Below are 461,373 nucleotides of genomic sequence, written 5' to 3'. Positions count from 1 at the left end.
CCCACAACGCAGATGGCCAGAGCTTTAAGAACGTAACTCTCACCTGGACAGGAGGGGATCCGGATGGCGATCCCGTGACTTATGACTTGTATTTCGGAACGAGCCCCAATCCACCGATTAATTCAACTAACCTGACTAATACTAGTCTTGTGAAGGTCGGCCTGGCAAGCTTCACAAACTACTACTGGAAAATAGTGGCTAAGGAGGGGAGCCGTGTGGTTGAAGGTCCGGTGTGGAAGTTCACAACGGAACCTTATGGAATCGTCGATGACAACTTCGAGTCCAGACCTCTTGGAGTTCTTGGGCCGTCAACCTTGCCATGGGCAAACTACGATAGTTCAGATTTGTCGAAGGGAGCCATTACCCTCTTTGGCTTCGCTGGGAGTCGAGGTCTTACTCTCTCTGATCCGACGCTTGATGGTTACGCAAGGGTTCTCAGGACAGGGCTTAGTCCTGCCAGAAGAGGTATGATCTCGTTTGATTTTAGTGTTGCAGCAAACGGTAACTTCGGTGTTGGAGACCGGACGCACTGGGCTCCTTATATCTTCTGTGGAGACTATGGAGAAGGATTTGGTTTATATACTTTCAGTGGGGACTACCAGATGATGATGCTTATATCTCCAAACACCTGGTACACCGTATTGATGGAGTTCGACTTCAATTTCCCTTACAGAGGATTCTCGGTTCATGTAAATGGAGCATATAAGGGAGCTGAGACTTATACGGTTACGTTGGATTTCACCCAGTTCGAATTCCTTGTCTTTTCTTCGAGATTGTGTGATTATGTCGATTTCGACAATGTCTATATCGGGATTTACGATTCCGGTTACACTACATCAGATGTAGATGCTATGTCATCTGACTTTGAACTCTCAACAGGACTGCCTTTGCCCTAGGGACAGACTCCATTTTTAACATCATTGTAACAACAGATGATGAGCGCTAATTCGATTCATGATCGGAGAGATCCTATCGATGCCGATCGCTGAAGATTCTATCCGCTCTTGCAGCTGCAAAGTCTGGGGGAGAATCCTTCTGACTTACAACTGAGCTTCCCGATAATGAGAACCTTAGTCGTGATAAAGGACCTAACGCAAGATGAGAAGCACAATGAAAATGGTAAGATTTATCGGGTAGTTCAACGAACCCCGTTCATGACCTCAGCATTACCCATAAGTCAGAGAGCACAATCCCACTAATATGCTGGTTCATGCGCGAACTTGTATTTGGCTCCTGATGATCCTGATCTCAAATCCTCCCTTGAGGGAGGAGGGCCACGTAGTGGCGGAGGGTGTAGGTCTTTGTAGACGAGAAAAGCCGATGCTCCGAAATAGTCCTCCGAGAGCGGTTGCTCGATGTTAGTTTTTGGTCTCTGGCAGGAGAATACACATGGATCACAGACCAAATGACGTGAAGAGCTAATATCGTTTAATTTCCAACAGGCCAACCTATTCTAAAAGTTGTTCAAAGAGCACACACCCCACCGCAAGCGGTCCCCCCCGCTCAAGCGGGGATTTAAGATCAAGAGCCAGGAAGAGCCGGGTCTGGGGTCTGGAAAGAGCAGAAGTGATGCTGGGAAGAACATCCCAGGAAGTGATGCCCGGAGTAGCATCCGGGGAAGTGAGGCTCGCTGCGCGAGGAAGTGATGCTGCTTCGCAGGGGGCAACAAAACGTAAGAAGCCAAAGTGAAGAGAGAAAAGCGGCTCTAATTCTGATGCTACGCGTCCAGGTTCTTTTAAGAACGCTAGAGAAAAAGAGAGAGGGGAGACTGAAGAGACGCAAGATTTCAGGCCGATTATGGAACTAAGGAATAAGATGATTGAGCTTCAGAAAAAATAATGTGGGTAATGACAAACCGCTCGAGCGGGGATTTAGATCAAGAGCCAGGAAGAGCCGGGTCTGGGGTCTGGTAAGAGCAGAAGTGATGCTGGGAAGAACATCCCAGGAAGTGATGCCCGGAGTAGCATCCGGGGAAGTGAGGCTCGCTGCGCGAGGAAGTGATGCTGCTTCGCAGGGGGCAACAAAACGTAAAAAGCCAAAGTGAAGAGAGAAAAGCGGCTCTAATTCTGATGCTACGCGTCCAGGTTCTTTTAAGAACGCTAGAGAAAAAGAGAGAGAGGAGACTGAAGAGACGCGAGATTTCAGGCCGATTATGGAACTAAGGAATAAGATGATCGAACTATAAAGAAGAGATGTGGATAATGATGAGGGTTCTTGACGGGTCGTGAGGGGGTGTCCGATGGAAGAGGCGTTAATCGCTCCATGCGGTATGAATTGCAGCCTGTGCATCAATTACCAGTCAATGAAAGAGGATCTAAAGAAAAAAGGCTTTCGCAGACAGTACTGCCCCGGGTGTATTCCGAGGGGTGAAAACTGCACTCATATGGGTGACCAATGCGAATTGCTTGCAAAGGGAAGCGTCCGGTTCTGCTTTGAGTGCAAAGCCTTTCCGTGTAAACGACTTAAGGCACTGGATAAGCGCTACCGAACGAAGTATCATATGAGCATGATTGAGAACCTGGAATTCATTCGTGACAACTCTATAGATCTGTTCTTGAAGAAGGAAGAGGAAAAATGGCGATGCCCTGAATGTGGAGGGGTCATATGCTGTCATAATGGCCTGTGCCTGAACTGCAATCTCGATACTCTTCGAAAGAACAAGAAATACCGCTGGAATGAGGAGTAGGAATGTGGACTCTATGAACGATCTTATCCGTGAATACACGAACCAGTTGAACACAGGGCGCATCCAGGAAGCCTACAGGGGAATCATGTCGTTCATGTCGGATCTAAGAACGTATTTGACCGAAAGATACCCAAACTATGTGACCGGTTCTCTGTATTTCGGGTATATGGACATGACTTATTTTGCATTTTCTCCCACCGCCTTGAGAGATAGGAAACTCAAAATCGCGATTGTCTATCTGCACAAAGAGAGCAGATTTGAAGTCTGGCTTGGTGCAATCAACAGAAAGGTCCAGGCCAAGTACATCGAGTTCTTTAGACTTAAGAATATAGGCCAATACAAGTTGTCACAAGTCTCTCCGGGAGTCGATTCCATTCTCGAGTCAATACTTTCCGATAGGCCGGATTTCGATAACCCTGAAGAACTCAAAAAAGAGATCGAAAGAAAGACCATCGAGTTCGCAGAGAGCGTAACTCTCATGCTCAATCGATAAACAACAGATCATGAGCCGAGTTGAACGAAGACCGTCTGATTAGGCTGGATTTCGTCACGAAGCGAAAAGAATGCAGTAGTAGGGATTTCCTGGCTCTGAGTGCCGGAAACTCAAGCTGCCAGCTTCGGTCTCGGGAATCACAAATCGCGGAGTCTTCGGATCAGCCTGGCACATTCATTCCGGCCACGGCCTATACGGTTTGCTTAGATTGAGACACACGAAGTGAAGGCTATCTGAATTTTCTAGAGCTCTTGTTTTTGTTACTGCTCCGGCTTGCAGTTTCCAACCTCTTTGGCACTCTCACGAACCCCAAAGATTGGTGAACCCATATTCGCAGTCGATCGGATACTCCGAGGGAGGAGCTGTGCTTGAGTGGCAGTAGAAGATTTTGCTGGAGGTAATCAATTGAAGAGAGCACTGATCGTGCACGGCGGATGCGATGAAGGATTTCTTCCGCAAAAAGAGATGGAGCTTCGCACACAAGGAGTGAACGTGGCCTTTGAAATCGGACTTGAAGTGCTGAAAGGAAGCGATTCTGCTTTAGATGCCGTTGAGTCCGTTATCGCGAAACTTGAGGACGATCCACATTTCGATGCGGGCATTTCCGGCTCCTTCGCCAACATGATAGGAGAAATCGAAATGGATGCCTCAATTATGGATAGTAACGAGGCAGCAGGGGCTGTAATCAGAATAAAGAATTTCGCTCATCCCATCAGCGTGGCGAGAAAGGTTCTGGAGGAAATTCCCCACCTAATGCTCTCTGGGAAGGGGGCCGAGTTATTCGCCAGACTCATGGGATTCAGAGAGACAAGCCCGAATGAGCAGTATGCAAATACTGATGATAGAGAAATCGAGAAGCTTCCGGAGGATTATAGAGAATTCGTTAGAAAGTACTCCAAACTTCTGGCTGAACAGAGAACCTTCTCTACTGTCGGAGCAGTGGCAATCGATTCAAAGGGACACATCGTCGCCGGGACTTCGACCGGGGGAATTGCCCACGCCTTTCCGGGAAGGGTTGGAGATACTCCCATCATAGGGGCCGGAACCTTCGCGTCCAGATCTGCCGGGGCTTCTGCGACCGGTCTTGGAGAGGGAATACTTAGAGTCGGAGTCACAAGAAAGCTCGTCGAGCTCGTCGAGGGAGGCCAAGCGGTTCAGGAAGCCTGCGACAGAGTTGTCGAGATCTGTTCTGAACGGGGCTTCCAATGTGGAGTGATCGCCCTGGATGCCGAGGGAAACGCCGGTCTCTCCCATAACGGGTTTTTCATGCCCACAATGTATTCCCGGTTTGACTGATCAGGAAGACAGCGATGGGGCTCATATAAACCAAAGTGCACTCACCGAGGTTCGGGCTTACATATCGGCATTATAGAGGATCAGCAGACTTCTAAAGGTAAGATCGTTGATTCTCCTGGATGGTGATTTCCAGTTTTCTTCAAGTGCCAAGCCTGTATAAGAGTTCCAGTGAGTGAAGTAAGGATGAGAGAGCTTCTCCGCAAATTTTGCTCCGGATTTCCGGAGTGCTGATCGCAGCCTGTCGGTCTGTCTTTTGATCTCCGGAACTTCATCTGCAATACCCATTCTCGCAAGCAGCTCCATCCGGTGAAACCACATCATCCACCCCTTCGAATCAAGCTTATCCATATCGGAGTTGAAATCGTCCATAAAGACCGAGGCCGGTGCTATTAACTGTGATTTGTGGCGAAGCAACGCATGTTTGATCGGCGAGAGCTCTGCTAGCCTCTTAACTGCCCCGGCAACTGTCTTCCTTCCCTCTTCGCTTCTCCAACCTCTCGCGAAAGCTAGAAGCCGAAGATGATATATTGACGGCCATATGGCATCTTCCTTGAAAACAAGCCTTCCATTGAAGCTTTCAGTAATCTCCACAAGCGATCCTGCACTCCTGACAAAATCAAAAGCCTCAAGAGCCTTCTCCACTTCATATCTAACGAAATCCTTTTCTTCGAGTCCTGCCTGAGCAAAGAGTGCCGCTCTGATTGACTCGGATCCTCCGAAACCCCTTGAGTCCAATACACTACCGACTTTCTTAAACTCTCTTGGGAAGTCGCTGCTGTCTCTTTCCAGAGCTTCAAAGGCTCTCGAAATAACCGCATCATTACTTCCAAGACCCCTTTCTAGCAGGAAGCGGATCGACGCCTCCATACTGTCTTCCCCGTGGAAGCTCTCACCAAGCCAGCCATCTTGTTTCTGGTTTTCGATTATATTCTTAACCCTGATATCATCGAGGATTCCCGAATGAAGTACTCTCATATTCAGAGTATCCTGACTCTCTTTTAGGATTTCCTTTTGAACCCTGTATTTTATAGATGCACAGGCGTCTCCTTCGAGAAGAAAGGAAATCATTATCTCTCTTAGCATCTCTACCTCCGTTCATTGAGGACAAAATGCCCTTCGGAATTCGATGGTGTTATTTACGAAATACTACACTTTACTCAGTTCGTATAGCAAGTATCGATAATTGAGATGAATGGTCAAAGGGGTTTCAGTTTGTTCTTCATCTCTTCGTTTCTTAGATTGACGCATGATAGTAAACCTGCCCTGAGGTGACTGAACAGGTATAATAAAGCTAATGATTGCAGTCTAGGATTGGTGATCTTTGAAGTGATTGAACGCCTAGGTACGTATAGCTACTCGGCGTCCACGGAAGAGCTTCGATCGGAGAGAAGATACAGCATAAAGCAAAAAAGCGCATCTCGAAGAAAGGGTGAGCATATCAATGAACCTGCTTCTTGAAAAACTCAAGGAAGTGCTGTTAGCCGTTCTTCCCATTACGGTGCTGGTTCTGGTGCTCAATTTCCTGTTTGTCTCGTTGAGTTGGTTTCTAATATTCAGATTTGTGATTGGCTCCTTTTTGATTGTTGTCGGGCTGTCTGCGTTTCTTTTTGGAGTCAGTATAGGGATTAGCCCTATCGGTAACTTCATGGGTACCTTCATAGCAAAGACTAATAAGCTCTGGATAGTAGCTGTTGCAGGTCTTGTGCTTGGATTCTTCATATCCATAGCTGAACCCGCACTGCACATACACGCGCTTCAGGTCGAGCTTGTCTCTTCAGGTATATTATCTAGCGGGAGTGTCGTTATAACTGCATCCATTGGCATTGCAGTTTTTCTCTCACTCGGACTCATAAGAATCGTCTTCAATGTCGCCCTCAAGAAACTTATGACAGTGTCTTACGGTATAATACTTATCCTTTCTCTCTTTTCTTCGAGAGAATTACTTGCGATCTCTTTCGACGCTTCCGGAGCTACCACAGGCGCGATGACCGTTCCATTCATTCTTACACTTGCAGCCGGGATATCAGTTCTCAAGAGAGATAGTAGATCTTCAGAAAATGATAGTTTTGGACTCCTGGGAATTGCCTCCGCCGGAGCAATTATCTCTGTGCTTCTCGTCGGTATAGTATCCACTAACAACACTATGGAAGCTGCCCCTGTTTATTTCGCATCGGAATCTTCAGAGATTCTTGGTTACTTCTTCGATTTGATGCCAAGGATCGCCAGTGAGGTTCTTCTTTCACTGCTTCCGATACTGCTGGCCTTCTTGCTGCTTCAGTTTAGCTCACTGAGACTTTCAAAGAGAGTGCTCAGACAAATAACTGTCGGACTTGTGTTCACTTTTGTAGGTATGGTGATTTTTCTCGTAGGTGTCAACGGGGGCTTCATGGATGTCGGGAGAGAAATCGGATACGGCATAGCCTCAATGGGAAACAAGTCAATCTTAGTTCTAGTTGGTATGATTCTGGGTCTTGTCACAATCCTTGCAGAGCCTTCGGTTTACGTTCTGACTCATCAAATTGAAGATGTGACCAGTGGTGCCGTTAAGAGAAGAATAGTTCTTCTCGCCCTATCGGCCGGTGTTAGTCTGGCAGTGGCTCTTTCAATGATTAGGATAGCTGTACCGGCGGTTCAACTCTGGCATTTTCTTCTGCCCGGCTATGCCATCTCCATACTACTGTCGTTTTTTTCGCCTAAGCTCTTTGTCGGAATTGCTTTCGATGCGGGAGGTGTTGCCTCTGGACCTATGACGGGTACGTTTGTAATTGCTTTCGCCCAGGGTGCCGCGAGCGCAATTGAAGGCGCGAACGTGCTCATTGACGCTTTCGGTCTCATATCTATGGTCGCAATGACACCCATTATCGCTCTTCAAATACTGGGGTTGATATACAAGATCAAGACAAGAAAAAGAGGTGTTGAGTCAAGTGGCTAGTAATAAGAATATCAGTCCGTATAAGTTGATATATGCGGTCGTTAACTTTGGAAAGGGAAGCGAAGTGCTTCGAATTGCAAGGGAAAACGGGATCAGCGGAGGCACGATTCTGCTGGGGAGGGGCACTGTAAGAAGTGGATTATTGAACTTCTTCGCGCTGTACGAAATCCGAAAGGAAATAGTATTGATAGTTGCAAACAACAGGAATGCCAAGAGCTTGCTCGAAGCTCTTGACAGAGAAATGATGCTTGATCGCCCGGATCACGGAATCGCTTTCACTGTAGACATTCAGGAAGTAGAAGGATCAAAAGAACTGGGATGCAATTCGCTCCAAGAAGGAAGAGGTGAAAAAGAGATTATGTATCAATTGATTACAGTAATAGTTGACAGGGGAAAGGCCGAGGAAGTTATAGATACCGCTACCGAGATGGGTTCGAAAGGTGGAACGGTAATAAACGCGAGAGGATCCGGCGTTCACGAAAGAAGCACGTTGTTCGCAATGGAGATCGAACCTGAAAAGGAGATCGTCATGATCGTCTCCAATAAAGAGTTGACACAGACAATAGTGAACAAGATAAGAGAGAAGCTAAGAATCGATGAGCCTGGTAAGGGAATCATTTTCATTCAAAACGTGGGCGATGCCTATGGCCTCCTCAAGTAGAGATAGCTAAACCATGCACTGATGAAGAGGCGCGCTCCTGAAAGCCGAGTATGCCCATCTATGGGTCGAAGCTACTTGCCGATTCTTCTAACCACGGGCCTTGTAGAATGAATCGAATCCAACCGCTGCCAGAATTACAAGTCCTTTGAACACATATTGAACATAAAGATCTATTCCGATCAGGTTGAATGCATTGGTTATCATCGTGAGCAACAACGCCCCGATGAGAGTTCTCACGACTGAACCTTCCCCCCCAGATACGCTTGTACCACCGATTACTGCAGAAGCTATTGCATCCAGCTCATAGCCCTGACCGGCAAGAGGCGTAACCGAAAGCAGCCTCGATGCGTAGACAACTCCCGACATTGCGGCCATTACTCCTCCAGCAACGAAGGTCAGTGTCATGTAGAAGTCGACTTTGATTCCCGAGAGTCTGGCCGCCTCTTTGTTCCCGCCTATCGCACAGGAGTACCGGCCGAATTTCGTCTTGACAAGAATGAACTGACCGAGAGCTACCAGGATCAGCAGCAGAATTATTGGAAAGGGTATCGGTCCTATATAGCCGTTGCCGATGAAAGCAAACCCTTCTGAATCGACATAAAGAGGATACCCGCCTGTATACATATAGACGATCCCTCTTATAATCGTCATAGTTCCCAGAGTGGCAATGATTGGCGGGATATGAATCTTCGAGCTAAGGAATCCATTTGCCGCTCCAAAGGCGGCACCAACCAGCAAAACAACAATCACGGCGAGAAACCAGTGCATAGAAGACTGGAGTCCAACCGCCATAGCGGCGGAAAGAGCCAGTAGTGAACCGACCGAGATGTCGAACCCGCCGCCGATAATGACAAAGGTGGAGCCGATAGCCATTATACCGATTATCGAGCTCTGCCTGAATATGTTTATGATGTTTCTCCAAGATAGAAAGTTGGGTGTCATAAGTGAGATGACCAGCGCCAACACAAAAAATGCTATGATGATTTTGTACTTTCCCAGAAAGCTTGCCAACTTCGACTTAACAGCGGGTCCTGACATTCAACTCACCACCTGATTATCTAGATGCTCTTGTTTTCCGCTCAACGCCTTCTTCAGGATCTCGTCCTGGCGAGCTCCGCGTTTGAATTCTCCTACGACCTCTCCATCTGCGATTACGAGGATTCTGTCGGATACTCTCCGAACTTCCGGCACTTCAGAGGAAATGAAGATAACGGAGAAGCCGTTCTCGGCAAGTTCTCTCACAATCGAGTAGATCTCACTCTTTGCCTTCACATCGATTCCCTGTGTCGCCTCGTCCATGACCAGCAATTTCGGATTTGTCAGCAGCCATTTTGCAATTACGACTTTCTGCTGGTTGCCTCCGCTAAGAAACTTCGTCTGCTGATGTATCGAAGCAAGCCGGATGTTAAGTCTTTCCCTGTATTCATTCGCTTTAACATACTCTCTCTTCGTCAGGATCATTCCGGGCATCGCAGTGAAATCGCTTATCGAAGGGAGAGTGATATTCTTGAAGACCTCGAAAAGCATAATGAGGCCATCGGATTTCCTGTCTTCGGGTATTAGCGCTATCCCTGCATTTATTGCATCTACCGGCGAGCTTAGATTCACTCTCTTGCCCTCGACTATTATCTCGCCGCTGTCTGCCTTCTCGGCGCCGAAAATCGCCCTGGCCAACTCCGTTTTTCCCGAGCCAGTGAGACCGGTAATTCCAAGCACTTCACCGGGATAGACTTCGAATGAGATATCCCTTACTCTAGGCAACTTTTGAATGTTCTTTACAGATATGACCGGTGGAAGGTCGTAGTTTGCAGAACTCGAAATATCTTCGATATCATGAAAGACTTCACCGACCATTAGATTTACGATCTCTTCTCTGTCAGTCTCAGCGGTATTCAGAGTGGAGACCTTCCTGCCGTCTCTAAGGACAGTAATTCTATCGGTAATCCTGAAAACCTCTTCCAAAATATGGGTGATATACAGGATCGAAATTCCCTTGCTTTTGAGTTGAGAGATGATCTTGAAGAGATGATCGGACTCTTCCTTCGAAAGCGAGGCCGTCGGCTCGTCCATGATCACTACCCTCGAATTCCTGGAAAGTGCCTTCATGATTTCCACTACCTTCTGCTGCGCCACCCCGAGCCTGAATATCTTCTCGTCCGGTGAGAGATCAAATCCATACGACTCACAAAGGCTGCGAAATCTCTTTCTCATATTCTTTTCTGAAAGCAGGCCCGAGACCTGCATCTCGTCACCGAGGAATATGTTTTGCTCGACGGTGAATTTGGGAATGAGGCTCCTCTCCTGATAGATGACGCTTATTCCCTGCCTGAAAGATTCCGTTGGAGATGAGAAGCTGGTTTCCTTCCCGTCATAGAGAATGGTCCCGGAATCTTTCTGATAAGCTCCGACAATGCATTTTGTGAGCGTCGACTTTCCCGATCCATTCTCTCCCAGAAGGGCGTGAACCTCCCCCTCTCTCACATCCATGTCTACCCTGTCAAGAGCCTGAACACCGGGAAAGCTCTTTGAGATTTCCTTCACTTCGAGAATCAGTCTAGGCCCGACAGTATCTTTATTCAAAGCGATCACCCACATACTCGAGAATCGCATCACTTATGTGTCTTATATCCCAGGAGAGAACAAACCCATCATGGCCTTTTCTAAGAGTTGCATCTACGTAATTCCTGACTTCCTCCAGACCTACCGAACATACAGGGGGAAGATTGACCGCTTCAAAGCCGGGAAAGATCCTAATTACTGGATTGAGATTCATCTGGTCGATCTTATTCAGCTCTAGTTCATAGTTCTTCTGATCGATGCCTTTCATTCTTATTTCATCAAAGCTTTCAGGCAACAGAAGGCCGGTCAGCTCTCCGATAATCTCGAGCGCTTCTCTCTCCGAAAGTCGCGAGGCGTGCTCCACCAGAATCTTTGCCAGAGAGAGAAGTTCCATCGGAAGTCCGGCCGGCCCCATTGTTTTGCAGTAAACCATCGGCTTCATCCAATCCACATGCCTGGATATCCTCTCGTAATCCTGCGAAACGATGTTTCGAAGTGAGGGGGAGAAAAGGTCCACCCCCACTTCAAGACCCAGGTTTCGCGCCCTGTCGGCATATGAAGCTAGCAGCTGGAGCACCGATGACTTTCTGAACTCGAGAAATTCCCCGGTAATTCTGTAAAACTCTTTGAGAGTTTCGAGAACTTCGTCCATTCCAATCTTCGAACCGAGCTTTTTCACGAAGCCGTGAACAGCCTCCTCAAAAGCTGAACCCGTTGCGCTCGACATCTCTTTGCAGGTGTCGCAGAAGCAGGTAAGCATCTCTCCTATCCCGTTGGCTGGTGACGGAAAACGGATCCTGTCGAGAAAGACACCGTCGAAATCGGCAAGGCCAAGGATTTTTTCAAAGCGGCTTAGAAAAGCCTCCTCTTGCCTTACTTTGTTGGGGCAGAGGAATTCAAACTCCTCACCGCCCGCCTTTTGGGACTCCAGGATTTCCGACCGACCGTCGTCTAACGTTCTGACGATTTTGAAGGCGTCCGTGTCAAAATCTACTGGCGCGTCCGCCAGCATTGGGTACCAGAGATGCGGAGAAATTCCAACGCCTCTGCAAATCGAAACAAGCGAGGAAAGATATTCGGGCCGGACCGACCAGATAATGAGCTTTTGTAGTCCTGCCTTCTTCGCCTTCGAAAGTCTCTCTGTAAGGCTTCTGGAATTATCCTTGGAGAGCTCCTCATTAAGAAACAGCTGTGAGAGGATATTGATCTTACCTGCTTCAGACATCAGCGACCTCCTGTCGTATTTCTCTTACATTTCCGGTTCGAAATCGGCCACGTTATCCTTTGTGACCATTACCTGCTGGATCTCAATGAACTTCGGCACTTCCTGGCCGGTCAGGTACAGATGGGCGGCCTCAACTGCTTTGTAGCCTTCTTCAATAACCGAGAAATAAGTGGAAGCGTAAACGTCACCGGCTTCGATGTAAGGAACGAGCTCTTTCGCATACTCCAGGCCCAAAACCACTACGTCGGTGATTCCTCTCTCTTTGAGTGCCATCGATGCCGCAATAGCTCCCGACCACCACTGGCAAGCAATGACGTCGACATTTCTGCCACTCTGGAGGAAAGCCTCCATGAATGCAAGTGTTCCTTCCTTTGTCCAGCCGTCGATAGGACGCTTCTCAATTATGCTCCAGGAAGGATTTCTTTCAGCGACAGAGAGAAAACCCTCTTCTCTCATTCTCTGGGCAGTTGTACCGGGATTACCTTCTATAAGAATTATGTCGATGTCGGCGTTCCCGAAGAGCTTCTCGACAAATTCCGCCTGAACAACCCCTGATCCTATCTCAGAACGACCTATGTGGCTAATGACACCTGGATACTTGCCTTCTGGATCCGTTCCGATACTGTTTGTGAATGTTATCAATGGAATTCCCGCTTCGTCGCAGCGAGTTACCGCAGTTCGAAGTGCCATGTTATCGGCCGCGCAAAGCAACACGAGATCAACACCTCTTGCGATGAAGTTCTCAACCTGAGACAGCTGTTTGCCCGCATCCCATTCCGCATCGGCATAGATCAGGTTCAGTCCAAACTCCTCTGCAGCAGCATCCAACCCTACTCTCTGAACGCTGAAGAATTCAACGGTTCCGGGAAGCAAAACTGCAACGTCCGTCGCAAAGAGAATTCCTGCCATCAGAACGAAGATCATAGCTAGTAGAACAGTAATCTTTCTCATAGAGTACCTCCTCTTGTAGTGTCCTGCATTAAAAATCCTGAAGTTCCCCCTAGAACCTCTTTAAGGAGCAACTCTTTCTGAGCAAAATAAGCTCCTCCAATGACAACACTGTAAGGTTCAAGAGCTGCTCTGACAAGTAGATCTGGTCTGTAAAGCTCTTTCGGAAGAACCTTCCTCAGAGTGCTGTCGATTATTGGGAAAATCCGGTCATACTGGTTGAAGCCAATACCACCTCCTATCAGAAGTCTTGCTGGATCGAGAAGCATAATAGCATTGGCAAATGCAAGCGCAAGATGTTGGCAGCCTCCCGTAATTCTTTCAAGGATTCTTTCATCGGAGTCCATCTTCTCGAATAGGTCCTTTACGCTGAATTCCCAGCCGTTGTTCCTGCAGAAAGACTCTAGCGCATATCCCGAGAACCACTGTTCGAGTCTCCCAAATCCCTCATTCATCTTCGATTCTGTAGACCAGTCGGTGACAAATTCTCCGATTTCACCGGCTCCACCGACGCATCCTCTGTAAACCGAATCATTGATAACAATACCTGAGCCGATACCGGTTCCAATTGAAACCAGAATCACATCGTTGAACTGTCTTGCAGAACCGATCCATGACTCACCGAAGGCGGAAAGTGTAACATCGTTTTCGATCAGCGTTGAAATCCCAAACCTCTTCTCGATCGGGGTCTTGAGATCAAGATTCCCGATATCGAAGGAGGGCATGTATTTTATCTTCTGTGTAGTCCTGTCTACAGTACCGGGAATGCCTATAGAGATTCCAAGCACCTTCTCTTTTCCGACTTCCTCTATGTAACTCTTGAGTCTCTCATTCAACTCATCTACCAGGCCCCTCTCGGTGCGAAGAAGGTCAGTGGTTATAGTGTCGCGTTTTAGAATATTTCCATCGAGATCGATCATCGCGAATATAGTCTTGGTTCCGCCTATGTCAACACTTAGTACGTTTCTGTAGTCTTTTGCGAAAGAGATATTGATAGGTTTCCTGCCACCGGAAGCTTTGCTCTGTCCAAGGCCGTTCTCTCTTACAACACCCTCTTCAACCAGATCGTTGACAATCGAAGATATGGTCGGTTTGCTAAGTCCGGTCAGTTTCGATATTTGGACTCTAGAAGTACTCTTCCTTTCTCTAATTATCTTCAGAATCTCGCTCGTTCTGATCTCAGTGAGTTTCGATACCACTTCTTCCTCCCGCTTCCTTCCAGTATTCGCTTCTCCTCCGATTCTCTAACTGACAACAGGGAGATCGCTCTCAGAAATACGAGAAGGACATCATCTAAGTTGGTAAATAAAAACTACTAACTAATTCAATTGAATTATAGTCCTCGGAGCGCCAATGCCAAAGAGCAAGCCGGCTCGATGGCGCCGACCCTACAAGCAGGATTTGACAACTAATCACTTTCACTCTTCTCTCTTCAACCTTAATCAGGTGGTAGAAATGTTAGAGACGATTTCTCTATCTTCGAAAATAATCCCATCAACGCTTTCCTTGTGCAAATCTTCGCTAATCCTTGTACCTAAAGATGAGAGCGTGAGTTTTGCATCTTAGTTGGAACCAAGACCCGCGGTTTGAGATAACAATCTTGCTGTGAATCGAAAACTGAACTCGAAAGACTCTTCATTGTGGACTAATAATGCTTGAGAATGAGAACGATCCAAATAATTACTCCTATTGAATTGAAATCGGACGACATCGCTAGAAATTAAGTACGGAAATAAAAAAGAGATTATGTATACTCATAATACATCATACATAATACGTATGATGACTAGAATTTCTGGAGGTAGATCGAATTCATGGCAAGAAGAAAATCACTTTACGAGATCATATATTCGCAAATAGAGAGAGAAGTCCAGAAGATGAGTGATGGGACGCAGCTTCCTTCAATAGAGAAGCTCTGCGAGCAATACGGTGCAAGCAAGACCGTTCTTAGAGAAGTAATAACGGCACTGGAAAAGGACGGCCTTGTCGTAAGAAGGCAGGGTCTTGGAACCTTTGTTGTGAAGGACAGCGGGCTTGTACATACGGGGATTGAATACTTGAGAGGTCTGACGAGAATCATCTCTAGCTCTGGAAAAAGTCCCGAGCTGATTTATGACAAATTCCGTGAAGTCAAGGCCGATCGAAGGTTGGCAGAAAAGCTGGAGATGCCTGAAAATGAGAGTCTTGTGCTTACGGAGAGGGTCTATGCGGCCGACGGTATCCCGGCGATATTTGCCAGAACTTACATAGCATCCGAGAGGATACCGGGAAAGACTGAGGCCCTGTTAAGAACGCTTGAAGGAAGGAAGGCAAAGGAACTGGTCCTATTTGATCTTCTGGAAGAAAACTTCAAGGATCCCATCAGATTCGCAATTGCCGAAATAGAATCGAGGCTCGTCGACGAAGAGTTGGCCGGACTGCTTGAAATGAGATCTGGAGAATCAATAGTGTTGCTGAAGGAAGTTCACAGGGATATCAAGAACATTCCGATGCTTTACTCGGAGGATTTCATAAATACGTCGGTCTTCAGAATACATGTTCTTAGAAAGAAGATTTGAGGTGACGCTTTGATGGAGGATTACAGAGAGCCAGTAGGATTAGAGGGGAGATTTCAATATCACATTGAGTGCAGCGCGGGAGATATCGCACCCGTTGTAATTGTTCCGGGAGACCAGGGGAGAGTCGATAAGATCGTAGCCGGACTGAGCGAGGCAAGAAAGATCGCTGAAAACAGAGGCTTAATAACCTATACAGGTAAGTATAAGGATTACCCCGTTTCGGTGACTTCAACAGGCATGGGAGGCCCCTCTGCAAGCATCGTATACGAGGAACTGATCAACGTTGGGGCAAGAGTATTGATAAGAATTGGCAGCGTGGCAGGCCTCCAGGAGTATGTTAATGAAGGAGATATTGTAGTTCCTTATGGCTGTGTGCGTGATGATGGGGCCTCGAACTACTATGTCCCGCCGAATTTCCCGGCCGTACCTTCTCCAGATGTCTATTCATCGCTTACAACATCTGCTAGAGAAAGGGGAAGAGAGATCGTCACCGGAATCAACTGGACACATTCCTGTTTCTACAAACGAGATCCCGAATACTTCCAGAGCTGGAGCAAGAGAAGGATTGTATCGCTAGAAATGGAGGCTTCTGCGCTCTTCGTCATTTCCTATCTTAGAAATGTCAAGGCCGGTTTCATTGGCATTTGCTATGCAAACAGATACAAACAATCTGCTGGCACAAAAGTAGATCTCTCTGTCAAGAACCCCAGAAGAGACGTCATTGAGAATTCAGTGAAAGAAACGATCGAAATAACGCTGACCGCAATAAAGAAAATGTACGATGAAGACCTTGTTTAACTACCGAAGGGAGGAGATTCAATGAGAACCAGGTTCATGCTTTTGCTCTTTGTTCTGTTGATAGCTTCATGTTTTGCAGTTCCTTTGCGTCTTTCAAGTGAAGTTGGAATTCACACGGATGCCTGGAAGACCAGAATGGAAGGATTCACGAAAGAGACGGGAATCGAGGTAGAGATTCAACAGTTTCCTTACGCAAACTACCTTGATCAGCTGATGCTCGGTTACACATCTGGGAGGGTCGAAATCGATGTACCTTATATCTCGATGCTCTGGTATCCGGCTCTTTCGATTGCAAACTACATCTACCCGATAAGCGATATTCCGGGATACGAAAGAATCAACGAGACCGATATTCCCGGAATAAGAAACGCAAAGCTTAATGGCAAAACGTACATTGTTCCCTACATGAACGAGCTCGGAGGCATAATCTACAGGAGGGATCTCTTCGAAGATCCTGTGGAGAAGGCCAACTTCCTCAACAAGTACGGCTACGAGCTTCTGCCTCCTCAGACTCTGGAGCAGTACAGGGACGTTGCAGAGTTTTTCAACAGACCGCCGGATCTCTACGGAGTCACTATGATGGGAAGAAGAAGCATATTCCTTGCAACTCACTTCATGCAAAGGCTTTGGGCGAAAGGCGGGGCACTTCTAGATATGAATATGCGTCCAATCTTCAACTCGGAAGCGGGCGTTGAAGCGCTTGAAGAAGTCAAGTATATGTTCCAATTTGCGAACCCGGCCGCAATGAACTACGATTTCCAGGAAGCGTTGAATGAATTCATCAGCGGAAGAAGCGCAATGGCGGAGGTCTGGACGACCGGAATGTTCTACGTAGAGGATGAATCGAGGTCCTCCATTGTTGGCAAGGCAGGATTCGTAGGATTCCCCAGACCTGAAGAAAAACTTGGAGAGATGCTTCCCATGCTTTATATCTCCTGGGGATTCTCGGTCAGCAGCTCGGCACCAGACAAGGAAGCAGCGCTGGAGTGGCTTTTGTATGTCACAGAAACAAAGAACGAAGTCGAGGCCGCTCCTACAGGCAACATACCGGCGAGATTCTCGGCGCTGAACAGCCCCGAGCTTGCGGAGTCCTTCCCCTGGATAGGAGACTTCGCCGCTGCTATGGAGAATTGCATTCCCACTCCAATCGTTCCATTGATACCGGAAGGCGGAAGTATAGTGAGCGGAATTATCGCTCCAGCGGTTTCTGAGTTCCTGGCTGGAACAAAGACGGCCGAAAAGGCTCTAGATGACGCAGTAAGGGAAGTAGACAGGCTCATGAGAGATGGAGGGTACTATTGATCTTATTCAAAGCCGGGTCGAAAGGCCCGGCATTTCTTGCGATGGGGGATCGGATGAAGTTGAAACAGAAAACTAAAGGTTTTGCATACATTCTTCCTGCACTTGTATTCATCGTGGTGATCTTCATGATCCCACTTACATACACTGTTGTCATGTCCTTTCTTCGGTGGAATCTGCTCAGACCCGATCTGGGAATCAAGCCAGCCGGTTTCACGAACTACGTAAGGCTTTTCACAGACTCCTTCACGCTGGACACAGTTGGAAGAACGTTCTACTTCGTAGTGGGAGCTGTCCTTGTTGAACTCATTATAGGGCTGTGTATCGCTCTCGCACTTGACACTGAGTTCAAAGGCTGGAAGATAGTGCAGTCGATTCTTCTTGTACCTTTCATGATCGCCCCTGTAGTCGTAGGATACGTATGGAGATTCGTGTTGAACAGCGACTATGGACCAATTATCCATTTGATGAAACAAATAGGGTTTGGCGGACTTGTAGATAAACCACTGCTTTCGAATCCCTCTGCGGCCATGCCAGTACTGATAGTTGCAGATGCCTGGGAATATATACCCTTTGTTACCCTGGTATTGCTTGCGGGTCTGAAGTCTGTTCCATACGAACCGTATGAAGCCGCATTCGTCGACGGTGCAAGCTCTATTCAGAGATTTTTCTACATAACCCTTCCGCTGCTAAGACCCTCGATACTCGTCGCGGTAGTTATCAGGACGCTTACGTCCTTGCGTGTGTTCGATATTGTGTTCATTATGACAGGCGGAGGTCCCGGGACAGCGACGGAAACGCTTGCCTTCTACGGTTACAGGACGGCCTTTCAAGCATACAACGTCGGCTTTTCTTCGGCAATAAACATGCTCACTTTCGGAATAGCTGTGGTCTTCACAATACTCTACATGAAAATTATAGGTGGTGGAAAGAACTATGATTAGGAGAAGACCTGTCACCAGAATACTGGTTTTCACTGTTATTGCTTTGGCTCTTATCTGGACTCTGGTGCCACTTGCGTGGATTCTTCTTTCCTCATTCAAGTTTGAAGCCGACCAGTTTTCTATACCACCAAAGTGGTTCCCAGAAAGACTTACGCTTCAGAACTACGCGAAGTTCTTCGGGAATTCTGAGTTTGTGAGATCATTGATCAACAGCGTCTTGATCACATTTCTTTCAACGGTAATCGCCCTTTTCCTGGGTGTGCCCGCAGCCTACGCTCTTGCCAGGTTCAACTGGAAGCATGCCAACACAATCGCTTTCGTAGTCCTTATAGCAAGAATGACACCCCCGATAGTCATGGTCCTGCCTTTCTTCATGATCGCCAGATATCTTGGAATATCCAACACATACCTCCCGATCGTTCTCGCTCTATCCTTTTTCAGCGTCCCTTTCGCGATCTGGATGATGCGTGGCTTCTTCCAGGAAATCCCTGTTTCTCTTGAAGAAGCGGCTATGATTGATGGATGCACCCGTTTTCAGTCGTTAAGGAGAGTAGTGCTTCCTCTTGTAATGCCAGGACTATCAGCCACATCCATACTCTGCGCTCTGATTGCGTGGAATGAATTCCTTTTCGCGCTTGTACTCACCGGTCAGGATACAAGACCTCTTCCTGTTCTGGTCAATATGTTCGTAAGCGAAAGGAATATTGAATGGGGTGTTATGAGCGCGGCAGCGATAATCACAGTGCTTCCGATGATTGTCTTTGGACTCCTTGTCCAAAATGACTTGGTTCGGGGATTGACAATGGGCAGCTCTAAATAGGCCCTTCTCAATCACCTTTCCAGACCTGCTGAGACTCTTCCCAGTGCGAACGCAATTATTCATGCACTTTCGTGAAACAAAGTAAGAATAAATAGTGTCTTCCTGCCTCATGTGTGATAATTGGTCGGTGTAAAGAAAGTCTTTAACAAGGAGGTCAGGGTTGATGCCAAGGATGCTTGTGGCAACTGCACCGCGAAAAGCGGCCATCGTTGAGTATCAGGATAGAAAGGTAGCGGCCAATGAGGTGATGGTCGAGGTCGAGTTTGCTTCTCCAAAGCACGGCTCAGAGGTAGCAGACTTCAGAGGTGAAAGTCCTCTGATAGACGAATTCTACGACAAAGACTGGCATCTAATTTTACCGAGATCAGCTGGCGAAAAAAAGGGCGTAGAGTTCGGTTCCTGGAATCTGGGCAACATGTGGGTAGGAAAGATAGTAGTGAAAGGGGTAGACGTAAAAGACTACTCCATCGGTGAAAGGGTCTGCTCTTACGGAGGAATTCGTGAAACTCACATTATAAACGCTATAGGAAACGACCGTCTACTAAAGGTCCCTACCGGAGTCTCCTGGAAGAGCGCTGTGTGTTATGATCCCGCCCAGTTTGCCCTTTCCGGAATCAGAGACGGAAATGTAAGGCCGGGAGATTACATCGCAGTGATTGGCCTTGGAGCCATCGGATTAATGGCGGTACAGCTCGGGAAGAAAATCGGAGCCAGGCCAGTGATAGGTGTGGATCCTATCGCGATAAGGCGTGAGGCTGCGCTGAACTCCGGAGCGGATTACGTGCTCGACCCAGGTGAGTGCGACGTCGGGCTTGAGATAAAAAGGCTTACCGGCAAGCTCGGGGCCGACTGCATCATTGAGACCAGCGGATCTGCAGGCGCGCTTCAGTCGGCTCTAAGGGGGCTTGCCTACGGAGGAACGGTTTCATATGTGGCCTGGGCAAGGGAGTTTGCCGGCGGCATCAACTTCGGAAGGGAAGCCCACTACAACTACGGAAGAGTTGTTTTTTCTCGCGCCGCGAGTGAGCCCAATCCAGACTTTCCAAGATGGGATAGAAAGAGAATCGAAAAAACCTGCTGGAATTTGATACTGGATGGTTCTCTCTCTGGCGACGACATCGTGAATCCAGTTGTGAACTTCGAAGAATCGCCGAGCGCGTACTGTAAATATGTGGACACTAATCCCGAACTGAGTATTAAGCTCGGAGTAGCTTTTTGAGAGGTGAGCATATGAAAGTGATAACTCAGGACAAGGACTTCTTCCCTTCTCAAATGGAGGAGAAACTGCAATTCATTCGAAGCCTTGGATTCGACGGTTACGAAATAGACGGAAAAGTTCTTCTGGAGAGGTTCGCGGAAGTGAGCGAAGCTGTCCGGTCAACAGGATTCCCTGTGACAAGCGCCTGTGGGGGATACCGTGGTTGGATCGGTGATTTTTCCCGGGAGAAAAGGGAGCAGGCAACAGAGGACATCGGAGAGATCTTGAAGGCACTATCTAAGGTCGGCGGAAAGGGAATCGTTGTACCTGCCGCCTGGGGAATGTTTTCGAAGAGGCTCCCACCTATGGTCCCTCCGAGATCTGATTCAGAAGATACAGCAGTTCTCCTGGAATCCCTTGGAAGCTTGAACAAAATTGCTGCAGAAACGGACACCTTCATCTATCTGGAGCCACTTAACAGGTACGAAGATCATATGTTAAACACCCTTCAATCTGCCGCGAAAGTGATAGAAATGGGCCGATTTTCTAATGTCAGACTGACGGCTGACGCTTTTCATATGAATATCGAAGAGGCCGATATCAGGCAGGCGGTAATAGAGAACGGCAGGTATATCGGACACGTGCACATCGCCGACAGCAACCGTTATCAGCCGGGTCAGGCGCACTTAGATTTCAAGACACTCTTTTCGGCACTGTCTGAAATCGGTTATTCCGGTGACATTGTATTCGAATGTAGAGTGATCGGAGACGATCCTGTTAAAGGATACGGTGAGTCATGCGCCTTTATTCGAGATCTTCTCAGGAGCATTGAAAGATGAAGTTTGGGAGACTCCGCGTCGCCTTGATTGGGGCCGGCCAGATTGCAGAGGTCACCCATCTCCCGGTTTTATCCGAGATGAGTGACAGGGTAGAACTGGTCGGGATAGCAGATCCCGCTGTAGAGAGGGCAGTTATGCTTTCCAGCAGATTTGGAATAGATAACACTTTCGGTGATTACAATGAAATGCTGTCTTCTTTGAATCCCGATGCCGTGTTCGTTTGTACTCCAAACAAATTTCACTCTGCAGCTACTGTAAGCGCACTGAGATCTGGATCTCATGTCTTTTGTGAAAAACCTCCTGCCATCAACGCAAGAGAAGTTCAAGAAATGATGGTCGCCTCAAAGGAAGCAGGAAAGATTCTTTCATTCAACTTCCATTATCGTTTCAGGAGTGAAGCAATCGCCATAAAGAAGTTTGTCGACAGTGGAGATCTTGGTGAGATATATTTTTGCGAAGCAACAGCGTTGAGGAGACGCGGAATTCCTGGATGGGGTTCCTTCACCAACAAAGAGATCCAGGGCGGAGGTCCACTGGTTGATATAGGAGTTCATATGCTGGATCTGGCGCTCCATATGATGAGATTTCCACAGCCGAAGAGCATTACGGCAAGCGCTTACTGTAAAATTGCCAAAAGGAGTGGAGTTGGACTTATGGGCGGCTGGGATCCTGAGAAATATTCCGTCGAAGATTCGGCCTTTGGCTTTGTGAGGTTTCACAACGGAGCTTCACTGATCCTGAAGACTTCCTTTGCGCTAAACATGAAAGATCGTTCAATCATGAATCTTCAAATTTTCGGTGATAGAGCAGGCGCTACGGTCTTCCCACCGGAAGTATTTGCCGAATCACACGGAGAGTTAACGAATACGGCCATACCGTTTGCAGAAAGCAAAGACTGCTATAAGAGGTCGGTAGAAAGTTTCATAGATAGTTGCTTGGGAAAGGAATCAACAATACCAACTCCCGAGGAGGCCCTGGCTGTTCAGAGCATCTTAGACGCCTTTTATCTGTCGGCCGAAAGTGCTTCGACTGTAGAGCTATAGCCGGAGATCCTCGTCATGAGAATCAGCATTTTGAACGGTGCACGATAGGTAGAGAAAAATTCGATGAGTACATTGACAGACTAGTTTCTTCTCTTCGAGATATAGAAGCAATGTCGAGTATTTCGCGCTAACGGATCTAGATATAAAACAGTGTATGGGATGCTTTGAATTCTGGGTGGAATCACCTGGAGAATGCGCCGCGAAAGATGATTCCGATGAAATAAGGAGATCAGTTAATTCTAGCCTTCTTCTATTTGCATCACCACTCATATTGTGTCTCACTTCGTCCATATTGGAGGAGGCGATCGATAAGATGATCCCAATAGTCCTTCCGTTTTTCACTGTTGGGGCAGGCAAAATCTATCAAAGAAGAGGTACGGGAAGTATCCCTTTCGAGTGTTCTGACTTAAGAATAGGACGATACAGCCATAGTTGATCTTGAGATCGTGAGGAAGATCTGTGAACGTACTGCTATAGAAATGGCTTCAATCTTGCCTTTTTTGATTCCACTGAGGGAACGTTAGAGGAGGTTTCAAATGAGACTGCTGGTCTTCAATGGATCTCCGCGAGAAGTTAAGAGCAACACATTGACGATTGTAACCTGCACTCCCGGAAATTATAACGAGGGTGATTTCACCCCCAGCTTGACATAGATATCCTTCTGCTTTTTAGTGACTTCTCCGATCAAGCGGCCATGTTCGGGAGACTCAAACCTTTCAATGGTGTCAAGTTCGTCAAGGAGACCCTGCAATGTCCAGTTCTCGAAGAGACAGGTGTCCTGCATCTTCTTCTTTATGTAGGAAAGATAAATCAATGCGACAAACTCGACAAACAGCTTTCCATTCAGTGATAGTTCTGAGGAAACCTGCATTCTACGGAAATTCAAACGATCCTTGAGGTTCCCAAACCCCTTTTCCACTATGTCTTTACTGCGATAGAGAGATAAGGCCTCGAAGGGATCGTTGACTTCATTGGAAAGCAGTGCGAAATAGCCATAGTTTCTTGCCGCTTCACGCATCGCCTCTTCCTTCGGTGTGACTTTCCTGCCCCTTTTTGGTGTACTGGTAACAGTGAAGAATCTATCATAGTCCTTCATGCGGTATTCTTCACGTGTGTTGTTTACCAGATCATTGTATAGTCTGCTCAGATAATCGTTCATCTCTGCCTGATCTCTGGCAGCCTTCTCGCCATTGTAGAAAAGATGAAGATATGCCCGTCTCTTCGAGCTTAATACGTCCCCTTTGTTTGGTCTTTCCTGCTCGTAATCCCACTGGATTGTTCGGCACAAGCCATATACTCTGAACTGAGGTTGAAGATTTGACCACAGTTGAAGGTTCTCACGCTCTTCTTCTACGATCTCTTTTACATAATTCAGATTCAGTTTGACACCGACGATGAACTTCTGGTGGTTCTTGAAGAGCAGGTTTATGTTCTCTCTGCTGTAAAAGCCTCTGTCAAGAAGGACACTTACCTTTTTGTATCCCATGACATTGAATTCAGCCATAAGCTGCTTGACTGTTTTCACGTCGGTGATATTGCCAGGGAGCTTCCGGTAGTAAAAGGGAAGTCCAGACTGTTCACCGAAGAGAAGGGCGAGGTTGATGTGAGGTAGTCTGTCGTACTCTTTGTTTCTTCCCTTCTTTACCTGACTCAGTGTCTCTGAATAACTGGAGATGGAAGTGATGTCAAAGGCCCAGTATTCTTTCTCAATTCTACGTCTACCTTGTTTCTTGAAGAACATCATCCTCTCTTCTTCGGAAATAGATTGGAACAGCTCACTGCTGCGCTGTGATGGTATGTCTTCTCCATAAGGATGAACATGCAATCTCTGCCAATGTGAAAACCTACTGAGTGAGTTGTTCTCTTCCAGAATAAGATAATAGGCAATAGACAGAATCATTCTATAACGATCGGGGAAACACGCTTTCAAATCTGCCTCAACTTCTGTGATCTTTCCAACCTGATCGAGAAGATAGCAAGCACCATAGAAATCCCTGCGGATTTTGGTTATGGGAACTGGACCGGGCTTTTTCGAAATGCTATCCTTCTGTTCAGTGTCCTTCCTGTATGACCTGGTCGGTAGGATTTCTCCAGTGTCTGGATCCAGTTTGCCGATTAAGGTTCTCTTGGCTCTGGACTGTTGTTTTTCCTTGTCCCAATAGGCTTGATTGTTGTATACATATGTGATTCCAGTTTTCTTGTTCTTTTGATAGACAATCCCCATCTCCTCACCTCGTTACATACATTATAATATATAACGAGGCATAAACCTAGAGAAAACAACCCTAACTCACTCTTTTCAACCCTTTACAAGGTTTTCATCGTTAGACTTTTCGGGAACTTAGGTTGTAAACCACTTTCTCGTAGAAGAAAGGTCATCTTTGGCGAGGAAGGGTTTATTGAGATTGTGGACCCTAGCTAGAAGCAAAAAATAATCCTCTCATTACATATATTATGATATATAACGAGGAACAAACGTAGAGAACTTCATGATAAGTCGTGTATGCTTTTCAGGCAAGCCCGGTTGCACACGGTATTTTGTCGGCGAACTACAGGCCTTTTAATTATCAATCTCTGCGTCTCATGACGCCTGCGAGCTTTTCTAACTCAATCACCGGTATTGGTACAAGAGAAAGCAGAATAGCAAGCAGATACATCGAAGCGTTCAGCTCGGCTAGCCCAAATATTCTCGCGACTGGATCTATGAATAGAACAAAAGCAACCATTGCCAGCGACACTACTGTCGCAAAAATATGGAAGACATTGGAAAAGAGACCGGTTTTAAATAGCGAGTGATTTGACCGCATGTTAAAAGAATGAAAGATCTGGGTCAAAGAAAGTATAGCAAAGGCCATTGTTCTGCCTACAACGATATCTCCGGTACTCTTCCAGCCAATCGAAAACCCAATCAGAGTTAGAAAAGCGAACATGATTCCCTGCAGAATTACTCTGTAACCAAGTCCATTTGCAAATATTCCTTCATTCTTTCGTTTAGGCTTGCTTTTCATAACATCCTCTTCAACGGGTTCCATGCCTAATGCGATTGCAGGTAGGCTGTCGGTGACGAGATTTATCCAGAGCAACTGAGCAGATATTAGAGGAGCTTCTCTCCAGATAATCATCGCCGCAAATACAGTCAAAATCTCCCCTATATTCGTTCCAAGAAGGAAACCAACCACCTTTCTTATGTTGGCATAGATCCCCCGACCTTCCTTCACGGCCTCTACAATAGTTGAGAAATTATCATCTGTAAGTGTCATGTCAGCCGCGCTCTTTGCCACATCGGTTCCAGTTATTCCCATAGCACATCCTATATCTGCTGCCTTGAGAGCAGGAGCGTCATTAACTCCATCTCCCGTCATTGCCACCACTTCACCTTGTTTCTGCCATGCGTGAACGATCCTCAACTTGTCTGAAGGAGAAACTCTGGCATAAACCGAGATATCCCGAACTCGTTCTTCGAGCTCACTATCCAGCATTCTTGCAAGTTCGCTTCCATCAACAACCTTTTCTTCAGGTGACAGAATCCCGACTTCTCTGGCAATTGCTGCGGCGGTTAGCTTATGATCACCGGTTATCATGACCGGCTTTATCCCAGCCTGTTTACATAGTGCCACCGATTCCTTTGCTTCTGGCCGTGCTGGATCGATCATACCCACGAGACCCATGAATGTAAGCCCGCTCTCGATCTCGGCGGGATCAAGGATCTCTGGAATCTCCTCGATATGCTTATAGGCTATGGCAAGCACTCGCAGGGCATCGCTACCCATCTCTTCTGCAATTCTTCTTCCCTTTTCGACGTCTCCCGCAACACATCTAAGAGCAACTGAATCAATTGCACCCTTTGTAATTACTACATTCTTGTTTTCGATTCTGTTGATTGTTGTCATCATTTTTCGCTCTGAATCGAACGGAATCTCGGCTAATCTTGGATATTTCTCCTCAATTTTCTCTTTCTCAATTCCATTTCTTTTAGCGGCAAATACTATCGCTGTCTCAGTTGGGTCTCCTATTTGTTTTTCTTCTCCACTTTCGTAAATGATTCTTCCGTCTGAACAGAGTGTCGCATATAGTAAAAGGCTTCTGATTTCCGGCAAGTTCTCGGAAGAGATCTCTTCCAGAGTTGAGTCGTAATCGGAAAAGGCCTTAACCAGTGTCATTTTGTTCTGAGTCAGTGTTCCTGTCTTGTCTGAGCAGATTACGGTTGCACTTCCCAGGGTCTCAACGGCTGGCAGCTTGCGAATTATCGCGTTTCTTTTAACCATCCGCTGCACTCCTATGGCAAGAACAACCGTTACGATAGCAGGAAGGCCTTCAGGTATTGCCGAAACGGCTAGAGAAACGGAGATCATGAATATCTCCATTATCGGAATGCCATCAATCAAACCAACCAGAAAGATTATCGCGCAGGCAACTATAGCCGCAATTGCAAGATATTTTCCAAGAACATTCAATTTCTTCTGGAGAGGAGTTTCTGTCTCTTCTTCCGCTGAAAGCATGCTCGCAATTTTCCCCATTTCAGTTTGCATTCCAGTCTCTACGACAACAGCCTTCGCCCTTCCATAGGTAACGCTACAACCGGAGAAAATCATGTTGAACCTGTCTCCCAAAGTAGCATCTTCTTTTACCTTAGCCTCGGTTTTCTTCTCCGACGAAACCGATTCTCCGGTTAGGGCTGACTCATCCACTTTGAGACTTGCCGAACTCAATATTCTAGCATCGGCTGGAACGAAGTCACCGGCTTCTACAAGCACAATATCACCTGGGACCACGTTCGAAGCTTGAACGATCCTTTGCTCCCCATCACGTATTACCTTTGCATTAGGCGAAGAAAGCTTCTTCAAAGCATCGAGAGCCTTCTCGGCTTTGCTTTCCTGTATTACACCGATTACCGCATTCAAGACTACTATAAGCATTATCAAAACAGGTTCGAAGAAACCTTCATTCTCGAATAGAGAAACAACGAAGGAAATTGCGGCTGCCGCCATAAGGATAGCTATCATAACGTCCTTAAACTGTTCTAGAAAACGCTCGAAGATGGTTTTCTTTCGTTCCTCTCTCAGGATGTTGCTGCCGAATCTAGCCAATCGTTCTTCCACTCCAGAAGAACTCAATCCTTTGTTGGGATCAACATTCAGTTTCTCTAATACCTCTTCTAGTTCCAATGAGTGCCATGCCATTCTTAGTATCCTCCGTTTTCTCTGTATGCAACTTTAAGGCCGCAAATCCATATCGCGACTTCTTGGATCGCTTTAAATACAGACTGAACTCCGGGCCGAGGCTTTCATCCAGTATCGTTAGAGCGCTTTGTTTTGAGCGAAATCTCATTCCCGCTTTTCAAAGAAGACAATACTTCTCTGAATGATTGAAGAAAGGAATTGCGCAGTTCATCACCACTCATCATACTTCTCTCTTTCAGATCATCATAGTATGCTGCAAAAGTTACAAGGGGCATTACAGAGAAGAAGAACTTGAACAATTCCATGTCCAGGGAGTAAGTGAAATCGTGGTCGGCTTCGGAAATCAATTTTAGGATGGGATTGCTATCGACGTCTCTCGAGAGATCAAGTAGTCTAAAGAGATCGTTATGGTGTTTGCTGTCTTTCAATGATTCGAACATCAAAACCCTCAGCAACAACCTGTTTTCCAATAGATAATCGAGTATCCTTTCATAGTATTCAAGTAGTCGGTTCACGAAAACAATAGCAGACTCCTCATTTGAAAACTTCATCCTCTCATATTCAATATCGAGTTCGCCGTCTTTGATCATCTGAATGATGCCTTCCTGGACGAAATCCATGGTGATGGAAGTAGCATCTTCAAGCAAGGAATTAACCACATGGCTTAGGATCTCCTCCTTACTTTTGAAGTAGTAATAGATCAGCCCTTTCGTCACTCCTGCCGCCTCAGCAATCTCACTTGTAGTAGTTGCATGGAATCCCCTTTTTGAAAACAGTTCTATCGATGCATCGATGATTCTTTCTCTTGCATCATTAGCATCATTTGATTTCATCACACCACTTCCTAACTGACCGGTTAGTCAAAATCATTTTACCATTTTGTTAGCTCTCTAGGGAGGTATCGAGTTTTTTAGATTCTCTCTGGTAAATGAATCAAGAAAATGGAAAGGTTTCGTATTCACCCCCAGGGGAACTGGACAAGTAAGTGAGGAATAGTAGACTAAGGAGAAGGGGTGAATATGGCTGAAGCATCCGAAAGGCAAGCCTTATGATCCTGAGTTCAAACTCAGATTAGTTAGGGAGTTCTTAGAGACAGACAAAACCCTTGAAGAAATTGCACAAGAGAAAGGGATCGTACTTCAGAACACTTCAGAACATCACAAGACGATGGATTTCTCTAATTCGATGAGTATCGTTTATTAGGCGGGCCATTCACGTTTTCTAATCTCTGTTGGTTAACCATTCCTTGCAAAGGAAACTGTGAAAGTGCAACTTCTGGGAAGTCGAGATGGGAAGGTGAGAAATATTCTTTCTGGACTTAGCTCTTACCATTACCCGTAACTTGCAGTCACCACTGGATTCTTAGAAAATTACTAGCAAATAACTCTCAGGGAAATAGACTCGTTTTTGTCGTCTTAGCCCTTCAAAAAAACCATGAATAATGCAATAAACGCAATCGCAGCCCCATGAAACAATGGGGCCGACGTAGATCACTAGATGCACGAAACTTACCGAGATAACTCCATTCGAATCATTCAACTTGAAAAATCGAAATTTCCACTGCAGGGAAAGCTTGAAGAATAGATATGAACCGAGCGATAGAACCTTTGACACAGTTTGTTTAGGAGGTGCGTCCAAAAAACCTTGTGAACAGCAAAAGATGGAAAACTACAACAAACAGTGCCTCAGCAGTGCTTTCCCGTCGTGATTAGAGAGCACGATCCCATTCCTGGAGAAGATACCCTGACTGTTGAATGACTGACTCTTGCCGCTATGCTTTCCCGCGCGACTGCTGAGTAAAATTCCGATCGATGACAATCTTTCTTTTTCTAGCTGAGTGCAAAAACTTGACTCAAAAATAATTCAGGTGTAGAATCCTATATGTACGTACATTCTAACTGGAGGCGACTGTTATCACTCCGAAGTATTCTGTAATTGAGCGTTTTCTGCTTGAAGAACTCAAGTCCGGGAAGTACTCTGTTGGAGATAAACTCCCAACGGAGAAAGAGCTAATGAAGAAGTTTAGTGCAAGCAGAGAAACTGTCCGAAAGGCTCTGGATAGGCTTTCTTTCGAGGCGGCAATAGTCAGAAGACCGGGTCTTGGAACCTTTGTAAGCTATGGAAGTGACAACCACCTCGTGGGTATTCTGGTCCAGCAAATAACCAGCTACATCTTTCCGTATATAGTGCTCGGGGCTGAGGACCACCTCTTTAGAAATGAATACAAGATGCTTCTAGGCAATTCAGCGGAGGATCCGGTCAAAGAACGACAGATACTCTCAGAATGGATTGCTTCCGGGGTAAAGGGTTTGATAATCGATCCGGTGTACAGTGCTACAAAGAGGTCAAATAAAGATCTAGTGAAATCTATGGCAAAATCGGGAGTCAAAATTGTTCTTGTACACAGCGACTGGAACATAGATCAAGTGAGCTGCAATGTTCTGGACGATGCCTTTGGAGGAGAAAAAGCGGCCGAGATCTTCTTTGAATACGGTCATAAAAGAGTTGCAGTAATATACAAATCAACACATCTTCCCGGCGTCATAAGGGCCAAGAGCTTTGTAGATCGATGCAGGCAACTGGGGTTTTCGAAGATATACGAAAAGTCCTTCAACGTTTCGGAGTTTACAGGTGCGCCTATGCAAATTGCTCACGAACTGATGTCGCTACCGCAGCAGATTCGCCCTACTGCAATCTTCTGTTACAACGATGCGACGGCCCTGCAGCTACAGCTGGTAGCAAAGAGACTTGCTCTAAATATACCCGAAGATATCTCGGTTATAGGATTCGATGATGGACCTATCGGTGATTTCAGGGACGTCCTGACCACTTTTGCCCATCCAAAGGAAGATGTAGGAAGAAGATCTGTTGAAATCCTTCTTGATATGCTCAATGGCTCCAAAGCCTATAGAGTTGTCCATAAACCGGAACTGATTGAAAGAAGTTCAGTTGCTGGTGTGAAGGAATAGCTCTGAACCGCTTTCTTTATGAAACTTAAACTTCTGATCTTAAGACAGATCATCTGTAACCCTCTTTAAAGGCTAAGCGATCATGGAATTTCCATCTTTGGCTTTCACTCTATGACTATTTTAGTTTCTCTTCGTTATTCGCAAATCAAGTTGTGGCTCTGACGTCCAGAGCGATTCCTTCTTAAACAACGTTGTCAAAAATCGCGGTTGTACTCTTCGCCTCGGGTTCTTATTAGTGGACTGGTAAGGGTTGGTGTCTCGAAGCCATAAGAAACGCTACGAAGAACTAGATTTTCAGAAAATACTGGACTAGCAATGGCACAAGAAGCTAACTGGCGTCCTGCAAAAAATACCTTTGCCGGGCACCGAGGAGCAGAAGTCGGCAGGCCAAAACAAAAAACCTTCTCTCATATCTGTTCAAGGTTCTTCGATCTATTGAGAAATGAAACTTGACTTCTCTGCTAGAGAGACGCCGACAGGAATCCATTATAGAAACGACGGTTATGGAATCTTCCGAGAAAGTCATTCCCAACGTCAAAATGGATTTGGGTTTTTTGCGTCTCAAAATACGGACCTCTTGTTTCTCTTTCTCTCAAGCTCCAGGAACTTCGGTAAAGAGGAGAGAAAGTCGAGAAATGAAAAAGGGCATTTCCTACATGTTCGTTTCACCAAAGGGATCAGAAAGAAAAACAAGATGGTTTGCGCTTCCAAGACAGTTTCCGCCGTAATCGTTGCCATATGCAATCCCCTGTTCTAGATCGAAATATCGGACTTCTTCATGAATTAGTCCCGAGTAAACGCTCCATATATGTACGGACATTATTCTACAATAATCACGAAGAAATCAATGAGAATCCGTCCTTTCAATATTCGATTAATAGGAATTTGAAGATAGGGTCTTAAATTCGGCTCAAATCATCAGAGAACGGCTCTAATCGAATTTGGTGCAGCTTCTTCGATTTTGCTACAATGTGACCGTGAATTGATTCTCCTCTTAATAACAACTGATTTCTAATCGTGGCAGAATTCTGGATCTGTCTTTTGTGCGGAACTGTGGGCAAGCGTGTTTGGTTTTTTTCAATAAGGTACGTACATATATGTATTTCCCGACAAGCCAGAGTAGAAGCCAGTGCTTTCAAACGTATTCATACAACCAATTTATCTGTGAAGAGCTTAACTCATTTTTTCGGTCTGACTGATCAAGAAATATCATTTTTTGGGGGGTGGTATAACGGGCAATAGATCAAAAACTGGATCGCTTTCTTGTTCATTGACAATCTGCCATTTGGTATTTCTAGGAGGTGAAACTTAGTGAGAAAGTTGATGGTTTTGGTACTTGCGCTGGTTCTTGCCGTAGGTTTCTCTTTCGGTATAACAATTACGATGATGTCACCGCTGACCGGAGCTGACGGAGCTTACATGGATGAAATCGTGGCAAGATTCAACGAGGAACATTCTGACATCGAAGTTGTTCATGTGGTCGTAGAGTCTTCTCTGGATATGAAGAACAAACTTTCAATGGGTATTGCATCCAAGACAGCGCCCGAGATCATGTTCATCAGGAAATTCGACATGCCTCTTTACCTCGAACATTTTAAGGGATTCACAAAGCAAGAATGGCTTGAGAACTATGGAATCGACACAGATGATATCTTCCCAGGTGTTCTCGAAGGACTAGTTGTGGATGGTAAAGTGGTAGGAATTCCTATGGACATATGGCTGTTCTACATGGCCTACAACAAGGGAAACTTCGCAAAGGTCGGCCTAGATCCTAACAACCCGCCGAAAACGAGAGAAGAATTCATATCTGCCATGGAGGCTTTGTTGCCTATAACGCCTGAAGGCTTGACACCATATTATGAGAACCCTGCCTGGACATGGATCTGGTTCCACCTTCTCTGGCAGCACGGCGGCGAAGTGCTTACCGACGACTTCAAGGCACCTGCGTTTGAAAAAGCCGGAATCGAAGTTTGTAAGTTAATGCTTGAGATGCAGGATAAGGGCATTCTGCCGATGCAGGTAGCCGATCCAGGCGTTTCCTTCCAGTCGGGCGAAAGCTCAGTCTTGATTACCGGTATCTGGACTATCAAGCCATGGATGGAACAGCTGGGTGAGGATTTTGGTTATGCGGTAGCTCCTCAGCTGGGTAACACTAAGGCCGTATTTGGAGGATCCCACGTGCTTGCAATGCCAGCTGTCATGGTCGAAGATCCAAAGGTACTTGAAGCTGCGACAACATTCATCAAGTATCTTTGGGACCACTCGATAGACTGGTATGAAGCAGGGCAGACTCCCGCAAGAAAGTCCATTGCCGAGAGTGAGGAACTGAAGGAAAGGCTTCCTCATATCTACGCGGTCTCTCAGGACTCTGAATATGTAAGGCAGTTCCAGATGTTCCCGCTGATTTCAGAGATTGAGGCCGAAATCGCCGTTTATCTAGAGGAAATCCTCGTACTTCATTCGATGTCCCCAGAAGCTGGAATGAAGGAAGCGGCATTTGCCGTTCAGGAAATTCTCGACGACTATTGGTCGAGAAACTGATCTGCGTAAGTAACGGTTAATAAGGTGAAGGGAGGAGGAGTAATTGAGACAATCACATTCTAAGTCACCAAGAAGTTTCCGCAGGGAGGTGGGATCGTGGTTGTTCCTCCTCCCTCACCTGTTCTTTTTCATTCTTTTCGTTGCTGTCCCTCTAGTATTCGGACTCATAATCAGTTTCTTCAACTGGAGTCTCCTGAAAGAAAACGTATTCATTGGTTTCAATAACTATGTGCGGACATGGAACGATTCAAGGTTCTGGCCAACGGTTCAGCACACCGTGATCTTTGCACTGATTAGCGTCCCTTTGGTAATAATTGTGGCAATCCTTTTCGCCCACATACTCAAGAAGAAGCGCTTCGGTCAGCTTTGGTTACTCGTTGCCTTCGTTTCGCCAGCTTTCTTCGGATCTGTAGGAATTCTTAGTTCCTGGAAATGGATATTCGCTTCTTTTCCTTCAGGCCTTGCCAACTATTACCTGGATAAAGTCGGGCTCATCAACAAAGCGGTTTCCTGGTTTGGAAGCACTTCGGTAGCCTGGGGAGTGATTATCCTTGTTACGGTCTGGTGGATCGTTGGGTTCAGCATACTGCTATATCTTGGAGCTCTACAAAGAATCCCGCCCGAACAGTACGAATCAGCAAAACTGGATGGAGCCGGACCATGGAAGAGATTCATCTACATAACTCTCCCATGGATCAAGAGCGTGCTGTTTTTCGATGTCGTTCGTCAGGCGATTCTGGCATTCGGGCTCTTCGATCAAGCCTATATATTGTCTGGGGGAGGACCCGCAGGGACCACTCGTACTCTCGTTTACTATCTCTATCTCGTAGGATTTGAGCGACAGGATTTCGGAAGGGCCGCGGCGATCTCCTGGTATATATTTGCGATCGTACTGATTTTCGCAGTGATTCAGCTAGTTCTGGTCACCAAATCTATACGATCGACGGAGGGGTGAAACTATGACTTCAACAGTCCCCAAAAACAAGAAGAAACTCAGCAAACGAATAACTGCAGTGATAGTGACTGTTCTTCTTTGGGCCTTTGCAGCTTTCTGGTTTGCACCGATCTTCTGGATGCTGTCGACTTCGATGAAATCAACGGCGGCAGCCGTCATTGAGACTCCTCCTCAATGGATACCTCAGAATCCAACTCTAGAAAACTACAAGATCATCTTCGCACCTTCAGGTGGTCTCTCGTTGGTAAAGGCCACGATTAATAGCATCATTGTTGCAGTTAGCTCTACTCTGGCAACACTTGCACTTTCAATTCCTGCAGCTTACGCGCTTTCCCGACTGAGATTCAGAGGGAGAATGCTGATATTCTGGATATACGTTGCGGTTCTCGCCTTCCCTTCAGTGCTGTTCCTCATACCACACTTTTTTATAATAAACGGAATGGGACTGTCGAATTCTTACCTTTCTCTGATTCTTCCGGGACTTGGGGGCACTTTCGGAGTATTCTTGCTCAGGCAGTACATGCTCGATATCCCAAAGGAGCTTGAAGATGCTGCTTGGATTGATGGTTGCACAAAATTGAGATTTCTTATCAGTATCGTAATCCCATTTGTTAAACCTGCTATGCTTGTACTTGGCTTGATGACATTCCTTGGCTCCTGGAACAGCTTCCTCTGGCCTCTGCTAATCCTCAGCAAAGCCGACAAGTTCACGCTCCCAATAGCTCTCATAAGATTTAGCGCGGGGTGGGGAGACCCCTACAGAGGAATCGGTCCGATGATGGCCGGTGCATTCTTCTCCGTAGCACCCTCTTTGATAATTTTCATTGTCTTCCACAGGTATTTGATGAAAGGAATCTCCCTGGGATCGCTTGGAAAGGAGTAGATATTATGTCAGGAATTAAGAAGTATTTTCGGAAAACCGAAGGAGAGAGTTTTGGAACACCCCTTAAGAGATACTTTGTCTTGATTCTTGGCCTGCTGTTTCTTAGTCTATGTTTTGGAGGTAGTGTTTTGCCTATCGACATCGACATTAGTGCTTTCGAAGAGAGAATAGAAGCCAATAGAAAGGTGCCCATTAAGATAGAGATCGTGGATGAGAATGGGCATCCTGTTAGCGATGCACACGTATCGGTAAGGCAGATTAATCACGAATTCTTCTTTGGAAATGCCCCTGAGTATCTGATTTATGCCTACGCTTGGACAAGCTACAACCGTGGCAGAAGGTTTGGAATCAAGCCCTTGCCTGAAGAGGATTTAGAGGTATATAAAAGGTTATACCTCGATCTCTTCAATTTTGCCACTCTTCCATCTTTCTACTGGAAGGACTACGAACCTACACAAGGCAGAATCCGGCTAGACGAAGCTTCAAAGAAGATAGCCGAATGGCTTAATGAAAATGGAGTGCCTGTTAAGGGCCATACTCTGGTTTGGGGCAACCCCCCAAGTGTAGGTGTTCCTGCGTGGATAGAAGTTAAGGGGAAGGTTGGCCAGTGGGCAGAGGTGAGAGAGGCCCTTTTCTTCAGAGTTGAGAGAGAAGTAGAAGAGTTCAAAGATTTGGTGCAGTACTGGGATGTTGTGAACGAACCTATTGTTCAAAGCTGGTTCGATGCTCTTGGTCCCGATTACATTGCAGAATCGTTTAGGATTGTTAAAGAGACTGACCCAGATGCCATAACGGTTCTTAACGAGTACGGGGTACTTGTCAACGAGCGGACAAGAAAAGCTTTCATTTCCAGAGCTCAACAACTGATAGGTGACGGTGTCCCTATAGACGTAATAGGAGCCGAAGCACATATCTTCACCGCTCAAGATCTATTAAGCCAGCTGCAATCACTGGAAAGTATCTATCTTGCTATAGATGAACTGGCTCAGCTCGGCAAGCCAATTCACATTTCTGAATTTCAAATCCCTCTTCCCGCGGTTATCGATGCCTTCGATGTCTCCATAACTGAGGCCGAAGAGATACAGGCGGAGATCGCAAAGATCTTTTACACGGTGTTTTTCAGTCATCCCGCAGTAGAGGTAATTGCCTACTGGAATTTCTACCGTGCTTGGCAGTCCGGAAGCGGATTTCTTCGTGACGACCTGTCAGAAAAACCAATGTTCTACGAGCTGATGAAACTCATCCATGGAGATTGGAAGACCTCATTTGAAGCAGAATTAGACTCGTCTGGAGAATTGTGTTTCAGCGGGTTCTCAGGAGAATACGACATCACGGTAGCATTTGAGAACTTCTCCGAGACGGTATCGATAAACGTAAAGAAGAACGAGAACAATCAATTCACGCTCGTTCTTGGACAATGATCGAGGGGGTAATCGGATGAGATCAACGACGATAATCCTCACTCTGGTCTTTCTTGCTGTTTCACTTTCCACATCCGCTCTAGCGAATCCCGACCATGTCTTGACGGTAGACCCAAGCAGTTTGGGCCCAGAAGTTAGCTCTCTTCTGTACGGGATATTCTTCGAGGACATAAATCATGCTGTAGACGGTGGCCTGTATGCAGAAATGATAAGAAATCGATCTTTCGAGCATCAGGATCCTGTCGAAGGCTGGTTTGCGGTCTTTGAATCCGATTGCAAGGCTACCTTTTCGATTGAGACTGATCGGCCTCTCAACAAGAATAACACCAAGTATCTGAGCTTCGAAATTCAATCTGACGACAAGCTGATATCCCTTTCAAATGATGGCTACGACGGTATACCTCTTAAAAAGGGCGAACGCTACTTGTTCTCGGTATTTGTTCGAAGCGACGAAGAGTATAACGGTGAAATCAAGGTTATGCTGGCCAATGCTAAAGGTGAACCTGAGGCCGAAAAAAACCTGGGAACGGCATTTAGCTCTGAATGGGAGAAATACTCGGTGGAATTGCAACCTAACGAAGGCCTGGATGATGGAAGACTCATCATAACGATGAAGGGCTCCGGTAAGATCTCTTTTGATATGGTATCCCTCTTCCCCGAAGAGAACTGGAACGGCATGAGGATCGATCTGCTTGAGATGCTGGAAGAGCTGAAGCCCGCTTTCGTCAGATTTCCTGGCGGTTGTCTTGTCGAAGGCGATAGTCTCGAAAATGCCTACAGATGGAAGGATACAATAGGTCCAATTGAAGAAAGAAAGACCAACTATAATCTTTGGGGCTATCATCAGTCGTATGGAATCGGATTCTACGAGTATCTGCTTCTTTCAGAGCACCTTGGAGCCGAACCTATTCCGATCTTCAACGCCGGTATGTCATGCCAAGTTAGGGGTGCCGAATACTGTCCAATGGACGAAATGGATGAGTGGGTTCGAAATGTTCTCGACTTCATAGAGTTCGCTAACGGGCCATCCGATTCTTTGTGGGGCTCGAAGCGTTCCGAGCTCGGCCATCCAGAACCCTTCAATATCAAATACATAGGCATTGGAAACGAGAACTGGGGAACGGAGTATCACGATCGCTTCCCGTTGTTCAGACAAGCTGTCAAGGAGAAATATCCTGAAATTACTATTATTTTCAGCGGTCCTCCTTCATATGAAGGAGCTTCGTTCAATCGTGCATGGAGATGGGCAAGAAGCAATGGTATCGAGATCCTTGATGAGCATATGTATGCAGTTCCGGAATGGATGCTAAGAAATACAGACAGATATGACAAATATGACAGATCTGGTCCGAAGGTGATGCTTGGAGAGTACGCAGCCCACGCGGCCGGCACCAGAAACACTCTTCAAGCAGCGATAGCAGAAGCAGCACTAATGACCGGCCTCGAGCGGAATTCCGACATCGTAATAATGGCCGCTTACGCACCTCTGTTCAACAGAGAGGGCTGGTCACAGTGGACTCCAGACCTCATCTGGTTCGACAATACTCGAGTATACGGAACACCCAGTTATCACGTTCAGAAGCTGTTCAACGATAACACTGGCAATGTGATTATCTCCTCGTCACTGACCGATGAAGACATAGAGATAATCGGTTACTGGTTCAAGTCGCTGTATCATGTCTGCAGTTACGATTTTGAAAGCAAAGAACTGATTATAAAAATCGTGAATCCCTGGCCCGAAGAAAAGAAACTCAGAATTGAGATCGGCGAAGAGGTTCAGGTAACCGGGAAGGCAGAGATGATCTCCATTACCTCCGACAACATCTTTGACGAAAACACATTCCAGAATCCAGATAAAGTACGACCGAAAACGGTGGGAATGTCCAACCTATCCAACGAATTTACACTAACCTTTTCCGGGAATTCGGTAACGGTATTAAGACTGGAGACGACTGGTCTCTAGCACCATATAAATACGAGGGAGGGATTAAGATGCAGACATCAGTGAAAGTGTGGCCGAGAAAGCTTGGGAAGATAAACGAAATGATCTATGGTCACTTTACCGAGCATCTTGGAAGATGTATCTACGATGGAATCTATAACGAAAAATCTCCTAAGTCCGATTCGCGGGGTTTCAGAAAAGACATTGTGGAAGCTATAAAGAGAATCAAGTGCCCAATTCTTAGATGGCCCGGCGGTAACTTCGTGTCTGCCTATCACTGGGAAGACGGGATCGGCCCTCTCGAGAAGCGTCCCCAGCTCCCGAACTACATTTGGGGAGGTGTGGAATCAAACAGATTCGGTACAGATGAGTTCATACAGTACTGCAGAGAGATTGACACCGAGCCTTACCTAGCAGTCAGTTTGGGAACCGCTACTCTCGACGAGGCGATCTCCTGGCTAGAATACTGTAATCTGGACACCCCTACGAAGTACTCCAGAATGAGGAAAGAAAACGGTCACCCAGAACCTTACGGTGTAAAGTATTGGGGAATCGGGAACGAAGTATACGGACCGTGGCAGGTGGGTCATTGCAGTGCGGCTGAATACGCCGAGAAACTTCGTCAGTACACCCAGTTCATGAAGGGCGTAGATCGATCAATAAAGGTGATAGCAGTCGGTGCAGACGACCCCAACTGGGATCTGACGGTTTTGAAACACGCGGGGCATTTGATAGATTACATCTCGATCCACGAATATCACGGGTCCGATGATTATCTTGGAACAGTAGCCTCCGTCTACTATTGCGAACAGAGACTGAGACTACTCGAAGCGCTGATAAAGCACCTGCGCCTCGATCATGTGAAGATTTCTTTTGACGAGTGGAACGTATGGTACAAGATAAGCGCGGAAAAGGAAGGCATGGACAAGGGCATCGTTCTACTTGAAGAACCCTATGCCCTGAAGGACGGCCTCTTTGCGGCGGGAATCTTTGTGGTCATGCATAGAATGGCCGATACCGTGCAAATGGCCAATCTTGCTCAGATGGTAAACGCTCTGGGCATGATAAAAACGAAGGGAGATGAAATGGTTCTCACTCCCATTTACCATGCTTTCGACCTCTTCGTTAATCACACCGGTAGAACTAGACTAAACATGGCGGTAGACTGCGATACCTACGACATCAATACGAGAACCTTCGTTGAGGGACGAAACAGCTTCAAGCTGAACGGCGTACCTTATGTTGACGGGTCGGCAACCTATGACGAAGAGAAACAAGTTCTAAGCGTCGCGCTAATTAACTACTACCAAAGGGAAGAGGAAGTACGTCTGGATCTATCGGGAATCGAGGTCAAGAAGAGGGCGGTTCTAAATGTGCTGACCGGTTCCGCTCCCGATGAGATGAACGATTTTGACAATCCAGATCGAATAAGAGTTCAAAAAAAGGTGTTAGATAACTGTTCTACGGAGATGTTCCTTAAACTCGATCCGATGTCGGCAAATGTAATCGAGTTCTCGCTGGAAAGTGGTCTGTAAGACCCTGGAAGGAAGGCGAAGTGTTCGGTTCCGGCGAACCTGGATTGGATGAGATACAATCTTGGTTAAGGCATGAAAATGACGAAATCTAGAAGGTGATATGTATGTACTTAATCGGATGTGACATTGGAACTCAGGGGACGAAGAGCGTACTGGTGAATGAAAGAGGAGAGGTCCTCTTAGAAGCTCAAAGGGAGTACGACGTAATAAAGCCAGGTTCAAATTGGGCCGAGCAATGGCCAGATGTCTGGGCAAAGGCCGCTTTCGACACAATAAGGGAAGTTGCTGAAAAAGCGGATGTTACAAAGAAGGAAATCGCCGGATTAGCTATCAGTGGCCTTTACGGTGGATCCGGCATTCCCGTTGATAGAGAGATGAAGCCACTACATCCATGCCTGATCTGGATGGATCGACGGGCGACCGCTCAGACAAGCTGGGTGAAGGAAAACATTCCTGAGGAGAAAATCTTCTCAATAACGGGAAACTATGTAGATTCTTATTACGGCTTCACAAAAATCATGTGGCTCAGAGACAACAGACCGGAAGTCTGGAAAAAGACTTATGAATTTGTGACGCCGAAAGACTATGTGGTTTATCTGCTTACGGGTGAAGACGCGATCGATTATTCCTCTGCAGGAAATATTGGAGGCGTCTTCGATATAAGGAAATTGACGTGGTCCAGGGAGATGTGCGAAGCTCTGGGAATACCAATGGAACTTCTTCCAGAAAGAATCGTGAAGTCTAGCGATATCGTTGGCAGAGTAACTGCCGAAAGCTCGAAGTTGTGTGGTCTGCTCGAAGGAACTCCAGTCGTTTCAGGGGGCATAGATGCGCCGGTTGCCCAGCTTTCCGCAGGAGCACTCGAAGAGGGTGAACATGTTGCGATGGTAGGGACTTCTACGTGCTGGGGGACGGTCCACGATGGAAAGGAAATGCCGTTTGGTCTGGTCAGTTTTCCATATGTGGTTCACGATACCGAAAGAATCTACTCTTTTGGAGGCTCGGCAACCACGGGAGCTCTTGCAAAATGGTTCAAGGATGAATTCGCAGACAGCGAAGAGTCTGTCGGAAAAAGAACTGGAACGTCTCCTTACCAGTTGCTGGATAGGGAAGTTGAAAAGATTCCAGCCGGAAGCGATGGACTAATAGTCCTCCCGTATTTCATGGGTGAGCGTTCTCCGATTTGGGATCCTTTTGCCAAGGGGGTTTTCTTTGGAGTGACTCTTGTTCACACAAGAGCGCATATGTACAAGGCTCTCATGGAAGGTGCTGCATACGCACTGAGGCACAACATGGAAAATGGAATCAAGGCTGGATTGAAACTTGACGATGAATGCTGGATAGTCGGCGGAGTGGCCAAATCTACGGTTTGGAACAAGATCTTTGCCGATATTACGGGATATAAGATGAGACAGGTATCCAGTCTCGTTGAGGCGCCTTTCGGTGACGCATTCCTCGCAGGCCTTGGAGTTGGGCTCATAGATAAACCCGAAAGAATCAAAGACTGGGTCAAATTCAGAGATCCGATTAGCCCCGACCCAAACCATAGGGAGATCTACGAGAAACAGTATTCTCTTTTCCGGGAGCTGTACGAGAAAACCAAGGAGACTATGTGGAAGATGGTCTAAGCGGTGAGAATGTATACCAGCAATAAGAGTTGAGACGGGAAACGATCTTTTGAGGAAACTTGAAGCTCGAAGTAAGTAGCTGAAAGTCATCGGCCGATGCACAGAAGGCTTTTTAGAGAGGTCGTTATCGATTTATCGCTGAATGGTCTCCGTCTAGCTGGTCGAAGAGCTTAAAAGATACTCTGGATCCGTTTGTTCGGAACTGTTAAGTTCTCATTTAGCGCACTAAGACATTGAAAAGTTTAAGACGGCCGAGTTCGATGAAGCCTATTGACTCAAGGTAAGGAGACTAGCTTCATGTTAGATTCGTGGAATTTCACGGGCCAAGCATGAGCTTCATATAGTTTTTCGCCTCATGCGATTGACAAATCAAAATGTTCGAAACCTCTCCTGATTTTCTAAGGTAAGTGGGAGCAGATGTGCATGAGATTTGTTCGTGTCAGCTCCTAGAACACTAGAAGAAATGGAAATCATGAATCTCCTAGACAGATTCGAGGACCTGGTTCCAAAGCCAGGTGAGGGAGTTATGAGACGGCTTGATTGATTTCGGAAACAAAGCGTCGGCTGAGTTAAGAGGTGCAGAATCATTCATGCTTGACGAAACTAAATCCATAGGTTACGACAAAGCAATGAAATCTCGAAAGCCATCAATATATTTTGGTCTCAAGCGCTCCAAAAATCTACCGTTATTTGTAGCCTTAAAGCTTCAATGCTTTTTGGATAAACATGGGTGACCAATCTCTTTGCGAAAAGGAGGACTGATTATCATCAGCACAGATAGCCTTGAAGTTTGGTTTTTGACGGGAAGCCAAGAGCTATATGGTAAAGAAGTTTTAAGAAAGGTCGAAGAGAACTCTAAAAAGCTAGTGAACGCTCTCAATGAGAAGATAACTGCCCCAGCAAAAATCATGTGGAAACCCGTGCTAAAAGATGCAATTCAGATAAAAGCAACAATTGATGAAGCGAACTCCAACAACAAATGCATCGGTTTGATCGCATGGATGCATACGTTTTCACCGGCGAAGATGTGGATCGCCGGTCTGAAATCCGTTGACAAACCCTTTCTTCATCTCCATACCCAGTTCGAACAGAAGATACCGTGGGATACCATCGATATGGATTACATGAATACGAACCAATCTGCTCACGGGGGAAGGGAGTTCGGATTCATCTCCACAAGGCTAGAACTGAAGCGCAAGGTAATTGCCGGACACTGGACGGACAAGGCTGTCATTGCAAAGCTTGAAGACTGGCTTAGGGCGGCTCTAGGCTGGAATGAAGCACATAGACTCAAGGTCGCAAGATTGGGAGACAATATGCGGGACGTTGCCGTTACCGAAGGAAACAAGGTAGACGCCCAGATCGACTTCGGTTACGAAATCCATGGCTTTGCGGTCGGAGATTACATAGAAGGATACTTCAAGAAAGTGAAAAAAAGCGAAGCAGAGGAACTAGTTAAGGAATACTTGAAAGAGTATCCCGTTGTGAAATCGACGGTCTCTGAAGAAGAATTTCAGGCTTCAGTTCGCGAAGCCGCAAGGATAGAAATCTCTTTGAGAAGGTTTCTGGAAGATGGTGGCTTCAAGGCGTTCACAACTACATTTGAAGATCTTCACGGAATGAAACAGCTTCCGGGGATAGCAGTCCAAAGACTTATGAGGGACGGTTACGGCTTCGGAGGAGAGGGAGACTGGAAATCGGCTGCCCTTGTAAGAATCATGAAGGTAATGGCCGAAGGCATCGATAAAGGAACATCATTTATCGAAGACTACGTATATCACTTTGAACCGGGAAACGTGAAGGAGTTAGGGGCACACATGCTCGAGGTATGTGAATCGATAGCCGACGGTACTCCTTCTTTAGAAGTCCATCCTCTATCGATAGGAGGTAAGGAACCTCCGACAAGGCTAGTGTTCAATGCGAAAGCGGGACCCGCTGTTCAGGCCTGTATCGTCGAATTCGGAGATAGATTCAGAATGATCGTAAATGAGCTGGATGTTGTTAAGCAGGAGGTAGCGATGCCCAAACTGCCTGTAGCAAGGGCCCTATGGATTCCGAAACCTGATTTATCAACTGCCGCAACAGCCTGGATTCTGGCCGGTGGGGCACATCATTCAAGCATGAGTTACACGGTCACCACAGAACAGCTTGAAGATCTTTGTGAGATGTTCGGGATTGAAATCGTCGTGATAGATGAAAATACAGACATTAGGGAGTTCAAAAAGGAACTTAGATACAATGAAATATACTACAAACTGAAGAAGCTTTGACCTTAGCTCTGTCATGGAAATTGCTCACGCTGAATGTGAAAGGAAGAGAATATGCTGAATAAGCTTAAGGAGGAAGTCTACAAGGCTAATATCGCTATCTGTGAGTCTGGACTGGTAAAGCTTACCTGGGGAAATGCCAGCGCAATATCTAGAGAAGAAGGTCTAGTTGTTATTAAACCCAGTGGGGTAGACTATTCCGTACTTTCGCCGGACGACATGGTGGTTGTCGATCTCGAAGAAAGAGTAGTGGAAGGTCGCCTTAAACCTTCTTCAGATACACCGACTCACATCTTTCTCTACAGATCCTTCCGTGAAATAGGCGGAATAGTTCACACTCATTCAACCTGGGCAACAGCTTGGGCGCAGGCTTGTAGGAGTATTCCATGCTTTGGTACGACCCATGCAGACCACTTCTACAAAGAAGTGCCCTGCACGAGATTTCTGAAAGCTGAAGAAGTCGAAAACGATTACGAACTAAATACGGGTAAGATAATAGGAGAGACCTTTTCCACTAGAGATTACCAAAGAACTCCCGGAGTGCTGGTAGCCGGTCACGCACCTTTTACCTGGGGAAAAGATGTGAAGGATGCCGTTAAGAACAGCATAATTCTAGAGGAAATTGCAAAGATGGCATGCCTGACGCTTTTGATCAAAGGGGAAACGCAAGTGCTTCCTGAGTATATAATGAACAAACACTATTTCCGGAAGCACGGCAAAGATGCTTATTACGGGCAGAAATAGAACTGAAGAAGGCAGTCCTACTCCAGAAAGAACTGATAGAACGACTCGATAAAGAGGGCTTTAAACTGCCCCTGTTCGATAATTAAGTAAAGACAATCTTTGGCAGCATCGGAAATTTCTCGGGAACAGGCGGAAGTTACAGAATGGTATTACTCTCTTGCCCGGGGTCGGATCTTCGTGTTCTTTTGACCCCGTGGATTTTATCAAGAAGCAGATGTAGACAGTAGCCGCTTGAACCGGCTATACCCAGAAAGATTGTCTCCGTATGATTCATTGAACCGCCAAACGATTCCAGTTTGAAAATCACAACACTTTCGATTACCAGCCCATATAGAAGACTTCCCCATACTGTATGAAAGAAGCCTCTGTGACTGAGAAGGTTTGTCAGTTTGGATACAACCAGTCCGGAAATAATGGCAAGTGAAAAGGAAAGCGTAACTGCCACGGGCAGTGAAGGAAGCCTGGAAAGCAGGAATGGCTGAACCCTGGGCGAAATTATGGAAATGTAAAGAGCAGAAGCAACAAAGCTTGCGATTAGTATTTCGATAATTCTCTTTATCAACGCGCTTTTCGAATCTATGTCGGGCAGATCGCTTCCAAGGACATAGAGAAGGTACCCAGAACCTATCAAGCTACTATCCTGAAGCTGTTGGACTGGCAAGAGCTCGATAGCACTCAGTGAAAGCAAGGTGAATATCGGGTAGGAAGCGATACCCCAGTATATGTGTGTCTTAAAGTCAGCCATCTTCCTCACTGCCAAACTTCGTCCCCCGACTCGAAATATCGACATAGAGAAGCACATCTTTCAGCGATATACTCATACCGCATTCTACTTCGTCGGGAACGGGTTCATTCAAATCGACCGGATATAGAGATGTCCGATTGCATAGAGAGAGGTTGACTCTTGAGAAACGTTTGTACAAAGCCGTTATTTCCTCCTCCTCGACATTGAGCCCAACGGTCGCCGTTATGCCCGACATAAAGAGATACTCAAGATCATCGAGATCAATCTTCACTGAATCTGAGCTGAGTCTCCCTTCTGATGGAGTACAGAAAAGAATGAGCTCTCTCGAAAGATTGTAAAACGGTGTACCTTCCAGTCTCTCGTACGTTCTATATTTGTCGACAGTAGTTTCATCTGCAAGAAGAACTTGACCAGTATATTCGATCAAGTCTCCGGCCTTCAACTTTCGAATATTCTTTATCGATATCGGATAGAACATTTTAAGCGTTTGCCTTGCCAAATCACACCACCTATTTGCTCAGCGGAAAATCAGTATGAATGAATCTCAACATGCTTTCTATCGTTTCAGATATGAATTTCGAGTAGTATTTGTAGAATGCTTCAAGCCTTTCGTATACTGGCTTTGAGTCTACTAGATCTATCTCGAAAACAGTTGCAACCGGTCTCGAGATATTCATGTCGGGAGTTACACTCGAGTTTCTGAGAACGTCACACTGTTTTGTTACCTCGATCCTGAACAACCTTGAAAGCTCCATAGTTATAGAACGGTCGATGTTTTCATTTATCTTTGGTAGACCAAAGGCGATTTTTAGAATGTTTTGAAAGGGAAAAACAAGGACTTCTCCGTCGTCGAACTCAATCCACTTTCTATAATTTTCTCTGCAAATAGAGAACAGCGTATCATCGATAACTTCCGACAGCCTGAAGTAATCCTTTCCGCGCAGGGAGTCCTTCAGAATCTCTTTACGTAGAAGCCTTTCATTACCATAATAAGCAAGGAAGTAAAGCTTCAAAGGACTTTGAAAGATCGCTCGATGGTATGTCAGTTCCGTTTCGTCCCCAAAGAAACTGGCGAATGCTTCCATGAACGGGTTCTCGACTTCGTTTGGGAACCGGTACAAGGCGCTTGCTGTCTCAAATGGGGATGAGTTTGAAAGACCCACATAACCTCTGCCTTCGCTGTCCACAAAGACCGAAAGAACGGGAGCGTTCCTTTTTGAAGTCTGAACTACCAGTGTCATGAAGTGGCCAAAAGCATTGTCCAGTCGATCAGAGTGGTCTCCGACAAGTTTTGCCCACGAGGCGAAGCTGTCTTCAACTCCTTCGTAGACTCTCCTGAGAATTTCCCTGTAGCTTTCGGGGCCGGAATAGTAAGTCACTTAAGAAACACCACCGACGAACGTCCGTATATTGATTTTGCTTCTTCAGCAAAATCTGAATTGTGGCTCTTTGGTAGAACGAACAATACTCTTCTCGAAACTGTAGGCAAATCCGTGAACCCGTCGGTGAAGAGGAGGAGACCTTCAGGTCTCAGCTTTTCCTGAGCGTAATCGACGGCCGGCTGAAGATCAGTTTCCCCTCTTCCCATGAGCTTAAGGTCTCTCCACATTCCCTTTCCATATTTCATCACGCTCTGAACCGTCTCATCAACCTGCACCAGCCAGACCCTGGAATCTGTAACTCTTGTAACTTCGTCTATCTCACTGAAGAAAGAGTTGAACTCCTCTTCGATAATGCTGCCACTGGTATCGACCACTACTACCAGCTTTGCCGCATAGTCGTTTCTCCATCCCGGTTGATCATCATATCTTCGGTTGGGCCTCATCGGAGTTCTGTACCTTCCAACCTGCATGGAGGAACCAAAGAAACGTCGAATCATATTTCTCCAGTCCAGAACGGGATTGTCGAGAACCAGCTTCATAACTCCCTCGAGACCTTCTGGCATGCCGGTCTTGGCCTTTTCCATAGTCTCAGAGATCACCTGCTTCAGTAGATCCTCTACAAACTCCTTGGGAAGCTCGAACTTGCCAAAGTCCTCATGTGAATCCGGCCTGGAGATATTTGAATCCAGTAGTTCGAGATCAATGGTCTTGTTCTTCTTCATGAAGTCAAGTCCCCAGTCGTGATAGAACTCTGCCGTCATTCCCGGATACTGCATTGGAGGTCCGACGAAAAACCTCTCGTTGTCGGTCCCGCAGCCTTCTTTCAAAATCGAATCCATTGGGAGGCTGAACGCATCGAGTTCCCGTATGAACTGATTCACGGCCGCGTCCATCGACAGATCCCACAGCATTTTTTCTCTGGACTTGCTTACCGGTATCAGTATGTGACCATTTACTATGTGGAGACACTCATGTTTTAGTAATGCCTTTGTGAAAGCCAGAGGTTTATTTCGAAGAGTATCTGGATTGTATAGGAGCTGAAACCTTCCTCTTGAACTCACTCGTAGTTTCAACGTTCTGACTGCAACCGAGGGGATTCTATCTATGAATAGGAGGAGAAAATTGTAGAAAGGACTGTCTTTTCCCAATTCAAAGACTGCCCGTTCCATCAATTCCTCATTTATCATCCTTTTCGCTCCTCTGAAGGAATTTCAGAACATCGTGATCCATTGCCAGTTCCTCAAGAAGATTCTCATAAAAAGCCCGTTTCAGTCCCTTCTCTCCTTCTACCTGATGAACAATGTGCCTTATCACCGAGAAGAATGAGTCTTTTGGAATCACTTTCCCAATTCTGAGAAGATTACCGGCGATTAGCGGAACGTTCTGAAAGTATTCCTGAACTTGCAAATCATCTAGCTCAGAAAGATGCTTCGTAACACGGAGCACCGAGGCACTGGTCCATGAGATGTCCCCCTCCGAAAGCCTCCCTAGAATGTTCTCGTCAAGATCAAGAAGGAGAGCTCTTGGAGAAGGGAGAAGTTCGCTACCTTGAATCTTGCTCATGAAAGTCCTGGCCGCCTCGGGACCAACAATGCCGGCAGCTATTACATAACCGTATCTCTCGATCTCTTCGCTTGAAAGGTCTGCGAATACTCTTCCAAGCTTATACCAGCTACGGGGGCTCGGCCTCAGCTCGAGACGCATCGAAACTATTGTATCCCTCGAAAGAAACTCCGGATACTCCCTGATAAAATTCGTCACGTTGCTTGGCATTCCCTGAATTTCAGCCCATTTAAGCCACTCATCGGGATCTGGAGTGAGCTCTATGTGGAAGAACCTCGACATGAAGGCGGGGTCAGTTATTAGCTCTACCTGATCGTATTCCTCATCCGGCGGGTTAGCCGCTGCCATTATCCAGCTTCCTTCCGGAAGAAAGTGATTGTGTATTCTTCTATCTATTAAGAGCTGCATTATTGCATTTCTTATCGATCTGTGAGCTCTGTTCACTTCATCTATCATCAATATGACATTTCCTTCGGTTGGCCACCAGTCGGGCCTTAAGAACAGTGTCCGCTCTCCATCCCTTGAAGGCATTCCGATGAGATCACCGGGCTCCATCTGTGAAATCACTAGAATTATCAGTTCTCTGCCCGTCTCGGATGCGATCTCCCTAGCGAGATCTGTCTTTCCCACCCCAAAGTGGCCCCAGAGAAGCGGGATCTCTCCAGACTCCATAATTATTTTACTCAAGTGTTTTGCATCTTGAACCTTCAAGCGTATCCCTCCAAAATCCTCATTCAGACAAAATTATAGCACAGTGATCTGAACGATGCCCAGGCTATAGAGACCCAGAGAGAAACCGGCAAAACAAGTCCTAAGAGCCAGGTAAAGGGTGAAACTATAGGGATATTCATGAAATTAAGAAAAAGACCGATATTTCCGGAAATGTACAGGGTCATTGGAAGCGTTGAAAAAACGGGGAGAAGTGTTGATAGAAGGAAAGATAGAATCGCACCCGAAAGACTTAGTGCCTTAAAAACGTTCTTCGAATCCTTCGTTCCAAAGCTCTTCTCGAGAAATCCCCCTAACAATGAAAGAACGAAGATCGTAGGAATCATAAATAGAATGAAATTCATCATGAAAGTCCCGTACTGTGAAGTGTTGTTGGAGACGTATAAACCCACAAGCAAAATGACGAAAGAATACAGAGAGGTAATAACGAACGATTTCGATAAGATCGTCTTGACCCGCCTGATGGGAAACAACCATGAAGTATCGCCAAGTTGCCTCTCAAAAGCAAAAAGTGCGGTCGAAGAGACAGTTGTGTAGTTACTGAAGAGGAAAACTATAAGACCCAACAGCTGTAAAATACCAAAGCTGCTTAGAAGACCCGGGTTGACAAGGACAACCACAGGGACGAACAGTGAAGGATACAGAACTGCAAACATGAGTTTGGGCTCTCGAAGAAGCAACAATGAATCCTTTATCAGCAGACCCAAAAACAATCCATGAACTTTGAAATCTCCATTTGATTTCGGGGACACATTCCCGATTGGTCTAGTCATAAGCTTCTGGAGAACCTTGCTGTAAAGGAAGATTTCTAGCAGTGCTAGAGAAGAAAAGATACCTATCGAGGATACTATGAACACGGCAAGATCCCTTGTACCTCCCGTAATTGCTCTTACAAAGGGCGACCAGGGAAGATAGGGGGAAGTGACAATGCTCTGAAGCCCGCCGAATTGTTCTGCAACCTGATCAGGTTTTGCAAGATCAATTGCGGAAAAGTCCATGAATCTCAATGTGAAAATGAAAACGAAAAGCGTAACCATGGTCATCATAGCCGAAAGCGTCTTAAGAAAGCGCCCCTTAGATAGAAAGACAATCACGAATGAGATTATCGCAGTTATCGCCAGAGTGTTGAGCACGAAGACAAAGAGCAAGACGAGGGCCATCCAGAATCTCCCGTCCGAGTACCCCAAGCCTCTTAATGCGGCCATGAAGACCGGCGCAAAAAGAAGTATGGGCAATCCTCCCGCAGCCAGAACTTCAAGCAACTGAACATTTGCAATAGTGGCTGTCCTTACCGGCAAATTCAGCAGCATTTTAACCCGTTCAGAAAAGAAAAGGTTTGAGACTACAATTGGAAGGTCGCTCCCAAGAAGTATTGAGAATATTATCGCCGAAAAGAATGAGACAACTATCAGTTTTAGATCGATTCCCGTCAGCTCCCTTAACTGATCGGAGAGATCGGCGACCCTGGAGAAATTCGGCACGAGGTAACCTCTCAAGTAGAAGGCAATCGGAACAGCGATCATTATCACGAATGCGACAGCAAGAAAAGAAGCAACAAACGCTCTCTTTCCCTGACGGGTCAGCATTCTCAACCCTTCGACACCTCGCCACTTAAGAATCAACAAGAAATCTCTCATGAAACTATTTTGCCACACTCTACGAGTCTTTAGCCAAAAGGCCTTCTGCGAAATTGACGAACCTCTTTCAATAAAAGCCAGGGTCAAAGTTATCAAAGCTTCATCACGACAAATCTTTATTAACTCAAGAAATTTCTCTTCCAGTCGACAATACCCGGTTATGCATCGTGGCGCAGAAAGAAGTGCCTTCATTCAGGCAGATTACCAATAACAGTGCAATATCGTGTAGGAAGCGTGAGACATTTAAACAGCCAGCTAAACGGTCCATTGTTCTTTTGAGAAGGAGCGAGTACAAACGCAAACAGTTTCCTCCCGAAATGAAAGTATCCAAAAGAGCTTTCGGAAAAGACTGGAGAATACCAATTACCAGTCACTGCTGAACCACTGTTTTGAACCCAAAGTTCCCGAAAAGTCTAACGATGAAAACCTTGTAAAGGGTTGAAAAGACTGAGTTAGGGTTGTTTTCTCTAGGTTTATGCCTCGTTATATATTATAATGTATGTAACGAGGTGAGGAGATGGGGATTGTCTATCAAAAGAACAAGAAAACTGGAATCACATATGTCTACAAAAACGAAGCCTATTGGGACAAGGAAAAGCAACAGTCGAGAGCCAAGAGAACTTTAATCGGCAAGCTGAATACAAGTACTGGAGAAATCGTACCGACCAGGTCATACAGGAAGGATAGCATTTCGAAAAAGCCCGGTCCAGTTCCCATAACCAAAATCCGCAGGGATTTCTATGGTGCTTGCTATCTTCTCGATCAGGTTGGAAAGATCACAGAAGTTGAGGCAGATTTGAAAGCCTGTTTCCCCGACCGTTATAGAATGATTTTATCGGTTGCCTATTATCTTATTCTCGAAGAGAATAACTCCCTCAGTAGGTTTTCCCGTTGGCAGAGATTGCATGCCCATCCTTATGGAGAAGACATACCATCACAGCGCGGTAGTGAGCTGTTTCAATCTATTTCCGAAGAAGAGAGGATGATGTTCTTCAAGAAACAAGGTAGACGTAGAATTGAGAAAGAATACTGGGCCTTTGACATCACTTCCATCTCCAGTTATTCAGAGACACTGAGTCAGGTAAAGAAGGGAAGAAACAAAGAGTACGACAGACTACCTCACATCAACCTCGCCCTTCTCTTCGGTGAACAGTCTGGACTTCCCTTTTACTACCGGAAGCTCCCTGGCAATATCACCGACGTGAAAACAGTCAAGCAGCTTATGGCTGAATTCAATGTCATGGGATACAAAAAGGTAAGTGTCCTTCTTGACAGAGGCTTTTACAGCAGAGAGAACATAAACCTGCTCTTCAAGAACCACCAGAAATTCATCATCGGTGTCAAACTGAATTTGAATTATGTGAAAGAGACCCTGGAAGAAGAGCGCGATAACCTCCAGCTATGGTCAAACCTGCAACCCCAGTTCGGAGTATATGGCTTGTGCCGGACGACCCAGTGGGAATATGAACAGGAAAGACCCAATAAGGGAGATGTTCTCAGCTCGAAAAGGAGGGCATATCTTCATCTTTTCTACAATGGCGAGAAGGCTGCCAGAGATCAGGCAGAGATGAACGATTATCTGAGCAGACTATACAATGATCTGGTAAACAACACACGTGAAGAATACCGCATGAAGGACTACGACAAATACTTTACTGTTACCAGTAAGTTCAGGAAAATCACACCGAAGGAAGAGGCGATGCGTGAAGCGGCAAGAAACTATGGCTATTTCGCACTGCTCTCCAATGAAGTCAAAGATCCCTTCGAGGCCTTATCTCTCTATCGCAGTAAAGACATAGTGGAAAAGGGGTTTGGGAACCTAAAAGACCGTTTGAATTTCGGTAGAATGCAGGTTTCATCTGAACTATCACTGAATGGCAAGTTGTTTGTCGAGTTTGTCGCCTTGATTTATCTTTCCTACATAAAGAAGAAGATGCAGGACACCTGTCTCTTGGAGAACTGGACATTGCAAGGTCTCCTTGACGAACTTGACACCATTGAAAGGTTTGAGTCTCCCGAACATGGCCGCATGATCGGAGAAGTCACTAAAAAGCAGGAGGAGATCTATGCCAAGCTGGGGGTGAAATCACCCTCGTTATAATTTCCGGGAATGCAGGATGGATGTCTCTCACTTTGTCATCCCGAACTTGTTTCGGGATTCAGTTTTGATCTTATCAGCGCATAGCGGTTCATGGGTACGAGATCCTGTACCGGAGCACTACGGGATGACAGTATGTGGGAATTAGGGAATCACCCTGAACAGGAGCACTTCAGGGCAGGCTCTCCCTTCACGTCATCCTGACAATGCTCCTGGTCAGGATCCCTGTCCCTCGCGTAAAAGGGACGTGGGGAGAATCGTCAGTCCCTATTTTCGCTCTCATCTTCTCGTGAGCGAGTGAACGTCTCGACAACGCACTTTCTCGGTTGTTATTTTCGGCGAACGGGTCCTTGTTCTTGAACGGTCAACGGATAACGACCATTACAGCGATCAGCGGGTCTTCGTTCTTTAGCGCATAGCGGATCTTAGATCGAGATGCTGAAACAAGTTCATGACGCATTGTTAGATTCTCTGAACGATCTGATCTTCATACATTTATCCTCAAACCTCTGACATCTTTATCGATTTTTTTGATCCTATTCAAAAACGGTTCTTCACAGCGATCAGCGGATCCTTGATTTTAAGAGTACAGCGGTCATCAAGGAACTCATTACTCTCTACTTTCGAATTTTCGTTTTCTCGATTTTTACACCATTCAATGACCAACTATCAGTGCCTTCTAACAAATAGATCTTTCAGCTGCAAACGGCCCCTCGATCAAGCGAGATTAATGTCAAGACCATAGAGATGAGTGAAGTCGTGTTCGTTTGATGATGATTACCGATTCGGTAAGGAACTATTGAGCTCCAGAGAAGATGATATGGGTAATGATCAGCTATTCAAAGGAGAATTATAGGAAGAAACTGTGAGAGAAGATAATTCATAGAGGCTCTCTTAGTTCGTTTTCTTTATCGTACAAAGAGGCTTTTCTACTTAGCAAAAAAAAAAAAAGGGAGAGCAAGCTCTCCCTTCAAAAGATCTACTTCATCAATACTCAGGCATCTGTGGCATTGGAGCCTGGGGTTTTTCTTCTGGCTTTTCTGTAAGAGCGGCTTCTGTTGTAAGAAGTATACCCGCAATGGATGCCGCATTCTGAAGAGCACTTCTTGTAACCTTTGCAGGATCTATGATACCCACTTTGAACATGTCTGTATAGACATCGTTCAGAGCATCGTATCCAAAAGCTGCATCGTCACTGTGAAGAATCTTGTCAACAACAACTGCACCGTCTAAACCGGCATTCTCGACTATCTGCCGAATCGGAGCATCTAGGGCCTTCATGACCACCTTGATACCAATCTTGATATCGGGATTCTCCGTGCTATCGAAGAGTTCCTGAACGGGCTTCTTCGCTCTCGCAAGAACAACTCCGCCTCCGGCTACGATTCCTTCCTCTACTGCAGCTCTTGTCGCTGAGAGAGCATCCTCAATTCTATGTTTCTTCTCTTTGAGCTCGGTCTCTGTTGCAGCACCGACTTTGATAACCGCCACTCCTCCTGAAAGCTTTGCAAGTCTTTCTTGGAGAGTTTCCTTTTCGTATTCGGAAGTAGTCTGATCGATCTGAACCTTGATCTGACCAATTCTCTGCTTGATCTTTTCGGGATCTCCCTTGCCATCAACGATTATCGTGTCGTCCTTCTTGACCTTTACAACGCCCGCACTACCGAGGTCATCGATAGTTGCATTTTCGAGGGTGAGCCCAACCTCTTCGCTGATCACAGTACCACCCGTAAGAATTGCGATGTCCTGCAGCATTGCCTTTCTTCTGTCACCGAAACCGGGAGCCTTAACAGCTACTGAGTCGAGAGTACCTCTGAGCTTATTGAGAACGAGAGTGGAAAGTGCTTCACCTTCAATGTCTTCAGCGATTATTACGAGAGGCTTGCCTGCCTGGGCCACCTTTTCCAGAATCGGAACGAGCGGTTTTACTGCTGAGACTTTCTTGTCGGTTATAAGAATAAGAGGCTCTTTGATTATAGCTTCCATCTTCTCTGGATCGGAAACAAAGTAAGGAGAAATGTAGCCTCTGTCAAACTGCATACCTTCAACGAACTCTACGTATGTGTCGAGGGTCTTGGAATCTTCTACCGTTATTACTCCATCCTGACCGACCTTGTCCATCGCTTCTGCAATGAGTTCACCAATCTCCGAGTCATTGGCAGAAATAGCTGCAACTGAAGCAATGTCCTCTCTTGAAGAGATCTTCTTCGATAGGGACCTGATGTGAGAGACGGCCTTCTCTGTTGCCTTCTGGATACCCTTCTTCATGAGTATAGGATTGGCTCCAGCGGTAACATTTTTCAAACCTTCCTTGATCATTGCCTGTGCGAGAACGGTCGCAGTCGTAGTTCCGTCACCGGCAATATCGTTCGTCTTGGAAGCTACTTCTTTTACGAGCTGAGCTCCAAGATTCTCGAATTTATCTTCCAGATCGATTTCCTTTGCGATCGATACACCATCATTGGTTATCGTCGGAGAGCCCCAGCTCTTCTCAAGAACTACGTTTCTCCCTTTGGGACCGAGCGTTATCCTAACTGCATCTGCTACCGCGTCTACACCTTTTTCAAGCGATCTTCGTGCTTCTTCGCTGTATTTCAGAATCTTAGCCATACCGATTCCTCCTTCAATCCTCGATCTTTGCCAGGATATCATCCTGATCGATGATTATGTAGTCGTCATCATCGATCTTGATCTCCGTGCCGGAATACTTGGAATAGAGGACCTTGTCGTTTTCCTTAAGGTCAATATCCTCGACTTTCTCTCCAACTGCAATTACCTTCGCAGTCATCTGTTTCTCCTTCGCAGCGTCGGGAAGAACGATACCACCTGATGTCTTCTTCTCTTCCTCATAAGGCTTAATCAGTAATCTTGTACCAAGGGGAACTACTTTCATAAAAAGCCTCCTTTCGAATTTTATGTTTTAGCACTCACAGTGATAGTCTGCTAATTAATAATAAAACATCGTTCCGATTTCTTCAAGAGCTTTCTGTGTTAAATGATCGTAAACATAAAAAAATAAGCACGCAAGAAGACGGTTTTTCCCATTTTTCTCTGGATTCTTTTTGTTATCTTACAGCTTCTGCCTTTTGCATGGTTTCGAGTCAGGCAACTCTATCACGCAGTTTCCAGTTTGAGAATGTTCGTGGAGTTGCTAGTTCCAAACGGAATACCGGCCGTCAGTATTATCGTGTCACCGGATTTCACAAGTTTTAGGCGTCTAGCAAGCGGTCCGGCCACTCTGACGAGATCGTCTGTCGAGGAGCCAAGGCCCATTAAAACTGGGCGGGCACCCCAAACGAGGTTCAACCTGTAATACGTCTCCTCGTTTGGAGTAACTGCAAGTATGTGAGCTCTCGGGCGAAACCCGGAGACGTTTCTTGCCGTGTGCCCCGAGAATGTGGAGCTTACTATTACTTTCACCTTCAGCTCCTCACTTATATCCCATGCTGCCCTGCATATGGCATCTGTATGGTCGTCCGTAGATATCTTTTCCCTTGTCCACTTCAGTAATTCCGGATTCTGCTTAAGATACTTTTCTGCAGCTCTAGCAGTAAGATCCATAACCGACACTGCTTCTAGAGGATACTTGCCGATTGAAGTCTCGCCAGAAAGCATTATCGCATCGCTACCGTCCAGAATGGCATTTGTGATATCGGTTGCCTCTGCTCTCGTCGGTACCGGATTTTCTATCATCGATTCCAGCATTTGAGTAGCAGTTATCACGGGAATACGCTTTTGATTACCGTGTCTAATTATCTTCTTCTGAGCTACCGGGACTTCTTCGACCGGTATTTCAACTCCTAAATCGCCTCTAGCAACCATTAATCCGTCGGAGACTTCCGCGATTTGTTCAATGTTTTTTAAGGCCTGTTCTGTTTCTATCTTCGAGATTATTGGAATAGAACCCCCAAGATCCTTAATCACTTTTTTGGCATGTACAACATCTTCCGATCTTCTCACAAATGAAAGGGCAAAATAATCAACCCGTTCTTCAATTCCAAGTTTGATGAACTTCTTATCCTTCTCGGTAATTGCAGGAATGCTTATGTCGATTCCAGGAAGGTTTATACCTCTTCTGTGTGTCACTATTCCACCGTTTAAAACCTTAGTTCTAACTTCAGAACCGGTTATCGATTCTACTCTCAGTTTTATCTTCCCATCATCCATGAGAATCAGATTCCCCGGCTGGACTTCTTCGGGAAGTTTCTTATAGTTCACACCGAAAATCTTCTCGTCCCCCTCGATATCTTCGGTTGTTAGAATTATTTCACTGCCTCTTTTAATGTCCACCGCATCCTTTTTGAAGACGCCCGTCCTGATCTTTGGACCAGAGAGATCTAATAATATGGTAAGGGGAGAATTCGCTGACTTTCGAATCTCCTTAAGATTTCTTATTCGCTCCCTGTGTTCGGAAATGTCGCCGTGAGTCGTGTTCAGCCTTGCAACATCCATTCCCCTTTGAAGAAGGCTTCTCAAAACTTCAAGAGATTCGGTAGCCGGACCGATGGTACATACAATCTTCGTCTTCCTCAATCAAACCACCTCATTAAGAGAGTATTTTCGCCATTTCCATCAGTTCCATATCCAGTTCTTTTTTGTGTGAAAGCACTTCCTCAAGAGGTATTCCTTTGATTTTCCCACCATTCAACGACATCATCATTCCCGCTTTACCTTCTTCAAGCGCCTTAACCGACGCATATCCCATTCTTGAAGCAAGTACTCTATCAAATGCAGTGGGAGAGCCTCCCCTTTGAATGTGGCCGAGAATGGTTATTCTTGTTTCGTATCCAATCCTGTGTTCAACATGTCTTGCAACTGTATATGCGCTTGCAGCCCCTTCAGCGACAACTATAATACAGTTGATCTTTCCCCTTTTCCTTTCATTCCATATCTTCTCGGCAATCGCTTCGTAGTCCACTGGAAGCTCTGGAACTATAATGGCTTCAGCTCCAACGGCCATACCGGAAGCAAGCGCTACATATCCAGAGTTTCTTCCCATAACTTCTACAACAAAGGCCCTTTCATGTGAAGAAGCCGTGTCCTTGAGCTTCTGAATCGTTTCTACGCAGGTATTCAAACAGGTATCGACACCGATACACATATCCGTCATGGCAATATCATTGTCAATCGTTCCGGGAAGACCTATTACGGGAATTCCGTTTTCATCCATGAGAAGCTTGGCTCCGTTTAAGCTTCCTTCTCCACCAATAACTACAAGTGCATCAATCCCATTGCTTCTCAAAAGGTCGGCCGCTTTTGTCCTTCCCTCTTCGGTTCTGAACTCCTCACAGCGTGAGCTGCGAAGTACTGTGCCGCCCTTCTCCATTATTCCTCCCACAGAGGAGTAATCCATATCGATGAATTCCTCATCGAGCAGACCGGAGTATCCTCTGCGAATTCCAACGACAGCTATCTCATCCGTGTAAGCCGTTCTTACCGTCGCTCTTATCGCCGCGTTCATTCCCGGTGAATCTCCCCCGCTCGTAAGGACACCAATCTTCTTTATCATAATTATCCCTCCCAACAACTTCTACACTCAGCTAGACGAAAACATTCTAGCACATTGAGCTTCTAAAGTCATCAATCAGAAAAGCTTCCAGAAGTTAACTAATCTAATTACTTGGTGTATAATTTCTGGTGAACCGGGAGGTGATAAAATGAAGGTCCTCAAATCGGGAGTTCCTGAATTTGAAGCGAAGATGTTCCAGGAGATTCTGCTCAAAGAGGGAATCTTTTCAGAACTTGTGGATTCTCATTTTGCATATACCGACAGTGTCTATTTTGGTTCGGGCGGTTTAGTAGACATTATTGTACCAGACGAAGTCTTTGATGAAGCCGTCCAGATCTTTGAAGACTTAAAGAAAACGGGGAGGGAGGAAATGGATGAGTGAGCTAAAGAGAACTCCGCTTTTTGATGAACACGTACGCCTAAAGGGGAAATTGGTGGATTTTGCGGGATGGGAAATGCCGCTCCAGTTCGATTCTATTATCAATGAACACAACCTTGTGAGAAAGGTGGCCGGTCTTTTCGACGTTTCACACATGGGAGAGATAGAGATCGCGGGTCCAGATGCCATTGACTTTTCGGACTACCTGGTAACGAACTCCGTTTCTTCACTCAAGAACGGAGCTATAGTGTATTCACCAATGTGCAATGAAAAGGGCGGAATAGTCGACGATGTTCTAGTCTACAGGTTGAACAATGCTAAAACTATGTTCGTTGTAAATGCCTCAAACAAAGACAAGGATTTCAAGTGGATTACGAGCAATAAGGGTAGTTTCGATGTGAAAATCAAAGACGCATCGGCTGACTTTGCGCAGATTGCATTTCAAGGGCCACGAGCGGAGGAGATCCTGTCGGAGGTATCACAGGTAAGGCTTGAGAAAATCCCATTCTATCACTTTGAATACGGCAGGGTGAATGGCATAAAGGCTCTCGTATCTCGCACGGGATATACGGGTGAGGATGGTTTTGAGCTATACGTCGACCCCGAAGCTGCAGTTGCTTTGTGGAGAAAGATACTTGAACTGGGGTCAAGTATTGGTGTCAAACCAATCGGCCTCGGAGCAAGAGATACCCTTAGATTTGAGGCTGCTTACATGCTTTACGGTAACGAGCTAAACGATTACAACTCTCCTCTTGAAGCAGGTTTGAAGTGGACCGTCAAGATGGAGAAGGATTTCATTGGCAAGGAAGTACTTGAGGAGCAACTGGCAAACGGAACAAAGTATAAATTGAAGGGACTGGAGCTATCAGGCAAGAGCATTGCCAGACACGGGTTCGAAGTCTTCGATGGTGAAAAGAAAATCGGCTGGATCACGAGTGGTATCTTCTCACCGACCCTTCAGAAATCGCTCGCACTCGCTTACTTGGAAAAAGAATACTGGAAAATCGGTTCCGAGGTACAGGTTGAGATCCGAGGTAAGAGGTCTCCTGCAACTGTAGTAAAAACACCTTTCTATAGAGGTTCTGTGAAATCAAAAGGTTAAGGAGGAGTGTAAATGAAAAAGTATGCTGCAACACATGAATGGGTATCGGTAGAAGGTAAGATCGCCACAATAGGAATATCCGATCACGCTCAAGATCACCTTGGGGACATCGTGTACGTTGACCTTCCTGAAGTCGGTAAGTCATATAAGAAGGGAGACGTCTTCTGCACGATAGAGTCTGTAAAAGCTGCCAGTGATATCTACGCACCAGTAAGCGGCAAGGTTGTTGAAGTGAATGAAGAACTCGATTCATCACCTGAAAAGATCAACGATGATGCTGAAGGTGAAGGCTGGATTGCAAAGATGGAGATAAGTAACGAATCTGAACTTGACAGCCTGATGGATTTGGAGGCATATAAGAAACACTGCGAAGAGGAGGGCTAATATGCCTGAGTTCCCCTATCTACCCCAAACAAAGAAAGACATAGATGAAATGATGGAGGTAGTTGGTGTCAAGAGCATATCAGAGCTGTTCAGCGACATACCCAAAAGGTTCGAGGTTGATATCTCTTTGCCTGAGAGTAAGGATGAATTCACTGTACTGAGAGACCTCAGTGAACTCAGCAAAAGAAATCTCACGCTTAACGATATGTCTGTCTTCCGAGGAGCCGGTGTGTATAAGCACTTCATCCCTAGCGCGGTTCAAGCGATAGCATCAAGAGGGGAATTCCTGACTGCTTACACACCTTACCAGGCAGAAGTTTCGCAGGGCACTCTTCAGATGTTATTCGAGTTCCAGACAATGATATGCGAACTCACGGGGATGGAAGTTGCCAATTCATCGATGTACGATGGTGCAAGTGCCGTTGCGGAAGCTGCTCTTATGGCTGTCAGAGTAAAGGGTGGTAAGAAGGTTTTGGTCTCGGAGGCACTTCATCCCGAATACGTTGAGACGATCAAAACATATTGCTTTGGTAGCGACATCGATGTAGAGACTGTTGCCTTCGATTCCGAATCTGGACAGATAGATGTCACTGACCTTCAGAAGAAACTAACAGAAGATATTTCTGGCTTTGTTCTAGGTTATCCAAACTTCTTTGGAATAATCGAAAATCTCTCCGAAATTCGGTCCACGATTGGGGAGAACACTATGATGATAGTGAGTACAAACCCTATCGCTTTGGGCATACTTGAAGCTCCGGGGATGTTGGGAGCCGATATAGTCGTGGGCGACGGTCAACCGTTGGGAAATGCGCCTTCCTTCGGTGGACCAGGGCTTGGCTTCTTCGCATCTAAGGAGAGTTACATCAGAAAGATGCCCGGAAGAATCATCGGGGAGACCAAGGACAACGATGGTCGCACAGGCTACGTAATGGTTCTCCAAACGAGAGAACAACATATCAGGAGAAGCAAAGCTACTTCGAACATATGTTCGAATCACGCTTTCAATGCACTAATCGCTTCAATATACATGAGCATGATCGGTTCTGAAGGTTTAAGGGAGATAGCGAAGAGATCCTTCGATAAGGCTCATTATCTTTCCGAAAGAATAAACAGAACAGATCATGTAAGCCTTGTCTTCACAGGGCCCTTTTTCAACGAGTTTGTGGCTCGCTTTGATTGTGATCTGAAAGAGTTTAACAAAGAGTTATTGAAGGATAAGATATTGGGCCCACTTGAACTTGAGAGGTTCAACGAAAAACTGAAGGATTGTGGTTTGATTTGTACAACTGAAGCAAACCTTAACGAAGAAGTGGAGTTCTTTGCAGGTAGGTTGGAGGCGATAGGATGACAATATTCGAACTGTCAAAAGAAGGAAGAAAGAGTTTCTTTCTTCCAAAGGAAGAATCTTATGGTTACGAGCCTTCGGAATTACTGCCTGAAGAATCGGTTCGGAAGAATGAGCCGTTGCTTCCCCAACTGAGCGAACTTCAATTAATCAGACACTACACGGGACTCTCGAAGAAGAATCACTCTGTTGACAGCGGCTTTTATCCACTTGGTTCATGCACCATGAAATACAACCCAAGAGTGAACGAGAAGATCGCAAATCTTGACGGGTTCAGTCAGATACATCCATATCAGTCTGAGGATACGGTTCAGGGTGCTTTGGAAGTCATGTACAACTTGCAGAACTCCCTTTGCGAGATAACCGGCATGGACAGCTTTACCCTGCAACCGGCTGCCGGGGCTCATGGTGAGCTGGTTGGAATGCTGCTGATGAAAAAATACTTCGAACTTAAGGGTGAGGATAATAGAAGAAAGGTAATTGTTCCAGACTCTGCTCATGGAACCAATCCCGCATCCGCAGTTATGGCGGGGTTTGAAGTCATAGAGGTCCCTTCAGGAAGAAATGGTAGAGTCGATTTGAAAAGCCTTGAGGAAATCCTGGACGAAAGTATCGCAGGAATAATGCTGACAAATCCCAATACGTTAGGGCTCTTTGAAAACGAGATTTGCGAGATTCAGGAACTGGCACATAGTAAGGGTTCTCTGCTGTATTACGACGGCGCGAATCTCAATGCCATTATGGGCCACGCAAGACCTGGTGACATGGGATTTGACATAGTGCATCTGAACCTCCACAAGACTTTCTCCACACCTCATGGTATGGGTGGCCCCGGAAGCGGCCCGGTTGGCGTTAAGAGTTTTCTGGCAGATCTTCTTCCGGTTCCCGTAGTTCGTTTTAATGGCAGAAGATTCTCGCTGGATTATGATTTGCCTAACTCCATAGGTAAGGTGAGGAGTTTCTATGGAAACTTTGGAGTCTTCTTGAAGGCATATGCTTACATTCTCACTTTAGGCGGAGACGGACTAAAGAGAGCAAGTGAGATGGCGGTGCTGAATGCAAATTACCTTCGGGCAAGATTGACGAAGCTGATACCTACTGCTTATGCCGGGATTTGTATGCATGAGTTCGTTTTGAAAGGAAGTAAACTCGTCTCGGATTATGGAGTAAAAACCCTAGACGTCGCTAAGAGGCTCTTAGACTACGGGATTCACCCGCCTACTATTTATTTCCCGCTAATAGTCGAAGAAGCACTTATGATCGAACCAACTGAAACGGAGAGCAAAGAATCACTAGACATCTTCGCTGACACGTTCGAGAAGATCTTGAACGAGGCAAAGAAGGATCCTGAGATACTGAGAGCTGCTCCTAAGTTTACTGCCGTGGGCAGACTTGATGAAGCAACGGCTTCAAGAAAGCCAAAGACAAAGTGGAGCAAAGACAGTTGATATTGAAACTTGAAAAATGCTGTGATATCATAGTTTCAGCAGAGCAGGCGTAGCTTCAATCGGTCGAGCGCCGCCTTGGTAAGGCGGAGGTTGTGAGTTCAAATCTCATCGCCTGCTCCATTTTATAACCGGATGATCATCCGGTTATTTCTTTTGTTGGCCACGAAAGTACTAATTTTGAATCTTCTCCCAATCTATGCTAGAATAAAAATGTAACTTTCTTTTCGTAGCATAACCATCCAGTTCCCTTTGCAAGGCTTTGAACGGCATTGTTAGCAAAACGACTGTAACCTCCGGTTGAACATCAAAGTTTAGCTTATTCAGAATGGATTTTGCGAGTTGTTTCCTTTTTGGGTGGATGTATAGGTAACTGGTTTCATCGGTGCGTTCTGTTCAGGGGTGAAGTCTGTGTTTGATTTCTATTCAAAGCCACGAATTATCCTGGTTGGAAGAAGCCAAAAGGATGCAAGAAGGCTAATTGAAGCTTTCGATGAACGCTTCGATGTCAGATACGTTGAAGAAGTATCTGACGAATACAGTCGCTTTTCTGATGCAATGGTCTTCGATTATGTCGGAGAAGACATAATCAGGAATCTTCGTTCAGGTTCCATTCCTTATCTGTGTCTCATTGGTAGCGAGAAGGCTATTGTGAAGTACTCTCTCGAACCTGGAGAGTATCTTCTCAAGGGGCCCGGTTATCTTCACTATCTCCCCGAGATAGTCTATTCGATGTTGGAAAAGCATCGTCTTCAAAAAACTCTTGATTTCGAACGAGAGAAGTACATGGGTCTGGTGAATAGCATGGGCTGCGGAATGCTAATCCTTAGAAAAAGAGACGGAAACGTGATCTTTTGCAATCAGGTCGCGCAGAGCCTTCTGGGATACACGGAGGAGGAAATCGAAAAGATGCGATTGCAGGATCTTGTTTACGACGAACCCTTTGCTTTGGAGACTATTCTGGGGATTGAGCATTTCGACACTGATCGAGAAATCGTTATGCTAACAAAAACCGGTGGAAAGACTTATGTAATTTTCAACACTTCTGAAATGCTTTACGGCGCAGAGAGTGTTGTTCAGCTGACCTTCATGGATGTCTCAAAACAGAAGAGAGACAGAGAAGAACTGATATTCCAGTGGCGTTTTCTTGACAATGCAGAGGAAATTGCAATAGCCATCGATGAGAAGGGAAGGATTGTATATCTGAACAAATTCGCTGCAGAAATCCATGGATATGATCTTGAAGAAATGCTGGGAGATAATCTTGCCTCATATTTGGTACAGGGTGAGGGAGAGGCAGAATCCATGCAGTTCTCGATGATGAAGTCCGGCAAGTGGAAGGGAAGACAACTTCACAGACGAAGAGACGGAACCGAATTCATAGTTGAAGCGAAGCGAAGCATGTTGAGGGTTGACGATAATGTCTATGAACTCGTTATTGGAATAGACATTACCGAGAACATTGAGCTTCAGAGGCGCAATAATCTTCATTCCCTGCTTCTAAACGGGACTGGTGATCTGGCGATCGCAACCGATATGAAGAATCGACTGATTTACTTGAATGAAGCTGCCGAGAAATACTTTGAAACCAGACTGGAAGATGAAGAAAATAAAGCTCTGGAGGACATTAGTTCAGAACCTCTAAGGAACTTCCTTAAGATTGCCGCTTCAAAGCCATCAGAGCCCCTTGAAAACAAGATCAGATTTCCAGTCAGGCAGGAATCAAATGCCGTCATTGAATTCACGGGGGAAATTGTACGCGATCACGATGAAGAAGTAGGCACAATCTTTATTGGCAGAAAGGTTACTTAGTCTCTTTCATTCCTCCATAACTGACTGCCTAGCGCAAATGACAATCAGTTTCTCGGCGCTTAAGATGGCGACTGTCTCTCGAGGAATCGAGATCTTGAAGCTTTCTTACTTGAGTTATCACACAGAGAATTCCTATCACATTACCAAATAAGGTAAAATACCAAAATTGCTGAAGACTACCTCGAATCCCTTGATGATATTTGCTCTGTTCAAAACAGTGGAGTGGTTCAGTAGTGATTGGTAATTGGCATTCTCCAGTCTTTTCCGAAAGCTCTCTTGGACACTTTTATTCCGGGAGGACACTGTTTGCGTTTGTACTCGCTCCTTCTCAAAAGTTTGAGCGAGTGCTCCACAGTATCCCTCTCAAAACCCTCCAGCACAATCTCTTCCGCCGACTGACCCTCTTCAATGTGAAGCCTGAGGATTTCGTCAAGAATCTCATATGGGGGAAGAGAGTCCTGATCTTTTTGACCTTCTCTCAACTCTGCTGACGGAGCTTTGGAAAACACATTTCGCGGTATCATATCTCTCTTCGCGAGTTCATTTATTCGCTCTGCGATTCTATATACCTGGGTCTTGTACAGATCCTTGAGGACGGCAAATCCCCCCGCCATATCCCCGTAAAGAGTAGCATAACCTGTTGCCATCTCACTCTTGTTGCCGGTAATAAGAACCAGCCATCCAAACTTGTTAGAGAGAGCCATCAGTATCATCCCTCGAATTCTTGCCTGCAGATTCTCTTCAGTAATATCTTCAGATGTCCCCGTAAACACTGGTTCTAGAGTGCTCAGTGTCGTACACATGATATCGTCTATTGGTATTTCCAAACCCTCTATTTGGAGATTATTCACAAGTTCCAGTGCATCTCTCTTTGATTCGCCGGAAGTTATCCTCGAGGGCATCATTACACCCTTAACATTGTCGTTACCGATTGCCCTAACAGCTAGTGCTGCTACTAGCGAGGAATCCATTCCCCCACTTAAGCCAAGAACTACCTTCTTGAAGCCGTTCTTTTTCACGTAATCTCTTATACCGATTTCCAGGGCCGCTATCAGCTCATCGTACTTGCAGAGTTCTTGACAGGAGCTATCAGGGTTTACCGATGGACTCTGTCGATGAGATGGCGTTATTGAGACCTCTTCGAGGCTTACCTGCATAGAATAGTCTTTCCTCTTTCCTTCGAAAAGGTTGTATCTAGTCGAAACATCGGTGTCTATATCGAGCAGAATCATATCTTCTTCAAAAGCCTTTCCTAGAAGCAATCTTCCATCCGGCATCGCTACGCAGCTTCTGCCGTCAAAGACTAGATCATCTTGACCACCCACCAGGTTAACGTATACTATGATGCTGGAGTACTCCATCGCCCTTGTAAGCAACAGAGCGGACCTTGTCTTGCTCTTCATCCCGGAAAAGGGAGAAGCTGAAAGATTGAGTATGAGATTTGCGCCTCCAATAGCCTGTTCGTTTATCGGGCCGGAAGGAACCCAGAGATCCTCACAGATATTTATCCCGATATTCGCTTCCCCGTATCTTGCTAGTAAAGGGTGGCTTCCCGGAGAGAAGTATCTCCTTTCATCGAATACCGAATAGTTTGGCAGGCTCATCTTTCTATAGACGGCTCTAATCTCGCCCGAATGAATCACGGCAGCAGCATTGTAGATTTCGTTGGAGAAATCTACAAACCCAAGAACGATCATTGTTTTGCTTCCTTCTGTGTAGTTGGCGATTTCCTTAAGCGCAGCCAAATTCTCTCTGAGAAAGCCTGTGTTTAATAATAGGTCTTCAGGTGGGTAGCCCGTAATTGTCAGTTCGGGGAACAAAAGTATTTCCGAATCACTTGCGGTCGCCTGATCAATTGCCTCTATGATTTTATTCTTGTTGCCGTTTATATCTCCAACAGTCGTATTTATCTGAGCCAGCGCCGTTCTGACAATCATCTTGAGACCCCCCTTATATACTCGAAATGATTCACAAATTCCTTTGCAAGTTCTCTCGAGTCGATTATAGCAACTACCTCTCGATTTTTCCCCCAGCCGCTCAGAGACGCATTCGCCGAACCAGTAATCACAGTTTCTCCGTCAACGACAAATGTCTTGTCGTGAATTGTGACAGCACCGCCTTCATCTACTTCCATTCCAGAAGTTAGATATTCCCGCAAAGGAGAATCCTCGTTCCAGCTGTCTACTATTCCAGTAACCCTCACTCCAATGGAAGCGCAAAATTTCAAAGCTGCTAAGATTTCCGGGTCGGTAAAGGCAAACATAGCGAAACATATCTCCCTTCTAGCTCCCATAAGCTCCTTTATTACTCTTTTCCTTGCCTCCTGTGAAGGGCACAAGTAGAAATCAATGTTTCCAATATTAACTTCGTCCAAAGAGACCCCAGTTTCAATCGCTTCAAAGTATCGTAGAAACAACTCAGCTACCGATGGAGATTCGAAAACCAAAAAGCTATTCGAATCTTCTCTTAGGCTTCCTTCAGTGAAGTTGCCCGTTCCGAAGACAATCACTTGTCTGTCAACGACAAGAAATTTCGAGTGGACTAGAGCCGCTGCAGTATCGCTCCTGATTTCAAACTCCGGTGATTTTGCGAAGGCTCTATCCACAGTCGAATCATCGATCATCACCTCAATTCTTACTCCCCTTCTTTCAAGGTGATTGAGACATTTAATTATCTCGGTTTCATCAAGAGAGTAAGATACCAAGATAACTTCTTCTTGCGCATCCTCAAGAACGTTCAGTATTCTTTGCACCGCTCTCCCATCATCAGTGAAAAACACAGAGGGGACTGCAACTAGTGCGGCTTCAATTAACACCAAGACAAAAACGAGGAGTCTCTTCATCCACATCACCAAAATTGAAAAAGCGGAGAACTCACGTTCCCCGCCTGGTGGAGACGAAGGGATTCGAACCCTCGGCCTATACAATGCCATTGTATCGCGCTCCCAACTGCGCTACGTCCCCACTCTAAAAAAATTATACTCTACCAGGTTTCACTTTTCAAGAGGTAGACAACGATCAAGCGTGGCTTCTGCTCTCTGATCTCTTCAACCACTCGATAACGACAGGGCTGGAGATGTACAGAGAGGAATATGTTCCAACGACAACACCGACCAGCATTCCGAACGCAAATGGTCTCAAGACCTCTCCCGAGAATATGAAGAGAGTGAGAACAGCCAGAAAAGTGGTCAAAGAAGTGTTTATCGATCTAACTATTACATCATTGATACTTGTATTTACCACTGTTTCTATCGTCTTTCCCCTCATCTTCTTGGTATTCTCCCTAATTCTGTCGTAAACGACGATCGTGTCATTGAGAGAGTATCCAACCAAAGTAAGGAGTGACGCAACTACCGGTGCATTGAACTCAATTCCGAAGATACTGTAGAATCCCAGTACTATAATCACATCGTGAATAAGCGTTAGTATAGCTCCTACTCCAAAAGAGAACTTGAATCTAATCGTTATGTATAGAAGAAGAAGCGCCATGGACACTGTTACGGCAATCCAAGCATATCCCCTTATCTCCTGGGCAGCATATCCCGAAATTGTACTCACAGAAAGTATATTGTCATTTGTAACATCTTTCACTTCTAGTCCGGCCAGCATCTTTGCTGTTATGGATTCTTCACTCTCTGAAGTATTGACGATAATCGAGAATCTACTCCTCTGTTCGGAAGAACCTTCTTCGGTAAGCGGTCTTTGTTTTATGATTCTTGCAGCCGCAAAATCGGGGTCCTCTGCGCTCAGGAGCTCTCTCATCTCAGCCACAGTCATATCGACATCCTGGACGGAAACGCTTATTTCGATTCCGCCGGTGAAGTCAACTCCAAAATTGAATCCTTTTGTGAAAATGAAGATAACAGAGACGACAATCAGCACAAGGGAAAGAGCAATGAAATACTTCCTTTTTCCGACGAAGTCTGCTTTGAAGGTCATCTTGCATCTCTCCCTTCCGTTTCAACTTCAACGTAGCGATGGGGTTTGAGACTTCCCGCCATTCCCGTAAGTACGGTTCTTGACACCACTATATTTGTGAACATTGCGCCTACAACGCCTATTATAAGTGTGACTGCGAATCCCTTAACCGTACCCGTTCCAAAATAGAAGAGAACGAGACCGGCGAGTATTGTAGTGAGGTTGGCGTCGAAAATCGTCCACACAACCTTAGAAAAGGCCGAATCTATTGAGTTCTCCGGCGTCTTTCCCAACCTCAATTCTTCTTTTATTCTCTCGAAGATCAGAACATTTCCATCGACTGTCATTCCTATTGTCAGAACTATACCAGCTATACCAGGCAGTGTGAGAATTGAACCGGTAAGAGATATCATTCCAAAGAGAAGCACCGCATTATACAGCAAGGCGATGTCTGCCACAATACCCATCTTCTTGTAGAAGACAACCATGTAGATCATTATTATAACGATACCTGCTACTCCGGCCCAAAGGCTTGAATTTATGATATCTCTGCCGAGCGTGGGCGACAAAACTCTCTTGTTGAACGATGCGAGATCGACGGGAAGATTTCCACTTCCGACAAGAATGGAAACTTCCTTCGCTTCTTCGATTGAATTCAAACCCTCAATTACGGCATTTCCATCGGAAATCTGAGACTGAACTAGAGGTGCGATGATTACCCTATCGTCCAGGACAATTGCGAGCCTCTTCTTCATATCGGTATCGGCATATGTGGACTTCACTGAAGTAATGTCCCTAAAAGTCTTCGCACCTTCGGAACTGAACTTCAGAGAAACCATGAATCTTCCTTGCCCGGGTCTGGGCTGATTGTTCACCAAAGGCTTAGCATCTGTAACCACGCTTCCGTCAAGCTCTGCATAGCTAGACCCTATGCTGACTTTGGGACTGATGAAATACCATGTGTTGTTCTGTACTCCTCCGACGTATTCTCCGTAGTGAAGTTCCTTGACCCAGTAAGGTTCGGCTCCTTGAAGCTTTCTCCTGCTTATCTCCAGCGACATTCCTGCTGGGATAGAAGGCGTAGAAACCGAAGTTTCAATCGCGAGAACATCAGCAAAATAGAGCCTCCCGGTCTTTCCCACTAGACTCTCGGCTCTAGATACATCTGTTATTCCAGGAATTTGAACTCTCACTCTCACAGGTGGAATATCTTCCCCAAACGAAATTCCCGTGGTAACCTTTTCTACTGTTGCTTCAGTGAATCCGGCAGCATCCAGTCTTGCCCTCAAAACTTCAATGACTCTGTCTGCAAGTGCATTCATCTCTTGATCAGAGACATCGGTAAGCATCTGGTACTCAAGAAGAGCTCCACCCTTTATATCAAGCCCTAACTTGATGTTCGCAGCCAATTTATCTATGAAGCTGCTTCCGGCTGGTGCACTACCGTGAGGTATAAGTAGTGGCAATAATGCCGCAACAAACACCACAACGGTAACGATCAAGCGTTTTTGGTTTGCTCTCATACGGACTTTGCCCGAAAGACTCGGACAGACACCCCCTTCCAATATCTACAAATGTACCTGAAACTATTACTGTTTGACATTCACATCGGGTTCTACTTCTTCTTTGTCATTCTCGCCTTTATTAACTACGACGGCGATTGCCTTTCTTGTAACATCAAGTTCTGTTCCGGTGCCGGTCCTGATCCTTAGGCTGTCAGGTTTTATCATTGTAATCTTTCCGATGATTCCGCCGGCCGTAACTATTCTATCGCCAACCTTGAGCTTCTCCATCATCTGCTTGAACTGCTTATCCCTCTTTCTTTGAGGCATAATTATGAGGAAATAGAAGAAAGCAACCATAAGAACTAGCCATATGATTATTCCTGAGAAGCCCCCGCTGGTTGCTGCCCCCGGATCTGTCGAAGGAGCTGCCACATCTCCTGCCGGGGCATATGCAATGAAACTAAGGACTGAAAACATTTACATACCTCCTGTCATGGTTAGAGCACCTGTATGATTTTACCAGAATAGACTACCCAATTCAACTAACAAACCTTTTTTGCAGTTCTGACGCTACTAATACGAAAAGCCTTACATGATATAATTCCGTTGACATACGAGAGAAAGGGAGGAAGATCATGAATAGCCTGCTGAAAGATGCTGAAAACCGAATGAAGAAGAGCGTAGAAAAAATCGTGGAAGAGTACGCCCAAATGCGTACGGGCAGACCTTCCCCTGCCCTTCTTGAGTCTGTAAAGGTCGACTATTACGGAGTGCCTACACCGATTAACCAGATAGCCACAATCACAACTACCGAAGACCGTTCTTTAGTCATTAAGCCCTGGGATAGAAGCGTCCTCAGCCAAGTTGAAAAAGCAATCTTTGCCTCTAAACTTGACTTGACTCCCATAAACGACGGGGTCAATATCAAGTTGAACTTTCCTGTACCGACGACGGAACAGAGAGAAAAGTGGGTGAAGATCGCAAGAGATAATGCGGAGAAGGGAAAGATAGCTATTAGAAATATCCGAAGAGACGTTATAAAGGAAGCTAGAGAACTTGAAAAGGCATCAGAGATGACTGAGGACGATCTTAAGAAATTCGAGGAGGAAATTCAGGAGCTTACAAATCGATATATTGAAGAGATGGACAAGGCCTTTGAAAAGAAGAGTAAGGAGATCATGGACTTTTAATGGCCTTTCCCGTTCATGTAGCCTTTATAATGGATGGAAATGGCCGATGGGCCAAGAAAAGGGGACTTGAGAGAATTGAAGGACACAGAAAGGGTGCTGAAGTAGCGGACGCCGCCTCTCACTGGTGTGCAGATCTTGGAATAAGATACGTAACACTTTACGCGTTTTCCACGGAGAACTGGAGGCGTCCAAAGGAAGAAGTCGAATTTCTATTTGAACTGATGCTCCTTTACATAAGCAGCAAAGTCGGCAGTATGCTGGAAGAGGGCGTTAGAATGCGATTCATGGGGAGGCTGAACGAGCTTCCTCCTGAACTCGGGGACTTCGTCTTTCAGATCGAGAACAAGACTTCGATGGGTAAGAAACTTGATGTTATCGTAGCCCTTAATTATGGTGGAAGGGCAGAGATTGTTGACGCGGTAAACGAGATTCTTAAGATCGGAAAGGAACAAATATCGGAAGAAGACATAGCCATGAATCTTTATCTTCCAGATGTTCCCGAACCCGATCTGATCATTCGAACCTCTGGAGAAGAAAGACTCAGCAACTTTTTGACGTGGCAATCGGTATACAGTGAGCTGTTTTTCACTGGAACTCTGTGGCCTGATTTCACGAAAGAGGAATTCCATAGAGCAGTGGACGATTACTCAAAAAGGAAAAGAAGGTTTGGTGCATTGGACTGATGAAGAAAATCTCGGAGACAGGTATCAGGATAGTGACCGCTGCCGTTGTGGCTCCTTTTGTCATTCTATGTTTCGTTAACTATTATTCATTCATTGGATTGGTCTCTGCCGTGGTGCTTTTTTCAAACTATGAATACCTAAAGTTCAGTTTAAAAGAGCGGAACCATCAGTCAGTCAGAATTGCTCTGTCCGGGGTAATACCTGCGATAATCGTTGCTTACGGAATACTTCTCGATAGATTTGCCAGAGTTGAATCTGCAGCTCCTAGACCGGAGTTGATTTTTGCAGTGGGTGTGATTTCTATTACTTCGATAGTCATAACTACAGTCGCCGATGTAAGGAGTGCCAAAGAGATAATAGCTAATTCCGTATTCTCCCTTATATACATTGGCTTCGATCTTGCATTCTTTTATCACATCTATCTCGGGTTCGGTTCATCTATGGCGTTGATGTCATTAACATCTGTGTGGCTATTCGACACCGGGGCTTACTTTTTAGGAAAGAAATTTGGTCACATCAGGATCTCTCCGAGTTACAGCCCCAAAAAGAGTCTCGAGGGAGTAATTGGTGGATACGTGACTTCTCTTCTTTTTATGCTTCTGTTCGTCTCTTTGAGCAAACTAACAGGACTTTACAACGGTCCCGACCTGGGAATACTTCAGTTCATGGTATTGGCAGTTGTGGTAGCCGTATTTGGTACAATTGGTGACATTGCCGAATCATCTTTCAAAAGATATCACGGTGTTAAGGATTCTGGCAGTTTGCTGCCTGGACATGGTGGTATGCTTGATCGTATAGACGGTGTTCTTTTCGTAACACCCATGTTTTATATTTTCCTTACTCTTTTGACTTGAGGAGGCAAGATAGTGAAATACATGACTGGCGCTGAGATAAGAGAGAGTTATCTCAAGTTTTTTGAATCTAAAGATCACAAAAGGTTGCAGAGTGCTTCATTGATACCGAACGATCCCCAGCTGATGTTCACAGTCGCCGGGATGGTTCCTTTTAAACCGATCTTCTGGGGCAAGATAGAACCCACTTACAGAAGAGTAACAACCTGTCAGAAATGCGTAAGGACTAACGACATCGAAAACGTAGGAAGAACCCCTAGACATCAAACGTTTTTCGAGATGCTGGGTAACTTCTCGTTCGGCGATTATTTTAAGAGAGAGACCATAAAATGGGCTTGGGAATTTGTTACCGAGTATCTGAATCTCCCGGAAAACCGTTTGTGGGTTTCCGTCTATCTTGACGATGACGAAGCGTTTTCAATATGGAGAGATGAAGTCGGCATCCCAGAAAAGAAGATCATTAGGCTTGGAAAGAAGGACAACTGGTGGGGTCCGGCCGGGCCCTCCGGTCCATGTGGACCCGATTCAGAGATCTTCATAGACAGAGGTCATGGAGACAACTGCCCGGATCCCGAGAACTGCAGCCCCGCTTGCGATTGCGGTAGATTTCTTGAATTCTGGAATCTTGTATTTACAGAATTCAACCAGGACGAGGAAGGAAATCTCACTTACCTCGAAAGAAAGAACATCGATACGGGATTTGGCCTTGAAAGAGCCGCCTCGATACTTCAAGATGTCGATTCGAATTTCGACACCGACTTGTTCATACCGATAATCAAAAAGATTGAAGAGATCCTTGGAATTAAGTATAAGGAAAAACCGGGCTCCGATATCTCGATAAAAGTCATTGCCGATCATGCGAGATCGGTTGCATTTATGGTTTCAGATGGTATTCTTCCCTCTAACGAAGGTCGTGGATACGTACTCAGAAGAATTTTGAGAAGGGCTGTACGCCACAGTTCACTGCTCGGATACAGTTCCCCGTTTCTTTACCGAATAGTGGAGACAGTTGCGGATCATATGGGAAATGTATATCCCGAACTGAGGCAGAGGCTTTCATTCACTCAAGAAATCACTCTTAAAGAGGAGGAGAGATTCCTCTCAACACTTGTAAATGGTGAAAAGAGATTGAAGTCAGTACTTGTCGACAAGAAAGAACTTTCAGGTCCCGAATTATTCATGCTACACGATACTTATGGATTCCCCCTGGAACTTGTTGAGGAGATCGTTGCGGGTACCGGTGTAACTCTTGACAAAGAAGGCTATGAAAGGGAAATGGCGTTACAGAGAGAGAGGGCCAGGGAGGCAATGGGAGACAGAGAATATCTTAGCAACGTCGAAGCATATTCAACTATATTTCCTGTGACCGGCAATTCGAAATTCACAGGTTACTCGAGATTCGAAGACAAATCCAAGATCGTCGCCATTCTAAAAGAAGGTGACGCCGTAGAAACCCTTAGCAAAGGCGAAACCGGAGATTTAATCTTTGAAAAAACACCGTTCTATCCCGAAAGAGGAGGACAGGTTACCGATACGGGTTTGATCCGTACAGACAATGCTTCTGCAAAGGTCGAGAGAGTGTTCATACCTTACCAGGAGATGATAGTCCACAGGGCTTTTGTTGAAGAAGGTGCTTTACATGTTGGGGACAAAGCTTGGCTTTCGGTGGATGAGGACCGAAGAAAGGCGATAACGAGAAATCACACCGCTACTCATTTGCTGCACGCAGCGTTAAGAAAGGTGCTTGGGGAACACGTCCACCAATCTGGTTCTCTGGTTCAGCCAGATAGATTACGTTTCGATTTTTCGCATTTTCAGCCGTTATCGACAGATGAACTCAACGAAGTTGAAGAAATCGTAAATGAAGAGATCCTCAAGGCTAAAGTAGTAGATAAGGCAGAAAAAAGCTTTGACGAGATTAAAGGGCAGGATGTGATGGCGCTTTTTGAAGAGAAGTACGGCGACAAGGTGCGGGTAATATCAGTCGAAGGATTCAGCAGAGAACTTTGCGGAGGCACTCATGTTGACAACACCGGAGAAATCGGTCTCTTCAAAATCCTTTCCGATACCTCTGTTGCTGCAGGGACAAGGCGAATAGAAGCGATAACAGGAAAAACGTCTCTTAATTATTTCAGAAATCTGTTCAACAGGCAGAAAACAATAAGAGAAGTGCTTGAGGTTCCCGAAGATTTAATTATCCAGAGGCTTCAAGGGGTTTTGAACGAGCTGAAGTCAGGTGGACAAGAGATAAAAAGATTGAAAGAAAAGCTGCTCTCTGGAGACTCCCTGATGAAAGATAAGAAGATGATCGTTAATGGGACGAAACTGCTCATAAGAAGGGTCGAAAACGCTCCTTCTAGCGCCCTGAGAAATGGGGCCGATGTTCTTCTTAGCAAAGAAGGCGGCGGAATAGTGATAATATTCAACGAGCTGGAAGACTCAGTCTCGTTCGTTGTGAAGGTCGAGAAGAAACTTACTGACAAATTCAACGCAGGTGAGATCGCCAGGAAAATCGCAAGAGACCTTGGAGGGGGCGGTGGAGGTAGACCAGACTTTGCCCAGGCAGGTGGAAAGGATCTATCAAAGTTGCAAACATTAATCGAGAGGATTGATGAATACCTATAACAACGGTAACGACAAAAGGGATAATCTCTTTTCTTTCTCGGTAAGTCCTGACCAGTTGTCGCTTGACAGCCTTGCTTTCTTAGGAGATGCAGTTTATTCGCTCTATTTTCGATTGAATACCTTGCCGCAGGCCCGGAGGAGAGCAGGTCATCAGCACAACATAGTAAAAGATTACGTAAGTGCCTCAGGTCAAAGGAAAGCTCTTGAAGAAGTTGCTGACCTTCTTGATGAAGAAGAGAAAGAAATCGTCAGAAGGGGTTACAATTCAAGAGGTTCAAAAAAACATGGAGATGATGAGGACTATAAAATGGCCACCGCTTTTGAAGCTCTCATCGGATATTTATTTCTTGAAGGAAAGACTGAGAGAATCAGAGAGCTGTTCGAAAGGGTGATTTAATGTATTTACATGGAAGAAATGTATTGAGAGAGCTTCTCACAGTCGACTCTTCAGCTCTGAACGTAAAGCGCATAGTTTTCACTAATCAGAAAAATGTCGACTCGCAACTTCTTGAACTGGCTGAGGAATCAAAGGCAAGGGGATTCAGAATTGAAGAGATGGCACCAGAAAAGCTTGCCAATCTCTGTAGAGAGAAGAAGCATCAAGGCGTCGTGATTGATCTTAAACAGTTTCCTTACTCTGACTCCGAAGAGCTCCTCCGAGCAATTGAAGAGCAAAGGACAGCTACGATTGTACTTCTTGACCAGATTCAGGATCCGCATAATCTTGGTGCAATAATTAGGACTTCAGTGGCAGTTGGGGCGGATGCTATCGCAATTACCTCGAGTAACTCCGCGGAAATAACCCCGTCGGTTGTGAAAGTCTCTGCCGGTCTTGCTTTTAAAATTCCGATAATAAAGATAATAAATATGGCACAGTTCGAAGAGATTCTGAAGGAGAAAGGGTTCTGGATTTATGCTTCAGATATGGAAGGAATCCCTTATTATGAAAACGAATACTCTGAAAAGTCTGCTATTGTGTTCGGGAATGAAGGGAAGGGTGTAAGGCGACTGGTAAAGGAAAGAAGTGACCGTCTCATTTCGATACCTATGGAAGATACAGTGGACTCCCTTAATGTAGCCGCCTCGGCCGCAATTATTCTCTTTGACAGGCGTCGCCAGCTTGCCCTGGGAGGAGAGTGAGCTTTTTATGAGAATACACGAGCTCCCGACAGATGTTGTGAGAAAGATCGCGGCGGGAGAAGTGGTAACGGGTTGTTTTTCTGTTGTAAAGGAGCTTGTAGAAAACAGTATAGATGCAGGAGCATCATTAGTTGAAATCGAAATAAGATCCGGTGGTAAGGAATACATAATGGTTAGAGACAACGGTAGTGGGATGACTAACCAGGAAGCGAAACTTGCAATAAAACCCCATACTACGAGTAAGATCTCCTCGATAGAGGATCTTGACTCGCTCATTACGTTTGGCTTTAGAGGCGAAGCTCTCTCGACAATTGCTTCAGTTTCACGCATGCGTCTTTCGACCGCAGCAGATTCAGAAGAACTTGGGACGATCCTGGAAATCGCAGGAGGAAGTGTCACTGGGCAGAAACCCCTAAGCGGCTCAAATGGCACTTTCGTGGAGGTCTTTGATCTGCTTTACAACACACCCGCCAGAAGGAAGTTCTTGAAGTCCGCCTCAATTGAAGGTCGTATGGTAACTGAGATGATCCAGAGATTTATTTTAGCTTTCGAAAATGTCGATTTTGTGTATTCCCGTGATTCTCAAACGGTATTCGACACAAGAGGAGCCGGATCTCTTCAGGATAGGATCGCTCTCATCTATCCGGGGATCTCTACGAGGGATCTAATTCCCGTATCAGGTGATTCAGGCGAAATCAAGGTCAATGGTTACGTTACACTCCCTAGCCGCACGAGAAAAAACAGAATGGGTGAAAACATCTTTGTGAACAGAAGATATGTGAGACAATTCGAACTGAATTATGCACTGGAAAGAGGTTATGGCGAAACCCTTCAAAAAGGTAATTTTCCTTTTGCAGTTCTTTTTATTGATATTGACCCTCAGGAAGTCGATGTTAACATCCATCCACAGAAACTCGAAGTTAAGTTTGCTTCTACTGCAGCCGTTCTGGATGAGGTGAAGAGAGCAGTGCGGTCGGCCATCAAAGGTGCCGGTCATTTCACAATCAATATAGTCCATAGCGAAGAGAACATAACCGGAAGTTCGGAGGAACGGAAAGATGTCTCAGAGATTTATCAGGATCACGAAGTAAGTAATCACGGCTTCAAACACCCATGGAGGAACCAAAAAGTCTTCGATAACAATGCTAGCGACACCTACACGCAGTCCAGAATTGATCGTCACCATTTCAGATCATTTGCTCTTGGTGGAGAGCGTGAAGGTTCACCGGAAAAGGAAAAAAGTGGGGAAGGAAAAGTCAGTTTTATTGGCGTATTCGGAGAAAGGTATTTGATTGCGGAATCCGAGGACGGTCTCTTGTTGATCGATCAGCATGCCGCTCATGAGCGGATCATTTTCGAGACCCTCAAAGAAAGCAAGAGAATCGCCCCGCAAAATCTTCTAATGCCTCTTGAACTGAATCTCGAGAGGTCAAGAATGGATCTGGTTATCGCAAGAGAGGAAACGCTGAAGAAACTTGGGTTCACTTTCGATTTCGTCAATGATAAAATCATAATGGTCTCTATCCCTCAGGTCATGGGAGTAGAAGGCGTAGTCGATGTGCTAGAGGAGATTCTCGACGAAATGAGGCTTGAAGGTCTTGAGGATCCGAAAACGGTTTTCGATAATCTCCTGGCATCGATTGCATGCAAGGCTGCAATAAGGACCGGAAACAGACTTGACATAGGACAAGCGGAGGAGCTCTTCGAAGAGCTGAGAAGAAAGAATCTTCTTGTTTGTCCCCATGGAAGACCAATCTCCATGGTAATAAGACTGGAGGATCTGGACAGGTATTTCTCCAGGTAACTCTGAAAAACATAGCTTCATATCAAGGGAAACCGGTGTGAATCCGGTACGGTCCCGCCACTGTGAGCGGTACGAACTCTGCGAGTGCCACTGGGTAACCGGGAAGGCGCAGACATTAGGTTGATCCGCAAGTCAGGAGACCTGAGTGAAGCTCAGATATCACCATCCTTCCGAGGTAGAGGGGTGGTGAAATTCCTTGCAAAAGAGGTGAGTGTTTTGAAAAGAGCTTTAACAGTTGGTTTGGTTGTACTGTTTGCTGCTTTGTCAGCTGCGATCGACATTGTGGATGATCTTGGAAGACTCGTAACGATCAATGAACCTCCCGAAAGAGTGGTTGTCGCTTCTCCCGCGATAACGAAGTATCTTGAGGTTCTTGACCTTTCATCCAGAATCGTAGGAGTAACCGACTGGGATCCATTTGCGCTTTCGAACGAAGTAGAAAAGATCGGCAATCTGGTTCCCTTAAACCTGGAGAAGATAGTCTCACTCAGTCCTGATCTTGTGATGATTTCGGGAGGGTTTCAGGAGGCAGAAGTTGAGAAACTGGAGAATATCGGGGTCAATACATACGTGATGAATCCAAACTCCTTCGAGGACATCTACAGAAATCTCGTGGTTGTTGGGAATATTTTTGGCGTTCCCGAGAGAGGCAAGACCTCCGCCGATGACTTCAGAGAAGAGGTTCTCGCAATCGCAAAAGACTCTCATAAGCTATCTCAAGATGAGAAACCCAGAGTAATTTACATAATGATAGCCGGGGAGGTTAGCGATATATGGACATGCGGGACAGGTTCCTTTGTGAATCAAGCAATCGCATTCGCAGGCGGTGCGAACGTCGCCGCTCCATACAGTGGAAACAACGGGTGGTTTCCAGTAAGCCCAGAGTTTGTGCTGAATTCTCAGCCCGAGATAATACTGGTTCCATACTATTACGAAGGTGGGCAGGAAGAAGCTGTCAATATGATTGTCTCATACAAGCCCTTTGAAGAACTGCCAGCTGTGAAGAACGATAGAGTTTATCCCCTTTATGACGGACTTACAGCTTATGCAAACCCCAATTTTGTCAACTTAGTTAAAACGCTAAAGGAGTTCTTCTTTTGAAACGAACTGTATTATTCGTACTGCTTTCCACAGCATCCATTCTAGGGATGCTGTGGTTTTCGAGTTTCGGCACGATAAGCTATTCCCTCGGCGAAATCTTCGAGATACTCATCGGTAATTCTTCGGGAACTGCCTCCAGTATCTATCTGAATCTAAGGCTTCCAAGGTTATTGGTGGCATTCCTAATCGGTTCGGGACTGGCAGTGGGTGGAAACGGTCTTCAGTTAACCCTTAAAAATCCTTTGGCAGATCCTTACATTATCGGTATATCTGCAGGGGCTTCTTTTGGAGCTGTTCTTTCTCTATTCTTGCGGGAAGTGAGCAGATTAGACCTCAATATGAACACGCTTGCTTTTGCATTCGCCCTGTTTTCATCTTTCCTGACTTACACGATCTCCAGAAGGGGAGGAAGGATTCCGATTACAACACTCGTCCTATCCGGGGTAATAGTCTCTTTTCTCTTTAATGCAGCAGTAACATTTCTCGTCGTTTTTGCGTGGCGAAACGTAATAACTCTACATTTCTGGTCCCTGGGTTCGCTGTCTGGAGCTACATGGAATGACGTCTTCAAATTAACTCCTGTCATTTTTGCCCAGTATGGAATATTTGCGGTAATCCACAGGAAAATGGTAATTATGGCGGCTGGTGAAGAACACGCAATTACCGTCGGTGTCCGTCCTGAATTACTCAAGTTTCTCGTCTTTTTCACGGTTTCTATAGTATCCGCCGTCGCCGTTTCAACTGCAGGGTTGATAGGTTTCGTAGGTCTAGTCATTCCGCATATGATAAGACTTGCTTTTGGGGCGGACAGCAAATTGAACCTTCCTGCAACTGCGCTGCTTGGAGGGCTGTTCTTGGTGATTTGCGATGCTTTTGCAAGAACACTGTTTCAACCAACAGAGCTTCCTATAGGTGCAGTTACAGCGCTTGTGGGAGCGCCCGTATTCATCTTCTTGTTGAGAAGCAAGGAAGTGGCTAAAGATGGTTGAACCTATACAAATAGAGGGACTCCATTTCAGCTACGGCAAAGAGGAGGTCTTGAGAGGAATCGATCTCCACCTAAAGAATGGTGAAGTACTTGGAGTTCTGGGACCTAATGGAAGCGGTAAATCAACCCTCATGAGCGTAATCTGCGGAATTCGAAAGAACTGGAGCGGCAAAATTAGTGTGATGGGCGATAACCTTCGGGGCCTCTCGACAAAAAAACTGGCAAGAATAGTATCTTACATTCCACAGAGCTTTGAACCATCATTTGATCTGAAAGTTGAGACTATTGTTTCCTTTGGAAGAAATCCACATTTGAACGGACTGGGAAACATGACAAATGAAGATTACAGGATCATTGAGGAATCGATGAGGCTTACGGAAGTATATGAATTCAAGGATCGTCCCTTCAGTACGCTCAGCGGAGGTGAGAAACAGCGTGTAATAATTGCAAAGGCTCTTGCCCAGGAAGGGAAGATACTTCTTATGGACGAGTTCACAACTCACCTAGACCCTGGCCACGCAAGAAGAGTCGGAAAAATCGCGACCGATCTCGTCCGCGCAAAAGGACTAAGTGCAATAGCGATCTTTCACGATATAAATCAGGCGGTAGAAATTTCAGACAGGCTTCTATTCATCAATAATGGAAGAGTAATTGCTTCAGGCAAGGTATGGGATATCGTTACTCCGGAAATTATTAGTTTGGTTTACGGCCTCAAATCAAGAATCATGGAAAACCCGATCAGCGGGCTGCCACTGGTAGTATTCTACGATTGAGACATGGGATTGCTGACATCGGCTACCTTGGCTCCAGTTATCCTTACAAGCTCTTCGAAGCTCGTCTCAACTGCAGAACCCGAAGTCCCCGCGGCAGGGAACACGACATCATATTCCCGTAGATTAAGATCAACGATAATATTGATATCCTGAAGTCCGAAGGGGCAAACACTTCCGGGAGAAAAGCCTGTTAACTGAAGTGTTGTGGTCTCATCTGCGAGTCTCGGTTTTTCACCGGCGATTTTCTTGAGCTTCGAAAGCGACACCTTCCGATCACCCGGGCAGACCACAAGATAAGCTCTTCCACTTTTGCAAATGAAGAGGATCGACTTTGCTATCTGACCGACTTTCACCTTCAACATCTGCGCAGCCGTGATGGCAGTGGGTGTCGTCCCTTCAGGAAACTCGTAAAACTCTAGGTCGTTGGCCTTCAGTATGGCCATTACCTTCTCTGGAATCATCGTACACCTCCGGGAAAGCAATTGAATTATGATACCACGAGTTTGAGAGTCAAATCGAGCATCCGATATGCAGATAATGAAGTCAAAATCTAACTCAAAGGGACGTGTTCTTAATCTCCTTCATGTCGACTTCGAGTAGATTTTATTTTGATGCATCAACTCTCTCTTAAGTAGATTTAATTATGATGCATTACGGCATCTATTACAAAAGTAGAAATGGAAAATCTTTGAGGAAAAAGCTTTCCCCTGAATAAAGGAAACATTCAAAGTTTTCTGCTGCCTTCCGATTCGGACCAATCGCAAGCCGTTTTCGTAATTTTGGACATCAAAGACGGGCATATGGATGCATAATCGATCACATTCTCATGAACAGTCGCCAAGCGATAGCTTTCTTAAATTTATTTTCACTCTCTTCATTAAAGACCGGGTCACTCTCTCGATCAGAATGCAATCAGATTAACAACGTGCGTGTTTCTACAGAGTTTTTTGACAGCCAGCCACAACCTAGAATTTCACGAACCGTCAATCTTCTTCACTGCGACAATCCAGCCTCTTCGCAGAACCAATGCCGTCATACAGAAATCCGCGCGCCAAAAAAATCAGAACCTGCTGAACCTTTCCAACCGCCTCGAGCGGAAAAGCTTGGTCTCCCGATCGCCTTCATCGCTTTGTTGGCAGTACTTCACCAATATAATGAAATGTATTTATAGAGATTCCGTATTGCCTTTAATTTACAATACGGTATTGTGGTAAACTATTGGTGTACATACTCATGTGCCCTATCCAAATTCAATCATTGGAGGTGGTATTATGAGACTTACGGTAGTTCTACTTCTGCTCTGCCTTCTATCAGTCTCTTTCGCAAACGGTCTGGAGCAAACAAAACAGACGCGTGTCGAACTTCCGGGTTGTTATATCATAAGATGCTACGGAAGCTGTTTCCGGGGCGATCAGGGATACGACTGCGTACTAACGGGCAGAGCGGCGAACTTCGATGGCAACGGAAATCCACTGGCCGTAACATTGCATCTCTATCTAGATTGTTACGTCGTTTATTTCATCGTTCAGTCCTGCAGTTCCAGCGGTGAGTTTTCCGGCATCGGAGAGGTTGAAGGTTCGGTGGGTTGTTTCATAAACACCGGGCCTTACGAAGGCTCTTGCTTCACTTATGAGTCATCATGTGCCTGTTCGGACTCATAAAGTTTCTCCGAAATGTCACAGATAACTGGAGGTGATTTTATGAAAAGGACAATGCTTTTTCTAATACTTTCTCTGTGTTTCGTCACTACCTTTGCCGCCGGCCTTACAGGCTACTTGACTCAACAGATTCCATGGATGGCCGGAAACGAAATGACGCTCGTCCCGCTCAGCGAATCAAAACCTGACACTCTGGAAGCTCCATCTATAAAAGGATTGAAGTACGGCCTTCTCGAGCTCGGCGCCAAGCCGATAGTATTCGCGCTCATACCCGGAGAGATCCCCCTCCTGTGGATCGACGCAAACAACAACAGCAATGTGCTTGACGACCCAACGATCGCACCGGACTTCAAGGAGACCCACCAAGACACTACGACCTACGAGTGGATTACCAGAGTCAAAACCTTTTATGAACTCGAGGGTTATTGGGAATCAAGATCTGTCAAACTGTTAGCCAGAAAGACGGGGTTGACTGGCGAGTTGGAGTTCCGATACTGTTTGTATGAGCACATGGAGGGGTTAGTCTGGGCCGAAGACGGCCCGAGAAAGCTCAAACTCTTCACGCTCGACCCCAAAGGTTTTTACTCTACCGACCAGGTTTACTTCGGAGTCGATACGGACGGCGACGGCGAAATTGCTCTAATCCACGACTCTTACGAGATCTTCCTGCATGGGGAAGTCTTCTCTTTGAACGGCAAGGCATACAGACTTGGCGAAGTTTCCAAAGACGGGAAAAAGGTTTCCTTCGAGGAGACCGGGTACGCTCCGACGGAGAAACCGAGATTTCTCAAGGGAGATGCTCTTCCGATTCCCGGAGTTCTCCAGACGGATCCAATTGTTAATGCGGCCTTTTTTGAGGGATCCCCCAGCCTGATCGTCCTCAGCAAAGTCACGCCTGCGACAGTCGTCGAACCGGTATACTCCGATTGCGACTGCATTTCTCTGAGCGCTTTCGAAAGGTTCAGATTGGACGGAATCATCGATCTCGCCCAAAGGTACACAGATCTGAAGGTTCTATGGGTACTCACAGGAAAGGAGCAAGTCGAGCCGGAAGCGGCGCTGCTGGAAAATATCTATTTGAGAGACGAAAAAGCCCTGGTCGATTTCTACGGCTTCCCAGGCGAGGAGAGGGTTTTCATCGTCGACTCGAAGGGCGTTATCGCCGAACTAGACAGCTACTGGGTCGACGAGGCGAGCCTCGACACTGACCGGCCGCAGAACGGAAAGTTGATGCTCAATTACTCCGACATAAGAAAGACTGTAGAAGCTCTGTACAAAACCGATTGAAGATTAACCCCGTTAGCAAATCGAGTCTTCCGATAAGGCAGAGAACCGCTCTTCAAATGAATGAGAGCGGTTCTTTCCATTTAGAACTTCCGACAAAAAACGCTCAACCCGCCGAATCAATTACTTCCCATATCGTTCACTATAACGGCTTTCGCCAGTTCGTGCGCGAGAGCGGTGAAATCCTTTCCCTCGATGTTGCTCAGCACCACCACAAAGATGTCGTCATCGACATACCTATTTATTCTAGTCGAGGTACCCTTCGTGTCTCCGTCGTGATAAACAACTCTTCTGTACTCGCCATCTATAAGCTCGTTACCGATGAAGACTCCATAGCCTGCCTCAAAGAGTTCGTTTGATGGACTCTGCATTAGTCTTAAAAAGCTTTCTGAAAGCACTTCGCCGGCGGAAAGCGCTCGGTCCCACAGATACAGATCATACACAGTGGAGTATAACCCCCCGGCTCCTCCGGGAAGCCTTCTATCGACCCAGTCAGCAGGTCTTACGCTAGAGAGATCTATAACATAGGAATCACAGTAGTAAGGAAGACCCCATCCGCTATCGTATTCATTGTAGTCGTAACCGGTGTTGTTCATTCCCAGTGGTTCGAAGAAGCTCGTTCTCAGATATTCATCATAGCGCTTCCCGCTTGCCCTTTCTACTATGACACTGAGAAGGAAATAGGCGCTGTTGCTGTAGAGAAAGCTGCTTCCAGGTTCAAACCTCAAAGGCAGAGAGGAGATGTAGGCGATTTCGGCCTCTTGAAGAGTTCTTCCCACTTCAAATTTCCTGATTTCCTCACGGAGTTCTTGCGTGTTAATCATTGTGGGGATTCCAGAAGAATGATTAAGCATTTGTTCGATCGAAATGATGTCGCCGTTTTGAAACTCAGGTATGAACTTCCCAACCGGATCTGAAAGAGACATAAGACCATCTTCGCATAGCCTCAGAATCGCCGCCGCAGTGAACTGCTTTTTTATAGAGGCAATTCTGAACTTCTTCTCTGGAGTATTGGGGATAGTTCTCTCGATATCGGCCATGCCATAGCCGCCTGCATGAAGGATAACGTCTCCCCTGGAGACAAGAATGGCCCCCCAAAAACCCTCAAAGTCGATAATTCTATTTATCACATCATTTATGGGATTGGAAACCAGAGATACAGAAGACATCACGACGATTACTGCTAATGTAGCTATTTTCCTTATCAACGAGCACCTCCCGCAATAAGAAAAGTATCGAGTATAACTACATAATAACCTATGACAAACCATCTCATATAGAGTTATCGGGAGATTTTACTAAGATGGTAGCGTCCGGCTTTTTCACAGTTTCTTTGGACATTCGTACTCTGGTTTTTCCGAAGTTTGAAATCAACACATGTAGTTCTGAAGAAGCCGTCTCGGCGACCTAAATACCTAGAACTACCTACGAACACACAATGAAGATTGATGAGCTGGATAAGAACTACAAGAATCTTCGCATAAAGCAACGTAATCTGCGATAGACTATTGATGAAACGGAAGATTTGCAAATTATCCCGGAATATTTCTCAACAAAGCCAGAGTTAGGTTTTTCCACTCATAATGTTTAAAATATCAATCGATGCTGGCTTTACTGTATATTACGCCCGGATTGAATGATGCACTGATGGGTTCGTTTGGGGAGGAATGAAGTGAGAAGAATTGGCTTAATGTTGATGTTGTTGATTGTTGCCGTTACTGCCTTGCTTTCACAGAGAATAGTGGTTGCGGTGATGCAGGATCCCGATTTTCTCGATCCACACAGGGCGGCGGCTTCGGGAACCTACGAAATGATGTTTAACGTGTTCGAGGGTCTTCTCAAGCCCAACCCTAATGGTACCGTAATACCTGCCATAGCCGAAAGCTACAGTATTTCTGAAGACGGTATGGTCTACACTTTCAATCTCAGGAGCGGAGTGAAGTTTCATAACGGATCAGAGGTTACGGTAGACGATGTTTTGTACTCTTTGAACCGGCTCAAAGGCTCTAACGGCGAAAGAGGACTTTCTCCCGATTTTGAGAAGTTTGTTTCGAAGATTGAAGCGGTAGATGACAAGACTGTCAGGGTCAAACTCAGTACACTCAACACTGACTTTCTCGAGAAGTTCATAGTGGCAATTATTCCGGAAAGTAACGAAAACCATGAGAAGAATCCTGTGGGAACAGGTCCTTTTAGGTTCGTAGAATATAGACCGGGTCAGAGGCTAGTTATCGAAAAGTTTGAGGAATATTGGAATCCTGAGCTGCCAAAAGTCGAGGAAGTTGAATTTAGAATAATTCCCGACAATCAGGCAGCAATAATGAGTTTCCTGGCAGGAGAGGTTCAGATACTTCCGAGACTCGATGCTATTCAGGCAATGGCACTAGGAGATCGATACAATCTATTAACTGCCGAACAGAATATGGTTCAGTTGATGGCAATGAACCATGCGGTCAGCCCTTTCGACGACATTAGAGTCAGGAGAGCGATAAACCATGCTGTGGACAAGGAGGAGATTATAGAAATCGTGGCCGGCGGTTACGGGACAAAGCTCGGCTCAAACATGTCGCCGATAATGAGCGCGTATTACAGAGAAGGTCTTGAGGACTACTACGAACCGAGTGTCGAGAAAGCAAAAGCTCTTCTCTCAGAAGCTGGATATCCAGATGGATTTGACACAAAGATTACTGTGCCTTCCAACTATCAGTTTCATATAGATACTGCCCAGGTAATTGCGGAACAGCTTAAGAGAGTGGGTGTAAGGGCGGAGATCGAGCTTGTCGAGTGGAGTGTTTGGCTGGACAGAGTCTACACAGCAAGAGAGTACGAAATGACAATAATCGGTCTTACTGGCAAATTGAGTGCTTACGAAATATTGAGGCGATATGTTTCCGACTATCCGAGAAATTTCTACAACTATTCCGACAGTGAATACGACCGTATAATTAGTCTGGCTATTGAAAAGACTGCCGTCGAAGAAAAAGCATCTATGTTCAAAAGAGCTCAAGAGATTCTTACAGAAGATGCCGCCGCAGTTTACATCATGGATCCCAACTTTATCGTTGCTCTAGCTCCCAATTTGCACGGATACACGGTCTATCCTCTCTACGTGCAAGACATGTCGACTCTCTATTATCGCTGACAAGGAGAGGCATTTGTGTTTGTTTATTTAAAGAAGCTCTTTGCCATGATTTTAACGGTGCTTCTGGTTTTGCTGATAACCTTTGTTACATTTGAGATCATTCCGGGCAATCCTGCGTTGTCAAGACTTGGTGTGGATGCTCAAGAATCCCAGTATGAAGCCTTGTCAGCAGAACTAGGTTTGGATGATCCATTAGGGATAAGGCTGTCCAGGTGGTTGAAAGGGCTTTTCACGGGTGATCTTGGAATCTCAATGAGATACTCCGTTCCTGTATCGGAATTAATCCTCGACAGATTGCCCGTAACTATTTCTCTCGCAGTGATGGCTTTGGCCCTGATTATCCTAATAGGCATTCCTCTTGGCATAGTTAGCGCAAAATATGGTGAAAGGCTACCAGGAGTTATGATCACACTAATCTCACAGATTGGGATGGCAATTCCATCTTTCTGGAGTGGGATTATTTTGATCTATATATTTGGAATTCTCCTTCGCTGGGTATCACCTGGAGGATATGTTCCTTGGAGCGAGGATGCTTATGGAGCGTTCAAGTCACTTATCCTACCAGCCATCGCCATAGCGCTTCCATCGATTGCATCAGTCATAAGATACACAAGAAACTCCGTAATGGATCAGATGAAGAACGATTATGTACGGCTCGCAATGTCGAAAGGGATGAACCTGAATTCAGTGTTATTGAGACATGTACTCAAGAATGCCCTGATTCCTATTATCACTGTACTTGGAATGATAACGGCAAACATTTTAGGCGGATCAATCGTCATTGAACAGGTTTTCACGCTTCCCGGCGTCGGAAGACTTCTGATAAACGCCATCACGACCAGGGATCTCCCTCTGGTGCAGGGAATGGTTTTGTACATTGCTTTCATAGTCGTTATTATTAACTTCTTTATCGACGTCATATACACAGTTATCGACCCAAGAATCAGATTGGGTCAGAGGGACTAACATGAACAAAAGGAGGATCAATCTATGGATTGGGACAGTGCTGATTTCCATTCTGATGCTGATGATGGTAGTCAGTCTATTCTATACTCCATTTCCTGTAACAGAGATCAATAGACTTGAACGATTTGAACCTCCTTCAGCGCGTCACCTCCTGGGCACAGACAACTTTGGAAGAGATGTGCTCAGCAGAATAATGAAAGGATCCCAGACAGCCTTCTTTGTGGGACTAGTCGCGGTATCGATTGGCAGTGTTTTTGGCGTACTTATCGGCGCAATCTCTGGTTACTTTGGAGGAATAGTCGACGAGATAATAATGAGAATCGTCGACGCTATGATGGCTTTCCCAAGTATCCTTCTTGCACTGATGTTTGTATCCGTTTTTGGAGTAGGCTTGAGAAATACGATTATTGCAATAGGGATAATGTCAATTCCTTCGTTTGCCAGAATCACAAGAAGCGGTTTCGTTCAACACAAAGAGCTGGATTACGTCAAGAATGCAAAGATAAAGGGCATCTCGAATTTGCGGATAATGTTCAGACACATACTGCCAAATGTGCTTTCCCCAATAGTCGTTGCTGCTTCAATGGGATTTGCAAACGCAGTTCTCGCCGAAGCGGCGCTGAGTTATCTTGGACTTGGAATTCAGCCGCCCAATCCCAGCTGGGGAAGAATGCTGAGTGAGTCTCAGGTCTTCATAACCGTCAGCCCCTGGTACGCGATAGCACCCGGAATCTTTATCACGCTTCTTGTGCTGGGATTCAACTTCCTAGGAGATGGGATCAGAGACATTAGAGAGAATAGGTGAAAGAGAATGAACTGTGAAAACGAGCCCTTACTAGAAATCAAAGATCTCAAAATTGGATTCAAGACTCCAGAAGGGCTTCTTCACGCTGTGAAAGGAATATCTCTTGAAGTAAAAAAGAGAGAAATCGTTGGGATAGTCGGAGAATCCGGCTGTGGAAAGACAGTAACGGCATTGTCAATAATGCGCCTTTTACCCGATAATTCATTCGCTACTGGAAGCATAAATTTCTCCGGCATCGATCTTCTTTCACTCACGGAAGACGAAGCGAGGGGAACACGCGGAAGAGATATATCAATGATTTTTCAGGACTCCCTCTCCTCTCTAAATCCCCTTATGAAAGTAGGAAGACAAATCGACGAGAATCTCATGATGCACACTTCTCTCGACAAAGCAGAGCGATTCTCAAGGGTTCTTGAGATCATGAAAGGTATCGGTCTTCCAGATCCAGAAAGAACATACGGCAAGTACCCTCACGAACTCTCCGGTGGGATGAGACAGAGAATAGCCATTGCTATTGCCATCGTGTGTAATCCCGATCTGATTATCGCAGATGAACCGACGACCGCTCTGGACGTCACAGTTCAGGCACAGATACTGGAACTTCTGAGAAAGATAAACCGTGAAAGCAACTGCTCTATTATTTTTATCTCGCACAATCTTGGAGTCATTCGGGAAATATGTTCTAAGGTCTATGTAATGTATGCAGGTCACATCGTTGAGAGAGCTTCTACAGAGGCACTTTTCACGAATCCAGGCCATCCTTATACTTTGGGCTTGATAAAAGCTCTACCAAAACTTGAATCTAAGGGGAAAGAGCTTTTTGATATTAGAGGCAGAGTTCCATCCATTGCCGATTTAACTCAAGGTTGTCCTTTTGAACCAAGATGTGATTACTCATTCGAGAGATGCAGGAAGGAGTTCCCCGATCTGAAAGAAATCGATTCCGATCACGAGGTGCGATGTTTTTTAGCCGGAGGCAAACTTTGAAGGAGAGAATTCTCGAGATTCAGGATCTCACGAAGCATTTTCGCTTGAGAAGAACCAGCTTGTTACGGAGGCCGGGCTCTATAAAAGCGCTTAATGGAATTTCCTTCAGTATCTCTAGAGGAGAGTCCTTCGGCATCGTCGGTGAATCGGGTTGCGGTAAATCAACGGCAGGATATAGCATAGTGGGACTTCTGAAGCCCACGGCAGGGAAGGTATTGTTCAAAGGCGAAGAAGTCAATTCAATGGATGCAAACAGTCTTCGAGAGTTCAGAAAGAAGGTACAGCTTGTTTTTCAGGACACTTCAGGCTCTCTTAACCCCAGAGGAACGGTTGAATGGATACTGTCTGAACCACTAAGAGCAATGGGTATGGCGAAAAAACAAATCAGAAATCTAGTTGTTGATAGTCTTGAACTCGTAGGATTAGACAAAGACCTTCTAGGTCGATTTCCTCATGAGCTTTCCGGAGGTCAGAAACAGCGTATAGGTATCTTAAACGCGCTCATACTCGATCCGGAAGTCATCATCGCCGACGAACCAGTGTCTTCTTTAGATGTCTCCATTCAGGCACAGATACTTAACCTTATGAACGAACTTCAGGATAGGCTTTCTCTAACTTATCTCTTCATTTCGCATGACCTGAACGTCGTGCACTATTTCTGCAACAGAATAGCCGTTATGTACCTCGGAGAAATCGTTGAGCTTTCCGAATCCGAAGAATTGTACAGATCGCCCCTCCATCCCTATACACAGTCTCTTCTTTCGGCAATACCCGGCGGCTCTTATCGGAAGACTGAAAAAATAATTCTCGAAGGTGACGCTCCAAGTCCTATGAATCCGCCATCTGGGTGTTTTTTTCATCCCCGATGTTTCAAAAGAATGGAGATTTGCTCGAGAGTCAAACCCAGAATAATTGAGGTTTCGAAAGATCATTTCGTAAGCTGTCACCTTTACTGAGCATTCCACTCTCTTGATATTGGAACACGAGGCGGTTTTTGACCGGCATCGCTTCGAGCACGAATCAACTCTTTCATCCGATCTTCTTGAGTAGATACATACTAAGCACATAAAGACAGCTTGCCATTACAGCCAGTGAGACAAAAGCAACTCCAAACGAGATTGTGTCAGCGATTCTTCCGAAGATGGGGAAGAAGATTATCATTACTAAGCTATACATCATACTTGCAAAGGATATTATCGTTGCCCTGCTCCTGGATGGAATCAGCTTATTTATGTAGTCGTTACCCGCTACAAACAACATAGCTTCAATCATTGCTACAACCATGAAGAAAGGTAACTTGTTTGAACAAAGCGCCACACCCCACATAGATGCGACGGAAATAAGAGGCAGTATGATTAGGACTTTCTTCTCCTTCAGCAGGTGAGATAGCCTCTGAACCTTCATGGCCACTAATCCCGCTAGAAACGACCCGGCCGCGAGGTATATGCCAATCTGAAACTCCGTGCGGCCAAGTCCTTTCCAGTAATTCTGAATGTAAAAGAATATGCAGGCGCTGAATGCCAGTATAGTCTGAACAAAAAAGATAAGAAATGCAACCTTTCTATCTCTGGCGATTAGTGAGAAGCTGTCAACAATCTGCTTCAAGAAGCCCCGGAAAGTTTTTGAATTACGGCCCACCGATTCAAGGATTGGTGGTTCTGTGAACGAAAGAGAATAGACCACCGAAAATGCGATGATCCCGGAGGAAGCCCAAAATGCATAGTGATAACTGTACGTTCCCAGGAACCCGCCGATCAGAAGCGCCACAACTGAAGACACTTGAAATATTGCCTCCTGCCTTCCAAGCACCGATATAAAATTGTTTTCTGCTTTCAGATATTTGAGAGAATCATATACAAGAGCCTCTCCAGAACCCGATTCCAGGTTATACGAAAGTGCAGCGAGTACCATGAAAATGGTGAAATGAAAGAAGCTTGTCGCACCGATCAACACCAGAATACTCACAAGAGAGAGACACCTCCCGATACTTCTGCTGAGTTTTCTTCCGAACAAGTCTGCTACAGACCCGGTAGGGACCTCCATCATCAAAGAGGTCACGTGGAATATTCCTTCAAGGAAGCCGATCTGCGTCAAACTCATTCCTCTGGAGGCCATGTATATCATCCAGAGGCCATTTGATAACCTGAAATTCATAAGAAAGGAGAATACGTAGTTTTTCTTTATGTTGCTTTCCATGAGTTCTGTCATTGTCTTCAAAGAAATTGCCCTCCAAAAAAAAGCCGTGACACTCGTCACGGCCATTGTCTAAGCTTAACAGTTCTAGATGGATACAGGCTCAACGAGGTAGCATTCACCCACAGATCTTGAAAATCCGCCCGACATAACCATAAAATACACCTGTATGATTTCTAGCATGTGGGTTGCTCCTCCTTTTTGGATCAAAATCATTATACAACAAAAGAATGGTAATAAGGTGCAGCCAAAGCAATACGAACGGTCAAAGTGAATTACGTTTACTACATGGCATCTTAAGTTCTTATCAGAACTCCACCTTACTGTAGAAACTCAGACCAGCTATCCCCACTCTTTCTTCTAGTTATCGATTGTTCATAAGAATCGGTAAGATTTCGCTTTGTTTCAGTAAAAGAATCGATGTCGATATCTTTAGTGTAATCAAGACTCTTCAATCCATCGTCTTCAATGGTAAAGATCTTTTCACCATGTTCCGCAATGAACTGCCGATCATGACTAATGAAGAGGAACCCTCCTGGAAAATCATTCAGAAGTTTGTCGAGCATTTCAAGAGATTCAATATCTAGATGATTCGTCGGTTCATCCATGAAGATAAATTCTACTCGTGAAAGGATGGCTTTCAATATGGCAAGCCTCATGCGTTCTCCGCAGCTTATCAATTCAGCATTTGCCAGTGCTCTGTCGCCCCTGAATCCGATATTTGCCAGATGGCTTCTGGTTGTCTGTTCATCCAGCCCGACATCGGAGATCTCTTCAAAGGGAGTTTTCTTTTTGAAGTGGCGCGTCATATCCTGTGGAATAAATACCCAATCGACACTGTCGTTTCTGTAAATTCTGCCATTTACCGGCTTCAGAATACCTACAAGACATCTCATGAGAGTTGTCTTTCCTGAACCGTTGGGACCGATTAGCCCTATTCTCTCATTAGTATCGACGTTTAACGAGAGTTCCCTAAAGATGTTTTTCTTTCCGTATGAGAATGATATCCTCTCGGCATTAAGCATTTTTCTATTAGGCACTTCGTACTGGGGAATCTTGATGGTTATAGGTTTCTCGACGAATGGTTTTTCCTGTTCTAGTTGTTGGACTAATCTCTCCTTCCTTTTCCGGACAACAAGTGCGCGCTTTGCAAGTTTAGCCGCCATGTGACCTTCATGCCCCTTATCCGACGAAAGTCTTTTTGAAGCCTCTCTTGAATCAGACCAGCTTTTCCTCCTGGCCACATCGAGTTCAAGCTGACGGATTTTCTTGTCTATTTCTACGCACTTCTTTTTTCTCGAAAGAAAATCCTTTTCTAAGAAGGCCAGCATCTCGGAATAACCGCCGCTTATGGATATTGCTATTCCCCGCTTCAAATAGACTGTTTTATGGGCGACCCGATCAATGAAAGTTCTATCGTGGCTTACAACAATTATTCCCACACCACTTTCACTAAGAGAACTTACTATCTCTTCGAGCTTCAAAGTCATTTCGATGTCAAGATGATTTGTCGGCTCATCCAGCAAAAGAAGTTTGGAGCCGGAGAGAGCTCCTCTGATTACGGAAAGTATCCTTTTAAATCCATGAGATAGATTCCTATACGGAAAGTCTAGATCATCGATGCCTATTCCAAATTTATTTATTGTAGAGGAAATCGAGGCTTCCAACTCAAAGCCTCCGGCATCGTTAAAAGCATTTATTAGTTCTGCGTAAACAATTGGATCTGAAGAGCGACACAGTTCGGTGTAAATCCTGGAGATTTCTGGTTTCGCGCCGAAAAGATACTCCTTCACCGTGCCGGAGAAAGTGTCACACTCCTGATGAACGAAAAATGGGGCAATATCCTTTTGAAGTAAAATCTCTCCTTCCAAAGGGGTTATCTCGCCGGCAACTGCTCTCAGGAGACTTGTCTTACCAGTTCCATTCGCTCCCGTCAAGGCGAGAGTCTCCCCTGCGGCAAGATCCAGATTCACTTTTCTTAATACTTCAAAACCATCGAACGAAATGGAAAGGTCTTTTATCTGAAGCAATTCGATCACCTCCAGTAAAGGCTTGGCAGCAATAAACTACAAAAAACTAGGGATCACTTATGTAGTTGTTGATCGATGAGTCGTATGAGAAAGTATTGAATTACGCAGTTCAGAGAAGCTTTTTCTTCATTTCGGCACCTGCTGTTCTATGATCTTTTATTTATATCATATCAAAACCAACTTAGTCAAACAGCCTCTGTACTGGCAGTACTAGATAATGATCTTCAAAAGGTTTTTCCCGTTCTCGTAACGATAATCAACCCTCTTTGAAAACCTCTTTATCAAATAAACGCCCATTCCACCTTTTTGCAGAAGTTCTATGTTCTCAAGATTTGGATCGTCTACCTTAAGAGGATTGAACTCTGTGGAGGCATCTTCGATGGTGATAGTCACTTCTTCTTCTCCAACTTCAAGGTTTACCGAAATAAGATCATCTTCCTTGAGTTCACCGTGCTTAACGATATTCGAGCACGCTTCTATTACTATCAGCCCTGCCCTGAATCCTGTTTCATTTCCTTTAGTTCTTCTGACTATCTCGGACACTTTTGCAGAAAAAGCATCAATCTTATACAGCTCGGGTTCGACCGTGAAACTGTAGTTCTCTTCGGCCATTATTTCAACACAAATCCTTGATGGCCTCTACAACGCTGCAGTTCTTAATGATGAAGAGCCTGTCAAGTCGCAATGTATTCAGTAGTTTCTTTATCTCTTCAGAAAGATTCACCAGAATCAAATCACTTCCTTTTGCGGAAACCGTCTTGTAAATGCTTATCAGAGCTGCAATTCCCATGGAATCAATGAACTCGATGTTGTTGCCGTCCACAATAACTGTTGAGCAACTTTTCAGATCAACAGTCTCTTGCCATTTTCTGAAATTTGCCGACATTTCCCCCGTAATTCTTGCCCTCTTAACAAGGGAAATCACTCCAATCTCATCGTTAGCCTTCTTGAATTCGAACATTCTTCACTCAGCTCCTCATCCTAGACTTTTCGGCAACAGCTTACCGAACTAGAACTGTATCAGTAAGGCCGTAATATCGTCTTCCGCAAGTGTACTCCCCTTGAAACTCTCATAAGAGGATTTCAAGTGCAAAGCGGTACTCCTTATATCGATATCTGAACTGCTCTTCATAAGATTTCTAAGTCTTTCCTCGCCATACATTTCACCTTTTTCGTTCATTACTTCGATCAGCCCATCGGTATACAATAACAAGCGATCACCGCTACGGAAAGGCACCTTAGAAACATCTCCGTGAATCATATTTATTCCGACAAGAGCTTCTCTCTTCCCTTCAAGAAACTGTACAGATCCCTCTCTTTGCATCAAAGGAGTCGGATGTCCCGCATTTGAAAGCAGAACGAAGCCTTCCTTAAAGTCCACTATTGCGGAAACAATTGTGAAGAAAAGGTTGAACCTCTCAAAAATAAAGTTTCTATCCAGCTCCTTCATAAAACTTCTCAAATCGAACTCACCATCATAGATACTGGCCCTGAAATCTTCAATGAACCTGTGTACCATCACCGATAGCATTGCCGCATTTACGCCGTGTCCTGACATGTCGGCGAGATAAACAAAGTACCGATTTTCATCCAGCTTGAATATATCGAAGATATCCCCACCAACCCTGTAAGAAGGTTCATATATCCATTCAACAGAGAGTCCTTGAGGATTGCTTTTTGGAACAAGAGCATTTTGAATTTTACCGGCTGCTATGACATCGCTTTCTAGATTATCTACCGCCACTCTCAAAGATCTGATAAGATCATGAAGCTTCAGATGAGTATTTACCCTAAGTAGAACCTCTTCGGGGAGAAAGGGCTTTGAAATGAAATCTACGGCACCTGAACTCAGAGCAGTGAGCTTGCTTTCTCTGTCGGAAGAGCCCGTAAGAACAATAACGGGTATAGGCTCTAGCTCTTCACTTTCTTTGAGCTGAGCCAGAATATCAAGTCCATTATAATCAGGCAACATTAGGTCAAGAAGTACTATATCCGGCTTCTGCACAGCCAGCGATGAGAATGCCGACCTGCCATCCGCACTTTCTACAACGTCATGGTTGTCTCTCGAAAGAATCGATTTCAACAGAACTCTAACCGACAAGTCATCATCCACCACGAGTATCCTACTCACCCGGATCACTTCCTATTCAAAGTATCGCAAAGCTTCTGCAGGTGCAATTTTAGAAGCAGAATAGCTGGGAATAATGGTCGAAACAAGAGAGGCAATGTAGAATATTAACGCCATTGAGATAAGCTGATCCCAGGGAATGTAAAGCTTCATGCCCTCCATTAAAGGAGAGGCAAAGATTTCAACGCTTGTAAGCGTACCGGTCACCATCCCAAGGAGAATTCCAATGATCGCGATAAACGATGTCTCAAGTAAGAAAGAAGAAAACACCATTGCTTTGGTGAAACCAATTGCTTTGAGCATGCCGATAATCCTCTTCCTTTCATGAAGAGCTTTGAACATAATGATCGCTATACCAACTATGCCGACAAGCATTCCGAAGTACAGAAAAGACCTTAGAATGCTTATTGTCCCTTGCAACATTGTTGAGGTCAGGTTCATTATGTCATCTACGTATAGAAGAAAAGGACTTCTAGATGATATCTTATCCTGAAGCGAATCGAAGTTTGCCTTTTTCTCTACCTCGGTGTCTCCTGAAAGGTTGAAAAGGAAATGTCTCGCGGCACTGCTGCCTGTCAACTCCGCAGGAGTATTCCCTATGTAAATGAGCAGTCCATTAAGGAAGGAGATGGTGTTTTCCGGGATCGTTGCTATCACTTCAAGATAAATAGGGCCTGAATCAATCATCTCTGAAGATAGCTTTTTCTGCGTGAAAGCAGCGGCACCGTTTCCGGTATCGCTTTGATCTGCTATCCTTCTTAGTTCAAGCACATCCCCTGGTCGAACATCCGGCAAAACACTGTTTGAAACTATAACAGTGCCGGAATTGTCTCTCAGATAATTCCACAAGTCTTTCACGTCTGAGATCCCAAGCCCTTCAACGAAATCGAGTTCCGTCATCCTGTTATAGTCAATGAAATTATCGTCAAGCGCAAAGACTTGCTCCACATCATATCTTCCGTCTCTTCTCAGCGCAACGTTTATCCCCGACACCGTCGAAATCTCCCTGACTTCCAGCTGAGATTTCAGTTCAGTTAAGGTAATTGCACTTTCACCAGTAAAAGAAAAAGCTCCAACATCAAAGCCAGCAAAGATTGCATCTCTGCTTTTGACGAGCATCTGTTCCATAGAGTAGGGAATTATCGAAATCAGGGTAATAACAAAAATGACAACGGCAAACATGGCAATAGTGAGGCCTGTTCTCAAACGGTTTCTTGCCGAAAAGGCAATTGAAATCTTGAATACAGGAGCTGCGGCTCTTGCTTTCTGAAAGAGTTTGTTCAGAAGGTACTCAAAGGTCTTCAAGTTGTAGACAATCAAAAATAGCCCGGCAAAGAGAATTGCTGCGCCTTTTGCAATCGTGAGATAGATTGATGAGCCACTATTCGATGCTATTAGATCAAAGGAATTGCTGAACATTGTGAATACGATTACCGCAATTGAGAAGAAAGATTCTATCCATCTTTTGTTCTTCATCGGAATCGCAACCGGAATCAGCAATCCCGCAAGCATAACGCCGGTAAAAAAGCCAGTCGCATTTCCCAACGAATATCCACTGTATGCCATCACTACTGAAACAAGAACCCCTACGGCTGCTATGACATTCAGCAGAAGTCTCTTCCTTTCATCAAGCTCTTCAGGTATATTTCTTACCGCGGTCACTATATTCGTGCGTGAAATCTTCCTTCCCGTGTAAACAATGATTATCATAGGTATGATAAGCCCCAAAAGAAATCCATAGGCAATTGAATCGATCCGCACGAAGAACACGAATGAGTTCTGCATGGAGTTAAAAGCGATATTTGCACCTTCGAAAGGTATCAGTGAGACCGCATCCTCAAATAGGTTTACGAAACTACCTAAAATAAACCTCGCAATTCCCAACCCAGCGAGGACTCCAATACCTGACGAGAAAATAGAATAGAAAAAACCCTCATAGAGAATCGTCCTGGACACTCTTTTTCTTGAATAACCAATCGCTCTGAGGGTACCAAGCTCGGTCCTCCTCTCTTGAGCAAGCATCAAGTAAATGTTTGTAAGAAGAAGCACACCTGCAAATATGGCAAAGACACTGAGCATGAGGAATAAGAGACCGATATTCCCCTGGTCAACCATACTCAAGGAATCCTTCTTGACCTCCCTGACCACCACTTCCTCACCGACTAAGGGCTTTATGCTTGCCACAACCTGATCTGTAAGCCTTTCACCTGTTAGAAAATCCCCACGGTTCGAAACGATTAGTGCATTATAATAGTCTTCAACACCTATCTTAAGTACTTCTCTGGCTTCTTCAACATCCATTAACATGGTAAACCCATTTGAACCCTGGTTTTCTATCTGGTAGTGAAGAATCCCATTCCCTTCAACAATTTCAGCCACCCTTACCTCAGGAAGAGGAATCCAGAAAAGCAATCTCTGTCCTGGGTCTACAAGAATTTCAAGAGTATCCCCGACCGCCACCCCGGCAACTTCGGCCAGCTCTTTGTTGATGACAACCTCGGGAAGTTCATCTGTAGCAGAGGGGAGGACCAGATCCACTTTATCGACGTCAGGCCAGTTTGAGAGTTGATCGGCTTCTACTCCTATCATGCTCACCTGAAAACTCTTTCCAGTTTGACTTCTGGCCTCTCCGGGGAGTCCAATAGAGACAGTTCTACTAAGAATAGGAAGGACACCGTCTACCTGTTCGTTCTTCAAAAGTGAATCGACAAGAATCTCGATTTTGGAATTGGGAATGAGCTCTTTACCAATGTTTTGATTATCTGAAGGGATGTAGATCAGTTCATCGATCTCACCATGGGTTCTTTCGATCTGACCGTAAAGGAAATTCTGAAAAGAATCATTCATGGCCATCGAACCCATGATAAGCGCCGTTCCAATCAGAGATCCCATTATCACCAAAAAAGTATCGGATTTTCTCCTGTAAATGTTTCTGTAACCGATTTTGAAAATTATCGGATTCCTTATCATTGAAACTAGTATCGCAATTACGGCAACACCCGCAAAAAGACTAATTATCTGTATTATCACTGTTACACCTTCAATTCTTTATTTTCTTCAATCTTCAAAATGCTACCACTATCCATGTGGAGAACTCTGTTTGAGAATGCAGAAACTCTCTCGTCGTGCGTAACAATTACGAAGGTCTGATTGAACGTTTCATTCAGCTCGGTGATGAGATTCATTAGATCATTGCTGGTCTTCGTATCCAGGGCTCCCGTAGGCTCGTCGGCCCATACAATAGCCGGCCTGTGAACGAGTGCCCTTGCTATTGAGACTCTCTGTCTCTCACCACCACTCAATCTTGAAGGGAGGTAATGTTCTCGCTCCCTTAAATTGACTTTTGCAAGAATTTCCATCGCCGCTTCACGGGCTTTCTTTTCATTACTTCCCATTGTAAGCATCGCGAGTTCCACATTTTCGACTGCTTTTAAGACAGGTATAAGATTGTAGAATTGAAACACGAACCCCATATTCATCGCCCTAAAGCGGGTCTTTTCATCATCCTTCAAAGAGTGAAGATCAACCCCCTTGACTGTAACCTTCCCCTCCGTAGGCGTATCTATTCCTGAAAGACAGTTCAGGAGTGTACTTTTTCCGCATCCGGACGGTCCGAGAATCGCTAGTATCTCGCCTTCATAAATATCAAATGAAACTCCCTTCAGTGCTTCGACCGACACTTCACCCGACCTGTAAGTTTTACTAAGGTCTCTGACCTCAACAAATGCCATTTTGAATCTCCTTCCAATAAAAAACTCTCAATTATTGAGTGATATCGTCCACAGCTTTCCTAATTTCTTCATTCAGTTTTTCGATAGTCTTTTCAAGATTTGAAAAGGCCTTTCTTGACAAGAGAACAATTATCAACGATGCCACATACGAAAAAAGACCCGCCACAATTTCGACTCTTCTCTGAACAATCACGGAGGATAACATAACCGCGAGCGGAAAAAGCGGCGCTGCATAAGCTGAAAAAATATACAGCTTTCTCTGTAGCTCAGATGGCTTCTTCAGTTTTTCTTCGAGTGAGGAAACTACCTTCTCAAGGTTTCTCAGATTCTCAGAATCGATAATCTTACCTTTTGTGCTCTCATCGAATGTTCGCCTGAGGGTGAGTATAGACTGTATATTTCTCAGAAAGGCTGAAATTCTTATTGAATAACTCCTCCCCGGAATACCTGAAACTATTAAATAATCAACAATGATTAAGAAAGGCAAGAAAAAAAAGACTGGATGAAAATAGGCACCCTTAGAAAAATTGAGCACGAATAAGATTCCGGCTGATGCCATATAGTACACCGTCACTTTCTTCATCAATCCATTTCCGGCAATTTCTCTACCATAACTGACGATGCAGAAACTCTTACTTTACACTCATCGATTTCTTCAACCCAGTCTATCGGTATCAGTTTCTTTGACCTAGAACCAAACCCTCCGCATTCACCTATCAAATGGGTGATCTTGCCTTCGTCATTTAGAACGAAGCTTTTTACCCTTCCCACAATCTTCTCTTCAGCGGTAACGATATCACATCCCGGCTCAAGGGATTTGCTGTCCTTTGGAACATTTATCGAAGTGTTTAACGGTGGAAGAGGGTATAGCTCTGCGTAATCCCCAACCGGTCTTAACCAGTAAACCGGGGTGACTCCGCTTTCGAGATTCTCTATTTCTTCTCCAGTAACGAAGAACGTCTCTTCGTAATCCTGCAGTGTTTCAACGTCTTTCGATTCAATTCTCAATCTAATTTCGTCGGGAGCTGCAAAAAACACAGTAGCTATTGGCACCAATTTTGCCACTCTATTGAAGATGCCCTTTTCTATCACTAGATGAGTGACTTCGTTGTTCTTAGGATGAATGACTACCCGAATGACTTTCCCGAGGTCTTTGCCGTCAGAAGAAATCGCTTTGGCGCCCCATCTGATTCTGTTTTCCATAGGTTCACCCCCTTTAGTAAAGTTTATCACGTGAGACATGCTCCGTTCAAAAGGATAACTTGACTTATGACTGCAGAAAACCAGAACGAGTTGTAAAATATAGGAGCAAATGGGCGGAGAACAGAAGACTTAGAGTCTTTCCGGGTTATTGCATTTGACTGAGCACTCATAATGATGAGAGGAGGAAGTTCGTCGCTCCAGCATGGATTAGATGGACGTTGAAATCAATGAGCCCACTTAGGCTTTTCTGGATATTCGTCAAAGTCAGCACATTCACTATAGGCGGCGGATATGCAATGATTCCTGTAATAAAGGAGTTTATTGTAGACAAATACAGGATAATAAAGGAAGACGAGTTTCTCGATGTCATTGTCACTGCCCAAACTGTACCTGGTGTTATAGCGATAAACACAGCTATGATCCTTGGAAGTAGGCTTGCAGGGTTTTGGGGCGCTTTTTTTGCGGTGCTTGGAGCTTCGTTAACTCCATTTATTATAATACTTGTAATAGCAAGTTTCTTCACCGATTTCGTAGACCTTCCTGTCTTCAAAGGCTTTTTTGCCGGCGCGAGAGTGGGTGTGACTGTAATACTTGCTAATCTTTCGTTTCAGCTTCTTCGAAAAAGTCTTAGAAGATACCTGATTGTAATCGTTATCGCTGCTGGCACTTTGGTAATTGTCTTTCTTAATGTATCGTCTATCTTGGTTTTGCTGGTATGCTCGCTTCTCATTTATTTCATCGACAGGAGGTCGACCAGATGATTCTACTGAATCTCTTCTGGTCTTTCTTTAAGATCGGTTTTCTAGCTTTCGGAGGAGGATATGGCGCTCTGAGTTTAATACAAGATCAAATAGTAAACGTAAACAAATGGATTGGAATTGAAGAGTTCCTTACTCTAATATCCATCTCACAGATGACTCCCGGTCCCATTGCGATCAACTCGGCCACTTTTATTGGCTACAGAATTGCCGGAGTACAAGGATCGATTCTCGCAACTATCGGAGTTGTTCTTCCAAGCGTGTTCTGGATTTTTCTGATACTAAAGATTCTGAAAATTCTATCCAAATGGATCGACACGGCAGAGGTCTTTAATGCCCTAAGGCTCGGGATAATCGCACTGATCCTTTCGGCTACTTTAAGGATAGGGATTGAGTCTATTAATAGTGTTTTCACCATTGTTACAGCGGTATCTGCCTTCTATATCCTCTACAAATTCAAACTTTCAGTCATCTGGATCGTATTTGGTACGGGCATATTGGGCGTTTTTTGGAGCTTCTTTTTACCTCTATAAACCACAACAAACTAGCAAAGGCTAAACTTATAAAAGGTATTCGCCTCATTAGACAATGCGAACTTTCGATTTCTATTTTTGATTTTTACACTCGCATGAATTACTAGTTTAATTTTTGTGAGATCAGTTTCTAATCTTGCCTCGCAAAGGTTATAATTAATAGTACAGCATATGATTTGGTCATATTTATAGTTCTTACGTTTGATTATCTGTTCTACGCTTCATCATAGTCGTTTGTCAGCGATTATCACCTTTTGCACCTGATTATCACTTCCATTCTTCTTCTATTGATGTTTGCGTATTTGATTGCTCTTGTTCTAGAATGTAGTTGTTATCTTGTTCATGTAGAGATGCTGTTGTTTTCTTCTTGTCCATCCGACCAAACATTTATTCGTAGTAGCTTGAGTTTTGTTAAGAAATTTTAGAGGTGGAGAGAGATTCAAAAGGTAATTTATCACTCGAACACTTGACCAGGAGGTGCGGTGTATGTGGAAGATACCTGAAGAAGAAGATCACTAAGAGTAAGGTGCTGAAACGGAACGAAATTCATCAAGCAGATTTTTGGAGGTGAAGTGAATGAAAAAGGTAGCAGCAATTCTTCTTATTGGATTGATAGCACTTGGTGGAGTTACTCTTGCAGGACCTGGACTTTGGAAGATTCCCGAAGGCGAGTTTACCGTTGATGGTGGCCCGGGACTTTGGAAGATTCCCGAAGGTTATTGATTTTCAACATCGATTTTTTCATGGGTAAAGGGAGGTTAGTTTGATGAAAAAGATGATCGCAATTCTTTTGATAGGTTTGGTATCCTTTGGTACGGTTGCGCTTGCAGGACCTGGACTTTGGAAGATTCCCGAAGGCGAGTTTACCGTTGATGGTGGCCCGGGACTTTGGAAGATTCCCGAAGGTTATTGATTTTCAACATCGATTTTTTCATGGGTAAAGGGAGGTTAGTTTGATGAAAAAGATGATCGCAATTCTTTTGATAGGTTTGGTATCGTTTGGTACGGTTGCGCTTGCAGGACCTGGACTTTGGAAGATTCCCGAAGGCGAGTTTACCGTTGATGGTGGCCCGGGACTTTGGAAGATTCCCGAAGGTTATTGATTTTCAACATCGATTTTTTCATGGGTAAAGGGAGGTTAGTTTGATGAAAAAGATGATCGCAATTCTTTTGATAGGTTTGGTATCGTTTGGTACGGTTGCGCTTGCAGGACCTGGACTTTGGAAGATTCCCGAAGGCGAGTTTACCGTTGATGGTGGCCCGGGACTTTGGAAGATTCCCGAAGGTTATTGATTTTATAGCTACAGCTCTTTCGACTTATTTGAAGAGTTCGGAGATTATTGAACGCCATAGTACAGTTATTTCTTTTTCTTGTATGCTTATTTCTTTGTGCTGAGCAAATCTTATAAACCTAGAGAGGAGACCTTTTGAGATTAATTGGTCGCCTTTTTCTTCTAGGTACTCCAGAGCTTTCTCCTTTGTAATCGCTTTTCTGTATGGTCTGTCGGTCGTCAGTGCATCGAATACGTCTGCTACTGCAACTATTTGAACGAGCTTGTGAATTTCGTCTCCCTTCAAACCGTCGGGGTAGCCCTTTCCGTCTATTCTTTCGTGATGATGTCTGACTATATCTCTTATTGCTATAGGAAAGTTCAAATCCCGCAAGTAACGCTCGCCGTACACGGGATGATTCATTATCTCCGTGAATTCCTCTTCAGTCAACTTTGACGGCTTGTTCAACAAGTCGAATGGTATGTCGACCTTGCCGTAATCGTGCAGCATTGCACCTATTGATAGATTGAACAGATCTATCTTTTCTAGTTCAAGCTCTTTACCAAACTCGTAGCATATCTTCAGAACTCTAAGTGTATGAAGAGCGGTATAGCTATCCTTGAGCCTGAGCTCTCTGATGAGCTGAGTGAAAACTGCCGAAATACTTCCAAAGAGATTATTTACGAAATCTTTAAGATGTGGCGACGTTGTACTGTAAAGTGTAAGCGTCTCGAAAGCGCCAACAGAGTTTTCAAGTGCTCGGAAATGTTCTCCCTTGGCTTGCATTATCGAAGCCTCGAGAATAAGCGTCTCCCCTCGGATATAGTTTGTAAGGGATTCGTCCGGAAGAGATTTCAGAAGATTTAGATAGTTTTGTGCCTTAGAGATATTGCCAATCTTCACGTAGAAATGCCCCAGAAAAATGTAAGATACTGCGATATCCGTCCATTCCCCATGAGAACGAATTAGGGATTCAAGTTGATCGGCAACGGCAGTTGCTCTTGCGAGGCTACTCATCTGCAGCAGGATCTTGAGATTTATCATGAGTCTGTATCCGTTTATGGAAACTACGTTGCAGCTTTCCGTCTTGTCAAGAAGCTTAAGAGCTTCTTTGAACATGTTCTTAGAGTAAAGATAATCAATCATATTCAGCTGTACCATCAGAGCTCTTACCGGCGAACCGGCAAGTTCCTTAGCCTTCTCGTAGAACCTCAACGGATTGCCGCCAGTTCGGAGCTGAGTTGATACAAGACCAAGATCGTTGTAATACTCAAAGCGCTTCTGAACTGGAACATACTTTTCGAGCTTCATAAGTTCTTCGAAGAGAAGTAGTGTTTCTTCACCGAAGCCCATTTCGAACGAGGTCATCATATGGAGTATCTTCAGATTAATCTCTTGCTCCCTTTCGCATTCTCTGGCAATATGATCTACCGCAAGCTTCGACACAAGGTACGCTATCTTGTCTTCGGAATTCCTGGCATAAAAATAGGACAGCGAATACACTCCTTCGGCCAGAAGCTTGAGATCTGTACCAGAGGAATCAAATTCCCTCGCCTCATCAAACGTACTAGAGTAAGCAAAATCGAGAGCCAGAAGCATTCCAATCTCTTCTCTAGAAAGGTCTTCTTGCTCATAAATGGATCTCAGCTCTGATCTGAAATCCTCGGGATTGTCATAATTAAATCTTAAGGCCAGACCGCAAATTCTAGAATTCTTCAAATCCAACTCCTCTTTCCCCCCATTATTCTATCATGGCGAAGGCTATCTGGTAAAATCAAAAGTGTGGTGCTTTGAGCCATCGGGAGCTTTCAAAAGAGTTGTGTATTTTCACTCCGAAGACAATGTTTTCAATGCAGGAGTTCTGGGGATTGTTGGCTTTCTCATCCTATATCGGGGCCAGAAGATTCCTGTCCAGATGATCCGTTTCTATAAGGAGGTGCCCAAACGATAGAAGTAATAAGGTTACTGGCTAAAGCATTGGATGAAAACTGTTATGTGGTCAGGGAGGACGAAAGAATAACTATAATTGATCCGGGTTATGGCGTTTCCACAGAACTGGCAGCTTTTGAAGACAAGAAACATCTAAGAGCATTGCTTACTCACGGACATGCAGATCACATTTTTGATCTTGACCAGATTGAAACAGATGAAATCATAATTCACCCCATGGACAAGCCAATGTTACTGGATGCCGAAAAAAGCTTTCTCAATTTATTCGGGAAGAATGCTCTCCTCCTTGGTGGAAAGAAGGTGTTATCTACTGAAGTTCTCCGTGATCGTTGGAAATGCCTTCATACTCCAGGCCACACAGAAGGCTCTTGCTGCTTTCTTTTCGACGAAAGATTCTTGTTCTCAGGAGACACCGTGTTTTCTGCTTCTGTCGGAAGAACAGATCTGCCTGGAGGCGACCATGATCAAATGACGAGCAGCATAAATCGACTCAAAGAGCTTTTCACTAAAATGCCTGATTTAATAGTTTTCCCGGGACATGGCCGGCAGACAACTGCTAGAATTATCTTGAGAGAAAATCCATTCTTTATGTAGGCAATTCTTTCCTGAAGTTTCTGGACTTCAGCCGGTGAAGCAATGCGTCTTGCTTCTTCCAGTAGCTTTTCTTTAAGAAACCTGCCTCTTCTCTTTCTCCTCTAAGAATAGAGGTCATCTTCCTTGCAATCTTCCAGCTTTTTTCAAAGGCCTGTTTCGTTAGATCTGCCTCAGTTGTTTTCCCCCTGCTTAACAACAAGTCCTGTTCAAAAGGAAGACAGTATTCTTTCCATAACTCTGCGGCTTTAGAATCTCTCAATATGGCAAGTCGGTTGAAGATCTCCCAGTTTCCCCAGTAGTTCAAGCCACTTTCCCCTTCTCCAAATGATAAGCTTGATTCTTGACTGTTGAACCAAACTGGCTTATATATTGAAAGGCACGGCAGACTGCTATTTGTGACCCACACCTCTATCTTATCTCCAATAGCTACAACCATGGAAGCGGTTGTTTGAGAAGTTACAACTCCTGCCCCGGCATGCATGCAAATATTTTTCATCGAGCTCTGATGTCTTCTGTCATTGTGGTCTCTAAGGATCTCGAAACATCTTTCGATATTCATTTCTTTCTCTTCAATTAGCTCTCTCATCCTTTTAAGCCTGATTTCGGCACCCGAGAACTTCCTGAATAATCTCCTTTCATATGAACCGGCAAAATCGAATTCCTTAGCTGGATTATGCCATTTTCGATCTTGTGAATTACTGACAACCTGAGGATGCATTTCGTCGATCTCCGTTTCAATAGTGAGGCAATTCGAAATCGCCGCTGATCCATAAACCCTTTTGGTTACCCAAAATCGATCGGAAGTCTCAACAATCCACGCACTCTCTCGATCTGCAACCAGAAATGAATTGTGATAATAGAGCGTTTTCGTGAAACCCCCGTTGCTTCCCTGACCGTATTTCTCAAGAATTCCGATTATTATTCTTACAGCGTGCTCTGCATTTTCAGATCTCTCAAGCGCAATCCTCAGTATGTCCATTCCAAGAAGACCATCTCTTCGCACTCTCTCTTTGGTGAAGACCGCTTCATTACCGATAACTACTCCCTTGTCATTTACTCCCATTTCGCCGCCCCACATCCATGAAGGTTTAGAAATGAGAATTGCGTTGGTCTCACTTACCTGATCCACTTTTTGGTTTGTCGTGAAGAGTTCGTCGGGATTGTTTGATGAGCGAGGAAAGAAGTATACGGCCTGAGGTTCGTTTGGCTCTCGATCACTGTTCTTTCCAAACAGGGTAATACCGTCCGGAGTTGAACTTCCAAGTACTACAAAAGTATCGCACATAATCTCAGCTTCTTAAGGGCTCTTAAAAAGATACCACAGCTGCCCGAAATACTCATGAATGGACGCCAGATTAGCATCTAAAGCTCCCTGATTAGGAAGGAAATCAACAAAACTAAGTTTTGTGTGATCGTATAAATAGTCTGTAGGAAAGGGTGTTACTCTCAAACCGAACTTCTCAAATGAAGTGACCGCTCTCTTCATATGAACCGCCGAAGTAACAAGCACTATGCTGGACCAGTTGAACTGACTGCATATGTCGGCAGAATATCTTGCGTTTTCCCAGGTTGTCTGAGCCATCGGTTCAACGATAACTTTGGATGATGCAACACCACGATCCAAAAGCCAGTCCCTCATAAGTTCTGAAACGGCCACAGTGGATCTGCCAGGCATAAACGATCCTGTCACAATTATGGGCAGCTTCGTCTGTAGATGAAGAGAGTAGGCTTTAGATAATCTGGCAACAGAGTGATTGTCGAGTACCTGACCTTCAGGAGAGATAATTATCCCGCTGCTCAAGACCACTATGGCCTGACCGCTCACGTTATTTGGCGCAGTATATGCCCTTTCCAAAGGCTGAAGATATAGGTGAGTTCCAAAGCCCGTAGAGAGAAGATATGCGAAGAAACACAGAATAATCATGACTACTCCAGAGATCTTTGTGCGTCGTTCTTCGCTTTTCTTAATAAGAATCACTGCAATTATAAGAAAGATTAGGATGAATAGTCCCGGTGGTGTAAGAATAGCTGAAGCGGATTTCTCAAGATACAGCAATGCCGTCACCTTCTTTCGCCTTTTCCTCCAAGTGCAGCCATTATACCCCGAAGATTGTCAGTAATTATAATGTCTACTTCACCCCTGATCTTAATAAGCAATGCGGGATCGTTTAATGTCCAGAGTGCGACCTTAACTCCTTTGGCTCTTACAAATCTAATCAAACTCATTCCCAACTCGAAGCCGATCTCGTCAAACAGTTGAACCGGCAGATTTATCGAATATGGGTGGTATGCTAGAAGCTCTTCGAAATACTCGACAGGATTCTTTCCTCTCGCGTCTTCTCCGATGAGGAGCCCAATCTTCGCCTTTTCATCCTTCTCCTTCACCTTTCTGAGACACTCATGCCAAAACGAAGAAAAGAGTGTTCTATCTATTGCGTTGAAGCTTTTCACCAAAGGTACTACAAGATCAGCCGCTAGAGGATCCTTTATTTCAACATTGATGAAGGACTCCTCCGGAAGCTCAAGATAGACTCTTTCCAGAGTAGTAATGCCATCAGGTCTTACAAGTTTCATCTTTCTTAGAGATCTAAAAGTGGTATCCTTTATCTCTACATCAACGCCCAGTGTTCGTTTCAAACTGGAATCATGATTGACAACCAGGACTCCATCTTTCGAAAGCTGCACGTCTAGTTCAACTCCGTCTGCTCCAACCTGAACTGCTCTGATCAATGAAAGAAGTGAGTTTTCACCTTCTCCGGTTCCCATACCCCTATGTCCAAGAATCAAAGGCCTGAAATTCATAAGAACCTCCATTTCGATAATGATCACATAATCGAAAGCACTAACAAGGACTCAATGTAAGCTGTCTGTTATTTCGTTTCATCTGCGGTATCTGCATATACTCACAATTATAGCAGCATACTTTGTCTGTTCAGGAGAATTCGTTAATATGAAAACTCTCTTCAAAAGAAGAATGGAAATTATGGGGCAGATCAGGATAAACATGATCAGATACCCAATACCACTTTGCATAGACGGCAGTTTTTGTATTACTAACACTGTATCGCAATATGTTTTGAAAAAAACTTCAAAACGTTGACAAAGAGAATCATTCTCAATTAGAATATTAGTATCGTGCCATATTCGATCTAAATGATCGAGAATATGACGAGATAAAAGGTGGCGTGAAAAATGGATACATTGAAACTGGAAGAAAAATGGCTTCAGGAAACTCTTCCAGGAGGAATCGTTTATCCATCTTCAACAGTTATCAGCGGACCTGGTGGATCTGGGAAACCGTTAGTTGAATATGCGTTTGTTGCCTCTTGGTTGAAAGCTGGCGGTTCAGTAATCAGCATCCCTCTGCAATACCCGACAATGGAAATGGGGAAGACTGCGTTAAAGGATCTATATAGGGTTGATCTGAACGATTACGAAAACCACGTTTCTTATATTCAGTTTGAGCCGGATATGGACAAACATGAAGAAATCGGGAAAAACACAATAAAAGCTAATCTGTTAAAGCCTGAGGTGTGGAAGTCGGTTGTCGAAACAGCAAACAATATGCTTGAACCGAGTGAACTAGGCACTCTAGTTTTTGGATCAGCCCTAAACCTACTTCTGTTTTCTCCAACCTATAGACAGGGGATGCTAAATTATATAACAGAGGTTATTAAGAGTGACAAAAGCAAATCATACATGTTTTCGGTCAGTACAAGTGCCTTTGCAGACGAAATCAAACAGTGGGAAGAGGCAGAGGATAATTTGATGTTTACCAGAATGGAAGACGACATGAGCTTGTTCTTTAGCGTCTGCAGGATGAAAGAAGTACCCTTTTCAACGGAAGAAGTAAAGGTCCCCATTTCGGAAAAGCAACTGGATAAAATCAAAGAGATAGCGCATGCCACTCGCAGCAAAATCATTCCTAAACTAAGCAGAATTTGACGAGTGATTAGTATATTTTCTTAGGCGTTAATCATGAATGTTTCATAACTGATATTGGCGTAGTACTATCCACTGGAGACCACTAAGAAGCTTAAGAGCAATGTACTTCATGGGACCGGATTTGAGACAGATCATTGTGTGATAGAAGTTGTATGGAGGCGATACCTTGGAAAGAATTTTCGAACATCCGTTAATCTCTTTCAAGAGAGGCGAGATTATCACTTTTTTCTTTGAAGGAAGAGAACTCTCGGCATATACTGGAGAGACTATTGCCGCAGCACTTCATGCAAATGGGATAAAAGACTTAAGGTACAGCCCGATAAGAAATCGACCCCAAGGTCTTTTCTGTGCGATTGGGAAGTGTTCGTCATGCTTGATGGAAGTTGACGGTAAACCCAACGTGCGAACTTGCATAACACCCGTAAAACCTGGAATGATCGTTAGAAGACAGCACGGTAAGGGTGAGATTAGTGAGTAATCTGGATCTTCTTGTCATAGGCGGTGGACCGGCCGGCCTTTCGAGCGCAATTGAAGCTGCCAAGAACGGACTTACGGTTCTAGTTGTAGATGAGGGGATTTCCTCCGGCGGTCAACTGGTCAAACAGACACATAAATTCTTTGGGAATGAGAGTTTTTTTGCTTCGGTGAGAGGCTTCGAAATAAGCAGAAGGCTTACTGAACAATTGAATTCCCTGGACTCAGCTAAGCTTCAAAACGAGAGCTCCGTTGTCGCAATTTATCCTGATGGAATACTTGTCCATGATATGAAAAATGATCACACTTCACTTTTGAAACCAAAGAAGATCATCCTCGCAACAGGTGCATCGGAGAGGTTTATTCAATTTGAAAACAATGATCTACCTGGTGTCTATGGAGCCGGTGCCGTTCAAACTCTCATGAATCAGTTCGGAATTCTCCCCGGAAGAAGTGTGCTTATGATTGGATCGGGAAATATCGGACTCATAGTCTCTTATCAGCTGCTTCAGGCAGGTGTAGAGGTTAAAGCGATACTTGAGGCTTCAAATCGGATAGGAGGTTACCAGGTACACGCTGACAAGGTGAGAAGAGTGGGAATTCCAATTCTGCTGCAGCATACAATTTTGAGAGCGATTGGAGAGGAGTCCGTGAGGGGAGCTGTCATTTCCAAACTTGATGAAAGATGGAGCCCGATTTCGGGAACGGAGAGGGAACTTGTCGTTGACACGATCTGCATCGCAGTGGGACTTTTACCATCAATAGAACTAGCAGCTCAGGCCGGCTGCGAAATGAAGTATGTCCAAGAACTTGGAGGTTATGTCCCTCTCAGAGACGAGGACATGAGAACATCGATAGATGACATATTTATAGCAGGTGATGCTGCCGGGATTGAAGAAGCAACTACGGCCATGATTGAAGGACAAATTGCAGGTTTAGCAGTGGTGAGTGACCTCACCAAGAATAGCATTCAAGAGAGATTGAAGTATCTTAAGGATACTCTCAGGAAATTCAGAAGCGGTCCTACTTCTTCAAAGACAAGAGCCGGTCTCTCTAAACTTGGAAGCAAGTTTGAGGAAGTGTCATTCACAAATGGTAATCAGAATGATTTCACCAAGTATACGGGTAAGATGCGACCATTAATTGAATGCTTCGAAGCAATTCCCTGTAATCCTTGTGAAACAAGTTGCCCGGCTGGTGCCATAAGCATCGGTGATAATATCAACAGTAGACCGATCATAGATTATTCAAAGTGTACTGGATGTGGCATCTGTGCAACTACTTGTCCGGGGCTTGCCATTTTCATGTTTAGAGAGAACAAGGATGGCACGTGTTCTGTTGGAATTCCTTACGAATTCCTTCCACTTCCTGCTGACGGACAATATGTAACAGCTCTGGGAAGAAATGGAGAGACAATTTGCAAGGCGAAGGTAGAAAAAGTGGTCAAATCGGCGAACAAAACAAATCTTGTCTATATAAGAGTTCCCCGCGAGTATGCTTCAGATGTCCGACATATCTTGGTGCCCTCCAAAGAATCAGGGGCTATGGTCTGTCGGTGTGAAGAAGTGACGGTTGATCAAGTAAGAAAGGCAATTAAAGATGGTTATACAGACTTTGAAGAGCTGAGGCGATACCTGAGAATCGGTATGGGGCCATGTGGTGGGAGAACTTGCAGGCTAAACACCCTCATGATTCTGTCAGAGGAAACCGGGGTACCTGTCGAAAGACTTTCTCCAGGTGTCTTCAGGCCGCCCTCAATACCGGTTAGTTTCAAAGCACTTGGTGAAGGCAGAGTTGATGGTTATGAGGAGTAAATACAAAGTAGTGATAATAGGAGGGGGAATCGTCGGAACGGCGACTGCCTTCTATCTTGCGAAGAGCGGCTTGAATGATGTTGTTGTTATTGAAAAAGAGTATCTTTCGTCGGGTTCAACTGGACGGTGTGGGGGTGGAATAAGGCAACAGTGGTCTGAAAAGTCGAATGTGAGACTCGCAATTAGAAGCGTCAAACACTTCAAGGAATTCCAAAAGGAAGTAGGATTTGATATTGAGTACTTTCAGGGTGGATATTTGCTTCTTGCATACACAGACGAAGAGGTTTCTCTCTTTGAAAAGAATACCAAGATGCAACGGGAAGAGGGACTAGATGTCTTAATGCTTTCGGCAAAAGAAACCGCAAAGAGATTTCCGCTGATAGATTTAAAAGGTATAAAGGCTGCCGCTTACTGTCCAAGTGATGGTCATGCCAATCCTCACTTAACAACTTTTGCTTACGCACACGCCGCCAAAGCGATGGGAGTTGATTTTTCAACTCACACAACCGCGCTGAGAATCTTAACTCAAAACGAAAGAATAACCGGTGTAGTAACCGACAGGGGGAAAATTGAAGCTGAAATCGTTGTTAACGCTGCCGGTGGATATTCCCGAGAGGTAGGGGCAATGGCTGGCATTGATCTGCCAACAGAATCTTATAAACACCAGATATTTGTTACAGAACCGCTGGAACATATGCTAGATCCGCTTGTCATAAGTTTTGAGAACAATTTCTACATAAGACAGACAAAGTCTGGAAATTTCATTATGGGTCAGGGTAGCAAGGACGAACTTCCTGGTCACAATATCGAGCCGACTTGGACCTTCATTTCGGAAATGGCTAAGAAAATGCCAGGGATTTTCCCATTTCTCAGGAACGTTAGAGTGCTTAGACACTGGGCCGGTCTTTATAATATGTCTCCCGACGCGAGGCCCATAATTGACCGATCCAAAGATTTAGAGAATTTCTTCTATGCAGTCGGATTCTCAGGACATGGATTTATGCTGGCCCCAGCAGTAGGAGAGGCAGTTGCCGAGTGGATCATATACGGCGAGCCAAGGAGCGCCGATCTTTCAGATCTCAGCCTTGAGAGATTTGAACATGGCATCACCAAAGAAAGAAACGTAGTGTAGGAGGTAATTACTATGTTTGATGTTACGGATTTCCAGATAATTCCACCATTCAAGAATGAACCATATATCGACCCTTCAGATCCAGAAGTAAGATCGCAGATGATGTTAGCTTTTGAAAGAATTCGTTCTCATGAAAGAAACTACGACTTGTTTATTGGAGGAAGATATCTTTCGACTGAATCCAAAATAGTCTCGAAAAATCCTGCAGATCCCGATGAAGTAGTAGGAACGGTTTCAAAAGCTACTAGAGAGATCGTTGACAAAGCGATTGATGCTGCTTATTTCGCTTTCAAGAGCTGGAGCCGAATGCCTGCTTCAGAAAGAGTAGTCCCTTTTCTGAAAGCTGCGCAAATAATGAGAGATCGACGATACGAATTAGATGCTACGATGATTCTTGAGGTGGGCAAGAGCTGGATAGAAGCCGACGCAGATCTAGCCGAAGCCATCGATTTTCTAGAATACTACTCTCGTGAAGCGCTTAGATATGGACAATCTCAGCCCGTTGTTCAAATTCCCGGCGAATACAATGAGCTCAGATATATTCCTCTTGGTGTCGGCGTGGTAATCCCACCCTGGAATTTCCCCAGTGCAATAATGGCCGGTATGACAACTGCGGCCGCAGTATCCGGAAACTGTGTTTTGCTTAAGCCAGCATCTGATGCTCCGGTTATCGCCGCAAAGTTCGTAGACATTTTAAGGGAAGCAGGACTTCCAGATGGTGTGGTCAACTATGTACCAGGTTCAGGTAGTGAAATTGGCGATTATCTTGTTGAACACCCTTTGACCAGGTTCGTATCATTCACTGGCTCCAAAGAGGTCGGATTGAGAATCAACGAGTTGGCTGCGAAACATCAAAAGGGCCAGAAATGGATAAAGAGAGTGATACTCGAGATGGGCGGCAAGGACTGTGTAGTGGTAGATGAAACGGCAGACACCGATGCCGCGTCGACTGGAGCTGTAGCCAGTGCGTTTGGTTTTCAGGGGCAGAAATGCTCTGCAGGATCACGGATCATCGTTGTTCGTGAAGTCTATGACGAGATGGTTAAGCTGGTGAAGCAGAAAACGGAAGCTCTAACCATTGGAGATACAACCGATCCCAACATTTACATGGGGCCGGTTATAAACGAAAGTGCTGTGTCAAAGATACTCCGCTACATTGAACTGGGAAAGAAGGAAAGCAAGCTTATAACTGGCGGTAATCGTTTGAAACGCAGGGGATATTTCATAGAACCTACTGTATTTGCCGACGCATCACCAACAGCAGCAATTGCACAGGAAGAGATATTTGGACCTGTAACCGCCATAATAGAGGCGCGCGATTTCGACCATGCGATAGCAATCGCCAACGGTACTGAATATGGTCTAACTGGAGCCTTCTACAGCAAGAGAAGAGACAGAATTGAAAAGGCAAAGACAGAGATTCACGTTGGAAATCTCTACTTCAACAGAAAGTGTACCGGAGCGCTTGTGGGCGTCCAGCCATTTGGAGGGTTTAATCTGTCCGGCACTGATTCTAAAGCGGGCGGAAGAGATTACTTACTACTTTTCCTTCAGGGAAAATCCATCAGCGAGAAGATACTTTAGATTCGACTGTAGAAAAAAAGGTCTCCCGTCAGGGAGACCTTTTTCATCTAACTTCACGTCTTATTCTGCAACTCTCTTAACCGAAATAGTTCCACTTAGATGAATAGTGATAGTTGAATCCGAAGGTGCTTCATAGTCGTAAATCGCAAACCAATCTATATCTTCGGCCGTTCCACCGTTGATTATTTCTAGTATCATATCTAGTGCAGCGGATTCGCCAGAATGCAACCTGAAAGTGTTTTCGCCGGGATAAATTAAACCGCTGAAAAGCTTGCGATCGCTTATTAAATCAGGATCGTTGAAAAAATCCAGGAATTGTTCTTCTGAATGTCTCTCTCTGAAGACATAGAAGTCAATATCAATAGAGCCTTCTGAATCAGGGTTCTCTGGTACCCATTCTACTCTAGCTTTGATCTCCATACCGGTGATTACGAAGTTATCTGGAAGATTCAACTGGGTTTCTTTTTCGGCCTCTTGGATTATCTCGTCGAGCGATGGGACTGTCTCGGTTCCGAAAGCAAAGCCAGATAACGGCAATATACTCCCGGGGAGTTCAAATTCGATGGGTTCTATCAATCCTTCGCCAACTGGGATCGGCACCGAAATTACATACAGACAAGAACTCCCCAGAAAAATAATCAAAATAACCGAAAAAAAAAGCAAGAGTCTTTTCATATTGGATTTCTCCTCCCTCTCTTCATTCCAAAAGAACACTCGAAAACGGTCATTCAATAATGGAGTAGATTTCTTTTGTTATCTCTTCGGTAAGTTTATCCTTTACGTCCAAAGCCTTTAGGTTATCTCTCAGCTGTTGAACCTTGCTGACTCCGAGTATTATTGAACTGACGTTTTCATTCTTCAAAATCCAGGCAAGTGCAAGCTGAGCAAGCTCAGTGTCGAGTTTCTTCGCAACGGCGGCAAGTCTTTCCACCTTTTTTAGATTCTCACTCGAAAAGAGCTTGCTCTCTTCCAGATGCTTCTTCAAACCGGGAAACTTTGCCAATCTACTGTCTTCCGGGATTCCTTTGTTGTATTTACCTGTCAGAAGCCCGCTCGCCAGGGGACTCCAGACGGTAAGCCCTAACCCATACTTCTCGTAAATCGGTCGATACTCCGACTCTACTCTTTCCCTCACAAACATGTTATACTGCGGCTGCTCGACAACCGGGTGAATTGCATTCAGCCTGTCGGCTACTTTATGGGCTTCTTCGAGCTCTTTGGAACTCCATTCAGATGTTCCCCAGTAGAAAGCGAGACCGTTTCTTACGATGTAATCCATCCCAAGGACCACTTCCTCCACTGGAACCTCCGGATCTGGCCTGTGAGCAAACAGAATGTCAACATAATTCAACTGGAGTCGTTTTAGAGAATTCCAGGTTCCTTCAAGCAGATGCTTTCTTGAGAGTCCCTTTTGATTTGGTTTGTTTCCTCCCCAAAAGATCTTCGTTGAAACAACTACTTCTTCCCGCTTGAATTCCTTCAGAATTTCGCCCATCATCGACTCTGCCATTCCGCTGGCATATGCTTCAGCAGTGTCGAAGAAGTTTATTCCAGCTCTGTACGCCTCTCTCATCGCCTCTCTTGCATTGTCTATATCTAGCTGAGCCCCAAAGGTAAGCCATGAACCAAGACTTAACTCACTGACAAGAAGGCCACTTTTACCAACTTTGCGATATTCCATCCAAATCATACCTCCCTTTTTAATTCCGATATAGATTGTTTTAATTATATCATCATAAGAATCGTCACGAGAGTTATTATACTTATGTATTTAAACGACAAATCTGTTTACAGGATGGATTTTCTTTTTTCTCTGATAAACTTGGTATGAAAGAGAATCGAAGATGCCTATTTCTGTTGGAAAGAGAAAGCTTAAGTACCAGCTTTGGGATTCCCGAAGTATAAAGTTGATCTATCCTGCTCATTCGACTTCTGTGTGGTCACTTGGCCACAACAGGATATAAGTGTTGGAATCGATGGAAATTCGAACGAATGGCGGAAGATCTTTTCCGAAGATCAGTAATGGAATTTGGTGCTTGCGCTCATTCAAAATCTATATAGTTCTCAGAAATCACTAATGAGAGTTGAGGGATTTTTTTGCTGTATGTGCAAAACTCTCGATTTACTTTAGATGTAACTGATTGAAGTAATGTAATGGCTGCCAAGGGAGGCGGAATGACACTTTTATGAATACCTTCTGATGGTCGTCAGTGTTTGGAGGTGACTCGTAGTTGATACTCAATGTTGTTCTGATTGCACTTGTGATTCTGCTTGCAGCGTTTATTCTCATGTCCAGGCGAAAGACCAGCTTCAGGACAGAATCGATAATTCACAAAGTGGAGAGAATCTCGGAACTGAGTACTGCGAGGATGACAACGCTTCTGATTTTCGAACCTGAGCGGGAAAGTCTTGTTCCCGGAACATTTCAGCGGTTTATTTTCATTGTTCCCTTTCAGGTAAGGGGTTATGTAGACCTAAGAAAGTTGAAAGAGGATTCAATCGAAATCCATGAAGGTGAAGCAAGAAGGATTAAGCTGATCCTGCCTTCTCCAAGACTCGAAGTTACAATTCCTCAGAGTAAGATTCCCGATATTAGGGTAATCAACCAGAGTGGTGTTTTGACAAGGATCTTTGGAAACAAAGATATGTTGAAGATTTTTCAGTCTTACAGCGACAAAATAGAAAAGCAGGCACTTCAGAACGCCTCAGAAATGGGAGTTGAAGAGACATCTAGAGAAAGCGCAAGAAACTTCTTCCACGGTCTCTTCCTCGGAATGGGGTTTGACGAAGTTGTTGTTCTGTTTGAGCAGGATAACTCATTAGAAACTAATGTGGAAATTGAGAAAGCTGGCAATCAAAGAAAGGAGATTAATTAATATAAACTTTACTCGTAGTCCTTTGGATCACTATCAGCAGATATATTGAAAGAAGGCAATCGTGAGAAAGGAGGAGAAATAATGAAGAGATGGATGATATATCTACTCATTGCCGCAGTTGCCGTGGCAATCGTTCTGATTATTGCACTTCCCGCGCTCCTAAACAAAGAACCGAAACTGCAGTTTCCAGTTCATGTAGTGAATCAGGGCGAGAAGCTATCTGCAAATCTGAAGCCGTTCGTTATCGATGAAAAAATCGATGAAGTAGTTCTTGAACTGGTAGAAGGTCCCGGCACAATATCCGGTTTTTCCTATGTATTCGAACCAGGCTTCTCCTATGAGGGAGAAGTTCGTGTAAGTATAAGGGCAACCGACAAGAAGGGAAAGAGTTCTCAGCAAGAAATGCTGATAAACGTAGTTAGAGTGAACCGCCCACCGGAAATAGACACTTCTCCTATCGTAGTTCGCGAAGGTGAAACAGTGACTATCAACTTGAACTCGCTAGCAGTTGATCCAGATGGTGAAGAACTTGAATTCTCCGTTCAAGGCCCAGGGGAGCTTCACGGAAGTGCTTACATTTACTCTCCAGGCTACAGTGATTCCGGTAAGACGGTTTTGAGAGTACTGGCGAAGGACCCAAATGGAAACGAAACAGCACGAGATATCGAACTTGAAGTAATCGATGTTAACGCCCCGCCTGTTTTGCAGCTCGAGAATCAGATCGTTAATGAAGGAGAGGTTCTCTCGGTTGATATTTCTTCAAAGGTAGTCGATGAAGATAACGACAAAGTGGTCCTTTCTCTAGAAGAAGGCCCGGGAGAGATTACGGAAGGAGTGTTCACTTACGAGCCATCATACTCGGATTCCGGAACTGAAACCGTTAGAATCAAGGCATCAGACGGCTCGGGTAACGATGTCTTTTCAGGCTTCGAAATCCTCGTAATAGACGTGAACCGCCCGCCAAAGTCCTTGCTTAGCGACATGAACGTGAATGAAGGAGAGTCCCTTTCTTTCGATTTGCTTTCCAGGGTTGTCGATCCAGATGGAGATAACGTGACCTTCAGCCTAGAGGGACCTGGAGAGATCGTTGACGGATCTTACATATACAATCCAGATTACTCAGATGCAGGGGACAAATCGGTCGTATTAATTCTCGAAGATGAAAAAGGAGCAACAAACACGGCTTCTTTTATGGTTAGAGTCAATGATGTCAACAGACCTCCTCAAATATCTATTCCCGATCAATCGGCGAAAGAGGGAGAGCAGTTGAAAATATACCTGAAGGGTTTCATTTTCGATCCCGATGGAGATGAGGTCACCTTCGAAATCGCAGACGGACCGGGCTTCATTGAGGATGACCATTATCTATTCACTCCTGACTTCGATTCCGAAGGAATACATGAAGTGACACTAACGGCAAAAGATAATAAAGGACTTGAAAGCGTAGGGTTCTTCAAAGTCACGGTAGAAAACGTAAACAGATCGCCCGTAACGTTATCACCTTCGATAAACACCAGCATCATGGAAAGCTTCACTCTTGACCTCGATCTGGGAAGTCTTTTCGTTGACCCTGACGGAGATGATCTTCAATTCGAAGTGGAAGGCTATGGTATAGTCGTCGACAATAGCTATCAGTACTCTCCAGGGTACAACGACAAGGGAGAGAAGGTTGCAACTGTAACTGCCACAGATCCTTACGGACTGTCAGATAGCTTGGTGATCAGAATCGATGTCAAAGACAGGAATAGAAACCCAGAATCGTCAATAGAAGAGATGAAAACCTCGATACATGAAGGCTCTTCCTTGAAAATCGATCTTCGACCCCTGTTCTCAGACCCAGACGGAGACGAATTGATATACAGTCTCAGTGGTATCGGAGAGATTGAGGGCAGTAACTACTCGTACTCACCGGGCTATGACGAGGCGGGGGAGAAAAACGTTATTGTTACGGCTTCTGATAACAACGGAGGAAGTCTTTCTCTACCAATAATCATATCTGTAATAGATGTCAACAGACCTCCTCAAATATCTATTCCCGATCAATCGGTGAAAGAGGGAGAGCAGTTGAAAATATACCTGAAGGGTTTCATTTTCGATCCCGATGGAGATGAGGTCACCTTCGAAATCGCAGACGGACCGGGCTTCATTGAGGATGACCATTATCTATTCACTCCTGACTTCGATTCCGAAGGAATACATGAAGTGACACTAACGGCAAAAGATAATAAAGGACTTGAAAGCGTAGGGTTCTTCAAAGTCACGGTAGAAAACGTAAACAGATCGCCCGTAACGTTATCACCCTCGATAAACACCAGCATCATGGAAAGCTTCACTCTTGACCTCGATCTGGGAAGTCTTTTCGTTGACCCTGACGGAGATGATCTTCAATTCGAATTACAGGGGATCGGGAGCATATCAGCAAATAGTTACATTTACACTCCCGGGTTTAATGACAGCGGTGAGAAGACAGCCACAGTCACAGCCATAGACTCTAATGGCTCAAGCCAGAGTCTTCCAATCAGAATCGAAGTAAGAAATCTGAACAGGCCACCGGACGTTTTTTTGCCAGATTGCATCGCGGAGGCTGGAAAGGAGTTCTCTTTGTACCTTCGGGCATTCGCAACTGATCCAGATGGCGACGCCCTCAGATTCAACCTGATTTCTGGTCCGGGTGAAGTCGTGGTAGATAGATACTTTTTCCTTCCGGAAAGAGCCGACATCGGAGAAAGAGAGGTAATTCTAGAAGTCTCAGATGAACTAGGTATGAAGACGAAAAAGAGATTTAGACTTGAAGTCATAGCGTCAGAAAAGGTTGTAAGGGTATCATATGCGCTTCCTTTATTTAGTTCGGAAAACGTTAGGATTGTTGCCGGTGAGTATGAAATCGTATCCGACCGAAAACAGGCTGTTATCAAAACCAACTGGGAATTCAGTTTCGATGAGATTCGGTTCTATTCGATCAATGAATCTGAAGAAACATTAATCGGAACGGCGATATTCGATTCTACAGACGATTCACTGAACAGAAAGATCTACTCTCCCTCCGGAGATTATGTGGGAAATATCATACTAGTGACCGAATAACTGCAACGCTAGATTTTGTCTATTCGCCCCTCCAAGAAGAGGGGCTTTTCTGTTTACCAAATACCCTATGTGAGTATACTTCTGTGAAGCATATTTGAAAAGCAACTCAGAGAGTCTAACTGCATCATTTTTATCAGAGTTTTGAGTATGCTATAATTAATTATTGTTAGTGCCTGCATGATTGCTTGTATTTGCGCGATGCCGGCTTACTCGTTTGATTCAGATCAAATATCGATTTGCGTACAAGTGAAGATTCACTAGAAGGGATCAATGTCGATTACCATTGCGGGCAGTCTCTGCCAAAGGCCTCTTCGGAATGATCGAATACAGGCTTCGTATGTTTTTAGTCTGTATATTAAACAAAGGAGTGATAGATTTGCAGAAACCAACATATCTTACTAGTGTAGAGAAGATCGAAGAGCTAAATGATGAACAGATAACTGAAATGAAGAAGGTGACCGATGTTTACCCCTTCAGAGCCAATGATTACTATCTGGGGCTCATTAACTGGAACGATCCGCACGATCCTATAAAGAGAATTATCCTTCCCGACTTCGAAGAACTCGATGAGTGGGGGGATCTGGATGCTTCTCAGGAGCATATATACACCGTTGCTCCCGGTATGGAGCATAAGTACAAAGACACCGCCTTGCTTCTTGTCTCAAAGGTTTGCGGAAGCTTCTGCAGATTCTGTTTCAGGAAGAGACTGTTCTCCACAGAAAACAAAGAAGTGGTAAATGACGTTACTCTTGGTGTTGAGTACATTCGAAAGCACAAGGAAATCACGAACGTACTTCTCACCGGTGGGGACTCTCTAATACTTTCTACAGAAAAACTGGGAGATATTGTTCGACAGTTGAGGGAGATTGACCATGTTGGCATAATAAGATTTGGAAGCAAAATGGTTGCTTTTAACCCCTACAGAATTATTAACGATCCAGATTTGCCAGATATGGTTAAGAAATACAGCACCCCAAAGAAAAGGATATATATAATGGCACATTTCAATCATCCTAGAGAGCTAACCGATGAAGCAATAAGAGGTCTGAACATTCTGAGAGATGCTGGTGCAGTTATATGCAATCAGACGCCAATGATCCGTGGCGTGAATGACAGTGTGGAAGTCATGACCGAATTATTCAGGAAACTCTCATTTATTGGGATTCCACCTTACTATGTCTTTCAGTGCAGACCGACAAAGGGAAATCACACTTATGCAGTGCCAGCAGAGAATGGTTATGAAATTTTCAAGAAGTCCATAGATTCAGTCTCAGGTCTGGCAAAGAGGGCTAGATTCGTAATGTCACACGCAACCGGCAAAATCGAATATGTCGGCCTGGACGAGAAGAAGATATACATGAAATATCATAGAGCGGCCGATCCAAGACGGTACGATCTCTTTATGGCTTTCAACAGGAATCCAGATGCGTATTGGCTGGATGATTATGTAGATCCAGACTCACTTGTATAATAGGCGGCTTCAACAGCCATTCACTTCCATTCAGTTCTGGCAAGAGAAAGTACTCTTCCAGAACTGATTATCTTGTGTTTGCCTTCAGCAAACTCGTCCCCGTTCTCAAATACACTTTCTACAGAAATCTCATCACCCTCTCGAGATTCGCGTTTGTACTCGATTGTAAGCCTTCTCAAGGATCTCTTCGCAAACTCATCGGGAACGGTTTCCATAATCCATCTAACATATGACACGTTGTTAGAATGCCCGTTCGTATCCAAGTCCGAACTGCGTACTCTAAAGGTGATCTCTTCACCATATGAATCATTATCGTTAACCTGTGGAAAAGAAAGAGGTTGGTGGAAATCACTGTCAATACCATACAATGCGTAGAACTGGTCTCCGATCCTGATTGGTCTTCGTTTCCTTTGGTCAATTAGGATCCACTGAGAATTCGCGTCAACAATTAGATTATCTGAACGGTCAAATATCTCAAAACGCCTGTACGCATAGAATCTATCCATTGAGTAAGGAATAGTCTGAACAACAACGTTTTCCATGTAGTCAGGATACCTGTTCACATTGACATCCCAACGAAGAAGAAGCCAAGCGTATTCACCCTTGCTCATAATGTCAACTCCGTGGCCTATCTCGACAGTCTGAAGTGTCACTATATCATTAAAATAATCCATGAGTGTGGAAACTGAAGCTTTCCAGTGACAATCGAGTTCGTAGTATCTAACCTTGTAAACTTCTTTAGTAATTACAGGTTTCAAAGCTCTCCCTCCAAAGATATGACAATTCAATAAATAATGCTATGCTCTACACATGGACAAAAACATCAGTTAAGCTGAGTCCGGGTGATTGCATGACTATGATAGCATTCTGCGGGATAGACTGCAGTCAGTGTGATACATACAGGGCCACTATCGCTGATGATAATTCATTAAGAAGAGAGACTGCAAATAGGTGGTCTGTCGATTTTGGTTTTGATATTTCTTCGGAAGACGTCAGCTGCAGTGGATGTCATGGTAATTCTCTTTTTAAGTTATGCTCCGGCTGCCCATTCAAACTCTGTTGTGAAGAGAAGGGAATCTCAAACTGCGGAGAATGCGAAGAGTATCCATGCGAAACGCTGGAAAGATTCTTGAAAGCCCTACCAAATGCTAGAAGAAGATTGGACTCCATACACGAGAAATGTTACCATACCTCAGAGTAAAGCATAATTACACGTGAATTATCCTCGCAGTCACCGATACCAGAAAAGTCCTGATGTCTCTCTTTACTGATAAGATATTTTTTAAAGTGTAACATTGATATACTGTATCTGGTTATCTCTCACTCCATAAGTAACAACCCATAGTATTTATGAGATGTGGCATCCGTTGTGTTAATGTTAATGTTTATTTTAACAGGTAATCTATAGGTAATGCACACTGCATGTTTTCGCCCTATTTTCACAAAGCAATATTCATACAAACAAACTAGAATAAATATAGTTTATAACCCCCCTATCCCCCTTAGATAGGAACCCCATATAGTCCGGATCATTAGATCCGGCTTTTTTTATTCTTGTTATTCTTGATAGTAATTCTGGTTTATAATTGTTTTCATAACTTACCTTATGGAGGTGCTGTCTTGAAGTGGATAGATATTAGAAGTGATACAGTTACGGTCCCCGGTGAAGAAATGAGGCGGGTTATGGCCAGTGCAGAGGTAGGAGACGATGTGTACGGAGACGATCCGACAGTCAACAGACTTGAAGAGATGTCAGCAGACATCTTGAAGAAGGAAGCCGCCCTTTTCGTTCCTTCAGGAACATTCGGGAATCAACTTTCAATCCTCACACACACTCTAAGGGGAGATGAGGTGATTATTCCAGCGTCCAATCACATCATTGTCCACGAGGCCGGAGCTTCTGCAGTGATAGCGGGAGTTCAGATGAGAACTCTTGACTGTGATGATGGCAAACCTTCAGCCGAAAGAATCAGAAGTGCCATCAGATCTGAGGATCTTCATTATCCGAGAACCGGATTAATCTGTCTGGAAAATGCCCACTCCAGCGGACGAATCCTCCCCATGAATTACATCAGGGAGATCTACGAACTGGCTTCAGCGCAGAAAGTCCCCCTGCATCTTGATGGTGCAAGAATATTCAACGCTGCTATTGCCGAAGGGGTTAGCCCCGCAGAAATTGCCTCTTGTTCCGACTCGGTTATGTTTTGCCTCTCGAAGGGACTCGGTGCACCGATAGGGTCAATGCTGGTAGGTAAACGAGAATTCATAGCCAAGGCACGAAAGGGAAGAAAGATCATGGGAGGAGCTATGCGTCAGGCAGGTATTATTGCTGCCGCCGGAGTATTCGCACTCGAGAGAATGATCGATCGTCTTCAAATAGACCACGACAATGCTAAATACCTGGCTGAAGGGCTTTCAAAATTACCAAAAATCGAAGTCTTCTTTGATCGTCTCGACATAAACATGGTTTTCTTCAGAATCACCGGTAAAGCAAGTTCAAAGTTTATCGTTGAAACTCTTCACGATAAGGGAATAAAGATAAATCCGCCTGAAGCTGGCGAATGGCGATTCGTAACCAATCTAAACGTTACCAGAGAAGATCTCGATATAGTTCTTGAGGAATTCGAAGGTGCTCTTACAAGGACTCTAGCAAGCTAGGCAGTTCTTCCAAGCTTTCGATTCTTGGTGCGTAGTCTAAGTAAGATCTTGACCGATCGATAAGAATTCCCTTAATTCCGGCTGCAGAAGCGCCAAGCATGTCTACTTGAATGCTGTCACCAACAAAAATGACGTGCCTCTTCTCGATTTCCATCATAGACAGTAGCTTCTCAAAGATAACTTCGCATGGTTTGTACGATCTTGCCGATTCCGAAGTCAGCAGAAAATGATGTGGAATTTTATTTCTTTTTACAACCTTCTCAGCAAAGGAATTATCGGCATTAGTTAGGATTGCAACGGAATACTTGTTTACGATCGCCCTTAGGATCCTTGCATCCGGATAGGCGCGGAACTTAGAGAAGGAATCGTACATGAAGTTACAGTAGGCTTCCATGTCTCCTGGCAAATCGTACTTGTCAATCAAATCGCTTATCAGAAGATAATAATAGTATCTCTCCGGCTGAAAGGGCATTTTATGACAGTCCTTGAAGTAGTGGCCGTAGAGATTCACAAAGTCTCTCTCTATTTCCGCCACTTCAGCTGACGACTCTTCTGCCATCTTGGAGCATACAGGTCTGAAGAGCCTCGCGTTACTGACAATGGTTCCAAACAAGTCAAATATGATTCCTCTAACCATCATGTCTCCATTTCATCTTCTAGATTTACTTTTCGAATTTTTGTATAATACTATTGCAATTCTAGCACCTTCGAATTCTGTTCTGCGATGTTCAGATGTCTCTCGTCTGGGCCACTGGAGGTGGCAGATGTGTCTAGGGAAATGAGGATTATGTGGCTGCACAATCGCTTGCTAAAGAATGATTTCGCAGCCATGAAAGACTACACTCAGAAGTTTGGCATCTCAGTCCGACAGGCCCATAGAGATTTCAAGTATCTGAGAGCAAATCTTGGAGCGCCCATGAAATACTCTAGGAAAAGAGGCGAGTACTTCTATTCCGAACCCTATCATTTGCCTTCTCTTTTCGAAGACAGCATGAAATTTCAACTAAGAACAGAATATCGAATAAGCTCAGTCTTTCTGAACGCGATAGCTAGTAAGAAAGCTGTGAAGATTTTTCAAAGAGGGGGCAAAGAGTTCATTTTCTATCCCGCCTGTTTCGATGAAAGACGCGAGTTATTTTGTGGTCTTCAAGAGGATGGTAACGTCCGATTTGTCAGGTCAGACGAGATTGATAAGGTCATCTTTTCGAACAAGAGGTATTTGGAAGAACCAATGCTCTGGAACCGAATATTCCCGCGAGAAGCTGAATTCCACGAAGTAGACCTAGATTTTGGTGGCGATCGCCATAAATACCATTTCTTCGAGATAGGAGATTTGGTGATGTTCCTGGCTTCTGAGAACTCCTTCAAGGTTATTGGGCCGCAGGAGATCATTGACGAACTCAGAAAAGTTGCCGAAAATCTTCTGAAGACAATAGCTGACTGAGATGAGAGCAATTCCAGTTTTCTTGCTCTTGATTGTTGCGGCCTCTCTTTCATCGGTAACAGTGGATAGTTTTCTGAACTCCACTCAATTCCATCAACTATGGATAATGCAAATGTCAAGATTGTGGAGTCGCCTTCAGAGGGGCTTATCGAAATAGATACGTTAAACTTCGACTCGGTTGTATTGCAGAGGATTAAGTGGCTAAACGATCCGATGATCATAAAACCACCAAGGATAGAGTCAAAAGTTGCAGTGATGTTCATAACTGGTGACCACGGATACTCGTAGGAAGAGCTGGCATTATTCGGACTGCTGGCTTTGCAAATAGAGCTTACGTTGCCGTCCTATTCAACATCCCAAATCAACCACTTTTTGGCGGTCCCAAAGAGGACTGGTTACTTAGCTATTCTCTTGTAAGATGTCTTAAGAGTTGTGATTACACATGACCCGCCTTATTGCCCATGGTTCAAGCCACTATTGCTTCAATGAACATCATGAATGACTTCATAGGGAACAAGGGGGACGGAGTTGAAGGCTTCACTTTATCGGGGGGGCTCCAAGCGAGGTTGGACTACATGGCTAACTGCCCCGATGCACAAGAGAGTCAAAGAAATCGTTCCCACAGCCTTTGACAACCTCAATATTGCTGTACAGATGGAACACAAGCTTGACTTCTGGGGAGGCTTTTGTCACTCCATTGAGGAATATGTACAGAGATGAATCCTTGATGATCTAAATAGCCCGGCATAACTAGATTTGCCAGAGTACACAGATCTTTCACATATCGATCTCAACTCGTAATTCCAAAGCAAATTGCTGTCGGAACGAATGATCCATATGGCCCATAGACTCAGCTAACTAATACATAGAAGAACTGCCCGGCTGTTCATCAATGGTCTATGCTCCAAAGGCAGGACATGGGGCCGAAGTCTTCAGAGTTTCTCAGGCGATAAGTTCAATGATTCATCACCTGAACACAGGTAAGCCTCTTTCTTCAATGAGTTATGTAGAAGAGCAACCAGAAGGAACGTTGAAGGTTAGAACCTTGATGGAAAAAGAAAATGCGAATCTAAAGGAACTGAGGCTATTCAGATCGTCTTCCCCGGATGGAGATTTTCGAAAGACAAGATTCGAATCGATCCATGTCAAAGAATGCAGTTCAAAAGAACTGACTCTCAAAGCTCAACCGCGTTTTATTTCGAAGGCGTTTTCAACTTTGGTGGAAAGGAGCTCTTGATATCGACATCCGCGAGAGTTATGGGCAGATGACTTGACTTGAGAAGAGAATGCAGTTACAATCAATTAGATGACCGTCTAATTGATTTGGAGACATCCTATGAGTGAACTTTGCCCGAGTAGAGAAATTCACGTCGACGTAGATAAATATAGACTGATAGCTAAGGAAGTTTCGGGTCTCTCGGATCTTTTTAAGGTTATCGCCGACGAGACGCGAACGAAAATAGTATTTCTTCTGTCTGAAACGGAACTGTGTACATGTGATCTTGCAGAGATTCTCCGGCTATCACTGCCAACGATTTCCCATCACCTAAAGCAACTGAAGTCTTACAGACTCGTGAAAAGCCGTAGGGAAGGTAAGTCTGTTTTCTACTCCTTAGAAGACTTTCACGTTGTTGAGCTCATAAAACTTGCCAGAGAACATTTCCAGGAACTGTCGGAGGGCGATTAGAATGAAGAAATACAGAATAGAAGGACTTGATTGTCCTAAATGTGCAGCCAAACTGGAGGACCAGCTAAAGAGATCGGGAGTTGATGCAAGAATAGATTTCTCTTCTTCGACACTAATAATCGATGGTCAAACTTTCAAAGAAGTAGAAGAAGTTATTCACAAACACTCACCGGAGATAACGCTGTTGGAATCTCCGGACGTTGAGAAGGATTTACCCATCAAAGAACTTGTGAAACTGCTCTTCTCAGGAGTCCTTTTTTTCATTGCTTTGGTCTTTTCTCCCTTTATTCATGGGAATAATGAGTTGCTTGAATACGGCTTATTTGTAACTGCGTATCTTGTCGCTGGGGGAAACACCGTTTTAAAGGCTTTCAGAAATCTCTTCAAGGGGGACTTGTTCGACGAGAGTTTTCTTATGACCGTCGCTACTATGGGTGCATTTGCAATCCACGAATTGCCTGAAGCTGTTGCCGTGATGATCTTTTACAGTTTAGGAGAGCTTCTGGAGGCAATCGCCTTGAGAAAATCGAGAAGATCGGTGAAGGAACTGATAGATTTAAGGGCTGAAGAAGTAAATCAGATCATTGACGGACAACTTCGGACTGTACCGGCAAGTCAGATCCAGCCGGGTGACAGATTTGTTGTCAAACCAGGAGAGAGAATTCCCATAGACGGTCTTGTCAACTCTGGAAGCACCTGGATAGATAAATCACTTCTCACAGGAGAAAGTAGTCCCGTACCTGTAAAAGAAGGCGATATAGTTCTTGCCGGAACCATAAACAAATCAGGTGTAATAGAAGTCACTGCATCCACAAATCTTCAGAAATCTTACACTAGCAGAATGCTGGAGTTAGTTGAAGAGGGAACTTCTAGAAAATCTAATAGGGAGCGGTTCATTACCAGGTTCTCGAAGCTGTACACTCCCACTGTGGTCTCCATTGCTACCGCAATAGCGGTATTTCCCCCTTTGCTGTTCGGAGGGGGATTCTCAGATTGGGTTCATAAGGCCTTGATCCTTCTTGTCATTTCCTGCCCTTGCGCATTAGTCATCTCTGTTCCCTTAAGCTATTTCGTCGGCATTGGAAAGGCCTCAAGAGAGGGAATATTATTCAAGGGGAGTAATTATCTGGAATCTCTTGGCAAGATTGATTCGATTTTCATAGACAAAACGGGAACATTGACCAAGGGAAAGCTAGAGATCTCTCAAATAGAGACTTCTGGCCGATATGACAAGAGAGAATTATTGGAATACGCGGCCCTGATGGAAAGCTACTCCACCCATCCAGTGGCAAGTTCGTTTAGAAGTTTTATCCCAGAGATTCCCGAAGACATGAAAATCTCTCACCACTCAGAAATCGCCGGGAAAGGTATCACAGCAGAAATCAACGACAAGAAAATGGGCATTGGCAACTCCTCTCTGCTAAAAGATCTCGGAGTTGATTATAAAGAGCGAGGCGAATCAGGAAAGATATTTCTTTCCATCGATGGCAGAGTAGAGGGAGTATTCACTCTGTCCGACGTTCTGAAGGTTGATTCTGCCGATGCCATCATCAAGCTTAGAGAACTCGGAATTCATGAGATAGTTATGCTCACGGGTGATAGTCATGATATTGCTGGTTCTATATCGTCCAAACTGAACCTTGACGGTCTGATTTCCGAAGCAATTCCTGAAGATAAGATGAGAGCAGTAGAAGACGCTATCAAAAGCGGGAAGCGTACTGCATTCGTCGGTGATGGTATTAATGATGCACCGGTAATTGCAAGGGCCGATGTTGGAATCGCTATGGGCTTCTCTGGAGCCGACGCAGCTATAGAGACGGCCGATGTTGTTCTTTCAGGCGAGTCTCTATCTAAAGTCGCAAGAGCTATAGAGATATCGAGATCTACGAACAGAAATGCCATCCAGAATATTACAGCAGCCCTCGGAGTGAAAATGGCATTTATCGCTCTAGGCGCGTTTGGCTTAATGAACATGTGGGGGGCAGTATTTGCCGATGTTGGGGTAACTTTGCTTGCAGTTCTGAACTCACTCAGAATGTTGAACAAATGAGGCACTGTGAGTCTTCAAAGCTCTTCCCGCATAAACCTCTCGGGGATGCTACCATATCAATGTGCACATCAAGTCACTCCAAATGTAGAGGATCTGGTCTGGCATTAGGGACTACTTCATTATCACTCTGTAACGATCCCCGGCAGCCTTTTCTATAGAGACATTCTTAAAGAACTCTAAAGCAGTTATGTATGCATGTGAAAGAACAATTCCAAGATCTAACCAGTGACCTCCTCCAATCATGTTTGCCTTTGTCCAGATGTAAAGATCGCCTTCAAGAACACTGAATCTCCACGGCTGCCTGTTCATGGACGAAGGGGCTAGTCTACACGATTCAAGTATCTGAAGCAGTCTCTCGTCTTCGGGAACTGGTCCATCAATCAGAGCTCGAAGTTCCTTTCTCCTACCCATACCCGTAAGAATGTCGTTGATACTAACTTTCCCCTGGTCTTCCTTACCGATAATTATACCTGCCGGCGATCCCGCCTCTCTGATACCGGCATTCCAGCAACTACCAAAGCCCATTTTCGTCACTTCCAGGACAATAATCTCTCCCTGAAAGCCATACTCCACGAGACAGTTTGGCTTATTGGTACAAGGTGCATAGATCGCGGATGATCCTTTATTTAGATCCTTCAAGGCCCATTTCAGACGCAAGGAATGGAGAGTGGGAATAACTTCAAAAAAATCGACAAGCCTTTCCCGCTCCTCAGAAGAGAGTCCATATGGAAGAAACTTTCTAGTCGAATGTCTCATCTTTATTGTCTCGATTATCATATGAACCTCCAGAAACCCTATTCTCCCGAGATCTTCATTCCTTTCATCATCAGCGAAACAGGCCCGTAGTAGTCTCCATTTAGCTCTGTCTCTCTAGAGAGATAAAGAGAATCAAGACTCTTCAAATTTCCTGTCACAGAACCCCCAGTAACGGGAATTCTCTTTGAACCATCGAAATACCATCCGAGTCGGATTTCTCCACCGAAATCTCCTGTCGTCTCATCGACATCCACTGCAGAAAAATGTGTGACTTCTAAATGAGATTCTTTTCTCATCTCTTCAACACTGAGACTTCCTTCTCCGACAGAGAAGTTCATTGCAGCGCCAGTAGGTTCGATTCCTATGTAATAAGAGTATCTTATGTCACCCCAGAAACTATTCAAGATACCGTTCTCAATTACCTTCCTTTTCTTCATAAGAAGACCATCATTATCGAATGGAAGGCTGTAGTATGAACCCTCCAGTTCAGGTACAACCTCTAGTGTTATTCTGTCCCCTGCTTCCTCAGACTGAACAGAGTTACCAAGCTCGGCTTCAGAAATTTTGTCGTACTTGAGATGGGCATTAGACTGCATCAAGTAATACCTCAATGCCTCTTTAGCAGGTTCTCCTGTAAGTATTACCGGAACTCCTTTAACTGCGGGAGTGGCAGTAGCATTAGCTCTCTCACGGACCATTTCCAGCAGTCTTGAAATTCTCATACTAATCCGCTCGTGATCAGGAACTGATAGGAGAAGTTGATCATAAAGCTCCACTTCTTCTCTACCTGATGAGCTCACTATGCTTTCTATATAGGTTCTGTATTTCGAAAGTGAGACATCTACTCCCTCGGAACTGAGAATTCTGTCCCTGTTTTTTATGACGAAAATCTCGACGGAGTTCAACCAGGAATTTACGGGTTTCGATTGAGAGAACACTGCCCCAACTGCCTCGCTTGCCAGTTCGGATAACTCATACTCCTCTGAACAAAATTTTCTCGAAAGGGCTGGAGCTAATGGATACCAGGGATTCTTGACAAACCCGGCAGCGAAGAATGCCTCTTCAATTGCTTCACTGATTTCAGCATCTTCCATCCCCGGGCTAATGTAAAATACAGAACTACCCCTGTATTTCTCGTTCTTATCTTCGAAATCCTTATACAGGGTAACCTCGTACTTGCTTACCTTCTTGGATCTTCCGAGGTCAACCTTGTCCTTAACAAAAAAGTATTCCTCACTTTCGACGTTTTCTTCCTTGATCTTCCATCCACTTATCGCAACCGACTTAAGCTGTCTAGAAATCTTATCTATCATTATCCCAACCTCGCTTTCGCTTTTATGTATGGACCACCAGCAGAGACTTTAACGAACTCTTTGTGTCCCTTGCCACAGGCTCCGGTGCCAGAAAGTCTGAAATCCTTTGACACCATTGAAATCGACTTAAGCAGAGTTGGAACATATCCCGTCATCATAACCGGTGATACGATTCTTCCTGTCAGCTTTCCCTTTACGATTTCTCTACCATAAGCTATGACACATTGGATACCCCAGTTCTTGGGATCTTCCATTCCACTATAATAATCTTCGAGAAGAAATCCATAATCTATCGAAGTTATCATTTCCTCCAGATCATCCTTCCCTGGCGAGAAGTAAGTATTGGTCATTCGAGCATACGCCTTCCTCTCAAAGGACTGCCTCTTTCCGTTTCCCGTTGGCTCAGTTCCAAGAATGGATGCTGAGATCACATCAGATATTCCCGTTAAAAGAATCCCCCTATCAATTATCACAGTATCTTTTGCTTCGCATCCCTCATCGTCAAAAGCGTAGGAAGACACTTCTCTTACACCAGCCGCGCCATCATGCATAGTAACTAACTCAGACGCAACCTGTTTCCCCAAATACTCGACAGCCTTTGCGCGTTCCTTCACAAACATATCCATTTCCACTCCATGGCCAAAAGCTTCGTGAGCAATGAGTCCAGCTACGTCGGGGGAGCATATAACGTCGTAAGTACCGGGATTTATTCGTTCCGCAGAGAGCAGCATTCTTGCGTTTTCTACAACTTTCTCCACATACTCATCCATTTCATCTAGAATCTCTGCTCCCTTGAGACCTGAAAATCCCTTCATGCTGTACTTTGTCATCTTTCCCCTTCTCGTAACAACATACAAGTATCCCTGCGACCATATGTAAGATTGAAAGAGGTCTTTCTTACTTGATATGAAGAGCTTGCTCACCTGTACGTTCTCCATTAAAGTCATTACGTTTATTACTTCCTCAGATAATGAATGAGCCTTACCTTTTAGGTTGGATAATCTGCCCAAGATCTCTTCGGCCGACAGCATACCAGGCAGGATCTTAACTTCGTCGTTGAAACTGAGTTTCCATTCCTTCTCCTCTGGAATCGGTGTCTTTGCCGCCTCAAGATTGTTCTTAACCATGGCCTTTCTGAAAACGGCGACTCTCTTCTTCACAAGCTCAACAATTCCATTAAGAGATTCACTATCTATTTCATTGAAAGAAAATTCAAAATAGCCTGTTCCATCATGAACTCTCAGAACAAAGCCCCTTTCTGACCATCTGGAATCGTTGACGCTTATCCCAGTAGTAGTTACCTGGAATAACTTTCCCTTCACATCGGTACCCAGAATAGAAACGTAGGGGAAATCATTCTCCAAAATTGAAACAAGATTCCGCAACAAGTCACGTCTATCGTCTAGATACTTTGAACTGGCTACCTTCATTTAGAACCTCCCATTATCAAAGGGTTATTTTTCATACTAAAAACTACTGTAGCATCGCATGGAAGCAAATCGATACCCTTGACTTCCAATATTATACTATAATTTATCTTAAAATGAAATAAATGAATCTAACACTCAATAAAATTGATAATTATTCCTTCAATTATGAAATAATTTTTCTGATATCTTCACCACTAAACTTCAATGTAACATAATGGTGTTATTCTTCACTAAGATAGATAACTGGAGGTTAGTAGAAATGGTAAAGGTTGAGAGAGTCACGAAGACCTTCGAGAATCGAAGGAAAAAAGTGACCGCTGTAGATTCGCTCAGTTTTGTCGCAGAACCAGGCAGCATATACGGTCTACTGGGTCCCAATGGAGCGGGAAAGACCACAACACTAAGAATCATTTCCACTCTCCTTAAGCCCGATAGCGGAAGAGCAACCGTTATGGGGTTTGATTCTGTAGATGCCCCCACAGAAGTGAGGAGGAGAATTGGATTCCTGACGAGCGACATGAAGCTATCGGGTAATCTCACCCCAAGAGAGCTTCTTCGATTCTATGGAGAACTAAGCCATATGCGAGAATCTGATATTTCTGAGCGGACGAAATTTCTTTCTGACTATCTGAACATGAATGATTTTCTCGACAAAAGAATCGGGAAGCTATCATCGGGAATGAAGCAAAAGGCTGCTATTGCAGTCAGCCTGATCCATGATCCCGAGGTAATCGTGTTTGATGAGCCGACCAATGGTCTAGATATTATTACAGCAAGAACCGTGACCGAATTTCTAAAGGACTATCGCAAGAAGGGAAAGACAATAATTATCTCCACACATATCATGTCCGTGGCCGAGAAGCTTTGCAATAGAGTAGGGATAATCTTCAAAGGCAAACTGGTCGCCGATGACACTCTTGGGGGACTTTACAGAAGATTCGATGAGTCCAGTCTGGAGGATGTCTTCTTCAAGATCGCCGATTTGGAAGGGGTGACTGAGAGTGTTTAGAGACGCCCTAATAATCTTCCGGAAAGAATTAAAGAATGTATTCAAAGATCCGAGAACAATATTCGCGGTACTAATACTGCCGATGTTGATTATGCCTGTCATCTTCCTGGTTATGAACGCCGTATCTCAATCACAGGCAAAAACTTATGAAAACGCCGTTTACAGTCTGAAGGTGACCAACCTGCCCGACGAAAGGTTCTTGAAGATTCTCGAAGGGATGATCTCCTTCGAGATCGTCGATGAACTTAACGAAGAGACGGTAAAGGACTTCGAAAACTCGATAGTGGTTGAGTTTCCTCCAAATTCAGCTGAGAGAATTGAAAACGGAGAAAGAATTGATGCCCTCGTCTTTTACAACTCTACTTCGAGAGGATCGGCGTATGGAGCACAAATGGTTCAGAACGCTCTGGCTTCTTATTCTTCGTTTCTCTTATCGGAGAAGCTCTTGGAACACGGTTTAACCATCGAAGACCTCAACCCTGTTAATGTAGAGAAAATGGATGTTGCTCCCGAGGAATCTCAGGGAACGGAAATGCTCGCGACACTGATCCCATATTTTCTACTTATCTATATCTTTGCCGGAGCAATGAACATTGGGCTAGATACAACCGCTGGCGAAAAGGAAAGAGGAAGCATGCCTGTGCTCTTGGTGAATCAGGTTTCTAGATCATCGATCGCAACGGGCAAGATTCTCTACGTAATGACCATAGCGATTCTGAACAGCATTTTCACTTTCATAGGATTGATAATTGCCTTCAAATTAGGAGGCCCGGCATTTGGGGCAGAGAATCTAAATTTATCATCTCTTTCGGCCTCGACTCTTGTGGGTCTTTTCATTACACTGCTTACCATGTCGGGAGTTGCCGCCGCTCTGATCGTTCTTCTGGGTTCCATTGCAAGAAACGTAAAGGAAGGAAGCGGATACGTGATGCCGATATATATCATGGCTATTGTCCTCGGAATAGCAACGATGCAGATGGAATCGCCAGATAATCCGCTGCTTTATCTTATCCCTCTGGTAAATTCAATCTTCGTAATGAAGGATATTATCACCGTCAATTTCGTAATTGCTAGATTTCTGCTTATGCTAATCAGTAATCTGGCATACGTTTCGATTTTCATTTACTTTCTTACAAGGGTTTTCAACAGTGAAAGGATAATGGATAGTTCCGGATCATGAAAGGTTCAAGATAAACTCGAGTGTAATGCCATTGGAGAGCCGAGGCTCTCCAACACTTTCTCCATTCAAGGCAAAGTGAGTTATCATTGAGATAGAACGTTAATAATTGTAATGGGAGAAATCCGGTTGAAGAGAATCTTTTCGATTGGCGCTTTTATATTTCTGATTATTGCTACGCTTTTTGGATCTGAGGTACTTGCTGACAGGTACCTTCAGCTTTTATTGCGAGGCAATTACCATCTCGCTTACGAGATGCAAAGCGTTAGAGCCAGAGCTCTCTATAGCGTCGATAACATGGTGCAGGAGTTTCAGCAGTTAGAAGAGGAGTATGGCAGTTATCTGTTCATCTTCTCCACCGAAACAAGTGTATTGAGAGGCTACACGGTATATATCTTCCACGCTCAGTTTGAGAGAGGATTCATTGACTTCAACGTGGTGGTAGATGATCAGGGCAAAATCGATACATTTGTGGTCCAACCGACGTCACAGCCGGGTGCAATAGCTGAATATATAGATACTAGCAAGTTCGATGAATTTGAGATCACTATAGGTGAGGGAAGATACCGTCTCCCAGCAGTAATAACGGTCCCCAAGGAGATAGACAGGTACCCGCTTGTCATTCTGATTCACGATTCCGGAGCTCTTGACAGAGATTCGACAATAGGTCCCAACAAACCCTTCAGACAGATTGCATGGGGCCTTGCGACCCAGGGCGTGGCCGTTCTTCGTTATGACAAGAGAACATTCGTGTTCGGAGAGCGCTTATCTCAGACTTCTCCAAGTATCGAGACGGAAGTAATAGAAGATGTAATCAAGGCTATAACTGCCGCTTCAAGAATTCCTTCGGTTTCTTCGATCTTCCTTGCCGGTCACGGACTTGGGGGAAGGGTTGCCCCCACCATAGCAATGAGAGATTCAAGAGTCGATGGAATAATTCTGATGGCTACTCCCTCTAGAAGAGAGCTCCAGGTAATAATTGACAAACAGAAGTACATTTCCTCGCTCAACAAGGGGGAGATTGGACAACAGACTCAGCTCCTAACAGATTATCTGCAGATCGCTTTGGAAGGGAAGCTACCTCCAGGAGCTCCCGTGCTTGCAGCGACAGCCGGTTACTATTATGAACTCGACAAGATGAGCCCAATAGAAACAATAAGGGAGCTGGAAATACCTGTGTTGATAGTGCAGGGTGACGCCGACTTTGAGTCGACCGTCCAGGATTACATAATGTTCATGAACGCACTCTGGACAAAAATCAATGTCTATTTCCAGTTGTTGCCCGGCCTCGATCATTACTTCATGCCTGTAGAGGGTGAGATATCAACGCCTGACAACTACTATGAGTTCCGACATGTCGATGGTCGTCTCATAGATACCCTATTTTCATGGATCTATATTTTCGATTGAGAGACTTGCTCACAGCGGTTCGCAATTCAAGACGGGTCAAGAACTTCTTCAGAACAATCTATTAATCATAAAGAAAGCACGAAACAAAGTGACCATCACTCACTTCCTTCAATGAAGGGCTTTCTTTCCAGCATCTATCGAATGCCCTCGGGCATCTCTTAACGAATCTGCACGTTTCTGGTGGATCAACAGGTGAGGGAATATCCCCTTTCACTATCTCTCTATTTCTGGCACTTCTTAAGTGGGGATTCGGGATAGGAATCGAGGATAACAATCCCCTTGTGTAAGGGTGCAGAGGATCGTTAAAAAGGGAATCGGTTTCTGCCGTTTCAACAATCTTTCCAAGATACATCACAGAAATCCTGTCACAGATGTGTTTTACGACTGCCAGATCGTGAGCAATGAAGAGATATGTGAGGCCAAAATCATGTTTCAGATCCTCGAGAAGATTTATCACCTGAGCCTGAACTGAGACATCGAGAGCCGAAACCGGCTCATCACAAATGACCAGACTCGGGTTAAGAATTATTGACCTTGCTATTCCAATTCTCTGTCTCTGACCACCAGAGAACTCGTGAGGATAGCGGAACATGTACTCCGGTCTAAGACCGACCTTTTCAAGTATCTCGGCTATCATTGCCTTGCGCTCTTCTTTGCTCCTACCAACTGAATGGACTCTCAAACCTTCTGCAATTATATCGAATACAGTCATGCGTGGATTCAGAGAAGCGTACGGATCCTGGAACACCATCTGTATCTCTCTTCTGAATGGCCTCATTTTGGATTCAGAGAGGGAAAAGATATCAATGCCACCTTCGGGGGAGCCTTCTCCTCTATAGAGAAACTCACCTCCAGTAGGCTGGTAAATCTTTATCAAAGTCCTTCCTATCGTTGTCTTACCGCAACCCGATTCTCCAACCAATCCAAGAGTCTCTCCCTTTACTATTTCTAGGTCAACACCATCCACGGCCTTCAAATGAGACTTCACTTTAAACCCACTCTTCACGGGAAACCATTTTCTGAGATCCCTAATCTCTACCATCGGAGAGGCTTTCATAATACATCACGCCCTTCGAAAAGCCAACATCGAACGGAGTGCTGTCTCTCAATCTGAACTACTGGCGGCTGCTGTGTGCACTTTTCGAACGCTACAGGACATCGGGGCCTGAATCTGCATCCTTCCGGAAAATTCGATGGATGTGGTACGTAACCGTTTATTACATTGAGCTTCTTTTGATCCTTTTTTGCAACATCTATCTTAGGTATAGAACTTATGAGACCTTTTGTGTAGGGATGAACTGGTTTGTCAAAGATATCGAATACTCCTCCGCTTTCAACAATCTGGCCGGCGTACATCACAACAACCCTGTCGCACATTTCAGCGATTACGCCCAAGTCGTGAGTAATTATTATAGTTGCGGTGTCAAACTTGCTCTTCAACTCGTTCATAAGTTCAAGCACCTGGGCCTGTATCGTGACATCCAGTGCAGTAGTCGGCTCGTCAGCTATCAGTAGCTCAGGACTGCAAGCAAGAGCCATGGCAATCATTACCCTCTGCCTCATCCCCCCGGATAATTGATGAGGAAATTCCTTCACTCTCTTCTGGGGTTCTGGAATTCCTACAAGTCGCAGCATTTCAATGCTTCTCTTCATCGCATCATCTTCATCAAGACCTTCGTGCAGTCTGTACACTTCCGAGATTTGCCATCCAATTGTATAAAGAGGATTCAAAGAAGTCATGGGCTCTTGAAATACCATGGATATTGACTTTCCCCTGATTTTCTGTAGCTCTTGTTTACTCAGCGTAGAAATGTCCCTTCCCCTGAAAGAGATCTTAGTTTTGTCGCCCAGGAATGCGTTTTTGGGAAGTAGTCTAACAATTGAAAAGGCTGTGATCGTCTTCCCACACCCGGACTCTCCCACGATTCCTAGAGTTTCGCCTTTTGACAATCCAAAAGAAACGCCATCGACCGGTGTTATCTTTCCGAGCTGTGTCCTGAAAGAGATTTTCAGGTCATCAACTTCTAGTATTCTCTCCATGAACTTCAACTCTCACTCACAAATTTGGGATCTAAAGCGTCTCTAAGCCCATCTCCCAGGAAGTTTACGTTCAACACGGTTATGAAAATAAAGAACCCTGGAAAGACGGTAAGCCACCAGGGATTAGTACCAGCAGTGGTTCCCAATATGTAATTCATTGCCCTCTGAAGCATATTTCCCCATGAAGGCATCGGAGGTTGAATGCCAAGTCCCAGGTAACTCAGCGATGATTCGGCAAGAATTGCGTAAGACATGTTCAAGGTGGCAGAGACAATAACTATCGGTATAACGTTGGGCAGAACATGCCTCAATATGATTCTTCCATTTCTCACACCCATAGCCCTTGCTGACATTACGTACTCAGTCTCTCTTATCGAAAGAACCAGTCCTCTAACCAATCTTGAAACTCCCATCCAGCCAAACACAGTAAGTACAAGAATGATATTCATAATTCCCGAACCAAAAACAAGAGTAAGGGTTATCAAAATTGGGAACATCGGTATAGAAAGCATTACGTCTACGAATCTCATCAACAACCTATCAACGATTCCACCGTAAAAACCCGAAAACAATCCCACGAGCGTTCCTATTAGAGTCGTAATGACTGCTGAAGCAAAACCCACAAATAACGATATCCTTCCGCCATACATAACTCTCACGAGTACATCATGTCCAAGTTCATCGGTACCAAAGGGATGACCCTCAGTCAACGGTGGAGAAAAGAGATTTGAAAAATCCATATCTTCGTACCCTACCTCAACGAAGAGGGGGCCAAGCAGAGTGAAAAACGCTACACCAATCAACACGACGGCACCAAAAAGGGCAAGTTTGTGGCTCTTGAATTTCGTCCACACGAGTTGTTTGTAGCTGTTTATGTGAACAGGTCGCGCTTTCTCCTCTATCTCATCCAGTTTTCTCTTGTAAAAAAACTTTGCCATAACTAAGCTCCCTTTCTTCCCATTCTGATTCTGGGATCGACCATCACGTACAGGAAGTCGGCAACAAGATTCGAAATCAACGTTATTATTGCCAGAAACATTAGACAGCTGATCGCAAGATTATAGTCGCTGGAAATAACTGCATTGTACATAAGCCTTCCCATTCCGGGCCATGAAAAGACAGTTTCAATGATCAACGCTCCACCGAAGAAATACGGAATATCAAGTGCAATTATAGTGATTATCGGTATCATCGCATTTTTCAGCGCATGTTTAATGATTACTTTTCTGTCGGGCACTCCCTTAGCGTAAGCAGTTCTTACATAGTCTTGATCGAGAACTTCGAGCAGCGACGTCCTGATGTATCTTACCCATGATGCCACCTGAACCAATCCCAATACAAAGGCAGGCAGCACAAGGTGTCTCACTCTGTCTGCAAAGATATTCCAAAAACCGGTTATTCCATAGGTTGCCATACCCGAAACGGGGAACCAGCCTAAATTAACACTGAAGATAATGATTGCGATCAAAGCAAACCAGAAGCCCGGCAATGAAATGCCGATAAAAGCAAATATGGTGGTTGCGTAGTCGAAGGTCGAATACTTTTTAACGGCTGAAATAATGCCTATTGGAAGTGCAAATACAAGCCCGATTAGCCAGGCAGTGATCGTGAGCACTAGCGTGTTGGGCAAACGTGAAGCAATCAGATCTATTACAGGAGACTTGTACATACTTGAATAACCCAGGTCACCGGTTAGAACACTCTTCAACCAGGTAAAGTACTTAACCGGAAGAGGGTCATCAAGATGATAGTACTCTCTGAGTTCCTTCATTCTTTCGGGGTCATTGGTCATTGCACGAGGGTTTTGCATTCTCATTTGCAGTAGTGGGTCACCTGGCATTGAGTTCATTATGACGAATATTATTATTGAGATTGCGAAGAAAATCGGGATAAGTTCAAGAAACCTCTTTAGAAAATACACCTTCACGACTTCTAGCTTTCCCTTCTCTGAATATAGTCGGCGACGTTCAAACCTGCAATCAACTGAACACTGACAAGGCTCTTTATGGGGACTGCAGTGTAGTTCAGATTGTTTTCAAGATACTCCATTTTTCTCTCAAATGCCTCATCTGCCATCTTGGAGATCGCCGCTAGCTCCTTAGATCCATTGTCGTTTTCTCTTAATAGCCTTCTTAGCATCCCGAGCATCAATGATTGATAGAACTGGCTGACTATCTTATTATCAAAGACCTCTGCCACACTTGCCTTTCTCTCCAGAGACGGATCGTTTTCAATCCAGTTCTTCTGCGCCTGCAGTTGATCGGGATAGGTTTCAAGAACATTCTTGAAGACCCTGTAGAACGGGGAATTTCTGTCAATAACATATGGTTCAACTGCTTTCATCACTTCGCTGACGAACTCAAAATTCTCAACGGACCTTTGATAATTGAATCTCTGCGCTTCCTTCCTCGTAATATCGGCTTCAGACATGTCTTCTACCCTTGAATCATAGTAATATGGCATCTCACAAACTAAGGAAAACGTATCGGCTACGGATGAAGCAAAATCATCAGAACTAGTCCCGGCCTTGATGACGTCTGCCGGGTCCTTGTCGGGACCAAGATTCTTCTTCAGATAATCGTACTCTTGAGCCATTCCGAAAAGCTTGAAAACGGCTGGTTCAAGCTGCTCCAAAAAAGGTGCTTCGGGCTCTCCAAGAGAAAGCGGTAAATCAAACAAACCGGGAAGTTTGCTGAAAGTCTCGTAGAGTTCTGGAACTGCGTCACTCACATAATAATAGACGCCTCCAAAACCAGAATTGTGAAGAGAATACATGAACTCGGGTTTCTTCTCCTCGATAAGTTTCATAAGCACTTGCGTCTCTGGTAAAGGCGAGTGAAAGTGAAGCGTTTCATAGTCGACCGGGAAGGTCCATTCAACTTGCTCATGACCGGGCGGTCTGTAGAAGTTGGCTGCGTATTTTCTTATGGATGAAGAATCCTTGAACCAACCTTCATTCAATTTAGTACCGTCAACATCTATTACCTTAATCAAATGCCAGGTGTAGTCAAACTGATCCCGAAAGGTATCGTCGTTGGCAAGTCTTTCACTTAGGAAGTCCAGCATCATTGCGCCAATCGGTTCGTTAGGGTGCGGACAGCCAAAGAGAAGAGCATTCTTCTTTCCGCTGCCAATTTCAAGTACGTAGATTGGATTTTCTCCGCGTGATTTTCCTGCTTCGTAAACTTTGACTTTTCCAGGATATCTCTTTGCCAGCTCTAGAGATCGCCGATCCATCTCCTCAACGGTGAAAAACTCCTTATAATCGGGAACAGAATCGATAAGCTCGATGAACTTCATATCTAAACCTCCGAAATTATGAAATTGAAGATGGGGGAGAAGATCCTCTTCTCCCCCAAAGATTCTTATTGCTCGTCAATGTACCAGTTCTGAATTATCCAGCCCAAACCGTTGTCGTAGCCGGAATTGAAGCTCTTAATGTATTTCTTTGCAAAATGGGGTGTCGGCGCAACAACCAGGGGCAGAACAGGGAGTTCCTCGGTCCAAAGCGCGAAGTGCTTTTCATAGAGTGCCAGCTTCTTTTCCGGATCGAGCTCCCTGGCGGCTGCGTTGACTATTTCATCGTTTTCCGCATTTGCCCAGCCGGTGAAGTTCATTCCTCCCCAATAATTCTCTTCAGAGGGTATCTGATCAGTGGTCCAATAATTCGCCGCTTCGTCGCTGACTCCATACCCCCAGCCTGAGATATGTGCATCAAAATCCCCATAGGGGAATATCTCGGTCCAGATTACCAGCGCTGGCATCACCTCAATTTCTACTTCCATTCCAATTTGCTTCAACATTCCCTGGATCATCTGGGCCATCATCTGGTAATCGCCGCTGCCAGAGGCGAGAGAAAGGCTAAACTTCAGAGGCGTTCCGTCCTTTTCGTATATGCCTTTACTGTTAAGCTTCCAGCCTGCCTCTTCGAGAAGAGCTTTGGCTTTCGCGGGGTTGTACTCGTAGTGCTTAACCTCCGGGCTCTTGAGAGCATCTCTCATCTGGTGCAGATCGGTTATCCAGGTATCTACGACTTCGGCAAGGCCTGCGTAGACTACATTGCTTATCTGTTCTCTATTTAGACCATAGAGAACGGCCTGCCTTACTCTCTTGTCTCCAAAGATCGGATGTGGCTTAGATGTATCCTCTGGATCTCTCAAATTCAGATTCAGGTTATCATAAGCAATGTTTGGTGTGTAGAAAACGTTGAACATATCTGCTCGTTCATTCTCAAGCTGCACTGATTGTTTTAGAGTTAGAGTGTATCTTCCGAAATCGATTTCCCCATTAAGTGTGGATGCGAATACGACATCCATGTCTGGAATAATTCTCATAACCAACTGGTCGATGTTCGGTCTATCCATGTAGTACTCATCAAAAGCTTCCATTATCACATACTGGCCTTCCACGTATTCTTTTAGCTTGTACGGTCCTGTCATAATCGGATTCTTTGTCGCATTTTCCACGAAACTGTCCCAGCTTCCAGAATGCTTCGCTTCCTCGTAACTATCTCTGAAAACGTGTTCGGGGAGTTGGAACCATCCAAAGTAGTAAGCGTAAACAGAAGAACCTAGCTCTGCATTACTCAGAGGTTCTGGAAGAGTGATAGAGTATGTGTAATCGTCGATAACTTCTACTTCCGAAACGGAACTTTCGAAGTAGTTCGTCGTAACAGGAGCACCACTGTTCATTACTTCCCACTGGAATTTCGCATCGTGAGCAGTAACGGGTTCTCCATCATGCCACTTCATACCCTTTCTCAGTTCATAAGTTATGGTGAGAGAACCATCTTCATTTATTACCATTAGACCGTTCTCAAGAGACGGCATTCTCTTTATCATCCTGGGGAAATAGAACCCATCCTTATCTGTGCCGGTGACTCCATCGCCGATGATATTACAGATTGTCCATGTCAAACCCGCAGAAGTAAACAGCGTGTTGAAACCGGGCGCATCTGCAGTAACAGCTGTAGTGGCCGTACCACCCTTCGCGGGTGGATTTATTGCCATATAAATGGATATTGCCGCCTCTTTCCTAGTGATTGGCGAACTGGCCTCGATCACATGGCCGTACCTGAAGTCAAGAAGCTGGCGGTTGCTTCTGTAAGCAACGGTAAGCGCTCCCCAAGCTTCCTCCGGAGCTTCCCACTCATCGAGAGCAGTCGTACAAATCTCGTCAAATGCCTCTGCTTCGGACTGCAGTCCAAGAACTTCAACCATTGCAACTGCAAAATCCGCTCTTGAAACTTCACCCTTCCCCTTAATGATTTCTTCCTTACCAGGGAAGGCCTTTTCAATAGCCGCCTTAAACTCTGTGAAAGTTAGTGGTGACTCGTCAACTGAAGTCAAAATCCCTCTAGATTCAATTACTGGTATCGCTTCTTCTGCGGAAATCTGCGCCAAAGACAGACCCGAGAAAAAAAGAACGAGCATACAGACAAAGAGTTTCTTCATCGCGTGACACCTCCAAGAAAGATGATGTGGAACATGACAGATTTATGCAATTATATACTGGCTTAGCTTACGAAAGGCCAGTAAGCGGAATTTACACCTATTGTTTACTTTAATCGAAAATTCGAACCGAATCGTTCATCTGGCAGAGAAAAAGAGATCCTCATAAGCTCTCATGACCTTAGCAGTATGCTTGCCGCATACTTCGAAGGAGACATCATCTATAGCCCTAACGGGCATAACACGAGAAACTGTGCTGGCAAGGAAGACTTCCTCTGCATTGAAGAACTCTTCCAAGGCGATGCGCTTTTCAACGACCTCATAACCAAGATCCTCGACAAGAGAGATCACCTTCCCTCTTGTGATGCCGGAAAGAATATTGTCAACCTCGGGAGTGTAGAAGACGCCGTCTTTCACAAAGAAGTAATTTGAGCTTCCACCTTCGGTAGCGTACTTTTTTCCGTTTGACTCTCTGAACATCAGAGCTTCATAACCTCCTCTGGCGTACGCAAAATTCTTGGCAAGAACATTTGGTAATAAGTTTATCGTTTTGTGTTCACAGAGTCCGTGGCGCAAGTCGGGATATGTAAGAAGCTTGACTCCATCTCTCCAGCTAGTAGAATCTATCTTTCTTAGAGGAAGTGCAAGCATGAAAAACGTGCTCCTGGTTTCTTTCGGCGGGTATCTGTGATCTCTGTGAGGGTCGGTGCCCCTAGTGAGTTCGATATATAATTCCCCGTCTTCTATACCATTTCTTTTGACTAACTCAACTGCAATCCTCCTTGCCTCTTCAGAAGGGAATCGCATTTCAATATTGAAGAATTCGGCACTTTTTTTCATCCTTGAATAATGATCCTCAAAGAACAGTATTCTCCCTTCCAGTGTTCTAATAACCTCAAAGAGACCGTCTGCAAAAGTCAGTCCGCGGTTCTCCAGCTGAACAAGCCTTTCCTTTTCCTGAACAAATTCACCATCAAGAAATGCCCACATAGAAACCTCCTTGGGTTTTTGAGTCTCTGCAACAATATTATGCATCAAACTGGCTATCGATTTGCGGTAAGACAGCTCATCAGTGTTAGAATATAACGTAACTGTAAGCAGACTTTTCATTTGGAGGGTTTCTTTATGGACAACGTTTTGGCGCTTTTTCCCGGGGGCTCTACAGGACTCTTTGGAAGTAAGGTGTACGATGTTGTTTTAATTCCAGAGGGAATCATGTTGGTGCAGTTGACCAGAGAACTAACGAATGAAGCCATTAAAAAAGCAAAGGATGCCTCTGAAGAGCGGAAGGAAGGGTTCTTTAAGAAGATGGCATCTGTGATGTCGTCAGGCTATTCCCTGCTTGACAGATACAACGAGAAGACAAAAGAGGAGATCTTGAATGAAACACCTGGTAATCTCTTTATTCCAAAAGAATCACTCAGAAAAATCAAGGTCTCCAGCAATACGAATTCTTCTCAGGGAACTTCTTCCGATAGCACAGTAATCAAAATCGTATGGAATGAAGGCAAGATTAAGCTGACTTTCAGAACGGATTTGAATGAAAGAAAGGTTAAACGCGTTTTTGAGGAGACGTTTGGTTTGTAGCTTCATCTTGGGGAATAGTCCCTTCATCGATGGTCTGAGGCGGGAGGTATAAAATGAGGAAATCTTTACCATTCTTTGCAATTATCACTCTTATCACGGCCACCTTAATGGCTAATTGTGTTCTTGAATTCCCAAATGCTGACATTTACTATCCCGAGGGATATGAGGAAGTTGCCGTTAATGTAGGTAATACATTCGAATCGATAAGATCAAAAGCCATTGAACTAATCGGCAACGATCCTGGCAGGATAAACATTGTTCTAGCCGACTTCGGAGCGAACACAAACGGTCTGGCTCAACCTCACAATCACAAGACTATTCAGATCTTCGTGTGGCCTGCCGATACAATGCTTTCGACTAGAATGAATGAATCGAACCATTACAGGCTGCTTCTTATGCATGAGTTCACACATATTGCTCACCTGACCTACACAACGGGTTTTCCAGCCTTTGTCTCCAGGGTGATTTTTGGAACGGAAATGCTTTCACCTCAGCAGCTTTCACCATTCGTAGAAGGAGTGACGCTTTTTGCAGAATCGTCTAACTTCTTCTCCGAAGGCAGATTGAACAATCCAATGTGGGGAAGGGAAATGACTTATCAGAATTCGAAATCAAACTCTTTTCCCGGTCTTGATTATGCGCTATCCGTATCTGGCGAAGATTACCGAGGAGGGGCGCTTTATTACAATTATTTGGCCACTTTCTATGATTATCTTGTGAAAAGATTTGGAATAGAATCCGTTAAGCAATTTCACAAAGAAGTTTCCGGAAGATTTCCCATTATCGGTCCCATAAACGCCTCAAGGATTGCATTTGGTGAAACTCTCGACGATCTCTATTTAGACTGGAAAGAAGAGACCGAGTTGAGAGCAACAAAGTATGCCACTCTTACGGAAGTCAGGACAATTGAGAACGGGCAGATCTATGATATTGCAAAGACGGCAAATGGTGTAATCTTCTCTTATTCGATTTTTGGGGAAGCTACTTCCTGGAACGGCTCTGTGGAGCGCGGGATCGAAGAGTACGTCGATGGGGGCTTTTCCCGAAGGCTTTCCGATTTTGGAGCACTGACTTTGAAATGGCACGAAGGAAACATCTACTTGATGACGTCTGTTACTGAAAGAAACACAACGTCAAGAGAGATATGGTCTCACAAGCTGCCTCTATCTGTTAGACTTCTCGACAAAGGTATGATTACCGCATTTGAAATCTACAACGGAAGACTGATCAAAGCAGTTTATGATGCAAAGACAGAGATTTCAACGATCTTTTTTGATGAAATGCAACTTATCAGAATCCCATGGGTTGTCAAAGATATGCTCATCCTTGAAGATGGAAGTCTGATAATGATGCTATCCAGCAGCGGTATTAATGGAGCCATAGCAACTTTCAAAGAAGGTGAGTTCAGAGTAATTCTCGATGATCCATACCTAAAAGGAAGAGGGATTGACTATTATGAAGGCAAAGTGGTCTTCACTGCTGCCTATGAGGAAGGGTTCATGGATGCCTTCGCAGTAGATTTAGAGTCTTTGCAGATCTCTAGGCTTACTCACGGTGCAAATCTTGAAAAAGCAGTCGTTTTAGACTCCAAAGTCTACGGGTTCGGACACTCTCGTAGAGAAAAGGGTATGTCTGTTTTTGCTTTCGATTTTGAGAGTACCCCATATGTCGTGACAGCAGTCGAGTCTGATGACTTTGAGCCTTTACAAGTAGAGTACACGGTTGGGGACTACCTGAAGAAGTCCTTCCTTCATTTTTTGAATCCCGTCCTAAGAGCGCCGTTTGTATCATATGATGGCGAAAACATTTCCCTAGGATTACTTACCGTTCACCTTTCACATGATTCGAAGCACTCTATGGAGCTGAAGCCTCTATTCACTTTTGGTACCAACAAGCTTTCCTTCCAGGGGGAGTATACCGGGCAGTTCTTGGAAGGAGTAAATGTCTCTCTGAAAGTAAACTTAGGCACTCCCAACGTTCCTGTGGCAACTGCAGGGCTATCTTCTGAACTCTTCCAGATGCCTTTGAACCCCTCCACGAGATTTAGATCATACGCGCACATTGGATTTGACACATCAGGGGGAATGACAACTTCAGTTCCTTTGAGTTTGAAAGGAAATCTCTTCGCGATCTCTCTGGAACCCGGCATAAAACTCTCTGATGGGGAGATCACTCCACTGCTCTCTCTTGATGCCGGTTTTGCCCCGACTTTGGGGACTTCTGTCAATCTTGGTGTGGGTTTCTTCGACGATTTTTACTGGTATGCAAACGGCGCTCAGCTCCTGTATCGAATCGACTGGGGATGGAGTCCCATGTTCTTCCTGAAAGAGATTGGGATCGGGGTCGAAGTTAGTGGAACCAATACCAGCCTTGATCACTCTGCGCTGTACATGTTTGTGAACGTAGGTTCTACCCTGGGCTTGGGAGATGTTTTCCCGAAGATAGGAATTCAGCACAGCGACTCTGGTTTTGGGTTCTATTTCGAGTTGGATGCTAAACCTTGATATAAGACCTGACTTTTTATAACGATCCAGGTGAAAAACTACGAAAGAAAGGGGGAAACCCTTTTCTTTATCTTTCTTCAACGATTCAAAAGCTACATCTGGAGGTTAAGAGGAAGGCTCTCAATTCATCAAAACACTTACAGATAAAAGAGCTTCGGGAGCCGAAAAGAGCTTATTCTTTTCAGGTTCCAATAAGAGAAATCCGTCGAGATCATTTCATGTGATTTTCTCATTATCAATTGGTTTCGATGAAATCTGATTTAGGTCCGTTTTCAGTTATATTTCCGAGTTTTCTCCTAGTTTTGACCACGGCGGAAGGGCGTTCACTAGAGAAAACTCGGTAGCTGCCCTTTAGTTAACTTTGCTTAAGACATGACGAATGTATAAGGTATAATGCTTTTATCGGAGATAGCAAAAAGAAAGGGGGAATCAACATGAAGACAATGGGGTACTCGGCTTTTCTTATAAGCGATGCCGGTTCAGTGATTATTGAGGAATCAAAACATGACGGAATAACGCTCACATTTCCTTCCGATCCAGTATTTGCGAAGTACAGGGGCCGTCTCATGGCTGTTATCGAAGTCAAAATGGAATCATCAAAGTTCTCTCTCACAAAGAGCAAGCTTGACCTTAGCGGGGTTAAGCTTCATGGCGTCAAGATAGTTGAAGACAAGTTATTTGAAGATTCGGTTGCTCTTTGGGCCTTCGAGTCGAGAACACTCGGCAAAACTCTGAGAATTGTGTCAGATGGAGAAGCGTCAAAGATACCTGCAAAAAGGGATACGAATTTCGTTGTTCCAATTATTGTGAATACAATAGAGTTCTCCTCGAAGGAAGCGCATACTGGGAGATTGATCTTTCCGTTGCCAGATGAATGGTTTGTTCTTTCCAGTGTATATTTTGGCCAGGATGGCGCGAAAATCCGCAGGGAAAACGCAAAGATCGACTTAGATTCTCTTAGTACAGGAATAGTTGTGGAAGAACTTAGAAAACACAGGGTCTTCACCGACAACCTTTGGGACCTGTATCAACTGTACAAATCATTGGAGAGCTTTGAAACGAAAAACGAGTCTCTTCCCGAACCACTGGGAGAAGAAATCACTGTTTCGGATCTAGACCTTGAAGACTCTATACCTCAGGCTGCCGACCTTTACCTTTCAAAGGACAGAAAGACAACCGACTCTCTTCATCGCGAAGTAGTTATTCAATCGAGCATAGAAAAGGTGGGAACTTTCAGCAAAAAGAAAGCGGTTGTCCTACGGATTATGAACAATTCCGACCTCGGAACGATCAAGGGAATTCATATATCGTTCAGGCTCATAGATCCTATGGGTAAAGAGCTTTACGTTGCAGAAAAAGAACTTGAGGGATTGAGTGTCGGACCGGGAGAGGCAAAAAAACAAGTGTTCACAGACTTTCCGGAATTTGCCGACCAGCAACTGGAACGAGTAGTTGTGAATCTCATGAGTATTTCGTGGAGCAACGGTCTAAAGACGCTTAGTGATTCCTAGAAATAGCTAGATTTCTTAGTTCTCGATACCTGGCTGATTCAAGTATTCTCAGGACCCTCATGGATTTCGTATCATGGGGGTCTAGAACTTCTCCTCCTTCAATACGCCGAAGAGATTTGTCCAGATCGTCAATCGTCACTCCAAAAACATTTTCGTCAGTAACACCAGGTATGAGATCTGGACTTGGAGGTTTTTCTATTATCCTGCTTGGAATTTGCAATTGCCCTGCTAGTTCGATTACTTCGGTTTTAAACAAATGCCTTATTGGCTCAATATCGCTTGAATCGTCTCCCCATTTCACATAAAGCCCACATAACAGCTCGGTCTTGTTGGTGGTTCCCAGCACCGCGTATCCTCGTTTTTCAGCTTCAAGGTAAAGGGAGATCATCCTTACTCTGTGCTTCGATCTATAATAGGCCAGTCCCCTTCTGAATTCATCGTTTCCTTCATTACAAAGATCGTCAAGAAATGGGTCAGAAGACAGCTCCTCCCACTTGTGTTTAACATACTTCTCCTTAATTGTCTGAGGGATTAAGAATGCGGGAGGCTGAAGCTTATAGGTACCAATTGCTCTAAGAGCAGAGCTTATGTTTTTGACTTTGAAGTCTATCCCAAGAAACTTCGCGACGAGCTTCGAATCCCTAATCGTATCTCTTGAAGAGTCGCGCTCTGGCATGAGTAGTCCGAATATCTTCTCCTTTCCAAGAGCTTCGACGGCGAGTTTTCCAACAACGGCAGAATCGATTCCTCCGCTAATACCTATCACAGCTCCCTTATAACCATATTTCATAATAGAATCTCTTATGAAACCAATAATCTCATCCATAATGTTCACCTAGGAAATTATACTAGATGAATGATCTTTTCCCTTGAAAAGTCATAGCCATTTCGCAGTAAGTAATCAGACTCTTTGACAGGGAATGTTACGTTGGATGAAAATGCTAAACTTGTAATTATGAAGCTCTTAAGCTCAAATTAGGAGGACGATAATGAAGAAAATTCTGTTTGTACTTACCATCATAGTAACTGCCGGAACTCTCATGGCTTCGAATCCAATCAACCTTTATGGAAGAGATGCAGAGGGCAGAAACGGAGTTGTGGCGGCAGCAAAGCCTGAGGCTTCACAGGTGGGCGTTGCAATTCTAGAAATGGGTGGGAATGCGGTTGATGCAGCGATCGCCACTGCATTTGCGCTGGGTGTACTTGAACCTAACGCATCAGGAATAGGGGGCGGCGGATTCATGATCATCAGGTTGGCTGACATGGATGATGCTGTCGTCATAGACTTCAGAGAAACTGCACCAGGAGCGACGAGTCCTTCATTCTTCAATCTCGACGAGAACAATCGTCCCATCAACTATGAAAGTACTGTTGGTGGAAAAGCCATAGGAGTACCCGGTGAAGTAGCCGGGCTTCTATATGCGCTTGAGCACTATGGAACACTCTCCCGCGAGCAAGTTATAAAACCGGCTATAGACTGGGCGAAGAAGGGAATTCCGGTGACAACCAACTTGTTCTCGATTATCAATGACAACTACGAAAAGATAATGATGATGGAAAACGGTGCCGATATCTACCTTAAGTATGGCGGCATACCCTATGAAATAGGTGAGACTATTGTTCTGAATGATTTGGCCAACACTCTCGAGCTAATCGCAGAGAAAGGAAAAGATGCATTCTACACCGGCGAAATTGCCGAAAAGATCGTCGCCGAGGTTCAAAAACGTGGCGGAGTCATGACTCTAGAAGACCTTTCAAATTACGAAGTGAAGATCCGGAAACCAGTTTGCGGAAGTTATCGCGACTATACAATTCTTTCGGTGCCTCCCGCCAGTTCGGGTGGAACTCACGTTATTGAACTGCTAAACATTATGGAGAACTTCGATCTTGAATCACTCGGAGACAATACCGCTGAGACTCTGCACATTTGGTCTGAAGCAATGAAGCTGGTATTTGCCGACAGGGCTAAATACATGGCCGATACCGACTTTGCAGAAGTACCCCTTGAGGGCCTAACTTCAAAAGATTATGCGAAACTCCTGGCCGACAAGATTGATATGAACAGACCAATCGAATCGGTGGAGGCCGGAGACCCCTGGCAGTTTGAGAGCGGCAGCACCACGCATCTTTCCGTAATGGACAAAGAAGGAAACATGGTTGCAATAACCAAATCGATTAACTACTTCTTCGGGTCAGGTGTCGTTGTTCCTGGAACCGGCATTCTGCTAAACAATCACATGGACGATTTCGTTAAAACCCCAGGTTCCGTCAATTCAGTTGAACCAGGCAAACGACCTCTCAGCAGCATGAGCCCCACTCTGGTTTTGGACCCTGAGGGAAGACCATATATGACGATTGGCGCTCCGGGTGCCACAAGAATTATTACCACTGTGGCCCAGACAATTAGCAATATCATTGATCACGGGATGACTGTTCAACAAGCGATTCTGGCCCCTAGAGTCTTCAGATCTCAGTCTGGGCCATTTTACATAGAAGGCCGCATCTCAATAAATGCTTACAACAAACTGATCCAAATGGGTCATGAGATATCAATAAGGAATGATTATGATCCTTATTTTGGAGGGGTTCATGCAGTGCTTTTCAACAGAGATATAGGCATTCTTTTTGGCGGAGCCGATCCCAGAAGAGATGGACAGGCTGTTGCGTTCTGATGTAGCACAGAAGATCACCTCTTCGAAAACAAAGCAACGATCTTTTCTTTTTTAAGGATGAAACTCAGTAATCAAATCGGTAATCGCTCTTTGATTGTGTTTCAAATCCTTGATTATAGAACGATACATGATCATAATCTCTTCATAACGTGCGTATTGTAAAGGGGTGAGCGGTGTGTGGAAGGAATTCAAGAAATTCATTAGTCGTGGTAATGTGATTGATCTTGCGGTCGGAATCATTATCGGCGGTGCGTTTCAGGTCATTGTCAAATCGCTGGTCGAAGACATTATCATGCCTTTTATCAGCCTATTTCTTGGTGGGATTGACTTTTCAAACATATTCATCAGTCTCTCCGGAGGAACCTACGCAACTCTCGCAGAAGCAAAAGAAGCAGGTGCCGCAACTCTGAACATCGGCCTTTTCATCAACGCAGTCATAAATTTCCTGATCCTTGCGTTTGTCATCTTTATGATTGTGAGGCTCATTAACAAGATACGGGAAAGGCAGAAGAAGGAAGAGGCTGCGGCAGCGCCAACGACGAAGATCTGTCCTTTCTGTCACACTTCGATTCCGATCGATGCAATAAGGTGTCCCAACTGTACGTCTGAACTTGAAAAGAAGGCTTGAGACCCTTTTCGAAGAGAGCGACCTACGGGTCGCTCTTGTTTTTGGATATTTCCATTCGTCGCTCTTGTCCGTACCGATTTACAGACCGGACCCATTTCATTAAAAATGGATAACACGAAAACTCTTGCGATGATGGTACAATCATTCCATCTAGATCCGGAGGTTCAAGATGCGGCTTATTAAAGTCTTAACGCTTATAACAGCTCTTTTTGTTGTTCTTTGTTTCTCTCTCACTGGATGCATTAAACCCGAGGTTTACTACTCTCTTTCAGGCCAGGTCGTTCCTTACTTTCCAGAAACCTCAGCTCACGATAGTTTTCAAAGAACTGCAGCATACACTCCCATATTTTCCAGTAAAGACATAGAGCAGGGTTTCATGAGTAATCAATTTATTGTCCTCTTCGATAGAGGGTTTGATTCAACAATAATATCGGGCGTTTCTGGAGTAGAGATCCTCGATGAGTTCTTTTCAAGAGACGGTTCTGTTGGTTATGCCGTTGTGAAGACAAACGATCCATCTTCGCTGTCTGGAATTGAAGGAGTCAAGTCAGTCGAGCCTGAGAAGATCTTCACTCTTCAATCCGAGGAGAGTGTCCCCAACGACCCGCTGTATTCCGGTCAATGGAACTATCCGATGATCCAGATGCCTCAAGCCTGGACTATTGCTAAGGGTTCTTCCACTGTCGTTGTCGCAGTAATAGACTCTGGTGCTAGACTGGATCATCCAGATTTGGAAGGTATCTTTCTTCCGGGATACGATCTAATAAACGATGATGATGACCCTACAGATTATGATCCCGTTAAATCCCATGGAACCCATGTTACAGGTACGATTGCCGCGAAAACGAATAATTCTCTGGGGGTTTCAGGGATGACATGGGGAGAGTATTGCACTATCATGCCAATAAAGATTTTCGAAGCTGGGGAAACGACGGCAGGAATACTCGCTAGCAGCATTATCTTCGCAGTTGAGCACGGCGCAAAGATAATAAACATGAGCCTGGCGGGTGGGGATGATGACGTAGTTGCTGCAGCTGTAAAATATGCTAAAGAAAATGAAGTCCTAATGATTGCAGCTTCAGGAAACAAACCATATCAACGTTATCCGGCTTTATATGATGAAGTGATATCAGTTGGCGCGGTCGACAATGATATGCGATGGGCAAGCTACTCGAATTACGGAGTTTATCTCGACCTTGTCGCCCCTGGTGGCTCAAGCAGCGCTCAGATACTAAGTACCGGATACTCGACAGACGAAGGAAACACATACTCATATATGCAAGGAACATCCATGGCGGCGCCACATGTTACAGGGCTTGCAGCACTTCTTATGGCAAAAGGATACGCCGGCAAGGACGACTCGGGTGAGGAGATAATAAGGAAGATCCTGAGAGAAACGGCTCTTGATCTGGGAGAAAGTGGCTGGGATGAGTACTATGGCTTCGGACTAGTTCAGGCATACGATTCTCTTACCTACGAGGAAGAACGCAGGCCACTATTGGTTCAGATCTTGTCCACCTCGGGCGAAGTCATTAGGGAGACTGAAGTCAATCCGGACGGATCCTTTCAATTCAATGGACTCACCGAAAACTACATAAAGATAAGGGTATGGAGAGATTTCAACGGAAACGAGGAGATAGACAAGGGAGACCTGATTGGTTATTACGGGTATCAGGAATCCGACCATTATCTCGTCTGGAACCCCTCTCTTGATAACGCGGAAACTTTATCTTATCTCAGCAGCGGTAGTTACGAACTCACTAATCCCTTACACTTTTTCCCAATAATAGAATTTTCGGAATAAGACTAATTAAAAGGGCTCCCTTCAGGGAGCCCTTTTTTAAACTAAGTCGCTTAGAGTTCCTTAGCAATGACCTTAACTGGTGTTGGATTACTAAGATTGTCGGAAACCGGACATCGATCCTCTACAGACTTTACCCACTTTTCCAGGGTTTCTTCTTCGGCATCCGTATCGACTTTCATTTCGGCAATAATTTCCTTATAACCGGCCCTGTCTTCGTAGGACTTCCCATAAAGCCTTGCTGGATTCAACGGACCATAGACGTCTATCTCCAATCTTCTTATATTGAAACCCATCTCATCTGCAACGAGATGCCCTACTACATTTAGACAACCGGCCAGTGCGGCGAGAACGTATTCCACTGGATTGGCACCTTTATCTTCTCCACCAAGATTGGGTGGCTCGTCAACGATCATAGTGAAGTTTCTTGCCTTTACGGATACTCTGGCTGCACTTTCTGAAATTGCCTTTACTCTGAAACTTGCATCTGGCATTCTATTTCCTCCTTATTTGTTACTTATTTCACAATAATTATAACAACCAAGGGCTCTCAAAGAGTTAAGCCGAGATAAATTATCCGTAAATAAGGCAACTATCACTCGTTGTTTGATTAAACAGCCTTCCACTCTGCGTTTTTTCTCCGCACGCTTTTTCTTAGGCTTCAAGGAACTCTTCGGTTTTGAATTTAGATATTTTTGCAGAACGAAACTCAATGAAGAAAGACCTTCGAATTTTCGGAAAGGATTTCTTCTGTTTAGATTCAAGTAATGGGGTTATCCTTCTTACATAGAGAACAAATCGGGAAATCCCAATTTCAGGAAATATCCAGATAATTCAACGCTCGTAGCGGGAGAAAGTAGTCTTTGATTACCTTCTTCTTATCTTATACCCATCTCTCTCATCGAGTACTTCATATCCCTTTTCTGAGATCAACTGTCTAAGCTCATCGGCCTTCTCCCAATTCCGTTCCTTTCGAGCAGCATCTCTCTGATTGGCCAATTCGATAACTTCTTCTGGAATGGTCTTGCTTTCAACCTCAGAGAGGCCAAGACCAAGAACTTCGTCAAATCTGTCGATTAGGGAAAGCTTTTCACCAGGTCGAAGATCTTCGCTGTCTACTACTTTCCAAAGAACGGCGAGGGCTTTTGGTGTATTCAGATCATCATTTATAGCCTCATGAAATTCATTCATAAGATCATCATTGGGCCTGGTTTCTGATTCATTTAATTCCTTTAGCTCCTCAATTCTAGTGATGAGTTTCTTCATGGCGCTCTTCGCGCCATCAAGAGCTTCCATTGTAAAGGTCAGCTGCTTCTTGTAATGGGCGCCGAGAAGATAGTAGCGATAATCTGCAGGCTCGTACCCCCTGTCAATAAGAGTCTGAAGAGTAATGAAGTTTCCAAGCGATTTAGACATTTTTTCCCCTTCCCCAATGACGAGAAACTCCGAATGCAACCAGAAGTTCACCCATTCATGTCCGAAAGCCGCCTCGCTCTGAGCGATTTCATTCGTATGATGAACCGGAATGTGATCTATACCGCCTGTGTGTATGTCAAATCTCTCTCCAAGATACTTTGAAGCCATCGCGGAACATTCAATGTGCCATCCGGGAAAGCCCCTACCCCATGGTGAATCCCACTGCATTGCGTGGTTTTCATATTTATATCGAGTGAACCACAAAACGAAATCAAAGGGGTTTTTCTTGAAGGGGTCGTTCTCAACCCTTGAACGAATTTTCTCTTCATCAAGTTGGAGCCTTGCCAGTTTTCCATAGTCGGGAACCTTTGAAGTATCGAAGTAGACATTACCGCCGGCTATGTAGGTGTAGCCGTTGGCTTCAATTTTTTGGATCATGTCTATCATATCTTGCACGTGCTCGGTCGCCCTGCACGTAACAGTTGGAAGAATGATCCTCAATCTTTCTAGATCTTTGAAGAAAGCCTTCGTATAGAAATCAACGATTTCCCACACTGTCTTTCCCTCACGTCTCGCACCGGCTTCCATCTTGTCTTCGCCTTCGTCTTCGTCTCCCGTAAGATGGCCAACATCAGTTATGTTCATTACGTGTCTTACTTTATAGCCATTGAAAAGAAACATCCTTTTGAGGGTATCGGCAAAGACGTAAGCTCTAAGATTGCCAATATGGGCAAAATTATATACTGTCAGTCCACACGTATATATTCCCACCTCGCCTATCTTCAAAGGTTTGAAGATCTCTTTCCTTCTTGACATGGTGTTCGTCAGTCTTATTTCCATACTCTGCCTCACCTCATTCCCAGTTACCTTCTAAATATTCATTATAAGGTCGTTTCTAGTCTTCATTTCCTCTGTTCTAGGACCGTACGATATGTAGTCTATCTCCACACCGGTTTCTCTTTCAATGAACGTCATGTACTTCAGAAAGTTAATATGATCCGTGGAAGGCCAGCCGCTAATAGTTTCATAAATCGGTCTTGCCTTGAAGAAATCATATGAAGTTGAAGGCATTTCCTTAACCGCACCCTCAACATCATAAGCCACACAAACCTTGACTTCATCCAACCCATTTAACACATCGCCCTTAGTGATGACGAAACCTGTCAGGCCTGATCTTATCCTTGCGTACCTGAGTGCCGGAAGGTCAAGCCAGCCCACTCTTCGAGCCCTCCCCGTTGTTGCACCGTATTCCTTGCCTCTTTCGCGAACGAGATTCCCCACTTCAGAGAACTCTTCGGTCGGGAAGGGGCCTGAACCTACTCGAGTCGTGTAGGCTTTCAGAACCCCATACACGTTGTCAAGTTCGAAGGTCGAAAAACCCACCGATGATACACCGTGAGCCATACATGCTCCAGAAGTGACAAACGGGTATGTCCCGAAATCAAGATCGAGAAGGACACCTTGAGCTCCCTCAAAGAGTATGGAAGTACTCCTGAAGACCCTGAACATGTCTACTGCGCTGGTGAAATTGACGCTGAGCCTTTCGAGCTTAGTCTTGAGCCCATTCAAATAGGTCGTCATTTCGCCAAATGAAAGTGTGAAATCCCTGTTGTATTTCATTCTTTTCATGTGATAGAGAGCTTCAAGTCTTTCTTTCAACAGTGATTCATCGAAGAGAACGTAGAGCTTCAACCCTTCCCGGGAGACCTTGTCGGTGTAGGAAGGACCTATTCCTTTTCCTGTAGTCCCTATTGGCACCTCTCGCATCTCTTCTATGAACAAGTCCTCTTCTTTGTGCCATGGAAGAACTATAAAGGCTTCAGGATCAAGATAGAATCTACTTGAAATACCTGGAAAGTCCGCTTCCAGTGTTTCCAGTTCATCGATCAGTTGTTCTACATCTATCACCATCCCGGCACCAAGAAAACCCTTTGAACAACTACGAGGATTGATCGAAGGCAAAAGATGGTTCACGTATTTCTTGTCCTCAACGAAAATTGTATGACCGGCGTTTGCACCACCAGAAAATCTGACTATCCACTCGAAATTTTCGGAAAAGTAATTGACCACTTTCCCTTTCCCTTCATCGCCCCATTGGGCACCGACAACGGCAAGTTTCCTCACTTAGTTACCTCCATCAAAAGCTCTTTCGAATATTTGGCCGACGTTTCTCAAATAATACTCAGGTTCAAAAAGCCGTATTGCTTCTTCTGAATCAAGATACTGAGCAATTTCTTCGTTTGATAAGACGACCTCCTTGAAATCCAGCCCATTATTCCAACAATTCATAGAGAGTCTTTGAACCAATTGATAGGCGTCTTCCCTGGACATACCCCTGTCAACAAGTGACAACATAACCCTCTGTGAGAAGACAAGATTTCTAGAGGCCTTGAAGTTCTCCCTCATCCTGTCAGGATATACAACAAGATTGCTAACCAAATAGGCTGACCTTTCTGCCATGTAATAGAGAAGCATAGTGGCGTCCGGAAAGATTATCCTCTCTACACTGGAATGCGAGATGTCTCTTTCATGCCAGAGAGAGATATTCTCTAATGACGCTAGCACATAACTCCTGACTATTCTTGCCATACCTGTAAGTCTTTCACAAATAATGGGATTCTTCTTGTGAGGCATTGCGGAAGAACCTCTTTGACCCTCTCTGAAAGGCTCCTGAACCTCCAGGACCTCGGTCTTCTGAAGATGCCTGAATTCGGTTGCCATTCTCTCTATCGATGAGGCGGCTATTGCCAACCCCGTAAAAAATTCTGCGTGAACATCTCTCGGTATTACCTGAGTCGAAACTACAGTGGGTTTCAAGCCAAGTTCCGCAAGAGCAATTTTCTCAATCTCGAGTGAAATGTTGGCGTAGTTCCCAACGGCACCACTTAGTTTCCCAACCGCGCAATTCTCCGTGGCCTTCTTCAGACGATCTATTGCCCTCTTTATCTCCACGTAAAAAGATAGAAGCTTTAAACCAAACGAAGTCGGCTCTGCATGAACGCCGTGTGTCCTTCCCATGCAAACGACATCTTTATAAGCGACCGCTCTTTCTTTCAACGCCTCTGAGAGCTTTTCCAAAGCATGGATTATGAGCTTTCCCGACTCCGTAATTGCAAGTGAAAGCGCTGTGTCTACAACATCGGAAGAAGTAAGTCCGAGATGGAAGTATCTCGCCTCGTCCCCCATATTTTGTGTCACTGATTTGATAAAGGCTATTACATCATGATCAACTTCGCTTTCAATCTTCAGTATTGAGTCTAGATCCACTCTTGCTGACGATGCAATCTTATCATGCGTACCCTGAGGAACTAACCCTGTCTTCTCGTACGCCGCAACTACAGCCAGCTCCACTTCAAGCCATCTTTCGTATTGGGCTCTAAGCTCCCAGAGGTCTTTCAGGGGTGAAAGCGCATATCTTTCTATCATGACCCACCTCCATGACCAACAAATAATAGTTTACATCAAAGCTAACATCAATGTCTTTCGGAAACGTCATCCATTTCAAAAGATCCTTCGGCCCGACCGTTGAACCAAGAAAGCGAAAACTCGCAACACATAGCGACGCTTTTGCACGTCACAAGAAGTATGCGTAATTAGCTGAAGAGACTATTCACACGATCAAATCGAAGACTGAAAATTCTCCAGGAGAATGAAATGTCAATAGATTGTTCTGATTATCCATTCAAAGAGAGTGCTTATCTCTACCTTTCTAGATGTCACAAAGTCTATTGTCTGATCGGCTATCTTCGTTAATCTAAGCAGATAATCACCAGTCCCTGTCTACCAACAGATGGTTATAGCTCTTCTGGCGTCTTCTCCAATGGCAACATTTGCCATTGAAAAACCTCAGTCGCGTAGTTTCTGGCGATAGCCATTCCACCGAGGGCAAGATCATAGGAAGCAACGAGACCTCCAGCCGCAAAACACAAAGAGAAAGCAAGACCACCAAGTGTAAATATCAGACTTGATGATACTCCTCCTAGGGAAAGCAAAATGGAAAACGCTAATCCGCCAAAGCTGAATAGACTGAATGAGATACCGCCAGTGAAGAGTACACCTACTGCAATGTTTTCAATTGCGATGACTCCCCTTAGCAATACCAAAGGGGCTGGTATTAATATGAACAATCGAGTGTCCGGCAGTGGCACTCTTTGAAACACACTCATATCCATAGAGACTTCGCTTACGACCAGTAACCGTAGCTCTTGAGTATGCCTTTGGATAAAGCGGCTTCCTTTCTTCCAAAAACCTCCTTGCACACTCATTGGGGGAGGTTTACACCTTGAAAGAATTATCCATGCCACTGTCGAAAACTCTGTTTTGGATATCGTAACACATCTCTCTTCTCAGGTCTTTTTTGGAGATTCTAAAAATAGAATTCGAGCTCAAAGAGATCCGCAAGTCAAGTACTGAGAAGCCCTCTTCTCGTTGATCATTCCACTCACCGGTGTCCCATACTACAGAACCCAGCTCTCACACTCAATCATATGCTTTCATTATCGCCGGGTCTTCTTTCATCAAGTGTTCTGCGATAGAAAACATATCGGTTTTTTCCCAGAATGAAAGCTTCTGATGAGCAATGAGATATTTCATGGGAATTGGATGAGTGCCGATTACAACCGGTACTTCATAATAGCTTTCGATGAACTCCTTGAAATGACTCAGTCTCGGACATGGTGGATATCCCACTACCATTCCCGTCGCCAGGTGTATGACTTCTGCACCGTTTTTTATCATTTCCTGCGGTACGTATTCTACATTTCCACCGGGACATCCTCCACAGTAGGAATAACCAACAAGCTGCAGTTCTTCATCTTTCGGATATAATGCAAAACCCCCGACATGTTCTCTCATGGCCCTGAGACACTTACCACCACCGCAATTCTGATAACGCCCACAGATAATTATCCCTATCTTCTTCACATGAACACCCCTTCCACTCTCGAGTATCTATCATTCTCATTATAGCAAGTATTAGCAACGATAATCCTTCAACATGCATCATTGCCTATCTTCAGAAATAGCTGTATAATTTTACGGCGTTAATTTCATCGGAGGTAGTTATGAAGGATTTCACGAAGCGTATGCTCTCCATTGCCGTACCAATTACTCTTCAGAACCTTATATCTACCGGCCTTAATCTCGTTGACAATTTGATGATCGGGCAGCTGGGTACAACTGCCATAGCTTCAGTGGGTTTGGTCAATCAAGTAGTATTCATTCTCAACATACTTACATTTGGTGTGTCCAGCGGAGCCGGGATATTTGTCGCTCAGTTTTGGGGCAAGAGAGACGAGAAGAGCATTGAGAAGACCATTGGACACATGCTATATATAACCATAGGAGCCTCTGCCTTATTCTTTGTCCTGCTCTTCTTCTTGCCTGAGAGAATTCTCATGATCTTCACGACAGATGTCGAAGTGGTCAAGACAGGGGCAGAATATGCAAGGCCTGTCGCTTTCTCCACATTCCTAACATCCTTTTCCTTCATTATTGCAATGGCCTTGAGGACTGTGGAAAAGGCTAGAATTCCAATGTATGTTAGTCTTGTCGCTCTTTCGATCAATACGGTGGCAAATTACATTCTAATTTTCGGTCTTGGCCCGATTGAACCTTTAGGCGTTTTTGGAGCGTCTTTTGCAACGCTTCTCTCTAGACTTGTGGAATTCGTAATATTCGTCAGTATTGTTTACCGCAAGAAAACTCCAATAAGGCTTTCTAGATCAGCCTTAAAATTCGAAATTCCATTTTTCAGAAGGCTTATGAAATATGCTACTCCAGTAATCATCAATGAATTCTTGTGGAGCCTTGGTATTACAATGTATTCTCTGGTTATGGCAAGAATGGGCACAGAATTCATAGCTGCCAGGAACATTTCCAGTACAATTGAGAATTTTGGTTTTGTTATCTTTGGTGGACTTTCCTCGGCGACAGTTGTAATGGTGGGAGCAGAACTTGGAAGGAACAATTTTTCTCAGGCAAAATACAATGCGAGAAAATTGCTTCAGCTTACCGTCATCACCGCAGTGGCCACGGGCTTTATTATCATCCTTCTATCGAGATTTATAGTGAATCTCTACAATATAGATCAATCACTTAAGAACACTGTTCTCACTGTACTAATTATTATTGGTCTTTCACAGCCGATCAAGATGTTCAATGCGGTAAATATAGTAGGGGTTCTTAGAAGCGGAGGTGATTCCAGGGCAGCAATGATAATTGAAATTGTCTCACTATGGGGAGTTGGAATTCCCCTTGTCGCGATAACAGGTCTCGTTCTTAAATGGCCGCTTACTCTAGTTTATATTGCAATGATGGTCGAAGAGCTTTTCAAATCAATCCTGGGGATTAGGAGAACATTAACCTGGAAGTGGTTGAAAAACGTAGTTGATTGAACGCATGCAAATAACAAAGGGACCGAAAAGAATTCTTCGATCCCTTGATTGTCATATCTAAAAAATTAAAACGATTATGACTGAAGGAATCTCAGGAACAGCTGAGCGTATATTCTCGAAACAAGAAGGAGATCTTCGATCGATACTCTTTCATTTGGCTGGTGTGCCATCTCAACATTTCCAGGAAAAAGCGCTCCGAAAGCCACTGCGTTTGGTACGGCACGCGCATAAGTGCCACCGCCGATAGCTATTGGTTCTTCATCATGTCCCGTTACTTCCTTGTACACCTCTCTGCACATCTTAACGAGTTCAGAGTCTGGAGAGATGTAAAGCGGCTTCTGGTGATGAAAAGTCTCGACGCGAAATCCTTTGAAGGCCTCTTCTATTTGTGATCTAATCATCGATTCGTTGAAGAAAACCGGATACCTTATATTGATAACTAGCTTCAATACACCTGCTTGAAGTCTTAGTGTACCTGCATTCAAAGTCAGTTCACCAGACATAGAATCCTTTCCAGAAATTCCTAGAGATTCACCATAGAACTCATAACCGATCTTGGACTTTATAGCAGTAAGAAAGTTTTTGATTTCAGAGTCTCCCAGTCTAAGATCGGCCAGAAGATCTACAATAGCAGCTATAGCACTTTGCCCTTTGTAAGGAGTCGACCCATGAGCGGAAGAACCTGTAATCAAGATTTCGACTTTATCCTCCGATCGGGTTAACTTCAATTTTGTATCATTTTTGGGCGAAAAGGCTTCAATCTTCTCATAACTCTCGGCATCCACACCCCGAAGTACTGCCCTGGCCGAAGATGCAACCATGTTCGGAGCCTCACCGGCAGAAAGAACCTCTACTGATATTCCTTCCCCTCCGTTGTGCGCGGGTGCTGATATCCCGTAATTAACGATACCTTTCTCTGCAAATATAACAGGAAAATCAGCATCTGGAGTCACTGACATGTCCGGGATCTCCTCGTGTTTGACGTAGTATTTCATGCACTCCCACCCAGATTCTTCGTTCGTGCCAAAAATCAGTCTTATCCTCTTCGAAGGCTTCTTCACGTACTCTTTTACAGCCTTCAGAGCGTAAAGGGCTGCTATCATAGGGCCTTTGTCATCCTGGGTCCCTCTTCCCCAGATTTCCCCGTCCTTTACAAGTCCGCTGTATGGTGGAACTTCCCAGCCTTCTCCTTCTGGAACTACATCGAGATGTCCTAAAACGCCGAACGTCTCTCCAGATCCGTAATCAACTATCCCAACGTATCCATCAGCGTTTCTGGCTTCAAAACCGAGATCCTTTGCCAACTTCACTGTCTTTTCAAGAGATTCCTTAACACCTTTACCAAAGGGGCCGCCATCAACAGGTGTGTCCTGAACTGACTTGACCCTAACTGAATCAGACACAGCACTTACCAGCTCATCTTTAAGGGCGATCACCATTTCGTCAAGTTTCCTATCCACTTTTTCTCCTCCTTACTTTATTATCTCCTTTATATCTTGTGACTCTCCTCGTCTGCAAACCAACGTTCCCTCACTGGTTGCTACCAATATGAAGCCTTCAATTCCCGATACGGCTAGTTTCTTCTGGGTATGATTTATCAAAAGGCAGTTCTTCACGTCCTTTAGAGAAAACTCCCCCTCGACTGCATTCCCGTTCTTGTCTTTGATCAGCAAATCATAAACTGCATCCCACGAGCCAATATCGTTCCAGTAGAAACTTGCCGGTACAGTTGCTACTTTTGAGGACCTCTCCATCAAACCATAATCAATTGAGATCTTTGGAAGCCTTTCGTAGATCTTTTCTATGTCTTCTGGTCTCTTACTAATCTCCGAAATTGCAGAAAACAGATCCGGGAAGTTCTTCGAGAGCTCCAAATCGAAAACGCTCTTCTTCCAAACAAAGATGCCGGAATTCCATAGAAATCTGCCGGATTGGACATAATGCTGAGCAGTTTCATAGTCTGGTTTTTCATGAAACTTCTTTACCGAATATACTTCTTCATTATCATCAACAGCATTCCCCCGCTCGATATAACCATAACCAGTGTAAGGATAAGTGGGGGTAATCCCTATCGTAACTAGCGAATCATTTGATTCGGCGTACTTGATTGCCTTATTCAGAGTCTTGAGGAAACTCTCTTCATCTCTTATAACATGGTCAGCGGGAACGACAACCATGATGTCATCAGGGCTAAATCTGGTACTGCCCAATGCTATTGCGGGAGCTGTATTTCTTCTCATGGGCTCAAAGATTACGTTCTCTCCCGGGAAGAGCGGTAGATAGTACTGCATCAAAGGAAACTGCTCCCTTGTTGTTATAATGATTATCTCATCTGTTACCTTTTCCATTCTTTCAATAGTCTCTTCAATCATTGTCTTCGATGAACCAAACTTGTGAAACTGCTTTGGCCTTTTCTTAACACTTACAGGCCAAAGCCTCTCACCTATGCCGCCTGCCATTATCAAGGTCCTTACCACATACATCTCTCCTTCCCGCCGCATCCCGTTATCTATAGCATACCAGAAAGCCAGACCTTTACCCCGTGAAGTTCGGGAGGCTATTTTCGGAAAAATCGTGTATAACAGAATAGGAAGAAAGACTTAGAGACGAATGTTCGACTCTACAAGCCTTTAATCACCGGCCTCAAGCTTTGCGACCGTCACAATTTAGAGGCACAATTAAATGAGGGGGCGAATATGATGACAAAAGTCATGATCAGGTTGCGAATGAGTCTTAACGATGCTCACTATGGAGGCAACCTAGTTGACGGGGCAAGAATCCTTCAGATGTTTGGCGATGTCGCCACAGAACTTCTTATAAGAAACGATGGAGACGAGGGCTTATTCAAGGCCTATGATAATATCGAATTTATCGCGCCGGTTTATGCGGGAGATTACATTGAAGCCACAGGAGAGATTATTTCGTCCGGAAATACATCCAGAAAAATGTTGTTTCAGGCATTCAAGGTTGTACAGACCAGGCCTGAAATAAACGATTCTGCCGCAGAGTTACTGTCAGAACCAGTACTGGTATGCAGGGCAAGTGGGACATGCGTTGTCCCGAAAAGCAGACAGAGGAAGCGCTATGAATAAACTCATAATTACTGCTGCATTAACGGGCGCAGAAGTAATGAAGGATCAGCAACCCGCTCTTCCGATTTCTCCTGAAGAGATCGCTGATGCAGCGTATGACTGCTTTCTGTCAGGAGCAAGTATTGTTCATATTCACGCTAGGGATTCTTCGGGGAAACCTACGCAGAATTTAGAAGTTTACCGAGAAATCAAGGAGAGAATCGCAGAGAAATGCGATTTGATCTTTCAGCCTTCAACTGGCGGAGCAGTGTGGCACAAAGTAAGAGAGAGGGCTCAGCCTCTAGAGCTCAATCCTGAGATGGCGACTCTTTCGGCAGGTACTTGTAACTTTGGTGAAGATGTTTTTTTCAATTCACAGGATACTATGGAAACTTTCGCACAGGAGATGAAAGCAAGAGGAATTAAACCTGAGATTGAAGTTTTCGAGAGGGGAATGATTGAAAACGCTTTGAAATTGCTTAAGAAGGGTTTGATAGATAGCCCCATACATTTTGATTTTGTCCTCGGTGTTCCTGGAGCTTGCCCCGGGAATATTGAAGATCTGATTCACATGGTGAGAGCAATTCCTCAAGGAAGCACGTGGACGGTGGCCGGAATTGGAAGGAACGAGCTTGTTCTGGCAACTGCCGCTATTCTCCTTGGAGGGCATGTTAGAGTTGGTTTCGAAGACAATATCTACTACAAGAAAGGTGAGCTGGCAATTTCGAACGCTCAACTAGTCGAGAGGGTTGTAAGAATTTCGAATGAACTGGGTAGGGACGTAGCCAGCCCCGAAGAAGCAAGAGAAATCCTTGGAATCAGGAGGAAGAATCAGTGAAAGGATGCCCTTATGGAAGTCACAGAGTGATCGAGCCCGCGGGATTCCTTCCGCAGGCAGCGTTAAGGATCGACAACTCTTTGGACCTATACGATAATGAAATCCTGGTGGACGTCACAACTTTAAACGTGGACTCGGCAAGTTTTACTCAGATAAGAGAAGCCTGTGAAGATGATGTGACAAAAATCTCGTCCATGATTATGGATATAGTAAGGGAGAGAGGTAAGCTGCAGAATCCAGTTACGGGTTCAGGGGGGATGTTTATCGGAAAAGTGTCAAAGATCGGGAAAGACCTTTTGAGACGAGATTTAGAGATAGGCGATACTATTGCGTCTCTTGTTTCGCTATCGCTGACACCTTTAAATATCGAAAGGATTGTTCAAGTACATCTCGAAAAGGACCAGATAGATATTGAAGGAAAGGCAGTGTTATTTGAAAGCGGAATTTACGCACGGCTACCGTCAGATATCCCCCCTAAAATGGCCCTGGCGGTACTTGATGTTGCTGGTGCACCGGCACAGGTTGACAAACTAGTAAAAAAGGGTATGAATGTAGCAATTCTTGGAGGCGGCGGAAAATCCGGCTTACTCTGTTGTTATGCAGCTATGAAGAAGTGTCGCGATTCGGGGAAGGTTGTTGTAGTAGAATATTCAGTGGAGAATGCAGAGAGAATTCGAAAGCTTGGCCTTGCCCACGAAGTTATCATTGCCGATGCAACAAAACCTCTCGAAGTCTATGAAAAAATCACTGAGTTTACACAAGGCGATCTCTGTGATGTGGTGATTAATAATGTCAATGTTCCCGGAACAGAGATGGGGTCTATTCTATGTGCAAAAGACAACGGAATTGTATATTTCTTCAGCATGGCTACATCTTTTACCAGAGCCGCGCTGGGCGCTGAAGGTGTTGGAAAGGATATTACAATGATGATAGGGAATGGATATACTAAGGGCCATGCTGAGTTTGCGCTAGGAATCTTAAGGGAATCTAGTGAAATTAGAAGGCTTTTTCAAAAGCTATACATTTGAGGTGGCGTAAATGCGTGACTACAGAGAAATACCAATGTGGAGAGATGTAACACCTGCTCAGTGGAGTGACTGGCGGTGGCAGGTAGCCAACAGAGTCAAGACCGTTGATGCGTTAAGGCAGATTATCGACATCACCGAAGAAGAAGCTCATGGAGTCGCCGAATGTCTCAGAACGCTACGAATGTCAATAACACCTTACTACGCAACGCTGATGGACCCCAATAATCAAAGATGCCCTATACGAAGGCAGGCCGTTCCAACCGACAAAGAGCTAAAAATCGACAAATGGGATATGATAGATCCGCTTCACGAAGATGAGGACTCTCCTGTACCAGGACTAACTCACAGATACCCCGATCGTGTCCTCTTCCTTATAACCGACCAGTGTTCGATGTACTGCAGGCATTGTACTAGAAGAAGATTCGCTGGACAGCTCGACAGGGCGAGAACCCGGAAGGAAATCGATGATGCTATTGAATATATCCGGGAAACTCCTGAAGTAAGAGATGTCTTGCTTTCCGGGGGAGACGCATTACTTGTTGGAGACGATTATCTGGAGTACATTCTCAACGAACTCAGGGAGATCCCCCATGTTGAGATTATTAGAATTGGAACTAGGACGCCCGTCGTTCTCCCACAGAGAGTTACTCCAGAACTCGTGAAGATGATCAGAAAATATCATCCCGTATGGATAAATACTCACTTCAATCATCCTCTCGAAATCACTCCCGATTCAACCAGGGCATGCGAAATGCTCGCAGATGGAGGTATACCACTGGGAAACCAGTCGGTACTCCTCAGAGGAGTTAACGATTCTCCATATATAATGATGGAACTAGTGCATCAGTTAGTCAAGATCAGAGTGAGACCGTATTACATATATCAGTGTGATCTCTCTCAGGGAATCGGTCATTTCAGAACCTCAATTAGAAAAGGTATTGGAATCATGGAATCATTGATCGGCAACACGTCGGGATTATGCGTTCCAACATTCGTCGTTGACGCTCCAGGTGGGGGCGGTAAGATTCGAGTAATGCCTCAGTACAATATTTCCGAATCAGACAGAGTCGTCGTTCTGAGAAACTACGAAGGAGTAATCACCACATATCATGAGCCAGATGACACTTCTAGCGATGTTGATGACAGAGTGTACAGAGAGAAATACGAGTTCACAGGAGTATCAGATCTTCTTTACGGAAATTCGATGAGTTTCGAGCCTACGACACTTCAAAGAAGAGACAGGATAAAGAAGTGGAAGGAGAAGAAGGTGAGAAAATGAAATTCGAAGACTTCTTCGTGGGCCAGAGTTTCTCAACCAGAAGAAAAATTACAGCCGAAATGGTTGACTCCTTTGCGAACTTGACCGGAGACAGGAATCCCGTTCACACAGATGAGGAATTCGCAAGAAAGTCGCGTTTTGGCAGAAGAATCGCTCATGGAATGCTGTCTGTGGGGATAATTTCCGCGATTCTAGGAAATGAATTCCCTGGACCCGGCTCCATATACATGAAACAGGAGGTAAGATTCCTCAAACCAATATTTCTTGAAGAAGAAGTGTTAATTACTATAGAAATCCTCGAAATCAAAGTTGAGAAAAAGAGATTATCTGTAAGAACAACCGTAGAAAAAAACAACGGAGAGATGGCAGTTGACGGAGAGGCGCTTCTACTATTCGAGGGAGAATGAAGCGTCGGATCAGAATATCAGATTTGGCCGAGGGAATTGAAGTAATATCGGTGATCGGTCTTGAGAAGAATACAGGAAAGACTGTTGTTTTGAACCAAATGCTAAAAGAATTTCGAGAAAAGGGCACAACTGCAGGAGTAACATCTACCGGCCTAGAGGGTGAAAAGAGAGACCAAGTTTACCTTAATGAGAAGCCGGAGATAACTCTAAGCAGAGGGACTTATTTCGTCACATCTGAGAGGGATTTCCGTCATCGAAGTTTTTCTGCTACCGTAATAGATTTGAGAGACTACAGATCTCCTCTAGGAAGAACGGTTTTTGCGCGGGCGGAAGCCGATGGGAAAGTCATAATATCGGGGCCATCTATTCTTGAATATCTGAGTGAAGCTGTAAACACAATGAGATCCTACGGTTGTGAAAAGATACTGATCGACGGCTCAACTTCAAGAATGAGTCCGGGTACGCCTCTAGTTTCGGACGGAGTTATTCTCGCCACCGGTGCGGCATTATCGATGAATTTGGAGGAACTGTGTAGGAAGACCAGTTTTGTAGTGAGATTGCTTTCTCTTCCAGGCACAGAACTCGAGCTCCACAAAAGAATTGCTCCGCTAGGAACCGGTTTGTGGGTAGAGAAAGACGGAGTTTTCGAAAGATTAAGCCCTTCTCCATTAACAGCAAAATCCTTGAAGCATGAACTTGCCGGGAGAACGATTTACATTAATGGTTCGCTTACATGTTCAGTTCTTCTTGCCTTAGCAGAAAAGAATACTAGAATCATCTTGAAGGATTTTTCACAAGTTTTCTTTGACGAGTTAACTCTCGCAAAGTATGAAAGAGCGGGAGGCCACCTAGAAGTCTTGCATCCGACGCACCTGATCGCAGTCACAGTGAATCCGTTAGCACCGAACGGGTTCAAGATTCAATCAGATAAACTTATAAAGTCACTTGAAAGCAAGATTGATGTGCCAGTACTAGACGTTTTGGAGGAGAGTTCAAATTGAAGTATTTGGATTGTGGATTTGAGTACATCCTCTCTCTCATTGATCCCGTTACTCCTATGGGCAGAGAGGAATTGCGCGCTATGACCTTCTTGAAAAGGGATGAGGATATAGAGGCTTTTCACAAGAGACAGCTTGAGGTGAACGAGAGAAAATCACAAGTAGAGTCCCTCAAGTCTATTCTAGCGAGGGTACGGGACATTAGGGGAACTATTTCAAATCTCTCCCCTGGGAAGATTCTCGACGATATTGAACTGTTTGAGATAAAGAGCTTCGCCTATTGGTCAGAAAGACTGAGAAGTGAGATTGGAGAGTGCAGTTCGTGGATGCAGCTTCCCGACCTGTCAGTTGTGTTTTCTTTTCTAGATCCCGACGATGTTGGAACAGAGAGTTTCTACATTTCTGACAAGTTAGATAATGCTCTCGCGGTTGTAAGAAAAAAGCTTTATAGACTTCAGAGAAATAGAGAAGAGTATGACGAAGCGAGTCTCAATGAACTTATCCGTCTGAATTTTGAAATCGAAGAGAAAGTAAGAGCTGATCTTTCCGGCAAGCTCATCACTTATCGAGAAGACCTTCAAAGCTCTGCAACAACAATCGGGAAGATTGACCTGATCGTAGCGCTAGTAGAGTTCAATAGGAAACTCGGTCTCAGTAAACCGGAAATCAGTTCGGGAGAATATGAATTTGAAGAACTGGTCAATCCTGAATTAGCTGCATCCCTTAACAAAAGCGGCAGGAGTTTTCAACCATTTAGCGCCAGTTTTGACAGAAGATCCGTTATTATCGGAGGCAACATGACCGGCAAATCGGTTCTTCTCAGAACTGTTGCTCTCCTTCAGACAATGTTTCAGCATGGACTTTTCGTGCCAGCGAAGAGAGCCTTTATTCCTGTATATGATGCGATTGTCTACTACAGTGGCGACAAACAGTCTTTTTTGGATGGGCTGTCATCGTTCGCCGGAGAAGTAGACCATCTGAAGAAGGCTCTAGAGATAATCCATATGGATATCAGAGGCCTGTTTTTGTTTGATGAAATAGGAAGGAATACAAACCCCGTAGAAGGTCCGGCATTTCTTATGGCTTCGGCAGAGTATCTTAGTCGAAATCAGAGATGTCGAACCATCCTTACATCCCACTATGAAGAAGCCCTGGAGATTGAAGGAGCGAAGCTGTTTATTATTAAAGGGCTTGACCGTGAAAGAATGAGAAATGAAATCGGAAGGGAAATCTCTTATTATGTGGATCATTCACTTGTAGAAATAGAAAGCAATGCGGCCTTTCCTAGGGAGGCAGTAACAATAGCGCGTCTTATGGGATTAGACAGAGAGTTCGTTGAACTGATAATAAGAAAGCTGAAGGAGAGTTGCGAATGAATGGAAAGCTGAATCTGAACATGAACAAAGTCAAAGAAGCAAGAGATTATGCCCAAAGGATTGCCAGTGAAGTTCATAACTTTGTTGAAGAGCACACGACAGTAAGTATCGAGAGGGCGATCTGCAGGTTTTTTGGTATAGATGGTGTTGACGATTATGGAATTCCAATCCCAAATGTCGTAGTAGATCACCTTAAATCATCAAACCTAATTAATGATGGTGCTGCCTATGTGATCGGAAATGCGATTCTCGAAACGGGACTTTCGCCGCAAAAGATTGCAGAAGAAATCTCATTTGGAAGACTCGATCTCAGAAGTCTGAGTTACAGATCTCAAGATGAAGTTTTCGATCGCATCGACCGACTCGTGAATGATGCTGTAGGAAAAGTCCAGTTGAATCGAGAAAAACGTGAGTCTTTGATCGGTGAACTGGGTGAGGGAAAAAAGCCCTACCTGTATGTGATAGTCGCGACGGGAAACATTTACGAAGATGTTATTCAGGCAAGAGCAGCCGCAAGACAAGGAGCGGACATAGTTGCTGTAATCAGGTCTACGGGCCAGAGTCTCCTTGATTATGTGCCTTACGGGCCAACAACTGAAGGATTTGGAGGCACATACGCTACACAGGAGAACTTCAGAATAATGAGGTCGGCTCTCGACGACACCGGAAAAGAGGTCGGTAGGTACATAAGGCTTTGCAATTACTGCTCCGGTCTGTGCATGCCGGAAATAGCTGCAGTGGGAGCCATCGAAAGACTGGATGTAATGTTGAACGATGCTCTCTACGGAATTCTATTCAGAGACATAAACATGAAGAGAACTTTGATAGATCAGTATTTTTCGAGAGTAATAAATGGATTTGCGGGCGTCATAATAAATACAGGAGAAGACAATTACCTCACGACGGCAGATGCTTTTGAAGAAGCGCACACAGTACTCGCTTCTCAGTTAATAAATGAAAGCCTGGCTCTCATGGCAGGTATACCCGAAGAGCAGATGGGGCTCGGTCATGCCTTCGAAATGGATCCATCAATTGAAAACGGTTTTCTGTATGAACTTGCTCAAGCACAAATGAGTCGAGAGATCTTCCCGAAGGCACCTTTGAAGTACATGCCCCCTACAAAGTTCATGACTGGAAATATCTTTATGGGCTACGCCCAGGACACCTTATTCAATGTGATATCTATAATGACAAATCAAGGGATTCAGCTTCTGGGAATGCTTACCGAGGCAATTCACACTCCTTTTATGAGCGATAGGTACCTTGCGATCGAAAACGCAAGATATGTTTTCAACAATCTGCGCGATCTAGGCGATGAGATAACCTTCAAAGACAACGGAGTAATTCAGACTAGAGCAGCGACGGTTCTTGAGGAAGCTCTTCAACTGCTAAGGGAAATCGAATCGATAGGTCTTTTTGAAACGCTCGAAAGAGGCACTTTTGCAAACGTCAAGAGATCCCCACATGGAGGAAAAGGTTTGGATGGGGTAGTAAGAAAGGGGTCGAAATACAGAAATCCATTTATCGAGAAAATGCTTGGGGGGCGCAATCATGGATAACTGCTCTGAAAAGAAGAATCAATTTCCCTCTGAAATAGACTTAACAAGAGTAATTCCATACGGAGACACGCTGAATGACGGCAAAGTCCAGCTCAGCTTTACTTTGCCAGTGCCTGGAGGGCCCGAGGCCGATGAAGCAGCTAAGCAAATGATACACAAGATGGGGTTGAAAAACCCGCAAATCGTCTTTTCAAAGGAAATAACAATCGGATTCACATTCTTTGTCGCCTACGGAGAATTTTCTCACGCTATTGACTACACAGCAATTCGAGTGCCAAAAATTACGCTTGAAAAGATGTCGATGGAGGAGATCGACAGATTTATTGAAGAGAGAATAAAGAGAAGAATCGTTGTTGTTGGTGCTAGCACAGGTACCGACGCTCATACAGTTGGTATTGACGCAATTATGAATATGAAGGGTTTTGCGGGGCACTATGGCCTCGAACGTTACAGAAATATCGATGCCTATAACCTCGGCAGTCAGGTTCAAAATGAGGAGTTAGTCTCAAAGGCAATAGAACTTGATGCGGACGCAATTCTCGTGTCTCAAACTGTTACGGCCAAAAACGTCCATCTTAGAAACATGACTTCGCTCGTCGAGCTTCTCGAAGCTGAAAACATAAGAAAAAAGATCATTCTGATAGCCGGTGGAGCGAGAATTACTCATGAATTGGCCAAAGAACTTGGATACGACGCCGGATTCGGGCCCGGAACTTTCGCTGAAGATGTTGCAGCCTTTATAGTTCACAAACTGGAATCCATGATCTGAAAAGTTGTGTTAAAATCAACCATCGCGGCATAGGCGGAGGTAACACGATTGAAGACCCTCGTAGTAGTTAACCCAAATGCTAGTCACGGTGAAGCCGGCAGGGACTTTGAAAAAAGCATTTCCTCATTGCTCCGAGAGGAAATAGCTGACTACGACATCCACATTACTACTGGTCCTGAAGATGCTCTAAGTTTTGTGACAAAAAACCCGAACTACGATCGAATAATCAGTGTGGGGGGAGATGGCACACTAAACGAGATCGTAAATGGGATGATAAAGGGAAAATCGAATGCTTCGGTAGGCATCATCGCTCTGGGCTCCGGTAATGATCTCGCTAGAACGATCAATCTAAAGCACAATTATCGAGAAATGGTCAAGATAGCTGCGGGTGAAAACGTTCGAAAAATCGATCTGCTTAAGGTGTCCTATGTAGACATGAACGGCGTGAAAGCTTCACGGTACGCTGTTAATGTAGTTGGAGCCGGATTTGACGCAGCAATTACAGTTAGAATGATTAAATCAAGATTCAAGACAAGCGGCAAGATGGCGTACCTGCTTTCTTTTCTGATCGAATTCTTCACTTCGAAAACTTATCCTTTAACTTTCATTGTCGACGGAGAAGAAACTTCAGGCAGCTACTTCTTCTTGACCATGGCCAACGGAAATTACTTTGGCGGTGGAATGAGGATAGCACCCAAAGCCCTGGTGGATGACGGATATTTTGACGTTGTGGGTGTTTCAAAGATGTCGAAATTGCGTCTGCTTTATCACTTTCCGAAGATCTATCGAGGGGAGCATTTGGTAGTTAATACAGTAAGCTATCGAACCGCCAAAAACATCTCTTTGAAAAGCGACAGAGATGTAATTATTCAGATGGACGGAGAAGTCGTAGGAAGCCTACCTATGGAAATCTCGATTTGTGAAAAGGCTTTGAAGATAGCTTCAGCGTAAGACCTTCAAATTCATTATTGCGCTTTCCAAAGTAATGTAAGAACTGAAATCAAATGAAACACTTTCGAATACATATTCTTCATTGCCTGTATAAGGTAAATCCGTTTTTACGTTCTTTATTGCAGCGCTAGGTTTAAGAATCGCCCGAATATTCTCCGGTATGTGGATCTCTGAATTGATTATCGCGGCATTGACCTTCATATTCGTAAAGCCCGCTGCTGACATAGAAACAATTGCCTTGACGATCGCTCCGTTAATTCTAAGTTCATCAACTCTAAGCTCCCCTAGACTAAAATTGCAGTTCATGACAGCCCCGTTAAACTTTAGAACATAGTCATAAGCGGGATTAAGTTTCATAACGACTGTACTTGTTCCCAACCATGAAACGTTCGATTCCGGTTTCATTATGAACCTCTGCGACAGCTGAGTTATATCCTGTTCAATTTTAAGACCTGAACCACGTACGGCATAATCGACCACGGCAACCGTAGAAGATGCTACTTCATCTCTTAAGGGTTCTAAACTTATGTTCGACATTGCGAGGTCGACTTGAATTTCGATGCTCGCTGCAGAATCGGAACTCTCCAATACTACGGTATCGCTAACGGCCTTCTTACCGGCAAGAAATGGAGAGGGCCAGAAGAAAACGAACAGCACAAAAGCTACAATAAGTATTGTATTCAAGTATCTGATCCACCTGAGTCCCCTAATGCTAGCAAGTATGCTCATTCCTACCAGAACAAGAATGATCGGCCAGAAATTCGCCAAATTGACCAAAGCATTTAGAAGAGTGTCTCCCGTAAATAGACCGAAGATCAGCAAAACACCAACCAGGACAAAGATCAATCCCAATGCGATCTTCATAGGATCATCCCCTATTTATTGATTTATAGATCACAAATCCTCCACCTGCAATCAATACAACACCTATAACGGTTTTCCAGAAGATACCGCTGAAAATGTTCCAGGGAGTAAACGATCCTAAAAGAAGGGCTATCCCAAATACTATGAGAAGCGCCGCGATGATCAGTTTACTCTTGCTATCAGAGAATTCTTCCTTTTTTCCCTCTTCTATCGGCTTCCCCTCTTCATCCATTATCACGACGTTGTTCTCGCTATTGATAGGTGCCCTGGGTACTATAAACATACCAATTATGTATATAATCAATCCGGCACCACCTGCGAAGATCAGAGCAACAAACACCAGCCTTACAATCACCGGATCTACCCCCAGATACTCTGCTATTCCACCTGCGAGACCATCTATTACTTTGTCCTTTCTAGACTTGTATAACCTCTTCGTATCACTCACATAACCACCTCCGTTAATGCTTAAGTAAGTAACCGCATAACTTGATCTCATCCATTATAGTACGATCGATATTTTTCTAGCATAACCGGCTAGATCATTCACTAATCTTTAACAGAAAAGGGAATTAGCACTCACTTGTTCCAAAACGTCTCGCCGTTATCCTTATGGATTTGCCCGTTAAGTGAACTGCGCGACTGCAGAAATGGATGCGATTGGATGAGATAAAAGCACTTAATTGCCTTTCAGCAAAAATGATCAGCTTCATTCGAAGAAAATCGAGTTTTGGCAAATAAAAGAATGATGATACACTGTAGTTAAACGATTAACTAAACGTTTAACTGGCAGGTCAGAGGGGATAGATTTAAATGGCGAACATGAAAGATGTTGCTAAGCGTGCAGGGGTATCGGTTGCCACAGTGTCAAATGTTATGTCTGGCAAAAAATACGTCAGCCCGGAGCTAAAGAGAGTTGTTCTGGAATCTATAGACGCTTTACAGTACAGACCGAGCAAAATAGCGAGAAGCCTCAAAATCAGAAAGTCCTTTCTCGTTGGTCTCTTGGTTCCAGATATAACAAACCCCTACTTCGCCGAGATTGCCAGGGGGGTAGAGAGCATAGCTCTCGAGCACGACTACCAGATGTTTCTTTGTAATAGTGATGGAAGAAGTTACAGAGAAGAAGAAACCTTGATTTCTTTTCTTGGACATGGAGTAGATGGTGTCATAAATGTGGCACCGAGAATGGATGAGGAGCTTCTAGCCGATCTCTCCAATGGAATGCCTATGGTAATCCTCGATAGGCACCTCAAAATAGAAAACCCGTTAATTGATGTAGTATACACGAATAACTTCAAGGGTTCCGCTCAACTGGCAAGGCACTTGCTGGACAAAGGCCACAAGAGATTCGCTTGTATATCTGGTCCTAAAGATGTTCCAAGCGCAGTCAGGAGGCTTCAAGGCTTTTGTAGCGAATTAGAAAAGGACGGTATTAAAGGCGAAAACCTGAAGATCTATTTTGGTGGTTTCAAGTACGAAGATGGTTTCAAGATAATGAAGCAATACATTTTGAAGCTTAAGATAAGGCCTACAGCCGTTTTTGCTGGAAACGACATGATGGCGTGGGGAGCGATCGAGGCGGCAAAACAAAATGGTTTGAAAATCCCCGAAGATATCGCCATAGCCGGCTTCGACAACGTTCTGTATTCATCGCTGGTGATTCCGTCAATGACCACTGTCGATCAACCTAAGTACGAAGCTGGACGGACAGCGATGAAACTGCTTCTAGAAAAGATTATTAAGAAGCAACATGGAGAATACGTCGACACAAGAAAGATTGAACTCGATTCACATCTTATTGTAAGAGAATCAACGCAAGTTTGACAAATCTTTGGAGGTGAAATGATGAAAACAAAAGGCATTCTTCACAACGATCTTTCGAGAGAAGTCGCGAGGCTTGGGCACGGTGACATGCTGGTAATAACGGATAGAGGTTTTCCCTTTCCTAGGCATGGGAACACTGTATGCATTGACGTGTCAGTCGGAAGAAATCTACCAAGATTCGTGGATGTCGTTAAAGTCGTTCTTGAAGAGCTCGAGATTGAAAAGGTAATCATTGCTGACGAGACCAGATCAGTAAGTCCCGAGATCTATTCTCAGCTAAAGGAGATAGTCTCTAAAGTGAAAAACAAGGGCAACGACATTATTGAAGAGAACATTCCTCATCCGGAGTTCAAGGATCTCGTTTTAAATGGAAGTCTTCAGGGCAAAGAGGTAAAAGTCTTCGTTAAGACTGGGGAATTCACCCCATATGCAAACATAATCCTGGTTTCCGGAGTCGATTTCTAGATTTTGGCAAAAGGCTCAGTTCAAGTATCACGATTTCATCTGCGCCAAAAGAAAAAGAGGTGGTTATGTGAGAAGAGATAGGGAAGTTCTAAGCAGCATATTCAAAAAAGGCAAACCGATTATTGGAATGATACATCTGCGTCCCCTTCCAGGATCACCGAGATACGATCCCGAAAAACTGGGCATGAAGGAGATTCTCAGGATCGCTATTGAAGAAGCGAGAATTATGGAGGGATGTGGTGTTGATGGACTTCAAATTGAAAACATCTGGGACTTTCCATATCTCAAAGGGGAAAGGATCGGTCACGAGACTTCCGCTGCCCTGGCAGTAGCGACTCAAAGTGTGAGAGAAGCCGTCAATATACCTGTAGGTGTGAACTGCCATCTCAATGGAGGAAAGGCAGCACTCGCCGCCGCAGTTGCTGGTGGCGCAAAATGGATAAGAATCTTCGAATGGGTCAATGCGTATGTTTCTCACGCGGGTTTGACGGAAGGCATCGGGGCAGAGCTTTCTAGATACAGAAAACTTATAGGCGCAGAAGAGATTAAGTTCATGTGTGATGTGAATGTGAAACATGGGAGTCATTTCATTATTTCTGACAGAAGTGTTGAGGAACAGGCTCATGACGCCGAATCGGAAGGGGCAGAAATTCTAATCGTTACGGGATTTGAGACCGGGCAGGCACCTAACGCAGAAAAAGTAAAGAGTTTCAGTGAAGCTGTAAGCATTCCGGTGATGATCGGAAGTGGTTTGACAAAAGAAAACGTAGGTGAACTTCTTAGGTTTGCCGATGGAGCAATCGTCGGAAGCTACTTCAAGAGGGACAACAACTGGAAGAATCCCGTTGATCCAAACAACGTCAGAAGCTTTATGAAAACCGTTGAATCCCTTAGAGAGGCGGGCTACGATGATTGATTACGCATTTAACGGAGAGATTCTCTGCATGGGAAGCATGAACATGGATCTAGTGATGGTAATGGATAGACTTCCTGAGCCTGGAGAGACTGTTCTCACAGACAACTTCAGTACCTACCCGGGAGGAAAGGGAGGAAATCAAGCAGTTGCGGCGGCAATCAGTGGCGCGAGAGTTCAGATGTTTACGAAACTTGGTGGTGACGGATTCAGTGAAGAACTGATCCAGATGATGAAGGAAAAAGGGGTAGACACTTCCAGAATACTTAGGGATCCCGAAAGCACAGCGGGTATTGCAATGATAAGAGTTGACAAAAATGGGCAAAACTCGATTTCTTTTACCCCGGGTAGTAATGCGCGGCTTTCTCCTGAAGACGTGGAGAAAAACTCTGATCTCTTCAAACGCGGGCGTATTCTTTTGCTAACAATGGAAATAGCACAGGAGACAATCTTCAGGGCAATCAAACTGGCCCATGAAAATGGAATGTTTACGATAGTCGATCCCGCGCCTGCTCCTAGAAATGGGTTCCCCGATTCCATCGCGCCTTTGATCAATTTAATAAAGCCTAATGAATCCGAAGCGAGGATTCTGACAGGCATAGATGTCCACGACAGAGAATCTGCGCGGATTGCCCTCCAAAGACTAAGTTCAATGGGCTTCAATCTACCAATAATTACTCTTGGCGAAAAAGGCGTTGTTGGAGTTGATGGCAATGACTTCATGGACTTGAAGCCCTTTGACGTTCACTGTGTGGACACAACTGCGGCTGGAGATGTCTTTTCAGGGGCTTTGGCAGCTGCTTTATCGAAGGGTATGCATCTGAAGGAATCTCTAGAGTGGGCAAATGCAGCAGGAGCATTGAGCACTACAATCTCCGGTGCTCAAACTTCTATCCCTGCTCCGAAAAGCGTCGAGAAGTTACTAAGAAGGCAGGTGTAACAGGTGCCAGATATTGCGCTGAAACTGGAAGGAATATATAAATCTTTTGGTGGAATCCATGCTCTGAAGGATGTAAGCTTCGAGCTGAGCGAAGGTGAAGTACATGCGCTCCTTGGCGAAAACGGAGCTGGAAAATCTACACTGATAAAGATCCTGACCGGAGTTCATAAAATGGATTCGGGGACTATTCAGGTCCAAGGAAAAACAGTAACGATTGAAGACCCCGTAGACGCACGACACAAAGGAATAGGCGCAATATATCAAGAACTAAGTCTCGTGGACTCACTAACAGTCGCCGAGAATATATTCCTGGGTCACGAACCTACCACATCCTTCTTTGGAACTTTAAGAAAGAAAGAGCTCATTCGAAGAGCAGCGGAGTATCTATCTTCCTTCGGAATCGAAATAGATCCTAGCACTCTTGTCAGAGACCTAGGTCTTGGGCAGAAAAGGATAGTGGAAATAATAAAAGCGCTATCGATAAACGCCAATATCCTTCTTCTCGATGAACCTACAACCGGTATGAGCAGAGTGGAAATCGATACTCTGTTTGAGATTATGGATGATCTGAAACTAAAAAAAGTGAACATGATCTACATCTCCCATCATCTTGATGAAGTCTTTAGAGTGTGTGACAGAGCCACCGTACTGAGAGACGGTCAAAACGCCGGAACCTTCGAAATTGATAAGGTGGATCTAAAGACGCTGGTAAAATCAATGCTTGGAAGAACCTTGAAAGAAGAGTTCCCGGTACGAGAGGGGAGACCATCCGAAGATACACTGTTGGAAATAGAAGAGTTCAAGACCGACAAGATGCTTGCTCCAGTCAGTTTTAGCTTGAAAAAAGGCGAGATCCTCGGTATAACGGGAATAATCGGTTCTGGAAAAAGCGAACTTGCCCTCGGTTTGTTCGGAGCAGACAGGGCTATAAAGGGAAAGCTCTCAATTGCTGGCAAGGAAGTGAGATTAAACTCGCCCGATGATGCAAAGAGACATGGTATCTCTTTCATTCCAGAGGATAGAAAGGAACAGGGCTTATTTCTTAGGCTCAACGTAGAACATAACATCTGTGTTGCAAACATCGATCTCGCCATTAAGAACGGAATAATCTCGAGCAAAAAGAAATCAGAAATTGCAACGGATACGTCAGAAAAACTAAAAATAAGACCTTTAGACATAAAAATGGCAGTCCAGAATCTCTCTGGTGGAAACCAGCAGAAAGTTGTTATTGGAAAATGGCTTTGTGGTGAACCAGATATCTTGATACTTGATGAGCCGACTCGCGGAATTGACATCGGTGCAAAGACAGAGATCTATTCTCTGATCAACTACCTTGCCGATAGGGGTACAGGAATATTGATATTGTCATCTGAATTCCGGGAGATGAGTGCGATATGCGATCGAATCCTTGTGATAAGAAAAGGAACAATTGTCGCCGAACTTGAAGGTAAAGATTCATCTACAGAGCAGTTATTGACACTGGCGCTTGGAGGTTAATGCACATGGAAAATGAGACTGAGAAAAATGACAGATCGGCGTTTGTTAACAAATTTTTGAGATTGCTAAAGGGTGAACTAGGGCTGATCTTAATCCTTGTAGCATTAATGGTGGTTTTCTCATTGATGTCACCATATTTCTTCACCTCTAGGAATCTGCTGAACATTACCAGGCAGGTGTCGATAACTCTAATTGTCGCTATTGGAATGACCTTTGTAATCCTCACAGGTGAGATAGATCTTTCTGTTGGTTCTTCTGCAGCATTAGTTGGAGTTGCAACTGCGGCGGTTCTTAATGCAACGGGCTCCATCTTCCTAGGCCTGATTGCGGGGTTGATACTTGGGGTCGGAATCGGGTTTGCGAATGGCGTTCTGACTGTTTACGGTCGAGTCCAATCCTTCATAGTGACACTTGCTATGATGGGGATTGCAAGGGGAGCCGCACTGGTTTGGACCGGAGGAAAGCCGATATCCAGATTGCCTGTAGATTTCGCGATAATGGGTGCTGGCTATCTCGGACCAGTACCGGTTTCAACGATAATAGCTGCCGGAGTCTTCATTCTCGCCTTCTTTGTTCTGAACAGAACAAAACACGGAGTGTATGTGAAGTCAATTGGAGCAAACAGGGAAGCAGCTAGGCTATCAGCGATACCAGTGAGGAAATACCGGGTTCTTGCCTTCGTCATTTCCGGTCTCATGAGTGCGCTTGGTGGCATTCTCATAACTTCCAAATTGCTTTCCGCTCAGCCGACTGCCGCCGAAGGACTTGAGATGAATGTAATAGCGGCTGTAATACTTGGGGGAGCATCTCTTTCCGGAGGTGTAGGTACAGTTCTGGGCACTCTCCTGGGCGCCATGGTAATAGGAGTTATCGATAATGGAATGAATCTCGTAGGAGTATCATCGTTCTTTCAACAAATAGTAAAAGGAGTAATAATACTCGTTGCCGTACTGGCAAAACGTAGTGATTAAGATTCTCTATCAAAAAAGGAGGGGTAACATGAAACGAATGCTTTTGGTAGTTCTTGTGATCGGATTGTTTGCGCTAACAGGCTTTGCTGCAAAAACCATCGGTTTTTCAGTCTCTACACTTGCAAATCCCTTTTTCGTAACTATGAAGGAAGGGGGAGAGGCAAAGGCAAGCGAACTGGGTTTGGAGATGATCGTTTTGGACGCTCAGGATAAGCCAGAAACTCAGTTTGCTCAGATTCAGGATCTCATAACGAGAAGAGTAGATGTGTTGATCATCAACCCTGTTGACTCTGACGCAATAGTCTCGGCAGTTCTTGAAGCAAACGCAGCCGGAATTCCGGTTATCACTGTGACAAGACCTTCAAACGGTGGAGTAGTGGAACAGCATCTAGACATCGATAACAAGGAAGCAGGTATGCTCGCCGCAGTAGCATTGGCAGAAGCACTTGGCGGAGAAGGAAAAGTAGCCGTCCTTGAGGGGATACCCGGAGCACCGTCGGCAGTTGACAGACAGAAAGGTTTCATGGACGAACTTAAGAAGTACCCAGGTATCGAAGTAGTAGCATCACTGACAGCCAATTACTCAAGAGAAGAAGGTGCAAGAGTTACGGAAGACATTCTTCAAGGTAACCCGGTGCTGGACGGAATCTACGCACACAATGACGAGATGGCACTCGGCGCGGTTAGGGCAGTGGTTGCCGCGGGAAGACTGGACGAAATAAAGATTGTCGGAATTGATGCCACAGATGATGCAATTGCAGCCATAAAAGCCGGTGAAATGGTTGCTACAGTTCAACAGCAGCCTTATCTACAGATGCAGATGGCAGTTATCGCGGCACAGAGAATCATCAACGGCGCAACTGTGGAACCTAAGGTAATAATTCCACTGAAACTTATAACTATCGACGTTCTCCAGTAATTAGCTGATCTACAAGGAGAGCGGCATATGCTGCTCTCCTTTTTTTGTGAAAGCATCAGGAAGAAAAAGAAGAGTTCATTCATTTGATTTCTCAAAATACTCAACTTTGCGATGATCCAAAACTCTTCCATTTCGTTTCCACGCTACTAAAAAAACAATAGAAATCCAGGAAACGACTTTTGAACAATGGCCTCCTTAATTTCAAGTTAACAATGCTGTTCAGCTATATCGAATCTTTGCTTTCAGAATACCACAAGGAGTATAATGTGACTGATTAGTCATATGACTTGTCGGTCACAAAGGAGATGTTTGAGTGCCAAAGGAGACTTTCTACAACTTGCCGAAAACGAAGCGAAAACGAATTTTGGAAGCCGCCATAGATGAGTTTGCAGAGAATGGATATGAAAATTCAAGAGTCAACGAGATAGTCCGAAGATCTTCAATCCCGAAGGGTAGCTTCTACCAGTACTTCGAAAACAAGTCTGATTTGTTCAGATATGTTCTGGACATTATCTACAAGAAAAAGATGGAGATTATGACGGGCATCGAAATCTCACACAGAGAACTGAGTGTATTTGAAACATTAAGGGTAATGGTTGAAGCAGGAATTAAGATGGCCGAGGAAGATCCTCGGCTTTTGAAGATCAGTGACAGTCTCGTTGCAAACAAACCTTTGATGGATGAGGTTCTGATAGAATATGCTCCATCAAGCGATGATTTTATTATTTCCTTGATTAGACGAGGAAAGAATAACGGTGAATTAGCTGATTGGGTGGATCCGGAGCTATCTGCGAAGTTGATTACTGCCTTCATGCTCTCACTGAGTGAAATGATAAGATCCAGCAGCAATGGGAAGATTACTGACGAAACGAGGAAGAAGTACCTCTCTCTAATTAATCTTCTTGAATACGGTATGAAAAGGAGAGAAGACTATGATTCAGGTATGTGATCTTTACTATTCTTACGGGAAAGACGAAGAGTTCGCCGTAAATGGCATCTCTTTCGAAGTCAAGGAGGGAGAGATTTTCGGTTTTCTCGGTCCAAACGGGGCAGGAAAGTCGACGACTCAGAGAATATTAACGGGCCTCTTACCGGTCCAAAAGGGAAAAGTAAGGGTCATGGATGTCGATTTTTCTGCAACTACCCCTGACTTCTATAACAACATAGGCGTCTCCTTTGAAAATCCTAATCTTTATCTCAAGCTGACTGGTATCGAGAACCTTGAGTATTTTGCCAGTCTGTACGATGTACCAACAGAAGATCCAGCCCATATGCTTGACATGATCGGCTTGAAAGACGTTGCTAAAAAAAGGGTAGGAGAATACTCCAAAGGGATGCAACAAAGACTGGTCTTTGCTCGTTCTCTCATTAACAATCCGAAAGTCTTGTTTCTGGACGAACCTGTTTCCGGGCTAGACCCATCAACTTCCGCAGCAATAAAAGAATTAATCAAAGAGAAGAAGAAAAAGGGCACAACGATCTTTCTGACGACGCATAATATGCACATCGCCGATGAACTATGTGATAGGGTGGCATTCATTGTTTCTGGAAAGATTTCGCTCATTGACTCCCCGAGGAATCTAAAACTACAGCATGGTAAGAAACTGGTGGAAATTGAATACAGGAAAAATAGTTCTCTGAAGAGGGAAAGCCTTTCTCTTGTTTACGAAGCTGATCGGCAGAAGCTCAATTCTCTTCTTGACCATGAGGTGATTGAGACGATTCATTCTAAAGAAGCTACCCTTGAAGAGATCTTCATTAAAGTGACCGGAGAGAAGTTAGAAATATGAGACTCTTCACGAACATCTCTAAGGAAATAATACTAGGTTGGAGGAGTCACTTCTTCCTGCTTACCGTAATGCTGGCTGTGGCCTACTTCCTTTTGATGACATTTCTGATTCCCGAGGATCTTTCAACCAGCACACAGCTAATTCTTCTAACTGAAAACGAGGAAATCGCGAGAGCGATCGAAGCCAGTGATCGTAGTTCCGAATCGTCACTTTCATTTGTCAACAGTCGTGATGAGCTCTATGAATCACTCAATAGAAGTTTCAATAGTGTTGGCGTAATTATGAGAGGCGATACAGCTTCCCCATCATTTGAGCTGGTTTTCCAGGGACATGAAGACACGAAAACCAGAGAGCTTGTGAAACTAGTGGTTGCCCATCTTCTACATGGTTCAGATAATCAGCCGATTTCCAGCAACAGTGTCCAGTACCTTCAGGGAAAACAAGATGATGGACTCGATATCCCCTTTAACAAGTCTTTTCTTCCGATCTTCCTGATGTTTGAAGCCGTAATGATGGGTATGATAATGGTCTTTGCAATGGTTTTCAGCGAAAAATCTCAGAAGACCCTCGACGCATTTGCGGTGACACCGGGAAGAGTCTGGGAATATCTGGGAGCCAAAGTGATCTTTCTCATGATTTTAGGGATAGTTTTCGCGATCATTCTCACGGCTCTCACGGTTGGCCTCCAAGCTGAGTACTTGCAGTTTGTTTTGATTGTCTCAGTTGGGAGCTTCCTCTCGACATCCGTTTCTCTAATAGCTGCAAGTTTCTATGAGAACCTATCTCAGTCAATTGCGGCTATGCTGACATTGACGGTAATTTTCTCATTACCGATACTTTCATATTACCTGGAAGGATTTTCTCCCTGGTATCTGAGAATACTTCCTACTTTTCCCATTCTCTTCTCGTTGCAAGGAGCTGTTTTCCCTCATCAGGGTTCAACAGGTATGTCCTACCTGATATTGGTAGCGGTCGAAGCGGTGTTGGCTTTTGTGATAGCAGTCAATCTCTATAAGCTCAGAATACGAAGGGTTCGGATGTGAGATCATGAGAATGAAAAGGATACTCAGTGTTTTCAGAATAGACACCATCAACGGTGTTAGAGATAAGATGGTGATATACATACTCGTGGCCCCGATAATCTTCTCATTCTTTTTCAGAATCATAGCTCCTGATTTTCAGAGTCTTTCTTTATCGTTCGTTTCTCTGAAAGACCAGAAGGCCACTTTGGAAGCTCTTGAGAAGTTTGGTAGCGTCGAACCCGTCTCATCCGAAGCGGAAATGAAAGAAAGAGTCGGACGATCTGATGACTCTGTGGCTATATACAAGAAAGACGAATCATTTAATCTCTTTCTTCAGGGTAACGAATCGGAAGAAATAGAAGAGATTGCAAAGATCATCCTCACAGGACTTCAATCTGATACGACGAGATATATCGATTTTAAAGAAAGCGATCAAGGAAGATTTGTCGCACCGGTAACAGTATTCGGATTCACCTTCGTTGTAATCATCTCCTTTGTTTTGGGAGGAATGGTAATAGGGTTTAATATCATCGAAGAAAAAGAATCAGGAGCAATGAGAGCTCTCATGGTAACACCAATAAAAAAGAGCGAACTCATTCTCGGAAGAAGCATCCTTGGGATTATCATTCCTTTGATTCACTCATTTCTGGCCGTTCTGATTCTCGACTTGCCCACTATGGATTATCTGAAACTAATAATAGTTACCATTTCTAGCTCAATTATCGGTATTGTCGTCGGTTTTCTCATCGGAGTAATCTCGTCTTCACAGATGAGCGGGATTGCAAACATGAAGATAAGCGGCTGGTTACTCCTGATGCCTGTAATACTTGGCTTCATACTTCCCGAAAGACTACATTTCATATTCTTCTGGTCACCTACATACTGGTCATTTGTCGTACTCAAGGATATCGTAAATCGCAGCATTAACTGGTCAAGTTTCACCATTCAGATTCTCTGGATATGTCTAACGACTGCCATATTATTCCTCTTGATGATGAGCAGAATCAAGAAGGGGCTCCAGACTTACCTCAACTAAGGCGGGTAGCCCGCCTTAGTCTTAAACTGATAAATATTTTTATGGGGCAAAAAATTAAATCGATGCTGCGAGAATTCACTTGAACATCCTATAGGCGCTTCAGGAACGATCTGAGATGATTATTCTTCATCTGATGAAAACAGCAAAAGTCAATGCAGTTTCTCGCAAAATTCTTTCGTTTTTCACTCGTTCTTTTGGTCAGATGCAATGCAAGAATTAGGTCTGGTTTTAGCTATAATTTTAGAGAATAGGAGAAATTCCTTATCTTCTTAGTGTTTTGTTCGTAAGAAAACATCATATACGAGAGGTGAGAGAGATGATTGAAGGCAAGGAAGTCGCCTCTGCTGGTCAGCTAAGATATGGAATGGTAGGCGGCGGCGAGGGTTCGTTTATCGGTGACGTTCATAGAAAGGCAATAGCAATCGACGGCCTTGCAAAGCTTGTAGCCGGATGTTTTTCGATTTACTATGACGACACTGTAAGAACGGCCAAAAAGCTTGGAGTTTCTGATGATAGAGTATACAAGGACTACAAAGAAATGGCGAGAAAAGAATCTGAGCGAGAAGATGGAATTGACTTCGTAAGTATCTGTACTCCAAATGTCACTCACTTCCCAATTGCCAAGGAATTTCTTGAAGCAAATATAAACGTCGTTTGTGAAAAGCCTCTTGCAATCGACGAATCTGAAGCACAGGAACTTGCGGATTTGGCAAAAAAGAAGAATTTGCTTTTTGCCGTTGCATACGCTTATTCCGGTTATGCAATGGTAAAACACGCAAGGGAAATGATACAGAATGGAGCAATAGGTGAAATTCGGGTTGTCATGGGTGAGTACGCTCAGGACTGGCTAGCTACAAGACTGGAAGATACCGGCAACATGCAGGCAGCATGGAGAACGGATCCCTCACAGACCGGAAAATCGAACTGTGTCGGCGATATTGGAAGTCACATTGAAAATACAGTTTCCTACATCACGGGCCTCAAGCTCAAGTCGCTTTGTGCCAGTCTCGACTCGTTCGTCCCGGGCAGAACCCTGGATGATAACGCCGAAATCCTCGTTAGATTCAGCAATGGGGCACGGGGTGTCTTCTGGGCTTCCCAGGTTGCTGTTGGTCATGACAATGGCCTTAAAGTCAGAATATTCGGAAGCAAGGGATCAATAGAGTGGGAACAGGAAAATCCAAACTACCTGAAGATAGCATACGTTGGGGAACCGGTCCAGATTCTCTCAAGGGGTGGTGGATACATGCTGCCCAATGCTGCAAGCGTTTCTAGAATTCCGGCCGGACATCCAGAAGGATATTATGAAGCCTTTGCAAACATCTACCGGAATTTCGCAACAACTCTTATAAAGAAGAAGAGTGGAGAAGACATGTCTGGAGCCGATTTCCCAACAGTCGAAGACGGCTTGGCAGGAGTGAGGTTTATCGGAAAGGCAGTTGAAAGCTCTCAGAAGGGGAGTATCTGGGTAGACATCTAGTCAGGAGGTTATGATATGGGAAATAGACCAGTCACATTGTTTACGGGGCAGTGGGCCGACCTCACTTTTGAGGAAATCTGCAAGAAAGCCAGTTCGTGGGGATATGATGGCCTTGAGATTGCCTGTTGGGGAGATCACATGGATCTCGAAAAGGCCGCTAAAGATCCAAATTATGTCGAAAAAAGGAAGGAGATTCTCGAAAAGTACAATCTGAAATGCTGGGCCCTCGGTGCCCATCTTATGGGGCAGTGTGTGGGAGATCTTTATGACGTAAGGCTCGATGGATTTGCTCCTGCCAGCTGTAAAGGTAATCCCGAAAAGATTCGAGCATGGGGAATAGAGCAGATGATGTACGCTCCTACAGCTGCAAAGAACATGGGCTGTTATACTGTAACAGGCTTCACAGGCTCTCCTGTATGGAAGTTCTGGTACTCGTTCCCCCAAACAACGGAGAAGATGGTTGAGGACGCCTATCGGGAAATCGTTGATCTCTGGACACCTATTTTTGAGAAGTTCGATGCTGAAGGCATTACATTCTCACTTGAAGTTCATCCCACCGAAATCGCCTTTGATTATTACACCGCAAAGAGGCTGTTAGAGGTATTCAATTACAGAAAGACGCTTGGATTCAATTTCGATCCAAGCCATCTCATCTGGCAGGGAGTAAAACCCCACCTCTTCGTAAGAGATTTCGCAGAAAGGATCTATCATGTACACATGAAGGATGCAGCAGTTACATTGGACGGAAGGGCAGGGATACTTGGATCAATGATGACCTTTGGTGACACTAGACGGGGATGGAACTTCAGGTCTCTCGGTCACGGCCACGTAAATTTTGAAGAAATCATCAGAGAGCTAAATAACATCGGTTACAGCGGTCCCCTCTCGGTGGAATGGGAAGACAGTGGAATGGAAAGAGAATTCGGTGCCAAGGAAGCTGCCGAGTTTGTCAGGAAAGTTGATTTCGAGCCTTCAAACATCGCTTTCGACGATGCAATGAAAAGCTGAGGAGTGAACTAATGGGTGAGGTCTTGATAGAGACCAAAGGGATTTCAAAGGAATTCTCAGGGGTTAGGGTTCTCGATAACATAGACATAGGAATAGAGAGGGGCGAGATTTTCGGGATCATAGGTGAAAATGGAGCCGGAAAGTCGACTCTCGTTAAGATCCTCAGCGGAATCTACACACCTACCGAAGGAAAGATCTTCTTCGAGGGCAAGGAAGTGGAGATCAAAGACCCTTTGCACGCGAAAATGATAGGAATCTCTATTATCCCTCAGGAATTCAACTTGATCAATGAGCTCAGTGTCTATGAGAACATCTTCCTAGGAAGTGAGATTACACGCAAGGGGTTCCTCAACACAAGAGAGATGAAGAGGCGAACCATTTCTCTTCTGGAGGAGTTGAAGAAATCAATCGATCCCGAAGAGAAGATTGAGAGGTTGAGCGTGGCCCAGAAGCAAATGGTTGAAATTGCGAAGGCCATAGCTTACGATTCAAAGCTCCTGATAATGGACGAACCGACGACTGTTCTTACTCTCAATGAAATTGAAATCCTCTTTGACCTCATGAGAAGTCTAAAGGAAAGAGGGGTTACCATCATCTACATCTCTCACAAACTGAAAGAAGTCAGAAAAATCTGTGATAGAGTGATGGTTCTAAGAGACGGCCAAATGATCAGTGTAAGTCAGACTGGTGAGGTTGACGAAGAAGAAATGGCAAAGAGAATGGTAGGACGCGAGCTGAGCCAGATCTTTCCAGATAAAGTTTCACCGTCTGACGAAGTTGTATTCGAAGTCGAGAACCTGACAATTAATGGTCTTCTAGAAAACATTTCCTTCGGACTTCGTGAAGGGGAAATTCTTGGCTTTGCCGGTCTAGTGGGTGCGGGAAGAACTGAACTAGCCGAAGCTATAATTGGTATCAGAAAGAGAGATTCAGGCAAGATAAGTATCAAAGGCAAACCGGTGGAAATCAAGTCACCCAACGATGCTGTGAAGAACAAGATTGCTTACCTTTCGGAAGATCGTCAGGGGAGTGGAATATTAACATCCTTCGATTTGATAAAGAATACAACGCTTATTTCGCTTCCGGCTTATTCTAAAATACTCATTAACAGTAAGAAAGAGCGGGAAAAGACGAAGAAGTATGTCGACAAATTCAATATCAGAGCAGCATCTCTCAAGACAAGACTGGAGTTTTTCAGTGGTGGAAACCAGCAGAAAGTCTCCCTCGCAAAATCCCTTGACCCGGAGCCCGACATTTTCATTTTCGACGAACCCACCAGAGGAATAGATGTGAACGCTAAGAGAGAAATATACAGATTCATGAACGAACTGGTAAATGAGGGTGTGTCCTGTATTCTCATTTCCTCCGAACTTGAAGAGATAATAGGAATGTGCAACAGAGTCGTCGTGATGAAAGAGGGAAGAATTACGGGAATCCTTGAAGGTGAACATATCAACGAGGAAGAGATCATGCTTCATGCCACGGGACTCAAGGGGGTTGCTTGAATGGCAGGTGAAAATGTAAAGAGACGCTTCGAATATGAAAGATTCGGCCCGTTAATAGCCCTTGCGATACTTTTTGTAATATCCGCTATTGCCAGCCCGTACTTTCTTCAGACTCAAAACCTTTTGAATATCCTGAGACAGGTTTCCTATACAGGGATCATAGCTCTAGGAATGACTTTTGTGATTATTTCGGGAGGGATCGACCTTTCGGTTGGATCTATGGTCGCTCTTGTTGGTGGAGTTGTGATTCTTGCGCTTAACTGGCTTCTGACAGTATTTGGCGAGGGTGGAGAAGCATGGGCTATACTGTTCGCGCTGATAATTGGTTTGCTTTTTGGCGCAGGATTGGGCGCGTTGAACGGACTGATGGTAACAATTGGAAAGATCGCTCCCTTCATCGCAACACTCGGTACTATGGCCATTTTCAGATCAATGGCGCTGTATATAGGAAGCGCCGGCGTCTTTAGATCTGAAAGCAATCTCTTTCCCGATCTGGGAATGGGTAACGTCCTGGGCATTCCAAATCCTGTAGTTGTATTCATAAGTCTTGCGGTGATTTTTGCCATTATCCTCAATAAGACTCGTTATGGAAGATACCTTTGCGCCGTCGGCTCCAATCCAAAAGTTGCCAAGTATTCTGCCATCAAAGTGAACCTCACTAGGTTCATTTCATACGTTGCAGTAGGTATTACCGTTGGATTCTCCGCCGTCTTCCTCTCTGCGAGATTGAATTCAATGAGTTCCACGAATGGCGGCTTGAACTATGAACTTGATGCCATAGCCGCAGTCATTATCGGTGGAACGCCAATGACAGGTGGAGCGGGTTCGATATTCGGAACTGTTATCGGTGCCATCACACTCGGCATAATAAACAATATGCTTAATATGCTGGGGGTATCGCCATATCTTCAGGGTACAGTCAAAGGTGTGGTAATTATCGGTGCGGTACTAATACAGAGAAAGAGATCTCAATAACCCCAAGGGGGTCAAAGGAAACAGGAGGTGTTTCTTGTGAAAAAGGCATTTGTTCTTACAATCCTCGTAGTGTTCATTCTCTCGGCTTTTGCGATGGCTGCCGAGAAGATCAAGATTGGTGTTGCCATTCCAAGTGCGGACCATGGTTGGACAGGTGGAATCGTATGGTGGGCACAAAGAGCCATAAAGGACTGGAGTGAGAAGGATCCCGACATTGAGTTCTTCCTGGTGACGGCCGACTCACCTGCAAAACAGGTTGGAGACGTTGAAGACCTCATGGTAAAGGGCATCGACGCTCTGGTTATTCTTGCTCACGATTCGGAACCACTCACACCTGTTGTCGAGAAGGCCTATAACAGTGGTGTTTTTATCGTGTCAGTCGACAGAGGTTTGACGAAACCCGTTGAGAATGTCTACGTAGCCGGTGACAACCCGGGCCTTGGAAGAGTATCTGGCGAGTGGCTGGCTGAGGCTCTCAATTACAAAGGCGACATAGTTGTTCTGGAAGGCATCCCTTGCGTTATTAATAGCGAAAGAGTAGACGCATTCAACGAAGTAATGGCGAAGTATCCGGACATAAGAATTCTGGATTCACAGCCAGCTTACTGGGATACTGCACGTGGGTTAGAGATAATGGAGAATTACCTTCAAAAGTATCCGAAAATCGACGCTGTTTGGGCACAGGACGATGATGTTCTTGTCGGAGTCCTTCAGGCATACAAGGAATCTGGAAGAAATGACATCAAGCTATTCCTCGGCGGCGCCGGATCTAAACAAATGATAAAGAAGATCATCGACAATGATCCTCTCGTGAAGGCAGACGTTACATATCCTCCATCAATGATAGCTACAGGAATTTCCATGGCGGTATTTGCACTGAGAGGTCAGCCCCTTGAAGGATTCTATCAGCAGCAGATCCCATCAAAAATAATCCTCGCTGCAGAGTTGATTACTGCTGAAAACGCCGAGCTTTACTACGAGCCTGATTCAATATTCTAAATTTTCACCTCACGAATCTAGACGCCCGGAGACCAAGGTCTCCGGGTTTTTCAACTAAAAGCCTTACTAACTATCCAGAGTAATTAGAAAGGGAGTTTTTCTCCTTCCCGTATCTCTTCTAAAAAATCCACTGCATAAACCTTCAGGCCCTATGAGGTGTCATAAGTACTAGACAAAAGAGGGGGCGATGTAATGAAGAGTCTTGGAATGATTTTCCTTTTTGTTCTGGCAGTCACTTCAACGTTTTCAAACGGTGTAGTAATCCCGCAGTTTCCTTTGGAACAGGATTCAGGGGGATTCGTGATGAATACCCACAACGTTCATATAACAGTCGAGGATGGAATTGCGACGGTAATAATTGAGGAGGAATTTGAGAACACATCAACCAGATTGCTGGAAGCTGTTTATCTGTTCCCAATTCCCTCTTCAGCTGTAATAAGTGATTTCACAATGAAGATCGGAGATCAGATTCTGAAGGGTGAAGTACTTCCAGCAGATGAAGCTAGGAAGATATACCATGAGATAGTGGCGAAAATGAAGGACCCGGCATTGCTGGAGTACGTTGGGACTCAGCTTATCAGGATGAGTATCTATCCCTTTGAACCGGGCGAAAGAAGGCAATTCTTTATTGAATACAGCCAGCCACTGGAAATATCTTCCAATTCATACTCGATGATTTATCCTCTGAAGATCGACAGTTTTCTTTCGGCTCCCATAGGCTCAGTGAGTGTCAGAATTTCGGTTCCTCTTCAGATCGCCGAGGTTTATTCGCCGACCCATCCATTCGTGGAAACAACAGGAGTCAGCGGCAGGGAATACGTCTTCATAGGAAATGATCTGATTCCCAATTCAGACGTCGCTCTGGTTCTCACTTCATCCGAAGATGAGATACCTTCCTCTCTGGCAACCCATTGGGACGAATCAACAAATGAAGGATATTTCCTCCTAACACTTATCCCTAGAATTAAGGAGGAAATCGTTATCCCCAAAGATGTCGTCTTCGTTCTCGATATTTCCGGTTCGATGTACGGAGAGAAGATTGAACAAGCTAAGCGCGCTTTAGAACAAGTACTTCAGATGCTAAGACCGGGGGATCGCTTTGCAATTGTTACCTTCGATGGAAGAGTGCACAACCTTACTGGAAGCCTTCTCGATGCTTCAGAAAAGGCTGAGTGGATAGAAAAGGTCAGAAGGATTCAGGCAGATGGAATGACAAATATCTACGGCGCACTTCAAACAAGCATAGATATGTTCAGCAAATATGATACTGGTAGATTCAAGGCACTTCTGTTCCTGACTGACGGAGAGCCGACAGAAGGAATAACCGATATTGGAAGGATCATTAGCGATGCAACTCCCGAGGCAAGAGCCAGAAATGTTCATCTCTTCTCTTTTGGAGTAGGCACCGGGGTTGTTGCCGAACTGCTGGACCGACTTGTCCAGGAAAATGCAGGAAGAGTAAGTTATATTATTGAAGGAGAAAGCATTGAAGCAAAAGTCACCGATCTTTACAGATCCATAGAGACACCTGCTCTGGAAAACGTGACTGTTTCTATAGAAAATCTCGACGTAAAGAAGACTCTTCCTGAAGGTCCATACTCTCTCTTTTCCGGGCAAGCTTTGAGGATATCGGGAATCTACTTTGATGAGGGAGATATGAGAGTGACCGTTGAAGGTACCAGAGGCGGTGAAAAGTACAGATATGAGTATCTCTTCAAAACTTCCAAGAGATCTGACAGCCCATTCATCGAGAGAATCTGGGCTCAGAAAAGAATTGCTCATCTTGCAAATCTTTACCGATATGATCCTTCCCTCACTGAAGCAGAGAAAGACGAGTTGAAGCTTGAAATTATCGCTCTCTCAAAAAAGTTCAACATCATAAACGAGTTTACATCGTACTTGATCGCTCCTGAAAGAGTTCAAACATACACGGCAGGAGACAGAGGAGGCCTGGGCGCTGCACCTCCTGCAGATTCGGTCATGGCGGCGAAATCCGTTGCGGAGATGGAGCAGGACCAGTTTGTTGAAGGTGGCTCTTCTGATTACACATTCGTTGATGGAATAGGCTTCACTCTTGAAGAAGGGGTGTGGATCCAGGACGATGAAGAGGTAAACACTCTTGAATCGTTAGGTTTGGCTGCATACAGTGAAGCATACTTCGAGCTTGCCAACAGAAGCGACTGGGTGGCAAAAGTTTTTGCACTCGGTGATAGAATAAGGTTCATCTACAAAGGAGTTCTAATTGAAATCTCAGATGAAGGTATACAAACTCTGGATGAGCTGCTCGATGCTTTGAATAAGCAGTAATCTTCGTATAGAAATCCTTGTCGTGTACTGGAATATTTGCAAAAGAAAAGGAACGCGATTGCGTTCCTTTTCTTGTTCATTACAAACCTACCTTGCGTTGAAGAACGTCAGCCAAAGAAATACTAACTTCTTTCAGAAACGGCTTATCAATCTCCAACTATCGGAGCAAACTCAAAATCAACCCAGTTGTCGCCACCGGAAAGGGTCACTGTCTGGGCATTGTCAAGATCCGGAGTGCCTCCTGAATAGTTGAAATACCCGAGAAGATCTCCAGTGTCAATCGTTCCGCTTTCGTCCATATCCCTCCAGGCGAAGATCTTTACCTGAGTACTGCTTACGTCACTGAAATGGTAGGCACCTGAGTCAGATAGGTTAGTGCTGGCAATATTGGTGCCAGTTGACGGATTTCTCAAGAAGACTTTGAACTCCTGTGGAGAGGCAATCGAATCAAGCGCAGCTTCGGCATCTACAAGTCCCCACCCGTAATCGTCATCTCTTCCAGGAGATCCGAGATCTATGGCCGTATTATGCAGTACGTTTCTAATATCATCCGGATCAGTCAAACCGGCTCCCATTAGAAGAGCCACAAGGCCTGTGACATGTGGCGTAGCCATCGATGTTCCCTGCATGTACATGTAGGTGTTGCCCGAGGGAGTCCATCCGGTGCTGTATATTCCGTTTGGATCGGTGCCTGATCTCATATATCCACCGGGTGCCACAACATCAAGCTCAGACCCATAACATGAGTAAGGCGATATCTTGATTGTACCTTCGTCTTCCCATATCGCTCCAACAGCAATAGTCTCTGGATAGCGAGCAGGATAAAGAATATTACCGTCTCCATTGTTGCCGGATGCTGCGACCATCACTACTCCATTTCTGGCCGCGTATTTCACAGCGTCGTGAACGGCAGGACTGTCTACTGCTCCTCCTAGACTCATGTTAATTATCTTCGCTCCATGATCGACTGCATAGATTAGGCTGTTCATAAGTGCGGCAGCGTCCTTTATTCCTCTGATGGGTATTAGTGTGATTCCCAGTCCTCCCCAGGTAACGCCGGAGACACCCAGTGCGTTATTCGTGAGCGCGGCGATCGTTCCAACAACGTGAGTTCCGTGGCTGTCCTCGGATTCGAGAGGTTCTGAGACATCTGTATTGCTGTCTATGAAGTTATACCCAGATTCAAAGATTCCGGAGAGATCGGGATGGCTAGTGCTGAATCCCGAGTCAATTACCGCTACTACAACGCTTCTAGATCCAACCGTGTAATCCCAAGCTTGAGGTAAATTCATGACAGGGTAGTTCCACTGAACGGGGTATGAGGGATCGTTCGGGGTGGTACTAAGTGCGTAGAATAGGCTGTTCTTCGACACCTGAACAACTCCCGGGAGTCTTTTCAATTCCTCCTCGCTTGCTGTTGTTCTAACGTGCAGGTACTTCAATTCACCATAATAATTCTCTATTCTTTCTATTACATCGATCGACGCGATAGAGGCACTACTGAATGAAGACTCCACCTCTTTGAATGATTCCACCTTTAGAAGATATTCGTTTTCTATGAATTCAGGTCTGTCATACGTGGTTCTTATCTCAGTATTGGAGAGTATCTCTATCTTATTTAGGTCCGCAGTCTTTATGTTTCCCGTGTATGGAGTAACGGTTCCAAAGATATTCTTGGTCGTAGTCTCAGCATTGTAGTATGCAATCACATTCTTGGGAGAGTTGACATTAACAGCTATAGGGTTTGCATCTCCCATGTTTGCTCCGTTAATAACCCAGTGTGAAAAGGTGTAACCGGCTCTTACTGGAGCAGTGAAATTCTTCACGGTTTCAGCAACATACCAACCCGCGCCGTCAACTGTTCCGCCTGCAGGGTTTGTTCCCGTTGTCACCTTGTACTCTACTTTCATCTCTGCGGTATAGGTCATATCTGAGTTCAAGGTAATTGTTCTTGGATTGTTAGTATTGGTATCGCTCCAGCGTACAAAGGTGAAACGAGTGTCTGTTCCCGTTACTTGACCAGATTTCTCCTTTTCCTGCGGAGAGACAACTTCTATTTCTGCTTCAGTACCACTGTTGAGAACTACCGTTTTTGGGGAGACATAAGCAATACCAACGATGATTATGTTTAGTCCGGTTTCCGGAGATGTAGTTACCGTTAATGTGTATTGTGTTTCTTGCTCGGCAAAGACAGCCGTGACATGATAGGGTTTGTCAACAACAATCTCAATAGGCCTTGCGCTTCCAAGGTTCTGACCATTTACATACCAGTAGCTGAAGTTGTACGGGCCCAAATCTCCGCTGAAATCGAACAGCCACACATTGCCTCTAGCCGTCCAGAAATTTGCCACTTCCGATACTTCTGATGGCGAAGAATCGACTGTCACCCTGTATTCTGCGTCCATATTTGCGGTATATGTTATATCTGTGTTTACTATCACGTTTCTAGTATGCGAGGTGTTTCCATCATTCCATTGATCAAATATGTATCTCGAATCTATTCCCGAAAGCCACGGGGATATGTCTTTCTCCTGAGGAGTAATTACTGCGATTTGCTTCGTTGTCCCACTGTTGACAATCATCCCTTTTGGAGAGGTGAATGACACACCGTCTATTTCAATGTCCAGCGCAAGATCTGGAGAGGTGGTAACAGTAAAATTGCAGGGGACCGGGTCAGTAGTGTAAACGGCGACAATATTCTTGGGCTCGTTAATTGTAACACCAATAGTGATCGATGAACCCGAGTTTGTACCGTTTACAAGCCAGTGACTGAAGGTATAACCGTCCATGACGAGAGCTGTCAGTGTCGCGTTTGCATTCTTGTTATGCCAACCACCGCCCGTGACTACTGCACCCGCAGGGTTTGAAGAGGTTTCGACTTTGTACTGTACGCCCATTTGAGCGGTATACGTAACGTTGCTGTTCACGGTAACGTTTCGAGGATTCGTGTTGTTTGCATCATTCCACTGCTGGAATGTGTACTTCGTATCGTCACCCCCAACGAATGCCGAAGTATCCCTTTCCTGAGGACTCGTTATTTGAACCTCGACATTTGTCCCCTCCTGATATTTCTGACTAAAGGGAGTCACTTTGTTTACCAAATCGACGATAATCTGAATTCCTGCGTCCGGCAAGGTCATAATAGTAAGCGTGAAGCTTTTAGAGCCATTCGGACAGCCAGTCAACATGAGTATCAGAAAGACCGTTAGCGATGCAAAAAGCAGTAACTTTCTCTTCATTGTTTCTCCTCCTCTCAAAGTAGCAAAAGAATTTGGAAATGACAGAAGTCTGGCGCGGATTAATGGAAATGAGCAGGCAGATCAATGAAGACAGAAGAAATGGCAATATCCTGCGCCAATGCTGTGTATACATAGAAGAATAGTAGCATTTCCGGTGCCGTAAATAAACTCTTTTCTCTTCTTTTACTAGGAGTAGATTGGTAGGAGCGACAAAAAATGCGGCCTTCATGGCCGCTTCTGCTTTGTAAAACTTACTGCTTAGTCTTCACTAGAATATATGTGTCGAATTCCGAATCGTCGTTGCCGGTGTTTCGCTCGTCGTACAATTCGGACTCGTTAGATCCAATCGGTTCATATTAAGAGTTATGGAACCATGTGACGTAGACATACTCGTAGGTCTCAACTGAAGATGGCCACAAGAATTGGATCATCCTGGTTATTCTGCCTATCTGATTTTCAATGACCTTCACCGATTCATTCTCGAGAAGACTAAGTCGGAAACAAAGGTTATAAAGTCTTCGAAACAATTCATAGAGCAATCTCCACGCTCAGGTCTTTACTCCTCGAACAGGTCAAAATCGACTTCCGTCTTCTCCATTCCAGTATCCGCTCTCCTTCTCTTGCTCCTTTCTATTAGTTGTTACGCACACGCACTTCGTGAGTAAGAGATAAAGAATCCTACAACAATCGTGAGGTAATTCCAAGAACCCCATTTTTTGTGTGTGCGCCTTATTCACAAGTCACCTAGGACCTGAGTTCCACGAGAATATGCAGTAGAGTATTTCTCATCGGTTAGTAGCCTCACTATCGATGCCAGTTCGATCTTTATTACCGCACAGGCGTTTGAAGTCTGCTCTCTCCAATGCTGTCGTCTATAGCGATCGAGACTATGATGCTGTCTCCAGAAGACAAGGCTTTGAAGGGTCTATCTTTGGGAACTCCAAAACCCGCCATATATTCAAAATCATCGCCAGAACGGCCGATGATAATCTCTTCCTTAACTATGCTTGCCCCAGATATATAAGAATTGTGAAAGACGAGATGACCTAGAAAATATGAAAGAAATTCATTGTCTTCGTCTTCATTTCCACCTCCACCGCTTCTTTCATTCTGTCCCAATAAAAGAGACGTAGAAAACTGTTCTTACGTTGTCCTTCGCGATAATTTTCACGAAAATGGAAAGTTGCTTCTCCAAATTGGAGTACCGATTTTCAATCATAATTGCTGTTACAGTAGACAGAAACTGTGCACCCATAAGCTCTATAAGAAAGCGACATGAATTCAGCTCTTAAAAGAGTACTTCGAGCAATAAAACTTAGATTCATATCTTTCTAATACTTACAAGGTATCTCCACACTAAATTAGTATCAGTCAAAATAAGGAAACAGCCTGAGCCTACTTTCGCAGAGAGTTACACGGAGGAGAAGTTTCTCAAATTAGATCAGTTTCATAAGCAATCTAGTTTTTCGAAAGGCACCCAGTAACTCTCGAAATCTCATTCGCCAAGGAGACTTTCAATCTCTTCATTTCGAGGAACCGACTTCTGGGCTCCCCTTCTGGTAACCGATAATGCTGCGGCTGCACAGGCATACCTGAGAGAATCGTGAAGATCGAGTTTTCTGTCCAGCGAGCAGGCAAAAGCCCCACTGAAGACATCGCCAGCTGCGGTTGAATCTATGACTCTTACTTTGAAGGCCAGGACTACCAAACTCTTCGATCTTCCAGAGAAGAAAACCCCTTTATTTCCTCTCCTCAGAAGCACATCCTCACATCCCATCTTGTGAAGCTTTGCAGTAGCGTCTTCAATGCCGAGATTGTATCCAGCAAGCTCGGCCATTTCCATTTCGTTTGGGGTTATGATGCTTACGTATCGTAGAATTGACTTGTCGATATTACTTGATGGTGCAGGATCAAAAATGACCGTCTTTCAGGCTTCGCTGAAGAGTTTCGCTGCAAAGAGAGTCTGTTCGAACGGAATTTCGTTCTTAAGAAGAAGAATGTCGGCTTTTAGCAGCCTTTCTCTTGAATCGGCGATGATCTCCGGAGACAGATGAGAGTTTGCACCAGGGTATACTATTATCCTGTTCTCTCCTGATCTTTAAACCTCTATCAGGGCGACTCCGTTTGGAGAATCGACATATCTTATTCCACTACCAAGATCAATGGCTTTCAGTTCTCTTTTCATCATATGGGCATTTCCATCGTTTCCCAGACAGGTAAGGAAGAAGACCTCTCCACCAAGTAGTCTTGATGTTACTGCCTGATTAGCACCCTTGCCTCCTGTACAGTAAGACAGCTCCATCTCTTCTGAGTCTGACCCGGTAAAGCGAAGTCATCTACGTTTATTCCCATATCGACGTTGCTGCTTTCTATAACTGCTATCATAAGAGCCTCTAAAAGAGCCGGAGGGAGATCCCCGTCCCCCCGGCCTCCTCGTCTTATTACTTCGACGTTACTAACTGTAGATCTACAGGAATGTAAATCGTACCGATAGTCAGATACTCGAACGCTTTGACGACAGCCAGCTGACCCATCAAAAATGGTTGCTGGGCAACAGTAGCCGCCATTTCACCGGCATTTACCGCTGCAACAGCATCGTCAATGGCATCAAAGCCTACGACTTTGATCTTATCTAGAAGACCGGCTGCTTTTATGGCTTCGATTGCTCCAAGAGCCATCTCGTCATTGTGAGCAAAAACAGCATCGATATTGGGATTCGCCTGAAGGATGTTCTCCATTACCACAAGTCCTTCGGCTCTGTTGAAGTTTGCAACCTGTTTCGCAACTATCTTGATGTCCGGGTATTTGGAAATAGCTGCACCAAAGCCCTCTCCGCGATCTCGCGCAGCCGATGTTCCAACGATTCCTTCAAGTTCAACTACGTTACCCTTTCCACCGAGAAGCATTGCGACGTACTCACCGGCCATCATACCGCCTGCAACATTGTCGGAAGCAATATGCGCAATCACCATTCCGCCACTGGCTCCTCTGTCAACTGTTATCACAGGTATTCCAGCCTTATTAGCTTCCTCCACAGCAGTGACAATCGCGTCGCTGTCAGTCGGGTTAATAACTATTAGATCCAATTTCTGCTGCACAAAGTCTTCGATATCACCTAACTGCTTGGCAGGGTTGTCTCGGCCATCAGCCACGATTACTTCTACTCCTAGACCAGCCGCTGCCTGAAGGGCTCCGTCCCTAAGCGTTACAAAGAACGGATTATTGAGAGTGGATAGAGAGAGTCCAATTCTGTAGGTTGCTCCGAAAAGGAACGCCGATGCTGCTACCAGAAAAACGGTAATTACAAGTAGTTTCTTCATTTCAGTACCTCCTTATCAAAAATTGGCCTTGAAGGCCTAAAACAAATACCTAATCATTGTTTCTTTCCGCCATGACTGCCAGGAGTATTACGGCTCCTTTTACTGCCTGTTGGTAGAATGGTGAGATAATAACAAGATTCATACCGTTGTTTATTATTCCAAGGACCATAACACCGAAAATTGTTCCTATTATCGATCCCTTTCCACCGGAGAGGCTTGTCCCTCCTAGAACCACCGCGGCAATGGCATCCAATTCATAACCCTCTCCAAATATTGGCTGGGCACTATTGAGTCTAGCAGTCAAAATGAGTGCGCTCAGCGCGGCAAGAAGACCGCTTATTGTATAAATAACTATCTTGTATCTATCTACTTTGACACCGCTTAGTCTCGTTGCCTCTTCGTTTCCACCTATTGAGTAAGTGTAGAGACCCAACTTCGTATTAAAGAGAAGATACCAGGCGAAAACAAACACTCCGAGCATTATTAAAACAGGCACGGGAATTCCGAAGATCTCTCCACGCCCGATTTCCCTGAAACTTGCTGGAAAACCAGTTACCGGTCTTCCCTGAGTGAATGCCTGCGTAAAGCTCCTGGCGATAGCCATAGTGGCAAGAGTTACTATGAAAGGCTGAAGCTTCATCTTGGCAATGATTACGCCGTTGAAGGCGCCCATAAGAGCACCTATTCCGAGTGCCGCTAGGATTCCAAGAAAAGTAGAAGTGCTCTTTATAACGCTTGCACCGACTACTGCCGAGAAAGCGAATATCGAACCTACTGAAAGGTCTATGCCTCCAGAGATTATTACGAAGGTCATTCCGAATGCGATTATTCCGTTAATAGATACCTGCCTAAGAACATTCATGAAATTTGAAACGGTAAAAAATCTATCGCTTAGAAAGCTAAACACAAGAACGATTCCAACAAAGCCAACAACGATTGGAAATCTTCTTAAAAGACTGAGGGTCTTCTTCATCATTGTTCCCCCATTGCCGCAGAAATTATGTTCTGCTGATTAATATCCTTTCTTTCAAATATGGCTACCTGGCGACCACGGTGCATCACAAGTACTCGATCGCTCATGCTCGTTACTTCTGGCAGCTCAGAAGATATCATGATTATCCCCTTACCCTGATTTGCCAGTTCGTTCATTAGCCGGTAGACCTCAACTTTTGCTCCAACGTCAATTCCCCTGGTGGGCTCGACGAAGACTACTATTTCAGGCGATTTTGTAAGCCCTTTTGCAAGAACTACTTTCTGCTGATTTCCACCTGACAGGTTGTTAACTCTTTCATCTGAAGAAGGTGTCTTTATAGCCAGTCTATTTATCATCTTTTCGGCAAGTTTCCTGCTCGCTCTCCAGCTAATATTGCCCAGTTTGCTTACGAGTTCTGTATTTGGTAGAACAATGTTCTTTGTAATACTCAAAGATGTCACCAACCCCTGTGTCTTCCGATCCTCGGGTATGAGAATTACTCCTCTAGACAATGCTTGGTCAGGCCTAATTGGAAATGGGAATGATTTGCCGCAAAGCTCGGCCTTATTCGCAGTTGCCTTTATGCCACCGTATATGGCTAGAGCAATCGCGCCCTTGCCAGAGCCCACAAGACCCGCTATTCCGAGGATCTCACCTCTTTTCACTTCGAAAGAGACATTTTCGAAGTGACCTGGTGCTGAAAGACCATCAACCGCGAAGACGGTTTCTTCCGTTACGAAGTTCTCTTTCGGGAACATATCGTCGATTCTTCTTCCTACCATATCCTTTATCAAACGGTCGCCAGTGTAGTCTCCGATAGGAGCGGAAGATATTAATGATCCATCTCTCAATATCGTGACCCTGTCGGCTATTTCGAAAACCTCTTCAAGTTTATGAGAAACAAAAACTATCGACACACCTTTTTCTTTAAGTTCCCTCATGAGCTTGAATAGTATCGATGTCTCATGCTCGGTTATCGTTGCAGTAGGTTCATCCATTACGATTATCTTTGCATCGGAGGCCATAGCTCTAGCGATCTCGACAAGCTGTCTTTCCGAGACATTAAGCTTCCTAACTATCGCGCCTGCGCGTACTGGAAAGTTGAGCGAGCTCAGAAGCTTTTCGGCCCTTCTTCTGAGGCCTCTACGATTAAGATTCCACCATGAGCTCATCTCTCTTCCCAAATATATGTTCTCGGCAACTGTGAGATCTTCACTAAGATTCAATTCCTGGTAGATTACCGCTATTCCACGCTCTATAGAATCTGAGGGTCCCTCAATACGAACTTCATTACCTTCGAGAATTATCTTCCCCTCATTTTGCCTGTAAACACCACTCAATATCTTCATGAGAGTCGACTTGCCAGCGCCGTTTTCGCCTATCAGAGCAAGAATCTCTCCTCGCTTTAGATCGAAACTGACGTTATCCAGCGCCTTTACTCCGGGAAAGCTCTTGGAGATACCCTCCATCTTGAGAATGAAATCATCCATTGCTGCTCCCCCTGATTTGAAGTGAAGTCTTCAGAAGAATCTTGTGGTTTGTTTTCTGACCGCTAATCTTTCTCAGAAGTATCTCACCGGAAACCCTACCCATAGCGTATCCATCTTGACGAACGGTAGTCAATTTAGGATTGGTCATACTTGAGAAGAGTATGTCATCGAATCCTGTAACCGATACTCTTCCAGGTACATCGTATTTCATCTCAGTCAGCTCCATTATAGCTCCGAATGCTATCATATCGTTACCGCATACTATAGCATCGGGTATTCTCTTGAGTTTTCTTAGCATATCTCTACCGCTTTCAAAGGTATAGTCTCCGAAATGTATCTCGAAACTCCTATTCTCTTCTGAGATAACATCTTCAAATGCCCTAAGCCTTTCTCTTGAGGAAAATGTGTTCGCGGGACCATTTAGAAACGCAAAGCTTTTGTGACCCCCTCTAATTAGATAATTCATCATCTTTTTCATCCCATCGTAATTGTCTGAAAAAACATAAGAGACTTCATCCCAGTCTTGATAATTGTCGATAATCACAATGGGCAGATTTGACGAAATCGACCTAACAAACTCAGGAAGCTCTCCGAGGATTATTGCACCAATTCCCTCAATATTCCGTGAATACAGAGCCTTAAGAAGCTCCTCCTCTTTCAGAGAATCGCCAGATGAACTGGCAAGAAAAATGAAGTATCCCTTCTCGCGCAGATAATCTTCAGCTCCCTTTACTATTTCCGAGAAAAAGGGATTCACTATATCGGGGATAAGGAAACCTATCATACCGCTACTGCCGATTCTGAGGCCTCTGGCAAGCCTATTGGGAACATAACCAAGCTCCCGAGAGGCTCTAATGACTTTTTCTTCGAGCTCGGGCCTTACATATAGGCTCTTGTTAAGTACTCTGGAGACTGTGGCCGTCGAAACCCCGGCCCTTTCTGCTACTTCACGTATACTGATCTTTGTCTTCAACGATATTAAAGATCCTCCTGTAAACGTTTGCGTAAACGATTACACACCAATATAAACACTCCCGTATTGTAATAGCCAAATCCCATCGAATCTAATCCTGTCCGCTCAGCGAAAACACAAGGCGATTATCGGTGAATTACTCTTCTATACTTTTCCTTTCTCGTTCAGTCATATCTGGTCATGAGTGCAGTTTCGATCGATAGAAAGTGTTATTATTCTTCAGATCGATGAGATGAACGGGCCTGTTTCGGTCATGATTCCAGTTATTCTTGCCGCAGGAATGGGGAAACGTCTGAAGTCATCAGTTCCAAAACCTCTGATGAAGATGAAGGGAAGACCTATGGTAATGCATATTCTTTAAAAGGCTTTCGAGGTCTCGAAATGTGACAGAGCGGTAGTAATAATAAACCCTGATTTTGAGAGAGATTTCGCAGGTAGCATAGTTTTCCCGGTCAGTTATCCATATCAAAAGACTCCAAGAGTAACTACCGATGCCCTGCAAAAAGCTCTCGAACTCATACCGAAAGATGAGGATATTCTCGTTCTATACGCCGATCTTATACTTATATCTCGAGAGTCACTGAACTCTCTGGTAGAGCTTCACAATAAGAGCAGTTGTGAAATCACCTTTCTTCAGAAATTTCTCAAGAGAAGTATCCATACGCTCGAGAAGACTAAGTCGGAAACAAAGAAGCACAAAGTCTACGAAACAATCCGGATAGCAATCTCCATGCTCAGGTCTTTACTCCTCGAACAGAACAGTTCAAAATCGTTTTCCATCTTCTCCATTCCGGTTTCCGCTCTCCTTCTCTTGCTCCTTTCTATTAGTTGTTACATACGTACTTCGTGAGAAATGAATTAGTGAATTATTTGGCACAGAAGAAAGCGTGTTTCTTGTGAGGTAAAAGTGTCTAGATGCATTTTCTTGTAACCTAAGTAAGTTTGAAAAGCAGTTAGATCAAATGATCAGGTAATAGTCACCCTCTTTGACTCTCTTGAGAGCTTCTCCTTGTTTTCATACATCTTTTCGTCGGCTACGATCAGCAATTCTCTAATCGTCTTCCCGTCATCAGGAAATACTGCTATACCGACACTGGCAGTCAGTTTCAAGCTTCTTCCCTTGACAGAAAAGGGGTCTTCAAAGGCTTGATGGATTCTCGTTTCCGCTTCTCTAGACCCTTCCTTTCCCGTTGAAGGTAGTACGTACACAAATTCGTCGCCGCCCATCCTTGCAATGAGATCACTTTTACGGCAGACGGTACTAAGGCGCTTGCCAACACTCTTTAGAAGCTCATCACCAAAATCATGTCCAAGAGTATCGTTGACTCCTTTGAAATCATTGAGATCAAGATAAAGAAGAGCCATTGCCTCAGACTTTCGTTTCGAAAACTCAAGCTGCCTTTCCGCGCAATCAAAGAAGGCTCTGCGATTCGGAAGACCGGTCAGGTGATCCTCCATAGATAGCTTTTCCATCAGCTTTCTCTGTCTTCTCAGTTCATTTACTGTCTGTATCCTCCAAAGAAGAACTGAAATCGCTTTTCCAAAACCGATTGCAGTGTTCACTACCTCTTTGTCATCAAAAGCTGTTGAAGAGGTAAAACTGTCCAGATTGAAGTACATTCTGATGTCATCATCTATCTTTATTGGTATCGAAAGCGTGCTCTTTATTTCCTCAAGCCTTCCTCCTTTTACAATCTTCTCCAGTCGCTCACCATCCATTTTGTAATCAACACTGTAGTCTTTTATGATAACCACATCATCGCTACCTTTTTGAATAAGCTCTTCGGAAGAAAAAGAGACCGTCTTCAGTTTCTCAAAGTCATAGTTGTGAGTGGCCACGAAATGATAACGATTATCCTCCTTTTTTAAAAGAAAAGCTGCTGCATCTGCTTTTGGGAAGACCTCAACACATCTCATCAAGAAGTACCTGTAGGTCTTTTCATCGAAATCGCTTTCCAATACTTCCGTGATTAATTCGTTGAGAAGTCTCTGGAACTTGTTCTGTTCAATGAGAGTCGACTCGATCTTCCGCAGGTGAGTGACATCTTTGAAGGTCATGAGAAAGGAATCGGGATCTTCTTTCGTATCCCTTCCAATCACTAGATTGACCTCAGCAACTAACTTGAATTGTCTCGCGGTAATGAGTTCCAGTTCAATCTGAAAGGCATTCTTTCCAGCAAAAAGGGAGGACTTCGCCTTCTCGAATTTCTTCTCGCTATCTTCGGAAAGCAAATCAGATACTCTCTTTCTCATGAGTTCTTCGCTACTATATCCAAGCAAGCTGCAAGCGGCCCTGTTCGGATAGAGTATTTCTCCTGACAGACCCAGAAGCAGAATGCCGTCCAGTGAATTGTTTACAACGGCCCCGAACTCTGAGATTCTCTTCTTTCGCTCCTTGATGTGATAGAAAGCACTTATCAGGAGCATGGGTAAACCAATAAGCAGAAGTACTACTGAAACGAATTCATACACTCTCGTTTCGGTAAGCGCTTCAAGCAAATCAAAATATGTTGAAACCGAAAGAAAGATAAGGCCCAGAGGAATCCCTTTGTGGAGCTCGCGATTTCCCAGTAGGTAAGCCGCGACTAGCGAAACACCAATAACAACCATTTCGCTAAGTATGGCGAAAAACTTAACTGGCTGAATAGAGTGCAGGGAAAAGACTACTGCTGAAACAACGACTATCAGAATCGATGTCAGATATACCTGCAACTTGCTTCCTGGAATGCTCAACAGTATTTCACCTCGGCAGAACTAAGCGTCATTCAATGATATCAGATCCTATTTAACGGAAATATTGTAAGCTTTATAATCAACCGCCGATTCTTTTCCTTCCCACGATCTGAAGTATCTGAAGATGATCGTCGAATACCCTTCATCCACCGCTTGAAATGTCCAGGTAACCTTGGAAGGAGCTCCTACCTTGTCGCTTTTATCGACTGAGATCTCTTTGTTTTTTTCCATGATCCCATCTCCAAGAACTACATACTGCCATGTGTACCCAGTGCTAGCATTCTCCTCCAGGGTGACCGTGAAGATCGTACCAAGCGTCACTTCATTAGTGAGAATCTTCAGATCTACCTGACCCTTCCCTTGGCCGGTAACATCCACCGTCAATGCCCTGAAGTCCACAGAGTGTTTCTCTCCTTCCCACTGCCTGAATAGCTTCAAAGTGATCAAAGCCTTTCCTTCCTTTGCCGCTGTCATTATCCACCCTTTGACAGAAGGAGCGCCCGGCATTATACTGCGCGTATTGTGCTCTTCAAGGAAGTTTCTCAACACACCTGTCGGTTCCGCAAAAATATGCCAAAGATATCCCGTGGAAGGATTCTCTTGAATCTCAAGTATGGCAAGATCATTCACACTCATTGAGTTAGCCGACTCTTTCAATTCAATCGCAAGCCCCAATGTGATTATCAATGCAATATAAAAGAACGCCGTTAGTGCTTTCTTCATGGTTAACACCTCCTATATTAGAAAAAGCTCTTTCTGCCTTCCATCTAGATAGTCAATCTCATTATCGGTGAAAGCAACCGTTTCTTCCAAGAAACCGTAGACATTCTGTCCGTTCCACAGTGAAAGTCGCGTCCTGCAATTTAGCTCCATGGCAAAGCAGGTCATGTTTCTGATCTTCAGATCTCCAGCTCCGCTTATTCTGTCTTGGTTGTTCCATAATCCAATAACTGGCCCCGCACCGTGTCCATGATAACCAACTGGATGTGAGTATATTGCTGCTTCCAGACCCTTTACCTTTGCGTCTTCAAGAGAAACTCGAAGCAATTCATTTCCAGTAATTCCCTCCCTGAAATTTCGTGCCAGAATATTCTGAACCTCGTTTGTTCTTCTGATGACTTCACCGAGACCTAGCTTCAAATCGTCATACCCTTCCTTCTTCAGATAGAATACCTGCTGTGTATCAGTTGCGAGGCCGTTGTACATAAAACCAAAATCGCAATGCAATAGGTCACCTTCCTCAATTAGACCCGTACACCTCGTATCCTCCACGCCTTTTCTCTGGAAATCTACATCTGGGCCGAACCATGTTTTCAGACCAATATCGTATGCCAGCTTTTTTAGCAGGAGCTCGACATCTCTGGTTTTCGTGACTCCCGGTGTAATGTTGTCTCTCGAAAAGGCATTTCTGATTATTACGTGAGCTATTCTGTCGAGATTCCTGTAAACCTCAATCTCCTTCTCGCTTCTGGTCTGCAACCAGTTGACTGCAATGTTTTCGGCACTCACCAGAGTAACCTCATCAGAAAGCTTTCTCTTGAGAGACTGGAAAAGTGAAACCGTAATCCCATCGGCGAGTGCAAAGTTGTCCGAATAGTCTACTCCTAGTGTCTTTACTTTCAAATCCCTTAATAGTTCTCCTATAAAATCGAAGATATCTCCGTCTTCAACTTTCCATGCGGATTCATAATAGCCGCTCATTTGACTACCATGTGGAGACAATACAAATCTGTTGTTCTTCGTGAACAAGAAGGCCGTTATTCTGCTCGCTCCGTAAAACGAACCGGGAAGCAACGTACTGATAATAGGATCTTCGTTGTTCTCTCTTCCTATTACCATCCAGGCATCAAACTCCTCTTCCGCAAGAAGCCGCGGCATAATATTTTCAAGCCTGTCAAGAAGAAATTCGTTGTAGCTGGCAATTCTTTCGTCCTCGGAGGGCATTGTGGAAGCTATTTCTCTATATTGATCCGCAAATTCATTCATCTTGGCCCCCACCGTTTTTTCCAACTGGAATGGCAACTTCCGAATCGTTTAAGAGACTCTTTAGATAATCACAGTTCTTTTTCAGAAAGTTCTCCTCTTCTAAAAGGTGAACACCGGTCTGGCCCTTGCTTCTTATCCTAAGTTTCTTGTGAGCACTCTTCTGTCGACTGATCAGTTTGTACGTAACCCCATCGATTTCAACATATCCTTTGATCTCCAATTTTCCACCTCCTGAGATAATCTAACATTTATAAATAGCAAAACAAAGAACTACACACGCTGCTTTGCTTAGCAGAAACGGAGTAGAATTTACAAATCCCCGGAAGAAGGAGATCAAATTGTATCTTAAGAGCGAAGTCGAGATGATGAGTAACGACAAGACTTTAATTGAAACCCTTTCACAGAGCCTAATGGGTCTTTCAATAATCGAGAGGAACACCAGAGGAATGATCTTTGTTGACAATCAAAGAAGTCCGAACCTCATAGTGGTCTGGAATTATTGTGATACAGTTCTAGTTGGGGGTGAAAGTGAAAAGATCTCAGAAAAGAAACTTAGTAGATTTCTTTTCGAGACTCTTCTTCGCCCGCTAGCAAGAGAGAGAGAGGCGTTTCTTTTGTGAATTTCTGTTCTTATCCCACTGTTTTGCATAAACTTCTAGCTATCCTAAAAGCAATGAATCCAAGACTGGTGAAAAGACGCTTCTTTCAAGCAGATTTTAAGTAATACTGAACGAAGCCATTCAATTGAATTTGCCGCGTACAGAATTAATCAGGAGTTACTAAATCTGCAGCTGGATAACAGTAACGTTCTTAGAGCCTGGCTATATTTTTTCTGGAAAGATCTGGATTCATTCGAGAAGTTTGGTGGAGGTTTTGCATTGATCAAGAGTAAGACAATAATTAGCTGGTGCTTGAGTGTGTACAGATTTCGAGATAGAATCGAAGTGCGCCTAGAAACCGTCAAGGATTTTAGAAATCAAGGCCTCAGCCTAGCTGTGGCGAAAACATACGTCGATGAATTCCTTTCAAGCAGGTTTGGTAGTAGACTGGCCCTGTGATTAAGAAAATTACCCTTCTTTGTCGATTGCCACCAACCTTGGATTGAAGGAAAAGATGAATTATGAAGTTTGTCAAATAAGCATTTAGAAGAGGATGAAGATGAGAGAAACGAAAATGATTTGCACTATGTGCGGCAAAGAATATTTAGGAGAACATTTTCGCTGTTCGTGTGGGGAACCGCTTGAGATAGTAATAGAAAAGAAAACGGCTGTAAACATCTCCTGGAGAAAATCAGGGATTCTCGAAAGCTTTTCGGATCTCTTACCTGAACTGAAGGATTTTAACTCTCTTTCAATGGGTGAGGGGCTCACCCCCCTGACGAAGATAGAACATGCTATGACAGATGGTTTAGAACTGTTCATAAAGAACGAGACAATAAATCCGACATGGTCTTTCAAGGACCGCGGAAGTTATTTGGCCGTTCTCGACGCCATTAACAAGGGCTACAAGCATATCGGCACAGTCTCCACGGGTAACATGGCCGCCTCAGTTGCCGCCTACAGTATGAGAGCGGGACTGAAGACCACAATTCTTATCTCTGATTCAATCCCTGAGGAGAAAATCTCGCCAATCGCCATCTATGGTCCTAGAATACTGAAGGTCAAAGGAGATTATGACCGTCTTTATTTCAAATCACTGGAACTAGGAAAAAAGAAGAACATCTACTTTGCAAATTCCGACATTCCAATGAGAGTGGAAGGATCGAAGACTATCGCCTTCGAGATATTCCTTCAGCTGGAAGGTAGAGTTCCCGATTTTGTGATCGTTCCTACAAGCTCTGGTGGAAATGTTAGAGGAATAGAAAAGGGATTTCGCGAACTCAAGGCATGTGGGCTCTCTAATAGCATCCCTCGAATGATCGTGGCACAGGCTTTGGGATGCTGCCCTATACACCAAGCCTTTTCTTCCAACGACAATCAGATAGAGAAATTCGCCCACGCACATACAATTGCACACGCAATCGAAAATCCCTTCCCCCCAAGCGGAAATGCTGTTCTGAGAATGCTAAAAGAAAATCAGGGAATCACTGTTGCCGTTAATGAAGACGAGATCCTCACAGCTCAGAGACAACTAGCCAAAAGAGGTCTCTTTGGACAACCTGCCAGCGCGGTAGCATTTGCCTCGATTTCAAAGCTGAGAAAAGAGATTGGTGTCAAGAGGGCTATTGTTGTTGCAGTTCTAACGGGCTCCGGCTTGAAATACCCTGCAATTCTTAAAGAGCAACCTTCAGTTGTGGAAGTAACCGATATCGATTCTCTTCAGGACTTGCTTTAGAGTAATCGGTAATACTTCTATGCGGGTTTCTTTGCATGCCAACTTCATTATTCTTGTCCAAATAAACTGATTTCATCCGATTTCTCGAACGCTTGCATGGGGTAATTCTAAAAGAATGCAATTTTTATTATCAGTCTTACGCTAAGAACGCTATACAAAAGTATGTCACTATTATTTATTATCTTGTAGTGCTTATGTAATAAGTCTTATCATAGATGTACATTATGGAACTTTGGTGTTGACAGCTTGATTTCTCTTGCCTATAATAGTGTTGTAGATGTTGAGTTTGCATGCAAGGAGGGAAATCAGATGGCAAATAAGGAATACACAGTAGGTATCGACCTTGGAACGACTAATTCTGTTATTTCATGGGTCAAACCAGACGGAAACGTCGAGGTAATTCCTAATGCAGAAGGAAATCGTACAACACCTTCTATAGTATCGTTCAGCAAGACCGGTGAAATCATTGTGGGTGAGCCTGCAAAGAGACAGACGATTCTGAATGCGGAGAGGACTGTAAGATCGATAAAGCGAAAGATGGGTTCCGATTTCAAAGTAAGGATAGATGACAAAGAGTACACTCCTCAAGAAATCAGCGCCTATATTTTGAAGAAGTTGAAGGCAGACGGGGAAGCTTACCTTGGCGGAAAAATTACTAAGGCAGTTATTACATGTCCTGCATATTTCAATGATGCTCAGAGACAGGCCACTAAAGAAGCCGGAATAATTGCTGGTCTTGAGGTCCAGAGAATAATTAACGAGCCTACAGCGGCAGCCGTAGCATACGGAATCGATAAGAAAAAAGGTGACAAAAAGATTATCGTATATGATCTCGGAGGAGGAACTTTTGATGTTTCCGTCCTGGATATTGGTGATGGAGTAGTTGAAGTCCTTTCAACTTCAGGTAACAACCACCTCGGAGGAGATGACTTTGACCAGAGGCTAATAGATTACATAGCTGAGGACTTCAGGAAGAAGAACAACGTCGATCTCAGAAAAGACAAGCAGGCCTTTCAGAGATTGAAGGACGCCGCGGAAAGAGCCAAGATTGAGCTTTCTTCAAAGTATGAAACTGAGATTTCCCTGCCTTTCATAACTGCAACGGCTGATGGCCCATTGCACCTCGAAATGAAAATAACGAGGTCCACGTTGGAATCCCTAATAAAAGATCTTGTCGAAGGCACCAGGGAACAGATAGAAAGAGCAATGAGCGACGCAAAGCTTTCGCCAAAAGAGGTTGATGAAGTACTACTTGTCGGAGGCTCTACTAGAATTCCAATGGTTCAAAGCTTCATCAAGTCGATCTTCGGCAAAGATCCTAACAAGAACATCAACCCAGACGAAGCGGTAGCAATTGGTGCAGCGCTTCAGAGCGGTATTCTCTCTGGCAGCGTGGAAAGCGATCTGGTGCTCGTAGACGTAACACCTCTCACTTTAGGAGTCGAGGTCATGGGCGGTTTAATGGAGCCGATAATCGAAAGAAACTCCACGGTTCCCGTGAAAAAGTCTAAGGTTTTCACAACCGCGGCAGACGGTCAGACCGAAGTGGAAGTAGCAGTGTTCCAGGGAGAAAGGACCATGGCCAGAGACAACATGTCTCTTGGAAGCTTTAAGCTTACAGGAATTGCACCGGCACCTAGGGGAGTGCCTCAAATAGAAGTGACTTTCGACATCGATAGTGATGGAATTGTACATGTCTCCGCAAAAGATCTCGGAACGAACAGAGAGCAGTCGATGGTTGTTAGTGGAAGACAGAAGATGTCTGAAGAGGATATTAAGAGAATCGTAGAAGAGGCAAAGAAATACGAAGAGCAGGATAAGCAGAAGAAACAGGAAGTAGAGCTAAAGAACCAGGCCGATCAGTTGGCATACAGTATGGAGAAGCTTCTCAACGAAAGTGGAGATAAGATTTCGTCCGAAGACAGAGGCAAACTTGAAGGACTGGTGAAAGATCTAAGGGATGCTTTAAGCGAAGACAATATTCAGAGAATTAAGCTCCTGTTTGATCAGCTCCAGAAAGAGAGCATGAGAGTCGGACAAAGCGTTTATCAGAAGGCACAGGCACAGGCTCCAGCTGATGGTGGCCCACAGGAAGGTGAAAATCATGACAATGACACTGGTACCGAATACATACCGCCGGAAGACAGCAAGTAACAGAATCTATAGAAACCCAGAAAATGGAGGTGTTAATATGTTGGCAATCAGAAGAGGAAGCGATCTTTTCAGACCCTTTGAAGAGATTCAGAGAGAAATGGACAGACTCTTTAACGACGCCTTCAAAGGGCTGAGCGACCAGTCAAGAGAAACAACCATGTTTAGCCCCGAAGTTGACATCTACGAGAAGGACAACTCTGTCTTCATTGAAATGGACATCCCGGGAATCAAGAAGGATGAACTGGAAATCAAGGTGGAGGATGATGTTCTCTCTATCAAAGGAGAGAAGAAACTTGAGAGAGAGCAGAAGGAAAGAGATTACCACCGCTATGAGAGATATAGCGGAGCATTCCAGAGGATCTTCAGACTTCCGGACTACGTAAAGAGTGATGAAGTCAAAGCCAAATACGAAGATGGTGTCCTTAAGCTCGAGCTCCCCAAGAAAGAAGAAGTCAAAAAGGAAGCAATTCAAGTCAAGATCGACTGAGAAAAAGTTTAAACTGAGAGGGCGCTTACGGGCGCCCTTTTTTTGGAGGTGTAATGATGATTAACTATGAAGAATACACCGAGAAAGCTAAGAAGATCCTTATGGATGTACAAGATATTCTAATGCGGTACAAACAGAATCAGCTTGCTTCAGAGCATATTCTCCTCTCTATGCTGGAAGATGGCGACAATATTGCAATTGACATTTTGAATGAAAAGAGGGTAAGCATCGATTCTCTCAAAAAGGATGTTGAAGAGGTAATCGGTCGTTATGGGAGCGGAGGTCAGATAGGTAACCAGATATACATTACTCCGGATGCAAGGCACATTCTGGAGAATGCCAGAAGCGAAGCTAGAAGAATGCACGATTCAAAGACAGGGACCGAGCATATTCTTCTTGCCATGGTACGGGAAACCTCTGCAGTGGCCAGCAGATTGCTCTCGAAGTACGGAGTCAATCTCGACAATATATATACTTTGATCCTTAAGGGTCGTACGAAAGGCGATGCAGAGGAAGACGAGAATCTCTCTTCTTTGAAGAAATTCACGATAGATCTCACTCAGCTCGCAAGAGAAGGCAAGCTAATGCCCGTTATTGGAAGAGAAGACGAGGTAAGAAGAGTAATACAGATTATTGGAAGAAAGACCAAGAATAACCCTGCCCTGGTGGGAGAACCTGGCGTTGGCAAAACCGCAATTGTAGAGGGTCTCGCGCAAAGAATTGTGAGCGGTGATGTGCCGGAATATTTGAATAACAAAAGTGTTCTGGCCCTTGACATGGGTAGACTTGTAGCTGGGACCAAGTTCCGAGGGGAATTTGAAGAGAGAATGAAAGGTATAATAGACTCTGTTAGAAAGCTCTCCGGCGAAGTAATTCTCTTCATAGATGAAATTCATAGTGTCGTTGGAGCGGGTTCAGCAGAAGGTTCCATGGACGCCGCTAATCTGCTGAAACCTGCCCTTGCAAGGGGAGAGTTGCAGTGTATTGGAGCTACAACTCTCGATGAATACAGAAAGTATATTGAAAAGGACAGGGCGTTAGAGAGACGCTTTCAACCCGTTATGGTAGAACAACCGACAGTTGAAGAGGCCTACAGAATCCTCGAAGGGTTGAAACCCACTTATGAGAAACACCATGATATAAAAATTGAAGACGATGCACTGAAGACGGCCGTTGATCTGAGTGTCAAATACATAACAGACCGCTATCTTCCTGACAAAGCGATCGATCTCGTTGACGAGGCTGCTTCATTTGTGAGACTACAAACAGGCTATATGCCCGAAAAACTGAGATCGCTCGATCGCGAGCTCAGGGAGCTTGATGGCGAGATAAGTGCTCATGCAGAAAAAGGCGAGTATCGGACCGCTGCCGAGTTAAAGACCGTGGCAGAGAAAAAGAGAAGGGAATTTCTCCTTGAAAAGGAGAAGTGGGAATCGGAAGAGTCTTTTGGAAAGACCGTGACATCAGCAGTTGTGGCCTCAATTGTTGAACAATGGACTGGAATTCCTGCCGGAAAAATGCTTCAGTCTGAACGTGAGAAGCTCCGTGATCTCGAGTCAATTATCCACGAAAAGTTTGTCGATCAGGAAGAGGCAGTCAAAATCGTTTCGCAGACGATCAGAAGAGCAAGAGCCGGTTTAAATGCAGCTCATAAACCCTGGGGCTCTTTTCTGTTCATGGGACCCACAGGGGTGGGCAAGACCGAACTTGCCAAGAGGCTCGCATTCATCCTCTTTGGCAGTGAAGAGGCAATGGTAAGAATTGATATGTCTGAATATATGGAGAAGCATACCGTCTCGAGACTTATTGGAGCGCCTCCCGGATATGTGGGCTACGAAGAAGGCGGTCAGTTAACAGAAGCAGTCAGGAGAAGACCTTATTCAGTTGTTCTTCTTGATGAGATAGAGAAGGCTCACAGAGAGGTGCACAGTGTTTTGCTTCAGATCATGGATGACGGACGTCTTACTGATGGAAAAGGAAAGACAGTTTCTTTCTCAAATACAATAATTATAATGACCAGTAATATTGCATCTGAAGAATTGGCGAGTACCTCGGAACTGAGCCGAGCAATGGATCTTGCTGAAGAAAGCCTGCGGAAAGCCTTCAGGCCAGAGTTCATTAACAGGCTTGATTCCATCGTCCTTTTCAGACCTTTAGATAGCGAAGCAATGGAGGGAATTGTTAAGATGAGAATAGCGGAAATGGAAAAAAGACTATCTGATCAGCGCATTTCCGTTGAGATCAGCCAGAAAGCGGTCGAGTATCTTGCTAAGGAGGGTTACGACAGAGAATATGGTGCTAGACCGGTTAGGAGATTAATTGAGAAGTTGGTGGAAGGGCCTATAGCAGATTTGATCATTGATGGAGCCCTGGCAGAAGGAATGAAAGTTATTATTGATTCAGACGCGTCCGGAATCTTGGTGAAGGCACAAGAGGCTTAGTAGAGTACCGTTTCTTGGCCTAATGATACAGAAGTAATGATATCATTTTTCTAGGAGGTGCTTAATGGACAAGATCTTCTTCACTTATAAGATTCCCGACGAAGGTTTGCTTCTTCTGAAAGGATACGACATCATGATCAACACTGAGGATAGGTTCCTCTCAAAAGAAGAGATTATTCAGAAAGCCAAGGATGCGGTAGCACTGGTAACACTGCTATCGGATAAGATTGATGCAGAGCTTATCAAATCACTTCCGAAATTAAAGGTGATTGCAAATTACGCGGTCGGCTATAACAACATCGACGTTGAAGAAGCCAGAAAAAGAGGTGTAAGAGTTACCAATACTCCCGATGTTCTAACAGACGCCACGGCAGACTTAACGTTAGCTTTGATTCTCGCTACAAGCAGAAGAATCGTTGAGGGCGACAGATTCGTTAGAGAGCATAGGTTTGCTGGATGGAAGCCAGACCTGTTAACAGGTCCCTCTCTCAAAGAAAAGAATTTGGGCATTATCGGCCTCGGAAGAATAGGGAGGGCCGTTGCAAAAAGAGCTCAAGCTTTCGGGATGAAAGTAATTTATCACAACAGGAAACCTCTTCTAACTGAAGAAGAAGAGAGACTTGGCGTGAATTATAGGAGCCTCGAGGAACTGCTTAAAGAATCTGATTTTGTGTCTATTCACGTCCCCCTTACAAGAGAGACACACCATTTGCTTAATGAGAAGCGACTTTCTATGATGAAACCTGGTGCGATTCTGGTGAACACTGCCAGGGGATCCATTATCGATGAAGCAGCACTGATAAAGACTCTTAAGAATGGTAGATTAGCTGCCGCCGGTCTTGATGTCTATGAAGAAGAACCAACTGTACCACAGTCTTTGATAGATATGGATAACGTGGTCCTTCTTCCACACGTAGGGTCTGCAACAAGAGAAGCAAGGACAGAAATGGCAATTATGGTGGGGCGCAACGTGGCCGCAGTTCTAGAAGGAAAGGAACCTCCCAATGCTGTGGTCTGATTATCTCGTTTCAAAATACCAAATCGGTCCATAATATCTATTTCCATTTTTGTCAATGGCAACTATTTGCCAGTAATAAACAGTATCATTTGAAAGTCTATCGACGAAGTAACTATTCGATCCAGTAGATGCATAAAGCTTTGGCGTCGAAGATGTTCCCAGATAAAGATTGTAGCTGGCTATTTCGATGAGAGGGGAAGATTCTAGGCCGACCCTGGCTCCTGAATCTCTGTTTGAAACCCATATGTCCAAGTTGCTCAATATGATAGAGTTGTTTCTGACAACGACGTCCCAGCTAAGCATCACACTACCGCCATAAACAAGCGTCCCATCTTGAAGATGACTGGCGAAGATCACCTGTGGTTCCTGGTAAAGGGTACCTGCGGCGGCAACAATGAATATAGTGAAAAGAACGGCGAAAAAGACTCTTTCCATTGTCAGCACCTCCAATCCATTTGACTGTGGAAACAGTAACTAAGTTTACTATCAAAAAAAGGAGAGTGAGATCATGAAGGTAAAGAACGTTGGAGAAGTCTACAGATGTGAGATATGTGGAAACATAGTTGAAGTGAAAGAAGCTGGTGGAGGAGAACTGGTCTGCTGTGGAGAGCCAATGAAGCTTGTGCAGAAATAAAAGATGCCCCGATTCTTGGGCTTCTTTTTTAGAAATACATGTCGAAACCCAAAAGGACGGGAAGCGGCCAGAAAAAGAGGGAGAAGTTGAACCTGTCCGTCATTTTGGTTTCATTTACGAAGCTGATCTCAGGAGAGAGTCTTGTTTTGAAATTATCGGTTGTTTCGAAGAAAGAGTACATAGCTTGTCCTCTCAGTCCGAGCGCAAACATGAATCTTCTTCCAAACAAGTTAAAAGAAAGATTCTCGATTCCCGTCAGCAATCGTGCATAAGCCCTGCTTCTAGTCCGGAAACCTCACCAAATGCACCCGAATATGAGCCGAAGGCCCAGTATAAAGCGTGGTAGGAGTGAAACTCAAACTACCGCTTTTGGAAGCGCCAAAGACTTGAAAGCCCAGTCTGTAGTATCCATTCACCGAGAATATTCCAAGAAGAAAAGGGAAATAAACAACCGAACCGCCGATATTGTTCGCGTTGAAATAGCTTCCAAAAGACGCCGTAGAGATTAAGAGAAATGTTATAATATTACTAGTATCTTCCGCTTCATAAGAAACCTTCCGCTTTAGTTACGTAGCTCAATTATACATTTTCACTATCAAATGAAAAAAGACTTTTTGGTAGATTTAATCGCGATGAATCGGGGCATTTTGAATGATTGGTATCACCGGGAGTAAACTAGATCTCTCGAAAAAAATCACACTAGGTGATTCCGAGCGTCTTGATTTTGAATTCCTGTGCAATTTCGATCTGTTTTGAGAACATACCTTACATAAAAGGAATTTCTCCTTCAAGAAAAGGATACAGAAATAGTCGATCATTGTACCATATACCTTTTGGAGGTTAATCGATGGACGAAGTTGTTCTTTCCAGGCAAGAGATATTTTCTTCCTTTGAGGAAGCTGTAAGAAACAAGGGCTCCGTTCTGGGCAATGGCATTCTTCGAGTAGATTCCTTTCTTAACCATCAGATTGATCCACAACTAATGAAAAATGCTGGTGAACTAATCGCTGACTACTTCAGAACTTATGGAGTAACAAAAGTCTTGACTGCAGAGAGTTCTGGGATTGCTCCCGCATTGATGGCAGCTAGCAGCCTTGGTGCACAGCTCGTTTTTGCTCGTAAGAGTAGACCAATAACAATGCAAAGGTATCTGAGTGAATCCGCTCCTTCGCACACAAAAGGAGGGATAGTGGAACTCAACGTTTCCCTGGACTATATTGATGAGAAGGACAGAGTCATTATCGTGGATGACTTTCTGGCAAGCGGTAAGACCATAGAGGCCCTGGCCCGGCTTGTATTGAAAACGGGAGCATCGCTTCACGGCTTTGCGGCAATCATTGAAAAAACCTTCGAAGAAGGTCGAACTTTGCTGGCGAAGTTTGGCGTTCCTGTCCTGGGGATTGTAAGAATCTCTTCACTCGACCCGCTCTCATTTGTGAAAAATGGAGTCTAGAAAACTGCGCAGAACTGCACTCCCAGATTCACAAAAGACAGGAAGAAGCGATCGTTATCAAAGGAGTTCGTTACGGACCAATATCTTGTGCCCGCTCTAACATAGTAGAATGGCCCTTCAAAGTGAAGTCCAGCGAACATATCTATGAATCCGTTCCCTTTTCCCAGTCCAGTAGAGACATCTAATCCAATGAAGACCTTATCGTTCATCTGCAGCCTCAAATCTGCAGCAGGGCCAAAGGACAAATCAGAAACCTTGCGGTCAAATGTTTTCGAGCCAATGAGCGTCAGTTGTTTGAACCACAACCTACCTTGAACACCCAGTTGAAGAGAGAAGCGATCAAGCTCAGGAAGTATATACATATAAGTGAGCGAAAGTACATCCTGCTTAAACATTGATTCGTATGAAGCCAAAGGTTCAGTGTCCGTCGCCTCGAATGTACTTTTAACGGTGAAGTGAAAAAAACTCAACTCTATCAGATGTTCACCGCTGATCTCATACCCCACAGTTGGTAAGAAATAAGCGCGGAAGTCGTTTTTCATCAGGAGCTGGGTTCTCTCAGAATCACTGACTTCAAGGAACCCACTCCACGGCATTGATACACCACTATCTACCTTCATCTCCAAATTTGCAAAACAGGACGCTGTTAAGATAAGAAAGATAATTAAACAAAATCCCCTGATGTTCATGATCTCAGCAAACCTTTCTCGATCATCCAGCCGGTAAGTACCCTAACCTTCCCGATCTCGACTCCGTAGTGAATACTTGCCAATAGTTCTACGGCTTCCCTACCTCCAACAACAGCCGCACCTCCCACCACGAAATCGGCGATACTTGCGAAATCAATTTCGAGCTCGTCTTTAAGTTCCTGAGGGAATGTCCTGATCCATTCCAGACCTAAAGAGCTATCGAAGGTTGGCTCCAGTGGGCTTAGTGAAGGAAGATTCCCAGAATTATTGAAAACCTTTCTGAGTACTTCTCCCTCGTAATTAGAAATCAGAAGATCGAAAACATCATCGCTTCCTTCTCTCCCTGAAATTCTGTTTAGTATACCGAATAGCTCTCCTATCATCTTGCTTCTGACACTTATGAGCAAGTCCTGATCGGGCTTGACTAGCTGATCCAAAGTATTGAGAGCCGACAGACCTACCCACTCCAGTTCTTTTTCATCCATCATCTGGGGTGTGTCTAAATCCGAGTGGTAGTATCTATCTGGAAGATGGCCCATGAACGGAGAGGGAATTCCAAGAGTTGTGAAGACACAGTGATCTGAACCGGCCATGAAGGGAATCTCTCCAAATCTCTTCAGAGGATAACCGGCATTTGAAGGCATAAGAGTCTTGATATAGAATTCCAGGATATTTCCCCACCTCTGTGGCAAATAAGGTGGGACCTTTGAAAGAATAAATGTAGAACCCGTTTTGTTCTGATCTGCACCAACCATATCAAGGTTTATAGTATATATCGGAAGGTTATTCTCGCTCTTGAGTTGGAGAGCATAAGGTACGCTTCCCAAATATTCGGGAACAAGTGCAATTTTCACGGAATATGGGAAGTTCTCATCATTCAACACCCTTGCTATCTCAACGGCGAGAGCGGCTCCACTCCCGTTATCATCGGCCCCAGGCGAAGGATGACACAAATGCGCAGTTATGAGAACCTGAGGGCCATCATTGAAACCAGTCGCGTCTATTTGCAGAACATCAAAACTACCTTTCGACATATTTGTTTCAGCCCTGAACCCAACGATCGCACTTCCTTTTTTCGAGTAATTGAAGAGAAGATCGTACTTCTCTTTTGTAACCGAAAAAGCAACAGCGTTTCTATCGGCCGAATCTCTGTCGTGGGGGATCGTCAAGAAGTTTGTCATTTGAGGTAAATCATTGAGACTGCGACCAATTTCCTCAAAGACCTTTCTCATATGGCACAGAATTAGACACCTCGCCCCGCCCTCAACTACCGCATGCTGAAAAACCTTGACAGGATCTTCACTAGCAAGAACTGCTTTTCCGGAGTAATCTCCTTTACCGTCATATACAACTAGAGGTAACGATTCCCAGCCTTTGCTGCTTCCACTACCGGAAACCAGGGAGACTTTTGTGACTTTTGTTGAAGTGACGAAAACCCTCTCTGGATTCTCAAGCCACAGCTCCCCATACACTGGTTCCCATGCAAGTGTAGAGACGATGTTTCCCGTCTTTGTGACCCCATCGGCTGGATACTTCAATACCCGGAATCTATTTTCCGGAAGACCGGAACGGATAAGATAGTCCGTTATCGAGTTCATAGATTCCTTATAGTCACGACTTCCCCGCATTCTGTGATATCCCGAAAGCATTTCTATAAGAGATTTAACCTTTTTTCCATCCAGCCTTTGACTCAACTCTGATCACTCCTATTCTAGATAAATCATCTTGCGTGTCATTTCACCGTCAACAACTAGATTTGCACCTGTGATAAAAGAGGCTTCATCACCGCTAAGAAAAAAACAGGCATCTGCAACGTCTTCCGGTCTACCAACTCGCCCGGCCGGGTGTTGATTATGTGCAACATCGCTTCGTTCGGATGGCTTACTGGGCTGGCTTTCAGTTATGTCGATCTATCCCGAGCATATCGCATTGACTCTGACTTTTAGCCCAAGAATAATGGCAAGTAAATGTGTGTGAGCCAGCAGACCACCTTTCGAAGTAGAGCATGGTTCCGAACTGCTTACCGACATCAAAGCCCGAGTCGAAACTATGTTTATTATGCTTGAGCCTTTCGAAGTGGCTAAATAAGGAGAGCAGTATTTCGCCATCAAATAAGGGCCGGTGAGATTGACCTCGGTTACTTTCCTCCAATCATCTGTTGACCTCTCTAGAAGTGTTCCGGTCCATCCTATCCCCACATTGTTTATGAGAACGTCTATCGATCCGAATAGTCCCACCGTACCAGTAACAACTCTCATTAAATCATCTTCAGAAGAAACATCTCCATAAGTAAACGTCACTCGGCCTCCGTCGGAAATCATCTGGCTCACCAAGCGATTCCCAGCTTCCACATGATATCCATAATCAACACAAATGCACCACATCTCGCGAAACCAATGAATATGGCTTTCCCGATTCCTTTGGCTCCACCAGTAACAAGTACGGTTTTGTTCAAGAATCTCAAAACGCACCCCCAAAGGATCCCAAAAGAACCATCTCAACAAAGCTAAACTCCGGTCAACCTCTCTGCCTGAATCGTTGCACACTTCTCGATCGCCGTAAGCTTTACTTCCTGCTCCTCAAAAGTCTCCGCAATCGCATGATAATGATTGTAAGTCCTTTTCCAACATATCGAAGCCTTAACTGGATCACTTTCATTACGTGCTATTTTCTCCAGGGTCATTCCTTTGACAAGCCACAGAGATATGTCATCAGCCTTCAATCGCAACCCCTCTTCGAAGACTTCAAGTGCTTTGTAGGGTTCTTCAAGACGATCCCGAAGCAAGGCTCCCAGCTTCCTAATGTATAACAGTTTCTCCTCAGGAGACTCAAGAATGTCAATAATTCTCTCGTAATCACTGGCGAGTTTTCTTAGAATCTCCTCGCCCGAATCTCTTTTCCTTGCTTTAAACTCGTAGTTAGCAATGCTTTTCTTAAGAAATTCAAGGTAATCTGATTCACCAGAAAAATCGGAATCATATCTTTTATCCGATATCGACTGTCCCAATATTCGAAGCTTTTCTATCAAAGCTCTTTTGATTTCTTCTTCTTCTATCTTCGGAAGAATGAGATCTAGTTTGTCAAGAAGAGTCACTTCATTTCCTTTGAAATAAACTACAAAGCGGTCAAAACTACCCGATAATTTCTTTGCGATTCCATCTAAATCTTCGCCGGAAAGCATAAGATCAATATACTTCACCGCAAGGTTGGAAAGTAATTGTTCGTCTTGAATCAGCGATTTGGAAGAGTCCAAGGCTCTCTCGAGAAGGCGAAGCTGTTCTACTCTAGAGATCTCTCCGACTTCCGAAATTGTTGAAATGTACATCTCTCGTAGCCGCACAAGTCTATCGGGCTCTTCGTTATAAACAGCATTCTCAAGCTTCTTAAGAGCAATCTCGGCAAATAATGCTTTCGAAGAGATCCTGTAGCAGCTTAAAGCAAATTTGATCGCAGCCTCAGGTTGGTCCTCAAAGAAGACTGATATGAATTCTTCCCAAAGGCCTCTATCAAATTCGCAGGCAAACTTCTCGATTTCTCGGGCAAAAGAGTTTTTCGAGGACCCGTCAATCTTCTCAAAGGTTGAGATAAGGTCTTCAAATGACTCAGGATCTTTGAGAAATGCGAGCCTTTCTAGTGCAGCCTTCATAGCGCCTTCATTATCTCCTTTTCCTCTCTTCAAATTCCAGAGTTCATATAGCAACCTACCTTTTTCCTCTTCTCGAGATTTCGAAATCCTTCTTTCTATCTTAGTAATCCTATTCTCTCTTCTTCTATCATTAATCTTCTTAAAGAACATCATATCCTCCGGCAACAAGGGAATGAATAGCTTCGATAAAAGGATACCAGAAAACCTCGTCTGGAGAACGTTGGCTTATCCTGAGGAGCGTTTACCCAAAAGCGAGTCGGCCTTCTGTGAAAAAACAAAAGATTACACCGAGACAGACGAGGAATCTACATCCAGAATCAAATCGATCAGGGATCTGCTCCATTCAATCTTGTAACCCCAAATTGTCTTCTGAAGGAAGTAAATCCGCGCTCCTCTGAACTCTCTGAAGACACTCTCTTCGGAAACTTCAGGGACAAATATCAGGCAGTAACTTTCAGGATCATCCTTCAATTCGTAGAGAGCGAGAAAAGTATCATACTCTGGATCGTCTTGAGTATATATCGATCCCGACAATCCATCTGTGAACCAGATGCCTGAACTTTGGGCATACTGTAGATAATACTTCTCAATAATTGACCAATATTTAGGGAAGTCAAATATCAGATTCCTCATGTCTCCTTCAAGCTCGACAATGGCTACCTTTCTCAGCGACACAATTTCATCTTCACTTAATCCGGCTTCAAGGCCGGAATCTTGCTGAAGACGAATTTGATTTGCATAGTCGATCATTGCCCTCTCATATTGCAGGAAGACTTGATCTGGACTCCTGAAGAAGTTGAATCCCCAGATGTATGAGACCGCTAGAAATCCTGTAAGAACTATAAGAAAAGGCAACCAGAGTTTCAAAGAAATTCACCACCCGGTTTCACCACATAATCAAAGATATCACATGTCATCGAACCACGAATGCATGAAGACCCCTTCCCACAAAAGAAACTGTTATGTTGTATTATTATCACTGACCGGCAGATTGGAAGGGAAATGTATGCTGATTACTCTGAGCAAAGTTGGACACGATTATGGTCAAGACTTCCTCTTTGACGAAGTCTCAACCTCGATAGATAGGAAAGATAAGACAATACTTCTTGGAAAGAACGGAAGCGGAAAATCAACCCTCATGAGAATAATTTCCGGTGATCTTTTGCCGTCTGAGGGGGAGATTTTCCTCTCCACAAACGTGAGAATTGGTTATCAAATACAGAATAGAATACCCAACTCTGAGTTGACTCTTATGGATTACTACATGCAGGACAAATCGAGTGTCCTTCCCGACACCGAAGAATACTATTCCTTCGACAGAAGAGTAAGGAGTATCCTCGTAGGGCTCGAATTCGGCGAGGAAGATTGGGAAAGACGTCTCGAAACCTTCAGTGGTGGCGAACTAACCAGGATCTCTCTTGGAAAGCTTTTTCTGGTTGATTACGATCTACTGCTCTTGGATGAACCTACAAATCATCTCGATCTCGAATCGACTGAATGGTTAGTAAGCTTCTTAAAGAATTACAAAGGAGCTCTGCTTGTCGTTACTCACGACAGATACTTGATTAGAAACGTTGGCAATCGCTTCTGGGAGCTGAACGGCGGCTCGCTTTGGGATTTCCCCGGACCTTATGACAGATACCAGGCAGACAGAGAGATTATGTTAAAGAGCGGCCTGAGAACACGGGATAATCTTTCAAAAGAAATCGAAAGACTTGACTCTGTCGCAAAACGCTACAGATTGTGGGGGCAGGAAAAATTCATCAAGCAGGCGATCAACAAAGAAAAACAAAGGGACAGACTAATCGAGCAGCTCGAATCGATAGATCTCCCAGATGAAGAAATCAGAGGGACAAAATTCCGCCTGCCACAGCCAGATAGAACCGGCTACTCAGTTTTGAAGATCGAAAAACTGTCATTCGGCTTTGGCAGCAAGAATCTCTTCAGCAGCGCCACCACAGAAATACACAGGAGAGATAAGATCGGCCTTCTCGGCCCAAATGGCAGCGGGAAGACAACACTCTTGAAGATAATTACTGGGAATTTAAAGGGATACTCGGGAGAAGTTACCTGGGGCCACAACGTCCGTTGGGGCTATCTTTCTCAGCTGACCGAGGATCTAAATTCGTCAAACGATGTGCTCACGGAAATCTGGCAATTGATGAGGGGGCAACCTGATTACGAAGTAAGAAAGTACTTAGGAAGGTTTGGCTTTCCCGGCGACGATGTCTTTAAGCCAATACACACCTTGAGTGGTGGAGAAAAAACGAAACTCGCGCTTGCGAAACTGATATTATCGCGTCCAAACGTTTTGGTCATGGATGAACCGACGAACAATCTCGACATCTGGTCCATTGAAAGCCTTGAACAGGTACTGAAAGAATACGAAGGCTGCATAATTCTTGTTTCTCACGACAGAGAATTCGTACAGAATATTTGTGATCGTTTCTTGATGATCGATAGGCATAAGTTGAAGAGTGTATCCACTGTTGATGAGTATTTGAGTAGAAATCAAAGCTATACCGGTTCGGTGGGTAATGATGACGGGCGAGTCAGCTTTCAAGAAAGAAGGAGATTATCCAACAAGAAGAAGTCGATCATTGAAAAGTTGCAACAATTGGATGCTGAAGAAGAAGCTCTGTCCAATAGTCTGGAAGAGATTCACGCAAGAATGGGGCTTTACGCTAGTGATTACGAGAGGCTCCAAGAATTTCTGAACACTTTGGATCAGGCTGAAGAGAGGATTCTTGAGATTCTTGAAGAAAGAGAGATCCTGGAACACGACCTAGAGGAACTTTCTACAATGATGGGAGATCAATCATAACAGCATAAACGCAACTGAAAGCATTGAAAGAAAGATCGAAATATCTGCTATAACCAGATAAGCGTGGAAGCTTCTCTTATGGACCTCGACCATTGATCTTGGATCGCTTCCTCCTGATTTCATAAACCTGTCCGCCATAAGCCAGAACAAGAAAGTGAGAAACCATGACAAAGAGAAAAGTGAGCTCCAAAGCAAGGAAGCTGAAACGATTATTGCCATTGTAATTGCTGTTCCCAAAACAACGAAAGAAAGAGCCGCTGCCGGTATTCTTATGGTTTGCCAGAAAGCGTGAAGGTAACCCTGAACCTGAGGTTCAGTTCTGGGATCCTTCATAGGTATCATCAAGAGCGAAACCGTGAGCCCCCCTCCAGCCCATAAAACGTAGGAGATCACAAATACTATCTTGCTAAACCCTTCGAAAAAACCCATAACATCACTCCAAAATAACTCTTCGTCACTGTCCTGCTAAGCGCCAGAAGAGCACTTACGTCTGGGCAAATCTCTCTTTCAACGATCCCTTCAGGATAGATTATATCAGATAATTGTCTTCGTACCCTTTGACCTCGCTTCTGAAGAAAACTAGATAAACCGGAGAAATCGCCTGTATTTCTCGCAAAGTCACGCTTTTTGTCATTCGAAGATCTTGCATTCACGTAGTTTCTTGAGCAGTATCATTGTTCCATTATAGAGATAATCGCGAAGACCGTTGTTTCCGCTCTAGGCGGGCAATTTTCGGCGTTTATAAGATCTACAAACTATCGGCGTCGTGGGTGTCAACACTGCTGCACACACTGTGACTCTGGGAGTCAATGCTAAGGAGTAGACGGTTTCGAAAATGTCGGTTACAGGTCAAATGCAGTGGACCTTCCGAAATTCGAGCTCAAGCGTAAAAGAGATAACGGCATAGAATCGACCGGATAAAAGAGCGATCCATGTACTCCGCCAAAAAGATGAAAATAACGAAGAGATCTCTTTTGGTTAGTCGAAATCTCGCATATGGAGTCCAGATAACCACAAAGGACCACCTTCAATTAAAGACGTTGATATTCTGAATGTCTCGAAGCGTTGCTCGGTGGTCTTCACAATAACAACTCCAGACGATAAGTTGGCAAACAAACTCGAACCAGGAGTACCCTGGCATTCAAGAGGAATCGAAGTATTCAAGGCTTTATCTAGAGCAGGCATTGATGTCGAAATCGTGTTGATGCCGATCCTGCCATTCACAGAAGATAGTACGGAAGACATCTTGCCCATACTTACTAGAGGAAAAGAAGCTGGAGCCAACTTTATCTATCCTTCAATGAGAATGACTTTGAGGGATAGGCAGAAAGAATATTACTATCTAAAACTCGACGAGCTCTTTCCGGGAATGAGTAATCAATACAAAAGAACCTACGGAAATTCGTACTTCTGTAGCTCTTCAAACGACAATATATGACAAACCACGTCCGTCATGAGGCAAAGCTGCTGAACCTGGATTTGCTTCAATTTGGAAGACCCTTCGGCGAGCCCAATCTTAATACTCAAATGATCTCATTCTAGCTTTCGAAACAATTGTTCGGGACTATTGATTCAGTCTCTCGAAACCAGGTTTCAATAGACTTTTCGTGCGTCATATGAATCAACAGTCTAACATTGTCTTGGACCATTTGAAAATTTCCATTGTGAGGTAGAACTTCTATTAGCTAACTCTAAGACCGTTTTACTATCCATAGCAGTGTTTTTTACGACCATGGTTTGATTTCTACACAGCTTTTTTCTTCTTGATTAACTCGTCCTCGGAACCTAGACTTTCTGTATCACAGGTTGCTCCGAGAGAAAAACTCTTCGTCTGGCCACCTCTGAGAGGTCCAAAGACAGCAGTGTTCAACATGGACAGAAGCATCACAAAAAAAGGAATCGGATCGCGAACATCCCATGAATCATCCTTTAGCTTCTTCCTGCTCTTGAAAAAGCCCTTCAGGTTCTTAAACTTGCCTTTAAACAACGTACTGAAGAACCAACCGATCTCCATTGCCGTTGTAAAAGTACCATAACCGGTTTTCGGCGATCTAGCCACGCTGACTTCACTTCCATTCGCTAATTCAAGATACGCCTTTACCATGTCAACACCAGAGTTATAAGCAATGAGCAGCCCGGGGCTCATCCTGGGATTTACATCAACCAGATAGTATTCACCATTGATTCTGTCATGTAGGAAATCCATCGAAATGAATCCAGAGTAGTTGAGATCGCTGACGATTTTCTTAACTTCCCCAAGCGCTTTTTCGCAATCTATAGAAACTCTGCAGGTACCAATTCCTCCAGATTCAGGGTATTCTCTTATGTTGTGATAAATGACGTTTCCAATTAACCGACCATTGTGAGCCAACCCTGTTGTACAAATCTGGTAGGGCTCTTTCCACTCTTGAACCAGATATCTGTCTTCTTCAAGATTCCTGCATCTTTTCTCGAACTCACCTATGGAATTAACCTTGAAAATCCCTTCAGCAGATCGCTGATTTCTGGGTTTAATTATTACCGGGAATTCACACCCCTCTAAGCTGAAATCCTTCAACAGCGCCGTCTTCGGAACACTTATACCAAGTGATCTTGCGTAAGTGGTCATTGAGTACTTGTCGTGAAGGAGAGTAATATGATCGTAAGAAGGAACCAGTACATTTACACGACCTTCCAACCTACCAATATATTTGCTGAACACAAAACCCTCTTCAAAGGTTGGACACAGAACATCGATCTTCAGTTCTTCTATCTTTTCAATGACGCTTTCGACAAAAGCACTGCTATTCTCACCGACTGAAGGATAAATGAATTTCCCTTTGAGATATCTGGAGTAAAGACCCCCGCTAAGTCTACTGCTGTCCGCTGCGAAAACCTCATGACCGCTTCTAGCCAAAAGCCTTATTGTATTAATTGCATACCACATTCTAGCGCCCGTAACCAATACCCTCAAACTCAAAACCTCCCGAAAGAGAATGAATAACGAAGATTATCAAATAAAATCTTATACCATCGAAGTAACAAATTGATTTTTTACCACCGTTCTATGAGCCCAGTATTTCCCGGGCTTGTTAGCCAACTGCGCAATACGTTAAATTAAGGCTAACTGAGACACCGACTGATGAACCATGCAATTGTCGCCTCCATTTACATAATAGAGACGATTTGATTTCTTTGAGAATAAATTGTATAATAAGTTTGAAAGGTTAACGGTTAACTTCGGTTACAGTGTATTCACAATGCACTCGTTTATACGGTAAAGTTAGCCGCAATCCGGACAACTCCTCGTTTCGTAGCAATTCCCCCTTCGATTCCTGACGCCAGTCAGGAATCCTTTTTTATTGTAAACTAAGATTGAATAAACAAATGAAAAGGCCGCCAAAGGCGGCCCCATGATAAAACCAAAACTACTCTACGATTTTCATCAAGGACGAAATCGATTCGACTGCCTCCTGGGGAAGTCTATCGAAGCCACCTCTTTCAACTTCTCTAGACCGAAGGAAGTTGTACCTGTCAACGAGTCTCTCCCTCAGAAGCTTCTTGTAGCTCTCATCAGAAAGATCAGGCAAAAAACCTTCAATAAACATTATCTCGAGTTCCTCGAATGGTTCCCACGGCAAGAACTCTGCTCGGTTCTCTACTATAGACTCGAGGATTTGAAGGGTGAGTTCCTTGGGAACCTTCTTCTCGCCAAAATGCCCGGTATTGAAAATATAACAGTTAATCCCTCTGTGAGTAAACAATTCAAGAAAACGATTAAAATCGTCAGAAAGCGGATAGGTTCTGAATGGATTCGCGTAGGGCTCTATTACCAGCGCATTGGGATCAACTCCTGGTGCCAGGCGTTCAGCCGAGGTCCTTTTTGTAGCAAGAGTCGCGCCCATAACAGATGCGAGAACAGGATCGTTGACTTTCACTACCGGAGGAATTGATGGGTCTTTCATCAACCAGATGATGGCTTCTACTGGTTCATCGAATTTGTCTACTCTATTTGGAGACCAGATTTTTGACTTGATTGCCCTTCCGTTTCCGTTTCTAATGTCCTCCGTCACAATAACAATTCGTCCTTCGTCGTCCTGGGTCGCACCAACGTTCTGAACAGAAAGAAGGAACTTGTTGTCTTCACTATTTAGAGGATAGTCGGACGTCTTGTCGAAATACGAGGGTTCCAGTGCTACGGAAGATCCATCGGAAGATGAAATCACGAAGGCATCATCGTGCAACACTGTAACATCATACTTTCCGTTGTGCTTAGCATGAGTAAGCGTTGACTTTCCGGAACCGGAGAGTCCAAAGAAACCCACAACAAATTTTCTGTCCTGGAGATTGTACCTTTTCTGACCACCATGACAAGCAGCAAAACCATGCCTGTTGGCACATCCCCACGCAAGGGTAAGCGTTCCTTTTTTGAATTCACCGAAGTATCTCATTCCGAGAATTGCGGCGCAATTGTGTTCCGGATCGAAGAATGAAAGCCCCAATGGATGATCTGGATGATGCCATTCCGGGTCGGAAAACACAAAAATATCGCCCTCGTTTTCACACCTTTCTGAGGACTCATACATTTCGTTGTAGAATTCGTTTATCGGCTGGAAATTTAACAACCAATTATAAATCAGGTTCTCGTGGGTTTCAGGAACCAGAAGATGTGCCTTTACCATGAAATCTCTATCGAGCCCTATATACGCCTGGGCATGGTACATCTTCCTGTTTCTTGTTTTGTAGACTGCTTCTCGCAACTTCGCTCCGTATTCTGTTTCGTTTACTCCTGGCTCTCCCACTATTCGCCTCGCCGAGGCACATCTTCCAGTCACGGCGCCGTCATTGAAGAGAAGAACTTTTGAATCTGAATCAAGACCGGCTTTTTCGGGTTTATAAACTGGAAGGTCAGTGACTATCGTACCTGCCGAGTTCTTCGCGAGCTTGTAGGCCTCACTGGGCGAAACGACCGGTACTACGTTATTTCCGTAGAAAGCTGTTTCTATCGTTACACGGCTCATTGAAAAGAGAGGGTTATCTCTTCCAATTCTTTCTCTCACAAATCTGGAACTAGTAGACATCTTTCACCTCCAAGAGATCCCAGAAAATCTGTAGAGCCTTACTTACAAGACTCCTTGAACTAAGAACCACGAATGTTCGCATAATCTACAAAGATCGTGCGAATCAAAGCAAATCTAACGTCTTTGAACATAAATCTCTATATTGGGGTGTGACTCTTACCGAAAAAAGCTGTAGAGTTATACTGGGTTAAGGTGATCGTTCTTTAACTTCAAATCTTCGTCTCCAGACTTTGAACTTCCATAAAAGAGTCCTAACTTTCAAAGGTCGCCTCCTCAGAGAACAACTCTACTATCTTCGTAATTACCTGAACCGACTTTTCCATAGATCTTATTGGTATGTACTCGAATCTTCCGTGAAAATTGTGCCCTCCTGTGAAGAGATTGGGTGTAGGAAGTCCCACAAAAGAAAGACGCACACCATCAGTTCCCCCTCGCACAGGTTCTATTTTCGGTTCAATTGAAAGACTCTCCATTGCCCTTTTCGCGGTCTCAACAACAAAATACACTTCCTCTATCTTCTCTTTCATATTGTAATAAGAGTCTTCAGTACAAAACGTGACCGTATTTTCTCCATATTTGTAGTTCAATAAAGCCGCTACTTCGGAAATCATCGTCTTTTTTCTTGAAAACTTCTCCCTAGAATGATCTCTAATGATGTATTTTAGTATTGTTTCTTCTACAGAACCTTGAACACTGATTAAGTGGAAGAATCCCTCTCTCCCACAAGTAGTGGCCGGTATTTCATTTGAGGGCAGCATTCCGTTGAATTCACATGCAATGAGCATTGAGTTTTTCATCTTGTCTTTCGCGCTTCCAGGATGGATATTCAGTCCTTTAATCACAACCTCAGTGTTGGCAGCGTTGAAAGTCTCGTACTGCAGTTCTCCAATGCCTCCCCCATCTACTGTGTACGCGTAATCGGCTCCGAATTCTTCTATGCTGAAATGATTAGTTCCTCTCCCGATCTCCTCGTCCGGTGTAAAGGCTACTCTTATCTTGCCGTGTTTAATCCGGGGATTCGAAATTATAAATTCCATCGCGGTTAAAATCTCTGCAATTCCAGCCTTGTCATCCGCTCCAAGCAAAGTAGTTCCGTCAGTAACAATCAGATCTTCTCCAACATATCTTTCAATTTCTGGATACAGATGAGGATCAATATAGAGGTTATCTTTCTTGTTAAGGAGCAACTTCCCTCCCTGATATTTAACAATTGAAGGTCTTACATCTTTTCCGCTCATTTCTGGGCTCGTATCCATATGGGAGATAAATCCAATCACGGGTAGTTTCGTTTCAAGGTTTGAGGGCAGGGTCCCCATCACATAACCAAAATCGTCAATAGTAACTTCAGACAATCCTATAGATTCCATGTCCTCCTTGAGAGTTCTGGCAAGATCTAGCTGACCAGTTGTAGACGGGAAAGTCTTAGATTCAAAGCTTGAAGTGGTTTCAATCGATATATATCTCAGAAATCGCTCAATCAATTTCTCAATCACTATTATCACTCCTTCTTCTTGATTTGTTCTTCTCTATCATCACTTCAATAAACTCTCTCGGCCTCGCTGCAAGTCGATTAGCTATGACAACTGCCGAATTGAAAACCATTCCAGGTACTGATACGACTTTCTTCGTCTTTACTCTCTTCAATAGCAGAAAAGAAACACCTCTCAACACCAGAGTAACTAGGAACAAAATCTGAATGCCAAAAAACGTATGTCCACCGAGTGTCCAGGTAAACTTGTTAAGATAAAAAGCAAGAACCCCTCCAACGAGTGAACCAGCAAGAGCGGAAGCCCCATTCGAAAAAGAAAGCAACGCATAGTAAGTTTCCGCATCTACCCCATTTAGTAATTCGAGCATTGTTGTGAAAAGACAAAGATTTATTGCGCTCCACGAAGCGGTACCAATAAAAGTATCTATGTAAAGTAAATAGACCGTTCCCCTGTCCATGAACAACCAGAGAAATGTCTTTAAAAATGCACCGAGGATGCCGAATTCCAATACCGCCTGTCCTCCAATTCTATCAGCTATCCTCCCCCACAAAAGATAAAACACCATCGTAAGAGTTGAGCTGAAGATGTTAAGTAAACTGAGAAACGAATAATCCAGTTCCATATTCACTAGCTCATGATAGGCAAAGAAGGGTGAAGCAATCGCAATTGAAAAGCTCCAGAAGGAATAGAAACGGAGATAGGTCATGAATTTCTTATCTCTTGTAACAGCCTTAAAAAGGCCACTTCCATAGCTTATCTCGTGTGGAGGATCGTTGTGAAGACCCAGTAGAACAAGGCTGACCAACGCACTGACTGCCCCCATAGTGGTTATTATCACAAAACCCGTTTTTCCAGATGAATGGTCAAGAATGAAAGAATAAAGAAGCGTTATCAACATATTTGTTATTGTGAATATAACGTTTCTCAGGCTGAAGAACCTTGCCGATTTATCTGGCGGAACAACATCCCTGATAATTGATACCCAGAAATTCCCTGCCAAACTTGCTGCAAATGAAAAGAATGCAAGAATTACCAGTAAAAGTGACTGTTTGTTTATTCCTAATGCGAGTGTTACTGGAATAAACGCCGTCGATAATCTCCCCGCAGACGCACATATCATCATTGCTTTCTTTCTGTTTCCAACCAGTCTTAATATAAAAGGAGCAATGAGTTGAATTAATTGTGAAACTGAAGGGAGAACTCCAATCAAAGCAATAACTGGTTCGGACGCCCCAAATTCAAGAGCAAGCCCCGTCCCAAGGAATCCCTGAGTAATTAAGAAGAACCCATTGTAAATGGCACCCTCAAAAACCGATAGAATTCTAGTTTGACTGTTCCTGTCCAATAGATACATCTCCGGCTGAGTAGAGCACTAAATGTCTCTACCACCAATAATTGCAATCTTCAAGGAAAGCTAAACAAAATATATAACTAAATCATCGGATCACAGTTCGTCCTACACAATATGGATTTTGACTTTACCGAATGTTTACAAAGAAAAACCGATAATTATGATCCGGTATATTGACAAACCCGATAGTTTTGGGTAGAATTATAACAAATAGATAAGAAACCCTTGCACCCCAAAGCTCAACCGGTCATTAAAAAAGGCAAAACAACTTAGCAACAATATGCTTGTTCACCATTACCCCCCATGTTATGGATGACGGACAAGGCATGAGAAACCCCCTGGAATATCCCGATTTTTAAGCCGCCACTCCGGCGGCTTTTTTTTACTCCAAGATCGCAGCAACTCCGATCAGACCGGGACCTGTATGACAAACAAGAGATTGAGATATCTGTCCGGTTATTATATGGCTAAGTCCAGCGGCTTTAATCTCTGAAACCGCCATCCTGAAAAGCTCCATGGTTTTCTCACTCTTGTCAGAAGTATAAGCCGCAATGTTCAGCACCCTATTGCCGTCGATGAAATGAATCAGTTTCTCGACGGAGCTTTTCACAGCTCTCTTCATACCTCTTTCTTTAGAAACGCTGTGATAAACACCGTCTTCTCCGACAGTAATTACGGGCTTCAGATCAAGAATATCACCGATGGTGGCGGTAACCTTTCCTATTCGCCCTCCTGCTCTTAGATATTTCAGTACGGGTATGCAGAAGAAAACCTTCGCTTTCCTGACAGAACCCAGAATGTCTTTGACGACTCCTTCAAAAGACTCCCCACTTTTGATCAGCTCAATTGCTTTCATTGCCAGAAGACCAGATCCAATTGAAATATTCTTTGAATCCACTACTTCAATTTTCGAATCGCCATGTTTTTCTGAAAAATCGCGAACATAAGACTTAACCTGATCAAGTGTGCCACTCAGGCCACTTGAAATCCCTATGAAGAGGATCTCGTTGTATCCCTTTTCATAAAGGCTTTCGAAAGCTTCCCCGATTTCGGGCGGTCTTGGAAGTGATGTCTTCGGAAACTTGTTTTCCATGTACTCAAGAAGATCAGAAGTGGAAATATCAATATTGTCCCGATATTCCTTACCATCCAGGACTATCTTCAGTGGCACTTCCCTTACATTGTCTTTTGCTTTAACCTCATCAGGAAGATCACATCCTGAATCCACGACAACTCCGATCATTTCAAAACCTCCTATCAAACAAACTCTTTCACAGTTCTTTATAAGACCTTTGGTATCTTTTCTTCGTTCAGCAGGGCTCACAATGAAAACCACAAATGGAACCCGGCAGTATTTTTCTTAGAAGAGAGCTTTCTCAATCCCGTTCGAGGAAGTCTCTGTAATAGTAATAGCTGCGCTTGGGGATACGTTTAAGACCTTTTTCGTAGTCAACATACACTAATCCGAACCTTTTCGAATAGCCATAAGACCATTCGAAATTATCCAGCAGCGACCAGACATAAAAACCCCTCAGATCTACTCCTGCCTTCAAAGCACTGAGAGCGGAAGAGAAATGCCTCTTCATATAGTCAACCCTTTCAAAATCTTCAACAAAGCCATCAGTCAACTTGTCCTTGCACGCCATGCCATTCTCGGTAATGTATATTGGTTTTTTTCCGTATTCCTTGAATGTCTTGTAAAGAAAAGCTTCAAGCCCCTCGGGGTAGACTTCCCATCCCATTTCTGTCTTAGCAAGTTCACCTTGAACAACCTCACTACCTAGAATACTTGATTCTTCCTTTCTTATCACGTTTCTTGTGTAGTAGTTTACACCCCAAAAATCAAATGGCGTCGATATTAAATCCATGTCACCGTCTTCGATGAGCGGTTGTACTCCTGCATCGTTGAATCTCTTGAAGAGTTCAGAAGGATACTCACCTGTTATGGGTGTCTCAAAGAACCATCCGTTAATGAACTGATCTCGAATTCTTGCAGCCCATCTGTCTTCTTTGCTATCGGTGGCCGGTTCGACGAAAGTGGAGACATTAGCAAGACCAATAGTCCCATCTTTGACGACTTCCCTAAAACGTCTCACAGCCTCTCCATGAGAGAGTAACAGGTTGTGAGCCACGGTAAGTGAAGTTTTCAGATCTCTCTTGCCCGGGGCATGTTCACCCCAGAGATAGCTTACATGAGAGGAACAATAAGGTTCGTTCAGCGTGATCCAGTGTTTTACCCTGTCCCCAAATTCGCTGAACACCAAGCTGGAGTAATCGCCGAAATAATGTCTCATATCTCGGCTCTCCCAGCCATCTATTTTCCTATGCAACTCAAGAGGAAGATCCCAGTGATACAGTGTGACCATGGGTTGTATCCCAACTTCCAGAAGTCTATCGATAAGTTTGTTGTAAAAATCCGAACCCTTACGGTTTATCTTTCCTCGACCTTCGGGGAGCACCCTCGACCAGGATATTGAGAATCGATATGAATTAACACCAAGTTGCTTCATTAGCTCAATATCTTCGGAGAACCGGTGATAATGATCGCAAGCAACGTCACCATTGTCTCCGGAATTTACTTTGCCGGGTCTGTGAGAGAAATCAGTCCAAATCGATGGCCCCTTTCCATCCTCGAAATCAGCTCCTTCAATTTGATAGGAAGCCGTTGCTACACCCCAGAGAAAACCCTCAGGAAATACCGCCCTCAAAGCGACCGCCTCCTTGAGATCAACCTCAACTGACAAATCCTACCACAACTCAAAGAATTGAGCAGTGATTGTTTGCTTTTCAGAAAATTAGTCACAAAGACTTTTCGACCCGATCAAAAGCTTTCCGTATGTATTAATATTGTATTTGAAAAAGGGGCAATCCGCTTCCTTTCACACAAAAGTCGAATGTGAAACTTTGAAATACAATTCGGGAGGCATCACCAGTGAATCTACTATCGAACTTTTCTATTCCTGTAGGGAATCTAGTAATGTTTGCAATAGGAGCAATCCTGATCTACTTAGCAATAAAGAAGGAATATGAGCCAATGTTGCTTCTTCCTATCGGGTTTGGAGCTATTCTTACAAATATTCCTGGGTCATCGGCTATTGGAGAGCATGGTGTGCTCACTATTCTTTACGAGGCCGGGATTGCGAATGAACTTTTCCCAGCCCTAATATTCATCGGGATCGGAGCCATGATAGACTTTGGACCTCTATTACAGAAACCCGTTATGTTCTTTTACGGAGCGGCTGCTCAGCTTGGGATCTTCTTGACCATTATTGTGGCAGCGTTACTGGGATTTGACATAAGGGAAGCGATTTCTATAGGGATAATAGGTACAGCCGATGGTCCAACGTCTATTTATGTCGCAAGTAGACTGGCAATCCACATGTTGGGACCGATTTCAGTCGCCGCCTATTCATATATGGCTCTCGTTCCAGTTGTGCAACCACCAATAATAAAACTGCTGACCACTAAGGAAGAGAGAAGGATCCGAATGGACAACAGGACCGAGAAGGTTCCCAAATACGTGAGGGTACTTTTCCCGATCCTAGTGACTCTGTTAGCGGGAATTATTGCACCTGTAAGTGTAGCGCTGATAGGGATGCTGATGTTTGGTAATCTTATAAGAGAGTCCGGCGTACTAAACAAGTTGAGTAATGCCGCTCAAAACGAACTGTCAAACATTATCACTCTCTTTCTTGGGATTACCATTGGCTCAACTATGACTGCAGAAGCATTTCTTAATTCAAGAACCTTGTTGATTCTCTTTATGGGGCTTGTCGCTTTTGTACTGGATACGATGGGCGGAGTTGTTTTCGCCAAGATCTTGAACGTTTTCAGAAAGCAGAAGATAAACCCCATGATAGGTGCTGCAGGAATTTCTGCTTTCCCGATGTCTGCCAGAGTTGTTCACCGTATGGGACTGGATGAAGATCCGAACAACTTTCTCATAATGTATGCAACCGGAGCAAACGTTGCAGGTCAGATAGGTTCTGTACTGGCCGGTAGCATTGTTCTGGCACTTTTTCTTGGATGAAAGGAGTTAAGTGATGAATGAAGCCGTTTCCAAAAGCATAATGATCTTTGTTGAGGGCTATCCGACAATGTTTCTTGCTACTGTTGCCTTCTTTATAATGATAAAACTGCTGATGAAGTCTGCATCAAGAAAAGATGCAGGCTAGTCTGTTTCTGACTACCGGTACTATGAAACTCGTTTCAGAGAGTTTTAAATGTTGCAAAAGGAGCAAGACACGATGATTGATGGAAAAAGTGGAAGTTATCCCGTGCTTTCCGAAATCCTCAGAGAATACAACTCTGCGCTCGACAGGGTCGAAAACTATGTTAATTCAAAGCAAGGTTTCTTCTTCATATTCAGTGCAAAGAGGATAGAGGGAAGCAGAGGCCCATACTATGACTGCCTCGTAGGGGATTCTAAGTGTAGAACTGAAGCAAAGGCATGGATCAGTGAACAGGGCTGTTTGGAACCGGTTGAGGGCTGGATAGGTCTTGCAGACTACCTTATAGATAACAGGTTTGGATTGAGCATAAAAATCAGGAAGCTCTTCTCAATAAGTGAAATGGAAAGCTACAGCTCAGGCTCGATAACCCAGCTGCTTCCAATTGTTGAAGACTTAGAAAAGATAAAATCCGAAGTTCTGGAACTTGTAGAGTCGATCAAAGATAAGTATCTGAACACTCTTGTAAAGCGGATGGTTTCTGATGATGGGGTTTGCCCTGACTTCTTTGAAGCGCCTGCAGCAAAAGTCTATCATCATGCCAGAATCGGTGGTTTGGCGGAACACAGTCTCTCTGTTGTTAGATATGCACTAGCTTTAAGAGAAGCGTCAAACTCCAGACCAAACATTGACAGAGATCTAATCATTGCAGGAGGTTTTCTGCACGACATTGGAAAGACAAGGACCTACATAACGGAATCTTTCAAGTTTGATTACTCCGATGATGGTTATCTAGAAGAACATATAGCTATTGGCGCCAGGTTGATCGAATTAGAAGTCTCCAAAATTAGCGGCTTTCCGGAGGAAACCAGAAGAAAGCTAATGCACATAGTGTTGAGCCATCACGGGGAACTGCAGTTCGGTTCACCGGTAACACCGAAAACCCGAGAAGCAATACTGATATGGCTTTGTGACAATATTGATTCAAGGCTTGACAATTTTGAAAGCCATGCTTTTTCTGCTTCAAAAGAAAGCAGATGGACAGACTTCTCAAAGATGCTTCAAAGCAGGTTATACTTAGGTAAAATCGAAAACGAAGAAGAGATTGGAGACTGATATCCTATCTAGATAGGAAAAACAAGATGTGTTGATTCTCCTGAGCTTCAGTGATCTTACATAAAAAACGTTGATTGTGAAAGGGTGATTTGATGAAAAGGTTTGTATTGGTGGCGCTGCTTCTCCTATCATCTGTCGCCTCAGTTGGCGGCAATCTCAACCTTTACTTCGGGAACCCCCACTCCCATACTTCTTACTCGGATGGCTCAGGTATTCCGGAAGAGGCTTATTCCTACGCCAAGGAAGTCCCGGACCTCGACTTTCTAGCAATAACCGATCATGCCTATTATTTCGCTCAAGATCTTCCTGATGGCAGGAACAAACTAGCTGCAACAATAGAGGCGGCCATTGAAGCAACATCTGAAGACTTCCTATCATTTGTGGGGTTCGAATGGACGGCGACAGGAACAGGACACATCAACGTTTACGGCACAAGTGATTGGACCGATAGAGTCAAATCCGATCTCTGGCAGCTCTATGACTGGATAATCGAGCATGATGCCGTCGGTCAATTCAATCATCCAGTGAGAGATTTCGGTGACAACTTCAAGGAATTTCAGTATTCCCCGGAAGCCGATCTCTATATGAATCTTATAGAAGTAGGCAATGGAAGCTGGTGGGAAAACGATACGATTGTCGAAGAGATGTTCAGTGCATATCGGGAAGCACTTCGTAAAGGATGGCATCTTGGTACGACCCTTGGTCAGGATAACCACAAACCTAATTGGGGAGGTGCAAATGACTCCAGAACAGCCGTCTTCGCAACCGATCTGAGCGAAATATCGATACTGGAAGCATTTAAGAAGAGAAGAACATACGCGACGGAAGACAGGAACATTGAGATTCATTTTTCAACCGAGGAAGCATTCATGGGAGACATAGTACGTGATGCCGATAGAGTTGAACTTAGAATACTTATACGTGATACCGCGGATGATCCTTTGGAAATTGTCCAAATCTACTCGAATGACGGGGTTATTGCAAATTTTCTTGTAGACAGTCATGAGTTCTATATTGAGATGACAACAAATATTGAAGTTGGATTTCAGTACTTTTTCGTATACGCAAGAGGCCATGACGGCGAGGAAGCAGTTTCTTCTCCGATTTGGGTAGAAAGATCTTGCCCTATTCACCTCTATAATTCAGCCGCATTTCCGGAAAGTGTCAAGCCCGGAGAAAGAGTGACTCTTTCATTCCAGATCTCAAACCTTTCCTCTGAAGAAGCTTCTTCTTTGCTTCAGATAGAGAATCTAGAAGGGATTATCCACGAAGAGATTGTGACGCTGGAGGGATTCGAATCGAAGATAGTTCATCTCGAAAGGACCGCAGAAGAACATGATGCAAGGATACTTTTCCTTCTTGATTCAGTTCCGTACTCTAGCACCTGGTTAGAGATAAGAAGTTCTGCCTCTCTCAATGTTCTGGTGGATAGGAGTCACATCAATTACGCAAGTGACGAGCGAGAAAAACTGAAGATGCTACTCGAGGAAATGGGCAACAGGGTTTCCACTGCAGATAGGATCTTCAAAGTTGGTGAACTCGATACTATAGATGTCCTTCTACTTCCACTTCCTGGAGTAGGTGGGAGTTTTGATCGTCTGAAAATACTAATGCCTCAGCAATCGAATATCATAAAGGAATTTGTTATGAACGGTGGGAGACTGATTATAACAGGCACAGGAGATGAAATCAGCAATGAAATTATCTCTTCCTACAACAGGCTCTTGGAAGAGATGGAAATTTATGCAACCTATGAAAAAGCCATTACTAGTGATGCAGTTGAACTCGACGGGATCGTGTTCGATGGACTTTCCGTTCTTCGGGGAGAGTCAGGCAGGCATGTTTACGGGAAGGGCGAGATTCTTCTCTTTCCCGGTGATCCATTCACAGACAATGTGATCGAAAACAACAAAGAGCTTCTTGACCAGTCATTTAGATGATCGAGACCTTTTTGATTAGACCAACCTGAACAGAATTGTCTATACAGTCATCGGAAACGTTTGATAACCGCCTTGATCTTTGGATTACTTTAGACATAAATTCATCGACAAGAGACGAATTATTTAGTCATCGTGTGAATAAGGTTATCAAATTTAAGAACCACTTTAGGAAATCTTAGAGTTTGATATTTGAATTTCTCCCCCATTATGCTATAATTCCTTAGCAACAGGTACATTTACTACGAAGGAGGCACAGTTTGATGACCATGAGAGCTTACGTTCCGGCAACCGTTTCCCTTAACCGGGTATCCGGGGATGCCGTACTGTGCCACGCCTTCTTCCGTCGTGTGAGGTATAAGATCGTATAACGACAATTGGATTATGAAGGACCGTGGCTTGCAACAGCCGCGGTCTTTTTTTTTTGACACTAAGGAGGTGCAGAAATGTTTGAGAAAAGCCTTTTGAAGGAAACCGAGAAACGAAAGCAGATTAGCAGCAGAAACAGAAAGAACCAAAACGGAGAATCCGGCCAATATCGATAGTGTTCTTTGGATACTTAGACGGGCCATTCTCTCCTAATATCAAGGGGGTAAATATGTTCATCGTTATTGGATCGTCAAGAAAGAAGAGGGAAATCGAAACGACGGCCCTCCCGCCTTTTATCGAAAAACCGAAAAGCTTGGCAACACTGGCCAAGACAAGGTAGAAAACAGGAGGAGATATCAATGAAAAATAAGATCAGAGGCTCAAAGAGCGTTTTTATAGATGGCTTGGTTGATAAGCAGAAGATAGAAATCGAGAGCAGGTTCAGCAGACCTCATTACCTTTAGGAAGGTGAGAACATGGCAGACGCTTTGCTTGCCAACAATATAGTGAAAGCATTTAAGAAGAGTAGAAAGGAAATCAAAGCACTAAAAGGGATAAATTTGAGAATAAAGGAAGGAGAGATTTTCGGTCTTCTAGGTCCAAACGGTTCGGGAAAATCAACCTTTATCAGAATTGCCTCAACACTCTTGATTCCAGATAGAGGAAGCATATCCATTTTCGGGTACGATTCCGTTAGTAATTCTGCATCGGTTCAAAGAATGATAAACAGAGTTTCAGTCGAGGCAAGTTTCTTCAGGAAGCTTTCCGCAGTGGAGAATCTCTGTTTTTCAGCAGGACTATATGGAATTCCACGGCGTGAGGCTCTCAAAAAGATAAACGGTCTCGCCGAGAGATTCGGACTGGATCTCAAGAGATTGAAAGATCCGCTAGAAGACTTTTCCAGAGGTATGCAACAGAAGGTAGCCATTGTTAGGGCCTTCATGACTGAACCCAAAATGCTACTCTTGGACGAGCCGACCACGGGACTTGATCCAAGGGCAAAGAGGGATGTTCAGAGTCTTATTAGCGATGTGAAGAACACCATGAATACAACCATGCTCTTGACAACGCATGACATGGATGAAGCGGAGAAACTCTGTGATTACGTTGCGATAATTCACTTAGGAAGAATCGTTGCTTCTGGACGACCGTCAGAACTGAAGAAGCAGTTGCTCGGTAAAGTTGACAATCCAAGCTTTGAAGATGTCTTTCTCGAATTCACTGGAATGAGTATCGAAGAGGCCGAATATCAGGAGGTTGAGTCAGCATGAATTCACAGGCAATAGCCCGGGAGCTTCGCGCCTCCTGGGCCTTTATTGAGCGGAATTTCAACTTCACCAAGAGATACTGGAAGTGGGAACTGGTTTTCTTCGTTTACACCATGGCAAACTCTGTGACAATGGGTTTCATCGGAAAGGGAGTCGAAGCCTTTTCAGGGACGAAGCTCGATACAAGCTATCTGATCCTTTACATGTTGCTTGGATCGATACTGTGGGGCTATCTTTCAATTCTCTTCGAGATAGTAGCTGAGACCGTTGCCTGGGAAAGATGGGAAGAGACTATCGAATACACCTTCATGGCACCGGTTAGAAGAGCTACTCATCTATTGAGTACGTGCGGATATGCCATTCTATATGGAATACTTAGAAGTGGTCTCATTTTAGTAGTCGTTTCAGTCTTCTTCGATCTAGATCTTGGAAGAGCCAATTTTCTGTCGGCGGCTGGAATACTGGCGGTTTCAAGTTTTTCATTCGTTGGACTGGGAATTGTCGCTGCCGTGTTGCCCCTGATCTCACCTGAAAAAGGCGTTCAAGTAGTTCATATCTTTCAGGCCTTGCTTCTGATGTTCTCAGGTGTGTACTACGAAATCGATGTGCTTCCGGTGTGGATGCAACAGGTTGGAAAGCTCTCTCCCGCTACTTATGCTTTAAGAGGAATGCGATCATCGATACTTGAAGGCAGAACCATGGCGGAGATGTGGAATGATGTTTGGCCTCTGATTCTTCTTGGAGCACTTCTACTTCCATTCGGCCTCGTGTTTTTCAAGAGAATGGAGGTTTGGGCGAAAAAAAGAGGGGTGCTGAAAAGAAGTGGCTAGAGGATTCGGAAACAATTTTTTCGGAATCTTATGTTAGAGGGCATCCAGGAAACTAGGGATGCCCTTTTTTCACATACATGTAAGAGATAAACTGCTAAAGAGGAACGGAAGAATCCCCTCAGCAACAATATCCAGTCCTCTAATGATTGAACAGCACAGGTTCTCATTTACTTTTTTCCTTCAGCTTAAGCTCCCCAACAACTTCTAGGCCGGAATTTGTCCCGGTACCTTCAAACAAGACCGCATCGTTTCGGAAGAGTCTCACCGTTATTTCAGACGTAAGCGATTCATCAATTTTCCCACTCATACTACCTTCTACAGGCGAGATTAAACGCGCTCCAGAAGTCTTTTTTGCACTGACATTCAAGGAAAACCCTGCCTGTCTAAGTTGGAGGAATACTTCGTTGTCCAAAGCCTCTACTCTATCGATCTTTGCTCCCCTGTAGGTAGCGAATTTATAGAGCTTTTCTTTAAACAGAAATGCGCAGAGGCAACCGGTGAAACTCCTTCCCAACCATGGAATCGTTGCAATCGACAGCATAAATGAGGTTCTCTCGAGATCAAAGCTGTTGCTCTGCATCCAGACCCACGCCTTTGGAAATGATCTTCCCCAATCCTTTTCTATATATCCTCTGCCTCCGGAAAGATCTATCAGTTCATCATCGATTCTTACTTCTCCCTCAAGTTTGTGGTCCATGCTGACGACCCCGTGGTAACATTCCATGAAAGGCACAAAGGAAAAAGGCCCCATGATCCCAGGGGAATAGAACTTTCTAGGCCAAAGGTACGGCTCCAAGATCCTTATGTTCCCAGCAATTCTGTGATTCTCATTGCACATTTCCAGAATCACCGCTCCGGCCGAAAAATGATTTTTCGAGATCTCAACAGAGAAGTGTTTCTTACCAGAATGGAACTCTCCCAAGGGATAGTTGAAGTTGCCGGATTCATTCTTCCCACCCGAGAGGAATTGAACAAAAGCGTGAGCATCTTCTCTCGACGAATTCAAGGACACTCCCGGTATGACTGCAAATGACTTTTCCTTCTTCCTGTCAACAAACTTGAAGTACCAGCCTTCAAAAAAACCTTTTCTCGAAGAAGTTCCATGATAAAGAGATGAATTGAACAACGCGTATAGATTCACATCGCACCTCCTAATATATTCTACTTTTCACTCACGAGAGACTTCTAGGCAATCTCGTATTCTGGTTCTTCTTGACATCTGAATGTTAATATTGATTATTGATATGATCTAAACTGTACAACCTGTAGTTGTCGCGAACCATGAGTTTCGTTTCTTTCTAGCAACGCTGCCCGTTTGATCTTCGTGACATCTAATTCAGATAATCCTTTCCAGTCAAAATGCAGAGGAGGTAAGAAATGGGAAGTACAGTGCATGCAAAGGTAGATTTCAAAGATGGCTTCTCCGGTTCTGGAATTACCGATTCCGGTTACTAGGTAAGAATTGGAAAAGAAGGATCAGCTCCTTGCAATCTACTCCTAATGGGTCTGGCATAATGCCTTCGCGATACATTTCTCGATATTCTGAAAAAGAAGAGAATTGAGATTGTCTCGACTGAAATCGAATTATCCGGAGAAAAGAGGGACGAGATTCCAACTACTTTGAAGCTTTGTCAAATAAAGGTTAGAGTTTAGTGAGTGAATGCATCTAACAGAGGTTTGAGAAATCTTTCGAACTAAAAAATGAGTAATGTTCAGTATATAAAACAATATCCAGTGTAAAGGTGGGAGCCTATGAAGAGGATTGGCGAAATACTCCTCTCCCAGGAAAGTGGTTCGGAGATTATGATGGGGAACTAGCTTCTTGTTGAACGGGCTGTCGAAGAAGAAGGCTTCAAGGTGATTATCGTGAAGCATTCGTGTATGCTGGAGTTCACTAGAGAACTGAAAAGGAGCCATAAACCATTGCCAAATCCTGTTAAAACTGGAATGATATGTAACAGAAAGTATGTATTGCTGACTTTGCCTGTCCGAGTTATCAAGCTGCCTAAGACGGTTCAATTTGGTTTCAACACGATCTCTGTATCGGAGATAGATCCTGAGTTCAAACCTGCCCCTCAGAGTCAAATGAATCCGATGATCAGTGAAGGGGTGAAAGCATGAGGAGGTTTGACGTTTGTATAATTAAAGTTGGTGGACAGTGCATAGGACTGCTCAACGAAATTCTTCTTGGGACCGTCGACCACTCCGGTCAGTGGGCTATCGGAACCGATACCCATGGACTGGCTCAGAGAGGGGGTACGGTTTTATCTCAGCTAAGAATTGGTAATAATGTTCATTCGGTATTGATCAAGAAGCACCCTGCTCAAATGGTGATAACCTTTGAGCGTCATGAAGCATTGAGAGGGATGGTGAACTAACTTAGAGACGGGGGAATACTGGTTATACTATGACACGGTTTGGCAACCATTGGATGTCCTTTTGAGAAGGACAAAAGAAGTAAATAAGGATGACATCGAACGGGAGGCAAGGAATCGAAATTCAAAGGTGATTTCAGTATTGAGAGAAGATTTGAGGATCCCCAGATGCAGAATGTAGTTCTTGTGGGAACTATTGCTCACAAAAATGTGATTCCAGGAATTTCGGTTGAGCATTACGAAAAGGCTCTCTCCGGTCTTCTGGGAGGAGAATTGCTCAAGGAGAAACTTGAGCTTTTCAGAAGCGTTGTTAAACAGGAGTGATTCTTTATGGGCTTCGAAGTAGCTGTAATTGGCGCCATCGGGATTGATACAAACGTCTATTTATCGGGCAGCGAGATAGACTTTTCGGTAGAGGCGACATTTACTGAAGTTGTGGATTGCATCGGCCAGGCAGGTGGATATGTCTGTCAGTCTCTGAAAAGGCTTGGCCACGAGGTCTGTTTTATCGGATACGTTGGATCGGACTATTTTGGAGACCACATCCGGGAAACTCTATCAGCACAGGGCATCGACATCGCTTTCCTTGGAGTCGATCCACTGGGAACTAAGAGAAGCGTAAACATTATGTACAAGAACGGTGAGCGAAAGAACTTCTATGACGGTAGAGGAGCAATGGCCTTGAAGCCGGATGCTGAAGCCATAAAGAAATACCTATTTGGAACCAAACTTGCCCACGTCAATATTGTGAACTGGTCCAGATTTCTTCTAAAACCTTTAAGAGAAGCAGGGCTTGTAATTTCTGTAGATATCCAGGATGTAACGGATCCCGATGACCTGTACAGAGAAGACTATGTTAGAGAGGCTGACGTTCTCTTCTTTTCATCAACAAACTTTCGAGATCCCACCCCCATAATATCAAAATACCTGAGGGTTCGAAACGATAGAATTGTGATCTGTGGAATGGGAAAGAGAGGATGTGCATTAGGCACGGAGCACGGAATCAACTTCTTCGGCCCGGTTGAGCTTGATGAACCTGTAGTCGACACAAACGGAGCAGGTGATAGTCTTGCTGCGGGGTTTCTTTCGAGCTACTTCCTTGAAGGATATACTTTAGAGGAATCAATTCTGAGAGGCCAGATAGCTGCCAGGTACTGTTGCTCAAAGAAAGGGGTCTCTTCCGATCTAATAACAAAGGAACAGTTGGATGAAGCTTTTGCAGGAAAGAAATAGAACTCTAAGAGATCTCTGTCATAATTCATTATTTACTCTTCACTACAAAAAGAGAAAGGCCGGCTAAAGTCGGCCTTCGTTTCATCATTCAGGTCTAACGTCAGGGAAGATTATTATGTCTTCACTGGGTAGACTCTCAAATAGCACCTCATTCGTGATGTAATCCATAACAATTACCCTGTGCATTCCCAGAGCATCCTTTTCTGTGAAATAGACGAAATCTCCCTCTATCTTCACAGAAGGCACCGGCGCATCCATGAACATAACGTTATAAGCTATCACGGTGTCTTCCCCAGTGCTCAAGTCATATACGTGGAGAGAATCATAAGAGAAATCCGAGTATTCGTCGGGGTACTCGAAATAGATTATCTTGTTATTATTGCCGTAGGCAGCCCAGAAGGCTGGAGCATCTGTATCAATAAGGGATTCTTTTGTAAGATTGACAATTTCTCCATCGTAGTCTACCGCGTAAGTTTCATCCAAAGACAAGAAGACCAGATCATAGAAACTCTCGATTGACTCGATGACCTGACCCGATTCGACATCGATCACTGAGAAGTAATCTCCGCCAGTCGATACAACTACCTTGGATCCATCCGGTGACCACGCAACAGGTACCATACTGTATTCTTCAGACAATGTCCATATAATGTCCATGCTGCTATCTACCATTGAGATTGACTCTCCCCATGTATCCATGATCAATAATCGATCTCTGTTGGGGGAAAGAGAATAAACATCACATCCATCAAATCTGGCCTCTCTTTCTCCTTCAACTATGACTCCATCCATCTTTTCAGATATGTAGACATAAGTTCTCGCATCTAGAAACTGTCCATAAATAGCACTTGAAACTGTTCCCCGAAGCGATGCGTAAGCATCATAGAAACCAATGTTGATCTTCTCGAAATCGAGGTTCACCGTGTTGTACGATACGGCAGTCTCCTCATCTGAGAGAATCTCTGCCAGCTTCATAGGTTCAGGAACTCTTGAAATCCACGAAAAGATCCAGGACAACTCCTCGTAGTTGAGAACAAACTCCTGAATATTCGAAATCAGCGATGCTTCGTCGTTGGCCAGGACAATCGCGGTGAACAAATCGGTTACATATTCAGGGATATATATATACTCGATCAAGGACAGCGCCTCGTAAATTTCAGTACCGTCGTCTCTCGACTTGCCCTGCAGAAACCATTCTACTGCATCATCATAATAGCCTATCTCCAGATCAAGGATTCCATTTAGATAGTAGTACATCGGTGAAGAGCTAAGAAATTCTGAATTCTCACTTAGCAGACTTCTAGCGGTTGAAAAGTCGTAATCGTCTATCAACCCCACAATATAAGGAATCAAATAGTCAGTCTCTCCAAAATCCTCTACAAGGATTCTCGATACAAGCAGATGAAGATCGACTGGATAAAGGTCGACAGACTCCGCATGGAGAAACTCGTAAATCTCGATCTGATCTTCGCTAAGTCTGTTTACAGACTGTCGGATAGCCTCCTCCGACATGGCCCAGCCGCTATTCAGGGACTTAAGATAGAGTAGCATAGAGTTCTTGTCTGGCCGAAGATCAAAAAGGATCTCGGATATTTCTTCGGCGTAATCTGAATAAGCATTTTCAAGCAACTTCTCAATTCCTTCTTCAATCAACGGATACATTGCTTCGGGAATCTCATCAACAGCCATTATTACTTCTTTAAGTGTCGTTCCATAATTTTCAAGTTCGTAATTCTCATAATAGATTTCCAGCAATGCTTTGAGACTCTCAACATCCAAAGGATTTTCGGCTATCTTGGCCTTGAGTTCTTCAACCTGTCCCAATACAACGAACGGTACCATCATCAGAACTATAACAAAGACGATTTTTCTCATTCAAACACCTCCTCGCCAATTTTAACTCTGTGAGCTTCGCCGAAGCTATCCTGCTCTTGAGTAGATTTAATTATGATGGATTACGTCCTTACGAACTGTCTATTCTTTCAAAGAAGCACTCTCTTCAAAGCAAAGCTAGCTCGCTTTCAACAAATCGGACGAGTTCAAGCAGGTAATGCTCCGAAAAATCGAATTTTATACCTGCGCTTTCAAACAATTCGTCTAGCGGCCTTGAATAACCCATTGAAAGGAACTTCTTGTAATCCTTTATGGCCTTAGAGCCATTTTGCCTATAGTTTCTGTAAACAGCGAGAGCCCCAAGTTGAGCAATTCCGTATTCTATATAGTAGAAGGGATTCGTAAAAATATGTGGCTGAAGAAGCCAGCGAATCTTCTTCTCTTCTTCGAGTCCTGTCCAGTCGACTCCAGTGTTAAATCGATCAAAAACCAAAGAGAATTTCTCATCTCTTTCCGAGGAAGAATGATCGGGGTTTGTGTAGATCCACTGCTGGAAAGAATCCACAATCATACACCATGGCAGAAAACTCAAAGTTCCGGCCAGTTCCTCTTTTCTTGCAATCCTTACCTCCTCTTCTGAGTAGTATTCATCCCAGTAATCCATCGTCAAAAGTTCCATAGACATGGAAGCCAGTTCGGCAGCTTCGTGGGTTGCGTGTCTATAAGCTATCAGTTTCTCATCTGTCGTTGCAAAAGAGTGCATCGCATGTCCCGATTCATGAAGTATGGTTTTGACATTTGCGGGAGTTCCCGTGGCGTTCATAAAGATGAAAGGAGCGCCGGTTTCATCTAAGGGGTAGTTGTAGCCACCTGGAGCCTTTCCCTTTCTGTTTTCGAGATCAAGCAGACCGTTCTCCTTCATCTTTAAGAGATTAACGCCGAACTCCGGGTCAACCTTCTGAAGTACTCTGATAGCCTTCTGTATGAATTCCTCCATTGTTTCAAATGGCTTTAGCACTCTTCCCGAAGGCTCAACACTAATATCCCAGGGTCTTAGTCTATCCAACCCGAGTTCTTTCCGTCTCTTCTCATTTAGCTCCGAAACAAAAGGGACTACAACTTTTTCTACAGATTCATGAAATCTGTGTACATCCTCGACTGAATAGACAAATCTGTTCTTCTTCTGATGCATATAGTCTCTATAACTACTGAATCCAGAATTTGCCGCCTGAGGAACCCTTACAGAAAGAAGTCTATCAAATAAGTTCTCAAGGCTTTCATGTACTTCATCAAGTTTGCTCATTGAAAGCCGCCAGGCTTCTTCGCGAGTTAAGCGGTCCGGTTCCAGCTGGAACCTCGATAGCTGCGAAAGAGTGTATTCTTTTCCTCGAAACTCTGCAGTTATTGAACCGATGGTCGCCGCATATTCAGACGCCATTTTCTTCTCCTGAACCTCCAGAGAGAGATTATCCTCATTGAAAAGCTCAACCGCATTAGAAACTATCGCATCGAAGTTCTCATATCGGAAAGGATCTAACTCCCTTCTGTGAATGCTATCGTAGTATTTTTTCATAAGCCTTATTCTGTAAGGCTCTGCCTTCGAATAAACATCTTCAAAGAATTTCGAATAATCAAGTCTCTTCTTCTCGTTATCAGCAAATCTTGTCATGTCGATGTACTTCCATGCAAGCTTCTCTTGAAGAATCATGAATAGCTCACTCCAGTGAAGCAGGAAGTTCTCTAGCGAATCTCTATCAACAATTTCGTATTCCTCAAGCCTCTTGAGCTCGCTCTCCAGATTCTCCCAAAGCGATAAATCAATATCACTTCCAACATATCTTCTTTGGAGCCTTTTTAAAGATATTTCCTCCATTTACTAAACCTCCTATCTCAAATATGTGTAGCCATTGTTAACTTGATTATACACGCCTCCCACTTTGAGAATCTGGTTTCTGAAGAGCTATGTTTGAGCAGATCCCGGATCCGTGAACGGAAATAGACTCTCGAATGATAGACTAATAAGAGAAGGAGGCGTTGAATTGTCTCGAATTGCCGTCGTTGGTGAGCTCCTTATTGATCTGATATCTACCAATACTGTGAAAGATCTAGGCGAAGCGACTTCTTTTCGAAGGTTCTTTGCGGGTTCGCCTGGAAACCTTGCATCGAATCTTAACGACCTGGGTATCGAAAGTATTCTTCTATCAAGAGTTGGAAATGATCCTTTCGGAAGGGCTTACCTTGAGCATCTTCGTCTAAAAGGGATCGATACTTCCTTTGTCCAGCAAGACCAGGAAGCCCATACCTCTATGGTCTTCGTTTCGAGATCTCAGTCATCCCCACAGTTCTCGGCCTTCAGAGGCGCAGATTGCTTACTTGAGGAACCGTATGATATTGATAGCTTCATGAAGGACATAGACTTTATTCACTTCACTACATGGCCGTTATCGTGTGAGAGGTCTCGAGAGGTTTGCTGCAAGCTTGTAGATTATGCACTTCGAACGGGAGTAAGGATCACATTCGATCCCAACTACAGACAAATTCTTTGGACTCACAATCAGGATGGTTCGGAATTCATAATAGGGTTCCTCGAGAATGTCTTTCTTGTCAAACCTTCTGAAGATGATGCTAACGAAATTTTCGGCCCTGGAGAACCTCTTGATTACATCCGCAAATTCCATGAATCTGGAGCGAAAAACGTCATTCTGACTCTGGGGCAAAAAGGATCAATGATATCCGACGGAAACAGGGTAGTAACCTTGCCATCTTGTGCGAGAAGAGTAGTAGATACAACAGGAGCTGGAGATGCATTTTGGTCAGGAGTTTTATTCGGATTGCTCGGTGGAAAGGACATATTTGAATCGGCAGTGTACGGTAACTACTGCGCGGGCTTTCGCATTGAACACGAAGGAAAGGAAGTGATCTTACCTTCTATAGATGCTCTGAAGGCGATTTTCGAGGCAGGTGATTATTTGTGAGAGTTGCGTTTATAAACCCGCAGGGAAACTTCGACAGGGAAGACAGCTACTGGACGACTCATCCGGATTTTGGGGGCCAATTGGTCTATGTTAAAGAGGTCGCTTCGGCTATGTCGGAAATGGGAATCAGGTGTGACATAATCACCAGAAGAATAATCGATGAGAGATGGCCCGAATTCGCCGATGAATTCGACTACTATCCAGGAAAAGAGAATCTCAGAATCGTTCGGATTCCCTTCGGCCCCGACGGATTTCTAAGAAAAGAGGACTTATGGCCCTACCTAGGTGAGTTCTCAATAAGAATAATAGAGTTCTATCGGGCAGAGCGCACGATGCCGAATTTTCTTACAACACATTACGGAGATGGAGGTCTTACAGGCGCTATGTTATTCAAAGAAACGGGGATTCCTTACTCGTTCACCGCTCACTCCTTAGGGGCTCAGAAACTAGACAAGCTACTTCAGACGGGAGAAAACCGCATGAAAATCGAAGAGGAGTTCAAGTTCTCCTATCGAATTGCGGCAGAGCGTATCTCTATGAAGTACTCTGCAGTGAATTTTGTTTCAACTTCGATGGAAAGATTTCAGCAGTATAGCCATCCCCTTTACCGTGAGTTTTCTGACGTCGGAAACGATTCAAAATACTCTATCGTGCCTCCCGGTGTCAATACGGATATATTCACTGCAAATCCATCGGAATTGGACGAAGCAATAGAAGATAGATACAAAGAGGCTGTTGAAAGATTTTCAAATGCATCGAGGTTTCGACTTCCGATGATCGTTGTCTCAAGCAGATTCGAAGGAAAGAAGAACCACATTGGAATAGTCAGAGCCTTTGCAAATGATCGTGAACTCCATGAGTCAAGCAATCTTGTAATCGTCACGAGAGGGATTAAAAATCCATACGAAGAATTCGACTCTCTTGAGGAACCTGATCGTTCAGTTCTGAAGGAAATCATCGACCATATCCGCAGAAATGGAATTGAATACGGAGTGATTTTCCTTAACATTGAGAATCAGCACGAACTATCCGCCCTATATAGAATCTCTACAAAGAGGAAATCGATTTTCGCTTTGACATCTCTGTATGAACCGTTCGGCCTTGCACCGATTGAAGCTATGGCCTGCGGGCTGCCAGTAGTAGCAACCTCAAATGGTGGACCGGCAGAGAGTTTAAGAGAAGACAACATTGAATATGGAGTGCTAGTAGATCCTCTTGAAACAAATGATATTGTTCGCGGATTGAAAAAGGCTCTCTTCAGCAGTCCCTCTTTTTGGGAAGAATTAAGTTCAAGAGGAGTCGATCGGGTAACCGAAAAATATACATGGCGATCAAGCGCTGAAAACTATCTCAACGTGATCAAAGAAAAAATCAAGGGGGAATATCCCGAGCCGGAGATTCCAGAATGTCTTTACTCGGGTGATGGTCTTCCGTTTATTGAGTAGTCCAGAAATTCTTTCAGCTCAACCAATGATAATCTTGAATGTGAACATAGATGACATTTCTAAGAGATGGAGGAAAGCTGTGAAATACGACTTTGACAGAGTTATCGAGAGAAGAGGAACAAATTGCATTAAGTGGGATCACGCAGATCTCTTTTTTGGAAGGAATGATCTGCTTCCGATGTGGGTAGCCGATATGGATTTTGAGTCGCCCCCTGAAGTTGTCGAGGCAATAGTCTCAAGAGCAAAGCATGGAATCTACGGATATACCGCAAGATCAAAAGCTTACTACGAGTCTATCGTGAATTGGCTTTATAGAAGACATGGCTGGAAGATAAAGGAAGAGTGGATCGCACACGCTCCTGGAGTTGTCGCGGCAGTTCACATTGCCATTATGGCGCTTTCTCATCCTGGAGACAGGGTGGTTGTGCAGACACCGGTGTATTATCCTTTCTTCAAAGCAATCAATGAAACGGGTCGACAAATGATTCTGAACCCTTTGAAGGAATCAGACGGAAGGTACTCAATGGATTTCGAAGACCTTGAAAGAAAAGTTGATTCAAGAACGAAGATTATCATTCTCTGCAGTCCCCACAATCCAGTCGGAAGGGTTTGGAGAAGAGATGAGCTCTCAAGGCTGGGAGAGATCTGTTTGAACAGAAACATCAAGATAATCTCTGACGAGATCCATTCGGATCTGGTTTTTGGCAATAACAAGCATATACCTACAGCAATGATTTCTGACGAGGTTTCTTCCATAACACTGACATGCGTTGCGCCAAGTAAGACTTTCAATCTCGCGGGCCTCTCTTCAGCAGCGGTAATTTCGTCATCCAGTGAACTTCTAGGAGAATACTCGAGTATGATGAGCACAGTTGGAGCCGGTATGTCTAACGTTTTTGGCACAGTCGCTCTTGAAACGGCTTATAACAATGGGGAACGTTGGCTCGAACAACTACTCGAATACATTAATGGGAACTTCGTGTATATGAGAGATTTCTTGAAAACCAATTTCCCGGAGCTGAGAGTTGCTGATCTCGAGGGAACCTATCTTGCATGGATCGATTTTAGAAATACAGGTATGAGTGTTGAAGAGCTCAGGAGCTTTCTGTACGAAAAGGCAAAGGTTGGCTTTGAAGACGGCTCGATATTCGGTGAAGAAGGCGAAGGGTTCATGAGGGTGAATCTTGCCTGCCCAAGGGCCATAGTTGAAGAGGCAATGAAGAGATTAATTACAGCCAGGAAATCCGAGTGATTTTCAAGTTTGCTAAGAATGTTGTAACTTACTCTGATCGGAAGAAAAGAAGTACATATAGACTTAAACAATAGTCACGCTGGGTTAATTGACAATTCCACATTTTTGACTAAAATGAATTGAAGAATCAACTCCTTCTCGACTCGATCAAACAGAGACATGCTAGACCCCACCCCTGTTCGGAAATTCCCAAATAGAAAACAGGCTCTTCACGAGAGGGCCTGTTTTGTTTCTGACCATTTCTGACCATTAAGGTGTCTTTCTCACTTCTTTCTCAATTTGAAAGAAGTGTATCTCTTTCTATCAGTGAATAACAACTCAAGTCCGACAAGATCGGAAATTACTTGCATTGTTCTGACAGTATAAAAGGATATATGACTCATATCTCTCATGTAGTACCAGTCAAGAAACTGCTGATGATCTTGTGGATGAAAAAGAGTCATGACTGAAAGCAATCCATCATCCTCAAGATAGCCCGAAAGCATTCTAAAATACTTTACGGGTTCCGCAAGGTGTTCGAAAACCTCAGTTGAGGTGATTAGATTGTATTTTTTCCCCTTAAAGACCTCATTTGGCGAGAAGTAAAGATCATAGATGTCCATTTTGAAGCCGTAATCCCTTTCAAGTATAGTTGCAAGCACAGGCGATGGACCACTTCCAAAATCAAATCCTCTTCTTCCTTTTGAGAGGAAAGGCACAACTGCAGAATCGATGAAATCTTTGAAAAACGCAACGTATCGCGGGTCCTCGATGCTATTATTGTGCCTATTATAGATCTTCAGCTCTTCTTCTTCTGAAATCCAATCGGCCGGATCCTTCGAGATGAACTCACAGTTTCCGCAGTGGTGATATTTCACCTTTAATGTGCGATTATAGATCTCTCGCGTTTCAGAACCACAAATTATGCATTCATTTAGCACGTTTAACCATTCCGCAAGTGCCCCCTGTCTTTCCTTGATTATACATTTGATGTCCATGCTTTTGCAGACTCTACCTACTGCCCTTAATCAATCTCAGTTCTCCATGTTCCAATTAGAAATTATAAAGTCTGGATCATAACTATTCCAACAATCCTCGAATCTTTGGATTCTTAACCATCTAATCAGTTGACAAATCCCCATTCAAAATTCTACATGATCTATTACATTGAACTTTTTTCTTGTTCTGGAAGAAATACTTATTAGCTTTCCAATAATAATTATATTTATCTAAGATTGTTTTAGTTTCTCTCTTGACTTTTTATTATTTTATGTGATATATTATGAATGTCGAAGCAGAGATTAACAAAAAGGAGGTGTGAGAATGAGAAAAGTGAAAGATCCAGCGTCCATAGAAAGAGCAATCAGAAAGTTCAAAGAGAAACTCGCAGGAGAGTCCTTCCCACATTACCTATGAAGGAGGTGAGGAAGATGAGAGGAAGAGAAAGAAAGGTTCATTACAGAGAAAGGGAGACTTACTCAAACATCATTGAAGATTCAATCAGATCAAGAGTAATGAACATCAGATAAGAGAGGAGTGGTTTGAATGAGATTCAGGGAGAAGAAAGACTTCAAGGCGATAGACAGATTGATCGAGAGTGAAAGAGAGACTGTTTACAGTAACTTACTTATCAATCCGAGATTTTGATTGGAGAAGAGGAGGAAAGAAGATGAAGAAGAGAAACATGAAGGAAGTAGACAGGATAGTTTTACAGGTAAGAGAGAGTGCTTTCAGTTCCTTGATGATGAATCCCAGGTTCTAACTCCGAAGAGAAGGGGGTGAGATCATGAGAAAGAGAAGAGAGAATTTAGCGGATGTGGATAGATACATTGACAAGATAAAGACAGATGCACTGAAGAGATACATGAGCTCTATCCACAACTGAAAAGAAGGAGAGGCGTTCAAATTGATAGAATCCAAAGGAATACTGGATACCAAATAACTGAAGACCCGTTCCATAACTTTCCAAAGGGTCTTCAGTTTTTATTGTAGAGTCTGTGGAAAGAGATGGCCGTTTCTCTGCTATGGCAGATCAGTTATAGAATGCAAGACGCAATATCGGCAAAGATCGTGCCGGGACGCAAGGCTGCCTCCGGCAGGAAGTGAGGCTCGCTGGCTCGAGGAAGTGATGCCCGGAAGGACATCCAGGGAAGTGATGCTGGCGCTTACGCGCCAGGAGGCTGAAAAGAAAAAAGTCAGAGAATAAGATCCAGTGCAAAATCGACAAGAGATATTTGTCTCCTCTGGTACTCACCTGACGGGATCACTGTCCCGCCTTTTCCCGTAACGTTCACTACCATGGCTCTTTACCACAGCAGCTTACGGCGGTTTGAAGCCTCCACCTGCATGGCGGCTTCGTGGGGCCCTCCCTCATCTTCAATTAAGCATGGCTTGAAGTTTACTTCTTCGCCTTCTTGGCACACTCCAACCTCGAACCTCGTCGCGTTTTGACCAAGAACGAGGAACAAATCCTCTCTCTTGAATAACAGTTCTCCTCGACGAATCTGTTTTGTCCCTATTCCTACCGCCTACTTACTACCCGCGATCATGATCTCCCCTTTATTTGGCCAAATGCTCAATCTCATGTTTGCCAAAAAAACACATCTCCTCTTGACAGACGAGCTTTCTCAACACAGAAATTGTATTGAAGAAGAATAGGTGTAATAATTGAGTTGTGAAGGGAGATGACCTTGAATGGAACTGGAAAGAATTCTCGTAGTTGATCCAATAGATGGTGAATACACAGCAGATGTAAGGATTTCTGGAAGCAAAATCGAATCAATCAAGAAGACCGGAGGAGATTTCAGATCGATAGCTATGCCCGGCTTCGTTGATACTCATTCGCATGGCGCCCTTGGAATAAATTGCATGACAATGAACCATGAAGGGTTGGAAAAGTGGGAGGAATTTGCTCAATCTCATGGTGTGACTTACCTTCTCCCAACCACAGTATCTGCTAGCGAGGAAGGAATGAAGAGAGTTGCAGATCTTGTATCTAAATACATTTCCGACAGGTCAAGAACGGTGGTTCACGGAGTGCATTTCGAAGGTCCATATATTAACCCCAAGAAGAAAGGTGCTCAAAATCCGGAAGCAATTAGGCAGCCAACACTATCAGAGATAAATTCTGTGCTTTCAGATGTAGTTATGATAATTACGATGGCCCCCGAGGTTGGAGGATTTTTGGAGGTCCTTCCCGAGATAATAAAGCGAGAAATCACTGTCTCGATCGGACATACAGACGCCACTTATAACCAGATCAAGGCTGCTTATAAATTAGGTGCCAGGAGGATGACTCACTTCCCCAACGGTATGAACACCCTTCACCATAGAGAGATTGGTTGTGTTGGAGCGGGATTCCTGCTTCCTTTGAATCTCGAAATGATTGTCGACGGAGTTCATACCACGCCTGAATTCGTAGAAATGGTCTACAAAATCCGTGGAAGCGAAGCGATAATTCTTGTTACCGATTCTCTTGATGCAACGGGTTTGGATAATGGGATTTACGATCTCGGTGGTCTAAGGGTAGAAGTAAAAGACAATGTTGCAACACTTGAAGACGGGACTCTAGCCGGAAGTACTCTGACAATGGACAAAGCAATAAGAAATTTCAAGAGGTGGACTGGCTGCAATTTTCAAGAACTGGCGAAAGTATCTTCCTACAACGCTCTTAAGAATCTTGGCATCTCCAACAGGGGAAGATTCAAAGAGGGCATGATTGCCGATATTGTGTTGCTTAGCAAAGAACTGGAGGTCGAAGAAACGATTCTAGCTGGCAAATCTGTGTTCATTTCCAAGTAGCTATGAGATCGCGAAAGCCAGAGTGGGTAGCTTTTCCCAAAAGAAAGGCTCTCTGATTTTTGAAGATTTTTAAGAAGAAGATTATAGTGACTTTTCTCGTCGAACGTGCATTGTATTGAGTAGATTTAATTAAGATTCATTACGCATTTCCAAACTATTCCACTAGGATCTGGTGCTGTATTGACAGAGCCACTTCACCAGAATTTACGAGCTTGACCCTATTCATTAATCCGGACTGGCCAGAGTAACTCTCCTACTGTCTGCAAGCTTTTTCTAAGATAAGTTAACAACGATCACTGTGGCAAGAATGATACATATCCTCTTATTTGGGAGAATGGACTGATTTCTTCAAGAAGACTCACGACTATTGTTTATGCAGAGAATTCTCTGTCGATAATGATATGCTGTAGGTTGAAGTCTGATAAGGAGGTGCCAAAAATGGAGCTTCATAAATCAACCATCGCTTATTCACTCAAAAGGAAGCTGGACTACCTTCTCTCACTCCCCTTACAATACAACGAAGAAGATACTGAATGGCCGCTTATTCTATTTCTTCATGGAGCGGGTGAGAGGGGAGACAATTTGGAGCTACTGAAGAAGCACGGAATTCCACGAGTGGTTAGCGAAATGAGCGATTTTCCTTTCATAACCGTCTCGCCACAATGTCCGGAAAATGATTGGTGGCTGAACAGACTTCAGGACCTCAGATTTCTCCTAGAATCGATCATTAAGCAGTACAGAGTCGATCACTCAGCAATCTATCTCACAGGCCTTTCTATGGGAGGTTTCGGAACCTGGCATATGGCAGTTGAGTACCCAGATTTATTTTCCGCCATAGCTCCAATTTGTGGCGGAGGATTAGGGATTTTGGGATTCCCGGAAAGAGTGATCGATATCAAGGATTTGCCGGTTTGGGCCTTTCACGGTGAAAAAGACAATATTGTCTCTGTTGAAGAGAGCAGAATTCTTGTGAAAACTTTGAAGGAAGCCGGAGGAAACGCAATGCTAAAGATCTATCCCGATGCAGGCCATGATTCATGGACAGAGACTTACTCGGATCCGGAACTTTATGAATGGTTCATGAGCAAGCGTAAACTAGGTTGACTTCGTTCTTATGGAACTTACCTGAGATCTGTTGAGAATCATTCTGGTTGGTTTGAGATTTCCAGTTCTAAAACCTCTCCTGCTCCTGACAATCTGTTTACGAGCCTCAAAATAGACTCTTAGTGAAAGAACCCAGATCACTGCTACCAATATCCAAACCGCTATCAACATTATCAGGAGCCACCCAAACCCTTCAAGTCTTTCTCTTGCTCCAAAGAATCTCGTGATTCCATAAATCGATACGGGAGATACTATTCCGAGTAAAACCGATGCTCTTATGAAGTTGTTTCTTATGAGTCCTATTTTGGGCCTTCTGCTTCTCCTTACTGCAAAACCCATTAAATCACCACCTCAAGTTACTTCTTGTCTGAGTAATGTAATTATACACTCATTGTTTTGCCTGCCCTTTAATAGAGAAATACTTTCGCCGAAAACTTCCAACATAAGACATATGAGATCCATTTCTCATAAGCAACAACGAATCTCTCTTTCTTCCAGAAGAATTTGGCAGTCGCTCTTTTAATTTCTCGCCTCTCCTCACTTGTAATAGAGTACTCTGTGAATTCAAATTGTGGAGGCTCAAATGGTCAAGTTAACAGATGAATCATCGAAAGAGGCTTTTATCGATTACTGCAGGAAATTCATCCGGAGCATGGCGATTCTTTTTTTTTGCTATCGGAGACATTTGTCGCCGCTGAAGATCATCCTTCAGTAATTCTCTTGGATAGAAATGATGAAGTTATTGGAGCTGCCTCTCTAATTCTTGAGGGAAGATATAGGAGTTTAAGAAGGGGAAGATTCATGATTCTTCATTCCAAATCATCGATGACGGACGCCTATAGATCACTACTTACGCCATTACTAAGTAAAATCTCTGGAATAGACGAGGTCTATCTCTTTGTTTCATTAGGAAAACCAGTCGAATCCATTCTAAAGGAAATCGGTTTCAAAGTTGAGGGATATTCCTTCGTCCTTAAGAGAAGGCTAATTAGCAGCTCTCTAGAAACCCCCGAGGAAATCGATTTCACCACATTTGACTTGGAGAAACACGGAGAGACTTTCTGCAAAATAATCAACTCTGCTTTCGCCAAACTAGCGGGCCATTTCGACATTGACCCGAACTGGTTAAAAAGCAATCTGTCAATTAGCACAGTTCCAGATTCAGGGATTCAACTGCTATATAAAGAAAATGAACCAGTAGGCCTCTTCTTTTCGGAAATCAATAGTGAAAGACTCCTTGAAATAGGTCCTCTGGCGTTACTGCCAGGCTTTTAAGGGCAGGATTTTAGAAAGCTCTTGTTAAGAAAAACATTGGCTCTTTCTTATGAATTGGGCCTTGGAAGTGTCCTCTCGGAGAATACATGAAACGAGATCACCCTTTCTCTTTATCTTGAAGATGGATTTGAGAAAGTCCAGGCAAAAACCTGTTACAACCTCATTGTCTAGATCACTCTAAACTCCTGATGAACTCCAACACTTCTACGGCATGACCCTTTGCTTTAACGTTTCGATATTCTTTTGCGAGAATTCTGTTTTCATTAATTACAAAAGTCGATCTTTCTGTTCCCATATATTCACGACCGTACATCTTTTTCGGTTTGATCACGTCGAACATCTCGTGAATCCTTCCATTCTCATCACTCAGAATAGAAAAATTCAAATCAAGCTTCAACGAGAAGCTCTGATGGGATTTCAGACTATCTTTGCTAACACCAATTATGACTGTATTTAAAGCCTCGAACTCGCTCGCCAAATCTCTAAAGCCTTCTGCTTCGAGCGTACAACCGGAAGTGTTATCTTTTGGGTAAAAATAGAGCACAATCTTCTTCCCGGAAAAGTGGGACAACGATATCTCATTGCCGTTTTGATCAAGTAATGAAAAGTCCGGTACGTTCTTGCCCAGAGAAATCTCGGCCATTATTTCACCTCCACCTTTTTCGGATGTCAAGAACGCCCCATCAGGATCAAGAAAGGAGCCCCGTTTCACTCATCTTAATTATAGGACAAATTACTCTAAGCACTTAGAATTCTCAGCCCTGTCTTCTTTGCTTGCAGAATGACGTGCTGTACCCATTAGAAATTAGACTCTCGGAAAATTGCAGGTACAATCTACTCCAAGCGTATCGAAGTCTTTTTCTCTTCTGGTGTTGTCAGATTATCTTCTGAAGAAAGATTCATGGCATGGATTTGCAAATATTCTAGCAGTGGAGAAAATTCCACCCCTTATATCTTAAGAGAATAGCGGCTTCCAGGCGGAGGCCGCCTTTTTTTTTCGTAGTCCTTCTTGCTGATATAATCATTTTGAGATCTTTGATTATGAAGATAAGGGGTGAAGGCAATGGATTTTTTAGCGGCTCAACTTCCTGAGAAGATCGGCTTGCTTGAGAGCAATGGAGACTACAAAGGGGCTATAAAAGAAATCGATAGTGAGCTTGAAAGCTATCTTCCTTCTATTATGACAAGAAGACTGTTATGGGAAAAGGAAAGAATTCTCAGACTGAAGGACAATTATCCATACACTAATTCACAGGCATTTGAGATTCTATCGAATTCTATAGACAACTTCACCAGAGAGGAATTTGAAGGTTTATGTGAAGCGAAGCAACTAGACTCAATGACTCTCGACGGTGAGGAAAGATTCGAAAGAAGATTCGATAAGAATCTTCTATTCGTTATGCCGGAATATGGTAGTCGACTGAAGCAAAAAGATAACGAACGAGACGAAATAAGGGCGCTCCTCCACAGAGAAATAGACAGGCTTATCAGCACTAGAGAACCCTCAAAATTCAAAGTGAATGCTAGATCGTCAATCAATGTTCAAAGCTCTGAGGAAAATGTTTTCCGCTGTTGGTTGCCAGTATCCAGAAATGGAGAACAAGTTTCCTCAACGAAGATCCTCAACACAAGTCACGATTATTTCCTGTCTCCGGCAGATTACTCCCAACGCACCGTATACATGGAGTCAGATGCAAAAAAAGATACCGTTTTCAGTGTCGAATTTGAGTACGAAATCTCCGAAATATCGACTTCCCTCGATCCTTCCAGATGCACACATCCCGATGAAAAGAGATTTGAAAGCTATTTGATTGAACGAGCGCCCCATATCGTATTTTCACCATTTATGAGATCTCTAGCCGATGAGATCTCTGGCAAGGAGACCAATCCCTACTACATCGCTAAGAGTTTCTATGACTGGATATGCGAGCATGTCAAATATACATTCATGAGTGAATATGCCCTTTATCCAAATCTTTCGGAATTTGCCGCTACCAATCTCAGGGGGGATTGTGGTGTAAAAGCTCTGCTGTTTATAACACTTTGCAGAATAAAGGGAATACCCGCTAGATGGCAATCAGGATGGTTCGCATCTCCAAAAGGTGCGAGCCCCCACGACTGGGCTTTGTTCTGGCTCGAACCTTTCGGGTGGGTTCCAGCCGACTGTTCCTTCGGAGGATCGAGGAAGGATATCCCTGCTTATAGAGAGTTCTACTTCGGGAATCTAGATGCGTACAGAATGATCTCGAATTCAGAATTTATGGCACCCCTGTTGCCGGCTAAGAGATTTTTCAGATCTGATCCATATGACAATCAGGTGGGAGAAATCGAGACAGAAAAGAGAGCCTTGAGATCGTACGAGAGGGAGTGCTCTATTGAAATACTCTCTTTTGAAAGGTTAACGTAACAAAAGCTGAAAACGGAGATCACTCTGAAAGATCTTTTTTCCTCTCGCTGTTATCAGTTTATGAAATCGCCAAAACAATCTTTTCGTCAGCCCTTAAAAGGATAAAAATGCTGCGATTATTCGATAGCTATCGAAAACCGATCATTTTGAACTGGAGCAAATCTGTTTTTCTGTCCATATAGTTTCAGCATGAGAGAAAATGCCTTGAATACTGATAGACTTATTTAAATAGATTACTACAAAGGAGGCATTCCATGAAGAAAAAATTCGTCCTGCTTTCTTTGTTGGTTATTTTTGCAGTTTCAGCATTCGCCCATGTACCGGCCTTCCTAACATCCGATGACTTTGCTAAAGGTGCATTCCTTGTAAGGGACATAGATCTGTCACAGATCTTTTATTATGTCTTCTCCGCAGCAGAGAAAATCACATTCGTATTCGAAGGTTTTGTCGGTCAGCACTTCCACATGCTTTTTGGAGTACCAAAGGAAATTGAAGGCATGGATTCCACAATGGACTTTCGTCCAGAAGTCACAGTATATGATCCTGATGGAGAAATCGTCGAAGATTTCGTTCTTGAAAGTATAGAACCCGAAATAATGTATGAGTTCTTCGGTGATACCTATTCATACCTATACGTAAGGCATGACTCGACACTAGCTAAGAAAGGGATCTATTCTATCAAAGTGAAGGCTGAAGATCCAGGAAGAGCATGGATAACGTTTGGAAAGAAGGAAAAATTTACCGCTTCCCAGATAATTGCGGTACCACGATGGATAAGAGAGATCAGATCATTTCACTATTTAAAGGGACTGGCCAAGTGGGAATTGTACGGGCTGGGTATCATAGGAGCAATATCTGCCGCTCTGGTGTTGTTAGTTTTCCTCTGAAAAAAGAAGCTCAAGATTAGTAATCGTGTAAGGTAAAAAGAAAAACGCCCATTTCGTTCGGACGTCTTAGTTAATATTCTACCACGAGATTTTGTTAAAGTCAACTACTCTGCAAATTGCAACAGTGTAAATTACTATTCAAAGATCAAATGTAAGATCAGGGTTGAAAGAGATCGATTGGCTCGAATTCAACGCTGCTCACCGAGTCGAATTGAAGAGCTGTCTTTTCTATCTGAGCTTTAAGGAGATTTACCCTGCAAGACCCGCCCGAAGTAAACCCGGCAGGATCTGAAAACTTCAAGAACAAAACTCCGTTCTCAAGTCTGGCTCCAAGAAATTGCAGTTCTCTGCCGGGGAATTCTGTCTTGAAACCCAGGTCTTCTTCGGCCTTAGTAAGCTCTCCCCTTAACAACAAACGCAGCGCATCGTTAATTGGTGACTGAGAATATGGAATCGTTCTCTGGACAGGTATTACAGCTCCTGTATCACAGATGACTTCGTCATTCATCAGTCTATCGAGAAGCTCGTTATAATAATAGAGATTGATACTCATTGTTCGCTGAACACCGGTTACCGCACTAATCTCCATCTCAAGAGCGGCCTGATGCTTTTCAAGGTTTGCTACCCTGCCCTCAAGGCTTTTCACCCTGAAAAGATGGAAAATAAGAATCACTAAAAGCAGAACTGAAATCACAAGAAAGGCAACAAGGACAACTCTGGTGATGGGGAAAGACTGTTGCTTCTTAACTCTCAAATACCTCACCTCTCAATCAGTATCGAATCAATTATACATTCTTCGCCCGAAACTCCGCTAAAATACTATTATTAGGAGGTTATGCATGAAGATAGGGTATCCTTGCATAAACACAACTCTCAGCTGCACCTCTGCGAAAACTTTCAGACTGGCATCATACAGCGAAGAGAGACTGATTAAGACTGTCTCTGCCAATCTTGATTGCCTTGAAGAGATACTAGAATACAACAGAAAAAAGGACATTCTCTTCTTTAGGATTTCATCGGACCTAATTCCATTTGCTTCTCACCCAGTGTGCAAAGCAAAGTGGGAAAATATTTTTCGAAGTAGATTCGAGAGCATAGGCGATAGGATAAAAAATTACAATATGAGAGTATCGATGCATCCCGATCAATTCGTCCTGCTCAATTCTCCCAGACCTGATGTTGTAAGCAACAGCAATGCTGAACTACTTTACCACGCAAAAGTCCTCAATCTCATGAAGCTAGACGGCAGCGCAAAAATCCAGATTCACGTTGGCGGAGTTTACGGAGATAAGAAGGAAGCCTCCAGGAGATTCATAGACAAGTATAACGCAGTTCCTGAAGCTATAAAGGAGCGACTCGTAATCGAAAACGACGAAAGATTGTACTCGCTTTCGGACTGTATGGCAATTAATTATGAGACAGGTATTCCGATTCTCCTTGATGTATTTCATCATTCAATTCTTTCAGATGGAATTTCATTTGCTGATTCCCTTAGTTTATCCGGATCAACGTGGTCAGATGAAGATGGAATTCCAATTGTTGATTACAGCACTCAACAAGAAGGCGCGAGAAAGGGAAGACATACAGATAGCATCGATCTACACAATTTCACTTCTTTTCTAGAAAAAAGTCTCCCCTTCAATTTCGACATCATGCTTGAGATAAAAGACAAGGAAAAGTCGGCAGAAGCAGCTATCCGTGTTGCGCGCAAAGACGAAAGGTTCCAGGTTAACTGAATCCAGTGCTAAAGAAAGATGGAGGCCAATTTTTACTTCGAGTCTATTGTGCTAGAATCTCCATGAGGTGAAGAGTTTGACAAAACTCAGTGATCTTTCCGGCTTCAAGAGAAATCTTTTGCTTCTAGTAGTTGATTCATTGATAGTATATTTTGCATACATACTAGGTATGTACTTCAGATACGGTATTTTCACTCTGGATGAACCGGAGTTTTTCGTTAATGGAATTTATTTCAGCGCTTTCATTGTCGTTTCTCTTATACTAAACGGTGTATATAGAATCGCCTGGAGTTACAGTTACTTCAGAGATTATTTCATAATACTCCGAGCTGTTATCGTTGGCTATGCAATCGGATTTCTTGCAGGTCGATTTCTCAACCTCTTTGAAATAAGATTTCTCACGGTGCCTTTCACAGTCTCGACGATGGCAGCGATTATCTCCGTTTTTCTCTTAATATGGTCGAGGTTTTTTTGGCTCAGTATCTTGAGTAGAAATCATCCGATTGTCTCTTCCGAAGAAAGGGTCTTCATAGTAGGGGCAGGAGATGCCGGTACCTCAATTGCGGAGGAACTGTCGCGCCATCCTGAAAATGGATTGGTAGTGGGTTTTATAGATGACTCTCCGAAAAAGCTTCGAAAACGAATTCGTGGAATTCCCGTTTTGGGGAATACTGATGAGATTATGCCGCTCGTAGAGAAAATGGGAGTCCGAAAGGTAATCATTGCAATCCCCTCTGCCGATGCAAGCACATTGAGAAGAATCTTTTCGAAGATCGATGTAAGTAAGGTCAAGGCTCAGACTCTTCCAAGCATTACGGAGATAATGGACGGAAAGGCGAAACTTGGATATCTGAGAGAGATAAACATCGAAGACCTGCTTGGAAGAGAAAGCGTTCAGATAGATCTGAACTCACTCAAGGATTATGTTGTTGGAAGAACTGTGCTCATAACCGGTGCTGGAGGAAGCATTGGGAGTGAGTTGTGCCGTCAGATAGCCCCTCTTGGACCCGGCAGGCTCTTGCTCGCCGGAAAGGGGGAAAACAGCATCTATGAAATCAGCCAGGAGATTGGCTCTCTGTTTCCTGATCTCAAGGTCAGTCAACTAATTGGCGACGTGGCCGATCGGTCGAGAATGAGATACATTTTCAATAAGATGAGGCCACAGGTCGTCTTCCATGCCGCTGCCCACAAGCACGTTCCCATAATGGAAGAGAACCCAACAGAAGCATTTAGAGTCAACTCACTTGGCACTTACAATATTGCAAGTCTGGCCGATGAATTTGGAGTCGAAACAATGGTCGTTATTTCGACAGACAAGGCAGTAAGGCCAAGTTCTGTCATGGGTGTTTCAAAGAGAATCGCAGAGGAATTCGTGAGATCCATTTCATCGAGAAGCAATACGAAATTTGGAATTGTCAGGTTTGGGAACGTTCTTGGAAGCCGTGGAAGTGTGATACCTCTTTTCAAGAAACAGATCCAGTCCGGTGGGCCCGTTACAGTTACAGATCCCAGAATGACAAGATACTTCATGACAATTCCAGAAGCGGTGACGTTAGTTCTTCAAGCGGGGGCATTTTCCGGAGATGGAGACGTCTTTGTGCTTGACATGGGGGAGCCTGTCAAAATCTCATCCCTCGCAAACGAGATGATTACCCTTGCCGGATATATTCCCCATCAGGAAATTGAAATAAAGTACACAGGTGTCAGACCGGGCGAGAAGCTCTTCGAAGAATTAGTCCTCACAAATGAAGAATTAATTCAGACTAAACATCCAAAGATCTTCCGTCTCAAGATGAATGAAGCGATGGATGAAGAGGCTCTGCTTAAGACAGTTTCCAGACTGAGGACCGCAGTTGAAGAGAGCGACTTTGAGGAATTGAACAGAATAACTTCTGAAATAGTCGATGATTCAACTGCCAGAATAGATGATGGATGTGATTCAAAGTGAACTGGTATGTCGATTTCGTTAGAGATTTCCCTTTCTTATCAGCAATCATTCAGTTCTCTATTCTTGGAACTCTTGGCGATTTTGTCAGTGCGAAGATTGCCCGCTTCAAGACACCGTTTCCGCCAAGGATTGCTTTCATGAAGGCCCTGGAATGGGCTTTCCTAGCTATCTTCATAAAGATCGCATTCATTGGTTACCAGGGCTTCGTTTCTGCTCTTGTAATCAATGGAGTTCTACCGAGCTTTTTCGTCGAGAACCTCTTGCTCAATGCCTTTGCACGCTCACTTTCGATGAATCTTCAATTTGGTGTATTTCTTGTACTTTTTCATAGGCTGCTCGACAATTTTGTACTTCAAACAGTCAACTGGAAGAACCTGGACAAAGCGCTTATTTCTTTGATTTGGTTCTGGATTCCAGCTCACACGCTTACGTTCGCTTTGCCAAAGGATTTCCAGATAGGTCTCGCTGCACTTTGGTCATTTATGTTAGGACTTCTGCTCTCTTTATTTTCAAGATCTCCTCAGGAGGTGAAATAATGTTCGTTCCCCTTTCAAGACCTGACATTACAGAAAGAGAAATTTCGGCAGTTACGGAGTTGATGACGGGAGGCATTTTATCCATTGGCCCCAAGGTTACAGAGTTTGAAAGAATCTTCGCGGAATATATCGGTGTTGAACATGCCGTCGCAGTAAACAGCGGAACCAGCGCCCTTCACCTGGTGATTCGTTCTCTGGACCTGAAGAGGGGTCAAACAGTTATCACAAGCCCTTTCACTTTTGTGTCCTCCGCAAATGTTGCTTTATACGAAGGAGCCATCCCGATATTCGCAGATATTGAAGAGTCGACATTTAACGTATCTCCGGAAACTCTGGAAGAGGCCCTGGCCAACTACTCAAGAGATGGTCTGGATACAGGTGCTATCAAACTAGACCCATTTGTTCCGGACATATTTATGGCAGTAGACATCTTTGGCCATCCACTTGAGTGGGACAGAATCGAGGGGATCTGCAACAAACACGGGATAAGAATCGTTGAAGACTCGTGTGAGGCACTGGGGAGCTCTTTCATGGGACGAAAGACAGGGAGTTTCGGTCTTGCCGGCACATTTGCGTTTTATCCAAACAAACAGATTACAACTGGAGAAGGCGGAATGATTGTTACCGATGACAGCAATATTGCGGAACTTTCTAAGAGCATGAGAAATCAAGGAAGAGGAGTCTCCGAAAACTGGCTTGAACATGTAAGACTTGGCTATAATTACAGGATGGATGAAATGTCAGCCGCACTTGGCGTGGAACAAATGAAAAGAATTGATGAGATTCTTGAAAAACGCCAGAGAGTTGCTGACCGTTATGAAAGGCTTTTGTCAAACATCAGTGGAATAGAAACTCCTTTCATTGCAAATTATGCTACGAGCATAGGCTGGTTTGTGTATGTTATAAAGTTAGACGAGAAGATAGATAGAGAAAGCTTCATGAGATATCTCACAGAGAATGGAGTCCAGTGCCGGGATTACTTCAGACCTATACATCTTCAGCCATTTTATATGCAAGACTTCGGATACAGAGAGGGTATGTTTCCGGTAACTGAAAGGTTAGCCAAGAGAACGGTCGCAATTCCTTTCTTCAACAATCTTAGTGAAGAAGAGATGCAGTTTGTCTCTTACACTATTGAAAAAGCCGTGGAGATCGCTGGATGATGTCGTACCTCTATGCCATGATTCTTTCCGCACTACTGTGTTTCATTTTTGGAAAGATCGGTATGAGGCTTGGGCTCGTGGATAAGCCTTCTGGTGTTCTAAAACCTCATGAAAGGCCAATTACTTTCATGGGAGGAACGGGGATATTTCTTGCCATGATTCCTTGGTTTTTTCGGAATCCAGAGTTCTTTCTGCCAATACTGATAATGTGGGCTCTGGGCTTTGTTGACGACATAAGAGGTGTTTCCCCGAAAATCAGATTAATATTGGAGATTCTTGTGGGATTTGCAGTGTCTTTCATCATCTTTGGGTTTTCTACATTAGATTCGATCGTTCTCTCGGTGGTTTTTGCAGGCATGGTTAATGCTTACAACATGGTAGATGGTCTTGATGGAATTTCTTCGGCAAATGTTATCGTATTTGCAGTGTTTGCGTATTTCACGGGATTCGTTCCTGAGATAGCCCTCGCAATTGCGGGCGTTTACTCCGGATATCTAATTTTTAACTTTCCACCTGCAAGACTTTTCATGGGAGATCAGGGATCGTATATCGCAGGTTCCTTTGTCGGAATATTGCTCATTCAATCTTGGGGGACTCAGAATTTCATCAGAATTGCGGCGATTTGCTGGCCGGTTTTTCTCGATCTCTTCGTTGGATTCCTGAGAAGATCTCTCGCAAAAAAATCGCCTTTTGCAGGTGATCGTGACCACTATTACGATAAGATATTCAGACTTACCAAAAACAAGAAGAGAGTCACACTCCTTATTTCAACAGGCATTGCGCTCTCTTACGCATTTGTGGGGGTCTTTATTCCCGTAATATTCATCCCCCCTGTTCTTTTGGCGGCTTCACTAGTTCAGATTTTTTCCCTGGGATCACTTCATTCTACTACTTGAACCATCTTATCTTGAATAGTACAAAACCAACCAGGAAGGCAGCAAGTCCCGACAAACCCATAGACCAGTAGAAAATCGTACTGCTCTCCATAAAGGGGAGTTTAACATTCATTCCATAGATCGACGCTACCAGCGTCGGAATCTGAAGAGAGAGCGTCACTATCGTTAATATCTTCATTACTACGTTGAGATTATTGGAGATCACAGAAGCAAAGGCATCCATCATTCCCGTCAGAATGTCGCTGTAAATGTTTGCCATCTCGATTGCCTGTCTATTCTCGATAGAGATGTCTTCAAATAGCTCTTCATCTTCTTCATAGAGCGTCAGTATGTTTGCTCTCTTGAGCTTCTCAAACATTAACTCGTTTGATCTAAGAGATGTCGTGAAGAAAACTAAAGATTTTTCGAGATTCAACATCGCCACAAGCTCTTGATTCCTGGTAGATCTGTGTAGTTCGGACTCGATCTCATTTGACAGTCTCCTGATTTCCTTGAGATACCTCAGGTAATAAACAGTTGCTCTGTCAAAAATTCTAAGAAGAAAGCGGTTTCGTTTCTTTGTGGAAATATCCTTAACCCGTCCTTCGACTATGTCCGATACAATTGCGTTTTCCGAACTGCTTATCGTGACAAAATAACCGGATTTCATTGCAATTCCGAGAGTCGTCGTCTTGTATGGAACGGTTTCGTCTGCAGTATCTAAATATGGCAGTTTGGTAATCACGTAGATTAAATCCTCATCCTGCTCGAATCTTGCCCTTTCTTCCTGATCTAAAGCATCGTACACAAAATCCTCGTCGATTTCTAAACTCTTAAGAAAAGCGATGTCTCCACTATCTGGCGATACAACATTGATCCAGCAACCTTCTACTGGTGAATCTATTGTATTCATTCTTCCATTCTCGGAAATCAAAATCTCGCGCACATCGGTCCCCCCTTTTTAAGTACTTCATCTTTCTTTTGTCACTTAGAAGGAGGTCTCAACGGGCGAATCAAATCAAAGTGGCGGTTCACTCTCACTACTGTATAATTCCATATCACTCACCTCCGCTCTGAGATTATATCATAACGCAGTTGAACACCGTTATTTTCACCGCTAAAAGCTATTCCAACACTTCTCTTGTATCTTGTCATCCATCAATGGACGAGATTTCAAAAACCCCCTCAATAAGAATCAAGATTCTTTTTCCGTTATAATCATTATGTGTCCATTTATTCGCAGATCCCACGACACCATAAAGGAGGTGAGCGCGTTGAAAAAATATATGCTTCTTCTGTTTCTTCTGATAATTGGTCAGGTTTTTTCAGTCTATTTGAACGATATTTCGCGCGATGGAGTTACCGTAAGCTGGTTCACTGAGGAACCCTCAACTTCTTATTTAATAGTCTACGATGGCTCCAATGAATCTATTCATTCAGATGAGGAAGTGACTCTTCACAGATTCCGGGTATCTGGACTCCTTCCTGGAATGAGCTATGCTTACACTGTTAAGAGTGAAAAGGATGGAGAAGTCATTTACAAAGGCAACGGGATACTGACAACCGCACCTAACAGAAACACACCATTCAGTTTTGCTGCTTACGGGGATAGCAGAAACAACTATGTCGTTCATTCTGAGATAGTCCATGGAATAGCTAGTGAAAACGTTCCTCTAGTAATTCACACGGGTGATATCGTCTCGACCGACGATGCTATTGAAGAATGGATAGACTTCTTCGAAGTTACCGAGGTACTATCTGACAGTGTACTCTACAGTGTTATTGGAAACCACGAGTCTGAAGCCATAAACTATTTGAAATTCTTTGCTTTCCCAGGAAATGAAAGATATTATAGCCTATGGTACGGCGATATCTTCTTCATATTTTTGAACACAAATGAAGCCTTCGATAAGTATTCACAGCAATACGTTTGGCTTCTAACACAGCTGGAGGAGGCGGAAGAAGAAGATCCTGCACATATAGTAGTTTGCTTGCACCACCCTCCGTACAGTTACGGCTCTCATGGAGACCATCTGTATCTAAAGGAATACCTGGTTCCTGTCTTCGAAAACTACAACGTCGATCTTGTTCTTAGCGGCCATGATCATGGCTATCAGAGAATTGAGAGAAACGGCGTAACCTATGTTATTACGGCTGGCGGCGGTGCTCCGCTTTACGATATCACCCGGGGCGAGAGTCTAGTCGCTTCCGCCAAAGCCTTCCACTATATGTTGTTCAACTATACTCTAGAAGGTCTGTACGGCTATTCAAAAACCCCGGAGGGCCTTATTCTGGACAGTTTCTATATTCCAAAACATAATTAACTGATCTTTATAGCAGTTCATCGAATTTAAAATACTTGATCTTCGGGAAATATTCATTTTCATCCTATAGAATCCTCTCTCAATAAGGATCTTATGTGCTCATCATTCACTGAATACTTCAGCATTTTCATGCCGGCCTTCACCAGTCGTCTGTAATCTTCTTCTGATCAGAATGTCAAAAAGCTGAACTTTTAGCAAACTCAAATAATCCCCCAATAACACCCTACATGTATAAACTAATCGTGGAAATAAATTCAGGAGGTGTGTGTATGAAGAATTTTGGTGTACTTATCGTGATCCTGTTACTGGCTGGTACTATGTTAGGTTCTACACTTGTCATTAAAGGCTCCAACACTGTCTATCCAGTTGCGCAGCTCTGGGCAGAAGGTTTCAAGGCAATGAACCCTGATGTTGAGATATCTATCGAAGGCGCCGGGTCTTCGACGGGTATCAAGGCCTTATTCAATGGACAGACCGACATTGCAAATTCCAGTAGATGGATCAAGGCCTCGGAAATTGAACAGATGAACAGTGATGGAAAGTACTTCATACCATATGTTGTCGCCTATGACGGGATAGCGATTATCGTAAACAAGTCCCTCGGGATTAGCAACATAACCATTCAACAGCTTTTTGATATCTACTCGGGAAAGATAACTTCGTGGAATCAGATTGACTCTTCTCTGCCAAAGGCTAGAATTGTTCCTCTGTCAAGAGACAATGCATCTGGAACATTCGAGTACTTCGTCGAACACGTAATGAAGGGTGAGAAATTCGCTCCTCAGGTTCAACAGCTGGCATCAACAAGAGCCGAAGTTGAGCAGGTTATGCAGAATCAGTATGCTATCGGCTACATTGGAATGGGATACATCACGGAAGAGGTTAAGGCCCTGACAGTTGAAGGCGTTGAACCCACTGTAGCAAACGTGAATGCAGGATCATACCCGATATCGAGACCATTGTTCATGTTCGTCGATGCAACCAATGGACTCCCTACAGGAGTTATTGGTGAATTCCTGAGATATGCACTATCACCGGAAGGGCAGGCAGCTGTTCTAAGTGTGGGTTATGTAAACGCTTACGGAACGAAATAGATTGGATGAGGCGAGTTGAGAAGAAGGAGACTTGAACTTTCGTCGAGAGTACTGGTAACGACTGCAGCTTTGATTACATCAGCAATTCTTTTCGGAATATTCTTCTTTCTCATATCAGATGGGGTAAGAGTTTTCGGAAAGATATCATTCGAGGAGTTCTTTTTCAGCGCTCGCTGGTACCCAACTTACGAGGATGCCGAATATGGCATCCTCGCTCTGTTATCGGGCACTCTGGCTGTAACAGGGTTGACCTTAGCAATATCTATCCCGTTGGGATTTGTTTCGGCCATATTTCTTGCCGAGTTCAGCCACAGGAAGGCGCACGACTTTCTAAAACTCATATTTGAACTCATGGCAGGAATTCCATCTGTGGTACTTGGAAGTTTCGGGCTCAAGTATGTCTCAAGGTGGTTAATGGAGCTCTTCCCGATGAAAGTGTGGACGGGACTGAATATTTTCAACGCTTCTCTCATGCTCTCTATACTTGCTATGCCATATTTCGTAACTCTTATCGAAGATGCATTGAAAGCTGTTCCTGTAGATCAAAAAGAGGCCTCATTAGCACTGGGAGCCAACACAACTTCAACAGTATTCCGCATTATTGTTCCACAAGCTAGAAGCGGGATCCTAAATGCGATCATACTTGGAGCAAATAGAATAATAGGAGAAACAATGGTTGTTCTGATGGTCGCAGGCGGCGCTTCCATGATTCCCCAGTCGATCTTTGATCCAGTTAGACCTCTAACCGCAGCAATCGCCGGCGAAATGGGAGAAGTTGAACTTGGAAGCACTCATTATTACGCTCTCTTCATGATTGGGATTGTTCTTTTAGGGATTTCCCTGATCTTCACAGTTATAGCAATGCGTCTTAAGAGGGGAATGAGAAGATGCTGATCGACCGAATAACCAAATTGATTTTCGGAATTATATCGTACACACTGGTTGCAGTTATACTAGCTATAATTGGTTTCCTTGTTATAAATGGACTTGATGACATTAGCCTGGAATTTCTGGTCTCCTTCCCGAGAAATTCGATGACGGAAGGAGGAATTTGGCCTTCAATACTGGGAACGTTTTATTTTCTATCGATAGCACTGCTCTTTTCGGTGCCGGTTGGTATTTTATCAGCCGTCTATTTGAGTGAGTACAGCAAAGAGAATCGTTTTCAGCGTCTAGTTTTAACTGCTAACAACATTCTTGCGGGAATTCCTTCGGTTGTTTTTGGAATGTTTGGCCTGTCGCTTTTTTCGATCACTTTTGGATTCGGAACCTCAATCATCTCGGGGGGTCTTACTTTAGGAATAATGTCACTTCCTTACATCATTTCAAATACCCATGAAAGCCTGGCTGCAGTTCCGAAATCTTACAGAGAAGCATCGATGGCACTTGGTGCGAATAAGGCTGAGACAACTTTCAGAATCGTTGTTCCAGCCTCCTTCTCGAGGATACTAACTGGAGTTATGATAGCTGTAGGAAGAATAATTGGGGAGACGGCTCCTTTGCTGTTTACAGGGGCCGCATTTTATATTACCAGAAACCCTTCAGGTCTCTTTGAGCCGGCTATGTCATTGCCAACACACATTTTCGTGCTTTCGGCAATCTATCCCGAGAATGTGACTCCGAAGCTTGAGGGAAGTATTTCCGTTCTGCTGATAATCGTCATAACTTTGTTCGTCAGCGTCGCAATCAGAAGGAGAATAGAATCGAAGAAACTGGAGGAGTGAAATGGACGAACCAATTTTCAAAATAGAAAAGCTCAACGTGTATTATGGTGATAAACATGCACTTAAGGACGTGACCTGTGAAATCCCAAAAAAGAAGGTAACAGCGGTTGTGGGCCCTTCCGGTTGCGGAAAATCTACCTTTCTTAGAGTTCTAAACCGCATGAATGATCTGATACCTTCCTACAGACATACGGGATCGGTAAAACTTCTCGGCAACGAGATTCTCGATATGGACCCGGTCATTCTAAGAAAACACGTGGGAATGGTCTTTCAGAAGCCAAACCCATTTCCAAAAACGATCCAGGAAAACGTCACTTATGGGCCGAGAATTCACGGAATCAAGAACCGCAAGACACTTAGGGAGATAACCGAAAAGTCACTAAAGCAGGCAGCCCTATGGGATGAGGTCAAAGATGAGCTGAAGAAAAACGCAACAAATCTATCGGGAGGTCAACAGCAAAGACTTTGCATAGCGAGGGCTCTGTCCGTTGAACCGGATGTTCTGCTTCTCGATGAGCCTACGAGTGCTCTTGATCCAATTGCTACACAGAGAATGGAAACTCTTATAGAAGAGCTCTCGGATAAGTATACTATTATTATAGTAACCCATAACCTTCAGCAGGCACTGAGGATCTCGGATTATGTGATGTTCTTCTACGTGGGTGATCTCGTTGAGTTTGACACTACCGAGAAGATAACCTCTAACCCTAGAGATCAAAGAACAAGCGAGTACCTGAGAGGAATCTTCAGTTAACGGGAGTTGGTTGAGATGACACCAGAAAGGCAGAGGCATCTGGAAGCAGGCTTTAACAGATTGAAATCTATGTTGTCAGATATGATGGAGAACGTGAGATCGAGTCTTTTGAAAGCGATAGACTCTCTTGATCGATTAGATGGCGACCTCGCAAGAGTAGTCATTGAAAATGATGAAGTGATTGATAAGCTTCAGAGAAAAATGGATACAGAAATATGCAACTATATCGGACGATTTCAACCCCTTGCCGAGGACTTAAGGTATGTTCTTACAATGATGAAGCTGGCAACCGATCTGGAAAGAATCGGCGACCTCGCCGTAAACATTGCTGAAGTCGCAGTCAGGTATGAGAATCAGACTCTCGTCAAGCCACTTATACATATTAAGAAGATGACAGCGGTTGTCGAAAAGATGTTGGAAGAGATAATAGATGCCTACTACAACAAGGATACGGAGACTGCAAAAAGAGTATGGAACGAGGACAACAACGTAGATGAATACTACCTGTACATAAAGAGAGAAGTGAGAGAGAAACTGGTTAGCATGACCGACCCAAATGCGATCGGACAGCTCCTAGATTTGATGCTAGTGTCAAGATTTCTCGAAAGAGCCGGCGATCATGCGACTAACATTGCAGAAGAGATCTATTACATAGAAAAGGGCGAGAGCCTCAAGGAGGAAATGCGACGTTGAAAGTATTGATTGTTGATGACGATCTCGATATCCTGAATATTGTCAGAACTGCATGTGAGAATGAATCGATGCAGACTTCAACTGCCGCAAATGCAGAAGAGTTATGGTCATCCCTGCGTTCAGAAAAGCCCGACGTGATATTACTTGATATCATGCTACCTGACGCAAATGGTCTCGATCTCGTGAAGAAGATTCGAACAATGTATTCGAGAATTCCGATAATATTTTTGACCGCAAGAAAGTCCGACCTTGACATGATTCTTGGGCTTGAACTTGGCGCAGATGATTACGTTACAAAACCCTTCAATCCAAGGGCTCTTGTGGCAAGAATCAAGGCTGTCATGAGAAGAACAGAGATATCCGGTACTTTGGAAGATAAACTTACGATTGGTGACGCCGTAGTTAACCTCAAATCGTACACAGTAACTAAAAATGGAAAGTCAGAAGAGCTGACAAGAAGAGAATTCGAATTGTTGAAACTGCTCGCGGAAAACCCCGGGAGAGTTTTTACTCGCGAAGAGCTACTGGACAAGGTTTGGGGAATGGATTTCTTCGGCGATTTCAGAACCGTTGACGTCCACATAAGCAAACTCAGAGAAAAGGTTGGAGAGGGATTCATTAAGACAGTTCGGGGAGTCGGTTACAAATTCGTCATTGGAGAGCAGAGATGAACGAATCTCTGCTCGATGAACTTAACGAAGCAATCATAATGGTAGATGAAGGTCTGGTCGTAACAAGGGCCAACCTATCGGCTAGAAAGATGCTTGGAGATGTGGAAGGATTAGCCTTACCTGACGCTCTCCACGTTCAGGGCATTTCAAAGATAGTAGATAATCTCATTTCGGGTACTAATTACACCATCGACACGATCTTCGTTAAGGATGACACGACTCACTATCTCAAAATAAGGGTTTCTGCACCATATATAATAGCGAGAAACATAACGAGTGAAAAACTCTTTGAAAGCGCTAAGATGGACTTTGTCAATTCGATTGTCCACGAGTTTTCTACACCGTTGGCTGTTATAAACGGTTATGTACAGCTTCTAATAGAAAAGAAAATGGAGTTACCTGCAGATGTTTCCGAGACTATCGAAAGGATAGCGAGATCGACTGGACGGCTTTCGAGATTGGTTGAAGAACTTGGAATACTGTCTAATCTCGAGCTACAGAACTACAGAGTCAAGATTGAAACCGTCAATTTGAAGGAACTAATTGATGAGTCCGTAAGTGACCTCGAAAGCAAATGGAAAAGAAAGAAATTGAAGATAACCACAACAGTCTCCCCTAACACATATGCCGCCGTAGATTCGCTTCTTCTCTTCAGAGTGATATCGAACCTGATTTCGAATGCGGTTAAGTACTCAAGTGTTGGCGATACAATTGAAATCGTCTCTAGGGAAGTCGAATCCAGAATATACATCTCCGTGAAAGACAACGGAATAGGTATTAAAAGTGAAGAACTACCGAGAATCTTCGAAAGATTCTACAGAGGAAGCAATGCAAGAACTTCGGGATCTTCTGGATTGGGGCTGGGACTGTCTCTCGTTAAGCACGCTCTCAACCTTATAAACGGATCTATAGAGGTACGATCGAGGTACATGATGGGAACGACCGTGACCATCAGTTTTCCCAAGAACATGTAGAGACATCTTCTGAATTTACTTCCAGATAAAGCTAGTAATAAGACTCTGACACTTTTTGGTCGCCACCATTTAACTAACAGTGCATATTCGTTTATGGCAAAGTGTGAAATTACTTATGCAATAATTTTTTTGATATGACCTCCTGAAGAAAGTTCGTCATATATTAATGGAGTTGTTGTTTAATGAAATCAGATACTCATAGTGTTTGTCTTTATGGTTCGGCTCACGATCTAAGAAAAGCAATAAACACCTTCCTTAAAGAAGGTCTTTCCAAAAATTACAAACTTCTTTATTTTGGACCAGAAAGGGATGTCATTCCTTCTAAAGAGACAACTGACGGGCTCCCCTATAACCTGGATGATCTTCTAGGTTCGAAGACATTAGAGATAATCGATTTCGAAAAGTCATATGTGAAGAACGGCGTTTTCGATCCCGTAAGACAGATTAGTTTTCTGCAAGAAGCCGCAGTAAGGGCTATAAAGGAAGGCTATAATGGCCTCGGTGTGGCCGGGGAAGGTACTGCGATCCTGGAATCTGGGACGAAAATGGAAGAGCTTCTAAAGTACGAGGCATCTGTGAACGATCTCGTTGAAGAGTCTCCAGTAACGGCATATTGCCTTTATGACTCTTCAAGAATTGACCAAAGCAGTGCTCTGGAAATCTCCAGACTCCATCCGTACACTCTCAGAGAAAGTGGGTTTAGCGTAAATGAAGATTATTATCGTGCACCCAGAAGAACTCTGGAATATGATACCGCAAGTCGGCTCGACATTTGCAGGGGTACCGCAAACTCCCTTTTACAGATGTTCAGAATGAAGAGCATATATGTAGAAGAACATGAGGAAAACGTTTCGAAGCTTGCGTCAGCAATCGCTAAGGAAATGGCATTGGACTCTTTTACCATGGCCTGTCTTGAAATGGCCGGAAAGATACACGACTTAGGAATGAACTCGATGTTTTTGGACATGCTCACTAGACCCGGGCCACTGCATGCTCTTGAGGCCAGACTTCTTAGAAGACATCCCATTACGGGATTCGAGATAAGTAGAGGAGTTCCATTTCCCGATAAAGTCTCGTACGCAGTCTTTCAGCATCATGAGAGAATTGACGGTTCCGGTTATCCGAACGGCCTAAAGGATTCGGAAATTAGCCTTGAGGGTAGCATACTTGCCGTTTCTGAAGTAGTCGCGGCAATGAGTTTTTACAGGCCATACAGAAAGCCGTATGGACAGGAGTACTCGCTGGATCAGATAGTAAAATACAAAGGTTCACTTTACAGAACAGAAGTTGTCGAAGCCTGCCTCACTGCTTTCGAAAATGGTTTTTCCTTTGAAAGCAGCTTGAAAACTTCTGCTTCCCAGCCCTAGTACCAAAGCAGCTATTCGGTAATTCTCTTGTCAAAGTGGACGTTTTTGCTACAGACATTGAGAAAACCTTTGGCTGTGTTCAACGGTTGAACTAGAAACCTACCGGAGAGAGTGTATTTAGACCTTCAGACTAAAGATATCTTTTCTTATCAAGTGTTCTATCGACCTTTTCAAGAGTCTGCAGCGTTCCGTTTCTTAGTTTTATGGACTTCTCCAGAAGAAGTTGTATTACCGTAAGCTGGCAGACTCTGGGTTGAAGAAGTGGTATCCCGGTTTCATGACCCCCTTGAGCTACGTAGATGGTCTCGGTGGAAACACTCACTATTCTCGATCCTATCCCACCCGTAACTGCTACAGTGTACGCCCCAGAGTCTGAAGCCACTTCAATGGATTTCACAGTGTCCCTAATATTCCCGCTGGCGGAGATACCGAAAACTATATCTCCCCTGTTAAGCGAGACGGCAGTCATTATCTGCAAATGGGGGTCTGTGTAGAACGCGGTCGAAAAACCGGCTCTCATGAAGAGGGTTGCCCCAAATTCGGCAACTATTCCGCTTGAGGCCACTCCAAAGAAAATCAGTCTATTCGCTCTAACGATTTTACCTGCAATTCTGTCTAATTGAACATCATCAATAAGTTGGTTCTGCTGATTAAGTGCCTCAATGAGATCGGAAATCAGCTTATTCTTGTCGGCTGAAATTGGCGGTGATTCTCGCGAGAGTTCTCTGGCTAGCTGTATTTTGAGGGCCTGGTATCCATTGAAGTTCAGCTTTTTTGACAGCCTGAAAATTGTGGTCTCGCTTGTTCCCGCAAGTACTGAGAGTTCGCTTATTGAATGATGGATAACATCATCTGGAAAATCGATAATGTATCTGGCTGCCTTCTTCTCTGCAGGGTTTAAACCCTTTATCATCGCCTTCAGTTTTTCAGTTATTCTGAACTCTTCTCCCATATAGATATCAACTCATCCTTCGTTTCTACAAACTTCTTCAGAAGTTTATCGATTTCTTCTTCGGCACCTTCCTGGGTCATCTTTTCTGTTCTCGAGACAAAGCTGGCAACCCTTCCAAAATAAAGCGGAACTAGAAGCTCTATGAGTCTGTCTCTAAGAGCTAACTTTCTATAGCCTGAAGCTATTCTGTAAATAATTCTAACCCAAAGATCATCATCGATCATCGCGTCTGATTTTCCAAGAAGTAAGAGATTTCGAGCAATCTTCGCACCAAGAATGTCTTTAATGAAATCTTCCTGACTGTGTATGCCTTCGTAGCACTTGGAAATCATGTTTTCGAGATCGACCTCCAGCGGCTCCGGTATACCTGTCACAACGTCACCATAGATAGGTGAATCGGAATAGTCACCCACTGTTTTCCAATTATCCTCATATTTCTGCATCAGGGAAAACAGGGTGCCTACAACTTCTTTGAACATGTTCCCCAATTGCTTTCCAGGATCTTTGACATCATGAATCTTCGTGCCGAGAGCGGCTTGATAAATGCTTCCTTTGACTTCATTGACAGCGGAGGTCGTCATCCATATATCTATTCCAAATCTTGAAATGTCCGATCTCCACGTATTCTCGGGTACCGTCGTGTAGTATTCGAGGAGCTCCCTTCCAACTCCGAAATCTCCCCCGATGGGTTGCCTGATCTTTTTTCCATAAAGAGCTGTGGTGAGGGGATAACATATGCTGTTCGTTATTGTCCCATCGTACTTGTGTCTTATATAGTAAGGGGTGACATAGGCTGCCCCTTCCTCCAGAATCGGACTTGCAAGCCTTTCTATCCAGAATGGCTCCACACTTCTGAGATCGGAATCAAGAAATAGGACTGCTTGCGCTCCATATGATTTTGATTTCTCCATTATTGATCTCATTGCGCTACCTTTTCCCGAAATTCCCTCATATACAAAGGACAGCAAATCTACCCCATTACTTGAAGCCGAATAAAACATCTCCTTTGTCCTGTCGGTTGAGCCCCCGTCAGCATTGACAATGCAACCTCTCATAGATGGAAAATACTGCTTTAAGCCTATGGCCGCCGTCTCGACAACATATTTAATCGTAGTCTCGTTGTTGAAACTAGGTATTCCCACCACTATATCGTATGAATCATGACTCAGTCCGGGCATATAGACACCTCCTATTCTTTCACGCCTCCAGCAGTGAATCCGCTGGTCAGGTATTTCTGCATGAGACTGAAGATGATAATTATTGGAACTGCGGAAACCACAGAAGCCGCCATCAACCTACCCCAAACAGCATGGGCGGAACCTGAGAACGCGTTCAACCCAATTGGAAGGGTGAAGAGATCTTTGTATGACTTCAAACCAAGGAAGGCCGATGCGAATAGGTATTCATTCCAACCAATCATAAATGCGTAGATATATACAGTCACTATCGCTGGAAGAGAAAGAGGAATTACGATCTTGAAGATCGCCTGAATTCTTGAGCAACCATCAATGATAGCGGCTTCTTCTATCGAAAACGGTATCGTTCTGAAATAGTTGCCCAGCATGTACAAAGAAACCGGCAATGTTTGAATAACATAAACCATGATCAAGTAGATTCCCGTTCCCAATGGCGTTGCAAGGATCCCGAGCTTCACCGCCATTTGATAAAGCGGAACCATTATTACCGTCCCTCCAAAGAGATAAACGAATAGAACGGATCGCTGAACAGAACTTCTCCCCTTGAATCTAAGCCTCGAAAAGGCGTAGGCACCGAAAATGGCAACAATGAGGCTTATTAAAGCTGAAATTCCTGCGAAGACTAATGAGTTACTAAGATATCTCAGGAAGGGGAATTCACTTGCTCTCTCCTCGATTATCTTTTTTTTCTGAGCTTCATAGGATTTGAGCTGGGCCTTTGCATTCTCTAGACCAGCCAGGAGAGACTCCTCGGTTAGAGCGCTGTCCACTTCTTCCCTAAGATCGATAAACTTCTTTACATCGTTGGCACTGAAAATCGATTTCATATTCTCCTCAACAATTTCCGTCTCTTCGGTACCTGGAGTTATCGCGCGTTCGATAAATTCCTCTCTGTTTTGAACTTCTATTCCACTGAAATCAATTACAAGATCTACAATATCCCTAAGTTCTTTCTCTTTTGCCTCCAACTGGATCTCGTGAACATATCGAGTGTACGATTCCAGTGAGGCCGTCCTTTCTTCCAGCTCTTCGATTCTTTTCAGTACCGGCTCAAGATTTGCCCTAATAATTTCATCTCCGAAAAACTCTGTCTCGCTACTCTGAATCAAACCGAATATCTCGAGGTAATTTCTTACCGTGAAGTTCGAAAATGTCAGCTTGTTTGGATCATAATCGGCTTTTAATGATACATGAATCATGAAATAAAACGGAATTAGAATAAAAAAGCACAAAAGAAGGATCCCAAAAATAAACATTCCTCTCTTGAAGGGTGATTTTCTCTTTACCATTTCAACACCTTCTTGACGTACACGGTTATCAAGAAAAGCATTATTACCATCAGAATCGTTGCTATCGCAGCGGCTACTCCGTACTCCGGCGAAGTAGTGCCTATTACCCTTTCATAGATGAAGATTGGTAGTGTTCCCGCCCTCTTGCTTATCAGATAGACTTCATCGAATTTGTAGAAATTCCAGATCCCTCTCATTAGTGCTACCGCTCCCATCACAAAGTAGAGCTCTGGAAGTGTTATATTAGTGAACTGCTTCCAAGACGTTGCCCCATCAATTTCAGCAGCTTCATAGTAATCGTCAGGTATCGACTGAAGCCTTGATAGGAGCATCAAATAGACAAAAGGAAAGTTTCGCCAAATATTGAAGACAGAGGCCACCAAGAACGCGTTATTCGAATTGTTCAGAAGATCGAGTTGAGGGGAGACCCACCCAAGAGTTTGACCGAACAGCTGCATAAATGGCCCATAGCTGGGATCGAAGATATACTTCCAGGAGAAGACAATTGAAATGAGCGGCGTTATATACGGCAGCAGCACAATCGTCCTAACAATAGCTCTCCCCTTGAACTCCTTGTTGAGCATTAATGCTACAACGAGTCCCAGGATAATGCTTCCAACAACAGTCATAAGGGTAAAACCTACAGTAATGAAGAATGACTTCCAGAAGGCGCTGTCTTTGAAGACGCGAACATAATTTTCCAGTCCTACAAATGTGGAGCTGGTTATTCCATAATCGAAGAACGAGATATAGATATTGTAGCCGACTGGATAGAGTATAAGTATCATCAACAGTATTACAGTTGGTGAAACCAGTTTCCAACCCAGACTGTTTTCTTTCTTCAACATGGAAGAGGCTGCTCTCTGCATGAGATCTCCCTCCAAAAAATGAAGGCCCCGGCTCCGGGGCCTCCACTGCTAGTTGACTATCTTCCTATAAGCTTTCTAATATCCTCTCTCCAGAAAGTGAGAACTTGATCTGGAGTTGCGTCGTTATCGAACATCATGACAATTCCATTTCCTATTGTGAAAGCTCCGGATATCTTGCCCATTTCTGGGAAGACCCTTCCTTCAACGTAACCGAACTTCTCAATGTTCTCCATTCCATAGATGATTGCCTTGATCTTGTCAGCACCGTACCTCCTGTAAATCCCTTTTGGATCGTTCAGGAATTCTTCGCTTTCGGCGATAGAGGAGCGTGTTGGAAGCATACCACCTGGAGCCATGTGGATGTACTTAATGTAGTTGTCCGGTTCAAAGACAAAATCCAGGAATTTGAGAACGTCAAGCTTATTTTCGGACGACTTCACTACGGCAAGCGACAAAACCTGTCCAAAAGATGAAGATCTGCTGTGAGTCATCATTGGAGCAAACTCAGTGTTCTCAACCAGTTCAGGATCAAAATCGCTGATGTATTGAGTCTGAATCTCAGCAAGGGCAAGGTCATCCATAACATAAGTAGAGTAGAACATCATCGGTGTTTTACCTGCAAGGAAGAGCTCTCTTGCTTGCTGCCAGTAGGTATGCCCGGGGGCCGAGTACTCTCCAAGATCTTTATAGTATTGGAGTACTTCCTTCATCTCTGGAGAATTTACGATCACGTTTCCTTCCTTATCAAATATCCTGGCTCCATTTGACAAAGCGAAAATCGTGAACACCTGTTCTGCATAAGCATCGTTTGCCTTTCCCAGAACGATCCCGTACATTCCGTTCTGAGGATCATGGAAATACTTCGCAGCTTCCATGATCGCTTCCCATGTGGTCGGCTCGGCCAATCCGGCTTTTTCAAACCAATCTTTTCTGTACCAGATACCCTGAACCCATCCATGGTATGGGACCGCAAAGTATTCGTCCCCGGTTGGCGTAATAACGAATCTCGTGGCGCCGTTGTAGAAATCCCCTCCATTCTTAATGAATCTCGTTGGAATTGCAGTGTCAAGCAAACCATCCGCGCCAAGACCCAGAATGGTTTCCGCGCCAGCTTCAATCAGATCCGGAAGCGTTTCGGCAGCGGAAGCGGCCGCCAGCCGTGAAAACATCTCATTCTCTTCGATCGCGACTACGTCGACTTCGATTCCCGTTTCAATCGTGAACGACTCGATTATCTGTGCAATTACCTGCTGTCTTGATTCCTCCTCTTGAGTATGCCAGTAGACAAGTTTTGCAGTCACTGTCACTGAAAGCATCAATACGAGGAATACCACAAAGAAAATTTTTTTCACTGTCATCACCTCCGAAGGAAATTTTTTTCATCTCTATAATACCAAACTTTACATCTTTGAAAAAGAACAATCAAGATCAACCACGTGCGATCAGGCTCATTCTAGATTGTCTATAGTTAATTACGCGCAGAAAACATCGAATACCTAGAGACAATTATTCTGCCCGTCTTTCAAAAGATTTGTGGTTTAAGCTCGGGATTCTATGTTTGAGGCGGCAAGCAAAAAAAGAAGAGGTCGGTTGTCCCGACCTCTATCCGTTAAATTTATTTCATGATCGCTGTGTCAAAGGCTCTTGTGGCAGAACCACCAGTCGTAGCAACCTTCCTTGCCCTTTCTCTCTGCTGCAGTCTTGACGTCTGCTGCAGGGGGAATAATTACGTGATCGCCGATGATTTCGTTGTTTGGCCAATCGGCAGGAATCGCGACTCCGTTCTTGTCGGCAACCTGGAAGCCCTTGACCATTCTAAGTATTTCGTCCATGTTTCTTCCAAGCTCCTGCGGATAATAGAGTATTGCCCTTATTTTTCCCTTCGGATCAACAATGAATACGGCCCTGACCGTGTTTGTACCCTTCGCAGGATGGATCAAACCGAGAGTCATACCAACTTCACCCATTTCATCGGCGATTATTGGGAACTCAATCTTCACTCCCAGAGTTTCTTCTATCCATTCGGCCCACTTTATGTGAGAGAAGACTTGATCGACGCTGAGACCTATGAGTTCACAGTTGAGCTCTCTGAACTTCTGGTATCTCTTCTGAAATCCCACAAACTCAGTTGTACAAACCGGTGTAAAATCGCCCGGATGGCTGAACAAAACAAACCACTTGCCCTTATATTCTTCTGGAAGGCTGAGTACACCATGAGTTGTCTTCACTTTCATTTCAGGGAAATCTTCACCGATCAAAGGAATTCTTTTCTCCATAAAACACCTCCTTATTTAGAACCATTCTAATTATCAACATTATGATTATAGTGGAGCGTTTTTATCCTGTCAACCGTAAGAAAAAAAAAAGAGGGCCCGCGGCCCTCTTTTTATGGCTTCAACAGAGTAGATAGGGTGTTTCTTCTCCATCTAGATAGATGTATGAACTAACTACTCTGTAATCTGGAAAACTCGTTTCCAGCGCTCTTGAGATCAATGATAGGTACTCGTTGATCCTTGGCACTACTTCTTCGAAAGAACACGAACCTTTGAGAGCCATGATCTGAACTTCAATCGTGTCTTCCGTCTCGGCTCTCATATTAAGCGTGTCACCTTGGGCTCCCAGAAGCAACTTTTTTGAGAGCGTCTCAAGTATCATTTTCAAAGCCTCCGTGGATCTACTTTCAGAAACAGCATACGTCAAATCACACACAATATACATGGCGCTCCCTCCTTCGTTTGGTGTCTTTGATTTTGTTCATAACTAACATAGGAAGGTACCAGATGTAGATCCTGATTTCTGGAAAAGCCGTTTTTGAAAGACCATTTGTAACTGCAACTGCAAAGTGATCAGCCCGTTCAAACAATTATACCTCAAGGACTGTCAACCTTAATTAGATCCGATATAGCATATTCTCGAGAATCACTGGTTGACATACAGAGAATGAAATGTAAATCTAACTCAAAGGGAGGTGTTCTTAATCTCCTTCATCTTGACTTCGAGTAGATTGTTTTGATGCATTAATAACATTCTCATGAGAAGATTTAATTATGATGATGAATTACGTGCTCATGGAAGTTTGCAATGTTTTACTAGCTACTTTCTTTCGAATCATTAATGTAAAATGTAAAGAACAGGGGTGAATAAGATGATTTACAGAACTTTGGGAAAGAATATGGGAGAAATTCCAGCCATAGGGCTTGGTACGTGGGAAATAGGTGGAAGAGATTTTCCCGATCTATCTAGAGACAAAGAGCACATCGATACAATATCCAGAGCAATTGAGATGGGTTATACGCACATAGACACGGCGGAATACTATGGTGGAGGCCATACCGAAGAAATAATAGGAGAGGCTATTTCGGTCTTCAGCAGAGAAGAGCTGTTCATTACTTCTAAGGTTTGGCCCATCCATCTGCGGAAGGAAGAACTTCACAGAGCTCTAGAAGGAACTCTGAGAAGACTCAGGACGGACTATCTTGATCTCTACCTTATACATTGGCCAAATCCCGATGTTCCTCTCGAAGAGACCCTGAACGCTATGAGTGAAGAAGTAGTGAATGGAAGAGTCAAGTTTATTGGCGTTTCTAACTTTGACACACCTTTATTGAAGAAGGCAGTTGCCGTTTCGAAACAACCAATAGTAAACAATCAAGTTCTCTTCAATATTGACGATAGACAGCCAATGGAAGAGCTTCTTCCTTACTGTCAGAGTCATGAAATAACTCTGACTGCCTATTCGCCGCTTAAAAGAAACTCTTTGAAACCCTCGACCGAGAAGCTGCTAAAGGATTTCGCCGTGAAGTACTCCGCAACTGTACAGCAAATAATGCTTGCTTGGTTGTTGGGCAAAGAAGGAGTTGTGGTAATTCCGAAGGCATCGAAGCTAGATCACCTGCGCCTAAATCTCGAAGCGGGGAGTATAGTCCTGGATGACGATGATACGAGGAGACTAGATTCTCTGGAATAAGGAGGTTACCTTGAACGAAATCAGAAGTAGTTTCATAGAGGCTCTAGATTCTCAGGACAAAAAGAGAGCCGTAGAAATCTGCATCGACGCCCTGGATTCTGGTAGCATTGAAGTGGTAGATCTATATCTGGAAATTCTCGGCCCTGCTCTCGGAAACTGGGAGTGCGACTATGAAAGTGACAGGATGTGCATCTGGAACGAACATATAAGAAGCTCAATCGTCAGGACCGTAATGGAATGTTGCTATCCCTACATCATAGGGAAAAGAGGCGGCAAAAGATCTGCCGAGAAAGAGGTTACCGTTGCAGTTCTCTGTCCACCGGAAGAGTATCATGAAATAGGTGCCAGGATGATCTCAGACATCTTCACGATTGCAGGATATAACTCGACGTTTGTAGGTGCAAATACCCCTCTCGACACCTTCCTCGAAGCGATGAAAGAGCTTAATCCATCCTATATTGCTATTAGTGTTTCTAATTACTACAACCTCATAAATACACGTAGGATGATTACCAAAATAAGGGAACACGGTGGAAAATCAAGAATAGTGGTTGGCGGAAAGGCCTTCGAGAAGAACCCCAATTACTGGAAGGAAGTGGGAGCCGATATTTTCCTGAAAGATCCGAGAGAAATCTTCTCATTCGGGGAGGGTGATAAGAAATGAAACTGGCATTTTCAATCGCAATGCGTTTCCTATCATCCAGCAAGGTACAGACTCTTCTCATAGTTCTAGGGATTGCAATAGGGGTATCCGTCCAGGTATTTATCGGCTCGCTCATTCAGGGACTGCAAAAGGACCTGGTCGACACCACAATCGGAAGTTCTTCACAAGTTACCATTACTTCATCGGAAGAAGACAATAGAGTAGCAGACTGGGAGAGTATAATTTCGGAGATCGATTCTCTAGATCTTCCAACGGAACTAACGGCTCTTTCGGCGAGCGCGGATCTTCCAGTATTTATCGACAGCGGCAACAGAACCTTATCGGTTCTTCTTCGGGGTCTTCAGTTTCCCGAATCAAATGCAATATATAAGATCGATACACGTCTAGTAGATGGTAAAATCCCGGAGAATTATAGAGAGATCTTGATCGGCAAGGGTTTAAAAGAGGATCTGGAAGTGAAAATCGGTGAAAAAATAACGATATTCACTCCAGACAGAACAGTCGAAACCCTCGAAGTCGTCGGCATTTTTGATCTGGGAGTTGCAAGTCTCAATAGGAACTGGCTGATCTCAACGATCGATACTGCTCAATCCGTGGGGGATCTGGGCGATGCGGTCACTTCGATCGAAATGCAGGTGAGCGAGGTTTTCAGAGCCGATGAAAACGCTTCACTAATTTCGGAAGCTCTTCGGAATCCTAGTCTACAAGTTACAGATTGGAAGTCCCAGAATGAGGACCTCCTTTCCGGGCTGAACGGACAGAGTATTTCAAGTATAATGATTCAAGTCTTCGTAATTATTGCCGTTTCGCTTGGAATAGCAAGTGTCCTGGCAGTAACTGTAGTCCAGAAATCGAGACAGATAGGAATACTAAAAGCAATGGGTTTGAGAGATTCTACAACAAGCTTCGTCTTCCTATTTCAGGGGCTCGCACTGGGAGTTGTGGGTGCTGTTGTTGGAATAGCCTTTGGCTTATTGCTTATAATAATGTTTTCTACCTTTGCCGTTGGACCAGACGGAGAACCAATATTAAGCATCTCTCTTAACTACGGATTTGTAATGCTTTCTGCGATCATAGCCATAAGTGCTTCGACCATTGCAGCCATGGTTCCTGCAAGAAGATCCTCCAAACTCAGTCCGGTTGAGGTGATAAGAAATGGCTGATATCATAAAGCTTGAAGAGATAAAGAAAGAATACGGAACCGTTGTCAAAACCGAAGTGCTGCATGGAATAAATCTTGCGATCGAAGAATCTTCTTTCATCTCGATAGTCGGCCAATCTGGAAGCGGAAAGTCTACACTGATGAATATTATTGGAACTCTTGATAAGCCATCTAGCGGAGAAGTAACGATTTCCGGCAGGAAGACAAACAAAATGAATAAGAATGAACTCGCAAAAGTAAGAAACGAAACAATAGGATTTATCTTCCAGTTTCATTACCTCCTTCCGGAATTCACTGCTTTTGAGAACGTAATTCTCCCGTACAGAATAAAGGGTCTCAAACCAACGAAAGAAGTAGTAGAAAGAGCGAGAGAGCTTATGGATATTGTTGAAATCAGCATGGTCAGAGACAATCTTGCGCCAAATATGTCCGGAGGTCAACAGCAGAGAACGGCAATCGCGAGGGCACTCATAAATAATCCGAAAATCATCCTCGCGGACGAGCCGACAGGTAATCTCGATTCAGATACTTCGTCAAAGGTCTTCAATCTCATGCGCAGCCTTAACAAGAAATACGGAACAACCTTCGTGATCATCACTCATGACAGAAGGATCGCAGAAGAAACTGACAGAATAATCGAAATAAAAGACGGTAACATCGTTAACGACATAACGAGATGAGGGCCGAACCCTCATCTCTTTCACTTCCGATTCTGAGAAATTGATCACTTCGACTTTCTGAGGGGAGACTCTTTTCGGAGGCGTAGCGTATCCCTGGGCAAGAAGATGCCTTCTCTCACTTTGCGAATATCTTCAACAGACATAAACGCCTTTGGCACGCATTCTTGAGCTATTCTTTCAAACTCTGAGACTTCCTTCCTGTTTATTATACTGTAGATTATGTAAGCCTTTCCGCGAGAGCCTTGCGCATCTATCTTTGTCACCCCAAATCCCGCCTGGCAGAGTTTATTAATCAGTTCAGTCGGTTCAACTGATGTGATTAACCTTATAGAGACAGTACCCATTGCCAGTCTCTCATCTATCAAGATCCCTATGTAGCTACCGGCAGCGAAACCGCCTGCATAAGCAAGAATGTAAAGTACGTTGTCAACACTCTGGATAACCTTGCTGGCAACGAGCAACCATACAATAACTTCAAAGAAACCGATCAGGCTGGCAATTTCCTTCTTCCCTCTAGAAACCATTATGATTCTCGTTGTCCCTAGAGAGACATCAACGATTCTTGCGAAGAAGATTATGAGGGGCATTATCACCCATTTAAAGAGATCTCCACTGAGAAATTCTTCCATTAGTAACCCTCCTACCGCATTTCATAATAATTATCTGCCCGTCCGTGCCGATTATAAGATATTAGTCGAGATGTGGGGTGATTGAGAGATTGCCAAAGTTACGGTTAACCTCCATTAACTCTCATTATTACACGTAAGTCAGGAAATTAAATCCCGCTAACTGGCTTTTTCTTGCTCGAATTTGCTTTTGCGTACTAATGATCCTGTTTCTTAAATCCTCACATGAGGGAGCTCATCATTACCCATGAGTCTGGGAGTTGAATTCCACTAATTAGCTGTTTCTTGCATGAGTTTGTTTTTTGCTCCGAATGATCCCCATCTTAAATCCACCTTTGAGGGAGGAGGGCCACGTAGTGGCGGAGGGTGTGAGTCCAGCTAAATCTGGCCAACTACATAGTTTGGAAGAAGCGCTTCCGAAGGCGGAAGTTACTTCCGGCATCGGAAGTATTTTCCAGGACCTTCGTGGTCTTTCTGGACTCCGTACTATTGCGTTGATGTTCGATCCTGTTAACTTCTTGGCTTTGTAGACCGGTTGCAAGTTGTCAGTTCTAAGTTGCTGGCTACGGCCATGAAACCGACACAATCCGTCATTCTGAACTTGTTTCAGAATCAAGTTCCTAAGAGACGCTATACGCTGAAAGACCAGTTGCAAGTTCTCGGTTCCAAGTTGCAGGTTAAAGACCCGTAGGCAAAAACGCCACAGCCCGTCATTCTGAACTTGTTTCAGAATCTAGTTCCTAAGTGCCGCTGAGCACTGTGAAGAACCGTCTTTGGATAAGATCAAAACCAAGATCCCGAAACAAGTTCGGGATGACAAAGTGAGAGAAACGCGAGAAGGCAAGACTGAAAAGACGCGAGATTTTAGCTGATTCTGCAACGAAGGGACAAGATCACTGAGCTCCAGAAAAGATGATGTGGCTAATAATGAACCCATTAAAGGCAAAAAGACACTAAATCTAGATCTTGGAACCTAGAACGCCTTCAGGAATCGGCTACTCTTTTCTTTCTGTTATGGTGTCTCCTGCGTCTAGACGACTGCAGAGAATTGGAGACTTTGAATCGTACCTCCCGTAATTTCTATAGATCATCTTCTGGCTGAAGTTCGCGTAGCAGTAACTGCAGCGATGAAGACAGGTATTATATGAACCGATGTCAACGCTTTCAACGCATCTACATGCAGATCTTTGATATCTGTCTTTTGAGTACTGTTTGTTTCTGCCCGTAAGCCTGTTTATAAGATTGCCGTCAATACAACTGCCATGGGTTATTCCGAATTCGTCGAGGTCTTCCTCTTCAGAACACGTCTCGATACGAATCCCCGCGTCCTTTGCTTTCCCGGCAAAAAACCGAACAACATCTCTGATTTCATCTCTTTCCGGTCTTCTTAAACCTAATCTCCTCAGACCTGAAGAGATTTTCTTGTAGTAATCTAGAAAACTAATTACACACTTCTCCGTGTGCCCTTGAAGCAGATCGACCATCTTCTCGAAGGCTCTAAAATGGTAAGCTAAATTGAACTGCTCCGAAACTATAATCGGATCATATCGCCAGATTACTCTTTCCCTACCGATTCTATCCGCCAGCTTCTTGAAAGTCTCAATGATGTTTCCCTTGTCGCGTAGTCCGGGCTCTACAGATCTATCATAGGGTGTGATTGTGAACTGGAAATAGTAGCAGTAGTCTTTCAAGTAAGACAGTTTGTCGAGCATGTTCTTAGGGTCTTTGGTCCAGAAAACAAGAGAATCTACTGCCTCCGGATTCAAAGTTACCTTACTTACCTGTCTGGGATTGAAAGGATTCCTGACCAGAGCGAAACCGCTTCTGATTCTTTCAATAATCCAATCGGAATAGAATGCCGGGATATCCGTCCTCCTGCTTGCGCTGATTATCAATGTTGTCTCCTTTCGGGCAAAAGCTCATTTAGACTTCCGTGAAAACCCCCACCTTAATAGTTACGGCAAACTCGGCTTCATACTCGTTCGGCACTTCTATAATATAAGAAAGTAGATTGACTTGCCAAAGAAGCAAAAAAACGGAGCGAGAGAAAATGAGCCGTTACTGGGAAACAATGAGAGCTTTCTTCGATAGAGGAGCCGATTCATGCGAATCCCACATGAAAAACAATGTCAAGGAATCCGCTGCATTCTACGGAGAAATGGCAAGGCTAGTTCCAGTTACTACAGGAATCAGGATACTTTATCTCGGTTGCGGGACGGGCCTGGAAATTGACGAGATATTCAAATTGAATTCCACGGCCAGGGTAACCGGCATCGACCTATCAGAGAAGATGCTCGAAATTCTTAGAAGCAAATACGAAGGCAAGAAGGGAACCACGAATTTGTTGCCGGTTCCTACTTCGAAGTCGAATTGCCGGTGGAGGGATTCGACGTTGCCATTTCGGTTCAATCGATGCACCACTTCGGACAAGAACAAAAGCTATCGCTCTACAGGAAGGTTTTCCGCAGTCCGGGGGGTAATAGAACATATATCGAAGCCGATTACGTTGTCGGTACTGCGATTGAGGAGATGGAGTTGCTCAACAGATACGGGTCTCTGAAAAGCGAGAGTAATTTACCTGACGGTTTCTATCACTTCGATCTGCCACTTTCCATAGATAATCAACAAGCAGTTCTAGAAAAGGCTGGGTTCAGGCTCGTAAGACACCATGCAGATACGGGAATACCAGTATTTTTGTTTCGCGAAAGCCTTTATCAAAATGAAGATGAATCTATGGAAGACAATGGAGAGCAACTGGCTCTCCATTTTTGTATTCAGAACAGAATATTGTTTACTGCGTTCAAATAATTATGTTGATTATCTTGTCTTGAACGTAGATGATCTTTCTTATTGACTTTCCTTCAAGCATTTTTGAGAGCTTTTCATCAGCCATTACTGCTTCCATCGCCTCTTCCTGGGATGCGTTCTGAGGAAGCACGACTTTCCCCCTCATCTTTCCAGTGATTTGGACAGGCAATTCCGTCTTGGCCATAGATGCGTACTTCTCATAACCATATGGGAATCCATCGTCAAGAATTGTCTTCTTCTTTCCACCCTTCATACTGTAAATCTCTTCACAGACAAACGGTGCAAATGGAGAAAGAAGCTTTGCCATATCTATGACAAGCTGTCTTTCAATAGAAACCTCTTTCGAAGCTTCATTAACAAACTCCATGATAGCGGCAATTGCCGTGTTCGGCTTGATGTTCTTGACTGAATAATCTACTTTCTCTACAGTCTCTGACATCTTTATCTTCAACTCGGTAGAACTTCTCCCTTCGGGCATAGTAGCGATGTCCCATACACGATTGAGAAACCTCCTCATAGCGTCCATCCCGCTGTCCCTGAAGTCTCCTCCTTCAAGAAACGTACCCATGAACATCAGATATGTCCTGAGGGTATCTACTCCATGGCTCTCAAAATATTCGTTTGGATTGACAATGTTGCCCTTGGACTTCGACATCTTCTCGCCGTCCTTAATTATGAGTCCGTGACCTCTGAATGAGGTGAACGGCTCTTCAAAAGGAAGAAAACCCATATCGTGAAGTGCCATTGAAAGAAATCTCGAGTACATGAGGTGCAGGGTAGCGTGTTCATTTCCCCCTATATACATATCGACCGGGCACCACTTTTCAACCAGCCCATCATCAAAAGGTGCACTGTTATCGTTCGGTGAGAGGTATCTCAGATAGTACCAAGCCGAATCAAGGAAATTGTCGGATACATCGGTCTCTCGTCTAGCCGGTCCACCGCAAACAGGGCAAATCGTGTTGACAAACTCTTCATTCTTTGCCAAAGGAGACTTCCCACTTCCGTCCGGTATGTAATCATCGGTATTTGGTAGCGTTACCGGCAACTGATCTTCAGGCACCGGAATCGTTCCACACTTATCACAGTACACAATCGGAATTGGCGGACCCCAATAGCGTTGCCTCGAGATGCACCAATCATGAAGGTGGTAGTTTACCGAACCCTTTATACTCTCGCTCACTTCATCTATCCTCTCGATGAAGTCAGCGCTGAGCATGTCCGAATACTTTCCGCTGTTGATCATCTTTCCCTTCTCAGTATAGGGCAACTGTGAGGGATCACATTCGATAACCTGTTTTATCTCCAGTCCATACTTCTTCGCAAAGACATAATCTCTCTCGTCGTGTGCCGGGACGGCCATAACAGCGCCCGTTCCGTATTCTGCCAGAACGTAATCTCCTATCCATATTGGAAGCTCCTCACCTGTAAGAGGGTGAACGGCGTAAGATCCGGTGAATATTCCATTCTTGGGGCGCGAAATAGATGTTCTCGTGGCAAGATCCATGTTCTTGACTTCTTCTTTGAAGTTTTCAAAGGCCTGTAGTGTTGAGGGCGTGATTAGCTTACTGACCAGACCATATTCAGGAGCAACAACTATGTAAGTTACTCCAAATATCGTATCTGGACGGGTTGTAAAAACATCTATCTTCTCATTCATTCCGGATACTTCAAAAGAGATCGTAGCTCCGGAGGATTTGCCTATCCAGGCCCGCTGAAGATTTTTGGTCGTATCGGTCCAGTCAAGCTTCTCCAGGTTAGACAGCAGCTTCTCTGCGTATTCTGTGATCTTGAAGAACCACTGACTCATCTCACGCTTCTCAACTTCGCTGTTGCACCGTTCACAACGGCCATCGATAACCTGTTCATCAGCAAGCACCGTTTTGCACGATGGACACCAGTTCACATTTGAAGAGCGCTTTTCTGCAAGTCCATTCTTGAATAACTGTATGAATATCCACTGCGTCCACTTGTAGTACTCTGGAGAGGAGGTAATCGCTTCGCTGTTCCAATCGAAGATATTTCCAATCTTTTTCAGCTGCTCTTCTCTGAAATACTCTATGCTCTTTGGGGTGAGTTCTGCGGGATGTTTCCCAACTTTCAAAGCGTAGTTCTCGCTGTGAATTCCAAAGGCATCGAAGCCGATCGGTTCAAATACATCATAGCCCTTCAGTTTCATGAACCTTCCATATACATCCGAACCTATGAAGGAAAACATATTTCCTATGTGAAGCCCCGCTGCGGAGGGATAGGGAAACATCATGAGGTTGTAGAATGGTCGTTCGGCCTTTTCAAGGTCTATATTGAATGGTTTCTCCTTAGCGTAATATTCCTGCCATTTCTTTTCGATCGCCCTGAAATCGTACATGTGCTACCTCCACAATTGAATATGAAGCCTGAGAAAAGCAATTTAGATGGATTATAACATGGGAGTGTTACTGAATTTGGGATGAAGAACCCGGTTGAAAGTGAAGCAAATCTCTTCATTGAAAAGCATGTTGACGAGTCGTTTATCGGAGTTTTTCAGAGATTCTCCGACGGTGTCAGGTAGGATCTAGACAAAGCGAAAAATTATGTTTTCAAGCCATGAAAGCAGAATTGTTCAGAAACGGGGGTTTTCAGAATCGGCGCCTGTGAATGTATAATTGTCTTTGAACGCGAAATCTTTGAAAAGGGGGTAAGAGAATGAAGAAAACGTTGTTGATTACTCTTCTGCTGGGATTCATGCTATTTGTCTCCGGCTGCTTTAAGATCAACAATCCACCGGTAATATCGTTGACAGGCTCCGTTTCGGAAGGGCAGGAAATTGCTCCGATGACGCTTGTCACTTTCGAGTGGGAAATAACTGACTTTGATGACACAGAAGTAACTTCTGAGTTCAAGCTCTACAGAAATGGGGCTGAAGTTCTTTCTGTAGTCGACACCGGTGAAGCGATGTACGCTCTCGACGAAGAGGGGAAGTACGTCGCAGAGGTTGTAGCAACCGATTCGATGGGTGCTCAATCGAAGGAGACGATTTCTTTCAAAGCCACGAATCTTAAGAGAGAGCTCTTCCAGTCTGGAGCTGGATTAATGTACTTTGACTACAGCGACTATTTCCAGTATATCGAAGATGAGGCTTTCGGTATCAGGTTTTACAAGACTGCTTCAGAGGAAATTCTACCTGCCGAAGAGGTAACGGTAAGGAAGCGGCTCAACCTGCTCGACACCGATGATGATGGCATGTATGACACATGGGAAGAAATACCAAATGACAGGCCCGATCTTCAGACATATGTGTATCTACCTGGTTATTTGATAGATTATGATACGCTATGGGTGCCTTATGGATTCGAGTATGGCGAGAAATCGATAAGGGCATACTATGCCGGTGTTGAAGGTCCTTACAGCGGATATGTCTTGTTCTACAAGTTTGCTGAAGTGGGATTTGATCTTAACACAGTTTACGCGAGATGGGTAGAAGCTCACGTTTTCGGAAACACGCTTAACGACTACGGAGAAGCTTACAAAGCCTTCGCGTTGAGAGAGAGGTATGACTCAGATGAAAAACCAATAATAAGCCTTTCTACTCCCGACGGTGATATAGGACCTGGTGATTCGTTTACAGTAAGTGTCTTGACAGAAAATGTTGCGAGTTTTGCCGATCTGTATGATGTCAGATATGTTCAACTCTCTCTGTGGAATAGCGAGGGTTTGGTTCTCGAAGGCGTCGAATTTGGAAACTTCATGGCAGGTCTGAAGGATGTTGGAACATTCAAGAGTAGTGATGAGGCCGTTACTCTTTACAAAGCCTTCCTAAACGGAGTAGATGAAGCCGAAGCGGCCGACGATGTCTTCGCAACTCTCACTTTCTCGGTTCCTGAAGATTTCGAAGGTGAACTCATTGCCGTGGGACTGGCGTATGAAGGTTACTGGGATACGTACGGCACTTATCCCGATTTACCAAATCCCGCTTTCAGAGATGTAGACAATGGTTCGGTTGACGGGTTCATAGTTGATCACGAACCGATTGTCTTCTTGGAGTAAAGGGGGGATGACCATGAAGAAAATATTGGTAGTATTACTTTCGGTTTTGTTCTTATACACGTTTGCAACTGCTAACGTTGCAACTCAGGTAGCATCCATAGAGGCGGAAATCAACTCGGCGATATCAAGCATGAATCTTAGCTGGAAAGCAGATCTAGAAGAGAGCTTCGTTGCAAAGCTGGAGACAGCTAACATTGGTGACGTAGAAGTGATTTTCGAGAAACTCAATAGCTACATAGACCTTCCAGATGAAGTGCGTGAGAGATTCATCGAGTATTTGAGGTTGGCATACATAGAAGAGATGGATGAATTCTCTATACAGGGAATGACAACTACTGATGATCTTATGATGTCGACTTTCGTGCTTCTGGAACCTCGCGTAGTAGCCGAGAGCAGTTTTGTAAGACTCGAACCTATAAGAGATCAGTTCATTCATGGAAGCTGCTGGTCTTTTGCCACTGTGGGCTCTTTTGAGAGCGCTTTGGCGGTGCAGTCTTTCGGAATGAACGGCAACGTTGATAACACCTTCGATTATTCGGAACGATGGGGAACTTATCACAACATAGACTGGGATATCTACAGTTTTTCACCAGACAGTTATGTTCAGGATAAGAACAGTCTTGAGGGTGGAAACAGTTACTTTGCAATGTACAATCTCATAAGGTATGGGATGATGGAAGAACAGTATGCTCCATTCTCAGAAGTCTATATTGATGCTAGGGAGGAGATTCCTCTGCCTCCATCTGCCTACGATGCTCCACTGTTGAAGTCGTCCCGAACCGTTATGATCCCTCCATCCACATCGGCAGCTGAGCTAGGGTACAGCTATGAAGACTATTTGAACATGATCAAGACAGCGCTTTCAGATTATGGATCTCTTGCCGTCTCTTTCTCAGTTCCGTATAGTTTCAACTACTATTCAAAGGGTATATATTCTCCAGTAGAAGGAGATTATAGTACGGGCGGACATGCAGTTACTCTAGTCGGATGGGCAAGTGCCACAGATCTCGACGATATTATTCTAGCTGGCAAGACAAATCCAGATGCAACTCCTATTCTGGACGAAGAGATTGAAAGCTACACATATGTCGATCCAACACAGGCGGCCTCACCGATTTTCACAACCACCACGTTCTGGATAATAAAGAACTCCTGGGCCTATGACTGGGGAGATGGTGGTTACTTCGTGATTCCGGCTATCAGTGAAGAACAATATGAAAGTGGGCAGCTGGGCTTCTGGGAAATTGAAAAAAGAGAGATGTACCTGCCAATATTCGATGATCTCGCTCATCACGAAGGTGACGATCTTGACGTCAATAGCGATGGCGTTGTTGATACGAAGGATTTCGAATATCTAGTTGAAAAGATCGGTTCTACGGAAGCAGACGACATAACCGCTTGCGACATTTCCTTCCCCAAGGACGGGAAGATCAACGGCGAAGACGCTGCTGCCTGGGTATTCTTATTTAACAACAGGTAAGACTGTTTTTGAAATCGGTCTAGAAGAACCCCATAAGGGGTTCTTCTTTTATGATAATCATGAGACTGTGGTCTTTCTGGCATAATTGTTGTGGAGGTGACAGCTTTGCAGGAAGAAATAGTACTGGACATAATGATAGAGATTCCGAAAGGGAGCAGGAACAAGTACGAATACGACAAGAAGTTTCAAAGAATAAGATTCGACAGGACGCTGTTTTCTGCGGTCCATTATCCAATGGATTATGGCTTCATCCTCAATACGCTTGCCGAGGATGAGGACCCGCTCGATGCGATGGTTTTGCTGTGGGAGCCAACCTTTCCTGGCTGTCTAATAGAAGCGAAGCCCATAGGCGCATTCAAGATGTGGGACGAGAAGGGACCCGATGAAAAGGTCCTTTGTGTTCCGATTCATGATCCGGTCTGGAATTACATTGAGACTCTCGATGATGTTCCACCTCATCTGCTGAAAGAGATAGAGCATTTCTTCTCCGTATACAAGGATCTCGAAAAGAAGAAAACGGGTATCGAAGGCTGGGTAAGAAGGGAAGAAACGTTGGAAATAATCGCTGCATCAAGGGTAAGATATCTTGAAGAAACCCAGGATTCTTAAGATACCCGACAGGACGAAATCCCCAAAAGCGTTTATTATTGATTTAGATCCAAGAAAGGGGAAGTACTATGTATGATTACGTGATTTGGGATTTCGGAGGTACACTTTTCGATACTTACCCAGCTGCAGCAAAGGTATTTCAGGAAGTTCTCGAGAAGTATGATGTCAAAGCCTCAATAGATGAAATTCTTGAAAAGCTCAAGGAGTCGACATCGAAAGCTGCAAGCTATTTTGTCAACAAATATAAGCTGAAGAATGGCTTCCTTGAGGATTTCTACCGCATAGAAAACCTTCTGCAACCCGAGAAACAGCCGCCATTTGATAACGCGAAGGAGATTTGTGTGAAGATCAACAGGAACGGCGGCAGCAATTTCCTTTTCAGTCATAGAAGCAACTACTCCATGACCAAACTTCTCAATTACTACAATATGCTCGATCTCTTCTCCGAAATCGTATCTGCGGATAGCGGCTTTGCGAGAAAGCCTGATCCTCAAGCAATAATGTACATAATTGACAAATACGGCCTTGAGAGAGAGAGAGTCTTGACGATAGGTGACAGAGAGATCGATATAGAGGCTGGAAAGAGAGCGGGAATAGCAACGTGCCTTTTCAATCCAGATAAGGATTTCGTAAAGACCAGCGCGGACTTCGTCTTAACCTCTTTAAGTCAGGTTCCTTCTGTCCTCCAGGTTTGCAACAGATTCAGCGGCTGTGAAGGCGATGATTGAAAATTTAATATGGGATTTCGATGGTTCCTTGTTTAACACCTATCCCGCCATGGTAAGACTATTCAAGCAGTCTCTGGCAATTCACGGATACGGTGCTTCTGAAGATGAGATACTCTCGCTGATGAAAGAAACGCTGGGAAAGGCCGTAGATTTTTATCTAGATCGTGGAGTTGATTACGCTTTCTACAAAGACTTCCAAAGAATGGAGGAAGAATTGGATCCAGTCGAACAGCCTCCATTCAGTGGTGCCCGTGAGGTATGCTCGAGAATTAAGAGAGATGGTGGAGTGAATCTAATAATTACTCATCGAGCTAGAAGGACAGCCTTCAAACTGCTAGATTACTTCGAGATGACCTCCTTGTTCAGTGAAATTGTCACAAAAGAAAGCGGATTCAAAAGAAAGCCCGATCCAGAAGCTTTCATAAGCACGATTAGAAGACACAGATTAAAACCGGAATCAACCCTCTCCATTGGCGACAGAGATCTCGATGTGATGGCCGCAAGGGATGCGGGAACAAAAACCTGCTTCTTTTCGCAAGATGGGTCGAAACCTTCGATAGACGTCGACTATATAGTCGACGATCTGCTGCAGCTGGGGCGGATTATTCAAGAAGATTAATAACGGAACCGTGACGAAAACTAAAAAAGTGCATGCGTCCTCGATAACGCATGCACTCATTCAGCCTAGACAAAACCCTACTGGAGAAAGACCTTATCTTCATCCGCCTCAGAAGGATCTTTGAAATAAAACCCGAGACCATTTTCAACAATGTCCGCATGTTTCGGAGCCGAGACTTTGAAGCCGCGATCTGGATTCTTCTTCGTCCACTGAGACAAAATCTCCTGTATGACAGAAGAATGCTGCCCAACTCTTCTGTCCATAGAGAATCCGTTTTCGTCATATGGAACGAAAAGCAGTCCCTTTTCGCCGGCCTTCAGTACAAACGGGTCTATTCCGTCTATGATCAGCTCAGGAGTTTTCGCTGCCGTAATCTGATCTAAGTGCACACCAGGAGATTCCAGTAAGAAGGGGTATGCGTCTGACCAATCTCCGATCTCTCTATGAGAAAGACCCCTGTAACCAGCCGGTGAAGATTCCACATGGTTTTCGAATTTCTCCCTTCCCTTTACATAGAACGCAGCTCCTATCGCGTAGGGCATTGACTTCTCGGGAGCAACTATACAGTTTGTTACTGGATACATTGCCTCTGCCTCATGAAGATCGATAACCACGTCAATTCCTTCATTACGGATCATCTCCATTGCTGCAAAGGAAACCTTTTCCGCAAGGTAGCCATCGGGTCTTCCCGGCCAAGATCTGTTTGTGTTTCTTGCATCGATATAGGACAACAACTGGCCGTCTGGATAGTGAACATATACATCTGGATCGGGCCACTGGTCGAGTGCCTGGAAGCCTCGATCGCCCATTCTGAATTTCTTTTCACCCCAGGGAGTATCAACGAAGTAATAGAGCGGGAAACCGCCACCGGGCTGCGGCCCGAGAGAACCGCTTCGGTTGAAATGGGGGATTACGTAAATTGTTCCCTTTTCGACTTCCAGATTTTCTATGAAGAAATAGGCGAGTAAGGCAGCAGAGGGTTCATTTGCATGGGTTCCCGCGATTATCAGCGTCTTTCCACCCTCTTCTGCTCCTTTAAGCTCAAAGACGTCGGTATCGGCAATGGTTCCTTTGATTCCGTCGAAATACTTGCTTAGCTTGAAGACGTCTGTCACGCTCGGCCCGGCGACTACTTCTTCCTTGTAACTCCTCTGTATGTACAAAGGAATTCCGCCCGCCAAGACAATAAGTGTCAGAACAACCAGTATCAATAGTTTTCTCATCATAATATCCCTCCTACCTCATTATAAGCAATCTGAGAATGAGGGGCAAGAGAGCCAGTGCATATAAGATTTCGCTGTTTATATCCTTCGTCTTTATGAAGTTCCAGATAAGCATGCCTACCACATAGGCTGTCATCACATAATACAGAAACATTATCAAAGTCATGACGACACCTCCTCCTCAACCTACCATCATCAGGAAGTTGAATTTATTTGCAAAGATAACCAGTATCATTGCAACGACAGTTATGGCTATCCAGGGCACCACGCATTCTTTCAAGAATGAGCCATATGAGCCTTTGTAACCTACTGTGCTAACCGTCAAGCGCCCAATAAGCGCAGTCGGGGGCAATCCATCCCCAAGAGGCCACAGTAAACTCAGTCCTGCCAGAACGATTACCGGGTTGATCCCGTTCGAGTTCAACATCCATATAAGAGGTATGCCAATTACCGTAGCACCACCATACGTCAGGAGACCTTCCGATATTGGTATTATGAAAGGAAGGAGAATCCAGACGATCGCGAGAGGAGCAGTCACAATCCACATGGAAATCAAGCCTTTGACACCGTTAAAACTCATCACCTGTATCAGCATACCGACGACAGCGGTAGTCGCTATGAGCGGCGTCAATTGAGCGACCGTTTCTCTGCTGACCTTCAATATATCAACTCTCTTGAAGTTCATAAGCCATGCTACCAAAGCACAGATTGCAAATACCAGAGGCAATCCGAGGACCGGGAAATCAAATGGCCAGATTCTAGGAGCTCCAAGCAGGAAGATCAAGACAAGGAAAGGTACTCCAACACTCCATCCGGAGAGTCCTTTTGGATCGGGAATCTCTTTGAGAGCCTTTTCTTTGTCGATATTTCCTGCCCCGCGTCCAAAAAACAGCACGGTGAAAAGCCCAAGAATCAGGACCGGTATGAGAAGAGGCATCGTAAATCCAACGTAAGGAATGGCCGTTCCGGCACAGGTCATCATCGCCCAGATGTTAACTGGCGGAGCAGCGGCACTCAAACCGGCGACAATGAAAATCAACGCCGAGATTCTCACCTTCGAAAGTCCCATTGCGTTGAGAGCGGCCGCAACCGTTCCTCCAACAACCAGGACCGAGATGCTTCCGGCACCTGTTAGGGCACCGGGAACAAGAATCACAAGCATGAGAAGTATCAGCATCAGTATTCTCTTGTTGTGGAAGGCACCTATTATCTTTCTTACTATGTAATTCGTTCCACCCGATTCCTTGATGATGTTCATAAATATCGTTGCAAACACGAAAATTAGTCCAATGTCGAGGTAGGTTACCGATCCTTCGGCAATATGCCTGAAAGTATCAAATCCCGCTCCCCCGGCAATGGCACCACCGATTACTGCGACAAACATACATAGTTCGGTTGAAAATTTCAGAAACTTCCCGACGGCATAGGCTCCAACCATAACTATTCCTGCTATGATCGTTTGCATGTATATTGCATCAGCTGACAATCTGATTACCCCCTTTAATTGGAGCCGGCGCGGTAGATAAAACTATTGCGCCGGCCACCAAGAAACTACAAGCCAAATACCTGTGTAAAAGTATCGAGAAGATCAAATGCAGAATCGATCTCTACTATTGGAACGTTTCTGGCTTCCGCCGCCTTCGTGAACTTCCCATCGCCATTTGAATCCTTTGTAACTATGAATACGTCAGCATGGGGAACGACGGTGTCGATAATAACTTCGATCGGACTTCCTGGAAGACCTCTTTGAATCTCTCCTCCAATAGCAACTGCAACAATCTTTATTTTGTTTGCCTTCGCATATTCTATAAGGTCCTTGAGTCTGTCAACTTCCGTGTCAACTGAGAGACCGGAAGCGCCCATGCCTTTAAGGCTGGCGCCAAGAACGAGTAACAGAGACTGGAACTTAGTACCTTCGGGATCGGGAGAAAGCGTCGTGACGTGCTTTCCTATTGCTGACTTGGCTCCACCGAGTCCAACTCCAGCCGCAAGCTCATCCTTGGAAAGAACGTCACAGTAGTCGTACTTCAGGCCGACTTCATCGGCAACATAGTTGACTGTTTCAACCTCTGCGCTCTGACCGGCAGAAGTGATTACGACAGGCAAACCGAGTTTTACCTCGGGTTCGGCAAACGCAAAAACACTGACAAGAGAAACTACAATCAGAACTAACAGAAATCTTCTCATGTAAGTAACCTCCTCATTCGAAATCTTAAACACTATATATGAATCAAGAATCGTCTACAAGGTTTGAAATACAAAAAAGAGCAAAACCCGCCCCACTTTGGGGGCGGGTAAGTCAATTACTTAGCTTTGTAGCCGTCTTCGCCGAAAATATGGCCTTCGTCGTATCCTACTGCATCAAGCCACCAGTCGGGGTATCCAGCAGACGAACCAACGTTCGGAATGTTTATGTATCCGTCTCTGTACTTCGTAATAAGATATTCGTTGAAATCCCACACTTCTGCCATCACTCTGTCAGTCACGTCAGCAACGTAATCTGTAAGGAATTCCTTACACAGTTCTGGATCTGTCTCATAAAGCTGTGCAGCAGCTGCCTCGATAGCTGGCTGTACTGCAAAGAGCTTTCCTTCGATCTTCTTCTGCAGTTCCTGAATCTCCGGGTACATGTAGCTCCACTTCAACTCTGCCCAGTTACCCATGAAGTTGAATGCCCATGATGCGACATCGTAGTCGAATTCCTGAAGGCTACCACTGTCATAAGCATATGGAACGTCCGTTATTCCACAGTACATGGGCACTAGAATTGTCTCGTGAGGAGCAGCCGCGCCCCACCATACTACGCCGCCGACAGGATCCGGAAGCCAATCTCTGACCTGAGACACAAATACGTATTCACATCTGAAGATAGAAAGAGCTCTTTCCCAGCTCCCCTTTATTAGTTTGCTTGAACCTGCATAGCGATTGGGATTGCCGAAAGGTCCTGCGGCAAGTCCTTCGGTAAGATCGAATTCCGTTCCTTCGTAGTGGTCTCTGAAAAGATCAATAACATCTGCTACCGACAGTTTCTTGTCAGGCACTATAGAGAACGGGTAGTCCTTTGTAAAACTGTCTTCTACCCATGGAGAAAGTCCAAGAGAAGGGGAGACCCTGTCGAAAACTCTCCACGTTCTTCTCAGACTATAGTAAGGCATAGAGTACTCGCCTGTACTAACAGTAGCCATCCAGTCGATAGGACCGGTACTGGGATCGTACCAGCCGGCCTCCGTTGCAACTTCGATAAGATTCGGGGAGAACATATTGTCAGGGCTTTCAGGATCGAGTTCTCTAATCCTGAATAGGTTTGACTCAACAAAGACCGTTCCATCGGGAACCTTCTTTGCCGCCCAAAGTGCGCTCTTCTTGTCAGGCGTTGCACAGATTTCGAAGACCCATGCTTCATTAGGGTCTGTTACTGTGAGTGTTTCTCCCCAACCGTAGTAACCGTACTCAACGGCAAGTGCGCCCATCAGTTCAACGGCTTCTCTTGCGGTTGTACATCTCTCCATAGCAACTCTGGAAAGAGCGGCTACGTCAAATATGCATTCTCCGGCCTTTGGCTGAGCATAGACCTTTGCGGAACAAGTACATTCGCCAATGGCAAGCTGGTGCTCGTTGATTACACCATAAACTGCATCAAAGTAGCCATATGTGTGCTCGACCTGATCGATGTAACCCAGAGGCTCAGTAGCCGGAAGGTCCGGATCGTTGTAGGTCGGACCCATATCCGCACCGACATAACGTGGATATGGCTCAACGAATGGATAAACTGCTCTCTTTGCTCCCGCTTCATAGTCTGCGGGTGGAACATAGACGTACCTGAAATCACAGAGGCCGCAGTCAGCTGAATGACTCGTCATTACCGAACCGTCAACAGACGCACCCTTAGTTACGATGATCGTGGTACATGCAAAGCCGATGCTAACTATTGCTGCAGCCACAATCAGGACCAACAGGATCTTACGCAATTGAAACCCCTCCCAACTTGATTTTATTGGGGATTAACCCCAGTTTAAGGTCGCTAGACCTTATCTATTTTCCTAACGTAATCAACCAGATGTCTTTTTTACCCTTGTTGCTTTCCAGGTCTCCGTCAGATGACGTTGAACAACCACATAAAATGTACTTTTCACCGTAATTGACACCCGAAAGAATGAAATCGTCAGCCGAGCCACCTACCGACAACGATTCGACAAGCTCACCGTTTTCATTAACAACGATTATCCACCCATCTGTCATCCCGAGCGGATCTTCAATGTCAATATCCTGCGAAGTTGTATGACCGGCAACTAGAAGATCACTAGCTCCAAACGGTTTTACTACACGGGCTATATCCGTGAAGGTTCCACCGTAATTCTCTGACCACAATTCCTGCCCCTTTTCACCTATCGCGACTACATAGAAGTCCTTTCCGCCAAGACCGGTCGAAAACATAGAGATTCCAGCATCCTGTTCACCGACTATGACTATTGTTTCTTCAGAAGCAAGCACGTCGTAGCCATCCTCAAGATACATGCCTCCAAAAGCGTAATAAGAAGAAATACCCTCAGCATGAATAATGGCAAGAGCCGCCTGTTCATTCACGTAGTTGCAGCTGATCCCTACATCCTTATATGCGGTGTATCCCGTAATCAAAATATCTCCCATATCATTTACGAAAAGCTTTCTTGCAAGATCTTCGTTGTTGTTTCCTCCATCAAGAACCCATTGCTTCAATACCTGACCGGATGGTGAAATCTCAACTATCCAGAAATCTTCGCCCCATACGTGTCCTTCGATGTCCCCGTCGGGAGACCTGGTGTAGCCGGCGACCAGAATATTCCCCGAAGGGCTTTCCACTACGTCATAAGCATGATCCTGGCTGCTTCCCCCGAAGGTTTTCTCCCAAAGGAGTTCTCCGGTGGGCGAGAGCTTAACGACCCAAAAATCGCCAAGCTTATCACTTTCAGAAACATCTCCATCTGACGACTCTGTCAATCCCACAACCACTATTTCTCCGTCTGATGTTTCGAGAACTGCTTCAGCAATGTCACGCCCGCTTCCTCCATATGTCTTTGACCAGATTATGCGTAGCCTTTCATCTAGCTTAAGAATCAGGAAATCCTCTTCTCCTTTAGAACTTCCAAGCTCTCCAGAAAACGAAGTTGTATACCCTACCAGTAGTAATTTTCCGTCGCTCAACACTACTAGATCATTGGCCACATCGTCACCTTCGCTCCCAAAAGTAACTGAGTCTTCCAAATGAATCTGAGATAGTGCGAATGTGCCAATCAAAATCATCGTAATCAAGAGAACTCTCTTCATATTTCCTCCAATCAATCGCAGCATCTGCCGCCCCCAAAGTCCCTTTCGAAAATCGAAACGAGGTCTACAACCACGGGTAACTCAACAACTATAGGAGTCTCTCCTTCCAAGAAAGACAGATACTCTCCAACTGGCCTTTCAGCTACAATCAGAACATCTAGATACCGCACCAATCTTTGATCAAATTCCTGCTTCAGCGGATCATCTCCCGATCCTTCAACATCTATATCGATTACCATCACTAATCCATTTGAAGACTTCACTGAGGAAGCAAGCTCTTCAATTCTCTCTATGTCTGCTCTCGACTCTGGCAAAGAACTCCCGGCAATTATCACAAGTGTGCGGTAAGGTGTCCCTGAAACATAAAATGGATGGAAAGATTCTCCTGAAAGCTCTTCTTCAATCCTGAATCCGGCGCCTTCACACAGATCTTCGATACTTGCACCCGGTGAATAATCACGTGCAACTTGAAGACTATCACAGAAATAGTTTATGTTTTGAAGCTCTATGCTCTCACCCCAAACTGTAAAAAGCACTGGATCTTCAATTACGGGGAGCGGTTCGATAGACAGCGAGCAAAGAACTGAACTCGCAATAAGAATCAAAAAGATCGTAGCAATTTTCAAAAGTGACATCCCCAAGCAATAAACTCTGTAGATACTAAAAAAATCAACATAAGTAAGGTTCGAGAACTTTCTATATTCATTATAGCAAAGGGTCCCGAGAATATGCCTCCTTCCTTCAATCGATACACAAGTGTTAAATAGGAGGAAAAAGCTCCAGTTAGCTTCGGAAAGACTCAAACCCTTTCAGGGATTCGAAAATCAATCCAGGAAGAGTAGGTTTTATCTTTCGAATATGCAACGCATTGCGAATTAGCTGATTTGAGCACACTTGCACTCACTGGATGTTTTTCGCGGATCACTCCATCTATAGCTTTAAAAAAGGGCGGAATAATATCCGCCCTTACAAATAAACGATCAGTATCTATCTTGCAGTTGTATCTCCATAACCAACAGCTTCGAGCCACCACGTCGGATAACCCACAGTCTTACCATCAACATACCCATCGTTCAGGGTGTAAATTAGCTCATCGGCCAGCTTCCACCATCTATCGACAACTCTGTTTGCTAGCCCGTTGCTGTAATTAGTAATGAAATCGATAGCCGCTTCGGGATTCTCTGCATAGAGATCCAGCGCAACCTTTTCGATCAGCGGCTGATTTGCGAGGAACTCAGTCTCAAACTTCGTGTATTCCTCTTTGATTATCTCTATTGCGACATTATATCTCAGATCGGCTAGGTTTGACACGTGGTTGAATGCCCACCAAGCAGAGCTTCTGTCGAAGAAATCCCTTGCTCCTTGACTGAACGACTCGGGAACACTGGTCGCACCTGCGTAGAATGGAATATAAACTGTCGAGTGAGGTGCATCCTCTCCGAACCACACAACTCCACCGATCGCATCTGGCATCCAGTTTCTTGCCTGCCCAACTATGACATATGAGCATCTGAACATAGATATAGCTCTTTCCCAACCGTCATAGTTTATGCCTTCCGGTCTTGCACTGGCGGGAGTAGCATACCTATTGGGATTACCAAAAGGACCTGCGGCAAGGCCAACAGTGAGATCGAATTCGGTTCCTTCATAGTGGTCACGCTTAATCATCATAAGATCCTGCGCAGACACTTTCTTATCTGGCTTGACAGACAACGGATATCTTTCTGCCCATGGATCGAGCTCTAGAGACGGGGCAAGAAGGTCCAGAACCCTCCATTCACGTCTCGTGTTATAAAAGGCATTCTTTGGCCCGTAAGCTGCATAGAAAAGGAATGGTTCCTGTCCGTCCCACAGCTCGAGTTCCTGTGCCGTTGAGTATACATTGGGTGATGCCATGAAATAATCTGTGTTCTCAAGATCGATTTCGCCAATTCTAGATCTATTTGCATGGACAAGGACGTGGTCATCGGGAATTCTCTGCGCAACCCATACTGCTCCGGGTTCTTCGCTTCCAGGAGACCAGAAAGGACCGGGGCCACAGATCTCAAACAACCAGGCTTCGTCTCCATCAATTACTGTAAGCCCCTCGCCGCCGTCACCATAACCATATTTCTCAGCAAGTTCACCCATTATCTGAATGACTTCTCTGGCTGTCTTTCCTCTCTGCAAACCCAGCACCTGGAGCTGCTCGATTGTCATCCAACCCTGGGAGTTTCTGAGCGCTCTTTCTCCACTCCAGGTTGTTTCTCCGATAATTACCTGATGTTCGTTCATAAACGGGTAGCCGGTGTGGAAGTAGGTGTAAGTTTCGGGAACCTGTGGAATCTCTCCAACATACTGAACCGTTCTACCTGGAATACCCGCCTGGCACAAACCCTTGTAGATACTTACCGTCTCGCCTTCTTCATGTACTCCACCGGGAATCACCTGTAACCTGGCGTCGTAACTGCCGTCGCAAGTATGTGTCACCATAGTAGAACCGTCGACAGATGCGTCTTTTCCGACAAGTATCGAAGTACATGCCATTGCTACTACTCCATAACCGACAATGAGGACTAGCATAACAATAAGTGCACGTCTCATTTCTTTCACTCCCCTTTCAAAGTAATGGACCGGCATCAACCGGCCCAAAGTCAATTACTTAGTCGATCTTAGTTAACAAGACCTCTGAAAGATCATACCAGAGTTCTTCTGCTTCTCTCATCTTTCTCGCCGTATAGGATGAGAGGAGTCTAAGAACAAGCTCGGGATTATCTTCGTAAAGGGTCATTGCCATTTCGTCGAGATCCCTCTGTTCTTCGAACATCTCCGTTTGGAAAGGTACTCTTACTTCCTCTATCAAAGGCATAAGAGCCCCAAGCCTCTGATTTGAAATCTTATCGACAAGATCAAAAGCCCAATAAGAGCAGCTCCTGTCAAGCTCATCTCTGTTTAAGGTCACCCAAGACTCCGGGAGCGTATTGGGAAGAGTCCCTACATAAACAGGAATCCAAGCTCCCTTTCTCGGGTTGTCAAGTCCGAACCAGAGAAGTCCGCCTATCTTGTCGGGCATCCAGTCCCTTGCCTGCGAAACAAAATAGTACGAACAACCGTTCTTTGCTATTGTTCTTGTGTAAGGAATGCCAAGAAGATTTCTCATAGGAGTGTTGGGCTCAGAACTTGCCAGCGGACTCTTAACCATCTCGCCTCCACTTTCATAGTACCATGCCTCGTTATCGCCCATGTCGTAAGGTGTACCTTCGGAAACGTCCCTATAAAGCTCGATTATGTCGTACACGGATACCTTCTCATCCGGCTTAACTGAGAATGGATATTCCCATGTGTTGTCCAACGACCAGTTCCCCGAAGGATTGAGAACAGAGAAGACTCTCCAGAGTCTGTCGCTCTTCGTCCCCTCAATGTCTCCAAATATGTACTTCCAGACAAAGGGTTCTCCACTAGCCGGATCATACAGACCAAGATCCGTAGCCACCTGAACATAGTCTTCACTGATCATGAAGTCCCCTGCAGATACGTTCGGGGGCCTGTTTGTCTCAAGATCGATCTCCCCAATCATGCTGTAATTCACGACGGTAGTAATATGATCATCGGGCACGCGCTGGGCAGCCCACACAGCGCCAGGTCCCATACCTGGTTCCCATAGGGGACCGGTCCCGTAAACTTCGAAGACCCAAACTTCGTTCGGATCGGAAATTGTAATGCATTCGCCTAACCAGCACGATTCTCGGTAACCATACTCTTCTGCAAGAGCGCCTATAAGTTTTATAGCGTCTCTGGCGTTAGTTGTTCTCTGTAGAGCGAAGATCTCCAGCTGTTCGATTGTCATTATCGCCTTATCGCTGTTGGCAGTCTCTCTGGCTCCACCAAGTGTCGTCTCTCCTATTATCAGCTGGTGTTCATTTGCCATAGGATAAGCAACGTTGAAGTACTGGTAGGTATGTGCTACCTGTGGAATCTCTCCAAGCTTCACCAGATCCATTCGATCGGCGTAGACTATCCACTCGTAAACTGGGGCCATAGCCCCCTCTTCATGATCCATAGCCGGTACGACAACCAGTCTGGAGTCATAACGACCATCACATGTATGAGATGTAATAACTGAACCATCTAAGGTGGCTTGTTTTGCCGCTAAGATATCCGTACATGCTACAGCACTCACATAAAACAGTGAGACTATCAGTATTGCAGTCAATAACAGTTTCTTCACCCTCACTCCCCTCCTTTGTGATTATCAATCACAAATGTTCTTGGTTACTCGTAATAAATGTCCTGTGTTCTAGCTTTTGAAGGATCATGGAAATAATAGCCTGTTCCATTGCTTACTACCTCGTCATACCTTGGAACTCCTTCGATCACAACCTCCTTTCCAGGATTGAAATCACCCCATAGTTCAATAACCATAAGAGTTGAAGAACAGTGTCTGCCAACCCTTACGTCGATCGGCCAACCATTTTCGTCAATCTTCTCGTAGAGCAAACCGAACTTACCTGCTGTCATAACGAATTCATCCTTACCCGTTAAGAGAAGAGCCTCATCGGTGATTCCCCTGACTCTGTCAAGAAAAGGTTCCGGCGTTTCAAACAACAGAGATATGGCGTCGGAATGGTCACCGACCTCTCTGTGAGAAAGTCCGTGCAGGCTAGGAGGTGAGAACTCCATACCAATTCTGAATTCAGATGAGGTAAGTATCATAGAAGCCAATCCGGCAATATCGGCCGCCTTTTGATGGGCAACTATAGTGCTTATAACAGGGTACTCCAGCTCGGCTTCGTGTAAATCGATAAATATGTCCACATTCTCTTCTCTTATCAAGTTCATAAAGGCATAGTTTGTCTGTTCGGTGATCATCCCATTTTCTCTCCCGGGCCACGTTCTGTTGAAATTACGAATATCCATATAAGCCAGGAGTTGACCACTAGGATAGTGAACATATGCTTCGGGATCCGGCCATGAGTCAAGCGGGTTGGACCATCGATCTCCCATCCTGAACTTGCTTTCTCCCCATGGAGTCTCTATTGTGTAGTACATAGGATATGCATCCCCAGGTCTGGTAACCCTTGAAGCGCTCTGATTGGCTGTAATAACAACTATGAGTCTTCCCTTGGTAAGTTTCGCGTTTTCGACGAAGATCTTGGCAGCCAGATTCGTTGCGGGTTCTTCGGGATGCGACCTGCCTATCAACATAGCCGTCCCACCCGGTACACCGCTGTCAATTATGTAGATGTTCGTATCGTTTATCGTTCCTTTCAACGGAGCGAAGTAGTCACCTAACGTTTTGACTTCAGTAACTCCCGATCCAACAACGACGGGTTCCTTGAAATTCCTGTGATTGTAGAACTCTACACCGGAGATAATTAGGGCAATTCCAACTAAAACACATGATACTATTTTGACTATCGCCAGATTTCTGTCAGTCATCGCAGCACCCCCTACTTGATTCTCAAAAGTCGCAGGATGAACGGCATGAGCATGACAGAAAACAGGATTGCTTCTTGGAAATTCTTCGTCTTCACCAAGCTTCTAGCTATAACAAAGATGATAAAAGCCGTTATCAAGTAGTAGCAGACACTGATTATCGTGTACAAAATAGCCATCAAAAACACTTCCTTTCACTCATGACATCACCCGCCAACTAAAAAGGAGAGTTCATTACTGAAAATCAGGAACAAAGTAGCAATTAGAAGAATGAACCCCATCGGTATGAGCGAAGTCTTCAAGAAATCCCTGTAATAATGGCCTTTGAATTTCAATTCCATCACTGTCGCTCTTCCAACAACCGCCGTGGGAGGAAGTATATCTCCCACAGGCCACATAACAGCCATTGCAGAGAGTGCTATTATGGCATCCATTCCCTTCATGTTGAAAAGAAGAATTAGGGGCACTCCTAGAAGCGGTGCAACCGCATATTGGAGTAATCCCTCTGACACTGGAAGAATTAGCCACAGCGCTGCAAATAAAACCCACATGGGCAACGTTACTACCGCAAGAGAGATCAATCCCCTTGCGCCGCTCAAAGCCATAATCTGAATCAGGATACCTACAACGATCATGATGCCTACAAGAGGGATCAATGTATTGATGGTATCCGATGCGATTCTAAGGATCTCTAGCTTCTTTGGGCTAAGTATAATTGCAAATATTGATGCGACAACAAACATGAACGGAAGTCCCAGAGTGGGGATTGAGTGAGGCCAAATCCTTCCGGCCATTATCAGGAAAATGAGAACGACAAATGGCATTCCTACCCTTATCCAGTTCATCTTAGCAGGTGGTTCAGGAAGCTCTTTCAGAGCTTCATCGAGCTCTACTTTCTTACCCTTTCCCCCAAGGAAGAACATTGCAAATAGAGAACCGGCTAGCGACAATACCAGCAGTGGAATGAAGAAACCCACGTAAGGCATGTTAGATCCGGCCGCAGCCATCATTGCCCAGAGGTTTACTGGCGGTGCAGCGGCACTCATCGCAGCGCAAACAAAGATTATCGCCGCCACCCGCTTCTCAGATATTCCCATATAGGTGAGGACCGTTCCCACCAGTGTACCAACCGTGAGAACTGTGGTGGCACCCGATCCAGTAAGGGCCCCAGGAATCAACAACAGCAAAGTAAGAAAGAAGAGACACAGTACTCTGCTCTTGTGAAAGGCCTTGACAATACCTCTTACAAGAAAAGCGACTCCACCGGACTCTTTAATCAGGTTCATGAAAAACGTTGCGGTAATAAAGATCAGACAGACATCAAGATAAGTGAAGGAGCCTTCCACAAGATGACGTACCGGAATCGCTCCACCCGAGTGGACAATAGCGGCTGCAAGCGCGGCAACAAGCATCGACAGTTCGACACTTAGCTTAAGTGCCTTTGCAACTCCAAACGATACTGCTATAACGAAAAGTATCAGACCAGCATGGAAGTACACCAGGACACTCCCCCTTTAGAATCGACCTAAAGGTCGACAGATAAGAAGATCATTGTTATGCTCTACTCTTGGAACAGTTTTTTGAGAGCCGGCCCGATTTCCAAGGATTCTTTCACCTTTACAAGAGGAATTCCAGTCTCATTCGAAAAGTTTGTGAAGAATCCATCTGAATCGCTGTCTTCTATTACGAGAATCAAATCAGACTTAGGCATCACTGTGCTGATGGACTTCTCATCTGTTGCATCTACCCTTCGTGCCATGCCCTCGATGTGAGCCCCAATTATTGTCATACCAAGCTCCTTGGCTTTGGCAATCAGTCCTTCGACACGCTTCACTTCAAAATTCATGTCAATACCGGCAGCCCCCATTCCCTTCAAACTGGTTCCGGTAGTTATGACCAGTGTCTTGGGTGGGTTTTCTCCTTCAACCAATTGGACCAATTTCTCAACGGTAAGTAGGTCTTCCTGAACACAGGCAATTTGATTTCTGACACAGACCAGTCTGAACATCAAAGCACCCGGACTCTGACCCAGAGTAGTGACAACCATTGGAGGCTGGACAACAGGCATCTCAATCTCTTCCGAGAAGAGCATGGTGCAAGGAACAGCTAGAATGAGCAGTAAAAGAAATCCCAAAGCTATCTTTCTCATAAAACACCCTCCCTTATTAACCAATAAGCTGGCTTATAGACCAATTTACAATTGTCTACAATGAATAATGCTGATGATAACTTAGTTCAAATGCTTCTCTTGCAGGCTACCGAAGGAAATAAGATACAAACTATTAAATAAGTACGTAATCCTTATTGTTTACAAACTCATTTTACCATCTACTATGTTTCTGACAAACTATTGTCTGCCGACATGGTACCCGATAAGATCCAACTATTGGCAATTATCAACTCATAGTTAATTGAGATGCGATTGATTGAGTGCCCCTATTCATCAATTAACTCTTTGCTTTCATTTCCTTTCGATTCAGTTAACTACAATCGGTTTTATCAAGTCTTCTTCTCCACATTCTTTGTCTATGCGTGTTACGATGGAGACTGCAAATCTCTCTCGGCAGGCATTTGATGAAGAGATGGAAGGCCTAAGAAGGTTATGAATATATGTCCCTGAAGCCAAACGGTTAGAAGGACCTCAGAAACACCAAAAGATACTACGACACTAAGGAGAAATATGTTGAGGTCAGGTTTTGAAAAAGAAGAACGAACTTGGACAACTCAAGCTTACATGATTACCTAAGGGCACATGTGTTCATATTCACGTTCTGGACTATTATTAGGTCTGTTGAGTACATTATCATGAACAGAAGGAAATAGAGGCCGAGCGGGATCAAAACTCTTAGAAAACGGTTCGACGTTCTTCCGTTTAGTTTTACGATAAGGGTGTTCACTGCGAGTAAGATTACTACAACAACTATATACTCCATACCAAAAAGAAAGAACGGCAAGTCGTTGATCTGATTTACGCTGAAGTAAGCTTGGCCAACGTTTTCCCAGAACGGCCAAGGAGTGAAGATAACGTGACTAACAAGATATATCGCCCACGTGCCTAGGACAACGGGAAGACTCTTTGAAGTCTTCAGGTAGTACTTCGAAAAGAGGTACGCTCCCATTACTAACCCTGAAAGATGCACTATATCATACACCACTTGAAGCAAGTACACGTGGTCGGAGAGGTTTAGCGTCGAGAGAGCCGCAACGAAAGAAATTCCCATGGTAGCCATCGCTCCCTGTTTAGCCCACTCAAGGTCAAAAAGCAAACCCAGCCAACCGATCAAGAAGACGAGATAACAGAGATATATCAAGTTGTGAAGATTGTTCGTAGACAAGTAAGTGATCTCATTATCTGGGGAGCGCGAATATTCCATGTCGGTAATGTCAAGATCGAAGTGCTGACTAGGACCGTTGTAGCCACAGTCGCACCACTCGTACAGCCATCCATCCCAGGTGAGGTAGAAGAACAGGATTAAGATCCACAATACCATGAAGAAGACTCCCAGCCTTCTCTCGAATAAATCTTTGTTAAGCCTCATATAAGTCTCCCATCTACGATACTGAAGATAATCCCGATTTTATCATGCTACTATCCATATTAGCTTTTGCTCTGGGGGTGATGTTTTTGTCTCTCGACTGGATAGATGTGGACAATTTAAATATTAGACCCCTGCTTCTTCTTGAAAAGCACAACGCTAGTCATCTTGCAAGAGAGTTCAAAGGGCGCCGGTAGACTGCCATTTGCAGCTACTAAGCGCGAAGCCTCCATTGACTTTGCTGATGAACCCATAGATCCTTAAAGAATATCTGAAGAAGAAAGTACATGATAGAGAAGTCAGGAATCTCTTCATTTTCGACGGCCTAATCAGGGACATTCTCTTCGAAGACGGATTCGGCGATGTTCCATTTCCGATCATGTCTTTGGGGATTTCGTTAAGACGAGTTTAGCGAAATGCTCAGAGTTGTCAAGAACGACGGCACTATGCTTCTCTTTCCAACGAAATGTGACTCTGCTAACAATATACACAGGTCTCTAACGGGAAAGGGATTTGAACGGATAAGGTTTGAACAGCCGGGAGCCGGCTTTGTTAGGTGAGATCTACCGAAAGCGAACAAAGCATCAATCTAGATGCTTGTCTTTCATAAACTCCCATATCAACTCACTTGCCTTGATGTTCGCCTGTGAAGAGCTGCTGAGAGCATCTATTCCCTTCTCTCTTCCAGGCCAGGTATGATCTCCATCGGTTATCGCGTAGAAATGAACTAGGCTTCTCTCGTCTTCTCCAGTGTATTCTCTGAGCAAAACCAAACCGTTCTCGAGCGATTTCTCGCTCATATTGACTGCGCCCATTTTCTCCGCCCAAAGTTTCACAGACTCCTCTATCGAGGGAAAATAGATACCATTTGCTTCAGAACTACTGGAAAAACCCCCATCAAAAGGAATAATAGGATCTTCCATACCGTGAAACACTATGAGCGGAATGGCGGTATCTGGAGGTTCTATCATTACAACGTTGTCCTCACTGGCTCCGCCGGCTGGAGAAGATGAAACAATCGCACAGGCAGCGAAGAGATCGGGATAACTTGACATGAGCCTATATACCAGCATCCCTCCGTTGGAAAGTCCAATGAGATAGACTCTCTTTTCGTCAATGGGATAAACACTTTCTAATCTTCCAAGGAGCTCCGCTATGTATGAGACATCATCGACATCATTTTCCATTGCGTAACCACAACAGAAACCTGAATTCCAGCTCAAAAGAACGCTGTTCAATGTACCGGTTCCCTCGGGATACACGGTAATAAACCCTTCTCTGTCTCCCACTTCAGTCATTCCGTACGTATTCTTAGTGTAGTTACTGTTGCCAAAAAGACCGTGAAATACCAGCACTACAGGTAGCTTATCATCTTGAATCATCGGAGGCAGGTGAACGATACTCTGTCTTATTCTGCCATCGTGTTCAATCGTCACGATCTCATCTATTCCTTTCTTTGTTCCACTAATGAAATAGAAACCCATGGCTAAAAGAGTCCCGATTACCACCATCGTCTTCAGCAACTAGAATTCCTCCATTCGAAACCGCTTGTCTCAATACTTCCACACAATCAATACTATCATTCGCGCAAACTATACTGACCTTTTAACTCGATCTAGATAGTTAAACACATTGTCTGAATGAACTCTAGTCTTAACTCCGACTGAAACGCAACTGGAATTAGCGAGAATTATTTTTGCATAATTTAGTGATCGGATCTCCATGGCGCGGAAAACTACTTCTGAAGCTGTACTTGGTTTGTCAGTAGAGAGATCCCTTAGATTCAGAATTACAGTGTCACCTTCTGAAAGGAACGAAACAGGAATTTGGCTCAGATAAGTCGTAGTAACATAAACATCATTGTAAGGAGCGAAAAGTCCCGGGATGGAAATACAGGCGGCTGCAACTTCTCTCATGTCGTCGCGGATGAGCTCAACCTTCCTAGTTTCAAGATTGAATACTTCAGCACTAAGCTCTGTCTTCCCTGCAATTCCATCGAGATAAGAATCCCTTGCAGCTATCCCGTAGATATGATTACTTTTGGACCAAATACGACAGTGGCGAATTCGTTCTAATTTGCCGCTCACTCTCTTTTTTGAAGAAAGCGCGCCACCATCCATCACTTCCAACGTGACGAAAAACTCATCCACAAACTTTGAAAGCCGATACAAGGCTTCCTTCTTACCCATGGCTCTCTCAGCCGCTACATAATAGCCCGCCAGTCCGTTCAAAACCATTCTGCTTTCGCTCTCGAAATCTCCAAGGTACTCGATAGAGGCAAGTCCCTGGAAACCATAACCACCAACATGTATCTTCACTGGCTAACTCCAATTAGATCGAACTTCAATGTTTCTTCATAAGATTCATTCATGAGTTCAATACAGGATGAGAAGTCAAGCAAACCAATATTTCTTTTGTTCAATGGTGAAATGACAACATCTGCAACAGCCAGTTCCTTCCGTTGAAACTCTTCGACTTTGTACCCATCGATTGTTTCCAGTATCGAATTTGAAGTATCGATCCCGACCTTTCTATTATTTGAAGAAAGATCCACGGCCACCACTAGAGTACAGCCCTCTTCCTTAGCTATGCTGGCAGGAATATTATTCACAATCCCTCCATCGGCAAGAGAGAAGCCTTTGTGACTAAAAGGCGAGATAATTCCAGGAATCGCCATGGAAGCTCTAAGCGCTTCGAAAATACTTCCTTCTTCATGAACGAATAACTCACCTGAATCCATTATGGTTGAAACGCACTTGAAGGGAATTCTTGTGTCAGAGAATCTGTACCCTTTCAGACCCTTCTTGAGCGCGTTAAAGTACAATCCGAAAGGCAGCGCTCTAAAAGTGTTTATGTGAATACAAGTGGCTGCATTGAATAACAAGCCTCTATTTTCTCTTGCAGCTGAATTTGCAAAGCGAATTAGCTTCTTACTTTTTCTACAGATTTCAAGAGAGATCTCCCACAGCCTCTTTGAATCTGACAGTAAAGCGTACCCCGCCCCTACAAGCGCACCGGCACTAACTCCTATGATCAGATCCGGTACAAAACCCTTTTCTTCTAGCGCTCGAATAACTCCGACGTGAGCAAAACCTTTTGCCCCGCCTCCACCAAGAACTAGCACCTTAATCATCTAAACACCTCGAAATAATGTCCCTGCGGTCCCTATTCTTATAGATGAAACGCTATCTGAAGAAATCTCTTCAGTAATAATCGTGAGGATCTGATTCTTAAGATCCCTGCTGGTTGCATGATTCTTCCTTTGACTGATTTCACCCGAGCACGCCACAACCGCAGTCTTTATCATAGTACCACTGATGACCACTCCTAGAGCTTTCATCTACTTACCTGTTAAACTGACATTTGACACAAGCAGCGAAATCTGTTTCATAAACCCTCCTGCGGAGATTAATTTTACCGGAATCGAGCGAAACGCGAGCACGACTCCAGCCTTTTTGAGTTTCTCCAGATAGATCATCTTCAAAATCTCCAAATCGAATGAATCCCTCAGAAGTCCACCACGCCTGTGCAGATCGAAGAGTACTTCTTCGAGAATACCCGAGACAAGGGACTCATTTCCAAGCCAGAATCTCATGAAGGGACTGCATAAACCGACGGTAGAAATAACGCCAACGGAGCCGTTCCTTTCAACAAGCATAACATCAAGCCCTCTTCTTGATGCGGTAATAGCGGCATGGATTCCTGCTGTTCCTGCACCAACAACGATCAGGTCTTTATCTAGAAATTTCAAGGCCATCACTCTCTCTGAAATCACTGTTCTTCTTCAATGTTTCCAGGCAATCATTGAATCTCTTGGTGATGAGCTGAGGTCTAGTGATTACACTCCCTAGACTAACTGAAGAAGCTCCTGCCTCAAACGCCATGATCATCCGGTTTGGCTCCCAGTAGTTCCCTTCGGCATCACCGGGAAGTCGAATTCTTTGACAAGCATAGTGACAAGGTCAATATCTGGCTTCAGTCTTTGTGAAGTATCTGTGGTGTACCACGAAAGTGTAGTCGCAATATTGCCCGGCTTGAGCCTCGCAATCACGCGTACATTTTCCACACTAGAAATGTCTGCCATTATCAGTCTGTCCGGAAAACTTCTTCTCACTGTTTCGAAAATCATGATGAATAGGCTCTGGTCTATCTCTTAGAGTACAGTCAATCGCCGCGCCAACGGCTCCGGATTGGGACAAAGTACTACAATAGCGAGATCCTCTTTGAGCAAACAACGCGAATGGATATGAAGCCATTCGTATGGTCAAATGGCACTTCAACTCCCAACGGTGTGATGACTGTTACCAACGGCGGGTTGGCAGGTCATTCTGGAAAGGACGTCAACCTGAACAACATCACCGTTTCCTTCAAGTTCCCGGTAAACTCATCCGCTGTGATTCTCTACTACGGTGAATATGGAGGCAACATCAATGTGGAGATAAATGGCATTCTCGAAAATGTCCAGGACTTCTTAGACATCAACGGTAAGGTAATCGGCGGGGTCACCGTAACCCTAACAATCGTAAGCGGTCCTGGAGGAGTACTTAATCTCCAGGGAACGATTACATCTTTTCGATAGGAGGTAAGGAACTCTGGATAGACCATATCTGTCGAAGAAAATAGAAGTCATCGAAGCTCTGCGCTCTTGACACCCTTCAGTGTGGAAAGACCCACCATAATGTTTTTTACCTTTAAGGCATCTCCTCTGCTTAACTCAATTAGAAGACTAAGGACTTCATCGTCCTCTTCAATTTCCATTGACTCAACCGTCAATCCATTGTCCTTGAACCATTCGGAGACCTTCGTAGACGTTTCCTGACTGTTTTCAGCAACTATCAAAACTCTGGGAAGATTTCTCCCTCCGATAAACAACTCAATCCTTTTAAGGAAAAGAACTATAAGCAACGCGAAGACCGTCACTACTGCCGAGAGCAAGTATTCCCCGCTGCCGAAACCCATCCCGACAGCAGCCGTTACCCAGAGTGTCGCGGCCGTGGTCAAGCCTTTGACTGAAAAACCTTTTTTCAGGATTGTTCCAGCTCCTAGGAATCCTATGCCCGAGACAATCTGTGCCGCTACTCTTCCCGGATCACCATGCTCGGCGGTGACAAACACAGTTGTGGAGAGGACAGTTATAAAGGCGGCTCCAACACATATCAACGAGTGAGTTCTGAGACCGGCAGGTTTATAGATCCTTTCCCTTGTGGCACCTATAAGCGCTCCTGCAACGAGAGCACAAAACAATCTTAAGGACAAATCCAGATACTCCACCAAACCTCAACCTCCCTTAAGTTAAGATTATAACCTTTCCTAATTAGTAATGGATCGCCTAAGTCCGCCACTTTTTTCAGTGATGTCATCATTGAATTAATAGAATCTCTTTCATAGAATTAATGCAAGGCCGACTCAAAGAGAATTCTAGACATAACACATGGCAAAACCCTTAAAAAGAAAAAGGACGCAAATATTCATCACAAGATGGAAGTGTTATCATAATTAGGAAGGAGGGATTATAGTGTTAGTTCCCGTGATTCTCGCCGCCGGAAAAGGCAAGAGATTGAAGTCTGAGGTTCCCAAGCCATTAGTAAAAATAAAGGGAAAACCCATGATAATTCACGTCTTGAACAAGGTTTCGGCTTTTTGTGAAAGCAAATGCTCAATTGTTGTAATTAATCCGGACTTTGAAAAGGAATTCAGAGAAGTGCTCGATGAAAATACTCTTTTAGCTTATCAGAACTCACCCAAAGGAACCGCCGACGCTTTGAAGAGGAGCCTTCACCTGATCCCAGACAACTCAGACATTCTAGTGATGTACTCTGATCTTGTTCTTATCGCAAAGGGATCTTTGAAATCTCTGGTAGAGCTTCACAGGAACGGTGACTGTGATATTACTTTTCTCTCTGGAATCACCCAGGAAAAGTTTCCCTATGCACTGGTCGAGAGAAATGAAAATGGTAAAGTCGTTTCCTTCGAAGAAAGAAAGATCCCTGACTTCCCACCTCCCTGGGAGTTTTACATCGGTCCGATAATCATCAAAAAAGAGATTGTTCAGGAGTACATCGGTCAGCTTGTGCCAAACAAGGAAACTGGAGAAATTTACATTGCAGATATTGTTGCTTTGGCATTGTCGGACAACAAGTCTGTATGCGGATTTTCAACAAGCCACAAAGAGGAATTTCTGGGGATCAACACTCCTGAGGATCTTCAAACAGCTGAAAAACTTCTTACCGACTGAACCTTTTTCTCGGGTATCAAGTCTGATTATCAGAGACCAGAGAAACCACAGGCACAACCCCTTTAAAATGTAAGACAAACGAAGGCGACATGGATTACCCCTGAGTTAAGGAGACCGGGACGATGTCCCGGTCTTTCCTTATATTTGAAGTAAAACCAAATCAGTACTTGTCTAGGTCCGTAAACTTATCCCATTCTTCCAAATGGCTGAATTCAGGGGATTCGGTCCAATCGAGGCCCTTTCTAACAAAATCCATGAGATTCTCTAGAATTATCTGGTGTTTGTTTTCCTCCGCAGCCAGCTTCAATAATATCTCTTTTTCGGATGGTTCACTTGTTTGCTTTGCCTGATCAAGATAAAGCTTAACACTTTCTTTTTCCATTTCAACTGCGTGCTCATAAGCTTCAAGATTCGTAGCATCAATCTCAAAGCATTTCTTATCAATGAGCATTTCGGAAAACATATTTCTAGTGGTCTTGAAAGTATATGTGCCTTTGTACTTGTAATTCTTGTCTTTGAATCCACTTATGATCTCATAATGCCTCTGTTCATCATTTGCGAGCATTTCAAACAATTTCTTAAGCTGAATGTCCTCCGAACACTGGGCCTGTTTAGTGTAGTAAGCCTTACCGTCTTTTTCTAGTTTCAATGCATAATCAATTGCGTTCATTTGAAACCTCCTTCAGTAAATCTGAGCACACATGGCTAGTGCGTTTTGCAAGAAACGGGTGGCTTATCACCACCCGCCCATTTAGAATCCTCTATTCAGAGGCAAGCTTTCTATAAATCTCGTATCTCTCCTTAGCATCACTTTCGGCCTTTTTGAACAACTCATCGGCGATGTCCGGGAAGGTTGATTTCAGAGCGCTGTATCTAACCTCGCTCATCAAGAAATCGATAAATGATTCTTTCGGTTCCTTTGAATCGAGAATGAAGGGATTCTTGCCCTGTTCTTTCAAGAGAGGATTGTATCTGTAAAGATGCCAGTAACCTGAAGCTACCGCTCTCTTCTCCTGCTCTTGAGTCTTACCCATTCCAATCTTGATACCGTGGTTTATACAGGGAGAATATGCAATGATCAGAGATGGCCCAGGATATTTCTCAGCTTCTATAATGGCCTTGACAACTTGATTCTTGTCTGCACCCATAGCAACTTGTGCTACATAGATGTATCCATAGGTCATTGCCATTCTACCAAGATCCTTCTTCTTAGTCTTCTTTCCCGAAGCAGCAAACTTCGCTACCGCACCTGTCGGAGTGGACTTCGAAGACTGACCACCGGTATTGGAGTAGACTTCGGTATCAAAGAGGAGAACGTTTACATCCTCTCCGGACGCAAGTACGTGATCGAGACCGCCGTAACCTATGTCGTAGCCCCATCCATCTCCACCAAAGATCCATACAGATTTCTTAATCAAGAGATCCTTTCTCTCCTCAATTTCCTTCAAGAGCGTACTTGCCCTTTCATTTTTACAACCCTTTGAAATTGCATTGAGGATGCCCATTGTGGCCGCCTTTGAAGCCTTAGCATCATCCTTACCTTTCAGCCAGGCCTCGAATGGTTCCTTCATATCTTCCGGAATGTCTTGTTCTAAGAGCTCTTCCATAATCTTTGCAAGCTTGTTTCTACCGTGGTTGACTGCCATAGCCATACCGAATCCGTACTCAGCGTTGTCTTCAAACAGTGAATTCGCCCATGCAGGTCCCTTGCCTTCGCCGTTCATACAATAAGGAGTCGAAGGAGCCGAGGCTCCCCAGATAGAAGAACATCCCGTCGCGTTGGCTATAAGCATTCTGTCACCGAAGAGTTGTGTTACTAACTGTGCATAAGGGGTCTCGCCACATCCCGCACATGCCCCGGAAAATTCCAGGAGAGGTTTGGAGAATTGACTACCCTTCAATGTTTCGACGTTCATGACATCCTTTTTCTCAGAAATGGTAGTAGAGAATTCCCAATTTGGGACCTCTTTCTCAACCTGCGATTCAAGTGGTTTCATTAAGAGAGCATTTTTCGGAGCCGGACAAATATCTGCGCAGTTTCCACAACCTGTACAGTCAAGAGGGGAAACCTGAATCCTGTACTTCAGTCCTTCGAAAGACTTCCCTCCGAGTGCTTTAATTGATTCAAAGGCAACGGGAGCCTTCTTTTCTTCTTCTTCGTTTATGAGGAAGGGCCTGATCGCTGCGTGTGGACAGACAAGAGAACACTGATTGCACTGAATGCAGTTGTCGGGCTGCCATTCAGGTATCAGTACAGCAATACCGCGTTTTTCGAATGCAGCCGTTCCATTGGGAAATTCTCCGTTCTCCCTTCCCAAGAAAGCAGAAACAGGAAGTTTGTCTCCCTGCTGTCTGTTCATAACATCTGCAACTTTCCTCACAAATTCAGGTCTTTCGGAGTCTTCTTCCTTTTTCTCATCTTGTGCCTTTGCCCATGATTCCGGAATATCTATTTTCTTCAACGCATCTATTCCACTATCAACTGCTTTGTAGTTCATCTGTACCACTTTTTCGCCTTTGGTACCATAAGACTTGACTATTGCTTCTTTCAGATACTTGATAGCTTCTTCTATAGGTATTACATTAGCCAGCTTGAAGAAGGCAGATTGCATTATCGTATTGATTCTCGTTCCAAGACCGATCTCCATGGCAATTTTCGTGGCATCGATCGTGTAGAAATTAATATTGTTGTCTGCAAGGTACTTTTTCATGTTACCGGGAAGATTCCTGTCAAGCTCTTCAGAATCCCAGCTGGTGTTAAGGACAAACGTTCCACCCTTCTTAAGTCCTTCCAACAACTCGTACTGATTCACATATGACTGCTTGTGGCAGGCAACATAATCGGCTTCATCGATCAGGTAGGTCGACTTTATCGGCTTCTTGCCGAATCTAAGATGCGATATGGTTACTCCACCGGACTTCTTTGAATCATAAGCGAAATATCCCTGGGCATACATGTCGGTGTGATCACCGATTATCTTTATCGCGTCCTTGTTAGCTCCCACCGTACCGTCGGAACCAAGTCCCCAGAACTTGCAACGAATAGTACCTTCTGGAGCGGTATTGATCTTCTCCTTTATCTCGAGAGAAGTATTGGTGACATCATCGACTATACCTATCGTAAAGTGGTCCTTTGGTGTCGAAAGCTTAAGATTGTCATAGACAGCTTTAATCTGAGAAGGTGTGGTATCCTTTGAACCCAGTCCGTATCTGCCGCCATAGACTTCTGGAGCATTCTTATCCCCATAGAAGAGAGTCTTCACATCTTCGTATAGAGGTTCCCCAAGAGAGCCCGGCTCTTTTGTTCTGTCTAGAGTAGAAATCCTCTTGACTGAATTTGGAAGAACCTCAAAGAAGTGTTTTGCAGAGAATGGTCTGTAGAGGTGTACCTTTATTACACCGACCTTCTCACCCTTTTTCATTAGGTAGTCGACTGTCTCCTCGATTGTATCGGTAACTGAACCCATCGCGACAATTACGTGTTCCGCTTCTGGATCACCATAGTAGACGAAAGGCTTGTACTCCCTGCCTGTTATCTTCGAAATCTCCTTCATGTAATCGGCTACGATTTCTGGAACTGCATCATAGAATCTGTTCGAAGCTTCCTTCGCCTGGAAGAAGATATCGGGATTCTGGGCCGTTCCCATTGTTTTGGGATGCTCTGGATTGAGGGCCCTGTCTCTGAATTCCTTAAGCGCCTTATAATCGACAAGTTCTTTGAGATCATCATAGTCCATAACTTCGATCTTCTGAATTTCGCTCGAAGTTCTGAATCCATCGAAGAAATGAAGGAATGGGATTCTGGATTTGATTGCCGACAGGTGAGCAACGGATCCGAGATCCATTACTTCCTGGACACTTCCAGAAGCAAGCAACGCAAATCCCGTCTGTCTTGTCGCCATCACATCTGAATGGTCACCAAAAATCGAAAGGGCGTGAGCCGCTATAGCCCTTGCGCTGACGTGAAAAACCCCTGGCAAAAGCTCTCCTGCAATTTTATACATGTTGGGAATCATCAGCAACAACCCCTGTGATGCAGTAAATGTAGTTGTTAGGGCCCCTGCTACAAGTGATCCGTGGACCGCTCCGGCTGCTCCGCCTTCCGATTGCATTTCTATTACATCAACTGGTCGCCCGAAAATGTTTTTCCTTCCATTTGCCGCCCAAGCGTCTGCAAGCTCGGCCATGGATGATGAAGGAGTAATGGGATAAATCGCCGCAACCTCCGTGAATGCGTAAGCAACATGGGCGGCAGCAGTATTACCGTCCATAGTTTTCATTACTCGTGCCATTCTAAACCTCCTGTAGTCCTCGAATTATTTTTGATCTATCTAGTAAAACATAGAAAAAGAGGAAATTTTGCTTGTCATCAGTTACATTATAGAACATCTTTTCCCTGCTTTCACAGAGATTTCTCTCAGTTCGCAAAAATGAAAACGATTATTATCGGCTTATGAAGATTTTTCAGATTATTGCTGCTGGCAGTCAATAGTAAATGAGTTGAATAGATCATTTGAAGTCATCTATCTCGAACAAAATACTTATTTTTCTTCGCACTGGGTTATAAAACCCACGTGCAGAAAACCGACCGATTCTAATAGTTTGCAGTGTTCTAGAACACAAATTTGGTCATAAATAGACTCCAGATGATTATTTTGATCGGATGAGATATGTGGTCTCTAAGCTGACGGATTAAATGAAGTCAGTTATCCCAAGCCAGTTAATGATGTCATCCCGTTCGATGTATCTAGGAAGGTTGTTAAGAGCTTTTAAAATACTTGATCTGGAGAATTCAATATTCTTAAGCCCACGTCTCAGTTCCTCAATGAAATCTACATCCATTGAATCAGAATATACTGTCACATCCACGATTTTTCCCTTTCTGGATGTAAACAGGAGTTCAATACCTCCCCACTGAAACCTTTTGCTTGCTCTGAAATTGAATTCAGGATTTCTCCCCAAAAGCCATTCCTTTGAAGAATATTTCTCATAAAGGTCTCCAATATCTTCCGACTCAATTACCCTTTCAAAGTCTAGAACACTGACTATCTGGCCGTACTCCTCAATGAAACCTCTATACATTGCCTTTTTCATTGTGTCAATGGTTAAATCCGGTTTCATTTCCTTGAGATTGACAACTCTCGACACAACTGATTTAACTCCCTTGGATTCGATCTTTTCCTTTGAGACATTTAGATATTCGGAAAGCTTTCCGGTGTCTACGTCTATCAAAATTGTTCCATGGTGATAGGAGGCAAATTGCCCATGATAGAAAGCATTTCCTGAGAACTTCTTTCCGCCCGCCAAAATATCGTTTCTACCACTGAAATGTGCTTCAATTCCTAGTTCCTTTACAGCATCTACAATTACAGAAAGTTGCCTGTGGAGGTTGTATTCCTTTCTCGGCATGAGAAACGTAAAGTTGAGGTTTCCAAGATCATGATAGACAGCCCCACCGCCAGACAATCTTCTTGCCAGTCTTCCACCATCCCTTTCAAGATTGTCGAGTCTGCATTCCTGCCATGCATTCTGATTTCTGCCGATTACCACCGTTTTTTCGTTCTGCCACAGATACAGCACGCTGCTATCGCGGGCGTACGAATTCAAAAGGTACTCTTCAATGGCAAGATTCAACCAGGGATCAAAAGAGTTTGATTCAACGTATACTGTGTTTGTAATTCTATCTACCCCCAACGCCAAGGCTATCTGCTTCTCTTCTAACGTACATGTAGTTTATACCTGTAAGATAACTTCTTGGATTCCTGCATTGATCATTGGAATCGATAATCTCGAAATGCAGATGAGGTCCCGTAGCTCTCCCGGTTTCTCCCACTCTACCGATTAACTCTCCCCTTAGCACTCTCTGACCAACATATACACTGATATGATTCAGGTGTGAATATCTTGTTTTGCTGCCGTCATAATGTTGGATTATTATGTTCAGTCCATACCCACCGCTTTCCTGCGCCTCCATTACCATTCCATCCTTGGAGGCAAAAACGGGCGCATCTTTTTGAACTGCGATATCTATACCGGAATGAAAGGTAGAAACTCCGGTAAAGGGATCCTTTCGCCAACCAAATTCCGAAGAGATCTTTCCATATACCGGCCAGGTAAACTGCGTACCAGGATTAATACTTCCGCAGACATTTATTGATTCAAGCGGGATAAACAGCCTTTGTCCAGGATAAATTACCGAGGTACATTTCAAACCATTTGCAGCCATGATTTCTTCGGCAAGAGCAAAGAAAAGCTTCGCGATGAAGTCAATTGAATCACCATACTGAACTTCATAAAAGAAACCGTCTCCAGTAGGAAGATTTATGAATTCCCCAGGTTCAAGCTGACGAGGATTGGCGATGCAGTTCAGGTCGAGTACTGTACTGATTCTCAGATTATAGTCTCTGATGATGTTGAACAATCTGTCGCCCGGCCTAACCAGGTATCTTATAGAACCTACTCCGCAAGCGTTCGCAAAAATAAACAAAACATAAAGAATCAAAGCAAACTTGGCTTTCATGAGAACCCCCAAACCGTATTTTTGTCCGCAACTAAGAAATCAATTAATATAAGATGTTGTAATAATCTTAATAATATCACAGTGTGTATCGTCAGAAGAAGCTGCAAAGGAACCTCTTTTATTTGGAGAAATATCGACCACTTCTGACCAACATAAAACTGAACATATTTGGATCTTCTTAATGGCTCAAGTTAGGATCAGACCTAATTCAAGAGAGTCATTCAATCTCCTCAATAAAAGGAATGTCTCCAAGATAATCCCCCGTTTTTTCCAAACCGTCGACTCTTATGAAAACTCCCTTGTCAGTTTCAATCTTTCTAAGTTGCCCTCCTCTTTTCCAGTTCCCCTTCGCGTCTTTTGTTATAAGACAAAACACAAATACGTCGCACTTATCGATTATTTCTTCTCGCGTCCATTCTTCCCCATAGTCGTGAGACTCTCCAATATTCGGATGAATCAGCGCTGCCTCGAGTAGCCATGTACCATTTCTATCCGAATAGCTCGCAGCTGAAACCCAATAGTCTATTTTCTCGAACATGGCAAAATACCTCCTTACCTAAGGATACAAAAGTGTGACCGTTTTCTGCTACTCTTGACAAGAGAGGATCTTCTTTGGAGGTGAGAACAGTGACATTCGTGAATGACACGTCACGGTCACCAAGAGCGCAAGTAAGGCCCCTGGCTATCGAGAAAGTGGAACTACAGGGGTTTGTCGGAAGATATCAGGGACTCATGAAGTCTACCAGTTTGCCTATGCAATACGAGTATCTGGAGTCAACTGGAAGAATAGACAACTTTCGAAAGGCAGCAGGGAACATGGAAGGGAGCTTCACCGGCTGGTTTTTCAATGATTCCGATGTTTATAAGTGGATAGAGGCGGCGTCTTACTCTCTTTCATATAACGAGGACCCCGAAATTCGTGCCAGAATTGAGTCTTTGATAACTCTTATAGAAAAGGCACAGGAGATAAGCGGTGACGGTTATATCAACACTTACTTTGTTGGCCAGAAGGCGGGGGAAAGATGGAAAGATTTGAAGAACATGCACGAACTCTACTGTGCGGGCCATCTTATCCAGGCAGGTATAGCCAACAAGAGAGCCTCTGGTGACGAGACGCTGTTCAAGGTTTGCGTAAGTGCTGCCGACAATATTCTTGACAGCTTTAGAGATGACGACTGCAAAGTGACCACAGGCCATCCCGAGTTAGAGATGGCAATGATCGAACTACACAGAGAAACAGGCAATCGCGACTATTTGAAATTTGCTCAGATGCTTATCGACAATCGCGGTAGAGGTTATGTTGGCGGCGATGAGTATCACATAGATCATGTACCGTTCAGAGAACTAAAAGAGCTTACCGGTCATGCGGTTAGGATGCTGTACTTACTGGCGGGCGCGGCAGACATATTTCTTGAAACTGGAGACGAGACCCTGCTGGCAGTCCTTGAAAGACTATGGATCGATCTCACAGCAAGGAAGATGTACGTTACTGGTGGCGCCGGCTCAAGATACGAGGGAGAATCCTTCGGAGAAGAGTTCGAATTACCCAGCAGAAGAGCTTATGCGGAAACATGTGCTGCAGTTGGAAATGTCTTCTGGAACTGGCGCATGTATATGATATCTGGTGATGCCAAGTACCTGGACCTATTCGAGCAGTCTTTCTATAATGGAGTGTTGTCGGGAATTTCGCTTGATGGTAAACGCTACTTCTATGTCAATCCTCTGGAAGACGCAGGTAAACGCGAGCGAGAGGAATGGTTTGAATGCGCGTGCTGTCCTCCAAACATCGCTAGATTGCTGACCTCTTTCGGAGGTTATATCTATGGAACAACTCTGAACGAAATCAGGGTCAATTTCTACGAAGAGAGCAAAGCCACAATTCCTTTTAGAGACGGAGAAGTTTCCATTATTCAGAAAACTTCTTATCCACACTCTGAAGAAGTGCAGTTAACTGTTGCTACTGATCTGGATACTGAGCTCTCTATTCTCCTAAGAATTCCTGAATGGACCGAAGGAGAATTCGAAGTGCAGGTCGATGGCATAAAACAAAAACTTCGTCCAGAGAAGGGATTTGTGCGGCTGGAAGGCAACTGGAAGGGAAAGACTGAAGTATATCTGGCCCTTCCGATGCGCATTCGATTGATGACCGCCAACCCTCTTCTTAGGGAAAACACTGACAAAGTCTCGGTCCAAAGGGGGCCTCTCGTTTACTGCGCAGAAGGTGTTGACAACCCGGATTTCGATGTAAGAACCTTGTCAGTGCCTTCAAGAAAGAACTTCGAAGTCACACAGAGTGATGCACTGCCAGGAAACCCAGTAATTCTTAGTGGGAAGGGAGTCGCCTTTGATCTGGATGGATGGGAAAAGAAGCTATACAACCCCCTTGGATCAGTGAAGAGCAAGGGCAACAATGTTAGATTTTCTCTTGTTCCATACTACGCCTGGAATAACAGGGGAAAATCGACAATGTGTGTATGGTTGCATGTCCACTAGGGAAAGCTCCATCTATTATTCTTTGGGAACTCAATGCTGTGAATTCAAGCAACCAATAAGATCCATAGACGGACTTTTCGAAATCGCGAGTTCATTGAAAGGAGCGTTCTTACATCTGTTTTGTGGCAGGAGAGTGTCTTATTTGCGTACTTTCTTTGTGATCATAATATTAGCTTTTTCAGCGAGCTGTCTAGCTTATGAAGGGCAGATTCTATTTAGCGGAAACGAGATCCATTATGAAGTCGAAGAAGCCGATGGAGAAGTGGTTATCCTGATTGGCGACGGTCCAGGCTTCAGCAGTTCTTATATGAAAGGAATACTCAGTGGAAGGAAGACTTTGAGATACGATCAGCTTGAAAGTGGGAGTTCAAAGAATCACTCGGATGTAGCTATTGATTTTCAATACTTTGTTGCTGAACTCGCTTCACTTATTTTTTCGCTCGAAATAAACTCTTTTCATCTTCTTGGCCATGGATTTGGATCAGCAATCGCCGTTGGATTTGCCCTTACAAATCCTGAAGGACTGCTCAGTCTTGTAATGATAAATCCAAGATTGAACCTCCCTGCAATCGATTCCGCATTATCCGATCTAGCCGATGGTGAATCGTCTCAGAGTTTCGACAAGTTCTATTATTTGTTTGGGGATGGTCCCACATCTGAACTGAAGCCGGTACTTTCCAGAGATATTATAAACGAGGAAATCTATAACCTGTTTTGGGGAGAAACCCCTACCTTCATTAGTGGAATTCTTAGAGGACATGATTTTTCCTCAGGACTTTTAGACATTAACCTACCGATTCTTATCTGCTCTGGATTAAACAGCTTTCCCGGCGCCAAGAATCTCTTAACGTTTCAAGAGGGGTCTCCAAATATAGAATTTGTAACGTTCATGAACAGCGGACATCTACCTATGTTTGAAGAGAAGAAAGCCTTCAAAACCATTGTGGAAGATTTCCTTCAAAGAGCCGAAGAAAACTTTGGTCATCAAGGACAACAGGAAATGAATCTTGATGACATGTCGGAAGTTCCAGGAGATATGGTATTCGGATGGGAAGATCTTGAGAAAGTTCACGAACTTCACGTTGGAGATGATTTTTCCGTGAAGCTTCCTTCAAATCGAGGTGCAGGCTACTTCTGGAAAGTCAAGAGTTTAGACGAAAACTCTATAAGACTGATTTCGGATCCATACTACGAAGAGCTTAAGGAATCAGGCGGTGGACGCGACGTCTTCGATTTCCGGGTAGTTGGATCTGGGAAGTCTTCCATTGAGTTTTCCTTTGGTTCATTGTGGGAGGAAACTTCAATAAGGACGTCTTCATTTTCTATTAATGTAGAAAAACCCAACATAGATCCGATAATTATTGATTCTTCAGATGTGGGAAAAACTATTGTAGTCGGTCTCAATGAACCTATAGAGGTTATTCTCGATTCCCCTATTGATTCCGGATTAAGATGGCGTATCTCTGCCACCACTCCTGAAGTACTCCGACAGCCAAGAGAAAATGAAGTGAAAATTACGGAGCCATCGCCGTATTCAGCCGGGAAAGTTGCACAAACCTTCTACTTTGAAGGCATGAATTACGGGCAGGCTAGGCTTAGGTTTGATTATGGCAGTCTGTGGGAAGATGTCGCTCCCGAGAGAACTTTTGAGGCTACAATAGTCGTTGCAGAACCCGTTAGGGAATATGTTTTTGTTCAGGATTCCGACTATGGAAGAACGATTTCAATAAGGATCGATCAAACGGTCTTGGTTAGATTGAAGAAAGGCAACGAAGAAGATTGCGAATGGCAACTTTCTTCATATTCGGCAGTAGAACCTGTTGGTGACATCACTGAAGTAGAGTATATGGGTGTAAGGTATTCAGTGTTTCGATTAAAACCCACAGACTCAGGAGATTCTATGCTTGAATTTCTCTATTTTGAAGGCGAAAAAAGAAGGGAACAGGTTGATGCCTTCAAAATAGGCTTGGTAATAACTGAAGAATCTGGTCAAGAAATGTCGCCCGATCAAAAATAGATAACCTCACTTCCGGCGGAGAAGGCTAAATTACCGGATCAGTCTCGGATCTCCTTGATATCCTTCGAGAGGGCTATCTGCAGTTCAAGGAGATTTCATCGAAGACTACTCTGTAGCCACTTCCTCTTGGACTACAGCAATAAGCCCCCACCATAACTGGAAGTTTGCAGTCGTCTTCTATTAGTCTTGCCAGCCGGAGTTGAACCCACTCATCCTGCCAAGCAAAAACTGAGTAGTCAGATCCCTTTCTGTCGACTTTAACTCTTAGGCTCCTTGTTTCGCAAGATACATCTTGAGTCGACCAGTCTGAATAGCCAGAGTTAGTAACAACGGCACCTAGTTTGGATGGGGCACTTCCTTCAAACTCAATAGAGCTCTTCAACCAGCAGGAAGGTGAGACCCTCACCATGACTCCGGCCTGATCGTATTGATTGACCGGGAAGAACTTCGCGCCAAGGACAAACGAGAAATCTTCCATTAATGGGACAAAAAGAAAATGGCCGTTGTCGTTTCTAAATCCGTAATGCGTTCTTTGCCAGAAATCGGTAGATTCTTCTGATTCCACTATCAGGTTACCATCCTGCAATTCCCAGCGCTTCGGTTCATTCAGCCATGTGAAATGCTTAATTGTTCCCTCGCCAAATGAAGAAAGCTGCATGACATTTCCTCCCTTAGTCTCTTGAACTATACCGTGCAACACAACTGATTATTTAACAGTGAGTATATAATTGTTATGTACCGTAACCCATCATATCTATTTGCATTTGTCGGCAGAACTATTTGTTATCATTGTTTATGTTGTGTTGTGGGTGTGATTTACCTCTGACCACTGTGTTTTCAATCGATTCACAACACCAATGAACTTTTCTCATAGGCGAGATCTTTTCGGCTATGAAAGCTCGTAGACTTAATAAGGATAACATATTCTTTCTACTTGTCATTTGTTTTTGGGAAATACACGTTTTTGAATCCCAATAGAGATCGAACAGAATTTTGCTTGTTGATCGAGGTGAATTATGTACTGGAAGTATGCAATTAAGAGAGTGCTCTATGGGATACTTATGTACGCGATCTTGGTTTTCATTTTCTCTGCTCTGTTCAATACGGTAATGGAACAGACCCTAAGAGCGCAAATTGAAGAACAGATCAGAGGAGAGACTATGCGGATGACCAGTCTGAACGAGAGTCAGCTGGAAGACTACGTTATTAATCGAAGAAACGATCTGTACTCACTGTACCGCCTAACAAGACCAGTAGCCGAAAGAATTCTCTGGCGAACCTGGGACACCCTCACTTTGAATCTTGGTAATTCGACAATCATTAGATCCTCCAATGGAAGCAGAAGCGTATGGGATGTCGTTTCAGAAGCTATACCGAAGACCATTCTTCTCTTCTCTGTTGCAATGCTGGTGGACATTGTTCTCGGCCTTCTTCTGGGACTGAAAAAGGCACAAAAGGCCGGAGGACTACTGGACAAAAGCACTTCAGTTGGAACCATGGTGGTCTTCGGTATGCCGTCGTGGTGGCTGGGAATGATTATGATCATGTTCTTCGCCTATGGAGTAAAGATCTTTCCCTCCGGTGGACTACACTCGACTCCACCGCCAGAGGGAATTTCGTACTTCTTCGATCTTCTGTATCACCTCGCGCTCCCAGTACTTACGCTTGTTGTTATCGGTTTCTGGGGAAGGGCCTTTCTTACCAGAAACATCGTTCTCGGAGTACTTCAGGAAGACTACATAATGGCGGCAAGAGCAAGAGGTATCCCTGAAAGGAAGGTTCTCTACGGACACACTATGAGAACTTCTGCACCGCCGATTGTTACAATGTCTCTGCTGGCATTGCTAGCTTCTGTTGGAGGAAACATTGTCTACGAGGGAATTTTCTCCTGGCCAGGAATGGGAAACCTTTACTGGATAGCTTTGCAGCAGAATGATGTTCCAGTTCTTATGGGAAACCTCGCGATAACTACCGGCTTATATATCTGTGGTCTAGTCCTTCTAGATCTCATTTATGGCCTACTTGATCCAAGAATCAAGGTAGGTGGTAAACAATGACTATGAGTGATTTAAGAAGATCGGCAAGCGATTTCTGGAAGGAATTCAGAAAGGTTAGGTCGGGAATGATTGGTCTCATATTTCTCGTAGTATTTATCTGCATCCTAATCTTTGAACCTATCATCGTACCATATCCCGAAGTCAACGAGAAGTGGAGAGATATTACCTATTGGCAGGATCTTCCTTCCAGTGCACCTCCTTCGTGGATTAATCTCTTTACCTCAAAGAAGCGCGCGGTATCGGAGACTATCGAGAAGTATACCTTTTCCGAAACCCTTGCCGGTGCAATGAGAATACAGGAGTATGTTTTTGAATATGATTACTCCGCGTCTGTTGCTCCCTCGGATGTCGTGTTTCATGCTTCTGGAGTCGGCAAGCCAACTGTGGTTATCTCTATCGAAAGACCGGACGGCCTTTCAGTTGATTTGTACAGAAAACAGCTTGAAACCTCTCCAAGTCAAGATGCCAGGGTCTCAATCGATAGATCGGCCCAAACATCGGCGATGAATTTCGGCAAGAAATACTCCCCTTCTGAAGGAGTCCCTCTCCAAACAATCAAGACTACCGATGTGTTATTCTCGAAAGCCCAGGAGGGAATATTCAGAAATCCTGAGCCGCTCGTTGGAACATACAGACTCAAAGTAACACTTCTACTGCAAAAGCCAGACGAGAGGATCGACAATGTCTTTATCAGCATTGCGGGCAGAGTACATGGGATTCTGGGGACGGACAACTCGAAGAGAGATATCTGGAGTGGAGTAATAGCCGGAGTGAAATGGGCCATGCTCATCGGGCTCCTCACGGCTCTTGTTTCGGTTTCCATAGGTGTCGTTTACGGTGTCATCAGTGCTTATGTTGGAGGCTGGAAGGATTCTTTAATGCAACGTATATTCGAGATATTCATAAGCGTTCCCATGCTTCCCGTACTCATTGTCATGAGCGCTGTCTTTAAGCCTAATATCTGGGTGATGATTGGAATAATGTGCATCTTCTACTGGGTAGGACCGGTGAAGACCGTCAGGAGCATGGGACTCCAGATCAAGGAAGAGACTTATATTGAGGCCTCCAGGGCTCTTGGAGCCTCCAATACGAGAATAATCTTCAAACATATGGTTCCTCTGCTTATCCCCTACGCCTTCGCTTCAATGGCCCTCAACGTACCGGGCGCAATTGTCGTAGAAGCCACGATAAGTCTTTTGGGCCTTGGAGATGCGACGATCGTAACCTGGGGGCAGATATTACAGGCTGCTAACAGCGGAGGCGCGATGTTGAGCGGAATGTGGTGGTGGGTAGTACCGCCGGGACTGGCGATAGCCTTCATGGGGATGACATTCGCATTTGTCGGGTTCGCAATGGACAAGATACTTAACCCGAAACTGAAGACGAGGTAATGAATATGGATAACATATTGACTGTAGAAAACCTCAAGCTTTACTACTACACGAGCAAAGGTGTCGTGAAGGCAGTTGACGATATCTCCTTCACACTGAAGAAGGGTGAAACTCTTGGCCTCGTTGGAGAATCAGGCTGTGGAAAGACAACTACAGGTTTCGCCCTTCTCAAGATGCCCACTCCCCCGGGTAAGATTGTCGGAGGAAGGATAGAGGTAGACGGTATCGACATTACTCCCCTGCGTGAGAATGAAATGAGAAGGAATATACGCTGGGAGAAGATTTCCATGGTATTCCAGGGCGCAATGAATACCCTCACTCCCGTATACACAATAGGCAAACAGATGATGGAGACCCTCCAGGAACACAGAGAGATGGAAAGAGACGAGGCGAGAAAGAGAATAGAGAAGTATCTCAACCTCGTTGGACTCTCAGGCGATATAGTGAAGAGATATCCCCATGAACTCTCGGGAGGAATGAAACAGAGAATCGCTATTGCTACCGCCCTCTTTCTGGAACCTAAGGTTATAATCTGTGATGAACCCACGACCGCTCTGGATGTTATTGTACAGGCCCAGATAATAAACCTTCTCAAAGACTTAAAGGAAAAACTCGACCTTTCATTCATCTTCATAACTCACGACCTTGCAACAGAGGCAGAGGTTTCAGACAGGATAGCGGTGATGTATGCAGGAAAGATAGTGGAGATAGGAACAAATCAACAGATATACGGAGAACAGGGTCCCTGTCATCCATATACGAGAAACTTGCTCGCCGCCACTCCAAGACTACATGAAAGGGTGAGTGAACTCTCGTTCATCCCGGGTGCTCCTCCGGACTTGCTAGAGCCTCCTTCTGGCTGTAGATTCCATCCCAGATGTTCCCTGGCCATGGATAAGTGCAAAGAAGAAGAACCACCCCTAATAGAGATAGAAGATGAACACATGGTGGCCTGCTGGAGGTGTGAGAAGAGATGAACGAAAACATAATTGAAGTCAAAGACCTTCAGAAATGGTTCCCCATAAGAAGAAACATATCCCAGTTCTTCAAGGGAGAACACAACTACGTCAAGGCAGTTGACGGAGTAACCTTCTCGATAAAGAGGGGCGAGATATTCGGTCTAGTTGGAGAGTCCGGTTGTGGAAAGACCACTACGGGAAAACTAATCATGAAACTCCTAGAACCCACAGGCGGGACAATGTTCCTAAACGGAAAGGATGTAACTCATATAGAGAAAGATGAACTGAAGATTTACAGAAGGAACGTACAGATGATCTTTCAGGACCCATACGCTTCAATGAACCCTCGATTCAAGATAAGGGATGTCATGGAGGAGCCTCTAATAATACACAAACTCGGAGAAGACAGGGATGAGAGAATGAAGATGATCGAGAAGGCTTTAAGGGAAGTCAAGCTCAATCCTCCAGATGAATTCCTTGTGAGATATCCCCATATGTTATCCGGGGGTCAGAGACAGAGGGCAGCTACCGCGAGGACTCTTCTTCTAAACCCCGAGCTTCTCGTTGCGGATGAACCGGTATCCATGATAGATCTCTCAACTAGGGCCGAGATACTTCACATGATGAAGGAAGTGCAGAGAGACCTTGGTCTTACCTATCTCTACATAACACACGATCTCTCCACTGCGAGATACTTCACCGACAGGATAGCCGTGATGTACCTTGGAAAGATAATAGAGATAGGAGATCCAGATGATGTTATAGACAATCCAGTTCATCCATACACAAGGGCTCTCATCGCTGCCGTATGCGAACCGGTAGCGGGAAAGGTAAACAAACCGAAGATAGTACCGATAAAGGGAGAGATCCCCTCTGCCGCCAATATTCCAAAGGGCTGCAGATTCCATCCCAGATGTCCTTATGCAAAAGAAGAATGCTGGGAGAAGGAAGAACCTCAGCTTCAGGAGATTGAAGATGGTCACTTCCACGCCTGCAGAAGATGGAAGGAAGTAGCTGATGAAAACCGAGGGTAGAGGTTGGTGGTTGGGGGTCGGAAAGAGCAAAGGAATTGGTTGGCCGTTGAATGGTTGTCCGTTCACCGAGAAGAGCCGCTTCCCGCTAGCTAAGACACGCTGAACGCTGAAAAGAGCATCGTGATTCTGAATCAAGTTCAGAATGACGCGATGTGAGGTTTTCGCAATCAAGTAATACTGTCATCCCGAACTTGTTTCGGGATCTGGTTTTAAGAACGAACAACCTGGACGCGTAGCGTTGGAACGAAGAACCGTTCTTCTCGAAGGACGGGTCCTTGCTCTTGGGCTTCTACTATGTCAACAGTTATAAAAAAGGCAGACTGAAAGGATCAAGCAGTAGACCGGCAGGTAGCTACTGAAGATACTTTCAGCGAGTATTCAGGCTTCTGTTTTCCCTCCTTTTTAGAAGGAGTATAATCAGAAAGAGGATTCCTCTTGAAGAATTTCTCTTCTGAGTAGGGAGTCAAATCCCTAAGCATGGCGAAGGCGATTTTGAGGATGGTGTTCGCCAATGCACGGAGGGCATGAGCAGAGCTCTTGCCCTCGCTCTTTTTGTTGTCGTAGAATCTTTTCATCCATTTAGAGCTATTTGTTGCAGCAAGACTGGCTATATGAAGAGTCCCTCTGAGATAGTGATTGCAGTTACTTCTCATCTTGGTGGTGTTCTTGTTACCGCTTCCATAGTAAGTCGGAGTAGTTCCCGCGTACCTTTGAAGGTCTCTGTAGGAACTGAACTTGTGTGTTAGGTAGGCAACTATGAGCTGGCTGGCGATTATTACTCCCACTCCAGGTAAGGTGAGAAGCACACTGAATTCGCTTTTCTCAATGATTTCTTTCATCTGCTTGCCTATCTCTTCCTTCATCACTTTCTTCTCCATAGCGTACCTTGAGAAAGCGACTATCAATGTCCTTATGGAAGCTGGCACATATCTTTCAAGCGCGATTTTTCTGAGCTCCTTCAGCTTGCTTTTGAGATTGCTATTTATCAGGAAACCCATCTCTTTAAGCTTCAGGAGTATCTCTTTATCAGACATTGAGAGAAAGTCTTTTGCAGTAGGACAGATGGATATAAACGCCAGTTTTCTGGCGGAAGTGCCACTGAAAACTTCTTTCACCTCCGGCCAGTACCTTTCAAGGTATGCATCCAGCCTTCCTATATCCTGCATCATAGATACATTTATCACAGCGTTCTCTTCAACCAGTACATCCAGCTCAAAAGCTATCCCTTCCCTCTTCACTTGCAAACACCATTCGGGGTTATGCTCATAGGTCATCGCTATTACCTTCGAATCAATGAAATCGCTCTTGCCTTCTATCACGAAGAATGACCTGGCTTCGCTCGATCTCCTGCTTGGAAGTATGTACACCTGCCTGTTGTTCCTTAGAAGATAATCGACGATCCTGTTATTGCCATCCTCAATAACATAGACCGCCTCCTTTATCTTCAGAAGCTTCGCGAAATCTTCTTCCTTGTTCCTTAAAACTAACTTCTTACCCTGGTGCAAAAGATAACAGTAATGCTTCTTTCTTCCCCAATCAATTCCAACTATCTCCATAACTGCACCTCCGTTGCTTGTTTGGCAGTTTGTTGAGTGTTTCGTTTACCGCTGTTTTGGTCCTGAAGCATTCCTGCTCCGGATATTCTACTATCGTTCCTGAACACTCTTGGATGCAAGATGTTCTTGCCCCACTGGGCCTCGCAGGCTATAACGAAGGACTGGACTTATCTTGCATCCCCTGCCTCTCTTATTCTAACAAACAACGAAGGACCAAGGACGGCTCTTCACAGCGCTCAAAGTCTCTCATGCTTTCAACTTGGAACTGAGAACTTGCAACTGATCTTTTAGCGTACAGCGGTTCTTAGGATAGAGATGCTGAAACAAGTTCAGCATGACGCCGAGAACGGGGTTCGATTACAGGGTCGGGGTCGTTAACAGAAACGGCAATCATTTCAGGGGCTCACTGGAACTGAAAAAATTATCCAGACAGCGGCTTCAAGAAGCCCCTCACTCTGTCATCCCGAACTTGTTTCGGGATCTGCTCTTGAACCAATTGAAGATGCGAGTTCGATGTTGCTGGTTGAAAAAACTTGAGGCCGAGATTCTGAATCAAGTTCAGAATGACGTGATGTGACGTTCTCAGAATTATCAAACACTGTCATCCCGAACTTGTTTCGGGATCTGGGTTTTGGAGAAACCGTGGTTGGAGGTGACAGGTAGGGGGTTTGTAAGACCAAGAGAAACTGGTTGAGCAGTTCTCCGTTCGTCGAGGAGAAGTTGTTCGTTCCAGAGAGAGGATCTGTTCTTCATGCTCTTTCGAAGGACGGGTTCTTGCTCATGAAGGACCAAGGACTGCTTTTCACAGCGCTCAGAGTCTCTCATGCTTTCAACTTGGAACTGAGAACTTGCAACTGATCTTTTAGCGTACAGCGGTTCTTAGGATAGAGATGCTGAAACAAGTTCAGCATGACGCCGAGAACGGGGTTCGATTACAGGGTCGGGGTCTCGTTAACAGAAACGGCAATCATTTCAGGGGCTCACTGGAACTGAAAAAATTATCCAGACAGCGGCTTCAAGAAGCCCCTCACTCTGTCATCCCGAACTTGTTTCGGGATCTGGTTTTAAGAACGAACAACCTGGACGCGTAGCGTCGAAACGAAGAACCGTTCTTCTCGAAGGACGGGTTTCATGATCTCGAAGGACCAAGGACGGCTCTTCACAGCGCTTAGAGTCTCTCATACTTTCAACTTGGAACCGAGAACTTGCAACTGATCTTCCCGAAGAACCAAGGACGTTTTCTTCTTCATTATCCTTACCGCTCTGATTCTGGAAATGTTCTAAACGGTCCTCGTAAGGAAGAAAAAACGAGGGGCAGACTGATTCAATCCCCCCGTTCTTCGGTATTTAGCGAGAGATCCTAAAAGATCAATGTTCTCTCCAATCTGGATTCCATTTGGCAGCTACAAATCAATAAGACATTTCCAATATCCTTTCCAGATCTTTGGTTTTCAGGTTACCAGGTGTCACTTCGACAAGAGCTCCCATTGTTCTCATAGCATCCTCAGCAAGTCTACCAAGCATAGACTTCTCGACTCCAAGATCCTTAAGCGTAATGTCTATATCCACGCTTTTCTGAAGCCTGTGAATTAGTTCTATTGACATTTTCGAGAGCTTATCGATATCTACTTCACTTTCAGGAGCTCCCATAATTTGAGCTACTCTGGCCAATCTCTCTTTTGTATGAGGCCTTATGTAATCAAAGAATGCAGGGCCGGTTGCGCAAAGTCCAGCTCCATGGGTAGCGTTATAATGGGCGCTTATAGGATGCTCAATGGAATGATTTGCGATGCAGCCCGAAAGTGTTTCGCAAATTCCTGCGGCTGTACTTGCCCATGCGAGGGCTGTTCTAGCTTCGATGTTGTTGCCATCCCTGTAAGCTATGGGTAGATAATGATTTATGAGCGACATGGCTTCCAGAGCAAGAAGGTCTGACGTTGGTTGATGATTTGTATTTATGTAGGACTCGATTGCATGATAGAAAGCATCCATTCCGGTTGCCGCTGTTTGATAGGGCGGAAGAGTCTTCATAACCTCGGGATCGACAATAGAGACAGTAGGAAAAGTTTGGTCAAATCCGACACCTATCTTCTCGTCAGTTTCAGTATTGGTTACCACTGCAAAGGGGTCTGACTCGGTTCCGGTACCGTGAGTAGTGGGAATAGCGATAACAGGTAGCGCCGATTTGGGAATTCTTCCTCCCCCAGATCCAGTGTAATCCCAGCATTTACCGCCATCCTTAGCGACCACGGCTATTAGTTTTGCCGAGTCTACGGGGCTTCCCCCACCGAGACCGATGATCAGATCGCATCTTTCATTGTTTGCAAACTCAGCGCCTTTATCAACCGTAGATGAAAGGGGATTTGGGACTATCTCATCAAATACGGCCGTTTCTACTCCATTCTTCTCTAGAATAGCTATTACCTTGTCAAGAAGGCCAGTCTTTTTCGTACTGCTCTTACCCGTTACAATTAGTGCCTTCTTGCCCAAGGACTTTGCAAACTCTCCAACTCTGTTTAATGATCCAACACCGAACACTAGCCTTGTCGGCAAAAAATACTCGAAATTCGAAATCCTATCCACTTCATTAACCTCCTCAATGTCTATAAATCGAAAACAAATTGTTGATTTAACTCACATTACAGTGTTTCAACCATGAAACTCAAAACTATCGCCGGCCATAAGCTCCCGGACTTCGGCAGGAAATCTTTCTGCGATCTTCTTCACTACATTGTCACCTGTACAGTGACCAATATGGAACTTATCTATATCGAAACCCAATAGATATTCAAAGATCTCTTCAAGCTCATCTTCAGTCTTGTGCAACAAGTGCAGGCCTCCAACTACGTTCTTTACTTTTCCAAACCCCGATGCTTGTTTTACGATGTTACCAATCCCCCTGTGAGAGCAGCCGGTTATAACTGTCACAACACCATTTTGGACAACAGCAAGAGAAAGCTCGTCCTCAAAGAAATCTCGAATTCTTGTACCCCCTTTGATTCTGTTGTGCTTATCTCCAGGTCTTTCTTCGGTTACGAACGGAGCGGCAGTCATTACGTGTAGGCCGTTTGTGATCTCTCTCGAAGCGCGTACAGTTTCGATAGAAGCTCCGAGCCGCTCATATTCACTCCCAAAACCTTCTGGACTGGATTCCGTTGAACCGCTGAATTTCCTCTCAAGACATCCTTCGCCGACCATGACTTTTTTTGCGCCTGTTTTTTTCAAGACATTTCCTAGCCCACCAAGATGATCATAGTGACCATGACTGATAATAATCGACTCAACCTCGGAAAGATCTATACCCAATTTTCCGGCATTCTTAACTGCAACGTCGGTAGATCCGGTATCGAAAAGGAACTTCTTTCCATTCAGTTCGATAAAGAATGAAATTCCATGTTCAGATTCAAAACCTTCGAGACCTTTGTCATTGCAAAGAACAGTTATTTTCATGTTAATTCTCCTCTCTGCGATCGGGGGTTTAATCTCTTCCCCGAGCCACAAGTTTATCCACACTTCCGAAGTCCTAACAAGCGGAAAAAACCAATCAACACGAATCTCACTTATCAATCAAGATCCATTCTGGAATTTACCGGTTGATCAAAATCTGACTCTAAATAGTGCTTTCAAAGAGAAAGTTATCAGAAATTCCATGAATAACATTACAACAATCACGGGCCCTGGAGGCATGTCAAGCACGTATGATACAAAGATGCCCATCACGCTTGCCACTACTGCCATACCTAGTGAAATCAGAATCATACCTCTGAATGAACGGGCAATGGTCTTTGAAGTAACTGCAGGAATGACCAAAAAGGCAGTGACAAGAATTATTCCTGCAATTTTCACCGAGCCTACTACGCTCAGACTTATTCCTATTAGCACTGCATAATGTATAAATCCAATAGGTACACCGTAGTGTTTTGCCATCCCCTCATCGTAAGAGTAATAAAGCAGTTCTCGGTAAAACACCGCGAAGAAGACCCAGGCAATAACGTTAGCTACCAATAGCATCCAAACGTCTTCAGAAGTAACCATAAGTATATTACCGAAGAAAAGACCCATAACATCAGGAGTATAGCCCCGTATAAATGAGAGAGCAATTACGCCCAGCGACATCGAAAGAGGGAGAAGCATTCCAATAACACTACTCTCGGACAGTTTGTTCTTTCTCGTAAAATAACTGACGGCAACTGCAAAAATCACGGCCGTAATCGCAGCCATGAGAATATAGTTCGTTCCGAGCAGCAGACCAAATGCAATACCGCCGAACGTCGCGTGAGCTGCACCATCACCAATGAATTCAATCTTTCTAAGAACAACCACGCTTGAAAAGATACCCGTAAGTGCACTTACAAGAACTGCGGCTAAAATAGCATTACGCAAGAAACTGTATGATATGATATCACTTATAAAATCCTGAATCATAAATGATGCTCCCTTTCGAAATGATCTCTTGATCTTATGAAGAAATCAAGATCGCTAGAGAACGCGGACTGCAGTTCCTCTGGAGTAATACTATCCGCATCATTATAGCAATGTAGAGTCTTGTTAATGCACATCACAGTATCACAAGCGTCAAAAACCATTCCAATGTCATGGCTTACCATTAGTATGCCTATACTCTTTTCATTCTTGAGAGACTCGAGTAACCTGTAAAAAGAAGCTTTACCCATCTCATCGACTCCAGCTTCCGGTTCATCGAGTATAAGCAAGTCGGGATCGGAGGCCAACGCCCTTGCCAACATCAGTCTCTGATACTCACCGCCCGAAAGCGTGCCGGCCTTTCTATCTCTCAGATCTAAAATACCTACCGTCCTGAGGAGATCATCCACTCTAATCCAGTCGCTCTTTCTGAAGGGCCTCAAGATTCCACGATCACCGTATAGCCCCATCGCAGCCACTTCTCTTACCTTTATAGGGAAATCTCTCTTCCTGTCTGGATTCTGAGATAGATATCCAATCTTCCCGGAAACAACGATCTTTCCCGAATAGACTTCAAGATCTCCAACTATCGCTTTTATGAGGGTTGTTTTCCCTGCACCATTCGGCCCTATTATCCCAACGAATTCCTTTCTTGAGATACTGAAAGAAACGTCCCTCAGAATCCAATGACTTCCAATTCTATAGCTCAAATTTTCGACACTCAGAATTTTATTTTCCATCAAATACCCTCATCATTTCGTCGAGATTCCACTGTAGAAGCTCAATAATGCTTTCCATTGAGAGACCTAAACTATCCAGTTCGCCATGACCGACCGCTGTTTCGCTTTTCAGTATATCTATGGCTCTCTTTGAATGCTGGTACTCAGCAAATATTCCAATGACATCCTTTTCTCTTACAAAGTCAACGAGTTCCTTTATTTCCCCTATACTGGGCTCATCGCCAACTCCTTCAAGAACAGGCTCAAGCTCTATTCCATATCTTCTAAAGAAGTAAGTGAAACTTGGATGAGCAACTATTACAATCGACCCTCGAAATCTCTCCAAATAAGAGCTGGCCTTTTCATCGAAATCATGAAGCTCGGAAATTAGTTTTTCTGCGTTTACTTTGTAAAACACCGAGTTAACCGGATCAATATTGGACAGTTCTTCCACGATAACGGGAATCAAGTAGTCGGACAGAATTACTGGATCAAGCCAGATGTGAGGGTTGAAATGGTGTAAGTCGGTGTTCGCTTCACCAATTTCATCTTCAGATACAAGAAAGTCATCCGGCAACTGATTCCCCATGTATAACACGCGCTTTCCCTGCGCTGCCAGATCTTCAAGATAACTCTCTAGGAAACTCTCCAAATTTAAACCATTCGCAATGACTAAGTCCGCTTCATTTAGCTTTCTCACGTCCGATATCTTGGGAGAGAATATATGTGGGTTCTGACCGGGTCCAATCAGAAGATCGACCTGGCCATTCTTACCGGCTATCTCCTTAACAATCAAATAGTAAGGGTTTATGGTAGCCACAATTCTGAGAGGCAACAGGGTTGTTGAAAACAGAATCATTAGCGCTGTAATAGTTAGTAAAGTCCGTTTTTTCATAGCTTCCCATCCTCTATGTCGGAGAGCAGTTTTCTCTTGCACTCTCCACAAATTCCAATGAAGTAAAATACATGATTAGTAATCGTAAAATCACGGCTTTCCGCAACTTTCTTTGCAAAAGAATCTGCAAAACACTCATAAAATGGTTCGGTTTTGTGGCACTTTTTGCAGTGCAAAAAATGTACCGGTTCTCTTTCACTACTGAAATAAAATCTCGTCTCGCACTCGAAGGATATTGACCGTATTAGCCCCTCATCTTCCAAAAAGGCAAGGCTTCTATAAACGCTTGAAAGGTTTGGTTTCTCCTTCAGCGCTCCATAAATACCATCGGCACTCAAAGGCGATTCAGAGTTGTTTATCAGATCCAAAACTTCTCTTCTAAGTGATGTCAGTCTTTTCAATTGACACCTCCGTATTGCAATTCATTTGCGCAAACTCATTGCAATCTATTTTTGCATATACTTTTCTTCTTGTCAATTCTCTTGGATTCTAAGACTGCTTTCGCATTGGAAGTATTTCAAGCAGCTTTTGGAAGAAGAAAAGGCGAGGAATTTGCAAATTGAGATATTCCGGTGATCTCTATGGCCGGGTCTCTCAAAAGCATCAAGACCTTGCCAGAATCATCCTGCCAGATCTCACCGAAAACCCTGATTTTCTTTCTGTACAGTCTTTGCAAATCTTTGGAATCCTGACCGAAAAGTGTCGCTTCCTCAGGCCTTACTCTCACGACAATATCATCACCAACTACCGTAAGGCCATTTACGTCAATCACAGTGAACTCGACCCATACTATCTTTCCGAGAAAACCGCCCAATTGATACGGATAAAGGGCTTCACGAACCTCAGAGGCATCATAAACTTGAAAATCATTGTAGGATGAGAAGATCCCACTTCTGTTATTGAAAGCCTGTCTGTAGGCTTCTCTGATTTTCGCTGAATTATGGGAGGTATCTTCATAGGTTAGAGGTCTCGCCAGACCCTGCCTGACTAGTTCTGCATTCACAAATTCACCTTCAGAGTTGAAGAGGTAAGCAAGATGCCTTCCGTAAGAATCCTTTCCATGGAGTTCAAGGGTAACCTTTCCATTGTTCAGGACCATCTGCTTCAAGAACTCTCTTGCTTCTTCGGCAAATTGACCGGCCGGCTTGCTTCCTGAAGTGACCTCTGGTGCATCTATACCAATGAGCCTAACCGTTCCTTGAAGAGCCTTTACAGTAATAGAGTCACCATCAATCACAGAAGTTACTGTTGTCGTTAGTTTGGAACGATCGCATCCTTGAAGAAAAAAGAATGAGAAGAAAAAAACAAGGCTTAGAACTATGAAAACACTCTTTTTCACTTCTTGCCTCCTCTATATCGATTTCTACCTGTGTAAGCCCATTATACAATTGCACTCTGACCTTTGGCTTTCACAGATGGAAGAATGATCCTTTAATGAGCAAATATGTAAATTTGTACTTTACAGGTAGAATAGAAACGACTGAAAAGCAAAGGGTGGTGAAACAATGAAAGACAACATTTCCTCAGAGCAGCTCTCAGAACTTCTTACGCAGGCTTTGTCTCTTATTGAGGACGGAGTAGCTGTGCTCGATGAATTCTCGAACGTGCTTGTGGCAAACAACCGGGCCTCAAATCTGATAGAAGGGTTGCGGGAAGAGATTAAGAAGAAGATGAGAGATTTGATACGTAGAAGTGAAGAGGCTTTGGAATACCACCACATAAGAAAGAACGGGAGATGGTTGAGGTATTATTTGAAGAAATTATCGGTACCAAATGCATTGTACTTTCTCTTTGTGGTAGAAGATATCTCAGACTTGAAGCTAGCCGAACAAACAATTTCTGAACTTGCCCATTTTGACGGCGAGACTGGGCTCCCAAATTACGTGCTTTTCAGAGACAGATTGAACATGGCAATATTTAGAAGCAGAAGAAACAACCTGTTTTCGATGGTCGCTGCATTTGAACTAAGTAATAGAGAAGCAGTTCAGAGCATCCAAGAAGCAACGCTTGTAGAGATAACAGAAGAGCTTGTCAAGGGCATAAGAAAGAGCGATACGCTGTGTAGGTTTTCTAGAAGAGAATTTCTTCTGCTTGCCGAGGACCTTAAAAATCCTGATTCCGCCGCCAGGATAATTGGAAAAGTCCTTAGTTCCTTTGAGAAGTGGAAATTGGACCAAGGCGATTCAACGCTGGAACTCAAAGCGGGATCTGTCTTGCTCCCAAGGGACGGAGTGGAAGCGGAGTTGCTTGTCAACAAAGCCTTCGCTTCGATAAGATCGCAAGGAGTCGAATAGTCATGAAATTCATTGTCATTGTGGTTTCTTTGCTCTCGGTAGTCTTAATTGCTCCCTTTCTCATCCCCGTGAGAGATCTGGAGGGCACTGTGGACCCTCTTCTACTTGCAGACGAAGATAGCATGTTTGTCAACATAAAGAACATAAACATTCATTACAAGAGCGCCGGTGAAGGTTCTACTTTGGTCCTTCTTCTTCATGGGTTTGGGGCCAGCACTTTTTCGTGGCGCGAGGTAATTGGTCCTTTAGCTGAGGAGTATTTCGTAGTCGCGTTCGACAGACCTGGATTTGGTTTTACCTCAAGACCGTTGGGTAAAGATCTTGAGGTTTTCAACCCTTATTCAATGGAAGGTCAGGTAGAACTTACAGTATCACTTATCGAGCATCTGGGATATGAAGAGGCTATCCTGATCGGTAATTCTGCCGGCGGCCTTACTGCACTGGAAGTAGCGGCATCGTACCCACAAAAGGTCAAAGGACTCGTACTCGTAGATGCTGCCGTATATACGAACGATGCAGATAACCCATTTTTCAACTTACTGACAAACACACCACAGGGTAGACATCTAGGTCCTCTTGTATCGAGAATTTTTCTGGGAAACTCACGAAATCTTCTAGATCTGGCTTGGTACGATACCAGCAAGCTGACCCCAGATATTCTTGAAGGATACGAAAAACCACTGAAGGCGGAAAACTGGGACAGAGCTTTGTGGGAACTGACGCTTGCAAGAAAGCCTTACGACTATTCCAAAATTCCCGTGATTTATGTACCGTCATTAGTTATCACTGGAGATAACGACAGAATAGTACCCGTTGAGGACTCAGTAAGGCTCGCGAAAGAGCTTCCCTTAGCCCAGCTGTCAATCATTCCAGATACGGGCCACCTACCACATGAGGAAAGCCCCGGGGAATTCCTCGAAATTGTACTGCCATTCTTGAGATCGCTAGCAACAATGGACTAGAGAATTGGAATCCAAATAGAATACGGCGCAAAAATATGGAAAAGAAACAGCGCCCATGTGGCTATCATCAGGCCTTTATGTATGGGTCTCCATTTCTTCTTCATAGCCGAAACATACTTTCCTAACAAATATACTATGAACTGTGCAAATACCCCGATGAAAACAAGACTACCACTGTACAGGACAAAACCTCCTGTTGCAAGATAACCATGATAAAGGGCAGTGAACAAGAGAATTGAACCAGTCCAAGGATGAACAGCGGCCAGGACTACCATCAGTTTCTTAAAGCCCTTCCAGGGAAAACGCTCAAGCCTTTTATTGAATGTGCGGTAGAACCATCTTGTCAGAAAAAGAGATGTGTTTATGACAAGAAGAGTGAAGTTTATCCATCCAAGAGTTTTCATCCACGTGTACACTTTCGCACCTCCAACACAATGACATGCAAATAAGATACCAGTTTTAGTTCTCGAAAACCCCATTTATCAAGTGTCAAAACAAGAGGCAAGAACCGGATATCTTAGCTGTGAAGAGATGGAACAACTATCAGATTTGTTATCGAGTTTCGCGCAGAAGTGAACCATGAACTGTCGTAAGGCATTTGGTGAAAGTGCCTTCTTGCAAAAAGATAGACAGTGGTACTTTTTCCAATTTATAGTCTTGCCAGCCGCATACAATTTCGGAGGCCGCAATCTATTCTAGTTCGGCAGAAATCAAGTTGAAAGCTCATTACAACAGACTATTGGTTGATCTTCCTTAGCAACCAGGCCATGTTTTCACCGAGAACTCTCATCGTTCGTATTCCCTCTTTATCTTTCTCGAAATCCCCTTTTCGCCAGGCTAGAGAGAGATTCCAGTATGATGAACCGGGAATTATCATTTGAGAGATAAGGAAAAAGTGATTGATAGAATCGAATGCGTGAACAGATCCTCCTCTTCGAACCGCTACTACGGCCGCACCTACTTTTTTCTTAAACATAGCGTTGTTGGCAAGTGCCACCATCCCTGCTCTGTCAATCAGAGCCTTCACCTCGGGCGAGAGATCCGCAAAATAAGTCGGCGTCCCGAAGATAATTCCGTCTGCCTCAAGCATCTTTTCTATGCAACCGTTAACATAGTCATCAACTATTGCGCATCTCCTGTTTTTCGTCTCGAAGCAGATATTGCAGGCAGTGCACCCCATTACGGGGTTCCCGCCAATTTGTACTATCTCGGTATCTATTCCTCCATCATTTAGAACAGTGAAGACTTCTTCAATCATCTTAGAGGTGTTTCCATCAACACGCGGACTTCCATTAAAGGCTACCACTTTCATTCTTGACCTCCATCTACATGGTTGAAAAATGGAAGGGCATCCCCCTCCACTAATCTATCACCTAAACATTTCTTCTATCAACCTTTGATGAGTCTTTTCGCCTCATCTAGTGAGGGTATCTTCCCGGATATAACGATCTTTCCATCGACTGCGACAGCGGGAGTCGATACTATTCCCTTCTCCATGATCACCATCATGTCTGTTACCTTCTCCACTATCGCATCTGAATCCAACTCTTCAACGGCCATCTTCATAATCTTTTCTGTCTGTTTGCACCTCGGACAGCCCGAACCAAAGATTTCGATCTTCATTGTGCGACCTCCTTAATCCTAAAATAGACTTCCATATATGAATCCCCACAGCGTGGAGAATAACACTACCAGTCCAAAGTAAGTGAATGCTCTCTTCTTTCCCAGAAGTTTAGTTATAACTATCATGCTAGGCAAACTAAGTGAATTACCCGCCATAAAGAGCGCCAGGGCGGGACCTTTTCCCATTCCTAGAAACATTAGCGACTGGACGATAGGAACTTCAGTCAGAGTCGCGAAATACATGAAAGCTCCAAAGACTGATGCAAAGAGAGTTGAGACAAATCTGTTGCCCCCAAGAAGTGACTCGACAACGCTCTGGGGAAGCGCGCTGGATATTATTCCAGCGGCAAAGACTCCGAAGAAAAGGTAAGGAAGAATCTTCTTCGCAAAATCCCAAGTCTCACCTATCCATTGATTTCTCAGTTCTCCCTTGAAACGTATAGCCATAACAAAAACCACAATAGCGGAGATAATCAGTATTGATGCCTTAACTATCGGATCGATAGCCAGGCCGCCAACAATTAAGAAGGTCATCTGGAGACCCAGAAAACCAATCGCCTCAGGCCAGGAAACATGATCATCCGATTCCTGGGTCGCAAAACCTCCTGATCCCTTTTCTCTAAAGATGCTCTGCATCGTTAAACCAACAAAAATTGCCGAGGTCGAGGCTCCAAGAATTCTCACAAGTGCCATCTCCCATCCAATAGCACTTCCAGTCAAGAAGATTGCAGCAACGTTTATCGCCGGACCGCTAAAGAGGAAGGCAACTGCCGGTCCAAGGCCGGCGCCCCGTTTGTATATACCTCCGAAAAGAGGAAGAATTGTACAAGAACAAACTGCCAGAATTCCACCAGAAATGGCAGCGATTGGATATGAAATGATCTTTCGGGCGTCGGGACCCAGTAGTTTCAATATTGAATCCTTCCGTATAAATACAGTGATAGTGCCTGCAATGAAAAAGGCAGGCACAAGACAGAGAAGTACGTGTTCTCTTGCATATGAACCAAGCATTGTAAATCCGCTGATTATTGCATCCTGTACATATTGACTTCCAAAAGGAAGAAAATAGAAAACAAGAAAACCAGCTGCCAACAATACGAACTTCGTAACTTCTTTCTTCAAATCTTTCTCCATCTCAATTATGTCTCCTATTCACTAATGCTCGCAGCCTGTGCACATATCGCATCAATACTTTCCTTACCGGTTATTCTTTCTAGTATTATCGCCATAAGTAGTATTCCCGGAATGTTTATTGCCAATCTGAGCAGAGCAAACCCTGCACCCAGTGATCCCATTTCGAACATGAACATCGGAATCTTAGTTGTTGACCAAGCTCCAACGAAGATCAGTACGTTCGAAAACTTCACTCCTTTCTTCATGAAGACCGCTGCTATTGGAAAGGCGCCATATAAAGGTCCCGCCGCAGCCGCTCCAAGAAGAAAGGATAGTGATATTCCCTTGATACCTGATTCCTCTCCCAGATGTTTGGTAATCTTCTCTCTCGGAATCCAGACATCGAGAAGGCCCAAGAGAATAAATATCGGAGGAATAACTGATAACATTTCCAAAAAACTCGTTCCAGTAATGCTCAGTGCGTTTCGCCCGACTTGATTGTTTGCGGCAAATACTGCAGAAACGAACCCTGCCATTACTAGCGGAAAGACATACCTTTTCGCCTTCATCCCAGAATCACTCCCATAAGACCGGCAACTATAAACGAGAATCCAAATGCCATCACGTTTCTCATAATCGTCAGTCTACTTCCAAAATATTTCTTCTCAACCGGAAAAGTAACAACTCCAACCATCATCAGAGTGGAAATGAAAAGAGCTATCTGAGTTATCCCGGCTCCATTATCGAGCAACATGACCGCCGTGGGAAAAGCGACAAAACCGGGAATCAAAGTGATTGATCCAACAGCTGAAGCTATAAGCAACCCCCAAACTCCCGAACTTTCTCCTAGCAGCTGCGAAATTGTCTCGGGATTCAACAGCGCGATAAGCAATCCAACGAAAAGCAGAATAGCGATCAGTTCAGGCAGAATTCCCTCAAATGATCTCCACGCTTTCTCGAGCGCCATAAGTGTCTTTTTTCGACTTACAATGAGAGAGATAACTAGAAGCGATCCAGTTATGAAATAGATTACAGTGCTGTACACAGTCATCTACTCCGATTCTTGTGATGACACATCAGTGATTGACTTGGCAAGCTCGACAATCTCCAGGACTCTTCTATCTGCTATGCTGAGCTCCTTTCTCGCACCATTCCTGTTCTCTTTGACGAGGCCCGCATCTACCAATGCCTTAACGTGCCTTGAGAGAGTTGTTTTATCTATCGCAAAAAGATCATCCAGCTCGCAAATACATAGGGTACCCTTTGAAAGTTGTTCAAGAATTTTTAATCGCCAGCTACAACCCAGTGCCTTGAAAAGCATGACTGTCCTTTTGTTCATCAGACACCTCCAAACGGGATATACTAATAGAATAATCCATGTTGCATTGTTGTGCAACAATGAAAGAATACTGAGACAATATTTATCGAGTAATATCTATCTAGTCTGGAGATCACTACTGGAGGTCAAGAAAAATGAGAATCGTATTCTTTTCGGATATACACGGAAATCTTGAGGCTCTTGAGGCAGTGCTGAAAGATATTGAGAGTCAAAACATTGAAAGAATTTACTGTCTTGGAGATCTAGTAGGGTATGGCCCTCAGCCACAAGAGGTTGTTCAAAGAATTCGCGACCTTAAAATCCCTACGATAATGGGAAATTATGATGATGCGATAGGTTATGAAAAGAAAAGCTGCGGCTGCGCATATAATCCCGGCAGAGAAACGGAAGTTGGAGACGAGTCCTTAAACTGGAGCATAACAAATACTTCAGCTGCAGCTAAGGAGTTCCTACGTTCACTTCCTCACACATTGGAATTCGAAGAAGAGGGTGTGAAATTTCTTCTTGTTCATGGAAGCCCTGTAGATCATTTACTTGAGTACATAAGGCCAGATACTTCAAGCGAAAGGCTACAGAAAGTGCTGGAGAGGGTCAAAGCCGATGTTGTCGTCAACGGTCATACGCATCTTCCCATGGTTCGCTGGGCGATGGGAAAACTCGTCTTCAACGACGGCAGCGTCGGCAGGCCTAAGGACGGAAATCCCAAGGCCTGCTATTTGATTATTGATGTTGTCCAGCAGAGTATTTCATATGAATTTCGAAGAGTTGAGTATGACGTCAAATCTACAGTTGAGAAAATTACTGAGGTCGGCCTGCCTGCAGAACTTGGTCTAGTTCTTGTGCTTGGCAAAGGATACGAAATGGGGCAGTCGAAATCAAAGAACACAATTGACTTCAAGATCTGAAGCTCTCTGGTTTGATCTTTTGCGGGTTCCATAAGAGACGCTAATTGAGCCTGATACTAACGCGCTTTGATGAAAGGATTGAGACAAGAATAACGGCTCAGAAAATCTTTGGGAAAGAAACAAGTGGAGGTTCTTGGGTACGAAAAGCCGGCGAAAGAAATCCGAAATTGCGCAATTGCTTTTTGTGGAGGCAAAACGCTAAACTGAAGAGAATCATTAGAATCTGTTTGGTACTATTTGCCTCGATCAGTATTGCTTATTTTACTTATGACGAAATAATTCTCCTACATAAATCTTCGACGACCAGGGAGTCTGTTCTTGTGGAAATGTAGGACCCCTATCTTCCGGAAGATTATTCAGTTCTTTACTATTTTCGTGGCACCATCCGTTGCAAAACATGCCCAGTAATGGGGGCAAACGCGAAGAAAGTCCGATAATGATCATCGTAAGCATGTTCCTTCTTGAGTTCCGTTGAGTTTCAGAAACAAGGTGAAAGATCTAGGCAATGAGCCTCAAGAGAAGATCAAGAGCAAAGGTCTGCTTGGTGCCCTGATTCTCGGTTCTCTCTTCGCCCTCACCTTTTGCCCTGTATTGGCTGTACTATTCTTTGGAAGCGTAATACCACTCGCCATCAATGAACAGTCCAGGCTGTTGATTCCTGCTATCTGAGGAATCGGAACCGGCCTTCCTGTTGTCGTTGTTGCCATCGGAATTGCCATAAGCACGAAGCTGGTCGCGCAGATATTCAAGAGAATCAGCAAATTCAAATTCTGGGCTCGGACAGTTATAGGAGCAGGTTTCATAGACCTGGGAATCCATAAGTATAACGAGGACTTTCTTGTGAAACACTCAGCAAGAAACCGCTTCTCGAACAGAGGTCAAGCAATTCACTCAAGTCAGAACTATTATAATCTCACTCCAAACTTTGAAAGGATGAGCGAAAAGAAGGCATAGCCTGCCATCATGACTCCACTGGACAAGGCAAGTGCAACGTAGAAATTGATGCCTCTTCTGAGAAACAATGGCATAGCGACAAAGAAAATTAGAGAAGGAAGAACAAACACTAGAATACCGGTTGAGAGTTCTGCAACTTTACTTGAATTTTTTGTATCGTTGTAGAGCCAGAAAAGCGCGAGCATGGAAGTAAGAGGTAAAGATGCTATAAGTCCTCCAATGTATCCAGACTTCTTGCTGACTTCAGAAACAAGAGCGATTATTACCGATGACACAAGGATTTTCACGATGTATCTCAGCAAACTCCTTCACCTCCGCTTTGACTATTCTTCTTGCCCGAACTGCCCCAAGTACTTTGAATGATCTCATATCATTCCTGAGATTCTAATAGATTATCATACGCCGATTTAACTCAGCCTGTAACGAATTGTTCCTTCGTAAAAGCAATTACGATTAGTCCTCCAGTTGCAATGAGTGAAGCCATCATAATGAACATGCCGAAATAAGAATATTCCGCAACAGTTCCGGCCAGCAATGGCCCAACCATAAAACCAATGGCTCTGGCCGACCTAAGAAGTCCCAGAAACTCGGCTCTTCTCCCCGGCGGTGAACAGAGAGATACCATAGTACCGGCACCGTTTATGAAGGCTCCAAAGGCAATGCCAAGGCAGAAGTACCCAATCGCAATGAGGACCCAGTTCTTTGCCACGGCAAAGAAAACCATTGTGAATACTGTTAGACCTATGCCGATCAGTGTGCTCTTTCTTGGTCCAGTTTTAGATATCACCCTTCCAAAGAATATATGAGAAAAGATCTGCATAAAGGGGTTTATCGAAGTAATGATTGCTGTAGCCGCTCCTGACAAACCAATTCTTTCAGTCATATATATTGCAATTATCGAAGTGGCTCCAGCCGTTCCAAGTTGTCTCAAGAAAGTACCAGCATAGACAGCCCATAATCCATTTTCCCAGAGAGGCGTAGAATCCTCTTTCAAGGGGAACAACCTGTTCAAGAAGCCCTTTCTACGAGAGACGAGGTGTTTCTCTTCCTTCAAGAAAAGGACAGGTATGACAGCAATCAGAGCAACGAATGCATACCAGTTTATAGCCTGGCTCACAGTGAAAAAGACTAGAAGAATCGAGAGCATAATTCTGCCAGTTAGCATTCCGATTGAATTTGCAGTATTCAATATCGACAGTTCTCTTGAAGTATTCCTGACCGAATCCCGTGAATGCTCAGTGCTCAGAGCCATTGCTATAGGTTCGAATCCAGCGGTAAAGAAAGCAATTAATGAAGAAAAGAGAATGAATACTATGGGAGTCTCAATTACTGAATAGGCAAAGTAGAGAAAGGCCGGCGTGAGTACAAGTAATATCATCAGTAGTTTTCGTTTCTTAAGTCCGTCAGATATTGCTCCCCAGGCCGGAGAACCAAAAGTCTCTACAGCGCCTCTCACTGTTGTAAGAAGCCCGACCATAAGAAGTGAAGCCCCAAGCTCTCTTAGCTTCAGCTGCAAGAGCAAACCAAAACCGAACATCACAAAGAACACTAACAGAGATGTCAGCAAGAGTGGAAGACGTTTGTTATGCAAGGGAGATTCTCCTTTAGTTTGATTGACTTATTAATTATAGCATCAGCTTCCAATCCCTCAAATTGGTCAGAATTATCGTGATGAGGACTCAAATTCGATCAGATGACCATCACGTTCATTCAGAAATCCTTCTCTCTTCTTAACTTTCCACCTTCTTCTCGAGAAGAACTGAAAATTCTTTCATACCAATGGCTCTAGACCAGAAGTGATAATCACTTTCAAATACACATTCAAAGAAGGATTCTTCAACCCCCCTAATCAATAGATACTCACTTAGGAATGAAAGTAGGTTTCTTCCTATACCCATTCGACGAAAACGTTCGCTGACAAAAACAAATTCTATAAATCCGAGAAGACTGTAAGTCATAAGATCTTCGAAGACAGAATAGATTAGAACTCCCGCCGTTTCTTCATCTTGCCGGCAAATTAGAATTCTACCTCCAGAGTCCATGATTTCATTCAGATTGAAGAACAGCTCACTTGGCGTCATTTGAAGCTGGCGTTTTACTATTGTAGGAGAAGAAGAGATCTCGACAAAGACTTTTCCAAGATCATCAGGAAGACCGCGGAAGATTTCGAAGGCATTTATCCTAGAGTGTGAAAGTCGTTTATCGGTACTGAACGTAATTCTCTTTTCATTGAAGCCCTCACTTTTCAGCATATGCCATCCAGCTCCGAATCTATAGGTATTGGCGGTAATTGTCTGAAAAATAGGCTTAACTTCCTCCAAAGCAGACCTAAGAAGAGTCCTTCCTGCTCCTTCTCCTCTGTACCCTTTCTTGACATATAGATCATAGATGTGTCCAGATAAATTGGAAGAAAACCGTTCGTCCCTCTGTGGCCCAAAGTGGATATGCCCAATTATCTCTCCTTGGCCTCTCAAAACAAGCAATTTATCGCCTCTCTTAAAAAAATCAAAGTAGACTTCCTCAATTGGCCTGAGTTCTGAAAGCGAATACCTACCATTACTCGATTCGGGAATCGAGTGATACATCTTCTCCATAATCCGTCTTGACTCCTCAAAAGAGGGCTTATCAACATAGAAATCTTTCATCATAATACCGCCTATAGGAGAGATAAATGATACCGTTTTTATCCAACTCCTGTATGATTATAGTAACTTTGCACATGGAGGTGTAGCAGTGAAAAGAATCTCTCTATTTTTGGTTTTGCTCGTTTTCTCTGTGATTGCTCTTGGACAATCGGAGTTTATGATTCCTATGAGCACCGAGGATTTCGGATTGAGGGGACCCGTTAAGTCAGCAAAAATATTATACCCGGAGAACGAAATGGATCTGGGAGTCGACGAGGAGCTCGTCCTCTCTGGATACAGTGTTCTTTTCTTCAACGAGAATGGCAGTCTTGTTTCGCAGATTGAATATGACAAAGACGGTAATGAACAGAGTGCAATACTCTTCAATTACGACAGTAATGGGAAACTTCTTTCTGTATCGGGGAGAGAGAATGGTGTTGAGGAAAACGTCGACGAAATAAAGGTCGAAAACGGAAGAATTGCTGGAATAGTTGTTGAAGACTCCGAAGGCGACTCTAATTTGATCATGGAATATGATGAGGCAGGAAGACTGATCGCCCAGAAGATATCTGGAATGAGCGAAGGCCAGAAAATTGAAATGACTATCTCGATGAAGTACGATGACAACGGAAATCTAATTGAAGAGTCATTCGGAATGATGGGCATGGTAATGACAAAAACAGTCTTCGAATATAACGCTAAGAATCAGAGCATTAGAGAACTGGAGTACATGTATATGTTCGCAGAACCCGGAAGCGAACCGGAACCTATTGAATCTATTCTTGAATACAACGAGATGGGCGATGTTGTTCTGAGAATATCCGACAGCGCGTTTGGTGAAGAGAAAGAGGCCGTTGTATACGAGTATGAATATGATTCAATGGGAAACTATATGCATAAAGTAGGCTATTATGTAATGAACGCTGCTGATCTCGAAAAAGAAACCTGGAAAGAGACTGCAACTGTTGAAGAAGAAGAAACTCGCGAGATTGAGTATTACTGATCAAAATGCATAATCATAAGAGGGTGGAAACACCCTCTTTTTCATTTTGAAATATCTGCTTTCTCTTAAAAGTACCGCTGCCGATTTACTTCTGTCTTTTTGTTGTGCCATTACTACGATACTCACATTAAACACAGAATCTTACGCTAAAAACTCTAACAATCGAATTTATAACGTAATCGATCGTTGAGTCAATATAAACTTAAATATCTTTCTTTCAATACTATAATCTGCGTGCACAATGACTTATTGACATACAGCTCGAATATGAACAGGAAAGCTCCGCATGACGGGAAGGTGATATTATGCGGCTGAAAAGAGTATCAATAGTTATTGTTGCGGCTCTCGTTGCAATGCTCATGATATCTTCCTGTATTCCAAAAGACCCTGTTGTAGCTGCCACAAGAAAGTTCATTCAGTTCATAGAGGAGGAAGGAGAACCGGAAGGCCCATTTACCGGCCTATATCTGGGAGAAGTCGATCAGGACGATATCATCGGATCCGAGTCGGCTGGAGGCCAGGAACTCCAGTATCAGTTGCAAGGCATAAATGAATCAGGTTATTTCTTCTATCTGGATGAAGCTCCCGGTGCATTCTACGATCACCCTGGGAAACTCGTCGTTGTGTCAAAGACAAACGAGATTATCTTCGAAGAAGACACCGAAGGCTGGCCAACGATTAACGGAAACATTGTTTCACCTTTGAGCGATCGGAATCTCTATGCTAAAGCAGTTATTTGGGACAAGTGGAAATATGTCAGGGAAATAATCACTGGAACTGTTGTTGACTGGACACAAGTGTTTTTCAGGATAAAGGGGGCCGTAATTACCAGTGGACTCACTCCCACACAGAATCTTTACGCGGAGGCTCGAGATGTACGGGATCTTATGTCCAACGCTTTCAAGACAATAATGGGAACTGACAGAGTGCGTGACGTGAAGTATGTTTCGGGCGCAGCTGCTCCGAACTGGATTGCCGTTCTAGCCGCAATGGATGAGCTACTGACAACTGAAAAGGTAAACTATATGACTTTGTACTTTATTGCGCATGGAAACACGAACCTCATGAATCTCGGGGGAACGACTTTCTTCGCAAATCAGTTGAGAACTTATATACTCGAACACTCTGGCGTGAAGTTCTGCATAATCATCGAATCCTGCCATTCTGGTAGCTGGCTTGAGGGTCTGAAATCCGCCGGCGTTATCCCTCCAAATGTCGAAATAATAATAACTACAACTACCGCTACCAAGGGGGCTTATCCCGACTGGGACAGCGCAGGTGGCGCGGCGGATTACAATCCTTCAGACATGTATGTTGAGTGGTCGGGTGACTTCCTGCAGAAACTCTCTTCCTTTACCGGCACAGGCTGGTCAGAAGTCACATCCTACGCCTCTAGCAAATCCATAGACACCCTGCCCGCATTGTTGTACAAGTGTTACACGGCAATAAAGGGTGGAAGTCCTTCGACTACGTCATGGACTTTGACAGAGCGTTTTGTGGCAGGCCCTGTTCAGCAACCTATGATATACACGAAGTGGACACCTTAAGGTTATTATTGAAAAGTAAGTGAAGAGCGGGTGATTCCCGCTCTTTATTTTTCTCCTAGCTTTGTTCTTCGCAAATAGCTATAATTGAAATATGGATGTTCTTTCTATGGTCAAACCGGAAAAGCAAAAGGGTTACCTTGTAAGACTGAAGGTTCTTAAAGACGAGACAGATCTTCTCAGGGTCGACATCGAGCTCTACAAAACTTCAACCCACCCCGTGATAAGGGATTCACTTTTCGATGCCTCTATAATAAGGGCGTCCAAACTGGTACGCAACAGCGGCTTCACCATGAAGACTTTTCGAGAGTATATCCGACAAGGCTGCCCAAAACACTTTCGACGCGAATTATATCGAATAATGGACGATTTTGATAGAGAGGAAGCCCTCCTTGCAGAACGAATTAAGAAACTAAAGAATCGTCGTGATCGAGTGATCGTTCACATGGATCCGCGTTTTGCCTTTCATCCCGAGCGAGAAGATGAAAACAGAGTAGATCTAGAAGACATAGAAGCAATATGCTCACATCTTGAAAGACAGGTTGCTTTCTTCAGTGGAAAGCGCTTAGATGGTAAATGAAGCCAGCGTTTAAGGACCAATAAACCATCAGGAGTATTTCAACTGAGTTCCTTCTCTAGAGACTGAAACTGATAAACTGGAATGGCTAGACATGATTTATCAGTAGAGCTACAATTTGGACGACAAGCACCTATCTGGTGTAGCCGAAAGAATATCGACTGATGAATTACTCGAAGAATTCTTCTGTGACGAAGTTAGATATAAATATCTCCAGTCCTGTTCTCCTTCGTAGCACAATCAGAAAGAGTATGTCGACCAAAAGCTCTATTCATAACCTCTTTACGCATTAGAGATTATCTATTTTCTGAAAGACAGAATTACCGAAGAAACAAACCACTCAAAAAATGTGACCCGTGTGGATTCACGAATAATTCGCCCCTCGCGACAAGAAAAGTAAAAATCCCGAGCCCTCTGCCCTGATCAATCACTTTGTCCCAATCTTCGCTGTCTATAATCCCTTTACCGTAGGTAGCCCTTCCCTTCCGGAGTTGCCGAGAGCACTTGCGAAGCATCCCTTGCACTTGAGATTACACCTGTTAGTGATACCCAGTATCATTATTGGAGGAACCACTAATCCTTCCTTAAGGAGAGAGTCTCTCAACGATTCAGATTCTTTGAATGCTTCCAAGAGCTTGGCAGAACCACGAATGTATCTTGGATTTCTCACTGTCCATGGCAGAAAGACCTTCGACAGACGAGGATTCACAGACTTGAAAGCAAGATCAATCTTTTCTAAGATTCCCGATTTCATGTATCCACCTCCCGGAACATCTCAAAAACAATCTAGTCTTTTAGTCTTATAGTGTGACTTATGCGTTATGACAAAAGAAACTCTTTACTCCTTTCTTCAAACGTTATATCTTTACTTGAGTAGGCTGAGCTACAAAAATGAAATGTTTATAATACTTGACATTATGTAAAGTATTATGTACACTTGACCCAGGTGATGGCTATGAAGAACAGAATGAAGGAATTTAGATTCAAGAATGGAGAAATGACACAGGACAATATAGCAAGAATGGCCGGAGTAAGCCGGCAGACAATAATCGCGGTCGAAAAAGGGAAATTCAAACCTTCAGTTAAACTTGCTCTTAAGCTCGCAAATATTCTTCACTGTACTGTCGAAGAACTCTTTGAACTGGAAGAGGGTGATTAGGTTGTTGCTTAAAACGGGTATCTTGATATTTGATGTCTTCATAATTATCCTATCAGTTTCTCTCATTAAGACGGCGGTAGGCTGGTATTCTCTACTCTTGCTGGGCCTCTACCTCTTTCCTTCACTGAGGATGCTCCGATTAATCCCCGGATTTGACGAAAGGGAGAAGACAATCGACAGCCTTTCATCTAATATGGCTTTAGGAATAAGCTTCGTTTTAGCCATCTTTTATATTGGTATGAGTTACACCCTTACGATCGACGCCGCGATCTCTTTCATCCTTATTCCTTTTGTTGCAAAGGCCGTCTTTTTCTCCGGATTCACTCTTGAGAGAAGGCAGTTGGTTTCAATCATTGGAAGATCGGTGGGCTTGATATTTGTAGGATTCGCTCTTTTTTCCCACGGTTTTTCTACGGTCGCTTTGATAGAAATGCTGCCCGGTATCGTTATTATTATTTGCACGGAGCTTTCTCCCAGATACAGATGGTTCGGTCTCAGTTATCTGTTCTTAATAGGTATTGCAACATGGGTCTATTTACCAAACTTTGGAAGAATCACGTCGGTGCTTGTCTACTCATTGTTCGTGATTCCGTTCAGTGTTCTTCTGGTAAGATCTCTTCGGTGCTTGTTTACTCATTGTTCGTCATTCCGTTTAGTTTTCTTCTGGTAAGATCTCTTATGAAGACCTTGAACTATGAACTCTAGGTCTTTCTTCGATACTGCAAAGCCTCTGCAATGTGCCTGGCCTCGACTTTGCTTTCTTCGAGATCGGCAACTGTAAGTGCTACTTTTAGAACTCTATCAATGGCCCTTGCGGTTAATTTCATCTTATCCATGGCCGCCGAAAGAAGTGATCTCGATGCAGTATCGAGTGGGACGTATTCTTTCAGCAAGGCATGACCGAGCTGACTATTCGAAAATATGCTCATTCCCTCATATCTCTCCGACTGTCTCTTTCTTGCCGCAATGACCCTCTTCCGAATTTCGTCCGAGCTTTCTGTCGTCGAGTTTTCCATATACTTGTCGAAATCTAGTCTTGGCATATCCACAAAGATGTCTATTCTATCTTCCATTGGACCCGAGATCTTTCTGTTGTACCTCTGTATGTCATACCAAGAGCATGTACACTCTCTAGTTTTATCTCCGTACCACCCGCAGGGACAGGGATTCTGAGCAGCAACCATCATGAACCTTGCTGGATATGTCGCAGTTAGCTTCGCCCTGGCCACTGTTATCACTCCATCCTCTAGCGGCTGTCTGAGAGCCTCGATAACATCTCTTCTGAATTCCGGAAACTCGTCCATGAACAATACTCCATTATGAGCCAGACTAATCTCGCCCGGCTTTGCGTCATTGCCTCCTCCGACAATGGACGTTGTCGATGCAGTATGATGCGGCGATCTAAAAGGCCTCTCCTTTATTAGTCCTTTCTCTCCAAGGAGGCCCGCAACACTGTAAATCATCGTTGTCTCAATAGCCTCTTCCATAGTCAGAGGAGGAAGAATTGACGGAATCCTGCGTGCAAGCATTGTCTTGCCGCATCCTGGTGAACCTCGAAGAGAGATGTTGTGACCACCTGCAGCAGCAACTTCGGAAGCTCTTTTGGCAAACTCCTGACCTTTGATCTCAGACATGTCCGGCCCACTAACATTACCAAGTTCTGGCTGCGAATAAGCGATGGGAGACTTCTCTATATACCCGTTTAGAAAACCGACCAGATCGTTCAGATTATCGGCCGTAAATATTGTCAAATTGTCTACTATTGAAGCCTCCTGTCTGTTAGGAGCAGGTAGCACTATCTTCATACCCTTTGCCCTTCTTGAAAGTGAAAGCAAAATCGGCAATACTCCCCTTACTCTTCTCAAGCTTCCATCAAGACCTAGCTCTCCAAAGAAGACAAAGTCTGATAGGTCGGCGTTAATCTTTGAAGTGGCTTTGAGAAGTCCTACAGCTATCGGGAGATCAAGATAAGAACCCTCCTTCTTCACATCGCTAGGAGCGAGGTTCACAGTTATCCTTCCATTTGGAAGCTCAATCCCAGAATTCTTGACGGCACTCTTCACCCTCTTCTTGCTCTCCTTAATAACGGTGTCTCCTAGACCTACAATATCCATTTCCTGGATGACTGCCCTGCTGTCAATATCCAGCTCAACAAGAACATCCAGAACTTTCAAACCAACAGTTGTAACCGTTCTAACTCTTGAATAGCGCATCCCATAACCTCCTATCTCATCTCACATTATATCAATCAACGAGCGGAGAGGTGATATACTTAAGTTGAGGTATGGTCGAGGTGTGCATATGAAGAATACACATCGTATTAAAGTGAGAGCTCTCATTGTTAAAGACGAATCTGTCCTTCTTGTTCGTCATGAGCATCACGACAGACCTCCCTTCTGGTGTTTCCCTGGCGGCTTTGTCGAATCAGACGAAGATCTTTTCAGTGCAATCAAGAGAGAGATAAGGGAGGAGACTGAAGTAGTGGTTTCCCCACGCTCTGTCATTGCACTTCAGGAATTCAAAAGAGAAAGCCTTCTGGAGGTGATATTCTCCTGCGATTATGTCTCAGGAAAGTTGAAGCTGGGATCAGATCCAGATAATCCGGGAATCCCAACTCTGGTCGATGCGAAGTGGGTAAGAATTGATGAACTTGACAGGTTCAAAATACTTCCAGTTCAACTCGCTTCTCTTTTCAAGAACAGCTGGGATAATCTGTGCTCAGTAGAACTGTTCCAGATCGAAACCATGAGAGAGGTTCCCTAGAAGGACCATGATCCCCATGCACTGTAACGGTCTTTGATATTGTGATAACATGTAATAACGCAACTTGAGTCACATCACGCGAGAGGAGGGTTATCATGGATTACAACATCTACTCTAAAGACGTAACTGTAACAGACTCCATGAAAGACTACATCGACAAGAGGTTCTCGAAAGTGTCGAAAGTTGTCAACGAGGAGAAGCTAATCTCGATGGATCTCAGGCTCTCGAAGGAAAGAGCTTTTTACAAGATCGAAGCGACCGCCCACCTGCCAGGTGTCATGGTTCGTGTCGAGGAGAAGGGCAGTGACTTCTATACGGTCGTTGATTCATCATCGGATGCCTTTGAGAGAAGGATTAAGAGATTCAAGGAGAGAACTCGCTACAAACACAAAAACGGCTTTAAGGAAAACCTCGATTCAATTCCCTCCAAGTTTGAGGAAGACCACTCCACAATGATAACAAGACGCAAGAAGTTCACTATTAAACCTATGACCGAGGAAGAGGCCGTGCTTCAAATGGAGATGTTAGGCCACACTTTTTTCGTTTACAGAAATATTGACACAGATGAAGTGAATGTTCTCTATACCAGAAAGAATGGATCCATAGGAATAATTGAAATGACTGAATAGCGAAAGGCCACCTGAAGGTGGCCCGCTTTTTTATTATCCGATGAGATATACTGGTTGTATAAAAACTGAAATCTAGTTCTGTCTATAGAAATGAAAGGGCGGTGGCAAGAATACAGAATAACAGAACACAGACTATAGTCTTCAGTCGAATCGAAGACGAGGTCAGAATTGCTTCGCTTGACGGTGATCAACTCGAAGAGATATTCTTTGAAGATATGGACAGCGAAAGTGTCACTGGAAATATCTATCTGGGTAAGGTAGAGAATGTTGTTCCCAGTCTGGAAGCGGCTTTTGTAAATATTGGAATTGGAAGAAATGCTTTTCTAAGATTCAAGGATGCATCGGGACAACCAAAACTTGAAAAGAACAACAAGGTTCTCGTACAGGTCAGCAAGGATCCTATCGGCTCGAAGGGACCTCAGATAACTCTGAAAGTCAGCATCCCCGGAAGGAGTCTGGTGTACACTCCCTTTTCAAAACATATCGGAATCTCTAAGAAGATTACGGACCAGCAAGAAAGACAAAGACTTACCGCAGTTGCGAAGTCCACTTTAGAAAACAAGGAAGGTGTGATATTCCGCACAGCCGCTTTCGGTGTTGGCGACGAGACAATAAAAGAAGAGCTTGAGAGTCTGCGTACCAACTGGAATCAGATCTGCGAGACGTTCAGGAGAAGCAGAAAACCAAAGATTCTATACGAGGAACCATCCTTTGTCGAGTACATTCTTAGAGAGAGACTTACAGAAAACACGAAAGAAATAGTGGTTGACTCGGAAGAGCTTTGGCACGACGTAGTGGCCGGAATCAGCAAGTTCAAATCGGGCTTCAAACCAGTCGTAAGATATGTCGAGGGCGACGCCTTCGCAAGCGAAGAAGTGTACGAGAAGATGAAGATCCTTTACACGAGAATGGTCTCTCTACCCGGCGGAGGAAACATCTACATAGACAGAACTGAAGCCATGACGGTAATCGACGTCAATTCGGCAAGCAATGTTTCCGGCAACGACGTTTCCGAAACCTCTCTAAATACAAACCTGGAGGCAGCTTCAGAAATAGCAAGACAGCTCAAGCTCCGGAACATAGGCGGAATCGTTGTAATCGACTTCATTGACATGAAAAGCGATGAAGATCGTCAAAAGATCATTTCAAGTCTAACAGGTGAATTCAAGAAAGATAAGGCCAGGACAATGATCATGGGATTCACGAGGTTGGGACTTCTAGAAATGACAAGGAAGAGATCGTCTGCAGCCATTGGATCCAAGTTATACTCTTCTTGCCCGATTTGCAAGGGAACCGGGAGAATCGAGTCCCCGAGAGCAGTTTATCAGAGGTTGCTGAAGGATCTCGCGAGAGGCTTTGAAGATGAAACTATCAGCTCGGCAACCGTTCAGGTTTATCAGAACATGTCGGGAATCCTTACTCCAGAAAACCAGAAGAATCTTGCCAAATCTCTGAAAAGAGAAGTCTCGGTGGGCTTTACGTGGCCTATTCCTACCTCATATGAGATCAAGTTCGCAAAGAAGCAAGACAAACCAAAGAGAACACGAAGGAAAACGAAAAAGGAGTCCAGTTGACTCCCTTATCTATTCTGGTGGATGCGACAGGGATTGAACCTGTGGCCTCTTCCGTGTGAAGGAAGCGCTCTTCCGCTGAGCTACGCATCCGTATAGTAGATTCTATCACTGGCCAGATACAGTGTCAAGGTTTGACACCTGGCTTCGTGGTGGCATATGGTGCTGATGGTCTGAAAGAATAAAGGATCAGTTCCAAGTTGCCAAAAAAGTCGGGGGCGGAGGTTGCTGTCAGGGCGTTGGAAAGAGCAAAGAAATTGGTTCGCCGTTCGCCGAGGGAAACCTGTTATTCGTTCAAGAGCGAGGATCTGTTCTTCGTTCTTGGTCAATTTCAAAAGCCAAGATCAAGATGCTGAAAGAAGTTCAGCATGGAATTAGGAGCAGGGTATAGAGTATAGGGTCTGGGGTCTCGATAACGAAAGCAGTTGACCCATTCACGGCTTTCAGTGCTACTGAGGATGTAATCCCTACAGTGGCCTTTGAAAGATCTCTACATATTCAACCCTCAGCGAATTTTCGAATAACCATTCGCTGTCATCCCGTGGAGTCTGCCCCAAAGCTCTCCTGTTTGAGACTTCTCTTTCGGGATCTCGTTCAGTGTCATCCCGAATTCATTTTGGGATCTAGTTTTCTAAAGGGCATATGTTCTTATCATGCAATCGGTCTTCCACATCAAAATTTATGTTCTAAAATCCGCAGTTACTCTTCCTGAGAACCGGGTTCAGCTCTAGAAAGAGAAATTGCGAAAACATGAACATTAGGCATTTGAGGTAATACTATTCCCTTCAAAGGCTTCTCAAGAAGATCGACACAACGGTAATACAACATGCATTTTATTCTCTCCGTGTTGCCTGTATTATCATATCTACCTGAAAACTCGAAGGCGATCTTCTCCCCTGTAGAGGGACCTCCACACCAGTCGGAAAAAGACAATGGAATCACTTGCTGAGAGTCGTCTTCATAAATTAGAAGAGCTTCGCCTGTGTAATCACCGTGATTCGCCGCACCAAGAATGCAGATCTTGTCGAACATTTCTGCCGAAAATGTCAGCGCCTGTCCTGTAAGCCTGAAGTTGTCGTTTCCGTCTACATTAACCATGAATTCGGTGTCTTCTACAGCAAGAGAACCGGAATCGATAGCTTTCTCAAGCTCTGAGGATATGTAGGAAGCTCCGAATAGTCCCTGAGGATTATCGAAGTTTGCTGTTTTCCTTTCGTCAGAGGTAGCAATTCCGTTGTTATCGAAATACTTGAGCAGATCTAGATGGACAAAACCATTCATCTCAATAAGGCTTACTGGAAGCACCGGTACTTGTAAAACGCTCTTTTCTCTCTCAAACACCCTGCCATCGATTACGGATACTCCCTCGTCAAATTCACTGCACCCTTTGAAATTGAAAACAATCGATACGTCATCTTCAACGAGATAAACTGCAACGATGTCTGGCACTAGAATGATCTGATCGATGTCAAAGCTTCCTTCGCTCAGTTTTCCTCCGACCGTAAGCGTTGTCTCTTTTCCATTTCCCTTGAGGACTCCTAGCTTCTGCACTGTTTTCTCTTCGATTTTTACCGTCTTTTCCGATTTTGATTCTCCGAGTCTCAAGGTGAAAACCACTTCATTCGTTCTTGCTTCATTTATAGCTGCAAAGACTGAATAGGAAGCCTCTACGAGGGTGACTGGTTGACGTAAGCTAAATGCTCCGGAAATTTTGGTCACCGCACTTCCTGAGACTCCAGTACTCTGAATAATCTCCGATTCTGAAAGGCCCGCCCTCATAGATTCAGCTTCCAAAACCACTACCGGGGTGAGAACCTCTATCGCTGCTGAGAACAGATCTCCGTACTCTTCGGGAAGTCTCTTGATTCTTTCCAGAGAAAGAAGCATGGAAATTGTTGATTCCGCTCCCGCATTTTTGTTCACATGTGAGAACTCAAGTCCGTCAAATCCCTCCCCGTTCTTTCCTACCATTGACTGATTCAATTTGTTGACCCCAAGGAACCAACTCCCAAGAAGAGCCGTTATGGCCGCAATATCCCTATCGCCGGTTAAGTGATATAGTCTGAAGCCCGCTGAAATTGCCGATTCAGCTGCATAGGCGATCTGCGGGAAGAGCTGTAAATAGCTCGAAATTGAGTAAAGGGGCCCCGCGTTTATAAGGAGCAAAGAGCTTTGCTTGAATGATTCTGTCGAGATTTCAAGAAGGCTGTCGTCTCCCAGAATCTCTCCCGCCACTGCCAACGCTTCCAGCTGTCTTGAACCCCACCCGTGCCAGAAGTATCTCGGTTCTGAAGGCGATGATTCGTCGACAAGACCATTGAAAATCGAGTCCTCATTCTGAATGACTTTGCTCTGCAGAGCGGCTGCGCATCTCTTTATGAAACCTCCCAATAGCACATCGTTGCTCATGGAATACAACTCCGCCGCTCCAAGAAGAACTACTGAGGAAAGATCAGTGTATCCCTGGATAAGACCGTCACGCTCAAAACCGATGATTTTTCGAAAACAACGTTGGGCCGCATCTGCCAAGCGCATCGAGAACTCTGGATCGAGATTCTGAGAAACCCGAGCCCCTTTCGCAAGAGCATACAGAGCTCTCGCCGCCCACCAGTTGCCTCCTTTTCTTGATGTGGGACCGTTTCTGTTGATGCTACCATCCTCGAAGACAAAATTATAGAAATCTCCATCACTGTCCTGCATGGAAAGAACAAATTCGAGAGCTTCTTTAGCGCGATCGTAGTGTTGTTCCATTCCAGAGATTTCAAAAAGCCTCAAATATAGAACTGCAGCCCTTGCTACATCGTCGACGCATGTCACTCCTTCGCCCTGAGCGTCGGCATGCCTATAATTGCCGTCAGGAAGCCTGTCTGCATAGATCCAGTAACCGATTACACTTTCTCCCTCAACGACAAAATGATCTCTGAGAAACTCAAGATGATCCAGATTAATCTGAACTTCAATTCCTAAAAGCATCAACGAAATAAGAAGTACTAGAATGATCAACGCTCTCTTCATAAGCACCTCCAAAAGAAAAGGGTGAGAGGAAGCCTCTCACCCTTCATTAAGGATCAGTTATTCTCCGATTTTGAGTGATTGAATCTCTGACTTCTTCATTTCAACGAACTCTATTGAGTCCTCTATCGAGTCGGCACTGTATATCGAGTAAACCCTCTTGAAACTGACAACATCTCCTGCCACAAAGTGCTTTACATAGTCTTCCCAATTCGATGATACGTAGTCTTTCGTACTCTCGAAGATATCGATCTCACCTGGCATCCATTCGAAGTATCCGTCTCTGAATTCTCTGCTCTCATATACCCAGGTAAGGCCACCCATCCACTCTTCATAGTCGGCGACCACGACTGGGACCTCTGGATTTATCTCTGCTACACCAGTCTTCAACGACTGCGAGTAGTTGGCTCTCCAGCTCTCCTGGGAGGCAAAAATGTATGTTGCACCCCACCAGAGAGGTCTCATCGAATCGACAGCCGGAAAAACTATGTAAGGTTTGTTTCCGGAAAACATGATCGCATTTCTATCAAGCCAATATTCTAGCGGCGTAATATTCAGCTGATCGGCCCAAAGAAGTCTTCTGAATACCGGGAGTGTATGGACCGTGTCTTCGGCTGCGTCAGTCAATACTCTTGTTGCCATTATTTGCAGTTTCATTAGTTCGGCGTATGTCGCAAATTCGAAGGTGTTATGAGAAATGATATCCCCATTGCTGAATAATGTTGTGATTATCTTTTGGGTTATTCCGAGGAACGGTTGGGCTTCAAGCGTGCTGACTACTGTTATTCCTACGGGGCCTGCCGGAAGAACTGTAGCTTCCTTTACTATGAAGTCTCCACTTGTCTTTTCCTCATGTCGCCCGTATTCACCATCTACGTAGTATGTAGATCCAACGTAGCCGGACATTCTCACAATTCCCAGTTCGTCTACTATCGTGCCCTCTACATCTCCAAAGCCTGTAACCTTTACTAGACCCTTGCTATTCGCTACTGCAGTTATTTCTCCAATCTCGATAAGCCACTGTCCTTCTTCCTCCACAACCTTTCCCACTGCATCGAACTCCGGTGGAAGAATATCGAAATCGTCGGTAACCGTGATTTCTGCCGGTCCTGTAATCAGAAAGGCCATAACATCCCCGGACGACAGTTTGCCATTAAGATCGGTATCGTCAATTTGATAAGGAAGCTCCTCCCCATCCTGAACTACTCTCAGCGAATCCCAGTTAGCGTCAAAGTCAACTCCAACAAGATCAAGGATCTCGCTCATCGATATCGTTACTGCAATGGGTTCTCCAGTGAAGGAGCTGACAGACACTGGAACTCTCACTGTTTCAGCAACAGAAAAAACTGAGAATACTATGAAGAAAAGAACCAAGAACCTTTTCATATTAACACCTCCCTAAGGTCGATATGAAATCGCTTACATATTGTTGAAATTATAGAATCTAATTGCGTTTTTGTTCTAAAAGTATCTAGAGCTGCTCTGATCATCCATATATTATAGTAAGCTCTTGTATAATTTAATCTCCCTCTAGCGAAGTTTATCTTTATCTCTTGACCAAAATTGCTACCTGGCAGCCATCAAGGCGGAAAATAAAAGCAATATTGCGAAATTTAATCTCTACAATGTCTAAAAGCTTCTAAAGGTTCCAGAAGGATCTAGAATAGACATGATTATCTAGTCGAAATAAGGGTATATTTATCCTAGAGATGTAAGCGTTTACATATACTGAGGTGATAATTTTGTCCGCTAAGCTTTCTGATGTTGCTAAATTGGCCGAAGTATCTACAGCAACCGTCTCCCGAGTGCTCAATAAAAGTGGGTATGTCTCCAAGAAGTCAAGAGAAAAGGTTATGCTGGCCGTCGAGGAACTTGAATACAAGCCTTCAAAAGTCGCGAGTTTTCTGGCAAGTCGAAAGCTCGCGTTCAATATTGGAATTGTTGCAGGAAAGAGATTATTTCGCGTCCTGTCGGATCAATCCGATCAGTTTTACACAATTGTCCTCAAAGGAATAGAAGAGTTTTTCGCGGGGAACAACATGCGAGGAAGTCTTGTTCCTTCAAATAATTTTTCGGAAGACTACGATGGATACCTGCTGATAGGTGGAGAGATTACTGAAGAGGATATAAAAAAAGCAAAGGAGACTAAGAAACCGGTTGTTCTGATTGATCAGTATCTCGCTGGCGTAAAGGTCGACTGCGTTGTATCTGACGGTTATGACGGGGCAATTTACGGAATGAAGAAACTAATTTCAAAAGGACTCAAGAAGATTGTAAATATCCACGGACCCCTTTCGCACTTTGGGTTCAAGGACCGCTTTGACGGCTACATTTCTGCAATGGAAGGCGCCGGATATCTTCCCAAAGCTTATGAATACGATGAAGATAATGATAATATGAGCGCAATCATCGATCTGTTGCTTTCTAGATACGGACTTCCCGATGCCGTATTTGGATGCAACGACACCGCCGCGATAAGAGCGATGGAAGAGCTACAAGCCAGAGGAATAAAGATACCGGAGGAGGTGTCGATCTTGGGTTTCGATGATATCGTCAACTCCTCGGCCACTACTCCCTCGCTGACTACTTTCAAGATATTCAAGCATGAGATGGGAGTAGTTGGATCTAGGAGGCTTCAAAGTCTGCTAATTGGTAATGAACCGCGTCCAACAAAGATTTCTCTATTCACTGAATTTGTCCAGAGAGAAAGCACTTTATAGAAAGGGAGGTAAATCACATGAAAAGATTGATTCTGTTAACTTTGTTTTCGTGTCTCTTTGTGGGATTGTTCGCCGTTGAACTTGTCTTCTGGACAGCGCCCAATCCTCTCCAAGAAAGCTTCTGGAAGGAAGTAGTGGCTGAGTGGAATGAAAACAACCCCGATATCCAGATCAAGTGGTCGACTATTCCCGCTGCGGGAACCTCAGAAGAGGCTATCCTTACTTCAATCGCTTCCGGAAGAATGCCAGATATCTGTACGAACATATTTTCGGGATTCGCCGCACAACTCATCGAAGCAGATATACTTATTCCCCTCAACTCTTTCCCTGATTTCTGGGAACTCATGGAGCAAAGAAAGATGACCTCCATCGTTGAAAACTGGAAGTTCGGAGATAACTATTACGTACTCCCGATCTATTCTAACCCTATAATGATGTGGTGGAGATCAGACATCTTGAAGGAACTTGGGTATGACAGACCGCCGAGAACCTACTCTGAGATCTACGAGATAAGCGAGAAGTATTCCGTGCCGTACGAGAAGTACGGAGCACTTGTGGTAATGGGAAGAAACTGGTACGACCGATGGTACGACTTCATAACCTACTACTATGCCGCGAGTGAAGGAGCTCCATATCTAGATGTTGAAAAAGCCAGAGCGCTTTTCAACAATGAGACTGGCGAGAAAGTCGTCACATTCATGGATACCATGTTCAGAAACAACTGGACGGCAGTTGATCTAGGAAGCAATCCTTTCTATTTCGGTGTTGTCCTTGGAGGGATCTTCGGCCCGTGGGAGATAAACCAGGCGAGAAATCTCTTCCCCGATGTCTTCGATCATATAACAATCGTTCCCCCTCCGGTTCCCGATGATTATCCGGAGGACAAACCGATCTACACTTTCGCAGATACCAAGGGGCTTGTAATGTTCGCCACCACAAAGCACAGAGAGGCTGCATGGAAATTCATTAAGTGGGTCTATTCGGATATTGAAAAAGACAGAAAGTGGATGGAGTTCACCAATCTTCCTCCGGCAAGGGAAGACCTGTTGACGAATCCCATCTTCCAGGAGTATATGGAGGACAATCCGAAGTTCGCTGCTTATGCGAGCCACGTTGCCTACGCCGTTCCACCGGCTTTGACTACGAAGACTGTTGAAGTTCAGGAAATTCTCACAACATTTTTGATAGAGCAAATAATGTATGGAAAATCAACTCCGCTAGATGCACTTAAAGACTCTGCTACGAGAGTAAGGAGAGAACTCTTCTAGGAGAAGGGGTGATTGAGAGTGAGGAAGAGACTGAAAACCATCGATGCAATAAAGGGCTGGTCTCTGTCTGGGGGATATTTGGTATACACGGCAATATTCTGGGGTTACCCATTTGTGTGGCTTGTTATACTTGCTTTGTCAAAATGGAACTACTTCACCCCAAGGAAGTTCATCTGGTTTGACAACTTCATAGAACTATTTCAGGACGAAATGTTCTGGAGAGTTTTCTTCAATACATTTAACTTCATGCTGTACTTCATCCCCATGGTTCTCGGTCTTTCCTTACTCTTTGCCCTTGGATTGAAGAGAGTCAAGCTATTCCGAACGTTTTTCATACTCGCATTTCTCGTAGCAAATGTCTCATCGGGAGTGGCATATTCCATAATTTTTCAGAAGCTCTTCGCGATAAACGGCCCCTTGAATGGATTAACAAGAGCAATTTTTGGAATTACGGTTCCCTGGTTCAGCAGTCCTCAACTGGCCACTCTTTCAATAGCGATCATGGTCACATGGAAATTCATAGGATACTACGGTCTAATACTCTTTTCCGGTCTTCAGGCAATCCCGGAGAGCCTTTACGAGGCCGCAGAACTTGATGGGGCCGGAAAGATGACAAAGTTCTTCAGGATAACTCTACCTTTGATAAACCCGTCGATTGTCATGGTACTGGTTCTCTCTCTTACTCTGACTTTCGGAATATTCACGGAACCTTTCTTGATTACTGGAGGGGGACCAATGAGAACTACATACACATTTCAAATGCTGATTTATACGACAGCCTTCCAGAAGATCAACCCGGGGTACGCTTCAACACTGGCTATAGTTGTTGCATTACTTAGCTATGGCTGTGTATTGCTTACAAGGAAGCTGATCGAGAGGGAGGTGGAGATTGTATGAAGAAGGTCCCGACAATAATCCTTTATGTATTTCTTTTTGCCGCCTCAATACTTTGGATTTATCCTTATGTATGGATGCTTCTCTCATCGTTCAAACCAACCAATGAGATTTATTCAGGTTTTCTTCCAAGTCAGTTTACTCTGGACAATTACAGATTCATTCTTGAGGCCGCAGACAAGATGGAGAGACCATTTATTCAGGCTCTTGGCAATTCAATCTTCATTTCGGTTACAGTTACCCTCGGTGTCCTAGTATCTTCAGCGCTTGTTGGCTTCGCCCTTTCAAGGCTTAACTTCAAGGGAAGAAACGCCGTATTCAACTTCATAATCTTTCAGATGATCTTTCCGGGATTTTTATTCATAGTTCCACTGTACGTTCTTATTAAAAATCTGGGTCTTATAGACACTAGAACGGCATTGATTCTACCTTCACTCGTCTCTGCTTGGGGAGTCTTCATGTTTACACAGTCGTTCAGAGCAGTTCCCAACGAATACCTGGAAGCGGCCAGAATGGATGGAGCCAATGATCTATGGATAATCACCAAGGTATTGGTTCCACTGACAAGCTCAACTGTATCGATCGTAGGTCTCTTCACTTTCATAGGAATATGGGATAATTTCATGTGGCCACTGATTGTGGTAAGCGACTATTCGAAGATGCCTCTCTCTGTACTACTTGCAAGTTTTAATATGCAGTACGGGAGTTATCTGGGTCCAGTCCTGGCCGGTTCTGTATTGCAAACAATGCCGATGGTAGTAATATTTCTGGTGTTCAGAAAGTACTTTCTTCAGGGAATCTCTATGTCATTGAAATGAGGAGTGAGAGTTGTGATCAAACTAGAAAGACATCCGTTAAATCCCCTATTTTCTCCGATCTCGCAACATCATTGGGAATCCAAGTATGTTTTCAACTGCGCCGTTATAAAACGCCAAGGATTGTTTCACATGATTTATAGGGCTCAGGGCGAAGATATGGTTTCGAGAATGGGATACGCCGTTTCATTAGATGGTGTTAGATTCAACCGCCTCGAAAAACCGGTCTTCACTCCAGGGAGTCAGTGGGAGCTTTATGGTGTAGAAGATCCAAGGCTTACAGAAATTGAAGGAAAAGTCTATATGCAGTACACGGCCTACTCTCCAAAAGGCGTACGAATATCTATGGCTTCGACTACCGACTTTCTCAGGTGGGAACGTCACGGAGTGATAATCCCGGATGTAAATAACAAAGATGCTGCGCTATTCCCGGCGAAAGTAAAAGGTCGATATCTCATGTTCCATAGGATCGAACCCGACATGTATCTGGCGTATTCGGAAGATCTGAGGACCTGGACGGAATTCACCCCGATAGCCGGTCCAAGATCTGGTAAGTGGGACAACCTTAAAATCGGCGTGGGGGCCCCGCCAATAGAGACTGAATATGGTTGGCTAGTCCTTTATCACGGAGTAGAAAATACTGCAAGTCCAACTTATAGACTTGGATTTATGCTCCTTGATCTGGAGAATCCCGAGAAAGTTGTAAAGAGGAGTGATGAACCGATCCTTGAACCGGAAGAAGAGTGGGAGATTTTCGGAGGTGTCCCCAACGTTGTGTTCTCCGATGCGATGGTGGAACATGAAGAAAAGTACTTTGTCTACTATGGCGCAGCCGATAACCATATCGCTCTTGCCACAATTGACAAAGAGACGGTGGTAAACTGGATAAGGAGTTGATTTGATGAAAAGATCTTTGGTAATTGTGCTGCTTTTCTCATGTGTAATTGGCGTTGCCGTTTCGATAGATTTCGAATCTCTATACACCATGGAGAGAGCTTCTGATTTTCCGCTTCTTATGCCACAGGGGATCGAATGGGAAAGCAAAGCGGTTTTTAATCCGGCCGCCATAATGGTAGACTCTACAATTTACCTTCTCTACAGATCGGAAGACTGGAGTGGCACGGGTAGATGGAACGGCACATCCAGAATCGGCCTTGCGAAGTCCACCGATGGGTTTGAATTTACAAGAGAGCCTTCCCCCCTTATATACCCAACAGAACCATATGAAATCCCAGGTGGATGCGAAGATCCCCGTATCGTTAAGATTGACGACCTGTACATCCTTACTTACACGGGATACGATGGAGGAAAGGCTAGGCTTTGCATCGCAACTTCAAAGGACTTTGCAGAATGGGAAAAGCTGGGACCGGTATTCAAAGATGACACTTGGTCAAAGTCCGGTGCTATAGTACCTGCGAAGATCGACAACAAGTACTACATGTATTTTGGTGATTCCTCAATAAAACTCGCTTACTCCACAGACCTGAAGAACTGGACAATTTTCCCCAGACCCGTCATGGAACCAAGACAGGGAAGTTTCGATAGCAGGTTGATTGAACCGGGGCCAGCGCCAATCATTACTGACGAAGGGATTCTGTTGATATATAACAGTGCTGATTTCTCCACGATTTATAGACCTGGAGCTGCTTTGTTTGATATCGAGAATCCCAGAAAGATTATCAAGAGAACCGACAAACCTCTTGCAGAACCGGAACTTTCCTGGGAGAAACAAGGGCAGGTTCCAAACGTAATATTCATAGAAGGGGCTGTGATTAAAGAAGATAGACTCATACTATACTACGGCGCGGCCGATACATATATAGGGGCTTTCGTCGTCGATCTAACCGACTAGTCTTTAACTCTAACTCCCAAAATTATTCTTTCTCTGAGCTTTCTTCGGGGCCTTGCGATGGGCCCCGTTTTCCAGTAATGCGATCTCTTTGCGGCTCAAACGTTTGATGTCGCCGGGACTGGGAACGAGAGATATGCTCAAAGGACCTATGGATACTCTAACAAGGCTCGATACAGACTTGTTTAATACCCTAAAGATCTCCCGAATCTCTCTCTTATGACCCTCATGAATGGTAATCGCATACTTCGAAAAGTCGCCGTCGCTTCTCACAAGCCTTATCTTTGCAGGCGACGTCTTGAATCCATCCCCGAGCGTCAACCCACCCTTCACAGCTTCAAGATCGCGATCGGTCAATTTTCCCTTTATTCCTACTACATAGGTTTTCTCGATCTCCGATGCCGGATGGGAAACAAGATTGGAAAGATCACCGTCATTCGTCATGAGTATCAGACCGCAGCTGTCCTGATCCAGTCTTCCGACATGAAATACCCTTTCTTTTATTCGATCTGAGACTAGATCGGAGAGCGTCTTTCTTCCGCGATCATCACTCATGGCACTCAGGTATCCTATTGGCTTATTGACGAGATAAACCACTTTCTCTTCACTAGAGAAAATCAGTCTATTTCCGTCAAGAAGAATCTCCGAACTCTCGGAAAAAACGTCAAGCCTAGGGTAAGTCTCGATCCGGCCGTTCACTTTCACTCTCCCGTCCAGAATCGCTTGAGTCGACTTTCTCCTCGACATGTTCGTTATCTGAGAGATTATCTCGTGAAGTTTCAAGATCATCTTCCTCCTTGCTGAAGGCCAAACCGTTTACTATCTCCTTAAGATCATCGACCTGGAACAACTCGTAGAAACGGGAGGTAACTTTGTAGAGATAAGGCCTTCCAGGTAGCCTAGATTTTCTCTTGCTTATGAGCCCCATTTTTGATAACTCCAGGAGCTGTCCCTGAGAGGAACGACCTCTTATAAGTTCTACATCGTTTCTTGTAAGCGGGCCCTTAACCGCGACTATCGCAAGGGACTCCATCTGGGTATCTGTGATGCTTACTAAAGGTCTTACAGATATCTGACTTACAAATGACTGAATTGAGGCTTTAGTATAGAACCTGAGTTTGCCGTTGACGGATTTGATCATAACTCCGTGTTCATGACCTCCGTATTCTCTTTCCAGCTCCTCCAGGAGAAGCATTACCTGGTTTAGTTTCATGCCCGTGATCGCAGCGATTCTCGATGGCTCGATTCCGCTTCTTGCTGAGAATATCAGCGCTTCAATTATCGCCTTTTTTGTCAGTTCCTCGCTCACGAAGCCTTCCTCCTGAGAGTTAGAGGTTCTACCGTGTCAAGATAGTATCTGTTCAATTTCAACAGCTCAAGTACTGCAAGAAAGGAGACGATGATTTCCGACCTGCTTTCGAGACTCATTAGAAATTTGTATAGCTCTATCGTCTCGTATAGCTGCTCTATCTGAAGCATTCGATCTTCGACGTTGATACTTTCCGAGACAATCGTATAGACTCTATCTCTCAGAACCGTCTCTTTGAGGATAGCCTTGAAGGCCTCCGTCAGTTCCTCGGGGAGATCTTCCTTCCTTTTCTGATCGACCGTCGGTTTTGCCGTAGCTCTTTCGTAGCTGTAAGCATCGTAGAGCTTGACCCGAAATTCTTTGGAAAGGTCCTTGAGAGCTTTATACTCTTCTACTCTCCTGTAAAGTTCCTTTCTCTGATTGTCAAATGTTTCGGCTTCGCCGCCACTCATTCTTGGGAGAAGCGCTTTAGACTTCATTTCCATAAGGGTTGAAGCCATGACGAGGAAATCAGATGTGACGACCATGTCCAGAGATTTCATCTTGTTGACGTGTGTTATGAACTCATCTGCTATGACAGTGATTGGAATTGAGCGTATATCCACCCGATGTTTTCTAACAAGAAAAACCAGTAGATCAAGCGGTCCTTCAAATTCCGGGAAACTGAAGACCAGTTCGAGTTGTTCCATCTTCACCACCCCAACTTCGTTGCTTCAATAACCCTTTTCATTGTCCCTTTTGCAACCTCTCTAGCTTTCTTATTGCCATCTTCGATTATTTCGAAAAGCTCATCTGAATTCTCTTTTAGATGAGAGAGTTTTTCCCAGACGGGAGAAAGCCTTTGAACTAGATTCTTATGAAGAAGTCTCTTGCACTCGATGCAACCGATTCCCGCCGTCTTGCAACCCTCAACAACCCATCTCTTTTCTTCATCAGAGGTAGTGAATGCTTTGTGGTAATCCCAGACCGGGCATTTTTCAGGGTCTCCCCGATCAGTCCTTCTCATTCTTGCCGGATCGGTCATCATTGGAGCTATCATTTTCCATAGCTCTTTCTCATCTGTGTCTATTAGGATATAGTTTCCGTAGCTCTTAGACATCTTCCTGCCATCCGTTCCGGGAAGCTTTGGAACCTTTGCGAGAATCGGTTCCGGCTCAGGGAAGACCTCGGCAAACTGATTGTTGAATTTTCTGGCGATCTCCCTTGTCAACTCCACGTGATATATCTGATCCTCACCGACTGGAACTCCTGTGGCAAGATACATTAGAATATCTGCGGCCTGAAGAACAGGGTACAGTAAGAATCCGCCGCTTGAAAGATCTCTGTCTGTTATCTGTTCCTTTTGATCCTTGTAAGTGGGTACTCGTTCAAGCCTTGAAACCGATACGAGCATCGAGAAATAAAGAAAGAGCTCTGCATGCTCCTTTATTGCAGACTGAATGAAGAGAACAGATTTCTCTGGGTCGAGACCTGCCGAAACGTATGTTCTCACTATATCAAGACTCCAATCGTAAAAAGAAGAGGTTTCGTCTATATGGGAAGTAAGTCCGTGCCAGTTAGCCACAAAGTAAAAGCATTCGTTCCCTTGGTCTTGCAGTTCTTTCCACTTCTCCAGAGTGATAAAATTACCGAGGTGAAGTCTGCCTGTAGACCGCATACCGCTAAGAATTCGCAATGAAATCCCTCCAAACCGGAAATTCGAAATAAAAACCTATACCGATCGTCAAAGGCAAATGAAAAGCTTTGTACAATGTATTTTAGCACAGAATGATGTTATCATATTCTCAGAATCAATCTAATAATCGTCAGGAGGTTTTAAATGAAATTCAATACCCTTCTTATCATACTTGTTGTTGTCATGGTTGGAATGACCGCAATAAATATGTTTATGGCATTCAACAACAGGCTGGACATAGATACCCTGTCATCAACCAGCAACTATTCATATGACTACGAGGGACGGGCGACACTTGACATCGAGACAGAGATAATCTTCAATAAACCAGACCAGATGACTCAGTTTCTCGAGCAGTATGATAAGCCTCAGGAAGAACAACTGGCCGACTTTCAGGAATCGATGACTCAGTTTTCGGAAAGCTTCGACAGACTGATGTTAGTAGAGAGCTTCCAGTCAACGGCAACTGTTCTGAGTTCCAACAGAGTTAAAGTAGTCGAACATGCTGTTATCGCAGGCTTTGCAGCGGTTGAAAATGGTGTTGTTAATACCGACATGGGAGACATGGAGTTCGACCTTACAGGTGATGCCTATTCCTTAACAATTTCAATACCGACCGACGCAAAGGTAATTAATCTAGATCCAGCTCCAACCGTAGCCGCAGATGGAAATGAATTCATATGGACTAATACGGGCAAGACTATCTTCCCGAAGATTCAATTCTCGAGAGGTGAGTAGACTAAGTCAAGAAGCAAGGAACTTCATTTCACTGATAAGAGAATCGACCTGCACTTCTGTACTAACGGGGGCAGGTATATCTGTCGCTAGCGGCATTCCCGACTTCAGAAGTCCGGGAGGTCTATATAGCAAGATTTCTCCGGACATCTTCGAGCTAAGCTCTTTCATTGAAGATCCGGCAAGGTACTATAGAGTAGCAAAGGAGAGAATACACACTATGTCGGACGTAAGCCCAAACGCTACTCACATTCTCCTCACCAGACTACAAACCCTGGGTCTAATTGAGACGATAATCACGCAAAATATCGATGGACTTCAACAGAAGTCTGGGGCAGAAGAAGTTGTGGAGCTACACGGGACCGTTTCCGAATTCGAATGCATGCAGTGTAAGAGACGGTTTACAAGGAAAGAAGTCGAGTTATTGCTTGAAAGATCCGATGTTCCTAGATGTGATTGCGGTGGCCTGATCAAGCCAAGCATCGTTTTCTTCGGAGAAATGCTACCCCAGGATGCAATAAGAAGAGCCGAGAATGCTGCTTTGAAGTCCGATCTCTTTATAGCTATGGGATCCTCCTTGATGGTTTACCCCGCCGCTCAGTTTCCAGTAATTGCAAAATCCTCAGGTGCCAGAGTCGCGATTGTCAACAGAGATGAAACTGGCCTTGATTACCTTGCCGACTACATATTCTCAGTTGAACTTGAAAGCTTTTCAGAGGAAGCTCTCAGACTTCTGGACGAAGAATCATGAAACGGTAATTTCCAGACAAATCCTTTTTGAATTCACAGGAATATCCATTAAGATCAGAAACTAACTCTCTTAATCCCTCGGCCTCATACTGAGATATTTCCAGATAAACTTTTTTCCCTGTTGGTAGATATTTTAAAAACTCCCTGTAGAAGTCAAGACCGTCTTTTCCTCCATCCAGAGCAACCATAGGTTCGTACTTCCTCACGTTGATGTCCAGAGAATCTAAATCCCCCGTCCTTACATACGGTGGGTTGGAAACGATGACCTCGACAGAATCTAGAAAGTCATTCAGTCCTGATATGTTGTCACCTTCAATGAATCTAATATTGAATATTCCGTTCGTTCTGGCATTCTTTTCGGCAAGCATGAGAGCATCTCTAGAGATGTCTGTTGCAAAGACCAGTGAAGAAGGAATATTGCGGGCCAAAGCACAGGCTATCGCCCCGCTTCCAGTTCCGATATCGGCGAACACTTTCGAATTCTTCTCTTCGTCGATGACTATCTCAACTAGCTCTTCCGTTTCATTTCGGGGTATCAAAACACTCCTTGTAACCTCAAGCCTGATTCCAAAGAATTCTCTGAATCCTAATACATAGTCGATCGGCTCTCCCTCAACAACTCTTTCCACGGCCTTCATATATTTTGCGCTTAACTTCGATTCGATTTCCTTCTCTCCATCGAGGATCAGATCGGCTTCATTCAAGGAAAGAACTCCCCTAAACAGGGACATCATAACGAAGCGGGAATTCTCTATTCCCGCCTCCGAAAGCTTTCTTTTCGATATATGGATTAGCTCTTGTAGATTCACATTCCCAAGATCTTTCTTACATCGTCGCTAGCCATCTCGGGTGACCATGGTGGATCAAAAGTGAGTTCCATCTTCACATCGCCGATTCCCTCAATCTCGCTGACCTTTCGCCTTGCATCTTCAAGCATCAGTCCGGCAAGAGGACACATAGGCGTCGTCAAAGTCATCTTGACCTTGACATCGTTCTCATTTTCTAGCTCCACTCCATATATCAACCCCAGAGAGACTACATCGAACCCTATTTCGAGATCATATACTTCTCCAAGGGCCTTCATAACGTCTTCTTTTGTCACACTCAACTTATTCTCCTCCACCCGTTTCGTAGTATCTTTTTATGACAGCCTCTTCCTTGAAAGGCTTGAACTCCTGTTCCTGCCAGATTCTCCAGAAAAGATCCTTTTTTTCCGAAATCAATATCCCCTGTATTTCTTCCCTAACATCTTCAATGCCCTTTGCTCCTGCAGGAGAATATGATTCGAGATAGATTACCGCGTACTTATTGTCAAGAGTCACCACGGAAGAAAGCAACTCACCTTCTGTCGGTTTGAAAAGCGATTTCACAAGTTCGGGATTCAGCGCCTCGATTTCTTCTCTCGTATAACTCCCGGACTGCACTTCCGGGAAAGTATCCAAAACCGAAGAAGGGTTAGCATCCCTGGATGCAGCTTTCCAAACCGAATAGGCTTCCGAGAAGGAATCAAAGAGAAGCACCTTCATGTCGGCCCTCTCTTCTTCTACAGCATATCTCGAAGAATTGGCCAGATAGTACTGCTCTATCTCCTCTTCAGTGACTGTCGCATTCACTGTAACGGCTTCATACAGGGAACTTAGAACCTCTTTGTAAGCGAGATCTCTGACCACCTTCGCCTCATAGGAGCTTAATCCGTCGATGTAACCTTTGAGAACGTAGAAAAGGTCCGCATCCGACTTCTCAATCTGAAGTTCGGTGAGTGTGTCCATGATTGACTTACTTACTACTTCCCTTAAAGCCTCGATATCGGCTTCGATCCCAACCTCTTTTGCATACTGAATTAGAAGAGTCTCTTCAATAAGAGCTTCCAGAGAATTTCTTTCGTATTCCTCTAGCAGTTTCTGACCCGCTTCAGTATTGAGGAGCATTTCCGAAAAAAGAGGATCTACCTCTTCTATTCTCTTCGATATCTCGGTATAGTTAGGCAAAACCTTCGAAAGGAAAGTATCCATGGTGATGATCTCACCGTTAACCTCGGCGGCTATACCTGTTTCAGAAAGGGTTTCCGTCTGCGAAAGCGCTACTGCAGTGATCAATAATAATATCAGGGCAGCGATAAACTTCTTCAATTTGTACCCTCCTTCGCTATTTCCCACAGGTGATTCAACTCATCTATGGTCATATTGTTGATATCAAGGCCATGCTTCTCAATATGACTCTCCATTTCATGGAAACGGTTCAAGAATTTCTCTGTTGATTTTCTCAAAGCCACTTCGGGATCAACATCAAGGAATCTAGATAGATTCGTGACCGTGAAGAGAACATCTCCTATCTCCTCTTCGATCTTTTTTTTGTCCTTTTCGACTATCGCGCTGTCCAGCTCTTCTATCTCTTCATTCAATTTTTCGCGGGGTCCTTCGATTTCTCCCCAATCAAAACCGACCACGGAAGCGTTCTCCTGAACTCTTCTCGCCAAGCTCAGCGCGGGAAGAGCCTTATTTATCTCACCAATCGAAGAACTCTTTCCCGAATCTTTAGCTTTTTCCTTTGCCTTTATTTCCTCCCACTGACGATATGAGTAACCCTCCGAATCTGAAAAGACGTGGGGATGCCTTCTAATTAACTTGTCCGTCAAAACCTGTAGAACATCCGTTATCGTGAAGGCCTTTCTTTCCATTGCAATCTGCGCATGAAAAACAACCTGCAAAAGGACATCGCCAAGCTCTTCGACCAGCTCCTTATCATCTCCGCCATCGATTGCATCGAGTACCTCGTAAGCTTCTTCGATCAAGTAAGGTTTTAGGGACTGATGAGTTTGCTCTATATCCCATTCACATCCTCCAGGTGACCTCAATATCTTCATTGTCTTAATTAGCCTTAACCATTCACTTCCGTCAAATTCATTCCTCATTTGTCGGCCTCCATAGTCGCCAGCCCCGCTCTGAAAAGCCTGATAAGGCTCACTTCACTCTCATTCGACCAGCGGCTTGCCCTTTCCTTTGTGATCAATTCCCTGACAGGCCTAAATGTCAGTCTGTGCCAGGTGGTCGGTCCATACTTTCTAAGTGCTCTTAGGTGCATATCGGTGCAGTAACCTTTGTGATTTCTATAACCGTACTCGGGATACAAGATGTCCAGTGAATCCATTATTCGATCTCTGAATACCTTTGCCACTATCGAGGCACTCGCAATCGCTGCACTTCTTCGATCGCCACCCACTATGCATTCACCGCTTATATCGAGTCTAAGCGACTTTCCATCAACTATTACATAGTCTGGCTTCCTCGACAAAATCCTCAATGCTCTGTTCATTGCCAACCTGGTAGCCGCAAAGACATTGAGAATATCAACCTCCTCAGGTGAGCAAAGACCGATTCCCACTATAGAATTCTCAAGTATTTGTCCAAACAACAACTCTCTCGTCTTTCTACATAGAGCCTTCGAATCGTACACGCCATCGACGGGATTCAAGACTATAACGGCAGCGGCCACAACAGGACCGGCGAGAGGGCCTCTTCCTGCTTCATCCACCCCCGCAATAACTCTGTGATCAGCTCTGTATGCAGCATCAAATCTCACAAGTTCGGATAGATCTCGTTTGGCCGATTTCATACTGAAATTATACATCACCATTCAGGAGGCTTCAGCACGTGTCTATAAAGGCATCAAAACCTTCGAATGAACAGCTTTAGGTGCAGAATCAGTCTTAACCGGTGCATGGATGATGATATAATGTTTTGAATAGTATCGTTTTCAGTAAACTAATACAAGGGGTTTGGAGGTGCTGTGATGTCCGTTGGTGAAGTCAAAAAGGAAGACGCTGCAATTCTTGAGAAGAACCTAAGAACGATTTCCACGAGAATCAGAAGGGAAGGAAGAAAGGTTTTGAGAGACTTCCCGATCACTCCTGCCCAATTCGATGTCCTTCAGGTGCTTTTTTTTAACGGAGAGAAACGGATGAGTGACATCAGTCGCTGGCTTGGAATAACCAAGAGCACGACAACTGGTCTTGTTAAGAGGCTCATCGACGCTGATCTGGTAGAGCGAAGACGTTCCGATAAAGATAGGAGATCGTACATTATCGACATCTCCGCCGCCGGAAAGACACTAATCGAGAAGGTCATCGACAGAAGGGTGGAGTACTTGAAATCTGTAATGACTGAGATCAAGTCCGATCAGGTGAAAGAACTTGAGGTTATTGTTAAGAACCTTCTCGAAATAATGGACAGCAAGAAAACGAAAGACTAATCGTCTGGAGGTAATTATGAAGAGAAGAACTACCCTGATTATCGGATTGATTGTCATTTTCCTTACCGCAACGATCTTTGCAAGTACCGTGCGAATCAAGGGAGACACAGTGCTTGGATCGCTTCAAAAAGAGGTTTTTACCTTCATCGGGAACGTTTTTATCAATAAGGACGGAGATATTTACGTCGAAACTCCCCTTGCAACGGCCACAAAGGGCGCTACTGATTGGGAGAGCTTCGTAACCGAAGGTGAGACCTTTGTTAGATTCCAGACAGGCGAAGCAACCGCTCTATCCCTCGACTACAATCTGGAGAACTCCACGGGAACTCTTTTCGGAAATGTGGAGGCAGTTATCTATTCAAAGGAAGAGGACGGAAAGGATATATTCATATACGAGACAGAGATTCTTAACTTTGATCAGAAAACGGAATACTATGAAGGTTTTGCTGAAGAAACTGCGGAAGCAACGCCCGAGCTTATCTTCATAAATTACAAGGGAGATTTGAATGTAGACACTCTTTACTTCGAATACTTCGGAGATACCGGCCTTCTGAACCTAAAGGGAAACGTCTTTGTCGATGACTTCAAGAATAGTAGGAAAATCTGGGCCTCCGAACTGATATACGATACGACGGATGATTCATTTGAAGGGAAAAACGTAGAGATAGAGCTTGTTTTTTAGCAGGAGGAAGAAATAATGATTGACGTAAGGTTGATTCGAGAAAACCCCGAAATTGTGAGGAGGGCCCTTGAGTGCAGGCAGATGACCTCGGAGCTGCTGGATGAGATAGTCTATCTGGAATCAAAGAGGAGAGAGGCGCTGCAGGTCGTTGAACAGAAAAAGGCCGAGAGAAACAGTATATCTTCGGAGATTGCCCGAGCCAAAGCTAGCAAAGACGTAAGCCTTTCGCTTTCCCTTATGGAAAGGGCAAAAGAAATCTCATCTGAAGTTAAGGAACTTGATCTCCAAACTTCTCAGATAGAAGAAGAACTGAAGAAAAAGCTTCTCTATCTACCCAATATTCCTTCGTCGACCACACCTGTTGGCAAGAGTGAGGAAGATAACGTCGTCATCAGGATGTGGGGAGAACCGAGAAAGGTCGACTTTGAAATCCGACCTCACTGGGACTACGGCCCGGAAACCGGACTTATAGACTTTGAAAGAGCCGCGAAAATATCTGGAGCGAGATTCACGATTCTTAGAAGAGACTTTGCAAGACTTGAGAGGGCAATAGCTAACTTCATGCTGGACCTCCACCACTCAAAGGGGTACGAGGAAGTAGCTCTGCCTTTCATGGTTAAGAGAGATACTATGCAGGCAACGGGCCAACTACCTAAATTTGAGGAGGAGGCCTACAGAATCGACCCGGACGATATGTTCATGATACCAACTGCAGAGGTCCCACTCGTTTCGCAGCACATGGACGAGATCCTCGAAGGTGACCTGCCCAAAAAGTACACGGCGTACAGTGCATGCTTCAGGAGAGAGGCCGGATCGTACGGAAAGGATGTTCGGGGCATGATAAGAGTTCACCAATTTGACAAGGTTGAGCTTGTCTGGTTCACCCATCCCGATGACTCTTACGATGCTCTTGAAAATCTTACGGCCGATGCTGAAGATGTTCTCAGGAAATTGGAGCTTCCTTACCGGGTAGTCTCTCTTTGTACCGGGGATATTGGGTTTGCCGCGGCAAAGACTTATGATCTTGAAGTTTGGTTGCCTTCTTACAACACTTATAGGGAGATTTCCTCCTGCTCAAACGTTGAGGACTTCCAGCCAAGACGAGCCAACATAAGGTTCAGAGATGTTGACAACAAACTGAAGTTTGTACACTGTTTAAATGGTTCTGGACTGGCCGTTGGAAGGACCCTGGTAGCAATAGTCGAGAACTACCAGAGAAGAGACGGAAAGATCGACGTGCCGAAAGCTCTCGTACCATACATGAGGCAGGAGGTAATTGGTTAATTGCCTAATGCCTTCTTCGTCCTGCCTGAAGACAACAGAGTCATTCTAGACGGCGGTGAAACCAAACATCTGAGAGTGACGAGAGCAAAACCCGGTGATGAACTGACAGGCATTGATGGGAGAGGTACCGTTTACAGATTTCTTCTCGAAGAACTCGGGAAATCATCTGCTTCGGGAACTGTAGTCGAGCGAGAGTACGTTGAGAGAGACGGGAAGAGTATTACTGTAGCCGTGGCAGCGACAAAGTGGCCACGGCTTCATATTTTGATAGAGAAAGCAACCGAACTGGGAGTCGACAGAATCGAGTTGTTCAATAGCCTTAGATCGGTTTCAAGAGTTGATGAAACTAAGCTGACTAAGTTCAATGCGGTCGCAAGGGAAGCGGCCAAGCAGAGTGTTAATCCTTACATTCCCGAGATTACTGTATCCCAGACACTTCCTCTAGAAGGATCATACAACCTGCTTCTGGAATTCGGCGGCAGACCTTTATTAGAAGTGGAAGAAAAACTCGCTTGTGAAAGAAAACTGCGACTGATAGTGGGACCCGAAGGGGGCTTCGCGCCGGAGGAGATAAAAGACATCTCGACCCGATGTACGCCCGTTTCGTTGGGAAGAAGGACTCTGAGAGTCGAGACAAGCGTGATTGTAGTACTCGGAATCATAAACTATCGTCTCGGCAGGATGTAGGAGGTGTAAATGGTGATTTTCTCACTGACTTTGAACGCAGCTCTAGATAGATTCTTATATACAGACGCTCTAATTGAGGACGATACGGTGAGGGTAGATAGAGTCAAAGATTACCCCGCAGGAAAGGGTGTAGACGTATCACGTGTGATAAATGAACTGGGAGGCCATTCGGTCGCTGTAGCTTTCCTTGGAGGTCATACCGGAAAGGTAATAGAAGAGATGCTCGACGATGAGGGAGTCGTTTATGCAACGGTAAGAAGTGAAGAAGAAACAAGGACCAACATTCTCGTACAGACTGGAAGCGGTCAATACAGAATGAGTCTTCCCGGTCCGGTAATATCCGTCAAGGAAGTCTATAAACTGTACAAGACAATCGACGTACTTTTGAGAAAGGACGACTACCTTCTTTTGTGCGGAAGCATACCGGAAGGAGTAAGCAGCGATATCTACGCTCAGCTTTGTTCAAGGATGAGGAAAATTGGAGTCAACGTTTATATCGATTCCGACAAGGAGCCTTTCTCCAAGGGGGTCGAGGCCAAGCCAAGAGGAATAAAGCCAAATATTCACGAACTTCAGAGACTGCTCAATCGCGAGCTAATCGGAGAGATAGATTTTAGAAAGGCCATTTCCGAAGTGTCGAACAAGTATTCAATCGAAGAAATTCTACTGACTATGGGAGCCGAGGGAGCGATTGCATCAGTGAGTGGGGAGTTCTATCGTATTCGGGTACCTAAAGTACCTGTCAAGAGCGGGGTTGGTGCAGGGGATTCTTTCCTGGCGGCATACTGCATGTACAGAGAACTTGGCGAGACGGTGAAAACTGCCTTGAAAATGGCTGGTGCCGCCAGTTCAGCTGCCGTCATGACACCCGGCACAGAGCTTTGTAGATTCGATGATGTAATGAGTCTTGCTTCGAAGATAGCTGTAGAAGCGCTGTAATCGAGACGTTGTATGACCATATACATTCAGTAGCTAAAGAGGGTTTTCTCCAGATCGATTCGGTGTTTTCTCTTCGCAAGAGAGATGAATGGATGATAAAAAACGAAGATTTCATAGCCTTCTTGAAGAGTAAAGGTAAGAGCTAGAATGTTATCAACACAACGTTGTCTGGGGTTGCATCCCTCGAGAAATTCCTTCTTGATTCGAATGAGAAATCAGTTGAAGAGGCAGAAAAAGAGGATATTGAAAGTTTCGCAAAATCGAACCGCAATGACAAGGCCCGTCTGAAGCAAAACTCCGTAGGATAGGCCAGTATTTCAGTTTTCTTTCTGAACCTTCACTCGCAAAATTCGCCCCAGAGCTTCGTGAGAAAGGAATCGCGGCAAAGAGGGAAAGAATGAGAATACACAAATTCCCTGGTACGACACGATAGTAATGGAAAAACTCGCGAAAGCGGGCATATTTGCCACCTATCAAATGATCGAAGTGCCCTTTCACCTGAGCTAAGAGAAAGCCTGGCTGCACGCATCGGGACTGAAATGGAGAAAATACTTGAGTACCTTAAACTCTCGGATCTTTCAAGACTTGGTGGAATGAAAGGAGTTAGGGTGAGGCTATACTGCAATGCAGGATTAGATACCTTGGACAAACTTTCTAACTGGAACCCTGAGGAACTTTGGGCGATGCTGGTCGACTTCGTCAGAAAAACGGGTTTCGAGGGAATACCTCCTCTGCCGAAAGAAGTAAGTAGCACAATAGAAGCGGCTAAGAAGCTTGAAAGGCTTATTGGGTACTGATGTTGGCGTGATTAACGGTTTCGTTCAGCCGAATTGTTTTTGGATTGACTCAGCTTAGAGAAGAAACTCCATCATGATTCTTTCGATCAAAAACAAGCCCTTCCATACTTGTATAATCTTTAAGACGATTATTGCGGAGATGGAGGTGGAAGATGTCCAGAGACACTCCTTTGAAATAGGATTACATCGATTGCGTGAACTCCGTCATAGATTACATTGAGGAGCACCTTTCATCCCCGATAACTCTCGACGATCTCTGCTAAGAAAGCTTCTACTCATCAGTTCATCTTCAGCGGATCTTCTTTCACACTGTGGACAAGATGATAGGCCAGTATCGCAAGGGTAGAAGGTTGAGCGTGGCTGCCGAAAAACTTGCTACAACCTCGATAAGTATTTTGGAGATCGCCTTGCAGTTAGGCTATGATTCGCAGGAATCACTTACCAGAGCATTCAAAAGCAGATACTACGTGAAGCCTGGCAAGTATCGCAGGCTTTGACTCCACTTCGCCGTCACTCAGAAAAAGAGACTGTGCAAAAAAGACCCGATTGGTCTCAAGGGAGGAATAAGAATGGAACCAAAGATCATCCACAAATCGGCGTTCAAAGTCATTGGTCTGAAGTACTACGGAAATGATCCGGCGAACAACTGCCCGAAACTCTGGAGAGATTTAATGGAGAGGCATACCGAGATCGAGAATGTCATATCGGCGAAGGAAAGCTACGGATTGATGTGCACTGGAGAAGAAGACTTCATAGACGGCAAGTTCGACTACATAGCCTCTTTGGCCGTCTCGACTCTGAGAATAATCCCGGAGGGAATGGTTGGGGCAGAAGTGCCTGAGGCAACCTATGCCGTTTTCACTCATACGGGAAAGCTTGACTCACTGCAAAATACCTATGAGTACATCCATGCAAAGTGGTTTCAGAACTTCGAGTATGAACCGATTGTTTTGAACGAGTTTGAACTATATGACAAAAGATTCACAGGGGAAGAAGATTCGGAGTTTGACATCTACATACCGATAGAGAAGAAGCAATAAAAAAGGGGGACTGGATAATCCAGTCCCCGTTTTGCAGATCTACTATATATTGTGCTCCTTAAGGAAGTCTTCTATTATCTCTTCTAGATCGGGCTTCCCTATCTCCTGAAGCTCATAACCGATTCTTACGGCAGGTTTCTTTATGTCGATTACCCTTCTCAGGTCAATCGGAGTTCCAATTATAACAAGATCTACGTCGGCCTTGTTAATGGTCTCCTCTAGCTCTTTCATCTGTTTCTCACCGTATCCCATCGCTGGAAGGATCTGATCCAGGTGGTTGTACTTTTCATATGTTGAAACGAGTGATCCTACTGCATAAGGCCTTGGATCAACTATCTCGGATGCACCAAACTTCTTAGCCGCTACCCATCCCGCACCGTACTTCATTCCACCGTGGGTCAGGGTCGGGCCATCCTCTACGACGAGAACTCTCTTGCCCTTTATTTCGGACGACTTGCCTCCCTCAATGGTTATCGGTGAAGCACCGTCAACTACAATGGCATCGGGATTGAATTTCGCAATATTCCTTCGGACGATGTCGATATCTTCTGGAGAAGCCGTCTCCTCCTTGTTTATAACAACTACATCGGCCATCATAAGATTCGTGAATCCCGGGTAGTATGTAGTCTCGTGACCGGCTCTATGAGGATCGGTTACAGTTATATACAGATCTGTCTTATAAAATGAGAAATCATTGTTTCCGCCGTCCCATATTATTACGTCTACATCCTCTTTTTCAGCTTCTCTGAGAATCGCTTCGTAGTCGACCCCGGCATATATAACGGCATTTCGATCTATATGAGGTTCGTATTCCTCTCTCTCTTCAATAGTGCATTCGTGTTTATCTAGATCCGAATAATCGGCGAATCTCTGGACCTTCTGTTTCACGAGATCTCCATAAGGCATCGGATGTCTGATAGAGACAACCTTCTTCCCCTTGGCTCTCAGGATGTCGAGCACTCTTCTGGTTGTCTGGCTCTTTCCACAGCCCGTCCTAACTGCGCAGATAGAGATTACCGGTTTCGAGGACTTAACCATTGTCTTGCTGGGCCCAAGAAGAATGAAATCCGCACCGTGTGCGTTTGCTATTGCCGCCCTCTCCATGACATATTGATGTGGAAGATCGCTGTATGCGAGAACGACCTGATCGATCTTGTGCTCGTCGATCAATTTGCCGAATTCTTCTTCCGGAACTATCGGAATGCCATTTGGATAGAGTCTGCCTGCGAGTTCCGCAGGATACTTTTTTCCATCGATTCCAGGTATCTGAGTCGCCGTGAAAGCTACTACTTCGAACTCTTCGTTGTCTCTGTAGTAAGTGTTGAAGTTATGAAAGTCTCTTCCGGCAGCGCCGAGAATCAAAACCTTTTTTCTTTCCAATTTCTCCACCTCCATATATATTCCAACTATCCTTTAAAATTCTACATTTAAAAGAGGATCCCTACAAAAAAACCTAATTCCGCCACGAAACGATGAAGACCAAAAGAAGGGATTTTGTGAGCTTATACGTGAGTATGCGTTACTATGCGCCCGTTTGGTCTGCATTGGCTGCAACGATTATGAGAACCCTCGACTTTGCCGAGATCAGCTCATCTTCACCGACAAATCTTCCGTCTACCAGAACAAGAGGAGAGACAGACCCAAGCTGTGTTTCCTCTATCAGTTCACTGAAGGTAAGATCTCTGTCGAAACTCCATCGATTGTTTCCATAGACTACTTCCAAGCTTCGTCACCTCTTGGCTGAAGAACAGACGGGACAACCTTCACGTCGTTCAAAGGAAATGCTCTCGAATTTACCCTTTCTCAGGTCAAACCAGAAAACATCGTCTCCACACATTCCGGTATTCAGAAAAGTCAACACCATGGCCGCCTCTAACATGCCTCCAAAATAGCTTACAAAAGTCAGTATCCCCTTTTGTGCCCCCGTATCCTTTCTGTTGTCGCCCATGAAACACCTGTAGCAAGGCACTCTTTTATCTCTAAACATCGCATATCCGCCAAAATTCTCTACGGCCGAATCGACAAAGGGAACACAGTTGCGGTAGCAGGAATCATTTATCAGATACCTAGCCTCATAATTGTCAACGCAGCTGACAACTACGTCGGGTTTTTCAGTCTTGATGAGGGTTGGATCGAAACTTTCTTTACGGATCTTGACCCGAACGCCACTGTACCGCTGTGCAATCTTTTTTTCAATTACACTCGCTTTTGAAAGACCAACATCTCCATAATCGTACAATATTTGTCGGTGTAAATTGTTAAGTTTAATTTCACCCGGTTCGATGATACATATGTCATCAATTCCGTTATCCAGCAAGATTTTTATCAATGGGCAGCCCAATCCGCCGGCTCCAACAACCATCACTCTTCCCTTTCTGGACGCCTTCTGCAAATCTAACGGGAGATCACAAATGGGACCGATCTCGTTGCTTCCATTCATGAGCCAGGAAAAAACCTTTCCGGCTATCAAAGGTGAGAACATAATCGACAGAGTGTGTGGAAAGCTTACAATTCTCTTTCCACAATCTTCCTCGATTTTGAAATCGTCTCCATCTCTGAATTCCATGGTCTCTTTCTGCCTGTAAATCAGAGGCGAATAAAAGGGGAGAATTCTGTGCCTTGGAAAATCTCTAGTGATTCCGGAAAGACCACTTCTTATTAGGAGTTCGGCGGTAAGTTCCTCAGTCGCGCCCCATAGATGACCAAATGTCTCCTCGGCCAATCTCAGCAGGAACGACCTGGTCATTCCCTCAACAAGTAATTGCCGCTCGTACCATCTGAATAGAAAATCATTCTCTATGTCCATATGCGTCCCTCCACAGATCCAAGACCAGCCTAAGTATAACAAATAATCCTCAAGTGGATAACCCTACAGCTAAAGACTTATTCGTGTTTGAAAATGGAATACACCTCTTGGAGCCGGATCGCGAAACCTTTGATCTCAAGTGGTGGCAAACAAACGGGAGAATGAATTTTCATAATTCACTTCACGAATTGAAATTTTGCGCTCGGAAGGCGCAGGCTGACATAGAACTGAGAGACTTTCAAGAGAGTCTTCCATCTGCTAATTCAGAGTATTCCAAAGCCATTGATGAACATGCCTTTTTTTTGACCCCTCTCAACCCTCCCGATATTTACGGGAGTATCTACTGGAGAGATCACATATCCGGTATATATCCCTTGAACTGAGCCCTATAAAGCCCCGCGTAATGTCCGCCCTTCTCGAGGAGTTCGTCATGAGAGCCCCTTTCTATGATTCCATTGTTCGTTATCACAACTATCTCATCGGCGTTCTTAATTGTGGAAAGTCTGTGGGCAATTACAAGTGTTGTGCGTCCTTTCGAAAGGGCTTCTAGAGACTCCTGGATCTTCAGCTCAGTCTCATTATCCAGCGCAGAAGTGGCTTCATCTAAAATGAGAAGGGGAGGATTCTTTAGAAAGACCCTCGCGATTGATATTCTCTGCTTCTGACCTCCGGAAAGCATTACTCCTCTTTCACCAACATAAGAATCGTATCCGTTCTCGAGACTCATGATGAAATCATGAATATTCGCTCTCTTTGCAGCCTCAATTATCTCTTCGTCTGTAGCGTCGCCCTTACCGTAAGCAATATTATCCCTAATTGTTCCTGCAAAGAGAAAGACATCCTGTTGAACAATACCGATGTGGGTTCTTAAGGAGTGAATGGTAACGTCACGAATATCCACTCCGTCAACGGTGATCCGTCCACTTTTAACGTCATAGAATCTAGGAATAAGATGGCAAAGAGTTGTTTTTCCACCACCAGAGGGGCCGACTAGAGCCACCATCTTACCGGCAGGAATATGGAGATTTATATCGGTGAGTACGTTTTCACCTCCGTCGTAGGCGAAAGAGACCTTCTCAACTCTTATATCTCCCCTGACACCATTTAGTTCAACTGCATCCGGCGAATCTGTGATGCTTGACTTCGTTTCCATTATTTCAACGAACCTTTCAAAACCTGACATTCCGTCTTCATATTGCTGAGCAAACTGCATAAGCCTTCTTATCGGCTGGAGAAATAGATCAACGTAAAGAAAGTAAGCTACAAAGGCTCCGACGGTTATCTCGCCTGAGTAAGTAAGATATCCCCCGAAAGCCAGAACGGTAACTTTCAACATGTTCATCATCAGGTCGACACCGGTCGTCATCTCGGCCATCGACTTGAAGGCGAACTGCCTGGATTCCTTGAATTCCTGGTTGCCAAGATCGAATTTACTTTTTTCGAATTCTTCATTGGTGAATGACTGAGCGACTCTAATACCAGAAATACTGTTCTCAAGCTGTGCATTGACGTTCGCTATCTTCTTTCTCACCAATCTAAATGCCTTTGCCATCTTCTGTCTCTTTCTCACTCCATACCAGACCATAAAAGGTATATAGGCAAAGACAACGAGAGTGAGTCTCCAGTCGTTCTGCATTAAGATTATGAAGGCTCCGATCAACGTTACAGTAGAAATGAAGACATCTTCGGGGCCGTGATGTGCAAGCTCCGTGATTTCTCGAAGATCGTTCACTATTCTCGACATGATCTTCCCGGTTCTCACCTTGTCGAAATAACTAAAAGATAGCGTCTGCAGGTGGGAGAAAATATCCTTTCTCATGTTGTACTCCATCCTTACCCCGACAACGTGACCCCAGTAACTGACAACGTAATTGAAGACGGCTCTCAAGACAAAGAGAAACGCCATTATTGCGGCGATAATCACAATACCTCTCATGTTACCCGAAGGGATATAATCATCCAGGGCCAATGTAGTGAATCTAGGAAAAACCAGATCGATTCCAGCAATCATGAAAGCACATGCCATATCCAGTAAAAATAGCCCTAGATGTGGCCGATAATAGGCCATGAATTTTCGAATCATAGCAAGCCTCCCGCATAGTTAGGTAAGAGTCTCAATTTTACATTAGAATACTCTGGATAACAAGTTCATGCATTTAAATCCAAATAGAGAAATTGACTCCTTGTCCTGTCGAACGAGCTTTATGATCTTTACGCAGTAATCCCAAAATACTGTTAAAATAGCTGTGGAGTCTTCAGTTCAGGAGAAGGAAAAGAAGAGCTTGTCGAAAACAGTAGTCCTTTACAAAACTAGATATGGAAGTTCGAAGAAATATGCAGAATGGATTGCAGAAGAGCTCCACGGCGATCTCTTTGATATTGAAGATGTCGATCCTGAAAGACTTAAGGATTACGACTGCATCGTATTCGGCGGATCACTCTACGCCACTGGCATCAGTGGATTGTCTACAATAAAAGAGAATTTCAAATCTTTCGAGAATAAGAAGGTAATTATCTTCTCCGTGGGAGCTTCTCCAGCGAGATCAGAGGTTATCGAAGACATAAAGGCAAAGAACTTCTCGCCTGAAATTGTCGAGAAGATTGAGTTCTTCCATTTGAGGGGCGGATTTGACTTCAAGAGATTGAGACTCGTAGATAAGATTTTGATGATTCTATTGAAGAGTAAACTCAAAGGAAAGAAGAGACGCGGAGAAGAGCTTTCCGACGATGAAAGAGGGATGCTGGCGGCTTACAGTACGGCAGTAGATTTCACAAGCAGGAAAGCTATTGAACCGATACTGGAAAGCATCAGTAAGTTTACTCACGGGAATGCTTAAGACAGATTCTGGATCGAAGCGTTGCTTGCAATGAGAAGTATTTTGAAAGAGTCACACCTCTCAAGCACTTCCCCGATTGAATTTGCTCTCGCTCTTTCGTACGGTTCTGCGTAGGAGGATTTTGCTTTTTCATATGCGCCACTAAAATCAGGATGTTCGTTTTTGTACAGCAAGAGAGTTTGCTTTCTGCCCCGGAATCGGTGGGTAAGAATTATGATCGGAGGTAATATGTCCAGAATTCGTAGGCTTGAAGAGATCTCCTTAAACTCCTGGCCAGCCGGTTACACAAAGTTCCTTGATGGCTGGGTATTGAGATACGCAGGCGGATATACAAACAGGTCAAACTCCGTCTATCCTATCTACGATGGGTTCGAACCTCTAGAACAAAAGATCGAAGAGGCTAGCAGGTTCTATAAGTCAAAGGGGTTAAGGACGATGTTCAAGCTCACCGCGGACTCAAAGCCTGCAGGACTGAACAGTGTCCTCAAAGAGATGGGGTTTGAAGAAAGGGATAGAGCACTGGTAATGACGAGAGCGATAGGCAGTGAACCCCACGATCTTTCAGACGCCGATGTCGCTTCAAGGCCCGAGGAGGAATGGCTCGAACTCTTCTTCTCTCTGAATAGCAGGGCAAGAGAAAATCAAGCCTGGGCAAGAAAACTACTTTCTATGCTTCTTCCTGGCAGCCCCTTCATCATCCTTAGAAAGAGAGGAATCGCAGTTGGTTGCGGGTTTGCAGTAATAGAAAGCAATCACGTGGGACTCTTCGGAATAGCGGTGCGAGAATCGGAACGGCGAAAAGGATACGGGAGAGAGATAACCGAAAAACTCTTGGAGCTTGGTAGGCAACGGGGAGCAGAGACAGCCTATCTGCAGGTTGACAAACCCAACGAGAGCGCGATAAGTCTCTATTCTAAGATCGGCTTTCGAGAAGAATATCAGTACTGGTACAGGGTTGGCGAATAGATGTTAGACACAGTAGATCTCTTCAACGATTTGAGCAGTGATGAAAAAAGCGAAGTTCTTTCGGCTTCGCGAACTGTCAGGTTCCAGCCCGATCAGGTGATCTACACTCCAGATGATCTTTGCGATTCACTTTGTATAGTTCTCAAGGGCAGGTTAAGAATTGCAAAGGTATTGCCCTCTGGTCGTGAACAGACTATCAATTACATTGAAAAGAACCAGATTTTTGGAGAAGCGCTTGCGTTCGCTGGAAGAAAGTGCGCCTCACATGTCTTCGCGGAAGAGGATTCGGAAATACTAAGCATTCCGAAGAGAGCTCTCCTATATGCTTTCAAAAACAAGCGTTTTCTGTTCTCTTACCTAAAGAGCATTTCCGAAAAGACACTGAATCTCTCATATATCATTGAATTGCTTTCATTATCAACCGTCAAGAAGAAACTGGCAAGCTACCTTCTGGAACTATCTCTTGAAAAGGGAAGCAATTCATTTGAACTTCCTCATACCAAGAAGACACTCGCAAACCTTTTTGGATCAACAAGAGAAGCCGTTTCTCGAAACTTTTCTGAACTGCGGAAGGATGGAATCATCTTCATGCCAGATAGAAATTCCGTGGAAATAAAAAGCTCAAAACAACTCGAGAAAATTCTCTTCGATTAAATTAAACTATCGAACCTCTTTTCCAAATACTCTCTAACCCCGTTCAGATTATCGAACACATGTTTTGAAAGCGACAAATCAAGGTCTATGTTCTCCTCGTGCCTTACCCCAAGAACCTCCATTCCGGCCATGAAACCGCTTCTAATGCCGTTTGGCGAGTCTTCAATAACAATGCAATCCTCCGGGGCAATTCCCAAAAGCCGCGAAGCTCTTTGATAGATCATCGGCGATGGCTTAGATTCCCTAACTTCATCTCCCCCGACGATTACCGAGAAGTATTCGAGCACGTTTATTTTCTTCATCAACTCTTCAACAGCGGACTTCTCCGTCGACGATGCAATCGCCAGTTCTACCTTTCCATAAAGAAAATCAAGAAGCTCAATCAATCCGATATTTGGAACCACGGTCTCTCTGGCAAGTTCGAGATACCTTTCCATGTACCTTCTGCCAAATTCCTCAGGCTCCATATCCAGACCGGCAGTCTGAACAATTACTCTCTGAGTTTGAGACATTTTAAGACCCATCTGCTTCTCGAAGAGCTCATCACTTATCTTTCCACCAAGCTCCGAAACCAGTTCGGTACAGGCCCTTCTATAGAGCTTTTCGGAATCGATTATCACGCCATCCATATCGAATATTACTGCTCTAATCATTTCATATCCCTCAAATTCAAAAGATTTCTGATATCGGCTGCTGCCCTCCGTACAGTCTCTTTTCTCACACAGATTATGCTGCTGAATGGATCAACGTCGATCAACGATGACTTGAACAGAAGTCCCATATGATAGGAAATGGTAGACTTGGCGAGGCCTGTGAATTCAACGAGGTCCTTCTGTAAAGCCGGTTCCTTGCTGAGTCTCTTCAGGATCTTGAATCTGGTCTCGTCGGAAAGCACCTTAAGAAGACTCCGTAGCCTGACTTCCTGCGGGATTCTGCCCGAGAAATCTTCGGTAACCTCTTCAAGACCCATTATCAGAAGATGAAAGGTCGGATATGTCATTAGGCCAGAGTTTGTATGAGGTACCGAGTTTTGAAGAGTTATGTATACAGGTTTCGTCTCGTCGAGTACGATATCGTAATAGTCGAGATAGTTCGAGAAGGCGTCTTTGATCTTCTGTGACGAACTACTCTCTATGTATCCTTTTACGAGCCGAGTGTTGAGGTCTCTTAAACCGCTTCCTTCATAATAGTTTAAGATTTTCATCGTCTTGGAGGAAAGGAAATCCATCGCCGTCTTCGGAAAGAAGAGTAGCTGGTGCACAAACCAGACAGTATCCGGGCTTACACCGCCTATTGCCTCTATGGCCTTTGAGACCTTCTGCGGTTCCTCGCTTATCATACGATTCAGCTCATCATGGGAAATCTTGAGCCTTCTATCTGCAAATACCTGGATGAAACGGTCTCTTATCAACTCGATTCCCTCTTCCGTTACATTAAGGCTTTCCTCAATTGTCACCTGCATACCGTCTTGAAGCTTCTGCCTTATTGGGAAGAGGATGGGAGCCATAACACCCAGTTCGTTCATAAAGGTTATATACATCCTCGTTGACCACTCTTCATCCTTAAGAAGTGTTTCCCTGAATTCCAAGAGCTGAGAAGAGGGTTCATAATCAACCCCGAGCGTCTTGAGTACCTTCTCAACAGGACCAGTGTTCAGCGAAAACTGAATGGCCATTGTCAGATCGTATATTTCGAAATAGCCGGTGATTATTTCCATTAGTTCTCACCTTCATCGTATAGCGTCTCAAGTCCTTTCAGAATTTTTTCGAGACGCTCTTTATTCAAAGAGAAGTACACTCTTCTGTGATCTTTTCGGCTCTTAACCAGGGCAAGTTCGGACAGAGTCGAAAGGTGGTAGGATACTGTCGCTTTGGATAGCCCTACGAGCTTTGCAAGCTCATCCACGTATTTTGGTTCCTCGGATATCGACTTCAAAATCTGCATCTTGGTTTGATCGGCTAGATTTCTGAGAAACAGTCTGAGAGTATTGTCCGTAACCGATGGATTCATAATCTCTTCAATCTGCTTGAAGTGCTCGCTGAATACTATCAGCTGGGTATTGCAGGAGCTTGCAAACTTAAGCCCTGAATACTTCAGTGTATTCTGAAACAAGAGATGAAGCGGCAAGTCTTCTCTTGCCTTAATGCCATAAAAATCAAGAAATCCCTCGGCAATTTGATTATACTGATCATTTTCGAAGAGCTTTAGTTTTTCGGCTATCTGATCGCGATTCTTTTTTCTCAGACCGGATTCTTCGTAGTACTTCTTCATTTCGTTAAGAGCAAAGAGCAGGATCTCTTTCGACTGCCTGGGAAAGTTTATCAGCTGAGTAATGAACCATGTCGTGTTTTCAGAGAGATCTTCGGCCTTGTTTACAGCTTCGGGCACAATGCTTAGATCCCCTTCAAGTATCTTATCTACTTCCTCTTGAGAGAAATTAAGATTGTTCGAAAGAATGCTGTTTACTACACATCTAGATTTCTCTTCGAAGTTATTCGCAAGGCTTTCGATTGAGTCCTCGAGGAGAATCTCCCCCCCCGGCCTTTCGGGAAAGTCGCAAAAGAAGATGACGCTGTCCTTTATTTCCGAAAATACGTCAGCGACAACTTTTATCGACCAGTTCTCATTCTCTCTGATCTTAAGAAGAAATGCCCCTAGCTCTTGACCCGGTTCGAAATCGAATCCAAGATCATGTGAAACTGCGTCGAAATAACTCTTCCTGTCAGCAAGACCACATGCCATCAAAATCTCTACGAGTTCAACGTATCCCGGGATTATATTCAAGGAATACACCTCTCAAGTTCGACTTGTATTGAATTATAGCATGGATAAGGTTCGAGAAACCTTGAACCAGGGAAATTCATCAACAACGCAACTCTATAACGTACTTAAAATGCGGAACATGTACAAGTATTCTTCGGTGTCGAATCAAATCCATTTGAAAGTGCAAGATCGTAAATCTGCTTAATCGATATATTGTTAGAAGTTTATTGTGCGTTAACAATAATAGTTTGACAACTATCTAACGTAGTGATATGATGAAAATGTAAGAGATGAATCGAACAGACGAAAAGGAGGAGTCGATATGAAGAAGGGATCTTTGAAAATCGGAAAAGATGTCCAGAAGGAAATCGATAAAGCCAGATCGGCTTCTATAAGATACGGAAACTTTTTTGCACTCTGAAGAAATAAACCAGTAGAATCGCGACATACAAGCAACCCCCCTTTTCCCCCACGGAAAGAAAGATGACTTCGGGTCTCTCGGTAGAGACCCTTTTTTGTTTCTTTCATTCAAAAAGAGAGAACCTTCAGGCTCTCTCTTTTTCTTGGGGTTTCTCTAGTCCTACTGAAAAGTAAGGAAGGGTCTGGACTTCAAGATTTCTACTCGTGCCTTTTCTATCTGTTCCGTAACTTCTCTCATCGATTTTGTAGTGCAATTTGACATTATCAATTCCTCCACCGGTTCGATATATATCTTACACTGAGATCATAACATATGGTTAGATATATGTCAAACCTAGTCCTAGAATTCTATTGCAGTCTAACTTTATTCTTGTTCTGCGTTTTGTCTCTAATTCCAGGCTGAGATGGTCTCCACATTTTTTCTGGTTAGAAGAGCAGGTTTCCTCCTTCAGGGTCCGATAAGAAAGCAGGGATACTATACTAGATCGTGGAGCATCTTACGGGCCGGACTGGAGTAGCTGGAATACCCATTTGGGATGAGTTATACTTGTGATCACTGAATGATTTCGACAGGAAATTCGAAGTATCGTCACACAGAAAACGATATTTGGTTCTCAAGGGTAGATGTTTTGCGAGGAAGGAGGGTGAACAGAGAAATGTTCTTCATAACGAAGGAGTTCACTTTTGACGCAGCACATAACCTCACCATGTATCACGGTAAGTGCGAGAAGCTGCACGGTCACACTTATAAACTTCAAGTTACCGTTGCCGGGGAGAAGCAAGAGGAAGACATGGTAATCGACTTTCTGAAAATGAAAGAAATTGTCAGAGACGAAGTCCTGAGTGTGCTGGATCACTCTTATATAAATGATGTGCTATCGCAACCAACTGCAGAGAACATAGCAGAGTGGATTTTCAATAAACTCGCAGGCAAGATTCGCGGGAATTCGTTCGAGCTCTATGAAGTAGCCTTATGGGAAACTCCCACCAGCTTTGTTCGTTACAGGGAGAGAGATGGTTGGTAGAGATTCCCTTAGGTCGCTTCTTCCCTGCCGACTCAATCATTCATAAACTGTCTCCCGTTGTCAAGACGATTTCTTTTGTGGCGCTTGCGGTGGGATCTTTGTTCTTGAGCGGCATTGTTGATTCTCTGATCCTTTTTTCCTTTTGGATTTCGCTTCTCTTGCTTTCAAAGGTTCCGCTGGGGGAGTACATCAAAACCCTCTGGACAATCAAGTTTCTTCTACTCTTAATTGTCATCTTCCAGCTCTTCTTTACGCACGGAAAAGTCCTGCTGGATATGAAGATACTGAGGATAACAGAAGAGGGCCTTTTGAACGCCACCTTATTGACTGTTAGGATGGTTTTTGCAGTCTTCTTCAGCATTACATTATCATATACAACAACCCCCATGGAGATCTCCTCCTCCATTGAAGCAATCGTCGGAAAGCTACCGATGAAAACTAAGAGGGTTTCTGAACTCGGAATGGCACTTTCACTAACCCTCACTTTCATTCCTCTTCTCTCGCTTCAGACGAATCGAATAATTATGGCCCAGAAGGCTAGAGGTGTGGAATTCAATGGCGGAAGTTTTTTCAAGAGAGTAAGAAACTCTCTCTCAGTGGTGATACCCGTGATTACGACCTCGCTAAAGAAGGCCCAGGACACCGCGTCCGCTCTGGAAATAATGGGATACGAGCCCGGCCATACATTGCGAAGCCTCGACAAAATGAGCTGGTCGATTAATGACTCGATTATCTTGATTTCGACGGCGGTTTCTATTACAGCGGTTGTTATACTGTAAAGCCAAAGAGATCGGCCAAACGTGAGGGGTTTATTCTTGCCATTGCTCTGGCAGACGATAGTCTTAGGCGACTCTCACTGGAAGCATCTACCACTATCTCTTCGAGACAAGGGAGCAAACCGTCCAGTTTGAGAAGACCCGTCACGGAAGAAGCAAGAATCCTCGTCTGAAGCTCTTCCTTCCTGTTGGAAAGAATTCTTGAAACGTGATCACCCACATCCAATGTTTTGAGTTTCTTTACTGCTCTGAGTGAAGCCTTCTTCAGTCTCGACGAAGTTGATCTCAATGATTCATCAATGACATCGGAGATAGAATTATCCATTAGGTTGGCCAAAGCTTCAATACATATCGCCCTAACCCTGTCTGAGGGATCATTAAGTCCTTCTCGAAGAATATCAACCGCGGATGGTTCAAGTAGACCTTTGACGTACTGCGCCCCGACGAATCTCATCTCTTCATCATCTGAATCCATGAACCTCTCTGCGGCCTGCAACAACGAAACATCGTATCCCTTGATTTTTCTGTAAGTCTTCAGTGCTGTTATTGCTACGTTTGAATCCTCGGACTCGACTAGCTTTCTCAGCGCCGGAACCGAGACCTCCTCCGGGAATGGTTCTAGAGATTCAACTAGAATCTGCTTTGTCTTTGAAATGCGAAAATCCTTTATAAGACCCAAAAGCTTTTCTGAAGAAGTCGAATCCAGTTTACCGAGCCTTGAATGAATAGCAAGTTTCTGGAATTTTCCCGAAAGCGAAGAGAGCACCTCTTCATCTAGCTGCAGTTCGCCATTGTAGGCAGACAATATCCTTCGAACGTCGGTGCTTGGATCTCCGTTGAACTCCTGTAAGAGTTCGCTCTCTCCGGCTTCCGCAAGGGAGATAACAAAGGTCTTCCTAACCTTTTTTGAAGGATCTGCAGCAATTTTCCTCGCCAACTCCTCGTCCTCATAACCGAACTCGACGAGTTCCTTCGCCGTTGCGCTTCTAACGAGGTCTGACGGGTCATCAAGAGCCTTCAGTATAGAATCTCGATCTTCACCGAATTTCGCCATCGAAGAAACCGCGTTTTTTCTGACATCCGGCGAAGGATCATCAAGAAAAGACTCGATATTCTCGATTTTCATATCGCGTTCCACTGCTGATTTTATTGCCCTTGCCCTTACGTATGCCGATGGAGATTCCAGCATATCCTTCACATTCATTTCGGCTCTTGAGAAAATCTCCTCCTCAATAGCCTGAAGCATCTTTCTGATATCTTTTGGATTCATTTTATCCACCTTCAATTCCAATCAGGATTTCTCCTTCATCAACAAAGAATCTTACGCTTCCTTCTTCTCCATAAAAACCGGCAGACTTTACAAATTCGGTCACCGTGTTGTAAGAGTTGCCAGATCTTCTAATAATTCTGTCGCCGGAAACGTAATATCTGATTCTCTTGTATCGACCGTCAACAATAGCGTCGAAGCTAATGAAGGAGGTCCCCCACGAAAAGTTTCCGATTGATCGGTTGAGATCTCTTTCAATAACATCGAAGGTTCTGGAAAGCGACATGTAACTCTTTGTCTCTCTCACAATGTTGAATGACATCGCAATCGACATGTTCACTATTTTGAAAACCGATATCAGAAGTATCGCAGAAACCGCAAGCGACACAACCATCTCAATCAGAGAGATTCCCTTCCTCATACTCAATCATCTCGAGAAGGTTTTCCAGTCTCTCGAGGACCCTATCCCTGCCGAGAACGGAGATCGTCTCGAAAAGTCCCGGAGTCACAAGCCTTCCCGTTACCCCCCCTCTCAAGGTCTGAAAAGTATTCTTCTTCGAAGCTATCTTTTCATCGGCAAGCTCTCTTACGGTTTTTTCTACTCCTTCAACAGACCAGTCAAGAGAATCCTCAAATTTCCTTATTGCTGCCGAGATTAAATCCTTGCTCCAGTTGTTCTGAAGATACTTGGAAACATACTCCTCTTGATAATCGAGCTCATCACTGAAAAAGGGAGCAGAGAAATCAAATAGCTGTTCAAGCGTGTTTATCTTCTCCCTGCACATCGTGAGTACCTCTCTCGAGTAGAACTGGTCGGACTCAATGATCGCGTAGTAGTCAAATCTTCCGGTGAACTTCAACCACAATCCAAACTGGATCATGAGCTCCTCGGGATCCAGCAATCTCAAATGCTTTCCGTTTATCCATTCGAGCTTCTCATAATCGAAGACAACGCCTTTGTTAGAGATATCGGAAGGAATGAAATCCTTGACCTTTTCGTGATAATCGAAAATTTCCTCATCGACCGTCCATCCGAGAAGCGCCAGATAATTCATAAGCCCCACGCTAAGATAACCTTCTTCTCTGAAATGGTCCACGCTTGTGTGGCCGTGCCTTTTTGAAAGCGGAGCCCTGTCACTCCCAAGAATCAGTGGTATATGCATGAATGTAGGCGGTTCCCAGTCGAGAGCTCTATAGATCATTATTTGCCTTGGAGTGTTCGTAAGGTGATCCTCGCCTCTGAAGACATGAGTAATATCCATCATATGATCATCGACTACCACAGCAAAATTGTAGGTGGGGAAGCCATTGGACTTTATAATTATGAAATCCGAGAAGTTCTCGTTCTCAAAACTCATCTTCCCTTTTGAGAGATCAGAAAATTCCGTTTTGCCCTCTGGAATCCTGAACTTAATTGTGTAGACTTCGTCACCTGATATATCAGGCATCTCCATTGAGATTCTCAGCACGTCTTCCTGATTCGACTTTTTGTAGACCGCATAATATGCGTGTCCTCTCTCGACGAGCTCTTGAGCATACTTATCATAAAACCCGAGAGCTACTCGCTCGCTCTGTCTATAAGGACCGTACTCCCCACCGATGTCGGGACCTTCCGACCAATTAAGACCGCACCATTTCATGGAAGAGAGAATCTGGTCCTCGAATCTCTTCTCGGAACGCTCGGTATCTGTATCTTCTATTCTCAGCACGAAACTTCCATTTTGATTTTTCGCAAAAAGCCAGTTGAACAGCGCTGTCCTTACACCGCCAACGTGAAGATTGCCTGTCGGACTTGGCGCAAATCTACACCTTACCATTCTCTGCCTCCTCAAGTAACCTCTCAAGATCTTCGATACTATTTGCTCTCATGACTTCTGCAGTTCTCCTCTCGTCTAAATACTTTCCATCTATGAGCACCGACCCTATCCTATCTGTCCAGCCACCGGTACCACCCATGAGAATGACGGGGTGTCCGTAAGAATATGAGGAGATTATCTCAAGCAGAGTTCCTGCTTGACCTCCGATTGAAATCACCACATCTGCAGATTTAGTAAGTATCAACGATCTCAAAGCAAAATCCATCCCAGTGCGAATCCTGATTTCATTGTGGGTGTTGCCCTCATCTCCGGCGGGGAGCACACCAATAACACGTCCCCCTTCTTTCGAAACAGCTCTAGAAACAAGTTCCATTACCCCGTCTCTTCCACCCGTCATAACAACGTGTCCGTGCCTGGCAAGAGTCCTCCCTACTTCTTCGCAAATTCCGTGAAGCTCCTTCACGGGGCTCGCGCTTATTGAACCGGAGTATCCTATTACCGTTACGTGAAGCATCATTCATCACTTCCAAGATACTTTTCTACCACCAGACTATCTCCAAGAACCGCCGCAGGATCGCCTGAAGAAATGACCTCTCCCTTGTACAGTACGTATAACCTGTCGACCACTTTAGCTATGGATGAAACATCATGATCCGTTACGATGACACCGATCCCCCTGCTCTTTAGCTTTCTGATCATCTTCTGAATATCCTTCACTGTCATTGGATCGATGCCGACAAAGGGCTCGTCCAGAAGAATGAACGAGGGTGAAAGAGTCATAGTCCTGGCAAATTCAAGCCTTCTCTTTTCTCCCCCAGATATGAGAGAGGCAGTTTGATCTTTCAGAGAAAGAATACCAAATTCGTCAAGAATTTCACTTGCCTTTTCCAGGCATTTGTCTTCCTGACCCGTTAGCTTCATCACCATTGTAAGGTTTTCGATTACTTTGAGGCCTCTGAAGATCGACGTTTCCTGAGGCAAATAGGCAATCCCTCTCTTGGCTCTTTCGTGAATAGGAAGGTGTGTAATGTTCTCACCATCAAGGAAAATGCTTCCCGAATTAGGAATCACAATTCCCAGGATAGACTTGAAGGCGGTGGTCTTTCCTGCACCATTTGGTCCAAGGAGTCCCACAACCTCAAGAGAGGATGCCTCCAGCGAGACATCCTTTAATACTCTTCTTTTTCCGTAGCGTTTGTCAAGATGTTCGCATTTCAGATAAGAAGGATCACTCAATTCTGAAAACCTTTCATATATTCAATGATCGCGTCGGTAACATCGTACGCGGAAGAACCATAAACGACAACCTCACTGGAGAGCACCATATCTATTCCGACAAACGTAGCATAATCCTTTATTCTCTTGTTGACCTGTTCCATTATTACCTGAAGCTTTGCATTGTAAGTCGTTTCAAGTGTTTGTTCGTACTGGCTCTTCTTCGTAAGGATCTCTTGCTGTTTCTGTAGAAGGGCGTCTTGACTCGCTCCAGAATTTGCCAGATCTTGATATTCTTGGCTAAGAGTATCTAACTGGCCCTGATAAAACTTCGTGTCTTTCTGATAATCGATGTTCAAAGTTACCCAGTCTTTTGTCGCTTCTAGCACCTTCTGCATATTGGCAAATGCAATCTTTGCAGGCTCCGATGGACCAGCACCGCCTTCAGAAACAACTATCGCTCCGACAGCCGATACCATTATCACAATAAGAATGAATCTCAAGGATCTTTTCACAAGAACACCTCCTAAAATACTCTCTTTGAATCCAATAAAATTGTAACGGGCCCACTGTTAACAAGTTCTACGTCCATGTGAGCCTGGAATATTCCTGTCTCGACTCTCACAGTCTTAGACGCCATCTGGAGAAAATCGTTGAACAGCCCCCTGGCCACTTCAGGTTCGGCAGCATCGGTAAACGAAGGTCGCCTGCCCTTTCTCGCATCACCCATTACTGTGAACTGCGATATGGCAAGAAGCGATCCCGAAACATCTATAAGGGAAAGATTCATTTTGTCATTTTCATCTTCAAAGATACGGAGATTAACCGTCTTGTCTACCAGCCACTCCACATCTCTCTCATCATCTTCCCTGCCAATTCCAACAAGAACAAGAAGCCCCTTATCTATCTTGCCCGTGACCTTTCCGTCCACAACTACACTCGCACTACTTACTCTTTGAACTACAGCTCTCACGAAACTCCTCCGTATCTCTTAACATTTTGAACGCCCTTCATACCCCTGAGGTTCTCCATAACTGAAGTAAGATGGGCTACATCCTTGACAAGGATATTCGCAATCAGTGTATCATATCCCCACCTGCCTGCTTCAACGGAGTACTTCATTACTTTTGCGTTCTTGTTTTCAAGTCTCTCAAGAGACTTGTTTACAATGGTTCTATCAGCACTATCAAACTCCACAACGATCCAGGAACTGAATTTGCCGCCAGTGTCAAGGTTCCAGTGTGCCTCCACAAGCTTGTCTTTGCTTATGCCTTTCAGGTTTCTACAATTGCGAGTGTGAATCGAGATCCCCCTGCTGCTCATTACAGCAACGATATCGTCCCCGGGAAGCGGAGTGCAGCACTTAGCAAAATAAACGGCAATTCCCGTTTCACCCCCTACAACAACCTCATTACCCTTTGCCTGTTTCTGTTTTATCAGTTCCGTCTCTTCGGGAAGAGTCTCGATCTCTTCTTCCTTCGGCGCAAGAAGGCTTAAAACCTCTCCCATAGTTACCGATCCATCACCAAGCTTGCTGAAAAGATCGTTTTCATTGTGCGCACCCAACCTGTTCATCAGGGCCTTTATTTGTTCTCCCTCAATGAGGTCATCCATCGAAACGGCAAGACGTTTGCTTATCTTTCTGAATATCTCTTTGCCCCTCTCTACGAGTTTCGCCGAGTATTCATTCTTGAAAAATCTCTTTATCTTAGCCTTGGTCGAGTTTGCTCTCACATATTTCAGCCAGTCGAGACTCGGACCTTCGCTTGCCTTGTTAACAATTACCTCAACCCTATCACCAAGTTGCAGTTCATAGTTGACCGGAACGAGACGATCGTTCACCTTGGCACCGGCGTAGTGATGGCCAACCTCAGTATGGATGGCATAAGCGAAGTCAATCGGTGTGGCCCCTTTCGGAAGATGAACCACCTCACCCTTTGGAGTGAAGACAAAAACCTCTTCGACCTCTAGCTCGCGAGAAATAGATTCCATATCTTTGAAGCTTTCTATGAAATCTTTCTGCCAGTCAACGAGCTGCGTAAACCATGTTCTATCCTTTACATCTATGCCTTCTTTATAAACCCAGTGAGAGGCAACACCGTATTCAGCTTCCTTGTGCATTCTCTCGCTTCTTATTTGGATCTCCAAAGGCTCCCCTCTGTGGGTGATTAAAGTTGTGTGGAGTGACTTGTATCCGTTCGATTTGGGAGCGGCTATGTAGTCTTTGAATCTACCAGGCATTGGTGGCCAAAGAGAGTGAACCGCTCCCAGTATCTTGTAGCAGTTGACTTCATCTCCGGTTACGATACGGAGAGCAATTAGGTCGAATACTTCATCGAAAGACCTATTCTTCTTAATCATCTTCTGCCATATGCTGTACAGATGCTTTACTCTTCCTTCGATCAAGGCGGAGATCCTGTTCTTTCTCAACTCTCGAAGCACAATTTCTTTGTATTCGTCCATTATGTCCTGACGTTCCTTAAGCTTTCTGTTGACCTTGAATTTTAGTTCCTTGAACTCTTCGGGATACTCATACTTGAAAGAGAGATCCTCGAGTTCGGCCTGTATTTTGTGCATACCTATCCTGTGGGCAATCGGTGCATAGATTTGAAGTGTCTCTCTTGCCTTGTCACGCTTCTTTTCAGGATCTTTTAGAAAGTCCAGCGTTCGCATGTTGTGAAGCCGGTCCGCCAGTTTCACTATGATTATCCTAGGGTCATCTGAAAGTGCCAGAAGCATCTTTCGTAATGTCTCGACTTTCATTCTCGACTTGACTATCTTGGACTCAAGCTTCTCATTTAGCTTCAAGTTGCTTATCTTTGTCACACCGTCAACTATGAGGGCTACCGTATCTCCATATTTTTCTGCGATCTCAGATAGTGGAACATTGCAGTCTTCGACTATGTCATGAAGAATTCCGGCAATGATTGTGTCGTTGTCCGCGGAAAACTGGGCCAGTATTTTGGCGACTTCAATGGGGTGACTTATGAAGGGCTCTCCAGAGTCTCTCATCTGTTCCTGATGATGGAAGCGCGCGAACTCATAGGCGTCGAAGATCCGCTCTTTGTCTCTCCTCTTGAGGCGATATTGAAGAATGCTTTCGAGGTCACCCAGGAGAATCTGGGCATCGATTTCAGTTCTGGCCACTATCTCACCTTCTATTTGTTTATTTTAGCATGAAGCAACTGGTGAATACAGCGAGCCATGCGCAAAGATTTCCAGTCGAGGAAGTTGAGAAGTTCATTCTTCAGCCCTGGTCTAAAGCGTTGACCTAATCGAAACGGTAGAATATTAGAGTAATCATTGTCCTTAACACGGGGGTGAACATGTGAAGAAACAGTCGCTACTAAGTGCGTTGCTAATCATGTTGATGATTTCACTGTCGATAAGCTGTTTCGCTACTTCCATAGACTCAAATCATATCGTCACGGAAAGCGAAGTCCACTTCTTTGTCGAGGGAGAGAGAATAAACGGTATTCTGACACGTCCAGAATCTTCAGAAGGACCCGTGCCAGTTGTTGTGCTACTTCATGGATTCCTGGGACATATGGATGATCTCACTGTGTACGGTTCTGAAGAATCCCTCTACAGGATGACCGCAAGGCTTTTCGCCGAAAAGGGCCTGGCATCGTTGAGGTTTGACTTCAGGGGCTCCGGAACAAGTGATGGCGAATGGAAGGACACTACTTTCACGAAACAGATATCCGATGCGATATCTTCGATTGACTTTCTTTCGTTGGCGGAAGATTTAGACAGCCGAAGAGTCGGCGTAGTCGGTCTCAGTCAGGGTGGTCTCGTCGCAGCCTGTCTCGCAGCTTGCGACTCCAGAGTCAAGAGTGTTGCCCTCTGGTCGGCAGTCGCAATACCCGTTCACACGTATTCGGCACTTCTCGGTAAGGATTCCGTTGATAGAGCTATTGAAGCAGATCCACTCGAAGAAATCACCGCAGAGATTTCCTGGGGTGGAACAACTGTTCTCAGAAAGGAATTCTTTGATGAGCTGTTTCTTATAGATCCCGTTGCCGAGATCGTTTCCTACGATGGGCCACTTCTGGTTGTCTCTGGATCGAAGGACGATCTGGTCTTTCCCCAACCGGAAGTCTCAAATCTCTTCACAATGTACCACAAAGGTGTAGACAGACTGCTTCAACAGGACTCCGGTCACATTTTCGACCTTTTCGAAAGACAGGATAAAGTGCTGGAGATCATCGATGCTACTCTGGAGTGGTTTTTGATAACTCTTTAGAAAGGGGTGGATAAATATGAGATTAGAAGGTAAGAAGATAGCGGTTCTTGTTGAAGACGGCTTTGAAGATCTCGAATTCTGGGTACCGGTGATGCGGCTTCGCGAAGAAGGAGCAGAGGTGGTCATTGCTGGCAGGGAAAAGGGCATTCTTTTTCTTGGTAAGAGCGGGCTTGAAGCGTTTTCGGATTCAGACTTCAAATCGATAGACGTCTCGAAAATGGATGGGATTGTGATTCCCGGCGGGTGGGCTCCCGACAGGCTTAGACGATTCGAAGAGGTGAAGAGTCTGGTTAGAGATGCCAACGAAAGAGGAAAGGTTATCGGGATGATCTGCCATGCCGGTCTCGTTGGAATATCGGCAGGAATTGTGAGGGGTTCGAAAGCAGTAGGAAGTGAAGGAATAAAAGATGACCTAATAAATGCTGGTTCGGTTTGGGTAGACGAGCCGGCATTAGTTGATGGCAATCTAGTCTGGGGAAGAGTGGTGAAAGACATCCCTGACTTCTGCAGGAAACTGGTCGAAACTCTCGAAAATGGACTCCGTTGACTCAGTCAAATAATGACAACATGAGAAAGGGTCGGCTACAAGACCTGTGATTTTGTAGTACCTCAGAGTAGAACCGAATGCAAGCACTCTCTTCATTATTGGTTCTACTAGTGATCCTTGCACTAATACTGCTCAGTGAAATTCTTCAAGTAATGTATTGAAATCCGACAGAATTTATAGTATTATTAGAATAACCCTCCCCCCAGGGGGGGTCCAATGGAAGGGGTGATACGATGATGTTCTTTGGATTCCTAATAGTAATCTTTGCGGTAGCATTCTTTCTGAAGCCTGATATCCTGAAGAGTCGAATGACTATCTCCTCCTCATATGACAAAGAAATGAGAGTTCTCAGAGAAAGACTGGCTAATGGAGAGATCTCAATTGAGCAGTACGAGCAACTGAAAAAGGCGCTGTCTGAGGAAAAATGAGATGAGTTTTGAGAATAATCATGTAAAAGAAGAATATATTGTAGAAGGCATGACCTGCGCGGCATGTGTAAGAGCCGTTGAAAAAGCTGTCTCTAAAATCGAAGGAGTGGAGAGGCCTGTAGTAAATCTCGCTACGGAACGTCTTACATTCGAAGTGTCCCAGGAAGTCGATAAAGGCAGAGTATTTGAGGCAGTAGAGCGGGCAGGATACAGTCTTAAAGAAATTCCGGTTTTTAGGAAGGCTGTAATGGAAATTGATGGAATGACATGCGCTGCCTGCAGTGCAGCCGTAGAAAAAGCAATCGGAAGGCTGCACGGAGTTGAGAATGTCAGTGTCAATCTATCTTCGGACACCGTTTCTTTTAAGTACGATCCCAACATCTTGAAAATTGGAGAGGTGAAGAAAGTAGTTGAAAAAGCCGGATATAGGCCAGGCAACCTCGTCACTGAAGCATTTGAAGAGAGCCGACTGAAAAAAGAGGCTGCAATAGCATCCTACAAGAGGAAATTCATATTTTCTGCGGCCTTCGCTCTGCCGCTGCTGATAATTGCCATGGGCCATATGATGGGCCTTTCGCTTCCGGCAATCATCGATCCCCATCTCAATCCCCTTAACTTCGCCATAGTTCAGCTAATTCTAACGATTCCAATAGTAGTTGCGGGCAGAGATTTCTATTCCAAGGGAATACCAAATCTCTTCAGAGGAAGCCCAAATATGGACACTTTAGTAGGTCTAGGGACGGGAGCGGCATTCTCTTACGGAATCTTTGCGACGGTTCAAATAGCCCTCGGTAGACACAGCTACGTAGGAGATTTGTACTTTGAATCGGCCGGAGTGATTATCGCTCTAATATCTCTCGGCAAGTATCTTGAGAATCTTTCAAGGGGAAGAACTTCCGATGCCATAATGAAACTTATGAATCTCTCTCCCGAAACGGCTCTCGTAAAACGGCAGGACGTCTTCGAAGAAGTAGCGATTGAAGAGATAGAGGTTGGAGACGTTCTTCTTGTCAAACCTGGTATGAGAATCCCGGTGGATGGGGAAGTCTTGAATGGTGCAAGCTCAGTAGACCAGTCAATGATTACTGGGGAATCGATTCCCGTAGATATCTCAGAGAGTTCGAAAGTAATTGGCGGTACTACGAATATAAATGGAGCATTCGAAATGAGGGCAACTGTCGTTGGCAGTGACACATTACTTTCGAGAATAATCAAACTCGTCGAGGACGCACAGTCGTCAAAGGCTCCGATAGCCAGAATGGCCGATGTCGTCAGCGGTTATTTCGTGCCATTCGTTCTAGTGATTGCGGCAGTTACCTTCCTTGTCTGGATGACGCTTGGATATGGTCTCGTCTTTTCAATGTCCATGATGATAGCGGTGCTTGTAATAGCCTGTCCCTGCGCACTCGGACTTGCCACGCCTACCGCGATAATGGTGGGTACCGGTAGGGGAGCCGAAATGGGAATTCTTTTCCGGAACGGCGAAGCCCTAGAAACCACTCACAAAATTGGTGCTGTAGTTTTTGACAAGACTGGTACGATAACGGAAGGAAGGCCAAGGTTAGTAGATGTGCACACATTTGGAAAACACGAAAGAGAAAGGGTTATGCAAATATCGGCCAGTATTGCTTCAAAGAGTTCTCACCCGCTCGATGTGGCTATCTCCGGTGCATATAGTGGCCCTCTCCTGGAGGTTTCTTCATTTGAGGCTTATTCTGGCAAAGGAATTCTGGCGAGAGTCTCTGGGCAGGAAGTCAAGATGGGAAACCATCGTTTTACTTCTCTGACGCCGGAAGAAATGAAGTTTGTCGATGAGTTATCCAGTGAGGGTAAGACACCCGTTGTTGTCTCCATAGAAGGTAGAGCGGCAGCAGTGCTTCGTATCGCTGATGTTGTGAGAGAGGATTCTCTGGATGCGATTAAGTCTCTGAAGAAAATGGGAATAGATACTTACATGATGACCGGTGACAACTCCAGGACTGCAATGGCAATTGCTAACCAAGTTGGGATCGAGAATGTAATATCGGAAGTGATGCCGGAAGACAAAGCCAAAAAGGTTTCCGATCTCAAGAGGGAAGGTAAGACAGTGATGATGGTAGGCGATGGAATAAATGATTCTCCGGCTCTTGCGGAGGCCCATATTGGAATTGCCGTTGGTTCTGGAACGGACATCGCTATTGAGACGGCAGATGTGGTACTTATGAGCGACAACTTAAGCAACATCTTCAAAGCGATAAAGTTATCGAAGGAAACTATAAAGAACATAAAACAGAATCTCTTCTGGGCATTCTTCTACAACGTAATCGGCATACCTTTGGCAGCCGGTCTCTTCTACGGAGTTGCCGGAATAAGGCTTAATCCAATGGTAGCCGGAGCGGCGATGGCTTTTTCTAGCGTAAGTGTAGTAACCAACGCATTAAGATTGAAGAAAATTAAGATCTGAAAGGGAGGAAGAAAATGAGACTGACAATTGAAGGAATGAGCTGCAACCACTGCAAGATGAGGGTTGAAAAATCATTGAAGGCTCTGGAAGGAGTCAAGGACGTAGAAGTCGATCTTGGAACCGGAGTGGCAACCATTAGCACTTCAAAGGAAATAGAAGACAGGTTGCTGAAAGAAGCCGTAGAAGATGCCGGCTATTTGTTAAAGGGAATCGAAAGATAAGATGGATAATCATTCTCATCACAAACACAGCGGCGCGTTGAAGATTCTCAGGACAGCAAGGGGTCAGATAGACGGTATCATAAAGATGATAGAAGAAGAGCGATATTGCATAGATATTTCGACACAGCTCCTGGCCGTTATCTCTCTTCTCAAAAAGGCAAACACAACCGTTGTCAACAAACACATCGAAACATGCATAAGGGAAGCTATTGATTCAGGAAATGTCGATGAGAAGATAGGTGAACTGGAGACGCTTATGAAATACATCGAAAAGAGCCTCTAATCTACTGAAGGAGGCTCTTTTGGAGTTTTACCGTCATCTATTGAATGCTTCGATAATCCCTTAAGCACCTCTTCCAGCTCATCGTCTTCAACACTCCAGAGATCTTCGATTCTTTGCTTCATCAGGGCGTCTCTCTCTTCGGATGCTTTCATATAGAGCATGAAGAGCTTCTTCCTGCGCGAATCCATCGAACCGATCTCTCTTAGGACATCGATCGTTACTTTCTTGTCCTCATCTATTAGGTCTCCGATCGTAAGAACTACGTCTTCGAGTTTCCACTGAACATCGTCGGACAGCACGGCGAGCGTTTTCCTGATCTTTTTAAGCTTTTCAGTTCTCTTTTGCATCGGCTCTTCCCCCATTTTTCTCTCGTTTTTCTTCTTCGGGATGCCTGATGACCAGGCTCAGCAGAGCGCCCGCTACGCTTAGCACGGCCGAGACTATGTAGCTTATCTCATACCCACCGGTGATATCACGGGCGATTCCTCCGAGCAATGGCCCGATAACTCCGCCAACACCCCACGCCGTTATCATTACACCGTAATTCACTCCAAGATTCTTAACACCGTAAAAGTCAGCCGTCACAACCGGAAAGATTGCAAGCATTCCACCAAATGTGAACCCAACAACGCTCTTGCCTATTAATAAAGCAAGAGGATTTGTTAACGAGCTGAACAGGAAGTAAACAAGTGCCTGTATGGCAAACATAGCGAAAAGTGTGGCCGTTCTCCCAATAAAGTCGGAGATGCTTCCCCAGGTAACCCGGCCAATGAAATTGAAGATTGCATATACAACCACGAGAAGAAAGCCGTTACTAATCGATGCCTGCTCAAGACCGATCTTAGACATCTGGCCAATAATGAGTAATCCCGCAAATGTTCCAAAGAAGAACATGGTCCACAGTATGTAGAACTGTGGCGTTCTAACCATCTCCTTAAGGGTGTAATCCTTTGAGGTCAGTCTATGGACCTTTCTCGGCTTCTTTTTCAGTCTTACCTTTTCGACTCCCTCTTGGGGATTACTTATGAAGAACGAGAGAGTGAAGACTATTAGAAAGAATAGAAGACCCAGTATCATAAGGGACGTGGGCAGACCAAACAGACCAATGAGGCCTGACGTCAACGGTGCAATATACACCGGTGCCAGACCGAAGCCACTGACAACGATTCCAGATATTAGCCCTCTATGGTCGGAGTGGAACCACTTCACTGCGGCCGGCGTTGGCGATGAATAACCAAAACCCATTGCAAGACCGAAGACAAGACCGAAGAAAAACGTCAGACCTGCAACCGAAAGGTTCAGGCCGGAAAAGAAGAAACCCAGGCCGGCAAGGATCGATGAAACAAAGAGAACGGGTCTCGGGCCAAACTTGTCCTGAAGCTTTCCCCCGGGAATCATAGTGAGAGCGAAAACCGCAGAAGCCAGCATATAAGGGATTTGAGTCTGAGTTGCAGTCCATTTGAAGTCGTCTATCAGGGCCGCAGAAATAATTCCCCATGAATAGAGGACGCCGAGCGTAAGGTTGACTCCAAGACCACTGAAGACTACGAGCCAGGCCTTCTTTGTATTATCCACAGATTTGTCCTCCTGAAAATGACGTTAATTGCCGGGCAGATCTGTTCAGTCGGTTCGTAGTACTATGGTAGTATTTTACAACAACTCCACATCATTCCAAAACTGTGCGATACGATCAACCAATTCTTAGATGAAAAACCGGTGATTACTTTTCCCTTGTCCTGAATAGGCTCGCGTAAGAACCAGAAAACGCTTGCTGGAAGTGAACAAGCTGCCACTTCTTCTCAACCTTTAGTAGAAAGGCCGAACCAAAAGTCTCAACTCTCCTTAAGGCGGCTTTTCTAGCAAACTTGACGCCTCTTTTCCATGAAAAATAACAGAATGAAGGTCTTTCAACAGAGGATTCCCAGGATATCGGTTCGAAAAGAACCCCGAATGATTCGAACTCTCTTTTCAGAAGCTGGAGAAACTCATCTATGCCATTACTGGATAGTCCCTCGGGATTGATGTAGGTAATATTATCGGTGCAAAGTGACTTCAACGATTCAAAATCCTGATTCCTGTAGCTCTCGAAAAAGGCCTTTAGAACCTCTCTGGCCGACATCTCGCTTGGCTCCACTGAATAACACCTCACTCTCAGTCACTATTAAGATTCTATCATTGAACTGCCCCGTCAAATGTGTACAAAATCGTATCGTTAGTCGTTCAAACTGGAATGTAATCTCGCTGAGATGGGAGGTTTTCTTAATGAAAACGATTGTTATGATCTTTTTCTTTCTCGTTTTCTTTGTGGCAGTCCCCGGGCTAACACTGAGAGCTGGAAAAGAAGCCCAGCGATAATCGCTTTCTCTCTGGAACTGGACTCCAATATTTACTGCGGAGTGGGAGCGATACCTACAATTACGATATTTGGTTCAGGCGGTCCCTGGTCTTTCTAGCTTACAGGAAGTTACAGATCGTAATTTGAGCTTATTCGGAGAGAAGATGATAATATCAGCTGTTTGAAGAGGTTGTGCCGGAGCAATATTTTCCGACGCTTTCGATTTGGCTGCCATAGCGGGAATGCTTCTTGAGATCAAATGGAGTTTAAATACTAGCTTCAAAGCAGGATTTCAGCTGTGGATGAGTCTTGGACTGTATCAGCTAATTACGAACCCGGAAAAGAGCTTCGTTCCAATGGGTCAGATCGCGTAGCCCTTGATTTCTGAAGGTCATCGTTTTTTGAACCTGAGTGTTTTCAGCTTACCGATCTCTCTAAAACCCAGCCGATTATAGATCCTTCCCGCCTCTGGATTGTCGTATAGCAAACATGGTGTCCTTCCCTCGGCGAGTAGATCTTCACACAGCTTGGATACAACTGCCGAAGCAAGACCTCGCCCTCTGAAATCCTTGCCGGTTGCGACTCCAATAATCATTGCCATATCGGAACTCTCGGAGGTACTGGCCGCCGTGGCCAGTATTTCGCCCTGATCTTCGATTATGTATCTTCTTGTGCTCCCGTCTTTCAGTGTGGCCATGAAGGATTCTTCATCCGTTGCGTGGAACTCTTCTATTAAGAAAAGAAAGGCCAGAAGCTTCTCTGCATCCTCAGTAGTAGCCCTTCTTACCTCAAACCCGGCCGCATTAAGATTGGGTTCCCTCAAAACTGCGAAGCGGAGAGTTTCTTCCTCTTCACGTATCTCCTGCAAATACGGAGATATCCTATCTATACCCGAGATGGTTCCGCTAAGCATCATAGCCTGTTCATACCTCCTCACAACGCCTGCCGCTTCTCTGAAATTCATCCCCGCCCCGTCGGAAAGAATGAGAAATTTGTAGTATCGAAGCAGAATGCCTCTAGGACTGTCAAAGTCTCCATCTAGGTAAATCTCCATGTTGTCCGAATCAGGACTTGTATTCTCTATATCGCCGATAATGAACATGCTGAACTCCCTGTTTTTGTAAAGAAAGGGAAGAAGATTCCTCCACTCACTGCCGTCGATTTTTCTCATCGGATCACCGCCATTAGTTTGGACTGTAAAGACTATACCATCAAGAACCTATTCACAAATCGCCTCCTCTAATACGTTCGTGACTTATATCACGTACTTGACCTTACTTTTGCTATAGACTTTCATTGAAAGGAGAGATTTATATGACAAATAGAAAGGCCGCGGCTCTGAGAGTAATTGTAGAGGTTGGCTTCCTGTTCCTATTCTTTTTTCTTCTGAGGAGCAGGGATCTCCAGAAGTGGTTCTTAATTTTCGGGATCGGTCTGGTCGGAGCTCTATTTCTGGGAAGGTTTTACTGCGGGTGGATCTGCCCAATGGAAACACTTTTCAGACCCATAAATTGGCTCTATTCAAAGCTTAGAGTGAAGAGGTTAAAGACACCAGCAATCTTCAAGAACAATGTATTCAGATGGTCTATACTTGTTCTCTTCCTTTTGCTTATGGTAGCGGTAAGAATCTTTAAGATCAAGGTCAACCTTCTTCTATACATAACTGCCTTCTCTGTTCTGATAACTCTGGTATTCGAAGAAGAGTTTTGGCACAGGTATATGTGTCCCTTTGGAACCTTGCTGTCTCTCTTTTCAAGAAAACCGTTATTTGGAATGAAGGTGGAAAAACCACCGTGTGTTTCCTGCGGGATCTGTCAGAATGTTTGCCCTGTAAGTGCAATCGAAACCGAAGAAGATGGAATGAAGATTGACACTTCGGAATGTCTTGTATGTCTTAAATGCAAAGAGAGCTGCCCAAAAATTTCGATAAAGTATTCCGTATTGAAATGATCAGTAGCTCGCCTTGAAAAGGGCAGACTGAAGAGTTATCCCATTTAATCTGGGACGGCTTTCCATTGTTTGAATATTAGATTGCTACCAAGGTTTTTAATGCTAGAATCACTCTATTACTAAAGTAGAGAGAGGTATTATAGTGTCGACTGAAGAAGGCAGCGACAACCTGGCAAGATCAGTTTTCGCTCTTCAGGAGCGGATGAAGGAATTGGATTGCGTTTACAGAATATTCAATGAGCTTCATAAGTCTTCGACTGCCGATGAAGCAGTTGTATCTGCATTGGAACAGCTTCCTCGGGGATTTAGATTTCCCGAACTGACGGCGATAAGAATAGAGATCGATGGAAATGAGCATAGATCAGTCGATCAATGGTCTGATGAAAGAATGATTTCAGCGGAAATCGTTGTGAACGGAAAGAAAATAGGAACAATAAGTGTCTCCTTAACAGAAGAGCTCGACATAAAGGGAAGTCCTTTTCTTAAGGAAGAAAAGAAACTTCTTTCGGGAGTAGCTGTTGCGCTTTCAAATACCCTTGAGAGAGTAATCATTCAGCGGGAACTGAAGGAAAGTCTCGCAAGACTAACTTTCGCAGTAGATGCTTCTGGCGAAGGCATATGGGACTGGGATATTGAGACCGGCAAGGTTATTTTCTCCAAGCGATGGAAGGAGATACTTGGTTTCTCTGACGAAGAGATCTCTGATCACTTCAGCGAATGGGAGAAGAGAATTCATCCCGAAGATGTTGAAGAGGTGAAGTCTGTTCTCAATAGATGTCTCAAAGGCGATATACCCTTCTATGAAAAGGAGTACAGACTAATAGGGAAGAACGGTTCTCTTGTCTGGGTTCGTGATAGAGCACGAATTGTCTCAAGAGACAGTGAAGGAAAACCCTTGAGGATGGTCGGAATGTACACCGATCTTACCCAGCGCAGGATGGACGAAATTAAACTTCAGAAACTCAACAAATTGCTAACCCTAATGTTCAGAGCAAACGAATTTCTCGTCCATGCAAAGGATGAACATTCTTTACTGAAGGGACTTTGTGACATCGTGGTCGAAAACGGAGGGTTTCCTCTTGTCTGGATAGCCTTCAAGAAGTCCGGGGGAAAAATGCTGACACCTGTTGCGGTAAGCGGAGTGGCAAAGGGTTATCCCTACGAAGTTGCAGTCGCCTGGGATAACAGCGAATTGAGCAGAAGCGCAATAGGAAAAGCCATAAAAACCGGCAGGACATTCATTTCAAGGGATATCGACAGTTCACCAGACTATCTTCCTTGGAAGAAAACGATTCTGAAGTACGGGTTGAAGTCATCGATTGCCGTGCCCCTTGTTATTGGAAAAGAGATCATCGGCGGCTTTGTTATTTATTCCACAGAGGAAGATGCATTTGATAATGAGGAGGTTCTCCTTCTCGAAGAGCTCGGCGAAGATATCTCCTATGGAATACTGTCACTGAGACTAGAGGCTCAGCTAGAGCATCAGAGCGGTGTTCTATCATCTATTAGAAGAGTAAACCAGCTGATAGTATCGGCAACCGATGTTGAAGAGTTGATCAAAAGGGCGACGGAGCTTATGACGGGTTCCCGCGGTTTCGAAAGATGTCTTCTTGTTCTCGTTGAGAATGGAGATGTGAAGAACTGGGCCGCTTCTGGCTTCAGCAGAACGCAGCTGCTCGAAGTCGACTCCATTTTCGAGTCGGGAGAAATTCCTCCTCTTTTGAGAAGGACAATGGAAGAAGAAGGAGTGATCTCCTTAACTGGAAGAAAGTCCAGCAAACAATGCGTAACAATCAGCGATTCAGATGATCTTGCAGTCTTCGCGAAAGGGCTCAGAATCGGTGGCAATATCCTGGGTGCTATGGCCGTAGTTATGAAACAGAGCTTCTCTTTTTCGAAGGATGAAAGAGATCTCTTTTCCGAAATCGTGGATGATATTTCTTTTGCGATCCATAAGATAAGAATTGAGAAGAACGAGAGAGTTCTCCAGAAGAGGTTTTCTCTTTTCATGGATAAACTGCCCGGAGCCGTGTTCATTTCTGACAGTGACCTGAAGACTTCATACTTCAATGACTTCGCAGCCAGAGTCTTTGGTTTCAAAGAAGACTGGAAAGGAAAGAATCCCGAAGCCAACTATCCCGGAGAACTCGACAAGCTGATTCTTCAAGATGATAGAAGGACTCAAAACGGGGAGAACATCGTGAGGGAAGAGAGGGTACTCGGTACCGACGGCAAGGAAAGGATCCTCTATGTTCAGAAGTTTCCAATTGTTTCAGAAGGAGATAAACCGATGGTCGGTGCAATCGCCATGGATATTACCGAATGGAAGCTCGCAGAGATGGCCCTCACCAGATTGGGAAGAGTCATAGATCTTTCAGTGAATGAGCTATATATATTCGATTCAGAGACTCTGAGATTTCTTCAAGCGAACAAGGGTGCTCTAGAGAATTCAGGGTACTCTCTTGAAGAGTTGCGAAAGATGACTCCACTGGATCTGAAGTTGGAGATGGATAAAAGGGCCTTCGAAGATATTCTCTTTAGGCTCAAAAGAGAACCGGGAAGTTACGAAGTCTTCGAAACCGTTCACATAAGAAAGGATGGCTCCAAATATCCCGTTGAAGTAAGACTACAGCTTCACGACAATGAATACGAACGTGTCTTTGTTGCCATTGTCCTGGATATCTCCGTGAGAAAGATCGCCGAGGAATCGGTGAAAAAGAGTCTTGAGTCACTTATAAATACTTTGTCTTCGCTTGTCGAAGCGAGGGATCCCTACACTTCCGGCCATCAGAAACGTGTAAGCGAGCTTTCGACAGCAATAGCGAGAAAGCTGTTTTCTGAAGATGAGATGCATGAAGATATCGTTGAATCGATAAGAGTAGCTGCTTTGCTTCATGACATAGGGAAGAGTGCAGTGCCCACCGAAATACTGACGAAGCCGGTAAGACTGAACAATCTCGAATACGATTTAGTCAGAGAGCATTCAAAGAAGGGGTACGACATACTGAAAGAGGTTTACTTCCCATGGCCGATAGCTGACATCGTTGCTCAACACCATGAGAGACTTGATGGATCCGGATATCCAAGAGGATTAACGGGCGATGAAATCAGAATAGAGGCCCGTATTATTGCCGTTGCCGATGTAGTTGAGGCAATGTCTTCTCACAGACCTTATAGAGCATCTCTTGGAATAGAGGCGGCACTGGATGAAATACGGCAGAACTCCGGAAGGTTCTACGATCGCAGAGTCGTCGAGGCCTGCCTTGAACTTTTCGAAGAGGGGTTTCAATTCACCGAGTAATCCAGGCCGCTTTTCCAGTGATAAGGAAGTTCCAAGCGACTTTCAGTTAAGCCTTCTTTCCAGGTGATTCAGGTAAAACTTCACTCCCGAAGAGAGATTACGAAGTATCTTGCAGCTTACTTCATCCAGTCGACGGGTATCCTGGGAACTGACGAGTTTGCCATAATACTCCTTTGACAACTCTGGTGATGGATTCTCGAATGAATTGCCGCCGATAAGTCTTTTCACAGACAGTTCTACCTCGGGCAGAAGATCGAAGGCTCTCCTTCTAATTGTCTTCGCCATTTTTTCGAGCCTATCGAAGACGCCGGCCTCAGTCCCCTCTATCTCCTCCAAAAAAGGTTCGTAACCTCTCCACAATCGGTAGCCCAGGTATCTGTCGTGAAATTTGTGATAAAAGCCGATTTTCTTGAACTGCTTCCTGTACAGAAAGGGTATCTTGAATATTTCGATGGGAGTGCCCGGAGAGGCGTGATACGGTGTTCCGCAGTCCTCAAGATAGTGGAGAGCCCTGGCTGCAAATCTTAGAGCCCAATACCTATCTCCCTTTTCATTGGCCAGCATGCTCATACGGTCGAAGTGTAGAAATCTGTCTGTCACTTCGCCGAATCGGAGAATAATATGAAACTCCTCATGACGCCACGTTCCACTTCCTCCCATGAATTTCTGTAAAGGTGAAAGACTTAAGCCTTCATCCATGCCAAAGTCTGGTTCATATGAATAAACTGTCAGAATCTGCCATGCGGGAGCTCTGCCGCTTCTGGGGGCCTTATTGTCGAAAAAGGGTAAATACAGCTCTTCATCTGAGCGAGAAAGGTACGGCCTTCCAAGGTAATCTTCAAAACCATCCTTAGAGCTATTGTACGGACCCTGATCATAAGCCCGATAGCAGTACGGTTTAATCTCGACTTCCTCAGATAGAAAGGCTTTTTTCATATCCATGCATTTGTTAGTCAAGACATCGTGGCCATCCATCTCAGTTGTTTATAACCCAAGCGCTCTCCTTCGAGAAATACAGATCCGTTTCCTTTCCTACGACTGGAAACTTCCTCTCAATAGGGTTGAAAGTCACTGCGTTTAGTATCTTTCCATCGGGAAGCTCAATTTCGTACTCGACGTTCGATCCCAGAAACACGTATTTCAACACCTTTCCACTTAGAACATTGATCTTGTCTTCTTCTCTGTCAGATAAAGACTCCGGTCTTAAGACTATCCTTACACCGTCTCCAGGGGAGAGCTCTCCACCTTTTCTGCCCACAAACTTTTTTCCCAGTGAACTGGATGAAACAGTTACCGAGTCTCCATTGATAGATTCTACCTCGCCGTCAATGAAGTTAACTCTTCCTATGAAATCCGCTACGAAGCTGTTCTGAGGTCTCGCATAAATGTCGAACGGACTCCCTATCTGCATAACCTTCCCATCGTTCATTACAACAATTATGTCGGAAATACTCATCGCCTCGACCTGGTCGTGAGTAACATATACACTGGTAATATTTACCTCCTGTTGAATTCGCCGGATCTCAAGCCTCATAGACTCTCTCAGTTTCGCATCCAGATTCGAAAGCGGCTCATCGAAGAGCAGAACACTTGGTTCCATAACAAGACTTCTTGCTAGTGCCACCCTTTGTTGCTGACCTCCCGACAACTGATCCGGTCTTCTCTTTTCAAGTCCCTTGAGTCCTACGAGATCTGTCATTTCCCTTATCTTCTTCTTCATGGTGCTTCTGTCCAGTCTCTTGAGCTTCAAACCAAAAGAGATATTTTCTTCCACTGTTAGATGGGGGAAGAGAGCGTAACTCTGGAAGACCATCGAAATGTTTCTCCGGTTGGGAGGTAGGTTTGTGACGTCCTTTCCATCCAGCAAGACGCGCCCGTTTGTAGGAACTTCAAAACCCGCGATGATCCTCAATGTGGTAGTCTTTCCACAACCCGAAGGCCCCAGAAGCGTTACCAGTTGCCCTCTTCGGATCTCCTGATCGAAATCGTCTACGGCAACCGTTTCCGTTCCGTAGCTCGTGAAGACCTTTCTCACATTTTTTAATATTAGACTCATCAAATCACCCCTGTCCTGCCGTTCCACCACTGGATAGACTAATTTTGTTCTTAAGGAAGATCTTCAGAATCAGAATGAAGCCCATAATCATACCAATCAATAGCACTGAAAAGGCACATGCTTCCGATAGACGTCCGGAATCACTCTGACTCAGTATTTGAACTGTTATCAGGTTCCATCTGGCCGAAACAAGAAATATCGCCGCGCTGATTGCAGTCATAGCTCTCACAAAGGCAAAGACTAAAGCAGAGAAAAAGGCCGGCATAATCAAGGGAAGCGTGACTTTCGTGAAAACCTGCCTGTTATCTGCGCCAAGCGTGTATGCCGCCTCTTCAATCGCTGGATCTACCTGGTTTAGCAAAGCAACACCCGACTGTATTCCAACCGGTATATACCTGAAAACGAAGTTGAGAACAAGTATCGCCAGAGTTCCCGTGAGCAGCAACGGGGGTTTGTTGAATGAAAGAATATATCCTATTCCAATAACCGTTCCAGGAACTGCAAAACTCAGCATCGAGGTGAACTCCATCACCCTTCTTCCAGGAAAGACCTTCCTGACAAGGAGAAAAGCAATTATCATACCAAGGACGGCAGATATCGGCGTAGAAGTGAAAGCAATAACGAGAGTGTCCTTTATTGCCTCGAGTCCGACGTCGAAGACATACTTGAAGTTCTCCAGAGTAAGAGTATTGTTCATTCCCCACGCCTTCACAAAGGCTCCCCAGAAAATTGTGGCATAGATTGTGAGTGTGAAGACAGCGATAAGCATACACAGTGAAAAGAGAATCCATTTTACCGGTTTACTTACACTCTTAAGGACAGAAGTCGTCGGTTTACCGGTCACCGTGACATACTTCTTCTTTCCAACCCAGTATTTCTGTATAATAAATGCGGCTATCGAAGGAAACAGTAGCCATACTGCAAGCGCTGCTCCCCCTTTAGTATCAAACATTCCCGTTATTTGAAGATAAGCCTGGACGGAAAGCACAGGAAATTTGCTGCCAGCCAGAATAAGTGGATTTCCAAAGTCGGCGAGCGACTCTATGAAGAGAACAAGCATTGTGCTTGCAATACCCGGAACCGACATCGGAAGAATTACTTTCCTGAAGGCCTGCCACCGATTTGCACCGAGATTGAAGGCAGCATCCTCAAGCGTCGGACTGATAGTTCCTATAACACCATCCAGTGTGATGAACGCAACCGGAAAAAAGCAAACCACCTGGGCCATCATGAGACCCCATAAACCGTACACAGGAAAATTTCTTATCCCGAATATCCCGGCGGTAATGATCCCGTTGAACCCGAATAGCATTATGATCGAAAGTGCGCCAATAAACGGCGGGAAGACTATCGGCAGAACGGCAACGGTTCTGAAAAAGCCCTTCAGCGGAATATCCGTTCTGTTAAGCGTGTACGCAAATAGATACCCTACAAGCATTCCGAATATTGCCGTAAGGCCGGCCACCAGAAGACTGTTGAAAAAGCCCTGCCTCATGTATCGATTCGAAAAGGCATGACTGTACGCGCTCAGGTCAAACCCGCCTTCCTTGTCGGTCATACTAACCGCAAAAACCCTGAATAGGGGATAGACAATGAATATGGCCAAGGCGGCGAATATCAGAACTATTATCAAAAGCAGAACTGGATCCTTAAGAAGATTAAGAAACCTATTTTTTGCTTCTTCTCCCCTTATAGCCACAGGACGACCTCCTATTAAAGAGGGGGATTTCTCCCCCTCAAAACAAATCTAAGTGATCGTTAGTATGGAAGTACTTCGTTAATCCATCTCTCGATAAGTCTGGTCTTGTTTTCTGCGGCCCAAGCAGGATCGATGGAAAGAAGATTGATCGTTGAAAGCGGCTGTAGGCTGCCGAAATCGACATCGGGTCTTATGGGGTAGAAGTATGTCTTCTGGTCAACTATCTGCTGCTGACCGGCCTTGGAAACGACCCAATCGATAAGCTTCTGAGCATCCGCAAGGTTCTTGGCTCCCTTCAGAATCGAGACTGAAGCCACTTCGTAGGGCACTCCTTCCTTGGGGAACACAACGGATACAGGGTATCCCTGTTCCATGAACTGGAAGAAAGCCGGGGTGAACTGAATTCCAAGCGCAACCTGACCAGGGCCGACGGCCTTGGAGGGTCCAGTTCCGCTCTGCGTATAGGTCTGGATATTTGGAGCTAGATTCTTCAGGTACTGGAAGGCCCCATCTTCACCGTAAATCTTTACTAAACCAGTGATCAAGCTGTAGGCAGTTCCAGAAGACTGGGGATTTGGATACTGAATCATTCTTCTGTATTCGGAAGCGAGGAGATCTTCCCAGGATTCCGGCAAAGAGGCCTTTATCTGCTCCAGGACGGAGGTATTAACTCCAACACCGAGAGGATTCATATAAATCGGATGGTAATAACCCTCAACGTCATAGAACTCGGGTGAGACACCGTATACACTTAACGTCTTGTAGGCCTGTGTCAACCCACGTTCTTTTGCGATAATATGGTTTTCCAGTGGTGCGCCAAACCACACATCGGCCTGCGGATTGCTGGATTCGGCTTCAATCCTTGCCAGGGCAGGTCCCGAAGAAAGGAAGACAAAGTCAACTTCGATCCCCGTGTCCTCAACAAATGCATTCAATATCTTCCTCGCATTTGCCTCATCGACGCTGGAATAGACCACGAGATTTGCAAAGGCTGATGCAAAGAACACCAAAAAGATCACAGAGATAAGAACTCGCTTCATACAAACACCTCCTAATTAATGTAACTATATTCTATCATCTGCGCTGTTACGTAGAATAACTCCCTCTTGAGTAGATTTAATTATGATGCATTACGGCTCCAAACTACTCCAATGGATCTTCAACACATCAAATCAATCAAATTGAATCTCTCAAAGTGGAGGATCAAGATCCAAGCTTCCATAGTTCAGTTATCAACTTTGTTTCTAGCGAGAAGAAGTATATGCTGTTATGAAAACATAGTTTCAATATGCTATCATTATGAAAAGATAGTTTCATGAGTCAGATAATTAACTAATTTCTTGCCGAAAGGTTGATGGGAATGGTATCCGAAGAGATAACGAAAATCAAAGATGACCTATCGCCTGCATACAAAAGGATAGCAACCTTCATTCTCAAAGAATACTCGCAGGTAGGGTTCATGTCTATTGAAGAACTGAGCTCAATGGCCGGTGCGAGCAAGGCTTCTGTAGTCCGATTCTCGAGACGTCTCGGTTTCTCGGGATTCAATGAACTGAAGAAGACTATCCAGCATGAACTCAGGAAAAGACTTTTACCATATGAGAAGATCGCGACGACAGAACTTGACAGGGCCCCGGTGGAAAACCAGCTGAAATTGCTCAGACAGAATGAGATCAACAACCTTAAGAATACTTTATCCGGGATCGGAGAAGAGGAACTTCACAAATGGATCGACACTATTAGAGCAGCCAGTAACATCTATTTTGGGGGCTTCGGCGCAACAAAACACGTGGTCTCGCTGATGCGGTACACAATCTCCGTTCTTCAGCGGAAGCCAACCTGGTTGCTTTCTGGATCGGTCTCCGACTTTTCCTTCAAAATAAAGCTCATGGAAAGAAATGACGCTTTGATAGTGATGACCTTTCCTCCATATTCAAAAGAAGTGGAATACATGGTCGACTTTGCACTGGAGAGAAATGTGAGGACTCTTCTCGTTACAGATTCCGTTGACTGTCCGGTCTACTCGAAAGCCTATTCGTCGATTCTGTGTGAGAACAACTCACTTCTCTTCGGAAACTCCTTCGTTGGTCCCATAGCGGTCGCGGAAATGATAGGTAACTTCATCATCCTAAGCGAAAAGAAGACCGGTATGGAGGAGATGAAAAGGCTGTTTGAGGTAGAGGAGAGAGGATACAAAGCAATAAAGATTGACGGCAAGAACAAGTAGATTCATCGTTTGCTCGTGAATGCATCTAATTACTGAAAAGAAGATTAAGGGAATCGAAGAGGGGAATTGATTTAGCCCGCTGTGGCATCTGAGTTCTTTTTTAGATAGGAGTGTTCTAGTTTTAATCAAGGAAGATTCTTTTGCTTGAAACGAGGTGTTTGTATGAAGGCCATCATTGTGCACGGCGGTACCGGAAGTTTCAAGAGCGTAACTGACGCCGATGAACACAGAAGGGGAATCGAAGAGGCAGTCAGGCAAGGATTTCTAACTCTCGAGAAGATAAACAGCGCAGAAGAAGCCGTTGTTACCGCCGTGTCCGTGATGGAAGAGGACCCGACCTTCAACTGTGGCAGGGGATCGGTGCTTACTTATCGCGGCGATATCGAAATGGATGCTGCGATAATGGACAATAATTTAAATGCGGGAGCTGTTTCCGGTTTGAAGAGAATTCTCCATCCCATAACGGTTGCACGGGCCGTCATGGAACAGACTGATCATGTTTTACTTGCCGGCGCTGAACTGGAGGAATTTGTTACGGTTCTAGGATTTCCGAGGGAGGATAACCTGATCGTTCCGAAAAGGCTCGTACAGTGGAAAGAAGAACTTGAGAAAATTGCCAGAGGCGAGAAGACCAGATTTGGAAAGAGCGTCAAGCTGGCGAAAAAGGCCGAGGAGTATCACTCTACCTGTGGTGCAGTCGCGATAGATGACCACGGAAGAATGACAGCCGGAACCTCCACGGGCGGAATGATGATGAAAAGCTTCGGCAGGGTGGGAGACAGCCCCATTATAGGCGCGGGAACCTACGCGGATTCATTCGGCGCAGTCTCCGCAACGGGTCATGGAGAAAAGATTATGAAGCTCACCCTGAGCAGGCTGGTTGCCTTCTTCATGGAACAGTACCCCGCTCAAAAGTCCGTCGACATCGCTCTCGAGAGAGCCAGATACTTCGACTGTGAGTGCGGTTTAATTGCGCTCGACAGATACGGCAATATCGGAATAGGGCACACTTCAAAGGATATGTCATGGGCGTTCATAAAAGATGGTCATGCACCGGTGATATTCTAATAATCACTGGCTGCCTTTCTCGTAGAGAAAGCTCCCTGCTTTGAGACTTCAGTTTTTTGAAAATCGCTACGGAAAGAAAAGCTGCAACAAATAGCGCAAAGTAACTGGCAACTGTCCGAGAAAAATGATCCTCATTGAGCTCGAAGATCTTTTGCAAAAAGATAATCGCAGGTATAAGGAAGAAATCTTGTTTCGACATCGGCAGCAATCTCGCTGCGATTCCCTTTCCAAAAACCTGAAGCAGGTCCGTAGAAGTTATCACGAAGCCGAATGTGGAAAAGAAGATGTTTACCACCCTAAAGGCTCTGGAGCCCACATCGATGACTTCTGGGTCGTTACAGGAGATGCTTATAATCGAACTCGGTATAGTCAACCCGGTAATGGTAAAAACCACTGCAAAGACCGTAATCACTATCAACAAAAATCTCAGAGTTTCAAAAACCCTAGAAGACTTCTTCGCGCCTTAATTATAGCCAGCAACCGGTTGAAATGCAAGATCGTATCCGAATAGAACCATCATCCCCAACATGAGAACCCCCATTGTTGTTTCGACGGCCGAAACGACATGATCCTCGTAGTTTCCGGCAGCGTGATTCAGAAGTGCGGTGCGAAACTTGACAGAGATTGCCTCAGGAGTGTCGAAAGACGGATTTTGAAGATTTCAGAGTATATCTGAAGAGAGAGAGACTGTACAGTCTTATAGATAGATTCGTGCTACTCTTCTTTCTTATGTAGTACTCGAGAATGATCATCGTCGAAACAGACTGAGAGATGACTGACGCAACGGCCGCTCCCACGATACTCATTCCACATCCGAAGATGAAAACAGGAAAGAGCGCAACATTGAGAAGGACTCCAGAGACCATAGCAACCATGAATTTCTGGGCGTTGCCCTCCACTCTTACGAGATTGTTCATGGTCATGTTCATCATGGTAAATATCGACCCCATAATGATCATCTTTGTGTATTCTCTCGTGTACTCCATAATAGTCTCGGTAGGCCCGAAAGCGGTAAGAAGAGGGTCCAGGAATATCAGTCCAGGTACGGTGAAGGCAGTTCCCGTTGCAAAACTTGTGAAGAGAGCCGTGGATGCCGCCTAATCGGCTTGCTTCTTATCTCCGGCGTTCAGTTGACGCGAAACATTTGAAGCGGCTCCTACACCGTATGTCAGGCCAACGGCACCTGTAAGATTGAATATTGGAAAGGCAAATGAAACTGAGCCTACGGAGCTTGTTCCTATCCACCCAATGAAGAAAGTATCGACAGAATTGTAGAAAGAATTTCTCAACATTGCAATTATTGAAGGAATCGAAAGATCTATGAAAAGCTAAGGGATCTTCATCTTCCCCATCGACCCTCGCTCTTTCCTCGGAACTTCTTAATCTCAAGAAAAACCGCCATTTCAGAGACTACCTGCTATCATAGTACACTAATCGAGTCCATTTGACGGGCATGGAAGGAACGGAAAGCCAACGAATCTTGTTTGCGCGGTCTTTCCGAAGTATTCTCATTAACTTAGAAGCAAACGTAGCCCTTCAGTTCCTATTTCGGGGTTTATACTCTCGTTGCGATAGTAAAAAAACCTCTTAGCAAATCGTCGTTGCATAAAGCGATCGAACCGATAAGAGACCTAATTGGCCCGAGGAGGAGATTACTGAGAAGAAAGAAGGTATTATCAGCTTTCTCTTAGTCTCACTAATACTTTTGGCGGATCGGTCTTTTCTGAAGAACCGATAGACGAGATGTACGAACCTACTGTTGAAGAAACATTCAAAGAGATTCACTGAAAAAAGAAAGCATGGAGGCGAGAGGATTCTACAGAGAAGGAGAGGAAAGCTGAGATCCCCAATTCTACTATTTTGCATCTTCAGCAGCTTTATCTAGGGAAGGAGATGAACCCGTAGAAGAAGCCGACGGCTGCCCTTCAATCGTTTCTTACGTTTGAGGGGCAGCAGTTTAAGATGGAAGAGCAATGATGCCCGAAAATAACATTTTATGCCAATTAATCAAAAAGAAATTTCACTTGACCGAGATAAGGAAAATAAGATCTATGTTGGCTTATGAACCTCTGTCTCTCGTTTCACCTTGCAATCGTGAAGTACATAATCAGTCCCACAACCACCGTGATGCCTATAATCAAAGGAATAATCGCAAATCAAAACATCCTCTCACCTCCATCGAATTCATATGGCACTCAGTTTTCTACTCTCTTTCATTTCTAATCCTTCCTGTTCTTCAACTGCTCTTCAAATTGCGGCCAGATCTCTTCAAGTCTTTCAGAAGGAGTCTGTCGGATCAATCTCGATTCAAATTTTAGAGATTCCCTTTCCACTCCGAGCATCTGCCAAAACTCTCTCTTGAACTGCACGAAGTCAAACCTCTCGCCAAGAATTTCTCTTGCTTTGTCTTCATAATGCAGAAACTCGAGATACTTTGTGTTGAATGAATGTGTCTCTTCGCCTTCTTCAACATCTATTTCTTCACCAAGGAAAAGAGATTTCAGATACTCCAGATTCCTTCTTATAAGACTCTCAGCGACGATTCCAGAGTGTCCAGAAATTACGGTCTGACACGACATCTTAAGTACAGTCTTCAAACTCTCCGTGAAGGTTACCAGATCGCTCCAGAGAGTTAGTGGTAAAGGATCTTCCACAAGATCTCCTACGAAGATCACCGAATCTCTTCTGTCGATGCATACAGAAGAACAGAGAGTGTGCCCCGGCAAATAACGAAACTCTATTTCGTCATCTTCAAAGACTAACCTATAGCTGAAGGTGACATTGGGAAGTCTCTTCAAAACATCTCCGTCTCGAAATCTTTCCAGATTTTCGAAATCGTACTCCCATCTTTCTTCCATTCTTCTTCTTGCAAGTTCATGAGCGACGATTTCGCACCCGCCGAACGCTCCGTTTCCCCAGACATGGTCGAAGTCAGAATGTGAGTTAAAGATTACGAGATCCTTTCTGGGGCTTTCTTTAATTCGATCCTTAACAACGTTCATAAAACTACTTCCTAGAAACGTGTCACACAAATAAAAGCGATCTCCGCCTTCTATCAAATAGACGGATGTTTCCCCACCCATCACTGAATCTCCGTCTTGAAAGGTAAACAACACTCCCCTTCTGCCGACTGTCTGAATCTTCAAGGGTCTCCTCCCTGTTTGACCGCGGCAAAGACTCGGGCTATAGAGGAATCAGCATGGATCTTCAACGGAATCGCGAAGATTTCCAGTTCTTTCGAATTCGACAGGTTTTCAAGTCCGGTAAGATTCTCTGCGATGAAGCAGCCTCCATGGAAAAGAATTCTGTGGATATCGTAAGGGTATCGATCCGGAGAAGATGAGTCGAAACCAACCATTCTCGTTTTACGCTCTACCAGAAATTCGGCCAGATCGGAAGTCAGGTATGGGTTCTTCAAGAAATAGTCCTCGCTACCAAACAGGGAATCCCTTCCAGTCCAGAAAAGAACAATCGAGTCTTCGGAGATCGCTTCTTCATATTGCGGCTTAATTGTTATCTCTGTTTCGCCCCTCACATCTAGGAGAATTCCCTTGCCTATAAGTCTATCGATCTCGATCTGATCTACATAGAGATTTGATTGGGTGAGATGCAGCGGACCGTCTATATGGGTTCCCGAGTGCATACTTATTTCAAGTCTGTGGTTGTTGTATCCGTCTTTACTCAAGACTCTCGACCTGTGGAGCCTTGTCTGATCATCACCTGGATAGACCGGCTGATTGTCTTCGATTACTCTTGTAAGATCGACATATCTAGTCAAAGCATCACCTCGCTATTATTACACGAAAATACAACAACTACAGAATAGCACAGCAAAGGCCTTACAGAGCGAAACAAATCAAAGGTAGTTTTCTTTAATGAAGCAAAGATCTTTATTTGAAATCAATAGATTATATGATATGATTGATACATTCGAAAGAAAAAGGAGGAGATTTGTATGAGAAGAATTCTTGCTTATCTATTAGTACTCCTCTTCGTTGTGTCGTCTGCATCGTCTCTAATCGGTTCTTCATTGGACGTAGCGAAGGAGATAGCGGAATCGGCAAACGAGCGGATCGAATCGCTAATTGAGACCGCCATAGAGAAAGCAGAGTGCTTTACAGAGCGTTTTGAAGAAACCGGTCTTTCTCTGGAGGCCTATGAGAATCTGATCGACGATCTGGGGAACGATCTCGTGAACACGGCTCTACGCATTTCACAAAGTGCCATTGAGAAAATCGAAGAGATCGGTTACAATGCTATTTGTTACTATGTGCCGGTAAAACTCGGTTACAAGATCTTCATGGTCGATCCCATTCTGATAATCGACGACTAGAAGAGCCAAATAAACTAATCGTGCCAGAAATGCCGTAGTCATCTACGGCATTTCTGATTAGCTAAAACCTTCAGAGTATATGTGATACACTGTATTTGAGCATTAACGTATTCTATAGGCTTTATTTTTGGGGGAAGAGATGGAAGGTTTCAAAGTTTGCAAGTCAAGCGAAACCATCGAAACGGTTGCCCAGAAGAATTCTTCGCTCTCTCTGCTGGCTCACGGCGATGGCGTAGAGATTTCGATGTATGAATTGCGCTCCGGAGTTGTCACGTTCCTGGATACATTTTCGGGCGGGGACCTCCTCGAATTCTTCTACATCATAGAGGGAACTATTTCCTGCAATTACTCCGAAAAAGAAGTCAATTTAGGTCCCGGAGATTACTTTTATGCCCATAATCTCAAGTCTCCTGTCGAACTGAAGCCCCAGACTGACGTTAGGTTGCTTCATGTATCTTCAAGGCCGCTGTTCAAATACGTAAGCAATAATATGGGGGTAATGAAGGATATTCTTTCCAAAGTGGAGATTAAGGACTCATACACTCATGGCCACGGAAAGAGAGTGAGAGATGTTTCTCTGGCGATTGCAAGAAAACTTGGTGTTCCTTCAGAGAAACAGGAAGTTATTGCGATGGGAGCTTTGTTCCATGACATTGGAAAGATTGAAATAGACGATTCGATATTGAAGAAACCCTCTCGATTGAGTAGGGAGGAGTTCGAGATAATCAAGCTTCATCCAGTTACTGGTTGCGAGATGGTTAAGGGGAACTTCCTTGAAGAGACCCAGGACATAATAAGGCATCATCACGAGCGACTTGACGGGTCGGGCTATCCAGATGGGCTTAAGGGGAGCGAATTATCTCTGGAGGCTAGAATCGTCGCCGTTGCAGATTCATTTGACGCCATGACTTCAAGGAGACCGTATAGAGAAGCGATGAGCTGCAATGAAGCCCTTCAAGAGCTTAAGTCCAAAGCCGGCTTGCTGTACGATTCCAAAGCCGTCAAGGCTCTTGAGGAATGTATAGACGAGGGCCTAATATAGCTGCAACCGAGCATGAAAATCCTTTCTTTCCCGACTTCTTTCCGCAGAGTAATCGACTAAATAAACATCAGTTCACATACTGGCTGGAAACAAGATGTTTCATCGTTTTGAAAACGCTGAGTTCTCAAATCCCGTTGCTGATATAATCTCTTTAGAGGTGATCTAGATGGGAGAGTTTTCAATCGTTGCCACAATAAATGAACGTAGACTTCTCAAGTCGATTGAAATGTCGGGAGCATCGGCCATACGTTTCAATTCCTCTCACGTTTCTCTTGAAGAGCTTCAAAAATTCATCTCTTACTATGAGGATAACTGTGCTCTTCCTCTGTATATCGATCTACAGGGTGCCAAGCTTCGGCTGTCCAGAAGTCAGCCGATAATGGAAGTGAAGGCTGGTGAACAGGTTGTTCTTGGCTGCCGGTCCTCTCAACTAAGAAGCATAGCGGTTGATCCCAGAACCCTTTCATACCTCTCTCCCGGAATGAGGGTCTCAATAGAAGACGGTAGGATTGAACTGCAGGTACTCAAACTCGAGGCAGATTTTGCAAGAGCTATGGTTCTGAGAGGCGGCGTTATTCGACCGGCCAAAGGTATGAATATCTCTCCCCATCCGATAAACCAGATAGAACTCTCCTCGAGAGATTCTGACATCGTGCTTGCCACAAGGAAGTACGGCTTCGTTAGATATGCGCTCTCCTTTGTTTCCAGTCCAAGCGAGGTAATCGAACTGAAGGAACTCTCCGGAAGAGAAGTAGCTTCCAAGATCGAAAGAGAGCTGCCGTTTTCCAGAATAGAGGAAATCTCGGCTTCAAGTGACGAGATCTGGTTCTGTAGAGGTGACCTCGGAGCCCAACTAGGGGCGAGAGGCCTCGTAGATTTCTATGCATTCTTCTCGGATAATCTCCGTAAACTCTACAAACCTGTGCTCATGGCTGGTGAAGTTCTTGAACACATGGTAGATGCACCCTTCGCTACCAGGAGTGAGCTTTGTCATCTAAAGGACATTCAAAGGCGAGGATTCGCGGGAGTGGTTCTCTCAAACGAAACGGCTTACGGTTCCTTCCCGATAGAGACCATAAAGACGGTTCTGGAGGTCACATCGGATGAATGAAATTGTTACAGACATTGCTAACTCGCTCTCTCTACCGAGATGGAAAGTGGAAAGTGCCGTTGAACTGCTGGAAGAAGGAAAGACTATACCATTCATTGCCAGATACAGAAAGGAAAAGACCGGTGAATTGAACGAGATACAGTTAAGAGAAATCTCCGATGCACTTGAATACGCAAAGAAGCTTCGTTCCAGAAAAGAAGAAGTTCTCAGAATCATAGAAGAAAAGGGCAAACTCACTGAGGAACTGAAAGCCGCCATCAATGATGCAAAAAACCTTCAGCTGGTTGAGGATTTATACCTTCCCTTCAAATCGAAGAAGAAAACCAGAGCGGACAAAGCGAGGGAAAAGGGGCTACAACCGCTGGCAGATTTCCTGAAGACATCAAGGATCAAGGACGAAACCTTTATCGTTACTTTTGTCAATACCGAACAGGAGATATTTCAGATAGAAGAGGCTCTAGAAGGAGCCAGGGATATTCTCGCCGAAGAGTTCTCCCTGGAGATATCCGTGAGGGAAAGGCTGAGAAATCAACTTAAGGAAAAAGGGACAATCAGAAGCTCTCATTCAGATAAGCAGGACGAACGCGAGGTTTACAGGGACTACTACGATTTCTCTCAACCGATCTCTAGACTGGCCGCTCACCAGATTATGGCTCTTTTCAGGGGAGAACGGGAGGAGATTCTCTCGTTGAAGCTGGAGTTGCCCTTCGATATTCTGCCTTCTCTGAGAGACTCGATAGGGTGGAAAGAGTATCTTGCCTACTATGAAGAACTGGTAGAGGCTTCGTCGGATTCTTACTCTAGATTGCTCATGCCTTCTATTGAACGAGAAGTGAGAAACATGATAAGAGAGGAGGCTGAGGGAAGGGCGATCCATGTTTTCGCCAGAAATCTCAGGCATCTCTTCCTCCAGCCTCCTCTCGGGGAAAAAGTCGTAATGGGTATCGACCCGGGTTACAGGACAGGATGCAAAGTGGCGGTAATTGGAAAGGACGGCTCTCTTCTCTATCATGATGTGATATATCCGACCCCACCTCAGAACGACTACATAAACTCTTCGATGAAAGTGGTTCAGGCCATAAAAACCTTAGAGGTTGAACTCATATCTATCGGCAACGGTACAGGTTCCAGGGAAACAGAGGTCTTTGTAAGCAGACTGATAAAGGAGCACAAACTTCCGGTCAAATATATGATTGTAACGGAGTCGGGCGCTTCGGTCTACTCGGCCTCAAAAGTTGCGATTGAGGAGTTCCCGAACGAAGACGTAACCACAAGAGGAGCGATCTCGATTGCGCGGAGGGTTCAGGACCCGATGGCCGAATACGTGAAAATCCCTCCGGAGGCTATTGGTGTCGGCATGTACCAGCACGATGTAAATCAGTCGGAATTGAAGAAGACGCTCGATAGAGAGGTCGAATCCGTTGTGAATCTAGTAGGCGTCAGTCTAAACACCGCATCGGAACATTTACTCAAATACATATCTGGATTGAACTCAAGAGCGGCCTTGAACATTGTAAAACACAGGGCGGAAAACGGAGGGTTCAGGAACAGAAAGGAACTGCTGAAGGTCTCCGGTCTAGGCCCAAAGGCCTTCGAGCAGGCGGCCGGTTTCTGTAGAATCATCAATGGATCAGAGGCTCTCGATGGGACTTCCGTTCATCCCGAAAGTTATGAGATTGCCAGGGTTATCCTCAAGAGCGCTGGCTTCAACCCTGAGGAGTTGTTCACGAGGAAAGAAGAAGTCTCGGCAAAACTCGACGGGATCGATCTCGACGCTTTTTCTAAGGATAAGGGATTCAATCCGATAACCGTGAGAGAAGTTGTAGGCATGCTGAAAAAGCCGGGTTTGGACCCCAGGGAGGAACTCGAAAAACCGATCCTTAGAACGGATGTCCTTTCAATGGAAGACCTGTCCACGGGGATGGAACTGGAGGGGACTGTTCGAAATGTCGTAGATTTCGGAGCCTTTGTTGACATAGGGGTCAAGCAGGATGGGCTTATTCACAAGAGCAAGATGGGAAGAAGGGTTAGAGACCCTCTCGAGGTACTGAGCGTGGGCCAGATTGTGAAGGTAAGGGTCCTAGAAGTCGACACGAAGAGAATGAGGATAGGACTTGAACTTCTCTCAAATGCCAGCAGCACTTGATCTTCATAGGCTGAAGACTTTGTGAAGCCCTTTGTTCGCATCTAATCTTTCTAGGCATTGAACCTCTGAATCTCGAAAGAAATCCCGCGAAAGATTGACCCCGTTGACTCCCTATCGCAACCGAGATCAGCTGGCCAGAATCATTATTGTCGCTCTCCGAAGATAATCGTTCCCAGTCTAACCATATTTGAACCCTCTTCGATCGCTACCCTGTAGGAATTGGACATTCCCATCGACAGGTACTTCATCTCGACTCCTTCGATCTTCTCTTTTGAGATCTCTTCGAAAAGTCTTCTCGTAAGCCTCAAACTAGGTCTTATCTCTTCAGGATCCTCTGTGAAAGGCCCCATAGTCATTAGACCGACCACCGCAATATTCTTGAGCGGTGAGATTTCGGTTATCAGCTGTAGAACATTTTCCGGCAAGACACCGGCCTTGTTCTCCTCCTTGCCGCTGTTAACTTCGACCATGACCGGCATCTTCTTACTAAGGTATGAACATCTCTTGTCTATCTCCTCTGCGAGCTTGAATGAATCTACGGTCTGAATTATATCGAATATCTCTATGGCCCTCTTCACTTTGTTTCTCTGTAAGTGCCCAATACAATGCCATCTAGCTTTGTTGCCTATGGCTTCGAACTTTCCTTCTGCCTCCTGAACGTAGTTCTCACCGACATCTTTCAAGCCACTTTCCAGAATCTCCAAAATTTCTGAAGCGGTTCTCGTTTTCGATGCAGCTACAATTGTAACATAATCAGGTATTTCACTTCTCAGCCTTTTCACATTCTCAGCAATCATCTTCGGACCCCCTTTTAGTAAATTATATTGCATCGAATCCCATTGTGTTTGAGCTAAGACGAAAGTCGTGATATTATTCAAATTGCCGGGGTGAATACTCAGTAGGAGATGGTGTTATGAGTAAGGGCATCGCATGGTTATTGGTTGTATTGATTTCGGCGGCTGCAATCGTTAATCTCGCAACAACAGTTATTACATCAAACAAACTCTTGGAAGAGATTTCGACAGTTCGCACCGACCTTTTCACTCTCAAATCGAGAGTTGCCTCTCTCGATACAGTTGTAACCGATATTCGAAACCGAATCGAGCAATCCGGTGATTTTGTCAAATCGGTTCACTTCACCAGATCTTCGACAACTCTTGAAAAAGTAGCACTCAAGGCCTCAGTTACTCTTTCTGAATTCACTGAAGGAAGTCAGTTGTTTCTCAATATAATCGATGAAGATGCAGAGGTTCGTTCTTATGAGCTCAAATCAGAGAACGGTGTCTTTACTGCCATGATCGAGCTCTTGCCTGATGAAACATATCACGGTCAGGTTAGAGTTATAGATGGAAACAAAGAGACATTGAGCAACGAATTTGCCATTCCTCACGATCTTTACAACGTTCAGCGCTATCAACTGCTTGGACATGCCTGGCTTCTTGAAACGGACAAGATCCACTACTCATTTGATCTCTACACGCACTATTGCAAAGATGAAGAGCTTAGAATTTCTGAAGCGGCAATAAAGGTTGTCGAAGGACAGGATACGAGAGAGACTCTCTTTCTACCGTTAGGCAATTCGCAGGAATTAGCAAAAACTGTCTATTATGAGGCCGATAGAGACGCATCACCAACTTTTGTAGCAGAAATAACCTATGGCTTTGGAGAGTCGAAGACTGAAGAGGTGAAGATAAATTACCATTTCTGACAATTAGAGTCAAGACTTTTGTTTGATAATCTTCCCTGCTTGGATACAATCTCAATATAGTAGGTGAGTAGATTGCAAAGACGAGAATGGCTTGAAAGATATAGAAATGATGTACTTGAGCAAACCTGTACCGGTTTAGAAATAGACAAGTCGCAACTGCAGGACTTTATTCTTAGGATGACTGGCTTTCTTGAAGAGTCGAACATTATCGCCGATTTTGGCTGTCATGCACAGGACTTCTGGCCCTTGTTGAGAGAAATGAAACTGAGAGTTGTGGGCGTTTCCTGCAGTAAGGCTATAAAACAGACGCAGGGAATCCGAGTCATGAACATTGGGTTTTCAGACTTTAATTTTCTCGGTATCTTTGAGGGGTTTGTCGCCTCAGGAATACTTCAAAACCTCCACCCCGAATTATGGTCAAAAACGCTTCTAAGGATCGCTCGATCCGTTAAGACCAGCGGTGTAGGACTCTTGGTAACCGGTATAGGCAATGAAAAAGAGTCAAAAAAGAGATGCGAGACTCTTAAGAAGAGCGGCCTTCCCGTCGTCATTGGCGAGTATATAGATGACGACGGGAACTACAATTTCAGACCCTTGAAGAGTTGGTACGATCAATGGCTTAAAAACGCAGGCTTCTACGTTTTAAGAGAAGAGATGATCCGGGATACTGTCTACTCGCTCATAAAGAAATAGAGAAGATCTTCCATGTCTTGCAAAGAGATCAGGGCTTACTGTTTTGGAGACCAGTGCCCCTGGAATTCAGTGGCTCTTGAACAGGCAAGAAAAGCTGCCGACTCTCTCGGCTTGAATTTTGTAAAATTCGATCTCTCGGGAACTATTTCCGATCTTCCCTTATTTTTCCCCTTTACTTTGATTTACAGTGATCTAAAGATCGCCGGTCCAGTTTCTTCTGACTTTATTGTTGACGTACTCGAAGGGCGAAAGACGGTTAGACCTTTCGGGGATGCAAAGAGAAGACCCGCGAAAAACTGTGATCGGATTGAAACACTTTCAAGGGAGTCGTTGAGGGATGCGTGCCTTGTGTGCACTAATGGAACGGGAAATGGCTCCGAAAAAAATCGGCTGGTATGAAGGTTTTAACGGTAGAGACAGCCTATTCGGCTTCGTTTCTTATGCCGAAGAGATACCTGTAGCTTTCTTTGAAGTCATGCCCTCGCTTCTTTCTCCATACTCGATCCCGAAATCCCTTTCAACCGCGCTCATCTCGTGTATCTACAATTCACATGACTCCACATACGATTATCGTTCCGAGCTTATTCAGCTTTCCGTTGAAGAGTGCAGAAAACGCGGTTTCGGCAGTGTAGAAGCTCTATCTGGGAAGAAAAGCTCATTTTCGAACGGGCTGGCAAGCTTTTTCCTTCAAAACGGATTCGAAGACCTGGAAACTGTCGATAGCTCCGTAATAATGTTCTCCGGAAGAGACGATATTGATCTCCTGATAAGAAACCTGTGATTATCCGATGTTTCAGAGAAACTATGCGGGAGTTCGAGTACATCAAGAAACCAACGAGACCGTATCATATATCTCCAGACACCTCTTTTCAGAAAAACTCTTCGTTCCTAATATCCCGATATCAGTTCTTCAAGCTTACTGAGATCCCCCTCCTCGATTGCAGTTCTTATGTCATGGAGATAACTCTCCGCTTCCTCAAGCGACGAGGCGATATTCCTGCCATTGAATCTCGCCATATCGAGAACCATATCCATGTTCTGTCTTCCAAGCCTTGAGGTCGAAGCGTAACCGGGTCCGGAATACTTCTCAAAATCACCACCCAGTCTCAGAAGAGTTCTCGAAAGAAAATAGGCTGTCTGGCTTATTCTACCGACTATATAATCGTGCCTCTCTGGCGGGAGGTATTCGGGAGAAGACCCCAGTTCAGATACCACCATCAGCACAAGGCCAAGGTCCTCTCCGGTTGCGAACTCTCCCGGAGAAAACAGGAATACGCGGCCATCGAACATAGATTCGTCCCAGCCGGCCGGACCCTTGTGTACGTTGCCGGCCATGGGATGGCCGCTTATCAATCTTATCTTCCTGAGTCTAGCTATCTCCTGGAAGGGTTGCATTACGCTCGCAACATCAAATGCCGGGCCGGTGAAATCGGCCGACAGTAGCAGCTCCTCTTCGGAGTTCATTGGTAGTGCGATAACGGTCAGGTCCCCTGGCGTAAAGGCATCTGAAGATACTTCAATGCTCGGATCCTTCTTCCTAAGCATCTCTGTTGTCACAACATTCTGGTCAAAGATCGAAACCCTATGGCCGCGCTTCGAAAGCCTCAATGCAATCGATCCCCCGATCGAACCGGCTCCTATTATGTGGACCTTCATGCCTTCGAATCTCCTGCCTGCACCTTGTCGGGCCGGAGATTTTTAGCTCGTCGCAGATAAACGAAATTCTTCGTCTCCGACTCACAGTGGAGAAGCACTCTGATAATCCCCCCGGGAGAGTTTTCAAAGGAGGCTTCATATAGGCACAGAAGCGCAACATCGCTTTGATTGAACACTTTTCTGAAAGCAGTCGCTGGATTGTATGAAGTTATGTCATTAGTTACGGTAAATATCACGGAGTGCAGTTCGGTGATCTTATTCCTGCTGAATATCTCCTCCATGAGTTCAATCACGGAGTTTCTTATCTCTTCAGGGCAATCTGCTTCAATAGATGTTGCTCCCCTTATAGCTTTCACTCTGTCGCCTCCCGATCTGTTAACGATTTAAGATGTGAAACTGCATATTCTATCGCAAGCAAGTATCCATTCAGTCCAAGTCCTGCGATCGTTCCGCTGCATACCGGAGAGATAACCGACTTGCTTCTGAACTCTTCTCTGGCGAAGATGTTTGAGATGTGGACTTCGATTTTGATCCCTCTAAACAATTCAAGCGCGTCTCTTAGCGAGTAGCTGTAATGAGTTAGTGCACCTGCATTTATAACGATCGCATCATAGTCAATGTTATGAATCCTCTCTATAAGATCTCCTTCGTGATTGGACTGGAACAATTCACTTGAAGCCCCGCTTTCCAGGCACTTTCTTTCGATGGCTTCACTAAGTTCGCTGTATGTGAAGCTACCATACAGACTTTTTTCTCTCATCCCAAGCATATTGAGGTTTGGCCCGTTCAATATAAGTATTTTCATACGACCACGGCCAATAGATCATCTAGTCTCACCTTTGCAAATTCAAAGGAACCTGGCTTCCTTACGAGAGGAATCTCTATCTCCATGCTCTCCGAGGTCGTTGCCTTCTTATCATTTCTAAGTAATCTTAGAGCATCTTCGACAGGTAGCTGTGGGAAATCAAGACCGACGATTTCGGATAGCGTTTCCGAGACTTCTCTGTACATTTCCTCATCTATAAGGCCTAGATTTGCGAAGTAGTGCATCTCTCTTTCCAGCCCCCACGCCACCGCCATGCCGTGCGAAACTCCGGCTAATGGCTCGTAGAGATGCCCCAGTGTGTGGCCAAGATTCAGAATCCTTCTCATTCCTGTTTCACGCGTATCAATCGCCACTATTCTATCCTTCTGCCTTACGGCTTCTTCCAACATCTCACTCAGGGCTCTCAGATTCCTATTCTTCAGGTCTCTGCATCGGCTCTTGAAATTCTCATACCATCGGCCCGTGATAAGGAATATCTTGAAGGCCTCTACCAGGCCTTCTTCAAACCGTCCTTCGTCCATCGAAAGCGTTACTACTGGATCTATGATTGTCTCATAGGGCATATAGAAGTTGCCGACAACATTCTTGCATCCTTCGAAATTCAGCCCATTCTTCCCGCCTATTGAAGCATCTACTTGAGCAAGAAGAGTCGTTGGATATAGGGTTATTGGAACACCTCTCTTAAATGTCGAGGAAGCGAATCCAACGAGATCCGTTACGGTTCCTCCACCTGCACCGACCACCATGTCACTTCTAGAAACTCCTCGATCCATTAGATATTCATAGATTTGAAAAAGTGTATGAAATCCCTTTGCTTCTTCACCGTCATCTATGGAAAAAGCCGAAGAGGGAATCCATTCGGAAAAGATCCTTTGAACCCTTTTTGAGACTACCGTGTTCGGCATCCTACCTATAGATTTGAACCCACCCGGGGATATTGAGACAGGGTGAGAACTGCTATTAAGTGTCTTTCTTTCACCGGCGGCGATTTTCATAGATATCGCTGCAACGGTCTCCCACTGTGTTTGACTCGAAGTATCAACGGAAGGAAACTGCTCATAGAGCTCCCTTCGTTCTTCCCAAATCCTGAAAATGCTTTCCTTCCCTTCCCTCAGTAGAGGGCGACCCTTCACACTTACCCTTCTGTATAGATCGGCTGGAGGAAGTCTGAGATAGATGGAATTCTCTCCCTTTAATGTCTGACGGTTCTCATTATCCAGTATTACACCCCCTCCCGTCGATACGACAATCTCGTCGCTCCGGACTAGCTCTTTCAGAAGGTTCTTCTCCAGTCTTCTGAATTCTTTCTCACCCTCTTTCTCAAAAATCTCACTTATGCTCATCCCCTTAGCCCTTTCGATCTCCGAATCCATATCTATGAATTTTTTGTCGAGAACCGAAGAGAGGATTCTACCTATCGTGCTCTTCCCCGAACCCATCATTCCAATGAGGAATACTCTCATCCTTCACCCTCCTTTTTATCGAGCAGAAATCACCATTTCCAAATCTTTCGAGAATCGCCTCAAGTAACAAGAGCGCAAGCATAGACTCTCCTACGATTGCAGCCGCCGGAACGGCTGTAGTGTCGGAACGAACGTAAGGAGTCTTTGTCTCATTCAAGTCGCTCAAGTCAACGGAAGAGATTCCCCTCCTCAACGAAGGGATCGGCTTCACGCTTGCCTCAACAACGATTCGTTCGCCGTTTGATATCCCACCCTCGATACCGCCGGCGTTATTCGTCTGCCTGAAAACTATCCCGTCTTTGATGTAAAGCTTATCGTGGTATTCGCCTCCTCGAAGGCTCACATCGGGATTTCCAATGAATATACCCTTAACTGAGGGAATCGCCATGAAGTGTTTCCCGATTCTCGAATCAAGTCTTTCAAAGAGACTGCCGTATCCTCCGGTCCCCGCCGGTATTCCATCGGCGATTACAACAAATCTCCCCCCAAGTGTTTCGCCAAGTTCGTTTGCCGTATCAATCTCCTTCAACATTTCCCGGTAGGCGATTTCGTCGTGGCAAAACACCGGAGATCCACAATTCCTCGAAATCCATTCTGTCCCTGTGGGACGTTCACAGCTGACCTTTCCGATCGCTATGACTGAGCTGCACAAGGTAATTCCAAGCTCTTGAAGAATCTGAGACGCGACTGAGCCGATCGCAGTAAGGGCTGCAGTCCATCTTGCACTGCTTCGCTCTGCATAAACCGCCAGATCATTCAGTTTGTATCTAGTCCACGCAGCATAATCGGAATGTCCGGGCCTTGGAATGCTTCTCACGCTCTTCTCGGCACTGGAAACCTTGTTCTCTATCTCAATCAAAAGAGGGGCACCAGTCGTAAGATCCTTCCAAAGACCCGACTTCACGATTGCCCTATCCTCTTCGCCCTTCATCCTCTGTCCCCTGCCATAGCCCTTCTGCCTTCGTTGAAGCTGTCTATCTATCTTTTCGATCGAAAGAGAGACACCAGACGGCAACTCCTCGATAACCCCGAAGACGCCGCTGCCATGAGAGTCTCCGGCTACGGTAAACTTCATCGCACCACTTCCCAGAACGTCTTTTCGAAGACATCGCCTGAAGGCAGACCCCATATTTTGAGATTCTCGAGAGCCTGGTGAAGCAGCATATCTCTTCCGTCAAGAACTGTTTCTACTCCGCAGTTGTGTGAAAGCTCAATCAAAGGCGTTTTCCAGTAGATCAAATCGTAAACGAGGCTCTTACCGACAAGTTCTTTTGAGGTGATACCCGTTTCCTCTCCGTTCATTCCAAGAGAGGAAGCGTTGACTATGCTCATGCTCCTCGAAGCAACCTCTCTGATTGACTCAAATGGAAAGACAGATATTTCAAACCGCCCCAGTATCTCGAACTCTTCTTTGATCTTTTCCGCCCTGGAAAGCGTTCTGTTAAGCAGCTCTATCCTCTTAACGCCCGCTTTCCTCAAGAAGAAAATCACTGCCCTCGCAGCACCCCCTGCTCCAATAATCATTACGGGCTCCTCTATTGATCTCTCGAGCAAAGGCTTGCCGAAACCTACCCAGTCCGTGTTATATCCCCTTCTCTCGAAGACACAGTTTATTGCCGAAAGCGGAGGTTCAACCTGGCTTACCACGTGAGCGATAATCTTCTCCTTGAATGGAATTGTAACGTTGAACCCGTCGAAATGCTCTGCAACTGAAGTTATCTCTTCTGCAAATTCATCTGGAAGAATGTCAACTGCCTCGTAAGTTGCATCGATGCCCATTCTTTCGAAAAACCGTCCGTAAATGGCCGGCGATAAACTGTGGGAAACTGGATGTCCAATTATGCACAACTTCACTGACAAACCTCCTCAAGTGTTTTGAAGAACCCGGGAAAGGAAACATTGACTGCATTCGAGTTAGTTACTTCCACTCCTTCTCTGCTTAGCGGTCCGGCTAATGAGAATAGCATCGCAATCCTGTGATCACCATAAGAGTCGACCTTTCCTCCCGTTATTCTTTGAGGACCTTCCACACTAAAGCCGTCTTCATGTTCAAGGATTTCTACGCCAATTCTTCTGAAGTTCTGAACGGTAACGGATATCCTGTCCGACTCTTTCTTTCTCAGCTCCCCGGCGCCTCTCACAGTCGTTGTACCTTCCGCGAAAACTCCTGCAAGCGCAATCAGTGGGAGTTCATCAATCATTGAAGGAATCAAATCACTTCCGACTTCCACTCCTATAAGACGGGAAGATCTGGCTACGATTGTGCCCACCGGTTCTGGCAAGCTCTCTTCAACCTCCATCTCGATGTCTGCACCCATTTTGATAAGAAGCCTTAAGAACCCGGTCCTACCTTGATTCAGTCCGACTTCTCTAATAGTTACCTTGCCGTTTTCGTGAAGAACCGCCAGAGCTATCGGAAAGGCGGCCGATGAAACGTCCCCGGGAATCGAAAACCGGATCGGTAGAAGCTCGCTCTTTTCTACTTCAACTCTCTTATTACTTACACTGATTTTGGCACCCATTGATCGGAGTAGTCTCTCTGTGTGGTCCCTGCTGCAGTGTGGCTCAGTAACGGCCGTAGTACCTTCCGCTTGAATCCCCGCCAGCAAAATCGCACTCTTGACCTGAGCGCTGGCAACTGAGAGAGAATGCTCAGATCCGCTCAGCTTTCCACCAGTTATACACATTGGAAGAAGTGAATCCTGGCGGGCCGATATGCTTGCCCCCATCTCTTTCAAGGGTCTAACGACTCTCTCCATTGGCCTACCTGACAGAGAATCATCTCCAAAGAGAACGTGAAAACCTTCCTTTCCCGAAAGAACTCCGGCCATCAGTCTAGCGGTAGTCCCGGAATTCCCACAGTCAAGAGGCCTTAACGATTCTTTCCACGACGCCAAAGATATTTCCATTCTGTCGAAGCCGCCTCTGAAGTTCCCTCCAAGTTCGCCGATTATTCTAAACGTCCTCAGAGTGTCTTCGCTTTCAAGCAGGTTGTGGACGACACTAACGCCGCTACTCATAGAGCACATCATTAGAGCCCTGTGAGAAATCGATTTATCCGGAGGTACAGCAATTTCTCCGACAACTTTCTTTGAAGGTAGTAACCTCATCTTTTCCTCCCAACCTATCAAGTGAGCGAAAGCTCTGTGGCATCGGCCAACTGTTCGAGACTATTCATAAGCTTTTCAAATTCGCCGAAACTGAGACTCTGTTTGCTGTCCGAAAGAGCCTTCTCCGGCCTTGGGTGAACCTCTACTTCGATACCATTTGCCCCGACAGCCAGAGCTGCTCTGGAAAGTGGTATTATCAAGTCTCTTCTCCCCGAGGCGTGGCTCGGATCCACGATGACCGGCAGAGGCGATTGCAGCTTTATTAGAGGTACGGCAGAGATGTCTAGCGTGTTCCGCGTGGCCGTCTCAAAGGTTCTGATTCCCCTTTCACAAAGGATTATCGACATGTTTCCCCTCGATGCGATGTACTCTGCTGAAAGGAGAAGCTCTTCGACCGTATTCATGAAGCCCTTCTTCAGAAGAATCGGCTTTCTCTTTTCGGCCACTTTCTGTATAAGCTGAAAGTTCTGCGAGTTTCTCGCGCCAATTTGCAGTATGTCGCTCATTTCACTCACGGCTTCAAGCGTCCCTTCGCCAGTTACTTCGGTCACCGTCTTGAGGCCATAATGATCTGCGGCCTCTCTCAAGTATCTCAAGCCAATCTCTCCGAGACCTTGAAAAGAGTACGGGGAAGTCCTCGGCTTGAAGGCTCCCCCTCTAATTACCCTAACTCCCATTTCCGAAAGAAAGGCTGCGCTCTCTTCCATCATAGGTCGATCTTCAATCGCGCATGGACCGGCCATGACTATGAACTTGCCTTCTCCAACAGACAAATCCCCGATCTCCACTGAGATATCTTCACTGTGAAACTCTCTCGATACGAGCTTGAAAGGCTTAAGAACACGTACAACCTGCTCAACACATTCAAGAGCCTCAAAGCGTTCCACGGACATATATCGGTCGTCTCCAATCACACCTATTACCACTCTTTCCAATCCTCTGGAAACATGACAGCTGAGATTCAGACTCTCAGAAAGAGACTCCACTTGCTTAATCTCCTCTTCGCCGGTACCTCTCTTAAGAACGACTACCATCTCACCACCCCGCATTCCCGTTGAAAAAGAAAAGGGTCTCCGGATTGGAGACCCTTTCATATCTTTCATCCGGAGTAAATGCAAGAAGCACTTACCCGGAGTTAATCACTCACAAGCAAATGCTTCTGTTGTTATAATAATAAGAATATGCATTTATCCAGGAAAACCTGAAGTCTATCATTTACTCAACTCCCCGCTGGTATGAAAGGATTCTACACTTTTGTCTTCTACCGTGTCAAATCCTAAAGCTACAATTCGATCTCTAATTAGAAGAAGTTCTGACTTACAGGTTACAATATCAAGGACAGATGATCACTCACCGGAAGAGCCCCTGTCACTTCTATCTTTCACCCAAGAAAATCTAACCTTTGTATGAGTATTCCTGATCTACAATGTACTCTCTAAACCCCAGAGCGCGAGAAACCTTAAGCGATCCATAGTTCAAGACGTTATGCCTGTACTGAATCAATTTTTTGTTTATGACAGCCCACTCGCTCGCTCTAGAACCAAGAGCCTTGCCCAGACCGAGCTCTCTGAAATCAGGCATCGTAATTATACCGATATCTGCAATTTCATCCCAGACAATTATGCTGGAAACCGCAACGATTTCGTCTTCGTACAGGGCTCCGAAAACGGCAACATGATCAAGCTCTACAAACCCCTCGGCCAGATCCTCCCTGGTGCACTGGTTTCTGAAGCGATAGAATGCCGTTCTGTCCCCTTGATTGAGCCTTCTTACACTGAACTCGGTGGGCGGGTAAAAAGGAACATAATTTGAAGGATTGAGATATTTGATGGAAGTCTTCTTCAAAAGAAGAAACGAGTCTCGAATCAAATCGGCCAAATAATCGCCGGGATTCTCATCCTGGGTTTCTATAGACTTGAAAACATCTTCTAGCAAGGGATCGTATAAGATGACTGTCTGCCTTTCAAAGCTCAGTTGCTCGATCCCGCCCTTTCCTCTCTTGCTCTCATCGGGAAAAAAGAAATACGTTCCAAGAAAAAATCTATCGGATGAAAAACCCAATCGTTTTGACCATGCTTCAAGTATTGCCCTTTTCAGATCTTCCTCTCTCAATTTCTTTTCCTCCATTTCTTCAGTCGAGCTCACAAGGGTAGGGATTCTTTGCATAAAAAAACCGACCTAAGTCGGTTTTTATAAGTTCATACACGAATCACCATAATTAGACCAAAAGCCATTTCAACAAGAAGGATAATTAAATTGGTGAACGTGAATGACTTGTCCACAAACATTGATAAAATCCGCGTTGCCGCGATGAACAAATAAACTATTCCCAGAAAAATGAAGGCAATCGTTGAGCCAAGGAGAATTATTGGAGCCACTCCCAGCCCTATAAAGGTTCCCCCCATAATAGTCTTTACCTCGGTTCTCCCTCTTGAATTGCCGGTCGAAAACTCGGCAAGTTTTGCGTAGGATTCAGGTCTCAATACTATATACACACCGGTTACGGCAGTTAGAACCGCAACTATAAAACGAATAATGGTGAAAGCTATTTCCATCGCCCCCTAGATTATGGATATATTCTAGCAATTATTTATGTTCCGTAGTATTACCTGCGGATAAAGAACACCCTGAAAAATATGACGAGATAGACAAGGTTGCTCCAAACGGGAGTAAACACCGAGACCGCAATACCGAGCAAAGGAACAATTACATGAAAGATGTAGACTTTTCTATAGTAGATTAAATTTGAATCATCTATTGCATCTTCACGGATCAGATCCTTGTTATTCATCAGATACTGCCACTGAACTAGAGCGATTGTCTCAAGTATCAAGATATCTAAGTGGAAGAGCACCTCTGCAAATTCATACTCGCCGTAATCTCCCAAAAGGGATGTAGTGAAAGGAATCGTCGTGACGAAAAAGAGATTGAGCATGTTGAGCCAAAGGTGTTTGTAATCGGTCTTATTGAGAATGTGTGTTCTCCTTATAGTCGAGATCCAGATCGATCCAATAACGAAGAAGGATATGAAGTAGCTCAAAAACTGATAACCCTTGCTCATGATGTTCTGAACAAGTTCGCTTTGGCTCGTGACCTGACTTCTGCTTGGTACTTCGAGTGATAGGACGAGAATAGTCATGGCAATGGCAAAAACACCATCGGTAAGTGCCTCCAGCCTGTTAATACGTATTTCCGAACCGGGGCTTTCTCTTTTCAAGATAACTCCATTCTAATAGGCTATTCCAACTCTCTTCTGAGAGTACTCAGAGGTGAACAACTGTTTGAAGGCAAATTCAGCGACATCCTGAACCGAAATCTTCACTCCATTTTCTGGAAGGAAATCGGCAGAAACCCTGTAACTCTGGTTGCCCTCCGAAAAAGTCATGAATGGAGGACATACGACAACCCAATCCAGTTCAGAAGTCTTGAGGATTTCGAACGCGTCCAGAAATTCTCTTGAAGATTTTTTCAGGTACTGAGGATAGTTGGGAGAATCGAGCCTTAGCTCTCTAGGGGAAAGCTGAAGAATCCCGGAATTCGCGATCGTGACTATCTTGTTTACCTCGGTTTCTCTTGCGCCACTGACAATATTTTTCATAGCTACTGCCAGGGTATCGTTGACACTGCCTGAATTGTCTGGACCGAGGGCACTGATTATGGCATCCTGACCTCTTATTGCGTCCCTTACACTCTGACTGTTGAAGACGTCCCCCTGGAAGATCCTAAGATTCTCTTTTCTTACGGTCAACTTTGAAACGTCTCCAACGAAGACTGTGACTATATGATTTTCGCCTAAGGCCCTATCTAGAATGACCCTCCCCACTCTTCCGGTACCACCAAAGATAATTATCTTCAAGGCAGTTTACCCCCTTTCAACTATCTCTATAACAATAATATAGTCTCTCATGTCCAAAACCAAATGGATATAGTGAATGCGAATCTAATATTTGAAAACGGAAAGCCATTAATTCTAGACATGAGGCTCATAATTATCCTTTCAATTATACATCGACTGAAATCGTCCTAATTAGACGTGATTACAGTCTCAAATTTCTGCTCTATCAGCGGTTCTAAGAACGACATCTCGGATTAATTCGGTTATAATTTATCTAATACAGGCTACTACGGAGGTAATGACTTTGACCCTTATCGATGTAGGTCGTTTTTTTACAATTCTGGGAATAATCGGGCTTGTGATCTTGACACTCTGCCTGGCTGGATTCGACGGCTACGAGAGTAAGACACTCTATGCCAGAGATTCGGGAAACAGCTTTGCCACCGTCTCACTCAGGCCGGGTCAGCAGCTTATAGCGCGAATGGACAAAAAAGTTATGATCGGCAACAACGCATATCTGGTAGTGGAAAGGGACGGGAAAGAAGTCGCCAGTCTCGCCGATGATTGGGAAGAAACGAAAAATGAATTGATCTTTGAAGGCGATGGTGAATACAATCTGAAGGTCATTTTTGAGGACTCTTCCGCAGACAGGAGAAGCGCCGAGATTGAAATAAAATGGTTGATCGCGAAATGATGAAGTTCATTGTGATCGATTTTCGGGAGTAGTAAATGAGTGAAGCAGAAGCAGTGAAGCTGAGCAATAACGGGCCGGTAACTACGAAGAGTCTTATCTCCAGTCTTAAACAACTTGGAGTCAAAAGGGGAATGGTATTGCTAGTACATTCTTCCCTGAGCAGGCTGGGCTGGGTATGTGGCGGTGCTGTTGCCGTAGTAAAGGCACTTGAAACAATTCTAGACGAGGATGGAACTCTTGTTATGCCGGCTCATTCCGGAGATCTAAGCGAGCCATCTAACTGGACAAATCCCCCTGTTCCAGAGAGCTGGTTCGACCCAATTAGAAGGACAATGCCTCCCTTCAACAGGGTCGAAACCCCCACCAGAGGAATGGGTGTAATCCCCGAGACCTTTAGAAAGATGAAGGGTGTTATCAGGAGCGATCACCCCCAGGTTTCTTTCGTTGCGAGAGGCAAGAGAGCCTCTTACATAGTAGATAACCACGAACTGGAGTTTGGAATGGGAGAGGGATCGCCTCTGGCCAGATTGTATGATCTCAATGCTTACATATTGCTCCTGGGGGTGAGCCATCGGAATAACAGCTCTTTACATCTTGCAGAGTACCGCGCCGATTTTCCATCGAGAAAACTTTGCAAAGATGGAGCCCCTATAATTGAAAACGGAAAGAGAGTCTGGAGAGAGTTCATCGACTATGAGCTTGAAACGGAAGACTTTGAAACGATAGGAAAAACTTTCGAAGAAGCCTTCCCAACAACTGTCAATAGGGGAGTGGTTGGATATGGAAAAGCAGTCTTAATTCCCCAAGTAGAACTGGTAGATTTCGCGGTCGAATGGATGACAAAGAACAGGAAATAAGACCGTGAACTATTGAATTTTCTTTCAAAAGATGGACCGATCTACCTCAGTTTGAAGAATAGTTTATAATGTAGGAGATATAAGGAAGGAGGAGAAAGATGACCAAACTCGTACTGGTAAGACACGGAGAAAGCACATGGAACAAAGAGAACCGTTTCACTGGCTGGACCGATGTTGATCTCTCCGAAAAGGGAAGAGAGGAAGCAGAGAATGCGGGGAAGGTGCTGAAGGCCGATGGATACGATTTCGATCTTGCCTACACTTCAGTTCTGAAGAGGGCAATAAGAACCCTTTGGTACATAATGGACGAAATGGATCTCATGTGGATTCCGGTGATCAAGGACTGGAGACTGAACGAGAGACACTATGGAGCCCTCCAGGGCCTTAACAAAGCTGAGACCGCCGCAAAACATGGCGAAGAACAGGTGAAGATCTGGAGGAGGAGCTACGATATTCGGCCGCCTGCGCTCGAAGAGAGTGACGAGAGATTTCCAGGTCACGACCCGAAATACAGGTCTCTTTCAGATGAGGAACTCCCCAGAACCGAATGTCTTAAGGACACAGTGGCAAGATTCCTGCCACTTTGGAAAAATGAGATATCCACACAGATAAAGTCTGGAAAGAAAGTGCTGATAGTAGCCCACGGAAATAGCCTTAGGGCACTTGTCAAGTATCTGGACAATATCCCAGACGAGGAGATCGTAGGATTGAACATTCCGACCGGAATACCTCTAGTCTATGAACTGGATGACGGTCTAAAACCAATAAAGCACTATTATCTGGGCGACCCCGAAGAGATTGCAAAGGCACAACAGGCCGTCGCTAATCAGGGGAAAGCAAAGTGATATCCTTCAACATAAAAAGAAGCTACCCTAAAGGTAGCTTCTTCTATTTGTAGTGTTTCTTATTCCTTTCTCAAATTCATTAGAGCATTTTCAGCCGCTAAAGTTAACGGATAGCTAGTAGGGGCAGCCGTGAGTAGTGGATGGGAACCGATCTGCATCGTGAGGAAATCGTTCACGGTTATTCCTTTCTGCAAACCTAGCCCGATAATATTGATCATCTCTCCGACACTCTTTCCGCCTGCCATCTGGGCTCCAAGAAGAATCCCGCTCTCCTTGGAGAAGACCATCTTGACAAAGATTTCCGACTTGTCGGGAAGCGAACCGGGATGTCTGTCTATTCCCTTTGCAACCCCGACCACGTAATCAAAATTCTCCATCTTTGCTGTACACTCAGTAAGACCTGCAGCAGCGACCGTAAGCCCGGCCACCGAAGTGGAGAACACTCCAAGATTTCCGTGATTCTCCCTTACCATCTTTAGGCTGAAAAGATTCGAACCAGCCACTCTTGCCTCAAAAGCAGCTGTGGAGGCCAGCATCAGTCTACTGGGCTTTCTCGTGAAGAAGCACTTGTGTTCGACGCAGTCACCGGCTGCAAAGACGTCTTGAACACTGGTTCTCATGTATTCATCGGCCCAGATTCCACCGGTTATACCCCTGTGAACGGGGATGTTCTCCAGAAGCTTCACGTTCGGCCTGTACCCTATTGAAAGTATCACCATATCTGCTTCGATCTCTTCACCATTGTCAAGTACGACTCCGGAGACCTTGTCTTCTCCTTTGATCTCACACAGCTTCATACCGGTGCGCAGTTTCATGCCTTTCTTCTCAAGTCTTTCGCTTACCATGGTTCCGAATTCCTTGTCAAAGGCCGCCATCAATATCTGGTCAACGGCCTCGACCAGATAGACTTCTTTGCCGTCGGAGAGGATCTCGTCCGAAACCTCAACTCCTATAAAACCTCCACCAACGACCACTACTTTCTTCGCCGATTTGGCGGCAGCGTATACACTCTTCAGATACTCTCTGTCCTTGGCTATGGTAAAGACACCAGGAAGCTTGCTGCCCTTTATTGGAGGAAATATCGGTTGTGAACCAGTGGCGATAACCAGCTTCTCATATTCGATAGACTCCCCACCGGAGAGCTTAACCATTTTGGAATCAGTGCTGATCTCATCAACTTCATCGAAAATAAAATCGATTCCCAGATCCTCAGCGCCTTTAATAGGCATGGTATTGGCATCTACAGTCGGAAGAGTATGGAATATGTAGGGAATTCCACAGGGGACTACTCCTTCACGTTCCCTTCTAATAACCACAATGCTCTTGTCGGGATAGGTCTTCTTTGCCGTCATCGCCGTGACGATTCCGGCTGGACCTCCTCCCACTATTACTACGTCCTTTTTCATGTAACACCTCCAGATAGGATGAGATATATGCTCAGAACATATATTATATTAACACACTTTACGTACTAGAATGGAGCGGGAGGGCGAAAAATGGGTCTGGCCGAAAGAGTCATGGAACTTGGAAAAAAGCTGTTCAGAATACAAAACGTGGATGGTAGTGGCCCGATGGCCTTCGATTCATCTCCAGGGCTGTATATTCACGTGCCATTTTGCCCGGAGTTTTGCAGCTTCTGCCCCTACAACAAAATCAAATACGA

Annotated in this window: 428 protein-coding genes, 3 tRNA genes, 4 pseudogenes and 1 riboswitch (2 of these 436 cut by a window edge); of the genes and pseudogenes, 226 read left to right on the top strand and 209 right to left on the bottom strand. The window is 44.5% G+C overall.

Annotated elements, in window-relative coordinates:
* From THEBA_RS14530 to THEBA_RS11250, 5 genes are all read left to right on the top strand, one after another.
* Positions 1-896, top strand: partial view of an Ig-like domain-containing protein gene (locus THEBA_RS14530; RefSeq protein ID WP_014731651.1) — the 3' portion only. It extends 358 nt beyond the left edge of the window; the window shows 896 of its 1,254 coding nt (coding positions 359-1,254); the start codon falls outside the window, past its left edge; its stop codon occupies positions 894-896.
* 923 nt (positions 897-1,819) lie between these two features.
* On the top strand, positions 1,820-2,044 hold the full coding sequence (locus tag THEBA_RS11265) for a hypothetical protein (protein ID WP_014731650.1): 225 nt from the start codon (positions 1,820-1,822) through the stop codon (positions 2,042-2,044).
* Positions 2,045-2,239: 195 nt separating this feature from the next.
* A complete protein-coding gene (locus THEBA_RS14990) occupies positions 2,240-2,686 on the top strand; it encodes a DUF3795 domain-containing protein (protein WP_014731649.1) in 447 nt (148 codons plus the stop codon).
* A 13-nt stretch (positions 2,687-2,699) separates the two neighbouring features.
* Positions 2,700-3,179 carry a DUF7000 family protein gene (locus THEBA_RS11255; RefSeq protein WP_041928477.1) on the top strand — a complete coding sequence of 160 codons (480 nt, stop codon included), beginning with the start codon at positions 2,700-2,702 and terminating at the stop codon, positions 3,177-3,179.
* 405 nt (positions 3,180-3,584) lie between these two features.
* Positions 3,585-4,475 carry an isoaspartyl peptidase/L-asparaginase family protein gene (locus tag THEBA_RS11250; protein ID WP_049794062.1) on the top strand — a complete coding sequence of 297 codons (891 nt, stop codon included), beginning with the start codon at positions 3,585-3,587 and terminating at the stop codon, positions 4,473-4,475.
* 57 nt (positions 4,476-4,532) lie between these two features.
* On the opposite strand, the gene THEBA_RS11245 is transcribed toward THEBA_RS11250, so the two are convergent.
* The gene (locus THEBA_RS11245; protein WP_014731646.1) at positions 4,533-5,558 is read right to left on the bottom strand and encodes a hypothetical protein; all 1,026 of its coding nucleotides are present in this window, start codon (positions 5,556-5,558) and stop codon (positions 4,533-4,535) included.
* A gap of 358 nt (positions 5,559-5,916) precedes the next feature.
* Here THEBA_RS11245 and THEBA_RS11240 point away from each other — a divergent pair, with 358 nt between their 5' ends.
* Both THEBA_RS11240 and THEBA_RS11235 read left to right on the top strand, forming a co-directional pair.
* Entirely contained in the window at positions 5,917-7,407 is a 1,491-nt protein-coding gene (locus tag THEBA_RS11240; protein WP_014731645.1) for a DUF1538 domain-containing protein, read from the top strand.
* Positions 7,400-8,068 carry a P-II family nitrogen regulator gene (locus THEBA_RS11235; RefSeq protein WP_014731644.1) on the top strand — a complete coding sequence of 223 codons (669 nt, stop codon included), beginning with the start codon at positions 7,400-7,402 and terminating at the stop codon, positions 8,066-8,068. Before THEBA_RS11240 ends, THEBA_RS11235 begins: the two co-directional genes overlap by 8 nt.
* Positions 8,069-8,155: 87 nt before the next feature.
* On the opposite strand, the gene THEBA_RS11230 is transcribed toward THEBA_RS11235, so the two are convergent.
* The 5 genes from THEBA_RS11230 to THEBA_RS11210 are packed head-to-tail and all read right to left on the bottom strand — an operon-like array spanning position 8,156 to position 13,999.
* On the bottom strand, positions 8,156-9,106 hold the full coding sequence (locus tag THEBA_RS11230; RefSeq protein ID WP_014731643.1) for an ABC transporter permease: 951 nt from the start codon (positions 9,104-9,106) through the stop codon (positions 8,156-8,158).
* On the bottom strand, positions 9,107-10,657 hold the full coding sequence (locus THEBA_RS11225; protein ID WP_014731642.1) for a sugar ABC transporter ATP-binding protein: 1,551 nt from the start codon (positions 10,655-10,657) through the stop codon (positions 9,107-9,109).
* Positions 10,641-11,852 carry a hypothetical protein gene (locus THEBA_RS11220; RefSeq protein ID WP_014731641.1) on the bottom strand — a complete coding sequence of 404 codons (1,212 nt, stop codon included), beginning with the start codon at positions 11,850-11,852 and terminating at the stop codon, positions 10,641-10,643. Before THEBA_RS11220 ends, THEBA_RS11225 begins: the two co-directional genes overlap by 17 nt.
* 24 nt (positions 11,853-11,876) lie before the next feature.
* A complete protein-coding gene (locus tag THEBA_RS11215; protein ID WP_014731640.1) occupies positions 11,877-12,803 on the bottom strand; it encodes a sugar ABC transporter substrate-binding protein in 927 nt (308 codons plus the stop codon).
* Positions 12,800-13,999, bottom strand: a complete 1,200-nt coding sequence (locus THEBA_RS11210; RefSeq protein ID WP_014731639.1) for an ROK family transcriptional regulator — start codon at positions 13,997-13,999, stop codon at positions 12,800-12,802. Before THEBA_RS11210 ends, THEBA_RS11215 begins: the two co-directional genes overlap by 4 nt.
* Before the next feature lie 615 nt (positions 14,000-14,614).
* Here THEBA_RS11210 and THEBA_RS11205 point away from each other — a divergent pair.
* The 8 genes from THEBA_RS11205 to THEBA_RS11170 all read left to right on the top strand — a co-directional run bounded on the left by THEBA_RS11205 (position 14,615) and on the right by THEBA_RS11170 (position 22,299).
* Positions 14,615-15,358 (top strand): GntR family transcriptional regulator, encoded by a 744-nt coding sequence (locus THEBA_RS11205; protein WP_014731638.1) that lies wholly within the window; start codon positions 14,615-14,617, stop codon positions 15,356-15,358.
* A 12-nt stretch (positions 15,359-15,370) separates the two neighbouring features.
* Complete coding sequence (locus tag THEBA_RS11200; RefSeq protein WP_014731637.1) at positions 15,371-16,156, top strand: nucleoside phosphorylase; 786 nt, start codon at positions 15,371-15,373, stop codon at positions 16,154-16,156.
* 21 nt (positions 16,157-16,177) lie between these two features.
* A complete protein-coding gene (locus tag THEBA_RS11195) occupies positions 16,178-17,458 on the top strand; it encodes an ABC transporter substrate-binding protein (protein ID WP_014731636.1) in 1,281 nt (426 codons plus the stop codon).
* Positions 17,455-18,399: a carbohydrate ABC transporter permease gene (locus THEBA_RS11190; RefSeq protein ID WP_014731635.1), complete on the top strand. Its 945-nt coding sequence runs from the start codon at positions 17,455-17,457 to the stop codon at positions 18,397-18,399. Before THEBA_RS11195 ends, THEBA_RS11190 begins: the two co-directional genes overlap by 4 nt.
* Positions 18,392-19,219 (top strand): carbohydrate ABC transporter permease, encoded by an 828-nt coding sequence (locus THEBA_RS11185; RefSeq protein ID WP_014731634.1) that lies wholly within the window; start codon positions 18,392-18,394, stop codon positions 19,217-19,219. Before THEBA_RS11190 ends, THEBA_RS11185 begins: the two co-directional genes overlap by 8 nt.
* A gap of 163 nt (positions 19,220-19,382) precedes the next feature.
* Positions 19,383-20,438, top strand: coding sequence for a zinc-dependent alcohol dehydrogenase (locus tag THEBA_RS11180; protein ID WP_014731633.1), 1,056 nt, complete (start codon positions 19,383-19,385; stop codon positions 20,436-20,438).
* Positions 20,439-20,449: 11 nt separating this feature from the next.
* Positions 20,450-21,256, top strand: a complete 807-nt coding sequence (locus THEBA_RS11175; RefSeq protein WP_014731632.1) for a sugar phosphate isomerase/epimerase family protein — start codon at positions 20,450-20,452, stop codon at positions 21,254-21,256.
* Positions 21,253-22,299 carry a Gfo/Idh/MocA family protein gene (locus tag THEBA_RS11170; RefSeq protein ID WP_014731631.1) on the top strand — a complete coding sequence of 349 codons (1,047 nt, stop codon included), beginning with the start codon at positions 21,253-21,255 and terminating at the stop codon, positions 22,297-22,299. Before THEBA_RS11175 ends, THEBA_RS11170 begins: the two co-directional genes overlap by 4 nt.
* A gap of 616 nt (positions 22,300-22,915) precedes the next feature.
* On the opposite strand, the gene THEBA_RS11165 is transcribed toward THEBA_RS11170, so the two are convergent.
* The 3 genes from THEBA_RS11165 to THEBA_RS11155 form a co-directional block, all read right to left on the bottom strand.
* A complete protein-coding gene (locus tag THEBA_RS11165) occupies positions 22,916-24,523 on the bottom strand; it encodes an IS1634 family transposase (protein ID WP_014731629.1) in 1,608 nt (535 codons plus the stop codon).
* Between the two features lie 343 nt (positions 24,524-24,866).
* Positions 24,867-27,479 carry a calcium-translocating P-type ATPase, PMCA-type gene (locus tag THEBA_RS11160; RefSeq protein ID WP_014731628.1) on the bottom strand — a complete coding sequence of 871 codons (2,613 nt, stop codon included), beginning with the start codon at positions 27,477-27,479 and terminating at the stop codon, positions 24,867-24,869.
* A gap of 104 nt (positions 27,480-27,583) precedes the next feature.
* Positions 27,584-28,312 carry a TetR/AcrR family transcriptional regulator gene (locus tag THEBA_RS11155; protein WP_014731627.1) on the bottom strand — a complete coding sequence of 243 codons (729 nt, stop codon included), beginning with the start codon at positions 28,310-28,312 and terminating at the stop codon, positions 27,584-27,586.
* A 1,080-nt stretch (positions 28,313-29,392) separates the two neighbouring features.
* Between THEBA_RS11155 and THEBA_RS11150 the strand changes: the two genes are divergently transcribed.
* The 10 genes from THEBA_RS11150 to THEBA_RS11095 all read left to right on the top strand — a co-directional run bounded on the left by THEBA_RS11150 (position 29,393) and on the right by THEBA_RS11095 (position 44,364).
* Entirely contained in the window at positions 29,393-30,448 is a 1,056-nt protein-coding gene (locus THEBA_RS11150; protein ID WP_081484635.1) for a GntR family transcriptional regulator, read from the top strand.
* 1,311 nt (positions 30,449-31,759) lie between these two features.
* Positions 31,760-32,989, top strand: coding sequence for an extracellular solute-binding protein (locus THEBA_RS11140; protein ID WP_014731625.1), 1,230 nt, complete (start codon positions 31,760-31,762; stop codon positions 32,987-32,989).
* A gap of 43 nt (positions 32,990-33,032) precedes the next feature.
* On the top strand, positions 33,033-33,944 hold the full coding sequence (locus THEBA_RS11135; protein ID WP_014731624.1) for a carbohydrate ABC transporter permease: 912 nt from the start codon (positions 33,033-33,035) through the stop codon (positions 33,942-33,944).
* A gap of 4 nt (positions 33,945-33,948) precedes the next feature.
* Entirely contained in the window at positions 33,949-34,827 is an 879-nt protein-coding gene (locus THEBA_RS11130; RefSeq protein WP_014731623.1) for a carbohydrate ABC transporter permease, read from the top strand.
* A gap of 5 nt (positions 34,828-34,832) precedes the next feature.
* Positions 34,833-36,248, top strand: a complete 1,416-nt coding sequence (locus tag THEBA_RS11125) for an endo-1,4-beta-xylanase (protein ID WP_014731622.1) — start codon at positions 34,833-34,835, stop codon at positions 36,246-36,248.
* A gap of 16 nt (positions 36,249-36,264) precedes the next feature.
* Positions 36,265-38,211, top strand: a complete 1,947-nt coding sequence (locus THEBA_RS11120; RefSeq protein WP_014731621.1) for an alpha-L-arabinofuranosidase C-terminal domain-containing protein — start codon at positions 36,265-36,267, stop codon at positions 38,209-38,211.
* A gap of 29 nt (positions 38,212-38,240) precedes the next feature.
* Positions 38,241-39,725, top strand: a complete 1,485-nt coding sequence (locus THEBA_RS11115; protein WP_014731620.1) for an alpha-N-arabinofuranosidase — start codon at positions 38,241-38,243, stop codon at positions 39,723-39,725.
* A 104-nt stretch (positions 39,726-39,829) separates the two neighbouring features.
* Complete coding sequence (locus tag THEBA_RS11110) at positions 39,830-41,353, top strand: FGGY-family carbohydrate kinase (RefSeq protein ID WP_014731619.1); 1,524 nt, start codon at positions 39,830-39,832, stop codon at positions 41,351-41,353.
* Positions 41,354-42,117: 764 nt separating this feature from the next.
* Complete coding sequence (gene araA, locus THEBA_RS11100) at positions 42,118-43,623, top strand: L-arabinose isomerase (RefSeq protein ID WP_041928474.1); 1,506 nt, start codon at positions 42,118-42,120, stop codon at positions 43,621-43,623.
* A 51-nt stretch (positions 43,624-43,674) separates the two neighbouring features.
* Positions 43,675-44,364 (top strand): L-ribulose-5-phosphate 4-epimerase, encoded by a 690-nt coding sequence (locus THEBA_RS11095; protein WP_014731617.1) that lies wholly within the window; start codon positions 43,675-43,677, stop codon positions 44,362-44,364.
* Between the two features lie 136 nt (positions 44,365-44,500).
* Here THEBA_RS11095 and THEBA_RS11090 read toward each other — a convergent pair whose 3' ends face one another.
* The 6 genes from THEBA_RS11090 to THEBA_RS11065 are packed head-to-tail and all read right to left on the bottom strand — an operon-like array spanning position 44,501 to position 50,405.
* Positions 44,501-45,118: a metal-dependent hydrolase gene (locus tag THEBA_RS11090; protein WP_236609259.1), complete on the bottom strand. Its 618-nt coding sequence runs from the start codon at positions 45,116-45,118 to the stop codon at positions 44,501-44,503.
* The gene (locus THEBA_RS11085; RefSeq protein WP_014731615.1) at positions 45,102-45,608 is read right to left on the bottom strand and encodes a hypothetical protein; all 507 of its coding nucleotides are present in this window, start codon (positions 45,606-45,608) and stop codon (positions 45,102-45,104) included. The genes THEBA_RS11090 and THEBA_RS11085 overlap by 17 nt, the downstream gene beginning before the upstream one ends.
* Positions 45,609-45,618: 10 nt before the next feature.
* The gene (locus THEBA_RS11080; protein ID WP_014731614.1) at positions 45,619-46,488 is read right to left on the bottom strand and encodes a DUF4895 domain-containing protein; all 870 of its coding nucleotides are present in this window, start codon (positions 46,486-46,488) and stop codon (positions 45,619-45,621) included.
* On the bottom strand, positions 46,485-47,678 hold the full coding sequence (locus tag THEBA_RS11075) for a vWA domain-containing protein (protein ID WP_014731613.1): 1,194 nt from the start codon (positions 47,676-47,678) through the stop codon (positions 46,485-46,487). Before THEBA_RS11075 ends, THEBA_RS11080 begins: the two co-directional genes overlap by 4 nt.
* Positions 47,668-48,765: an AAA family ATPase gene (locus tag THEBA_RS11070; protein WP_014731612.1), complete on the bottom strand. Its 1,098-nt coding sequence runs from the start codon at positions 48,763-48,765 to the stop codon at positions 47,668-47,670. Before THEBA_RS11070 ends, THEBA_RS11075 begins: the two co-directional genes overlap by 11 nt.
* 23 nt (positions 48,766-48,788) lie before the next feature.
* Positions 48,789-50,405, bottom strand: coding sequence for a hypothetical protein (locus THEBA_RS11065; RefSeq protein WP_236609155.1), 1,617 nt, complete (start codon positions 50,403-50,405; stop codon positions 48,789-48,791).
* A gap of 532 nt (positions 50,406-50,937) precedes the next feature.
* On the opposite strand from THEBA_RS11065, the gene THEBA_RS11060 reads away from it, so the two are divergent.
* Complete coding sequence (locus THEBA_RS11060; RefSeq protein ID WP_014731610.1) at positions 50,938-52,521, top strand: IS1634 family transposase; 1,584 nt, start codon at positions 50,938-50,940, stop codon at positions 52,519-52,521.
* A 984-nt stretch (positions 52,522-53,505) separates the two neighbouring features.
* On the opposite strand, the gene groL is transcribed toward THEBA_RS11060, so the two are convergent.
* The 4 genes from groL to pfkA form a co-directional block, all read right to left on the bottom strand.
* Positions 53,506-55,128, bottom strand: a complete 1,623-nt coding sequence (gene groL, locus THEBA_RS11055; protein WP_014731609.1) for a chaperonin GroEL — start codon at positions 55,126-55,128, stop codon at positions 53,506-53,508.
* Between the two features lie 13 nt (positions 55,129-55,141).
* A complete protein-coding gene (gene groES / locus THEBA_RS11050) occupies positions 55,142-55,411 on the bottom strand; it encodes a co-chaperone GroES (protein ID WP_006487663.1) in 270 nt (89 codons plus the stop codon).
* 221 nt (positions 55,412-55,632) lie between these two features.
* Positions 55,633-57,051: a pyruvate kinase gene (gene pyk / locus THEBA_RS11045; protein ID WP_014731608.1), complete on the bottom strand. Its 1,419-nt coding sequence runs from the start codon at positions 57,049-57,051 to the stop codon at positions 55,633-55,635.
* Positions 57,052-57,064: 13 nt separating this feature from the next.
* A complete protein-coding gene (pfkA, locus tag THEBA_RS11040) occupies positions 57,065-58,024 on the bottom strand; it encodes a 6-phosphofructokinase (protein ID WP_041928473.1) in 960 nt (319 codons plus the stop codon).
* 151 nt (positions 58,025-58,175) lie between these two features.
* Between pfkA and THEBA_RS11035 the strand changes: the two genes are divergently transcribed.
* The 7 genes from THEBA_RS11035 to THEBA_RS11005 all read left to right on the top strand — a co-directional run bounded on the left by THEBA_RS11035 (position 58,176) and on the right by THEBA_RS11005 (position 64,494).
* Positions 58,176-58,409, top strand: coding sequence for a hypothetical protein (locus tag THEBA_RS11035; protein WP_014731606.1), 234 nt, complete (start codon positions 58,176-58,178; stop codon positions 58,407-58,409).
* On the top strand, positions 58,402-59,508 hold the full coding sequence (gene gcvT, locus THEBA_RS11030; protein ID WP_014731605.1) for a glycine cleavage system aminomethyltransferase GcvT: 1,107 nt from the start codon (positions 58,402-58,404) through the stop codon (positions 59,506-59,508). The genes THEBA_RS11035 and gcvT overlap by 8 nt, the downstream gene beginning before the upstream one ends.
* Before the next feature lie 12 nt (positions 59,509-59,520).
* On the top strand, positions 59,521-59,892 hold the full coding sequence (gcvH, locus tag THEBA_RS11025; RefSeq protein ID WP_006487673.1) for a glycine cleavage system protein GcvH: 372 nt from the start codon (positions 59,521-59,523) through the stop codon (positions 59,890-59,892).
* 1 nt (position 59,893) lies between these two features.
* Entirely contained in the window at positions 59,894-61,240 is a 1,347-nt protein-coding gene (gene gcvPA / locus THEBA_RS11020) for an aminomethyl-transferring glycine dehydrogenase subunit GcvPA (protein ID WP_014731604.1), read from the top strand.
* Entirely contained in the window at positions 61,237-62,685 is a 1,449-nt protein-coding gene (gcvPB, locus tag THEBA_RS11015) for an aminomethyl-transferring glycine dehydrogenase subunit GcvPB (protein ID WP_014731603.1), read from the top strand. The genes gcvPA and gcvPB overlap by 4 nt, the downstream gene beginning before the upstream one ends.
* 43 nt (positions 62,686-62,728) lie before the next feature.
* A tRNA-Thr gene (locus THEBA_RS11010) sits at positions 62,729-62,805 on the top strand.
* Between the two features lie 288 nt (positions 62,806-63,093).
* The gene (locus tag THEBA_RS11005; protein ID WP_014731602.1) at positions 63,094-64,494 is read left to right on the top strand and encodes a PAS domain-containing protein; all 1,401 of its coding nucleotides are present in this window, start codon (positions 63,094-63,096) and stop codon (positions 64,492-64,494) included.
* Between the two features lie 227 nt (positions 64,495-64,721).
* On the opposite strand, the gene THEBA_RS11000 is transcribed toward THEBA_RS11005, so the two are convergent.
* From THEBA_RS11000 to yajC, 6 genes are all read right to left on the bottom strand, one after another.
* Positions 64,722-66,431: an NAD+ synthase gene (locus tag THEBA_RS11000; protein ID WP_014731601.1), complete on the bottom strand. Its 1,710-nt coding sequence runs from the start codon at positions 66,429-66,431 to the stop codon at positions 64,722-64,724.
* Positions 66,428-67,336, bottom strand: coding sequence for a phospholipase D-like domain-containing protein (locus tag THEBA_RS10995; RefSeq protein WP_236609154.1), 909 nt, complete (start codon positions 67,334-67,336; stop codon positions 66,428-66,430). The genes THEBA_RS11000 and THEBA_RS10995 overlap by 4 nt, the downstream gene beginning before the upstream one ends.
* A 45-nt stretch (positions 67,337-67,381) precedes the next feature.
* Positions 67,382-67,457 (bottom strand) — tRNA-Ala (locus tag THEBA_RS10990).
* A 54-nt stretch (positions 67,458-67,511) separates the two neighbouring features.
* Entirely contained in the window at positions 67,512-68,432 is a 921-nt protein-coding gene (secF, locus tag THEBA_RS10985) for a protein translocase subunit SecF (RefSeq protein WP_014731599.1), read from the bottom strand.
* Positions 68,429-69,934 carry a protein translocase subunit SecD gene (gene secD / locus THEBA_RS10980; protein ID WP_041928237.1) on the bottom strand — a complete coding sequence of 502 codons (1,506 nt, stop codon included), beginning with the start codon at positions 69,932-69,934 and terminating at the stop codon, positions 68,429-68,431. Before secD ends, secF begins: the two co-directional genes overlap by 4 nt.
* 66 nt (positions 69,935-70,000) lie before the next feature.
* Positions 70,001-70,393, bottom strand: coding sequence for a preprotein translocase subunit YajC (gene yajC, locus THEBA_RS10975; protein ID WP_006487685.1), 393 nt, complete (start codon positions 70,391-70,393; stop codon positions 70,001-70,003).
* A 155-nt stretch (positions 70,394-70,548) separates the two neighbouring features.
* On the opposite strand from yajC, the gene frr reads away from it, so the two are divergent.
* From frr to THEBA_RS10925, 10 genes are all read left to right on the top strand, one after another.
* A complete protein-coding gene (frr, locus tag THEBA_RS10970) occupies positions 70,549-71,106 on the top strand; it encodes a ribosome recycling factor (RefSeq protein ID WP_041928234.1) in 558 nt (185 codons plus the stop codon).
* Positions 71,106-71,789 carry a polyprenyl diphosphate synthase gene (gene uppS / locus THEBA_RS10965; protein ID WP_014731596.1) on the top strand — a complete coding sequence of 228 codons (684 nt, stop codon included), beginning with the start codon at positions 71,106-71,108 and terminating at the stop codon, positions 71,787-71,789. The genes frr and uppS overlap by 1 nt, the downstream gene beginning before the upstream one ends.
* Complete coding sequence (locus THEBA_RS10960) at positions 71,789-72,643, top strand: phosphatidate cytidylyltransferase (RefSeq protein ID WP_006487688.1); 855 nt, start codon at positions 71,789-71,791, stop codon at positions 72,641-72,643. The genes uppS and THEBA_RS10960 overlap by 1 nt, the downstream gene beginning before the upstream one ends.
* A 12-nt stretch (positions 72,644-72,655) precedes the next feature.
* Positions 72,656-75,265 (top strand): alanine--tRNA ligase, encoded by a 2,610-nt coding sequence (gene alaS, locus THEBA_RS10955; protein WP_014731595.1) that lies wholly within the window; start codon positions 72,656-72,658, stop codon positions 75,263-75,265.
* Positions 75,252-75,662: a Mini-ribonuclease 3 gene (locus THEBA_RS10950; protein ID WP_014731594.1), complete on the top strand. Its 411-nt coding sequence runs from the start codon at positions 75,252-75,254 to the stop codon at positions 75,660-75,662. Before alaS ends, THEBA_RS10950 begins: the two co-directional genes overlap by 14 nt.
* A gap of 23 nt (positions 75,663-75,685) precedes the next feature.
* A complete protein-coding gene (gene rlmB, locus THEBA_RS10945) occupies positions 75,686-76,405 on the top strand; it encodes a 23S rRNA (guanosine(2251)-2'-O)-methyltransferase RlmB (RefSeq protein ID WP_236609153.1) in 720 nt (239 codons plus the stop codon).
* A 7-nt stretch (positions 76,406-76,412) separates the two neighbouring features.
* Positions 76,413-78,209: a DNA mismatch repair endonuclease MutL gene (gene mutL, locus THEBA_RS10940; RefSeq protein WP_014731592.1), complete on the top strand. Its 1,797-nt coding sequence runs from the start codon at positions 76,413-76,415 to the stop codon at positions 78,207-78,209.
* 2 nt (positions 78,210-78,211) lie between these two features.
* Positions 78,212-78,372: riboswitch (cobalamin riboswitch) on the top strand.
* 44 nt (positions 78,373-78,416) lie between these two features.
* A complete protein-coding gene (locus THEBA_RS10935; RefSeq protein ID WP_236609257.1) occupies positions 78,417-79,310 on the top strand; it encodes an ABC transporter substrate-binding protein in 894 nt (297 codons plus the stop codon).
* Positions 79,307-80,299, top strand: a complete 993-nt coding sequence (locus tag THEBA_RS10930; protein WP_014731590.1) for a FecCD family ABC transporter permease — start codon at positions 79,307-79,309, stop codon at positions 80,297-80,299. Before THEBA_RS10935 ends, THEBA_RS10930 begins: the two co-directional genes overlap by 4 nt.
* A complete protein-coding gene (locus THEBA_RS10925) occupies positions 80,292-81,071 on the top strand; it encodes an ABC transporter ATP-binding protein (protein WP_014731589.1) in 780 nt (259 codons plus the stop codon). The genes THEBA_RS10930 and THEBA_RS10925 overlap by 8 nt, the downstream gene beginning before the upstream one ends.
* Here the strand turns inward: THEBA_RS10925 and THEBA_RS10920 are convergent.
* Entirely contained in the window at positions 81,062-81,532 is a 471-nt protein-coding gene (locus tag THEBA_RS10920) for a YbaK/EbsC family protein (RefSeq protein ID WP_014731588.1), read from the bottom strand. The genes THEBA_RS10925 and THEBA_RS10920 overlap by 10 nt on opposite strands.
* An 810-nt stretch (positions 81,533-82,342) precedes the next feature.
* Between THEBA_RS10920 and THEBA_RS10915 the strand changes: the two genes are divergently transcribed.
* Together THEBA_RS10915 and THEBA_RS10910 are read left to right on the top strand one after the other, a co-directional pair.
* Positions 82,343-82,732 (top strand): hypothetical protein, encoded by a 390-nt coding sequence (locus THEBA_RS10915; protein ID WP_006487699.1) that lies wholly within the window; start codon positions 82,343-82,345, stop codon positions 82,730-82,732.
* A gap of 39 nt (positions 82,733-82,771) precedes the next feature.
* A complete protein-coding gene (locus THEBA_RS10910) occupies positions 82,772-84,016 on the top strand; it encodes a hypothetical protein (protein ID WP_014731587.1) in 1,245 nt (414 codons plus the stop codon).
* Positions 84,017-84,132: 116 nt separating this feature from the next.
* Here the strand turns inward: THEBA_RS10910 and THEBA_RS10905 are convergent, their stop codons facing one another.
* Positions 84,133-85,221, bottom strand: a complete 1,089-nt coding sequence (locus THEBA_RS10905; RefSeq protein WP_014731586.1) for a serine hydrolase domain-containing protein — start codon at positions 85,219-85,221, stop codon at positions 84,133-84,135.
* Between the two features lie 464 nt (positions 85,222-85,685).
* Here THEBA_RS10905 and THEBA_RS10900 point away from each other — a divergent pair, with 464 nt between their 5' ends.
* The 5 genes from THEBA_RS10900 to THEBA_RS10880 are packed head-to-tail and all read left to right on the top strand — an operon-like array spanning position 85,686 to position 90,869.
* Positions 85,686-87,155: an ABC transporter substrate-binding protein gene (locus tag THEBA_RS10900; protein ID WP_014731585.1), complete on the top strand. Its 1,470-nt coding sequence runs from the start codon at positions 85,686-85,688 to the stop codon at positions 87,153-87,155.
* A 15-nt stretch (positions 87,156-87,170) separates the two neighbouring features.
* Complete coding sequence (locus THEBA_RS10895) at positions 87,171-88,121, top strand: ABC transporter permease (protein WP_014731584.1); 951 nt, start codon at positions 87,171-87,173, stop codon at positions 88,119-88,121.
* A 1-nt stretch (position 88,122) separates the two neighbouring features.
* Entirely contained in the window at positions 88,123-88,926 is an 804-nt protein-coding gene (locus tag THEBA_RS10890; protein WP_006487704.1) for an ABC transporter permease, read from the top strand.
* A gap of 6 nt (positions 88,927-88,932) precedes the next feature.
* Positions 88,933-89,913, top strand: coding sequence for an ABC transporter ATP-binding protein (locus tag THEBA_RS10885; protein WP_014731583.1), 981 nt, complete (start codon positions 88,933-88,935; stop codon positions 89,911-89,913).
* A complete protein-coding gene (locus THEBA_RS10880) occupies positions 89,910-90,869 on the top strand; it encodes an ABC transporter ATP-binding protein (protein ID WP_014731582.1) in 960 nt (319 codons plus the stop codon). Before THEBA_RS10885 ends, THEBA_RS10880 begins: the two co-directional genes overlap by 4 nt.
* Before the next feature lie 73 nt (positions 90,870-90,942).
* Here the strand turns inward: THEBA_RS10880 and THEBA_RS10875 are convergent, their stop codons facing one another.
* From THEBA_RS10875 to THEBA_RS10835, 9 genes are all read right to left on the bottom strand, one after another.
* On the bottom strand, positions 90,943-92,121 hold the full coding sequence (locus tag THEBA_RS10875; RefSeq protein ID WP_041928472.1) for an MFS transporter: 1,179 nt from the start codon (positions 92,119-92,121) through the stop codon (positions 90,943-90,945).
* Positions 92,122-92,426: 305 nt separating this feature from the next.
* Positions 92,427-94,145 carry an ABC-F family ATP-binding cassette domain-containing protein gene (locus THEBA_RS10870; RefSeq protein ID WP_407656310.1) on the bottom strand — a complete coding sequence of 573 codons (1,719 nt, stop codon included), beginning with the start codon at positions 94,143-94,145 and terminating at the stop codon, positions 92,427-92,429.
* A gap of 201 nt (positions 94,146-94,346) precedes the next feature.
* Entirely contained in the window at positions 94,347-94,748 is a 402-nt protein-coding gene (locus THEBA_RS10865) for an ATP-binding protein (protein WP_014731578.1), read from the bottom strand.
* Between the two features lie 4 nt (positions 94,749-94,752).
* Complete coding sequence (locus THEBA_RS10860) at positions 94,753-95,097, bottom strand: STAS domain-containing protein (RefSeq protein WP_014731577.1); 345 nt, start codon at positions 95,095-95,097, stop codon at positions 94,753-94,755.
* Positions 95,098-95,145: 48 nt separating this feature from the next.
* Positions 95,146-96,267: a PP2C family protein-serine/threonine phosphatase gene (locus THEBA_RS10855; protein ID WP_099772825.1), complete on the bottom strand. Its 1,122-nt coding sequence runs from the start codon at positions 96,265-96,267 to the stop codon at positions 95,146-95,148.
* 12 nt (positions 96,268-96,279) lie between these two features.
* Positions 96,280-99,294: an FtsX-like permease family protein gene (locus tag THEBA_RS10850; RefSeq protein WP_014731575.1), complete on the bottom strand. Its 3,015-nt coding sequence runs from the start codon at positions 99,292-99,294 to the stop codon at positions 96,280-96,282.
* 2 nt (positions 99,295-99,296) lie between these two features.
* On the bottom strand, positions 99,297-99,995 hold the full coding sequence (locus tag THEBA_RS10845) for an ABC transporter ATP-binding protein (RefSeq protein ID WP_014731574.1): 699 nt from the start codon (positions 99,993-99,995) through the stop codon (positions 99,297-99,299).
* 31 nt (positions 99,996-100,026) lie between these two features.
* Positions 100,027-100,578: a hypothetical protein gene (locus THEBA_RS10840; RefSeq protein WP_014731573.1), complete on the bottom strand. Its 552-nt coding sequence runs from the start codon at positions 100,576-100,578 to the stop codon at positions 100,027-100,029.
* Complete coding sequence (locus THEBA_RS10835) at positions 100,578-101,198, bottom strand: PRC-barrel domain-containing protein (protein WP_014731572.1); 621 nt, start codon at positions 101,196-101,198, stop codon at positions 100,578-100,580. Before THEBA_RS10835 ends, THEBA_RS10840 begins: the two co-directional genes overlap by 1 nt.
* 227 nt (positions 101,199-101,425) lie before the next feature.
* On the opposite strand from THEBA_RS10835, the gene THEBA_RS10830 reads away from it, so the two are divergent.
* From THEBA_RS10830 to THEBA_RS14505, 6 genes are all read left to right on the top strand, one after another.
* The gene (locus tag THEBA_RS10830) at positions 101,426-101,959 is read left to right on the top strand and encodes a chromate transporter (RefSeq protein WP_014731571.1); all 534 of its coding nucleotides are present in this window, start codon (positions 101,426-101,428) and stop codon (positions 101,957-101,959) included.
* Positions 101,956-102,489, top strand: a complete 534-nt coding sequence (locus tag THEBA_RS10825) for a chromate transporter (protein WP_014731570.1) — start codon at positions 101,956-101,958, stop codon at positions 102,487-102,489. The genes THEBA_RS10830 and THEBA_RS10825 overlap by 4 nt, the downstream gene beginning before the upstream one ends.
* A gap of 576 nt (positions 102,490-103,065) precedes the next feature.
* Positions 103,066-103,212, top strand: coding sequence for a hypothetical protein (locus THEBA_RS14520; RefSeq protein WP_014731569.1), 147 nt, complete (start codon positions 103,066-103,068; stop codon positions 103,210-103,212).
* A 43-nt stretch (positions 103,213-103,255) separates the two neighbouring features.
* A complete protein-coding gene (locus tag THEBA_RS14515) occupies positions 103,256-103,402 on the top strand; it encodes a hypothetical protein (RefSeq protein ID WP_006487741.1) in 147 nt (48 codons plus the stop codon).
* A 43-nt stretch (positions 103,403-103,445) separates the two neighbouring features.
* Complete coding sequence (locus THEBA_RS14510; RefSeq protein WP_006487741.1) at positions 103,446-103,592, top strand: hypothetical protein; 147 nt, start codon at positions 103,446-103,448, stop codon at positions 103,590-103,592.
* Positions 103,593-103,635: 43 nt separating this feature from the next.
* The gene (locus THEBA_RS14505; RefSeq protein ID WP_006487741.1) at positions 103,636-103,782 is read left to right on the top strand and encodes a hypothetical protein; all 147 of its coding nucleotides are present in this window, start codon (positions 103,636-103,638) and stop codon (positions 103,780-103,782) included.
* 24 nt (positions 103,783-103,806) lie between these two features.
* Here the strand turns inward: THEBA_RS14505 and THEBA_RS10820 are convergent, their stop codons facing one another.
* The gene (locus THEBA_RS10820) at positions 103,807-105,480 is read right to left on the bottom strand and encodes an HD-GYP domain-containing protein (protein WP_014731568.1); all 1,674 of its coding nucleotides are present in this window, start codon (positions 105,478-105,480) and stop codon (positions 103,807-103,809) included.
* Between the two features lie 258 nt (positions 105,481-105,738).
* Here THEBA_RS10820 and THEBA_RS10815 point away from each other — a divergent pair, with 258 nt between their 5' ends.
* Complete coding sequence (locus THEBA_RS10815) at positions 105,739-106,305, top strand: MBL fold metallo-hydrolase (RefSeq protein WP_099772821.1); 567 nt, start codon at positions 105,739-105,741, stop codon at positions 106,303-106,305.
* On the opposite strand, the gene THEBA_RS10810 is transcribed toward THEBA_RS10815, so the two are convergent.
* Genes THEBA_RS10810 through THEBA_RS10800 form a run of 3 tightly spaced genes read right to left on the bottom strand, consistent with a single transcriptional unit; the run spans position 106,298 to position 109,107 of the window.
* Complete coding sequence (locus tag THEBA_RS10810) at positions 106,298-107,590, bottom strand: carcinine hydrolase/isopenicillin-N N-acyltransferase family protein (RefSeq protein WP_014731566.1); 1,293 nt, start codon at positions 107,588-107,590, stop codon at positions 106,298-106,300. The genes THEBA_RS10815 and THEBA_RS10810 overlap by 8 nt on opposite strands.
* A 12-nt stretch (positions 107,591-107,602) precedes the next feature.
* Complete coding sequence (locus THEBA_RS10805; RefSeq protein ID WP_041928229.1) at positions 107,603-108,370, bottom strand: YdcF family protein; 768 nt, start codon at positions 108,368-108,370, stop codon at positions 107,603-107,605.
* The gene (locus THEBA_RS10800; protein ID WP_014731564.1) at positions 108,367-109,107 is read right to left on the bottom strand and encodes a glycerophosphodiester phosphodiesterase family protein; all 741 of its coding nucleotides are present in this window, start codon (positions 109,105-109,107) and stop codon (positions 108,367-108,369) included. The genes THEBA_RS10805 and THEBA_RS10800 overlap by 4 nt, the downstream gene beginning before the upstream one ends.
* Before the next feature lie 390 nt (positions 109,108-109,497).
* On the opposite strand from THEBA_RS10800, the gene THEBA_RS10795 reads away from it, so the two are divergent.
* From THEBA_RS10795 to pruA, 5 genes are all read left to right on the top strand, one after another.
* Positions 109,498-110,250: a hypothetical protein gene (locus tag THEBA_RS10795; RefSeq protein WP_014731562.1), complete on the top strand. Its 753-nt coding sequence runs from the start codon at positions 109,498-109,500 to the stop codon at positions 110,248-110,250.
* A 166-nt stretch (positions 110,251-110,416) separates the two neighbouring features.
* Positions 110,417-110,728 carry a (2Fe-2S)-binding protein gene (locus THEBA_RS10790; protein ID WP_014731561.1) on the top strand — a complete coding sequence of 104 codons (312 nt, stop codon included), beginning with the start codon at positions 110,417-110,419 and terminating at the stop codon, positions 110,726-110,728.
* The gene (locus THEBA_RS10785; protein ID WP_014731560.1) at positions 110,721-112,538 is read left to right on the top strand and encodes an FAD-dependent oxidoreductase; all 1,818 of its coding nucleotides are present in this window, start codon (positions 110,721-110,723) and stop codon (positions 112,536-112,538) included. Before THEBA_RS10790 ends, THEBA_RS10785 begins: the two co-directional genes overlap by 8 nt.
* Positions 112,522-113,670 carry an NAD(P)/FAD-dependent oxidoreductase gene (locus tag THEBA_RS10780; RefSeq protein ID WP_014731559.1) on the top strand — a complete coding sequence of 383 codons (1,149 nt, stop codon included), beginning with the start codon at positions 112,522-112,524 and terminating at the stop codon, positions 113,668-113,670. Before THEBA_RS10785 ends, THEBA_RS10780 begins: the two co-directional genes overlap by 17 nt.
* A 12-nt stretch (positions 113,671-113,682) precedes the next feature.
* Positions 113,683-115,254: an L-glutamate gamma-semialdehyde dehydrogenase gene (gene pruA, locus THEBA_RS10775; RefSeq protein ID WP_014731558.1), complete on the top strand. Its 1,572-nt coding sequence runs from the start codon at positions 113,683-113,685 to the stop codon at positions 115,252-115,254.
* Between the two features lie 60 nt (positions 115,255-115,314).
* Here the strand turns inward: pruA and THEBA_RS10770 are convergent, their stop codons facing one another.
* Both THEBA_RS10770 and THEBA_RS10765 read right to left on the bottom strand, forming a co-directional pair.
* On the bottom strand, positions 115,315-115,929 hold the full coding sequence (locus tag THEBA_RS10770; RefSeq protein WP_014731557.1) for a hypothetical protein: 615 nt from the start codon (positions 115,927-115,929) through the stop codon (positions 115,315-115,317).
* A gap of 49 nt (positions 115,930-115,978) precedes the next feature.
* Complete coding sequence (locus THEBA_RS10765; RefSeq protein ID WP_014731556.1) at positions 115,979-116,935, bottom strand: aldo/keto reductase; 957 nt, start codon at positions 116,933-116,935, stop codon at positions 115,979-115,981.
* A gap of 550 nt (positions 116,936-117,485) precedes the next feature.
* Here THEBA_RS10765 and THEBA_RS10760 point away from each other — a divergent pair.
* From THEBA_RS10760 to THEBA_RS10750, 3 genes are all read left to right on the top strand, one after another.
* Positions 117,486-118,130 (top strand): DUF4230 domain-containing protein, encoded by a 645-nt coding sequence (locus tag THEBA_RS10760; RefSeq protein WP_014731555.1) that lies wholly within the window; start codon positions 117,486-117,488, stop codon positions 118,128-118,130.
* An 81-nt stretch (positions 118,131-118,211) separates the two neighbouring features.
* Positions 118,212-121,214 (top strand): Ig-like domain-containing protein, encoded by a 3,003-nt coding sequence (locus THEBA_RS10755; protein ID WP_014731554.1) that lies wholly within the window; start codon positions 118,212-118,214, stop codon positions 121,212-121,214.
* A gap of 376 nt (positions 121,215-121,590) precedes the next feature.
* Complete coding sequence (locus THEBA_RS10750) at positions 121,591-122,685, top strand: KamA family radical SAM protein (RefSeq protein WP_014731553.1); 1,095 nt, start codon at positions 121,591-121,593, stop codon at positions 122,683-122,685.
* A gap of 20 nt (positions 122,686-122,705) precedes the next feature.
* Here THEBA_RS10750 and THEBA_RS10745 read toward each other — a convergent pair whose 3' ends face one another.
* Positions 122,706-123,443: an acyl-[acyl-carrier-protein] thioesterase gene (locus tag THEBA_RS10745; RefSeq protein ID WP_014731552.1), complete on the bottom strand. Its 738-nt coding sequence runs from the start codon at positions 123,441-123,443 to the stop codon at positions 122,706-122,708.
* 41 nt (positions 123,444-123,484) lie between these two features.
* Between THEBA_RS10745 and THEBA_RS14985 the strand changes: the two genes are divergently transcribed.
* Together THEBA_RS14985 and ltaE are read left to right on the top strand one after the other, a co-directional pair.
* Positions 123,485-123,886: a DUF3795 domain-containing protein gene (locus THEBA_RS14985; protein ID WP_148270031.1), complete on the top strand. Its 402-nt coding sequence runs from the start codon at positions 123,485-123,487 to the stop codon at positions 123,884-123,886.
* Between the two features lie 419 nt (positions 123,887-124,305).
* Positions 124,306-125,343: a low-specificity L-threonine aldolase gene (gene ltaE / locus THEBA_RS10740; RefSeq protein WP_014731550.1), complete on the top strand. Its 1,038-nt coding sequence runs from the start codon at positions 124,306-124,308 to the stop codon at positions 125,341-125,343.
* On the opposite strand, the gene THEBA_RS10735 is transcribed toward ltaE, so the two are convergent.
* Positions 125,321-125,980 carry an HAD family hydrolase gene (locus THEBA_RS10735; protein WP_014731549.1) on the bottom strand — a complete coding sequence of 220 codons (660 nt, stop codon included), beginning with the start codon at positions 125,978-125,980 and terminating at the stop codon, positions 125,321-125,323. The two genes, ltaE and THEBA_RS10735, sit on opposite strands and share 23 nt — an antisense overlap.
* 129 nt (positions 125,981-126,109) lie before the next feature.
* Here THEBA_RS10735 and THEBA_RS10730 point away from each other — a divergent pair, with 129 nt between their 5' ends.
* From THEBA_RS10730 to THEBA_RS10705, 5 genes are all read left to right on the top strand, one after another.
* The gene (locus THEBA_RS10730) at positions 126,110-126,787 is read left to right on the top strand and encodes a hypothetical protein (RefSeq protein ID WP_014731548.1); all 678 of its coding nucleotides are present in this window, start codon (positions 126,110-126,112) and stop codon (positions 126,785-126,787) included.
* Between the two features lie 528 nt (positions 126,788-127,315).
* Positions 127,316-127,507: a PhoPQ-activated protein PqaA family protein gene (locus THEBA_RS10720; RefSeq protein WP_041928224.1), complete on the top strand. Its 192-nt coding sequence runs from the start codon at positions 127,316-127,318 to the stop codon at positions 127,505-127,507.
* Between the two features lie 172 nt (positions 127,508-127,679).
* Positions 127,680-128,024, top strand: coding sequence for a hypothetical protein (locus tag THEBA_RS10715; RefSeq protein ID WP_041928222.1), 345 nt, complete (start codon positions 127,680-127,682; stop codon positions 128,022-128,024).
* Positions 128,025-128,123: 99 nt separating this feature from the next.
* Positions 128,124-128,474: an ArsR/SmtB family transcription factor gene (locus THEBA_RS10710; protein WP_014731547.1), complete on the top strand. Its 351-nt coding sequence runs from the start codon at positions 128,124-128,126 to the stop codon at positions 128,472-128,474.
* Position 128,475: 1 nt separating this feature from the next.
* The gene (locus tag THEBA_RS10705) at positions 128,476-130,524 is read left to right on the top strand and encodes a heavy metal translocating P-type ATPase (protein WP_014731546.1); all 2,049 of its coding nucleotides are present in this window, start codon (positions 128,476-128,478) and stop codon (positions 130,522-130,524) included.
* A 111-nt stretch (positions 130,525-130,635) separates the two neighbouring features.
* On the opposite strand, the gene THEBA_RS10700 is transcribed toward THEBA_RS10705, so the two are convergent.
* Genes THEBA_RS10700 through THEBA_RS10690 form a run of 3 tightly spaced genes read right to left on the bottom strand, consistent with a single transcriptional unit; the run spans position 130,636 to position 134,023 of the window.
* Positions 130,636-131,301 (bottom strand): nitroreductase family protein, encoded by a 666-nt coding sequence (locus THEBA_RS10700; RefSeq protein ID WP_014731545.1) that lies wholly within the window; start codon positions 131,299-131,301, stop codon positions 130,636-130,638.
* 17 nt (positions 131,302-131,318) lie between these two features.
* Positions 131,319-132,593: a metallopeptidase TldD-related protein gene (locus THEBA_RS10695; RefSeq protein WP_014731544.1), complete on the bottom strand. Its 1,275-nt coding sequence runs from the start codon at positions 132,591-132,593 to the stop codon at positions 131,319-131,321.
* A complete protein-coding gene (locus THEBA_RS10690) occupies positions 132,593-134,023 on the bottom strand; it encodes a TldD/PmbA family protein (RefSeq protein WP_014731543.1) in 1,431 nt (476 codons plus the stop codon). The genes THEBA_RS10695 and THEBA_RS10690 overlap by 1 nt, the downstream gene beginning before the upstream one ends.
* A gap of 259 nt (positions 134,024-134,282) precedes the next feature.
* Here THEBA_RS10690 and THEBA_RS10685 point away from each other — a divergent pair, with 259 nt between their 5' ends.
* From THEBA_RS10685 to THEBA_RS10675, 3 genes are all read left to right on the top strand, one after another.
* Positions 134,283-135,032 (top strand): ABC transporter ATP-binding protein, encoded by a 750-nt coding sequence (locus THEBA_RS10685; protein WP_014731542.1) that lies wholly within the window; start codon positions 134,283-134,285, stop codon positions 135,030-135,032.
* Positions 135,025-136,212, top strand: coding sequence for an ABC transporter permease (locus tag THEBA_RS10680; RefSeq protein WP_014731541.1), 1,188 nt, complete (start codon positions 135,025-135,027; stop codon positions 136,210-136,212). Before THEBA_RS10685 ends, THEBA_RS10680 begins: the two co-directional genes overlap by 8 nt.
* Before the next feature lie 126 nt (positions 136,213-136,338).
* Positions 136,339-137,619, top strand: a complete 1,281-nt coding sequence (locus THEBA_RS10675) for an alpha/beta hydrolase (RefSeq protein ID WP_014731540.1) — start codon at positions 136,339-136,341, stop codon at positions 137,617-137,619.
* Positions 137,620-137,680: 61 nt separating this feature from the next.
* Here the strand turns inward: THEBA_RS10675 and THEBA_RS10670 are convergent, their stop codons facing one another.
* From THEBA_RS10670 to THEBA_RS10640, 7 genes are all read right to left on the bottom strand, one after another.
* Positions 137,681-138,676, bottom strand: a complete 996-nt coding sequence (locus tag THEBA_RS10670) for an ABC transporter ATP-binding protein (protein ID WP_014731539.1) — start codon at positions 138,674-138,676, stop codon at positions 137,681-137,683.
* Positions 138,673-139,659 (bottom strand): ABC transporter ATP-binding protein, encoded by a 987-nt coding sequence (locus tag THEBA_RS10665; protein WP_014731538.1) that lies wholly within the window; start codon positions 139,657-139,659, stop codon positions 138,673-138,675. Before THEBA_RS10665 ends, THEBA_RS10670 begins: the two co-directional genes overlap by 4 nt.
* A gap of 5 nt (positions 139,660-139,664) precedes the next feature.
* Positions 139,665-140,597, bottom strand: a complete 933-nt coding sequence (locus THEBA_RS10660) for an ABC transporter permease (RefSeq protein WP_014731537.1) — start codon at positions 140,595-140,597, stop codon at positions 139,665-139,667.
* A 2-nt stretch (positions 140,598-140,599) separates the two neighbouring features.
* Positions 140,600-141,586, bottom strand: a complete 987-nt coding sequence (locus tag THEBA_RS10655) for an ABC transporter permease (RefSeq protein ID WP_041928219.1) — start codon at positions 141,584-141,586, stop codon at positions 140,600-140,602.
* A 5-nt stretch (positions 141,587-141,591) separates the two neighbouring features.
* A complete protein-coding gene (locus THEBA_RS10650) occupies positions 141,592-142,959 on the bottom strand; it encodes a M14 family zinc carboxypeptidase (protein ID WP_014731535.1) in 1,368 nt (455 codons plus the stop codon).
* 65 nt (positions 142,960-143,024) lie between these two features.
* Positions 143,025-145,112, bottom strand: coding sequence for a peptide ABC transporter substrate-binding protein (locus THEBA_RS10645; RefSeq protein WP_014731534.1), 2,088 nt, complete (start codon positions 145,110-145,112; stop codon positions 143,025-143,027).
* Positions 145,113-145,247: 135 nt separating this feature from the next.
* Positions 145,248-146,099: an aminotransferase class IV gene (locus THEBA_RS10640; RefSeq protein ID WP_014731533.1), complete on the bottom strand. Its 852-nt coding sequence runs from the start codon at positions 146,097-146,099 to the stop codon at positions 145,248-145,250.
* 135 nt (positions 146,100-146,234) lie between these two features.
* Between THEBA_RS10640 and THEBA_RS10635 the strand changes: the two genes are divergently transcribed.
* The 3 genes from THEBA_RS10635 (at position 146,235) to THEBA_RS10625 (ending at position 150,711) form a co-directional block, all read left to right on the top strand.
* Positions 146,235-146,696 carry a hypothetical protein gene (locus THEBA_RS10635; protein WP_014731532.1) on the top strand — a complete coding sequence of 154 codons (462 nt, stop codon included), beginning with the start codon at positions 146,235-146,237 and terminating at the stop codon, positions 146,694-146,696.
* Between the two features lie 53 nt (positions 146,697-146,749).
* Positions 146,750-149,200: a hypothetical protein gene (locus THEBA_RS10630; protein ID WP_014731531.1), complete on the top strand. Its 2,451-nt coding sequence runs from the start codon at positions 146,750-146,752 to the stop codon at positions 149,198-149,200.
* Between the two features lie 434 nt (positions 149,201-149,634).
* Positions 149,635-150,711, top strand: a complete 1,077-nt coding sequence (locus THEBA_RS10625; RefSeq protein ID WP_014731530.1) for a hypothetical protein — start codon at positions 149,635-149,637, stop codon at positions 150,709-150,711.
* Here the strand turns inward: THEBA_RS10625 and nadE are convergent.
* Positions 150,698-151,537, bottom strand: a complete 840-nt coding sequence (gene nadE, locus THEBA_RS10620) for an NAD(+) synthase (RefSeq protein WP_014731529.1) — start codon at positions 151,535-151,537, stop codon at positions 150,698-150,700. The two genes, THEBA_RS10625 and nadE, sit on opposite strands and share 14 nt — an antisense overlap.
* Positions 151,538-151,700: 163 nt before the next feature.
* Here nadE and ggt point away from each other — a divergent pair, with 163 nt between their 5' ends.
* The 3 genes from ggt (at position 151,701) to THEBA_RS10605 (ending at position 155,815) form a co-directional block, all read left to right on the top strand.
* Entirely contained in the window at positions 151,701-153,383 is a 1,683-nt protein-coding gene (gene ggt, locus THEBA_RS10615) for a gamma-glutamyltransferase (protein ID WP_014731528.1), read from the top strand.
* Between the two features lie 175 nt (positions 153,384-153,558).
* On the top strand, positions 153,559-154,011 hold the full coding sequence (gene mscL / locus THEBA_RS10610; protein WP_006487830.1) for a large conductance mechanosensitive channel protein MscL: 453 nt from the start codon (positions 153,559-153,561) through the stop codon (positions 154,009-154,011).
* 169 nt (positions 154,012-154,180) lie between these two features.
* The gene (locus THEBA_RS10605) at positions 154,181-155,815 is read left to right on the top strand and encodes a S8 family serine peptidase (RefSeq protein WP_014731527.1); all 1,635 of its coding nucleotides are present in this window, start codon (positions 154,181-154,183) and stop codon (positions 155,813-155,815) included.
* 50 nt (positions 155,816-155,865) lie between these two features.
* On the opposite strand, the gene THEBA_RS10600 is transcribed toward THEBA_RS10605, so the two are convergent.
* The 6 genes from THEBA_RS10600 to THEBA_RS10575 form a co-directional block, all read right to left on the bottom strand.
* Entirely contained in the window at positions 155,866-156,306 is a 441-nt protein-coding gene (locus THEBA_RS10600; protein WP_006487834.1) for an OsmC family protein, read from the bottom strand.
* 373 nt (positions 156,307-156,679) lie between these two features.
* Positions 156,680-158,068, bottom strand: a complete 1,389-nt coding sequence (cysS, locus tag THEBA_RS10595; protein WP_014731526.1) for a cysteine--tRNA ligase — start codon at positions 158,066-158,068, stop codon at positions 156,680-156,682.
* A gap of 30 nt (positions 158,069-158,098) precedes the next feature.
* On the bottom strand, positions 158,099-159,352 hold the full coding sequence (locus tag THEBA_RS10590) for an adenylosuccinate synthase (RefSeq protein ID WP_014731525.1): 1,254 nt from the start codon (positions 159,350-159,352) through the stop codon (positions 158,099-158,101).
* Positions 159,353-160,654 carry an adenylosuccinate lyase gene (gene purB / locus THEBA_RS10585; RefSeq protein ID WP_014731524.1) on the bottom strand — a complete coding sequence of 434 codons (1,302 nt, stop codon included), beginning with the start codon at positions 160,652-160,654 and terminating at the stop codon, positions 159,353-159,355.
* Positions 160,655-161,022: 368 nt separating this feature from the next.
* Complete coding sequence (locus tag THEBA_RS10580) at positions 161,023-161,388, bottom strand: hypothetical protein (RefSeq protein ID WP_236609150.1); 366 nt, start codon at positions 161,386-161,388, stop codon at positions 161,023-161,025.
* A gap of 319 nt (positions 161,389-161,707) precedes the next feature.
* Entirely contained in the window at positions 161,708-162,151 is a 444-nt protein-coding gene (locus THEBA_RS10575; RefSeq protein ID WP_006487841.1) for a CGGC domain-containing protein, read from the bottom strand.
* Positions 162,152-162,291: 140 nt separating this feature from the next.
* On the opposite strand from THEBA_RS10575, the gene THEBA_RS10570 reads away from it, so the two are divergent.
* Positions 162,292-163,623 carry an MATE family efflux transporter gene (locus THEBA_RS10570; protein ID WP_006487842.1) on the top strand — a complete coding sequence of 444 codons (1,332 nt, stop codon included), beginning with the start codon at positions 162,292-162,294 and terminating at the stop codon, positions 163,621-163,623.
* Positions 163,624-163,697: 74 nt separating this feature from the next.
* On the opposite strand, the gene pepV is transcribed toward THEBA_RS10570, so the two are convergent.
* Together pepV and THEBA_RS10560 are read right to left on the bottom strand one after the other, a co-directional pair.
* On the bottom strand, positions 163,698-165,083 hold the full coding sequence (gene pepV, locus THEBA_RS10565; RefSeq protein WP_006487843.1) for a dipeptidase PepV: 1,386 nt from the start codon (positions 165,081-165,083) through the stop codon (positions 163,698-163,700).
* Between the two features lie 12 nt (positions 165,084-165,095).
* On the bottom strand, positions 165,096-166,106 hold the full coding sequence (locus THEBA_RS10560) for a mannose-1-phosphate guanylyltransferase (protein WP_014731522.1): 1,011 nt from the start codon (positions 166,104-166,106) through the stop codon (positions 165,096-165,098).
* A 213-nt stretch (positions 166,107-166,319) separates the two neighbouring features.
* Between THEBA_RS10560 and kal the strand changes: the two genes are divergently transcribed.
* From kal to THEBA_RS10510, 10 genes are read left to right on the top strand one after another with little or no spacing between them, the layout of a single operon-like run.
* Positions 166,320-166,715 (top strand): 3-aminobutyryl-CoA ammonia lyase, encoded by a 396-nt coding sequence (gene kal / locus THEBA_RS10555; protein WP_006487845.1) that lies wholly within the window; start codon positions 166,320-166,322, stop codon positions 166,713-166,715.
* The gene (kce, locus tag THEBA_RS10550) at positions 166,708-167,532 is read left to right on the top strand and encodes a 3-keto-5-aminohexanoate cleavage enzyme (RefSeq protein ID WP_014731521.1); all 825 of its coding nucleotides are present in this window, start codon (positions 166,708-166,710) and stop codon (positions 167,530-167,532) included. Before kal ends, kce begins: the two co-directional genes overlap by 8 nt.
* A complete protein-coding gene (kdd, locus tag THEBA_RS10545) occupies positions 167,529-168,560 on the top strand; it encodes an L-erythro-3,5-diaminohexanoate dehydrogenase (protein ID WP_014731520.1) in 1,032 nt (343 codons plus the stop codon). The genes kce and kdd overlap by 4 nt, the downstream gene beginning before the upstream one ends.
* Before the next feature lie 10 nt (positions 168,561-168,570).
* Positions 168,571-169,839: a lysine 2,3-aminomutase gene (kamA, locus tag THEBA_RS10540; RefSeq protein WP_014731519.1), complete on the top strand. Its 1,269-nt coding sequence runs from the start codon at positions 168,571-168,573 to the stop codon at positions 169,837-169,839.
* Positions 169,836-170,246 (top strand): MaoC family dehydratase, encoded by a 411-nt coding sequence (locus THEBA_RS10535; protein ID WP_014731518.1) that lies wholly within the window; start codon positions 169,836-169,838, stop codon positions 170,244-170,246. Before kamA ends, THEBA_RS10535 begins: the two co-directional genes overlap by 4 nt.
* Positions 170,243-171,247 (top strand): lysine 5,6-aminomutase reactivase subunit KamB, encoded by a 1,005-nt coding sequence (gene kamB, locus THEBA_RS10530; protein WP_014731517.1) that lies wholly within the window; start codon positions 170,243-170,245, stop codon positions 171,245-171,247. The genes THEBA_RS10535 and kamB overlap by 4 nt, the downstream gene beginning before the upstream one ends.
* Complete coding sequence (gene kamC, locus THEBA_RS10525) at positions 171,244-172,620, top strand: lysine 5,6-aminomutase reactivase ATPase KamC (protein WP_014731516.1); 1,377 nt, start codon at positions 171,244-171,246, stop codon at positions 172,618-172,620. The genes kamB and kamC overlap by 4 nt, the downstream gene beginning before the upstream one ends.
* Positions 172,617-174,179 carry a lysine 5,6-aminomutase subunit alpha gene (gene kamD / locus THEBA_RS10520; RefSeq protein WP_014731515.1) on the top strand — a complete coding sequence of 521 codons (1,563 nt, stop codon included), beginning with the start codon at positions 172,617-172,619 and terminating at the stop codon, positions 174,177-174,179. Before kamC ends, kamD begins: the two co-directional genes overlap by 4 nt.
* On the top strand, positions 174,172-174,948 hold the full coding sequence (kamE, locus tag THEBA_RS10515; RefSeq protein WP_006487856.1) for a lysine 5,6-aminomutase subunit beta: 777 nt from the start codon (positions 174,172-174,174) through the stop codon (positions 174,946-174,948). Before kamD ends, kamE begins: the two co-directional genes overlap by 8 nt.
* Before the next feature lie 48 nt (positions 174,949-174,996).
* A complete protein-coding gene (locus THEBA_RS10510; RefSeq protein WP_014731514.1) occupies positions 174,997-175,899 on the top strand; it encodes a diacylglycerol/lipid kinase family protein in 903 nt (300 codons plus the stop codon).
* Here THEBA_RS10510 and THEBA_RS10505 read toward each other — a convergent pair.
* Together THEBA_RS10505 and THEBA_RS10500 are read right to left on the bottom strand one after the other, a co-directional pair.
* A complete protein-coding gene (locus THEBA_RS10505) occupies positions 175,891-176,763 on the bottom strand; it encodes a hypothetical protein (protein ID WP_014731513.1) in 873 nt (290 codons plus the stop codon). The genes THEBA_RS10510 and THEBA_RS10505 overlap by 9 nt on opposite strands.
* Positions 176,764-176,767: 4 nt before the next feature.
* The gene (locus THEBA_RS10500) at positions 176,768-177,211 is read right to left on the bottom strand and encodes a PspC domain-containing protein (RefSeq protein WP_006487862.1); all 444 of its coding nucleotides are present in this window, start codon (positions 177,209-177,211) and stop codon (positions 176,768-176,770) included.
* Positions 177,212-177,576: 365 nt separating this feature from the next.
* Here THEBA_RS10500 and THEBA_RS10495 point away from each other — a divergent pair, with 365 nt between their 5' ends.
* The 17 genes from THEBA_RS10495 (at position 177,577) to THEBA_RS10415 (ending at position 196,417) form a co-directional block, all read left to right on the top strand.
* On the top strand, positions 177,577-178,590 hold the full coding sequence (locus tag THEBA_RS10495) for a LacI family DNA-binding transcriptional regulator (RefSeq protein ID WP_014731512.1): 1,014 nt from the start codon (positions 177,577-177,579) through the stop codon (positions 178,588-178,590).
* Between the two features lie 21 nt (positions 178,591-178,611).
* Entirely contained in the window at positions 178,612-179,055 is a 444-nt protein-coding gene (gene rbsD, locus THEBA_RS10490; RefSeq protein ID WP_006487866.1) for a D-ribose pyranase, read from the top strand.
* Positions 179,056-179,122: 67 nt separating this feature from the next.
* Positions 179,123-179,971 (top strand): BtpA/SgcQ family protein, encoded by an 849-nt coding sequence (locus THEBA_RS10485; RefSeq protein ID WP_014731511.1) that lies wholly within the window; start codon positions 179,123-179,125, stop codon positions 179,969-179,971.
* The gene (gene rbsK / locus THEBA_RS10480; RefSeq protein ID WP_014731510.1) at positions 179,964-180,908 is read left to right on the top strand and encodes a ribokinase; all 945 of its coding nucleotides are present in this window, start codon (positions 179,964-179,966) and stop codon (positions 180,906-180,908) included. Before THEBA_RS10485 ends, rbsK begins: the two co-directional genes overlap by 8 nt.
* Before the next feature lie 3 nt (positions 180,909-180,911).
* Complete coding sequence (locus THEBA_RS10475; protein WP_014731509.1) at positions 180,912-182,405, top strand: sugar ABC transporter ATP-binding protein; 1,494 nt, start codon at positions 180,912-180,914, stop codon at positions 182,403-182,405.
* Positions 182,406-182,410: 5 nt separating this feature from the next.
* Complete coding sequence (locus tag THEBA_RS10470; RefSeq protein WP_014731508.1) at positions 182,411-183,376, top strand: ABC transporter permease; 966 nt, start codon at positions 182,411-182,413, stop codon at positions 183,374-183,376.
* Between the two features lie 28 nt (positions 183,377-183,404).
* Complete coding sequence (locus THEBA_RS10465) at positions 183,405-184,295, top strand: substrate-binding domain-containing protein (protein WP_014731507.1); 891 nt, start codon at positions 183,405-183,407, stop codon at positions 184,293-184,295.
* Positions 184,296-184,608: 313 nt separating this feature from the next.
* Entirely contained in the window at positions 184,609-185,244 is a 636-nt protein-coding gene (locus THEBA_RS10460) for a TetR/AcrR family transcriptional regulator (protein ID WP_014731506.1), read from the top strand.
* Complete coding sequence (locus THEBA_RS10455) at positions 185,228-186,085, top strand: ABC transporter ATP-binding protein (protein ID WP_014731505.1); 858 nt, start codon at positions 185,228-185,230, stop codon at positions 186,083-186,085. The genes THEBA_RS10460 and THEBA_RS10455 overlap by 17 nt, the downstream gene beginning before the upstream one ends.
* Positions 186,082-187,128, top strand: a complete 1,047-nt coding sequence (locus tag THEBA_RS10450; RefSeq protein WP_014731504.1) for an ABC transporter permease — start codon at positions 186,082-186,084, stop codon at positions 187,126-187,128. Before THEBA_RS10455 ends, THEBA_RS10450 begins: the two co-directional genes overlap by 4 nt.
* Positions 187,129-187,132: 4 nt before the next feature.
* On the top strand, positions 187,133-188,143 hold the full coding sequence (locus THEBA_RS10445) for an ABC transporter permease (protein ID WP_014731503.1): 1,011 nt from the start codon (positions 187,133-187,135) through the stop codon (positions 188,141-188,143).
* A 316-nt stretch (positions 188,144-188,459) separates the two neighbouring features.
* Positions 188,460-189,623: a Gfo/Idh/MocA family protein gene (locus tag THEBA_RS10440; protein ID WP_014731502.1), complete on the top strand. Its 1,164-nt coding sequence runs from the start codon at positions 188,460-188,462 to the stop codon at positions 189,621-189,623.
* A 15-nt stretch (positions 189,624-189,638) separates the two neighbouring features.
* Positions 189,639-190,631, top strand: a complete 993-nt coding sequence (locus THEBA_RS10435) for a sugar phosphate isomerase/epimerase family protein (RefSeq protein WP_014731501.1) — start codon at positions 189,639-189,641, stop codon at positions 190,629-190,631.
* 11 nt (positions 190,632-190,642) lie between these two features.
* On the top strand, positions 190,643-192,136 hold the full coding sequence (locus tag THEBA_RS10430; protein ID WP_014731500.1) for a sugar ABC transporter ATP-binding protein: 1,494 nt from the start codon (positions 190,643-190,645) through the stop codon (positions 192,134-192,136).
* On the top strand, positions 192,137-193,111 hold the full coding sequence (locus THEBA_RS10425) for an ABC transporter permease (protein WP_014731499.1): 975 nt from the start codon (positions 192,137-192,139) through the stop codon (positions 193,109-193,111).
* Between the two features lie 36 nt (positions 193,112-193,147).
* Complete coding sequence (locus THEBA_RS10420) at positions 193,148-194,110, top strand: ABC transporter substrate-binding protein (protein WP_014731498.1); 963 nt, start codon at positions 193,148-193,150, stop codon at positions 194,108-194,110.
* A 192-nt stretch (positions 194,111-194,302) separates the two neighbouring features.
* Positions 194,303-196,417, top strand: coding sequence for a VIT domain-containing protein (locus THEBA_RS10415; RefSeq protein ID WP_014731497.1), 2,115 nt, complete (start codon positions 194,303-194,305; stop codon positions 196,415-196,417).
* A 146-nt stretch (positions 196,418-196,563) separates the two neighbouring features.
* Here THEBA_RS10415 and THEBA_RS10410 read toward each other — a convergent pair whose 3' ends face one another.
* The 3 genes from THEBA_RS10410 to THEBA_RS14580 all read right to left on the bottom strand — a co-directional run bounded on the left by THEBA_RS10410 (position 196,564) and on the right by THEBA_RS14580 (position 201,535).
* Positions 196,564-199,656: a S8 family peptidase gene (locus tag THEBA_RS10410; protein WP_014731496.1), complete on the bottom strand. Its 3,093-nt coding sequence runs from the start codon at positions 199,654-199,656 to the stop codon at positions 196,564-196,566.
* Between the two features lie 828 nt (positions 199,657-200,484).
* Positions 200,485-200,775: a hypothetical protein gene (locus THEBA_RS10405; protein ID WP_014731495.1), complete on the bottom strand. Its 291-nt coding sequence runs from the start codon at positions 200,773-200,775 to the stop codon at positions 200,485-200,487.
* A 376-nt stretch (positions 200,776-201,151) separates the two neighbouring features.
* Entirely contained in the window at positions 201,152-201,535 is a 384-nt protein-coding gene (locus tag THEBA_RS14580) for a PfkB family carbohydrate kinase (protein WP_306556628.1), read from the bottom strand.
* On the opposite strand from THEBA_RS14580, the gene THEBA_RS14575 reads away from it, so the two are divergent.
* Positions 201,516-201,710, top strand: a complete 195-nt coding sequence (locus THEBA_RS14575) for a hypothetical protein (protein WP_201764204.1) — start codon at positions 201,516-201,518, stop codon at positions 201,708-201,710. The two genes, THEBA_RS14580 and THEBA_RS14575, sit on opposite strands and share 20 nt — an antisense overlap.
* 44 nt (positions 201,711-201,754) lie before the next feature.
* Here the strand turns inward: THEBA_RS14575 and THEBA_RS14570 are convergent, their stop codons facing one another.
* The 10 genes from THEBA_RS14570 to THEBA_RS10355 all read right to left on the bottom strand — a co-directional run bounded on the left by THEBA_RS14570 (position 201,755) and on the right by THEBA_RS10355 (position 211,351).
* Positions 201,755-201,958, bottom strand: a complete 204-nt coding sequence (locus tag THEBA_RS14570) for a PfkB family carbohydrate kinase (RefSeq protein WP_201764203.1) — start codon at positions 201,956-201,958, stop codon at positions 201,755-201,757.
* A complete protein-coding gene (locus THEBA_RS14860) occupies positions 201,910-202,041 on the bottom strand; it encodes a hypothetical protein (RefSeq protein WP_269078251.1) in 132 nt (43 codons plus the stop codon). The genes THEBA_RS14570 and THEBA_RS14860 overlap by 49 nt, the downstream gene beginning before the upstream one ends.
* 56 nt (positions 202,042-202,097) lie before the next feature.
* Positions 202,098-202,976 carry a D-ribose ABC transporter substrate-binding protein gene (locus tag THEBA_RS10395; protein WP_014731494.1) on the bottom strand — a complete coding sequence of 293 codons (879 nt, stop codon included), beginning with the start codon at positions 202,974-202,976 and terminating at the stop codon, positions 202,098-202,100.
* A gap of 49 nt (positions 202,977-203,025) precedes the next feature.
* Positions 203,026-203,949, bottom strand: coding sequence for an ABC transporter permease (locus tag THEBA_RS10390; protein WP_014731493.1), 924 nt, complete (start codon positions 203,947-203,949; stop codon positions 203,026-203,028).
* Positions 203,949-205,439 carry a sugar ABC transporter ATP-binding protein gene (locus tag THEBA_RS10385; RefSeq protein WP_014731492.1) on the bottom strand — a complete coding sequence of 497 codons (1,491 nt, stop codon included), beginning with the start codon at positions 205,437-205,439 and terminating at the stop codon, positions 203,949-203,951. Before THEBA_RS10385 ends, THEBA_RS10390 begins: the two co-directional genes overlap by 1 nt.
* Positions 205,432-206,412 (bottom strand): LacI family DNA-binding transcriptional regulator, encoded by a 981-nt coding sequence (locus THEBA_RS10380; RefSeq protein ID WP_014731491.1) that lies wholly within the window; start codon positions 206,410-206,412, stop codon positions 205,432-205,434. Before THEBA_RS10380 ends, THEBA_RS10385 begins: the two co-directional genes overlap by 8 nt.
* Before the next feature lie 966 nt (positions 206,413-207,378).
* Positions 207,379-209,145 carry a sensor domain-containing diguanylate cyclase gene (locus tag THEBA_RS10370; protein WP_014731490.1) on the bottom strand — a complete coding sequence of 589 codons (1,767 nt, stop codon included), beginning with the start codon at positions 209,143-209,145 and terminating at the stop codon, positions 207,379-207,381.
* Positions 209,146-209,193: 48 nt separating this feature from the next.
* Positions 209,194-209,868: a protease inhibitor I42 family protein gene (locus THEBA_RS10365; RefSeq protein ID WP_014731489.1), complete on the bottom strand. Its 675-nt coding sequence runs from the start codon at positions 209,866-209,868 to the stop codon at positions 209,194-209,196.
* Between the two features lie 12 nt (positions 209,869-209,880).
* Positions 209,881-211,131 carry a M24 family metallopeptidase gene (locus THEBA_RS10360; RefSeq protein WP_014731488.1) on the bottom strand — a complete coding sequence of 417 codons (1,251 nt, stop codon included), beginning with the start codon at positions 211,129-211,131 and terminating at the stop codon, positions 209,881-209,883.
* Positions 211,124-211,351 carry a hypothetical protein gene (locus THEBA_RS10355; RefSeq protein WP_014731487.1) on the bottom strand — a complete coding sequence of 76 codons (228 nt, stop codon included), beginning with the start codon at positions 211,349-211,351 and terminating at the stop codon, positions 211,124-211,126. The genes THEBA_RS10360 and THEBA_RS10355 overlap by 8 nt, the downstream gene beginning before the upstream one ends.
* Positions 211,352-211,469: 118 nt before the next feature.
* On the opposite strand from THEBA_RS10355, the gene THEBA_RS10350 reads away from it, so the two are divergent.
* From THEBA_RS10350 to THEBA_RS10320, 7 genes are all read left to right on the top strand, one after another.
* The gene (locus THEBA_RS10350) at positions 211,470-211,751 is read left to right on the top strand and encodes a hypothetical protein (RefSeq protein WP_014731486.1); all 282 of its coding nucleotides are present in this window, start codon (positions 211,470-211,472) and stop codon (positions 211,749-211,751) included.
* Positions 211,752-211,844: 93 nt separating this feature from the next.
* Positions 211,845-212,189, top strand: coding sequence for a GNAT family N-acetyltransferase (locus THEBA_RS14115; protein ID WP_081484633.1), 345 nt, complete (start codon positions 211,845-211,847; stop codon positions 212,187-212,189).
* 100 nt (positions 212,190-212,289) lie between these two features.
* Complete coding sequence (locus tag THEBA_RS10340; RefSeq protein WP_014731485.1) at positions 212,290-213,465, top strand: threonine synthase; 1,176 nt, start codon at positions 212,290-212,292, stop codon at positions 213,463-213,465.
* Positions 213,466-213,774: 309 nt separating this feature from the next.
* Positions 213,775-215,619 (top strand): molecular chaperone DnaK, encoded by a 1,845-nt coding sequence (gene dnaK, locus THEBA_RS10335; RefSeq protein WP_014731484.1) that lies wholly within the window; start codon positions 213,775-213,777, stop codon positions 215,617-215,619.
* Positions 215,620-215,656: 37 nt separating this feature from the next.
* Positions 215,657-216,106 (top strand): Hsp20/alpha crystallin family protein, encoded by a 450-nt coding sequence (locus THEBA_RS10330; RefSeq protein WP_014731483.1) that lies wholly within the window; start codon positions 215,657-215,659, stop codon positions 216,104-216,106.
* Positions 216,107-216,162: 56 nt separating this feature from the next.
* A complete protein-coding gene (locus THEBA_RS10325) occupies positions 216,163-218,547 on the top strand; it encodes an ATP-dependent Clp protease ATP-binding subunit (RefSeq protein ID WP_014731482.1) in 2,385 nt (794 codons plus the stop codon).
* A gap of 64 nt (positions 218,548-218,611) precedes the next feature.
* A complete protein-coding gene (locus THEBA_RS10320; RefSeq protein WP_014731481.1) occupies positions 218,612-219,565 on the top strand; it encodes a 2-hydroxyacid dehydrogenase in 954 nt (317 codons plus the stop codon).
* Here THEBA_RS10320 and THEBA_RS10315 read toward each other — a convergent pair whose 3' ends face one another.
* The gene (locus THEBA_RS10315) at positions 219,566-220,000 is read right to left on the bottom strand and encodes a hypothetical protein (RefSeq protein WP_014731480.1); all 435 of its coding nucleotides are present in this window, start codon (positions 219,998-220,000) and stop codon (positions 219,566-219,568) included.
* 73 nt (positions 220,001-220,073) lie between these two features.
* On the opposite strand from THEBA_RS10315, the gene THEBA_RS10310 reads away from it, so the two are divergent.
* Together THEBA_RS10310 and THEBA_RS10300 are read left to right on the top strand one after the other, a co-directional pair.
* Positions 220,074-220,199, top strand: a complete 126-nt coding sequence (locus THEBA_RS10310) for a desulfoferrodoxin FeS4 iron-binding domain-containing protein (protein WP_006487931.1) — start codon at positions 220,074-220,076, stop codon at positions 220,197-220,199.
* Positions 220,200-221,046: 847 nt separating this feature from the next.
* Positions 221,047-221,652, top strand: coding sequence for a xanthine phosphoribosyltransferase (locus tag THEBA_RS10300; protein ID WP_006487935.1), 606 nt, complete (start codon positions 221,047-221,049; stop codon positions 221,650-221,652).
* On the opposite strand, the gene THEBA_RS10295 is transcribed toward THEBA_RS10300, so the two are convergent.
* The 6 genes and pseudogenes from THEBA_RS10295 to THEBA_RS10275 form a co-directional block, all read right to left on the bottom strand.
* Complete coding sequence (locus THEBA_RS10295) at positions 221,649-222,248, bottom strand: hypothetical protein (RefSeq protein ID WP_236609148.1); 600 nt, start codon at positions 222,246-222,248, stop codon at positions 221,649-221,651. The two genes, THEBA_RS10300 and THEBA_RS10295, sit on opposite strands and share 4 nt — an antisense overlap.
* Positions 222,249-222,337: 89 nt before the next feature.
* On the bottom strand, positions 222,338-224,035 hold the full coding sequence (locus tag THEBA_RS10290; RefSeq protein WP_006487937.1) for a DUF4910 domain-containing protein: 1,698 nt from the start codon (positions 224,033-224,035) through the stop codon (positions 222,338-222,340).
* A gap of 12 nt (positions 224,036-224,047) precedes the next feature.
* Positions 224,048-224,662, bottom strand: a pseudogene (locus tag THEBA_RS14715) (SDR family oxidoreductase).
* A gap of 5 nt (positions 224,663-224,667) precedes the next feature.
* Positions 224,668-224,805: a dehydrogenase gene (locus THEBA_RS14550; RefSeq protein ID WP_014731477.1), complete on the bottom strand. Its 138-nt coding sequence runs from the start codon at positions 224,803-224,805 to the stop codon at positions 224,668-224,670.
* Between the two features lie 42 nt (positions 224,806-224,847).
* Complete coding sequence (locus THEBA_RS10280) at positions 224,848-226,137, bottom strand: hypothetical protein (RefSeq protein ID WP_014731476.1); 1,290 nt, start codon at positions 226,135-226,137, stop codon at positions 224,848-224,850.
* A 132-nt stretch (positions 226,138-226,269) separates the two neighbouring features.
* On the bottom strand, positions 226,270-226,854 hold the full coding sequence (locus THEBA_RS10275) for a hypothetical protein (RefSeq protein WP_041928211.1): 585 nt from the start codon (positions 226,852-226,854) through the stop codon (positions 226,270-226,272).
* A gap of 139 nt (positions 226,855-226,993) precedes the next feature.
* On the opposite strand from THEBA_RS10275, the gene abc-f reads away from it, so the two are divergent.
* Complete coding sequence (gene abc-f / locus THEBA_RS10270) at positions 226,994-228,811, top strand: ribosomal protection-like ABC-F family protein (RefSeq protein ID WP_014731475.1); 1,818 nt, start codon at positions 226,994-226,996, stop codon at positions 228,809-228,811.
* On the opposite strand, the gene THEBA_RS10265 is transcribed toward abc-f, so the two are convergent.
* Entirely contained in the window at positions 228,806-229,240 is a 435-nt protein-coding gene (locus THEBA_RS10265) for a hypothetical protein (RefSeq protein WP_014731474.1), read from the bottom strand. The genes abc-f and THEBA_RS10265 overlap by 6 nt on opposite strands.
* A 643-nt stretch (positions 229,241-229,883) precedes the next feature.
* Between THEBA_RS10265 and THEBA_RS14110 the strand changes: the two genes are divergently transcribed.
* Positions 229,884-230,249 carry a radical SAM family protein gene (locus THEBA_RS14110; protein ID WP_081484631.1) on the top strand — a complete coding sequence of 122 codons (366 nt, stop codon included), beginning with the start codon at positions 229,884-229,886 and terminating at the stop codon, positions 230,247-230,249.
* Positions 230,250-230,555: 306 nt separating this feature from the next.
* On the opposite strand, the gene THEBA_RS10255 is transcribed toward THEBA_RS14110, so the two are convergent.
* From THEBA_RS10255 to THEBA_RS10230, 6 genes are all read right to left on the bottom strand, one after another.
* Positions 230,556-231,764, bottom strand: coding sequence for a carboxylate--amine ligase (locus THEBA_RS10255; protein ID WP_014731473.1), 1,209 nt, complete (start codon positions 231,762-231,764; stop codon positions 230,556-230,558).
* A gap of 454 nt (positions 231,765-232,218) precedes the next feature.
* Entirely contained in the window at positions 232,219-233,871 is a 1,653-nt protein-coding gene (locus THEBA_RS10250) for a phosphoenolpyruvate carboxykinase (ATP) (RefSeq protein WP_014731472.1), read from the bottom strand.
* Positions 233,872-234,122: 251 nt separating this feature from the next.
* Positions 234,123-235,361, bottom strand: coding sequence for a peptidase T (gene pepT, locus THEBA_RS10245; protein WP_041928467.1), 1,239 nt, complete (start codon positions 235,359-235,361; stop codon positions 234,123-234,125).
* The gene (locus THEBA_RS10240; protein ID WP_407656309.1) at positions 235,357-236,715 is read right to left on the bottom strand and encodes an MFS transporter; all 1,359 of its coding nucleotides are present in this window, start codon (positions 236,713-236,715) and stop codon (positions 235,357-235,359) included. The genes pepT and THEBA_RS10240 overlap by 5 nt, the downstream gene beginning before the upstream one ends.
* A 379-nt stretch (positions 236,716-237,094) precedes the next feature.
* On the bottom strand, positions 237,095-237,955 hold the full coding sequence (locus tag THEBA_RS10235; RefSeq protein ID WP_014731469.1) for a DegV family protein: 861 nt from the start codon (positions 237,953-237,955) through the stop codon (positions 237,095-237,097).
* 133 nt (positions 237,956-238,088) lie between these two features.
* Positions 238,089-239,420: a GH1 family beta-glucosidase gene (locus tag THEBA_RS10230; RefSeq protein WP_014731468.1), complete on the bottom strand. Its 1,332-nt coding sequence runs from the start codon at positions 239,418-239,420 to the stop codon at positions 238,089-238,091.
* Positions 239,421-239,689: 269 nt separating this feature from the next.
* Here THEBA_RS10230 and THEBA_RS10225 point away from each other — a divergent pair, with 269 nt between their 5' ends.
* The 6 genes from THEBA_RS10225 (at position 239,690) to THEBA_RS10205 (ending at position 246,401) form a co-directional block, all read left to right on the top strand.
* Positions 239,690-240,742, top strand: coding sequence for a sodium ion-translocating decarboxylase subunit beta (locus tag THEBA_RS10225; RefSeq protein ID WP_173362785.1), 1,053 nt, complete (start codon positions 239,690-239,692; stop codon positions 240,740-240,742).
* A gap of 13 nt (positions 240,743-240,755) precedes the next feature.
* Positions 240,756-240,887 (top strand): hypothetical protein, encoded by a 132-nt coding sequence (locus THEBA_RS14855; protein WP_014731466.1) that lies wholly within the window; start codon positions 240,756-240,758, stop codon positions 240,885-240,887.
* Positions 240,888-240,959: 72 nt separating this feature from the next.
* On the top strand, positions 240,960-241,997 hold the full coding sequence (locus THEBA_RS10220) for a 3'-5' exoribonuclease YhaM family protein (protein WP_014731465.1): 1,038 nt from the start codon (positions 240,960-240,962) through the stop codon (positions 241,995-241,997).
* 92 nt (positions 241,998-242,089) lie between these two features.
* Positions 242,090-243,937, top strand: coding sequence for a CehA/McbA family metallohydrolase (locus tag THEBA_RS10215; protein ID WP_014731464.1), 1,848 nt, complete (start codon positions 242,090-242,092; stop codon positions 243,935-243,937).
* Between the two features lie 842 nt (positions 243,938-244,779).
* Positions 244,780-245,574, top strand: a complete 795-nt coding sequence (locus tag THEBA_RS10210; RefSeq protein WP_014731462.1) for an ABC transporter ATP-binding protein — start codon at positions 244,780-244,782, stop codon at positions 245,572-245,574.
* Positions 245,571-246,401: an ABC transporter permease gene (locus THEBA_RS10205; protein ID WP_014731461.1), complete on the top strand. Its 831-nt coding sequence runs from the start codon at positions 245,571-245,573 to the stop codon at positions 246,399-246,401. The genes THEBA_RS10210 and THEBA_RS10205 overlap by 4 nt, the downstream gene beginning before the upstream one ends.
* Positions 246,402-246,564: 163 nt before the next feature.
* On the opposite strand, the gene THEBA_RS10200 is transcribed toward THEBA_RS10205, so the two are convergent.
* A complete protein-coding gene (locus tag THEBA_RS10200) occupies positions 246,565-247,542 on the bottom strand; it encodes a tocopherol cyclase family protein (RefSeq protein WP_014731460.1) in 978 nt (325 codons plus the stop codon).
* A 976-nt stretch (positions 247,543-248,518) separates the two neighbouring features.
* On the opposite strand from THEBA_RS10200, the gene THEBA_RS13790 reads away from it, so the two are divergent.
* From THEBA_RS13790 to THEBA_RS10185, 3 genes are all read left to right on the top strand, one after another.
* A complete protein-coding gene (locus tag THEBA_RS13790) occupies positions 248,519-248,779 on the top strand; it encodes a 2-oxoacid:acceptor oxidoreductase family protein (protein ID WP_049794060.1) in 261 nt (86 codons plus the stop codon).
* Positions 248,780-248,944: 165 nt separating this feature from the next.
* A complete protein-coding gene (locus THEBA_RS14435) occupies positions 248,945-249,100 on the top strand; it encodes a hypothetical protein (protein WP_158309310.1) in 156 nt (51 codons plus the stop codon).
* 6 nt (positions 249,101-249,106) lie between these two features.
* Complete coding sequence (locus THEBA_RS10185) at positions 249,107-250,009, top strand: carbohydrate kinase family protein (RefSeq protein WP_014731458.1); 903 nt, start codon at positions 249,107-249,109, stop codon at positions 250,007-250,009.
* An 84-nt stretch (positions 250,010-250,093) separates the two neighbouring features.
* Here the strand turns inward: THEBA_RS10185 and THEBA_RS10180 are convergent, their stop codons facing one another.
* Positions 250,094-251,884: a WD40 domain-containing protein gene (locus THEBA_RS10180; protein ID WP_014731457.1), complete on the bottom strand. Its 1,791-nt coding sequence runs from the start codon at positions 251,882-251,884 to the stop codon at positions 250,094-250,096.
* 124 nt (positions 251,885-252,008) lie between these two features.
* The gene (locus THEBA_RS10175; protein ID WP_014731456.1) at positions 252,009-253,715 is read right to left on the bottom strand and encodes a M3 family oligoendopeptidase; all 1,707 of its coding nucleotides are present in this window, start codon (positions 253,713-253,715) and stop codon (positions 252,009-252,011) included.
* 166 nt (positions 253,716-253,881) lie between these two features.
* Here THEBA_RS10175 and THEBA_RS10170 point away from each other — a divergent pair, with 166 nt between their 5' ends.
* The 3 genes from THEBA_RS10170 (at position 253,882) to THEBA_RS10160 (ending at position 257,514) form a co-directional block, all read left to right on the top strand.
* Complete coding sequence (locus tag THEBA_RS10170; protein WP_014731455.1) at positions 253,882-254,817, top strand: carbohydrate kinase family protein; 936 nt, start codon at positions 253,882-253,884, stop codon at positions 254,815-254,817.
* On the top strand, positions 254,814-256,262 hold the full coding sequence (locus THEBA_RS10165; protein WP_014731454.1) for a glycosyltransferase: 1,449 nt from the start codon (positions 254,814-254,816) through the stop codon (positions 256,260-256,262). Before THEBA_RS10170 ends, THEBA_RS10165 begins: the two co-directional genes overlap by 4 nt.
* Before the next feature lie 79 nt (positions 256,263-256,341).
* On the top strand, positions 256,342-257,514 hold the full coding sequence (locus THEBA_RS10160) for a MalY/PatB family protein (protein ID WP_014731453.1): 1,173 nt from the start codon (positions 256,342-256,344) through the stop codon (positions 257,512-257,514).
* 263 nt (positions 257,515-257,777) lie between these two features.
* Here THEBA_RS10160 and THEBA_RS10155 read toward each other — a convergent pair whose 3' ends face one another.
* Complete coding sequence (locus THEBA_RS10155) at positions 257,778-258,491, bottom strand: class I SAM-dependent methyltransferase (protein WP_014731452.1); 714 nt, start codon at positions 258,489-258,491, stop codon at positions 257,778-257,780.
* 1,696 nt (positions 258,492-260,187) lie between these two features.
* On the opposite strand from THEBA_RS10155, the gene nagA reads away from it, so the two are divergent.
* Positions 260,188-261,294 (top strand): N-acetylglucosamine-6-phosphate deacetylase, encoded by a 1,107-nt coding sequence (nagA, locus tag THEBA_RS10150; protein ID WP_006488012.1) that lies wholly within the window; start codon positions 260,188-260,190, stop codon positions 261,292-261,294.
* A gap of 438 nt (positions 261,295-261,732) precedes the next feature.
* The gene (locus THEBA_RS10145; RefSeq protein ID WP_014731447.1) at positions 261,733-262,398 is read left to right on the top strand and encodes a carboxylesterase family protein; all 666 of its coding nucleotides are present in this window, start codon (positions 261,733-261,735) and stop codon (positions 262,396-262,398) included.
* Here the strand turns inward: THEBA_RS10145 and THEBA_RS10140 are convergent.
* Positions 262,390-262,737, bottom strand: coding sequence for a hypothetical protein (locus THEBA_RS10140; RefSeq protein WP_014731446.1), 348 nt, complete (start codon positions 262,735-262,737; stop codon positions 262,390-262,392). The genes THEBA_RS10145 and THEBA_RS10140 overlap by 9 nt on opposite strands.
* A 330-nt stretch (positions 262,738-263,067) precedes the next feature.
* Here THEBA_RS10140 and THEBA_RS10135 point away from each other — a divergent pair, with 330 nt between their 5' ends.
* Positions 263,068-263,673, top strand: a complete 606-nt coding sequence (locus THEBA_RS10135) for a hypothetical protein (protein ID WP_041928208.1) — start codon at positions 263,068-263,070, stop codon at positions 263,671-263,673.
* Between the two features lie 172 nt (positions 263,674-263,845).
* On the opposite strand, the gene THEBA_RS10130 is transcribed toward THEBA_RS10135, so the two are convergent.
* Positions 263,846-264,316, bottom strand: coding sequence for a peroxiredoxin (locus THEBA_RS10130; RefSeq protein ID WP_014731444.1), 471 nt, complete (start codon positions 264,314-264,316; stop codon positions 263,846-263,848).
* Positions 264,317-264,736: 420 nt separating this feature from the next.
* Between THEBA_RS10130 and THEBA_RS10125 the strand changes: the two genes are divergently transcribed.
* Together THEBA_RS10125 and THEBA_RS10120 are read left to right on the top strand one after the other, a co-directional pair.
* Positions 264,737-266,080, top strand: a complete 1,344-nt coding sequence (locus THEBA_RS10125; protein ID WP_014731443.1) for a transglutaminase-like domain-containing protein — start codon at positions 264,737-264,739, stop codon at positions 266,078-266,080.
* Between the two features lie 254 nt (positions 266,081-266,334).
* Positions 266,335-266,967, top strand: a complete 633-nt coding sequence (locus THEBA_RS10120; protein ID WP_014731442.1) for a hypothetical protein — start codon at positions 266,335-266,337, stop codon at positions 266,965-266,967.
* Positions 266,968-267,124: 157 nt separating this feature from the next.
* On the opposite strand, the gene THEBA_RS10115 is transcribed toward THEBA_RS10120, so the two are convergent.
* Entirely contained in the window at positions 267,125-267,730 is a 606-nt protein-coding gene (locus THEBA_RS10115) for a GerMN domain-containing protein (RefSeq protein WP_236609146.1), read from the bottom strand.
* Positions 267,731-267,806: 76 nt separating this feature from the next.
* Between THEBA_RS10115 and uvsE the strand changes: the two genes are divergently transcribed.
* The 5 genes from uvsE to THEBA_RS10090 all read left to right on the top strand — a co-directional run bounded on the left by uvsE (position 267,807) and on the right by THEBA_RS10090 (position 273,246).
* Positions 267,807-268,703: a UV DNA damage repair endonuclease UvsE gene (gene uvsE / locus THEBA_RS10110; protein WP_014731440.1), complete on the top strand. Its 897-nt coding sequence runs from the start codon at positions 267,807-267,809 to the stop codon at positions 268,701-268,703.
* A gap of 76 nt (positions 268,704-268,779) precedes the next feature.
* A complete protein-coding gene (locus THEBA_RS10105) occupies positions 268,780-270,651 on the top strand; it encodes a nucleoside-diphosphate sugar epimerase/dehydratase (protein ID WP_006488033.1) in 1,872 nt (623 codons plus the stop codon).
* On the top strand, positions 270,648-271,187 hold the full coding sequence (locus THEBA_RS10100) for a hypothetical protein (RefSeq protein ID WP_014731439.1): 540 nt from the start codon (positions 270,648-270,650) through the stop codon (positions 271,185-271,187). The genes THEBA_RS10105 and THEBA_RS10100 overlap by 4 nt, the downstream gene beginning before the upstream one ends.
* On the top strand, positions 271,187-272,350 hold the full coding sequence (locus THEBA_RS10095; protein ID WP_014731438.1) for a DegT/DnrJ/EryC1/StrS family aminotransferase: 1,164 nt from the start codon (positions 271,187-271,189) through the stop codon (positions 272,348-272,350). Before THEBA_RS10100 ends, THEBA_RS10095 begins: the two co-directional genes overlap by 1 nt.
* A complete protein-coding gene (locus tag THEBA_RS10090; protein WP_014731437.1) occupies positions 272,347-273,246 on the top strand; it encodes a glycosyltransferase family 4 protein in 900 nt (299 codons plus the stop codon). Before THEBA_RS10095 ends, THEBA_RS10090 begins: the two co-directional genes overlap by 4 nt.
* On the opposite strand, the gene THEBA_RS10085 is transcribed toward THEBA_RS10090, so the two are convergent.
* Positions 273,239-274,171 (bottom strand): magnesium transporter CorA family protein, encoded by a 933-nt coding sequence (locus THEBA_RS10085; RefSeq protein WP_014731436.1) that lies wholly within the window; start codon positions 274,169-274,171, stop codon positions 273,239-273,241. The genes THEBA_RS10090 and THEBA_RS10085 overlap by 8 nt on opposite strands.
* Positions 274,172-274,499: 328 nt before the next feature.
* On the opposite strand from THEBA_RS10085, the gene THEBA_RS10080 reads away from it, so the two are divergent.
* The 9 genes from THEBA_RS10080 (at position 274,500) to THEBA_RS10040 (ending at position 282,826) form a co-directional block, all read left to right on the top strand.
* Positions 274,500-275,549 (top strand): metallophosphoesterase, encoded by a 1,050-nt coding sequence (locus tag THEBA_RS10080; RefSeq protein ID WP_014731435.1) that lies wholly within the window; start codon positions 274,500-274,502, stop codon positions 275,547-275,549.
* Positions 275,550-275,818: 269 nt separating this feature from the next.
* Positions 275,819-276,643, top strand: coding sequence for a PstS family phosphate ABC transporter substrate-binding protein (locus THEBA_RS10075; RefSeq protein ID WP_014731434.1), 825 nt, complete (start codon positions 275,819-275,821; stop codon positions 276,641-276,643).
* 15 nt (positions 276,644-276,658) lie between these two features.
* Complete coding sequence (gene pstC, locus THEBA_RS10070) at positions 276,659-277,537, top strand: phosphate ABC transporter permease subunit PstC (RefSeq protein WP_014731433.1); 879 nt, start codon at positions 276,659-276,661, stop codon at positions 277,535-277,537.
* Positions 277,531-278,367: a phosphate ABC transporter permease PstA gene (pstA, locus tag THEBA_RS10065; RefSeq protein WP_014731432.1), complete on the top strand. Its 837-nt coding sequence runs from the start codon at positions 277,531-277,533 to the stop codon at positions 278,365-278,367. The genes pstC and pstA overlap by 7 nt, the downstream gene beginning before the upstream one ends.
* Position 278,368: 1 nt before the next feature.
* Entirely contained in the window at positions 278,369-279,121 is a 753-nt protein-coding gene (gene pstB / locus THEBA_RS10060; protein WP_014731431.1) for a phosphate ABC transporter ATP-binding protein PstB, read from the top strand.
* 15 nt (positions 279,122-279,136) lie between these two features.
* Positions 279,137-279,814 (top strand): phosphate signaling complex protein PhoU, encoded by a 678-nt coding sequence (gene phoU / locus THEBA_RS10055; protein WP_014731430.1) that lies wholly within the window; start codon positions 279,137-279,139, stop codon positions 279,812-279,814.
* Positions 279,811-280,485, top strand: a complete 675-nt coding sequence (locus tag THEBA_RS10050) for a response regulator transcription factor (protein WP_006488048.1) — start codon at positions 279,811-279,813, stop codon at positions 280,483-280,485. The genes phoU and THEBA_RS10050 overlap by 4 nt, the downstream gene beginning before the upstream one ends.
* Positions 280,482-281,459, top strand: a complete 978-nt coding sequence (locus tag THEBA_RS10045) for a sensor histidine kinase (protein ID WP_006488050.1) — start codon at positions 280,482-280,484, stop codon at positions 281,457-281,459. Before THEBA_RS10050 ends, THEBA_RS10045 begins: the two co-directional genes overlap by 4 nt.
* 182 nt (positions 281,460-281,641) lie before the next feature.
* Positions 281,642-282,826, top strand: a complete 1,185-nt coding sequence (locus THEBA_RS10040; protein ID WP_014731429.1) for an MEDS domain-containing protein — start codon at positions 281,642-281,644, stop codon at positions 282,824-282,826.
* Between the two features lie 130 nt (positions 282,827-282,956).
* On the opposite strand, the gene THEBA_RS10035 is transcribed toward THEBA_RS10040, so the two are convergent.
* From THEBA_RS10035 to THEBA_RS10005, 7 genes are all read right to left on the bottom strand, one after another.
* Positions 282,957-283,778: a MurR/RpiR family transcriptional regulator gene (locus THEBA_RS10035; RefSeq protein ID WP_006488054.1), complete on the bottom strand. Its 822-nt coding sequence runs from the start codon at positions 283,776-283,778 to the stop codon at positions 282,957-282,959.
* On the bottom strand, positions 283,757-284,956 hold the full coding sequence (locus tag THEBA_RS10030; RefSeq protein WP_006488056.1) for a glycosyltransferase family 2 protein: 1,200 nt from the start codon (positions 284,954-284,956) through the stop codon (positions 283,757-283,759). The genes THEBA_RS10035 and THEBA_RS10030 overlap by 22 nt, the downstream gene beginning before the upstream one ends.
* A gap of 11 nt (positions 284,957-284,967) precedes the next feature.
* On the bottom strand, positions 284,968-286,263 hold the full coding sequence (locus THEBA_RS10025) for a carbohydrate ABC transporter permease (RefSeq protein WP_006488057.1): 1,296 nt from the start codon (positions 286,261-286,263) through the stop codon (positions 284,968-284,970).
* The gene (locus tag THEBA_RS10020; protein ID WP_014731428.1) at positions 286,257-287,132 is read right to left on the bottom strand and encodes a carbohydrate ABC transporter permease; all 876 of its coding nucleotides are present in this window, start codon (positions 287,130-287,132) and stop codon (positions 286,257-286,259) included. Before THEBA_RS10020 ends, THEBA_RS10025 begins: the two co-directional genes overlap by 7 nt.
* Before the next feature lie 56 nt (positions 287,133-287,188).
* Positions 287,189-288,490, bottom strand: a complete 1,302-nt coding sequence (locus tag THEBA_RS10015) for an ABC transporter substrate-binding protein (RefSeq protein ID WP_236609145.1) — start codon at positions 288,488-288,490, stop codon at positions 287,189-287,191.
* 276 nt (positions 288,491-288,766) lie between these two features.
* Positions 288,767-289,408, bottom strand: a complete 642-nt coding sequence (locus THEBA_RS10010; protein WP_014731426.1) for a peroxiredoxin — start codon at positions 289,406-289,408, stop codon at positions 288,767-288,769.
* Between the two features lie 118 nt (positions 289,409-289,526).
* Positions 289,527-289,850 (bottom strand): hypothetical protein, encoded by a 324-nt coding sequence (locus tag THEBA_RS10005; protein ID WP_006488061.1) that lies wholly within the window; start codon positions 289,848-289,850, stop codon positions 289,527-289,529.
* A gap of 427 nt (positions 289,851-290,277) precedes the next feature.
* Between THEBA_RS10005 and THEBA_RS10000 the strand changes: the two genes are divergently transcribed.
* From THEBA_RS10000 to THEBA_RS09985, 4 genes are read left to right on the top strand one after another with little or no spacing between them, the layout of a single operon-like run.
* The gene (locus THEBA_RS10000; protein WP_014731425.1) at positions 290,278-291,099 is read left to right on the top strand and encodes an aldo/keto reductase; all 822 of its coding nucleotides are present in this window, start codon (positions 290,278-290,280) and stop codon (positions 291,097-291,099) included.
* A gap of 10 nt (positions 291,100-291,109) precedes the next feature.
* Positions 291,110-291,763 carry a cobalamin B12-binding domain-containing protein gene (locus THEBA_RS09995; RefSeq protein ID WP_006488063.1) on the top strand — a complete coding sequence of 218 codons (654 nt, stop codon included), beginning with the start codon at positions 291,110-291,112 and terminating at the stop codon, positions 291,761-291,763.
* Positions 291,760-292,926 (top strand): ABC transporter permease, encoded by a 1,167-nt coding sequence (locus THEBA_RS09990; RefSeq protein WP_006488064.1) that lies wholly within the window; start codon positions 291,760-291,762, stop codon positions 292,924-292,926. The genes THEBA_RS09995 and THEBA_RS09990 overlap by 4 nt, the downstream gene beginning before the upstream one ends.
* The gene (locus tag THEBA_RS09985; RefSeq protein WP_014731424.1) at positions 292,919-293,605 is read left to right on the top strand and encodes an ABC transporter ATP-binding protein; all 687 of its coding nucleotides are present in this window, start codon (positions 292,919-292,921) and stop codon (positions 293,603-293,605) included. Before THEBA_RS09990 ends, THEBA_RS09985 begins: the two co-directional genes overlap by 8 nt.
* 44 nt (positions 293,606-293,649) lie before the next feature.
* On the opposite strand, the gene THEBA_RS09980 is transcribed toward THEBA_RS09985, so the two are convergent.
* Positions 293,650-294,234: a DUF2179 domain-containing protein gene (locus tag THEBA_RS09980; RefSeq protein ID WP_014731423.1), complete on the bottom strand. Its 585-nt coding sequence runs from the start codon at positions 294,232-294,234 to the stop codon at positions 293,650-293,652.
* Between the two features lie 992 nt (positions 294,235-295,226).
* Positions 295,227-296,126 (bottom strand): DUF1848 domain-containing protein, encoded by a 900-nt coding sequence (locus tag THEBA_RS09975; RefSeq protein WP_014731422.1) that lies wholly within the window; start codon positions 296,124-296,126, stop codon positions 295,227-295,229.
* A gap of 155 nt (positions 296,127-296,281) precedes the next feature.
* Between THEBA_RS09975 and THEBA_RS09970 the strand changes: the two genes are divergently transcribed.
* On the top strand, positions 296,282-296,791 hold the full coding sequence (locus THEBA_RS09970) for a class I SAM-dependent methyltransferase (RefSeq protein WP_014731421.1): 510 nt from the start codon (positions 296,282-296,284) through the stop codon (positions 296,789-296,791).
* 240 nt (positions 296,792-297,031) lie between these two features.
* Here THEBA_RS09970 and leuS read toward each other — a convergent pair whose 3' ends face one another.
* Positions 297,032-299,407, bottom strand: a complete 2,376-nt coding sequence (gene leuS / locus THEBA_RS09965) for a leucine--tRNA ligase (protein ID WP_014731420.1) — start codon at positions 299,405-299,407, stop codon at positions 297,032-297,034.
* Positions 299,408-299,724: 317 nt separating this feature from the next.
* On the opposite strand from leuS, the gene THEBA_RS09960 reads away from it, so the two are divergent.
* The 5 genes from THEBA_RS09960 to THEBA_RS09940 all read left to right on the top strand — a co-directional run bounded on the left by THEBA_RS09960 (position 299,725) and on the right by THEBA_RS09940 (position 304,501).
* Positions 299,725-301,065, top strand: coding sequence for a hypothetical protein (locus THEBA_RS09960; protein WP_014731419.1), 1,341 nt, complete (start codon positions 299,725-299,727; stop codon positions 301,063-301,065).
* Positions 301,066-301,078: 13 nt separating this feature from the next.
* Positions 301,079-302,545: a C1 family peptidase gene (locus THEBA_RS09955; protein ID WP_014731418.1), complete on the top strand. Its 1,467-nt coding sequence runs from the start codon at positions 301,079-301,081 to the stop codon at positions 302,543-302,545.
* A gap of 105 nt (positions 302,546-302,650) precedes the next feature.
* Positions 302,651-303,154: an inorganic diphosphatase gene (locus tag THEBA_RS09950; RefSeq protein WP_014731417.1), complete on the top strand. Its 504-nt coding sequence runs from the start codon at positions 302,651-302,653 to the stop codon at positions 303,152-303,154.
* 68 nt (positions 303,155-303,222) lie between these two features.
* Entirely contained in the window at positions 303,223-303,882 is a 660-nt protein-coding gene (locus THEBA_RS09945) for an HAD-IA family hydrolase (RefSeq protein ID WP_014731416.1), read from the top strand.
* Positions 303,875-304,501 (top strand): HAD hydrolase-like protein, encoded by a 627-nt coding sequence (locus tag THEBA_RS09940; RefSeq protein ID WP_014731415.1) that lies wholly within the window; start codon positions 303,875-303,877, stop codon positions 304,499-304,501. Before THEBA_RS09945 ends, THEBA_RS09940 begins: the two co-directional genes overlap by 8 nt.
* Positions 304,502-304,578: 77 nt before the next feature.
* On the opposite strand, the gene THEBA_RS09935 is transcribed toward THEBA_RS09940, so the two are convergent.
* The 13 genes from THEBA_RS09935 to THEBA_RS09875 form a co-directional block, all read right to left on the bottom strand.
* Complete coding sequence (locus THEBA_RS09935; RefSeq protein WP_236609144.1) at positions 304,579-305,724, bottom strand: succinylglutamate desuccinylase; 1,146 nt, start codon at positions 305,722-305,724, stop codon at positions 304,579-304,581.
* Between the two features lie 13 nt (positions 305,725-305,737).
* A complete protein-coding gene (locus tag THEBA_RS14500; protein ID WP_014731413.1) occupies positions 305,738-305,890 on the bottom strand; it encodes a hypothetical protein in 153 nt (50 codons plus the stop codon).
* A 15-nt stretch (positions 305,891-305,905) separates the two neighbouring features.
* Positions 305,906-307,210, bottom strand: coding sequence for a TRAP-type C4-dicarboxylate transport system, large permease component (locus tag THEBA_RS09930; RefSeq protein WP_014731412.1), 1,305 nt, complete (start codon positions 307,208-307,210; stop codon positions 305,906-305,908).
* A gap of 65 nt (positions 307,211-307,275) precedes the next feature.
* Complete coding sequence (locus THEBA_RS09925; RefSeq protein ID WP_014731411.1) at positions 307,276-307,911, bottom strand: DUF6305 family protein; 636 nt, start codon at positions 307,909-307,911, stop codon at positions 307,276-307,278.
* A gap of 116 nt (positions 307,912-308,027) precedes the next feature.
* The gene (locus tag THEBA_RS09920) at positions 308,028-309,692 is read right to left on the bottom strand and encodes a dipeptidase (RefSeq protein WP_014731410.1); all 1,665 of its coding nucleotides are present in this window, start codon (positions 309,690-309,692) and stop codon (positions 308,028-308,030) included.
* A 64-nt stretch (positions 309,693-309,756) separates the two neighbouring features.
* Positions 309,757-311,028, bottom strand: a complete 1,272-nt coding sequence (locus tag THEBA_RS09915; RefSeq protein WP_236609143.1) for a hypothetical protein — start codon at positions 311,026-311,028, stop codon at positions 309,757-309,759.
* A gap of 11 nt (positions 311,029-311,039) precedes the next feature.
* Positions 311,040-311,663: a DUF6305 family protein gene (locus THEBA_RS09910; protein WP_407656340.1), complete on the bottom strand. Its 624-nt coding sequence runs from the start codon at positions 311,661-311,663 to the stop codon at positions 311,040-311,042.
* 352 nt (positions 311,664-312,015) lie between these two features.
* Entirely contained in the window at positions 312,016-313,611 is a 1,596-nt protein-coding gene (locus tag THEBA_RS09905) for a dipeptidase (protein WP_014731407.1), read from the bottom strand.
* A 58-nt stretch (positions 313,612-313,669) separates the two neighbouring features.
* The gene (locus THEBA_RS09900; RefSeq protein ID WP_014731406.1) at positions 313,670-315,235 is read right to left on the bottom strand and encodes a dipeptidase; all 1,566 of its coding nucleotides are present in this window, start codon (positions 315,233-315,235) and stop codon (positions 313,670-313,672) included.
* Positions 315,236-315,279: 44 nt separating this feature from the next.
* Positions 315,280-316,446, bottom strand: a complete 1,167-nt coding sequence (locus THEBA_RS09895; protein WP_014731405.1) for a M14 family metallopeptidase — start codon at positions 316,444-316,446, stop codon at positions 315,280-315,282.
* A gap of 203 nt (positions 316,447-316,649) precedes the next feature.
* On the bottom strand, positions 316,650-317,942 hold the full coding sequence (locus tag THEBA_RS09885) for a hypothetical protein (RefSeq protein WP_006488109.1): 1,293 nt from the start codon (positions 317,940-317,942) through the stop codon (positions 316,650-316,652).
* Between the two features lie 62 nt (positions 317,943-318,004).
* Positions 318,005-318,592: a DUF6305 family protein gene (locus THEBA_RS09880; protein WP_006488110.1), complete on the bottom strand. Its 588-nt coding sequence runs from the start codon at positions 318,590-318,592 to the stop codon at positions 318,005-318,007.
* Positions 318,593-319,181: 589 nt separating this feature from the next.
* Positions 319,182-319,982, bottom strand: coding sequence for a hypothetical protein (locus THEBA_RS09875; protein WP_014731403.1), 801 nt, complete (start codon positions 319,980-319,982; stop codon positions 319,182-319,184).
* A gap of 413 nt (positions 319,983-320,395) precedes the next feature.
* Between THEBA_RS09875 and THEBA_RS09870 the strand changes: the two genes are divergently transcribed.
* Positions 320,396-320,539 (top strand): hypothetical protein, encoded by a 144-nt coding sequence (locus tag THEBA_RS09870; RefSeq protein ID WP_006488123.1) that lies wholly within the window; start codon positions 320,396-320,398, stop codon positions 320,537-320,539.
* Positions 320,540-320,563: 24 nt separating this feature from the next.
* On the opposite strand, the gene THEBA_RS09865 is transcribed toward THEBA_RS09870, so the two are convergent.
* The 6 genes and pseudogenes from THEBA_RS09865 to THEBA_RS14710 all read right to left on the bottom strand — a co-directional run bounded on the left by THEBA_RS09865 (position 320,564) and on the right by THEBA_RS14710 (position 324,063).
* Positions 320,564-321,502, bottom strand: coding sequence for an extracellular catalytic domain type 1 short-chain-length polyhydroxyalkanoate depolymerase (locus THEBA_RS09865; RefSeq protein ID WP_014731402.1), 939 nt, complete (start codon positions 321,500-321,502; stop codon positions 320,564-320,566).
* A gap of 69 nt (positions 321,503-321,571) precedes the next feature.
* A complete protein-coding gene (locus tag THEBA_RS09860; protein ID WP_014731401.1) occupies positions 321,572-322,297 on the bottom strand; it encodes a hypothetical protein in 726 nt (241 codons plus the stop codon).
* Positions 322,294-323,112: a patatin-like phospholipase family protein gene (locus tag THEBA_RS09855; RefSeq protein WP_014731400.1), complete on the bottom strand. Its 819-nt coding sequence runs from the start codon at positions 323,110-323,112 to the stop codon at positions 322,294-322,296. The genes THEBA_RS09860 and THEBA_RS09855 overlap by 4 nt, the downstream gene beginning before the upstream one ends.
* Entirely contained in the window at positions 323,113-323,319 is a 207-nt protein-coding gene (locus THEBA_RS09850; RefSeq protein ID WP_014731399.1) for an ROK family protein, read from the bottom strand. It lies immediately after the preceding gene.
* Positions 323,320-323,730, bottom strand: a complete 411-nt coding sequence (locus THEBA_RS09845) for an FAD-dependent oxidoreductase (RefSeq protein ID WP_158309309.1) — start codon at positions 323,728-323,730, stop codon at positions 323,320-323,322.
* Positions 323,714-324,063 (bottom strand): annotated as a pseudogene (locus THEBA_RS14710) (hypothetical protein). Before THEBA_RS14710 ends, THEBA_RS09845 begins: the two are co-directional and overlap by 17 nt.
* 156 nt (positions 324,064-324,219) lie before the next feature.
* On the opposite strand from THEBA_RS14710, the gene THEBA_RS09835 reads away from it, so the two are divergent.
* Positions 324,220-324,558: a hypothetical protein gene (locus THEBA_RS09835; RefSeq protein ID WP_014731398.1), complete on the top strand. Its 339-nt coding sequence runs from the start codon at positions 324,220-324,222 to the stop codon at positions 324,556-324,558.
* 47 nt (positions 324,559-324,605) lie between these two features.
* Here THEBA_RS09835 and THEBA_RS09830 read toward each other — a convergent pair whose 3' ends face one another.
* Positions 324,606-325,250, bottom strand: coding sequence for an MgtC/SapB family protein (locus tag THEBA_RS09830; RefSeq protein ID WP_014731397.1), 645 nt, complete (start codon positions 325,248-325,250; stop codon positions 324,606-324,608).
* A gap of 244 nt (positions 325,251-325,494) precedes the next feature.
* Between THEBA_RS09830 and THEBA_RS09825 the strand changes: the two genes are divergently transcribed.
* On the top strand, positions 325,495-326,214 hold the full coding sequence (locus THEBA_RS09825) for a sugar phosphate nucleotidyltransferase (protein ID WP_014731396.1): 720 nt from the start codon (positions 325,495-325,497) through the stop codon (positions 326,212-326,214).
* A gap of 160 nt (positions 326,215-326,374) precedes the next feature.
* On the opposite strand, the gene THEBA_RS09820 is transcribed toward THEBA_RS09825, so the two are convergent.
* The 5 genes from THEBA_RS09820 to THEBA_RS09800 all read right to left on the bottom strand — a co-directional run bounded on the left by THEBA_RS09820 (position 326,375) and on the right by THEBA_RS09800 (position 333,272).
* Complete coding sequence (locus THEBA_RS09820) at positions 326,375-326,884, bottom strand: ferritin family protein (protein ID WP_014731395.1); 510 nt, start codon at positions 326,882-326,884, stop codon at positions 326,375-326,377.
* Between the two features lie 91 nt (positions 326,885-326,975).
* Positions 326,976-330,506, bottom strand: coding sequence for a pyruvate:ferredoxin (flavodoxin) oxidoreductase (gene nifJ, locus THEBA_RS09815; protein WP_006488153.1), 3,531 nt, complete (start codon positions 330,504-330,506; stop codon positions 326,976-326,978).
* Between the two features lie 400 nt (positions 330,507-330,906).
* Positions 330,907-331,914 carry a lipoate--protein ligase gene (locus tag THEBA_RS09810; protein WP_014731394.1) on the bottom strand — a complete coding sequence of 336 codons (1,008 nt, stop codon included), beginning with the start codon at positions 331,912-331,914 and terminating at the stop codon, positions 330,907-330,909.
* Positions 331,895-332,734 carry a M23 family metallopeptidase gene (locus THEBA_RS09805; RefSeq protein ID WP_006488158.1) on the bottom strand — a complete coding sequence of 280 codons (840 nt, stop codon included), beginning with the start codon at positions 332,732-332,734 and terminating at the stop codon, positions 331,895-331,897. The genes THEBA_RS09810 and THEBA_RS09805 overlap by 20 nt, the downstream gene beginning before the upstream one ends.
* A 217-nt stretch (positions 332,735-332,951) precedes the next feature.
* The gene (locus THEBA_RS09800; protein WP_006488159.1) at positions 332,952-333,272 is read right to left on the bottom strand and encodes a hypothetical protein; all 321 of its coding nucleotides are present in this window, start codon (positions 333,270-333,272) and stop codon (positions 332,952-332,954) included.
* An 89-nt stretch (positions 333,273-333,361) separates the two neighbouring features.
* Here THEBA_RS09800 and THEBA_RS09795 point away from each other — a divergent pair, with 89 nt between their 5' ends.
* Together THEBA_RS09795 and THEBA_RS09790 are read left to right on the top strand one after the other, a co-directional pair.
* On the top strand, positions 333,362-335,227 hold the full coding sequence (locus THEBA_RS09795; protein WP_006488160.1) for a glycoside hydrolase family 127 protein: 1,866 nt from the start codon (positions 333,362-333,364) through the stop codon (positions 335,225-335,227).
* 142 nt (positions 335,228-335,369) lie between these two features.
* Positions 335,370-337,244 carry an alpha/beta fold hydrolase gene (locus tag THEBA_RS09790; RefSeq protein ID WP_014731393.1) on the top strand — a complete coding sequence of 625 codons (1,875 nt, stop codon included), beginning with the start codon at positions 335,370-335,372 and terminating at the stop codon, positions 337,242-337,244.
* 73 nt (positions 337,245-337,317) lie between these two features.
* On the opposite strand, the gene THEBA_RS09785 is transcribed toward THEBA_RS09790, so the two are convergent.
* Entirely contained in the window at positions 337,318-337,902 is a 585-nt protein-coding gene (locus THEBA_RS09785; RefSeq protein ID WP_006488162.1) for a DUF1349 domain-containing protein, read from the bottom strand.
* A gap of 358 nt (positions 337,903-338,260) precedes the next feature.
* Here THEBA_RS09785 and THEBA_RS09780 point away from each other — a divergent pair, with 358 nt between their 5' ends.
* Genes THEBA_RS09780 through THEBA_RS09765 form a run of 4 tightly spaced genes read left to right on the top strand, consistent with a single transcriptional unit; the run spans position 338,261 to position 342,685 of the window.
* Positions 338,261-339,301, top strand: a complete 1,041-nt coding sequence (locus tag THEBA_RS09780) for an ABC transporter permease (RefSeq protein WP_014731392.1) — start codon at positions 338,261-338,263, stop codon at positions 339,299-339,301.
* A 2-nt stretch (positions 339,302-339,303) separates the two neighbouring features.
* Positions 339,304-340,692 (top strand): ABC transporter permease, encoded by a 1,389-nt coding sequence (locus THEBA_RS09775; RefSeq protein ID WP_236609142.1) that lies wholly within the window; start codon positions 339,304-339,306, stop codon positions 340,690-340,692.
* 5 nt (positions 340,693-340,697) lie between these two features.
* On the top strand, positions 340,698-341,669 hold the full coding sequence (locus tag THEBA_RS09770; protein ID WP_014731391.1) for an ABC transporter ATP-binding protein: 972 nt from the start codon (positions 340,698-340,700) through the stop codon (positions 341,667-341,669).
* The gene (locus tag THEBA_RS09765) at positions 341,666-342,685 is read left to right on the top strand and encodes an ABC transporter ATP-binding protein (RefSeq protein ID WP_014731390.1); all 1,020 of its coding nucleotides are present in this window, start codon (positions 341,666-341,668) and stop codon (positions 342,683-342,685) included. The genes THEBA_RS09770 and THEBA_RS09765 overlap by 4 nt, the downstream gene beginning before the upstream one ends.
* Before the next feature lie 329 nt (positions 342,686-343,014).
* Here the strand turns inward: THEBA_RS09765 and THEBA_RS09760 are convergent, their stop codons facing one another.
* The 8 genes from THEBA_RS09760 to THEBA_RS09725 form a co-directional block, all read right to left on the bottom strand.
* Positions 343,015-344,241 (bottom strand): transposase, encoded by a 1,227-nt coding sequence (locus tag THEBA_RS09760; RefSeq protein WP_014730612.1) that lies wholly within the window; start codon positions 344,239-344,241, stop codon positions 343,015-343,017.
* A 1,410-nt stretch (positions 344,242-345,651) separates the two neighbouring features.
* Positions 345,652-346,824: an iron-containing alcohol dehydrogenase gene (locus THEBA_RS09755; protein WP_014731389.1), complete on the bottom strand. Its 1,173-nt coding sequence runs from the start codon at positions 346,822-346,824 to the stop codon at positions 345,652-345,654.
* Positions 346,825-346,890: 66 nt separating this feature from the next.
* The gene (locus THEBA_RS09750) at positions 346,891-347,691 is read right to left on the bottom strand and encodes an MBL fold metallo-hydrolase (protein ID WP_041928464.1); all 801 of its coding nucleotides are present in this window, start codon (positions 347,689-347,691) and stop codon (positions 346,891-346,893) included.
* Between the two features lie 147 nt (positions 347,692-347,838).
* Positions 347,839-348,666, bottom strand: a complete 828-nt coding sequence (locus THEBA_RS09745; protein ID WP_014731387.1) for a metal ABC transporter permease — start codon at positions 348,664-348,666, stop codon at positions 347,839-347,841.
* Positions 348,663-349,403, bottom strand: a complete 741-nt coding sequence (locus THEBA_RS09740; RefSeq protein WP_014731386.1) for a metal ABC transporter ATP-binding protein — start codon at positions 349,401-349,403, stop codon at positions 348,663-348,665. The genes THEBA_RS09745 and THEBA_RS09740 overlap by 4 nt, the downstream gene beginning before the upstream one ends.
* On the bottom strand, positions 349,393-350,277 hold the full coding sequence (locus THEBA_RS09735) for a metal ABC transporter substrate-binding protein (protein WP_014731385.1): 885 nt from the start codon (positions 350,275-350,277) through the stop codon (positions 349,393-349,395). Before THEBA_RS09735 ends, THEBA_RS09740 begins: the two co-directional genes overlap by 11 nt.
* A complete protein-coding gene (locus THEBA_RS09730; RefSeq protein ID WP_014731384.1) occupies positions 350,274-350,678 on the bottom strand; it encodes a Fur family transcriptional regulator in 405 nt (134 codons plus the stop codon). Before THEBA_RS09730 ends, THEBA_RS09735 begins: the two co-directional genes overlap by 4 nt.
* Before the next feature lie 116 nt (positions 350,679-350,794).
* Positions 350,795-351,616 carry a thermonuclease family protein gene (locus THEBA_RS09725; protein ID WP_014731383.1) on the bottom strand — a complete coding sequence of 274 codons (822 nt, stop codon included), beginning with the start codon at positions 351,614-351,616 and terminating at the stop codon, positions 350,795-350,797.
* A gap of 166 nt (positions 351,617-351,782) precedes the next feature.
* Here THEBA_RS09725 and THEBA_RS09720 point away from each other — a divergent pair, with 166 nt between their 5' ends.
* Together THEBA_RS09720 and THEBA_RS09715 are read left to right on the top strand one after the other, a co-directional pair.
* On the top strand, positions 351,783-352,571 hold the full coding sequence (locus THEBA_RS09720; protein WP_041928200.1) for a GGDEF domain-containing protein: 789 nt from the start codon (positions 351,783-351,785) through the stop codon (positions 352,569-352,571).
* Positions 352,572-352,573: 2 nt separating this feature from the next.
* Positions 352,574-353,533, top strand: a complete 960-nt coding sequence (locus THEBA_RS09715; RefSeq protein ID WP_014731382.1) for an alpha/beta fold hydrolase — start codon at positions 352,574-352,576, stop codon at positions 353,531-353,533.
* On the opposite strand, the gene THEBA_RS09710 is transcribed toward THEBA_RS09715, so the two are convergent.
* From THEBA_RS09710 to THEBA_RS09680, 7 genes are all read right to left on the bottom strand, one after another.
* The gene (locus tag THEBA_RS09710; RefSeq protein WP_014731381.1) at positions 353,530-353,949 is read right to left on the bottom strand and encodes a hypothetical protein; all 420 of its coding nucleotides are present in this window, start codon (positions 353,947-353,949) and stop codon (positions 353,530-353,532) included. The two genes, THEBA_RS09715 and THEBA_RS09710, sit on opposite strands and share 4 nt — an antisense overlap.
* Positions 353,950-354,269: 320 nt before the next feature.
* A complete protein-coding gene (locus THEBA_RS09705; protein ID WP_014731380.1) occupies positions 354,270-354,845 on the bottom strand; it encodes a flavodoxin family protein in 576 nt (191 codons plus the stop codon).
* 77 nt (positions 354,846-354,922) lie between these two features.
* Positions 354,923-355,156 carry a thioredoxin family protein gene (locus THEBA_RS09700; RefSeq protein WP_014731379.1) on the bottom strand — a complete coding sequence of 78 codons (234 nt, stop codon included), beginning with the start codon at positions 355,154-355,156 and terminating at the stop codon, positions 354,923-354,925.
* A gap of 18 nt (positions 355,157-355,174) precedes the next feature.
* Positions 355,175-356,290 (bottom strand): permease, encoded by a 1,116-nt coding sequence (locus THEBA_RS09695; protein WP_014731378.1) that lies wholly within the window; start codon positions 356,288-356,290, stop codon positions 355,175-355,177.
* A gap of 14 nt (positions 356,291-356,304) precedes the next feature.
* Positions 356,305-356,838 (bottom strand): permease, encoded by a 534-nt coding sequence (locus THEBA_RS09690; protein WP_014731377.1) that lies wholly within the window; start codon positions 356,836-356,838, stop codon positions 356,305-356,307.
* A complete protein-coding gene (locus tag THEBA_RS09685; protein WP_081484626.1) occupies positions 356,835-357,320 on the bottom strand; it encodes a permease in 486 nt (161 codons plus the stop codon). Before THEBA_RS09685 ends, THEBA_RS09690 begins: the two co-directional genes overlap by 4 nt.
* Positions 357,321-357,608, bottom strand: coding sequence for an ArsR/SmtB family transcription factor (locus THEBA_RS09680; protein WP_014731375.1), 288 nt, complete (start codon positions 357,606-357,608; stop codon positions 357,321-357,323).
* Positions 357,609-357,742: 134 nt separating this feature from the next.
* Between THEBA_RS09680 and THEBA_RS09675 the strand changes: the two genes are divergently transcribed.
* The gene (locus THEBA_RS09675) at positions 357,743-358,513 is read left to right on the top strand and encodes a metallophosphoesterase family protein (protein WP_014731374.1); all 771 of its coding nucleotides are present in this window, start codon (positions 357,743-357,745) and stop codon (positions 358,511-358,513) included.
* Positions 358,514-358,984: 471 nt separating this feature from the next.
* Positions 358,985-359,182: a hypothetical protein gene (locus tag THEBA_RS14295; RefSeq protein WP_148270023.1), complete on the top strand. Its 198-nt coding sequence runs from the start codon at positions 358,985-358,987 to the stop codon at positions 359,180-359,182.
* Positions 359,183-359,418: 236 nt separating this feature from the next.
* Here the strand turns inward: THEBA_RS14295 and THEBA_RS09660 are convergent, their stop codons facing one another.
* The 3 genes from THEBA_RS09660 to THEBA_RS09650 form a co-directional block, all read right to left on the bottom strand.
* Positions 359,419-359,769: a DUF3147 family protein gene (locus tag THEBA_RS09660; protein ID WP_014731373.1), complete on the bottom strand. Its 351-nt coding sequence runs from the start codon at positions 359,767-359,769 to the stop codon at positions 359,419-359,421.
* Positions 359,770-359,879: 110 nt separating this feature from the next.
* On the bottom strand, positions 359,880-361,058 hold the full coding sequence (locus tag THEBA_RS09655) for an MFS transporter (protein ID WP_014731372.1): 1,179 nt from the start codon (positions 361,056-361,058) through the stop codon (positions 359,880-359,882).
* Between the two features lie 139 nt (positions 361,059-361,197).
* Positions 361,198-362,112, bottom strand: coding sequence for a GNAT family N-acetyltransferase (locus THEBA_RS09650; RefSeq protein WP_014731371.1), 915 nt, complete (start codon positions 362,110-362,112; stop codon positions 361,198-361,200).
* A gap of 88 nt (positions 362,113-362,200) precedes the next feature.
* On the opposite strand from THEBA_RS09650, the gene THEBA_RS09645 reads away from it, so the two are divergent.
* The 3 genes from THEBA_RS09645 (at position 362,201) to THEBA_RS09635 (ending at position 365,218) form a co-directional block, all read left to right on the top strand.
* A complete protein-coding gene (locus tag THEBA_RS09645; protein WP_014731370.1) occupies positions 362,201-363,094 on the top strand; it encodes an RHS repeat domain-containing protein in 894 nt (297 codons plus the stop codon).
* A 305-nt stretch (positions 363,095-363,399) separates the two neighbouring features.
* Complete coding sequence (locus THEBA_RS09640) at positions 363,400-364,641, top strand: hypothetical protein (RefSeq protein WP_014731369.1); 1,242 nt, start codon at positions 363,400-363,402, stop codon at positions 364,639-364,641.
* A 106-nt stretch (positions 364,642-364,747) separates the two neighbouring features.
* Positions 364,748-365,218 (top strand): hypothetical protein, encoded by a 471-nt coding sequence (locus THEBA_RS09635; RefSeq protein WP_014731368.1) that lies wholly within the window; start codon positions 364,748-364,750, stop codon positions 365,216-365,218.
* A 448-nt stretch (positions 365,219-365,666) separates the two neighbouring features.
* Here the strand turns inward: THEBA_RS09635 and THEBA_RS09630 are convergent, their stop codons facing one another.
* A complete protein-coding gene (locus THEBA_RS09630) occupies positions 365,667-365,969 on the bottom strand; it encodes a hypothetical protein (RefSeq protein ID WP_014731367.1) in 303 nt (100 codons plus the stop codon).
* 201 nt (positions 365,970-366,170) lie between these two features.
* Between THEBA_RS09630 and THEBA_RS09625 the strand changes: the two genes are divergently transcribed.
* Together THEBA_RS09625 and THEBA_RS09620 are read left to right on the top strand one after the other, a co-directional pair.
* Positions 366,171-366,374, top strand: a complete 204-nt coding sequence (locus tag THEBA_RS09625) for a helix-turn-helix transcriptional regulator (RefSeq protein ID WP_014731366.1) — start codon at positions 366,171-366,173, stop codon at positions 366,372-366,374.
* Position 366,375: 1 nt separating this feature from the next.
* Positions 366,376-367,044, top strand: a complete 669-nt coding sequence (locus THEBA_RS09620) for a hypothetical protein (protein WP_014731365.1) — start codon at positions 366,376-366,378, stop codon at positions 367,042-367,044.
* A gap of 31 nt (positions 367,045-367,075) precedes the next feature.
* On the opposite strand, the gene THEBA_RS09615 is transcribed toward THEBA_RS09620, so the two are convergent.
* The gene (locus THEBA_RS09615) at positions 367,076-368,587 is read right to left on the bottom strand and encodes a YifB family Mg chelatase-like AAA ATPase (RefSeq protein WP_014731364.1); all 1,512 of its coding nucleotides are present in this window, start codon (positions 368,585-368,587) and stop codon (positions 367,076-367,078) included.
* Positions 368,588-368,675: 88 nt separating this feature from the next.
* On the opposite strand from THEBA_RS09615, the gene THEBA_RS09610 reads away from it, so the two are divergent.
* The 3 genes from THEBA_RS09610 (at position 368,676) to THEBA_RS09600 (ending at position 371,340) form a co-directional block, all read left to right on the top strand.
* Positions 368,676-369,137, top strand: coding sequence for an NUDIX domain-containing protein (locus tag THEBA_RS09610; protein ID WP_014731363.1), 462 nt, complete (start codon positions 368,676-368,678; stop codon positions 369,135-369,137).
* Positions 369,138-369,232: 95 nt separating this feature from the next.
* A complete protein-coding gene (gene hpf, locus THEBA_RS09605) occupies positions 369,233-369,766 on the top strand; it encodes a ribosome hibernation-promoting factor, HPF/YfiA family (RefSeq protein WP_014731362.1) in 534 nt (177 codons plus the stop codon).
* Positions 369,767-369,867: 101 nt separating this feature from the next.
* Positions 369,868-371,340 carry an Rne/Rng family ribonuclease gene (locus THEBA_RS09600; RefSeq protein WP_014731361.1) on the top strand — a complete coding sequence of 491 codons (1,473 nt, stop codon included), beginning with the start codon at positions 369,868-369,870 and terminating at the stop codon, positions 371,338-371,340.
* Between the two features lie 15 nt (positions 371,341-371,355).
* Here the strand turns inward: THEBA_RS09600 and THEBA_RS09595 are convergent.
* The 3 genes from THEBA_RS09595 to THEBA_RS09585 form a co-directional block, all read right to left on the bottom strand.
* Positions 371,356-371,430, bottom strand: a tRNA-Val gene (locus THEBA_RS09595).
* Between the two features lie 606 nt (positions 371,431-372,036).
* Positions 372,037-374,352 (bottom strand): prenyltransferase/squalene oxidase repeat-containing protein, encoded by a 2,316-nt coding sequence (locus THEBA_RS09590; protein ID WP_014731360.1) that lies wholly within the window; start codon positions 374,350-374,352, stop codon positions 372,037-372,039.
* A 57-nt stretch (positions 374,353-374,409) separates the two neighbouring features.
* Positions 374,410-375,735, bottom strand: a complete 1,326-nt coding sequence (locus THEBA_RS09585; RefSeq protein ID WP_014731359.1) for a hypothetical protein — start codon at positions 375,733-375,735, stop codon at positions 374,410-374,412.
* Positions 375,736-376,091: 356 nt separating this feature from the next.
* On the opposite strand from THEBA_RS09585, the gene THEBA_RS09580 reads away from it, so the two are divergent.
* From THEBA_RS09580 to THEBA_RS09555, 6 genes are read left to right on the top strand one after another with little or no spacing between them, the layout of a single operon-like run.
* Positions 376,092-377,069, top strand: a complete 978-nt coding sequence (locus tag THEBA_RS09580) for a LacI family DNA-binding transcriptional regulator (RefSeq protein ID WP_014731358.1) — start codon at positions 376,092-376,094, stop codon at positions 377,067-377,069.
* 17 nt (positions 377,070-377,086) lie between these two features.
* Entirely contained in the window at positions 377,087-378,337 is a 1,251-nt protein-coding gene (locus THEBA_RS09575; RefSeq protein WP_014731357.1) for an extracellular solute-binding protein, read from the top strand.
* A 12-nt stretch (positions 378,338-378,349) separates the two neighbouring features.
* Entirely contained in the window at positions 378,350-379,234 is an 885-nt protein-coding gene (locus THEBA_RS09570; protein ID WP_014731356.1) for a carbohydrate ABC transporter permease, read from the top strand.
* Positions 379,231-380,049: a carbohydrate ABC transporter permease gene (locus tag THEBA_RS09565; RefSeq protein ID WP_014731355.1), complete on the top strand. Its 819-nt coding sequence runs from the start codon at positions 379,231-379,233 to the stop codon at positions 380,047-380,049. The genes THEBA_RS09570 and THEBA_RS09565 overlap by 4 nt, the downstream gene beginning before the upstream one ends.
* A gap of 12 nt (positions 380,050-380,061) precedes the next feature.
* Positions 380,062-380,943, top strand: a complete 882-nt coding sequence (locus THEBA_RS09560; RefSeq protein WP_014731354.1) for a glycoside hydrolase family 130 protein — start codon at positions 380,062-380,064, stop codon at positions 380,941-380,943.
* Between the two features lie 4 nt (positions 380,944-380,947).
* Positions 380,948-381,898 (top strand): glycoside hydrolase family 130 protein, encoded by a 951-nt coding sequence (locus tag THEBA_RS09555; protein WP_014731353.1) that lies wholly within the window; start codon positions 380,948-380,950, stop codon positions 381,896-381,898.
* 9 nt (positions 381,899-381,907) lie between these two features.
* Here THEBA_RS09555 and THEBA_RS09550 read toward each other — a convergent pair whose 3' ends face one another.
* From THEBA_RS09550 to trpS, 4 genes are read right to left on the bottom strand one after another with little or no spacing between them, the layout of a single operon-like run.
* Positions 381,908-382,684: a pseudouridine synthase gene (locus THEBA_RS09550; RefSeq protein ID WP_121526744.1), complete on the bottom strand. Its 777-nt coding sequence runs from the start codon at positions 382,682-382,684 to the stop codon at positions 381,908-381,910.
* Entirely contained in the window at positions 382,566-383,204 is a 639-nt protein-coding gene (gene scpB / locus THEBA_RS09545) for an SMC-Scp complex subunit ScpB (protein WP_014731351.1), read from the bottom strand. Before scpB ends, THEBA_RS09550 begins: the two co-directional genes overlap by 119 nt.
* Entirely contained in the window at positions 383,201-383,893 is a 693-nt protein-coding gene (locus THEBA_RS09540; RefSeq protein WP_014731350.1) for a segregation and condensation protein A, read from the bottom strand. Before THEBA_RS09540 ends, scpB begins: the two co-directional genes overlap by 4 nt.
* A gap of 2 nt (positions 383,894-383,895) precedes the next feature.
* Positions 383,896-384,879 carry a tryptophan--tRNA ligase gene (gene trpS / locus THEBA_RS09535; protein WP_014731349.1) on the bottom strand — a complete coding sequence of 328 codons (984 nt, stop codon included), beginning with the start codon at positions 384,877-384,879 and terminating at the stop codon, positions 383,896-383,898.
* Between the two features lie 144 nt (positions 384,880-385,023).
* Here trpS and THEBA_RS09530 point away from each other — a divergent pair, with 144 nt between their 5' ends.
* Both THEBA_RS09530 and THEBA_RS09525 read left to right on the top strand, forming a co-directional pair.
* Entirely contained in the window at positions 385,024-385,617 is a 594-nt protein-coding gene (locus tag THEBA_RS09530) for a DUF4897 domain-containing protein (protein ID WP_014731348.1), read from the top strand.
* Positions 385,610-386,365, top strand: coding sequence for an NAD-dependent protein deacylase (locus THEBA_RS09525; RefSeq protein ID WP_014731347.1), 756 nt, complete (start codon positions 385,610-385,612; stop codon positions 386,363-386,365). The genes THEBA_RS09530 and THEBA_RS09525 overlap by 8 nt, the downstream gene beginning before the upstream one ends.
* Here THEBA_RS09525 and prmC read toward each other — a convergent pair.
* Genes prmC through THEBA_RS09500 form a run of 5 tightly spaced genes read right to left on the bottom strand, consistent with a single transcriptional unit; the run spans position 386,340 to position 389,997 of the window.
* Positions 386,340-387,173: a peptide chain release factor N(5)-glutamine methyltransferase gene (gene prmC / locus THEBA_RS09520; RefSeq protein WP_014731346.1), complete on the bottom strand. Its 834-nt coding sequence runs from the start codon at positions 387,171-387,173 to the stop codon at positions 386,340-386,342. The genes THEBA_RS09525 and prmC overlap by 26 nt on opposite strands.
* Positions 387,170-387,472 carry a metal-sulfur cluster assembly factor gene (locus tag THEBA_RS09515; protein WP_014731345.1) on the bottom strand — a complete coding sequence of 101 codons (303 nt, stop codon included), beginning with the start codon at positions 387,470-387,472 and terminating at the stop codon, positions 387,170-387,172. The genes prmC and THEBA_RS09515 overlap by 4 nt, the downstream gene beginning before the upstream one ends.
* 1 nt (position 387,473) lies before the next feature.
* Complete coding sequence (locus tag THEBA_RS09510; protein ID WP_014731344.1) at positions 387,474-388,493, bottom strand: SurA N-terminal domain-containing protein; 1,020 nt, start codon at positions 388,491-388,493, stop codon at positions 387,474-387,476.
* Positions 388,490-389,275 carry a nucleoside triphosphate pyrophosphohydrolase gene (mazG, locus tag THEBA_RS09505; protein ID WP_014731343.1) on the bottom strand — a complete coding sequence of 262 codons (786 nt, stop codon included), beginning with the start codon at positions 389,273-389,275 and terminating at the stop codon, positions 388,490-388,492. The genes THEBA_RS09510 and mazG overlap by 4 nt, the downstream gene beginning before the upstream one ends.
* A complete protein-coding gene (locus THEBA_RS09500) occupies positions 389,272-389,997 on the bottom strand; it encodes a ribonuclease HII (RefSeq protein ID WP_014731342.1) in 726 nt (241 codons plus the stop codon). Before THEBA_RS09500 ends, mazG begins: the two co-directional genes overlap by 4 nt.
* Before the next feature lie 156 nt (positions 389,998-390,153).
* Here THEBA_RS09500 and THEBA_RS09495 point away from each other — a divergent pair, with 156 nt between their 5' ends.
* The 8 genes and pseudogenes from THEBA_RS09495 (at position 390,154) to THEBA_RS09465 (ending at position 396,041) form a co-directional block, all read left to right on the top strand.
* The gene (locus tag THEBA_RS09495) at positions 390,154-390,612 is read left to right on the top strand and encodes a MarR family winged helix-turn-helix transcriptional regulator (protein ID WP_014731341.1); all 459 of its coding nucleotides are present in this window, start codon (positions 390,154-390,156) and stop codon (positions 390,610-390,612) included.
* A 16-nt stretch (positions 390,613-390,628) separates the two neighbouring features.
* The gene (locus THEBA_RS09490) at positions 390,629-391,294 is read left to right on the top strand and encodes an LptA/OstA family protein (RefSeq protein ID WP_014731340.1); all 666 of its coding nucleotides are present in this window, start codon (positions 390,629-390,631) and stop codon (positions 391,292-391,294) included.
* A 15-nt stretch (positions 391,295-391,309) separates the two neighbouring features.
* Positions 391,310-392,578, top strand: coding sequence for a serine--tRNA ligase (serS, locus tag THEBA_RS09485; RefSeq protein ID WP_014731339.1), 1,269 nt, complete (start codon positions 391,310-391,312; stop codon positions 392,576-392,578).
* Positions 392,579-393,265, top strand: coding sequence for an RsmE family RNA methyltransferase (locus THEBA_RS09480; RefSeq protein ID WP_014731338.1), 687 nt, complete (start codon positions 392,579-392,581; stop codon positions 393,263-393,265). It abuts the gene before it with no gap.
* Between the two features lie 9 nt (positions 393,266-393,274).
* Positions 393,275-394,204, top strand: a complete 930-nt coding sequence (locus THEBA_RS09475; protein ID WP_014731337.1) for a 1-phosphofructokinase family hexose kinase — start codon at positions 393,275-393,277, stop codon at positions 394,202-394,204.
* A 416-nt stretch (positions 394,205-394,620) separates the two neighbouring features.
* Positions 394,621-395,001 (top strand): DUF4332 domain-containing protein, encoded by a 381-nt coding sequence (locus THEBA_RS09470; RefSeq protein WP_310793751.1) that lies wholly within the window; start codon positions 394,621-394,623, stop codon positions 394,999-395,001.
* Between the two features lie 284 nt (positions 395,002-395,285).
* A pseudogene (locus THEBA_RS14095) lies at positions 395,286-395,498 on the top strand (helix-turn-helix domain-containing protein); the annotation flags it as partial.
* Between the two features lie 72 nt (positions 395,499-395,570).
* Positions 395,571-396,041: a GyrI-like domain-containing protein gene (locus THEBA_RS09465; protein ID WP_041928193.1), complete on the top strand. Its 471-nt coding sequence runs from the start codon at positions 395,571-395,573 to the stop codon at positions 396,039-396,041.
* 42 nt (positions 396,042-396,083) lie between these two features.
* Here the strand turns inward: THEBA_RS09465 and THEBA_RS09460 are convergent, their stop codons facing one another.
* From THEBA_RS09460 to THEBA_RS09445, 4 genes are all read right to left on the bottom strand, one after another.
* Entirely contained in the window at positions 396,084-397,421 is a 1,338-nt protein-coding gene (locus tag THEBA_RS09460; protein WP_014731336.1) for a cyclic 2,3-diphosphoglycerate synthase, read from the bottom strand.
* Positions 397,422-397,563: 142 nt separating this feature from the next.
* Complete coding sequence (locus THEBA_RS09455) at positions 397,564-397,764, bottom strand: hypothetical protein (RefSeq protein ID WP_006488272.1); 201 nt, start codon at positions 397,762-397,764, stop codon at positions 397,564-397,566.
* A 6-nt stretch (positions 397,765-397,770) separates the two neighbouring features.
* Complete coding sequence (locus tag THEBA_RS09450) at positions 397,771-398,847, bottom strand: HesA/MoeB/ThiF family protein (protein WP_014731335.1); 1,077 nt, start codon at positions 398,845-398,847, stop codon at positions 397,771-397,773.
* A gap of 352 nt (positions 398,848-399,199) precedes the next feature.
* The gene (locus tag THEBA_RS09445) at positions 399,200-400,930 is read right to left on the bottom strand and encodes an ABC transporter ATP-binding protein (RefSeq protein ID WP_014731334.1); all 1,731 of its coding nucleotides are present in this window, start codon (positions 400,928-400,930) and stop codon (positions 399,200-399,202) included.
* A gap of 199 nt (positions 400,931-401,129) precedes the next feature.
* Here THEBA_RS09445 and THEBA_RS09440 point away from each other — a divergent pair, with 199 nt between their 5' ends.
* From THEBA_RS09440 to THEBA_RS09430, 3 genes are all read left to right on the top strand, one after another.
* Positions 401,130-401,684 carry a flavodoxin domain-containing protein gene (locus THEBA_RS09440; RefSeq protein WP_014731333.1) on the top strand — a complete coding sequence of 185 codons (555 nt, stop codon included), beginning with the start codon at positions 401,130-401,132 and terminating at the stop codon, positions 401,682-401,684.
* Between the two features lie 228 nt (positions 401,685-401,912).
* Positions 401,913-402,650: a GNAT family N-acetyltransferase gene (locus THEBA_RS09435; protein ID WP_236609138.1), complete on the top strand. Its 738-nt coding sequence runs from the start codon at positions 401,913-401,915 to the stop codon at positions 402,648-402,650.
* Positions 402,651-403,304 (top strand): Crp/Fnr family transcriptional regulator, encoded by a 654-nt coding sequence (locus THEBA_RS09430; protein ID WP_014731332.1) that lies wholly within the window; start codon positions 402,651-402,653, stop codon positions 403,302-403,304.
* Here THEBA_RS09430 and THEBA_RS09425 read toward each other — a convergent pair.
* From THEBA_RS09425 to THEBA_RS09415, 3 genes are read right to left on the bottom strand one after another with little or no spacing between them, the layout of a single operon-like run.
* Complete coding sequence (locus THEBA_RS09425; protein WP_006488284.1) at positions 403,301-403,957, bottom strand: HAD family hydrolase; 657 nt, start codon at positions 403,955-403,957, stop codon at positions 403,301-403,303. The genes THEBA_RS09430 and THEBA_RS09425 overlap by 4 nt on opposite strands.
* Entirely contained in the window at positions 403,954-405,021 is a 1,068-nt protein-coding gene (locus THEBA_RS09420; protein ID WP_006488286.1) for an ArsR/SmtB family transcription factor, read from the bottom strand. The genes THEBA_RS09425 and THEBA_RS09420 overlap by 4 nt, the downstream gene beginning before the upstream one ends.
* Complete coding sequence (locus tag THEBA_RS09415; protein WP_236609137.1) at positions 405,021-406,097, bottom strand: ArsR/SmtB family transcription factor; 1,077 nt, start codon at positions 406,095-406,097, stop codon at positions 405,021-405,023. Before THEBA_RS09415 ends, THEBA_RS09420 begins: the two co-directional genes overlap by 1 nt.
* A 1,046-nt stretch (positions 406,098-407,143) precedes the next feature.
* On the opposite strand from THEBA_RS09415, the gene queD reads away from it, so the two are divergent.
* Both queD and THEBA_RS09405 read left to right on the top strand, forming a co-directional pair.
* Positions 407,144-407,512, top strand: a complete 369-nt coding sequence (gene queD, locus THEBA_RS09410) for a 6-carboxytetrahydropterin synthase QueD (protein WP_014731329.1) — start codon at positions 407,144-407,146, stop codon at positions 407,510-407,512.
* On the top strand, positions 407,506-408,291 hold the full coding sequence (locus THEBA_RS09405) for an energy-coupling factor transporter transmembrane component T family protein (protein WP_014731328.1): 786 nt from the start codon (positions 407,506-407,508) through the stop codon (positions 408,289-408,291). Before queD ends, THEBA_RS09405 begins: the two co-directional genes overlap by 7 nt.
* Here the strand turns inward: THEBA_RS09405 and THEBA_RS09400 are convergent.
* Genes THEBA_RS09400 through THEBA_RS09365 form a run of 8 tightly spaced genes read right to left on the bottom strand, consistent with a single transcriptional unit; the run spans position 408,281 to position 415,734 of the window.
* Positions 408,281-409,558: a HEAT repeat domain-containing protein gene (locus THEBA_RS09400; RefSeq protein ID WP_014731327.1), complete on the bottom strand. Its 1,278-nt coding sequence runs from the start codon at positions 409,556-409,558 to the stop codon at positions 408,281-408,283. The two genes, THEBA_RS09405 and THEBA_RS09400, sit on opposite strands and share 11 nt — an antisense overlap.
* A 1-nt stretch (position 409,559) precedes the next feature.
* On the bottom strand, positions 409,560-409,976 hold the full coding sequence (locus THEBA_RS09395) for a PulJ/GspJ family protein (RefSeq protein WP_014731326.1): 417 nt from the start codon (positions 409,974-409,976) through the stop codon (positions 409,560-409,562).
* A complete protein-coding gene (gltX, locus tag THEBA_RS09390) occupies positions 409,951-411,372 on the bottom strand; it encodes a glutamate--tRNA ligase (RefSeq protein WP_014731325.1) in 1,422 nt (473 codons plus the stop codon). The genes THEBA_RS09395 and gltX overlap by 26 nt, the downstream gene beginning before the upstream one ends.
* A complete protein-coding gene (locus THEBA_RS09385) occupies positions 411,359-411,889 on the bottom strand; it encodes a TIGR00725 family protein (protein ID WP_014731324.1) in 531 nt (176 codons plus the stop codon). Before THEBA_RS09385 ends, gltX begins: the two co-directional genes overlap by 14 nt.
* Positions 411,886-412,608, bottom strand: a complete 723-nt coding sequence (gene lptB / locus THEBA_RS09380) for an LPS export ABC transporter ATP-binding protein (protein ID WP_006488303.1) — start codon at positions 412,606-412,608, stop codon at positions 411,886-411,888. Before lptB ends, THEBA_RS09385 begins: the two co-directional genes overlap by 4 nt.
* Positions 412,605-413,102, bottom strand: a complete 498-nt coding sequence (locus THEBA_RS09375; RefSeq protein WP_006488305.1) for an OmpH family outer membrane protein — start codon at positions 413,100-413,102, stop codon at positions 412,605-412,607. The genes lptB and THEBA_RS09375 overlap by 4 nt, the downstream gene beginning before the upstream one ends.
* 11 nt (positions 413,103-413,113) lie before the next feature.
* Positions 413,114-413,560, bottom strand: coding sequence for a D-aminoacyl-tRNA deacylase (gene dtd / locus THEBA_RS09370; protein ID WP_006488307.1), 447 nt, complete (start codon positions 413,558-413,560; stop codon positions 413,114-413,116).
* Positions 413,557-415,734, bottom strand: coding sequence for a RelA/SpoT family protein (locus tag THEBA_RS09365; RefSeq protein WP_006488309.1), 2,178 nt, complete (start codon positions 415,732-415,734; stop codon positions 413,557-413,559). The genes dtd and THEBA_RS09365 overlap by 4 nt, the downstream gene beginning before the upstream one ends.
* Before the next feature lie 181 nt (positions 415,735-415,915).
* On the opposite strand from THEBA_RS09365, the gene THEBA_RS09360 reads away from it, so the two are divergent.
* The 6 genes from THEBA_RS09360 (at position 415,916) to THEBA_RS09335 (ending at position 420,755) form a co-directional block, all read left to right on the top strand.
* On the top strand, positions 415,916-416,833 hold the full coding sequence (locus tag THEBA_RS09360; RefSeq protein WP_006488312.1) for an alpha/beta hydrolase family protein: 918 nt from the start codon (positions 415,916-415,918) through the stop codon (positions 416,831-416,833).
* 16 nt (positions 416,834-416,849) lie between these two features.
* On the top strand, positions 416,850-417,380 hold the full coding sequence (locus tag THEBA_RS09355; protein ID WP_006488314.1) for a type 1 glutamine amidotransferase domain-containing protein: 531 nt from the start codon (positions 416,850-416,852) through the stop codon (positions 417,378-417,380).
* 236 nt (positions 417,381-417,616) lie between these two features.
* Complete coding sequence (locus THEBA_RS09350; protein WP_158309307.1) at positions 417,617-417,808, top strand: SHOCT domain-containing protein; 192 nt, start codon at positions 417,617-417,619, stop codon at positions 417,806-417,808.
* 1 nt (position 417,809) lies between these two features.
* Entirely contained in the window at positions 417,810-420,251 is a 2,442-nt protein-coding gene (locus THEBA_RS09345) for a heavy metal translocating P-type ATPase (protein WP_014731322.1), read from the top strand.
* A 14-nt stretch (positions 420,252-420,265) separates the two neighbouring features.
* Positions 420,266-420,472 (top strand): heavy-metal-associated domain-containing protein, encoded by a 207-nt coding sequence (locus tag THEBA_RS09340; RefSeq protein ID WP_014731321.1) that lies wholly within the window; start codon positions 420,266-420,268, stop codon positions 420,470-420,472.
* A gap of 1 nt (position 420,473) precedes the next feature.
* Positions 420,474-420,755 carry a metal-sensing transcriptional repressor gene (locus tag THEBA_RS09335; RefSeq protein WP_014731320.1) on the top strand — a complete coding sequence of 94 codons (282 nt, stop codon included), beginning with the start codon at positions 420,474-420,476 and terminating at the stop codon, positions 420,753-420,755.
* On the opposite strand, the gene THEBA_RS09330 is transcribed toward THEBA_RS09335, so the two are convergent.
* From THEBA_RS09330 to THEBA_RS09315, 4 genes are all read right to left on the bottom strand, one after another.
* Positions 420,752-421,102, bottom strand: coding sequence for a hypothetical protein (locus THEBA_RS09330; protein WP_014731319.1), 351 nt, complete (start codon positions 421,100-421,102; stop codon positions 420,752-420,754). The genes THEBA_RS09335 and THEBA_RS09330 overlap by 4 nt on opposite strands.
* A complete protein-coding gene (locus THEBA_RS09325; RefSeq protein ID WP_006488325.1) occupies positions 421,086-422,330 on the bottom strand; it encodes an L-lactate MFS transporter in 1,245 nt (414 codons plus the stop codon). Before THEBA_RS09325 ends, THEBA_RS09330 begins: the two co-directional genes overlap by 17 nt.
* Before the next feature lie 145 nt (positions 422,331-422,475).
* A complete protein-coding gene (locus tag THEBA_RS09320) occupies positions 422,476-422,889 on the bottom strand; it encodes a nuclear transport factor 2 family protein (protein ID WP_099773113.1) in 414 nt (137 codons plus the stop codon).
* A 592-nt stretch (positions 422,890-423,481) separates the two neighbouring features.
* Complete coding sequence (locus tag THEBA_RS09315; protein ID WP_014731316.1) at positions 423,482-424,261, bottom strand: GNAT family N-acetyltransferase; 780 nt, start codon at positions 424,259-424,261, stop codon at positions 423,482-423,484.
* 143 nt (positions 424,262-424,404) lie between these two features.
* Between THEBA_RS09315 and THEBA_RS09310 the strand changes: the two genes are divergently transcribed.
* Both THEBA_RS09310 and THEBA_RS09305 read left to right on the top strand, forming a co-directional pair.
* Entirely contained in the window at positions 424,405-425,040 is a 636-nt protein-coding gene (locus THEBA_RS09310) for a 4Fe-4S binding protein (protein ID WP_006488334.1), read from the top strand.
* 142 nt (positions 425,041-425,182) lie between these two features.
* The gene (locus THEBA_RS09305; protein WP_006488336.1) at positions 425,183-428,341 is read left to right on the top strand and encodes a PAS domain S-box protein; all 3,159 of its coding nucleotides are present in this window, start codon (positions 425,183-425,185) and stop codon (positions 428,339-428,341) included.
* A gap of 42 nt (positions 428,342-428,383) precedes the next feature.
* Here THEBA_RS09305 and THEBA_RS09300 read toward each other — a convergent pair whose 3' ends face one another.
* The 4 genes from THEBA_RS09300 to THEBA_RS09285 are packed head-to-tail and all read right to left on the bottom strand — an operon-like array spanning position 428,384 to position 433,136.
* On the bottom strand, positions 428,384-429,298 hold the full coding sequence (locus tag THEBA_RS09300; protein ID WP_236609135.1) for a phospholipase C/P1 nuclease family protein: 915 nt from the start codon (positions 429,296-429,298) through the stop codon (positions 428,384-428,386).
* A gap of 19 nt (positions 429,299-429,317) precedes the next feature.
* Complete coding sequence (locus tag THEBA_RS09295; protein ID WP_006488340.1) at positions 429,318-430,397, bottom strand: ABC transporter ATP-binding protein; 1,080 nt, start codon at positions 430,395-430,397, stop codon at positions 429,318-429,320.
* 4 nt (positions 430,398-430,401) lie between these two features.
* Positions 430,402-432,096, bottom strand: a complete 1,695-nt coding sequence (locus tag THEBA_RS09290) for an ABC transporter permease (RefSeq protein WP_006488342.1) — start codon at positions 432,094-432,096, stop codon at positions 430,402-430,404.
* A gap of 59 nt (positions 432,097-432,155) precedes the next feature.
* The gene (locus THEBA_RS09285) at positions 432,156-433,136 is read right to left on the bottom strand and encodes an ABC transporter substrate-binding protein (protein WP_006488344.1); all 981 of its coding nucleotides are present in this window, start codon (positions 433,134-433,136) and stop codon (positions 432,156-432,158) included.
* A 320-nt stretch (positions 433,137-433,456) separates the two neighbouring features.
* On the opposite strand from THEBA_RS09285, the gene THEBA_RS09280 reads away from it, so the two are divergent.
* Complete coding sequence (locus THEBA_RS09280; RefSeq protein ID WP_014731314.1) at positions 433,457-434,323, top strand: MurR/RpiR family transcriptional regulator; 867 nt, start codon at positions 433,457-433,459, stop codon at positions 434,321-434,323.
* 162 nt (positions 434,324-434,485) lie between these two features.
* Positions 434,486-435,391 carry an isoaspartyl peptidase/L-asparaginase family protein gene (locus tag THEBA_RS09275; protein WP_014731313.1) on the top strand — a complete coding sequence of 302 codons (906 nt, stop codon included), beginning with the start codon at positions 434,486-434,488 and terminating at the stop codon, positions 435,389-435,391.
* Here THEBA_RS09275 and THEBA_RS09270 read toward each other — a convergent pair.
* The 4 genes and pseudogenes from THEBA_RS09270 to THEBA_RS09255 all read right to left on the bottom strand — a co-directional run bounded on the left by THEBA_RS09270 (position 435,357) and on the right by THEBA_RS09255 (position 439,169).
* Positions 435,357-435,809 (bottom strand): MATE family efflux transporter, encoded by a 453-nt coding sequence (locus THEBA_RS09270; protein ID WP_041928188.1) that lies wholly within the window; start codon positions 435,807-435,809, stop codon positions 435,357-435,359. The two genes, THEBA_RS09275 and THEBA_RS09270, sit on opposite strands and share 35 nt — an antisense overlap.
* A 211-nt stretch (positions 435,810-436,020) precedes the next feature.
* Positions 436,021-436,689: pseudogene (locus THEBA_RS14430) on the bottom strand (MATE family efflux transporter).
* Between the two features lie 921 nt (positions 436,690-437,610).
* The gene (locus THEBA_RS09260; RefSeq protein WP_014731312.1) at positions 437,611-438,537 is read right to left on the bottom strand and encodes an MBL fold metallo-hydrolase; all 927 of its coding nucleotides are present in this window, start codon (positions 438,535-438,537) and stop codon (positions 437,611-437,613) included.
* Positions 438,534-439,169, bottom strand: coding sequence for a cyclase family protein (locus tag THEBA_RS09255; RefSeq protein ID WP_014731311.1), 636 nt, complete (start codon positions 439,167-439,169; stop codon positions 438,534-438,536). Before THEBA_RS09255 ends, THEBA_RS09260 begins: the two co-directional genes overlap by 4 nt.
* Positions 439,170-439,346: 177 nt before the next feature.
* Between THEBA_RS09255 and THEBA_RS09250 the strand changes: the two genes are divergently transcribed.
* The 4 genes from THEBA_RS09250 to THEBA_RS09235 all read left to right on the top strand — a co-directional run bounded on the left by THEBA_RS09250 (position 439,347) and on the right by THEBA_RS09235 (position 444,023).
* Positions 439,347-439,724, top strand: coding sequence for a hypothetical protein (locus tag THEBA_RS09250; RefSeq protein ID WP_014731310.1), 378 nt, complete (start codon positions 439,347-439,349; stop codon positions 439,722-439,724).
* Between the two features lie 139 nt (positions 439,725-439,863).
* Complete coding sequence (locus tag THEBA_RS09245) at positions 439,864-440,766, top strand: HD domain-containing phosphohydrolase (RefSeq protein ID WP_014731309.1); 903 nt, start codon at positions 439,864-439,866, stop codon at positions 440,764-440,766.
* Between the two features lie 166 nt (positions 440,767-440,932).
* Positions 440,933-441,877 (top strand): pyruvate kinase, encoded by a 945-nt coding sequence (locus tag THEBA_RS09240; protein ID WP_014731308.1) that lies wholly within the window; start codon positions 440,933-440,935, stop codon positions 441,875-441,877.
* Positions 441,870-444,023: a Tex family protein gene (locus THEBA_RS09235; RefSeq protein ID WP_014731307.1), complete on the top strand. Its 2,154-nt coding sequence runs from the start codon at positions 441,870-441,872 to the stop codon at positions 444,021-444,023. Before THEBA_RS09240 ends, THEBA_RS09235 begins: the two co-directional genes overlap by 8 nt.
* Before the next feature lie 143 nt (positions 444,024-444,166).
* On the opposite strand, the gene THEBA_RS09230 is transcribed toward THEBA_RS09235, so the two are convergent.
* On the bottom strand, positions 444,167-444,820 hold the full coding sequence (locus tag THEBA_RS09230; protein ID WP_014731306.1) for a YggS family pyridoxal phosphate-dependent enzyme: 654 nt from the start codon (positions 444,818-444,820) through the stop codon (positions 444,167-444,169).
* Between the two features lie 116 nt (positions 444,821-444,936).
* Here THEBA_RS09230 and THEBA_RS09225 point away from each other — a divergent pair, with 116 nt between their 5' ends.
* From THEBA_RS09225 to THEBA_RS09210, 4 genes are all read left to right on the top strand, one after another.
* Positions 444,937-445,731: a hypothetical protein gene (locus THEBA_RS09225; protein ID WP_006488376.1), complete on the top strand. Its 795-nt coding sequence runs from the start codon at positions 444,937-444,939 to the stop codon at positions 445,729-445,731.
* A 72-nt stretch (positions 445,732-445,803) separates the two neighbouring features.
* Entirely contained in the window at positions 445,804-446,424 is a 621-nt protein-coding gene (locus THEBA_RS09220; RefSeq protein WP_006488378.1) for a hypothetical protein, read from the top strand.
* A 12-nt stretch (positions 446,425-446,436) separates the two neighbouring features.
* On the top strand, positions 446,437-446,823 hold the full coding sequence (locus THEBA_RS09215) for a hypothetical protein (protein WP_006488381.1): 387 nt from the start codon (positions 446,437-446,439) through the stop codon (positions 446,821-446,823).
* Complete coding sequence (locus tag THEBA_RS09210) at positions 446,795-447,205, top strand: hypothetical protein (RefSeq protein ID WP_236609134.1); 411 nt, start codon at positions 446,795-446,797, stop codon at positions 447,203-447,205. Before THEBA_RS09215 ends, THEBA_RS09210 begins: the two co-directional genes overlap by 29 nt.
* Before the next feature lie 107 nt (positions 447,206-447,312).
* On the opposite strand, the gene THEBA_RS09205 is transcribed toward THEBA_RS09210, so the two are convergent.
* The 12 genes from THEBA_RS09205 to THEBA_RS09150 form a co-directional block, all read right to left on the bottom strand.
* Positions 447,313-448,080 carry a prephenate dehydrogenase gene (locus THEBA_RS09205; protein ID WP_014731305.1) on the bottom strand — a complete coding sequence of 256 codons (768 nt, stop codon included), beginning with the start codon at positions 448,078-448,080 and terminating at the stop codon, positions 447,313-447,315.
* Positions 448,077-448,436, bottom strand: coding sequence for a chorismate mutase (aroH, locus tag THEBA_RS09200; protein WP_006488387.1), 360 nt, complete (start codon positions 448,434-448,436; stop codon positions 448,077-448,079). The genes THEBA_RS09205 and aroH overlap by 4 nt, the downstream gene beginning before the upstream one ends.
* Positions 448,433-448,885 (bottom strand): type II 3-dehydroquinate dehydratase, encoded by a 453-nt coding sequence (gene aroQ, locus THEBA_RS09195; protein WP_006488389.1) that lies wholly within the window; start codon positions 448,883-448,885, stop codon positions 448,433-448,435. Before aroQ ends, aroH begins: the two co-directional genes overlap by 4 nt.
* Positions 448,882-450,369, bottom strand: a complete 1,488-nt coding sequence (gene aroB / locus THEBA_RS09190; protein ID WP_014731304.1) for a bifunctional shikimate kinase AroK/3-dehydroquinate synthase AroB — start codon at positions 450,367-450,369, stop codon at positions 448,882-448,884. Before aroB ends, aroQ begins: the two co-directional genes overlap by 4 nt.
* Positions 450,317-451,444, bottom strand: a complete 1,128-nt coding sequence (aroC, locus tag THEBA_RS09185) for a chorismate synthase (RefSeq protein WP_014731303.1) — start codon at positions 451,442-451,444, stop codon at positions 450,317-450,319. Before aroC ends, aroB begins: the two co-directional genes overlap by 53 nt.
* Positions 451,441-452,223: a shikimate dehydrogenase family protein gene (locus tag THEBA_RS09180; protein ID WP_014731302.1), complete on the bottom strand. Its 783-nt coding sequence runs from the start codon at positions 452,221-452,223 to the stop codon at positions 451,441-451,443. The genes aroC and THEBA_RS09180 overlap by 4 nt, the downstream gene beginning before the upstream one ends.
* Positions 452,220-453,479 carry a 3-phosphoshikimate 1-carboxyvinyltransferase gene (gene aroA / locus THEBA_RS09175; RefSeq protein ID WP_014731301.1) on the bottom strand — a complete coding sequence of 420 codons (1,260 nt, stop codon included), beginning with the start codon at positions 453,477-453,479 and terminating at the stop codon, positions 452,220-452,222. The genes THEBA_RS09180 and aroA overlap by 4 nt, the downstream gene beginning before the upstream one ends.
* 17 nt (positions 453,480-453,496) lie before the next feature.
* On the bottom strand, positions 453,497-454,513 hold the full coding sequence (aroF, locus tag THEBA_RS09170; protein ID WP_006488399.1) for a 3-deoxy-7-phosphoheptulonate synthase: 1,017 nt from the start codon (positions 454,511-454,513) through the stop codon (positions 453,497-453,499).
* Between the two features lie 361 nt (positions 454,514-454,874).
* Positions 454,875-455,591: a GNAT family N-acetyltransferase gene (locus tag THEBA_RS09165; protein ID WP_014731299.1), complete on the bottom strand. Its 717-nt coding sequence runs from the start codon at positions 455,589-455,591 to the stop codon at positions 454,875-454,877.
* An 86-nt stretch (positions 455,592-455,677) separates the two neighbouring features.
* Positions 455,678-456,034 carry a DUF4345 family protein gene (locus THEBA_RS09160; RefSeq protein WP_006488403.1) on the bottom strand — a complete coding sequence of 119 codons (357 nt, stop codon included), beginning with the start codon at positions 456,032-456,034 and terminating at the stop codon, positions 455,678-455,680.
* Positions 456,035-456,084: 50 nt separating this feature from the next.
* Positions 456,085-456,696, bottom strand: a complete 612-nt coding sequence (locus THEBA_RS09155) for a TMEM175 family protein (protein ID WP_014731298.1) — start codon at positions 456,694-456,696, stop codon at positions 456,085-456,087.
* Positions 456,697-456,708: 12 nt separating this feature from the next.
* Positions 456,709-457,335: an NAD(P)-dependent oxidoreductase gene (locus THEBA_RS09150; protein WP_006488410.1), complete on the bottom strand. Its 627-nt coding sequence runs from the start codon at positions 457,333-457,335 to the stop codon at positions 456,709-456,711.
* A 277-nt stretch (positions 457,336-457,612) separates the two neighbouring features.
* Here THEBA_RS09150 and THEBA_RS09145 point away from each other — a divergent pair, with 277 nt between their 5' ends.
* The 3 genes from THEBA_RS09145 to gpmA all read left to right on the top strand — a co-directional run bounded on the left by THEBA_RS09145 (position 457,613) and on the right by gpmA (position 459,710).
* The gene (locus tag THEBA_RS09145; RefSeq protein ID WP_236609133.1) at positions 457,613-458,008 is read left to right on the top strand and encodes a hypothetical protein; all 396 of its coding nucleotides are present in this window, start codon (positions 457,613-457,615) and stop codon (positions 458,006-458,008) included.
* Between the two features lie 35 nt (positions 458,009-458,043).
* Entirely contained in the window at positions 458,044-458,865 is an 822-nt protein-coding gene (locus THEBA_RS09140) for an aminoglycoside N(3)-acetyltransferase (protein WP_014731296.1), read from the top strand.
* A gap of 98 nt (positions 458,866-458,963) precedes the next feature.
* Positions 458,964-459,710 (top strand): 2,3-diphosphoglycerate-dependent phosphoglycerate mutase, encoded by a 747-nt coding sequence (gpmA, locus tag THEBA_RS09135; RefSeq protein WP_006488416.1) that lies wholly within the window; start codon positions 458,964-458,966, stop codon positions 459,708-459,710.
* Between the two features lie 59 nt (positions 459,711-459,769).
* Here gpmA and THEBA_RS09130 read toward each other — a convergent pair whose 3' ends face one another.
* Positions 459,770-461,116, bottom strand: coding sequence for an FAD-dependent oxidoreductase (locus THEBA_RS09130; protein WP_006488419.1), 1,347 nt, complete (start codon positions 461,114-461,116; stop codon positions 459,770-459,772).
* A gap of 90 nt (positions 461,117-461,206) precedes the next feature.
* Here THEBA_RS09130 and THEBA_RS09125 point away from each other — a divergent pair, with 90 nt between their 5' ends.
* On the top strand, positions 461,207-461,373 hold the 5' end (the start) of the coding sequence (locus tag THEBA_RS09125; protein ID WP_006488421.1) for a radical SAM protein. Its footprint extends 1,069 nt past the window's final position; only the first 167 of its 1,236 coding nucleotides appear in the window; the start codon lies at positions 461,207-461,209; its stop codon lies off the right edge, out of view.

Origin of the sequence: Mesotoga prima MesG1.Ag.4.2, assembly GCF_000147715.2 — a bacterium.
Lineage (GTDB): Bacteria > Thermotogota > Thermotogae > Petrotogales > Kosmotogaceae > Mesotoga > Mesotoga prima.
The sequence above is the reverse complement of the archived record's forward strand: the minus strand, read 5'-3'. Positions and strand labels throughout refer to the sequence as shown.

Excerpts from the sequence above, each read along its gene's own strand:
- THEBA_RS14990 (WP_014731649.1), top strand. The coding sequence starts at position 2,240 with ATGGAAGAGGCGTTAATCGCTCCATGCGGTATGAATTGCAGCCTGTGC.
- THEBA_RS11255 (WP_041928477.1), top strand. The coding sequence starts at position 2,700 with ATGAACGATCTTATCCGTGAATACACGAACCAGTTGAACACAGGGCGC.
- THEBA_RS11245 (WP_014731646.1), bottom strand. The coding sequence starts at position 5,558 with ATGCTAAGAGAGATAATGATTTCCTTTCTTCTCGAAGGAGACGCCTGT.
- THEBA_RS11240 (WP_014731645.1), top strand. The coding sequence starts at position 5,917 with ATGAACCTGCTTCTTGAAAAACTCAAGGAAGTGCTGTTAGCCGTTCTT.
- THEBA_RS11230 (WP_014731643.1), bottom strand. The coding sequence starts at position 9,106 with ATGTCAGGACCCGCTGTTAAGTCGAAGTTGGCAAGCTTTCTGGGAAAG.
- THEBA_RS11220 (WP_014731641.1), bottom strand. The coding sequence starts at position 11,852 with ATGTCTGAAGCAGGTAAGATCAATATCCTCTCACAGCTGTTTCTTAAT.
- THEBA_RS11215 (WP_014731640.1), bottom strand. The coding sequence starts at position 12,803 with ATGAGAAAGATTACTGTTCTACTAGCTATGATCTTCGTTCTGATGGCA.
- THEBA_RS11205 (WP_014731638.1), top strand. The coding sequence starts at position 14,615 with ATGGCAAGAAGAAAATCACTTTACGAGATCATATATTCGCAAATAGAG.
- THEBA_RS11200 (WP_014731637.1), top strand. The coding sequence starts at position 15,371 with ATGGAGGATTACAGAGAGCCAGTAGGATTAGAGGGGAGATTTCAATAT.
- THEBA_RS11195 (WP_014731636.1), top strand. The coding sequence starts at position 16,178 with ATGAGAACCAGGTTCATGCTTTTGCTCTTTGTTCTGTTGATAGCTTCA.
- THEBA_RS11185 (WP_014731634.1), top strand. The coding sequence starts at position 18,392 with ATGATTAGGAGAAGACCTGTCACCAGAATACTGGTTTTCACTGTTATT.
- THEBA_RS11180 (WP_014731633.1), top strand. The coding sequence starts at position 19,383 with ATGCCAAGGATGCTTGTGGCAACTGCACCGCGAAAAGCGGCCATCGTT.
- THEBA_RS11175 (WP_014731632.1), top strand. The coding sequence starts at position 20,450 with ATGAAAGTGATAACTCAGGACAAGGACTTCTTCCCTTCTCAAATGGAG.
- THEBA_RS11170 (WP_014731631.1), top strand. The coding sequence starts at position 21,253 with ATGAAGTTTGGGAGACTCCGCGTCGCCTTGATTGGGGCCGGCCAGATT.
- THEBA_RS11165 (WP_014731629.1), bottom strand. The coding sequence starts at position 24,523 with ATGGGGATTGTCTATCAAAAGAACAAGAAAACTGGAATCACATATGTA.
- THEBA_RS11160 (WP_014731628.1), bottom strand. The coding sequence starts at position 27,479 with ATGGCATGGCACTCATTGGAACTAGAAGAGGTATTAGAGAAACTGAAT.
- THEBA_RS11155 (WP_014731627.1), bottom strand. The coding sequence starts at position 28,312 with ATGAAATCAAATGATGCTAATGATGCAAGAGAAAGAATCATCGATGCA.
- THEBA_RS11130 (WP_014731623.1), top strand. The coding sequence starts at position 33,949 with ATGACTTCAACAGTCCCCAAAAACAAGAAGAAACTCAGCAAACGAATA.
- THEBA_RS11125 (WP_014731622.1), top strand. The coding sequence starts at position 34,833 with ATGTCAGGAATTAAGAAGTATTTTCGGAAAACCGAAGGAGAGAGTTTT.
- THEBA_RS11120 (WP_014731621.1), top strand. The coding sequence starts at position 36,265 with ATGAGATCAACGACGATAATCCTCACTCTGGTCTTTCTTGCTGTTTCA.
- THEBA_RS11115 (WP_014731620.1), top strand. The coding sequence starts at position 38,241 with ATGCAGACATCAGTGAAAGTGTGGCCGAGAAAGCTTGGGAAGATAAAC.
- THEBA_RS11110 (WP_014731619.1), top strand. The coding sequence starts at position 39,830 with ATGTACTTAATCGGATGTGACATTGGAACTCAGGGGACGAAGAGCGTA.
- THEBA_RS11095 (WP_014731617.1), top strand. The coding sequence starts at position 43,675 with ATGCTGAATAAGCTTAAGGAGGAAGTCTACAAGGCTAATATCGCTATC.
- THEBA_RS11075 (WP_014731613.1), bottom strand. The coding sequence starts at position 47,678 with ATGATAAATGAGGAATTGATGGAACGGGCAGTCTTTGAATTGGGAAAA.
- THEBA_RS11060 (WP_014731610.1), top strand. The coding sequence starts at position 50,938 with ATGGGGATTGTCTATCAAAAGAACAAGAAAACTGGAATCACATATGTC.
- groL (WP_014731609.1), bottom strand. The coding sequence starts at position 55,128 with ATGGCTAAGATTCTGAAATACAGCGAAGAAGCACGAAGATCGCTTGAA.
- groES (WP_006487663.1), bottom strand. The coding sequence starts at position 55,411 with ATGAAAGTAGTTCCCCTTGGTACAAGATTACTGATTAAGCCTTATGAG.
- THEBA_RS11035 (WP_014731606.1), top strand. The coding sequence starts at position 58,176 with ATGAAGGTCCTCAAATCGGGAGTTCCTGAATTTGAAGCGAAGATGTTC.
- gcvT (WP_014731605.1), top strand. The coding sequence starts at position 58,402 with ATGAGTGAGCTAAAGAGAACTCCGCTTTTTGATGAACACGTACGCCTA.
- gcvH (WP_006487673.1), top strand. The coding sequence starts at position 59,521 with ATGAAAAAGTATGCTGCAACACATGAATGGGTATCGGTAGAAGGTAAG.
- gcvPA (WP_014731604.1), top strand. The coding sequence starts at position 59,894 with ATGCCTGAGTTCCCCTATCTACCCCAAACAAAGAAAGACATAGATGAA.
- gcvPB (WP_014731603.1), top strand. The coding sequence starts at position 61,237 with ATGACAATATTCGAACTGTCAAAAGAAGGAAGAAAGAGTTTCTTTCTT.
- THEBA_RS11000 (WP_014731601.1), bottom strand. The coding sequence starts at position 66,431 with ATGATTGTCAGAACGGCGCTGGCTCAGATAAATACGACTGTTGGAGAT.
- THEBA_RS10995 (WP_236609154.1), bottom strand. The coding sequence starts at position 67,336 with ATGAAGAGACTCCTCGTTTTTGTCTTGGTGTTAATTGAAGCCGCACTA.
- secF (WP_014731599.1), bottom strand. The coding sequence starts at position 68,432 with ATGACCTTCAAAGCAGACTTCGTCGGAAAAAGGAAGTATTTCATTGCT.
- secD (WP_041928237.1), bottom strand. The coding sequence starts at position 69,934 with ATGAGAGCAAACCAAAAACGCTTGATCGTTACCGTTGTGGTGTTTGTT.
- yajC (WP_006487685.1), bottom strand. The coding sequence starts at position 70,393 with ATGTTTTCAGTCCTTAGTTTCATTGCATATGCCCCGGCAGGAGATGTG.
- uppS (WP_014731596.1), top strand. The coding sequence starts at position 71,106 with ATGGCCTTTCCCGTTCATGTAGCCTTTATAATGGATGGAAATGGCCGA.
- THEBA_RS10960 (WP_006487688.1), top strand. The coding sequence starts at position 71,789 with ATGAAGAAAATCTCGGAGACAGGTATCAGGATAGTGACCGCTGCCGTT.
- THEBA_RS10950 (WP_014731594.1), top strand. The coding sequence starts at position 75,252 with ATGAATACCTATAACAACGGTAACGACAAAAGGGATAATCTCTTTTCT.
- mutL (WP_014731592.1), top strand. The coding sequence starts at position 76,413 with ATGAGAATACACGAGCTCCCGACAGATGTTGTGAGAAAGATCGCGGCG.
- THEBA_RS10925 (WP_014731589.1), top strand. The coding sequence starts at position 80,292 with ATGGTTGAACCTATACAAATAGAGGGACTCCATTTCAGCTACGGCAAA.
- THEBA_RS10920 (WP_014731588.1), bottom strand. The coding sequence starts at position 81,532 with ATGATTCCAGAGAAGGTAATGGCCATACTGAAGGCCAACGACCTAGAG.
- THEBA_RS10915 (WP_006487699.1), top strand. The coding sequence starts at position 82,343 with ATGAGACTTACGGTAGTTCTACTTCTGCTCTGCCTTCTATCAGTCTCT.
- THEBA_RS10910 (WP_014731587.1), top strand. The coding sequence starts at position 82,772 with ATGAAAAGGACAATGCTTTTTCTAATACTTTCTCTGTGTTTCGTCACT.
- THEBA_RS10890 (WP_006487704.1), top strand. The coding sequence starts at position 88,123 with ATGAACAAAAGGAGGATCAATCTATGGATTGGGACAGTGCTGATTTCC.
- THEBA_RS10885 (WP_014731583.1), top strand. The coding sequence starts at position 88,933 with ATGAACTGTGAAAACGAGCCCTTACTAGAAATCAAAGATCTCAAAATT.
- THEBA_RS10875 (WP_041928472.1), bottom strand. The coding sequence starts at position 92,121 with ATGACAGAACTCATGGAAAGCAACATAAAGAAAAACTACGTATTCTCC.
- THEBA_RS10865 (WP_014731578.1), bottom strand. The coding sequence starts at position 94,748 with ATGGCCGAAGAGAACTACAGTTTCACGGTCGAACCCGAGCTGTATAAG.
- THEBA_RS10860 (WP_014731577.1), bottom strand. The coding sequence starts at position 95,097 with ATGTTCGAATTCAAGAAGGCTAACGATGAGATTGGAGTGATTTCCCTT.
- THEBA_RS10845 (WP_014731574.1), bottom strand. The coding sequence starts at position 99,995 with ATGGCATTTGTTGAGGTCAGAGACCTTAGTAAAACTTACAGGTCGGGT.
- THEBA_RS10840 (WP_014731573.1), bottom strand. The coding sequence starts at position 100,578 with ATGAAGAAAGTGACGGTGTACTATATGGCATCAGCCGGAATCTTATTC.
- THEBA_RS10835 (WP_014731572.1), bottom strand. The coding sequence starts at position 101,198 with ATGGAAAACAGAATCAGATGGGGCGCCAAAGCGATTTCTTCTGACGGC.
- THEBA_RS10830 (WP_014731571.1), top strand. The coding sequence starts at position 101,426 with ATGAGCCCACTTAGGCTTTTCTGGATATTCGTCAAAGTCAGCACATTC.
- THEBA_RS10825 (WP_014731570.1), top strand. The coding sequence starts at position 101,956 with ATGATTCTACTGAATCTCTTCTGGTCTTTCTTTAAGATCGGTTTTCTA.
- THEBA_RS14520 (WP_014731569.1), top strand. The coding sequence starts at position 103,066 with ATGAAAAAGGTAGCAGCAATTCTTCTTATTGGATTGATAGCACTTGGT.
- THEBA_RS14515 (WP_006487741.1), top strand. The coding sequence starts at position 103,256 with ATGAAAAAGATGATCGCAATTCTTTTGATAGGTTTGGTATCCTTTGGT.
- THEBA_RS14510 (WP_006487741.1), top strand. The coding sequence starts at position 103,446 with ATGAAAAAGATGATCGCAATTCTTTTGATAGGTTTGGTATCGTTTGGT.
- THEBA_RS14505 (WP_006487741.1), top strand. The coding sequence starts at position 103,636 with ATGAAAAAGATGATCGCAATTCTTTTGATAGGTTTGGTATCGTTTGGT.
- THEBA_RS10810 (WP_014731566.1), bottom strand. The coding sequence starts at position 107,590 with ATGTGCGATACTTTTGTAGTACTTGGAAGTTCAACTCCGGACGGTATT.
- THEBA_RS10800 (WP_014731564.1), bottom strand. The coding sequence starts at position 109,107 with ATGAATTTCAGGCCTTTGATTCTTGGACATAGGGGTATGGGAACCGGA.
- THEBA_RS10795 (WP_014731562.1), top strand. The coding sequence starts at position 109,498 with ATGGATACATTGAAACTGGAAGAAAAATGGCTTCAGGAAACTCTTCCA.
- THEBA_RS10780 (WP_014731559.1), top strand. The coding sequence starts at position 112,522 with ATGGTTATGAGGAGTAAATACAAAGTAGTGATAATAGGAGGGGGAATC.
- pruA (WP_014731558.1), top strand. The coding sequence starts at position 113,683 with ATGTTTGATGTTACGGATTTCCAGATAATTCCACCATTCAAGAATGAA.
- THEBA_RS10770 (WP_014731557.1), bottom strand. The coding sequence starts at position 115,929 with ATGAAAAGACTCTTGCTTTTTTTTTCGGTTATTTTGATTATTTTTCTG.
- THEBA_RS10765 (WP_014731556.1), bottom strand. The coding sequence starts at position 116,935 with ATGGAATATCGCAAAGTTGGTAAAAGTGGCCTTCTTGTCAGTGAGTTA.
- THEBA_RS10755 (WP_014731554.1), top strand. The coding sequence starts at position 118,212 with ATGAAGAGATGGATGATATATCTACTCATTGCCGCAGTTGCCGTGGCA.
- THEBA_RS14985 (WP_148270031.1), top strand. The coding sequence starts at position 123,485 with ATGCTCTACACATGGACAAAAACATCAGTTAAGCTGAGTCCGGGTGAT.
- THEBA_RS10735 (WP_014731549.1), bottom strand. The coding sequence starts at position 125,980 with ATGGTTAGAGGAATCATATTTGACTTGTTTGGAACCATTGTCAGTAAC.
- THEBA_RS10715 (WP_041928222.1), top strand. The coding sequence starts at position 127,680 with ATGGTCTATGCTCCAAAGGCAGGACATGGGGCCGAAGTCTTCAGAGTT.
- THEBA_RS10710 (WP_014731547.1), top strand. The coding sequence starts at position 128,124 with ATGAGTGAACTTTGCCCGAGTAGAGAAATTCACGTCGACGTAGATAAA.
- THEBA_RS10705 (WP_014731546.1), top strand. The coding sequence starts at position 128,476 with ATGAAGAAATACAGAATAGAAGGACTTGATTGTCCTAAATGTGCAGCC.
- THEBA_RS10700 (WP_014731545.1), bottom strand. The coding sequence starts at position 131,301 with ATGATAATCGAGACAATAAAGATGAGACATTCGACTAGAAAGTTTCTT.
- THEBA_RS10695 (WP_014731544.1), bottom strand. The coding sequence starts at position 132,593 with ATGATAGATAAGATTTCTAGACAGCTTAAGTCGGTTGCGATAAGTGGA.
- THEBA_RS10690 (WP_014731543.1), bottom strand. The coding sequence starts at position 134,023 with ATGAAGGTAGCCAGTTCAAAGTATCTAGACGATAGACGTGACTTGTTG.
- THEBA_RS10685 (WP_014731542.1), top strand. The coding sequence starts at position 134,283 with ATGGTAAAGGTTGAGAGAGTCACGAAGACCTTCGAGAATCGAAGGAAA.
- THEBA_RS10670 (WP_014731539.1), bottom strand. The coding sequence starts at position 138,676 with ATGAAAGCCTCTCCGATGGTAGAGATTAGGGATCTCAGAAAATGGTTT.
- THEBA_RS10665 (WP_014731538.1), bottom strand. The coding sequence starts at position 139,659 with ATGGAGAGAATACTAGAAGTTGATGACCTGAAAATCTCTTTCAGGACA.
- THEBA_RS10660 (WP_014731537.1), bottom strand. The coding sequence starts at position 140,597 with ATGGCAAAGTTTTTTTACAAGAGAAAACTGGATGAGATAGAGGAGAAA.
- THEBA_RS10650 (WP_014731535.1), bottom strand. The coding sequence starts at position 142,959 with ATGAAGTTCATCGAGCTTATCGATTCTGTTCCCGATTATAAGGAGTTT.
- THEBA_RS10645 (WP_014731534.1), bottom strand. The coding sequence starts at position 145,112 with ATGAAGAAACTCTTTGTCTGTATGCTCGTTCTTTTTTTCTCGGGTCTG.
- THEBA_RS10640 (WP_014731533.1), bottom strand. The coding sequence starts at position 146,099 with ATGTGGGCATTTCTTGATGGTGAATTTGTTCAGGAAAAGGAAAGGCTT.
- THEBA_RS10635 (WP_014731532.1), top strand. The coding sequence starts at position 146,235 with ATGGACAACGTTTTGGCGCTTTTTCCCGGGGGCTCTACAGGACTCTTT.
- THEBA_RS10630 (WP_014731531.1), top strand. The coding sequence starts at position 146,750 with ATGAGGAAATCTTTACCATTCTTTGCAATTATCACTCTTATCACGGCC.
- THEBA_RS10625 (WP_014731530.1), top strand. The coding sequence starts at position 149,635 with ATGAAGACAATGGGGTACTCGGCTTTTCTTATAAGCGATGCCGGTTCA.
- nadE (WP_014731529.1), bottom strand. The coding sequence starts at position 151,537 with ATGGATGAGATTATTGGTTTCATAAGAGATTCTATTATGAAATATGGT.
- ggt (WP_014731528.1), top strand. The coding sequence starts at position 151,701 with ATGAAGAAAATTCTGTTTGTACTTACCATCATAGTAACTGCCGGAACT.
- THEBA_RS10605 (WP_014731527.1), top strand. The coding sequence starts at position 154,181 with ATGCGGCTTATTAAAGTCTTAACGCTTATAACAGCTCTTTTTGTTGTT.
- THEBA_RS10600 (WP_006487834.1), bottom strand. The coding sequence starts at position 156,306 with ATGCCAGATGCAAGTTTCAGAGTAAAGGCAATTTCAGAAAGTGCAGCC.
- cysS (WP_014731526.1), bottom strand. The coding sequence starts at position 158,068 with ATGGAAATAAGACTGACGAACACCATGTCAAGAAGGAAAGAGATCTTC.
- purB (WP_014731524.1), bottom strand. The coding sequence starts at position 160,654 with ATGATAGAAAGATATGCGCTTTCACCCCTGAAAGACCTCTGGGAGCTT.
- THEBA_RS10570 (WP_006487842.1), top strand. The coding sequence starts at position 162,292 with ATGAAGGATTTCACGAAGCGTATGCTCTCCATTGCCGTACCAATTACT.
- THEBA_RS10560 (WP_014731522.1), bottom strand. The coding sequence starts at position 166,106 with ATGTATGTGGTAAGGACCTTGATAATGGCAGGCGGCATAGGTGAGAGG.
- kal (WP_006487845.1), top strand. The coding sequence starts at position 166,320 with ATGATGACAAAAGTCATGATCAGGTTGCGAATGAGTCTTAACGATGCT.
- kce (WP_014731521.1), top strand. The coding sequence starts at position 166,708 with ATGAATAAACTCATAATTACTGCTGCATTAACGGGCGCAGAAGTAATG.
- kamA (WP_014731519.1), top strand. The coding sequence starts at position 168,571 with ATGCGTGACTACAGAGAAATACCAATGTGGAGAGATGTAACACCTGCT.
- THEBA_RS10535 (WP_014731518.1), top strand. The coding sequence starts at position 169,836 with ATGAAATTCGAAGACTTCTTCGTGGGCCAGAGTTTCTCAACCAGAAGA.
- kamB (WP_014731517.1), top strand. The coding sequence starts at position 170,243 with ATGAAGCGTCGGATCAGAATATCAGATTTGGCCGAGGGAATTGAAGTA.
- kamD (WP_014731515.1), top strand. The coding sequence starts at position 172,617 with ATGAATGGAAAGCTGAATCTGAACATGAACAAAGTCAAAGAAGCAAGA.
- kamE (WP_006487856.1), top strand. The coding sequence starts at position 174,172 with ATGGATAACTGCTCTGAAAAGAAGAATCAATTTCCCTCTGAAATAGAC.
- THEBA_RS10505 (WP_014731513.1), bottom strand. The coding sequence starts at position 176,763 with ATGAAGATCGCATTGGGATTGATCTTTGTCCTGGTTGGTGTTTTGCTG.
- THEBA_RS10495 (WP_014731512.1), top strand. The coding sequence starts at position 177,577 with ATGGCGAACATGAAAGATGTTGCTAAGCGTGCAGGGGTATCGGTTGCC.
- rbsD (WP_006487866.1), top strand. The coding sequence starts at position 178,612 with ATGAAAACAAAAGGCATTCTTCACAACGATCTTTCGAGAGAAGTCGCG.
- rbsK (WP_014731510.1), top strand. The coding sequence starts at position 179,964 with ATGATTGATTACGCATTTAACGGAGAGATTCTCTGCATGGGAAGCATG.
- THEBA_RS10470 (WP_014731508.1), top strand. The coding sequence starts at position 182,411 with ATGGAAAATGAGACTGAGAAAAATGACAGATCGGCGTTTGTTAACAAA.
- THEBA_RS10465 (WP_014731507.1), top strand. The coding sequence starts at position 183,405 with ATGAAACGAATGCTTTTGGTAGTTCTTGTGATCGGATTGTTTGCGCTA.
- THEBA_RS10455 (WP_014731505.1), top strand. The coding sequence starts at position 185,228 with ATGATTCAGGTATGTGATCTTTACTATTCTTACGGGAAAGACGAAGAG.
- THEBA_RS10450 (WP_014731504.1), top strand. The coding sequence starts at position 186,082 with ATGAGACTCTTCACGAACATCTCTAAGGAAATAATACTAGGTTGGAGG.
- THEBA_RS10445 (WP_014731503.1), top strand. The coding sequence starts at position 187,133 with ATGAGAATGAAAAGGATACTCAGTGTTTTCAGAATAGACACCATCAAC.
- THEBA_RS10440 (WP_014731502.1), top strand. The coding sequence starts at position 188,460 with ATGATTGAAGGCAAGGAAGTCGCCTCTGCTGGTCAGCTAAGATATGGA.
- THEBA_RS10435 (WP_014731501.1), top strand. The coding sequence starts at position 189,639 with ATGGGAAATAGACCAGTCACATTGTTTACGGGGCAGTGGGCCGACCTC.
- THEBA_RS10430 (WP_014731500.1), top strand. The coding sequence starts at position 190,643 with ATGGGTGAGGTCTTGATAGAGACCAAAGGGATTTCAAAGGAATTCTCA.
- THEBA_RS10425 (WP_014731499.1), top strand. The coding sequence starts at position 192,137 with ATGGCAGGTGAAAATGTAAAGAGACGCTTCGAATATGAAAGATTCGGC.
- THEBA_RS10415 (WP_014731497.1), top strand. The coding sequence starts at position 194,303 with ATGAAGAGTCTTGGAATGATTTTCCTTTTTGTTCTGGCAGTCACTTCA.
- THEBA_RS10410 (WP_014731496.1), bottom strand. The coding sequence starts at position 199,656 with ATGAAGAGAAAGTTACTGCTTTTTGCATCGCTAACGGTCTTTCTGATA.
- THEBA_RS14575 (WP_201764204.1), top strand. The coding sequence starts at position 201,516 with ATGCTTACGTATCGTAGAATTGACTTGTCGATATTACTTGATGGTGCA.
- THEBA_RS14570 (WP_201764203.1), bottom strand. The coding sequence starts at position 201,958 with ATGGAGCTGTCTTACTGTACAGGAGGCAAGGGTGCTAATCAGGCAGTA.
- THEBA_RS14860 (WP_269078251.1), bottom strand. The coding sequence starts at position 202,041 with ATGATAGCAGTTATAGAAAGCAGCAACGTCGATATGGGAATAAACGTA.
- THEBA_RS10395 (WP_014731494.1), bottom strand. The coding sequence starts at position 202,976 with ATGAAGAAACTACTTGTAATTACCGTTTTTCTGGTAGCAGCATCGGCG.
- THEBA_RS10390 (WP_014731493.1), bottom strand. The coding sequence starts at position 203,949 with ATGAAGAAGACCCTCAGTCTTTTAAGAAGATTTCCAATCGTTGTTGGC.
- THEBA_RS10385 (WP_014731492.1), bottom strand. The coding sequence starts at position 205,439 with ATGGATGATTTCATTCTCAAGATGGAGGGTATCTCCAAGAGCTTTCCC.
- THEBA_RS10365 (WP_014731489.1), bottom strand. The coding sequence starts at position 209,868 with ATGAAGAAAGCACTAACGGCGTTCTTTTATATTGCATTGATAATCACA.
- THEBA_RS10360 (WP_014731488.1), bottom strand. The coding sequence starts at position 211,131 with ATGAATGAATTTGCGGATCAATATAGAGAAATAGCTTCCACAATGCCC.
- THEBA_RS10340 (WP_014731485.1), top strand. The coding sequence starts at position 212,290 with ATGAGAGAAACGAAAATGATTTGCACTATGTGCGGCAAAGAATATTTA.
- dnaK (WP_014731484.1), top strand. The coding sequence starts at position 213,775 with ATGGCAAATAAGGAATACACAGTAGGTATCGACCTTGGAACGACTAAT.
- THEBA_RS10330 (WP_014731483.1), top strand. The coding sequence starts at position 215,657 with ATGTTGGCAATCAGAAGAGGAAGCGATCTTTTCAGACCCTTTGAAGAG.
- THEBA_RS10325 (WP_014731482.1), top strand. The coding sequence starts at position 216,163 with ATGATTAACTATGAAGAATACACCGAGAAAGCTAAGAAGATCCTTATG.
- THEBA_RS10320 (WP_014731481.1), top strand. The coding sequence starts at position 218,612 with ATGGACAAGATCTTCTTCACTTATAAGATTCCCGACGAAGGTTTGCTT.
- THEBA_RS10315 (WP_014731480.1), bottom strand. The coding sequence starts at position 220,000 with ATGGAAAGAGTCTTTTTCGCCGTTCTTTTCACTATATTCATTGTTGCC.
- THEBA_RS10310 (WP_006487931.1), top strand. The coding sequence starts at position 220,074 with ATGAAGGTAAAGAACGTTGGAGAAGTCTACAGATGTGAGATATGTGGA.
- THEBA_RS10300 (WP_006487935.1), top strand. The coding sequence starts at position 221,047 with ATGGACGAAGTTGTTCTTTCCAGGCAAGAGATATTTTCTTCCTTTGAG.
- THEBA_RS10295 (WP_236609148.1), bottom strand. The coding sequence starts at position 222,248 with ATGCCGTGGAGTGGGTTCCTTGAAGTCAGTGATTCTGAGAGAACCCAG.
- THEBA_RS10280 (WP_014731476.1), bottom strand. The coding sequence starts at position 226,137 with ATGTTCTTTAAGAAGATTAATGATAGAAGAAGAGAGAATAGGATTACT.
- abc-f (WP_014731475.1), top strand. The coding sequence starts at position 226,994 with ATGCTGATTACTCTGAGCAAAGTTGGACACGATTATGGTCAAGACTTC.
- THEBA_RS10265 (WP_014731474.1), bottom strand. The coding sequence starts at position 229,240 with ATGGGTTTTTTCGAAGGGTTTAGCAAGATAGTATTTGTGATCTCCTAC.
- THEBA_RS10250 (WP_014731472.1), bottom strand. The coding sequence starts at position 233,871 with ATGTCTACTAGTTCCAGATTTGTGAGAGAAAGAATTGGAAGAGATAAC.
- THEBA_RS10240 (WP_407656309.1), bottom strand. The coding sequence starts at position 236,715 with ATGTATCTATTGGACAGGAACAGTCAAACTAGAATTCTATCGGTTTTT.
- THEBA_RS10235 (WP_014731469.1), bottom strand. The coding sequence starts at position 237,955 with ATGATCGGAGTTGTCGTGGATTCAGGATGTGATCTTCCTGATGAGGTT.
- THEBA_RS10225 (WP_173362785.1), top strand. The coding sequence starts at position 239,690 with ATGTTTGCAATAGGAGCAATCCTGATCTACTTAGCAATAAAGAAGGAA.
- THEBA_RS14855 (WP_014731466.1), top strand. The coding sequence starts at position 240,756 with ATGAATGAAGCCGTTTCCAAAAGCATAATGATCTTTGTTGAGGGCTAT.
- THEBA_RS10220 (WP_014731465.1), top strand. The coding sequence starts at position 240,960 with ATGATTGATGGAAAAAGTGGAAGTTATCCCGTGCTTTCCGAAATCCTC.
- THEBA_RS10215 (WP_014731464.1), top strand. The coding sequence starts at position 242,090 with ATGAAAAGGTTTGTATTGGTGGCGCTGCTTCTCCTATCATCTGTCGCC.
- THEBA_RS10210 (WP_014731462.1), top strand. The coding sequence starts at position 244,780 with ATGGCAGACGCTTTGCTTGCCAACAATATAGTGAAAGCATTTAAGAAG.
- THEBA_RS10205 (WP_014731461.1), top strand. The coding sequence starts at position 245,571 with ATGAATTCACAGGCAATAGCCCGGGAGCTTCGCGCCTCCTGGGCCTTT.
- THEBA_RS13790 (WP_049794060.1), top strand. The coding sequence starts at position 248,519 with ATGAGGAGGTTTGACGTTTGTATAATTAAAGTTGGTGGACAGTGCATA.
- THEBA_RS14435 (WP_158309310.1), top strand. The coding sequence starts at position 248,945 with ATGCAGAATGTAGTTCTTGTGGGAACTATTGCTCACAAAAATGTGATT.
- THEBA_RS10185 (WP_014731458.1), top strand. The coding sequence starts at position 249,107 with ATGGGCTTCGAAGTAGCTGTAATTGGCGCCATCGGGATTGATACAAAC.
- THEBA_RS10180 (WP_014731457.1), bottom strand. The coding sequence starts at position 251,884 with ATGAGAAAAATCGTCTTTGTTATAGTTCTGATGATGGTACCGTTCGTT.
- THEBA_RS10175 (WP_014731456.1), bottom strand. The coding sequence starts at position 253,715 with ATGGAGGAAATATCTTTAAAAAGGCTCCAAAGAAGATATGTTGGAAGT.
- THEBA_RS10155 (WP_014731452.1), bottom strand. The coding sequence starts at position 258,491 with ATGGACATCAAATGTATAATCAAGGAAAGACAGGGGGCACTTGCGGAA.
- nagA (WP_006488012.1), top strand. The coding sequence starts at position 260,188 with ATGGAACTGGAAAGAATTCTCGTAGTTGATCCAATAGATGGTGAATAC.
- THEBA_RS10145 (WP_014731447.1), top strand. The coding sequence starts at position 261,733 with ATGGAGCTTCATAAATCAACCATCGCTTATTCACTCAAAAGGAAGCTG.
- THEBA_RS10140 (WP_014731446.1), bottom strand. The coding sequence starts at position 262,737 with ATGGGTTTTGCAGTAAGGAGAAGCAGAAGGCCCAAAATAGGACTCATA.
- THEBA_RS10130 (WP_014731444.1), bottom strand. The coding sequence starts at position 264,316 with ATGGCCGAGATTTCTCTGGGCAAGAACGTACCGGACTTTTCATTACTT.
- THEBA_RS10125 (WP_014731443.1), top strand. The coding sequence starts at position 264,737 with ATGGATTTTTTAGCGGCTCAACTTCCTGAGAAGATCGGCTTGCTTGAG.
- THEBA_RS10120 (WP_014731442.1), top strand. The coding sequence starts at position 266,335 with ATGAAGAAAAAATTCGTCCTGCTTTCTTTGTTGGTTATTTTTGCAGTT.
- uvsE (WP_014731440.1), top strand. The coding sequence starts at position 267,807 with ATGAAGATAGGGTATCCTTGCATAAACACAACTCTCAGCTGCACCTCT.
- THEBA_RS10095 (WP_014731438.1), top strand. The coding sequence starts at position 271,187 with ATGTTCGTTCCCCTTTCAAGACCTGACATTACAGAAAGAGAAATTTCG.
- THEBA_RS10090 (WP_014731437.1), top strand. The coding sequence starts at position 272,347 with ATGATGTCGTACCTCTATGCCATGATTCTTTCCGCACTACTGTGTTTC.
- THEBA_RS10075 (WP_014731434.1), top strand. The coding sequence starts at position 275,819 with ATGAAGAATTTTGGTGTACTTATCGTGATCCTGTTACTGGCTGGTACT.
- pstA (WP_014731432.1), top strand. The coding sequence starts at position 277,531 with ATGCTGATCGACCGAATAACCAAATTGATTTTCGGAATTATATCGTAC.
- pstB (WP_014731431.1), top strand. The coding sequence starts at position 278,369 with ATGGACGAACCAATTTTCAAAATAGAAAAGCTCAACGTGTATTATGGT.
- phoU (WP_014731430.1), top strand. The coding sequence starts at position 279,137 with ATGACACCAGAAAGGCAGAGGCATCTGGAAGCAGGCTTTAACAGATTG.
- THEBA_RS10045 (WP_006488050.1), top strand. The coding sequence starts at position 280,482 with ATGAACGAATCTCTGCTCGATGAACTTAACGAAGCAATCATAATGGTA.
- THEBA_RS10040 (WP_014731429.1), top strand. The coding sequence starts at position 281,642 with ATGAAATCAGATACTCATAGTGTTTGTCTTTATGGTTCGGCTCACGAT.
- THEBA_RS10035 (WP_006488054.1), bottom strand. The coding sequence starts at position 283,778 with ATGGGAGAAGAGTTCAGAATAACTGAAAAACTGAAGGCGATGATAAAG.
- THEBA_RS10030 (WP_006488056.1), bottom strand. The coding sequence starts at position 284,956 with ATGCCCGGACTGAGTCATGATTCATACGATATAGTGGTGGGAATACCT.
- THEBA_RS10025 (WP_006488057.1), bottom strand. The coding sequence starts at position 286,263 with ATGGTAAAGAGAAAATCACCCTTCAAGAGAGGAATGTTTATTTTTGGG.
- THEBA_RS10020 (WP_014731428.1), bottom strand. The coding sequence starts at position 287,132 with ATGCAGAGAGCAGCCTCTTCCATGTTGAAGAAAGAAAACAGTCTGGGT.
- THEBA_RS10015 (WP_236609145.1), bottom strand. The coding sequence starts at position 288,490 with ATGACAGTGAAAAAAATTTTCTTTGTGGTATTCCTCGTATTGATGCTT.
- THEBA_RS10010 (WP_014731426.1), bottom strand. The coding sequence starts at position 289,408 with ATGGAGAAAAGAATTCCTTTGATCGGTGAAGATTTCCCTGAAATGAAA.
- THEBA_RS10005 (WP_006488061.1), bottom strand. The coding sequence starts at position 289,850 with ATGTATATTGTGTGTGATTTGACGTATGCTGTTTCTGAAAGTAGATCC.
- THEBA_RS10000 (WP_014731425.1), top strand. The coding sequence starts at position 290,278 with ATGATTTACAGAACTTTGGGAAAGAATATGGGAGAAATTCCAGCCATA.
- THEBA_RS09990 (WP_006488064.1), top strand. The coding sequence starts at position 291,760 with ATGAAACTGGCATTTTCAATCGCAATGCGTTTCCTATCATCCAGCAAG.
- THEBA_RS09985 (WP_014731424.1), top strand. The coding sequence starts at position 292,919 with ATGGCTGATATCATAAAGCTTGAAGAGATAAAGAAAGAATACGGAACC.
- THEBA_RS09980 (WP_014731423.1), bottom strand. The coding sequence starts at position 294,234 with ATGGAAGAATTTCTCAGTGGAGATCTCTTTAAATGGGTGATAATGCCC.
- THEBA_RS09970 (WP_014731421.1), top strand. The coding sequence starts at position 296,282 with ATGAGCCGTTACTGGGAAACAATGAGAGCTTTCTTCGATAGAGGAGCC.
- leuS (WP_014731420.1), bottom strand. The coding sequence starts at position 299,407 with ATGTACGATTTCAGGGCGATCGAAAAGAAATGGCAGGAATATTACGCT.
- THEBA_RS09960 (WP_014731419.1), top strand. The coding sequence starts at position 299,725 with ATGAAGAAAACGTTGTTGATTACTCTTCTGCTGGGATTCATGCTATTT.
- THEBA_RS09955 (WP_014731418.1), top strand. The coding sequence starts at position 301,079 with ATGAAGAAAATATTGGTAGTATTACTTTCGGTTTTGTTCTTATACACG.
- THEBA_RS09945 (WP_014731416.1), top strand. The coding sequence starts at position 303,223 with ATGTATGATTACGTGATTTGGGATTTCGGAGGTACACTTTTCGATACT.
- THEBA_RS09940 (WP_014731415.1), top strand. The coding sequence starts at position 303,875 with ATGATTGAAAATTTAATATGGGATTTCGATGGTTCCTTGTTTAACACC.
- THEBA_RS09935 (WP_236609144.1), bottom strand. The coding sequence starts at position 305,724 with ATGAGAAAACTATTGATACTGGTTGTTCTGACACTTATTGTCTTGGCG.
- THEBA_RS14500 (WP_014731413.1), bottom strand. The coding sequence starts at position 305,890 with ATGACTTTGATAATGTTTCTGTATTATGTGATGACAGCCTATGTGGTA.
- THEBA_RS09925 (WP_014731411.1), bottom strand. The coding sequence starts at position 307,911 with ATGAGAAGATTTCTGTTAGTTCTGATTGTAGTTTCTCTTGTCAGTGTT.
- THEBA_RS09915 (WP_236609143.1), bottom strand. The coding sequence starts at position 311,028 with ATGAAGAGAGTTCTCTTGATTACGATGATTTTGATTGGCACATTCGCA.
- THEBA_RS09910 (WP_407656340.1), bottom strand. The coding sequence starts at position 311,663 with ATGTCACTTTTGAAAATTGCTACGATCTTTTTGATTCTTATTGCGAGT.
- THEBA_RS09905 (WP_014731407.1), bottom strand. The coding sequence starts at position 313,611 with ATGAGACGTGCACTTATTGTTATGCTAGTCCTCATTGTCGGTTATGGA.
- THEBA_RS09895 (WP_014731405.1), bottom strand. The coding sequence starts at position 316,446 with ATGACTGACAGAAATCTGGCGATAGTCAAAATAGTATCATGTGTTTTA.
- THEBA_RS09880 (WP_006488110.1), bottom strand. The coding sequence starts at position 318,592 with ATGAGAAAGATAGCTTTGGGATTTCTTTTACTGCTCATTCTAGCTGTT.
- THEBA_RS09875 (WP_014731403.1), bottom strand. The coding sequence starts at position 319,982 with ATGAGGCTTAACAAAGATTTATTCGAGAGAAGGCTGGGAGTCTTCTTC.
- THEBA_RS09870 (WP_006488123.1), top strand. The coding sequence starts at position 320,396 with ATGCTCAGAGTTGTCAAGAACGACGGCACTATGCTTCTCTTTCCAACG.
- THEBA_RS09855 (WP_014731400.1), bottom strand. The coding sequence starts at position 323,112 with ATGATTAAGGTGCTAGTTCTTGGTGGAGGCGGGGCAAAAGGTTTTGCT.
- THEBA_RS09850 (WP_014731399.1), bottom strand. The coding sequence starts at position 323,319 with ATGAAAGCTCTAGGAGTGGTCATCAGTGGTACTATGATAAAGACTGCG.
- THEBA_RS09835 (WP_014731398.1), top strand. The coding sequence starts at position 324,220 with ATGGATATGAAGCCATTCGTATGGTCAAATGGCACTTCAACTCCCAAC.
- THEBA_RS09820 (WP_014731395.1), bottom strand. The coding sequence starts at position 326,884 with ATGAACGCAATTGATTATGCATTGAAACTAGAAAAAGACGGTAAGGCT.
- nifJ (WP_006488153.1), bottom strand. The coding sequence starts at position 330,506 with ATGGCACGAGTAATGAAAACTATGGACGGTAATACTGCTGCCGCCCAT.
- THEBA_RS09805 (WP_006488158.1), bottom strand. The coding sequence starts at position 332,734 with ATGAAAGCCAAGTTTGCTTTGATTCTTTATGTTTTGTTTATTTTTGCG.
- THEBA_RS09800 (WP_006488159.1), bottom strand. The coding sequence starts at position 333,272 with ATGTTCGAGAAAATAGACTATTGGGTTTCAGCTGCGAGCTATTCGGAT.
- THEBA_RS09785 (WP_006488162.1), bottom strand. The coding sequence starts at position 337,902 with ATGCAGCTTTCTTCATTTGGCGAGGGAACAATTAAGCATTTCACATGG.
- THEBA_RS09780 (WP_014731392.1), top strand. The coding sequence starts at position 338,261 with ATGTACTGGAAGTATGCAATTAAGAGAGTGCTCTATGGGATACTTATG.
- THEBA_RS09775 (WP_236609142.1), top strand. The coding sequence starts at position 339,304 with ATGAGTGATTTAAGAAGATCGGCAAGCGATTTCTGGAAGGAATTCAGA.
- THEBA_RS09770 (WP_014731391.1), top strand. The coding sequence starts at position 340,698 with ATGGATAACATATTGACTGTAGAAAACCTCAAGCTTTACTACTACACG.
- THEBA_RS09765 (WP_014731390.1), top strand. The coding sequence starts at position 341,666 with ATGAACGAAAACATAATTGAAGTCAAAGACCTTCAGAAATGGTTCCCC.
- THEBA_RS09760 (WP_014730612.1), bottom strand. The coding sequence starts at position 344,241 with ATGGAGATAGTTGGAATTGATTGGGGAAGAAAGAAGCATTACTGTTAT.
- THEBA_RS09750 (WP_041928464.1), bottom strand. The coding sequence starts at position 347,691 with ATGAAAATAACTGTTCTTTGCAATGACAAAGGTCTCGAAGGTTTTGAA.
- THEBA_RS09745 (WP_014731387.1), bottom strand. The coding sequence starts at position 348,666 with ATGATTCAGGATTTTATAAGTGATATCATATCATACAGTTTCTTGCGT.
- THEBA_RS09740 (WP_014731386.1), bottom strand. The coding sequence starts at position 349,403 with ATGGAAAATAAAATTCTGAGTGTCGAAAATTTGAGCTATAGAATTGGA.
- THEBA_RS09735 (WP_014731385.1), bottom strand. The coding sequence starts at position 350,277 with ATGAAAAAACGGACTTTACTAACTATTACAGCGCTAATGATTCTGTTT.
- THEBA_RS09720 (WP_041928200.1), top strand. The coding sequence starts at position 351,783 with ATGAAAGACAACATTTCCTCAGAGCAGCTCTCAGAACTTCTTACGCAG.
- THEBA_RS09715 (WP_014731382.1), top strand. The coding sequence starts at position 352,574 with ATGAAATTCATTGTCATTGTGGTTTCTTTGCTCTCGGTAGTCTTAATT.
- THEBA_RS09705 (WP_014731380.1), bottom strand. The coding sequence starts at position 354,845 with ATGAAAGTGGTAGCCTTTAATGGAAGTCCGCGTGTTGATGGAAACACC.
- THEBA_RS09700 (WP_014731379.1), bottom strand. The coding sequence starts at position 355,156 with ATGAAGATCGAAATCTTTGGTTCGGGCTGTCCGAGGTGCAAACAGACA.
- THEBA_RS09695 (WP_014731378.1), bottom strand. The coding sequence starts at position 356,290 with ATGGAGAAAGATTTGAAGAAAGAAGTTACGAAGTTCGTATTGTTGGCA.
- THEBA_RS09690 (WP_014731377.1), bottom strand. The coding sequence starts at position 356,838 with ATGAAGGCGAAAAGGTATGTCTTTCCGCTAGTAATGGCAGGGTTCGTT.
- THEBA_RS09685 (WP_081484626.1), bottom strand. The coding sequence starts at position 357,320 with ATGACTGTGTACAGCACTGTAATCTATTTCATAACTGGATCGCTTCTA.
- THEBA_RS09680 (WP_014731375.1), bottom strand. The coding sequence starts at position 357,608 with ATGAACAAAAGGACAGTCATGCTTTTCAAGGCACTGGGTTGTAGCTGG.
- THEBA_RS09675 (WP_014731374.1), top strand. The coding sequence starts at position 357,743 with ATGAGAATCGTATTCTTTTCGGATATACACGGAAATCTTGAGGCTCTT.
- THEBA_RS09650 (WP_014731371.1), bottom strand. The coding sequence starts at position 362,112 with ATGAAAGATTTCTATGTTGATAAGCCCTCTTTTGAGGAGTCAAGACGG.
- THEBA_RS09640 (WP_014731369.1), top strand. The coding sequence starts at position 363,400 with ATGCGGCTGAAAAGAGTATCAATAGTTATTGTTGCGGCTCTCGTTGCA.
- THEBA_RS09635 (WP_014731368.1), top strand. The coding sequence starts at position 364,748 with ATGGTCAAACCGGAAAAGCAAAAGGGTTACCTTGTAAGACTGAAGGTT.
- THEBA_RS09630 (WP_014731367.1), bottom strand. The coding sequence starts at position 365,969 with ATGAAATCGGGAATCTTAGAAAAGATTGATCTTGCTTTCAAGTCTGTG.
- THEBA_RS09625 (WP_014731366.1), top strand. The coding sequence starts at position 366,171 with ATGAAGAACAGAATGAAGGAATTTAGATTCAAGAATGGAGAAATGACA.
- THEBA_RS09615 (WP_014731364.1), bottom strand. The coding sequence starts at position 368,587 with ATGCGCTATTCAAGAGTTAGAACGGTTACAACTGTTGGTTTGAAAGTT.
- THEBA_RS09610 (WP_014731363.1), top strand. The coding sequence starts at position 368,676 with ATGAAGAATACACATCGTATTAAAGTGAGAGCTCTCATTGTTAAAGAC.
- hpf (WP_014731362.1), top strand. The coding sequence starts at position 369,233 with ATGGATTACAACATCTACTCTAAAGACGTAACTGTAACAGACTCCATG.
- THEBA_RS09590 (WP_014731360.1), bottom strand. The coding sequence starts at position 374,352 with ATGAAGAGAGCGTTGATCATTCTAGTACTTCTTATTTCGTTGATGCTT.
- THEBA_RS09585 (WP_014731359.1), bottom strand. The coding sequence starts at position 375,735 with ATGAAAAGGTTCTTGGTTCTTTTCTTCATAGTATTCTCAGTTTTTTCT.
- THEBA_RS09575 (WP_014731357.1), top strand. The coding sequence starts at position 377,087 with ATGAAAAGATTGATTCTGTTAACTTTGTTTTCGTGTCTCTTTGTGGGA.
- THEBA_RS09565 (WP_014731355.1), top strand. The coding sequence starts at position 379,231 with ATGAAGAAGGTCCCGACAATAATCCTTTATGTATTTCTTTTTGCCGCC.
- THEBA_RS09555 (WP_014731353.1), top strand. The coding sequence starts at position 380,948 with ATGAAAAGATCTTTGGTAATTGTGCTGCTTTTCTCATGTGTAATTGGC.
- THEBA_RS09550 (WP_121526744.1), bottom strand. The coding sequence starts at position 382,684 with ATGATCTTGAAACTTCACGAGATAATCTCTCAGATAACGAACATGTCG.
- THEBA_RS09540 (WP_014731350.1), bottom strand. The coding sequence starts at position 383,893 with ATGGAACAACTCGAACTGGTCTTCAGTTTCCCGGAATTTGAAGGACCG.
- THEBA_RS09530 (WP_014731348.1), top strand. The coding sequence starts at position 385,024 with ATGAAATTCAATACCCTTCTTATCATACTTGTTGTTGTCATGGTTGGA.
- mazG (WP_014731343.1), bottom strand. The coding sequence starts at position 389,275 with ATGAGGAATGAATTTGACGGAAGTGAATGGTTAAGGCTAATTAAGACA.
- THEBA_RS09500 (WP_014731342.1), bottom strand. The coding sequence starts at position 389,997 with ATGGTGATGTATAATTTCAGTATGAAATCGGCCAAACGAGATCTATCC.
- THEBA_RS09495 (WP_014731341.1), top strand. The coding sequence starts at position 390,154 with ATGTCCGTTGGTGAAGTCAAAAAGGAAGACGCTGCAATTCTTGAGAAG.
- THEBA_RS09490 (WP_014731340.1), top strand. The coding sequence starts at position 390,629 with ATGAAGAGAAGAACTACCCTGATTATCGGATTGATTGTCATTTTCCTT.
- serS (WP_014731339.1), top strand. The coding sequence starts at position 391,310 with ATGATTGACGTAAGGTTGATTCGAGAAAACCCCGAAATTGTGAGGAGG.
- THEBA_RS09475 (WP_014731337.1), top strand. The coding sequence starts at position 393,275 with ATGGTGATTTTCTCACTGACTTTGAACGCAGCTCTAGATAGATTCTTA.
- THEBA_RS09465 (WP_041928193.1), top strand. The coding sequence starts at position 395,571 with ATGGAACCAAAGATCATCCACAAATCGGCGTTCAAAGTCATTGGTCTG.
- THEBA_RS09450 (WP_014731335.1), bottom strand. The coding sequence starts at position 398,847 with ATGGACATAGAGAATGATTTTCTATTCAGATGGTACGAGCGGCAATTA.
- THEBA_RS09445 (WP_014731334.1), bottom strand. The coding sequence starts at position 400,930 with ATGATTCGAAAATTCATGGCCTATTATCGGCCACATCTAGGGCTATTT.
- THEBA_RS09435 (WP_236609138.1), top strand. The coding sequence starts at position 401,913 with ATGTCCAGAATTCGTAGGCTTGAAGAGATCTCCTTAAACTCCTGGCCA.
- THEBA_RS09430 (WP_014731332.1), top strand. The coding sequence starts at position 402,651 with ATGTTAGACACAGTAGATCTCTTCAACGATTTGAGCAGTGATGAAAAA.
- THEBA_RS09425 (WP_006488284.1), bottom strand. The coding sequence starts at position 403,957 with ATGATTAGAGCAGTAATATTCGATATGGATGGCGTGATAATCGATTCC.
- THEBA_RS09420 (WP_006488286.1), bottom strand. The coding sequence starts at position 405,021 with ATGGAAATAATCACCGGCTATTTCGAAATATACGATCTGACAATGGCC.
- queD (WP_014731329.1), top strand. The coding sequence starts at position 407,144 with ATGTTCTTCATAACGAAGGAGTTCACTTTTGACGCAGCACATAACCTC.
- THEBA_RS09400 (WP_014731327.1), bottom strand. The coding sequence starts at position 409,558 with ATGAATCCAAAAGATATCAGAAAGATGCTTCAGGCTATTGAGGAGGAG.
- THEBA_RS09395 (WP_014731326.1), bottom strand. The coding sequence starts at position 409,976 with ATGAGGAAGGGAATCTCTCTGATTGAGATGGTTGTGTCGCTTGCGGTT.
- gltX (WP_014731325.1), bottom strand. The coding sequence starts at position 411,372 with ATGGTAAGGTGTAGATTTGCGCCAAGTCCGACAGGCAATCTTCACGTT.
- THEBA_RS09385 (WP_014731324.1), bottom strand. The coding sequence starts at position 411,889 with ATGATGCTTCACGTAACGGTAATAGGATACTCCGGTTCAATAAGCGCG.
- THEBA_RS09355 (WP_006488314.1), top strand. The coding sequence starts at position 416,850 with ATGAGATTAGAAGGTAAGAAGATAGCGGTTCTTGTTGAAGACGGCTTT.
- THEBA_RS09350 (WP_158309307.1), top strand. The coding sequence starts at position 417,617 with ATGTTCTTTGGATTCCTAATAGTAATCTTTGCGGTAGCATTCTTTCTG.
- THEBA_RS09345 (WP_014731322.1), top strand. The coding sequence starts at position 417,810 with ATGAGTTTTGAGAATAATCATGTAAAAGAAGAATATATTGTAGAAGGC.
- THEBA_RS09340 (WP_014731321.1), top strand. The coding sequence starts at position 420,266 with ATGAGACTGACAATTGAAGGAATGAGCTGCAACCACTGCAAGATGAGG.
- THEBA_RS09335 (WP_014731320.1), top strand. The coding sequence starts at position 420,474 with ATGGATAATCATTCTCATCACAAACACAGCGGCGCGTTGAAGATTCTC.
- THEBA_RS09330 (WP_014731319.1), bottom strand. The coding sequence starts at position 421,102 with ATGCAAAAGAGAACTGAAAAGCTTAAAAAGATCAGGAAAACGCTCGCC.
- THEBA_RS09315 (WP_014731316.1), bottom strand. The coding sequence starts at position 424,261 with ATGAGAAAAATCGACGGCAGTGAGTGGAGGAATCTTCTTCCCTTTCTT.
- THEBA_RS09310 (WP_006488334.1), top strand. The coding sequence starts at position 424,405 with ATGACAAATAGAAAGGCCGCGGCTCTGAGAGTAATTGTAGAGGTTGGC.
- THEBA_RS09295 (WP_006488340.1), bottom strand. The coding sequence starts at position 430,397 with ATGAGTCTAATATTAAAAAATGTGAGAAAGGTCTTCACGAGCTACGGA.
- THEBA_RS09285 (WP_006488344.1), bottom strand. The coding sequence starts at position 433,136 with ATGAAGCGAGTTCTTATCTCTGTGATCTTTTTGGTGTTCTTTGCATCA.
- THEBA_RS09280 (WP_014731314.1), top strand. The coding sequence starts at position 433,457 with ATGGTATCCGAAGAGATAACGAAAATCAAAGATGACCTATCGCCTGCA.
- THEBA_RS09275 (WP_014731313.1), top strand. The coding sequence starts at position 434,486 with ATGAAGGCCATCATTGTGCACGGCGGTACCGGAAGTTTCAAGAGCGTA.
- THEBA_RS09250 (WP_014731310.1), top strand. The coding sequence starts at position 439,347 with ATGAGAAGAATTCTTGCTTATCTATTAGTACTCCTCTTCGTTGTGTCG.
- THEBA_RS09245 (WP_014731309.1), top strand. The coding sequence starts at position 439,864 with ATGGAAGGTTTCAAAGTTTGCAAGTCAAGCGAAACCATCGAAACGGTT.
- THEBA_RS09240 (WP_014731308.1), top strand. The coding sequence starts at position 440,933 with ATGGGAGAGTTTTCAATCGTTGCCACAATAAATGAACGTAGACTTCTC.
- THEBA_RS09235 (WP_014731307.1), top strand. The coding sequence starts at position 441,870 with ATGAATGAAATTGTTACAGACATTGCTAACTCGCTCTCTCTACCGAGA.
- THEBA_RS09230 (WP_014731306.1), bottom strand. The coding sequence starts at position 444,820 with ATGATTGCTGAGAATGTGAAAAGGCTGAGAAGTGAAATACCTGATTAT.
- THEBA_RS09225 (WP_006488376.1), top strand. The coding sequence starts at position 444,937 with ATGAGTAAGGGCATCGCATGGTTATTGGTTGTATTGATTTCGGCGGCT.
- THEBA_RS09215 (WP_006488381.1), top strand. The coding sequence starts at position 446,437 with ATGTCTTGCAAAGAGATCAGGGCTTACTGTTTTGGAGACCAGTGCCCC.
- THEBA_RS09210 (WP_236609134.1), top strand. The coding sequence starts at position 446,795 with ATGGCTCCGAAAAAAATCGGCTGGTATGAAGGTTTTAACGGTAGAGAC.
- THEBA_RS09205 (WP_014731305.1), bottom strand. The coding sequence starts at position 448,080 with ATGAAGGTCCACATAATAGGAGCCGGTTCGATCGGGGGATCGATTGCA.
- aroQ (WP_006488389.1), bottom strand. The coding sequence starts at position 448,885 with ATGAAAATACTTATATTGAACGGGCCAAACCTCAATATGCTTGGGATG.
- aroB (WP_014731304.1), bottom strand. The coding sequence starts at position 450,369 with ATGAGAGTATTCCTCATTGGAATGATGGGTTCGGGGAAGAGCACGATA.
- aroC (WP_014731303.1), bottom strand. The coding sequence starts at position 451,444 with ATGAAGTTTACCGTAGCCGGAGACTCTCATGGCAGCGGCGTCTTCGGG.
- aroA (WP_014731301.1), bottom strand. The coding sequence starts at position 453,479 with ATGAGGTTACTACCTTCAAAGAAAGTTGTCGGAGAAATTGCTGTACCT.
- aroF (WP_006488399.1), bottom strand. The coding sequence starts at position 454,513 with ATGGTAGTCGTTCTTAAGAGAGGTACCGGCGAAGAGGAGATTAAGCAA.
- THEBA_RS09160 (WP_006488403.1), bottom strand. The coding sequence starts at position 456,034 with ATGGAAATAGCTTTCACCATTATTCGTTTTATAGTTGCGGTTCTAACT.
- THEBA_RS09145 (WP_236609133.1), top strand. The coding sequence starts at position 457,613 with ATGACTTTGACCCTTATCGATGTAGGTCGTTTTTTTACAATTCTGGGA.
- THEBA_RS09140 (WP_014731296.1), top strand. The coding sequence starts at position 458,044 with ATGAGTGAAGCAGAAGCAGTGAAGCTGAGCAATAACGGGCCGGTAACT.
- gpmA (WP_006488416.1), top strand. The coding sequence starts at position 458,964 with ATGACCAAACTCGTACTGGTAAGACACGGAGAAAGCACATGGAACAAA.
- THEBA_RS09130 (WP_006488419.1), bottom strand. The coding sequence starts at position 461,116 with ATGAAAAAGGACGTAGTAATAGTGGGAGGAGGTCCAGCCGGAATCGTC.